Here is a 457,853-nt window from a genome sequence, read left to right on the forward strand (position 1 = left end):
GGTGCCGTCCGGGCGCATCGGCACGACGAGGTAGCGCACCTCGGCGGTGGAGTCCCAGACGCGGATCTTCGTGTCGGCGGGGATCGAGACGCCGAAGTCGTCGAGGACGCCGCGCGGGTCGGCGACGGCCTTCGCGCGGTAGGGGGCGGACTTGTACCAGACCGGCGGCACGCCCAGCACGGACCACGGGTAGCAGGAGCAGAGGGTGCACACGACCATGTTGTGCACCTCGGGCGTGTTCTTGAGCGCCACCATGTGCTCGCCCTGGCGTCCGGTGAAGCCGAGCTCGGCGATGGCGGCGGTGGCGTCGGTGAAGAGGCGCTCGGCATAGGCGGGGTCGGCCCACGCCCTGGCGACGACCCTGGCGCCGTTCTGCGGGCCGACCTCGTTTTCATAGAGGGTGATCAGCTCGTCGATGGCGCCGGGGTCGACGTGGCCCTTCGCCTCCAGCAGCGACTGGAGGGCGCGCACCCGCACCTCCATCTCGGAGAGGTGGCTGTGATCGTGGTCGTGGTCGTCCATGGTCAGGCGGCTTCCTTGGTGCGGGCGGACTGGGCGGCGCGGCAGGCGTCGGCGAAGGCCTCGAAGATGGCCTTCGAGGCGGGGTCCGTGCGGACCCAGTGCTCGGGATGCCACTGGACGCCGAGCGCGAAGGCCCTGGCGCCGGTGACGCTGACGGCCTCGACGGTGCCGTCCTCGGCGAGGGCCTCGACGGTCAGGCCGTCGGCGATCCGGTCGATCCCCTGCCGGTGGACCGAGTTCACGAACACCGGGCCGTCGCCGAGGATCGCGGCGAGGCAGCCGCCCCTGGCGACGGTGACGTCGTGGCGCAGCGCGAAGCGCGCGTCGAGGTCCGGCTGCGGCGGCGAGCGGTGGTCGTTCCGGCCCTCGACCTCGTGCAACTCTGCGTGGAGGGATCCGCCGAGCGCGACGTTGAGCTCCTGCACGCCGCGGCAGATGCACAGGAGCGGCAGTCCGCGGCGCAGCGTCTCGCGGATCAGCGGCAGCGTGGTCCGGTCGCGGGCCTCGTCGTAGGGTCCGGCCTCTTCCGTCGCCTCGGCGCCGTAGAGCGGCGGGTGGACGTTGGAGCGCGATCCGGTGACGAGCACCCCCGAGGCGACGTCCAGAAGCGGTGCCGGATCAAGCGTTTGCGCGATCACCGGAAGTTGGACCGGCATGCACCCGGAGACGGCGACCGCGGTGACGTACGTCGACGGCGTACCGGACCATGACGCATCGTTATGCGTGATCGCATCTGAGGTTACGACGACCAGGGGCGGGGCCATTCAGCTTCTCCTTCGGACCGACGAAAGGCCGTCAAGTCCGGCGACTTAGCAACTTGACAGCGTGGATGGGGACTTGTCTCACGCGTCTCATTCAGACTACACGTCGCGCTCAAAATTCGCACCAGCGTTCAACGGTAGCGCGCGTTTGTGGGGAGGATTGGATGGATCGCCGTTCGTTTTTGATGGGCTCCGGCGCTGTCGCGGCCGGAACGACCCTGGCGTCTCCGGCTATTTCGCAAGGCCGCAAAGAGTGGAAAATGGTCACCACGTGGCCGAAGAACTATCCGGGTCTCGGCACCGGTGCGCAGCGCACCGCCGACCGGATCTCGAGGCTGACGGACGGGCGCATCACGGTCAAGCTCTTCGCCGCCGGCGAGCTCGTCCCGGCGTTCGAGGCGTTCGACGCGGTGTCCAACGGGACCGCCGAGATCTACCACGCCGCCGACTACTACTTCCAGGGCAAGCACCCGAGCTTCTCCTTCTTCACGACCGTGCCGCTGGGCCTCCTCGCGAGCGAGATGAAGGCCTGGGTCATGCACGGCGGCGGCTGGGAGCTCTGGAACGAGCTGTCCAACCAGTTCGGCGTGAAACCCTTCCCGTGCGGCAACACCGGCACCCAGATGGGCGGCTGGTTCCGGGGCGAGGTCAACACCCTCGACGACCTCAAGGGCCTGAAGTTCCGCATGCCGGGCCTCGGCGGCGAGGCGCTGCGGCAGCTCGGCGTCAACGTCGTCGCGCTGCCGGGCGGCGAGATCTTCCAGGCCCTGCAGACCGGCGCGATCGACGGCGCCGAGTGGGTCGGCCCGTGGAACGACCTCGCGTTCGGCTTCTACCGCATCGCCAAGAACTATTACTACCCCGGCTTCAACGACCCGGGCGCTCAGGTGAGCTGCGGCGTCAACATGGCCGCGTACAACGAGCTGTCCGACCAGGACAAGGCGGCGATCGAGGCGGCCTGCCTCGCCGAGGACAACTACGGCTATGCCGAGTTCATGGCGAAGAACGGCCAGGCCCTCACCACGCTCGTCACCCAGCACGGCGTGCAGCTGAAGGAATTCCCGGACGAGATCTTCGCCGCGTTCGCCGAGGCGTCGGACAAGGTCGTCGACGCCACCGGCAACTATGACGCACTGGCCAAGAAGGTCCTGGAGAGCTACCGCAAGGCGCGGACCGAGTATGGCGACTGGACCCGCGTGTCGGACCAGGCCTACGCCAACGCCCGTCAGCGCGCCTACGGAGGCTGAGTCTCACTCCGCGCCGGCTCCGGCCGGCGGCGACATGTCACGGACGGCGCGGCGGCCCTCACCGGTCCCGCGCCGCGTTTTGTTTCAGGTGAAGGGATGGAACTTCTCGCCACGGCCATCGACAACACCAACCGGGCGATCGGCAAGGTCGTCTCCTGGCTGGCCCTTGCGATGGTACTCGTACAGTTCGGCGTCGTCGTGGCGCGGTACGTCTTCGGTGTCGGCAATCTGTGGGCGCAGGAGTCGCTCGTCTACATGCACGGCTTCCTGTTCATGCTCGCGGCGGCCTACACGCTGTCGGAGGACGGGCATGTCCGGGTCGACATCATCTACCGCGACGCGTCGATCCGATACCGGGCATGGGTCAATCTCCTCGGTTCCATCTTCCTCCTCATCCCCGTCTCCATCATCATCGTCACGACGAGCTGGAGCTACGTCGCGAGCTCGTGGCGCATCCTGGAGTCCTCGCGCGAGGCCTCCGGCATCCCGGCGGTCTTCCTCCTGAAGACCGCGATTCCGGCGACGGGCATGCTCCTTGCCGCGCAAGGGGTGACCATCATCATCCGATCCGCGCTGGTTTTGTCAGGGCACAGGCTGCCCCCGGTCGAGCCCACGGTCGAACCGATCAAGGGCGCCTGACATGGATCTCGCCAACTACCTCGACGTCGCCATGTTCGGCGCGGCGATCGTGCTGTTGCTTTCGGGCTTCCCGGTCGCCTTCACCCTCGCCGGAACGGGCCTGATCTTCGCCGGGCTCGGCGTCCTCAACGGCGTCTTCGACTTCTCGTACGTGAACGCGCTGCCGCAGCGCATCTACGGCACGATGACGAACGAGACGCTGATCGCGGTGCCGCTGTTCGTCTTCATGGGCGTCACGCTGGAGCGCAGCCGCGTCGCGGAGGAGCTCCTCTCCACCATGGGCCAGCTCTTCGGGCCGATGCGCGGCGGCGTGGGTATCGCGGTCTGCATCGTCGGCGCGCTGCTGGCCGCCTCGACCGGCATCGTCGGCGCCACCGTCGTCACGATGGGCCTCCTGTCGCTGCCGACGATGCTGCGCTACGGCTACTCGCCGGCGCTGGCCTCTGGCACGATCGCCGCGTCGGGCACGCTGGGGCAGATCATCCCGCCCTCGATCGTCCTCGTGATCCTGGGCGACCAGATCTCCAACGCCTACCAGGAGAGCCAGCGCGTCCTGCAGGAGCAGGCGTGGGCCAACGGCGATTTCTCGTTCGTGCCGGGGCCGCCGGTCTCGGTCGGCGACCTCTTCGCCGGGGCGCTGGTGCCGGGCATCCTGCTGGTGCTCTGCTACATCGTCTACATGATCGTCGTGGCGTTCCTGTTCCCGAAGCTGGCCCCGCCGGTCCCCCGCGACGACGCCAACCCCATCACGCTGAAGCGGATCGGCCACGCCCTGGTGCCGCCGATCGTGCTGATCGTCGCCGTGCTGGGCTCGATCCTCGCCGGCATCGCGACGCCGACCGAGGCGGCGGCGATGGGCGGCGTCGGCGCGCTCCTCCTCGCCGGCTACCGCCTCGACGAGGACCGGCCGCTGATGATCTACGCCGCGGCGGCCGCGCTCGTCGGCCTTCTGGTGCTGGTGGCGACGATGGACCTGCGGATCTCCCGCACGGAGATCTCCGAGGCCGACATGATCGGCATCTACGCCGCGGCGGCGCTGCTGGTGGTCCTCGCCCTCGGCATCCTGGTCTCGCTGGTGCGCGTCGCGCGCTCAGGCGTCCTGACATCCATCGTGCGCTCGACCACCGAGATCTCGGCGATGGTGTTCGTCATCCTGATCGGCGCGGCGCTCTTCAGCCTGGTGTTCCGCGGCCTCGGCGGCGACGACATGGTCGCCGAGGCGCTGCAGGGCATCCCGGGCGGCGCGCTCGGGGCGATGATCACGGTCATGCTGATCATGTTCGTCCTGGGGTTCTTCCTGGACTTCCTGGAGATCGTCTTCGTCGTCGTGCCGCTGGTCGCGCCGGTGCTCCTGATGCTGCAGATGCCCGACGGGTCGACCATGAACCCGATCTGGCTCGGCATCATGATGGCGGTGAACCTGCAGACCTCGTTCCTGACGCCGCCGTTCGGGTTCGCCCTCTTCTACCTCCGGGGCGTCGCGCCACCGCAGGTCTCCACCATGGCGATCTACCGCGGCATCATCCCGTTCGTGTTCATCCAGATCGGCATGCTGGTCGCGCTGTGGTACCTGCCGCAGCTCGCCACCTGGCTGCCGACGGCGATGTACGCCGACTGACCGGGTATCGGTGGCCGGCGGCTCCAGCCCGCCGCTGCGGCCTCCCGGACGCGGCGGCGCTCAGACGATGATGCCGTCCGCCACGAGCTGAAGCACCGCGCGCGGTCCCCTGGCGGGGGCGGGCGCGGCCGCTGTCTCCGCCCCCGGTGCCCGCGCAGGGTGCGCGGCCGTGGGGCGGGCGGGAGCGGGACGGTCGAGCGGAACGGGCTCGAAGTCGGCGTCGACGATCGCCCGCGCCTGCGGCCGCGGAGCGGCCAAGGCGATCCGGGGCTCCCCGGTATGATGCATGCCCAGACGTGGCATCGGCGTCCATCCCATCCGGTCCGCAGGCACGCGCACGCCCCCGTCGAGGCGTGATCTTCAACGCCTCCACCCGTGAGGGACCATCGATGCGAGCGGACCTGCCGTTGGCGGCCGGCTGCCGAGACGGCGCGGCCTGTGTCGGTAAAGTGCGCGAGCGGCTAACCGAATGCAACCGCGGCGCGATCCGAACGATGCGCCCGCCCTATCACTTCGGCGCCGCGAAACTAACCCAAAGGGTATGAAAACGCCGCCGCAGCAGCGGGATCCGGGGCGGGGCTGACGTCAGGGGCGACGACGGGCGTATTGCTGTTATGGCGGCGCCGTTGGGGCGGCGGACGGGAGGGGGCGACCACGCGGCCGTAGCGGCGGCGGCGCGGCCGCATGCGAGGGTGTTCCCCCTCGCGCTCCCCCGCCTCGCCGGCCGGCAGGCTTTGGGGATGATCCGGTGCTCGGCTGCGCCTGCGCTCCGGTCACCCCAAACCCTCCTCCACGCTGGGTCGGCTCGCGGCGGCGTCAAGCGCCCGTCCTCGCCATGCTCGCTGCGCTGCGCGTGGCTCCGGGCGAACGCTTGACCCCGCCGCGAGCCTCGGGCCTCGGGAGGCTCCCTCGGAGCCTTGTCAGGGCGACGCCTCTCCGGGCGGGTCCTCGCCGGGGAGACCGACATGCTGCAGCCGGCGGTCGCGGCGGCCGATCCGCCGCCGGCGGCGGATCGGGTTCGAGGGCGACGTGCCGAGCGCGGTCGCGCCGCCGAAGGGTGGGCGCTTCGACGTCGGTTGCCCGATCGGCGGGGGGAACCGCCGCGCGAAGTCTGCGGGGCCGGCTCGCCATGCCGGGTCGCATCTGGCAGCCTGTCGCCTTGGGGTGTCGGAGCGGAGGAGGCTGTCGCGGCGTGACGATCGGGATTGGCGCGGCGGGACCGCGGGCGGGCCTTGCGGTCTATCGGGCGCTGGCCGCCGCCGAACGCGTCGCCGTGGGCGCCATCGGCGGCTTCGCGGCGTTCGCGGCGATCACTGCGGACGGACGGCTCGTCCGGGCGGAGACGCAGCGCGGCGGCTCGGCGACGCTCTTCACCGCCGGCGAGACGACCGGGGTGGAGCCGCCGCCGGACGTGGCACAGGCGCCCTTCGCGGCGGTGATCTCCTCCGGGCCGGACCGTCCGGTGCCGCTCGCGCAGTTCCTGGCGGCGGACGCGGCCGTCGGGCTCGTCACCGGCCACCGCCTTCCCAATACCATCGGTCCGGACGGGCGCGCCGTGAACGCCGCGGTGCTGGCGGAGATGGCGGGCGGTGCGCCGGCCGCGGCGGCGCTCTCGGCGGTCCTGTCGCCACTCCCGGACGTCGACGCGGGGCTGATCGCGCTGGGGCCGGGGCGGGGGATCGCCGCGCTCGACAGCCGCCTCGTCACGCAGCGGCCGGACCTCGGCGCGGCGGGCGGGGCAGAGGACGGCGCGGCGGTCCGGATCCTGCACAACGCGATCCGCCCGCGCCTCCACCTCGCGCCGCTGCTGGTGGAGATCGCGCTCGGCGTCATGGTGCCGGCGGCGGCGGTGGGCGCTGTGACGGTCAAGGCCGGGACGCCGCTGGTGCTGGCGGAGGCGCGGCGCGTCGTCGTCGGCAGGAACGGCGCGGCGGAGTGGATCGAGACCGACGTTGCCGCCCACCTCCGTGGCCGGCACAATTGCGCGGCCGTCCCGCTGGGCACCCCCGTGGTGCGCGACGGACGGCTGCTCGGACTGACGACGATGGAGCCGGATACCGTGGTCGAGAACGCAAAGCTCATCAGCCTCGGCGGCCGGACGGCGGTCGCCGTCCCCTACGCCGCGGCGGCGGGCGAGGGGTCGTGAGCGTGGCCGGACCCGAAGCCGGGAGCCCGGGTTGCGGCGGAAGGCCGAGCGCGGAGGCGCTCGGGATCCTCGACCGCCTGATCGCCTTTCCTTCCGTGGTGACGGCGGAGCGATACACCGACATCGCAGAGTACGCCGCCGAGCTTCTGGCCGGTCACGGGGCGGAGGTGCACCGCCTGCCGAACCGGACCGGGACACGCACGGGGCTCTTCGCCCGGGTCGGTCCGGCGGGGCCGGGGGGCGTGCTGCTGTCGGCGCACCTCGACGTGGTGCCGGTGGCCGGGCAGGGCTGGACCACCGATCCGTTCCGGATGACCGAGCGCGACGGCAAGGTGTACGGGCGCGGCACCACGGACATGAAGGGTTACGCGGCGCTCGCCCTCGCGGCGGCGGTGAGGGCGTCCCGCATGGAGCTGTCGCGGCCGCTGAAGCTTTCGCTCTCCTACGACGAGGAGATCGGCTGCGTCGGCATCGCCGAGATGATCGGCGCGCTGGAGACGACCATCGGCAGGCCCGACCACGCGGTGATCGGCGAGCCGACCGGGCTCGAGGTCGCCGTGGGGCACAAGGGCAAGGCGTCCTACCGTGTCGTCTGCCGGGGCGAGGCGGGCCACTCCTCCGACGCGCCGCGCTTCATGAACGCGCTGCACCTCGCGGCCGACGTCGTTGCCATCCTGCGCGCCGAGCAGGAGCGGCTGACGCGGGAGGGGGCGCGGGACGAGGCCTACGGCGTCGCGACATCGACGATCCATGTCGGCACGCTGCAGGGCGGCTCGGCACTCAACATCGTCCCGTCCGAAGCCGTGCTGGAGTTCGAGATCCGGCACCTGGCGGGCGAGCCGCCGGCCGCCATCCTGGCCCGGATCGAGGAGGCGGCGTCGCGGGTCGTGGAGCAGGCGAGGAAGACCCACCCGGCGGCCGGCATCGAGATCGTGCCCATCGGGGCCTACCCCGGCCTCGACGCCGACCCCGCCGGGGCGACGGCGAAGCTGCTGCAGGCGGCCGGGGCGGGGGCCCCGCCGATCAAGGTGAGCTTCGGGACGGAAGCCGGGTTCTTCCAGGCGGCCGGGGTCCCGTCGGTGGTCTGCGGGCCGGGCAGCATCGACCAGGGCCACAAGCCGGACGAGTTCATCGCCCTCGGCCAGCTCGCCGCCGGCGAGGCGATGCTGGAGCGGGTCGTCGCCTCCCTGCGCTGAGGGGCCGTTCCCCGTCCGGTGCATCCGGTGGCCGCGCGCGCGATGGGGGCTTCGGGGCGGCGTCACATCGGCGCACGGCGCGGGTCACCCCTCCGCCGGCTGCATGTGCGGCGGCGAATTTTGTTCATATCTGACAAAACGTCGCGAACGATCGGGCCTAATAGAATGTCGCGGGGACATGGATCATCCGCGCGGTGCCCGTCGTCCTGGCGCGGCTATTTGTAGACCTTTGCGTCGGGGCCGGCCGGTTGTGCCGGGGCCACCGGCAGCATGACTTCGGCAAGGAGGCCGGGCATGACTGGGATCATCGGCTTGCACCACGTCACGGCCATCTGCGGGTCGCCGCAGGAGAATGTGGACTTCTACGTCAGGACGCTGGGCCAGCGTCTGGTGAAGAAGACCGTCAACTTCGACGACCCCGGCACCTATCACCTCTACTACGGCGACGAGGCGGGCTCCCCCGGCACGATCCTCACCTTCTTCCCGTTCGTCGACGCGGGCCCCGGCCGCGCCGGTCCCGGCATGGCCGAGACGGTGGCCTACGCGGTCGCTCCCGGCGCGTTCGACCGCGCGATGGAGCAGCTGGCGCTGTCCGCGGTGGACTTCGAGGGGCCGGCCGAGCGCTTCGGCGCCCGCGTGGTGGCGCTGCAGGACCCGGACGGGATGCCGGTCGAGATCGTCGAGACCGACGGCGCGCCGGACGTGGCGCACACCTTCCACTCGGTGACGCTCCGCCTCGCCGACCCGGAGCCCACGGCGCGGCTTCTGACCGACATCTTCGGCTACCGCGAGGTTGGCGAGGAGACGGTCGGCGGCGTCTCGCGGCTGCGGCTCCAGGCGGCGGACGGCGGCCCCGGCGGCATTGTCGACCTGCGGCGCGATCCGGGGCGGTCGATCGGCCGGCAGGGCGCGGGGACGATCCATCACGTCGCCTTCCGGGCGCACGACAACGCGGACCAGCTCGCCTGGCAGGAGCGGCTGCGGACGGCCGGGTTCGATGTGACCCCGGTGATCGACCGGCAGTACTTCAATGCCATCTACTTCCGTGAGCCGGGCGGCGTGCTGTTCGAGATCGCGACCGATCCCCCGGGCTTCGCGGTCGACGAGGCGCCCGAGACGCTGGGCGAGGCGCTGAAGCTGCCGCCGCAGTACGAGGGCTATCGCCGGCGGATCGAGGAGATCCTGCCGCCGATCAAGGTTCCGGCATGAGTGCTAAAGGCACCCCCGGGGACGTCCACGGCGCCGGCCGGCTCGTCCGGTTCGGGCCGTCCGGCGCGGGGGCGCGCAGGGCGGTGATCGGTCTCCACGGGCGCGGGGCGGGGGCGGAGGACATGGGCGGCCTCGTCCAGAGCCTCGGCTTCCCGGACCTTCCCGTGTTCGCCCCGGAGGCGGCCGGCCGCACCTGGTGGCCGACGAGCTTCCTGGCGCCGACCGCGACCATCAAGCCCCACGTCGAGGCGGCGGTCCGTGCCGTCGACCGGGCGCTCGCAGTGGCCGAGGAGGAGGGCTACCGGCCCCGCGACATCGTCCTGCTCGGCTTCAGCCAGGGCGGCTGTCTGGCGCTCGAATATGCCGCGCGGCGGGGATATCCGTTCGCGGCCGTGTTCGGGCTCTCTGCGGGGCTGATCGGGACCGCTGACGCGGCGGGACCGTCGAGCGCCGACCTCTACGGCCACGCCCCCAAGCGGTTCGACTACGACGCGGACCTGACCGGGCTGCCCGTCCGCATCAGCGTCCACGCGCAGGATCCGCACATCCCGCTGCGGCGGGCGCGCGACAGCGCCGACGTCTTCACCGCCGCCGGGGCCGCGGTCGAGCTCGCGGTCGAGCCCGGCGTGGGCCACGGCCTGACCGAAGGCGACGTCGTCGCCCTGCGCGCCGCGCTCAACGCCTGAGCAGGCGGCCCGCTCCAGCGACAACCGCCGGAGCGTCGAGAGACGGAGGACGCGGGCATTGGACGCCGCCCGCGACCTCCGTGCCGATCGCCGCACCCGTCTGCGCGATCACAGGGTCCGGCTCCGACATGCCGGAATTTTGCCGGCCGGCTCCCGGTAGACGGGCCTCCGGTCCGGCCTCGCCGCGAACCCACGGCCGAACGCTCCATCCCCTTCTTCGTCATCTCCCGCCGAACGCCGTCCCGGGTCGATCGTGCGGGCGGGCGCAGCGTCGCCGTGCGCTACTCGGCGGGCCCGGGACGAAATCCGCGGAATCGTGAGAGTAATTCCGCGCGAATTGTCATATCGCAATGCGGCCGCGACCGGATTGATCTCCAATAGAGCAAAATATACCGCTTCGATCCGCTCGAAGAGTGCGACCGCCTCGAGGGTGAGGGACGAAGCGGTTCCTGGCGTACGCGAACATTGGGACCCGGTTCATGCTCCAGAGAAGCAGGCGGCTTGCCGGTTCGCTCCCGGGCCGGACGGCGGGGCCGGGCACTCCCGGCGGCCGATCCGCAGCGGCCGCCGGTTCCGAGGCATGCGAACGGTACCGGGGTCATAACGAGGGTTGCGGCCAGGCCGTCGAAAAGAGATTTGAAGCGGTGCCCGGCCTATGAAATATACAATTGCCGAGCAGGAAGAAGGGTGTAGCACAGGAGTGTCGAACGAGTTGGCGCGTGCCGACGGACGTCGTATCCGTCGTGATGAATTGCCGTTCGACGAGGCCCTGCTGCGCAAGCGAATTGCCTCCGTGCAACGTGAAGTCGTGGCGCGGGGCCTCGAGGCCGTGCTGCTCTTCGACCCCGAGAACATCTTCTGGCTGACCGGCTACCAGACCCTCGGCTACTTCAGCTTCCAGGCCATGCTGGTGCCGCGCGAGGGGCTGCCGACTCTCGTCACGCGGACCGAGAACGCCGAGCTGGCGGACGCCCTCCCGACCATCGGCGAGGTCTTCAGGATCGAGGCCAGCGACGATCCCGTCGTCGTGCTGTGCGGGCACATCCCCTTCAGCGGACGGGTCGGGCTTGAGACGAGCTCGCGGTACCTGAGCGTTCAGAACTACCGCAAGATGATGCGCACCGTGCCGCTCGACTTCGAGGACTTCGACGGTGTGATCGAGGCCCGCCGGCGGGCCAAGGTGCCGGCGGAGATCGACCGGATGCGCCTCGCCGCCGGCACCGTCGAGGCCGGGATGCGCGCCGCCCTTTCGACCGTGCGGGCCGGCGCGACGGACAACGACGTCGCCGCCGCGCTCTATCAGGGGTCGATCGCGGCGGGGAGCGAGTTCGTCTCCATGCCGCCGATGGTGCTGTCCGGCCGGCGCACCGGGTACTGCTACGCGCCCTGGCGGCGCAAGGTGATCGAGCGCGGCGACGTCGTGGTGATCGAGGGGGCCGGCTGCGTCGACCGCTACCACGCGATGATGGCGCGCACGGCGGTCGTCGGTCCGCCGACGGACGAGCAGGCGGAGGCCGCGGAGGCGCTGATCGCGCTTCTGGAGACCGCCGTCGCGGCGATCCGCCCCGGGATCACAACCGGCGAGGTGGATCTGATCTGCCGCGAGACGATGGACATGTACGACGTGGAACCGCTGCTCGACAGCCGCACGGGCTACGGCATCGGCATCGGCTTTCCGCCGAACTGGGCGGAGGGGCACATCTACTCGATCCGCCCGCAGGAGAGCACCACGCTGCGCGAGAACATGACGTTCCACCTCGTGCCGACGGTCTTCCGCGAGGACTTCGGCATGGTGATCGGCGACAGCGTGCGGGTGACGTCCAACGGCTGCGAGGTGCTGACGCACTTCCCGCGCGGCCTCGCCGTCATCGACTGAGGCGCGGGCCGTCCGCGCCGGGGCGTCGTCTCGGGCGCGCCGCGACGGCCGATGGCATCGGCCGCGGCGAAGAGGGGAAAGGACGCCGTGAGGCCGATCGCGCTTGCCCTGACGTGGTTCAACGCCGAAGGTCCCGTTCCGGAATTGCTCGGTGTTTCATCACGGTGAACAGGAACCCCGGAGGGAGCGGCTTGACACGGATGAGCGATATGCCTCTTTCCGAAGACGCCCACCTCGACCGTCTGGTCGGGAGCAAGATCCGTTTGCTACGGACCGCGCAAGGCCTCTCCCTGCAGGAGCTCGGCGATGGGACGGGGCTGTCGGTGGGGTATCTCAGCCAGCTCGAACGGGGCCTCTCCTCGCCGTCCCTGCGCGTCCTCAGCCTCGTCAGCGCGACGCTGGGCGTGTCGATCGGGGCGCTCTTTCCGTACCTGCCGGAGCGCGAGACCGAGCCCGACGGGCCGGTGATGCAGCGCGACCGCCGGCCACGGCCCATCATGTGGCGCAACGGGATCACCAAGGAGATTCTGACGCCGGGAAATCCGGCCTCGGAGGTCAACCGCCGCCTGGTCGAGATCGTCATCGAGCCGGGCGGCACCACCGGCCGCGCGCCGGTGTCCGGCGACGGGGAGGAGGTCGGCGTCATCCTCGGCGGCAGCCTGCGCCTCACCGTCGACGGCTTCGACTACACGTTGCGCGAGGGCGACGGGTTCAGCTTCTCCAGCTCCGCGGACCATACGTTCACGAATCCGACCGACAGGCCGGTCCGGGTCCTGTGGGTCAACTCCCGCGACCGCAGGCGCCCGCCGCCGGGCGCATGACGCCCCGGCGCCGCCAGTCCGGGCGGCGACGGCGTGAGACCTCGGTGAAACGTCCGCCAGCTGCGCGCAGCCATTCTGTAAACGACGCCGGATTGGGTACGTCATTGGGATCGCTGCCGATCAATGCGAGTTTAGTCCGTTTTTCGGTATGCATGCGTATTCGAACGATCGTTGCCGTACGAACGAGAATTGCGCTTGAGCGTTCATTGCAATGAAAATAATATTGAACCATGAAACCGCGTCTCTGAGTCCTGTCCTCGGCGCCGACGCTCCGGCCGGCGCCGGTCGTGCCGCGTCGCGTCCGTTTGTCCGGTCCTTGTTCCTGACGGTGGCGCCCAAGCGCGTGGCGGTGCCGTCGTCCCCTATCCTGCAGCGCAGCTGACACCCTTGCCTTCGACCACAACGCCTCAATCCGACGCGCCGGTTCTCGACGACCCGGAACCTCTCTCACCCAGGGGCGGCCCCTTGCGCGTGGGCATCGAGGTCGGCGGAACGTTCACGGATCTCGTCGCGTCGGGGCCGGACGGGCTGATCTTCGCCCGGGTCCCGACGACGCCGGAGGAGCCGGAGCAGGGCGTCATCGCCGCCCTCCGGTGCGCCGGCATCGAACCCGGCGCCATCACCGAGTTCTCGCACGGCTCCACCGTCGCCACCGACGCGGTGCTCGAGCGTAGGGGAGCCCGGCTCGCGCTGCTGATCACCGAAGGGTTTCGCGACATCCTGCTGCTCGGCCGTCAGGGCCGCGAGGTGATCTTCGAGCCGGCCCACCGGAAGGCCGAGCCGCTCGTCGCCCGTGGCGACACGCTCGAGGTGCCCGAGCGCATCCTCGCCGACGGCAGCGTCTCCACCCGCCTCGCCACCGAACTCTTCGCGCCCCGCCTCACCGCCTTCCTCGAGGCGGGCGGGTTCGACGGGGTCGCGATCTGCCTCCTCAACGCCTTCGTGAACCCGTCGCACGAGCACGACCTCGCCGCCTTCATCAAGGCGCGCTGGCCGTCGCTGCGCGTCACCACCTCGTGCGACGTGGCGCGCGAGTTCCGCGAGCACGAGCGGGCCAGCACGACGACCCTCGCAGCCTACGTCCAGCCGGTCCTCGAGACCTATCTCGGCGAGATCGAGACGCACCTGAGGACGGCCGGCTTCACCGGTCCGTTCTCGATGATGCAGTCGCACGGCGGGCGCGCGCCGGTGGAGACCGTCCGCCGCAACGGGGCGAGCGCGCTGTTCTCGGGACCCGCCGCCGGCGTGACCGGCGCGGTGCGCCTCGCCGGGCTCTCGGGGCACCGGGACATCATCACGCTCGACATCGGCGGAACCAGCGCGGACGTGTGCCTCGTCGAGAACGGGCGGCCGGAGATCGCCTCGCACTCGACCATCGCCTCGCTGCCGGTGCAGCTGCCGATGGTCGACGTCACCACCATCGGGGCCGGGGGCGGGGCGATCATCTTCGTCGACGACGCGGGGATGCTGCGTGTCGGCCCGCACAGCGCCGGGGCGAATCCGGGGCCGGCCTGCTACGGCCGCGGCGGCACGCGGCCGACGGTGACGGACGCGCACGTCGTCTGCGGCCGCATCGCCGCCGACGCCCGTCTGGCGAGCGGCCCGCCGCTCGACGTCGCCGCCGCGCGCGCCGCCTTCGCCGAGATCGCCGACACCCTTGCCCTCTCTGTCGAGGAGGTGGCCGAGGGCGCCGTGAACATCGCCGTCGCCAACATCGTCACCGCGATCGACTTCATCAGCACGCGGCGCGGGCGCGATCCCCACGACTACGTGCTCGTCCCCTACGGCGGTGCCGGGCCGCTGCACGCGGTGGCGGTCGCCGACTCGCTCTCCATCGAGACCGTCCTGGTGCCGCCGCGCGCGGGGGCGATCTCGGCGTACGGACTGCTGACGGCGGACCACAGCCTGTTCGCCTCCCGCACCAGGCGAATCAGCGTCGAGGAGGGGGCGAGCGAGATCGTCCACGAGATCATCGACGAGCTGAAGACGGAGCTGAACGCCGACGCCGACCGGATGGCACTCGGCCCGATCCGCCGCTGCGACGTGACGCTCGACATGCGCTACGTCGGCCAGGCCTTCGAGATCGCGGTGCGCCTGTCGGAGGAGCTGGCGGCCGGGTCCACGCCGGCCCTGCTGCGCGCGGCCTTCGAGAATGCCTACGGCGCCGCCTACCGCCTCGGTGGGATCCCCGCGATCAAGGTGGTGGAGGTGGTGACCACCCGCGTCGCGCTGCACATCACCGAGGGGATGGCACCGACGCTGGCCTGCACGGGCCCCCACGTCGCGGCCGACGGGGAGGTCGTCAGGGTGTTCGGCGGCGGGCGCCACCACGAGGCGAGGCGCCTGCCACGCCGCGCCGTCGGCCCGGACGGTCTCGCCGGGCCGCTGGTCCTCGACGACCAGACGACGACCGTCTTCGTCCCGGGCGGGTGGGCCGCCTCGATGGACCCGGTCGGCAACCTTATCCTCGGCAAGATCGGATAGCGGGCGGCGCTCAGGCGTCCTGCTCGGCCGGGCTGTGGCGCTGGCGGTAGCTTGCGGGCGTCGACCCGGTCCACTGCTTGAACGCGCGGTGGAAGTTGGGCGCGGAGGCGAAGCCGAGGTCCTGGCTGATCGCCTCGAGGCTCTTCGACCCGTGCGTCAGCTCGCGGATCGCGATGTCGCGGCGCAGGCCGTCCTTGATCCCCTGGAATGACGCCCCGTCCGCCGCGAGCTTGCGGATGAGGGTGCGCGACGTGATGTTCAGCGACCGCGCCGCGTCCTCCAGCTTGCAGCTCATCCGCGCCGAGCGGTGCAGAAGCTCGCGCACCCGGAGCTGCAGCGCATGCTCCTTGTAGTCGGTGAAGATCCAGTCCCGCGGGGCGCGCACGAGGAAGGCGTGCATCTCCGCCGCCGTGCGCGTCACCGGGAGGCTGCCGAGGGCGCGGTCGAAGCTGATCGAAGAATACGGCTCGTCGAAGCCGATCGCGGCGGGGAAGATGACCGGGTAGTCCTCCGCGAAGTCCGGCCGCGGGAAGGCGAAGCCGACGTCCCGCAGCGGCAGCTCGCGCCCGGCGAGCCAGGAGACGATGCCATGCGTCAGCTTCAGGAGGAGCATGTGGCCGAAGCGGTTCGGCACGAGGCCCTCGAACCGCGGGATGAGGCTGACGCGGATCTCGTTGGCGTCGCGCTCCAGCTCCACGCGGTAGTCGTCGAGGAGCATGTTCCAGAAGCCGGTGAAACGGTAGATCCCGGTGCGGATCGACGACGCCTCCAGGAGGACGGTGCAGAGGTATTTCAGGGTGCCGGAGCGGATGGGGCGGCTCCAGAGCCCCATCATCTCGTCCCCCGTCTCGGCGGCGACCTGCTGGTATAGGCTGACGATCTGGTCGTGCGTGACGCGGGCGAGCTCGGGGTCGGTTTCGGGGATCGAAAGTCCGGCCTGTTCCAGGAAGTTGGCGAGCATGTCCGGGCCGCACTGCGCCCGCAGCGTGGCGAGCCAGTCCTCCACGAAGGCGTAGGACACCGTGGAGAGGTGGACGATCCTGCGAGCCGACGGCGTGACCATGGTTCGTTCAAGGTGGTGCAGTTTGGCAGTTTTTGCAAATTGCGCGTCTGAAACAGCGATAGTGCCGGCCCGGGGTTCATTACTATGTTCCGGCCAGAATCGTGATAGCGGGGGAGGCGGCCATGGTCTTTTCGGCGCCCGTGAAGGACATGGTGTTCAACATCGAGCACCTCTCAGGCTGGGCCGAATTGTGCCATCTGCCGCAGTTTCAAGACGTCGAGCTGGAGACGGCCGGCGCGATTATCGAAGAGTGCGCCCGCTTCGCCGAAGAAGTGCTTGCCCCGCTGAATGCCTCTGGCGACCGGGCGGCCTCCCACTTCAACGGCGAGTCCGTTGTACTTCCGGAAGGCTTTAAGGAAGCCTACGAACAGTTCGTCGACACCGGTTGGCAGAGCCTGCAGCACCCGGTCGAGTTCGGCGGCCAGGGCCTGCCGCGCGCCGTCGGAGCCGCCTGCGGCGAGATCTTCAACGCCGCGAACATGAGCTTCGCTTTGTGTCCGCTTTTGACAGACGGCGCGATCGACGCGCTGCTGACCGCGGGCTCCGACGAGCAGAAGCAGACCTACCTCCACAACCTCGTCGCCGGCCGCTGGACGGGCACGATGAACCTGACCGAGCCGCAGGCCGGCAGCGACCTCTCGCTCCTGCGCACGCGGGCCGAGCCGCGCGGGGACGGCAGCTACGCCATTTCCGGCACGAAGATCTTCATCACCTACGGCGACCACGAGCAGGCCGAGAACATCGTCCACCTGGTCCTCGCGCGCATTCCGGGTGCGCCGGCGGGGGTGAAGGGGATCAGCCTCTTCCTGGTGCCGAAGTACTTCGTCAACGCCGACGGCTCCCTCGGCGGCCGCAACGCGGTGCGCACGGTGAGCATCGAGCACAAGCTCGGCATCCGCGCGAGCCCGACCGCGGTCCTCGAATACGAGGGCGCGACCGGCTATCTGATCGGCGAGGAGAACCGCGGCCTCGACATCATGTTCATCATGATGAACTCGGCGCGGTTCGCGGTCGGCATCCAGGGCATCGCGGTGGCCGAGCGGGCCTACCAGCAGGCGCTCGGCTACGCCAGGGAGCGGGTGCAGAGCCGCCCGGTTGACGGCTCGTCCAACGAGAGCGTCGCCATCATCCGCCACCCCGACGTGCGCCGCCTGCTGACCCGCATGCGCGCCGTCACCGAAGGCTGCCGGGCGCTCGCCGCCGCGACGGCCGGCTGGCACGACCTCGCCCGCCACGCGGACGACCCCGACCGGCGTGCCGAGGCGAAGGCGGTCGCGGAGTTCCTGGTGCCGCTGGTGAAGGGCTACTCGACCGAGATGAGCGTGGACGTCGCCTCCTGCGGCATCCAGGTGCACGGCGGCATGGGCTTCATCGAGGAGACCGGCGCCGCGCAGCACTACCGCGACGCGCGCATCCTGCCGATCTACGAGGGCACCACCGCGATCCAGGCCAACGACCTCGTCGGCCGCAAGACGCTGCGCGACGGCGGGCGCACCGCCTACCGCATCGCCGAGATGATCGCCGGGACCGAGGCGGAGCTGAACGCCTCCGACTCCGTCCCCGCCCGCGTGGTGGCGCGCAAGCTCGCCCGGGCGCGCGAGGCGTTCCTGGCGGTGGTGGACTTCGTCGTGCTCGAGACGCCGCGCGACCCGCAGACCGTCTTCGCCGGGTCGGTGCCGTACCTGATGCTCGCCGGCAACCTGATGGCGGGCTGGCAGCTCGCCCGCTCGCTCATCGTCGCCGAGGCCGAGCTCGCCAGGGGCGTCGAACCGGAGTTCATGGCCGCGAAGATCGCGACCGCACGCTTCTACGCCGACCACATCCTCAACGAGGCCGAGGTGCTGCGCGAGCGCATCGTCGAGGGCGGCGAGAGCATGCTGGGCGCCGCGGCCGCCGCACTCTGACCCTTTCCGCCGCCGAGGGCGCGAACCCCGCACCGGGGGGCGCCCGAACGGCTCCTGCCGCGCCGGCCCGCCCTGCGGTGCCGGCGCCCCTTTTCGTCCGGACGTCCGCGCAGGGCGCGGTCCGGGAACCCGAGGAACGATCTTCATGCTGAACGTCGCCCAATATACCAATCTCGACCTCGACACCTCGCGCGAGAACGGGGTGTGGGTGGTGACGCTGAACCGGCCGACGAAGCGCAACGCGCTGGACGCCGCCACCATCGAGGAGCTGATCGAGCTCTTCTCGACCGCTCCGCGCCGCGGCGCGAGGGCGATCGTTCTGGCGGCGTCGGGCGACCACTTCTGCGCCGGTCTCGACCTCATCGAGCACCACAAGGAAGACCGCAGCCCGGCCGACTTCATGCACGTGTGCCTGCGCTGGCACGAGGCGTTCAACAAGATAGAGTACGGCGGCGTGCCGGTGATCGCGGCGCTGAAGGGCGCGGTGGTCGGCGGCGGGCTGGAACTCGCGAGCGCAGCCCACGTGCGCATCGCGGACGCCAGCACCTACTTCGCCCTCCCGGAGGGGCAGCGCGGCCTCTTCACCGGCGGTGGCGCCACGATCCGCGTCGCCGACCTCGTCGGCAAGGCGCGCATGATCGACATGATGCTGACCGGCCGCGTCTATCAGGGGCAGGAGGCGATCGACATCGGCCTCGCCCAGTACCTCGTCGAGGGGTCGAGCTTCGACAAGGCCATGGAGCTGGCCGACCGCGCCGCCGCCAACCTACCGCTGACGAACTTCGCCATCTGCTCCGCGATCAGCCACATGCAGAACATGTCGGCCCTCGACGCGGCCTACGCCGAGGCGGTCGTCGCCGGCGTCGTCAACACGCAGCCCGCCGCCCGCGAGCGTCTCGAGGCGTTCGCCAACAAGACCGCCGCGCGCGTCCGCCCGAACGCGACCGCCTGAGCCGGTCCCGAAGGAGGCGCGTCGTGTCCACCGATGCCTCCGGCGGCCTTAAGGCCGGCCTCGACGCGCGCCTCCTGGGATGGGCCTGCCTGATGGTCACGGCCTTCGGCTGGGGCCTCGGCTGGCCGATGATCAAGATCATCATGGAGGACTGGCCGCCGCTGTTCGCGCGCGGCACGGCCGGTCTCGCCGCCGCAGCGGGGCTCCTCGCCGTCGGAGCGATGCGAGGCGACGCGATCGCGCCGCCGCCGGGCTCGTGGCGGCAGCTGGGCCTCGCGTCCTTCACCAGCGTCTTCGCCTGGATGGGGCTGACGGCGCTGTCGCTCCTGTGGCTGCGTGTGGCCGAATGCGCGCTGATCACCTTCACGATGCCGATCTGGGCGACGCTCTTAGCCTGGCCGGTCCTCGGGCAGCGCCCGGACCTGCGGAACTGGCTCGCCATCGCGCTCGGCAGCGGCGGACTGCTGGTGCTGTTCGGGGCGCGCACCGAGGGGGCGGCGGACCAGCTCCCTGGCATCGCGCTGGCGCTGACGGCGGCGATCCTGTTCGCGCTCGGCTCCGTCGCGTTCCGCCGCCCCGTCGCGCTGACGCCGCTGGTGCGCACCGGCTGGCTCATCGGGCTCGGCTCGGCGATGATGTTCCTCGCCGGACTGCTGGTGGCGCTGCCGGACCTCGGCGCGCTGACCTGGCGCGGCGCGGGCGCGCTCACGTACATGGCGCTCTTCCCGATGGCGCTCTGCTATCTCGCCTGGTTCGCGGCGGCGGCGCGCCTGCCGGTGGCGACGGCGTCGACCGGATTGCTGCTCATCCCGATCATCGGCGCGGTGTCGACCGCGGTGCTCCTCGGCGAGCCGCTGGGCCTGCGCGCCGCCGTCGCCTTCGCCCTCACGCTGGCGGGCGTCGCCATCGCGATGCGCGCGACGGCCGACTAGACGGCCATCGCCGGCGCCTGCACCTCCCTGCGCCGTGCGAGGAGGCGGCGCGTCTCCGCGTGCCGGTCCGGAGCGTCGAGGGCGTCGGGAGCGAAGCGGTCGACCACCTCGCCGTGGTGCATGACGATGATCTCGTCCGAGATCCAGCGCACGATGTCGATGTCGTGGCCGATGAAGGCCATCGCGAAACCGCGCTCGCGCTGAAGGCGCGCGAGGAGCGTCAGGATCTCCGCCTGCACGGTGGTGTCGAGGGCGGACACGACCTCGTCGCAGATGAGCACCTTCGGGTCGCACAGCAGCGCCCTCGCGATGCACACGCGCTGACGCTGGCCGCCGGAGAGCTGGTGCGGGTAGCGCCCGGCCATGCCGGCTTCGAGGCCGACGTCCTCCAGCGCGGCGCCGATCACCGCTGCGAGCCCGTCGCGGCGGCCGGCGAGGCGGAGCGGCTCGGCGAGCGCGCGGCCGACGGTGAGGCGAGGGTTGAGCGCACCTTGCGGATTCTGGAAGACGAACTGCACCGCGCGCCGGTCGCCGCGCGGCAGCGGCCCGCTCCCCGGCTCCAGGGTGGTGCCGAGGATGGTGACGCGCCCGCCGCTCGGCTGCTGCATGGCCGCGAGCGTCTGGGCGAAGGTGCTCTTTCCGGAGCCGGAGCGGCCGAGGATCCCCAGCGTGCGCCCGGCCGTCAGCGATGCGCTCACCCCGTGCACCACGCGGACCGGCCGCGTGAAGAGCTTGCCGCGAAAGGCGACGGCGACGCTCTGCGCCTCGGCGCGGACGGTGGCGTCGGACGGCGCGACGGGCCGCGGCCGGTCCAGCATCCGGCGCGCGTCGACGAGGCGGCGGGTGTAGTCCTGCCGCGGTGCGCCGAGGACGGCGCCGGCCGGGCCGCTCTCAACGACGCGGCCGGCGCGCATCACGGCGACCGCGTCGGCGTCCGCCGCGAGACCGAGGTCGTGGCTGATCATGACGAGCGCCATCCCGTGGCTGCCGCGCAGGCGCGTCAGCAGGGCGACGATCTCGACGGTGGTGGTCGGGTCGAGCGCGCTGGTCGGCTCGTCGGCGACCAGAAGCTGCGGCTCGCCGGAGAGGGCCATCGCGATCATCACGCGCTGCTGCTGGCCGCCGGAGAGCTCGTGCGGGTAGCGCCGGGCGATCGCCGCTTCCAGCTCCACCTCGGCCAGCAGCGACAGGATGCGCTGCCGCCGCGCATCGCCTCCACGCATGCCGGCGCGGCCGAGCGCTTCGGCAAGCTGGCTCTCGACGCGCATGAACGGGTTCAGGGACGCCATCGGGTCCTGGAAGATCATGCCGATCCGCCGGCCGCGCAGCGCGCGCATGGCCCCGGCGTCGTCGAGCGGCAGGGGCGCGCCGTCGAACGCGACGGTGCCGTGGGTGACGGCGAGCCCGCGCGGCAGCAGGCCGGTGACGGCGAGCGCCAGCGTGGACTTGCCCGACCCCGACTCGCCGACGATGGCGAGCGTGCCGCCGGCCGGAACGCCGAGCGAGACGTCCTCGACGATGGGGCGCGTGCCCGCGCACACCGTGAGGCCGTGGGTGGCGAGGATCGGCAGGGTCATCGTGAAAGCCTCGGGTCGACGGCGCGATGGATGATGTCGATGACCGCGTTGATCACCACCAGTGCCACCGCGACGACGGTGATGGCCGCCTGCACCACCGGGTAGTCGCGGCCGTGGATGGCGTTCAGCATCAGGCTGCCGATACCCGGCAGGCTGAAGAGGATCTCCATCGTGAGTGTCCCCGCGACAAGCCCGGCAAGCACCAGGCCGGACAGGGCGAGCGCCACCGGCAGTGCGGTCGGCAGGAGGTGGAAGAAGGCGATGCGCGGGCGCCCGAGGCCCTTGGCGTAGGCGGTGCGCACGTGGGCGGACGTCGCCGCCTCGCGCAACTCCTCGAAGAGGGGTTTGCCGATCTGGCCTGCGTTGTCGATGGCGATGATGACGATGGGCATCGCCAGCGCGCCGACGACCGGCAGCCACCCGAGCCACACCGAGAAGACGAGGATCGCCACCACGCCGACGCAGAAGGTCGGCAGCGCGATGGACCAGACGTTGACGAGGTTGACGAGTCTCGCCAGCACGCGGTTGCCCGTCACCGCCGCCGACACCGCGAGCCCCAGCGCGACGAGGAGCCCGAGCAGGAAGGAGCCGGCGGCCAGCGCGAGCGTCGTCGGCAGCGCCGTCGCCAGCATGCCCGCCACCGGGCGGTGGTAGCGCAGCGACTCGCCGAAGTCGCCCGTCAGCGCGTTGCCGGCCCAGGTGGCGAGATCGACGACGAGGGGGCGGTCGAGGCCCATCTCGTGGCGCAGCTCGGCCTCCTCGTGTGCGGTGAGGCCGCCCTCGAGGGCCATGCGGTCGACCGCGTCGCCCGGCGCGACACGGCAGAGCAGGAAGACCACGAGGACGATGCCGGCGGCCTGCAGAAGCATGCGCGCCAGCGAGAGGAGGATCGCCCCGGCCTGCCTCATCGTGCCGCCCCCGACCGGGCGCGCAGCGGGTCGAACCGCTCGCGAAGCGCGTCGCCGAGGACGAGGAGGCTCACCGTCAGCGCGATGAGGGCGAGGATCGGCGCCAGGATCGCGTGCGGCGACACTTCGAGGTAGCGGCTCGCGTCGGAGATCATGCGGCCCCAGGTCGGCGCGTCGGGGGAGGAGCCGAGGCCGAGGAAGGAGAGCACCGACTCGGTCACGATGCAGCGCGGCAGGATGATCGCCGCCTGCGTGATCAGGCTGCCGAAGAGGTTGGGCAGGATGTGGAGCCGCAGCACGTGCAGCCGCCCGCCGCCGAAGAGGCCGGCGACGCGGACATAGTCCTGCGCCGCCTCGCGCTTGTAGGTGGCGCGGGCGACGTAGGCGAAGAACGGCGCGAAGGAGATGCCGAGCGCCAGCGTCACCGGTCCCGTCCCCTCGCCGACGGCGACGATGATGAGGAGGGCGAGGAGGATGCCCGGCACCGCGCGCACGAGGTCGATGAAGGCGAACACCGCCATCTCGCCCCACCGGCCGAGCGCCATGCCGAGGAGGCCCAGCGCTCCGCCGAGCAGGAAGGCGACCAGCGTGCCGCCGGCGCCTACCATCAGGGTCAGCCGCGCGCCCATGACGAGGCGGGAGAAGACGTCGCGGCCGATGTGGTCGGTGCCGAGGAGATGCTCTCCCCCCGGCGCCGCGTTGAGGCTGAAGAGGTCCTGGTCGAAGGGATCGTGCGTTGCGATCCACGGCGCGAACACCGCGGTGAGCACGATCGCGAGGACGACCGCCCCCGCGATACGGGCGGGCGTGAGGACGCCGGCTCTGCGGCGCCTCCCGGCCTTGTCCCCGATGGCTTCCATCGCGAGGGCCATCGGGCTCAGTCCTCGGCGAGGAAGGTCTGGGCGATGCCGCCGGACGCCCAGTTCGGCGACCACGTGAAGCCCGGCTCGTAGCCCTTCACGGCCCGGCGCATGGCGATCGCGTTCGGCGCGTGGCCGAGCACCATCAGGTAGTCGTTGTCGAGGACGCGCTGGAAGGCCTCGGAGTAGAGCGCCTTGCGCTTCGCCTCGTCGGTCTCGGCGACGGCGGCCTTGATGACGGCGTCGAGCTCGGGGTCCTGGATACCGCCCCACAGGACCGGGTTGGGACCGTCGCTCATCAGCCGCACGAAGCGCAGGAAGATGTCGGCGCGCGGGCCGGAGGCCATCACGTCCATGTCCCAGTCGTACTGGCCGAGGCGGTTCTGCGCGCCGAGGTCGTCGAGCGCGGAGTGCTCCACCTTGAAGCCGAGCCGGCGCAGCATCTGGACGACGACCTGCGGGTAGTTTTCCTGCCAGGAGACGAGGTCGATCGTGACCTCGGACGGGTCGACGCCGGCATCGGCGAGCATCGCCTTCGCCTTGTCGAGGTCGGCGGCCTTGTACTTGTCCGCCTCGGCGATCGCCTCGTCGTAATAGACGTGGCCGGGCATCACCATCTGGTTGGAGACGACGCCGGTTTCCGGCGCCAGGAACTGCATGAAGGCGCGCTTGTCGATCGCATGCATGATCGCCTCGCGGACCTTCGGGTTGTCGAAGGGCGGGCGCGGATTGCGGTTGTTGAAGGCGACGAAGTACCAGGTCGAGTCCTTCAGCGTCGTCGTGCGCAGGTTCGGGTCCTGCGACAGGCGGCGGGCGACGTCACGGTCGACGTTGACGATGTCGAGGTCGCCGGCGCGCAGGGCGTTGCCCTTGTCGATGTCCTCGCGGAGGTTGACCTCGACGGCCGCGAGGTACGGCATGCCCTCGCCGCGCCAGTAGTTCTCGAACGCCGGGGCCGTGAGGGAGACCTGCGGGCGCCACTCGCCGAAGGTGAACGGGCCGGTGCCGATCGGGGTCTGGATCGTCGCGTCCCAGCCCGGCGAGGCGGGGGAGAGGATCCAGAGCTCCGACATCAGGTTCACGAGCGGCGCATAGGGCTCGGTCATGGTCAGGACGACCGTGCCCTCGTCCGCGGCCTCGACGCTCTCGACGAGCTTCATCGCGGAGGCGAGCCAGCCGCCCGTCACGTTCTCCTTCACACGGTGGATGTTGGCGACGACGGCGTCGGCGGTGAGCGGGTCGCCGTTGTGGAAGGTGACGCCGTCACGCAGGCGGAAGGTGTAGGTCCTGCCGTCCTCGGAGATGTCCCAGCCCTCGGCGAGGAAGGGCTCGACGCGGCCGTCCGGGCCGATGGAGGTCAGCGCCTCGGCGTAGAGCTGCTGCACGGCGATGGAGCCGGTGTGGCGGTGCGGGTCGGAGGTGTCGAGGCCCAGCGTCGCGTAGCGCAGCGTGCCGCCGTGGACGGGCTCGGGGGACTGGGCGAACGCCGGGGCGGCGGCGAAGAGGGCCGCCGCCGCGGTGCCGAGCATGAGCTGCCGGCGGTCGAGACGGAAGCGCGTCTGCGTCATGTGCGTCATGGCCGTTGATCTCCGTGGGGTTCCAGAGTGGCGAGGAGGTCCCGCCCATCGAGGCCCTCGTGGGGGACGCCGAGATGGGTGAGGATGGTGGGGGCGAGGTCGACGATGGAGGTCGGCTCGCCGGAGCGGATGCCGGGGCGGTGGCCGCGCCCGCGGATCATGAGGACCGGCGACTGCTCGTAGCGGCCGAGACCGCCGTGCTGGCCGCAGCCGAGCCGGTCGGGCTTGCCGCCGGCGGGCCTCGCCGCGGCGCTGGTGCCGGGGACCCCGTAGGTGTTGGGCGCATCGCTCGCCGCCATGGACACGGCGATGGCGAGACCGCCCGTGGGGGCCTGCCCGATCTCCGCGAGCTGGTCGCCGGCGAGGACGGTGCCGGACCAGGGCGCCGCGGCGATGGCGTCGGCGATGGCGCTGACGCGGTCGGCCGCCTCCGGGGCGACGTAGACGAGCGCGCCGGTGCCGTTGGGGGCGACCACGACGTCCGCGCCCCCCTCCCGCTTCAGCCCGGCGGCGACGAGGTAGGCGTCGATGTCGACGACCTCGCCGACGGTCTGGTGCCCGTGGTCGGAGCCGACGACGAGGAGGGTGTCCTCGTCCAGCCTGTCGATGGCGGCGAGGACGCAGCCGGCGATGGCGTCCGCCTCCGCGAGCACGGCGAGGTGCTCCGGGGAACCGAGCGGCGTCGCGTGCTGCGTCGTGTCCGGCTCGGAAAGCCAGAGGACCGAGAGCGCGGCGGCGCCGTGGACCGCCTCGGCGACGAAGCGCTCGGCCATCGCCCTGTCGCCCTCGATGCCGAGGGTGACGTCGAGCGGTTTCGCGACCGGGGCGAGGCCGGGGGCGTGCGAGCCGGCGCGGTGGTAGACGGTGCCGTATCCGTCCGGGTCGTGGGCGTAGGCCGCGCCGGGCGAGACGTTGTTGAAGACGACCACGCCGCCCCGGTCCTTGAGGCGCTCGGCCATCGTGGGGCGGTGGAGGGCGGAGCCGGTGAGGGCCCGCTTGGCCGCGAAGAAGTCCGGCCTGCCGACGTCGTGGAGAGTCAGCGCCCCGTCCTTCACCAGCGCGACGGTGTTGCCCTGGAGGCCGTTGCGCGCCGGGTAGCACCCGGTCGAGAAGGCAGCCGACACCACCCGCGTCGCCGACGGGAAGACCGAGCGGTGGGCGGTGAAGGTCGTCGCGCCGGCGGCGAAGCGGGTGAGGTTGGGCGTCGTCTCCGGCGAGACGAGGTCCCGCCGAAGTCCGTCGAGGATGACGACGAAGGCGCGGGTCACTGGACCGTCCCGTTGAGCGCGAAGTCGAAGATGTCGAAGTTGCGCAGCGTCCGGGTCGCGGCCGCCTCCCGGTAGGCCTCGTTGAGGGGATGGGAGAGGACGAACGGCACCGTCTGCTCGGCGAGCCCGCCGTGCGAGCGGAGCCGCGCGCCTGCGAGCGCGGAGAGGTCGTGGTCCGCCGCGTGCGCGCCGAGCGCCCAGCCGTGCGCGCCGATCGCGACGACGTCGCCCTCGCGTTCAGGCGGCATCTCGAAGCGGGCGGCGGCCTCGGCCCCCGTCAGCGCCTCGCCGACGCCCTCGATGGCGGCGACGGCCCGGTGGACGTCCTCCGCGGCGAGGCCCGGGTCCGTCACGTGGACGCGCACGAAGCCGCCGAGCGCACCGTGATGGCGCACGAACGGGTCGGTGATGGGGCAGATCACCCGCGTGGCGCCGCCGCCGAACGCCGCGTCGAGCGTGTCGGCGATGTAGGCGACGCGGGGCGCGCCGGCGGCGTCGGTCATGTCGTTCATGCCGTGGTCGGCGACGATGCCGACGACCGCGCCCGCTGCCAGCAGCCGGCCGACGCGCTCGTCCACCGCGGCCATGAAGGCGTTCGCCTCGGGCGTGCCGGGGGCGTGGGCGTGCTGGATGAGGTCCGAGAGGGAGAGGTAGGCGATGTCGACCATCCCATCGCCGATCAGCCTCACGCCGGCGTCGAGCACGAAGAGGGAGAGGTCGGGGACGTACGGCTCGGGCGCGGCGCGGCCGACGAGGCGGGTGGCGTCGTCGATGCCGTTCTCGGCGAGGGTGGCGGCGTCGGCGCGCTCGGCGGAGAAGGCGATGCCGGTGAGGTCCCGGGCGAGCGCCTTGAGGAGCTTGTCCTTCGCCGTCACGGCCGCGACCCGCGCGCCCTTCCGGGCCAGCGCGGCGAGGATCGTGCCGGCGCGCATCCCCTCGGCGTCCAGCATCATGACCTCGCGGCCAGTCGCCGCGTCGAAATAGTAGTTGCCCGATATGCCGTGCACCGCCGGCGGCGCGCCGGTGACGATGGAGACGTTGTTGGGGTTGGTGAACGTCGGCATCGCGGCGAGGGCGGTCGCGGCGAAGCCGCCGTCCATCATGGCCGAGAGGTGGGGCACGACACCCGCGGCGCGGGCGGCTTCGACATAGGCCGGGTCGCAGCCGTCGTAGCAGATCACCGCGGTCGGGCGGCGCGGCAGGGCGTAGCTGCGGCCGTTGGCGACGGCGACGTCGGGTGCGCCGTTCAGTGCGGGAGCCATCGGTCCTCCGAGTGAGAAAGCACCGCCCGTTATCAAACCGCCATGTGTTTGATGTATAAGGAGGTTTATCAAAGATATGTAACGCTTTCGCGTCGCTGAATGGGGTAACCGCAAGCACTCTCGCCGTGCAATCGAAATAAATTCGTTTGATGTGAGATGAATTCACATGACAAAACGACGACTTCCGCCGATCAAATCATTAATTGCACTTGAAAGCGTGGTCCGGACGGGGAGCGTGTCCGCGGCGGCGGAGGACTTGTCCGTGACGCATGGTGCCGTGAGCAAGCAACTCGCGCATCTGGAACAGTGGATCGGCATGCCGATGTTCCGCGAGCGGCGCCGCGGCATGATCGCCAATGCCGCCGGCGAGCGCCTGGCCGCCGCCGTCGGCGGCGCGCTGGAGGAGATCGAGGACGCGCTCGACGCCATCCTCGTCGCCGAGCGGCAGAAGGTGCTGACCGTCGTCGCCCCGGCGACCTTCGCGATGCGCTGGCTGATCCCGCATCTCCCGGCGCTGGAGATGGACGGCGGCGAGGCCGGCATCCGCGTCCGCCCCACGCACACGACCGAGGACTGGGACGCGCTGGAGTTCGACCTCGTGGTGCGGCGGGGCGAGCCGCTCGCCGGACGCCTCGCGCCCCGGCCGCTGTTCGTCGAGGCGCTCGGCCTCTTGGTGCCGCCGGCGCTGGCGGACGTCGCCGACACGCGGCAGCTCCCCTTCGTCGACGCGGCCACCCGCACCGGCGAACTCGCCCGCTGGTGCCAGCGCGCGTACGGCGGTCCGCCCGTCAGGCCGGCCAGGGTCTACCCGCACTTCTACGTGGCGATGGAGGCCGCGCTCGCAGGGCTCGGCGCGATCGTCGCCCCGGTGGAGCTGCTCGGGCCGCAGCTCGCGCAGGGGGCGCTCATCGACCCGCTGCCGGCCGTCCGCGTGCCGGGCGCGGCCTATACCATCGGCGTCGCCCCGGACGGGCCGAACCGCTCGGCCGCCGAGGGGCTTGCACGGACCATGGTGCGCGAGTGGCACAAGGTCCCTGCCGCCGTGCCCGTCACGCCGTAGCCGGCAGGAGGGGCGCGTTGCGCCCGACGAACGGCGAGGTCGAGGACACGGGCGCTATCTGCGGGCAGCGGGGGGGCGAGACCCTGCCAGGGCGCGAAGCGGACGACAGGCCGTGCCGGCGTCCTGCGGCGCATCGGTTTGCCGGGGCGGGGCAGTCCCGACCGGCCCCGGCTCCGGCTCCCGGCTCCGGTCCGTGGTCAGGCGCGGCGCTGTTCTTCCTCCTGGTTGAGGATCTGCTCGGCCGCGGCGGCCGCTGCCTGCTGCTGGTCGGCCGGCGCGTCGGGCGGGTCGATCCGCACCGTGACGTAGCGGTGCGCGAACTGGATGCCCTCGCGGTCGAAGAGCTCGCCGATCCGCGTGTAGACGTGGCGCCGCACGACGAACTGGTCGCCCGGCTTGGTCATGAACTTCACGCGGATGATCATCGCCGAGTCTTCCATCTCGATGACGCCCTGCGACTTCAGCGGCGCCAGGAAGAGCGGCCCGCACTCGGGATCCTCCAGCAGCTCCTGGCCGAGTTTCTTGATCAGCTTGCGGACCCGCTCGACGTCGGTGCCGTAGGGGATGCGCAAGGGGAGCTTCATCACCACCCAGTCTCGCGAATAGTTGGTGAGCTGCTTGATCTCGCCGAAGGGGATGGTGTGCAGGGGCCCGTTCTGGTGGCGGAGCTGGAAGGAGCGGATGGAGATCTTCTCGACCGCCCCCATCACGCCGCCGACGTCGATGAACTCGCCCTTGCGGAAGGCGTCGTCGGCGAGGAAGAACGCGCCGGAGAAGACGTCGCGGATGAGCGTCTGCGCGCCGAAGCCGATGGCGAGGCCGAGGACGCCGGCACCCGCGAAGAGCGGCGCGACGTTCACCCCCATCGCCGCGAGCGCGATCGTCAGCATCAGCGTGAACATGGCGGCGATCAGGATGTTGCGCAGCAGCGGCAGCAGCGTCGCGAGGCGTGATGAGCCCGGCCCCATTCCGTCCTCGCTGTCGCCGTGTCCGACGGCCGGCATCTCGTCCCGCATCCGGCCGTCGATCCACGTGCGCATCGCATCGTAGACGCCCCATACGGCGAAGAGGATGACGACGTAGCCGAGGGTCTGCGTGAGATCGTGGTCGAGCTTCAGGACACCGAGCGAGACCACGAGCACGACGATCGCGACCACGATCGCGGCGAGCCCCGCGAGGCGCCGGAAGAGCGCGTGCCAGCGCGCCTGCCATACGAGGAGCGGTTCGACCTCTGCCTCCGTCGGACCGCTCGGCGGGGCGGCGGCGAGCGGCGCTTCGCCCGGCGGGGCGGGCGGCAGCGGCGCGTCGTCGGCGGCCGCGAGCGCATCGGCGGGCCTGATCGTGGCGCGCAGCGTGTTCTCCAGCGCGGCGAACCGGCGGGACAGGACGATGACGCACGCGCCGTAGATCGATAGCCCGACGATGGCCGCCAGGATGGGCGCCAGCAGCGGCCCGGCGTGCGGATTGTTGGTCGTGACGACCTGGCTGATGTGCGCGGCGCCGGCGATCACGAGGTAGCCGAGAACGATGAACGCCCAGATCGAGCCGAGGAACTTGCGGAACGTGTTCGGGCGCGGCGATGTCCCCCGGATCATCGCGGTGATGACCCGGCGGTGGATGATCAGCCAGATGCAGAGAAGCGTGATCGGCACGGCCGAGGCGAGGATCTGGAGCGCGTCGGTGGAGCGCTCGTCGACGCCGATCTCGTTGGTCCACAGCGCGAGGCCGAAGAACGCGAAGCCGGTCGCCGCCATCACCTTGAAGGCCCGCAGCATCCTCGCGGCCGTCGCGTCGTCGACCGGCAGCAGCCTGATCGTGGGCCGGCTCGGCATGAACACCGCCGTCATCAGGGCGATGGTGATCCGGTAGGCGGTGATCGCGACGAGGATGATCGCCGCCGTCGCGCGCGCCGGCCCGGGCGTCGGCACGAAGACGACGATCACCGCGATGCCGGAGAGCAGGAAGGCGGCCGCCGCCGCCATCGCGAGCAGTGTCCGCAGCATCGCGTAGCTGGTGCGGGGCGCGGGGACCGCTTCGGCCCGCGCTTCCAGCGAGGCGAGCACGCGGCTGGCCCAGCGCCAGACGAGCCATCCGACGATGGAGCCGACGGCGAGGGCGATCAGGGTCAGGGGGATTGCGAGCCAGAGCCAGCCGGCCGACCCGTCGCCCCGGGCGGTCAGCACCGCATGGCCGATGGCGCCGGGGATCTCCGGGATCCGGCTGATCGTCTGGGCGAGGCCGTGGCGGACGGCCACCGCGCTCTCGAGCGCCGCGCTGGGGGAGGCCGCGGTGCCCGGCGAGCCGGCCGTGGCTGCCGGTTGCGTGCGTCCGTCGATCAGGATGGTGGCCCCGCTGTCGCGGGCCGCCTTCACCAGTTCGTCGAGAGTCGGGGAGGGGGTGGTCCCGCCGTCCGGCTGCGCGAGAGCGCCGCCGGCGAACGAGAGGACCAAGGCGAAGGCGAGGGCGAGGCCACCCCAGCTCCATGCTCGACGTGACAACATCGCGATCGTGTCCCCTTCCGGCACATCTGTGTCCGTGGTGCGATCATGATTGATCGCCGCCAGTACAACAATGCTGCGCGTGCCACACCGCTGATGAATTGGACGAATCCCTGTATCCGGGGAAAGCAAACGTTCGCGGGCGAAGTCCCCGGAAATCAGTGGACGAACGGAGTCCTACAAAAATTGTAATGCAGGCGCGCTGCGTCGTGTGGCAGGTCTTGGCGACGTCTGAGCGTGATCCAGTCTGAAATCGGCTGGCCACAAGTGCAACATATTGCAATCTGGGGAGTGCCCATGTCGACAGGACTCGATCTGAAGACGGTCACCGTAAAAATCAGCAACAATTTCTTCGGTCCGAACTTCGTCGCAGGCTTGGCGTTGCAGTCGTCGAGCTACACCGTCGTCAATAAGAATTTGGCGACGTTGGAATTTCAGGCCGCCTACGACCCGTCGATGACCATCGTCCAGGAGGTGCACGGGACCGGATTCGGCTTCGACGAGAACGGCCGGTACACCGGTCACGTCACGCACTGGAACGCCTACGACAAGGACAATCCGGAGAACGGGTGGTCCTTCTCGCCGCTGGACAATTCGCTGGACCGGCAGAACGAGCTCGCCGCCAACCCGAACGTGACGTTCCAGAACCTGCTGGTGATCCCGCTCGTCTACAACTTCGTCGGCGCGCAGTACGACGACTTCTACATCTTCGGCTCGTTCGACGACATCGGCCGCGGGTTCGAGGGCAACGACGAGTACAAGACGCTCGACGGTGACGACACCCTCTACGGCCACAGCGGCGACGACACGCTGATCGGCGGCAACGGCGACGACCTCCTCTACGGCGGTCAGGACGACGACGCGATCCGTGGCGGGCAGGGCCGGGACACGCTCTACGGCAGCCAGGGCGACGACCGCATCAACGGCGGCACCGAGTCCGACCTGATCGGCGGCGGGGCCGGCTCCGACACCATCTTCGGTGACGACGGCGACGACGTCATCGAGGGCAACGGCGCCTTCGACCGGATCAACGGCGGCAACGGCAACGACCTGATCTTCGGCGGCGGCGGCGGCGACAGCCTGCTGGGCGATGCCGACGCCGACACGATCGAGGGCGGCGACGGCAACGACTCGATCTACGGCGGCACCGAAGGCGACAGCCTCCTCGGCGACGCCGGCAACGACACCATCCGCGGCAATGCCGACGACGATACGGTGCGCGGCGGCAGCGGCGACGACCTGATCCGAGGCGATGCCGGCGTGGACTTCCTGTTCGGCGACGCCGGCAACGACACCGTCCTCGGCGATGCCGATACCGACCAGGTGTTCGGCAACCGCGGCGACGACCAGGTCCACTCGGGCACCGGCGCGGACTTCATCGTCGGCGGCCTCGGCGACGATACCCTCTGGGGCAACGCGTCGGGCGGCGCCGGCGACTACGACATCGACTCGTTCATCTTCGAGGGGCCGTTCGGCAACGACGTCGTGGCGGACTTCGAGATCGGCTTCGACGGCATCAACTTCATCGGCGTGCCCGAGGACGATGTCGTGACCACCACGGTGGGCGACGATGTCCTCATCACCGCCGACCTCGGCGATCTCGGGATCAGCACCGTCCTCGTCGTCGGCGTGGCGGACCTGTTCAATCCGGACTCCGACATCCTGTTCGCCTGACGGTCGCGCGCGACGCCGGACCGCCGCCGCGCGTGGGGGCGGTCAGCTCGCCGCAGCCTCGGGCGCCCCGCCGCGGAAGAGGCGGTGCAGCCGGGCGCCGATCGGGTAGCGGAAGTGGATCGCCGAGCGCGGGCGCCGCATCACGGCGACCGCCGCGGACACGGGGCGGCGGGCCTTGAGCTGCTCGATCGCCTCGGCGAACGCGAGCGCATCGCTGAGGGCGGACCGGCGGGCGGCGATCGCTTCGACCACTTCCTCGCACAGGGTGTGGTGGGCCTCGAAGCAAACGTCGGCCGCCAGCATCGCCTCGATGTGTCTCACGCCGAGCCGTGCCGAGATGGATCCCGCCCGGCGGCGGTAGACGTAGCCGGCGTCGGGAACGACGGCGCACCGGGCGCCGCAGGCGAGGGCCTCGGCCATCAGCAGATAGTCCTCGCCGATCCGCAGGAGCGGGTCGTAGTGGAGGCCGTTCGCCTCGAGGAAGGTGCGGCGGAAGAGGGGCTTGGTGTAGCCGAGCGTGTCCTTGCGCGCCATCGGGCTGTTGAGGCGCACGTAGTCGGTGAGGTCGAGCGTCGGCCCGCCCGCCGCCTCGGCGACGTCCAGCGTGCGCGCCGGCCGGCCCGTCTCCTCGATGGTGATGCTGTCGATGATGATGTCGGCGTCCTCGCCCCGGGCGAGGCAGCGGGCGAGGCGGCCGGGACGGAAGGCGTCGTCCGCGTCGAGCACCGCGATGAACGTGCCCGTCGCCGCCGCGAAGCCGGAATTGCGCGCGACGCCGGGGCCGCCATTGTCCTCGAGCCGCAGAACCCGGACCCTCGGGTCGTCCACCGCCTCGGCGGCCTCCGCGGTGCCGTCGGGGGAGGCGTCGTCGACGACGATGACTTCGAGGTCCACGTCCTGCGCGAGCGCGCTGGCGATGGACGTCGCGATGGAGTCCTCGGCGCAGTACGCCGCTATGATCACCGATACGTCAGGCAATGGCTTCGTCTCCTCCATAGATTGCGAGCTTGCGCATCCCGAAGAGTCGCGAGACCACGCCCGCATGCATGGCCGCACGGAGGCTCCAGAACGCCAAACGGCGGGTAGACCAGAAGCACGCCACCGCCGCAGCGGCGCAGACCGAGGCCTTGCCGCTGGCGATGACGATCTGCTTGAGCCGCCCGGCCCGGCTGAGGCCGCGCGTCTCAAGCAGCAGCCCGTGGCTCTGCCCGGCCCTGAAGCGGCGGCGCACCAGCCAGTTCACAGTCGCGCGCGGGCCGGTGACGTCCTCGAACACCGCCGCGGCCGGGGCCGAGGCGATGCGGGCGCCGGCGTTGAACGCGTCGTGGAAGAAGGCGGTGTCCTCGCCGCCGGAGCGGCCGAGCGCCACGTCGAAGCGCCGCCCCTCCAGCGCCGGCGAGGTGCGGGCGAAGAGGACGTTGGACGTATAGCCGGTCCGGATCGCGCCGCCTGCGACGACCGGGTGGGCCGAATGGAAGTCGCCCGCGCGGATCCAGCGCGGCACGTCCGGCGCGTAGCGCGCGATGGCCGGGCCGAGGACGACGTCGGCCCGGGTGGTGCGCTGCACCTCGAGGAGGTTCGCCAGCCAGTCGGGGCTCGCCACCTCGTCGTCGTCGAGGATCGCGATCCAAGGCGCGACCGCCGTGTCGAGCGCGGCATTGCGCGCCGTGGAGATGTTGCGCGCGGGCGCGTGGACGTACAGGACGTCGAGGCCGTTCTCGCGGCCGAGCGCCTCGATCCGTCCGCGCGCCTCGTCGGTCTCGTCGTTGTCGGCGACGATGACGCGCACCGTCATGCCGTCCGGCAGGCGCAGGGCGGCCAGCGAGCGCAGCGTGTCGGCGATGGAGCCGCGCCGGAAGGTGCAGACGCAGATGTCGACCGAGGTGTCGAGCTCGGCGGGCACCTGCCAGGCGAGTCGGGTCTGGGTCGGTTTCCTGGCTGTCAGGAACCGGCTGATGAAGCCGAGCGACCAGGACAGATGCATCGTCATCGCGGCGAACCCCGAGCATAGAACGCAGGTGTCCCGCTTTTGGGCTGCAAGGGCGATGCCACCTCCGATCGAGGCGGCGGCCCAGAGCAGGCCGGGGACGGCGGCGAGAACCGCGAGCGGCCAGTAGACCGTTGCAATCGCAGGTGAAACGAGGAGCCCCGCGGCGGACGGCGCGATCATGATCGACGCCACCTGGCGCAGCTTCAGCCGCATGTCGTGCTTGACCACGGTGGAGGCACGGCCGCGACCGTAGCTGAGGTACTGCCGGAACAGCTTCGGCAGCGTCCGGCGCGGCAGGTAGACCGGCGGCTCGACGCCGGCGAGCCAGATGCGCCCGCCCGCATGGGTGAGGCGGTAGTCGAACTCGGCGTCCTCGTTGTGCGAGAAGCTCTCGTCGTAGCCGCCCAGCGCGAGGAAGCTGTCGATCCGCATCGCCGCGTGGTGGCCGTGGTCGACGTAGCCGGGCCCGGCGCCGACGCGGTGGGCCGAGTTGCCCGAGCCGAGGCGCGAATTCTGCGCCGCCGCGACCGCGCGCTGCATGCAGCCGAACCCCTCGGTGCGCATCGAGACCACAACCGAATCCGATCCCACCCGGGCGATCTCGGCGAGAAGCTCGGAGCAGAAGCGGGGCGGGTAGATGCAGTGCGCATCGACGCGGATGAAATGCTCCCGCCCCGCGCCGAACAAGCGCACCGCCGCGTTGACGCCCGCGCTCTGGATGCGCGCCGGGTTCTCCATCAGCTTCACCCGCGGGTCGACCTTGGCGCGGTCCATCACGATGGCGCGCGAGGCGTCGGTGCTGCCGCCGTCCGCCACCACGACGAGGTCCGACGGGCCGATGTCGGCGCGGATCTGGTCGAGGAGGCCGGGAAGGTGCGCCTCCTCGTTGAGGCACGGGATGACGATGAGCGCTCCGGTCATGCTGCCTCCGCACGGGCTGGGGACTGGCCGGCCTTCTCGCGTCCGGAGATGAGGTCGACGAGACGCCGGCACTCGGCCTCGTCCGCCACGAAGGCGGACCGGTCGACCCGCGCCACCGCCGCGGCCAACGCGGCGTAGCGTTCGGGGGTCATGCCGGCGACGAAATCGGCGAGCGCGGCGGACGGATCGCCCCGGAGGACATGGCCGATGCCGAGCTCCGTCAGGCGCGCGGCCGTCGCGGTGCCTTCGCGGGCGATCGGGACCGCACCGTGCGCACCACCCTCGTAGAGACGGTTGGGGAGCAGCCACTCGGAGTTGGCGCCCGCCTCGTAGTAGTCGATGCACCAGATGAAGTGGACGTTGCCGTAGAGGCGGGGGAGGTCCGCCATGGTGTAGGCGCCGCCGAATGCGATGCGCGGGCGCGCGGCGACGGTGGCGCCGAAGTCCGCGAACACCGCCGGCGACGGCTTGCCGTGGACCTCGATCTCGAGGGCGCCCTCTCCGGAGGCCGCGGCATCGGCGAGGATCTCGATGGACTGCTCGTCGCGCAGGGCGCCGAAGAGGCCGATGCGCCAGGGCGGACCCGCCGGCCGCGGCATCACGGTGCGCGGCGCGTCGATGAGCTTGTTCTCGACGAGGCTCACCGGACAGTCGAGGCGCGAGAGCGGGTCGAGGTAGGCATCCACGAAGGCCGGCGAGCTGACGATGACGCGCGACACGTCCGCGCCGAGCCGCCCCTCGACGGTGCGCAGCACCTGTCCCTTCCGCCCCAGGAGGAGGCGGTGGATGTCGAGCAGCTCGTAGGTCAGCGGCACGTCGCCGAGGTGGCGGCGGACGGCCGAGGCGACGGCGAGCGATTCCAGGTTGCGCGCCATCAGCGCGTCGACCGGGCCGAGCGCCTTTGAAATTTCTGCGTGTGCATACCTGCTCCGCAACACGCTGAGGGCGCGTGCGGCCAGCCTGCCGTCGGCGGTTCGGCCGAGTGAGATCGGGGCGATGCCCGCCACCTCAGCGGGTGGGGTCGGCGTGCGGTGGAAGCCCGCGAGGGCCACATCGGCGCCGCCACGCTGGAGCATGATCACGCGGCGGGCGACGGCCGCGTCCCCGAGGTCGTGAACAAAATAGCCTATACGCAAGGCAACGTCCTCGTTCGGTTCTCTTCAGCGCTACGGCGCATGCCCCGAGGCGTCTCCATCATTTGTTATTGAGCCGAACCCCCCGGGCCGCGCCAATGGCGGCTGGATCAATCCTGGGGCTTGCCGCGCGCAGCCGGGCCTTCGTCGCCCCGGCGCACCCGCCCCCCAGGCGACACCGGAGCGGCCGGATCGCCCGTCGGCACCGGGCTCCGCTTCGGCACCGAGGAGGCACTGTGGCAGACCAATCGGGGCCGGTGACGGCCCGTGAGAGCGTGGCGGTGATCGTCCCCGCCTACAATGCGGCCGCCACCATCGGCGCCGCCGTCGCCTCCGCCCTCGCCGAGCCCGAGGTGAGCGAGGTGGTCGTCGTCGACGACGCCTCGCAGGATCCGACGTCAGAGGCCGCTGCCGCAGCGGACGACGGGACCGGTCGCCTCGCGATCCACCGGCTGGCGGAGAACGGCGGCCCGGCCCGCGCCCGCAACGTCGCGCTGGAGCGGTCCGGCGCGCCGATCGTGGCGATCCTCGATTCCGACGATCGCATCATCCGCGGTCGCTTCCGCCGGCTCCTCGCCATGCCGCACTGGGATCTCATCGGCGACAACATGGTCTTCGTGTCCAGCGAGGTGGCGGCGGAGGAGGCGGCGGCGCGCTACGGCGCGAGCCCGCCGCGTCCCGTCCTGACCGGACTCGACCTTGCGACCTTCGCGCGCGGCAACGTCCCGAGGCAGGGCCACCGGCGCCGCGAGATGGGTTTCATCCACCCGCTGATGCGGCGCGATTTCCTCGACCGGCACGCGATCCGCTACAACGAGGCCATGCGGCTCGGCGAGGACTTCGAGCTCTATGCCCGCGCGCTGCTCTGCGACGCGCGGTTCGTCCTGTGCGCCGCGCCGGGCTACATCGCGGTGGAGCGCCCCGACTCGCTGAGCGCGCGGCACCGCGTGACCGACCTCGAGGCGTTTCTCGCCTGCCACGATCGCCTCGAGCGGATGCGGCCGCTGACCCGTGCCGAGGCCGACGCGCTCGCCCTCCACCGCCGCAGCGTGGCGGGGCGTTACGCCCTCCGCCGCGTCCTCGCCGACAAGTCCGACAAGGGCGTCGCCGCCGCGGCCGCGTGGCTCGCGATGCGTCCCCGCTCCTGGTCGCCGGTCGTCGCCGGGATCGCCCGCGACAAGCTGGCGGCGCTGAGGTCCGCCCCGGACGCCGCAGACACGCGCCCGACCACCCTCTTCGACATCCCGGCGCCCGATCCCGTCCCTGCCGCCCCTCGGACCGCGCGGGGCGACGTCCGCCTCGCAGGAGGAACGCAATGAACGAGCTGCCATCGAGCCTGCGCTTCGCCGACCGCCGCGGGGTCGACCCGTCCTACAACCAGCAGGGCACCGGCCAGGCCGAGGACTACATCGACCTGCGCGAACTGCTGCGGGCCTGCTTCCGCCAGGCCTGGGTCGTCGTCCTGTGCGTCATCGTGTTCGCGGGCCTCGCGATCGCCTACGCCTTCTCGCTCCAGCCGAAGTTCACCTCCTTCGCGACGGTGCTGCTCGACCAGGACCGCGCGGCGCTGGTGGAGCTGATCTCCGAGCAGCAGACCGAGGCGCTGCGCGACGGCATCGTCCAGAGCGAGCTCGAGATCCTGAAGAGCCAGGAGCTGGCGCTGCGGGTGGTCGACAACCTGCACCTCGTCGACCGGCCCGACATCCTCGACACCACCGCCTCGCCGGTGGCGGCGACCATCGGCGCGGTGAAGAACGGCCTCGGCGGCCTCGTGAAGAGCTTCGCCGGCGGGGACCCCGACGCTCCGGTGGCCGCGCAGGCGGAGGCCGACCAGCTCGCCGCCATGAAGGAGAAGCTGGCGCTGAGGTTGCGCGGTATGCTGACCGCCGAGCGGATGGGGCGCAGCTATGTGCTGGGCCTGTCGGTCGAGGCGACGTCGCCCGAGCTCGCGCAGGAGATCGCCAAGGGCTTCGTCGATTCCTACCTCGAGTTCGGGCGCGCCGGCGACGCGGCGGCGCTCGACAGCGCGGTCGCCTGGCTGCGGCAGCGGACCGACGATCTCCGCCAGGCCGCGACCGACGCCGGGCGCGAGCTGGAGCAGTACCGGATCGACAACGGTCTGGTGAGCGTCGGCACCCGCCTCCTCTCCGAGCAGGAGGTGTCCGAGCTGATGAGCCAGCTCATCCTCGCCGAGGCGGAGGCGTCTGCCGCCCGCGCCGTGGCGGCGCACGGGCGCGACGCGGTCGCCGCGGGGCCGGAGGCGGCGCTCGCCAACCTCGCCTCGCTGCCGAGCTCGGCGCCCGACGAGGCGATCGAGCAGCTCCGCTCCGAGTTCCTGTCGCTCAGCCGCGAGCGCAGCCGCGTCGCCGAGCGCTTTGGCGCCGAGCATGCCGAGGTGGTCGCCATCGACCAGCGGCTTCAGTCCCTCGAGGGGCTGCTGTTCGACGAGGTGAAGCGCCGCGCGACGCAGGCCGAGAACAACGCCGACGTCCAGACGCGCCGCGTCGCCGCGCTGCGCGAGGGCCTCGACAGCGCCACGAAGAACGCCTCCGCCGACACCGGCGCGCAGTATGAGCTGATGCAGCTGCAGGAGACGGCCGAGAGCTACAAGACGCTCTACCAGTCGGCGCTGACGCGGCTCGAGCGCACGGTGAACCAGCTCTCGCTGCCGATCGTCGACGCGCGCGTCCTCACCGCGCCGGACATGCCGAGCGGGGCGAGCAGCCCGCAGAAGGCGAAGTACGCCGCCATCGGCATCGTCCTGGGCGGCTTCCTGGGGGCGCTGATCGGTCTCGTGCGGGAGCTGACGCGCAGCGCGCTGAAGACCAGCGGCGACGTGCGCCGCGCGCTCGGGCTGCCGGTGCTGGCGTCGGTGCGCCGCAAGCGCCTCGCCGGCTGGCGCCTCCCGCTCACCGGGCCGCGCCGCGACCGCGCGCTGATGAACGGCCTGCGCTCCATGAAGGTCGCGGTGGACGGGCACACGCGCCGGTCGGGACTGCGGACCGTCGCCTTCATCTCGGCGCGGCCGGGGGAGGAGCGCGAGCGGCTCGCCTACGAGTTCGCCGAGATGCTGGCCGAGCACGGCATCTCCTGCCTGCTCCTCGACGTCGCGCAGAACATCCGGCGTCCGCAGCACGGGCACAACCTCGTCGATATCCTCGACGGGGACGCGGTGCCGAGCTTCGGCGAGCTGACCGTCGCGCCCGCACTGGCGCTGGCGCACCTGCCGGGCGGGCCGGCCGATTCACGCGATCCCGGCGAGACGGCGATGTTCGCCGGCAGCGAGCGGATGGCGGAGGTCATCGCCGCCGTGAGCCAGCAGGCGCAGTACATCGTCCTCGACCTGCCGGCCGCCAGCGAGGGGGCCTGTGCGCGGGCCTTCGCCGAGTATGCGCAGACGGCCATCCTCGTGCATCGCACGGGCCGTGCGAGCGACCGCGAGGTCCAGGCGCTGGCGATGACGCCGGACTGGGACGAGAAGCTCTGCGGTGCGGTCCTGGTCGAGAGCTGATCGGCTGTGGCGCCCGGTACCGGGCGCTGCGCCGTTCCAGAGAGGCGACGGAGGTCAGCCGGCCGGCGTGTGCGACGCGCCGGCCGGCGCGCGTTCGGGGGCGGATGAGACTGAAGGGTATGCCGGTTGCAGAAGCGAACTCGCGAGTTCGCTTATTTGATTTTTGATCCCACAGGATAAAAATCTTGCCCCTGCGGGGCCACTTTGAATTTTTGCTGAATACATTCCGTCGCACTGGAGCGCGGAGCGCAACCGTCAAGGTCGTCGCACCGCGGCAAATACAACAAAAAAGAGTTGCGATTCGCGCATAGCACGAATGTCGAAACGCGGTTTACCCGTCAACGCGCTGTCATGAACTCGGCAGGAGACGGCGGAAATCCGCGCCACTTGGCTTATAATATGATCATTCGCCCAAGTCTGACCGCATTTGTGGGCCGGAAAGGGGGAACTGCAATATTCCCGCCTGATTCAGAGGGTTGTCACCCTCTTTGTGCCCGAAACTGAAATTAGCAAATGATAATGAGTGCTCCCGGAGCAACACCGTTTACTCGCTCGCATGAAGCCGCTCGGCGTCATTTCGAGTGGTGAGCAGTGCCAATGCGGGAACAACAATGGGTGGTGTTTTGAACTCGACCGTCCTCTCCGCGGGTGTGAATCGAAAGAGCGCGAAACCGTGGGGAACCCGAACGACCAAGGCTAGGTATGCGGCCCTAGGTCATGCGGACAGCGGGCGGTCCAACCCGTTGAGCCGAGGGGCGAAACGGATGCTCGACGTGGCGATCGCCGCCTCGGGACTGGTGGCATGTGCGCCGCTCGTCGCCGGGGCCGCCATCGCCACCAAGGTGCTCGATCCGGGCCCGGTGTTCTTCGCGCACGAGCGCGTGGGCCGGGACGGGCGCCGCTTCCGCTGCCTGAAGCTGCGGAGCATGTCGGTGAACGGCGAGGGGATCCTCGCCGAGCACCTCGCAAACGACCAGGAGGCCGCCGCCGAATGGGCCGAGACGCAGAAGCTCAGGGACGATCCGCGGGTCAGCCGCTGGGGCCGCTTCCTGCGCAAGACGAGCATCGATGAGCTGCCGCAGCTCTTCAACGTGCTGCGCGGCGACATGAGCATCGTCGGACCCCGCCCGGTTACCGAGGCGGAGCTCGACCGGTACCGCAACCAGCGGCGGGCCTACCTCTCGGTCCGCCCCGGACTGACGGGCCCGTGGCAGGTGTCCGGACGGTCCAGCATCGGCTTCCAGCGCCGGGTGGCGCTCGATACGCACTACGTCAAAACGTGGTCGTTAATGAAGGACATACGCCTTATGGCGCAGACCATCCCCGCCGTCCTGGGAAGCCGAGGAAGCTACTGATGAACGTCCTCCGCGCTACGGCCATCGCAGTTGTCCTGACCCTTAGCGCGGCGGCCCATGCGGCGGCCGAAACCTCCGCCGACGTCGTCAGCCCGCTCGACAAGCTTGCGCTCGACGTCGCCGCGTGGTCGACCCAGACGCGCGCCCTGACCCCTCTCCCGTTCATGACGGGAGAGTTCAGCGTCGAGGCGAACGGGTCGGTGAGCTTCCCCGTCATCGGCCGGCTTCAGGTCGAAGGGCAGTCGCTCAGCGACCTGTCCGCCGAGATGACGGCGGCCCTCCAGGACCGTCTCGGCATCGTCGACGAGATCTTCGTCTCGCTGAAGATCGCCGAGCACGCGCCCTTCTTCGTGGTCGGCGCCGTCGAGGCGCCCGGCGCCTTCGAGTACCGGCCCGGCATGACCGCGATCCAGGCGGTCGCGGTCGCGGGGGGCGTGCGGCGCTCCCAGTCCATCTTCTCGCGCGCGGACCGCGACGCGGCGCGCGCGCTGGGCGACCACCGCCTGCTCGAGCTGGAGCGGATGAAGACCATCGCGGCGATCGCCCGCCTCGAGGCCGAGCGGGCCGGCAAGTCGGAGATCGACGTGCCGGGTGAACTCGCCGGCGACCCGATGGCCGCCGCCTACCTCGACGTCGAACGCGAGGTGATGCGCGCCCGCCAGGACGAGCACGCGGCGGCGCTCAAGTCGATCGAGGAGCTGAAGTCCCTGGTCTCGGCGCGGATCGAGACGATGGGCAAGGAATCGGAGATGCGCCAGAAGGTCGTCGAAGCGACGCGCGAGGAGCTGGAGACCATGCGCGGCCTCGTCGACCGGGGCCTTGCCCAGACGTCACGCGCCAACAGCACCGAGCGGCAGCTCGCCGACTCGGAAGCGCGTCTCCTGGAACTCGAGACCGCCGTTCTGACGGCACAACAACAGCTGAACGAGGCCGAGCGCGACGAGGTGGAGCTGAAAGGCGACCGCCGCGTCACGATCGTCTCGGAGCTGCAGGACGAGCGCACCGAACTGGGGCGCATCGAAGTGAAGTTGCGGACCGCCGAATCGCTGTTCTCCGAGGCAGCGCGTTTCGGCTCGACGGTCGCCGAACTTTCTTCCGAGGAGAAGGATCGATCGGTCTCTCTGGTCGTTTCCCGCAAGGGCCGCGACGGGGATGCCGAGCGCACCTTTGTCGCTTCGTCCGCGACCGTGTTGCGGCCCGGAGACGTGTTGGAAGTTCGAGCACCGGACGTGGATGGCGCGGGTGCGGGGTTCGACACGAGCCCGTCGCTCCCGAGAGCCGAGGCCGACACGACAGCCCTCAACTGAAGGTCTTCGCTGCGAGACGGTCGCACTCCGGCCATCTTCGTCCTGCAATGGAGTGAGGTGATGATGAGAGTACTGGTCACCGGCGGCGCCGGGTACATTGGCAGCCACTGCTGCAAGGCGCTTGCTTCGGCCGGATTTGAACCCGTGGTGTACGACAACCTCTCCACGGGGCACCGTCACTTCTGCAAATGGGGGCCGCTCGTCCCGGGGGACATCCGCGACGCCGACACGCTGTCGCGGACGTTCGAGGCGATGCGCCCGGTGGCCGTGATCCACCTCGCCGCGCAGTCGATCGTGACCCGGTCCAACGAGGACCCGCAGGAGACGTTCGACGTCAACGTGGCGGGCACGCTGAACCTGCTCGACGTGATGAAGCGCTACGGCACCGACCGTATCGTGTTCTCGTCGACCTGCGCGATCTACGGCAACGTCGAGAGCCAGACGATCGACGAGGCCTGCCGCAACAACCCGATCAATCCGTACGGGTCGTCCAAGGCGATGGTCGAGGCGATCCTGGAATCCTACGAGGCGGCGTACGGGTTACGTTCAGTTCGCCTCCGCTACTTCAACGCGGCCGGCGCCGACGAGAAGGCGGCGGTCGGCGAATGGCACGAGCCGGAAACCCATCTCATTCCGATCGTGCTGGACGTCGCCATGGGTCTCCGGCCCGCGTTGCAGATCAACGGCAACGACTACGACACCGCCGACGGCACGGCGATCCGCGACTACATCCACGTCGAGGACCTCGCCAGCGCCCACGTGTCCGCCCTGACCTACCTCCTGGAGGGAGCGCCGGGCGCCACGGTGAACGTCGGCACGGGCGCCGGTCATTCGGTGTCCGAGATCGTCCAGGTCGTGTCGCGGCTGACGCGCCGTCCGGTGCCCACCCTGCATGGTCCCCGGCGTCCGGGGGATCCGCCGCGCCTCGTCGCCAACGCGCGGCGGGCCGGCCAGCTGCTCCACTGGCAGCCAAGAAAAGACATCGACGCGATGATCCGTGATGCCTGGCGTTGGCATCAGGACCTTCGCAAGGCGGACGGCGTGCAGAGCCTGACGGCCTGACGGCCGGACCTGCGCCGCCGACGCAACCGACGCGAACAGACTTCCGTGGCCTCGCCCCGGAAGGGTTCCATCCAATCCCCTCGAAGTCTTGCACCCTCGGTGTAGGGCAAGGAGTCGATGTGTGACTGCGAACAACAAGCTTCGGCCCATCAGTCGACGAATCGAGGCGCTGAGCCACATCAATTCGAGCGCGCTGCATCACCTGGAGCGCCTGATCGGGCGCACCAACGACTTTTCCCGCGGGAGCCTCTTCAGCGAAGTCGGCTCGGTGCAGTCCCGCCCGCAGGTCATCGTGGAGGGGTGGATGCAGCGCACCCATCTCCTCCAGGACGGCCGGCAGCAGGTGCTCGGCCATCTCCTGCCGGGCGATTTCGTGAACTTCTCGCTGCACCCGCAGGTCCCCTCGCTGACCAACGTGGAGTGCGTCACCGACGTCGTCCTCGCCGACGCGTCGGAGCTGCGCGACCACATCGCGGCGGTGGGACCGGACGACCCGCTGGCAAGCGCGGTGCTCCTGGCGCTCGGCGTCGACGAGGCGATCACGATGAACTGCATCGTGCGCCTGACGCGGCAATCCGCCTACGAGCGGCTCGCCCACCTCTTCCTCGACCTTCACTACCGCCTGTCGCTGGCCGGCTTCGTGGAGGACAACAGCTTCGAGCTGCCGCTCACGCAGCAGGCGCTCGGCGAGGCGCTCGGCCTCAGCGTCGTCCACCTCAACCGCGTGCTGATGCAGCTCCGGCGCGACGGCTCGATCGAGCGGACCGGGCGGACGATCACCCTGAACGATCCGGAGCGGCTGCGCCGCCGGGTCGATCACAACATCCCGAGGTGGCGCATTCCGGCCCCGTTTCCCGCGGCCTGCGGAACCGTCCCGGCCCGGTCGTCGGCCATCTTCGCCACCGTCTGACGCCAACGCGGATACAGGATCATGAACGTCACCATCATCGGGACAGGCTACGTCGGGCTCGTGTCCGGCGCGTGTTTCGCGGACTTCGGCCACACGGTCACCTGTGTCGACAAGGACGCGGCGAAGGTGGAGCGGCTCAACGCGGGCGAGGTGCCGATCTACGAGCCCGAGCTCGACCGCCTGCTGGAGGCGAACCGGGCCGTCGGCCGCATCTCCTTCACGACCGATCCGGCGGACGCCGTCGGCAAGGCGGACGTGGTCTTCCTCGCGGTCGGCACCCCGTCGCGCCGCGGCGGCGGGCACGCCGACCTCACGTACGTCTACGAGGCGACCCGCGAGGTCGCGGCGCTGGTGAAGGGCTACACGGTCATCTGCACCAAATCGACGGTCCCGGTAGGCACCGGCGACGAGGTCGAGGCGATCGTCAGACAGGTCGCGCCGGACGCGGACGTCGATGTCGCCTCCAACCCCGAGTTCCTGCGCGAGGGCGCGGCCATCGGCGACTTCAAGCGGCCCGACCGCGTCATCGTCGGCGCCGAGACGGAGCGCGCGATCGGCGTGATGCGCGAGCTCTACCGGCCGCTCTTCCTCAACGAGACGCCGATCATCTTCACCTCGCGCCGCACCGCGGAGCTGACGAAGTACGCCGCGAACGCCTTCCTCGCCACGAAGATCACCTTCATCAACGAGATGGCGGACCTTTGCGAACGGGTCGGCGCGAACGTGCAGGACGTCGCCCGGGGGATGGGGCTCGACAAGCGCATCGGCGCGAAGTTCCTCAACGCCGGCCCGGGCTACGGCGGTTCGTGCTTCCCGAAGGACACGCTGGCGCTGGCGGCGACGGCGAACGACTACAACTCCCCCGTCACCATCGTCGACTCGGTCGTCGAGGCGAATGCGCGCCGCAAGGAGCGCATGGCGCAGATCGTCATCGAGGCCGCCGGCGGCTCGGTGAAGGACAAGACGGTCGCGATCCTCGGCCTGACCTTCAAGCCGCTGACCGACGACATGCGCGAGGCGCCGAGCCTCACCGTGGTGCCGATGCTGCAGAAGGCCGGCGCCATCGTGAAGGGCTACGACCCCGAGGGCATGGACGAGGCCGCCAAGCAGCTCGACATGCACTACGCGTCCGGGACGTACGAGGCCATCAAGGGGGCCGACGTCACGGTCATCCTGACCGAATGGAACGAATTCCGGGCCTTGGACCTTCTTAGGGTGAAGGCCATGATGCGGGGCGACGTACTGGTGGATCTGCGCAACATCTATTCTGCCGACGCCGCTGCCAGGGCCGGCCTCGCCTATCGCTCCATCGGCCGCACCGACGCGCCCGCCGGCGTGCCCGCCCCCCACGTCTCCGACGCGGGCCGCATCGACGGACAGAGCCTCCGCAAGAATTGACGGTTCGGCGACGGGGACGGCGGCTTCACCACGCACGCCGCTCCCGTCGTCCATCCCGCCCCATGCGCCCGGCAGCCTCACCCGCTGGCCGGGCGCATGTCGTTTCGGCCGGGGCGCGCGCTCAGCCGAGAAGGAGCTCCAGCTCCGCCGGGCCCGCCTCGTGGAGGGAGACGTTCGCGAAGGTGCTGTTCGAGCCGCCGCCCGCGTCGTCGTCGGTGATGAAGACGAGGTCCACGAACTCGCCCAGCAGGTCCGCCTCCGCCAGCGCGCCGACGGGAATGTCGAAGTGGGTCACCTCTCCGTCCGCGGCGGCGACTCCGTTGACCGCCTGGTTGCCCCAGAGCTGGGTGCCGAGGAGCTGGAACGCGTTGTCCCGGTCGATGCGCTCGGCGGTGTCGAAGCCGATGGCGTGGATCTCGCCCTCGTCGGTGGAGGAGAAGTCGAACGAGAGCACCGTGTCCGGGGTGATCCGGAACGTCGACGTCTCCTTCCAGGCGTCCGTGCCGAGGGTGATTGCGCTGCCGTCGCGCGACACCGCGAAGGCACCCTCGTCCTGATCCTCGCCGAAGCTGCGGATGCGGTAGCTCTGGCCGCCGATCAGGAGGTCGCCGGTCAGGGTCGGCCGCTCCACCGCGCCGAGGTCGACCGACGCGCCCGCGCCGCCGCCGTAGTCCGCGATGTCGACGTCGCGGGCGAGGCCCCGCGCGTCGGTGGCGAGGGGCGCTCCGTCCGCGCCGGCGGCCACGCTCGAATCACCGGCGTCCACGGCCGGGTTCTCGTAGGAGGAGCGCAGGTTGATCGTGCGCAGCGGCCCGCCGTTGTCGTCGAGCTGAACGCCGTTCCAGAAGACCTCCCTGGCGTTGGTCGTCCCGTTCACCGTGCCGCCGGAATAGACCGCGTTGCCGACGATGTTGCCGCCGAGGAGCGTCAGCGTGCCGGCGCCGTCGTGGTTGTCGACGCCCACGCCGTCGCTGTCGAGGACGATGCTGTTGGCGAGCGTCACGGCACCGACGTTCTCGATCTCCGTGGCCGCATCGCGTGTCGCGGTATGCCCGGCGACGGTCGACTGGATGAGCGTGAGGTCGCCTTCGTTGATGATCCCGCTGCCGTAGCCGACCCGCTGGTAGGCCGACGAGTTGAGCGCGAGCGTGCTGTTCACGAACACGGCCTCGTCGGCGTTGTAGAGCGCGGCGCCCTCGCCGCCGGTGTTCTCGGCGACGAGGCTCGCGTCGGCAGACAGGTCGCCGGTGTTGTAGATGCCGGCCCCGTAGCCGGCGAGGCGGCCCGAGGTGACGTTGCCGGACACCTCGACGCGCTCCATCGTCAGCGAGCCGCTGTTGGCGATGCCACCGCCGGAGCCGCCCGCGAGGCCCCAGCCGACACCGTTTCCGGTGACCGCCACGTCCGTGAGGTCGAGCGTGCCGGCATTGCGCACGCCGCCGCCGAGGCCGCCCGAGCGGGCGTACCAGTTGTCGGCGATCTCGGCCTCGCGGATCGACACCACGGCCTCCTCGCCGACGGTGACGCCGGCGAGGTAGCCGGTGTCCGGGAAGTCGGCGCCGCCGGCCGGCGTGCTCCCGGCGCCCTCGATCCGTACGTTGTCGATGGCGACCATGCCTGCGGTGATCTCGAAGATGCCGGCCGCGGCGAAGACCTGCGTGCCGCCGTAGATGGTGACGTCGCCCTCGCCGCCACCGAGCGCGTCGCCATGGATCGCGACGTCGAAGTCGATGGGGAGGGAGCCGAATTCGAGCTTGAGGGTCTGGCCGGCGAGTTCGGGCGCGAACACGACCTCCACCTCGGCGCCGTCGTTGGAGAACGAGCGGGCGACGGACAGGGCCTCGCGCAGGCTGAGGCCGTCGCCGTCGGCGGTCTCGACGCCCTGCGCGCCGGTCCCGTCCACTTCGTCCGCAAGGGTCGTGACTGTCAGTGTCAGCATGGGGTTCCTCCGGACCCGCCTGCCGCCGCAGCGGCAGCAGGTGTGGGTGTTCTTCGGAGGACCAGTGTGCGGAACACGCCGGCGGCGCGCTCGCTCATAGGCAATTGCACGCGCCGGGGTGCAACGCTAAATTGGACGGATCGCCGCGTGACGGCGTTTCCCGAATTGTCCCGTGTCTACAGGGCGATATCGCCGCGCATCCGCCCGCCCGGCCAGTCGAGGTGCTTCAGCGCCTCGTAGACGTCGCGCCGCGCGTCCGCCGGTGTCGCGCCGCGCGAAACCACCGTCAGCACCCGCCCGCCGTTGGAGAGGACGTCCGCGCCGTCCGGCATGGTGCCGGAGTGGTAGACCGCGGCGCCCGCCGCGGCGACGTCGTCGAGCCCGCCGATCCGCTCGCCCTTCCCGACCGGTCCGGGGTAGCCGTTCGCCGCCACCACGACGCCGACGGCACTGTCCGGCGAGACCTCGAGCGGGGCGTCCGCGAGCGTGCCGGCGGCCGTCGCGTAGAGCAGCTCGTACGGGTCGCTCGTCACCCGCTCCCACATGATCTGGCATTCCGGGTCGCCGAAGCGCACGTTGTACTCGATGAGCTTCGGGCCGTCCTCGGTCAGCATCAGGCCGGCATAGAGGACGCCGATATAGGGCGTCCCGCGGTCGGCCAGCCAGTCGAGCGTCGGGCGGACGATGGTGGCCATCGCCTCCTCGCACAGCGCGTCGGTGAAGCCCGGCGCGGGGGAGACGGCGCCCATGCCGCCGGTGTTGGGCCCCTCGTCGCCGTCGTAGGCGCGCTTGTAGTCCCGCGCCGAGGCGAACTCGCGCACGACGTTGCCGTCCGACAGCGCGAACAGGCTGACCTCGGGCCCGGACAGCATCTCCTCGATGACGACGCGGTGGCCCGCCTCGCCGAAGGCGCCGTCCATGGCGTTGCGCACGGCGGCTTCCGCCTCGTCCTGGGTGTGGGCGAGGACGACGCCCTTCCCGGCGGCGAGGCCGTCCGCCTTCACCACCAGCGGCGCGCCCATCCTCTCCACGGCGGCGAGGGCCTCCTCGAGGGACTCGGCGATCTCGCAGCCGGCCGTCGGCAGCCCGAGGAGGGCGCAGACCTCCTTGGTGTAGGCCTTGGACGACTCGAGCTGCGCCGCCTCGGCGGAGGGGCCGAAGACGATCCGGCCCTGAGCGCGCAGGCGGTCCGCGAGGCCCTCGGCCAGCGGTGCCTCGGGGCCGATGACGACGAGGTCGGCCCGGGCGGCGGCGGCCTCGACGTCCTCGGGAGCGACGCGCTCGGCGATCGCGGCGAGGCCGGCGTTGGGTCCGCCGGCGAACGCGAGGTGCGCCACCTTGGGCGAGCGCTTCACGGCCGCGGCGAGCGCGTGCTCGCGCCCACCCGATCCGACGATCAGGACTCGTGCACCCGAAGGTGCCCCGGAGGGAGACGACATGCCGCGACGATCCTTTGCACTCACGTTTGCGAGCCGTCATAGAGCATGCGAGGGGTTTGTCGAACACCCGGAGGTGACAGTGGCAACGCGTGTGGACCAGGGCCGTGTGGCCGACGCACCCGTCAAGAACTTCGTCGACCGCACTTTGCCCGAGGCGCTGCGGCCCTACGCCCGGCTCGCGCGGCTCGACCGGCCGATCGGCTGGTGGCTGCTCATGTGGCCGGCCTGGTGGAGCGTGGCGCTGGCGGGCGTCGCCGCCGGGCAGCCGCCCAACGTCTGGCACCTGGCGCTCCTGATGATCGGCTCCATCGTGATGCGCGGGGCCGGCTGCACCTACAACGACATCCTCGACCGCGACATCGACGCGCGGGTCGAGCGCACACGCTCGCGGCCGATCCCCTCGGGTCAGGTCAAGGTCGAGGCGGCGATGCTGTTCATGCTGGCGCAGGCCTTCGTCGGCCTCGCGGTGGTGCTGCAGTTCAACCCGTTCACCATCGTCCTGGCGTTCGGCTCGCTCGTCATCGTGGCGCTCTACCCGCTCGCCAAGCGCGTGATCGACATGCCGCAGCTCATCCTCGGCTTCGCCTTCTCGTGGGGCGCGCTCGTGGGCTGGTCGGCGACGTTCGGGAGCCTCGCGGCCGCGCCGGTCCTCATCTACATCGGCTCGATCTTCTGGACGATCGGCTACGACACGATCTACGCCCACCAGGACCGGCGGGACGATGCGATCATCGGCGTGCGCTCCTCCGCGCGGCTCTTCGCCAACAACAGCAAGCTGGCCGTCGGCGTCGTCTACGCGGCGGCGGTGACGCTCTTCGCGTTGGCGACGGGGCTCGCGGGCGGCGGCGTACTGGCGTTCCTGGGGCTCGCGGCGTTCGCGGTGCACCTCGCGCGGCAGGTGACGCGCCTGTCGCCGGACGATCCGGCCGCGTGTCTCGACGCGTTCCGTTCCAACCGCTGGGCCGGCTGGCTCTTCTTCGCCGGCCTCGTGGCCGACTCGGTCGTCGCGCCGCTCCTCTGAGGGGCGCTACAGGATGAAGTCGCCGGCGGAGAGGTCGGCGACCCGCAGCCCTTCCATGAGGAGGCTGGACGCGGCGTCGAACGCGATGAGGACGCCGCTCGACGTATTGTCCATGAGGCCGGAGAGGGCGGCGTAGCCGCCGAGGGTGAGGGCGGCGAGGTGGACCTTGTCGACGCCCGCCTCGAAGTCGCGGATGGTGTCGCTGCCCTGGTCGGGGCCGATCAGGAAGCGGTCCCCGCCCGCGCCTCCGGTCATGACGTCGGCACCGTCGCCGCCGCGGATGTTGTCCCGCCCGCCATTGCCGAACAGCGTGTCGTCGCCGGCCTGGGCGAGGATGATGTCGTTGCCGGCCCCGCCCCGGACAACGTCGTCGCCGCGGCCGCTGCGCACGTTGTCGCGCCCCGCTCCCCCCGCGACGACATTGTCGCCGGCGTTGCCGAGGATGAAGTTGTCGGCGCCGTCCCCGGTCACGGCGAGGTCGCTCTCGCCCATCAGGCCGACATGCTCGATGTTCTCGTAGTCGGCTAGGTCCAGGTCGGCCGCCGCGGAGCGGACCATGTCGGTGCCGCCGCCCTCGAACTCGATCACCCGGTCGCCGGACTGGTCGACGATGTAGGTGTCGTTGCCGGAGCCGCCCTCCATGTCGTCGGCGCCCGCGCCGCCGTCGAGAGTGTCGTCGCCCGCGCCGCCGCTCAGGGTGTCGGCGCCGGCGGCGCCCGCGAGCGCATTGCCGGCCGCGTTGCCGACGAGCCGGTCGCCGCCCGAGCCGCCGGCCGCGTTCTCGATGACGACGCCCGCAGCGATGGTGATGCCGCCGAAAATGCCGTCCGCGTAGGAGACGAAGCCACCGCCGCCCGTGTCCTCCGACCCGCCCAGCGTCGCGGCCCGCAGGTCGATGACGACATCGCGCGCCGTATCCTCGGCGACGATCGCGTCGGTGCCGCCGACGTCCCAGACCGTGCTGTACCCGGTCCCCGGTCCGTTCACCGTGGGGAGCGTGTAGATGTCGTCGCCCGCGTTGTGGTTGGCGTTGGCGCCGTATTTTTCCTGGATCAGCGCGATGTCCAGGGCCGCCGGCGTCAGGTTGTAGCCGAACCGGTCGCTACGGGAGGCACCGTTCGGTCCCTCCGGCCAGCCGTCGTTGTACGACATCACCGTGTAGACGCCCTGGTCGAGCCCGTAGGAGCCGCGGGTGCGGATGACGGTGGAGTCGCCGCCCCGATCGTGCGGGTGCGCCATGCCGAGGCCGTGGCCGAACTCGTGCAGGAAGGTGAGGAAGGTCGAGGAGCCCCGCTCGAGGAGGCCGCCGCTCTCGTCCGACCAGTACTCGCTGCTGTTGTTGAACCAGCCGACACCCGCGCGGCCGGACAGGTCGGGGTCCGGAGGGTTGAACCAGCCGAGCGCGCTGCCGTTCCGGCCCTGCAGCAGCACGAAGTCGGCACCGGCGGATGCGTCGGTCTCGACGAAGCGGAGGCGGGACACGTCCTCATAGGTGCCGAGCGCCTCGAACACCTGCTGCCGCTCGTAGTCGGTCCAGGTCCTCTGGTTGCGGGTGAAGTCGAACACCTCGCCGGCGGCGGCGAAGTAGACCGTCACCTCGGTGCGGTCGAGCCTCACGCCCCAGTCGATCGCCGCGAGGGGATCGCTCGCGTCGCCGCGCGTGATCTCCAGGCGATATCCGCCCCGGTCGCTGCCGTAGAAGGAATCCGGGACGACGTAGCAGGTCGCGGTCTCGGTGAAGCTGACGGTGAGGGCGGCGTTGAGCGTGCGGCCGTTGGCGTCGTCGTTCTCGGCGACGACGTTGCCGTCTGCATCGACCAGCCTGAGGAAGGGGTCCGACAGGGAACGGCCGTCGACGCGGACCGCGTTGAGCGAGATGTCGTAGCTGCGCCCGGCCTGGAACTCGAACGCGTACCAGTCGGCGTCGTAGGCGGGGTGGGCGGGGCTCGACCGGACGACGATCGAGTCGCGCACCGGCGTGTCCAGGAACAGGGGGGCGGCGGTGGCGGGCGTGTCGCCGGGGTCGTCGCCGGGCGTCGTCAGGCGCCGGGTCGTCGACAGGTCGTCCACGGCCGCTTGCGTCGAGTAGGTCTCGGTCATGCGGTACCGGTTGCCCTTGCTGCGCGTCTCGACCCCGCGTCCTGTCCCGGGAGCGGGGCGGAGGAAGCTAGCACCGGCCGGCAGGGTCCGACAGTGTCCCGACTGTCAAAGCCAGCCATCGTGAAATGACGCGATTGCCTCCTCGGGCGCCGGGCGCAGACGGATCTTTCGGAGGCGGCCGGCCGTCAGCGGATCCCGACGGCGGCGGCGCGGCGCTGGCGGGCGTAGCGGGAGCGGCGGCCGACGAGCGGGGAGCCGCGGCGGCGCGGGGAGGGGCGCTCGGCGAGGACGACGCCCAGCGGGGTCAGCTCGGCGTGGACGCTGCCGTCCTCGTTCACGGCGAGCAGCGGCAGGTTCAGCGCCTTGCCCCAGGCTTGCCACTCGCGCGCCACGTCCGCCGCCTCGGTCGACGTCGACAGCGGGATCGAAAGACGCGGGTTCTCGTGCACCAGGGTGAGGTTGAAGACCGGCTCGCCGTCGCCCCGACGCACCGCGACGCCCACACCGCGGAACGAGGAGACCGGGCGGGTCGAGATCCCGTCGGTGGCCGCCGAGACGGCCAGGGTGTGGTTCGTCACTTCCAGCGCCGGGCCGTCGTCCTCGAACGAGACCTCCTCGCGGGGGGAGCGGACGACGCTCATGCGCGCCGGCTCCATATCGTTGTCGGGCACCCAGCGGAAGGCCGAGAGGGGCGCGCGGACGGTCTGGGAATGAACGACATCGTGGGACATGCAGGCGGCGGCGTTCATGGGGCGTCTCTTTGAAAACGTGTGGCTTCGTCGGTGAGGTGAATGTACCGCCGCCCGTTTTTCGTCCCGGCTAAGTCCGAATGGTGAATTCCGAAGCCTCTGTTGACAGAGGCGTAACCTTGTCCGGGCGGGGGCCGCAGAATCGCTGGACGTTGGGGGAATCCCTTGCCGTCGGGATTTAGGCTTCCTAAACCCTATTCGATGCCAAACCCCTCCGCCTTTTCAGACATGGCCGATCTCACCAGCCTCGCCGAGGCAGCGCTCGACGCTGCCAGGGCCGCCGGCGCGGATGCGGCCGACACCGTCGTCGCCGCCGGTTCGTCCACGGCCGTGACCCTCCGCAACGGCGTGACCGAGGAGGTCGAACGGTCCGAGGGATCGGACATCGGCCTTCGCGTGTTCGTCGGTGCCCGCAGCGCCCTCGTCGGCGTCGGCCATGTCCGGGACCTGGCGGACGCCGCCGCCCGGGCCGTCGCCATGGCGAAGGCCGCTCCCGAGGACGACACCGTCGCCCTCGCGCCGGTCGACCTCCTCGCCAGGCCGCCCTTCCCGGACCTCGACCTCGACGACGGGGAGGAGCCGGACGCCGACGCCCTCACCACGCGGGCGCGCGCGATGGAAGAGGCGATGCTGGATGTCGCGGGGGTGACCAACTCCAACGGCGTCTCCGCGGGCGCCCGTCGGGCGGAGCGCGTGTTCGCCACGTCGACCGGCTTCCTCGGCGCCTACTCGGCGACGTTCCACCGCCAGAGCGCGACCGCGATCGCCGGCGACGGCACGCGGATGGAGCGCGACAGCTGGTCCAGCGTGAAGCGCCACCTCGCCGAGCTCGCCGCGCCGGAGGAGATCGGGCGCATTGCCGGCGAGCGCACCGTGCGGCGGCTCGACGCACAGCAGCTCACCACGCGCAAGTGCGCCGTCGTCTTCGAGCCGCGCGCGGCCTCCGGCTTCGTCGGCCATCTGCTCGGCGCGGTGAACGGCTCGGCCGTGGCGCGTGGGGCGAGCATCCTCGCCGGCAAGCTCGGCACCAAAGTGATGCCGGAGGCGATCACCATCCGCGACGACCCGACCGTGCCGCGCGGCCTCGCCTCCCGCCCGTTCGACGGCGAGGGCCTCGCCGCCGAGCCGATCGACATCGTCGCCGGCGGGACACTCGCGTCCTACATCCTCGACCTCTCCACCGCGCGGCGCATCGGCGCCACCTCGAACGGCCGTGCGTCGCGCGGGACCGGCCTGCCGAGCCCCTCCTCGACCAACGTGTCGATCTCCGGCGGTTCGGGGGACCTGCAGTCGCTGATAGAGGAGGCCGGGTCGGGCGTCCTCGTCACCGACCTCATCGGCATGGGCGCGAACATCGTCAACGGCAACTATTCGCGCGGGGCTGCCGGCTTCTGGTTCGAAAACGGAGAGATCGCCTATCCGGTGGCCGAGATCACGGTCGCCGGTTCGCTCGTCGACATGTTCGCCGCTGCGCGGTTCGCCGACGATGCGCCGGGGTTCTCGTCCGTCGACGCCCCGTCCATCGCCATCGCCGGAATGACGATCGGTGGCCGCTGAGTGCGACATCGAGCTTCTCGTGCGTGCGGCGCGCGCGGCGGGGCACGTCGCCCTGACCTTCCGCGGCGCCGCGCAGAGCTGGACCAAGGACGACGGCACGCCGGTGTCCGAGGCCGACCTTGCCGCCAACGAGGCGCTGCGCACCATCCTGATGGGCGCGCGGCCCGGCTACGGCTGGCTCTCGGAGGAGGACGGCCGGGCCAGCGGCGGCCCGCTCTCCTTCATCGTCGACCCCATCGACGGCACCCGGGCCTATATGCGCGGCGACACGTACTGGACGGTCGTCGCCGCGGTGCTGGACGGCGGGCGGCCGGTGGCCGGCGTCATCTACCGGCCCTTCGTCGACACGCTCTACTGTGCCCGTCTCGGCGGCGGGGCGACCCGCAACGGGCGACCGGTCCACGTGTCCGGCCGGCAGGAGCTGCGCGACGCGCGGGTGGCGCTTCCGGGGCCGCTCTACCGCGACGGAGGGTTCGAAACGGCAGGCGTCGTGCGGGCGCATAATGTCTCATCGCTGGCCCTGAGGCTTGCCAAGGCGGGCGAGGGCCGGCTCGACGCGGTCATCACCAAGTCAGGCCCGCACCATTGGGACCTTGCAGCCGCCGACCTCTTCGTGCACGAGGCAGGGGGAACGTTGACGAACCTGTCTGGCGAGACACTTGACTATGCGGCCGAGACCACAAGCCATGGTGCTGTGTTCGCCGGCACTCCCGATCTCGCGGAACCGTTGCGGCGCATGGCGGCACGCCATGACGCAGCGGCATAGATCTCACATGGCCCGTCTGCGTTTCGGACCGACACTATAAACTCATCGGATCGGATATGGCGGACAAGCAGCTTCTTCACCTCGTTCTCGGCGGCGAACTGGCCGACCTTCAGGGCATCACGTTCCGCGATCTGAAGGACGTCGACATCGTCGGGGTCTTCCCGAACTACGCCGAGGCGCACAAGGCCTGGCAGCGGAAGGCACAGCAGACCGTCGACAACGCGCACATGCGCTATTTCATTGTCCATCTGCATCGTCTGCTCGACCCGGAGACCGGCGAACACGCGTGACGTCATTGATCTGGTCGCTCTACGGGGCGGCCGGGACGGCGGCCTCACCGCTGGCGCGGCGCTATCTGGAGCGTCGTGTCGAACGCGGGAAGGAGGATCCGGCGCGGCTGGACGAGAAGCGGGGCGTCGCGTCCGCCGCCGCGTTCGACAGCGCGCCGCTGTGGATCCATGCCGTGAGCATCGGCGAGAGTGTGGCGGCGCTGACCCTGGCGCAGCGGCTGGCGGCTGACGGCTGGCCGATCCTCCTCACCACGTCGACGCCGGCGGCCGCGGCGCGGATGGCGCCGGCGCTGACCGAGCGTATCGTGCAGCAGTACGCCCCGCTCGACACGCCGCCCTTCGTCGACCGCTTCCTCGCGCACTGGCGGCCGGCGGCGGCGATCATCATCGAATCCGAGATCTGGCCGACGACGCTGCTGGCGCTGAAGCGCCGCCGGATCCCGCTGGCCCACGTCAACGCGCGGCTCTCGGATCGCTCGTTCCGCAGCTGGCGGCGGTGGGGCTGGGTGGCGAAGTCGCTGTTCGGCGCCATCGACCTGGCGCTCGCCCAGTCGGAGGAGCAGGCGTTCCGCTTCGCCGCGCTCGGCACCCGCGAGGTGCGGGCGACCGGCAACATCAAGTTCGACGCCGTCCCGCCCGAGGCCGACCCCGCGGCGGTGGCCGCGCTGCGCGGGGCGATCGGCGCGCGCCCCGTGTGGCTCGCGGCCAGCACCCATCCCGGCGAGGAGGAGGTGATCCTCGCCGCGCACCGCGTTCTCGCCGCCCGCTGGCCGGACCTCCTCACGGTGATCGCGCCGCGCCACGTCGAGCGCGGGGAGGCGGTGGCGGCGCTCGCCTCGGACGTCGGGCCGGTGACGCGCCGCAGCGCCGGGGAGGGGCCGACGGGCGCGATCTACGTCGCGGACACGCTGGGCGAGCTCGCGACCCTCTTCGAGGCGGTGCCGACTGTGCTGCTCGGCGGCTCGCTGCGCCCCTATGGCGGTCACAACCCCGCCGAACCGGCGGCCTTCGGCACGGCGTTGCTGACCGGGCCGACGCACGGGGTGATGTTCGAGCCGTTCCTCGCCGCCGGCGCGGCCCGCGCCGTGGACGACGCCGCGCTGCCGGGCGCCGTCGCCGAGCTGATTTCCGATCCCGCCGAGCGCGCCCGCCGGGGCGAGACGGCGCTCACGGTCCTTGCCGCCGAGCGCGGCGCCGTAGACCGCACCCTCGAGGCGCTCGCCGCCTGGCTCCCGGCGCGTCCGGCATGACCCTTCCGCTCCGTGATACCCCCCGGGGCGCTGTCGCCCGGTGGTCGCCGGGCACGGCGGGGCAGAGATGAAGGCGCCCGGCTTCTGGTGGGCGGACCGGCCGGGTCTCGCCGCCGCGCTTTTGGCGCCGGCGGGCTGGGTGGTCGGGACGGTCGCGGCGCGGCGCATGCGCCGCCCGGCGGGGGTCCGGCTCGACATCCCGGTGATCTGCATCGGCAATCCGACCGTCGGCGGGGCGGGGAAGACGCCCGTCGCCATCGCCGTGGCGCGGGCGCTTCAGGCGGCGGGGGCGCGGCCGGTGTTCCTCACCCGCGGTTACGGCGGCAAGGCGACCGCCCCGCGTGCCGTCGCCGGCGACCCGGCCGGCGAAGTGGGGGACGAGCCGCTCCTCCTCGCGGAAGTCTCGCCGACGGTGGTCTCGCCGGACCGCGTGGCGGGCGGCCGGCTCGCCGCGACGCTCGGGGACGTCGTCGTCATGGACGACGGTTACCAGAACCCCGGCCTCGCCAAGACATGGTCGGCGATGGTGGTCGACGCGGCGGTCGGGATCGGCAACGGCGCGGTGACGCCTGCCGGGCCCATGCGCGCGCCCCTCCCGGCGCACGCCGGCGCCGATGCCTGGCTGGTCGTGGTCGGCGACGACACGCGGCGCGCACCGCTGCCGCCGGTCCCCGGGCCCGTCCACGAGGTCCGTCTCCGGGCCGCTTCCGCCGAGCCGCTCGCCGGCCGGCCGGTGGTCGCCTTCGCGGGGATCGGCCGCCCGTCGAAATTCTTCGCCAGCGTCGAGGGGCTCGGCGCGGACATGCGCGAGCGCCACGCCTTCGCCGACCACCACCCCTATGCCGAGGCGGACGCCGCGCGCCTGCTGGCGCGTGCGCAAGCGGCCGGCGCACAGCCGGTGACGACGGCGAAGGACATGGTGCGGCTGAGGTCCGGCGGGCCGACGGCGCGGAGGCTCGCCGAAGCGGCGCTCGTCGTCACGGTCGAAGCGGAGTTGCCGGATGAGGTGGTGGCGGCTGTGACGGGGCTGGTCCGGCCGTCGTCCTGACGACGTGCTCCCCTTCTGGCTCGAGGGAGAACGCTGGACCGCCGACGGGCCGCCCGCCGGAAGCGCGCAAATCGGAATGGGCCGAGCGGGTGTCGGCCCGTCTTATAGGTTTTCCCTGCACCCTGGTGCGGGTGCAGGGCCGTCAGTTTTGGACGCTGCGGAAGCCGAGGTAGCGGATCCCCCAGCGGATCGTCGCCGCGGCGTGGTACGTCTCGTAACCCCTCTGGCGCACGGTCGTTCTGCCCTGAGGCGTGCGGTTCTCGATCGGCCAGCCTTCACGTGCGAGGCGTCTGATCTCTCCACTCTCGAAGTCGACAAACGGCATTGTATCACCCCCGTCCTAAAGTCATGTTCTGAAGCAGTATGGGGGACATATAGGTTACGCTGTGGTCGCTCGTGTGCCCTCTGTCACAGACTTGTGTTCTTTTTTTTCGTTTGACGTAGCAGAAGGTGGCGGAAGTTGCGCGGGGGCGGACGAAGGTGTCCGCTCGGCGATCTTCACGGACCGGGCCAGCCGCGTGACGGCCGGCGCCACGGCGATCTTTCCCTCGTTGACGAAGGCTTCGTGGTTCTTCTCCACCTCGGAGAGGACGTAGCGGTAGTTGACCATCATCCCGTGGGCGCTGGCGATCCCGCGGGGCGAGACGTCGCCGCCGAAGTTGATCTGCTCGAGCCGTGCGCCGTTGCCGAGGTGGAAGCGGGCCACCGGGTCGCGCGGCCGGTTGTTGTCCTTCACCTCCAGCAGGTAGTGGGCCGTCAGCGGCCCGAAGGCGGCTTCGGCGGACTTCGCCTGGGCGGTGTTGTTGATCCAGTTGTCCGCCAGCTCCTCCAGCAGGCCGCGCGTCGTGTCGTCGACGGCGCTGGTCGGGCGCGCCGCCTCCTCCTTCAGCCACTTGGCGAAGCCCGGCACGGGGGAGAGGGTCACGAAGTTCTTGAGGTTCGGCAGCTCGCTCGCGAGGTCCGTCGCCACCTGCTTGATGAGGAAGGAGCCGAAGGAGATGCCCCGCAGCCCGTCCTGGCAGTTGGAGATGGAGTAGAAGACCGCGGTCGTCGCCGTCTGCGGGTCGATCGGCTCGCGGTTGCCGGACAGGATCGGGCCGATCGCGCGCGGGATGTCGGTCGTCAGCGCGACCTCGACGAAGATCAGCGGCTCGTCGCCGAGGCGCGGGTGGAAGAAGCCGAACAGGCGGCGGTCCGGGACGTCGATCCGCCGCCGCAGCTCGTTCCAGTCGGTGATCGCGTGGACCGCCTCGTAGCGGATGATCTTTTCCAGGATCGCCGCCGACGTCTGCCAGTTGATCTCGCGCAGCATCAGGAAGCCGCGGTTGAACCAGGCCGCGAACAGGCGCTTCAGGTCGTCGTCCACCGGGGCGAGGTCCGGGTGGTTGCCGAGACGCTCGACCAGCTCGCAGCGCATGGCGACGAGCGCCTGCGTCCCGCCGGTCACCTGGTTGAGGCGGCGGAAGATCTCCACGCGGCGCGGCTCGGCGGCCCTCTGCAGGTCCTTGGCGGTGGTGCCCGACGGCTTGTCCAGGTAGGCCTGCGCGGCGGCGGCGAGGCGCTCCGGCTCGGGCCCGTAGTCCGCCGCGAGGGTGCGGAACACGAAGGTGCGGCCGGCGCTGTCGAGGTCGCGGTAGGCGCGCAGAAACTCCGCCGCCCGCTCCAGCGAAGACGATTCGCCGCGTCCGGTCAGCAGGCTTTCGATGAGCTGTGCCAGATCCGCCCGGCTCGTCCGGCGCGGCTTGCGCCGCTCGCCGAAGATGCGCGTGTCGGTGATTGTCGATAACAGGTCATTGATGACGCTGGTCTGTCGCATGGGTACGCTCCCGCGCGGCGTGGCACAAAAGTGGCCTTAGGGTATAGCACTCTGCGGTTTGATGAGGATGCCGATGCCCGAACAGAGCTATAGCGTCCGGCACGTGAAGACAGCCTACTCGGGCTTCATGACGCTGGACCTCTACGAAGCGACGATCGAACACGACGGGCGTACCACCGAGATGGTGCGCGAGGTCCACGATCATGGCCACGGAGCCTGTGTTCTGCCGTTCGACCCGGTTCGCCGCACTTGCCTCCTCGTCCGCCAGCTCAGGTTGCCCGTCCATGTGGTCGAAGGCAATGGCCTCATTCTGGAAGCGGCCGCCGGCCTGATCGACCCGGAGGACGAGAGCCCGGCCGCGGCGGCACAGCGTGAGGCGGCCGAGGAGCTGCGCTACATGGTGCGCAATGTCCAGTCGGTGGGCACCGTGTACACGATCCCCGGCCTCGTCACCGAGCTGATGTACTGCTTCACGGCCGAGTATAGCGAGAGCGACAGGATCACCGAGGGCTTCGAGGCCGATCCCGACGAGGTGATCGAGGTCGAGGAGTGGAAGCTCGACGACCTCTGGAAGGCCTGGAAGGACGGCGCGTTGCGCGACGCCAAGGCGGTGATGTGCCTGATGGGCCTCAGGATCGACCGCCCCGACCTCTTCACCGTGTAGGCCGGCGCGTCAGGCGTCGTCGGCGTCCCAGCGGGCGCGGATCCGGCGCATGATCGTATAGACCGCGCCGGCCACGAAGGGCGCCAGGATGCCGAGCGCCACGTACTCCGACACCGGCAGCACGTGGACCGCCTTCAGCGCCCGGACGGGGTAGGCGAGGAGGCCGAGGAGGTAATAGCTGATCGCGATGACCGACAGGCCCTCCACGGCCTCCGACAGGACGAGCTGGCGGTGCTGGCGCTCGTTCATGGAGCGCATGATCTCCTGGTTGGCCTTGTCCATCGAGACGTCGACCCGCGTGCGCAGGATGTCGAGGGCGCGGCCGATGGCCTTCGACAGCTCGTCCTGCCGCCGCTCCGTCGAGGCGATGGTGCGCACCGCCGGCCCGAGGCTCGCGGTGATGAAGCCCGACAGGGTCGCCCGTTCCTCCAGCTTGACCTCGAGGAGGGCCTCGAGGCGCTCCTCCACCAGCTTGGCGTAGGCGGTGCTGGCGGCGAAGCGGTAGCTCGTGGCGGCGCGCATCGCCTCGGTCCGCGCCGACAGCTTCTGCAGCTTCTCGAGGATGTCCTCGTCGCTCTCCCGGCCCTCGGTAAGGGATTCGGTGACGTCGGCGAGGTCGCCCTCCAGCTTGTCGAGCACGGGGGCGAAGCGGCGGGCGACGGCGATGCCGATGAGGGCGAGCGTGCGGTAGGTCTCGGCCTCCAGAAGGCGCTGGATGCGCCGGCCGAGCTGGGCGGGGCCCATCTCCGCCACCGCGACCTCGATGGAGATGAAACCGTCCTCCTCCGGCCTCGCGGTGGTGGCGAGGACGAGATTGCCGCGCATGACGCCGCCGATGGTGTCGTCGCAGATCGGCCCCGGCTCGTCGACCAGGGACAGGCGGAGCGCGACCAGCAGCTCGGCGCTGTCCGGCGTGTGCGCGGCGATCTCGGCGATCCGCGCGGCCCCCGCCTCGGGTCCTGATGCCGAGATGAGGGTGAGGGACATGAACTCGGTGTGCGGCTCGAGCCGGACGGTGAGATCCCCGTCCTCGCGGACGGTGTGGGGCGCGGATGCCGCACTCTCCAGCCCGAAGACCGCCGCGTAAAGCGCGAGGCGCGAGGCGCGGTCCGGGGTGAGGAAGGCGAGGTGATGGAGCGTCGTCGGCACCGTCAACGGCAGAAAGGGCCGGTCGTGCGCTTCCTTGATCGCGGTGTCGCGGTCGGGGTGGTTGCGAAAGGGAAGGCGGCTCGCCGCCATGGTTGACTCCTCACCGTTTCTGCGCATCGGCGCCGCTACGGTGAGCCCGGCAACTCAAGATGGCAACAGGGCCAAGGGTCGGAGATCGGCCGGGCGAACCGGCGATGCGTCAGCTCTGCAGGCGCTTGACGATCGGCAGGAGGAAGCGGCGCGGGCCGTGCTGGGAGAAGACCGAGGAGATGCGGTTCTGCCAGCCGGGGATCACCACGCGCTTGCCGGCCTTGAAGCTTGTCCAGCCGATGTCGGCCACCTGGCTCGACGGCATGCGCTTCATGGCGCGGAAGAGCAGCGACCTGTCCATGCCGGAGACGGCGCCGAACTCGGAGTGCGTCGGGCCCGGGCAGAGGGCGCAGATGGTGACGCCCGTGCCGCGCACCTCCTCCGACAGCGCCTGCGAGAGGGAGAGCACGAACGCCTTGCTCGCGTAGTAGACCGAGACGCCGGGGCCCGGCAGGAAGGCGGCCGTCGAGGCGACGTTGATGATCCCGCCGTGGCGGCGTTCGATCAGCAGGGGCAGCACGCGGTGGCTGAGCTCGACCAGGGCGCGGATGTTGAGGTCCACCATGCCGAGCTGCGGCTCGAGAGGCGACTTGGCGAAGGGCCCGGCGTGGCCGAAGCCGGCGTTGTTGACGAGGACGTCCACCGGCCGGCCGTAGCGCGCCACCTCCGCCATCAGCGCCTCGGGGGCGCCACGTTCGGTCAGGTCGAGCGGAACGACGTGGGTCTCGACCGGGAGCTCGGCGGCGAGGGCGCGCAGGCGATCCTCCCGACGGGCGACCAGGATGAGGTCCACACCATCGGCTGCGATCCGCTGCGCGAGAGCTTCTCCGATGCCTGACGAGGCGCCGGTGACGAGTGCGAGTTGGGCCATAGACGGCTACTTGCGCGCGGCACGCTCAGGGGCAAGGGTTTCATCTAGTTTACACGCCGAATTGTGCTGGCTCGCACGGTCGCCATGGCCGAAACGGCCTGCAGGTCAACGTGTGGTATCCGCTCCGGGACGGGGAATCGACGGGAGCGCGAGCCGGTCGCGCAGCGAGAACCACGTCATCGCCATCACCGCCAGCGGGCCGAGGAAGCGCGTGCCGCCGGGGAAGGGCGGCACGGGGAGGTGGGCGAAGACGTCGAGCTTCCCGGTGTCGCCGACGATCGCCTCGGCGATGACCTTGCCGGCGAAGGTGGCGAGGCCGACCCCCTGGCCGGAGTAGCCGACCGCGGCGTAGACCCCCGGCTCCAGCCGCCGGATGAATGGGCAGCGGGTGCGGGTGATGCCCAGCGTGCCGGACCACGCGGCGGCGATCGGCACGTCCCTGAGGTGCGGGTACACCTCGGCGAGGTAGGGCCGGACGATGGAGGCGACGTCCGCGGCGACCGGGCCGTAGCTCTCCCCGCCGCCGAAGATCATCCGGTTTTCCGCGTCGACCCGGAAGTAGCGGATGACGGCGCGGGTGTCGGCGACCGCCTCCCCGCCGGGGATCGGGGAGACGTCGAGCGGCTCGGTCGCGGCGATGTGGTTCACCAGCGGCAGGACGCGCGTCTCGATCCGCGGCTCGAGGCCGGAGAGGTAGCCGTTGCCGGCGAGCACGACGGCGTCGGCGGCGATCACGTGCGCGCGGGCGCCGCGGCGGCGGACGGTGACGTCGACGCCGTCGCTGCGCGGCTCGAAGCCTTCCGCGGTGGTGTACTGGAAGAGGTGGGCGCCGGCCTTCTCCGCCGCCTCCGCGAGGGCCGTGACGAGCGCCAGCGGGTTGAGGTGGCCGCCGCTGGAATCGTGCACGCCGCCGACATAGCGCGTCGAGCCGATCGCCGCGGCGAGGGTGTCGCGGTCCATGATCTCGGGCGTGACGCCGTAGCGCTCGAAGAGGTGGTCGGCGTAGGCGCGCGACTCGTCGAAGGCGGCCTTGGTGTGGGCGGCGTCGATCAGGCCGGGGCGGAAGTCGCAGTCGGCTCCGAGCTCGGCGCGCAGCGAGTGGACGAGGGCGATCGCCTCCTCGCCGAGTTCCCAGAGCTCGTCCGCGATCGCTTCGCCGACGCGCTTGGTCAGCCAGATCTGGTCGCGCCGCTGGGCGGGATGGAGCTGTCCGCCGTTGCGGCCGGAGGCGCCGTCGCCGATGCCCGCCGCCTCGACCAGCGCCACGGCGCGCCCCGCGCGGGCGAGGTGCAGCGCGGTGGACAGACCCGTGAGGCCGCCGCCGATGATGACGACGTCGGTCCGCGTCGGCAGGTCCTCCGGCGCGGTCTGAGGGGCCGGGACGCTGGCATCCTCAGCGTAGACGGTATCGGACATAGGCGGACGTCAGACGTTGAGGAGCAGGTACTCGCGCTCCCACGGGCTGATGACGCGCATGAACGTTTCGTACTCGGCCTGCTTGATGGCGCGGAAGGTCGAGACGAAGCTCTTGCCGAAGATGTCGCTCAGCGGCTCGCACTCCTCGAACAGGGTGACGGCGCCAAGGATGTCGCGCGGCAGGTCGAACGGGAGGGAGGAGGCCGACCCGTCGATCGGATCGTCGGGGTGCTGCCCTTCCTCGAGGCCGAGGAGGCCGCAGGCGAGCGAGGCGGCGATGGCGAGGTAGGGATTGGAGTCGGACGAGGGAATGCGGTTCTCCAGCCGCCGGGCCGAGGGCGGGCTGTGCGGCACGCGCAGGCCGACGGTGCGGTTGTCGTAGCCCCAGGAGACGTTGGTGGGGCTGGCCGAAAAACGCTCCAGCCGCCGGTACGAGTTCACGTACGGGGCGAGGATGCACATGACCGCCGGCAGGTACTTCTGGTGCCCGGCGATGAAGTAGAAGAACTCCTTCGTCGGGTTGCCCTCGTCGTCGGAGAAGATGGTCTTGCCGGTCTCCGTGTCGACGAGCGAGGCGTGGATGTGCATCGCCGAGCCCGGCTCGCCGGACATCGGCTTGGCCATGAAGGTGGCGTACATCTTGTGGCGCAGCGCGGCCTCGCGGATCGTGCGCTTGAAGAGGAAGACCTGGTCGGCGAGGTCCACCGCGTCGCCGTGCAGCAGGTTGATCTCCATCTGCGCGGCGCCCTCCTCGTGGATGAGGGTGTCGATCTCCAGCCCTTGTGCCTCGGCGTAGTCGTAGATGTCGTCGAACAGGTCGTCGAACTCGTTGACGGCGGCGATGGAGAAGGACTGGCGGCCGATCTCGGGCCGTCCGGAGCGGCCGATCGGCGGCTCGAGCGGGTAGTCCGGGTCGGTGTTCGGCTTGACGAGGTAGAACTCGATCTCCGGTGCGACAACGGGGCGCAGACCTTTGCGCTCGTAGAGTTCGACCACGCGCTTCAGCACCTGGCGGGGCGCATGATCCACCGGGCGGCCGTCCTTGTGCCGGGCGTCGTGGATGAGCTGGGCGGCGGGGTCCGACGCCCACGGGACGATCGACAGGGTCGAGTAGTCCGGATCGAAGATCAGGTCGCCGTCGGTCGGGTCGTAGACGAATTCGCCGTCCTCGGGCGGATAGTCGCCGGAGATCGTCTGCGCGAAGATCGAGGTGGGCATCGTGATCGACGGGGAGCGTGCGAACTTCTCCGTCGGCATCATCTTGCCGCGCGCAACGCCCGCCTGATCGGGGACGATGCACTCGACGTCCTGGATGCCGCGCGACTTCAGCCACTCCACCGCGGACTTGTGGTCCGGGACACCGCGCGCTCTCGCGTCGGAGTTCTCGAGCGCGGAAACGGAGGAAGGGGTCTTCTGGTCCACGGAATTGCCATCTGGAGTTGCGCCCCGACGTCTGGGGCATCTCCTCCATCAGAACGCCTTGGCCGCGCATGTCAACGGGTTGCGCCGTCCGTTCCGAGTCCGCCGCAGGGCCGCGCGCGAGGGCGCCGAGTCGTTCGAAAAAGAAAAAATCGTTTTGTGCGAATTGGAACCATGTTCGGGCTCAGCCATTTACTCACCGCGATGCAGCTGTGCGGCCAGCGCTAGTCATCAGACAGCGTAGTGCCGGCAGTGAGCATAGGGTCGGGGAGTAAAACTCCTCGGTATTACTGGACACACCACAAAAGGCACTGTCATGTCTGCGAAGAAGAACCTTTGGCTTGCGACCGCGTCCGCTCTGGTGCTGTTCTCGGCAGCCCCTGTGATGGCGCAGAACGACTCCAATGTGACCGTCGTCGAGTCCGATGGCCCGGCCGAGCAGGCTGGCGAGGCGGTCGACAACGCCGCGTCCGCGACCGTCGACGCCGCTGACAAGGCTGCTGAGAAGACGGCTGAAGCTGCTGGCGAGGCTGCCGAGGAATCCGCCGAGGCGGCTGACGCGGCGGCCGACCAGGCCGAGCAGGCTGCCGACGCAGCCGGCGACGCCATGGACGAGGCCACCGAGACCGACACCGAAGAGGTTGCCGAGGGCACCCCGGTCGAGGGCCAGATCTTTGAACAGTCGGCCGACACCTATCTCGCGTCGACCCTGCTCGACGCCACCGTGTTCAACGCTGCCGACGAGGAAGTCGGCGACGTGAACGACATGATCATCACCTCCGACGGCAAGATCGAGGGTGTCGTGATCGGCGTCGGTGGCTTCCTGGGCGTCGGCGAGAAGAACGTCGCCATCGAGCTCTCGCGTCTCGAGATGACGCAGGACGAAGACGGCGACACGACGTTCATGGCCGACCTGACGGCCGAGGAGCTGAAGGCCGCGCCTGAGTTCCGCACGGCCGAGGACGCCGCCTCGGAGAGCGAGGCGGCTGCCGCCAGCGCCAGCGCCGGGTCCACGATGACCACGACGACGGGTGCGTCGACGCCGACGAACTGATCGGCGTCCACCAGTCGGGCAATAGGAAGAGGGGTCGCTCATGCGGCCCCTTTTTCTGTGTGCGCGGGGCTTTGCCGGCCCGGCCCTCAGGCGGCGCTCGCGTCGGCCTTGGGCGAGATGATCTGGCGGTGCGGGTAGGGGATCGACATGCCGGCGCCCTCCACCGCCTCCTTCGCGCGCTGCTGCAGCTCGCGCTTCATCGGCCAGTAGTCGTCCGCCGCGACCCAGACGCGAAGGACGAGGTCGACCGACGACTCGCCCAGCCCGTGCACGAAGGCGTTCGGCGCCGGTTCGGACATGATCTTCGGGTGGGTATCGGCGAGCTGGCGCAGGGTCTTCAGGGCCGTGTCGATCGGGTCGCCGTAGTCGATGCTGACGGGGATGTCGATGAGCCGGGTGGGGAAGACGGAATAGTTCGTCACCGTCGCCCCCCAGACCTGCGAGTTGGGCATCAGCTTCTGCACGTTGTCGAAGGTCGCGAGCTCGGTCATGAAGAGCGTGATGGACTTCACCGTCCCCGCATGGCCGGACACCTCGATGTAGTCGCCGATCCTGAACGGCCGCATCGCGATGATCATCACGCCCGCCGCGAGCGAGGTCAGCGAGCCCTGCAGGGCGAGGCCGATGGCGAGGGAGGCCGCGCCCAGCACCGCGATGAGGCTCGCCGTCTGCACCCCGGCGACGTTGAGGGCGACGATCAGCACGATCGCCAGCAGGCCGTAATAGAACAGCGAGGCGAGGAAGCTCTCGACGATCGGGTCGAGCCGGTCTGATCGCGCGAGGTAGAGGCCGAGCCACCCCTTGAGCCGCCGCGCCAGCCACCAGCCGACGATGAGGACGACGACCGCCGTCAGCAGATTGACGCCCTGGACGGCGAGCCAGGTGCCGATGGTGTCTAGAATGCTTTCGTTCTGATCCATGCCGGGTCTCCGTGCTGTCCCCTGGGCTTAAGGGACGGAGCCCGGCAATGGCAAAACCCGGCGGCCCGATCCCCGTGAACCGGTCCCGGCGGACGGGATCCAGGGTCCGCTGCGACGCGTCGGCGCGGGTGGGGCCAAGCGTCGCGCGCCGGGCCTAGGAGTCGGGCGTCTCGGGATCGTCGTCGGTGGGGGAGGCGGCCGCGCGGACCGGCGCCTCACCGGCGCTTTCCGCGGGCCCGCCGGCGCCATTTCCGCCGGTCTCCTCACGTTCGGTCTCACGCACACGTGTCTGCGCCTTGCGTCTGCGCAGGTTGGATCTCAGCGCTGCGGCAAGTCGCGCGTCGCGGTCAGGTGGGGTCATCACAAATTCAATGCCTTGAGTTACCGGCCTTTGTAGCGCTCCGGGCACCACCTTATCTGTCGTGGTGCGATTGCGCACCCCGAGAGGAAGGGACCAAGGATGAAGAGACTGCTAGCCCTCGCCGCCGTTATCGGCATGACGACGGCCGCCGCAGCGCAGACGACCGAGATCGTCATCTACACCGGCGGCGCGCCGACCGGTGAAGGCTCGACCTACCACAACGGGATGGGCCAGGCGGTCGAAGAGCAACTCAAGACGCTCGCCAAGCCGTTCGGCTACGAGGTTCGCCGGGTCCCCTCGGCCGGCGCCGTGGCCAACGCAAACGCCTGCGCGAACGAGACGAACAACATCTGCTTCGGCATCGGCCAGGGCGGTCTCCAGTACGACGCGGTCACGAGCGGCAACACCCAGATCGTGCGCAACGACCTGCCGGGCGAGTGCGCCATGGCCTTCACCGCGGAAGCGCGCCTGCCGAACTGGAAGTCGGTCATGGACAACGCGCGCCGCGTGACCTTCGTGGTGCCGGAGGGGTCGGGCTCGGAGGCGTTCATCCGCAAGCTCTTCGCCGCCGAGCCGTCGCTGCAGGGCATCGAGCCGACGTTCGAGTATGCGTCGGGGCAGGAGGCGATCTTCAAGGCCGTGCGCGGCAAGCGCGGTGCGGTGGGTGTGTTCTACGCCTATCCGAACCCGACCGACGGCATGGTCAACGCCGCCTCCGACGATGGCATGACGGTCATGGGAATTCTCTCGCCGGCCGTTGCGAAAGGCTCGCAGGACTTCTATCTGAACCGGAAGGCACCGTATGACCTGTCCTGGTTTGGCCTCGGCGAGACCAAGACGGTGCCGGCCATGTGCTCCAAGGCACTCCTCTTCTCGGGCGATCCGTCCAAGCTGCAGGATACCTGGGCGCAAGGCGATTATCAGGAGTTCATCGACAAGCTGAAGGCGCTGCCGCCGGAGGCCTTCATCCCGCAGGGCGGCTCGCTCTCCAAGCTCATGCTTGAGGTCGAGAAGCTGTCCGAAGAGTACGGGGTGAACGAGATGGTGACCGACCTGAACAAGCAGGTTTCCGAGCGCTTCTGATCTTCAGACGCTTGTGTAACCGGGCGGTCGGCGCTCGGCAGTATTTGTAGTGTGACGGTCAGCCGGCGTGCGGGTTCCGCGCGCCGGTTTTGTTCGGACGGTTTCCCCGTACCAGAGTTTTGCTCGCGTGCAGCAAGGCCGGATCCGGGCCGCGGCGAACGCCGCGCGTCCCTCAGGCGCCGGTCAGGGTTATGCGTGTAAAGGCGCCTAACCGGCCGAGCTGCGCGCGGGCATCGACGGACGCGTCGGGCCACAGGGCAGCCATGTGGAACAGTCCCGGCGTCAGGTGCAGGCCGACCCTCACCCCGTCCACCGTCGCCTTCTCGACGAAGGCGAGACTGTCGCCGAGCAGGATCTCGGCCCCTCCCACCTCCACATGCGTCGGCGGCAAGGCGCTGAGATCGGCCATCGCCGGCGAGACGTCGGGGTCGAGCCGGTCGGCGTTCCCCAGCGCCATCGTGGCGAGCTCGGCGTCGGTCTCGTCGTCGTTCATCGCGTCGCCGGCGATCGCGGTGCGCGCGGCGTCGGTGCCGGTGCGGTCGGTGTTGGGGGAGAGCACGGCGAGGCCGGCGGCGAGGTAGGGGTGGCGCCGCGCGAGCGCGATGGCGAGGTGGCCGCCGGCGCTGACGCCCCCGACCACGATCGGACCGTCCTCCCGCGCGGCGGTCGCGGCCTCGACGGCGTCGTCCAGCATCGACGGCCAGGCGTGCTCGGGCGCGAGGCGATACCGCGGCAGGATGACGCGGATGCCCGTCGCCGCGAGCGCCATCGCCATCATCGCGTGCGACTCCGGCGAGCCGAAGACGAAGCCGCCGCCATGGAACCACAGCAGGGTCGGACCCTCGCCGATCGCCAGCGCCTCCGTCCGGCCGAGGCGGATTCTCTCGGCCTGCGGCTGTCGCCCGGCCAGATCGGCAAACGCCACGCGCCGTGCGTCGGGCGTGCCGGCGACGGGATGGGCGCCGATCCGCACGCGGACGTCGTCGAGGGTGGTGGGGCGTTGGTCCATGGAGCAGTCTCCTTCGCCAGAGCCAACGGCGGGACACGAATGGGTGTTCCCTCGCTCTATTCAGGAGACGTTGAGAGAGATTGTGCTATGTGCGTCGCAGAGCCGCAGACACTCCGGAAATCGATGCGGCCAGGAATGAAGACACTTCCATGACCGCACGTGTGACCGTGGCCTCGAATCCCGCCGTCGGGGTCATGTGGAAAATCGTCTCCGTCGTCGTGTTCACGATGATGCTCACGATGGTGAAGCTTGTCGGCGACCGAATACCCGTCGGGCAAATGCTGTTTGCGCGAAACTTCTTCGGTCTCATCCCCGTCCTCATCGTGATCGTCTGGACGGGTCATCTGCACGACGCGCTGGAGACCAAGTCGATCACAGGTCACGTCAAGCGTGCGGCGGCAGGTATGTTCGCGATGGGGCTGTGGTTTGCGGCGCTCGACCATCTGCCCCTCCCGGAGGCGACCGCGATCGTCTATGCGGCCCCGCTGATGATGGTCATGATGGCCGCGCTTCTACTGGGCGAGACCGTTCGCATCTACCGCTGGTCGGCGGTGGGCATCGGCTTCGTCGGCGTCGTCGTCATCATGATCCCGCAGATCCGGGCCGGCTTCGACATCACCCACGACGCCAAGGCGCTCGGCGCGCTGCTGGCGCTGATCGCCGCGGTCTTCATGGCGATGGCGTCGGTCTTCGTGCGCCAGCTCGCGCGCACCGAGGCGACGAGCACCATCGTCCTCTACTTCCTGCTGGCGGGCACGGGCATGACCCTGCTGACGCTGCCGACCTGGGTGGTGCCGTCCTGGCTCGACCTTCTGGGGCTGGTGGCGATCGGGGTGTCCGGCGGCGTCGGCCAGCTTCTGCTGACGCAGGCCTACCAGCACGCCGAGGCGTCGCTGATCGCCCCCTTCGAGTACACCTCGATCATCTGGGTCGTCCTGTTCGGCTACGTGATCTTCGGCGAGGTGCCGAGCATCTACGTCGTCGTCGGCGCGGCGATCGTCATCTCGTCCGGCATCTTCGTCATCTTCCGCGAGCGCCAGCTCGGCCTGCAGCGAGAGGAGCGCAAGGTCGGCGCCCCGCTGAGGCCCTGATGGCGCGCAGCGGTCCGACCCCCGCGGCGCCCGGCGCCGGACAGTCGCCGGCCGAGCTGAAGGCGCGGCTGCGCACCACCGCGATGCTGCGCCGGCAGGAGGCCGCCCGGACGGTGCGGGGGGCCGGCGCGGCCATCGCCGCACGCGCCGACGAGCTGCCCGGCGCCGCCATCGTCTCCGGCTACCTGCCGATCCGCGACGAGATCGATCCGCGGCCGCTGATGGCCGCGCTGGGGTCCACCGCGCAGATCGCCCTGCCGAAGATCGAGGACGGCCGCATGCGCTTCGTCGTCATGGGGGAGGGGGACAGGCTCGTCTCCGGCCGCTTCGGCCTCACCGAGCCGAGCGGCGGGGCGGAGGTGGTGCCCGACCTGGTGCTGGTGCCGCTTCTCGCCTTCACGCGCACCGGCGGGCGGCTCGGCTACGGCGCCGGCCACTACGACCGCTGGCTCGGCGAGCACCCGGGCCGGCGGACGGTCGGCCTCGCCTACGCCGCGCAGGAGCTGCCGGAGCTGCCGATCGAGCCGCACGACCACCCCCTCGACGCGATCCTCACCGAGCAGGATCTCATCCGAATCGGCTGACATTGCCCGGAATTTGGAGTTGACGGGGGCCCGGGCGCGCCCCACGACGCGTGCCATGAAACAGAACAAGCCGCTTATGCCTCATCGCCGGAGCCGCGCATGAGGATTGTCGTGTTGGGTGATGTCGTCGGCCGCGTCGGGCGGCAGGCGATCCAGACCCATCTTCCCCGCCTGGTGGAGCGCTGGTCGCTCGATTTCGTGGTCGTCAACGGCGAGAACGCCGCCGGCGGGTTCGGCATCTCGGAAGAGATCGCACAAGAGATCCTCGACGCCGGGGCGGACTGCATCACCACCGGCAATCACGTCTGGGACCAGCGCGAGGCGCTCGTCTTCATCGAGCGGCAGCCGCGCATGCTGCGCCCGATCAACTTCCCGCCCGGCACGCCCGGTCACGGTGCGGCGATGTTCACTGCCCGCAACGGCGCGCGAATACTTGTGGCGAACGTCATGGGCCGCATCTTCATGGACCCGCTGGACGATCCGATACGGCCGCTGGAGGCCGCGCTCGACGTGCACAGGCTCGGTTCCGAGGTGGACGCCGCGATCGTCGACATCCACGCCGAGGCGACCAGCGAGAAGCAGGTCTTCGGCCACATGCTGGACGGCCGCGTTTCGATCGTGGTGGGCACGCACACCCACTGCCCGACCGCCGATCACCGCGTGCTGCCGGGCGGCACGGCGTTCATCACCGATCTCGGCATGTGCGGCGCCTATGACGGCGTGATCGGCATGGACAAGGAGGAGCCGGTTCGCCGGATGATCGAGCGTGTTCCCGGCCAGCGCATCACACCCGCGACCGGACCGGCGACGATTTGTGGCATCGCGGTGGAGACGGACGATTCCACCGGTCTCGCAAAATGGATTGTGCCGATCCGGATGGGCGGCGTTCTCCACGAGGCTGGCCCCTCCGAATGGGGCTAACCGCCTCTAGTTGCTTAAGGCGGGGCGCAATTAACGAACGCTTTGCGCGCACGCGGACCCGCCAGTTTTGCCAACTCTCACGCTATAGTTTGCTTCTCGTCTATCTATACGTGTGCGTCATATACTAATTGACGTTTACCTAAACAATTCCCTTCAATAATCATCTTCTCTGTCAGCAATTCCGCTGATGGAGGACGTTATGTATTTCGCCATCGAATCCCACCAGTTCGCCACGTTCGGTCATCTTCTCGACCAAATGTACAACCTTCGTCACCGTGTGTTCTGCGAGCAGCTGAAATGGGTAAGTGCAGAGGGAGGTAAAGAGCGCGACATCTATGACAACCTGTCGCCGGTGTATCTGCTCCATACTGATGAAAATGCTGAGTTTCTGTATGCGGCAGCCCGGTTGATGCCCACGTCGGGCCGGACACTACTTACGGATGTGTTCGCAGAGACCATGCCGGACGCGGTCGCGTTTCAGTCTCCCTTCGTTTGGGAAATCACCCGGCTGTGCGTGGACGAGGAATTGATCCGCCAGCATCAGCCCAAACGGCGCATGCTGGACGTGCTGCGCATGATGCTGCTGGCCGGGATGGAGTTCGGCTACCGCAACGGCGTCGACACCTTCCTGTCGAACTTCGACGAGGCCCGGCTGCGCATCTGGAGGCGGGCCGGCGCACGCATCGACATCATCGGCCAGTGCGATGACTTCAGCGTGCCGGTGATGCTCGGCCTGACGGAGTCGGGCCGTGATGCGCTGGAGGCGGTCCGGGAGCGGCTGGGCCACCATGACCGTGTGCTGTCGCGCGCCCCGCGGCTGCATTCTTCGATCACGCGGGTGGCGGCTTAGGGACGGCGCCGCATGACCGGACAAGGTCATGCGTACGCCGACCAGCCACCGGGAGTTGGCGACGCGCCGGACATTGTCCGGCGCGTGGCGGCTCCCGGAGCCGGCCGCGTCACGCCACGGCCGACCCACCGCGCGGCGACGGGCCGACGGCAGCGGGCGGGCGCCGATCGATCCGGCCTTCGCATCACGCCGGTCACCGTCCCGCCGCGGCACGCACCGGGGGAAACAGGTGATGCCATACGCCAGGGCTGGTGCCGCAACCCGCACAGCCGCACGCGACCCGCTCGCACGGCGCGCACGCGCCTCGGCCGCCATGGCGACGAGGGACGACCTTGCTGTGATGGAGACTCCGGCCCTGATGGACGACGGGGCCGCCGGGCTGCCGCCTACGACTGCTCCGTGAGGAGGCCGAGCCGCTCGGCCTTGATGACGGCCTGCGCCATCGTCGACGCGTCGAGCTTGAGGCGCGCGGACTTCAGGTAGGTTCGCACCGTGTGCTCGGAGAGGCTCGTGATCAGCGCGATGTCCGGCACTTCCTTGCCCAGGCTGATCCAGTGCAGCATTTCCTTCTCGCGCGGGCTGAGCCGCGGAGGGGCGCCGACCTCACCGAAGATCTCGCGTGCCGCGCGGCCGTGCAGGACCTGGCCGATCTCGATGAAGGTGGGGAGCTCGTCGAACGCGAAGTCCTCCCACACGTCCTCCGGCTCGTCGCTGTTGATCGACAGGATGCCGCGCTGGTTGGCCTTGTTGGTCAGCGGAATGAGGAGTCCGGAGCGCCCGAGCCCGTGCTTGTACGCGTCCTCGAAGAATTCCTCGACCTCCGGCGTTCCGTCGCCCAGCTCGTGCCAGTTGAACGGCGTGGTGCGGCGAAAGCCTTCGCGGCCGACGGGGTCGATCCGCCAGTACTGCTTGAAGAGGTAGCGCACCAGCCACGCGGGCGGGTACGTCGTGCGCACATAGGGGTCACGATGCGGTTCGGTTCCGTAACGCGCCGCGACATAGGTGACATGGCGCACGATCTCATAATGATCGCGAACGGCACGCACCGCGCGATTCATGCTCGTCGCTGCCCCAACGACGTCAACAATGTGGTCACGTGGAGAATCCGGCAACAGGTCAGCGCGGCCGGAAACTCCGCGATCCTCTTTCATCGTATGGCCCCGGCGATCCATGGATCAGACCCAACCGCTCGATTTAATTCTCGTTCATCTCAGACGGGGCAGAGGGGCGCAAGTAGGCATTGCAATCTGCGTGCGCGTCGGCGCCCTCCCCAATTTGGGGATATACCGTTTTATGGCGACAAAATTTAGAAAACCCGTGGGTGAAACGACGTCCCAAAGGTGGACCGGATGTCTACGGCGATGCTGGACGACAAGTGCCTCGCGATGGCACGGAATCTCTTCAACAACAGCCGCGGGTCGGATGAAATTGCGATCTCCGACGCGCGCTATATGATGGAAGCCATTCATGGCGACGGCGCGGCGACGATTGCCGTTGCCATCGCCTGCGACCGTCTGCTTGATGACAAGTTCGATGAAACGCGGTTCTGGATGCGGGTGTATCGCTCGATCATCGGGGCCGATACGGGGGAGCAGGATTCCGTCGCCATTCACTGACGGCGGAGACGGCCTTACGTTCGTGTCCCAATGCGGCTAGATACCGCCCGTGAGTTGAGGGGACGACGATGGCCGGCCATTCCAAGTTCAAGAATATCATGCACCGCAAGGGCGCGCAGGACGCCAAGCGGTCCAAGCTCTTTTCCAAGCTGTCGCGCGAAGTCACTGTCGCCGCGAAGATGGGAACCCCCGATCCTGCGATGAACCCGCGCCTGCGGCTGGCCGTTCAGGCCGCGAAGGCGCAGTCGGTGCCGAAGGACGTCATCGAGCGCGCCATCAAGAAGGCGCAGGGTGACGAGGACGCGAACTACGACGAGGTCCGCTACGAGGGTTACGGCCCCGGCGGCGTCGCCGTCCTGGTCGAAGCGCTGACGGACAACCGCAACCGCACCGCCGGTGTGGTCCGCGCCGCCTTCTCCAAGCATGGCGGGGCGCTCGGCGAGTCCGGCTCGGTTGCATTTATGTTCGATCGGGTGGGCGAGATCGAGTACGGCCCAACCGTAGGTGATGCCGAGAAAGTGATGGAAGCGGCGATTGAGGCCGGCGCGGAAGACGTCGAGTCCGACGACGAGGGCCACGTCATCACCTGCGCGTTCGAGGACCTCGCCGAAGTCTCCACCGCGCTGACCGAGCAGCTGGGCGAGCCGGTGAACGTCTCGATCGTCTGGCGCCCCCAGAACACCACCCCGGTGGACGAGGAGAAGGCCGCGACGTTGATGAAGCTCATCGACGTGCTCGAGGACGACGACGACGTCCAGAAGGTCTTCGCCAACTACGAGATCTCCGACGAGGTGATGGAGAAGCTGGCGGCCGCCTGAGGCCGTCCGGCCGCCCGGTCCGGTCCGTCGCGTGCTGCGCCTCAGCGAATGGGGCCGCGCCATCGAGCGCGCGATGGCGATGGACGAGGCGACATGGGCCCGCCATGCGAGCCCCTGGAGCGTCTGGACCCGCGTTCCGATCCTGCCGGCCATGGCGCTCGCCGTGTACAGCCGGGCGTGGATCGGATGGTGGGCGCTCCTGCCCGTGGCGCTCCTCGCGTTTTGGACGCTCGTCAATCCGCGCATCTTTCCGCCGCCGCGCTCGCTCGGGTCCTGGGCATCGCGCGGGGTGATGGGCGAGCGGATCTGGCTGGCGCGGTCCGAGCGCCCGATCCCGCCCCACCATGCCCGCGCCGCGACCATGCTGTCGGCCGCCTCGCTCGTCGGCGTGGCCGTGCTCGCCTACGGCCTCCTCGTGCTGGATCCCTGGGCGACCGTCGCCGGCACCATCCTCGCCGCGGGCGCCAAGCTCTGGTTCGTCGACCGCATGGTCTGGCTCCACGACGAGACCGACGCGCGCTGATCGAACCGCCCGGCCCTCGGGCGCGTCCCGGCGCTGCGGCGGGTCCGGTGCGGCTCGGCGGTGGACCGCGTCGCGGTATCGGCGTGAAACGGGTGACGGACGGTTCACTTTGGGCTGATATCGTGCCCGCGTCCTGAGGGAGCGGCATGATTACGATTTTGGGTATCGATCCGGGGCTGCAGGCGACCGGCTGGGGGGCGATCCGTGTCAACGGGTCGGCGCTGTCGTTCGTCGGATCCGGCACCATCACCTCGGATACCCGCGCGCCCCTCGCCGTCCGTCTCGCCGCACTTTACGCGGGCCTCCAGCAGGTCGTGGCGGAGATCGCGCCCGAGGAGGCCGCCGTCGAGACGACGTTCGTATCGCGCGACGGCGCCGCGACGCTGAAGCTCGGCCAGGCGCGGGGCATCGCGCTCCTCGCCCCGGCGGCGCAGGGCATTCCGGTATCGGAGTACGCGCCGAACCTCGTGAAGAAGTCCGTCGTCGGCGCCGGCCACGCCGACAAGCGCCAGATCCGGCACATGATCGGCGTCCTGCTGCCGCGCGCGACGGCCAAGAGCGACCACGCTGCCGACGCGCTGGCGGTCGCCATCTGCCACGCCAGCCACCGCACCGCGCGCGCCTGGGCCGCCGCATGATCGGGCGCCTGCGCGGCACGGTCGCGGACGTCGACCGGGAGTCGCTGATCCTCGACGTCAACGGCGTCGGCTACGAGGTGTTCCTGCCGACGCGCGATCTCGCCGCCGCGGCCACGGGCGAGGCGCTGACGCTCGTGATCGAGACGCTGGTGCGCGAGGACCTCATCCGCCTTTACGGGTTTCGCGATCACGTCTCGCGTGATTGGTTCCGCCTGTTGCAGAGCGTGCAGGGAGTGGGAGCCAAGGTGGCACTCGCCGTTTTATCCGTGCTGCCGGCCGACCAGCTGGCGGTCGCCATCGCGACGAACGACCGGGCGGCGATCGCGCGGGCGCCGGGCGTCGGCAAGCGCGTCGCCGAGCGGATCGCGACGGAACTGAAGTCCAAGGCCCCGGCGCCGGGCATCGCCATCGCGGCGGCCGCGGCGGGAGCCTCCGCGGGCGTGGCGGCGGCCGAGGACGATGCACTGGCCGACGCCATCTCGGCGCTCACCAATCTCGGCTACGACGAAGTGTCGGCGCGCAGCGCGGCGATGACGGCGCGCAAGGATCGGCCTGAGGCGGGCGCCGCCGAGCTGATCCGGGCCGGTCTCAAGGTGCTCTCGGCATGAGCGACCGCACCCTTTCCCCGGAGGAGCAGGACGGCGACCACGACCGCGCCCTGCGCCCGCAGCGCCTCGCCGACTTCGTCGGCCAGCCGGCGGCCCGCGCCAACCTCGAGGTCTTCGTAAAGGCCGCGGCCTCGCGATCCGAGGCGCTGGACCATGTGCTGCTCGTCGGCCCGCCGGGCCTCGGCAAGACGACGATGGCGCAGATCGTCGCCAAGGAGCTCGGCGTCGGGTTCCGCTCCACCTCCGGGCCGGTGATCGCCAAGGCTGGCGACCTCGCCGCGCTGCTGACCAATCTCGAGGAGCGGGACGTCCTCTTCATCGATGAGATCCACCGCCTGTCGCCCCACGTGGAGGAGATCCTCTACCCGGCGATGGAGGACTTCCAGCTCGACCTCATCATCGGCGAGGGGCCGGCGGCGCGTTCGGTGAAGATCGACCTCGCCAAGTTCACCCTCGTCGGCGCGACGACGCGCCTGGGACTGCTGACGACCCCGCTGCGGGACCGGTTCGGGATCCCGCTCCGCCTTGAATTCTACTCGGTGGAGGATCTGACGACGATCATCCGCCGTGGCGCCAACCTGATGGGGATCGCCACCACGGACGAGGGCGCGGTCGAGATCGCCCGCCGCTCACGCGGGACGCCGCGCATCGCGGGCCGGCTGCTGCGCCGGGTGCGGGACTTCGCCATCGTCGGCGGGGCGGAGGCGATCGACCGCGAGATCGCCGATTCCGCGCTCCTGCGGCTCGACGTCGATGCCGCGGGGCTCGACGCGCTCGACCGGCGCTACCTGAAGCTCATCGCCGAGAACTACGGCGGCGGTCCGGTCGGGATCGAGACGATGGCCGCCGCGCTTTCCGAGCCGCGCGACGCGCTGGAGGACATCGTCGAGCCGTACCTGTTGCAGCAGGGGTATCTGCAGCGCACGCCGCGCGGCCGCCTGCTGACGGCCCGGGCGTTCGAGCATCTCGGCATCGAGGCGCCCCGCGGCCCGGGCCAGGGTGCGCTCTTCGGCTGACGCGCCGAAACCGTTTCGGAATGGGAGGAGGGGCCGCGTGTGTTCGCCCGCCATGGCGGGGGGCGCCTGGCGTCAGGCGCCGATGGCCTCGAAAAGGGCCTCGTCCCGGATCGAGGCGGCGATGTCGATCGAGAGCCCCTCGAGCGAGGCGATGGGCGTGTGGGTTCGCTCGTCGACGACGAAGATCGCCCTCACCGTGCCGGCGACCAGGCGCCGGCCGCGCGGCTCGAAGCGGAAGCCGCAGCCGACCACGGTGATCGCGGTGCCGTCGGCGGTGTGGAAGATGAAAGTGGTGTCGGTCCCCACCGTCACCTCAGCGGTCTCGAACTGTGCGAGATCGATCGGCAGGCGACAGGGGATGACCGGGAAAGCGTTGCAAGGTCTCATCGGTCTGAAGCTCGGTTGCAGTTGATGGATTTGGGTCATCGGACTGAAGTCGGTTCGGTGAGCTCCGTGTCGCTCTCGAAAAAGGTCCCGGCCGAAGCCGGGATCAGTGTCGAGGAGATCGCGCCGGCGGCGGGGAAGCGGTGCCCTTGCCGGCTCCCAGAAGATGGTCCCGTCAGGCGCGGCCGGGTTTGACGCACGTCACACTTTTTGCGTCTGCGGCCTCCGGGCAAAAAAAAGGCCCCGGCGCGGGGCGCCAGGGGCCAGTTGCGAGGAGGATCGCACCGAACGAACGGGAGCTGCCCGCCCGGTGCACATGAAATGGGACCCCATTGGCCTTGCTTATTTGACCGGCATCACAGTTTTGTCGTGCGAGACCTCAGGAACTAATATTCTACAATGATGTAGCTGTTGCTGGCGGGTTCAGTGTCGGCTACTCTGTTGGGAAGGGGCTAAGGCCCCAAGAAAACGGTGCATAAGCACGGCTTTGGGGGAAACGATGATCCGCACGTTGCTCGCCGGCGTGGCGCTGGCGACCTTTTCCGTGTCCGGCGCTTTCGCGCAGGACGTCACGCTTCGCATTCAGACCCATTTGTCGCCGGAATCGGTCTCCGGCCGGCAGGCTGCGCAGTTCTTCGACGACATCCAGGTGATGTCGGGCGGGCGCATCGCGGTCGAGCCGTTCTTCTCCTCGGCGGTCGTGAAGTCGGTCGAGACGTTCGACGCCGCGGTGAACGGCATCCTCGACGGTGACATGACCGGCGGCGCCTACCAGACCGGCAAGGACCCGGCCTTCCAGTTCGTCGGCGACCCGATGGGCGGCTACGACACGCCCTGGCAGATGTACGCCTTCCTCTACGAAGGCGGCGGCCTCGAAGCGGCGCAGAAGCTCTACAACGAATACGGAATGGAGCTGATCGGCTGGTGGATTCCTGGTCAGGAGTCGCTCGCCTCGTCGGAGCCGATCGACGGGCCGGAGGCGCTCAAGGACTGGAAGTTCCGTTCGCCGCCGGGGATGGAGACGAAGATCTTCGCCAACCTCGGCGCCTCGCCCATCGTGATGGACTTCACCGAAGTCTTCACCGCGCTGGAGTCGGGGATCATCTCGGGCGCCGACGCGTCGAACCTCTCCACCAACCAGTCGCTCGGGCTCTACGATATCGCGAAGTACGCGACCTATCCGGGCTTCCACTCGATGCCGGCGGACCACCTCGCGATCAACAAGACCGTCTGGGACTCGATGCCCGAGGACCTGCAGCGGATCATCCAGGTGGCGATGCAGAAGCTCGCCTTCCGCACGACGCTCGCCTACGCGGTCGACATCCAGCGCGCCGCCAACGAGCTCGAGGCCAAGGGGATCGTGCTGGAGGACTGGTCGCCGGAGGATCGCCGGGTGTTCCGCGAGGCCGCCGTCTCCGCCTGGGATGAGTTCGCGACGACCGACAACGCCAAGGCGCTGGTCGCGCAGCACAAGGAATTCCTGAAGACCATCGGCCTCCTCGGCGACTAGGAGCGCCCGCGCGTGGCGGCGACGCTGGGCCCGAGTGCGGCCCGGCCCTTGCCCGCAGACCGAAGCATTGAAGTTCGTGGCGCCGCAGGACCGGCGGCGCCCGTCGACACGGGGCCGCGGCGTTCGCGGTCCATGGGGCCCGAGCGGCGAAAGAACGCCGGGTCGTTTCCACAGGGAGGAAGAATGAAGAACGCGATCGCCATCGGTACGCTGTCGGCGTGCCTCGCGCTGCCCGTCGGCGCCCAGGCGCAGGAATACACCCTGCGCATCCAGAGCCTCTTCGCCGAGGCATCGCTGCCCGGACAGAACCTCCTGCAGTTCTACGACGATATCGAGGTCATGTCGGGCGGGCGCATCAAGGTCGAGCCGTTCTTCTCCTCGGCGGTGGTCAAGTCGCCGGAGACGTTCGACGCCGTGATCAACGGCATCCTCGACGGCGACACGACGCAGCCGTCCTACCAGGTCGGCAAGGACACCGCGTTCCAGTTCGTCGGCGATCCGATGGGCGGCTACGACACGCCGTGGCAGATGTACGCCTGGCTCTACGAGGCGGGCGGCCTGGAGATGGCCCGCGAGCTCTACGCCGAGTACGGCATGTTCCTCGTCGGCTGGTGGGTGCACGGGCCGGAGTCGCTGTCCTCCTCCAAGCCGCTGGCCTCGGTCGAGGACCTGAAGGGCTGGAAGTTCCGCTCGCCGCCGGGGATGGAGACGGACATCTTCGCCAACCTCGGCGCGTCGCCGGTGGTGATGGACTTCACCGAGATCTTCACCGCGATGGAATCCGGGGTGATCGACGGGGCGGACGCCTCGAACCTCTCGGTCAACAAGTCGCTCGGCATCTACGACGTGGTAGACCACGCGACGTACCCGGGCTTCCACTCGATGCCGGCGGACCACTTCGCGATGCGGCTGGAGCAGTGGGAGTCGTTCCCGGACGACATCAAGCGGATCATCGAGGTCGCCTGGGAGAAGCTCTCCTTCCGTGACTCGCTCTCCGGCGAGGTGGCGATCGCCATGACCGCCAACGAACTGCGCGAGGCGGGCAAGACCCTCCACGCCTGGTCGCTGGAGGACCGCAAGGCGTTCCGCGAGGGTGCCGTGAAGGCGTGGGACACCTACGCCGACTCCGACCGCGCGAAGGCGATCGTCGCCTCGCAGAAGGACTTCATGACCCAGATCGGCCTGATCGGCGACGGTCAGTAATCCGCCGGCGCCGGGGATCGCCCGGCGCCCCGGTGCATCCGCCCGCGTCCGGAAGCGATCCGGCAAGTGGGCACCCCCCTCGGTCCGGGGCGACCGGCGGGGCCTGACGGGCACGTGGCGACGGGAGGTCGCCGCGGCGCCCGGGTGCACCGGCACCGTCGCGGCAGGGCGTGCCCGCCGCGGCAACCGCGACGCGGCAGGTCCGGGCCCGCCGCGTCCGCTTCCGTCCGGCGGGTGCGGTCCGCCGACCCGATCCGATGTGCCGAGATCTCGAGGCTCCAATCGCCATGTATGAAGTCAAACCCAAATCGCCGATCGACTATATCAGCCTCGCGATCAGCCGCGTCGGGCTGTTCCTCGTATCGGTCATCGTTGCGATCATGTTCTACGAAGTCGTGATGCGGTACTTCTTCGAGAAGCCGACGCTCTGGGTCAACGAGATGAGCCTGTGGATCGGCGGCTTCATCTACCTGCTCGCCGGGCTCTACGTGCTGCAGCAGCGCGGCCACATCCGCATCACGCTCCTCTACGACATCGTCCCGCGCAACGTGCAGCGGCTGTTCGACGTGATCTCGACCATCTGCATCTGCATCTTCGCCTTCATGGTGATCATGGGCGGGCTGAACGAGGCGGTGCAGAAATATGGCCGCTGGGAGACCTTCGGCACGGCCTGGGATCCGCCGATCCCGGCGACGATGAAGCCGGCGATCCTGATCGTGTCCGGCCTCATCATCCTCCAGGCCATCGCCAACCTGATCGCGGACTGGAAGGAGACGCCGATGCCCGAAGGCTTCGTCGAGGACGACGTCGTGGGCGAATTGCGCGACTCCTACCGCGACACCATCACCGACCGCCACGACTGACGCTGACGCGCCACGCGCCAACGGACTGGATACGATGCCCTTTTACCCCTGGCTGCTCGTCCTCATCCTCGCGATCGCCGCATTCCTGGTGATGGCCGTACGCGGCCACGACCGCGCCGCGGCCGTCCTGCTCGCGGTCGCGGCCACCGTCCTCATCTTCGTCCTGCCGCCGGACTTCGCCACCGCGCCGGACACGCAGCCGCTGCGCGACCAGATCTGGGCGCTCTACGGCCAGCTGCCGAAGGTCTCGGGGATGCACATCGCCACGATCTCGATCATCCTTTTGATCGGCATCGTCGTGCTGCTCGCCATCGGCATGCCGCTCGGCTTCGCGTCGGGCTTCCTCGCCGTGGTGGTGCTCTACCTGCGCTTCGGGCCGGATGTCCTGTTCCGCCAGTTCGGCACGGGGCCCTACTCGGTCTTCTCGCAGCGCATCTACGGGCTGATGACCGACTACGTCATCATCTCGGTGCCGCTCTTCATCTTCATGGCGTCGCTGCTGGAGCGCTCCGGCCTCGCCCGGGACATGTACGGCTCGCTCAACATCTGGCTGTCGCGCACCCGGGGCGGCATCGCGCTGGTGACGGCCATCATGGCGATCATCATGGCTGCGATGTCCGGCATCATCGGTGGCGAGGTGGTGCTGCTCGGCCTGATCGCGCTGCCGCAGATGCTGCGCCTCGGCTACAACCAGAACCTCGCCATCGGCACGATCTGCGCCTCCGGCTCGCTGGGGACGATGATCCCGCCGTCGATCGTCCTCATCATCTACGGCCTCGTCACCGAGACCTCGATCCAGAAGCTCTTCACGGCGGCGTTCATCCCGGGCTTCATCCTCGCCTCGTTCTACCTGATCTACATCATCGTCCGCACACAGCTGAACCCGTCGCTGGCGCCGCTGCCGGAGCCGCGCGACGACGACCTCGTCGGCTGGCAGAAGCCGGTGCGCTTCGCCGCGTTCCTGATGACGCTCTTCTCCGGCATCGCGGTGGCGGCGGGGCTCCTCCTGCTCGCGCAGGGCACCGTGGGCGGGCGCACGTCCGGCTTCTTCACCACCGATCCGGTCATCGACGCCGTGGGCCTCTTCGTCGCCGCCGTCGTCCTGCTGCTCTTCGTCTCCGTCGCGTTCGGCCGAAGGATCGCAGGCGAGGGGTGGGCGATGGGCAAGGGCCTCGTCGCGCCGATGGTCGTGGTCTTCGTCGTGCTGGGCTCGATCTACGGCGGCGTCACGGGCATCACCGAGGCGGCCGGCATGGGCGTCGTCGCGGTTCTGCTCTTCATCATCCTGCGCGGCGAGTTCACGTGGTCGCTGTTCTACCAGTCCCTCCAGCGCACGTTCAAATCGACCGGCACCATCCTGATGGTCACCTTCGGCGCCACGGTGCTCGCGGGGTCCTACTCCATCGCGGGCGGGCCGGCGTACGTGGCGAACCTCATCACCGGGGCGGACCTCCCGCCGATGACGGTGATCCTCATCATGATGCTGATCTTCCTGTTCCTCGGCGCGCTGATGGACTGGGTGGGGATCGTGCTCCTGGTGATGCCGGTCTTCCTGCCGATCATCCTGAAGCTCGACCTCGGGATGACCGCCGGGGACGCGCGGATCTGGTTCGGCATCCTCTTCTGCGTGAACATGCAGGTGTCCTTCCTGTCCCCGCCGTTCGGGCCGGCCGCCTTCTATCTGAAGTCCGTCGCGCCGCCGCACATCACGCTGCCGGACATCTTCAAGGGCTTCCTGCCCTTCATCGGCATCCAGCTCCTCGTGCTGGTGCTGATCCTGCTCTTCCCCGGCCTCACGCTGCTCCTGGTCTGAGGCCGGACGCGAGGCAGGGCGGCGCCGGGTCCCCCGGCGCCGTGACCAGCCGTTCATCGATTGGTCAAAAATAGGGCCGAACTCCCAATTGAAGATCCGGACGCCGACGACGGCGTCCGGATCTTCGGCGCGACGCAGGCCCCGATCGGCGGCCGTTCGCTGCACCGCACAGCGGCCCCGGGCCCGCAAGGCCCTCGAGATTTCCCAGTATTGTCAATTTCCTGAGACGGCTTTGGACTCGTCCGAAGCCGGTCGTTGCTGTCTGGCGACGGCACAATAGTGCAGTTGCGAGGTCACGATTCGGTGACCGCAGTGTTGGCGGGTCGCCGGGCCGCGCGGTTCTGGCCGGGGATTTGCAAGAAGAAGATCCTGCCGGTGTGGTGCAGCATGAAGGGCAGGCGAGGGGATCTCTATTGTCGCGGGTGCCATGTGACGTTCGCGTTACTGCTCGCGAAAAACGGAGAAGTTGTGACGCCGATGGCATAGAGGGGGCGCGTTGGGTGGTTGCGATTTAGCGCAGCGAACTTTATAGACAATGTCCACAATTGGTGCATATCGACGCAGACAAACGCTGACAAAAAGGACCGTTTGTATGTCAGCGATTACATTTTCGTGTCCCCGCGTCGGGAAATGTTCTGACCGAACCGTCCGGTCAGGACGGGATGGGTGCGGTGCACCCCAACAGGTGTGGCGAACGACGCAGTTGTTATGGCCCAAATTATTGCAGGGGCTCCGTCTCTATACGGAATGGCTGTGTCGTTGTGCTGGTGATGTTGGGTGGCACACGGTCGATCGACCGGGCGTGACCTGTTGAACTTCGAGGTGGGGAGGCATCGCTAAACCCGTGACGGCCGGCAACGGCGGCACGGTTCGGGAGCGGCTGGGCAACCGCTCCAACTATGTCGATTTGGGGGCAGCTCCTCGTCCTAAATCCAGCGATTTGAGGGGCGCCAGCGGTGAGAAGCACAATGGACACAAGGACAAAATTGCGGCTCCGCCGCGAGGTTCAGACCGCCATGCAGTATCTGCGGAGCGGCGAGCTTGAGCACGCCCGCGCGGCCTTCGTCGCGATGGTCGAGGCCAATCCCGACGTGACGCTCGGGTACATCGGTCTCGGCGAAGTCCATATGCAGGAGGGCGACGTCGAGACGGCGCTCAAGTACTTCCAGGACGCCCTCGAGATCGACCCGCAGTCGACCATGGCGCTCAACATGAGCGCCCGCGCCCGCCAGCGTCTCGGCGACATCGACGGCGCCCTCGAGGACTACGAGGAGTCCGGCCAGGTCGATCCGGGCCGGGGCACCTCGCAGATCCGCATGAGCCAAATCTTCGCCCGGGAGGGCGACCTCGAGGAGGCGACGAGCCGCCTGCGCGAAGCGCTGAAGCGCAATCCGCAGCAGACAGCCGCGCGCTTCATGCTGGCGAGCAACCTCGAGAAGATGGGGGACGTCGCCGGCGCGAAGACCGAGCTCCTGCGCGTTCTCGACACCAATCCCGACATGGGCGTCGCCGCCTATCGCCTGTCCCGCCTCTACATTCAGGAGCGTGACTACGCGTCGGCCGAGCCGCTGCTGATGCAGGCCATCGAGCAGGCGCCGGACAAGCCCGCCCCCTACGCCACGCTCGGCGCCGTCCTGAAGGCCCAGGGCCACACCCGCGACGCGCTCGACGCCTTCCGGGCCGCGCTGGAGCTGAAGCCAGGCTCCCAGCCGTTCGCGATGGGCGTCGCCGACTGCCTCTCGGACCTCGGCGAGCATGCCGAGGCGGTGAAGGTGCTGCGCGGCGTGCTGCGTGGCAGCCGCCGTCCCGCCTTCGTTCACAAGCGCCTGGGCGACACCTACGTCGCGATGGGCAGCTACGAGCAGGCCATCGACGAATATCGCGCCGCGATGCTCGGCGCGCCCGAGTTCACCGAGACGCATCCGGACCTGACGTCGATGCTCGACGCGCCGGACACGCCGGAGACGAAGGCGCGGAAGGTGCAGGCCTACCTAGCCGACGCGATGCAGGCGCAACGCGAGGCCGCGCCGGCCGAACGCCGCTTCGCGGGCCTCCGGCGCAACCGAACTCCTCGATCGATCCAAACTACGGGTGCGTAACCGAATGCCGCGCAATCTTGTGTTCATGGTCCTCGACAGCTGCCGCTTCGACAGCTTCGTGCGTGCGAAGACCCCGAACTTCGACCGTCTCGGCGAGGCCGAGAAGCGGTATTCCTACGCCTCGTGGACCGCTCCGTCCCACTACACCTTCACGATGGGCCTCGTGCCTCACAAGAGCCCGCAAGGTGTCTATGCTTCGGAAGTCTACAAGGAAGACTTCGGCGCGTGGGTCGACCGGCTCGGCATCCCGAACCTGGGGTTCAAGAACTTCATCCCTGAACTGTCGTTGCCCAAGCTTCTGAAAGATAACGGGTATCGCACCGTCGCGCGCGTCTCGATGCCGGTCCTGAACCCGTTTACCGCCATCAACAAATTCTTCGATGACTACAAGTTGATGTCGAACCACAACGATTTTGCCGGTATGGTCAAGGAGATGGAGTTTTCGGCAGACGTGCCGAGCTACTATTTCTTGAACCTGGGCGAGACGCACTATCCCTACATGCTTTCGGGCGAAAATCTGCCTCACATTTCTGGTGTCCATGGCGCGGTGAAGTCGCTGGCCAAAGGCGGGGACGGCGGCGGCAAGGTCGAGGACGAGTTCTTCGACGAGGCGATGATGAAGTCGCTTCACGATCAACAGGTTCGGTGTGTCGAGTACGTCGACAATCTGTTTGGTGAACTTCTCGGGAAGGTGCCTGAGGACACGTACTTCGTCATCGTCGGCGATCACGGCGAAGCATTTGGCGAAGGCGGGTACTTCGGGCATGGCCCGGTGATGCATGAAATCGCGTTCACCGTGCCGTTTCTCGAAGGTTTGCGGCCCTAGCCAGCAGTCTTGGCAGCACGAAACGGATTGAGTCTAGACCATGGCTGAGGGGAAGGCATGAGCAATTCTGAGGCGGACAAGCGGCGGGAGCGCCTGCGGAACCTGCGCGCGATGCGCGGGCAGAGCGGCACCGCGAGCGGGGCCGGGCCGGCGGGCCCGGCGGGCGGCGGAGCGTTCCGCGAGATGATGCAGCGTCGCCGCGCCGCCAACGGGGCCGCCGGTGACACCGCTGGCCTCGCCGACGGGGCCGGCCTCGGCGCCGGCGCCGGGCGCGGCGAGTTCCTGCGCCGCGTCATGAACGACAAGGCCGCGGGCGGCCAGGGTGTCGGCGGTCAGGCCGCCGGGGGCGCCGCGGCGCCGGGCCTCGCCGGGCAGGGGCCCGCGGGCCAGGGCGGTCCGCGCGGCGAGATCCTGCGCCGCATCATCGAGGCGCGCCGTCAGAACCAGGGCGGGGAGCCCGCGGCTGGCGGGACCGAGGGGCCGCTCGCCGCCCGCGCCCGTCAGGTCCGCGCCCAGCGCGAGAGCGACCTCGAGGCCCGCGTCACCAAGCTCGAGGCGGAGGTCGCGCGTCTGTCCTCCCTCCTTCCGGCCGACACGGCGGAGCCGCAGCCCGCGGCGGCCGCCGACGAGCCGGCCAAGATCTCCGAAGCATAGAACTCGAGCGGGTAGGGCCGGGTGAACCGCGATCATTCACGTCACAACGGGAGCGCGTCCATGGCGAGCGAGAGCTTTGGGATCATTGCGCTGACACCGGCCGGCCTGCCTGACGCCCGGCTCGTGTTCGCCGCCGACCGGTCCGGCCATCTCGGGATCCTGAACGCGGAATCCGGCCCCTTCCCGCACGAGGCGATCGCCGCGTTGCGGGGCCGCACCCGCGCGCCCTTCGGCGTGAAGCTCGGTCCGCTCGACGAGGCGGCCCTCGCGGCCGTCGCCGGCGCCGTGGAGGACGGCCTAGGCTGGCTCGTCGTCGACGCCGCCGACGTGTTCGCCGACCCCGGGCTCATCGCGGCCGCTATCGCCCTCGGCGTCGAGGTGATCGTCGAGGCGATCGCCTGGGACGACCGCCTGGCCGCCCTCGAGGGGCACGCCGCGCTGATGGTGAAGGGCCATGAGTGCGGCGGTCTCGTCGGCGAGGAGACCGCGTTCATCCTCATGCAGAAGGCGCTGGCGCGCCAGTCGGCCCCGGTCTGGGTGCGCGGTGGGATCGGCATGCACTCGGCCTCCGCGGTGCGGGCGGCGGGCGCGGCCGGCGTCGTGCTCGACGACCAGCTTCTGCTCCTCGCCGAGTCGCCGCTCGCCGAGAAGGCACGCGCCGCGCTGAACGACCTGACCGGGCTCGAGACCGGCCGCGTCATCGCCGGCGCCCGGACGTGGCGCGTCTTCGAGAAGCCGTCCTTCCGGCACCTGCGTGCCCTGCGGGAGACGATCCGCACCTCCGCGGACGCGGACGCGGAGGCCGTGGTGACGGCCCGGATCGGCTGGGCGGACCCCGCGGTCGACATCGTCCCGCTCGGCCAGGCAGCCACTTTCGCGGCCCCGTTCGCGGCCAGGTACGTCACCTTCGGGCGCCTCGCCGCGGCGATGCTCGCCGAGACCGAGGCACGCCTCGACCTCGCGCTCGAGACCGATCCGCTCGGCAGGGACAAGGGCGTCGCCGCGACCCACGGCACCCTGTACCCGATCGTCCAGGGCCCGATGACCCGGGTCAGCGACGATGCCGGGTTCGCCCAGGCGGTGGGCGAGGGGGGCGGCCTCCCGATGCTGGCGCTCGCGCTGATGCGGCCGGACGCCGTCGAGGCGCTTCTGAAGGATGCGTCGGACCGTCTCGCGGGCAAGCCCTGGGGCCTCGGCCTCCTCGGATTCGCGCCGGCCGAGCTCGTCGCCGCGCAGGTCGAGGTCGCGCGGCGCTACAATCCGAAGTTCGCCCTCATCGCCGGCGGCCGTCCGGATCAGGCAAAGGCGTTCGAGGACGACGGCATCGCCACGTACCTCCACGTCCCGTCGCCGCGGCTCCTGACGATGTTCATCGAGCAGGGCGCGAAGAAGTTCGTCCTCGAAGGGCGCGAATGCGGCGGCCACGTCGGCCCGCTGTCCTCGTTCGTCCTCTGGGACTCGATGGTGACGACGCTCCTCGCCAACGCCGGTACCCCGGAGAAGAACGCGGAGATCCACGTCCTCTTCGCCGGCGGCATCCACGACGCGCAGTCGGCCGCCGTGGTCTCGGCCATCGCGGCGCCGCTCGCCAAAGCCGGCTTCAAGGTCGGCGTCCTCGTCGGCACGGCCTACCTCTTCACCAGAGAGATCGTGGAGGCCGGCGCGATCGTGCCGGAATTCCAGAAGACCGCGCTGTCCTGCCGGACCACGCACACGCTGGAGACCGGTCCCGGCCACGCCTCGCGCGCCGCCGAAAGCCCCTTCACGGACGAGTTCGAGCGTCGCCGCCGCGAGCTGCAGTCCGGCAACGTCTCCGCCGACGACGCGCGCGAGGAGCTCGAGGCGCTGTCGCTCGGCCGCCTGCGCCTCGCCTCCAAGGGGACCGAGCGCGGCGGGCCGAACGGGGATATCCAGGAGGTCCCGCTGGAGCGCCAGCAGACCGAAGGCATGTACATGATCGGCCAGGTCGCGACGATCCGCGACGCCGTCACCACGGTGGCCGACCTGCACGAGGAGATCTCCGTCGGCGGCCACGCGCTCCTCGAAGCCGCCCGGGCGCGCCGGACGGAGTCCGCGCTGGAGGCGGCGCGCACCGCGCGCCGCGGCGAGCCGACCGAGATCGCCATCGTCGGCATGTCCGCGTCCCTGCCGGGCGCCGAGACGGTGAAGGCCTACTGGGAGAACATCCTCGACAAGGTCAACGCCATCTCCGAGGTGCCCGAGACGCGCTGGGACTGGCGCATCTATTTCGACGAGGACCGCAACGCGCCGGACAAGATCTACTCGCGCTGGGGCGGCTTCTCGAGCGACCTGCTGTTCGATCCGCTGAAGTTCGGCATGCCGCCGAACTCCATCCGGTCCGTCGACCCGCTCCAGCTCATGACCCTGGAGCTGGTGCGCCGCTGCCTTGCCGACGCGGGGATCGAGTCGGCGCCGGACAGCCGCGAGAAGATGTCCATTATCCTCGGCGCCTCGGGCGGCGCGGGTGACGTCGGCGCCCAGTACGCCGTGCGCTCGGAGATGCCGCGCTTCCTCGGCGAGCTGGAGCCCGCGGCGGCCGAGCGCCTGCCGACCTGGACCGAGGACTCGTTCGCCGGCATCCTGCTCAACGTCGCTGCCGGCCGCTCGGCCAACCGGCTCGACTTCGGCGGCGTCAACTACACGGTGGACGCGGCCTGCGCCTCCTCGCTGACGGCGGTCTACCAGGGCGTTCTGGAGCTCGAGACCGGGCGGTCCGACTGCGTCATCGCCGGCGGCGTCGACACGGTGCAGGGCCCCTTCGGCTACCTCTGCTTCTCCAAGACGCAGGCGCTGTCGCCGCGCGGCCGCTGCCGCACGTTCGACTCCACCGCCGACGGCATCGCCATTTCCGAGGGCATCGCCGTCGTCGCGATGAAGCGCCTCGCCGACGCCGAGCGTGACGGCGACCGCATCTACGGCGTCATCAAGGGCGTCGCCGGCTCGTCGGACGGGCGCGCGAAGTCGATGACCGCGCCGCATCCGGACGGCCAGATCCGCGCCCTCCGCCGCGCCTACGAGATGGCCGGCTACTCGCCGACCACCGTCGGCCTGTTCGAGGCGCACGGCACCGGCACCGTCGCCGGCGACACGGCCGAGCTGGAGACCGTCTCGCGCGCGCTCAGCGAAGCGGGCGCGGCGGTCGAGGGCGAGCACGCCATCGGTTCGGTGAAGACGCTGATCGGCCACACCAAGGCGGCCGCCGGCATCTCCGGCCTCATGAAGGCGACGCTCGCCTGCTATCACAAGACGCTGCCGCCGCACGGCTATCTCGACAAGCCGAACGGCAAGCTCAGCGCCGACGGCGCCCCGCTCTACATCGTCGACGAGGCGCTGCCCTGGCTGGTTCGCGACGGCGAGAAGCGCCGCGCCGGCATCAGCGCCTTCGGCTTCGGCGGCACCAACTTCCACGTGACGGTCGAGGAATACGACAGTCTCGCCCCCGCGCCGGCACCGCGCGAGGTGTGGTCGCACGAGCTCCTCGTCTGGCGCGCGCCGGACCGGGCCGCCCTTGCCGCTGCGGTGAAGCAGACCGCCGACCGCCTCGAGGGCAACAGCCCCGCGGTGCGCGACCTCGCCATGACCCTCGCGCGCAAGCTCCCGGCCAGGGGCGTGACCGCCTCGCTGGTGGTCGACGGCCGCGCCGACCCGCAGGCCGCCGTCGCCCGGCTCGCCGCCGCGCTCGCCGATCCGGAGGCCGCGACCCCGGCCGGCGCCGCATTCAGCGCCGCGCCGCTGCTCGCCTCCGGCAAGACGGCGTTCGTCTTCCCGGGTCAGGGCTCGCAGTACGTCGGAATGTTCCGAGAGCTGGCGCTCCTCTTCGAGGAAGCCCGGGCGGGACTCGAGGCGGCCGACACGGTGCTCGCCGACGTCATGGCCGGCAAGGGCCTGCCGGGCGGGCGCCTCAGCCGCGCCGTCTTCGCCCGCGCGCTCTACGATCAGGCCGCGCGCGACAAGGCGCAGTCCCGCCTCACCCGGACCGACATCGCCCAGCCCGCGCTGGGCGCGGTCGAAACCGGGCTGCTGGCGCTCCTGAAGCGGCTGGGTGTCACCGCCGACATGGCGGCCGGCCACAGCTACGGCGAGTTCGTCGCCCTCTACGCCGCCGGTGTCCTCGACCTCGGCCAGCTCCTCGAGCTGTCCGAGCTGCGCGGCCGCCTCATGATCGAGGCGGCGGGCGAGGGCGACCTCGGCACGATGGCCGCCGTCCGCGGCAAGCGGGCCGACATCGAGGCCGCGCTCGCCGGCATCGAGGGTGTGTGGGTCGCCAACCACAACGCTCCGGACCAGACGGTGCTGTCGGGCACCAGGACCGGGATCGACGCGGCGCTGAAGGCGATGGAGAAGGCCGGCCTCTCCGGCCAGAAGATCACCGTCGGCGCGGCCTTCCACTCACCGATCATCGCCGAGGCCGGCGCCCGTCTCGCCGAGCATATCGGCGCGATGCGGCTCGCCGCCCCGGCCTTCCCGGTCTACTCGAACACCACCGGCAAGCCGCACGACGCGGACCCCGCCGGGGTCGCCGCGGCGATGGGCGCGCATCTCGCCAGCTCGGTCGAGTTCGTCGCCGAGATCGAGGCGATGTACGAGGCCGGCGCCCGCGTCTTCCTGTCGGTCGGGCCGAAGTCGGCGCACGCCAGCATGGTCCGGAAGGTGCTCGGCGACCGCCCCTGCAGGTCGGTGTCGATCGACGACGGGAAGGGCGGTCTCGAGGGCCTCCTGCGCGCTCTCGGCGCGATGCTCGCCGAGGGAGCCGAGCTGGACCTCGAGCGGCTCTGGCAGGGCCGCGACTGCCGCGCCCTCGCGACGGACTTCAAGGCGCACGAGCGCCAGCCCGCGCCGGCGAGGCACATGTGGTGGCTGAACGGCAGCGGCGCCCGCCCCGTCGGCGCGCCGCCTCTCCCGGTCCTCACCCTCGAGGCCGCGGAGGCCGAGCGGGCCGCGCGCGCGTCCGCGCGCACCCTCGCGGCAGACGCGCCGGTCGCTGCGATGAACGGCGCAACGAACGACGGGGCACATGCCCCGACATCCACCGGGGCGGAGATCCCGGGGCTCAACGGGTCGCATGGCCCGGCAGAAACGTGGGGAGCGGCGCGGTCGGCATCCGACTCAACCCAGGAGACTCGCAACAGTGTGACCGCCAGGTCGGCAACGCGCTTGGGCCGCAGAGACACATTGAAAAAGGAGAGAGTTCGAATGGTGGATTCGACGCGAACGGCCGCGCAGGACGCGTCGCTCGCCGATTTTCAGGCGACGATGCAGCGCTTCCTGGATGTTCAAGAAGGCGTCATGCTGGCCTACTTCGGCGGGACGGACGTGTCCGCCGGCACGGCACAGCAGCCGAGCCTCCCGGCCCGCACCCGGCGTGAGCCGATGCGCCTTCCGGCCCGCGGCGACCTGGGCGGTGCCCGCCCCGGTCCGAGCCGTCTGGCCGCTCCGGCGCCCGCGGCCTACGAGCCCGATCCGGCTCCGGCCCCCGCTCCGATGAGCAACGGCGGCTACGCCAACGGTCACGACCACGGGCACGGCCTCAACGGCGCGTCGCACAAGGCGAACGGCACCGCCGTCGCCGAGGCGTCACGGCCGGCTCCCGCTCCGGCACCGGCGCCCGCGCCCGCTCCGGCCCCCGCGCCGGTCGCGGCGGCCCCGGCGAGCGCCGACCTCGGCCGCGCGCAGATCTCCGAGATCCTCCTCGGCGTCGTGGAGGAGCGCACCGGCTACCCGCGCGACATGCTCGACATGGACCAGAACCTCGAGGCGGACCTCGGCATCGACTCGATCAAGCGGGTCGAGATCGTCGGCGCGCTCCTCAAGGGCCTGCCGGCCGGCGTGCAGCCGAACGTCGCCGACCTCGGCGAGACGCTCAACGCGCAGAAGACCCTCAACGGCATTCTGGACACCCTCTCCGAGCGCATCGGGTCGGGTGCGGGGGCCACAGCCCCTTTTGAGTTAACCGAGACGGGCACCTCTTCCCCGGCGGCGACGGCATCCGCCCGTCCGTCTCGGTACATTCTCAAGGCCCATGCCGAACCTCTCGGCGCTCCGGCAGCCTTCGCGCTGCCGAAGGGCACCTACCTCGTCAGCGAGGACGCAGGCGGGGTCGCCCGGACCCTCGTCAGGCTCATCGAGGAGGCCGGCGCCCGGGCCAGACTGATCCCGGCCGACCTCAAGGCGCTGCAGGACGTGACGATCGATCCCGCTTTCCCGGTGGTCGGATTCGTCCACGCCGCGCCGCTCTCCGCGGCCCGCATGTCGGCCGACAGCGACCCCTCGCAGTGGCGCAACGAGCTGCTGCGCAACGAGCTCTTTCCCCATCAGGCCCTGCGCGCCTTCGGCAGGTCGCTGTCGGACGGCGGGCGCATCGTCCTCGTCTCCGGTCTCGGCGGACGCTTCGGTCGTGACGGCCGCGTCAACGCGCTGAAGCTCGAAGGCGGCGGGCCGGGCCTTGCCAAGAGCGTCAAGGAAGAGTGGCCGAACGCCGTCGCCAAGGCGGTCGACCTCGACTCCAAGGCTCCGAAGGACGTCAACGCCGCGCTCGTCCTGGACGAGCTGCGCGTGCCCGGCGGGCGCATCGAGGTGGGCTACCCCGAGGCCACCCGCACCGTCTTCCGCAGCGAGGCCGTCGAGATCGCGGCCGGACCCGACCGCGACGCGCTGCCCGAGGGCGCCGTCGTGATCGCCACCGGCGGCGCGCGCGGCATCACCGCGGAGGCGCTCCACGCGCTGGCCCGGCCGGGCGTGACCTTCGTCATCGTCGGCCGCACGCCGCTCCCCGAGCCGGACGCCGACCGCTTCCCCGCCGCCGGGACGGTGGCCGAGCTGCGTACGGCCATCATCGCCGACGCGAAGGCCCGCAAGGAGCCCGTGAAGCCCGCGCAGGTGGAGCGGATCGTGCGCGCCACACAGCGCGACCGCGAGATTCTTGCCAACCTCTCCGAATTCCAGAAGGCCGGCGCGCGGGTCGAGTACCGCATCGCCGACGCGCAGGATCCGAAGGCCATCACCCGCATGGTGAAGGACCTCTACGCCACCTTCGGCCGCGTCGACGGCGTCATCCACGGCGCCGGCGTGATCGAGGACCGCCTCCTCGTCGAGAAGGACGCGGAGAGCTGGCTGCGCGTCGTCGAGACCAAGATCCTCGGCGCCCTCGCCATCGCCCGCGGCCTGGATCCGGCCGGGCTGCGCTTCTTCGTGATGTTCGGTTCCGTCGCCGGCCGCTACGGCAACGCCGGCCAGTCCGACTACTCGGCCGCCAACGAGCTGCTCAACCGCCTCGCCCTGCAGTTCCGCTCCAAATGGCCGGAGACGGTCAAGGTCGCGGTGCTCAACTGGGGCCCCTGGGCGGGCACGCGCCACGGCCCGGGCATGGTCTCGGACGAGACGCGCCGCAAGTTCGAGGGCAAGGGCGTCATCCTTGTCGAGCCGGTCGGCGGTGCCGAGGCCTGCCGCGACGAGATCTTCCGCGGCCCCATCGACGTCGTCGAGGTGGTGCTCGGCGAAGGTCCGTGGGAGCGCCACGAGACCGACCAGAGCGCGCTTCTCCCCGGTGCGGCGGAGGCCGTCGCCGGCGAGCCGAGCGCCCTGCCGCTCCTGCCCGGCGCCACGAACACCGAGGGCCAGCGCGGCGGGCGGCTCGTCACGCGCACGCTCTCGGTCGCGTCCGACCTCTACCTGCCGCAGCACCGCATCGACGGCGTTCCCGTCCTGCCGATCGCCTGCGCGCTGGAACTCGCGGCCGAGACGGCGGCGATGGTCTGGCCGGGCTGGACCGTGACCGAGGTGTCGGACGTGCGCCTCCTCAAGGGTCTGCGCCTCGAAGGCGACCGGGACGTGCCCGTCGAGCTGGTGGTTCAGGGCAGCGAGCACGGCGACGCGTCGGGCTTTTCCGCCTCGGTCCGCATCAAGTCGGCCGGGCCGAAGGGCGCGCCGCACTACAGCGCCGCCGTCCAGCTCGCCGACCGACTGCCCGACGCCGAGACGGTGAGCGACATCATCGACCCGCGCCCCGCCAGCGTGTCGGCGCGCCAGGCCTACCGCGAGATGTTGTTCCACGGCCCCTGCTTCCAGGCGGTCACGGAGATCGTCGGCCTCGACGAGACCGGCGTCGTCGCCTCCGTCGAGGGGCGCGGCCCGGCCGAGTTCATGCGCCCCGTCGCGGCGGACGCCGGCTGGCTGTTCGACCCCTCGCTGGTTGACTCCGCCGCTCAGCTCGCCTGGGTCTGGTCGTGCGTCCACCGCAACGCCCCGGCGCTGCCGAACCGCATCGGGCCGATCCGCCGCTTCGCCGGCGCCGGTCCCGCCGCACGCATGGTGCTTCGGGTGCGGGAGGACCCGGCCGCCCCTAACGCCCTCTGTTCGGAGGTGCTCGTGCTCGACGACGACGGCCGCACGGTGATGGTGATCGACGAGCTGGAGAGCACGTCGAGCGAGGCGCTCAACCGCTTCCGCGGCTGGAACGGCGACGTGCGCGTCTGACGCGCCGCCGGGCGGCGAGGCGCCGGCCCCGCCGCCGTCGCGATGGGCGCCACTCCGGACGGCCGGGCCATTCTCAGACGCGGCGACGTCGCCGAGTACGACGGCCGGGCGGCGAACCCTTGAGTGATATCGGAGATTTCGATGGCCGACGCTGGCCGGATTGATCGAGCAAGAGACGTTGCCGTCATCGGGATGGGCTGCCTGTTCCCGGGCGCCGACGGTCCCGCCCAGTTCTGGCAGAACATCTGCGCCAAGTCCGTGCAGATCCGCCAGCCCGTCGAGGCGTGGGAGGCGGACCGCTACCTCGGCTCCGACAGCACGACCCGCATCACCACCTCCGCCGGCGGCTTCCTCGGCGACCTGTGCCGGGTCAATCCGGCGTCCCTCGGCATCATGCCGAACTCCGTCGACGGGTCCGAGCCGGACCAGTTCCTCGCCCTCAAGGTCGCCCGCGACGCGCTCGCCGACGCCGGCTACCTCGACGGCTACGACCACGAGACGACCGGCATCATCCTCGGCCACTCGACGTACCTGCACCGGGGCAACGCGAACGTGGTGCAGCACGGCGTCGTGCTCGACCAGACCGTCGGCCTGCTGCGCGACCTCCTGCCCGGGGTGTCGGAGGACGCGCTCGCGCGGATGCGGGAGGTCCTCCTCGACCACCTGCCGCCGTTCAACGCCGGCACCGCGCCGGGCCTCGTGCCGAACGTCATGACCGGGCGCATCGCCAACAGGCTCGACCTGCGCGGCCCCAACTACATCCTGGACGCGGCGTGCTCCTCCTCGCTGCTCGCCGTCTTGTCGGCGGTCGAGGAGCTGCGCGCGGGGCGCAGCGATCTCATGATCGCCGGCGGCGCGAACGGCGCGATCCCGGCGGAGGTGAACATGGTGTTCACCCAGCTCGACGCGCTGTCGAAGTCCTCCACCGTCATGCCGTTCTCGGAGGATGCGGACGGCACGCTCCTCTCGGAGGGCGTCGGCGCCATCGTCCTGAAGCGCTACGCCGACGCGGTGCGGGACGGGGACAACATCTACGCCGTCGTCAAGGGCCTCGGCCAGTCGTCGGACGGCAAGGGATCCGGCCTCCTCGCGCCGCGCCTCGAGGGCGAGATCGCCGCGATCCGCCGCGCGTACAAGGACGCCGGCGTGTCGCCGGACACGATCGGCCTCATTGAGGCGCACGGCACCGGCATCCCGCTCGGCGACCAGACCGAGGTGTCGGCGCTGCGCGAGGTCTTCGGTGCCAGGCGCAAGGCGGTGCCGGAGATCGCGCTCGGCGCGCTGAAGTCGCTCATCGGCCACTGCATCCCCGCCGCCGGCATCGCCGCGCTCATCAAGACGACGCTGGCGCTCCATCACCGCACACTGCCGCCGACGGTGTGCACCGAGGTCAACACCACGATCGGCCTCGGCGAGAGCCGCCTCTACGTCAACACCGAGACCCGGCCCTGGATCCAGCCTCGCAACGCGCCCCGCCGGGCCGGCGTCAACGCCTTCGGCTTCGGCGGCATCAATTCGCACGCCGTGCTGGAGGAGGCGCCCGAGTCCGAGGCGAACCCGCCGCGCCCGGCCTTCTGGCCCGTCGAGCTGATGGTCCTCGCCGGAGAGACGCGCGACGGGCTGGTCGCCGCCATCAGGGAGCTGGAGGCCGCCGTCGCCGGGCCACTCAAGGGCGAGCCGCTCGGCGGCATCGCCAAGGGGCTGGCCGAACGGTACGGCAATGTCGGCCCCGTGCGGGTCGCGATCGTCGCCACCAGCACAGACGAGCTCGCCGACCGCCTCGCCAAGGCGCGGGAGCGCATCGAGGGGGGCCGCGCCCGCTTCCAGGTCCGCTCCGGCATCTACGGCTCGGACGGCGACGGGCACGGCAAGGTGGCCTTCGTCTTCCCGGGCGAAGGGGCGCAATACCAGTCGATGCTGGCCGAGATCCTCGGCCCCTTTCCCGAGGCGCGCCGCTGGTTCGACTTCTGGGACGGCCTCTACGGCGATGCCCGCGGTTTCCGGCCGTCGGAAGCCGTCTATCCGCCGCCGACCCTCCTCGCCTCCGACACCAAGGCGGAGTTGGACCGCGCCCTCTTCGGCCTGGAGATGGGCTCGGAGTCGGCGTTCATCGCGAGCCGGGCCCTCTCCGCCGTCGCCGCGCGGCTGGGGCTGAAGCCGGACTGCGTCGTCGGCCACTCTTCCGGCGAGCACGCCGCGCTCTACGAGGCGAAGGTCCTCGGCGCGTCGGGCTGGGACGAGCTGGAGAGCCGCATCCGCGAGCTGAACACGCTCTACAAGGCCATCGAGGACTCGACGACCATCTCCGGCGGTGCGCTTCTCACCATCGGCGGCCTCGCCCGCGAGAAGGTCCACGCGCTGGCGGGCGCCGCCGAGGACGTCCACGTCGCGCTCGACAACTGCCCGCAGCAGACCGTCCTCTACGGCCAGCGCACCGAACTCGACAAGATCGTCGCCGAGGCGGGCAAGGAGTCCGCGCTGTGTGCCTTCCTGCCGTTCGACCGGCCGTACCACACCTCGCTCTTCGCCCCGGTCGCGGAGATGGTGGAGGGGATCTACGCGCAGCTCGACTTCGCCGCGCCGCGGATGCCGGTCTACTCCTGCGCCAGTGCGGCGCCGATGCCGGAGACGCCGGAGGAGATCCGCAAGCTCGCTGCCCTCCAGTGGCAGAGCAAGGTGCGCTTCACCGAGACGGTGGAGCGCATGTACGCGGACGGCGTGCGCACTTTCATCGAGCTCGGCCCGTCGGCCAACCTCACCGGGTTCATCGAGAACACGCTCCAGGGCAAGGACGTGCTGGCCGTCGCCTTCGGCAGCCGCCGCCGCTCCAGCCTGGTGCAGCTCATGCACAGCCTGGCGCGCCTGTGGGTCGGCGGGGTGCCGGTCGAGGTGGGCGCCCTGTTCGAGGGGCGCCGCTTCGGCCCGTCCGACGTCGTCGGCGACCGTGCCAAGCGGCGGCCGGAGACGGTCATCTCCAACACGCTGCCGATCATCCGCCTTCCCGAGGACAAGATCGCCGAGCTGCGGGCGGCGATGTTCCCGGCCGGCCCGCCGCAGGCCGTGGAGGCTCCGACCGAGGCGCCTGCGGCCGAGGACGTTGTCGCGCCGGCCGAGCACCCGGCCGTCTCGCGCCCGCCGGCCGGCGCCTACCCGTTCCTGCAGCGCATCGGCGTCAACGACGGGCGCCGCCTCGTCGCCGAGTGCGACCTCGCCCTTGCGGCCGACGCGTTCCTGCGCCACCACGTCCTCTACGCGATGGAGGTCTCCGACCTCGACCGGGACCTCTGCGCGCTTCCGGTGGTGCCGCTCGCGGTCACCATGGAGATGATGGCGGAGGCGGGTGTCGCCCTGACCGACGGCCTCGCGCCGGTCCGGCTCGAGAAGGTTCGCGCCTACAACTGGGTCTCGCTCGACGAGGGTGCCCGCACCATCGGCATCGAGGCGACGCGCCTCGCCGACCGCGAGAATGACGCGGTGGTCGTCGTTCGGGTGGTCGACGCGCTCGGCGGACCGCTGGTGGAGGGCACCGTCGTCCTCTCCACGTCACCGGCGGTGCCGGGTGACGTCGCCATCACGCCGCTGGCCGAGCCGCAATGGCCGCTGTGGTCGGACGAGCAGCTCTACCGGACGGGGATGTTCCACGGTCCGCTCTTCCAGGGCGTCGCGAGCCTCCATTCATGGGACGACACCGGCCTCGACGCGATCCTCGCCGACACGCCGCTCGACGGCTTCTTCCGCGACGGGGAGCGGCCGCGGCTGGTCCTGAACCCGGCGCTGCTCGACCAGGTCGGGCACGTCACTGCCTTCTGGATCGCGCAGGGGATGGGGACGGACTTCTCGTCCTTCCCCTCGCGGATCGACCTGATCGAGCTGTTCGACGCCGGCCGGGAGGATACGGCGGGGGCGATCATGTCCGGCCGCCTCGGCTTCGAGGAGGGCGAGGGCGGCACGAACTACCTCCGGGGCGATTTCGTCTGCATCGGCGCGGGCGGCGAGCCGCTGCTCCGCGTGACGGGCTGGCACGACCGCTTCTTCGACGTGCCGCACAACTACTACCGCGCCCGCTGGCAGCCGCGGGACGAGTTCTACGGCTACGAGGTGTCGGACCTGTTCGCGGAGCTTCCCGATGGGGCGGTGGTGTGGCAGGTGCCGGCGTTCCCGGCCGGATTCCTCGACGATGCCGGTGGGATCTGGCGTCGCGTCCTGGCGCATACGGTGCTCTCCGGCGACGAGCGGGCGGAATGGGCGACCTTCGCCGGCAAGCCGAGGCGGGCCGACGAGTGGCTCCTCGGCCGCGTCGCCATGAAGGAGGCGGCGCGCGGCTGGTTCATGCGCCACCTCGACATGGGGGTGCTGCCGGCCGACATCATCATCCGCGTCGACGCCGACGGGAAGCCGTACATCGACCCCGAGGGCCTAGCGATCCTCGGCGCGGTGCCGGAGATCTCCGTGGCGCACGTCGCGGGCGAGACGGTCGCCGTCGCCGCGCCCCCGGGCGTGCCGGTGGGGATCGACCTCGAGGTCCTCGGGCGGGCGCAGCCGGCCGACATCATGACCGGCGGCTTCTCCGACGCGGAGCGGCAGTACATGAACGAGATGGGCGCCTGCGGCGAGGTGGACGTCCTCCTTGCGTGGTGCGCCAAGGAGGCCGCGGCCAAGTGCCTGGGCACCGGGCTCAACGGACAGCCGACGGCCTTCGCGCTCATGATGCTCGACCCGGCCGGCGGCGCGGCTGCGATCGCGGCTCCCGACGGCTCGGAGGTCGAGATCTGCCTCGGCATGGCCGACCGCGCGGTGCTGGCCGTGGCCTACCTCTGAGCCGGCCTCCGGGCGCACATGTTCCATAGAAAGCCTCGCCTTATGACGGGGCCGCCGGGATAAGTGAAAAAAAGTGCAGCGGCACGGAACCAAGTCCGGATTGGGGCATTAGGTAACCTGTGGTTCTCGGTCGTCCCCCGTCCGAGTGCGACATCCACCTTCGACAGACTGGCCGCCCGCGAGGCGGCCATTTTTTTGTCCTCCGCGCGGTTTCAGAGGCGGACGACCACGACGCCGAGGGCGATGAAGACCGCCGCCGCCCAGCGCTTGTGGCTGACGGGCTCGCGCATCACCGTGGCGGCGATGAGGATGGCGAAGAGGATGCTCGTCTCCCGCAGCGAGGCGACGAGGGCGATGGGGGCCTGGGTGAACGCCCACACCGCGATCCAGTACGACCCCAGCGACATCGCGCCGGCCGCGACCCCCGGGAGGCCCGCCGCCGGGAGCCGGGCGAAGGCGGCGCGCCCGCGCATCGTGCCGGCGATCACCGCCATCAGCACCGCGTTGAGCGCCATCATCCAGAGGATATAGCCCGACGCCGTCCCCGCGACGCGCGCGCCGAGACCGTCGAGCAACGTGTAGGACGCGGTGAAGCACGCCGTGCCGAGCGCGTAAAACAGCCCCTTCCGGTTCATCGGCTTGCCGCCCGACCGTTCGAGCGAGAGCGCCAGCACCCCGCCGGAGATCGCGAGGATCGCCGCCAGCTCCCGCATCGTCGGTGCCGCGCCGAGCCATATCGCGGAGACCAGCGTGACGATCAGCGGGGCGGTGCCGCGCGCCATCGGATAGGCCTGGCTGAGGTCCGCGTGGGTGTACGCCTGGACGAGGAAGAGCTGGTAGCCGCAGTGGAGCAGCGCGGCGGCGACGATCCAGGGGATCGCGTCCGCCGACGGCAGCGGCACGAACGGCATGATCGGCACCGCGAGCGCCCCCTGCGCCAGCGCCAGGAGCAGCACCGACGAGTAGCGGTCGAGCCCGACCTTGATGACCGAGTTCCATCCGGCGTGGAGGAGGGCGGCCGCGAGCACGGCGAGGAAGACGGCGGTGTCCATCATTCCGCCCCGACCGTCGCCGCGAGCGCCCGACGGTCGGCCCGAGGCGCGGCCCTCATGTCGGGGTTTGCGCGCGGGCCGGCGGCCGCGACCGGCGGGACGCGGTTTGCCCGAACCTCGGGCACTGTGATTTTGTGTGTCATCGGGATGATATGGCCGATAATAACCACCCGGAATAACGATATCTTCTCGAACTCGATGTGAGGTTTCCGCACATGAAGCGAGGCGTCCTGCCGCTCAATGCCCTGCGCGCCTTCGAGTCGACCGCGCGGCTCGGCCAGATGACACTGGCGGCGGACGAGCTGGGCGTCACCCACGGCGCCGTCAGCCGGCAGGTCCGGTCGCTGGAGGACGTCCTCGGCGTGGCGCTCTTCGAGGGGCCGCGCAACCATCTGACGCTCACCCCCGCGGGCCGCGAGCTCCATCCGGACCTCACGCGCGCCTTCGACCTCATCGATAGCGCCGTCACGCGGATCACCGAGCCCGACCGGCAGACGCTCGACGTCTCATGCCTCGGCACCTTCTCGATGCGCTGGCTGATCCCCCGCCTGTTCGACTTTCACGACACCCACCCGGCCATCGAGGTGCGCCTCACCACCGACGACATGCCGGTGGACTTCCGCCGCCAGCGCCTCGACGCCGCGGTGCGCGTGGGGACGGGACCGTGGCCCGGGGCTGTCGTCACGCCGCTGTTCGACGAGTTCGTGGGACCGGTGCTGAGCCCGAAGATCGCCCCGCCGGATGCCGCGCCCGGTGCGTCGTTCACCGCCATCTCGGGCCTGCCGCGGCTTCATACGCGGACACGGCTTGCGGCTTGGCCGGACTGGTGCGCGTGCGCGGGCGCGCCCCGCCGGAGGCCGGGGAGGGGCGGACCTACGAGCACTTCTACTTCATGCTGGAGGCGGCGACCGCGGGGCTGGGTGTCGCCATCGCCCCCGAGGTGCTGGTGCGCGACGACGTTGCCGCCGGCCGCCTCGTCGCCCCCTTCGGCTTCGTCGCCAGCGGCATGCGCTACGTCGCGCTGAACCCTGAAGGCTCCGGCGGGCGCGAGCGGCCATTCATTACCTGGCTGGCGGACCGGGCGAAGGCGGAGGACGCGCTCGCCCGCGAGCTCGCCGCCGCGACCGGCGCCTGAGCCGGCCGGAGCGCCCGGACCGGTGCGCTCTATTCGGCGGTTTCGCGGGCGCCGGCGGCCTGGGCGAGCTCGCGGCGGCCGGCCTCGCGCTGGTCGCCGATGATCGAGTGCGCGGCGTCGCGCGGGAAACCGAGCGCGACGAGCGTCTCCTCGCCCATCTGCAGCGACGCCTCGAACGCTTCCAGGACCACCTCGTCGGCGCCCATCGCGTAGAGCTCGGAGGCGTTCGAGGTGTCACGGGCGCGAACGATCACCGGCACCGTCAGGCCCGCCTCGCGCACGAGGCGGACGACGTCGGCGTTCGCGGCGGGACTGTCCATGGTGAGGACGATGGCGCGCGCCGTGCCGATATGGGCGTTCTTCAGGACGTCGAGCCGGCGCACGTCGCCGAAGTAGACCGGCAGGTCCTTCTTGCGCGCGTGCGACACGGCCTTCGCGTTCATCTCCAGCGCCACGTAGGGGATGCGCCGGGCATCGAGGAGCGCGCCGATCGACCGGCCGATGCGCCCGAAGCCCGCGACGATGACGTGGTTGTCAGGTGCAGCGGCGGCGAGGTGCGCGGGCGCCGGGGCCTCGCGGGCGCTCGACGTGAAGCGCTCCGTCAGCCGCTGGATCAGCCCGGAGGAGGCGGTCGTCAGCGCCATCGCGACACCCGCCGACACCACGAGGAGCCGCGCCACGTCGGACGGTACCACCCCCAGCGCGTAGGCGAGGGAGAGGCCGACCAGCGAGAACTCGCCGATCTGCGCCAGCATCAGCCCGCTCTCCAGCGCGACCGAGAAGGGCTGGCGGAAGAGGAGCGCGAGGACCGTGATGATGACCGCCTTGATGGCCGACACCGCGGCGATGATGGCGAGCAGGGTGAGCGGCTGGTCGACGACGATGCCCGGGTCGATCGTCATGCCGACCGAGAGGAAGAAGAGACCGAGCAGCAGCCCCTTGAACGGCGCGATCTCCACCTCGAGCTGGTGCGAGAACTCGGTGTCGGCGAAGACGAGGCCGGCGAGGAAGGCGCCGAGCGCCATCGACAGACCCGCCATCTGCGTCGCCTCGGCCGTCACCAGGATCACGAGGAGGGCGGCCGCGGTGAACATGTCGCGGTCCTGCCTGGCGCCGGTGAAGCGCAGCACCGGGGCGAGCACGCGCCGGCCGGCGAGCAGGATGGCCGTGATCATCACCGCCGCAAGGCCGAGGCTCGTCAGGAGGTGCAGCACGATGCTGGACTCGCCCTCCGCCGCCATCGAGCCGATCACGAGGAGGACGGGGACGACGGCGATGTCCTGCATCAGGAGGATGGAGAACATCACCTGGCCGGACGGCGAGGCGAGGCGGCCGGCGCTGATGAGGAGCTGCACGACGATCGCCGTCGAGGAGAGGGCGAGCGCCGAGCCGACCGCGACGGCGGCCTCCAGCCCGAGCCCCGCCGCCTGCCCGGCGAAGGTGAGCGCGATGGCGGTGACGAGCACCTGCAGCCCGCCGAGCCCGAAGACGAGGCGCCGCATGGCCCACAGCCGCGGCGCGGAGAGCTCGAGTCCGATGAGGAACAGCAGGAAGACGACGCCGAGCTCGGCGATCTGCCGCACGCCCTCCGTGTCGGTGATCGTGAAGAAGGTGATCGGCACGCCCGACACGCTGTCGGCGAGCTGCACGATCCCGTAGGGGCCGACCGCGATGCCGGCGAGCAGGTAGCCGAGGATCGAGTTGATCCCGAGGCGCTGCAGGATGGGAACGATGATGCCGCCCGCGACGAGGAAGATCGTTGCTTCCTTGAGATAGGGGACCGTGTGGGCCGCTTCGCCTTCCATTGCGCTTCCTGATTCTCGCTCCGGATCGCCTTTGCAATAGAACACTTACGTCATTGAAGGGGCATTTGTCCCATCAATGCGGCGGCCCGGGAGCGCGATCGTGACCCCGCAGTCGCCCGGAGTCATTGTGACCTCTCGGTCACGGACCGTCGCCGATTTGGTCGAGGACACTGTGCCGGCTTTTAACCGCCAGTCCCTTGGTCTATCGGCACGAACCCGACCCCCCGTGACGCGAGAGAGAGGCAGGGCCGCATGTGGCGCAGCTGAGCGGACGGAACGAGCGGCGATATCATCACGTCCCCCGTGGGGTGCTTCATCTGCGCCCGGCTCTTTATATCGCCAGCTATTTTGGCATCGTCCTGGCGCTCGCCATGGTGATTCCGGCGCTCGTCGACCTCGCTGACGGCGAGCCGACGTGGAGCGTGTTCGCCGTCTCCGCGGGCGGTGTCTTCTGCGTGTCGGTGCTGGGCGTGGTGTCGCTGCGCGAGCCGATGCCGAACTTCACGCCGCGCTTCGGCTTCCTGCTCACCAGCGTCATCTGGGGCACGACCAGCGTCGTCGCGGCGGTGCCGTTCTGGCTGTCCTCGCTGCCGATCACCCCGGCGGGCGGCTTCTTCGAGGCGGTCAGCGGCCTGACCACCACCGGCGCCACGGTCTTGTCCGAGCTCGACGCCCTGCAGCGCTCGTTCCTGCTCTGGCGGGCGATGACGCAGTGGCTCGGCGGCATCGGCATCGTCGCCATCGGCCTCTTCCTGTTCCCGTTCCTCAGGATCGGCGGCATGCAGGTGTTCCGCACGGAGAGCTCGGACCGCTCCGACAAGGCGCTGCCGCGGCTCGTCTCGGTGACGCGGGCGCTGTGCTTCATCTACTTCCTGATCTCGCTCGCCTGCGCGATCGTCTACGCCGCCCTCGGCATGAGCGTGTTCGACGCGATCTGCCACGCGATGACGACGATCTCGACCGGCGGCTTCTCCAACCACGACCGGTCGTTCGGCTTCTTCCAGAACTCGCAGCTCCTGTGGGCGGCGGTGTTCTTCATGGTGCTGGGCGCGCTGCCCTTCGTCCTCTACGTCGAGGTGCTGGTGCGCGGGCGCATCGGCAACATCTGGAAGGACTGGCAGGTGCGCACCTTCATCACCGGCGTGGTGACGGTGACGATCGCGCTGACGATCTGGCTGGACCAGACGCGCAACATCAACGTCGGCGACGCGCTCACCCAGGCGGCGTTCAACGTCGTCTCGGTCGTGACGACGACCGGCTATGCCTCGGACGACTATGCCGTGTGGGGCCCGTTCGCGTATGGCATCTTCTTCATCCTGACGTTCATCGGCGGCGCGTCGGGTTCCACGACGGGCGGCATCAAAGTATATCGTTTCATCATCGTGTTTCAGGCGTTGCGGCGGGCGTTCACGCGCCTCGTTTATCCGCACGCCATGCAGCCGCTACGCTTCGGCGACCGGATCATCGAGCAGGACGTGTACGACTCGGTGATTATCTACTGTATTGCATTCTTTCTGGTATATGGTTTAGCGATCCTTGCACTCTCGCTCGCCGGCCAAGACTTCATCACCGCGTTGACCGGTGCGCTGACCGCGCTCACAAACGTGGGGCCGGGTCTGGGAGAGACGATCGGTCCGGCCGGTAACTTCGCTCCGCTGGGCGAGTTCGAGCTGTGGCTCCTGTCATTCGTCATGATCCTCGGCCGGCTCGAGATCATGACCGTATTGATTTTGTTCACGCCGGTGTTCTGGAGGGACTGATGTCTGACGATTGGGCTTTGGCCACGCGCCTCGTGCACGAGGGCGGGATGCGCTCCCAGTTCGGCGAGACCTCCGAGGCGATGTTTCTGACCCAGGGCTTCGTCTACAAGACGGCGGAGGAGGCGGCCGCCCGCTTCGCCGGCGAGGCGGAGGGGTTCGTCTATTCGCGCTACGGCAACCCGACGGTCGCGATGTTCGAGAGCCGCATGGCCGCGCTCGAGGGCGCCGAGGCCTGCCGCGCGACGTCGTCCGGCATGTCGGCGGTGACCGCCGCGCTGACGGCCGCGCTGAAGGCGGGCGACCATATCGTCGCCGCGGCGGCGCTGTTCGGCGGCTGCCGCTACGTGGTCGAGACCTATCTGCCGCGCTTCGGCGTCGAGGCGACGCTGGTCGACGGGACCGACCTCGCCGCCTGGGAGGCGGCGGTGAAGCCCAACACCAAGGCCTTCTTCATGGAGAGCCCGACCAACCCGACGCTGGCCCTCGTTGACATCGCGGGCGTCGCCGGGATCCGTGACGCCAGGGCGCCCGAGGCGCTGGTCGTCGTCGACAACGTGTTCGCGACGGCGCTGTGGCAGAGCCCGCTGAAGCTCGGCGCGGACCTCGTCGTCTATTCGGCGACCAAGCACATCGACGGGCAGGGGCGCTGTCTCGGCGGGGCGATCCTCGGCCGCGAGGAATGGATCAAGGACAACCTCGACATCATCCTGCGCCAGACCGGCCCGGCGATGAGCCCGTTCAACGCGTGGGTCCTCCTGAAGTCGCTGGAGACCCTGCCTCTGCGCATCCGGGCCCAGACCGAGACCGCCGCCAGGCTCGCCGACGCGCTGGCGACGCACGATGCGGTAAAGCGGGTCATCTACCCGGGGCGCGACGACCACCCGCAGGCCGAGCTCGCGCGGCGGCAGATGACCGGGGGCTCCACCCTGCTGGCGTTCTCGATCGCCGGCGGACGGGAGGAGGCCTTCCGCGTCTCCAACGCGCTGCGTCTGATCAAGCTGTCCAACAACCTCGGCGACGCCAAGAGCCTGCTGACGCATCCGGCGACGACGACGCACAAGAACCTCGCCCCCGAGGCACGCCTCGCGCTCGGCATCGACGACGGCCTCCTGCGCCTCTCCGTCGGCCTCGAGGACGCGGACGACCTGATCGCCGACCTCACCCAGGCGCTCGACCAGGCGAGGTCAGGCGGACGCCTCGCCGGCGAGTAGACGAACCGGCGGTCCTGCCCGGATCCGTCCCGGCGGGACTCCGCGCTGCCCCCCGCCCTGCGGGACCGCGCCGCACGAGCGACTCCTCACCCATCCCCGCGCCGGACAGTCCGGCGATGTGCCCGTCCGTGCGGCCTCCGGAGCTGCGTGTCCGCATGGCCGGGCGCCGTTCGCTCGCGCCGGGCGAGAATACCCCTGCGTCTTTCTATTTCGGGATGTGCGTCGTCCCGGATTGCAGCATCCGGCCGGTCCTGCGGCAGAATTACACGCGGTGATGGTTAATCGTGCCGTAATTTATCGAGTCGACCGTTCGGCCCGGTTCCGCGCCGGATTGCATACGGTTTCGCCAGCATTCTCGGGCTGTTGCGAGGCTTGCCAGGGGGAGGAGACATGCGGGTGCAGCCCTGCTCCGAACGGGTCGTATCCTTCACAAGGCTGCGAGGGAACTCTATCTGGGCAGAGGGCCGGGCCGAAAGGTGCGGTTCTTCCACCGCCGGCTCGCGGCTGGACGGAATTCGCCGCCGGCACGCTTGGGTCGGCTTTCGGGGGCGCGGCCACGCGCTCGTTTAGGATACCTCAATGACCGCGACAGTGCGATATTTCGGCTGGCCCCTCGGGCTGACTATCCTCGGGCTCATTCTCGCTTTCGCGGTCGGGTATGCGTCCACGGGCACGCTGTCGGGTGGTCTGTCCTTCCTCGCCATCGGTATCGTCCTCGCGGCTCTCGAAATCTCGCTCTCGTTCGACAACGCCATCGTCAATGCCAACAAGCTGAAGTCGATGGACCCCAAGTGGCAGCACCGCTTCCTGACCTGGGGCATCGTCATCGCCGTCTTCGGCATGCGCGTGATCTTCCCGCTGGCGGTGGTGGCCATCGCCGCGCACATCGGCCCGATCGAGGCGATCGTCCTCGCGGCCAGCAAGCCGGCTGAATACGCAGCCATCATGAACGACGCGCACCTCGCGATCGCCGCGTTCGGCGGCACCTTCCTGATGATGGTCGCGCTCACCTACTTCATCGACGAGGAGAAGGAGGTCGACTGGGTGCATGCGGTCGAGCACCGGCTGCGCCGCTGCGCGTCGATCCGCGGCCTCGAGATGGCGTTCGTCCTGCTCCTCGCCCTCGTCATCTCCGAGGCGCAGCCGGAAGTGGACGAGATGACGTTCCTCTTCAGCGCCGTGTGCGGCCTCGTCACCTTTTCGGCGGTCGACATCCTCGGCCGCGTGCTCGACGCCACCAGCCAGGTGCAGGGCGCCGTGGTGCGCGGCGGCATCGGCGCCTTCCTCTACCTCGAGGTTCTCGACGCCTCGTTCTCGTTCGACGGCGTCGTCGGTGCCTTCGCACTGACGCAGAACCTCTTCCTGATCGCCATCGGCCTCGGCATCGGCGCCCTCTACGTGCGCTCCATGACGATCATGCTCGTCGAGCGCGGCACCCTCGCCCAGTTCCGCTACCTGGAGCACGGCGCGTTCTACTCGATCCTGGTGCTGTCGGTGATCATGTACGCGCAGTCGATGGTGCACGTGCCGGAGTTCATCACCGGCCTGCTCGGCGCCTCGTTCATCATTCTGGCGCTGTGGTCGTCGATCCAGTACAACAAGCGGGCCGAGGCTCACGAGGGCACTCACGCCTGAGCCGCCTGCCGGGCGGGTGTGTGCGACGCCCGGGCCGGCATCCGCCAGCCCCGCCGCAGCGACCGACCACCGCCCGTGCCCCCACCTGATCCCGCCGCCCAGCATCAGGCCTACCTCGATTATCAGAGCCGCCGGCCGGAGCCGGTACGGACGCCCGTCGTCGAGACGCTCCGCAACGCGACGGTGACCGGCATCGCCAGGACGTCGAGGAGCCCCGAGGGCGTCGACATCCAGGACAGCGGCGTCTACGCGGCCGACGGGGCGCTCTGTCCCCTCGGCCTGCACCGCGCCTGCAACATCTCCAAGGACAACGTCGCGCCGGACCCGCTGCCGCAGGCGCGGCGCGCCACGGAGGCCGCCGTCCCGGGCCGGCACCTCTTCTGCGGCCTCCTCGGCCCGCACTTCGGCCACTTCCTGATCGAGAGCCTCGGGCGGCTGTGGGCGGCGGACGAGCTTGCCGGGGACGTCCGGTCCCTCGTCTTCATCGTCGCGCACGGCCCCGGGCGCACGCCGCTCGACGACTTCGCGAGCGACGTCCTCGCCGCGCTCGGCCTGACGCTGCCGGTCCGCTCCGTGGGCCGGCCGGAGGTGTTCGAGGAGCTCGTCGTGCCGAGCCAGCTCTTCGGCTTCCACCTGCGCGCCGGGCACCCCCGGTTCCACCGCTTCGTCCATGCCCGGCTGCGCGACCCCGCCGCGGCGGGTGCCAGGCGGCTCTACGTGTCGCGCGGGCTGATCGGCGACATCCCCGGTGAGGCGGCGCTCGAGGCGCTGCTCGGGGCGCACGGCTTCCGCATCGTCCACCCCGAGACGATGACATTCGCCGAGCAGATCGCGGCCTACAATGCCGCCGAGACGATCCTTGCGGCCGAAGGCTCCGCCGTCCACGTCATCGGCCTTGTCGCCCGCGAGGATCAGCGGATCGGTGTCATCAAGCGCCGGTCCGGGCCGTTCGCCATGGGCATGGACCAGATCCGGGGCTTCTCGGGCCGCGCCGGGGTGCGGATCGAGCCCGACGACGATGCGTCGGTGATGGCGAGGCGTCTGGCGGCCGCGGGATTTCTGGTTTAGGTATGATGTAATACCTGTTGAATTTCCGATTATTGCCCAAGTGGTCCAAAATTTGTCGGTTTCGACGCCCGGTTTGCCGCTTTGCGGGACATTCCGACTAATATATCTTCCGTCATTTACTGAATCAGGCCGCCTTGGCGACGACGCGGGTCGCCAGTGAGGATCGATGAACTTTACAGCCAACGCCTGGGTCCGGACGGAGGCGGCCTTCGCCGCGATCCGCGAGACGGAGTTCATCACCGAGCTTGCCGACGGCTCGCTCGATCGCCCGACGTTCGAGCACTATCTGGTCCAGGACGCGCACTTCATCGCCGGTCTCGACCGTGCGCTGGCGATTGCCGCGGCCAAGATGCCGCGACGCCCGACCCTGGTGCAGTTCACCGACGCGGCCGCCAAGGTGATGAATGCCGAGCACGCCCTGCAGGGACACGTCTTCCGGCACTGGGCCATCGATTCCAACACCTTCGCGCAGACGCCGATCGCTCCGGCATGCACCCACTACGTCTCGTTCATTATCGCCGCCGCCGACGCCGAGTCGAACGAGGTGCTGATGGCGACCATCCTCCCCTCGCTCTGGCTCTACGCCGAGCTGGGGCGCGATCTCGGCCGCCGGCCCGTCGCGGACAATCCGTATCAGGTCTGGATCGACACCTACTCCAGCCCGCTCTACCAGTCCTCGATCGCCGAGATGCTGGCGGCGGTCGACGCCGCTGCCGCCAGGGCGAGCGACCCGGTGCGGGAGGAGATGATGGCGAGCTACCTCGCGGCGGTCCAGATCGAGTGCGCCTTCTGGGACGCCGCGTTCCGGCAGCAGCCGCTGGCGGTCATCAGGAGGCGCTCGGCCTGACATGACGTCCGGCCGCCTCATCGCCTGCGGCGTCGCGCTGATTCCGGCAGCGCTCGTCGCGGTCCTGGTCCTGACCGGGTGGTGGCCCGGGGGTCTTGAAGGCTACCTCGCGGTCCTCGCCCTCTACTGGCTGTTCTACTGCATCCCGGTCGGGCTGGCGTCCGGCGCGTTCCGCCTCGGCATCTCGTTCAAGGTGAAGCGGGCCGTCTGGGCGCCGGTGCTCGTCCTCGTGCAGGCCCTGTCATTCGTCGCCTACGGCCTCGCCAAGGGTTTCGCCGAGATCCCGCTGGAGACGATGGCCATCGGCGCGCTGCTCGCGTTCATCAACGCGCCGCTGGAGGAGTTCGCCTGGCGCGGGGCCTATCTTTCGGTGGCACGGCGCAATCCGCTGATCCAGGCCGTCGGCGTCTGGCTCTTCGCGCTGTGGCATGTGCCGATGATGATGGCGACCGGGATCACCTTCAGCGAGAGCGCCGCGTCGGTCGTATTCGGCACCTTCATGTTCGGCTCGGTCTGGGCGCTGGCGGCGTTCTGGACCGGGGGGATCGGCTGGGGGATCGTCGGCCACGTCATCGTCAACATGGTCGCCTTCCCCGCGCTCATCGCCGGCAACGGCTAGCGCACCGGGATCGCGATCGCCGGGCCGGGCCCATGCTCGCTGTCGACGGCGTAGACCTTCACCTCATCGACGTCGTCGGGGATCGTGATGCCGGTCAGGCTGCGCGTGAACGGCTGCTCGTTGACGTGGGGGTGGAAGATGGTGCGCGTGCCGAGCGTGCGCCCGTCCTCGGTCGCGACCACGAACGTCTTCACGTAGTGGTCCCAGCCCTCGTCGTCGTGGCGCACGGTGACGTCGAAACGCCAGGTGTCGCCGGTTCGCACGGGAATGGCGGCGACGATGGTGGGCGCATCTGCCGCGGCCGGTCCTGCCGCGGGGGCGGAGAGGGCGGCGAGGACGACAGACGCTACAGCGAGGGCGCGTCGGACCATGGGGTGACCCGTCTCAGCGTGAGATTGATGCGGCCGCCGCCGTCGATCAGCCGGGAGGAGCCCGACAGCACGCGGTCGATGCCATGGTACATCAGCCGCGACTCCCCGCCGAACACGACGACGTCACCGGAGGAGAGGCGCACCGAGCGCGTCGGCCCGCGCCGCGTGGTCCCGCCCATCCGGAACACCGCGGTATCGCCCAGCGAAACGGAGACGACGGGCGCGTCGTAGGTCCTTTCGTCGCTGTCCTGATGCATGCCGAGCTTGGCCCCTTCGTCGTACATGTTGACGAGGCAGGCTTCCGGTTCCGCGGGCGCGCCGAGCGAGCGCCACAGGGCGACGAGGCGGTCCGGCATCGGCGGCCAGGGCTTGCCGGTCTCCGGGTGACGCGGCTGGTAGCGGTAGCCGGTCTTGTCGGACACCCAGCCGAGCGGCCCGCAGTTCGTCATCATGACGGAGAACGGCTTGCCGGTCCGGGGCATCGTCGGCCGGAACAGCGGCGCCTTGCGGATGACCGCGGCGATGTCGGACAGCAGCGCGCGCTGTTCGGCGGGCGACAGCAGTCCGGGATGGATCGCGAGGCCGGCGGCCTCGATCGTGTCGGCCATGGGCGCCCACCCTTGTTGCGGGATCCTCGATCGGTGCGGACGTCTGCCCGATCTGGAGGACGAACGCAAATTTGTTTGCAGGCGATCGGCAGGAACGCCGCGAACGTTACCTCGGCGGGACGCGAGTCACTTTTCGGTGCCCTCTTCATCGAAAATCTCAGGTGCTTAGGTGTGGGCACGATCGGACGCGGCTCGCTCCCGTCTGTGACTCTTGATCGTCAATCACCCGCACTGTGCCGCGCGGCGCTTTGCGACCGGTTCCCTTTTGGAGACACTCATGCGCCTCATGCTTGCCGCCGCCGCCACGTCGCTGGCTCTTGTCCTGCCCGTCCTGCCGGCGTCGGCCCAGTCGCTCGACATTCCGTCGGGCACGTACAAGAACGACCCGACCCACTCCTCCATCGTCTGGAAGGTCACCCACCTCGGCTTCTCGACCTACACCGGCATGTTCGCCCGCGAGGGCATCAGCGCCACGGTCGAGCTCGACGCCGAGGACGTGTCGAAGTCGAAGCTGACCGTGACCCTCGCCGGCGACCAGGTCCGCACCCTTCACCCGGGCGACAAGGACTTTGACGCCGAGATCGCCTCGCCGATGTTCATGAACACGGTCGAGTTCCCCGAGGTCACCTTCACGTCGACCAGCATCGAGGTGACCGGCGACAACACCGCCGAGATCACCGGTGACCTGACGATCGCCGGCCAGACCCACCCGCTGACGCTGCACACCACGCTGAACCAGGCCGGCGAGCACCCGATGGCCGGCATGCCCGCCTTCGGCATCTCCGCCACCGGCACGCTGCTGCGCTCCGAGTACGGCAACGAGGGTCTGCTCGGCCCCGTATCGGACGAGGTCTCGCTCGAGATCCAGGCCGAGTTCCTCCCGGCCCAGTAATCGGCCCAGTAAGCCGCCGAACGCCGCGGGTCCGGCCAGACCGGATTCGCGGCGTCCCTGCCGGGAGGCATGGCGGGCCGGCCCGCGTGCCCTGTGCTCCCAACCGTGCTGTTCCCAACCGAGCCGCGCGTGCCGGGTTGTATCGGCCGCGGCAGTTGTCGGAGAGTGACCCCGTGCCGACCACCCCCACAGACCGCCCGTTCCGCCCCTCGCGCTACACCACCGGCGCGATCCTCCTCCACTGGTCGATCGCGCTCCTGGTGATCCTGCAGATTGCCAGCGGCTATGCGATGGGCGCACTCGTTGCGCCTGGTTCGCCGACCCAGTACACGCTCTTCCAGCTCCACAAGAGCCTCGGGGCCACGGTGCTGCTGCTGACGGTCGCGCGCATCACGTGGCGGTTCTTCAACCCGCCGCCGGCCGAACCGGAGAGCGTGACGCGGGTGGAGCGCCTCGTCGCCGGGCTGGTGCACAAGGTCTTCTACCTCCTGCTGATCGTGATCCCGCTGACGGGCTGGATCGTGATCACGGTCTCTCCGGTCCAGATCGACACGATCCTCTATTTCCAGAACTGGCTGCCGTGGCCGCACCTTCCCGGCCTCGCGGGCCTCTCGGCCGACGCGCGGACGGGGCTCGAGGACATCGCCGGCGAGACCCACGAAATTCTCGCGTACGCGATGGGCGCGCTGGTCCTGCTCCACATCGCCGGCGCGGTGAAACATCAGCTCGACGACGGGCAGTACATCCGGCGCATGTCGCTCCTCGCCCGCGGTGCGGGTCCCCGGAAGGCCTACGGCCACGCGACGACGGTGCTGGCGACGGCCCTGATCGGCGCCGGAATCATCGGGAGCGCAGGCTTCGCGCGGTACGAGCCGGACGCCGACAAGGCCGCCGTCTCGCCGGGCACGGCCGAGACTGCGCCGGCCCGGGACGCTGATGTGGCGGAGACGTTCGCGACCGCCGCCATGGACGCGTCGGAGGCCGAAGCCACCGAACTGGCCGCCGCCGACGCCGCTCCGGCGGCTGCCGAGACCGCCGCTGCCAGCGACGACGCTGAACCCGCGGCGGCCGGGGCCGTCACCGACCGCACGACGGCCGTGGAGCCCGCGCCCGCCGGCGTCGCGGCGGACGCCGCGGAGGAGGCCGAGGCGACCCAGCTCGCCGCCGTCGCCGGCGCCACGTCCCCGGACGCTCCCGCCGCGTCGGTGCCCGAGTGGGCCGTTCGGCCGCAGGAGAGCGCGCTCGCCTTCACCTTCGGCTACCAGTCGGCGGAGATCGCCGCCCGGTTCGGCAGCTTCGACGCCCGGATCGCGTTCGACCCGGACAACCTCGACGCCTCGACGGTCAGCGTGACCGTCGACCTCGACAGCGTCGCGATCACCAGCGGAACGATCGCAATCGGCCAGGTCAAAGGCGGCGACGGCCTCGGCGTGAGCGCCAATCCGCAGGCGACCTTCACCTCCGAGACGATCCGCCGGACCGGGGAGGGGGCCTATGTCGCCGAGGGCGTGCTGCGCCTGAAGACCATCGAGCGCCCGGCCACGCTCGACTTCACGCTCGAGATCGACGGCGACACCGCGGTGGCGCATGGCAAAACCACGCTCGAGCGGCTCGGCTGGGACGTCGGCAGGCAGAGCGATCCCAAGGGGGGAACGATATCCCCCGCGGTCGAGGTGACATTCGACGTGACGGCAGATCGGCGTTAACTGCATGATGATCGGCGCGCACACCGACTTGTGCGCCACATCACTGGTCTTATATCTGCGAAGTGTGAGGGGGCTTAGCGGCCCCTGATGTCTGTCACGCGAACCGGGGACCGGTCTCGTGAGCTTGGGGACGCCATAACGGGTCCCACCGGTCCGCCACGAAGGAGAGAACATGAGCAAAGTCATCGGCATTGACCTCGGGACGACCAATTCGTGCGTTGCCGTCATGGACGGCAAGAGCGCAAAGGTCATCGAGAACGCCGAGGGCATGCGCACGACCCCGTCGATGGTCGCCTTCACCGAAGACGGTGAGCGCCTCGTCGGCCAGCCCGCCAAACGCCAGGCCGTCACGAACCCCGAGAACACCCTCTTCGCCGTCAAGCGTCTGATCGGCCGTCGCTACGCCGACCCGACCGTGGAGAAGGACAAGGGCCTCGTTCCGTACGAGATCGTGAAGGCCGACAACGGCGACGCTTGGGTCAAGGCGCGCGGCAAGGACTACAGCCCGTCCCAGATTTCCGCCTTCATCCTCCAGAAGATGAAGGAGACCGCCGAGTCCTACCTCGGCGAGACGGTCGACAAGGCGGTCATCACCGTCCCGGCCTACTTCAACGATTCCCAGCGTCAGGCCACGAAGGACGCCGGCAAGATCGCCGGCCTCGAGGTCCTGCGCATCATCAACGAGCCCACGGCTGCCGCGCTCGCTTACGGTCTCGACAAGAAGGACGGCAAGACGATCGCCGTCTACGACCTTGGTGGCGGTACCTTCGACGTCTCGATCCTCGAGATCGGTGACGGCGTGTTCGAGGTGAAGTCGACGAACGGTGACACGTTCCTCGGCGGTGAGGACTTCGACATCCGGATCCTCGATTACCTCGCGGACGAGTTCAAGAAGGAGCAGGGCATCGACCTGCGCAAGGACAAGCTCGCCCTCCAGCGCCTGAAAGAGGCTGCGGAGAAGGCCAAGATCGAGCTGTCGTCCTCGACGCAGACCGAGGTGAACCTCCCCTTCATCACGGCCGACCAGTCGGGTCCGAAGCACCTGACCATGAAGCTCTCGCGCTCCAAGCTGGAGCAGCTCGTCGAGGACCTCGTCGAGCGCACGATGGGCCCGTGCCGCGCCGCGCTGAAGGATGCCGAGCTGTCCGCCGGGCAGATCGACGAGGTCGTCCTCGTCGGCGGCATGACGCGCATGCCGAAGGTCCAGGAAGCGGTGAAGAACTTCTTCGGGAAGGAGCCGCACAAGGGCGTGAACCCGGACGAGGTCGTCGCCATCGGCGCCGCGATCCAGGGTGGCGTGCTGCAGGGTGACGTGAAGGACGTCCTGCTCCTCGACGTGACCCCGCTGTCCCTCGGCATCGAGACGCTGGGTGGCGTGTTCACCCGCCTGATCGACCGGAACACCACGATCCCGACGAAGAAGTCCCAGGTCTTCTCGACCGCCGAGGACAGCCAGTCGGCCGTGACGATCCGCGTCTTCCAGGGCGAGCGCGAGATGGCTGCGGACAACAAGATGCTCGGCCAGTTCGACCTCGTCGGCATCCCGCCGGCCCCGCGCGGCGTGCCGCAGATCGAAGTCACGTTCGACATCGACGCCAACGGCATCGTCAACGTTTCGGCGAAGGACAAGGGCACCGGCAAGGAGCAGCAGATCCGCATCCAGGCGTCCGGTGGCCTGTCCGACAACGACATCGAGCAGATGGTCAAGGACGCCGAGAGCCACGCCGAGGAAGACAAGAAGCGGCGCGCCCTCGTCGAGGCGAAGAACCAGGGCGAGGCCCTGATCCACTCGACCGAAAAGATGCTGTCCGAGAACGGCGAGAAGATCGCCGCGTCGGACAAGTCGACGGTCGAGGCGGCAATCGCCGACCTCAAGACCGCGCTGGAAGGCGACGACGTGGCCGCCATCGAGCAGCGGACCCAGGCGCTCGCGCAGGCGTCCATGAAGCTCGGCGAGGCGATGTATGCCGCCAGCCAGAACGAGGGTGACGGCCCCGACGCCGCCGCGCCCGAGAAGGACGATGTCGTCGACGCCGACTTCGAGGAAGTGTCGGACGACGATCGCAAGCGCTCCGCGTAAGCCGGCGTCGTGACGCCGGACCGCTCCGATAGACCATGGAACCGGACACAGCATCCCTGTCCGTCAAACCACTGTCCTCCGAGGGGTCGGCCTCCGCGCCGGCCCTTCTCCATGCGAGGAATGGTGATGTCCGCCCACGCGGTGCGGACGGTGACAAGCCGACCTACGTGGTCATCGGGGCCAGCCGCAGCGGGACGACCATGACCGCCGGCCTGTTGCAGATCCTCGGCGTCGAGTTCGGGGATCGGATGGCGCCGCGCGGGGAAGATCTCGAGATCAACGACTGCGTGCTTCGCCTCCAGAGCGCACTGTTTCCGGTGCGCCTCTGGGGCGTTCGCCGCGCGTTCGGAAAGCTCGTCGCCGCCCGTCGCGAGCGCTGGGGCGTGTTCGGTTTCAAGACACCTCACCTGGGTCAGGTCCTGCCGGTCCTCGCCGACAAGATCCCGAACCCTGTCTACATTTACGTTTTGCGTAATCCGTTGAAGAGCGCCGTCAGCTGGGAGCGCACGCACAACCGTGCCATCTGGAAGACGCTGCCGAGCGTGCTGATCACCCAGTTCGCGACCGCGCTGTTCGTCGCCCGCACGAAGAGCCCCGTCCTCATGTTCGCCTACGAGGACGCGACGCGGTCCCCGGAGCGTTTCGTAGAGGAGTTCGTCTCGGCGACCGGCTTGTCCGCCAGCCCGGCCACGATAACGACCGCGGTCGACTTCATCTCCCCCACTCGAGGCTACCGCGACGCGCGCCGTTTCTTCGGCCACGTCGACCGGATCAACGAACAGGGGGTGAGCGGCTGGGTCTGTGACCTCGCCGATCCGAATGCCTCGCTGAAGATCGAGGTGTTGCTCGGGGACACGGTCGTTGCGACCGGGACGGCGGACGTGAGGCGCGGCGACGTGCAGCGCGCCGGACATCACGCGACGGGGCACTGCGGCTTTCAGCTCAAGTTCCCGACGCCGATCGCCGCCGCCGAGCACGGGCCGCTGAAGCTTCGCGTGCCGGCGTCACGCCACGAGGTGATGATCGACGCGACGGAGGTCGTCCTGTCGGACAGGGGACCGCCTGGCGCGCCGGCGAACGATCCCAATCCCCGACCGACGGATACGACCGCAAAAGCCTAGAGAAAATATCGCACCTATGGCAACGACACAAAAGCGCGACTACTACGAGCTTCTCGAGGTCACCCGGACCGTGGACGAGAAGGGGCTGAAGACAGCCTACCGTAAGCTCGCCATGCGCTTCCACCCGGACCAGAACCCGGGTGATGCCGATGCCGAGCTGAAGTTCAAGGAAGTCTCCGAGGCCTACGAGGTGCTGCGCGATCCGCAGAAGCGCGCCGCCTACGACCGCTTCGGCCACGCCGCCTTCGAGGGCGGCATGGGTCGTGGAAACGGCGCCGGCTTCGGCACCGACTTCGCCTCGGCGATGAGCGACATCTTCGACGAGTTCTTCGGCGGCGCCCGCGGGCCCGGCGGCGGCGGCCGGGGCGGCCGTCATCGCGGTTCGGACCTCAGGTACAATCTCGAGATCAGCCTCGAGGACGCGTTCAAGGGCAAGCGCGTCACGATCAACGTCCCGACCAGCGCGACCTGCGACGTGTGCACCGGGTCCGGCGCGCGGCCGGGCACCGAGCCCGTGACCTGCCCGACCTGTCAGGGCGCCGGGCGCGTGCGCGTCAGCCAGGGCTTCTTCACGCTGGAGCGGACCTGCGTCACCTGCTCGGGCCGCGGCTCGGTGGTACGCGACCCCTGCACCAACTGCGGCGGCTCCGGCCGCGTGTCCAAGGAGCGCGAGCTGTCGGTGGAGATCCCCAAGGGGATCGAGGACGGCACCCGCATCCGCCTCGCTGGCGACGGCGAGGCCGGCGTGATGGGCGGGCCTCCCGGCGACCTCTACATCTTCCTCTCGATCAAGCCGCACGACTTCTTCCAGCGGGAAGGGGCGGACCTTTATTGCCGCGTGCCGATCTCGATGGCACGGGCCGCTCTCGGCGGCTCCATCGAGGTGCCGTCGATCGACGGCGAGAAGGCCAAGGTGAAGATCCCCGAGGCGACGCAGACGGGCCGTCAGTTCCGTCTGCGCGGCAAGGGCATGCCTGTCCTTAGGTCGAATCAGACAGGTGATATGTACATTCAGGTGGTTGTTGAGACGCCTCAGAAGTTGACGCGGCGGCAGCGTGAGCTACTGACGGAGTTCGAGGAGCTGTCCTCGAACGAGAACCATCCCGAGAGTCATGGGTTCTTCTCCCGTGCCCGTGAGTTTTTCGAGAACCTCTCACAGTAGCGTCAGACGCGACAGAGTCCCTGCCGGAGCCCCCGAATGATCGACCAAGCCCGTCAACGTGCGAGAGAGATGCAGACGCGTCTGACGCAGGAAATGCAGACTCTGAAGCGCAAGAAGACACAGGGCGCGACCACACGGAGGGACATCCGTGTGCTGGAGGAGCTGCGCATCCTGGCGCGTCGGACCGAAGCGGAGCTGAAGCCGTCCGCGGCCTCCCGCGCCCGGGTGCGGCGGGTCCGCGAGCGCATCGTCGACGAGGTGAGGTTCCTGCGCCAGTGGGCCGAGAATCCGCTGAAGACCGGCGCGGTGGCCCCTTCCGGACAGGAGCTCTCGCGGCTGATGGCGGCGTACGTCGAGCTGGACCGGCCGGGCGTCATCGTCGAGCTGGGGCCGGGCACCGGGGCGGTGACCCAGGCGCTCGTCGATCGCGGCGTCCCGCAGGACCGCCTCCTCCTCATCGAATATTCGCCCGAGTTCTGCACCCTGCTGCGCGAGCGCTTCCCCGACGCGACGGTGATGCAGGGCAACGCCTACGCTCTCGGCGAGGTGCTGGCGGAGATGGGCCATCCGCCCGTCGCCTCCGTGGTGTCGGGCCTCCCGCTGTTCACCCGGCCGCTGCCGGAGCGCCAGGCGCTCCTGAGCGACGCATTCCGGGCGATGGCGCCGGGCGCGCCGTTCATCCAGTTCTCCTACGCGCTGGTGCCGGCGGTGAAGGGGCTCGTCGGCATCACGTGGTCGACCTCGCGCTGGGTGCTCGCCAATCTGCCGCCCGCCCGCGTCTGGGCCTACCGCTCCGCCGAGGACATCGTCGCCGTGGCCGCCTGACCGGCACGGCGAGGCCGCCCGCGACGGGACGCGATGTCAGGGAGCGCTCGGGCCACCGGGCGCTCCCTTTGCGTTTCGGGCCGGTCTCCGGCGGGTGGCGGGGGATCGGGCGGGCGGCGACGCATTCGCAGCCCGCAGGCCAGATCATCGTGTCGCGGTGCATGGTAATCGCGGTGCAGAATCGAAATATATGAGGCGAGCACTCGGGTGGCGCGCCGATCAGCGCCGTCGCCATTGCAGAGACCGTCTCGCGACGACACCTGCGCGTGCTCGATGGGACCAGCCGTTGCGCCCCGGCGGCGCAGGCACATTGCGGCCCTCCCGCGCGGGTCCCATATCCGAGCAGTCTAAATTTGGTAATCCACGATGAGTCAAAGCAACGAAGCCCCCTGGCACGGCACGACGATCCTGACCGTCCGCAAGGGCGGCAAGGTGGTCATCGCCGGCGATGGACAGGTGTCCATGGGGCCGACCGTCATGAAGGGGACCGCCCGCAAGGTGCGCCCGATCGGAAACGGTACCGTCATCTCCGGGTTCGCCGGCGCGACCGCCGACGCCTTCACGCTGCTGGAGCGGCTGGAGGCGAAGCTGGAGCAGTATCCCGGCCAGCTCATGCGCGCGGCCGTCGAGCTCGCAAAGGACTGGCGCACCGACCGCTATCTGCGCCACCTCGAGGCGATGATGATCGTCGCCGACAAGGAGCACACGTTCGTCATCACCGGCAACGGTGACGTTCTTGAGCCGGAGAACGGCATCGCCGGTATCGGCTCGGGCGGGACCTACGCGCTCGCCGCCGCCCGCGCCCTCGCCGACACCGGCATGTCGGCCGAGGAGATCGCCCGGCGCGCGATGAAGATCGCTGCGGAGATCTGCGTCTACACCAACGAGAACGTCATCGTCGAAGCGCTCGACGCGGCATGACGCTGGCCCGCTCCGTTCCGGTCTGGTCCGGGGCAGGGCAGGCGAGCCGCCGCCGGTCGCGCGAAGACCGACACGCCAAGATATGAGTTGCCCCAGCGCTGCGCGCGCCCGAAATCATAGGGGTCGCAGCGGACAACGCCGCGCCGACTGGGCGGCACCCGGCGGGATCTGCAGGATCAGCCGGTGGAAAGGAACACCATGACCGACTTTTCGCCCCGCGAGATCGTCTCCGAGCTGGACCGCTACATCATCGGCCAGAAGGATGCGAAGCGCGCCGTCGCCATCGCGCTGCGCAATCGCTGGCGCCGCCAGCAGCTCCCCGACGAGCTGCGCGACGAGGTGATGCCCAAGAACATCCTAATGATCGGCCCCACGGGCGTCGGCAAGACGGAGATTTCCCGTCGCCTCGCCAAGCTCGCGAACGCGCCGTTCATCAAGGTCGAAGCCACGAAGTTCACCGAGGTCGGCTATGTCGGCCGCGACGTCGAGCAGATCGTCCGCGACCTCGTCGAGATCGGCCTCTCGCAGGTGCGCGAGCGGCGCCGCAAGGAAGTGCGCGCCACGGCCCACACCGCCGCCGAGGCACGTGTCCTCGAGGCGCTTGTCGGCAAGAACGCGTCGCCCGCCACGAAGGAATCCTTCGCCAAGCGCCTGCGCAGCGGCGAGCTGGACGAGCGCGAGATCGAGATCGAGATCGTCGCCTCGCCGCAGATGCCGAACTTCGAGATCCCCGGCATGCCCGGCGCCAACATCGGCGTCATGAACCTCTCCGACATGTTCGGGAAGGCCTTCGGCGGCCAGAAGAAGACCCACCGCACCAGCGTGCGCGATTCCTACGAGCTCCTCATCGCCGAGGAGTCGGACAAGCTGCTCGATGACGAGAAGCTGACCAAGGAGGCGCTGCGGCAGGTCGAGAACAACGGCATCGTCTTCCTGGACGAGATCGACAAGATCACCGTGCGGTCCGACCGGGTCGGCGGCGACGTCTCCCGCGAGGGCGTGCAGCGCGACCTGCTGCCGCTGGTGGAGGGCACGACCGTCAGCACCAAGTACGGGCAGGTGAAGACGGACCACATCCTCTTCATCGCCTCGGGCGCGTTCCACGTGTCGAAGCCGTCCGACCTCCTGCCGGAACTGCAGGGCCGCCTGCCGATCCGCGTCGAGCTGCAGCCGCTGACGAAGGAGGACTTCCGCTCGATCCTGACGGAGACGGAAGCCTCCCTCATCAAGCAGTCGTCCGCGCTGATGAGCACCGAGGGCGTGACGCTCGACTTCACCGATGACGGCATCGAGGCGATCGCCGAGGTCGCGGTGGAGATCAACGCCACGGTCGAGAACATCGGCGCACGGCGCCTGCAGACGGTGATCGAGCGGGTGCTGGACGACATCTCGTTCACCGCGACCGACCGCGCGGGCGACACGCTCACCATCGACGGCGAGTACGTGCGCTCGGGTGTCGCGCAGATCGCCAAGAACGCGGACCTGTCGCGCTTCATTCTCTGAGGCGCGACGGGAAGCGGGCGCGGGCGGGCCGCATCGCGGCCGTCCCGCCGCCCGGAACCGCAGTGTTCTGGGGACGATCGGGCCCGGATGCCGGCCCGAAACGTGGACCCTCCGCTCCCGAACATGGTATCGCGGCACATAGTGCAGTGTTTGGGTGCGTCCTAACCGAGGCTGCATGTGTCGACGACGGAGTCGATGCCGCGTTGAAACTGTCAGCGCGCGTCGACGGTGCTTCGAAAGGCTGCATGTGAGCAACGAGGACGATAACACTTCCCCGAAGGGCGACCGTCGCGGCAAGGGCGGGCCCGGAGGCGGGGGCGGCAGGCGCCGCCGCCCCGAGGGCGCAGCCGGGGGAACCGACGCCGGGGAAGTCGACCGCGCCGCGAAGCGCGCGGCGCGCCGCGCCCGCCGCAAGGCCGAGAACGCGCGTGCCGCGGCCCAGACGGCCGCGGCGGCACCCGCTGCGCGACCAGCGCCCGAAACGCAGCCGGCGGCCACCGAGCCGGCCGCACGGGCACCGAAGGCGCCGGCGCAGAAGCCCGCGGAGACGGCGGCCAGATCCGCGGCGGAGAGGCCTGAGAGCGCCAAGCCGGCGGCGACCGCCGAGCCTGCGACCCCCGACCCCGCGCCCACCGAGCCCGTCGAGCCTGCGGTGAAGCCTGCCCGGACGGCCAAGACCGTCGCCATGTCGTCGGGCAAGCCGAGCAAGAAGAACCCCTACATCCTCCTGTCGGACGCGACGGCGCCGTCCTTCGCGATCGGCGCGGCGCTGGCGGACCGGCTGCTCGGTGCGGCCATCGACGCGGCCGACGCCTACTTCCGCCAGTACGTCGCCGCCACGGGCAGCGTGACGGACGAATACCGCGCCGCGATCGCCAAGACGCTGGCCTTCAACCGTGAGACGGCGGCGAGCCCCACCTTCCGCGAGGACGAGTTCGTGGCGACCGCCGTGCTGGTGGCGCTGCTGGAGCCCGAGCTCGTCGTCCTTGCCGGCGCCAAGGCCGACGCGGTGGCCGCCGCCTACGCGACGTCGAAGGCGAGGGTCCTCGCGGTCGCCAAGGATGCCGACACGTTCGCCCGCGCCATCGCCCGCGACACCTTCGTGGAGGGCGACTTCGGTGCGCACGATTTCGGCACGCTGCCGTCCGGCTCGCTGGCCCATATCGCCGACGACAAGCCGACCGCGCGCCGCCTGCTGGAGGCCGAGGCCAAGGGCTTCGACGCGGCCGTCGTCACCAATTCGCCGGGGATCACGGGGATCGTCCGCCAGGGCCTCTCCGCCGTCCCCACGCTGCCGATGATCGTCCACGCCGACCGGTTCGCGGTCGGCGACACGATCTCCTGGTCGAACCGGCGCCGTCGCTTCGACGTGACGGTGACCGAGGCGATGCTGGACGAGATGCAGCGGGCGAGGGACGTGATCGACCGCGTGGTGCCGTTCCCGAGCCTCGAGGACGAGATCGCCCTCCCGCTCGAGGACAGGTCGCCGGCCCGCCCCGCGCTGGTCCTCTTCCGCTGAGCCGCGCCGGGCCGACTCGGCGTCAGGCGGGCGCGCTCGGCCTGTCTAGGCGTCATTGAAGCCGCTTGCGGCCGCATTGGCGGCCGGGCGATGGGCCCGGTCTGCGCCGGGCGGCGTCGTTCAGGGAGCGGTTCGCCTTCCGCGCCGAAAATTCCCGCCGCGCAAGATTGTCGCAGGGGGGGCCGATTCCTGCCTCGAACCGCGAGCGCCGGCCGGGCCCGGAGGGCCGGGCCGGCCGCCCGGTCAGCGGGAAACGGTGATCCCGCTGCCTTCGGCGGTGGAGCCGGAGAAGTTCTGCGCGGAGTTGGCCCGCAGCGTCGCGACGGCGGCGGACCCGTCGCCGCCCTTCAGCGTCACGGTGCTGCCGTTGAGGTCCCAGGCGGCGATCCCGGCGAGCGAGGGCTGCGAGCAGCCGCGCGTCGAGGCGCGGTAGCCACCCGTCCAGGTCGTCAGCGACATGAAGAGCTGGCAGTTGTCGCCGCCGCTGGAGATGGTCCAGCCGCCAAGGAGGTCCGTACGGCCGACGCTGACGCTCGACGGCTGGGCCGCGGCGACGTTCGTGCCGCCGGTGCCCTGGTCGCCGGGCAGGGGCTCGCCGGAAACCGGGGCTTCGGGCGTCTCGGGCTGCGGCGGCTGCTCGACGGCCGGCGGGGGCGCCAGCGGGGCCTGCTGCACGGGGCGCGAGGGAGCCGGCTGGATCGCGGCGTAGGTCGTCTGCGTGCGCTGCGACATGCAGCCGCCGACGGCGATCGTCAGGGCTCCGACCATCGCGAGGCCCAGAGTGCGCGATATGGAACGGTACTCGATCATCACTTCGTGCCCCTTCAGGCGTTCCTGGCGTCATTGACCGGCCGGGCGGCCCGGCGGATCCGGCGGGCGGCGACCCGCGACGTGCGCATCCCCTTACCCGTGTTTGCCCGTTTCCGTCGATATACCGTTAACGTCGTCCAACGTCGAAGGGGGGGGCGACGCGGTTGGGGATGACCGCCCGGCGGCCTACGCCGACAGCGGGCGGTGGACCGGGGGCTGCGACAGGACGAGGTCCGGCGGCCGGTGCCCGTCCATGAAGACGCGGATGTTGATGATCACCTTGTCGCCCATGTCGATGCGCCCCTCCTTCGTGGCGGATCCCATGTGCGGCAGCAGCAGCGCCTTGCCCGACCGGGCGAGCTTGACGAGCTTCGGGTTGACCTCCGGCTCGTTGGTGAAGACGTCGAGGCCCGCGCCGGCGAGGTGGCCGTCCTCGATGAGGCGGATCAGCGCGTCCTCGTCGACGATGTCGCCGCGCGCGAGGTTCACGAGGATCGCGCCCTGCTTCATCAGCGCCAGCCGGCGGCCGGAGAGGAGATGGAACGTCGCCGGGGTCTGCGGGCAGTGGATGGTGACGAAGTCCATGCGGGCCAGCATCTGGTCGAGGCTCGCCCAGTAGGTGGCGCCGAGGGGCTCGGCGATCGAGGCGGCGGCCGGCCGGCGGTTGTGGTAGTGCACCGACATTCCGAACGCCTTGGCGCGCTTGGCGACCGCGGCGCCGATGCGCCCCATGCCGACGATGCCGATGCGTTTGCCCCAGACGCGGTTGCCCATCATCCAGGTCGGCGCCCAGCCGGTGAAGCCGCCCTCCTCGATGACGCGCGTCCCCTCGACGATGCGGCGGGGGAGGGCGAGGATCATCGCCATGGTCATGTCGGCGGTATCCTCGGTGAGGACGCCGGGGGTGTTGGTGACGAGGATCTTGCGCGCGGCGGCAGCCTCGACGTCGATATTGTCGGTGCCGTTGCCGTAGTTGGCGATGAGGCCGAGGTCGGGGCCGGCCTGCGCGAGGACGGCGGCGTCGATCCTGTCCGTGATGGTCGGCACCAGGACGCGCGCGTGGCGCACGGCCTCGACGAGCTCCGCCTGGGTCATCGGCCGGTCGGCGGCGTTGAGGGTCACGTCGAAGAGCTGGCGCATGCGCTCCTCGACCGACTCCGGCAGCTTGCGCGTGACGATGACGCTTGTCGACATGGCGCTCCTCTTCAAGCCGGCGCGTTTTGATAACCGAGACGCAACCCGCTCCATGCCACGTTACCGCTCCCTGCCAAAGAGGGAACGATGAAGCCGTTCGTAATCACGCTAGCATCTCTGGCTCTCGCGCTCACCGTGAGCCTTCTACCCCATTCCCAGCAACCGAAAGCCCAGGCGGCCGAATCGGTCGAGACTGGCCCCAGCGGGCTGCCGTTGCCGCGATTCGTCAGCCTGTCGGCGGCCAAGGTCAATGTCCGGGTCGGACCCTCGCGCTCCTACAAGATCAAGTGGACCTTCAACAAACGGGGTCTGCCGGTCGAGATCGTGCGCGAGTACGGCAACTGGCGGCGTGTGCGGGACGTCGACGGCGAGGACGGTTGGATCCACCGCTCGCTGCTCTCGGGCAAGCGCACGGCGCTGGTGGCGCCGTGGGGCGGGGACGACAACGTGCCCCTGATGAGCGCACCGGCGGTCAGCGCGGCGACCGTCGCCTACCTGGAGCCGTTCGTGCTCGCGGACGTGGAGCGCTGCGACGGCGCCTGGTGCGCGATCTCGGGCCGCAACTGGCGCGGCCTGGTGCCGCAGAAGTCGCTGTGGGGCGTCTACCCGACCGAAATGGTCAACTGAGCAGCCCGCCGGCCGATGTCGACGGGCCCGGGAGGGTGCGTCGGTCCCGACCGGCGCGCCCTGTGCACGCCCGCGCGACGCGTTCCCTCCGGGGCGCCCACGCAATACGAGCCGGAGCCTGATCGTCGGTGGGACCGGAGCCCGCCGGAGGCTCCGGCATATCCGTTCCGGCAGGCGGGTGGTTCAGCTGAACGGCCGCCGCTGGTGGATGGCCGCCGCGAGGGTGCCCTCGTCGAGATAGTCGAGTTCCCCGCCGATGGGCACGCCCGAGGCGAGGCGCGAGATCGTCACGTCGAGCGGCTCCAGCCGCTCGGTGATGTAGTGGGCGGTGGTCTGGCCCTCGACCGTGGCGTTGAGGGCGAGCAGGACCTCGCGCACGCCGCCGCCGGCGACACGCTCGACCAGCCGGCCGATGCCGATATCCTCCGGCCCGAACCCGTCGAGCGCCGAGATCGTGCCGCCGAGGACATGGTAGCGGGCGCGCAGGGCGCTGGCGCGTTCCAGCGCCCACAGGTCGGCGACGTCCTCCACCACGATGAGCGTCGCCGGATCCCGCGACGCGTCGGCGCAGACGGTGCAGGGGTCGGAGGTGTCGACGTTCCCGCAGACGCTGCACACGGTGACGCGCTCGCCGACTTCCGCGAGGGCGGCGGCGAGAGGGTGCAGCAGCGCCTCGCGCTTCTTCACCATGTGGAGCGCGGCGCGTCGGGCCGAGCGTGGGCCGAGGCCCGGAAGCTTCGCCAGAAGCGCGATCAGCCGCTCGATTTCGGGACCGGCGATCGCCACGGGCCGGTCAGCCTCCGAACGGGAGCTTCATGCCGGGGGGCAGGCCGAGGTCGCCCATCAGGCTCTGCGTGCGCTCCTGGACGAGGACCTGGACCTTAGCCTGGGCGTCCGAGACGGCGGCCATGACGAGGTCCTCGACGATTTCCTTCTCTTCCGGCTTCATGAGGTCCGGGTCGATGGAGAGCGAGGTGAGCACCATGGCGCCGTTCATGGTCGCCTTGACGGAGCCCGCGCCCGATTCGCCGTGAGCCTCGATGGTCTTCAGCTCGTCCTGAAGATCGCCCATGCGGCTCTGCAGCTCGCGGGCCTTGCCCATCATCTTGAATAGATCCATGCCTTCTCCTCTCACCCCTTGCGGTCGCGCGCCTGTTCGACCGGCGGTTCCGCTCCCTGGGTAGTCTCACGTACTTCAACGATTTCCGCATCGCTGAAGCGCTCTAATATCGCCTTAACCAGCGGGTCGTCCCCCGCCTCGGCCTTCAGCCGGATCTGTTCCGCGGTCCTGACCTCGTGGATGGTCGGGGCGGTCGAGCCGTCGCTGACCGAGACGATCCAGCGTGCGCCGGTGATCTCGGTGAGCTTCTGGCCGAGCTGGCCGGCGGACGCGGCGTTGGCGTTCTCGGTCAGCGAGACCTCGATCCGGCCGGGCGCGAACGATTTCAGCCGCATGTGCTGCTCGACCGCCTGCTTCAGGATCAGCGAGTGCGAGCCCATCAGCGCGGCCACGTCGGCGAAGTTCTGCGGCTGCTGCGGCGGGGCGCTGGCGACGGTGTCACGCGCCGGGGTGCGCGGGACGCCGGGGGCGCGCGCCGGCGGGCCGCCCGGCGCCTGCGGGGCGTCGCTGAGCGGCAGCCTGTCCGGGTCCGGCAGGCTCGCCATGTAGGTGAGGCGGATGAGGACCATCTCGGCCGCCATCAGCGGCTTGGGCGCGGACTGCACCTCCTGGATGCCGGTCAGGAGCGCCTGCCACATGCGCGACAGCGCCGCCATGCCGAGCCCGGCGGCGAACTCGACGGAGCGCTCGCGAACCTCCTGCGGCTCGCCGGGGTCGGGCTCGCCGTTGGTCACCTTGAGGCGCGTCACCTGATGGGTGAAGGCGGCGAGGTCCGAGAGGATGACGGCGGGGTCGGCGCCGACCTCGTACTGCGCGGCGAGCTCGGCCAGCGCGCCTGCGGGGTCGCCCTTCATGATGAGCTCGAAGAGGTCGACGATGCGCGTCCGGTCGGCGAGGCCCAGCATGTCGCGCAGGCTCTCGGCCGAGATGACGCCGCCGCCGTGGCTGATCGCCTGGTCCATCAGCGACAGCGAATCGCGCACCGAGCCTTCCGCCGCGCGCGCGATCAGCCGCAGCGCCTCGTCCTCGGCGGTGATGCCCTCCCTGACGGCGACGGACTTCAGGTGCCCGGTCAGTTCGCCGGCCTCGATGCGCCGCAGGTCGAACCGCTGGCAGCGCGACAGGACCGTGACCGGGACCTTGCGGATCTCGGTCGTGGCGAAGATGAACTTCACGTGCTCGGGCGGCTCTTCCAGCGTCTTCAGCAGGCCGTTGAAGGCCGCCGTCGACAGCATGTGCACCTCGTCGATGATGTACACCTTGTAGAGCGCCGAGACGGGCTTGTAGCGCGCCGCGTCGGTGATCTCGCGGATGTCGTTGATCGAGGTGTGGGAGGCGGCGTCCATCTCGATGACGTCGACGTGCCGGCCTTCCATGATGGCCTTGCAGTGGTCGCCGAACTCGGTGAACTCCACTGTCGGGCGGCGCGTGCCGTCTTTCTCGTAGTTGAGGGCGCGGGCGAGGATGCGGGCGGTGGTCGTCTTGCCGACGCCGCGGACGCCCGTCAGCATCCACGCCTGCGGGATGCGGTCGTGGGCGAAGGCGTTCCTGAGGGTGCGGACCATCGGCGCCTGGCCGATCAGCTCGCCGAAGTGTGTGGGGCGGTACTTGCGCGCCAGAACCGTATAGGGCGTAGCGGACGGTGCGGTGCTGTCGGACAAATTCTCCGGCCCTCATCTCCGACCGCGGGTGATCGCGGACACGCGGGGCACATGCCTGCGGTGCCCCTATAGCGCGCGAGGCCCCTTGGCGCGCGGGTGAGGGGGGAAGTAGGAGGCCGGCGAATGACCCGGACCGGATTCGTTAGGGCTGCTTCGTTCCCGACCTGACCCGGTTGGCGAGTGGCCCGTCCACCGCCGACCTCCCAATTCCCTATATCAGGACCATCCGCCCTGTTGGCAAGGCCGGATCTCGACGATCTCACCGCCGGCCGCCTCGGCATCCGCAGGATCGTGGCTCACCATGACGACGGGCAGCCCGTCCTGCCGCGCCAGATCGAAGACGATCCCCCGCACCTGCGCCCGAAGCGCCGGGTCGAGGGCCGAGAACGGCTCGTCGAGGAGGAGCGCGCGCGGTGCGGAGGCGAGGGTGCGTGCCAATGCCACACGGCTTTTCTGGCCTCCGGACAGCGTGTCCGGATCGCGCGCGGCCGCGTCCGCCATGCCGACGCGGGCAAGGTTCGCCTCGGCCCGGGCGCGGCGCTCGTTTCGCCCCAGGCGGTGCCCGTTGTCGCGGCGCGGCACTGCGAAGAGGACATTCTGCAGGACCGACATGTGCGGGTAGAGGAGCGCGTCCTGGAACATCAGCCCCATCCGGCGCCTCTCCGGCGGGAGCGTCGAAAGGTCCTCCCCGTCGAGCCGGACGGTGCCGGAGACGGTGAACGGCCGCTCCAGCAGGCCGGCGATCGCCAGGAGGAGGGTGGACTTGCCCGCCCCCGACGGCCCGATCACGGAAAGGACTGCCCCCGGCTCCACGGTCGCCGCGAGCCGGGCCATGACCGCACCTCGGAAGGCGACGGCGAGGTCGATCCCGAGGCTCATACGCGCCCCTGCATCGCGCGGCGGTGGCGGAAGAGGAACGCCGGGACGCCGCGCGCCACCGCGAACGCGACGAACGGGAGCGCGAGCTGGATCAGCGCCAGCATCGCCACCAGCCGGCGATCCCCGCCGGTCGCCGCGGCGACGGCCTCGGTGGTGACGGTCGCCACCCGGCCGCCGCCGATGATGCGCGTCGGCACGTAGAGGGCGACGCTCACCGCCATGCCGAGCGCCGCCGCGACGCAGAGCGGGCGCGTCAGCAGTGCGAGGCGGACCGTCACGAAGCGCCGCCACCGCGGGACGCCGAAGCTGCGCGCGGCCATCTCGTAGCGCGCGTCGAGCGCCCGCCAGGGGCCGGACAGGGCGATCAGCGCGTAAGGGAGAGTGAAGAGCGCGTGGGAGAGCGTCACCAGGACGGGGCCGGCCGTCAGTCCCGCCGCGATGGTGAGGATCGCGAGGCCGAACAGGAAGGCCACCTGCGGCACGATCAGCGGCAGATAGATGATCCCGCCCACCGTCACGCCGCTGGCCAGCAGCGTGACGGCGAGCGGCAGGGCGATGGCGGTCGCGCCCAGCGCGACGGCGAGCGTGGTGCCGAGGGTCGCGAGGTGGTCCCCCATCCGGCTCTGCCAGACGGCGAGGCCCATGTTGGTGGGCGCGACGTCCGGAAACGGCCAGTAGCCTGCGACCGACTGAACGGCGAGGCCCGCGACGGCGAGGGTCATCGTCGCGGTCAGCGCACTGGCGAAGGCGAGTGCGGCGAGGCGCACCGCCCCGTCGTGCCGGGCGCGCCGGCCGCTCGCCCGCAGGGCCGCGAGGCCCCGGCCGGCGAGCCGCTCCAGCGCGGTCCAGACGAGGACGAGGGCGAGCATCAGGGCGAGCAGCAGCACCGCGCCCGCGCTGCCGACGAGCCAGGCGGAGACGTCCGGCGCGGTGAGCTCGTTGAGGATGCGCACGGCGAGCGGGGCGGGCCGGGTCGGCCCGAGGATCATCGCGACGTCCACCACGGACACGGAGAAGGCCAGCACCGCCAGCACCGGCAGCTTGATCTGCCGGTAGACCAGCGGCCAGACCCCGTGAAGGAACGCGGCCATCCGCCCGTACCCGAGCGAGCGCGCGAGCTGGACGCGCTGGCGCGGCTCGGTCTGGGCGAGGGCGGCGAGGCCCATCAGCACAAGGAACGGCGTCTCCTTCATGACGAGAGCGGCCGTCATCGCGATCCCCCACGGGTCCTTGACGAGGGCGATGTCCGGCGGGGCGGTCAGCCCGGTCGCCCACGGCGAGAGGAGGCGCAGCACGAGCCCGGACGGGGCGAAGAGCAGCGTGAAGCCGAGCGCCGCTGCCGCGTGCGGGACCGAGAGGAGCGGCGCCAGTAGTCGGTCGGTCACGGCCATCGCCCGCGTCCCGTAGCTCGCCGCCAGGATCAGCGCGGCCGCGCCGAGCGAGACGAGGGTCGCGACCAGCGCCGTGCCGGCCGAGAGCGCCGCGGAGTGGGCCATCCCCGGCCGTCCCGCGAACGCGGCGAAGGCGGCAAGGTCCACGCTGTCGGCCCCGATCGCGGGCAGGTAACCGAAAGCCGGCACCGTCACGCCCGCGAGTCCGGCAACGACCGGAACGGCGATGACGAGCTTGACGGCGAGGCCCGCCGCGGCCGACGGGGTCACGCGCCGTTCAGCCGGGCCGTGGCCAGAGGCCGTCCGGGACGGCACGGCCGGTGGGGGTGCGCTGCCGCGTCTCGCATTCGCTCAATCGCCGTCCGTTCCGCCGCCCCGATGTCGGGGCCGAACCTAGGCCATGTGCCCCGGGCGTGTACACGGGTCTTGGCCCCGGGCGCGCTCCCGCCGGCGCGGCCGCTCCGGTGGGCCCCGTCTGTGACGAAGGGCCATCGTCGGCAACGGATTGCAGCGCTATAGTGACCCGATGTCGATCGCCGATGCTGAATCCTTTCACGCGGTTCTCTTCCCGCATCGTTCGCTGACACGTCGTGGCTATCTCGTCATGATGGCCATCGTCGTCGGCACGATGGGCTTCGCCGCGCTGCGAACGATGGCGATCGGCGCCTGGCCCGTCGCGGTGTTCGCGGTCGCCGACATCGCGCTCGTCTGGGGCGCCTTCCGCCTCTCCTACCGTTCCGGCCGCCAGTTCGAGGAAGTCAGCGTCACGCCGGCCGAGGTGCTGGTGCGCAAGGTGTCGCCGGCCGGGCGCATCGTCGAGCATCGCTTCCAGACCGCATGGGCGCGGCTGAAGGTCGTGCGCCGCGACGAGGACGTGGTGCACCTGCAGATCGGCTCCCATGGCCGCGCGACGGTGATCGGCGCCTTCCTGAACCCGGCCGACCGCGCGTCCTTCGCCGACGCGCTCGACGCGGCCATCGCCCGAAACCGGCTCAGCCGCTGACGCCGTCGCCGCCGCGGCGCCGGTCTATTGCGCCGGCTCGGGCATCAGTCGGAGCTGCGATCCGGTCTTGGCGGGCATCTCACCCGCGCGGTGGGCGTCGCCCTCGACGCGGCTGACGGTCAGGCCGGCGGCGCGCACCAGCTCGACGAGGCCGTCCTCGCCGGGCAGGTGGAGGGCGCCGACCGCGACGACCTTGCCGCCCTCGCGCAGGCCCGGCAGCAACCGCCGCGCCATCACCCGGTTGCGGCCCGCGACGAGGCGCTCCCAGAACATCGCCTCGATCTTGGAGGCCTCCTCGGGGCCGACGAGCTCGTCCATGTCCGCGGCGCCGAGGGCCCACATCGCGCCGATGTGGCGCGTGCGGTAGAGCGCGAGGTTGAGATACCAGAGCGCGCTGTCGTCGAGGTCCTGGGAGAGGGTCATCCGCAGGATCGGGTCCATCTCCTCGGGCGGACCGTCGAGCGCGGAGATCTGCTCCTCCACCGTCTCCAGCGCCTTCACCTCGATGCCGGCGTCCTCGGCGATCTCCTCGAGGTTGTCGTCGAGGCCCGGGCCGTCGAACTGGTCCAGCGCGCAGGGGGGGACGCTCAGCAGCGAGAGCAGCATCAGCGGGCGGAGCTGCTCGGCGACGGCGATCGGCATGCCGTAGCCCATGAGGACGTCGGCCGCGTGGGCGCGCTCGGCCTCGCTCATGCCGTCGGTGAAGCGGCTGCCGTCGGTGCGGAAGAGGTTCTTCGGATCGGCGCCCCACCGCGCCACCTCGCCCTCGACCGACTCGCCCTCGAGCTCGAGGTAGAGGCCCGATGCGCCGGCCACCAGCGCGGCAAGCTCCGGCCCCGGCTCCTCGATCCCGCCCGCCGCCACGTGGAAGGTGCCGACGAGGTAGGACGGCGGATCGGTCTCGACGCGCCAAAGCCGGCCCTCGGCGTTCGGCATCGAGCGTTTCGCCTCGGCGATCGCCTCGACGGCCTCGGGGCTGGCGAGCAGCGTGGCATCGGACGCGGGGGGCGGGCCGCATTCGGCTTCGGCACCGCCGGCCGCCGCCAGCCAGATGGCGGCGACGGCCCAATGCGCGAACTTCATCAAAACCTCGCGAGATCGGCGCGACGTCCGATCAGAACGTGAAGCCTGCGTCTTTGGCAAGGTCGGCGAGCGTCGTCTGCGGGCGGGCGCCGAAGTGCGAGATCACCTCGGCGGCGCAGAGGGCGCCGAGACGGGCGCATTCCGCCGGGGCGAGGCCGCGGGCGTGACCCAACATGTAGCCGCCGGCGAAGAGGTCGCCTGCGCCTGTGAGGTCGACGACCTTGGTCTTCCCGGCCGGGACGTCGATCGCCTCGCCGCCCGTGATGACGCGCGCGCCCTTCTCGCTCATCGTGACGACGGCGGTCGGCACCAGCTCGCCGAGCCTGGCGGCGGCGGCGTCGAAGTCGTCGGTCTGGAAGAGGGACTTCACCTCGGAGGCATTGGCGAAGCAGAGGCCGATGGTGCCGCCCGACAGGATCGTCATGAAGTCGTCGCGGTGCCTTTCGACGCAGAACGAGTCGGACAGCGTGATCGCGGCGATCTTGCCGGCGGCGGTGGCCCGCTTGGCGGCGAGGTAGAAGGCGGCCATCGCGGCCGGCGGGTCGAAGAGGTAGCCTTCGAGGAAGGTGATCGCCGCCGCCTCGACGAGGCCGTCGACGATGTCCGCCTCGGTCAGCTCCTGGCTGGCGCCGAGGAAGGTGTTCATGGTGCGCTCGCCGTCCGGCGTCACCAGGATGGTGGAGGTCGCCGTCGGCGCGCCGCCGATCAGCGGCGGGGTCGTGAAGGCGACGCCCGCGTGGCGCATGTCGTGGACGTAGGCTTCGCCGTTCGCATCGTCGGCCACCTTGCCGATGAAGGCCGCGCGTCCGCCGAGGGAGGCGACGCCCGCCACCGTGTTGCCCGCCGAGCCGCCGGAGACGCGCACCGAGTCGGTGAGCTGGTCGTCCACCGCGCGGGCTTCCTCCTCGTTCACGAGGCGCATGGAGCCCTTGGCGACGCCGAGACGCTCCAGCGCGTCGTCGTGAACGTGGCCCAAGATGTCGAAGATGGCGTTCCCGATGCCGAGAACGTCAAAGCGTACGTCTGTCATTCAAATCTCCAATTGGAGAACACGGCGAACCATGCTCCGCCGGTCCGGTCAACCTCGGACGGTGTCGGCAAAAATGCTGCCGCGCCGGCCAAAATCGCAAAACAGGCCTCCGATCGGGGCCGTTCGTGCCGGAAAACCGGTCGCGCGGGCACCGTCGTCCTGGCACGGTCGACCTAGCGAGGGCGGATGCCGAGGGCGCCCGCCCGCGCGTAGCGCGGCGGCGTCCGGTCGGCGGGGTCGGGGGCGTTGACGGTGCCGGTGAGGATGCGGTTCGCCATCGCCTCGGCGGCGGCGCGGGTGCCGGCGCGCGAATAGATCGTCCCGCGCACCTGGATGCTGGCGGCGAGCGCCTTGCGGTAGGCGGCGAAGAGAGCCGGGTCCGGTACCTGCGGCGCGGTCCAGAAGGCGTCGAGCGGCTGCTGCGCCGTCAGGCCGGGGACGTCGTAGATCGCCGGCGACAGGGTGATCGTCGGGATGCCGGCGGCGAGACCGTCGAGGCCGGCGGACGAGTTGATCGTCACGAGACCGGCCGCGTCGTGCGTCCATTCCGACATCGGCAGGCCGTCCACGAACGCAACGCGCCCGGCGATTCCGGCGGCGGCGGCGAGTTGCGGCACACGCTCCGCCCAGTGGACCGGCCCGAGGTCGCCGGGGTGCTTCTTGACGACGAGGCGCGTCCCCGCCGGGGCGTGGGCCGCAAAGGAGGCGAAGACCTCCGTCAGCGCCTCGGTCGTGTCCGCGTACTGGGAGTTCGTGCGGATCTGGAAGTCCGTGTCCGTCTGCATCGCGAAGAGGAAGAAGGGCGCGGCGAGACGGTCGCGCACCGCCCGGGCGGCGGCGTTGCGGCGAGAGAGCTGGCCCTCGCGCCACAGGAACCGCGCGTAGGCGACGAACGGGTGGTAGAGCCCGTGCTGGCGGTAGTGCGGATAGGTGAACCAGAGGAAGACGTTGGCGAGGTTCGTCTTCAGGTCGTCGACGGTCTCGAGGCCGGCCTCGCGCGGGTAGCGGACGGCCGTGTCGACGTCCGGCACGCCGGCGGCGAGGGCGCGGATGGTGTCCGGATCGGTGGGGAACAGCGAATCGACCGAGTTGCCGTACTTCTCGATCGTCATCCAGTCCGGCCGAAGGTAGCCGAGTTCGGTGACGATGACGTCGATGCCCCGCCGCCGCGCCTCGGCCGCGGCCTCGTGATGGTACGGGCGCTGCTCCGAGTGCATCAGGACGGCGGTGATGGCGTGGCGCTCCATGAAGGCGCCGACGAACGCCGGCCAGTCGGCCAGCCGCCCGCGAAAGGCCACCGCCGGGGCGAGGCCCCAGGCGGCCCTGTCACCGGGGCACAGGTTGATCCGGTGGACCGTGGCGCCCCCATCGGTCAGATGGCGGGCGATCTGGCGGTAGAGCGGAGAGAGCGGCCCCTGAAGAAGAAGGACCCTGGGTCCTGTCAGGCCGCGTCTCCGGTCGCCCCGGCGTCGCCCTCGCCTTCGGCCTTCGGCTGGCCGGGCTTGGGACCGCCCTTCGACACGCCCACCATGGCGGGGCGCAGGACGCGATCGCCGATCACCGAGCCGACCTGCACGGTCTGGATCACCGTGCCGGACGCGACGTCGGGATTCTCGAGCTCGAACATCGCCTGGTGGAGGTTCGGGTCGAACTTCTGCCCGGTCGGGTCGAGGCTCTTGATGCCGTGCCGCTCGAAGACGGACTTCAGCTCGCGCTCGGTCATCTGGATGCCTTCGACCATCCCCTTCACCTCGGGCGGCAGGGATTCGAGGTCGGCATGCTTCACCGTGTCCATCGCGCGGGCGAAGTTGTCGGCGACGTTGAGGAGATCGCGGGCGAAGCTCGTCACGGCATACTGTCGTGCGTCGCTCACGTCGCGCTGGGCGCGGCGGCGCACGTTCTCGGCCTCGGCGAGGGCACGCAGCATCTGGTTGCGCATGTCCTCCACCTCGGCGCGGGCCTCGGCGAGCGCCGTGTCCGCGTCGGAAGCGGGAGCGGCGGACTCCGCCGCCTCGCCCGCGCCCATGATCTCGGCGGCGTCGGGCACGAGGGTGTCCCCCTCGTGCCGATTCTTGTTCGTCTCGTCAGACATTGACGGTCCTTAGATAGAGGACTTGATCCAGTCGACGAGCTTGCCCTTCGGGGCAGCGCCCACTTGCGTGGCCGTCGGCTCGCCGTTCTTGAACATGATGAGCGTGGGGATCGAGCGGATGCCGTACTTCATGACGGTGTCCTGGTTCTCGTCCACGTTCATCTTGGCGATTTTGACTTTGCCATCCATCTCGGCGGCGATTTCTTCGAGCGCCGGGGAGATCATTTTGCAGGGGCCGCACCACTCGGCCCAGAAGTCGACGACGACGGGTTCGTCGGCCTTGATGACATCGCTGTCGAAGGTCGCGTCCGTGACCGTTGTGGAGGACATCACTCACCTTACTATCGCTGAAGTGTGAAGCCTACGTATGGATAGGGTGGGGGAGCGTCAAGCAGCGGTCGTCATGCCAATGGCGGGCAGCACCCCATCCATTTCCATCATTGTGGCGTTTGCGGTCCACACAATCGCCGTTCCGACGGTCGTTCCGGGAAGCATCTGCCGCACCAACGCCCGGTAGATGGCGAGCTGACGGCGGTAGGCCTCCGGCGCCTCCGCCGCGCGGCGCGGCACGATGCGGTCGGTCTTGTAATCCACAATCACGACGCGGCCGGGGGACAACTGGAGGCGGTCGATGCGCCCGCTCGCCCGCCGGGCGACCCCGTCGACGAGGATGTCGCCCATCACGTCGACCTCGCGCCGGGCCGGTCCGGCAAGGCCGGGGAGAGCCAGGACGGCCTCGGCCTCCCGCGCGATCGCAACCGTCTCCTCCGGAGGGAGCGCGGGGTGCGCCCGGGCGACGCGCGCCGCCATGGCGTCGACCGGTTCGTCGCGCTCGAGCAGGAGGTGCATGATCGTGCCGAATGCGACGGCGTCCAGGGGGCGGCGCTCGATCACCGGGATGCCGACGGCCGTGAGGTGCTCGCCGTCCGAGGGGATCAGCGGCTCCGGCGTGTCGCTGTCGATGGTCGCGGGCTCGTCGAGCCAGGCCGGGCGCTGCGGCGGCGGGGCGGCGGGCTCGGCCCGCTCCGGCGCGGGGGCCGGGATCGGGGCAGGGTTGCGCCAGGCGAGGCCCTCGCCGCTCGGCATCTCGGCCCGCTCGCCGTCGGGCGAGAGGGCGGCCTCGACCATCTCGTGCCACATCCCGCTCTGCGGCTTGCGCTTTCCGTAGGCGCCGCAGACGACGAGGTGCTGCTCCGCCCGCGTCATCGCCACGTAGAGCAGGCGGTAGTGCTCGGCGAACTCCGCCTCCGACTTCGCGCTCAGCACGGCGCGGACGGGCTCGCTCTGGTAGTCCTTGTTGGGGGCGTAGACGAGGACGTCGTCATAGCCCGGGGCGGGGGCGGCGACGGGCACGACCGGGCTGCGGCTGGGGTTCGTCGCCTGGGTACCGACGTCGGCGAGGAAGACGACCTTCGCCTCCAGCCCCTTGGAGCCGTGCGCGGTCATGACACGCACCGCGTCCACAGTACCGTCCGAGGAGCGGCGCAACTCCGCCTTCGTCTTGGACAGGCGCATCAGGAAGGTCTCGAGGGTCGGAACGTCCCGGCTCTCGAACGCGAACGCCTCGTCGAGGAAGGCGTCGAGCGCGTCCTCCGCCTCCGAGCCGAGCCGGGCGGCGAAGTCGGCCCGCCGGCCCTCGCCGACGAGGATCGCGGAGAAGAAGTCGAACGGGCGCCGGGTGCGGGCGAGGACGCGCCAGCGCATCAGCGTCGTGTGGGCGACGCGGGCGAACATGTCGCCCTCGGCGAGGGCGTCGAGGAGGGAGCCCTCGCGGCCGTGGGCGACCTCGAACAACGCATCCTCCGAGAAGCCGAACAGCGGGCTCTTCAGGACCGTCGCCAGCGAGAGGTCGTCGCGCGACAGCAGCGCGCGGGCGAGCGCGACCATGTCCTGCACGGCGATGTGGTCGGTGATGGTGAGCCGGTCCGCGCCCGCGGTCGGGATGCCGCGGTTCTTCAGCTCCCGGTTCATCAGGTTGGCGAAGGCGCCGCGCTTGCGCGACAGGATCATGATGTCGCCCGGCCTCACCGGCGGCGCGCCGCCGGGACCTTCGCCGCCGGTCCAGGCCTCGATGGTGTCGGCGATGGCGCGCACGAGCTTCACGACGCCGGCGTTGTCCGGGGCCTGGTCGAACGGCGCGTCCCAGGCCTCGGACCTGTCGTCCTCCTCGTCGAAGAAGAGGGGCCAGAGGTCGACGCCGCCCGGGCCGTCCTTCACCGCCACGTGGCGCACGGCGCCGGGGTCCGCGCCGACCGACGCGGCGAGGCTGCCGTCCGCGAACACGCGGTCGACCGCGGAGAGGACCTGCGGGGCGGAGCGCATTGAGTGGGCGAGGTCGACCGCGCGGAAGGTGAGTCCGGCGTCCGAGGCGGCCGCCTGGTAGTGCGCGCGCTTCTCGCCGAAGAGCTGCGGGGCGGCGCCCTGGAAGGAGTAGATGGACTGCTTCTCGTCGCCCACCACGAAGAGCGTGCGGTGGACGTCCTTTGCGCCGCGTCCGGCGAAGAACTCGCCGGTCAGCGCCTCCACGAGCTGCCACTGCGGCGGGGATGTGTCCTGCGCCTCGTCGACCATCACGTGGTCGATCCCCTCGTCGAGCTTGTAGCGCACCCAGGCCGCCGCCGTGCCGGAGCGCACGAGGTTCATCGCGGTCTCGATCTGCTCGTCGTAGTCGATGACCCCGCGGCGGCGCTTGGCGGCGGTGAGCTCCTCCTCCACCAGCCAGGCGAGCTGCATGAGGGGGACCGTGGCGGCGATGGCGGCCGTCGCGCGGCCGGCGTCGGCGGCGCGCGCGAGGCGGTCCTGCTCGGCGGCGACGAGGTCCGCGAGCCCGGGCCAGGCCTCCAGCACCTTCTTGGGCGCGATGCCGCCGATCTTGCGCGGCTCGCCCGTCCCGGTGAGGAAGATCGCGTTCCAGTGGGGATCGCGCTCCTCCGCCGGGCAGTTCAGGGCGGTTTCGATCCGCTCGATGGTCCCCTTGCCGGCGTTGGCCGCGCGCAGCGCCTCGGCGAGGGCGCGGCAGGTGTCGTCGGAGAGCGGCGGTCCAGGGTCGGCGGGGGCGAGCGCGCGGCTCAGGCTCTCGGCGAGGCGCTCGTCCGAGGCACCCATCCCGAGCCAGCGCGTCAGGCGCCGCCGCTCGCCCAGCACCGCCTTGAGGCTGCCGACGAGGCCGAAGTCGGAGACGTGCGGCAGCAGCGCGTCGATGTAGCCGCCGACGGGGCCGCCGGGGTCGATCGTGCCGCGGGCGAGGACGTTGGCGATGGCGCGGTCGGTCAGTTCCTCGCGCATCGCGTCGTCCAGCACCTGGAACGAGCCGGAGATGTTGGCCTCGAGCGGGAAGCGCCGCAGGAGCGCGGCGGCGAAGGCGTGGATCGTCTGCACCTTGAGGCCGCCCGGCGTCTCGAGCGCCTCGGCGAAGAGGGTGCGCGCGCGCAGCGCCGCAGCGTCGGGGTCCGCGTTGGGGGCGAGGCGGGCGACCTGGGCGGCCAGGCGGTCGTCGGGGAGCGCGGCCAGCGCCGCCAGCGCGGTATAGACCCGCTGCGCCATCTCCGCGGCCGCGGCATTGGTGTAGGTGAGGCACAGGATCGTGCGCGGCGGCACGCCCGACAGGAGGAGCCGCACGACGCGCTGCGACAGCACGTACGTCTTGCCCGCCCCGGCGTTCGCCGAGACCCATACGGAGGCGGCAGGGTCGGACGAGCGGCGCTGCGCGTCGTCGGCCTCGGGCGGGACGCGCAGGCTCATCGGCGGCACTCCGCGATCTCGGGGCGGAGCGGCGTGGCGGTGCTGGTCATTCGTTCTGCCACTCCGCGGAGCGGGCGAGGTGGTCGTAGTCGCCGACGTCGGACTCGCGCATGGGGCGGGCGCGGGAGAGGTAGCCCTGCTCCTCGCTCTGGTAGAGCGTGTGGAGGGCGATCAGCCGGCCGCGCGCCTCGTCGGCGAGGGCGGCGGCGTCGTCGCCGGCGACGCCCGACCAGTGCACCGGGTTTCGCCCGGCGCCGATCGCGACATAGGCGAGGCCGGTGAGCGGGAGGTCGGCCGGGGCGCCCTCGACGGCGCCGGCGCGCAGCAGCACCGCCTCGAGGGGGAGCTGCGGCTCGAGGAAGGTCTGCACCTGCTTGCCGGTCGGCGGACTGCCGGTCTTGTAGTCGATGATCTCGGCTCCGGCGGCGCCGAGGTCGATCCGGTCGATCCGCCCGCGCAGGGTCGGGCCTCCGGCAAGATCCGTCCGCGCCTTCACCTCGACGAGTGAGCGGTCGGCCCGGTCGGCCCGTTCCCGCTCGGCTGCGATCACGAAGGGGGCGAGATACCTGAGCCGCGCCCCCCAGAGCGCCTGCGCCTCTGGCGCGAAGGCGAGCTCGCGCAGGGCGGCGTCGACGATCGCGGAGAAGCGCGCCTCGGCGTCCGGCTGGCGGTGGTCGCCGTTGCCGATGAAGCGGGCAAGGACCTCGTGGAAGAGCTCGCCCCTGTCGCCCGCGCCGGGCTCCTGGTCGAGCGGGTCGAGCGGGTCGAGGCCGAGGACGTGCCGTGCGTAGATCGCGTAGGGGTCGCGCACCAGGCGGGCGATCTCGGTGACGGAGAAGGACGTCGGTCGCACCGCGACCGGCGGCTTCGGGAAGGGGCGCGGGGCGCCCGGCGTCGCGGGGCGCTGCTCCAGCATGGCGGCCCAGGCGGTCAGCTCGGCGCCGCGCGCGCGGGCGAGGTCGGCGGCCTCGCCGGCGAAGGCGGCGAGGCGCTGCCACCAGCGCGAGGCGACGGTGGGCTCACCGGCCGCCTTGCGGGCGCGGGTCAGGGTGACGCGCGGCTGGTGCGCGGCGGTGAAGAAGTCGTGCGCCGAGAGGCCGATGCGCCGCTCGGGCAGGTCGATCCCGAACGCGCCCATCATGCCGCGGCTCATCCACGGGCCGGGATCGGGCGAGGCGGGCCAGGTGCCCTCGTTGAGACCGCCGAGGACCGCGTGGTCGAACGACTGCAGCCGGGCTTCCAGCGGGCCGAGGATGCGCACCGCGTCGTCCAGCGGCCGGGCGCGCACGACGATCCCGTCGAGCAGCGCCTCGAACGTCGCGGGCCAGTCGGCGGCGGGGATGGTCAGCTCGTGCCGGACCGCGACCTCGGCCAGCATCGCCACGACGGCGTCGCGCGAGCCGAGAGTGGGGTCGGCGACGGCCTCGAAGACGGTGCGCGTCGCCTCGGCGAAGGCGCCGACGGTGGCGCGTCCGGCGCCGAGCGTCAGGAGCGGCGCGTAGACGGTGCGGATGGCGCCGGCGAGCGCCGCCGCGGCCTCGCCGAGGCTCGCCATGGCGTCCAGCATCCGGCCCGGCGCGATGCGGGGACCGCGGAGCAGCCGCTCCACCGCGGCGGTGGCGCCGCGCTCGGCCTCGAACCGGGCGCCGTCGTGCTTAAGCAGCGCCAGCCATTCGGCCGCGCTGCCGCCGGAGGCCGTGGCGGCGATCAGCCGGGCGAGGACCCCGGCGGGCGTCACGGCGAGCGGCTCGCCGCCGGAATCGTCGACCCGGATGTCCCAGATCCGGAGGTGGTGCGTGACGCGGCGGGCGAGCGCACGATGCGGCGTGATGAGCGCGACCGTCTCGCCGAGCGCTACCGACTGGCGCATCGCCAGCGCGATGGCGGCGGCTTCCTCGCGCTCGTCGGCCGCCTCGACGAGGGTGAGACCGCCGAAGGCGTCGGCGAGGTCGATGGTGTGCCGGTCGTCGCGCCAGGCGCCGGTGGCGGGCGCCGGGCGGAGCGCGGCCGACAATGCTGCCGTGCGGGTCGGGGGCGTCGCGGACGGGCCGGCGGGGGCGAGGCGGCCGACCGCGTCCGGTGCGAGCCCCAGCGCGTCGACGAGCTGCTTCATGCCGTACTGGACGTGGCCCGGCGCGTCGTGCGCCTCGGCGAGCGCGCCCCAGTCGGCCGGGCTGGCGGCGCGGTCGAAGCCGGGGAGGACGACGACGCCCCATGGGCTGCGGGCGATGGCGGCGATCAGGCGCCGCGTCGCGGGAATCGAGCCGGTGGAGCCGGCGACGATGATGGGGCCGCGCGCCTCGGCGATGCGGCGCTCGGCGGCCTCGGCGTCGGCGCGGCGGGCGGCCGCCTCGGTGATCTTCCGCGCGGCGTCGAGGTGCGCGGGCCAGGCCTCGGTCGCGATGGTCAGGAAGTCGGTGGTGATCTTCCAGTGCTCGGCGAGGTCGGTGCGCTGGACGAGGCCGGGGAGGTCGCGCCAGTCGGCCTCCTGCGTCTCGACCTGGTCGAGGAGCGCCAGCAGGTCGCCGGCGAGGCGCACGGTGTCCGGTCCGGAGGTGGAGACGAGCGGGCGGATCGTGGGATCGCCGGTCTGGATCGCCCCGGCCCAGGCGGTGACGAGGCGGGCGAGGACGACGCGGGCCTCGAGGCTGCTCATGACGCCGGGGCGGCCTTCCGGCTCCTCCTCGGGGTCGCCCAGCGCCTCGATCCGGGGCAGTACCGTCGCCCGGGTGGGCGCCGCCTCCAGGATGGCGGTGGCGAGCGCGCGGGCGGCGCGGCGGGTGGGGAGGTAGACGGTCGCGTCGGCGAGGGCGAGCGGGTCGTCGGGCAGGCCGTCCGGCCAGAGGGTCCCGTCGGCGAGGCGCGCGGCCAGCGTCGGCAGGAACGGGTCGCCCGGATCGACGGTGAGGACCTTCACGCCGCGCTGGCGCGGATCGCTCGCTCCGCGTCTCGGATCGCCCGCGGGGTGCCGACATGGAGCCACAGCCCGTCGAGCCGCACGCCGTAGAGCCGCCCCTTCGCGATCAGCCGGTCGAAGATCACGTTGAGCGAGAAGACGTCGCCCGGAGGGTCGGCGAGCGCGGCGGGCGACATCATCGCGCAGCCGGCATAGACGAACGGGGCGACGGTGTACTCGCGCCGGCGGGTGAGGCGGCCGTCCGTCTCGAGCTGGAAGTCGCCCCGGCCGTCGTAGCCGACCGCGGTCACGGTGGGGGCGAGGACGAGGAGGGCGTCCATCTTCTCCGGATCGAAGCTGTCGATGACGCGCCTCAGCGTCGGGAACGCGCCCTCCAGCCAGAAGGTGTCGGAATTCGCGACGATGAAGGGCTTGTCGCCGAGATGCGGCAGCGCCTTGACGAGGCCGCCGCCGGTGTCGAGCAGTCCCGACCGCTCGTCGGAGATCGTCACGGCGCCCGGCGCATGGCGGCGCACGTGAACCTCGATCATGTCGGCGAGGTAGTGCACGTTGACGACGTAGCGTTTGACGCCGGCATCATCGAGCCGGGTGAACACGTGGTCGATCATCGCCTTGCCGAACACCTCGATGAGGGGCTTGGGGGTGATGGCCGTGAGCGGCCGCATCCGCGTGCCGCGTCCGGCGGCGAAGATCATCGCTGAGAGACCGCTCATGCGCTCATCACGTCCGAATGGGTGGCGAACCAGCCGGCCAGCGGGGCCAGCGACGGTTCGGCTCTGAGGTTCTTGGCCAGCGCCCGCCGCACGCGCGGAATATGGGCGAGGTATTGCGGTTTGCCGTCCCGGTCGTTGAGGCGGCGGAACACTCCTAGCACGCGAGTGGCCCGCTGTGCGCCGAGGACGTGGTATGCGCGCATGAAGGCGGTCCGGTCGAGTCCGGGCCGCGCGGCGAGGTAGCGCGCGAGGAGGTCGGCCTCGACGTCGTCGGGCACGTCGATCCGCGCGTCCTGGGCGAGGGAGACGACGTCGTATGCGCTGGGTGCGATCATCGCATCCTGATAGTCCAGAAAGCCGATCCGGGAAATTCCTTCTTCGCCCGCCCGCCACATCAGGTTGGGCGAGTGGAAGTCCCGCAGCGACAGGCGGTCGTCCTCCCGCGGCAGCGCGGAAATGACGGCGCGCCACATCGCCGCGTAGTCCGGGTCGAGGGGCGCGCGCAGGTACCACTCGGGAAAGAGCGCGACCTCGATGTCGGAGAGGTCCGCGTCGAACATCGGCGGCTGGTAGGGCGGATCTCCCGGCAGCGGCAGCGCCGGCGGTGCATTGTGGAACGCGGCGATGGCCTCCACGGCGACGGCGTAGCGCTCGGGGTAGATCCCGGTGGCGCCCGCGATCTTGTCGTCGCCGTAGTCCTCGAGGAGGAGGAAGCCCTTCTTCATGTCCGCGGCGATGACGGCCGGCGCGGCGAGCCCCGCGGCCCGGAGGGCCTCGCCGACGGCGATGAAGGCGTTGAGGTTGCCGTCCGCCAGCCGCGCCCGAAGCGGGTAGCTGCCGGGCATGGGAGTGAAGACCGGCGCGTCCATCAGGACCGCGTTCGTTCCGCCGACGACTCGGGCGTAGCCGCGGGTCGAGGCGTCGGTCTTCAGCGGCTGCCGGCGCGCCTCGCCCCAGCCGGCGCGGGCGAGGAACGCGCTCGCCTCGCGCTGGCGGCGGAGCCGTTCGGCCCACGCCGGCGGGGCGGTGACGGTGATCGTGCGCGCCTCCTCGTGGGGGCCGAAGGCGATGGCGAGGGTGACCGGCAGCGCCTCGCGCGGCCATTCGATGAGCTCGGCGGCGTCCCCCTCGCCGAGCCCCAGCTCCTCGGTGTCGCCGCCCTCGACGCGGTAGAGGTCGACGTGACGCACGCGGGGGGTCAGCTCGGGATAGTCCTGCACGATGGTGAAGGTCGGGCTCGGCACCTCGAAGGCCGGGTCGCCGGCCAGGCTGCGCAGGGTCGCCCGCGCCAGGGTGGACTTGCCCGCGCCGAGGTCGCCGACGAGGCCGACCCGGTCGCCCTTGCGCAGCGTTCCGGCGAGATCGGCCCCGAAGGCCACCATTTCCGCTTCGCTGTCGACCTCGATGTCGACCGTGGCGACGTCGCTCATGCGGCGTCGAGCAGCGAGGCCGAGGTGCCGGCCTGTTCGCGGGGGAAGCGCACGACGAGTTCGGCGCCCGCCCCGTCCGTCGGCGCCACCGCGACGGTGCCGCCGTGCAGCTCCACGAAGCTCTTCACCAGCGACAGGCCGAGGCCGACGCCGCGGCGCCGCCCGTTCGGCCCGGAGGTGTTGAAGCGCTCGAACACCGCCTCGGCGTTGTCCTCGCTGATCCCGGGGCCGCGGTCCCGAACGGAGAGGGCGACATAGTCCCCGTCGCGGCGCGAGGCGACGGTGATCGCGCTGCCTTGGGGCGAGTGGGTGACGGCATTGGAAATCAGGTTGAACAGCACTTGGCGCACGCGCATCTCGTCGCCCGGGAAGACGCGGGCATTGTCTGCAAGGTCGAGCTCGACGTCGATACCGGTCTCGACGAGGCGGTTCTTCAGCCCGTCCAGCACCTGCCGCAAGGTGGCCGACACGTCCACAGGGCCGATGGTCAGCTCCATCACGCCGGCGTCGATGGACGCGAGGTCCAGGATGCCGTCGATGATGACGAGGAGCGCCTCGGACGAGGTGAGCACGAAGTTGGCATACTCGCGCTGCTTGGTGGAGAGCTGGCCGGTCTCGGGCCGGGTCAGGAGCTGGGTGAAGCCGATGATGGAGTTGAGCGGCGAGCGCAGCTCGTAGGAGACGTGCTCGATGAAGGCGTTCTTCAGCCGGTCCGCCTCGACCAGCGCGTTGTTCCGGTCGACCAGCGCCTTGGCGATGTTCACCGAGTCGGTGACGTCGACGAAGGTCGCCAGCGTCGAGCCGTCCGGCAGCGGCGAGAAGGCGTAGTCGAGGGTGCGGCCGGTCTCGCGCTCGGTCCGCCCGCCGACGGGCGTGCGGTGGTCGGTCATGCCGGTGACGCGCTCGGCGAGCGAGGCCCAGACCGGGGCCCCCGCGTCGGGCGCCTTGCCGGCGATGGCGTTGACGTGCTCGCCGATGTCGGCCTGGGGCGTGCCGGTGAGCGACCAGAAGGCGGGATTGGCGAGGCGCAGAAGCCCGTCCGGCCCGAAGCTCGCGATGCCCTCGCCGAGATTGTCGATCGTCTCGGCCTGGACGCGCGAGAGGGCGTTGTATTGCCGCTCCAGCGCGAGCTGCTGGGTGACGTTCTCGTACACGTAGGTGACGCCGCCGTCCGCGCCCGGGTTGGCGACGACGCGCAGGGTCTGCCCGTCGGGCAGGTGCCACCAGCGCTCGAAGCTCTCGCGCGTCTCGTAGCCCTTGAGCTGGTCGCGCTTCCAGGCCTTGAAGTCGGCGGTCTCGGGCAGGCGGCGCTCGGCGCGCAGGCGGTCGAGCACCTGGTCCTCGAACGGGGATTGCTCGAGCAACTTGCCGTCCAGCTCGAAGAGGCGCTGGAACGCGGCGTTGTGGAAGACGAGCCGCCGGTCGGGGCCGTAGATGGCGATGGCGGTCGCCAGCAGGTCGAAGGTGGCCGAATGGCTCTCCAGCGCGCGCGCCTGGACGGACAGCGCCTGGACGGTCTCGGTGACGTCGACGGCCAGCGCGGCGAGGACCCCCTCGCGCATCTCGGCGCTGACGTTGAGGTGGCGCCGCTCGCCGGCGACCACGGTCTGCACGCGCTCGAAGACGGCCCCGCCCGCGTCGGCGGCGCCGAGCTGCGTCCGGGCGTTGGCGTCGAGCAGCGAGTCGCCGGTGCCGCTGGCGGAGCCGACGGCGCGGGCGTAGGCGGGGTTCGACCAGACCATGCCGCCCTCGCCCTCGACCCAGCTCGGGTACGGCGAGGCGGCGACGAGCTCGGTCAGGCGGCCGGCCGCGTCGCCCGGCGCCCCGGCGCACACCTCGGGCTGCGGCTCGACGAAGAGGGACAGGTGGCCGCCTTCCAGCGACCCGGCGAGGATGCGGCCGCCGCCGCCGTCCGCCGCCGGGGCGGTGGCGAGGCGGAACGGCTCGCCCGTGCGGCGCAGCTCGGCGATCGCGGCGGCGAGCCTTGTGCCCGAGCGGTTGAGGTCGGCTAGGACGTCCGCCGGCATCGTGCCGCAGGCGATCGTTTCGCCCGACGGCAGGATCCGGCAGGCGGCGGTCGCGCCCCGGGCGAGCGCGGCGTCGGCGAGGGTGACCTGCGCGTCGACGGCGGCACGATCCGCCACGGCACGGTCGGCCGCGCGCGTCGCGAGCCGGGCGCGCGCCACGACGATCCCGGCGAGCGCGCTGGCCGCTGCCGTCACAGCCCAGGCCGTCAGCATCGGAGCCTCTCGCGTGGCGCGTCGCTCATTCCACCTCCGTTCCACGAATCGGGTCTGAGGGTAGCGCCATACGATAGCGAGCGAAATGCAAACAGGGTGTCACCTCCGCGCACGCCCACAGGCCGCGCCGGACCGCCGCAGATTTGCGGGCGATGACGCGTGAAACGCGAGGCGATAGGGCTTACATTCCGGGGACAGCCCGCCGTCAGGAGCCTTCCATGTCCTCGCCCAACGTCTTTCAGCGCGCGTCCGCCGCGGATCTTCCGGTTGCGGTCAAGGGGGACGGCATCGCCATCCTGACCGCCGACGGACGGCGCATCATCGACGCGTGCGGCGGCGCGGCCGTCTCCTGTCTCGGCCATTCCGACCGCGCCGTGACCGACGCGATCAAGGCCCAGCTCGACCAGCTTCCCTACGCGCACACCGGCTTCTTCACCTCCGAGCCTGCCGAGCGGCTCGCCGCCATGCTGGTGGAGCGGGCGCCGGAGGGGATCGGCCGGGTCTATTTCGTCTCCGGAGGGTCGGAGGCGGCGGAGGCGTCGATCAAGCTCGTCCGGCAGTATTTCCTGGAGAAGGGCGAGGACCGGTACCGCATCATCGCCCGCCGCCAGAGCTACCACGGCAACACGCTGGGTGCCCTCGCCGCCGGCGGCAACGAGTGGCGCCGGCGCCAGTTCGCCCCGCTCCTGACCGAGGCGACGAGCCACATCGCGCCCTGCCACTACTGGCGCTTCGCCGAGCCGGGCGAGAGCCCGGAGGACTACGGCCGGCGCGTCGCGGACGAGCTCGAGGCCGAGATCCTGCGCGTCGGCCCGGAGACCGTGGCCGCCTTCATGGCCGAGCCGGTCGTCGGCGCCACCATGGGCGCGGTGCCGGCCGTACCGGGCTACTTCGCGTGCATCCGCGAGATCTGCGACAAATACGGCGTTCTCCTCATCCTCGACGAGGTCATGTGCGGCATGGGCCGGACGGGGCATCTCTTCGCCTGCGAGGCGGACGGGGTGCGGCCGGACATCGTCCTGATCGCCAAGGGCCTCGGCGCGGGCTATCAGCCGATCGGCGCCATGCTGGTGAACGAGACGATCCACCAGGCGATCGCCACCGGATCCGGCGCCTTCCAGCATGGCCACACCTACATGGGCCACCCGACGGCCTGCGCCGCCGGCGTCGCCGTCCTGACCGCGATGGAGGAGCGGGACCTTCTCGCCAACGTCAACGCGATGGGCGAGCGGCTGCGCTCCGGCCTCGAGGCGCGGCTCGGCCAGCACCCGAACGTCGGCGACATCCGCGGGCGCGGCCTCTTCCTCGGCATCGAGCTGGTGGCGGACCGCGACACCAGGGCGGTGCTCGACCCGAAGGCGAAGACGCACGCGAGGATCAAGTCCGCGGCGTTTGCGCGGGACGTGATGTGCTACCCTATGGGCGGCACCATCGACGGCGTCCACGGCGACCATGTCCTCCTGGCGCCCCCGTTCATCGTGACGCCCGGGGACGTCGACGAGATCGCCGACCGGATCGCGGCGGCGGTCAACGACGTGCTGCCGGCGGCCGCCTGACGGGCGCGGCGATCCGGGCGGTCGGGCGCCGCCGCGAAAGCTGGGTACACGCATGACTGCCCAAACCGGCGACGCCTTTCCGCATGGCGCCGATCCTGCTTGATTGGGCGCGGACGGAGGACGGCATGACGACGATCGATCTCAATTCGGACTGCGGCGAGAGCTACGGCCCCTGGCGCATGGGGGATGACGCTGCGATCCTCAAGATCGTGACCACCGCGAACATCGCCTGCGGCTTCCACGCCGGCGACCCGGACACGATGGTCGAGACCCTGAGGCTCGCGAAGGAGAGCAGGGTTTCGGTCGGCGCCCACCCCGGCTTCGACGACAAGCCCGGGTTCGGCCGCCGCATCCTGCCGATGGCGCCCGAGGCGATGACCCGCATGGTCGCCTACCAGATCGGCGCCTTCATGGGCATGGCCGCCCTCGTCGGCGTGCCGGTGACGCACGTGAAGGCCCACGGCGCGCTCTCCAACTTCGCCTGCGTGAACCGCCCGGCCGCCGACGCCATCGTCGCGGCCGTCAAGGCGGTCGACCCGTCGACCACCCTCCTCGCGGTCGCCACCACCGAGCTGGAGCGTGCCGCCCTCGACGCGGGCCTCAACGTCGCGTCCGAGATCTTCGCCGACCGCACCTACGAGCCGGATGGCCAGCTGATGTCCCGCGCCAAGCCGGGGTCGATCATCCACGAGGCCGACGTCGCCGCCGCCCACACGGTGGAAATGGTGAAGGCCAGGGCCGTGATCGCCCACGACGGCACCAGGGTCGCGACGCCGATCCACTCGATCTGCGTCCACGGCGACAACCCGCATGCGGTCGGCGTCGCCGCGGCGGTGCGCAAGGCGCTCGAGGCGTCCGGCGTCACCGTCGCCCCCTTCGCGCGATGACGCGGAGCCGCTGATGGCCTGGCTCGACGGTGCCACGCTCCGCCCCAGCGGCGAGGCGGCTTTCGTGATCGAGTACGGCGAGGAGATCGACCAGACCGTGGGCCAGCGAGTCGCCGGCCTCTACGCCGCGATCTCCGCCGCCGCGCCCGAGGGCTTCGTCGAGGCGGTGCCGACCTTCCGCTCGCTCCTCGTCCTGTTCGATCCGGACGTCACCTCGAAGGACGCGATCCTCGCGGCCCTGCCCGAGGAGTCGGCCGACGCGGCGGCGGCGACCACCGAGTGGATCGTCCCCGCCTGCTTCGACGCCGACGTCGCCGAGGACCTCGAGGAGGCGGCCCGCAACCTCGACCTGCCGCCCGACACGGTGCGCGAGAGGCTCGCCGCGAGCCACTATCAGATCGGCATGTACGGCTTCGCGCCGGGCTACGCCTACATGTCCGGCATCGACCAGTCGCTGACCCTGCCGCGCCGGCAGAAGCCGCGCCCGCCGATCCCCGCAGGCAGCATCATCATGGCCGCCGGAATGGCCGTCCTCTGCTCGGTCTCGATGCCGACGGGCTGGTACGTCGTCGGCCGCACGGCGCTGACGCTCTTCGACCCGGACCGGGACCCGATGGTGCCCTTCGCCGTCGGCGACAGGCTGACGTTCGAGCCCGTCTCGCGCGAGGAGCTGGAGCGGCTCGCACGCGAGGGCAACGGCCTCAGGAGGGCATCGTGAGCGGCGCCCGGATCCGGGTCGTCGACCCCAACCCGCTGATCACCGTGCAGGACGCCGGGCGCCGCGGCGCGATGCGCTTCGGGGTCTCCGAATCCGGTCCGATGGACTGGGTGCGCTACCGGCTCGCCGGGCGTCTCGTCGAGGCTCCGGCGGCGATCGAGGTGGGCCTCGGCGGCGCCCGCATCGCGGCCGAGGGGACGGTCCGCGTCGCCGTCACCGGGCCGGGATTCACCGTCAAGGTCGGCGAGACGACGCTGACGCCCCCCGCGCGCCTGACGATCCCGGACGGCGAGGTCATGACGATCACACCGGGCCGCACGGGGATGTGGGCCTACGTCACGGTGGAGGGGATCGACTTCGGCCCGCCAGTCCTGGGGTCCTACGCCACCAACGCCCGCACGGGCTTCGGCAGGCGCGACCTCGCCGCCGGCTTCGCCTGCGCGGCGGTTAACGCGACGGCGCCCGAGCTCTTCGACGATCCCTACGACGACACCGGCCCCGTCGCCGTCCTGCCCGGGCCGCAGCAGCACATGTTCCCGCCCGCGATCCGCGAGCGGTTCGCCTCCGAGCCGTTCCGCCTCTCCCCGGCCCTCGACCGCATGGGCTACACCCTCGAGGGGCCAAGGGTGGAGGCGATCAGCCACGACATCGTCTCGGACGGGATCGTCGAGGGTGCGATGCAGGTGCCGGGGAACGGCCAGCCCATCGTCCAGCTGGCCGACCGCGCGCCGACCGGGGGCTACCCCAAGATCTGCGTCATCGCCGCGGCCGACCGGCCCCGCCTCGCGCAGCGCCGGCCGCACGAAGAGGTCCGCTTCCGCTGGATCGACATCGAGGAAGCCGGCCGCCGGCGCCGCGCCCTCATGGACGCCATCGCACACCCGGCGCCCCGGATCCGCCGGGAGTTCGATCCCGAGATCCTCGCCCGGGTCAACCTCGTCGGCGGCGTCTGGGGCCACCCGGAGCACACCGGCTAGAAGGCAGGCCGGATCGCGTCCCGTTCGGCCCGCGACAGATCGGGAGCCGATCCGCAGGACGCGGCGCGGCAGGGGGCTCGGGCTTCACCAAGGAACAGGGGCGGGTGCCTGTCCCCCGGAGCCAGCCGTCGCTGAAGAAGCCCTGAGCCGTGCGGCGGGCGCGTCAAGGGTCCGCTTCGCCCGGCTGCGCCGGCCCTTGACGCGCCCGCCGCCCGTCTCCTTTCGGGCTTCAGCGACGGCTGGCTCCGAGGAACAGGCACCCGGGATCCGCCGCGCCTGTGGCGGGGGCGGGGGACCGCCGTGCCGCCAGGGGTCCGCGGCTCAGTGGTGGGCGGCGACGCGGCGGGGGCGGGCGGCGACGCCGTGCGTCGTCTTGCGCCAGTGGTGCGGCTTGCGCACGATGTCATGGATCGCGATCGATACGGCGATCCCCATCAGGATCCAGTAGACCGGGAACCAGGCGACGGCCCACGGGCTGATCGCCCCGCTGCGGCGCCGCCGGATGCTCTTCACGCCGAGGATGAAGCTCGTCCCGTAGCCGACGATGACCGCGAGCGTCTGCAGGCCGCCGAGCCAGATCGAATCGCCGAACAGGACCGCCTCGCCGAGCGCCAGCAGCACGAGCTGGACGAGGAAGGCGCAGTGCGCGATCGCCGCCGTCAGCGCGCCCAGGACGAAGACGTGGAAGACCACCGTGTCGGCGGGGCCGGCCTCGCGCAGGAGGGCGAGGGGCTGGCGGTTGTGGACCAGCCACGTCTGGATGAAGCCCTTGAACCAGCGGGAGCGCTGCTTCAGCCAGGCGTCGACCGAGACGGGCGCTTCCTCCCACGTGTGCGAGTCGATCATCGCGATGCGGTAGCCCTTGCGGCATAGGCGGACCGCGAGGTCGGCGTCCTCGGTGACGTTGTAGGGGTCCCAGCCGCCCGCCTCGACGAGGGCGTCGGCGCGGAAGTGGTTGGACGTGCCGCCGAGGAGCAGCAGGCGCCTGCGCGCCGCGACCATCGGCAGGATATGGTCGAAGAGGCACGCGTACTCGATCGCGAACATCGTCGTCAGCCAGTTGTCGCTGAGATGGTCGATGGTGAGGTGGGCCTGGACCGCGGCGAGTTCGCGCGACGCCGCGGCGAAGGTCTCGGCGGCGATGCGCAGCTGCTTCGGGTCGGGCCGGTCCTCCGCGTCGAAGATGGTGACGATGCTGCCGCGCGCCTGCCTGAGGCCGACGTTCAGCGCCCGCGGCTTGGTCCGCGGCAATCCGGCGGGGACGATCGTGAGGCGGCACTTCAGCTCCGTCGCCTCGCGCAGGACGGCGCCCTGGGTGATCGCGTCGTCGGCCTCGACCAGGAACTGGATGTCCAGCTTGTCCGGCGGGTAGTCGAGCCGCGTCAGCGCGGCGACGAGGTGCTTCAGGCCCTCGTCCTCTTTGTAGAGGGGGATGAGGATCGAGTACTCGGGGAGCTCCGACGCCTTGAGGCGACGGCGCGGCGGGGTCCCGTGCTCGTTCGGGGCGAGCGCCATCGCGCGGCTGACGGCGTAGCCGACGAGTATGGCGGTCATCGCGACCACCATCACGAGGAGGCTCGCGACCGGCTCGATCATCAGCGCGAGGAGGAGGACAGCCCCTGTGGCGCCGAGGGTGACGGACTGGCCCGGCGTCAGGACGCGGTCGGCGAGATCGCGTTCGGCGACGCCGTGCAGCGGGTCCAGACGGCCTTGGCAGACGACCGGGCCGTCCTCGCCCATCGCCTCCACAAGCGCCTGGGGCGGGATGATGGTGATCCGGTCGGCGAGTGCGGGCTTCGCGGCGACGAGCGCGCCGAGACGCGGCAGCCAGGCGGGGGAGGGCACGATGGCGACGACCGGCTTGTCGCCCCGGTAGCCGCGCACGACGACGCCGTCGTCCGAGGTGGTGACGGCCAGGCGCTGGTGCCGGGCGAGGGCGCGCAGGCCCGGACCGCGGTCGAACCCGCAGCCGAGCCAGCGCGCGAGGGCCGCGAAGTAGTCCACGTCCCGGAAGGGCGGCGGGTTGGGCGAGAGGCCCCGGGCCGCGCGCCTGATGTCGGACGGGCGGCGGCCCGCGGCGGCGAAGGCGGCGTCGAGGCAGTCCTGCGGCTCGGCGGTGGCGACGATCGCGGCGATGTCGCGCAGCGGTGGGCGCCGGGCCGTCGGCGGGCGACGGTTCGCCGCGGCGAGGGCGAAGCAGGCCTCCCGCGCCGAGACGGGGCGCGTGCCGCTGACGCAGTGCTGGAAGGCGACGTGGAGGGGATCCATCTCCGGTGCGGCCGGGAAGGGGCGGGTGTCCGCCTTCGTCGCCCTTTGCCGGCGCTTGGATGCGTTCCGGGGCGAGAGGTCGCGCGTTGCGGGCACTGGGGCGATCCCTCGTGGTGGATCGGCCCAGTTAATCCCGTTTAGATTGCAAATTCAATACTCGCTCGCGTAAGTTGCTATCGTTCGTCGCGGGAGCGGATGAACGCGAGCTGCAGGACGTTGGTCACGCCCGGGGTGTCGAGCGGGACGCCAGCCACTGCGAGCAGGCGGTCGCCGGTCCGGCCGAGGCCGGCGTCGACGACGCGCACGCCCGCGTCGGCGATGAAGTCCTCGAGATCGTCGCTCGGCGTCGTCGTCATGCTGGTCACGCCCCAGACGATGCCGAGCCGCCGCGCCGTCTCGACGCGCGGGCAGAGGGCGAAGATCTGCGCCGTCGGCCGCTCGCGGGCGACACGCAGCACGGTCGAGCCGGACGACGTGTAGCAGGCGATGACGTTGATGCTCAGCGTCTCGGCGATCTGCCGGGCGGCGGCGGCGAGGGCGTCGGCGCCGGTGGCGTCGGGCTCGTACCGCTGGGCCTTGAGGATCGACCGGTAGGTCTCGTCCGCCTCGACCGAGCGGGCGACGCGGTCCATCGTCGCGACGGCCTCCACCGGGTACTGCCCGGCGGCCGACTCGGCGGAGAGCATCACGGCGTCGACGCCTTCGTAGACGGCGGTGGCGACGTCCGACACCTCGGCCCGGGTAGGCACGGGGGCGGTGATCATGCTCTCCAGCATCTGGGTCGCGACGACGACCGGCTTGCCGGCGCGCCGGGCGGCACGGGTGATGCGCTTCTGCAGGCTTGGAACGTCCTGCAGCGGCATCTCCACGCCGAGGTCGCCGCGGGCCACCATCAGCGCGTCGGACAGCTCGATGATGTCGTCGAGCCGCTCGATCGCCTGGGGCTTCTCGATCTTGGCGAGGATGCCGGCGCGGCCGCGGGCGACCTTGCGCGCCTCGGCGAGGTCCTCCGGCCGCTGGATGAAGGAGAGGGCGATCCAGTCGACGTCGGCGTCGAGCACGGCGTCGAGGTCGGCACGGTCCTTCGGCGTCAGCGCCCCGACCGGGATCAGCGTGTCGGGACAGCTCACGCCCTTGCGGTCGGAGAGCTTGCCGCCGACGGTGACGACGGTGACCGCCTTCGTCGGCGTCGACTCGGTGACCTTGAGGGCCACCTTGCCGTCGTCGAGGAGGAGGCGGTGCCCCGGCTCGAGGGCGCGCAGGATCTCCGGATGCGGGAGCTGCACCCGGTTCTGGTCGCCGGGAGCGGAGTCCGCGTCGAGCGTGAAGGTGTCCCCGTCGGCCAGCATGATCGGCCCGTCGGCGAACTTGCCGACGCGCAGCTTCGGGCCCTGGAGGTCTGCGAGGATCGTGATCGGTGAGCCGGCGTCCTTTTCGACCGCCCGGATGCGCGACACCAGGGTCCGCATCAGGCCGTGGTCGGCGTGGCTCATGTTGATCCGGAAGACGTCCGCTCCGGCGCGGTGCAGTTCGGCGATCTGAGCTTGCTCAGACGATGCCGGCCCCAACGTCGCGACGACGCGGACTCGCCGCGCCCGTATCATTGTCCGCCGATGCCGGCTTTCGGTCGTTCGGTGAGCTGAACCGTCCACGACAGTCGGTCGCCCGTGTCCACCTCGACGAAGCCCCGCCGCTCATAGCCGCGGGCGACGCAGTTGTTGGTGCCTTGAATGGTGAACTCTTTGTCGGATGTGCACATGAAAGCGGTGCCTCCCCACGCGCCGCCCTCCTCATAGTCGAGGGCGTAGAGGTAGTAGTACCTGGAGGGGAGGGGGCCGTCGACCACGACCTGGCAGGACTCAGCGTCGAGGTTCCACCAACCTTCGCTGACCCATTCTTCATTGTTGCGATAGCCAATCGCAATGCCCACTTGGACAGGAGTTTTATTGCAGAGGCGAAGTTCTGCAGAGGCGTCAGTCGTGCCGGAGAAGATGGCCGCGAAAGTCACAAGAAGGAGGACGAGCGGGCCCGTCAGTACGCGGCGGGGGAGTCGGAACATCTGCAGCGAGCCGTCCTATTTTTCGTTCATCATAAACTGGTTCGCGGCGCGTGACCGCGGTGTTCATGCGAGCTTGCTCGCGCCTTGTCAATCGCAGGGGCCGAGCGCCAACGCTGGTACCGCAAGCGTTTAGGCATGCGGGTGACGCACTTCGAATCGACCCGGCCACTGAATGGTACTCGTAGATAGGGCATCAGGCTTTCGTGGAGCTGTTATTTCCACAGGGTTCTCTCATTATCCTTGACACTTGATTATCGGTCACAGTGCAAGTGATTTCTCTAACGGGGCGCGAAAGAAGCGGATCGTTCGCATTGTGTCCTCGATAAGGCCGCAAGATTGGCGGGAAACATTAGAGAACTACACTGATCCGATTCGGTTAAGGGGCCCCGGGCGACGTGGAATGGCGTCAGATATTTTCGTCCGGCGCGCATTTTTATGTCCCGCTGTACCATCTTTGCACCGCTGTGAAACCCTCCCCTGGCACGAATGTCGAGACCTCGCCCCGACAGTTAAGCAGGTCTGCAATGCAATTTGACCGCTTGCAAAGGCGATCTAGCGCTCTCGCCGGGCGTGGCGACCCGTCGGGGCCGACCCATAACGCGGAGCGAAAGGCAACGCCGTTAAGCGTTCGGAAACCGTCGCACGAAGAATTGGGCGGACATCGGGGATGAATGGGCTCGCGCGATTGATCGCCGGGCGCAGACGTCGAAACTCGAACCGTCAAATTCAGTGGAGATGGACCTATGGTCAACGAAGGAGTGGCTGGGGACCAGCTGCGTACGATCGTCGAGCGGATCGAGCGTCTCGAGGAAGAGAAGCAGGGCATCGCGGACGACATCAAGGACGTGTACGCCGAGGCGAAGGCCAACGGGTACGACGTGAAGGTGCTTCGTCAGATCGTGCGCCTGCGCAAGCAGGAGCCCAGCGAGCGGACCGAGTTCGAGGCGATCCTCGACCTCTACATGCAGGCCCTCGGCATGCGCTTCACCGGCGAAGGCATCGAGCGCGCCGAAGCCGCCTGAGGAGACGGACGGGACTGGCGCACGACGCGCGGCGCTCCCGCCCATCTCCGGCTTCGAAAGTCGAAACGAAAAACCCCGCGCAGCTTGCACTGCGCGGGGTTTTTTGTTGGCCGGTCAGCCGGGGCTCCGTGAGGCCCCGGGGTGGGGCGGTCAGGAGCGCGGGCTGGCGAAGACCGTCACGCGGGTTCCGGTGAAGCGGTCGGTGTCGAGCCAGTCGGTGCCGCCCTCGGCGATGGTCTTGGCCGAGCCAAGGAAGCCCGGCGCCATCAGCACGCCGTCGTCGGCGGCCGCGCGGCGGTCAGGCGCGACGAGGGTCGCGAAGTCCTGGCCCGAGACGTTGGTGAGGTTGCCGATCAGCTCGGGCGAGGCGCCCATCACCGGGGAGATCAGCGCGTCCACCGCGTCGCCGGTGAGGGCGGCCGGGACGGGGCCCGCGTCGCGGAAGCCGATCTGTGGCTCCGGTCGCGGTGCCGCCGGCGGGTTCGCCGCGCGGCCCGACGCGGCTGCGGCGGCGACCTGCGAGGGGCGCGGGATGATCGCGGCCGCGGCCGTCAGCGGCGAGCCGTCGTTCCCGTCGGGAGCTTCGTCACGCGCATAGCCGAGGGCCGTGGAGGGCGCGTCGGCCGGGGCGCGGTTCGGGCGCACCGGACGCTGCGGCGGCAGCGCCGCGACGACGATCGGCTTGTCGTCCTCCGTCTCCACCGCGGCCGGCGGAGTCGGGGCGGTCGGCGGGGTCGGTACCGGGGCCGACGGAGTGGCCGGCGCTTCCGTCGCGACAGCCGTGAGCGGCGCGGACGGCTGCTCGACCGGCTGGACGGACGGCGTCTCGTCGTCCTCGTCATCCTCGTCGTTGCGCGAGCGGCCGATCAGACCGCCCAGCGAGACGCTGGGGAGCTGGCGGAAGAAGCCGCCGCCCTGGTTGTCGTTGGACTCGCGGGCGGGACGCGGCTCCGGCGCGACGCGGGCCGAGGCGACCTCGGTCGGCCGGGGCGCCGCCGGCGCGGGCGCGGCCTCGCGCTGCGGCCGGGTCGCCGTGACGCGGCCGGACTGCGGTCCGGACTCGCCGGACGAGCCGCCGCCACCACCGCCGCCGAAGAGCGACGCGATCAGGCCGCCGCCACCGCCGCCGTCACCACCGCCGCGCAGCCGGGTCAGCTTGCCTTCCTTCTCCAGGCGCTCGGCCTCGGCGTAGCCGGAGAGCGGCTTGCCGTCGGAGGGGATGTGCAGCGTCTTGCCGTCGGGGAAGATCCTCACGAGCTCGGAGCGTGACATGCGCGGCCAGGCGCGGACGCGGCCGGTGTCCATATGCACGAACGGGCTGCCGGACGTCGGGTAGTAGCCGACGCCGCCGACCTGGCGGCGCATGCCCGCGGCGCGCAGCTGCGCCAGGTTCGCGCCCTTGATGTAGAAGTCGATGGCATGGCCCAGCATGTGCTGGGAGTTCTTGGCCACGCCGCGGGAGCGGCGCCGCAGCATCGAGTTCGTCGCCGGCGAACGGTAGGCGGAGACGATGCTGATGGTCTTGCCGCCGAACTCCTGCTGCATCTCCCAGAGCAGGTCGAACAGCTCCGGGTCCATCTTGGTGGCTTCGTTGCGCCGCCAGTCGCGCAGGAACCGGTTGAGGTCGCGCAGTCCGGAACCGACGTAGCTGCCGTTCCGTTTATAGACGACCTCGATGCTCTCGCGGGTATGCGTGAAATAGAGCTTGAGGGTACGGGACTGGGCGGAAGCCTCAGTCGCTCCCCCTGCCGACAGCAGGAGGGACCCGAGAAGCGCGGCGAGGCCAAGCGAACGAACGCGGGCCACGCGGCGTCTGATATTGCCGCATCGCAACATAGCGGAACTCTGGACTCGCAATGGTGTCAAGCGGCCGCCCCCTGTCGGACACATCAGGGTACGCCGGATTATCGACGTAGCTATTCGGAATTAAGACCCAACGCTTGCTGGAGGCTTAACGAATTGCAGACGGCTTCGAAAGAGCCGTTATGTGACGACACTCCACTGTGGCCGATAAATCACAGTTTTTCAGGATTGGCCAGCTACTGGCGCATGGCCGCCACAATTTTAAAGACCGAGTGCCCTCTGGGTGCGCGCGTCGAACCCGTAAATGTCGTCGAGCCGGACCACGTGGCCGCTGTCGGTGACCTCGCGCGTGAAGTAGGCGAGGTGGACCGGGATGTGCTTCTGCGTGTTCAGCCAGCGCTCCTTGCCCCCCACCATCTTCTCGAGCCCGCGGCCGGAGAGGTTCGGCTCGCCCGCGAGCAGCGCCTCGGCGAAGTCGAACGGGTTCTGGACGCGCACGCAGCCGTGGCTGAAGGCGCGGGTCGGACGGTCGAACAGGCTCTTCGACGGCGTGTCGTGCAGGTAGACCGCGTGCTGGTTCGGGAACAGGAACTTCACCCGGCCGAGCGCATTGCCGCCGCCCGGCTTCTCGCGGATGCGCACCCGGCGCAGCGTCGCCTCGTTCCAGTTGATGGTGTTGGGGTTCACCACGTTGCCGTTGAAGACGACCTCGTAGTTGTTGCGGGCCATGTAGCCGCCGGGGTTGGACTGGATCCCGCCCAGCATCTCGTTCTTGGCGATCGAGTAGGGGACGTTCCAGTACGGGTTTACGACGATGTGCTCGATCTCGTCGGAGAAGATCGGCGTCGGGTTGCTCGCCTTGCCGACGACGACGCGGCCCGTATAGGTCGCCTTGCCCGCGTCCACGACCTGGATGCGGTAGGCCGGCACGTTGACGTAGACGTGGTGCATGCCGAGCCAGCGGGGCATCCACCGCCAGCGCTCCATGTTGGAGATCAGCGCGTCGACGTCGTTGCCGCCGAGTCCGGCGTCGAGGACGGCGAGGGAGCGCGGGCCGACGATCCCGTCCGCGCCGAGCCCGCTGTCCTTCTGCCAGGCCTTCACCGCCGTCTCGAGGCTGTCGTCGAAGACCTCCGCGTCGGCGCCGGCGGGGGCCGTGGCGTCGAGCCGCGTGCGCAGGACGGCGACGCGCGGCCCGGTCGAGCCGAGCTTAAGCGCCGGGCCGGAGCCGACGGCGGGCGGCTGCACGACGCTGGAGTCGAGCGCCTTGCGCAGCGCCGCACGCAGGCGCTGGTACTGGGCCTGCTGCGGGTGGACGCTCTCCAGCGTCTTGTCGATGTCGTCGGCGCGGCCGAGGCGGACGAGGAAGCGCATCTCGTTCAGCTTCGGCGGATCCATGGTCATGATCCGCGAGATGTCCGTCGGCTTGACGCGGCCGGAGTGGGCGTGCCGGGCGTAACGCAGCGCCGCCTCGGTGAGCGCGACGTCCTCGCGGGCGCGCTCGCGCAGGCTGTCGCCGCGACGGGGCACCGCATAGGCCTCGGGGTCGAGGCCGTCGTAGGCCGCCTCGGCGAGCCGGGCGCGCAGCACCGCGGCCCGTTCCTCGGTCCACACCGGCGCGTAGTGGCGCATCTCGTAGTACTGCGCGACCGACAGCCACACGTCGGTGGAGACTTCCGCTTCGATCGCGGCCTCGATGGTGGAGGGGGCCTCCATCGCCTCGAAAGTGTCGGCGCCCGGGGCGACGCTGGCCGCGGGCGTCGTGTCGGACACAGGCGAGAGGCGGGGGATCGGCACTTCTGCCGCCGCCATCACCGGCAGGGCGAGGGGCGAGACTGCGAGCGTCAGGGCCGCGACCGTTGCCAGCCGCGTCGAACGAACCAAACGTGTCATTGGAAGTGTCGCCCTTTCACACTCGAACCCAGGGGCCATCTGAAGACAAATGAGATAGCATCCCGCTCTGTCCCAAAGAGCGTCATCACGATCCGTTGAAGGCCCCGACGATGAGTTTCACTGCCAATCGCGCAATTTTGCCACACGAGACCGCCGAGCGAGCCAGCACGGGGACGGCCATCGAGGGTCTTCCCGAGTGGAGTCTCGGCGACTTCTACGCCGGTCCGAACGACCCGGCGCTCGCCGCCGACCTCGCCTCACTCGCCGAAGATTCAAGGCGTTTCGAGGCCGAGTACAAGGGCACCCTGGCCGAGCGCCTTGCCGCCCCCGAAGGCGGCGCGACCCTCGCCGCGGCGCTGAAGGCGTACGAGGCGCTCGAGGATCGGGCGGGCCGAATTGGCTCATACGCCGGCCTCCTTTACGCCACGGACACGACAGATCCTGTCCACGCGAAGACCTATGGCGACGTCTCCGACAAGCTGACGAGCCTTGCCACCCACCTCCTCTTCTTCGGCCTGGAGCTGAACCGGATCGACGACGCCGTGATGGCGAAGGCGCTGGGGGATCCCGCCGCGGCCCACTACCGGCCGTTCATCGAGGACCTGCGCAAGGAGCGCCCGTACCAGCTCTCCGACGACCTGGAGCGGCTCTTCCTCGACAAGTCGGCGTCGTCCCGCACCGCGTGGACCCGCCTCTTCGACGATACGATCGCGAGCCTGCGCGTCGAGATGGAGGGGAGCGAGGGCAAGGTCACCCTCGAGGAGGCGCTGAACAAGCTGCTCGACCCGAAGGAGGCGGTGCGCAAGGCCGCGTCCGAGGGGATCGCCGCGTCGCTGAAGAGCGAGGAGCGGACCTTCACGCTGATCACCAACACGCTGGCGAAGGACAAGGAAGTGTCCGACCGCTGGCGCGGCTTCCCGGACGTCGCCTCCTCGCGCCACCTCGCCAACCGCGTCGAGGCCGAGGTCGTGGACGCGCTGGTCTCGGCCGTGACGGACGCCTACCCGCGCCTGTCGCACCGCTATTACGCGATGAAGGCGAAGTGGTTCGGCAAGGACGCGCTCGACACCTGGGACCGCAACGCACCGCTCCCGGAGGCGGACGACCGCACCATCTCCTGGGCCGACGCGAAGAACACGGTGATGACCTCCTTCGGCGGCTTCTCCCCCCAACTCGCCGAGCTGGCAGGCCGTTTCTTCGACAATCCGTGGATCGACGCGCCGGTGCGGCCGGGCAAGGCGCCGGGCGCGTTCGCGCATCCGACGGTACCGTCGGCGCACCCCTACGTCCTGCTCAACTACCAGGGCCGGTCGCGGGACGTGATGACGCTCGCGCACGAGCTCGGCCACGGCGTGCACCAGATCCTCGCCGGTCCCAACGGGGCGCTGATGGCGCCGACGCCGCTGACCCTTGCCGAGACGGCCTCGGTGTTCGGCGAGATGCTGACCTTCCGCCAGCTCCTCGCCGAGGCGCCCGACGCGCGGACCCGCCGCGTGATGCTCGCCTCCAAGGTGGAGGACATGCTCAACACCGTGGTGCGCCAGATCGCGTTCTACACCTTCGAGCGCCACGTCCACACCGAGCGCCGCGAGGGCGAGCTCACCACCGAGCGGCTGGGCCAGATCTGGATGGACGTCTCGCGCGAGTCGCTCGGGCCGTCTGTCCGGCTGCAGGATGGCTACGAGGCGTTCTGGGCCTACATCCCACACTTCATCAACGCGCCGTTCTACGTCTACGCGTACGCCTTCGGCGACTGCCTCGTGAATTCGCTCTACGGCGTCTACGAGCGGGAGCCGGCCGGCTTCCAGGAGAAGTATTTCGCGCTCCTCTCCGCGGGCGGCACGAAGCACCACTCCGAGCTGCTCGCCCCGTTCGGCCTCGACGCGCGGGACCCGGCGTTCTGGACGACCGGCCTCTCGGTGATCGAGGGGCTGATCGACGAACTCGCCGCCGCGGACAGCGCCGCGGGCTGACGGGCGATGACCGAGCCGGTTCAAGGGGGCGACGTGCGCCCGCGCCACACCCCCTGGGCTGGCGGCAAGAAGCCGTTCTCGATCGCGATGAGCCCCATCGCGCTCGAGGACTGGCTGGAGAACGACGACCGCCGCCTCGCCGACCTCGCCGAGAAGGCAGGGGTCCTGTCGCGGGTGGGCGATGCGGTGCGGATCCGGCCCGACACGGCCGCCTCGCAGGCCGAGGCGCGTGACCTGATCGCCGCCGATCTCGTGCGCCAGGGGCTCGACCCGCGCCCCGTCGCCCCGCCGGAGCGCCTCGCGGACGGCACGCCCTTCGCCGAGGCGCCGCCGCTCCTCGACGCGGCGATGATGCTGTCGGACGACCTCGTCATCATGCGGCGCGGCGAGGAGGCGTGGTCGCTCGCCGCCGGTGTCGTCGCCTTCCCGTCCGGCTGGCACCTGCCGGAGAAGTTCGACCGGCCGATGAACGCGATCCACCAGTCCGTGCCCGGCTGGGCCGGGCCGATGGCGATGCGGGTGGCGCGGATCTTCGACAACCTGTCGGTCGACGCGCCGGTGTGGCGTCTGAACTGGTCGATCCAGTTCGGCGGCGGGCTGTCGCTCGCCGGATCCAAGCACGACAAGCCGCAGGCGACGGGCATCGCCGCGCCGCTGGTGCGGGTCGAGCGGCAGACCCTGCGCCGCCTCACGACCGGCGACCTCCTCTTCACGATCAAGGTGATGGTGGACCCGGTGGAGGCCTTCGCCGGCCATCCGGACGGGGCGCACCTCGCGACGAGCCTTGCCGACCAGCTCGACGGGCTCGACGCCGCCCAGCTCGCCTACAAGGGACTGACGAAGGTGCGCGACACGCTGGCCGCGCGCCTCAGGGACCTCGCCGCCGCGACCGTCTGACCCGGTCCGGGCGCCGCCGGCAAGCGCGCGGTCCCCGCGGCCGCGTCGGCCAACCCCGCCGAGCCCGCGCCGGCGTCAGCGCTTGCAGCGCGTCGCGATCGTCGCGCGCACCGGCATCGGGCGTCCCATCACGTTGTGCATCGGCGCCGAGACGGTCAGCTCCTTCCCGGTGCAGTGCCCCTCGGGCGGCGGGACCGCCTTGCCGGTGCCGGGCTGCATGGCGATGGCGACGTCCGTCATCGGCGCGTGGCGGTCCTCGGTGACCCAGGCCTCCCGGCCGGCCCTGCGGAAGGCGATCATCATATTGGCTTCCAGCGACTGCCGGCTCGCCGAGACGGTGATACGCCCCGGCGGGGTCTCGGCCAGGATCTGCGCCGCGAGCGCATCGTACGGGCGGGCGAAGCGGTGGTCGTCGAACGCCGTCATCGCCGCGATGCCGATGGGGACGGCGAGGAAGACCGCCGCCGCGACGCCGATGATCCGCCACGGCCGCCACGCCAGGAGGTGCAGCGACGCGACCACCGGGAGCGGCATGAGGATCGGCGTCAGATAGCGCTCGTGGACGGAGGACATGTCGGCCGCCAGGACCGCGACGGCCGAGAGGCCGAGCGACAGGGCGAGCGTGCGCCACAGCAGCCGCCGCACCGCGTCCCCCTCCTCCGAGAGCACGGGGCGGGCGCGGCCGAAGAGGGCCACCAGCGCCAGCACCACACCGACCGAGGCGAGGAGAGCGACGACGAGCGATACGACGCCGTCGACGCCGACGCCGGGGAGGTCGATCGCCGAGAAGGGGCCGTCCCGGTAGAGCTTCTCGATGCGCTCGGTGGAGCTGCGGAGCGCGTGGGCCATCGCCCACATCGCCGGGCCGGCCATCACGCCGACGATGACGGGGACCAGGAAGGCCCAGGCCGTCGCGAGGCGGCGCCACCAGAACCGGTCGGTCAGCATGGCGAGGATCAGCGTGAAGACGAGGATCCAGATGTTGGGCTTGGCGAGCGCGCCGACGCCGGCGGAGAGGCCGAGCACCAGGAAGGCGCTCCACCGCGGCCCGGTGGCGAGGCGGGCGACGCCGTTCACGAGCCCGGCGGCCGCCGCCATTACCAGGATGGAGTGGGCGAGGGTGTGCGCCGACATCCACGAGACCTGCGGCATGAAGGCCATCAGCGCGACGGCGAGGATGCCCGCAGTCGGTCCGGCGATGCGCCGGGCGGCGTCGAAGGTGAGGAGGTAGGTCGCCATCAGCAGCGAGCCGCGCACCAGCGTGACGGCGAGCGTCCAGTGCTCGCCCGTCAGCTCCAGCGCGCCGCGCACCAGCCAGTTGTAGAGCGGCGGGTGCGAGTTGCCGTAGATCAGCTTCAGGTCCACCGCACCGACGAACTGCGCCTCGTCGATCTCCAGAAACGGAGACAGGCCCAGCCGCACGCCGGTGATGAGGAGAATATAGAGGATGATCGCGGCCGTTGCCGTCCACGCCCCGACGGGCGACGGGTGGCGGGCCACGGCGAGGTTGTCCATGTCGCTCTCCGGTCCGGCCCCGTGTCAAAGAGGGACCGGCCGGCCGCGTCAAGCCGGAGCCTGCACGGCAGGGATGCGGCGCGCGGGTTGACGGGCACGGACGGCCCCGCGGCGGGCCCGGAGGGACGGGACGCGGCCGGGAGGCGCGACGCAAAAAAGCCGCCCCGGGGTCGGAGCGGCTTTCAGGCGCGCAAGGCGGTCGGACCTTAGTGGCAGACCTCGCGCTCTTTCAGGATGTAGGCCTGACGGCGCGGGCTCCAGACCTCGATGGTCTCGATGTAGCAGCGCTGGCGCGGCTGGGACGCGGCGGCGGCGCCGAGGGCGAGGGCGCTGAGGCCGATGACGATGCCGGCGGCGGTCGCGGCGTTGCGGCGGCGGTGGTGATGACCGACGGTCGTGATGTTCTCGTCGACCTGCACGGCCTGGGCGACCGGGGCGCCCAGCGGGGCGGCCTGCGCGGAGGTGGTGGCCGTGGCGGTCAGGGCGGTGAAGCCGATGGCGGCGGCGGTGAAGGCGGCGATCGTGGTCTTCATGTTTGTCTCTCCGTTTTTCTCTGGCGGATCCTCCCGCCGACACAACGAAGATCGCGACGCCCCGGCGTTTCCCGAGTGACGCCCGTCACGGGCCGGTCATTCGGCTCACGGGAATGCGACGGCGCGCCCTTTTGACTGGAAACCCGTTCGGCGCCAAACTCGGATCATGATCATCAAAGCACGCGTGGTTTTGGCGGTTGCGCTTGCGATCTGCGCATCCGCGCCGGTGACGGCACAGGAGCAACCGGCCGGGCGCCCCGCGCTCCCGGACGGCATCGTCTCGCAAAAAGGGGATCGGATGGACCGCCCCGTCCACCGGTCCACCACGGCCGACGAACGACGGCAGACGCGGCTCGACCGCATGTTCGACGAGTTGGCCAAGGCCACGACCAAGGAGCGTGCGGACCGCATCGCCGGGCACATCCTGCGGCGGATGACCCGCTCGGGCAGTGATACGGTCGACTTGCTGATGAACCGGTCAGCCGTCGCGATCCAGAACAAGGACTACGGGCTCGCCCTCGACCTGCTGGACGGGGTGGTGCGGCTGAAGCCGGACTTCGCGGAGGGCTGGAACCGCCGCGCGACGGTGAACTTCCTCGCCGGCAACTACGGCCGCTCGATCGCCGACATCGAGCAGGTGCTGAAGCGCGAGCCGCGTCATTGGGGCGCCCTGGTGGGGCTCTCCGTGATTCTCGTCTCGCTGGACCAGAAGGCGAGGGCGGTCGAGGTGATGACGCGCGCGCTGGAGATCCACCCCTACCTCGACGACACGCGCGACCGCCGCGACCGCTTCAAGATGGAGATCGACGGCAGCGAGGCATGACGCCCGGGTCGGCGACTGGTCCGGGCCGGGGACGCCGTGCGCTCCGGCGCGGCGTCAGTCCTGCGGCGCGAGTTCGATGTTGTCGATGAGGCGGGTGGCGCCGACGCGGGCGGCGATGAGGGCGACGGCGGGAAGCTCCAACTCGTCCTCGTAGCGCGTTTCCAGCCCGGGCGAACGGATCTCGAGGTATTCCGGCGCGATCAGCGGGTCATCGGCGAGCGGCCGGGCGACCTCCATCAGGCGGGCGACATCGCGCTCGCCGGCGGCCACCCTGGCGTCGATCTCGCGCAGGGTCCGCGACAGCTTCACCGAGCTCTCGCGCTCGGCCGGCGAGAGGTACGTGTTGCGGCTCGACAGGGCGAGGCCGGACGGGTCGCGCACGGTGGGGCAGCCGACGATCTCGCAGTCGACGTCGAGGTCCTTCACCATCCGCTTCACCAGGGTGAGCTGCTGAAAGTCCTTCCGGCCGAAGTAGGCCCGCTGGCACTTGGCGATGTTGAGGAGCTTCAGCACCACCGTCAGCACGCCGTTGAAGTGGCCGGCGCGCGAGGCACCGCAGAGGATCCCGCTCAGCGTGTCGTTGCTGACGACGGTCTGGAAGTCGGCCGGGTAGATGTCTTCGACCCTGGGTACCAGCACGGCGTCGACGCCGGCGGCGCCGAGCTTGGCGAAGTCCGACTCCATGGTGCGGGGGTACTTGTCGAGGTCTTCGCCGGCGGCGAACTGCAGCGGATTGACGAAGATGCTGACCGCGACCAGGTCGCATTCCGCCTGCGCCTGGCGCACGAGGCTGAGGTGTCCCTCGTGCAGCGCCCCCATGGTGGGGACGAGGCCGACGCGGCCGGAACGCGCGGCGTCCGAGCGGACGAACGCCTGGAATTCGGATTTGGAGTAGTACGCGTGCACCGTGGTCTCGAGCTCGTTGCGGGATCCGCGGTGTCGTTCCGAACGCCTGCCGGCACCGCGCGGCCCGTCGACCGGGCGAGCCGGAGCCCCGAGTGCGAAACCCGGGTGGGGCCAGCCGCCCCCGATCGCCGGACGGGCGGCTTGTTTGCCGTAACTCGACCACAAACGCAAACGGCCGACCGCGGCGGATGGTCCCGCTGCTGCCGGCTATAGCATTTCGAAATGTCCGCGATGACGGCGCGTCGGCGCAGCGACAGTGCGCACGCAGATCCACAGGCTCAGGGACCGGCGCACACGCCGGCCGCGGCCTCGATCCTCGCCCTCGTCCGCCCTTGCGCGAGTGACGCCCGGCGGTCGTCCGTGGCCCGCGAGATGCCGCGGGCCCTGCCGTCAGCCCTGGCGGGCCTTGTAGCGCGGGGCCTTCTTGTTGATGATGTAGACGCGTCCCTTGCGGCGGACCAGCTTGTTGTTGCGGTCGCGCTGCATCAGCGACTTCAGCGAGTTCTTGATCTTCATGTCACGCTCCGGAATGACCACTGCGCGGACACCCGCGCGGATCCCACTCGCGGTAGCCGAAGAACGACCCACCGCCCAATAAAATACGGCGCGGGATGGCCCGCGCCGACGTGGCTTCTATTAGGGATCCGGAGGCGGTCCTGTCAAGCGGCTCGACGCGCCGAGGCGTCGGGAATCGCCGGTCCGCCTCGCGGAATCGTCCTCAGGCGGACATCGCGAGCTTTACGTTGTCGCCGTTCTCGTCCTTGAGCGGCAGCTCGACGTCGACCTCCAGCAGCGAGACCTCGTCGCCACGGTCCATCGAGACGCGCACCTTCTCGCGGTCGATGGTCATGTGCTTGGCGATGACCTGCAGGATCTCCTCACGCAGCGTGACGAGGATGTCGGAGGTGGACGTCGCCGACCGCTCGTGGGCGAGGATGATCTGAAGACGCTCGCGCGCCACCGGCGCGGACGTCTTCTTGCGTTTGAAGAGCTCCCTTATGCTCATGCGGCCTTCCTCGCGAAGAACTTGCCGAACAGGCTGCGGCGGTCGGTCGGGATGGCGATCTCGACTTCCTCGCCCATCAGACGGCGGGCGGCGTCGCTGTAGGCCTTGGCCGGCTGGGACGCGGGGGAGCCGAGGGTGACGGGCATGCCGAGGTTGGACGCCTTCAGCACTTCCTGGCTCTCCGGCACCACCGCGAGCAGCGGAATGGAAAGGATCTCCAGGACGTCGTCGACCTTGAGCATCTCGCCACGCTCGGCGCGCGCCGGGTCGTAGCGGGTGAGGAGCAGGTACTTCTCCATCCGCTCGTCGTTCTCGGCCTTGAGGGTCTTGGAATCCAGGAGGCCGATGATGCGGTCCGAGTCACGCACGGACGAGACTTCGGGGTTGGTCGTGACGATGGCGACGTCGGCGTGACGCATCGCGAGCGTCGCGCCGCGCTCGATACCGGCGGGCGAGTCGCACAGGATGTAGTCGAAACGCTCGCGCATCTCGGTGATGACGCCCGCCACGCCTTCCTCGGTGAGCGCGTCCTTGTCGCGCGTCTGCGAGGCGGGCAGGAGGTGGAGCGTGTCGACGCGCTTGTCGCGGATCAGCGCCTGGCTGAGCTTGGCGTCGCCGTTGATGACGTTGATGAGGTCGAACACCACGCGGCGTTCGGCGCCCATCACGAGGTCGAGGTTGCGAAGGCCGACGTCGAAGTCGACGATCGCGACGTTTTTGCCGGTTTTGGCGAGTGCGGCACCGAGGGCCGCGGTCGACGTGGTTTTGCCGACGCCCCCCTTGCCCGACGTGACCACCAGGACCTTCGACATGGTGCTATCCCCTTCCATCAGAACGCGGACATCTTGAGCGAGTCGCCGTCCAGCCACGCCTGGACGGCACGGCCGACACACTTCGGATTGAGATCATCCGCGGTTTTATAAAGACCGTTGATCGCGACGAGCTCGGCATTGAGCTGCGTCGTAAAGATGCGGGCGTTGCGGTTGCCTGCCGAGCCGGCGATCGCCCGGCCACGCAGCGCGCCGTAGATGTGGATGGACCCGGATGCGACGACCTCCGAGCCCGAGGCCACCGAGCCGATCACCACGATATCGCCGGTGAGGTGCACGACCGATTGGCCGGAGCGCACGGGGTGATCGATGATGAGCGTGTCGGCATCCGGGGCGTCGATGGCCTTTTCCACCGCTGCGAGGGCGGCCTCGGCGACAGCCGAGACGGCGCTTGCCGCCGCGTCCGGGGCGGGGGCAGGGGGGCTCGCCGCCGTATCGTCCGTCGAGGCGTCCACGGAGGCGGTGCTGCTGGAGGGGTCGGCCGTTTCGTCCTTCGCCTCGGCGGTCTTGTCCGTCGAGGCGGCCGCGCTCACCTGTTCGGCGAGCTTGGCGATGTCGCTCGCCTGGATCGTATCGGCGAGCTGGGTGAGGGCGGTGATTTCCTTGCCGCCCGTCAGGATCGGCGGAAGCCCGCGGGCGTCCGCGCCGAGTTCACCGGGCGCCCGTCCGTCGAGGCCCATGATGGTGACGTGCCGCCGCTTGAGCTCGGTCACCATGTGGACGAGCTCCGGACGGCTCGCCGGCATCTGCGAGATGTCGACCACGACGGGCCGTCCGACGAAGAACCCCGGCGACCGCTTGGCGAAGCTGTCGAAATCCGCCAACCACTCCTGAATCGGTGGGATCGGTGTCAGCACGAACGCCATGAAGGAGCGGCCGGTGAACCGAATCGATCGTTGTGGTGGAGTTGTTTGTTGCACGAACGTAAACCCGGTTCCGCGTGACGAACAATCAATATGAACGCGGTGAATCTTGGGTTAACGACTGATTCGGAGCGACCCGTGTCCCCGCATTCGGCCGGGGCGTCCACAGATGTTTCGCCTCGCACGAGGAGTTGTGGCCGTCCCGCGGCGGCAATTTGGACGTGTCGCGGCGGAGGGGCGCGGTGCCGCCGCCGGGGAGACCGCCCGGGCGATGCCGGTGCGGCGACGAACGCCGCGGGCGCCTTGCCGCGGGGGCCGACGGCGGCGATGGCCGCTCGGGAGTTTCCGCAAGGTGGGATCGGGTGGGCGCGGTGCTTCAGCGGATCGAGGCGTTCGCCGATGCGTCTCGCGGATCCGGTCCAGGACTCGCGTGACGGCTGGGCGGCCCGCATTTGGCCGGCGTGTCAGCCGGTGCCTATATTAGGAGTGGTCGGCGGTGGCCGGTCAGGCTTCCTGGGACCGATCCCGGCCAGCGATTGGCCGGTTCGTCAGCGGGCGGGCCAGTGTCCGGTCAGAAGCACATCCGCACGCCGTCCGGGGTGAGGACGGTGCCGGTGCGGGGATTGAAGCTGGGCCAGCGGGCGGAGCAGTAGGATACCCACTCCGGCGTCCATGGCTGCACGGTGACGCCCCAGCCCTTCATCGGGACGAGGAAGTTGACCGTGGGGGAGTCGGGGCCGGTGAAGTACCAGAGGCCCTTGCGCGGAGGCCGCTCCCGGGTCTCCGACCAGGGCTCGGCGAGGCCGTAGTACTGCGGGACGAGGCCGTATTTGCCGGAATAATGGTCAAGGTCGGCCGCCGAGGCTGCCGAGTGGGCCATCATCAAGCCGGCTCCTACCAGTACGAATTTTGCCAGCGCGCGCATACAACCCCCGAATTCTGATGGCACCGTGGAGGAGTTGCCCCGGAAGATCAACGCCCACATTGACGAGCCGGGGTCTCGGACGGATAACGTGACCCCCGCGCCACAGCGGGCCGGCTTAGCTCAGTTGGTAGAGCACCTGATTTGTAATCAGGGGGTCGGGGGTTCGAGTCCCTCAGCCGGCACCAATGCATCGTGCCCCGGGCGCCCGTCGGGCCGGCGCGGGCTGACGGCGGCGGAGGCATCCCACTGCCTGCGGCACGGGCCGTCGGTCGTGGACCGGGAGGCGTCGCACGGTCCAGGCCGGGCGCCGTGCGATCGTCCCACCGGACGTCAGGGCGTGAGGGCGGGGGCCTTGCCCTCGGTCAGGGCGTCAGTGATGGCGGCGAGGAGCCTCGCGCATTCGGCGAGCTGTCCCTCGCTGACGAACTCGTCGGGCTTGTGCCCCTGCGCCATGTGGCCCGGACCGCAGACCAGCGTCGGAACGCCGAGGGTCCCCTGGAAAAGCCCGCCCTCGGTTCCGAACGCGACCTTGATCAGCGGATCGTCGCGTCCGAGCAGCGATTGCAGCAGCGCCACCGCCGGCGTGTCGGGCGGCGTCTCGAGGCCGGGATAGCCCGACGTCTCCTCGATCTCGATGCGCGCGGCCGGGAAGCGGTTGCGGTGGGGGGCGGCGATGGCCTCGGCGTCCTCGATGATGCCGGCGAGGATCGCGTCGGGGTCGTCGGCGGCGATGTTGCGGATCTCGAAATCGAGGTCGCAGCGGTTCGGGACGATGTTGAGCGCCGTCCCGCCGTGCATGGTCCCGACGTGGACCGTCGAATAGGGGATGTCGTAGGCCGGATCCTGCGCGCCGGTGGCCTTCAGCTCCTCCTGGCGGGCCTGGAGGCGGGCGATGAAGGCCGCGCCGAGGTGCAGCGCGTTCAAGGCGTCCGGCGCCAGCGCCGAGTGGCCCTCCTGCCCGTGGCAGCAGGCGCGCAGGCCGCGCTTGCCCTTGTGGCCGTTGGCGATGCGCATGCCGGTCGGCTCGCCGATGATGCAGAGCGCCGGCCGTTCGGGCCGGGCGCCGAGGGCGTCGAGCATCCCCCGCACGCCGAGACAGCCGACCTCCTCGTCATACGAGATCGCGAGATGCAGCGGCAGGGCGAGCGTCCGCGGAGCGGCGGAGAGCATGGCGTGGATCGCGACCGCCAGAAATCCCTTCATGTCGGCGGCGCCGCGGCCATAGAGCCGTCCGTCCTCGGTGCGCAGCGCGAAAGGATCGCTCGACCAGTCCTGCCCCTCGACCGGGACGACGTCGCAGTGGCCGGACAGGACGACCCCGCCCGAACCCTCAGGGCCGAGGCTGGCCCACAGATTGGCGCGCGTGCCGTCCTCGCTCGTGAACCGCTCCAGCCGGACGCCGGCCGGGCGGAGCAGCTCCTCGACGAAATCGAGAAGCGCGAGGTTCGACTGCCGCGACACGGTCGGAAAAGCGACGAGCCGGGCGAGGATCCCGGCGATGTCGGGGATGGGGCGGGTGTCCGGGAGGGATGGGGGATTTTTGATCGTGTTCATGGCTCGGTTGCGAGGCCGGGCAGCCTGCCCGCGTCCGCCGCTTCGTGACAGTGGTCGATAAAGGCTTGGATCGTGCGCGAGACGTGGGCCGCGCGCGACATGGCGATGCCGAGCTGGAGCGGCGGCACGTCGGTCTTCAGCGGGATGAATTTCAGCGGTTTGCCGTCCATCGACGACTCCGACACCGTGCGCATGTTCGAGATGCCGAAGCCGAACCCGTTGGCGACGAGGCTGCGCTGGATGGAGATCTCGGTGGTGCGCTCGGCGATGCGCGGGCGGCGCCCGAGGGGGCGGAACAGCGACAGGAAGTAGTCCGCACTGTGCGGCAGGTCGAGCAGCACCATGTCGTGGTCGGCGAGGTCCTCGACCGTCAACTCGCGGCGTCCGGCGAGCGGATGGTCGAGGTCGACCATGACGAAGGGCGGAAGCGTCTGGAGCGGCTGGAAGTCGATGTCGCTGGTCAGGGACAGGTCGTAGGTGAGGGCGACGTCGATCCGGGCCGAGCCGAGCGCCTCGAAGATCTGCGCCTGGTCGAGCTCGACCTGGCTGAAGTCGACGTTCTCGTACTTGTCCTCGAAGCTGCGGCGGAGCTGCGGGACCATCAGCTGCACGAACGTCCGCATGCAGCCGACGCGCAGCGAGCCCCGGACGCTGCCGGTGTAGATGTTCGCCATGTCGTTGAGCTTGTCCGCCGCCTCGAGCACGATGCGGGCCTGCTCGAGGAACCGTTCGCCGGTGGGGGTCAGCACCGACCCCTGCGAGTGGCGGCGGGTGAAGAGCTGGACGCCGAAGCCGGCCTCCAGCTGGGCGATCGCCGACGACATGGACGGCGCGGTGACGTTCACCTTGTCGGCGGCGAGCGCAATGCTGCCGGATTCGCCCACCGCGATGAAGTATTCCAGCTGTCGCAGGGTGAACCTGAGGGGCATGTGGGATACTCGACGTCCTTAGTCCGTGCGGGCGGGGCAGGAAAGCGCCCCCACGGATTACTCATTCGTCGCCGGGAACGCCATAGGACGGTGCCTCGCGCGGGTCGAGGGCGCGCGTGACGTAGGCCTCCATCTGCGGCTCGTACACCGCCCACGCCGCCTCGAGCGCCGCGATCGGGCATTCCTCGGTCCAGTCGATGCGCAGCTCGGCGAGGGGCCAGGGCTGCCTGTCCACCACGAGGAGGCCGGCCGAATGCACCGGGCCGGCTTCCCCGCCCGCCTCGAGCCCGGCCCGGAGGGCGCCGACGAGCCGCGCGCCGAGATGGCCGGTGCTCGTCCCGAAATGCCGGACCATCACCTCGGGCACCCCGGCATCGGCCAGCAGGTTGCCGGCGGCGGCGCAGTCGCGGCCCTCGGCCTCGGACCAGTGGCCCAGCACGTTGGAGCCCGAGTAGATCGCGCTCTCCCCCGTGCGCCCGACGGCCAGCACCTGCCGGTAGGCCATGTGGGCGCCGCTGCGCTCGAGGATCGCCATCGCCTCGGAGGGGCTTGCGCCGCGTTCCATCAGGTCGAGCGCGTGGGGGCCGAGGCGCGGGTCGGTCACGTTCTGCGTCGCGACCGCGCCGACGCCCGGCCGGGCGAAGGCGCACCGCGCCGCGACCGCCGGCGACGAGGACGAGATGGCGACACCGAACATGCCGGTCTCGGTGCAATGGCCGATGATGGAAAACGTCATTTGAACTCCCAGGGGCCAGGTCCGCCCCGCGTCTACTGTGGCGTGCTGTCGGGTCGTCGCGGCGGGATCAGTCGGGAATCACCGCCGTGGCGTCGATCTCGACCAGCCACTCCGGCCGCGCCAGCGCGACCACGACGAGGCCGGTGCAGACCGGGTGCACGCCTTTGATGTACTCGCCCATGGTCCGGTAGACCGCCTCCCGGTGGCGGACGTCGGTGAGGTAGACCACGAGCTTGGTGACATGCTCCATCCGGCCGCCGCACTCCTCGACGAGCTGGCGAATGTTGCTCATCACCTTGTGGGTCTGCTCGACCGGGTCGTTGCTCCTGATGTTCTCGGCGGTGTCGAGGTCCTGCGGGCACTGGCCGCGCAGGAAGATGGTGGTGCCGCCCTTCGCGACCACGGCCTGTGCCAGGTCGTTGTCGAGCTTCTGCTCGGGGTAGGTGTCCTTGGTGTTGAACTTGCGGTGACGGTAGTGCGCCATGGGGTGGACTTTCGTTGGAGGCGGCGTTCAGGCGGTCGGGCGGGTTGCGAGCATGGCGGGGCGCATCTCGAAGCGGGCGTGCCAGTCGGCGAGCTCGGAGCGTCCCGCCTGCCAGGCGAGGTCGGGAAAGCGGAAGCAGAGCCAGCCGAGGGCACAGGCGTAGGTGATCGCGCCGATGTCGCGGCAGCCGTCCGCCGGCAGGTCCGCCGCCATGGCGTCGAGCGCGTCGGCGACCTTCTCGTGCTGCTTGCTGATCCAGAGCGGCCATTGATGCGCGGCGGGCCGGATCAGCATCTCGTAGCGGACGAGGAGCGCGGCATCGAGGAGCCCGTCGGCGAGCGCCTGCCGCCGCAGCGCCGTCCAGCGCGCGGGTCCCGGCGGCGGGAAGAGCCCGCCACCCGCCTCCGCGTCGAGGAATTCGCAGATCACCCGGCTGTCGTAGAGCAGGGTGCCGTCCTCGGTGCGCGCGGCGGGCACCTTGGCGAGCGGGTTGAACTCCTGGATCCGCGTATCGCGCTCGATGGGGTTGGCGGCGCTGTCGCGGATCTCGATGGCGTCCTCGAGCCCCAGCTCGTGGGCGACGACCATCACCTTGCGCACGAAGGGTGAGGCCGAGCCCCAGTAGAGGGCGAGCTTCATGCGCCGGTCTCCGTCGCGACGAGGGTGATCTTGCCGATGTTGCCGCCGCTCTCGAGGAGGGCGTGCGCGGCGGCGGCGTCCGCGAGGGGAAAGGCCTCGGAGCGCACCGGGCGCACCTTGCCGGGTCCGACCAGCGGCAGGAGGTGGGTCCGCACGTCGCGCGCGATCGCGGCCTTCTCGGCGTCGCTCTTGGGGCGCAGGGTGGAGGAGCTGAGCCACAGGCCCTTGCGCATCAGGAGGCCGAGGTCCACCGGCGCGACCATGCCCGTCATGAACGAGAGGCCGATGTGGCGCCCGCCCGGGGCCATGCAGGCGAGGTGCCGGTTGACCGCGTCGCCGCCGAGGATGTCGAGCACGACGTCGACCCCGCGGTTCCCGGTCAGCCGCAGCACCTCGGCCGTGACGTCGGCCTTGCGATAGTCGATGGCGCGCGCGCCCATCGCATCGAGCGCCGCGCACTTCACGGGGCCGCCGGCGGTGACGATGACCTCGGCACCCCAGGCCAGCGCGAGCTGGAGGGCGAGCGTCCCGATGCCGCTGGCGCCGCCCTCGATGAGGACGCGCTCGCCGGAGCGCAGGGCGCCCCGGTCGAAGAGGTTGTGCCAGATGGTGAAGAGGCCCTCGGGGAGAAGCGCGGCTTCGTCGAGGCCGAGCCCCTCCGGCACCGGCAGGCACTGACCGGCCTTGGCGACCACCGCCTCGGCGTAGCCGCCGGACTTCACCAGCGCCATCACCGCATCGCCGGGAACGAACGCGTCGACCCCTTCGCCGACGGCCCCCACATGGCCGGCGACCTCGAGGCCGAGGATGTCGGAGGCATCGGGCGGCGCGGGCAGGGCGCCGGAGCGCTGCATGACGTCGGGGCGGTTGACCCCCGCAGCGGCGACGCGGATCAGCACCTCGCCCGGGCCGGGCGCCGGTACCGGCCGCTCGACGACGCCGAGGACCTCGGGTCCACCGGCGGCGGTGGCGATCACGGCCTTCATGGTCCGGCTCATGCTGCGGCCTCTTCGCGGGCGAAGATCGCCGGGCCGCGCTCAGGCAGGCCGATGCCGACCGGGGTGCCAGCCCGCAGCGCCTCGCTGGCGGGGACGCGCAGCATCACCCGCCCGCCCTCGGCGGCGGCGCAGTCGAGATGCAGCTCGGCGTAGCTTCCCTGGTAGACCGACAGGGCGACGGTGGCGGGGATGGTGCCGGGCTCCCCCGCCGCGGCGAGGCGGCACTGTTCCGGGCGCACGAAGAGCGTGACCGGCCCCGGCGCGGGCAACTCGTCCTGATAGGTGGCGAGCGCGGTGCGGGTGCCGCCGACGTCGAGCGTCGCGGGGCCGCCGGCGTCCGGAAGAAGGTTCGCGCAGAAGAGGTTCGCGTCGCCCACGAAGGTCGACACGAAGTGGCTCTGCGGACAGTCGTAGATCTCGCTCGGGGTGCCGATCTGGCGGATGCGGCCGCGCGACATCACCGCGATCCGGTCTGACATGCTGAGCGCCTCGCTCTGGTCGTGGGTGACGAACACGGTGGTGAGGCCGAGGCGCGACTGGATCTCCTTCAGCTCGACCTGCATGGCGGTGCGCAGGTTCCGGTCGAGCGCCGAGAACGGCTCGTCCAGCAGCAGGACGCGCGGGCGGATCACCAGCGCGCGGGCGAGCGCGACACGCTGCTGCTGGCCGCCGGAGAGCTGGCGCGGCCGGCGGTCGGAAAAGTCCCCGAGCTTGACGAGCTCCAGCGCCTCGCGGACGCGCGCGGCCGTCTCGGCGCGCGAGACCCGGCGCGTCCTGAGCCCGTAGGCGACGTTCTGCGCCACGCTCATGTGCGGGAAGAGCGCGTAGTTCTGGAACACGATGCCGATCTCGCGGCGATGCGGCGGCACCTGGGTGACGAGGTCGTCGCCGATGAAGAGCTCGCCCCCGTCGGCCTCGAGAAATCCGGCGATCAGGTTCAGGAGCGTCGTCTTCCCGCAACCGGAGGGGCCGAGCAGCGTCAGGAACTCGCCGCGGCGGATCTTCAGCCAGACCGGCTCGAGCGCGACCGTGCCGGAAAACGACTTGGCGACGCCATCGATCTTGACGGCGGGAGGGTCCCCGGAGTCCTGAGTCATCGGGGGCGCGATCTCACTCGACATTGAGGACCTTTTCGAGGCGGAAGATTTTGTGGACGAGAAGCAGCGCCCCGGCGACCACGAGGACGTAGAGGACGGACACCGCGGCGAGCGTCGGGTCGGCGTATTCGCGCACGTAGTTGTACATCGCGACCGGCAGCGTCTGGGTGCTCTGGTTCACCACGAAGAGCGAGGCGGTGAACTCGTTGAACGACAGGATCGCGGCGAACAGCGCGCCGGAGACGAGGCCGGGCAGCAGCAGCGGCAGCGTGATGGTGAGGAGGACGTGCCCGGGCGTGCCGCCGAGACTTTCGGCGGCCTGCTCGTAGCGGCGCTCGAAGTTGCGCAGCGAGACGTAGACCGAGCGCACCACGAACGGCAGCACGATGATGACGTGGACGGTGACGACAAGCCACAGCGAGCGCGGCAGCGCCGCCGCGGCCGACAGGATCAGAAGTCCGAGCCCGATGGTGAAGTTCGGTATGATCAGCGGCGACATCAGCACGCCGTTGAGGACGCCCTTGAGGGCGAAGTCGTAGCGGTCGAGCACGTAGGCGAAGCCCGCGCCGGCGATCAGCGCGATCGTCGCGCCGAGACCGGCGACCTTCAGCGAGTTGACGAGGCCTTCGCCGAAGTCGCGGTACTCGAAGATGTTGGCGTACCAGCGCAGCGACCAGGCCTTCGGCGGGAAGGACAGGATCGCGCCGTCGTTGAACGAGGCGATGGCGACCACCACGAAGGGCAGGAGCACGAAGCCGAGGATCGCGGTCAGGACGATCCGCCCGCTCCAGTCGAGCACGTGGTCGAGGAGGGTCTTCTTCACGTCAATGCGCTCCGATCTGCTCGAGGCGGCGGATGCCGGTGTTGAAGAGGGTGAGGACGGCGATGGTGAACAGGAGGCCCACCAGCGACAGCGAGGCGGCGAGCGGAAAATTGAACGAGGCGAATCCCACCTGGTAGACCAGCGTCGAGATCGTCTGCACCTTGCCGCCGCCGATCATCTGCGGCGTCGCGAAGGCCGAGAAGGTCCAGGCGAAGGCGGTGGAGGTGGCGGCGACGATGCCGGGGATCGACAGCGGCAGCGTGACCGTCAGGAAGTTGCGGATGCGCCCGGCGCCCAGCGAGGTCGCGGCGCGCTCGAGATTGCGGTCGATGTGCGAGAGCGCGGCCGCCACCATCACCACCACGATCGGCAGCGTGAAGTGCACCAGCGCGATCACCACGCCCGTCATCGTGAACATGAAACTGATGGGCCGGTCGATCAGCCCGAGCTGCATCAGGACGGCGTTCACGAAGCCGCGGTTCCCGAGCACGATCATCCACGAATAGGTGCGCACGATCTCGCCGAGGAAGAGCGGCGTCAGCGAGATCAGCAGGATGGCGCTGCGCAGGGCCGCGGACTTCGCCCGCACCATCGCGTACGCCAGCGGATAGCCGATCAGGAGGGTGAAGAGGGCGGTCCAGAAGCAGAGGAGGACGGTCGTCAGGAAGGCCTGGCCGTAGACCGCCTTCCAGAGGGTCGTGAAGTTGTCCAGCGTGTAGCCGCCGGGGTCGAGCGAGCCCGGCACGTAGGCGCGCAGGCTGTACTGCACGATGGCGAGGAAGGACGCCGCGATCGCCACGGCGATCAGGATCGACGGCGAGGCAAACCAGCCAAGGAAGGGGCGTTTCGACATCGGCGTCGTCTCATCCTGCGGGGGCGGAGGGGTGTCCCGGCGAGATGGCCGCCGGGACGGGTGCGGCTCAGTTGCCGGCGATCATGTTTTCCGTGAACCACTTGCGCCATTCGGCGGTCTTCTCGGCGCGCAGCTCGTGGGGGATGATCAGGGTCTGGCTCTCCCACTGCTCGGGCGTCGTGAAGATGCCGGGGAGCGAGGCGAGCTCTTCGGGGAGCTCGACGTTCGACACCACCGGGCTGCCCTTCTTGATCTCGGCGATCTGCGCCTGGACCTCGGGGTCGAGGGCGGCGTTCAGGAACTTGTAGGCGAGGTCGAGCTTCTTGGTGCCGGTGGTGATGCCCATCGTGTCGACGCCGAGGACGGCGCCTTCCTTCGGAATCGCCAGCTTCACGTCGAGGCCCTGCGACTGCATGTAGTAGGCGTTCATCGACAGGAGGATCTGCACCGGGGTCTCGCCGGTCGACAGGAGCTGCTGCGAGTTGGCGTCGTTGGTGTAGAAGGCCTTGAAGTTCGGCTTCAGCGCCAGGAGCTTGTCGGTCGCATCCATCCAGTTCTCGATGTCGACACCCTCGAGCTTGGCCGACACCGCGATGATGTGGGACGGGTCGAAGTCGGGCGCGGCGATCATGCCTTCGAGCTCGGGCGACCAGAGGTCGTTCCAGCTTTCGAAGGTCACGTCCGCCGGCACCATGTCGGGCAGGTAGCCGATGGTGTAGACGTAGGCCCAGGCACCGATGTGGAACGGGCTGATCTTGGCCTGCTCGACGAGGTTCTCAGCGTTCGGGATCTTCGACAGGTCCAGCTTCTCGAAGAGCCCGTCGTTGGCGTAGAGCCAGCCGATATGCGACGTCGTGAAGGTCACGTCGCTTTCCGGGTTGTCACGGCTCAGCTTGGCCTGGTTCAGCCGGTCGATGGTGCCGCCGATGATGAACTCGACCTCGACGCCCGTCTCTTCGGTGAACTTCTTGCCGATGGTGTCGGCGATCAGGTCGCGGAAGCTGCCACCCCAGCTCGAGACGACGAGGGTCTCGGCGGAGGCGGCGTGAGCGAAGAGGCTCAGGGCCGCGGCGGTCAGTAGGAGACGTTTCATCTGGACTGTCCTGTTGGTTGACGAGAGTGGCGCGGCATTTCAGCGGCCTGCCGCCGGGTGGCCGACGCGGCGGACCGGGCCGCCGTCGGGTTCGTCCGCAAGGCTCATGCCGAGCACGTGCACACGGGTCGTGGGGGGCGCGCGTCCGTCCGGACCGCGCGGTGCCGGGGCACCGCTCAATATCCTCGCGAGCGGGAGACCTCGTTGATCAAGGCGCCTCCCGTCTGGATGGCACGGACGTTGGCGGCGATCTGCGGCGCGGCGCTGTTCGGCAGGGCCACCGACGCCAGGTGCGGCGTGATGAGGACTCCCGGCAGCGTCCAGAGCGGACTGTCGGCGGGGAGCGGCTCGGTCGCGAAGACGTCGAGGGTCGCGCCGGAGAGGTGCCCCGACCGCAGCGCCTCGACGAGGGCCGGCTCGTCCACGACCGCTCCGCGCGAGACGTTCACGAACGCCGCGCCGGGCTTCATCGCCGCGAAGACGGCGGCGTCCAGCCGGTTCCGGGTGCCGGGGGTGAGCGGCAGCATGCAGACGACGATGTCGGCCATGCCGAGGAGCCCCTCGAGCGCATCGTCGCCGCAATGGACGGTGACGCCCTCCAGCTCCCTCGGCCGGGTCGCCCAGCCGTGGGTGTCGTAGCCGAGCCGTGCGATCTCCGTCGCGGCGAGGGCGCCGAGCTCGCCGAGGCCGAGCACGGCGACGGTGGTCTCGCTCGCCGCCCGCGGGTGCCGGTAGGCCCATTCGTGCCGTGGCTGAGCCGCCTCGAAGTGGGGAATGTCGCGGGCATGGCGCAGCACCGCGAAGAGCACGTAGCCAGCCATCATCCGGCCCATCTCGGGGTCCGAGAGGCGCGTGATCGGCACGTCAGGCAGGTCGTCGCGCGCCACCAGCCGGTCGACCCCGGCCCCCAGGTTCACGACCAGTTCGAGGTTCGGGAAGCGGGCGAAGAAGCCCTCGGGCGGCATCCAGACGAGGGCGAAGCGGACGGACCCGGGGTCGGTGACCTTGTCGGCCTCCTCGATCCGGACATGCCCGTCGAGGTGGGGGGCGAGGGCGTCGCGCCAGACGTCGAACGGGTCCGGGCCGCTGTAGAAGACGAGGGTGTCCGTCATGCCGCGGGCTCGGCGATCAGCGTGCCCATAGCCGTCAGGCCCAGGAGGTAGCCCTGCAGGCCGAGGCCGGCGATCACCCCGGTCGCCGCCTTCGAGATGAACGAATGGTGGCGGAAGGGCTCGCGCTTCCAGATGTTGCTCATATGGCATTCGATGATCGGCCCGTCGAAGGCGAGCAGGGCGTCGAGGATCGCGACCGACGTGTAGGTCAGCCCGGCGGCGTTGATCAGCAGCCCGGCGCAGCTCTGCCGAGCCTCCTGGATCCAGTCGATCAGGACGCCCTCGTGGTTCGATTGGCGAAAGTCGAGGGCAAAGCCCAGCTCGCCCGCGCGGGCGAGGCAGGCGGCCTCGATCTGGGGGAAGCTATCGCTCCCGTAGGTGCCACTTCGGTCCAACCCGTAGAGATTGGCGTTGGGGCCGTTGAGGAACATGACACGCTTCATGCGGCGATCCTTGTTGGTTCAGGGTGCGTCGCTGCAGGCGGCCGGGCGTGCCGGCCACCGATCGGGGCGGGCGTACGGGCTAGGCCTTCTCGTAGGCCACATAGTTGCGCTGAACGCCGATGTGGGTCGCGATATACTTCGCGTCGTACCAGCAACCGTAGATGAAGGACGACGCGCGGTTGGTCAGCTCGGGCAGGCCGAGGAAGTAGATCCCGGTCTCGGCCGAGATCCCGCGCTTGTGGAACGGCGTCCCGTCGTCGTGGAACGCGTTCACCTGCAGCCAGCTGAAGTCGAACTTGTAACCGGTGGCCCAGATGATCGTCGTGACGTTGGCCCCGGCGAGGTCCAGCTCGTGGATCGGGTGCGCGATGCACTCCGGATCCGGCTCGATCGTCCAGGCCTCGGGCTCCGGCGGCAGGCCGATGCCGTTACGCTCGACATAGGCGTCCGCCTCGCGCAGCACGTCGAGGTAGGCCTCGTCGCCCTGTCTGATGTTCTCGGCCAGGTCGTCGGCGATCTCGATGACGCCGTCGCGGTACGCCTTCGTCAGGCCGAGCACGGTGATGCCCATGTGGCCGAGACGACGGAAGTCGACCGTCCGGCCCCCGTCGTAGCCGCTGACGGCGAAGGCGACGTGCTTCTTCTTCGGGGTCGTCTTGATCTCGTCCCACTTGCCGAGAACGCCGAGCCACCAGACGTAGTCGCGTTCGCGGTAGGACCGCGGCGGGCGGTAGTGCTCGCCGATCGACAGGTAGACGTCGCGACCGGCGCGCCGCAGCTCCTCGGCGATCTGGCAGCCCGAGGCGCCGCCGCCGACGACGAGTACGGCGCCGTCGGCGAGCTGGTCCGGGTTGCGGTAGTCGGACGAGTGGATCTGCGCGACGCCGGCATCCTCGGGGACGATCTTCGGAAACGAGGGGACCTGGAACGGCCCGGTGGCGGCGACCACGCGCTGGGCCTCGATGTCGCCCTCGGACGTTTCGACGATGAAGCCCGGCCGGCCGGGGCAGCGGGTGACGCGCTTGACCTCGACGTTGGTGCGGATCGGCGCGTTGATCATCCTGGCGTAGTCGTCGAAGTAGCGCGCCATGCGCTCCTTCGGCGGGAACACGTCGGGCCCGACGTCGTCGAATTCGAGATTGGGGAAGCGGTCGTGCCATGCCGGGCCGTTGGCGACGAGGGAATCCCAGCGCTGCGAGCGCCAGCGTTCGGCGACCCGGCCCCGCTCGAGGACGAGGTGGGGGATCCCCATCTCCGTCAGGTGCTCGCTCATCGCAATGCCAGACTGACCTCCTCCGACGATGAGCGTGTCAGTTTTTTCGGCGGCCATATTCACTTCCCGGATTGAGAGCGCCGCGTCAGCCCGGGTCCCGTACCCCTCTGTCACGTCGGCTGCGAGGAGCTCCCGTGAGACTGTTTTGGCGCGTCTTTAAGCGCGCACAAAATGCGTGCAGTCGTCCGGAGTGAAAAGAAGGAAATTCCAAATCAGGGCGCAGGAAAAAGCTGGGATCGGGGGAGGACGATGGTCGGGAAGCCTGTCCGGGAGCGGCGCCGCACGGCCCGTCAGCATCGCTACCGCCGCCGGAAACGACCCCGTCGGACCGGCCGCGCGCCGACCGTGGCGGCGTCAGTCGGCAGCGACGAAGGGGTCGAGCCTGGCGCGGGTGTAGGCGGGGCGGGCGGTGACGGCGGCCCACCAATCGGCGACGCGCGGGCGCGCCGCGGGCTCGAGCGCCTCAGGGGCGATCTCCTCGCCGATGCGCCGCACGAACGGCACCGCAGCGATGTCGGCGAGGGAATAGCGGTCGCCGATGAGCCAGCCCCCTTCGAGCATCGCCTCCATCCGGTCGAGCATGCGCACGAGCGCCTGGCGCGACTGGTCGAGCTCGGCGGCATCGTAGGGGCGGCGCGCGGCGCGCAGCCACGCCTCCCGCCGCTCCGCGCTCGGGATACGCTGCAGCGCCGCTTCGAGCTCGGCGTCGCTCATCGCCGTCGCCCGCTCGGCGATGCTGTAGCGCCAGTTGAAGCGAATGAGGTGACCGATCTCGCCGTCGACGTAGCGCACCCAGTTGCGCATCAGCGCCAGATCGTAGGGCGCGGCGGGACACAGCGGCGGGTCGGGGAACATGGCCTCGAGGTACTCGCACACCGTGCCGCTCTCGTGCAGCGGCCGGCCGTCGTGGACGAGGGTCGGCACCACGCCGAGGGGATTGATCGCGAGGTAGGCGGGACTGTGCTGCTCCTGCCGGGTGAGGTCGATCTCGTGACCCTCGTAGGCGAGGCCCTTCTCCTCCAGGAAGAGGCGCACCCGCCGCGACGCGCTCGACTTCCACGCGTGATAGAGGACGAGGGCCATCAGCGTCCCTCGAACACCGGCGGGCGCTTCTCGAGGAAGGCGCGGCGCCCCTCGCGGAAATCGGCGCTCTCGCGGCACGCCAGCGACAATTCCTCGATCCGGGCGAGGTCGCGCGTGGCGGGATCGGCGAGAACCTCGGCGATCGTCGCCTTGCTGGCCTTGACCGACAGCGGCGCGTTGCCGGCGATGCGCCGTGCCAGCGCCATCGCCGCGCCCCAGAGCGCATCGGGGCCATGCATCTCGTCGACGAGACCCCAGGCGAGCGCGGTCGCGGCGTCGATGCGGTCGCCCACATAGAGGAGGCGGCGCGTGCGCGAGGGGCCGACCGTCTCGACGAGCCGCTTCAGCCCGTCGTAGCCGTAGGCGATGCCGAGCCGCGCGGCGGGGACGCCGAACTGCGCATCGGCACCGGCGACGCGGAGGTCGCAGTTGAGCGCCGTCATCAGCCCGCCGCCGAGGCAGTAGCCCCGGATCGCGGCGATGGTCGGCAGCGGGCTCGCGGCGAGACGCTGCTGGCGCTCCATGAAGCGCGACGGGCCGCGTTTCTCGTCGTCGAAGGCCTCGATGTCGGCGCCGGAGATGAAGGCGCGGCCGCCGATCCCGGTGAGGACGAAGACGCGCGCCTCGGCCTCGGCGACGGTCAGCGCCTCGATGAGCCCGGCGGTCGCGAGGTCGTCGAGCGCGTTCATCTTGCCCGGAACCTGGATGGCGGCGACGGCGACGGGGCCGTCGATCGAAAGGCCGACGCGGCCCTCGCCGAATTCCCTCTGCGGGTACCATTCGGGGGGAAAGGTCGTCGCGGGGGCGGCGATATCGGTGTCGGACATCACGGTCTCAGGGATGGAGGACGACGGGCGCGTCGAGGGCGCGGCCCTCGAGCCGGCGGTGCGCCTCGGCGGCTTCGGCGAGGGGGAGCGGGGCGGAGATCGGCGTTTCGAGCGTGCCGTCGAGGAGGACGGCGAACAGCGCCTCGCTCGCCGCCTTCAGCTCGGCCGGGTCGGCGATGTAGCTGCGCAGGGTCGGCCGCGTCACGATGATCGACTTGGAGTGGAGGCGCTGCAGGTCGAAGGCGCCGACGTTGCCCGAGCTCGTGCCGTAGCTGATCACCATGCCGCGCGGGCGGATGCAGTCGAGCGACTTCAGGAACGCCGCCTTGCCGATCCCGTCGTAGATGACGTCCGCGCCCCGATCGCCGGTCAGTTCCATCACGCGGGGCGCGAAGTCTTCGGCGGATGTGTCGATGACGCTTTCGTAGCCGTGCGCCGCTGCGGTCGCGACTCTGGCGGCGCTGCCGACGGTGCCGATCATGCGGCCGCCGAGCGCTTTGCCCCACTGTCCGAGCACAAGGCCCATCCCGCCGGCGGCGGCGTGGACGAGCGCCGTCACGCCGGGACGCACGACGAAGAGCCGGCGCAGCAGATATTCCGCCGTCAGCCCGCGCAGCAGGTAGGCGCCGGCGACGTCGTCGGCGACGCTGTCCGGCAGGGCGATGAGCCGGCCGGCGGGGACCAGCGTATGGCCCGCGTAGCTCGCCCCGCCGATGTAGCCGACGCGGGTGCCGGGCGCGGGCCCGTCCGTGCCCGGCCCGAGCGCCTCGACGATGCCGGCGGCCATGTGGCCCATCGTGACCGGGAAGGGCTTGGCGCTGTGGGGGCCGCCATGGTCGCCCTCGCGCTCGTAGATGTCGGCATAGTTGACGCCGATGGCGGTGTTGCGCACCAGCGCCTCGCCATCTCCGGGCGGCGGAAGCTCCACCTCGTCGAGCTGGAGCACGTCGGGGCCGCCATGGCGGTGGATGCGGACGGCCCGGGTCAGCATGGGCCGCGCTGGGGGAGCATCATTCCGTCCATCCGTATCGTTTATGATCTTCTGTGTGTTCAATCATATAATTAACGTATACACAAGAGCGACGAATGCGCTAAGCTGCGGCGCGCCAGACAAAGGACGAGTATGACGCGAGCGAGCGAGACCGTGCGGCGGCGGGTGGAGGACGAGATCCGCTACGGGGCCCTGCGCCCCGGCGACACTATCGACGAGCGCTCCCTCGCCGAGCGGTTCGAGGTATCGCGAACGCCCGCGCGCGAGGCGCTGATCCAGCTCGCCGCCTCCGGACTGGTGGAGCTGCGGCCGCGCCACGGCGCCGTGATCACCCGCGTCGGCGTCACCGAGGCGATCGCCATGATGGAGACGCTGGTCGCCCTCGAAGGCGAGGCCGCGAGCCTTGCCGCCCGGCGGATGAGCGCTGCGGAGACCGAGCAGCTCGCCATGATACATACCGAAAGCCGCGATAGCGTGCGCGCGATGGACAACAAGGCATACATTGATGCCAACACGCGATTCCACGAGGCGATCTACCAGGGCGCCCGCAACGCCTACCTCGCCGACCTCATCCGCAACACCCGGCGCCGCATGGCCTTCTACCACGCCTCGAGTCTGAACCAGCGCGCCCGCGTCGAGCGGTCGTGGGAGGAGCACGGCACCGTCGTGAAGGCCATCGCCGCCGGCGATCCCGACGCCGCCGAGGCGGCAATGCGCGACCACATCCTCTTCGGCGGCCGCGTCTATGCCGACCTCGTCGCCGCGCTCCAGCGCCCCGAGGGAGGCCCCGCCGGCGACAAGACCTGACCCGGCGGGGGGCCGTCGGCGTCACTCAACGATAAAACAAGAGGGAGGACCAAATGCCCATCGACCGCAGACAATTCATCGTCACCACCGCCGCGCTCGCCGCCTCGGCGGCACTCCCGCGCCTCGCCTTCGCCGCACCGTCCCTCGACGACCTCTACGAGGCCGCCAAGGCGGAAGGGGAGGTGACGTGGTATGTCGTGCCGATGTCCTCGGAGTCGGCGGAGCGCGCCGGCGCCGCGTTCACCGCCGCCTATCCCGGCGTCAAGGTGAACGTCGTGCGCTCGACGGCGGAAGTGGCCTTCCAGCGCCTCAACCAGGACATCAGCACCGGCGTCGCCAACTGCGACGTGCTGACGACGTCCAACATCGCCCACGCCATGGACCTCAAGTCGCGGGACCTTCTCGCGATCTACACGCCGATCCGCAAGGACGAGGTCTTCGAGGAGTTCCGGGGAATCGACCCGGACGACGCCTACCACGTGTCCGTCGCCGGCCCGATGTCTATCGTCTACAACACCGACAAGGTGACCGAGGTCGACGCGCCGAAGAACTGGCCCGACCTCCTCGATCCGAAGTGGACCGACCACGTCGCCATCGGCCATCCGGGCTTCTCCGGCTACGTCGGCATGTGGGCGGTGAAGATGAAGGAGCTCTACGGCTGGGACTTCTTCGAGACGCTCGCCGAGATCAACCCGCACATCGGCCGCTCCTCGATCGACGTCGTCACCACCACCGCCTCGGGCGAGACGCTGGTCGGCGCCGGGCCGACCGCCTCGGCGCTCATCTCCGCCGCCAAGGGCAACCCGATCGCCGTCATCTATCCGACCGACGGGACCGTGGTCATCACCTCGCCGAGCGCCATCCTCGCCGACGCGCCGCATCCCAACGCCGCCCGCCTCTTCAGCGAGTTCCTCCTCGGGCCGGAGTTCGCCGAGGTGGTCGCCGCCGACTTCGGCAACCCCATCCGCCCCGGCGTCCCGCTCGCGGCGGGCGTGGTGCCCTTCGACGAGATGAAGGTGATCACCGCGACGACGGACCAGATGATCAACGGCATCCCCGAGCTCGCCGAAGAATTCCGCGACACGTTCGGGATCTAGGCTGTGGTCGACATCGCCCCGACCGCGAGGGCGCGCCTTACCGCGCGCGCCCTCAGGATCGACTGGACCCTCGTGCTGTTTGCGGCCCTCTCCATCGTCCTCGTCTTCCTGGTGGTGGCGCCCCTGACGCGCCTCTTCACCGAGAGCCTCTCCGATCCCAAGACTGGCGCCCTCACCCTCGGCAACTTCGTCGACGTCGTGTCGCGCAGCCGTTACCTCACCGCCTACTGGCACACCATCCAGCTCGCCGCCGCCACCGTCGCGCTGTCGCTCCTCTTCGCGCTGCCGATGGCCTGGGCGGTGTCGCGCACGGACATGCCGGGCCGCGGCTTCTTCTACTTCGGCGTCGTCGGCGCGTTCATCATGCCGCCCTTCCTCGGCGCGATCGGGTGGATCCTGCTCGCCGGTCCCAACGCCGGGTGGCTGAACCAGATCTGGACCGCGCTCACCGGGCTCGAAGACCCGCTCGTGGACGTCTTCAGCCTCTGGGGCCTCGCCTTCGTCATCGCCCTCAACGTCTTCCCGCTGATCTTCATCTTCGCCACGTCCGCGCTCGACCTGATCTCGTCGGAGATGGAGGAGGCGGCGGCGATCCACGGGGCGGGGCCGCTGCGCACCACATGGCTCGTGTCGCTGCCGCTCGCGCTGCCGGCGATCCTCGGCGCGGTGATGCTGGTCTTCCTGGAGACCATCGCGCTCTACGGCACCCCGGCCCTGATCGCTATCCCGGCGCGCTTCAACGTGGCGACGACGCAGCTCACGACGTTCTTCGCCTATCCGGCGAAGATCGAGCTCGCGATGGCCTTCTCGGTTCCGCTGGTGTTCGTCACCATCATCCTCCTCGGTGCGCAGCGGCTCCTCCTCAGGGGCGGCCACGTGGCGGTGTCGGGCAAGGGCGGGTCGCGTCAGCCGATGCGGATCGGCCGCTGGCGGTGGCTGCTGCTCGCGCACGGCGCGGTGGTGACGGTCCTCGCGGTCGTCCTGCCGGCGGCCATCCTGGTGTCGACCTCCTTCCAGACGGCCTGGGCCAGGCCGCCGACGCTCTCGAACCTGACGCTCGCCAACTACCGCGACATCCTCTTCGAACAGGCGACGGTGCGCGACGCGATGGTCAACACGGTCGCCTTCGCCCTCTCGGCGGCGACCCTTTGCACGGTGCTCGGCTTCGCGGTCGCCTACGCGGCCACAAGGCGCCTCCTGCCGTTCGCGGGCGTCCTCTCGGCGCTGGCGGTCGCGCCGGTCGCGGTGCCGGGCATCGTGCTCGCGATCTGCTTCTACGCCGCCTATGCCGGTCCGCCGCTGTCGCTCTACGGCTCGGGCGCGATCGTCGTCCTCGCCTTCGTGACGCGCTTCCTGCCGATCGCCTACGTCTCGTGCGCGTCGGGCGTCCGGAGCCTCAATCCGGAGCTGGAGGAGGCGGTCCTCATCCACGGCGGCTCGCGGCTGCGCGCGCTGGTCCAGGTGGTCGCGCCGGTGCTGAAGAAATCGCTCTTCGGCGTCTGGATCCTGGTCTTCGTGATCTGCTCGCGCGAGCTCTCCACCGCGATGTTCCTGACGAGCCACAACAACCGGGTCATCTCGATCCTCACGCTCGATCTCAGCGAGCAGGGCAAGTACGAGACGCTCGCCGCGATGGGCGTCGTCCTGCTGGTGGTGACGTCGACGGTGGTGGCCGTCGGAATGCGCCTCATCGGGCGCGACTTCATGCTGCGGAAGAACTGACATGACGACGCTGAGCCTCGACGGCCTCTCCAAGGCCTACGGCACCTTCACCGCGGTGCATCGCATCTCGCTCACCCTGCGCGACGGCGAGTTCGTCTCGCTGCTCGGCCCGTCCGGCTGCGGCAAGACGACGACGCTGCGGATGATCGCCGGCTTCATCGTGCCGACCGAAGGGCGCATCGTGCTGGACGGAAGGGACATCTCCACCCCCGCCGGCGTGGTCCCGCCCGAGCGGCGCGGCATGTCGATGATCTTTCAAAGCTATGCCATCTGGCCCAACATGACGGTCGCGCAGAACGTCGGATTCGGGCTCAAGATGCAGAAGCTTCCCGCCGCAACGGTCCGGGAGCGGGTCGGTGAGGTCCTCGACGTGGTCAAGCTCGGCCACCTCGCGGGGCGCTACCCGGCCGAGCTTTCCGGCGGGCAGCAGCAGCGCGTGGCGCTGGCCCGCGCCGTCGCCGTGCAGCCGAAGGTGATGCTGCTCGACGAACCCCTCTCCAACCTCGACGCCAACCTGCGCGAGGACATGCGCAGCGAGATCAAGCGAATGCATACCGAATTCGGCATCACCACCGTCTACGTGACCCACGACCAGTCGGAGGCGATGGCGATCTCGGACCGCATCGCCGTCATGAGCGCCGGACGGATCGAGCAGGTGGCCCCGCCCTACGAGCTCTACGCCCGCCCGCGCACGCGCTTCGCCGCCGAGTTCATCGGCCGCACCAACCTCGTCGAGGGGCAGCGGTCGGACGGGCGCGTGCACTTCTCGGCCTTCTCGGTCGACGCGGACGCCGCGGATGGCGAGGGTCAGGTGCTCGCCTCGATCCGGCCGCAGAACGTGCGCCTCACGCCGCGCAACGGTGCGGCGGCGCCCCGGGCCGACGGGCAGGTCCTGCTCGCGGCGCGTGTCGGCGAGCGCACCTTCCTGGGCGAGCGGTGGGACTATGCCCTCAGGCTCGAATGCGAGGGCGGCGGGCCGCCGCTGCGCGCGGCAGCGCCCGCCGAGCAGGTGTTCGACGTCGACGCGCCGGTCTGGATCACGATCGACCGGGACAGCATCGTCGAAGTGGGGGACGAGCAATGATCCCCGGCGTCACCGGTCCGCTCGACCGCTTCCGCGTGCTCGACCTGACGCGCATCCGCTCCGGCCCGACCTGCGTCAAGCAGCTCGCCGACTGGGGGGCCGACGTCATCCGCATCGAGCCGCCGAACGACGACAGCGGCTACGCCGACCGGTCGAGCTCCGACTTCCAGAACCTGCACCGCAACAAGCGCAGCCTGACGCTGGATCTCAAGTCGTCGGAGGGGCACGACATCCTGATGCGCCTCGTCGACGGGGCCGACGTCCTGGTGGAGAATTTCCGGCCCAACGTGAAGTCCCGCCTCGGGATCGACTGGGAGAGCCTCCACGCCCGCAATCCGCGCCTCGTGATGGGCTCCATCTCCGGCTTCGGCCAGACCGGGCCCTACGCCGATCGCCCGGGTTTCGACCAGGTGGCGCAGGGGATGGGCGGGCTCATGTCGGTGACGGGGCTGAAGGGGCAAGGCCCCGTGCGCGTCGGCATCCCGATCGCCGACCTCACGGCCGGGATGTACTGCGCGATGGGGATCCTCATGGCGCTGCTCGACCGCGAGCGGACCGGCGTCGGCCAGTGGGTGCACACGAGCCTCCTCCAGGCCCAGGTGGCGATGCTCGACTTCCAGGCCGCGCGGTGGCTGATCGACGGCGTGGTGCCCGGCCAGGCCGGCAACGACCACCCGACGGCGACGCCGATGGGCGTCTACCCGACCCGCGACGGCGCCATCAACATCGCCGCCAGCGGAACGCGGATGTGGCGCGAGTTCTGCGACATCATCAGCCGCCCGGAGCTGTTCGACGATCCGAGGTACGCCACACCGAAGGCCCGGCTGAAGCACCGCCCCGAGCTCAACGCCCTCATCGGTGAGATCACCGGAAACATGGCGACGGCGGACCTGAGGGCGGCGCTGGAGGAGAAGTCGATCCCCTGCGGACCCATCTACACCATCGACGAGGTGTTCGCCGACCCGCAGGTGCAGCATCTCAACATGGTCGGCGAGGTGGAGCATCCGGCGCGCGGCGCGCAGAAGGTCCTTGCCCAGCCGATCGTAATGTCGCAGTCCGAGCCCGTCCTCCACTCGGCGACGCCCGACGCCGGCCAGCACACCGACGCCATCCTGGCCGAGCTGGGCCTGTCCAGTGGTGAGATCCGCGAACTGAAGGAGCGCCACGTCGTATGACACTCGCCGAGCCGAAGCCCGAAGCCGACGGCTACACCCCCCGGATCGTGACCCGGATCGACGGCGCCGTCGGCTGGATGATCGTCTCCAACCCCCGCCGTCGGAACGCGGTGACGTTCGACATGTGGCGACAGATCCCCGCCGCGATCGCCGGCTTCATGGATGACGAGGCGGTGCACGTGATCGCGATCCGCGGCGACGGGGAGGACGCGTTTATCTCCGGTGCCGACATCTCGGAGTTCGGACGCCTGCGCTCGACGCCCGAGCAGGTGGCCGCCTACGACCGGGTCGGCCGGGAGGCGCACGCGGCGATTTCCGGTGCTGCCAAGCCGACCGTCGCCGTCATCCGCACGTGGTGCGTGGGCGGCGGCCTCGGCACCGCGCTCGGCTGCGACCTGCGGATCGCCGCCGCCGATACGCGCTTCGCGATCCCCGCCGCCAGGCTCGGCCTCGGCTACCGCTACCCGGGCATCAAGACGCTCGTCGACGTGGTCGGACCGGCGAACGCGGCGGAGATCTTCTACACCGCCCGCAAGTACGACGCCGAGGAGGCGCTGCGGATGGGCCTCATCAACCGGATCCTCCCGGTCGACGGGTTCGACGCGGCGGCGGCGGAGTATCTGGCCGCGATCGCCGCCAACGCGCCCCTGACGATCCGCGCCGCCAAGCTCGCGATCCGCGGGACGCTGGACCGTCCCGCGCCGGAGCAGCAGGCGGCGATCGACGCCGCCGTGCAGGCCTGTTTCGAGAGCGAGGACTACGCCGAGGGCCGGGCCGCCTTCGCGCAGAAGCGCAAGCCTGTCTTCAAGGGTCGCTGAACCGCAGCGTTCGCCTCCCCGACGCGCGCCGGTGGGTGAGTGCCGGGCGAAGGCGCGGGGGCTATCGGTCCGGTTCCCCGGTGGGCTGCGGATGTCCGTCCGGGTCCGGACCGGCGGCGCCGCGGATGGTCTTCAGCATGTCGGCGAGCTCGGCCTCGAGCTCGCGGATGATGTCCTCGTATTCGGCGACCTCCGGGCGCTCTGCCGCGTCGGACCGCGCCTTGAAGAGCGCGAGGGCGGTCTGCGCGGCGGCATAGTCCTCGCAGATGCTGCGAAACTCCGGATGGCTCAGGAGGAGGCGGCCGATCAGCCCCGCGTCCTGCGGGAAGCGCTTCATGATGCATGCCGGGCTGGACTGGGGCGATCGCGGCATCGGAGGACCGGGCGGACGTTGGTTGCCTCAGCCTCGCATGGTGTCCCGGCCCCGCCGCAAGTACGTCACCGTATATCCGCGCCGACCGATCGTTCGTTGGAGGCGCCGCCGGCTTATCAAGTCGAACTCTTGGGAGTAATATTATGCCGATGCGTGAGGCGCGGTATGAAGGGTATCGACACGCCTGAACCGACGGCCGTTCGGGATCAGCTCGAACGCATCGTCGCCTCGGCCGATTTCGAGGCCTCGAACCGCAACAGGCGGTTCCTGGAATACATCGTCGAGGAGACACTGGCGGGCCGGCAGGACCTGATCAAGGCCTACGCCATCGCGACCTGCGTCTTCGGGCGCGGCGCGGACTTCGACCCGCAGGTGGATTCGATCGTGCGGATCGAGGCCGGGAGGCTGCGGCGGACGCTGGAGCGCTACTACCTCACCTCCGGCCGGGTCGATCCCGTCGTCATCTCCATCCCGAAGGGCTCGTACGTTCCCGAGTTCGTGCGCAACGTGCCCCGCGCGGCGGGTTCGGCGCCGGCGGCCCCGGCTGCGACGCGCGAGCGCCGGGGAGTGTCGATCCTCGTCCCCGGGTTCGAGGAGGAGGGCGACCAGTCCCTCTATCCCAACCTCACACGTGGCTTCACGCGCCACGTCATCGCCGGCCTGACGCGGTTCACCGAGCTTTCGGTGTTCGGCCCCGGCACGTCGGCGCTGCAGGGCGAGACCGCCGAGCGTGACATCGACTACCTGCTGACCGGCGGCACGACGATTTCGCCGCTGCAGTTCGGGGCCGAGGTGCTGCTGGTCGAGGTGCGGACGGGGCGTTGTCTCTGGGGCGACGTGTTCGAACGGGCGGTGGAGACCGGCGGGCTGGCGGAGGCGCTCACCGAGGTGGCGGGCGCCGTCGTCAGGGCGCTGGCGCAGCCCTACGGCGCCATCTTCGTCGCCCGGTCGCGGGAGGTCGATCCGGCGAACGCGGGCGCGCTCTCGTCGTCCGCCAGCGTGCTCCTGTTCCGCCGCTACGCGCGGACCTTCGACCGCAGCCTGCAGGAGACCGTTCGGCGCGCGCTCGAGGCTGCCATCCAGCGCGACCCGGAGGACGCCGAGGCGTGCAGCTGCCTCTCGCAGGTCCATACGGACATGCTTCGGTTCGGCGGCGCGCCGACGCCGGCCGGCGCCGATCATGGCCGGCAGGCGCTCGACCTCGCCCGCCGCGCCATCGACCTCGCGCCCAATTCGAGCCGCAGCCACCACGCGCTGTCGCGCGCCTACTGGTTCGCCGGCGACGTCGCGGGCAGCTTCGAGGAGCTTCAGATAGCGCGGGCGCTGAACCCCAACGACACCGCCATCCTCGCCGACCTCGGTCAGCAGCATGCGGTAATGGCGCAGTGGGACGAGGCGATCCCCCTTCTGGAGACGGCCTATGCCCGCAATCCCGGCCTGCCGTCGAGCTACCGCATCGGCTTCGCGCTGTTCCATTTCGCCCACGGGCGGTTCGCCGAGGCGCTCGCCGAAGCCCGCAAGATCGACGTGAGCGGGGTCGTCTACGGCGCCGTCATGGTCGCGGCATCCGCCATCCGGCTCGGTCTCGACACGGAGGCGGGGAGGGCGGTCCACGCCGTGACCGAGATCGATCCGGACTACGGCCGGCACGCGGCGCTCGACCTCGCCTGGCGGAACGTCGACCCCGCGCTCGCCGCCGCCGTCCTCGAGGCGCTGGGGGATGCGGGGCTCCCCGCCGGCCCCGGTTCCGCCGCCACCCGGGCCGTGCCGCTGCGACCCGTCCGCCGCTGAGCCGTCGCGAACGTCACCCGTAATTTACCCGGACGTTCTGGCGAGCGGGGTGCGGTTGGCCTCCAAGTCCCGCCGAACAAGTCCGGCGAGACCCCCGCATGGCGCCTCGCGGTGGCGGGCAACATTGTGTCACGAGAGGTCCAGCAGATGGCCAGCCTTCATCCGACGGCGCCGCACGACCTGCCGCCCTTCATCACCCCGCCGGGCGAAACCGACATGATGTTCGTCGCGGTGAGCGTGTTCTTCGTTGTGATGGTGCTGGTGGTCGGCAACCTCTACCTGCGCCTCCATGCCCTGCCGGAGCGGATGGCGCATCGCTCCAACCGGGCCCAGTTCCACGTCGTCGCGGTCCTCGCGCTGATCGCGCTGCTCACCCACCAGACGGGCTTCTGGATCGCCGCGCTGCTCCTTGCGCTGGTGCCGATACCGGACATTTCGACCCCGGTCGCGCGCATCGCCGACGCGCTGGAGCGGCTGGTGCGCATCGCCGGCGCCAAGGAGGGCGCGCTCGCCGCCGCGGCCCGGTCCCCGGAGACGCCGCCGCCCGCCATCGCGATGGGCGACGGCACGGGCGCGCGGGCGACGGCCGGTTGACCCGCTAAGACGCGTGGCGTGCAGGGAACGCTCCGATGTTCGAACTCTTGCTCTGCTCGATGCTGACGATCTTCCCCGACTACCTCTACCGCCGCTACGGGCAGGGGAAACGGATCGGCCAGGAGATCACGCTCTATTCCGTCTGGTTCGAGCTGCGGTGGGGGATCACCGCCTGCGTGGTCCTGACGCTCACCCTCGTCACGATGATTTTCTACTATCACCCCTCCACCCGGAGCGCCGTCTCGCTGTTCCGGACCGTGCCGCTGGTGCCGGAGATGGTCGGCCGCGTCTCGGACGTCTACGTCGACGTGCGCGGCGCGGTGCGGGCGGGCGATCCGATCTTCAAGCTCGACAGCACCGAGGAGGAGGCCGCGGTGGAGACCGCCCGGCGAAAGATCGCCGAGGTGGACGCCGCGATGGCGCTCGCGCGGCAGAACCTCGCCGGGGCGGACGGCCGCATCGCCGAGGCGCGGAGCGCATACGACCAGGTCCGTGACGAGCTTCGGACCAAGCGCGAGCTCCTGGATCGCAACGCCAGCACCGTGTCCGAGCGCGAGATCCAGCGCCTGGAGCAGGCGCTCGGCGGTCGGCAGGGCGCCCTCGACGCGGTGACCGCCGAAAAGAGCGCGATCGAGACGGAGATCGGCACCAGCCTGCCCGCGCGGCGGGCGAGCGCCGTGGCCGAGCTCGCCGAGGCGGAAGTCGATCTCGGCAAGACCGTCGTGCGCGCCGGCGTCGACGGCACCGTCGAGCAGTTCACCTTGCGCGTCGGCGACCTCGTCAACCCGATGATGCGCTCCGCGGGCGTCCTCGTGCCGGCCGACGCCGGGCGCCGGGCCATCATCGCCGGGTTCGGGCAGATCGAGGCGCAGGTGATCCGCGTCGGCATGATCGCCGAGGTGGCCTGCGTGGCGACGCCCTTCACCATCATCCCGCTGGTCGTGACCAAGGTGCAGGACGCCGTGGCCGCGGGGGCCCTGCGCCCCTCCGACCAGCTCGTCGAGACGGCGGCGATCAGCCAGCCGGGAACGCTGACGGCCTACCTCGAGCCGCTCTACGAAGGCGGCCTCGACCGGCTGCCGCCGGGCAGCAGTTGCATCGCCAACGCCTACACCGATAACCACGACGCCCTGAAGTCGCAGGACATCGGCCCGGTGACGCGCGCCTATCTCCACGTCGTCGACACGGTGGGGATCGTCCACGCGCTGATCCTGCGGCTGCAGGCCCTCATGATGCCGGTGCAGACGCTGGTGCTGGGCGGGCATTGATCGGGCCGAAGACCCGCGGCCCGCTCCCTTCGCAGGGCCCGCATAACGCAAGGAGGATGTCGAGACATGGCAAATCAGGACGCACCGGCGAAGGCCGCGGCAGCGATCCCCACTGCGGACGATCTCCGCATGGAGGTCCTCGAGAAGCAGATGAAGGAGATCGACCGCCGCGTGGAGGCCAAGAAGGCCGAGCAGAAGCGGCTGGAGGAAGCCGCCGCGGAGTTCCTCGCCACGCACGTGACCGAGCGCGAACGCGAGATCATCCGCCGCATCGTCGCCAACGCGGTCAACGACGGGAAGTACGAGGCGATGGTCTACAGCTTCCCCGCGAAGCTCTGCACGGACGGCGGTCGCGCGATCAACAACATTGAGCCAGACTGGCCGACGACGCTGCAGGGCAAGGCGCGGGAGCTGTACGACGGCTTCAAGGCCAACCTCCAGCCGCGGGGGTACCGGTTGAAGGCGATGATCATCGATTTCCCGGGCGGCATGCCGGGCAACGTCGGCTTCTTCCTCAACTGGGAACCCAAGACCTTCTGAGGCGGTCCTGGTCGGCCCGCCGTGCTCCGGCATGGCGGGTGGGGTCGGGCGGAAAGCTGGAGTGGGACCATTGAGCAGCTCGACGACGAACAGGAAGCGGCCGGGGATTGCCGGACCGGCCGGCATTCCGGGCCTTTTCTCCTTCGACGAGTACCAGCAGGACGCCCTGCAGCGGTTCTTCCTCACCCTCGACGTGATGCGCCGGCGGAGCGAGGGCTACCGCGAGCACGCGGCCGAGGCCGTCCCCAACGTGCTCGACTACAAGGCCGAGCTCGTCCTTGACGGGCGGACGCTGCCGCGCCCCGTCAACTACCTCCTGGTGCGCATCGTGCCGCCGGACGACGTGACCGTAGACCCGTCCCGGCGGCCCTTCGTGGTGGTGGACCCGCGCGCCGGCCACGGCCCCGGCATCGGCGGCTTCAAGGCCGACAGCGAACTCGGCGTGGCGATGAAGGCGGGCCATCCCAGCTACTTCGTGGGCTTCCTGCCGGACCCGGTACCGGGCCAGACGATCGAGGACGTCGCGAGGGCGGAGGCGGCGTTCCTCGAGGAGGTGAGCCGGCGCCACCCGGACGCCGAGGGCAAGCCGTGTGTCGTCGGCAACTGCCAGGCGGGGTGGGCGGTGATGATGCTCGCCGCGATCCGGCCGGAGCTGTTCGGGCCGATCATCGTCGCCGGGGCGCCGCTCTCCTACTGGGCCGGCGTCAAGGGCCAGTACCCGATGCGCTATCTCGGCGGCCTTCTTGGCGGGAGCTGGCTCACGGCCCTCACCAGCGACATGGGCGCCGGGGTCTTCGACGGTGCCTGGCTCGTCCAGAACTTCGAGAACCAGAACCCGGCCAACACGCTCTGGAGCAAGCAGTACAACCTCTACTCCAAGGTCGATACGGAGGCGGACCGCTATCTCGGCTTCGAGAAGTGGTGGGGCGGCCACGTCTGCCTCAACGCCGAGGAGATCCAGTTCATCGTCGACGAGCTGTTCATCGGCAACAAGCTGACCTCGGGGGAGATCACCACCTCGGACGGCACGGTGGTGGACCTTCGCAACATCCGCTCGCCGATCGTCGTCTTCTGCTCGCGCGGCGACAACATCACTCCGCCGCAACAGGCGCTCGACTGGCTCCTCGACCTCTACGACAGCGTCGACGAGATCCGCGCCTTCGGGCAGACGATCGTCTACACGATCCACGACACGATCGGGCACCTCGGCATCTTCGTCTCCGCCGGCGTCGCGCGGAAACAGCACGACGAGTTCGCCTCCAACATCGACTTCATCGACCTGCTGCCGCCCGGCCTCTACGAGGCGGTGTTCGAGCCGAAGGACGCGGCAGGGGCACACCCGGACCTCGTGACCGGCGACTGGGCGATGCGCTGCGAGGCCCGGACGCTGGACGACATCCGCGCGCTGGGCGGCAACGACCTTGAGGACGAGCGGCGATTTGCGGCGGCCGCGCGCGTGTCGGAGATCAACCTCGCCCTCTACCGGGCGTTCGTCCAGCCGTTCGTCCGGGCGAGCGTGAGCCCGTCCCTCGCCGAGTCGATGCGCCGCCTCCACCCGCTGCGCCTCGGCTACGAGATGTTCGGCGCGGGCAATCCGTGGCTCGGCTGGATCGAACAGTCCGCCGCTGCCGCCCGGAAGGCGCGCTGTCCCGCCGAGCCCGACAATCCCTGGCTCGCCGTCCAGGAGCAGGTGTCCCGCCAGGTCGTCGACGGGCTCGATACCGTGCGGAAGGTCGCCGAGACCGCGTCGGAGGACATCTTTCGCGCCGTCTACGGATCGGCCGCGCTCCAGGCCGCGCTCGGGATCGACGCCAGCTCCGACCGCCGCCCGCGCAAGGCGGCGAAGAACCTTCTCCACCAGCGTCTGATCGAGCACCGGGTCGCCGAGCTCCGGGCACGCATGCGCGAAGGGGGGCTGCGCGAGGCGGTGGTGCGCGCGCTCGTCTACGTCGGCATGGCGCGCGGCAGGGTCGACGAACGGGGCTTCGAGGCGATCCGGCGGATCCGGCAGGAGCATCCGGCGGCGAAGGCGCTCTCCCTCGCCGACTTCAAGGCGATGGTCCGCGATCAGTTCTACATGCTGCGGATCGACGAGGAGGCGGCGCTCGCCGCGCTCCCCGGCCTCCTGCCCGACGACGAGGCCGCCCGCGCGGGTGCCCTCGAGATGCTCGGCACCGTCCTCGGCGCTTCGGGGGCGCTCAAGGGCGAAGCGGCGGGACGGTTGGAGCGGATCTCGGGAATCTTCAGCCCCGCGAGCCCGCCTCCTCCGCCACGCCGCAAGGCGCCGGGCGGGGCGAAGGCATCCGGCGACCGGACCCCCGGCGCCAACGCCGCGCACCGGCACGACGGCCAGGCATGACGCCGGACGCGGCCCGGACCGCGCGCGGCAGGAGCGATCGCAGCCGACACCCCGAACCTGTCCGAAGCGATGCCCGGCGCCGGCGCATCGGCCGCGTTCATGTGGCCCTCGCGCGCAGGGGGCGATGGGGTATCAAGGTGGGGCGTGCCAACGGACGGACGCATCCGATGGGCGGGACGGGACCCGAGCCGCCCCGGTGCGCCGTCGTCACCGAGATCTGAGGAGCGAGTGCCATGGATGACAGCGTGCACGGAGGGGCGAAGCCCTCCAAGTACGACCGCCTCATCGCCCGGGCGCAGGAGGAGACCCCCGCTACGACCGTCGTCGCCCACCCCTGTGACGAGACGGCTCTGCGCGGCGCGCTGGAAGCGGCGGCGGCGCGGCTGATCGTTCCGATCCTCGTCGGACCGGACGCCAGGATCCGCGCCATCGCCGCCGAGCACGGCCTCGATCTCGCCGGCGTCGAGGTGGTCGATGCCCCGCATAGCGACGCCGCGGCGGCCCTCGCGGTGCGCCTCATCCGCGAGGGGCGGGGCGAGCTCCTCATGAAAGGGAGCCTCCACACCGACGAGCTGATGCGCGAGGTCACCGCCTCCGCCACGGGGCTGCGCACGAAGCGGCGCATCAGCCACGTCTTCGTCATGGACGTGCCCGGTCACGCCGACACGCTCTTCATCACGGACGCGGCCATCAACATCTTCCCCGACCTCGAGGCGAAGCGGGACATCGTCCAGAACGCCATCGACCTGTGGACCGCGGTCGGCCTCGGGGAGCCGCGCGTCGCGATCCTGTCCGCCGTCGAGACGGTGACCCCGAAGATCCCCTCCACGCTGGAGGCGGCGGCGCTCTGCAAGATGGCCGACCGGGGGCAGATCACCGGCGGCAAGATCGACGGCCCGCTCGCCTTCGACAACGCCATCGACCCGGAGGCGGCGCGCATCAAGGGGATCGTCTCGCCGGTCGCCGGCCACGCGCAGATCCTCGTCGTCCCCGACCTCGAGGCGGGCAACATGCTGGCGAAGAACCTGACCTTCCTCAGCCATGCGGACGCCGCCGGCATCGTGCTCGGCGCGCGGGTGCCGATCATCCTCACCTCGCGGGCAGACTCGGTGCGGACCCGGCTCGCCTCGTGCGCGGTCGCATCGCTCTACGCCGCCGCGCGCCGCGCGTCGGCCCCGATCGCGGCTTGAGCGCGATGGAGGTCGTTCTCGCGGTCAACGCCGGCTCGTCGAGCCTCAAGTTTCAGATCTTCACCGTCGAGTCCGGCGAGCCGTCGCTCCACGTGCGCGGCGCGATCGACGGGATCGGCACGCGGCCGCGCCTTCACGCCACCGGTGCGGACGGTGCCGTTCTCGTCGACCGGACCTACACGGCAGCGGCGCTGGCGGATCTTCCCGCCGCGATCGGCGAGGCGCGTGTCTGGCTGGAGTCGCTCGAGGGCCTGACGCTGCGGGCGATCGGGCACCGTGTCGTCCACGGCGGGCCGGACTACGCCCGTCCGGTCCTGATCGACCAGGCGGTCCTCGACAAGCTCGCCACCTACCAGGAGCTCGCCCCGCTCCATCAGCCGAACAACCTCGCACCGATCCACCTCGTCATGGAGATCAACCGGGAGGTGCCGCAGGTCGCCTGCTTCGACACCGCGTTCCACAGGGGCCATCCGCCGGTCGCCCAGGCCTACGCGCTTCCCATCCGGTTCTACGACGAGGGTGTGCGGCGCTACGGCTTCCACGGTCTCTCCTACGAGTACGTGGCCGAGCGCCTCGCCGTGGTCGCGCCGAAGGCGGCGGCCGGGCGGACCATCGTCGCCCACCTCGGCAGCGGCGCGTCGATGTGCGCCCTCGAGGCCGGGCGCAGCGTGGAGAGCACGATGGGCTTCACCGCGCTCGACGGCCTGCCGATGGGTACGCGCCCCGGCCAGCTCGACCCCGGCGTGGTCCTCTACCTGATCGCCGAGCGCGGCTTCACCGCCGACGGCGTGACGGACCTCCTCTACCATCAGGCGGGGCTGAAGGGCCTGTCGGGGGTGTCGAGCGACATGCGGGACCTGCTGGCGAGCGATGTGCCGCACGCCGCCTTCGCGGTCGACCACTTCGTCCACCGCGCCGGGCTCGCCGCCGGGACGCTGGCGGCCGCGCTCCAGGGGCTCGACGCGTTCGTGTTCACCGCCGGCATCGGCGAGCACAGCCCGGTCGTGCGCGCCCGCATCGCCGAGCGGCTCGCCTGGCTCGGCGCGGAGCTCGATCCCGCCGCGAACGAGGCCGGCGAGATGGTGATCTCGACACCCCGAAGCCGGGTGCAGCTCCTCGTGGTGCCGACGAACGAGGAGCTGATGATCGCCCGGCACACCCTCGCCCTCGTCGCGGCGACAGCCCCGACCTGACCACGGAGAGCGCGCATGTCCCGACCGGAGACGAAGGCGAACCTGCTGGAGGGCTATCGCGGCCTCGTCGTCGGTATCGCCAACGACCGCTCCATCGCCTGGGGCTGCGCGCGGGCCTTCCACGCGCTCGGCGCCGAGCTTGCCGTCACCTACCTCAACGACAGGGCCCGCCCGTACGTCGAGCCGCTGGCGGCGGAGGTGGGGGCGCCGATCGTCATGCCGCTCGACGTCGCCGTGCCCGGCCAGATGGAGGCCGTCTTCGAGCGCATCACCGAGGTCTGGGGGGCGCTCGACTTCGTGGTCCACTCCATCGCCTTCTCGCCGCGCGAGACGCTGGCCGGCCGGGTCACCGACGTGCCGCTCGACGGCTTCCTGAAGACGATGGAGGTGTCCTGCTGGTCATTCATCCGCATGGGCCACCTCGCCGAACCGCTGATGAAGAGCGGCGGCACGCTGTTCACGATGACCTACTACGGCTCGCAGATGGTGGTGGAGAACTACAACGTCATGGGCGTCGCGAAGGCCGCGCTCGAGAGCGCGGTCCGCTACATGGCGGCCGAGCTGGGGCCGAAGGGCATCCGCGTCCACGCGATCTCGCCCGGCCCGCTCGCGACCCGCGCCGCATCAGGCATCCCCGAGTTCGACGAGCTGCTCGACAAGGCGAGGGCGAAGGCGCCGGCCCGCGCCCTGGTGTCGATCGACGACGTCGGTGCGGCGACCGCCTTCCTCGCCCACCGCGCCGCCAAGCTCATCACCGGCCAGGTCCTCTACATCGACGGTGGCTACCACATCATCGACTAGCCGCCCCCGGAGCGGCCGCGATCCCGCTCGCCGGTGTCAGGCCGTCTCGGCCCGGCGCCAGGCGGCGGTGGCATCGGCGGGGGCGGTGAGCGCGGCCATCAGGATGGCCTCGCTCAGCCTCGCCGCCCTGGTGAGCTCGCCGGGCTGGACGGCGCTGCGGGTGTCGCGGGCGGTGAGGACGTAGCGGGCGGCGGCCCCGGTGTCGCCGAACCCTGCGACGAGGCGGAAGGCGGGGATTCCGGCCCTCGCGAAGTTCGCATGGTCGGAGTTCGACTGGAACGGGCGGTGAAGGCCGAGCGGGATCCCCGCGCTGCCGGCCGCGTCGAGCAGGAACGGTTCGATACCGGCGAAGCCGCTGGTCAGTGCGGTGAGCGAGGCGCCGCCGGCGACCGAGTCGAGGTTCACGTTGAGCGCGATCGCGGCCCGTTCGGCGTCGCTCAGCGCGGCGACATAGTGCTCCGAGCCGGTGAGCGCCCATTCCTCGACGTTGAAGAACGCGACGCGCAGGCCGCGCGCCCATTCGCTGCGCCGCGCGATCGCCCGGCGCGCGACTTCCAGCGCGACGGCGAGTCCGGAACCGTTGTCGATGGCGCTCTCGGCGGGGTCGTGGCCGTCGATGTGGGCCGAGAGGACGACGCAGCCGTCGTCCGCCGGCACGTCGAAGAGGAGATTGGTGGCGGTCGAGGCACGCTCGCTCACCGCAATGGTGAGGCGGACGCGGGGACGGGCCCCGGCGGTCGGGCAGAGGGCGGCGGCGGTCTCGGGCGAGATGCCGGCGGCGGGGAGCGTCGGCGCGCCGGCGACCGACGCGGAGCCGCTGACGGTCATGCCGGGGGCCGGACCGACGATGAGGAAACCGGCGGCTCCGGCCTCGATCGCCCGCTGGATCTTGACGCGGCGGTGGATGGTGTCGGCGGAGAACATCAGTTCGTGGCGCACCATCACGATGCGGCCCGGGATCTCGCCCGCATGCGCCTCGAACGCCTCGGGCGTGCCGCGGCCGAGGTCGAGGACCTCCGCCTCGATTCCACCGGCCGGAGTGGCGCCGCAGCGCAGGAGGGGCTGGAGGTCGCAGGACCGTCCGCCCGGTCCGACGAGGCTGGCGGCGTCGGCGCGCCAGGCGGTGTAGGGCACGGCCTTGCGCGCCGCTTCGACCCCGGTCGCCGCCGCGCCCAGCCTGGCCATCAGAGCGGTCGCGGCTTCCTCGGAAGGGGTGCCGCTCAGGCGTCCGCCGCAATCGCAGATGGCGTTGAACTCGTCGAGTAGCTGGCTGTCGGTGCGGTCGGTCATGGCGTCTCTGTCGGCTGGGGGGCGAGGGTCGGATCCGGTGTCTGCACCTGCCGGATCCTCTGGTCGATGAGGGCGAGGAGGTCGTCGCTCACCGGCTCGGGCTGGTCGAGCGTCCTGCGGAAGACGGCGATCTCGTAGGTGACGTCCGGCGCGAAGGGGACCGGCGTGAGGCCGAGGCCGGCGAAGAAGCGCGCCGAGAGCACGTCGACCAGCGCGACACCCGCGCCGGAGGCGACGAGGCCGCAGATGGTGCTGAAATACTCGCTGACGATGGCCGGCTGCCAGCGCGCGCCGGCAGAGACGAAGACCTCGCGCATGGTGTGGCCGATGAGACGGGTCTCGGCCATGCCGATCAGCGTGTCGCCGTCGAGGTCGCGCGGCGTGAGGTGCGGGCGGCCGGCCAGGGCGTGGCCGCGCGGGACGATGGCGACGCACGGCAGGCGATAGCGCTTGACCGGCGCGTCGCTGACGGAGACGGGCCATTCGCAGATCGCGACGTCCGCGCCGCCGGCCTCGAAGACCGCGGCCACCTCCTCGGACGTGCGGTGGATCATCCGCGCGCGCAGGCCGGGGCGCTTCTCCAGCAGGGCCGGCATCACGGTCGGAAGCAGCGCCGTCGAGCCGCCCGGATGGCTCGCGATGACGAGCGATTCCCGTTCGCCGTTGCGGATCGTCGTGGCGATGTCGGCGAGCTTGTCGAGCCCGCCGAGGACGGTCCGCACCTCCTCGTAGAAGCGCCGGCCCTCCGCGCTGATCCTGAGCCGCCCGTTGGCGCGATCGAACAGCGGGAAGCCGACCTGCGCCTCGAGGCGCGAGATCTGGGCGCTGACGGCGGGCTGCGTCACGCCCAGCACCTGTGCCGCGCCGGTGACGGAGGTGTTCTCGACCACGGCGCGGAAGGCTTCGAGCAGTTTGACGTCGATCTGCATAAAATTTCGATATGCCTTGCCGCGAGATTGATCACCACGAGGCCACAAAGACCAGTTATCCTGCGTAAATAAGGCATAACAAGCCGTGATGGTAAAGACAGTTGAGGGCACCAGTGCAAAGCTCGCAAAACGGGACGATCGCAGCCGAACCGCTGATCGCCGTCGACGCGCTGGTGAAGCGCTTCGGTGACCTGACCGTGCTGCACGGCGTGTCGATGAACATCGGCTCCGGCGAGGTGGTATGCGTCATCGGCCCGTCCGGCTCGGGCAAGACGACGCTGCTGCGCTCCGTCGCCCTGCTGGAAGCCCCCTCCGGCGGACGCATCGCCATGAACGGCCGTGTCATCGCCACGGCGGAGCCGACCCGCGCCGTCAAGCGCGCGGCCCGCGAGGTGCGGTCCGACATCGGCATGGTGTTCCAGCACTTCAATCTGTGGCCGCACATGAACGTGCTCGACAACATCATCGAGGCGCCGCTCAGGGTCCGCCGCACGCCCCGCGACCAGGCGATCGCGGAGGCGGAGGCGCTGCTCGCCAAGGTCGGCCTGTCCGACAAGCGCGACACCTACCCGAGCCAGCTCTCGGGCGGGCAGCAGCAGCGCGTTGCGATCGCGCGGGCGCTCGCGATGCACCCCGCCGTCCTCCTCTTCGACGAGGCGACGTCCGCCCTCGACCCGGAGCTGAAGCGCGAGGTGCTCCTCGTCATGCGCGCGCTCGCCGCCGAAGGCATGACCATGATGGTCGTCACCCACGAGATGAATTTCGCCCGCAACGTCGGCTCCCGCGTCGTCTTCATGGACGCCGGCGAAATCGTCGAGGAGGGCGACCCCGCCGCCTTCTTCGACCATCCCACAACCGACCGCGCTGTCCGCTTCCTGCGGCAGTTCGAAGACTGATGGCTCAGAACGAAAGGTTTGGAACGATGAAACTTGGACACGTCCTGGCGCTCACCGCCAGCCTCGCGGCCGGCTCAGCCTTCATGCAGCTGGCGTCCACGCAGCCGGCGGCCGCCCAGCAGACCGAGTCGGCCCTCTACGACATCACCAAGTCCGGCACGCTGCGGGTGTGCCAGTACCCGAGCTACTACTCGATCTCCTACCGCAACCCGAAGACGGGCGAGATCGAGGGGATCGACGCCGACCTCTCCAAGGAGCTCGCCAAGGAGCTGGGCGTCGAGCTCGAGATCGTCGAGTCGAGCTTCGGCACGTTCATCGCCGACCTGCAGGCCGACAAGTGCGAGATCGGCATGTTCGGCGTCGGCGCGACGCTGAAGCGCGCGCAGGCGGTCGCCTTCTCCGACCCCTACCTGCTGACCAGCATCTACGCCGTCGGCCGGAAGGGCGGAAAGATCGAGAGCTGGGAAGACATCGACCAGGAGGGCAACAAGGTCGCCGTGACGCTCGGCAGCTACATCGAGCCCTTCATGAAGAGCTACCTCAAGAATGCCGAGGTCGTGACCGTGGCCCCGCCCGCCACCCGCGAGGGCGAGCTGATGGCCAACCGCGCCGACGTCATCATGACGGACTACCCGACCGCCATCAAAGTGACCGACGAATTCGACTGGGCCGTCACCATCGAGCCGAACGAGACGCTGCGTCTCACCCCGTACTCCTACGTGGTGCGGCAGGGCGACCAGATCTGGCTGAACTACGTCAACCTGTTCGTGAAGACCATAAAGCTGGACGGGCGGCTGAAGTTCTTCGCCGAGAAGAACAAGCTCGGCCCGATCGTCGCGCCCTGACCGGTCCGCGTCCCTGAAGCCAACTGACCCGCACGGGGCCGCGGCCGGCGCGCCGGCCCGGGTCCCGTGCCGCGACCGCCGCCACCCGCGCCCTCCCGGAGAGCGACCATGACGTACCAATTCCGCTGGGACGTGATCCCCGCCAACATCGACTTCCTGCTGTCGGGGCTGTGGCAGACGCTGCTGATCTCGGCGGTGACGCTGGTGCTGGCGATGCTCGGCGGGCTCGTCATCGCGATGCTCGACATGTCAAAGTTCATCGTCTTCCGCACCATCGGGATCTCGGTGGGCGAGGTGGTGCGCAACACGCCGATCCTGGTGCAGCTCCTGTGGATCTACTACGTGCTGCCGATGGTGCTGGGCATCAATCTCGACGCCTGGACGGCGCTCGTCATCGGCCTGTCGATCTATTCCTCGTGCTTCATCGCCGAGGCCTACCGGGCGGGCATCCAGGCGGTCCCGCGCGGCCACCTCGAGGCGGCCAGGGTGCTGGGCCTCAGCCCGATCCAGACCTTCACGCGCATCACCCTGCCGCAGGCGATCCGCATGACGCTGCCGCCGCTCGCCGCCAACTTCGTACAGCTGATCAAGTACTCCTCGCTCGGCGCGGTCATCTCCGTCGGCGAGATCACGCGCCGCGGGATGGAACTGTCGGCCTCCATCTTCCGCCCGCTCGAAATCTTCACCTTCATTGCGGTGGTGTACTTCCTCATCTGCTGGCCGCTGGCGATGGCGATCCGCATCTGGGAACGCCGCCTGACGGCCCGCTGACGACGCGCGGGCGGAGCTTCCAACGATGCCAACCAGCCACGCGCGCGAGGACCTCCTCGTCGGTCCCACCACCTTCATGGGCCTTCCCTTCAGCCGCAGCGCCGAAGGGGCGGGCGCGGCGATCCTCGGCTGCCCGTTCGACTGCGGCACGCACCCGTTCCGCATCGGCGCGCGGCAGGGACCGGAGGCCATACGCCAGCAGTCCAACCTGGTGCGCCGCTTCACCTCCGACGGTGTCGACGTCGACATCCTCGCCGAGATGGCCGCCATCGACGCCGGTGACGTCGCGCTGGTGCCTGGGCGGATCGAGGAGGCGTTCGCCGCCATCGAGGCGGCGGCCGGCGGGCTATTCGCGGGCGGTGCCGCCGTGGTCGGCTTCGGCGGCGACGGGAGCGTCTCGCTGCCGCTGCTGCGGGCGGCGGCGCCGTACCATCCCGGCCTCGTCGTCCTCCACGTCGACAGTCACTCCGACTCGCACCCGGTGGACGCCGATCACCCCTACGACGCCGCCACGCAGTTCACCCACGCCGCCCGCGAGCAGCGGGTGCTGGCGTCGAGCTCGTGGCATGTCGGCCTGCGCGGCACCACCTTTCGCGGCGGCGTCATCGGCCACACCCACGAGGTGGGCTACAACACGATGACGATGGACGCCTTCCAGGCCGAGGGGCACGAGGCGGCCATGGCCGAGCTGAACGCCGCGCTTGCCGGCCGACCGGTCTACCTGTCGTTCGACATGGACGTGTTCGACCCGTCGTGCGCGCCGGGCGTGTGCACGCCGGCATGGGGCGGCTTCTCGGCTCGCGAGGGGCTGCGTTTCATACGGGACCTGAAAGGGCTCAACATCGTCGGCGCCGACGTGAACACCGTGAGCCCGCCGCACGACGTGGGCGGCATGACGGCCTTCCTCGCCGCCGCCGTCACGTTCGAGATCCTGACCCTCATCTGGCACACCCGGCACCCCGCGTGACCAGCGCCGAGACCGACACCGTGACCCACTCCGACGACGACCTCATCGCATTCGCCCGCTCCCGGCAGGACGCCCTCGTGGCGCTGACCCGGGCGCTGGTACGCGTCCCCAGCGAGACCCCGCCGAGCGACACGGCCGCCGTCGTCGAGGTGGCGCGGCAGGCCCTCGCGGACGTGCCGGGGCTCGACATGCGCGTCGTGGAGAGCGTGCCGCCGGTCCAGAACCTCGTCGCCCGTCTGCCCGGCGGCAAGCCGGGGCCGACGCTCGTGCTGAGCGGGCACCTCGACACCTACCCGATCGGCGAGCGGGCGGCATGGACGCAGGACCCGCTGGGCGGCGAGATCGTCGAGGGCCGCCTCTATGGCCGCGGCTCGGGCGACATGAAGGGGGGCTGTGCGGCGCTGATGGAGACCGTGCGCATCTTCGCCGAGCACATGCGCCCGTTTCCCGGCGAGCTGCTGCTCGTCCTCGCCGGTGACGAGGAGCGGATGGGCGAGCTCGGCACCCAGTGGCTCATCGACAACGTCCCCGAGGTCACCGGCGACGGCGTGATCGTGGCTGACGTCGGCGGCCCCGCGCTGCCGCGGCTCGGCGAGAAGGGGATGCTCTGGGTGGAACTGACCGCTGAGGGGCAGCAGGCCCATGGTGCGCACGTCCATGCCGGCCGCAACGCCGTCGACGCGATGATCGACGCGCTGAGCGACCTGCGCGCCCTCGAGGACCTCCCGGCCACCGCGCCCGAGGAGGCGGACCGCGTCATGCGGGAGGCCGCGACGAAGGAGGGGGCCGACGGCCCGGCGGCGCGACGTACGATGCAGCGCGTGACGGTCAACGTCGGGACCTTCTCGGGCGGCGTGTCGCCCAATCTGGTGCCGGCCCGCGCGCAGGCCGCGCTCGACATCCGCATCCCCCTCGGTGTCTCGCTCGAGCGGCTGCGGGACGCCCTGTCGGCGATCATGGCGCGGCACCCCGCCGTGCGCTGGGAGGAGACGCGCGCCTACGAGCCGACCTGGACGCCGCTCGCCTCGCCGATCGCGCGCGCGATGACGGGGGCGGCCGAGGCGATGTTCGGCCCGCGCGCCGTCGTGGACATGCGCGTCGGAGGCTCGGATTCGCGCCTGTGGCGCCGCGCCGGGTTCGACACGGTGTGCCACGGCCTCACCGCCCTCAACCTCGGAGCGCCCGACGAGTGCTGCGCGGTGGACGAACTCTCCACGATCACGGCCGTCCAGTGCCTGGCGGCCCGCCGCTTCCTCGGCGCCTGAGCGGCTCCTCATCGGCCTGACCGACGGGCCGCCCGGATCGATTCGCGCCCGTCTTTCAGACTGTTGGCGTCACAGGCTCTGTGCGGGCCTCGGCGCCGCCCGCATGGCCCTCCGGCCGCCACCTGACGCCGAGGCGCCGCGTCTTCGTGGACCAGATCTGCGGGACGCTCTTCTGACGCGATCGTCGGGCTTGCGGCCGCGCCGCCTGCGCCGAAGGGCGTCCGAAAAAGAAATTCTCCCGCAGGCGGAATAAATCGGGCCGCGCCCGAGTCTCACTGCTCGAAGGCGCCGAGCGCCAGCAGGAGAACGTCATGCGACATCGACACCTCGCATGTGTCGCCGCCATTCTCGCGGCGTCGATCGCCGGGTCGGCCGCCGAGGCCCACGATCCCCATAGAGGCGTTCAGGCGGGTGGGTCGTCGCCCGCCACCGCCGCCGAGGTTCCGTTCCTCGAAGAGAATGCCGCCGCCATGGACAGGATGATGGCGGGGATGGACGTCGCGCCGACCGGCGATCTCGACGCCGACTTCACCGCCATGATGATCCCGCATCATCAAGGCGCCATCGACATGGCCGTCGCGTACCTGCGCTACGGCACCAACCCGCAGCTGAGGCGCCTGGCGCAGGAGATCGTCGTCGAGCAGCAGCAGGAGATCGCGGCGATGCGCCTCGCGGTCGGCCAGTCGCTGCCGCCGTCCGCTCCGGTCCCGACGCAACCCGCCGCCGCGTCCCCGGCGGAGCCGGCCGCGACGCCTCCGGCCGCGCCGATCGCCGCGTCCGCCCATCAACATGACCACGGATCCGATGCCGCTCCGGCGCCGCCCGCGGTCGCCCGTCACTGAAGGAGCCGCCCCATGACGACCCGTATCCTCGCCGGGCTTCTCGCCGGCACCATCCTCGCGGCTCCGGCGCAGGCGGGCGAAGCGCCCTTCGCTGCCTCGGCGCCGGAGGTTCCGCTCAGCAGCCGCGACCGCGTCTACGCCGCCGAGCAGTTCTCCAACACCGTCTCGGTCACCGACCCGGCGACCAATACGCTCCTCGGCGTCATCCGCCTCGGGGAACCGCAGCCCCGCAACTTCAGTCCGCTCTACCGGGGCCAGGTGCTGGTGCACGGCCTCGGCTTCTCGCCCGACGGCAGGACGCTCGCGGTCGTCTCGATCGGCTCGAACTCGGTGACGTTCGTCGACACCGCGACCAACGCGGTGAAGCACACCACCTACGTGGGCAGGTCCCCGCACGAGGTGTTCTTCACGCCCGACGGCAAGGAGGTCTGGGTCACGATCCGCGGCGAGGACTATATCGCCGTGCTCGACGCCGCCACGTACGAGGAGACCGACCGCATCGAGGTGCCGAACGGTCCGGGCATGCAGATCTTCTCGCCGGATGGCCGCTACGGGTACGTCTGCTCGTCGTTCTCGCCCGAGACCGTCGTCGTGTCCGTCGCGGACCACCGGATCGCCGGCCGGGTGAAGCAGGCGAGCCCCTTCTGCCCGAACATCGCCGCCACCCCGGACGGGACGCAGGTCTGGCTGACGCTGAAGGACATCGGCCAGACGCAGGTGATCAACGCCCGGCCACCCTTCGACGTCATCACGACGTTCGACACCGGCCCGATCACCAACCACGTCAACTTCGCCAAGACCGCCGCCGGCACCCTCGCCTACGTCACCATCGGCGGTCTCAACGCCGTGAAGGTGTTCCGGACGGACGACTTCACCGAGGTCGCGACCATCCCGGTCGGCAAGCTGCCGCACGGGCTCTGGCCCTCGGGCGACGGGACGCGCATGTACGTCGGCCTGGAGAACGACGACGAGCTCGCCGCGATCGACACCGCCACCAACGAGGTGGTGGCCAGCATCCCGATCGGGCAGGCGCCACAGGCCGTGGTCTACGTGCCGGGCGCCGTGCCGGATGGACCGGGGACGGAAAACCTCGAGCCGCTCGGCGTCGCCGGCGAGACGGCGGTCCTGACGCTGTCGCCGGACGGCACGGCGGGCGCGGCCCCGACCAGCGTGTCGCTGTTCGACCAGGGGCTGGTGCAGATCCTCCAGGCCTCCGTCACCGGCCTCACCCCGAAGTCACCCTACGTGCTGGCGCTCGCGAGGCGCGCCGACGGCGGCGGCACGCTGGAGCCGCTCGCGTCGTTCATGACCAACCCGGCGGGCTCGGCCATCGTCAACGCCACCGGGCCGATCCGCCAGCTCGTGAGGGGCGACGCGAAGGACGACCGGCGCTATCTGGTGATCGCGTCGGGCTCGGCGTCGGAGCCGGGGCCCGTCGTGCAGCGCGAGGCCGTCGACTGACGGTGCGGGGCGGCGAGCGGGCGGGATGGCGCGGCCGTCCCCGCCGGCCGAGCCTGAGGGAGAGGCCATGAACGAGGACATGGTGCGCCTCATCGAGCCGCTGATCCCGGCGTTGCGGCGCTATGCGCGCGCGCTGATGCGGGATCGCTCCGCCGCGGACGATCTGGTGCAGGACTGCCTGGAGCGGGCGATCGGTCGCTGGCATCAGCGGCGCGGCGACGACGACGCCAAGGCCTGGATCTTCACGATCCTGCACAACCTCGCCATGACGCGTCTGCGCCGCTCGGCGGAGCGGCCGGCGCATCTCGCCCTCGACGATGCGGGTCCCGACTCGCTGGCGCGCGCGCCGTCGCAGGAGGACGGGCTGATGCACCGCGACCTGCTGGCGGCGCTCGGCGCGCTGGCGGAGGAGCAGCGCACGGTCCTCCTGCTCGTGACCGTCGAGGATCTTTCCTACGCCGAGGCGGCGCGCGTGCTGGGTGTGCCGATCGGCACCGTGATGAGCCGCCTCTCGCGGGCTCGTGACCGGCTGGCGTCGCTGCTGTCGGCCGAACCGCCGGGGCGCCGGTCCCGGCCCTACCTTCGGAGCGTGAAATGAGCGTGCGCCCCATCACCGAGGACGACCTCAACCTCTATGTCGACGGGCGCCTCGACCATGCCCGTCATACCGAGGTCGCGGCCTATCTCGACGCGCATCCGGACGTCGCCCGGCGCGTGCAGGGCTTTCGCGATCAGCGCGACCGGCTCCGCGCCGCGTTTCAGCCGGTGGTCGAGGAGCCGATCCCGTCCGAACTCGACCTTCGGCGTCTGATCGCGGAGCGGCACCCGGCGCCGTCAGGGCCAGACGCGGCGGCACGGGGCCGACGGGCCGGGGCGCGGGTCGCCGGCGGCTGGATGCGGGCCGCCGCGGCGCTGGTCCTCCTGTGCGTCGGTGCGCTCGGCGGCTGGTCGCTCCGCGGCATGGGCGCTCCGGCAGTGGAGGGTGTCGGGGCACTCGCCCGTGAGGCGGCGGCGAGCTACGCTGTCTACGCCCCCGACCGCCTGCACCCGGTGGAGATCCGCGCCGACGATCGCGCCGCGCTCGACGACTGGATGGCGGCGCGCCTCGGCCGCCCGGTCGCGATCCCCGACCTCGCGCCGTCGGGCTACCGGTTCATGGGAGGGCGGATCGTGCCCACCGAGCACGGACCCGCGGTCCTGCTGATGTACGACGACGACAAGGGGACGCGCCTCGCGCTGCTGACCCGCCCGATGCGGGCCGACCGCGACGCCCCGATGTCGGCGCACGGCGACGGGGAGGTCAACGGCGTCACGTGGGCGGACGCCGGCCTCGGCTACAGCCTCGTCGGCCCAAAGTCCGCCGACACGCTCCACCCCCTCGCCGACGAGGCGCGACGCCAGATCCTCGGCGCGGTCTGAGGCTGCCGCTGGGGCGCGGCGGCGGGGGTCCGATCCCGGCCGGTGATCAGCTGAGCGACTTGATGAGGTCCCAGAACTCCTCACGGTTGTTGGTGCGCGGAAACGGCTCCTTCGGCACGGGAAGACCGAGGAAGGCGCAGAGCGGTTCCCAGCCGTCCTTGACCGCGTAGACGAGCAGCCGGTCGGCCGGGATCGCGGCCTTCACTGCATCGTTGTGCGCGACGAACGCGGCGGCGAGCGCGTCCTTGTCCGCGTCGGCGGGGATGCCGGACCGGAGGATCACCCGCCGGACCATCGCCAGCCATTCGCGGAAACGCTCCGGCGGATCGTCGGCGTCGAACGTGATCTTGTGGATCGTCTCGCCGAAGCTTTCCGCCCAGCTTCGCGGGTCGCGCACGCCGAGGATGAACCTGGCGTCCGGGTACGCGGCGTTCAGCTCGCGGTAGAAGCACGCCGTCGGCCAGTCGACGGCGCTCTCGTAGCCGGCATAGATCGTCGGCCAGTCCGGCTTGCCGTCCATCACGTCATTCCAGAGGGGAAGCTGGACCGGAAGGTTCCGGGCGACCTCCTCCATATGGAAGCAGGGGCCGAAGCCCAACGTCTCCAGCGCGATCCGCAGGGAATATGTCCCGGTTCGGCCAAGTCCCACCCCGATTACGTGCAGCGGCACCTCGCCCTCCCAGGCGGTTATTTTATTTGCTGCACTGTAGTTGAATTATGAATGTCCAAAAATGCTATGTATATGAAATCACCGTGAGGCGAGGCGGTGTGTTGATGGAGGGATTGATTGCCGGGGTGCTGAATGATCTGGCGAATACCTGACTTGCTTATGTAATCGTGCGTATCCCTGGGGGAGGCATTACCGGCCGAACATCGGCCGATGAGTGGACGGGCCGCGGCGCGGACGCATTGCTGCGGCGGCCCGGCAGTTTTATATAGCGATCAATGAAGAAATCCGGATCGACATCGGAACCGAAGCAGCCCGCGCGGCGTGGCCGTGGACGGCCTCGTGCGTTCGACCGCGAGGCGGCGCTGGCAGAGGCGACGCGCCTCTTCTGGCAGAACGGCTACGAAGCGACGTCGATCGCCGATCTCACCGAGGCGATGGGGATCGGATCCCCCAGCCTCTACGCGGCGTTCGGCTCCAAGGACGCCCTCTACGCCGAGGCCCTGCGCTTCTACGTGGAGAAATACGAGGCACTCGTCTGGGACGGCTTCAATGCGGCGACGACAGCGCGCGCAGCCGTCGAGGCCTACCTCGCGGCCTCGGCGGCGACGTTCTCCGGTGCGTTCGGCGACTTTCCCCGGGGCTGCATGGTGACGCTGTCGTCGATCGGCAGCGAGGGGCACGAGGATTTGTGCGCACTCGTCCGGTCGGGGCGATGCGTCGGGTTCGACCGGGTGAAGGCGCGCCTGAACCAGGCCGTCGCGGAGGGAGAGCTGCCGGCGTCGCTCGACGTGCACGCCCTCGCGCGCTTCGTCCAGACGGTCCAGAGCGGCATGTCCATCCTGGCCCGCGACGGGGCGTCCCGTTCCGATCTGGAGGCGGTCGCGCAGCTTGCCATGCTCGGATGGGATGCCCGCACCGGTCCCACGCCGGCGGCGCCGGCCGCGAAACGCGCCCCGGCCCGCCGCCGGCAGGCAGGACACGCAAAGGGCGCGCCCCCTTCCGGCGGGTGAGGGGGAGGTCTGAAGTTGCCTTCGGGCAGCCGAGCCTCGTTTCGGCGGGTCGCGGGTGCGCAATCTCAGGCTGTCTTCCGGGCGTGGAGCCACCCGGCGCGCGAGCGGACGCACCCAACCTCTCCGCAACAAGAAATCTGGATTTAGCATAATTATGTCTCATTTCTTCGAATAATATTAATTTGATGTCGTGTTCGAGGGGTTGAGGCACGCATGTGGCGACGCGGCGGCAGACACCGTCGTCGGGTCCTGACATGCGATGAAACTTAAGGTGACTGCTTAGTATTCGGTAGACCAAACTCCGCGGGAACATTGATGTTGAGCGGTACCGTATACGCAACAGCCGGGAGTGGCGGCGGCATTTCGACGGTGAATGACACGGTCATCCTCGTCGTCGACGTCGTCGAGTCCGTTCGTCTTATGCAAAAGCGGGAGGGCCAGACCGTCCGGCGGTGGCTGGAGCTGACGGCGGACATGGGAGCGCTCCTCGAAGAGCGCCAATGCGGGCAGATTCTCAAGAAGTCCGGCGACGGTGTCATCTTCCGGTTCGACAGCGTCCCGCGGGCGGTCGAGGTCGGCCTCGCGATCCTGTCCCGCAGCGCGGCCGCGAACCGCGGCGTCGAGCCGGGCACCGAGATCATGCTGCGGATGGCCCTCGAGGTCTGCCCCATCATCGTCGCCCCGGACGACATCTACGGGCACGGCCTCAACGTGGCGATGCGCATGGTCACGCTCGCCGGGCCCGGGGAGATCGTGGCGACGGCCCGCGCCCGCGAGCAGCTCGTCGCCGGCCTCGACGCCACCGTCGAGGACCTCGGCGACTGCTACCTGAAGCACATCGATGAGCCCGTCCGCGTCTTCAAGATCTCCGGCCCCGCTGCCGGAATCGCGATCCGCCCGCTGATCGACGCGGACGACCTCGCGCCGATGCTGGCGGTGATCCCGTTCGAGGGGCTGGCGGAGGGCGAGGGGGCGCTTCTCGGCGAGGTGCTGGCGGAGGAGCTCATCACCAACCTCGGCCGCTCGTCGGACCTGCGGGTGGTCTCCCGCCTGTCGACGACGGCGCTGCGGGGGCGGGCGCTCGGCGTCGCCGACATCTCCCGGCTCCTCCACGCCGACTACGTCCTCTCCGGCACCTACCGCGTCGTGGCCGACGAGCTGGTGCTCGACGTCGAGCTCGCCGAGCCTGACACGGCCTCGGTGTTCTGGAGCGAGCGGCGGACCGGGTCTCTGCGCAGCGTGCTCGACCCGTCCTCGGAGTTCGTGGCGGGCCTCGTCGACGTGGTCAGTCACGCCATCGTCGGGCGCGAGCTGCGCCTCGCCCGCTCGCGCTCGGTCTCCAACCTCAAGCACTACACCCTGATGATCGCCGCGGTGGCGCTCATGAACCGCCTGTCGCCCCGCGACTTCGCCGAGTCGCGCCGCCTGCTGGAGGCGCTGATCGAGCGCGCGACGCGGCAGGCGGTGCCGCAGGCGTGGCTCGCCAAGTGGCACATCCTGCGGGTGCAGCAGGGCTGGTCGGACGACCCGGAGCGGGACGGAGCGCTCGCCGCGCAGGCCACCCGGATCGCTCTCGAAGTCGACCCGGAGTGCTCGCTCGCGCTGGCGATCGACGGTTTCGTGAAGACCAACCTCATCAAGCGCTTCGACCTTGCCGAGACGCGCTTCGACGAGGCCATCGACGTCTGCCCCAGCAACTCGCTCGCCTGGATCCTGCGGGCCAACATGCACGTGTTCCGCGGGGAGGGGGAGGCGGCGGTGTCCGACGCCCGGCGGGCGCTGTCGCTGTCGCCGCTCGATCCGCACCGCTTCTTCTACGACGCGCTCAGCGCGGGGGCCTACTTCGCCAACGCCCAGTACGAGCGCGCCATCGAGTACGCGCGCGCCTCGATGCGTCTCAACCGGCAGCACACGTCCACGCTGCGCATTCTCGCCGTGTCGCTGCTGCGGCTCGGCGCGGACAAGGAAGCGGGCCGCGTCGCCGACCTGCTGCGAGAGGTCGAGCCCAACCTGACGGTCGAGAACTGGCTCCGCCGCTCACCCAGCGCCGACTACCCGATCGGGCGCGACTTCGCGCGCTCGCTCGCCGAACTCGGATTTCCACAACGATAGAACATACTTCGGGGGATTGAACGACCATGGCAACGCTCGGAAGTCTCGGCTCATTGGGGAGCCTCGGTTCACTCGGCAGTCTCGGTTCACTCGGATCCCTCGGAAGCCTGGGTTCGCTCGGCAGCCTCGGCTCGCTGGGAAGCCTCGGATCGCTCGGCAGCCTCGCCGGCAGCTACGACAGCGGCTCGACCGCCGAAGCGCTGATCTGGACCCACGACGGCATCGCCGGCCCCTGGTCGCCGCCCACCGCGGACCCCATGCCGCTCGACGACGAGAACGGCACGACGAGCGACTGGGTGCAGCAGCTCGACCGGCTGTCGCCGGCGATCATCGCCTCCCTCGTCGACTTCGAGCTCGTCTCGCGGCTCGGCTTCACGGTGGAGGCGGACGGAATGGCGGTGCGCCACCTGGAGACGGCGGCGCCGGCCTACCACACGCTTTTCAAGATCCGGCGGCCGACGATTTCGATCTTCAAGGACCAGCTCAACTACCTCGCGACCTACGCGGACCTTCGCCAGGACCGCGCCGCGGAGATCCTGACGCAGCTCTCGCCGCCCTTGGCCTTCCTCAGCGCGATCGCCTACATCCATCCGGACCGGACGCCGCGGACGATCCAGCTCATCGCCGCGGCGCTCCGGCTGGCGAACGTCGTGGAGATGCGGGTCAAGACCGCGCTCGCCTGCAAGCGGCCGCTGGAGTTCTCGTCGCAGGTCCAGCCGATGATCCTCACGCCGACCCACGGCTCGTTCCCGAGCGGGCACTCGTGCGAGTCCTTCCTGCTGGCCTTCGTCCTCTACAAGCTGATCACGTCGTCGACGAACAACCCGCAGTTCGCCGGGACGAGCGCCGAGAACTGGAGCCGCAAGCTGCTGCAGCTCGCCGCGCGCATCGCCATCAACCGCACCGTCGCAGGGGTGCACTTCCCCGCCGACAGCGCGGCCGGGTGCGTCCTCGGGCTCACGCTCGGCAACTACTTCGTGAAGCGGGTGCAGCCGAACTCCGGGGTGAACGTCAGCGCCGACGCCTACCTGTTCGACGGCACGAGGTTCCCCCTTCGCGCGGAGGAGAATCCGGGTGCCGGGATCTTCGCCGACTTCGTCTGGTGGCAGTACTTCGACGTGGCCGCCGGGGCGCAGCGGGCGCAGACGCCGCTCGGCGTGGCGACGCCGTTCGTGGAGCGGACGGGCTCGTTCGCGCTCCAGAATTCCGAGCGGTCGCCGATCCTGACCTGGCTGTGGAACAAGGCCGTGGCCGAATGGGACACGCCCTGAGCCGGCGGATGCGAGAGGAGGGCAGGCCATGGCCGAAGACCGCTACGACATCCCGCTCGGCGACCCGTATCTGCGCTGGCTGATCGGTCCCGGGCTGATCGCCGCGCGCGGCGGGTTCGTGGATCCCCGGAACGAGGAGATCCGTACGCCCGTGCTGATCGGGTTCAGGGACACCACCATCGAGGCGATCGAGCAGGGCCTCGACTTCGCGGAGGACGGGGAGAACGGGGCGGCCTGGCGCGACGGCCTCGCCATCCCCGCATTCCTCAAGTCGTTCAACGACCTCACCAAGCGGCTCCGCCCGGACAGTGACGATCCGCGCGGCCTGTTGGAGAAGGCCGGCGTTGTCATGGGCTTCGCCAGCGACAGCGCGCTCGCGGCGTACCAGAGGGAGGCCGAGGCACGGTCGGACAACTCGTTCGTGCCGCAGCGCATTTTCAGCGTGGCTCCGGGGCCGGCGATCGATCCGGACCGCACGGGCGACACCGAGGACGTCGGCAACTTCGCCGACCCCTGGAGGAACATCGACGTCGCCCTCACCGAGCGGCTGCTGGTGCCGTTCTACAAGGAGGTCGGCGGCGGCGAGGACCTTTCGTTCCTGCGGCGCGCGCAGAACACGGCGCTTTTCGGCCAGTCCACCGTCGTCGCCGTGATCGACGACGCGGTCGCCTACGCCAACTCGCGGTTCGAGGCGTTCGACCCGGTGACGAGCGCGTTCCGCACGTCCGTCTCCTCCGCCTGGATCCAGAGGGACCCGGCCGGGCTGATGTTCGACCGGGCGGGCATCGACGGCCAGCTGGCGGCGGTCGCCGCGGCCGGGATGTCGGCGGACGACGAGGCCGTCTACCGGCGCGCCGGCGTTCTCGACTTCGGCCGCCTGGACCGCCATTCGCTCGCCTACCGCGCCAGCCACGGCACCGCGGTGCTCGACCTCGCCAACGGTGCGCCGGCGGGGGACATGGCGGAGCTCGCCACGCGGAACCTGAAGGTGGTCCAGCTGCCGCTCGAGGTCATCCGCGACACCTCGCTGTCGCGCCTCGACGCGTACGTCTTCCCCGGCTTCATCTACCTGCTCTTCAACGTCGTGATCGAGACGCTGATGGCGAAGTTCCCGAACTTCCCGCTGGTGGACGAGGAGGTCGAAATCACCGTTCTGCCGATGGTGGTGAACATGTCCATCGGCAACACCGCCGGGCCGCACGACGGCGGCAGCGTGCTGGAGCGGGGGTTCGACTTCATCCTGCGCTGGTGGAACGACTTCGTTGCGCCGCTCGCGCTGACCCTGCCGTCCGGCAACAGCCACCTCGCCCGGATCCACGCGGGGGCGACGCTGAGGGGGGTGCCAGGCACGGCGTCCGCGGCGCGGGTGTTCGACTGGCAGGTCCAGCCGGACGACAAGACCGAGAGCGCCATCGAGATCTGGCTCCCGCCGATCGACGACCCGTTCGCGCCGCCCGCGCCGCGCGTCCGGGTGAAGGCCCTGCCGCCGGGCAAGCCGGACGGCGCTGCGGGGTTCGACTGGGTCACGGAGTTCGATGCGGCGGCGTTCGTGCAGCCGTTCGGGGCGATCGACAACGCATGGCTCTCGGTCACGTACAGCTTCAATCCGCTGGACCGGCGCGGGGTCTTCATGGTGAACATCGCGCCGACGGCGTTCGCCAACCCGGACCTCGCCGGAACGCCGGACGTGTTCCTGGCGCCGCCCGGCCGCTGGCGCATCCTGATCGAGAAGGTGACGCCCGAGCCGGGCGATCTGCCGATCGAAGCCTGGGTCCAGCGGGACGATACGCCGTTCAACTTCCGACGCCTGGGCCGGCAGTCGTACTTCAACAATGCCTGCTATGAACGCTACGACGCGACCGGGCACCCCATCGAGGAGGATCCGCCGGACGGGTGCGTGGTGCGCCGCTCCGGCAGCATGAGCGCGATCGCGACCGGCTGCCGGCCGGTCGTCGTCGGCGGGGCGGTCAGGACCGAGCCGGTGAACGGGAGCCGGGAGTTCGTCCTGGCGCGCTACTCCGCCGGAGGGCCGGCCTCCACCCCGCCGTGCCCCGACGAGCCGGAGCGCAAGGGACCCGACGTCGTCGCGAGGAGCGACGACTCGCGGGTGGCGCACGGGGTGCTGGCCGCAGGGACCGCGAGCGGCAGCACGGTCTCGGTCGGCGGGACGAGCATCGCGTCCCCCCAGGTCGCCAACGCGCTGGCCCGGATGGCGGATGCGGGCGTGCCGCCGAATCGGACCCAGATCCAGGCGGCGGCGGAGGCGGTCGTCGCCGGGCCGGTCGAGCGGGTGGGCGCCGGCATCGTACGCTCCGAGCACACCCCGTCCGCGACCCGTCCCCTGGTCCAGCGGCCGGGCCCGCCGGACTGATCCGCCGGCCCCACCGGCCGGCCGCCGCGGCGACAGCCCGTCTCGCGGCGGCCCGGCCCCTGGGCGTCGAAGCCGCCTCTGCGTGGCCGGCGTGGCGCGCACCGCCGGAGTGCCATCACAGCACCGCTGCAATCTCGGCTCGGCATCGCGAAATTTGATTCCGGTCAACGCAAGGGCGGCACGGCTCGGTTGTGGTGCGCTGCGCCGGGCAGGACGGACTGATGGTCGCCACTGCGGCAGATTGGAGGAATGTGTGGCAGCCGACCTGGCGAACTACATGACGATGGCGGTCCCGCGGTACACGAGCTACCCGACCGCCCCGCACTTCCACACCGGGATCGACGCGGACACCTACGCGAGCTGGCTCGCCCAGCTCGACGCGGACGCGCCGGTGTCGCTCTACCTGCACGTCCCGTTCTGCCGGCAGATCTGCTGGTACTGCGGTTGCAACATGAAGCTGGTCGGCGACCGCGAGGAGCCGCTGCGGGACTATGTCGACGTCCTCGACCGCGAGATCGCGCTCGTCGCCGGTGCGCTGCCCGCCCGGCTGAAGGTCTCCCACATCCACTGGGGCGGCGGCACGCCGACGGTGCTGAGCGGCGACGACCTGGCGAAGGTCATGGCGACCCTGCACCGCCATTTCGACGTGCGGGGGGATGCCGAGGTGGCGATCGAGTGCGACCCCCGCACCTTCGACGCGGCGAAGGCGAACGCCCTCGGCGCCCTCGGCTTCAACCGCGCGAGCTTCGGCGTGCAGGAGTTCGATCCGCGGGTGCAGGCCGCGATCAACCGCATCCAGCCGCCGGCGATGGTGGCGGCGGCGGTCGAGGCGCTGACGGCGGCCGGGATCGAGCGCATCAACTTCGACCTCATCTACGGCCTTCCGCACCAGACGACGGAGATGCTCCTCGACACCGTGGCGCAATGCCTGGGGCTCGGGCCGAGCCGGATCGCGCTGTTCGGCTACGCGCACGTCCCCTGGGCGGCCAAGCGGCAGCGGATGATCGCCGCAGAGGCGTTGCCGGGCGCATCGGAACGGTTCCAGCAGGCGGAGCGTGCCGCCGAGGCGCTCGTCGCCGGCGGAATGGTCGCGGTGGGGATGGACCATTTCGCCTTCCCGGACGATCCGCTCGCCAAGGCGGTGCGGACCCGCCGCCTGCGGCGCAACTTCCAGGGCTACACGACCGACGAGGCGACGACGCTGATCGGCATGGGCTCCACCTCGATCGGCCGCACGCCCTTCGGCTACGTGCAGAACGCCAGCGAGACCGGGGCCTGGGCCCGGGCCATCACGGAGGGGCGCCTCGCCGTCGCCAAGGGCGTCTGCCTCAGCGAGGACGACGTGCTGCGGGGCCGCGCGATCGAGGAGCTGATGTGCTTCGGCACGCTCGACATGGACGACCTCGCCCGCCGCTTCGAGGCGCAGCAGGACTGGGCGGACGACGCGCTCGCCTTCCTGCGACCGCTGGAGGCGGACGGGCTCGTCACCATCGACCATGGCCGCGTCACCGTGACGTCTGCGGGGCGGCCGTTCGTGCGCATCATCGCCAGCTCGTTCGACCGGTACATCACCCGTGGGCCGTGCCGCCACTCGGCGGCGGTATAGGCCTGTTCAGGCCCGGGGGCCGGAGCCGACGTCCGCGCGGCCCGAGCGTCCGTGGCCTATCCGGGACGCCGGGCCGATACCCCTTTGAGACTTGCGCGCGCGGCGGGGTCTGCCACCCTGCCCGGTGCGGCGGCTGCGACCAAACGCGTCGCCGGGGCGGGGGGAGGCGGCTCTCCCCACAGGGTTTCGACATCCTCACTTGGAAGAACCGTGCCCCGGCGCTATTCCGGCGCTCCGCACCGACAGGAGGCACCGTGGACAAGACCGCCGAGAACATCGCACGCATCATCGCCGACGAGATCGGCGCGCGGCCGGCGCAGGTCACCGCGGCGGTCGACCTGCTCGACGGGGGCGCGACGGTCCCCTTCGTGGCGCGCTACCGCAAGGAAGCGACCGGCGGCCTCGACGACGCTCAGCTCCGCACCCTCGGCGAGCGCCTGTCCTATCTGCGCGAGCTGGAGGCGCGACGCGCGACGATCCTGCAGTCGATCCGCGACCAGGGAAAGCTGACCGACGACCTCGCCCGCGCGATCGCCGGGGCCGAGACGAAGGCGACGCTCGAGGACCTCTACCTCCCCTACAAGCCCAAGCGGCGCACCAAGGCGATGATCGCCCGCGAGAACGGGCTGGAGCCGCTGCTGCGCGCGATCCAGAACGACCGCCGCGCGCAGCCGGAGAAACTGGCGGAGGCCTATCTCGGCGAGGCCGTGGCCACCGTGAAGGCCGCGCTCGAGGGCGCGCGCGACATCCAGGCCGAGGAGCTGACCGAGAACGCGGACCTTCTCGGCCGGCTGCGCGCCTTCATGCACGCCGAGGCGATCATCGCGGCGACCGTCGTCCCCGGCAAGGAGGAGGCCGGCGCCAAGTTCTCCGACTACTTCGACCACCGCGAGAAGTGGGCCGGCATCGCCGCCCACCGCGCGCTCGCGATCATGCGCGCCGCCAACGAGGAGGTCGTCACCGTCGACATCGCCCCCGATCCGGAGACCGGGACGGCCCGCGCGGAGGGCATCGTCGCGTCGGCCATCGGGATCGACGGCGACGGACCGGGCGACGCCTGGCTGCGGCAGGCGGCCGGATGGACCTGGCGCGTCAAGCTGAAGCTGTCGATGTACCTCGACCTGCTGGGCGACCTCCGCCGGCGCGCCCACGAGGAGGCGATCGCCGTCTTCGCCCGGAACCTGAAGGACCTGCTGCACGCGGCGCCGGCCGGTCAGCGGGCGACGCTGGGCCTCGACCCCGGCATCCGCACCGGTGTGAAGGCCGCCGTCGTCGACGCGACGGGCAAGCTCGTCGACACCGCCACGATCTACCCGTTCCAGCCGCGCAACGACGTGCGGGGCGCGCAGGACAAGATCCTGGAGCTGGTCCGCCGCCACGACGTCGAGCTCATCGCCATCGGCAATGGCACGGCGAGCCGCGAGACCGAGCGGCTGGTCGCCGAGACGCTCCGCCTCATCCCGGACGGCAAGCCGCGTCCGACCAAGGTCATCGTCTCCGAGGCGGGCGCCTCGGTCTACTCGGCGTCCGAGCTGGCGTCGAAGGAGTTTCCGGACCTCGACGTATCGCTCCGCGGCGCCGTCTCCATCGCGCGGCGGCTGCAGGATCCGCTCGCCGAGCTGGTGAAGATCGAGCCGAAGTCCATCGGCGTCGGCCAGTACCAGCACGACGTCGACCAGAACCGCCTCGCCAAGGCGCTGGACGCGGTGGTCGAGGACGCGGTGAACGCCGTCGGCGTCGACCTCAACACCGCCTCGGCGCCGCTGCTGGCGCAGGTGGCGGGGCTCGGCCCGTCGCTGGCCCAGTCCATCGTCACGCATCGTGACGCGAACGGCGCCTTCGCCACGCGCAAGGCGCTCCTCAAGGTGTCGGGCCTCGGTCCCAAGGCGTTTGAGCAGTGCGCCGGCTTCCTGCGCATCCGCGACGGCAAGGAGCCGCTCGACGGCTCGGCGGTGCACCCGGAGGCGTACGGCCTCGCGCGCCGCATCGTCGAGGCGTGCGGGCGGGATATCCGGTCCCTCATGGGCAACGCGGCGATGCTGAAAGGGCTCAACCCGGCGACCTTCGTCGACGAGCACTTCGGCCTGCCGACCGTGCGGGACATCCTGTCGGAGCTGGAGAAGCCCGGCCGTGATCCCCGTCCGGACTTCCGCACCGCGAGCTTCGCCGAGGGCGTCGACGAGATCGGCGACCTGCGTCCGGGCATGGTGCTCGAGGGCACGGTGACGAACGTCGCCGCCTTCGGGGCCTTCGTGGACATCGGCGTGCACCAGGACGGGCTGGTCCACATCAGCCAGCTCGCCGACCGCTTCGTTAAGGACCCGCACGAGGTGGTGAAGGCCGGCGATGTCGTCAGCGTGCGGGTCGTCGAGGTCGACATCGCGCGCAAGCGCATCGGCCTCTCCATGCGCAAGGACGCGGGGACCGACGACGGTGCGCAGGCGCAGCGCCGGCACGCGCCGGCCGGGCAGAAGGGAGGCGGGAACGGCCCGCAGCCCGGCAAGGGTCCGCAACCCGGCGGCGGCAAGGGCAAGGGGCGCGGTCCCGCCAAGCCGGCCAGGCCGCAGGACAGCAACGGCGCGCTCGGCGCGGCCCTGCTCGAAGCGATGAAGAAGCGCACGTGAGCATCGCCGCGCCGCACCACGGCCGGCGGGTGGCCGGGTGACCTTCCTGTTCGACGGGCCGGACGACGCTGCGACGACGGTCCTCCTCGCGCACGGGGCCGGCGCGGCGATGGACTCCGCCGCCATGACGGCCATGGCCGCCGCGCTCGGCGGGGCGGGCCTGCGCGTCGCGCGGTTCGAGTTCGCCTACATGGCCGCGCGCCGCGACGCGGGGCGGAAGCCACCGCCCCGCGCCGACAAGCTGCTTCCGGAGTACCGCGCGGCGGTGGCCGCGCTGGGCGCTCCGGGGCGGGTGATCATCGGCGGAAAGTCCATGGGCGGGCGCGTCGCCAGCCTGCTCGTGGACGAGCTGCATCAGGCGGGGCGCGCCGCGGGGCTCCTCTGCCTCGGCTACCCGTTCCACCCGCCGGGCAAGCCGGACCAGCTCCGCACCGAGCACCTCGCCACGCTGGGAACGCCGGCGCTGATCTGCCAGGGCACGCGCGACCCGCTGGGCACGCGCGAGGAGGTCTCCACCTACACCCTGTCGAGCGCCATCGAGATCCTGTGGCTCGAGGACGGGGACCACGACCTGAAGCCGCGCAAGCGCGTGACCGGCCTCACCGCGGCCGACCACCTCGCGACCGTCGCGGGCACCGTCGCGGCATGGGCGGCGCGCCTCCCGCAGGGCGCGGACCGCTCGGCCCGAACGGACGCGCCTGGCCTCAGGCGGTGACCGTCGGGGTGCCCGGGGCGACGCGGGCGTCGAGCTCGTCGCCCTGGATCTCCACCTCGCTGTAGCCGGTGATGCGGGCCATCTGGGCGTCGTAGTCCTCGAGGAAGAAGTTGCGGGCGATGCCCTCGGCGAGGCGCCGCGCACCGTCGCCGACGCCCGGGATATCGCCGGAGATTAGCCCGAGGCTCGCCATCGCGGCGATGTTGAAGGAGTGGACGCGGCTCACCCAGGCGTCGCCCTCCAGGCGGGGGCGGAAGGTGAAGTCGTCGCACACGTCCGGGTGCCGGGCGAACTGGCCGACCACCTCCGGCGGGAGGTCGAGGTCGCTCATGAGCACCACGTGGCCATCGAGCGCGACCAGCTCCGGCCGCCCGCCGAGGTCGACCTTGAACCCCGTGCCGAGGATCACCTTGTCGACCGTGAGCCGTTCGCCGCCGAGGTCGAGCACGATCCGCGACCCGCTCGCGTCGACGCCGCGCACCGATGTTCCCGGGTGGAAATGGAAACGGCGGTCGTGCGCGATGCGGGCCACCGAGTCGGCCGGCGGCGCGACCGCCACCTCGAAGGCCGCGTTGAGGAGGGCCAGCCGCTCCGCCGGCGGCAGGGCCGGCATGCCGAAGGTGAAGCCGGCGTGGACCATGGTCTTGAAGCGATTGTACGTTGCGAGCTTCGGCCGGCGCATCAGCATGTGGACCGACCCGGCCCCGGCCTCCAGCGCCGTCGCCGCATTGTCGAAGGCCGAGGCGGACGCGCCGATCACAGCGACGTCCCGGCCCGCGAGCGCCTCGAAGTCGATCGCCTCGACGGTGTGCTGGAACCGCGCGTCGCCGGCCGGCACCCAGCCCGGCATCGCCGGTCCGCCGAGCCCGTCGCGCCCGGTCGCGAGCACGAGCCGCCGAGCCCTGATCCGCTGCGCTGCGCCGCCGCGGGTCACCGCGACCTCGACGCCGGTCTCGGTCGGCGCGATGGCTGTGAGGGCGCAGCCGTTCTCGACCGGAAGCTCCAGCGCCTCGCGGAACCAGACCAGATAGTCCTGCCACATGCCGCGCGGGATCTTGCCGAGGCCGGCCCAGGCGGCGGAGCCGTAGAGCGCCTCGTGGTAGGCGCGGAAGGTGAGGGCGGGGATGTCCTGCGCCGGGCCGACGAGGTGATTGGGCGAGCGCAGCGTCTTCATCCGCGCGTAGGTCACCCACGGGCCCTCGAGCCCCGCCGGGGCGGCGTCGATCACGGCGTGGTTGCGGATCCCGGCCTTGTTGAGCGCGAAGCTGGCCGCGAGCCCCATCTGGCCGCCGCCCACGACGAGGACGTCGAGCTCGCCGGGACGCGCCGGCAGCCAGTTCTCGGGCGGATAGTTGATGAAGGAGAGATCCCGGCGAAGCTCGGCCGTGTGCCGGTCGAGACCGACGGGACCGTCCTCGCGGCGCGAATCCCCGGATCCCGGATCGGCAGTGGCGTGGTTCGTCATGGAGGCCTCTTCGTCGTCTTCTGGCCCCGTGGGGGAGGCGCTGCGGGGGGCGGCGCGGCCGAGGCACGCGCCATTAAACCCCAATTGTTAGCGCAACGCCTCTCCGCGTGCCCTCCCGCTGCGCGAAAGGGACCTATGCAATCGCGATCGGCGGGCTCCGGACGGCATCGCGCCCCGGCCGGCGTTCGCCGCTCGCCTGTCAGTCGGCGGGCTCCGCGAAGAGCTCCTTGTAACGGCGCGGCTGGGACCTGAGGTACTGGTTGGCGACGCGGATCTTCACCCCGAGGTGGGCCGCCGCATGCCAGGGCCAGCGCGGATCGTAGAGGATGCCGCGGGCGAGGGCGATCATGTCCGCGTCGCCGGTCGCGACGATCGCCTCGGCCTGGTCGTAGTCGGTGATGAGGCCCACCGCGACGACGGGCACCTTCACCGCCTGCTTGACCGCCCGCGCCAGCGGGACCTGATAGTTCGGCCCGATCGGGATCTGCTGATTCGGCGAGATGCCGCCGCTCGACACGTGGATCGCGTCGCAGCCGCGCGCCTCGAGCGCGACGGCGAGCGCCACCGCGTCGTCCACGCTCCAGCCGCCGTCCATCCAGTCCGAACCGGAGATGCGGACCGTCACGGGACGATCGGCCGGGAAGTTCGCGCGCACGACGTCGAAGATCTCCAGCGGGAAGCGCATCCGGTTCTCCCGGCTGCCGCCGTAGTCGTCCGTGCGCTGGTTGGAGAGCGGGGAGAGGAACGCGTTGAGGAGGTAGCCGTGCGCGGCGTGGATCTGCACCGCGTCGATGCCGAGCCGTGCGGCCCGGCGCGCCGCATCGGCGAAGCCGTCGCGGATGCGCTGGAGGCCGGCCTCGTCGAGCGCGATCGGCGGGACGTCGTCCGGCATGTTCGGGATCGCCGAGGGGCCGAAGGTCTGCCAGCCGTTCGGCTTGTCCGGGTGGATCTGCCGGCCGCCCTTCCACGGCACCTCGTGCGAGGCCTTGCGCCCGGCGTGGGCCAGCTGGATGGCGATGGGCATGCTGGACCACTTCCGCACGCCGTCGAGGACGCGCTTCATCGCCGCCTCGGTGCGGTCGTCCCACAGGCCGACGTCGCCGTAGCTGATGCGCCCCTCCGGCACGACCGCCGTCGCCTCGATGGTGAGGACGGCGGCGGCGGACATCGCGAGGTTGCCGAGGTGGATGAGGTGCCAGTCGGTCATCTCGCCATCGGTCGCCGAGTAGGTGCACATCGGCGCGATCACGATCCGGTTGGCAAGGGTCTTCGATCCGATGGTGATCGGACTGAAAAGGACGGACGGCATCGAGAACTCCTGTCTTTCCGGATCGTTTCGCCGCGCCAGATGGCCACGGTCAAGTCGATCAGCCTGACATAAATTAACGACCTGCGCGCGGCGGCGTGAGACCCCACGGGCAATTTGCCGTTCGGGATCGACAAGTCGCATGCGGAATGTCCCGTCGCCGCCGGTTGGAGCGCTCTCCGGCCCGATGGCGGCCTTCCCGTCAGGCGGCCGGCGTCGGTGGAATTGACGATTGTCAACGCCTCGCAGGCCCATCCCGCCAAGGACTGAAGGGTGGAGTTCGGGGGCCGTCCGATGGCGCACAAGCAGATCCTGTTCCATTCGGCCGCGCGGGAAAAGGTGCTGCGTGGCGCGACGCAACTCGCCGATGCGGTACGGGTGACGCTCGGCCCCCGCTCCAAGTCGGTCCTAATCGAGAAGCCCTGGGGCGCGCCGATCGTGTGCAACGACGGGGTGACCATCGCCAAGGAGGTGGACCTCAAGGACCCGGAGGAGAACCTCGGCGCCCGCATGCTGCGCCAGGCTGCGGAGAAGACCGGCGAGATGGTGGGCGACGGGACCAGCACGTCCACCATCCTCGCCCACGCCATCTTCGCCGAGGGCGTGCGCAACGTGGTGGCCGGGGCCAGCGCAATCGACATCAAGCGCGGCCTCGACCGCGCCACCCGCCGCGCGGTCGAGGCGCTCCGCGCCCACTCGCGTCCGGTGAAGTCCCGCCTCGAGAAGACGCAGGTCGCGACGATCTCGGCGCACAACGACCCGACGATCGGCGAGCTGGTGGCGGACGCGATCGAGAAGGTGGGCGACGAGGGGGTCGTCTCGGTCGAGGAGTCGAAGACCACGGAGACGGTCCTCGAGGTGGTCGAGGGGATGCAGTTCGATCGTGGCTTCCTCTCGCGCTACTTCGTCACCCAGCCGGAGACGATGGAGGCCGTCCTCGAGGACGCGCTGGTCCTCGTCTCGGACCAGAAGATCGGGGCGCTGCAGGACCTGCTGCCGCTGCTGGAGGCGGTCGCGAAGCTCGGCCAGCCGCTGCTGCTCATCGCCGAGGATGTGGAGGGGGAGGCGCTCGCCACGCTGATCGTCAACCAGCTGCGCAGCGCGCTGCGGTGCTGTGCTGTGAAGGCGCCCGGCTTCGGCGACCGCCGCAAGGCGATGCTGCAGGACATCGCCATACTCACCGGCGGCGAGGTGATCTCCCGGGATCTCGGCACGAAGCTCGACCAGGTCACCGTCGAGCAGCTCGGCAAGGCCAAGCGCGTCGTCGTCGACAAGGACGCGACGACGATCATCGGCGGCGCCGGCAAGCGCGCGCTGATCGACGCGCGGATCGTCGAGATCCGCCGCGAGATCGAGGAGACGACCAGCGACTACGACCGGGAAAAACTTCAGGAGCGGCTCGCAAAGCTCGTCGGCGGCGTCGCCGTCGTTCACGTCGGCGCGCCCTCCGAGTCTGAGATGAAGACACGCAAGGAGGCCCTCGACGACGCGATCAGCGCGACGAAGGCCGCGGTTGCGGAGGGCATCGTTCCCGGCGGTGGTCTCGCGCTGCTGCGCTGCATCGCCGCCGTCGAGGACGAGGAGGGCCAGTGCGAGGGCGACGAACGTACGGGGGTGCAGATCCTGAAGCGCGCCCTCGAGGCTCCCACCCGGCAGATCGCCGAGAACTCGGCGAGCGACGGCGGTGTCGTCGTGGCGCGCATGCTGGAAGGGCAGGGCAGCCAGGGCTTCGACGCCGGGCGCAAGGTTTACGTCGACCTGCTCGAGGCCGGCATCGTCGACCCCACCAAGGTCGTGCGCGTTGCGCTCGAGAACGCGGTGTCGGTCGCCAGCATCCTGCTGCTGACCGAAGCGACAATGACGGAAATTCCGGAGGAACACAAAGAGCGGGCGATGCAGCCCGAACTGGACCTGTGAGGCCTGACCGCAGGCCCCGGTCTTCAGGATGGAGGATAATCCATGCCCTACACGACAAATCATGAGTTGCCACTGCCGATACAGAGGCGCCTTCCGTCCCAGGCACAGGACATCTATCGAATGGCGTTCAACCGCGCGTTCGATTCCTACCTCGACGATGCAGGGCGCGAGGAGCGGTCGCACCGGATCGCCTGGTCCGCCGTGAAGCGGGCCTACACGCGCAACGGCGGCGACTGGGTGCGGCGATGAACGTCTGGCAGCCGCAACCGCTGGTGCTCGAAACCGGGACCCTGACGAACCTGCGGGCGGCGCAGGCCGCGACGATGGACGACTTGCGCCGCGTCCAGGCGCATACGCTCGACCTTTTCGGCTTCGGCGTGCACGAGTGCGACCACGAGATCGTGGCGTCGGGCCCGCACTGGCGGCTGCGGCGTTATTCCGGGCCCGGCAACGGCATTCCGCTGCTGATGATCCCGGCGCCGATCAAGCGCCCCTACATCTGGGACCTTGCCCCGACGGCCAGTATCGTGCGCTTCTGCCTCGATCGCGGGTTCGACGTCCACATGGTCGAGTGGCTGCCGCCCGCGAACGGCGACGGGAGCGCAGGCTTATCGGCCTACGCCAACGCGATCGTGGAGGCGGGCGAGACCATTGGCGCCGGACACGCTGACAACCTGCCCTTCGTCATCGGCCACTCGCTCGGCGGGACGCTTGCGGCGATCGCCTGCTCGCTGCGGCCCGAGGTCGTGCGCGGCCTCATCCTCCTCGGGGCGCCGCTCAGCTTCGGCCCGGGCTCCAGCCCCTTCCGGGATGTCGTGGTCGCGAACCGCAACGGAGTGGCGCAGTTCGGCACGGTCGCAGGCTCCGAGCTCTCCCAGTCGTGCGCGCTCCTGTCGCCCGGCACGTTCGTCTGGTCGCGCTGGGTGGACGGCGTCCTCAGCCTCTCCGACCCTGCCGCGTTCGACACACACGTGCGGATCGAGCGCTGGGCGCTGGACGAGGTGCCGCTGCCGTGCCGGCTGGTCCACCAGATCGTCGAGCGGCTCTACCGGGAGAACGGCTTCGAGGCCGGCACGCTCGACGTTGCCGGCAGGGCGCTGGGCCCGTCGGACATGCACCTGCCGGTCCTCGCCGTGGTCAACGACGCCGACGAGATCGGCCCCCGCGCGGCGATCGAGCCCTTCTTCGCCCGGATGCCGGACGCGGATACCGAGATCGTCTCGCAACCGGCCGAGATCGGCGTCGGGCTCCAGCATCTCGCCGTGCTGGCGGGCCGCCGGGCGCAGGCGGAGACCTGGCCCAAGATCGCGCAATGGATCGCGGGCCACGCCTGAGACGCGGCAACGGTCCCGTCGCGGTCGCCCGGCCATCCGGTGCGCCGCGCCAGCACCGGGGCCGCGGCCGTCCGGCGGCCCGGTTTGCCGGACGGGATCGCGGCCATGAACGCCAGCGCGGGTGTGCTGATGTACCGGCGCGGGGAGGAGGGCATCGAGGTCCTTCTCGTCCATCCGGGCGGCCCGTTCTGGCGGCGCAAGGACGACGGCGCGTGGTCGGTTCCGAAGGGCCTGATCGAGCCGGGTGAAGACCCGGACGTCGCCGCGAGGCGGGAGTTCGAAGAGGAGATCGGCACGCCTGCGGCCGGAGACCTTCTCCGGCTCGGCACCGTCCGTCAGTCCGGCGGCAAGGTGGTCGAGGCCTTCGCCCTCGAGGGCGACGCGGACGCCACCGGGATCAGCGGCGGCGGGACCGTCGAGGTCGAGTGGCCCCGCGGCAGCGGCCGGATCCTCTCGTTCCCGGAGGTCGACCGCGCCGCGTGGCTCACGCTGCCGCAGGCGCGCGTGAAGATGCTGGCGAGCCAGCGCCCCTTCCTCGACCGGCTGGAGGCTCACCTCCGCGCCTGACCGCCTCCCCGCGCCTCTGCGCGGCCGTCCGCCCCGATGCGTTCCGGTTCAATTGACACTTCGCAAACGGACCTTGGAGCGGTCGGCAAGACTCGGGGCCATCAGGGCAGTCCCTGTGAGGAGGGTTGTATGTTCTTCAAGGATCGTCGTGACGCCGGCCGCCTGCTGGCCAAGAAGCTCGCGAGATATCGCGGCACGAACGCGATCGTCCTTGCCTTGCCGCGCGGCGGCGTGCCCGTGGCCTACGAGGTCGCCCGCGCGCTGAAGCTTCCGTTCGACCTCATGCTGGTGCGAAAGCTCGGCGTTCCCGGGCACGAGGAATACGCCATGGGCGCCATCGCCAACGGCGACGTGCAGGTCCTGAACAAGGACGTGATCGAGGATCTGAGGATTCCGGCGCAGCTGATCGCCGCGGTCGCCAAGCGCGAGCGGACGGAGCTGGAGCGGCGCAACGAAGTCTACCGCGGCGGCGAAGGGGCGCCGGCGGTCGAAGGACGCACGGTCATCCTGGTCGATGACGGGATCGCGACCGGTGCGGACATGCGGGCGGCGGTGGCGGCGCTGGGGACCCAGCACGCCGCCAGGGTCGTCGTGGCCGCACCGGTCGCCTCGTACCAGGCCTGCTCGGAGCTGCGCGAGATCGTCGACGAGGTCGTCGTGGTCGCGACCCCCGTGCCGTTCGGCGGTGTCGGGCTCTATTACCTCGATTTCCAGCAGACCCCCGACGCGGAGGTCGTGCGCCTGCGGTCGGAGACCGAAGTGCCCACGTCCTGGTGGCACTGACGCCGGAAGGGACACCGCCGTGCATGCCCACGAGCATCTCCTCGCAGAGATCAGGAGCGAGGCGCTGCCTCTTGAGGCCGCCGCCTCGCTGGATCGTCTCGTCGCGATGGCCGCCGACGCCCGCTTCGTACTGATCGGCGAGGCGACGCACGGCACAGACGAGTTCTACAGCGTCCGCGCCGAGATCACGCAGCGGCTGATCCGCGACCACGGGTTCGCGGCGGTGGCGGCCGAGGCCGACTGGCCGGACGCCTACCGGGTCAACCGTTACGTCCGGGGCGACGCGGCGATCCGCGACGCCGACGACGCCCTCTCGCACTTCCAGCGCTTCCCGGCCTGGATGTGGCGCAACACGGTGGTGCGGGACTTCGCCGAATGGCTGCGCGGGTACAACGACGGCATAGCCCTGCCGGCGCTCAAGGCCGGGTTCTACGGCCTCGACCTCTACAGTCTCGAGGCGTCCATCGCGGCGGTGGTCGCCTACCTCGACAAGGTCGACCCGCGGGCGGCGACGCTCGCGCGGGAGCATTATGCCTGCTTCGACCTCGGCATTACCCGCAACGCGCAGCAGTACGGCTACGCCACCATGCTCGGCGCCTCGCCGGGTTGCGAGGAGGAGGTGCTGGCCCAGCTCCTGTCGCTCCGCCGCAAGCGCTACGAGTACCTCACGCGGGACGGGTTCGCCGCCGGTGAGGCGTACTACTGCGCCGAACAGAACGCCGCCGTCGTGCACAACGCCGAGCGGTACTACCGGACGATGTTCACCGGGCATGTCTCGTCCTGGAACCTGCGCGATCGGCACATGGTGAGCACCCTCTACGGGCTCGCCGACCATCTGCACGTCCAGCGCGGAGAGCCGCCGAAGATCGTCGTGTGGGCGCACAACTCCCACGTCGGCGACGCGCGGGCGACCGAGATGGGGCAGCGCGGGGAGTGGAACATCGGTTCGCTTGTGCGCGAGGCGCACGGCCGCAGCGCGGTCCTCGTCGGCTTCTCGACCCATGCCGGCAGCGTCCGGGCGGCGAGCGAGTGGGACGGTCCGGGCGAGGTGAAGACCGTACGGCCGGCGCTGCAGGGCAGCTACGAGGCGCTGTTCCACGAGGCCCTGGGGGGCGACGCCCTGGTCCTGCTGCGCGACAACGAGGTGCTGTACCGCCACCTCGGCCTGTCGCGGCTGCAGCGGGCCATCGGCGTCCTGTACCTGCCGCAGACCGAGCGGCAGAGCCACTATTTCTTCGCCCAGCTCCCGGAGCAGTTCGACGCGCTGATCCACATCGACCAGACGCGCGCCCTCCTTCCCCTCGCCCCTGCCGCGCAGGCCCCGGAGGAGGAGGTCTTCGAGACCTACCCCACCGGCTTCTAGCGACGACGGCACGGCCCAGATGGCCCGCGCGCCGCGACGGGCGTTCGCGCGGACGGCGTGTACGGGGTGCGCCGACCTCGCGGTCTACTCCGCGATGACGGCGTTCGAGCCGGAGTCGACGGTGCCCTTCGGCACCGGCTTGATCGCCTTCTTTAGGTCCACGAGCGTCACCGCGTCGAGCGTCTCCTTCGCGAGCAGGTCCGCCGCCGCCCGGCGCAACAGGTCGCAATTGGCGCGCAGGATGCCGAGCGCCCGCTCGTAGGCCGCCCCGACGATCGACTGAACCGCGGCGTCGAGCCGCTCGGAGGTCGCGTCGCTGTAGGCGCGCTCCAGGTACGGCGCCGGGCTGTCGCCCAGCAACGTCGTCCGGTCGCGGTCGTAGCTCACGTGGCCGAGCGTCTCGACCATGCCGTAGCGGGCGGCCATCGAGCGGGCGATGTCCGTCGCCTTGACGAGGTCGTCGGCCGCGCCGGTCGACCGCTGGCCGAAGATGAGCGCCTCCGCCGCCCGACCGCCGAGCAGGACCGCGATCTTGTTCTCGAGCTCCTCCCGGGTCATCAGGAACCGGTCCTCGGTCGGGCGCTGGATCGTGTAGCCGAGCGCGCCGACGCCGCGCGGGATGATCGAGACCTTGTGGACCTCGTCCGTCCCCGGCAGCGCCATCGCCACAAGGGCGTGCCCCATCTCGTGGTGGGCGACGACCTCCCGCTCGCGCGGGTTCAGCACGCGGTTGCGCTTTTCCAGACCCGCCACGATCCGCTCCACGGCCCGCGTGAAGTCGTCGAGCGAGACCTCCTCCGCCCGGCGCCGCGTCGCGAGCAGCGCCGCCTCGTTGACGAGGTTCGCGAGGTCCGCCCCGCTGAAGCCGGTGGTCAGCGCGGCGATCTCGTCGATCTTCACGTCGCTCGCCAGCGTGATCTTCTTGAGGTGGACGGCGAGGATCTGGATGCGGCCGGCGCGATCCGGCCGGTCGACGAGGATCTGCCGGTCGAAGCGGCCGGCCCGCAGCAGCGCGGGGTCGAGGATCTCCGGCCGGTTCGTCGCGGCGAGGAGCACGACGCCGACGCTGGGATCGAAGCCGTCGATCTCCGACAACAGCTGGTTGAGCGTCTGCTCGCGCTCGTCGTGGCCGCCGACGAGCTGCGAGGCCCCGCGCGCCCGCCCGAGCGCGTCGAGCTCGTCGATGAAGATGATCGCCGGGGCCTTGCGCCGGGCCTGGTCGAAGAGGTCGCGCACACGCGCCGCGCCGACGCCGACGAACATCTCGACGAACTCCGAGCCCGAGATGGAGAAGAACGGCACGCCCGCCTCGCCGGCGACGGCGCGCGCGAGCAGCGTCTTGCCCGTCCCCGGCGGCCCGACGAGGAGGACGCCCTTCGGGATGTGCGCGCCGAGCCGGCCATAGTCCTGCGGCGCCTTGAGGAACTCGATGATCTCCTTCAGCTCCTCCTTGGCCTCGTCGACACCCGCGACGTCGTCGAAGCCGACCTTGGTGTCGGTCTCCATGTAGACCCGCGCCGTGCTCTTGCCGACGGACATCATCCCGCCGATGCCGCCACCCCCCATGCGGCGCAGCAGGAACATCCACATCCCGAAGAAGAGGAGCGTCGGCAGGACCCACGAGAGGATCGTCGTGAGCAGCGAGGTGGACTGCCCCGTGAAGGTGACGCCCGTCGCGTCGAGCTTGTCCGCGAGGGCCGGATCGACGCGCGTGGTCGTGAAGGACGACTTGCCGTCGTGCGGCGTGACGTAGGTGCCGCGGATGATCTCCGGACCGACGGTGACGTCCTTGATGTCACCCCGCTTCAGCTGCTCCTCGAAGGTGCTGTAGGGGATGGCTTCGACCGTGGTGTGCTCGGTCCAGAGGTTGTGCGCGACCATCGTGCCGAACAGCAGCAGCATGAAGATCCAGGGATCGAACGTCGGGTTGCGCTGAGCCATGGCCTAACCCTCCTCGGCGATGGGCACGGGAGAGGGTACGCCACCGCCGCAGCCGTGGTGCTGACATCCGTCAAGTCGTCCGCCGCGTCCGGCCGGGCGCGGACGGCGCCGGGGGTCAGGGCCGCGAGATCAGGTCCGCGACCTGAGCCGTCGGGACGTGGGTGAGGTCGCGGTCGATCTCGGCGACCACCATCGCGCTGACCCGGGGCGAGAAGTGCGCCCGGAGGCGGCCGAGCATGCGCGGCGGCGATGCGACGACAAGGCGCGGGCTCGCCTCCCGGCCCAGCCGCTCCTCCAGCATGTCGGCGACGGTGCGGGCGAACTGGTCCTCGGCGTCCTCGTGCAGGTCGGGCATGGCGAAGCTGCCGCGCATGGTCCTCGACCCCTTGTCGAAATGACCGGGCCGATCCGTGCCGAGCTCGGCCGTCCTGCCGTGGTCGTGCGTCATCGTGGTCTCCGCCTGGAGCTCGGGCCGCAGCGCATCGCCCCTGTTGACCAGCAGGACGGCCCTGGCCCCGTCGGCAAGCAGGATGAAGTCGCCGCCGTGCAAACGAAATTCCGTCCGTTCCATGGAAGGCTCGCTCCCTCTTCGTCAGAGCGGCGAGGGTGCGCCTGCCCATGGCGGGCGGGTTTGACAATGATCAGTCGCGCCCGCCCCCGCGCCGTCCGCGATTGACGGATCTCAACGCGGGCGCCCGGCGACGGGAGATCATCCGTCCGCTCGACCCGGGCCGGACCGGGCGGGCGGCGCTCCGGCGCGGCGCGGTGCCTCGTTTCGGGAGGGGATCATGCAGCTCATTTCCACAAGCCACAGAGCCCTGATCGGCGACATCGGCGGCACGAACGCGAGGTTCGCAGCCTCGGACCTTACCGGCCGGAATCTGACCGACCGCCTGACCCTGCCGACGCAGGAGTTCGGCTCGATGACCGACCTCCTGGCCGCCTATACGTCGCGCACCGGCGTGCGGGCGGAGGTCGCCTGCCTCGCCGTCGCGGGTCCGATCACGCACGGTGCGGCGAAGCTGACGAACGCGGCGTGGTCGTTCTCCGAGACCGACGTGTGCCGCGCGACCGGGGTCGTCGGCGCCCGCCTCGTCAACGACTTCGAGGCGCTCGCCTACGGCGTGCCGCACCTCGGGGAGCACGACCTCGCGACGGTCAAGCCGGGCACGGCCAATCCGAAGGCGCCGGTGGTCGTGCTTGGTCCGGGGACCGGCTTCGGCGCGGCGAGCCTCGTGCCGACCGGCAAGGGGTGGATCAGCCTCCCCGGGGAAGGCGGCCACATGACGTTCGGGACCACCGCGGACGAGGAGGAGAGCGTCGTCCACGACCACTTCGCGTCGATCTACGAGCACGTCTCGGTCGAGAGGATCCTGTCGGGGAGCGGCATCGAGGCGATCGACGGCTGCTTCGGCGGACCGGGACGGTCGGCGGAGGAAATCGTCGAGGAGGCCGCGCGCGGCGACGGCGGGACCGCGTCCCGCACGATCGACTTCTTCGCCCGCGTCCTCGCGCGCATCGCCGGGGACATCGCCCTCGTCGTCGGTGCGCGGGGCGGCGTCTACCTGGGCGGAGGCATCGCGCCGCGCATCCTCGACGCCCTCGACAGCGACGCGTTCCGGACGGCCTTCGTGCGCAAGGGGCGCATGTCGGGCTACCTGGCCGACATACCCGTGCGCGTCATCACCATCGATGACGGCGGCCTGCGCGGCGCGGCCGTCCTCGCCGCCGAGCTCGTTCCCGACGCGGACCGGGTCGGATGGGCCCACACCTGACGGTGCGCCCGGCGGTCAGCCCGGCAGGGCCGTCCCCCCGCAGCGCTGCAGCGCCTCGTCGATCATCCCGTAGGCGACGCGCGCGACCTGGGTGGTGCGGAAGAAGTTGATCAGCACGTCCCACGGATCGGAGATGCGTTGCAGTCCGGAGATGAACACGACGAGCGTCGCGACGCTCGTCTCGCCCGAGACGACCAGATAGCCGCCGACGCACAGGACCATGATCGGCCCCAGCGCGTCGAGGAAGTTGCCGAGGAAGGTCAGAAAGTACTTCAGCCGGTAGATGATCATCCGCAGCCTGAAGATATGGTCGGTGAGGCACCGGGCGAGCCGGTTGGACCCCGTGCCGCCGGCGACGATCTCGACCTCGGTCTCGCCGAGGCGCCGCAGCCGCTTGGTCTTCAGCCGGACGAGACGGTTGATCTGATGCTGGACCAGGGGGACGAGGATCGCCTGCGGCAGGTAGATGGCGACGGCGAGCACCGCGATCAGCGGCTCCACCCACAGCATGTAGGCGATCACCCAGGAAATGGTGGAGAGCTGGAGGGTCGGTACGGCGAAGCTGTCGCTGGCGAAGCCGCCGACGTCCTCCGCCTCCGCCAGCAGCATGGAGACCATCGTTCCGACGTCGACCGGCGCGTCCGTCGGCCCCTCGTGCGATGTGCCGGGTGACGGGCTGACACTCAGGATTCGCAGGCGCAGGCTCCGGGCGACGGTCTCCAGCACGAGGGCCTTGCGCAGGTTCAGGGCATACTTCAGCGCGCCCTGGACGAGGATCAGCGCGAAGTAGATCGCGCCGTAGACGACGATGAGCCTCACCGATTGCCCGCTGACCGCGTCCTCCACGATACGGCGCTGGAGCTCGAGCGGGATCATCGCGAGGGGGCCGATGACGAACGTCAGCGCGAGGATGATGCCCTGCTGCGCGGCCGTCGTGTGCCAGACGTAGCCGTAGAGCGCGCGATGGCTCGCCATGCCGAGCGCCGGGCGGCGGCTGAACAGCGTGGCGAACAGCCGCAGACGGTGCATCCTGCGCGCGGCGTCGTGCGGGGCGAGCCGGGCGTGGCCGCGGCGCCGCGTCAGGCGGTCGAGGAAGTAGAGGTCCTGCGGCCGTGCCATGGGACGCTACAGGGTGCGCAGCCCGCTGGCGCGTGCCGTGTGCGAGGCGGCGGGGCGCGGACGGGCTTGCACCGTTGTCCTCCGGTCGGACCCGCTCCCCTCCGCGGCGATCGGCGGAGTGACCGCGAGCGATGACTGCGACATCTGTCCCATCCCGACCCCTCCGCGTTCGATGGCCGTGCCGCGATGCCGCAGGCCCCACCTGAAAACACGACAGGATCGGCCGCCGGTGAGTGGCGCGGTTGACGTGCGTCAATTGCCGGCGGTGCGAAGGAGCGATCGTGGGCCCCGGCGAACTCTCGTTGGGGAGGCTTCGATGAGCACGACGATCAAGACCATTCTCGTCTATGCCGACCGCAGCGGGGCGTGCGGCCCGTTCCTGATCAAGGCGGCCGCGTTCGCCGCCGGTCATGACGCGCATCTGGTGGTGCTGGTCGTCGGCCTCGAGCCGACCTCGGCCTACGGCGGGCTCCCCGAGATCCCGTTCAGCAGCTATTTCGCCGAGGTCACGGCGGTCCACGAGGAGGTGCACCGCACGAGTTCCTGGGCCGACGAGAACCTTTCCGCCACCGGCGTCTCGTTCGACGTGCGCGGTATCGTCGTGCCTCACGGGACCGAGGGGCGGGCGGTGGCGCGGCACGCCCGCTACGCCGACCTGACGCTGGTCCCGCGCCTCGGCACCGACGGGTCCTGGCACCGTATCGTCGACGCGGCGCTCTTCGAGAGCGGGCATCCGGTGCTGCTATGCCCGCCGAAAGCCGCACTCGACCCCCTGGGAGAACGGGTGCTGATCGGCTGGGACGCACGACCGGAGGCGGCGCGCGCGGTCAGCGATGCGCTGGGCCTCATCTCGGGCGCCAGCGACATCCGCGCGGTGACCGTCTCCTCGCGGACCGGGGCGCACGCCCACGGGGAGGACCCCGGCACGGATCTCGTCGCATTTCTCGCACGGCACGGCCTCCCCGTGCGGGTGGACGCGATCCCTCGCGACAACCGTTCGGTGGCCGACGCCATCCTGCGGCACGCGCATTCCATGGGCGCCGACCTCATCGTCTCCGGCGCCTACGGCCATTCGCGACTGAGCGAAATCATCATCGGTGGAGCGACCCGGGACCTGATGCGGGTCACCGACCGGCCGCTCTTCATGGCGCACTGACGGGCGTGCGCCGCACGTGACCGTCCCAACGGCTGAGCCGCAACATCACGGAGATCGACTGATGCGCAATTTGCTAGTCGTCTACTTCTCGGAGACCGGGCACACGGCGCGTGCCGCGAGGGACGTCGCACTCCGGCTCGGAGGCGACCTCGATCGGATCGTACCGCTGATGCCGCAGAAGTCGTCGCCGCTGGCGAAGGCGTTCGCCGCGCTGATGGGGCGCGAGGAACTGGTCCACAATCCGGCCCGCAACCCGTCCGAATATGCGGTCGTCGTCATCGCCTCCCCGGTCTGGGCGGGCCGTCTTCCCCCGCCGGTGCGCGGCTACCTCGGCAAGGTCAAGGGTCGGCTCGGTGCGGTCGCCTTCCTCGTCACGTGCGGTGGCGGCGGCACCAGGGCGGCGTTCCGGTGCATGCGCGACGCCGCCGGCCGGCCGCCCATCGCGCAGGTCACGATCACCGACGCCGACCGCCGCTCGGGCATGGACGCGGGGAAGCTCGCCACATTCGCCGACATGCTGCGCGAGGAGCGCGCCGCGGCCTAGGCCGCGGCCGGCCGGGCGGATCGTCGACGGGCGCGTCCGTGCGGTCCGGCCGGGCATGAGGACGACATCCCATGTATTTCCACGCGCTCGCCACCGACTACGACGGAACGCTCGCGCGGGACGGCGTCGTCTACGCGGCGACGTGCATGGCGCTTCGCCGCTTCAAGGCCGGTGGACGCCGGCTCGTCCTCGTGACGGGTCGGGAGCTGCCGGACCTCGCCCGCGTCTTCCCCGCCCTCGACCTCTTCGACCGGGTGGTCGCCGAGAACGGCGCGCTGCTGTTCAATCCGGCGACGGGACGCGAGCGTGTGCTCGGCACCGCGCCGCCGGAGCGCTTCGTGCAGCGGCTCCGCTCGCTCGGCGTCGAGCCGATGTCCGTCGGCCGCGCCATCGTCGCGACGTGGGAGCCCCACCAGGGGAAGGTGCTCGAGGCCATCCGCGAGCTCGGCCTCGAATGGCAGATCGTCTTCAACAAGGGCGCGGTGATGGTCCTGCCGAGCGGGATCAACAAGGAAACCGGCCTCGCCGCCGCGCTCGACGAGCTGGGCCTGTCGATCAACAACGCGGTCGGGGTCGGTGACGCGGAGAACGACCACGCCTTCCTCAGCGCGTCGGGTTGCTCCGCCGCCGTCGCCAACGCGCTCGACGGCCTGAAGGCGGAGGTCGACATCGTCCTCCGGCGGGACCACGGCGCGGGGGTCGTCGAGCTGATCGACCGGATCATCGCGGACGACGCCCGGCTTGCCGCGCCGCCGCGGCATGGCCTCTGCTACGGCGAGCTGGCCGGCGGCGGGCAGGCCGTGCTGGTCCCGCAGGGCGGCAACGTCCTCGTCACCGGGGCCACGGCGTGCGGGAAGACGACGCTCGCGATCGCCCTGTCCGAGGAGATGGCCGCCAAGGGCTTCGAGTTCGCCGTCATCGACCCGGAGAGCGACTACGAGGCGCTCGCGCATGCGGTCGCGATCGGCACCGAACGGGTCGCGCCGGTGCTCGCCGAGGCGATCCAGATCCTCGGCGACGCGAAGGTGAACCTCGTCGTCTGCACGCAGGCGATGAGCCTCGGCGAGCGCCAGGCCTTCCTCGCCGGCTTTCTCGGCGAGGCGGCGGCGCTGCGGGCCCGGACCGGACGGCCGCACTGGATCGTCGTCGACGAGGCGCATCAGGTGCTGCCGAGCGGTGGCGAGGCCGCCTCCCGGTTCGACGCGATCGGCGTCGATGCCGCCATCCTCGTGACGCTCTCGCCGCAGCAGATCTCGCACAGGGTGCTCGCCTCGGTCGGCACCGTCCTCGCCATCGGCACGGACGCGCCGCTGGCGGTCGAGGCAGTCGCGGGCCGTCTCGGCATCGCGCCGCCGGTCGACATGCCGGCTCCGGCGGAGGGGCAGCTCCTGCGCTGGCTGCCGCGTGTGGCGGAGGCGCGGCCCGCGCTCGTCGACATCCACCCCTGCGCGCAGCCGCACCTGCGGCATCGGGGAAAGTATGCGCTCGGCGACCTCGGGCCCTGGCGGAGCTTCTATTTCCGCGGCCCGGCGCGGCGGCTCAACAGGGCCGCCAACAACCTCTACAGCTTCATCGAGGCGGGCGCCGAGGTCGGCGACGAGGTCTGGGCGTATCACCTGCACGCCGGCGACTACGCGTCCTGGTTTCGCGACGTCATCAAGGACGAGGACCTCGCGCGCCTCGCCGAAATCCTGGCGGCCGACGCGGCGATGACGCCCGGGGCCAGCCGCGAGGCCATCGCCGAGGCGGTGCGCGAGCGCTACGCGGGCCCCGCCGACGAGAGCTGGCGGCAGGGCCGCTGACGGCGCCGCCGCCCGGCCGTCAGGCGCGTGCGCGAAGGCGTGCCGCCGCGCCTTCTGCCTCGGCAACGACCTTCTTGACCGCGAGGAAGCTGTCCGGCGTCACAGAGATCGAATCGATCCCCTCGCCGACGAGGAAGTGGGCGAACTCCGGATGGTCGCTGGGCGCCTGCCCGCAGAGGCCGATGACCGCGCCCGCCGCGTGCGCCTCGCGGATCACGGTGGCGATCATCCAGCGCACCGCGTCATCGTTCTCGTCGAAGAGCGGAGCGAGGATGTCCGAATCGCGGTCGACGCCGAGCGTGAGCTGCGTCAGGTCGTTGGAGCCGATGGAGAAGCCGTCGAAGCGCGATGCGAAGGCCTTCGCGAGGACCACGTTGGACGGGATCTCGGCCATGACGAACACCTGGAGCCCGTCCTCGCCCCGCTTCAGGCCGTTCTCGGCCATCACGCCGAGCACCTTGTCGGCTTCCGTCACCGAACGGCAGAACGGCACCATCACGGCGACGTTGGTGAAGCCGAGCCGGTTCCGCAGCATCGCTATGGCCCGGCACTCCAGCGCGAAGGCGGGGCGGTAGGCGTCGTTGGCGTAGCGCGAGGCGCCCCGGAAGCCGATCATCGGGTTCTCCTCGGCCGGCTCGAACGCCTTGCCGCCCAGGAGGCCGGCATACTCATTGGTCTTGAAGTCGCTGAAACGTACGAGGCAGCGGTTCGGATGGACCACGGCGGCGATCCGCGCGAGGCTCTGCGCCAGCGTCGTCACGAAGTACTCGGTGCGGTCGGCGTAGCCCTGCGTCAGGGCCTCGATCTCGCGCCGGTCGGCCTCGCCCTCGACGGCGTCGAAGTGGACGAGCGCCATCGGGTGCACCCGGATCCGGTTAGCGATGACGAACTCCATCCGCGCGAGGCCCACGCCGTCCGTCGGCAGCCGCCACCAGCGGAACGCGGCGCCCGGATTGGCGAGGTTCAGCATGACCTTGGTCTTCGTCGCCGGAAGGTCGGTCAGCGTGAGCGTCTCGGCCGCGACGGTGGCGGCTCCTTCGTAGACGAAGCCGGTGTCGCCTTCCGCGCAGGAGACGGTCACCGTCTGTCCGGAGTGGAGGTGCTCGGTCGCGTCGCCGGTGCCGACGATCGCCGGCACGCCGAGCTCGCGCGAGACGATGGCGGCGTGGGAGGTGCGCCCGCCATGGTCGGTGACGATCGCGGCAGCCCGCTTCATCACCGGCACCCAGTCGGGATCGGTCGTACGCGTCACGAGGATCGCGCCGTCGACGAAGCGCGCCTGGTCGGCGACGTCCTCGATCAGGCAGACCTCGCCGGTGACGACCTGATCGCCGATGGCGAGGCCGGTCGCCAGGGGCCGGCCCTTGTCCTTGATGCGGTAGGTGCGCAGCGCCGTGTCGTGCTCCTGAGAGCGGACCGTCTCGGGGCGCGCCTGGACGATGTAGAGCCGGCCGTTCGCGCCGTCCCGCCCCCACTCGATGTCCATCGGGCAGCGGTAGTGCTCCTCGATCGTCACAGCCCAGCGCGCGAGGGTGAGGATGTCCTCGTCGCAGAGCACCATCCGCCGGCGCTCGGCCTTGGCGGTCGGCACCGTCCGGGTGCGGTCGGTGCCGGTGCCGTAGATCATCTTCACCGTCTTCTCGCCGCAGCGCTTCTCGACGATGGGCACGAGTGTGCCGTCGCTCAGGAACGGCTTGAAGACCACGTACTCGTCCGGGTCGACCATGCCCTGGACCACCGTCTCGCCGAGGCCCCAGGCGGCGTTGATGACGACCACGCGGTCGAACCCGCTCTCGGGGTCGATGGTGAACATCACGCCCGAGCCGCCGATGTCGGTGCGCACCATGATCTGGACGCCGACGGAGAGGGCGACGGAGAGGTGGTCGAAGCCCTTCGCCTCCCGGTAGGCGATCGCCCGGTCGGTGAAGAGGGAGGCGAAGCAGCGCCGGACCGCGTCGAGGAGCGCGCCGGGGCCGGACACGTTGAGGAATGTCTCCTGCTGGCCTGCGAAGCTGGCGTCGGCGAGGTCCTCGGCGGTCGCGCTCGAGCGGACGGCGACCGCAGCGTTCGTCTCGCCGACCCTGCGGCACAGCGCCTCGTAGGCCTCGACGATCGTCTGGGCGAGCGGATCGGGCCACGGCGCGGCGACGATGGCCTGCCGGATCGCCCTCGCGATGTCGGGCAGCGTGCCCCGCCGGGCGGCGAGGTCGGCCAGCAGGCTGCGGATGCGCGGCTCGAGTGCGTTTGCGGCGATGAACGCGCGGTAGGCGGTGGAGGACGTCGCGAAGCCTGGCGGCACCTCGATGCCTTTCGCGCCGAGCGTCGCGATCATCTCGCCCAGCGAGGCGTTCTTGCCGCCGACCGTGGCGACGTCGCCGCGGCGCGCGTTCTCCAGCCAAACGATCGCTTCGTTGCCCATCCCGGCTTCCTCCGCTGTCAGGCGGCCGACCGACGCCGCCCCGACAGGGTGGCGCGGTTCCGGCCGGACCGCCTTGACGATCATCAAACCCGGAGCGGCGCCGAACCTGGGCGGCCGTCCGCGCACCCGGCGGAGGGGACCGGCGGGACGGCGGTCAGGTGAGGTGCGACGCGGGCGTCACCGTGTGCCACTCGACCTTGTCGAGGAGGCGCCGGGCGTCGGCCGGGTCGCTGAGCTCGGTCCCGGGCGTGAGGAGGGCGGCAGCCCCGGCCGCGGCGCCGTGCGCGACGGCGTCGGCCAGCGAGGCGCCGTCGTCGAGCGCGGCGAGGAGCGCGCCGAGCATCGAGTCGCCCGCGCCGACGGCGCTGACGAGCGGGACCTCCGGGGCGTTGTAGGCGATCGCCTCCTCGCCGGTGACGAGGAGCGCGCCGTCCTCCCCGAGCGAGACGAGGATGTTGTCGGCATGACCGTTCGCGATCGCCTCGCGGGAGAACGCGATCCGCTCGTCGGTGGTCGGGAGGCTTCGCCCGGCCATCCCCTCCAGCTCGCGAAGGTTCGGCTTGATGAGATAGGCGCCCCGTGCGCCCGCCAGGATCTCCCCCGGGCCGTCGAGCACGAAGCGCGCACCGAGCTGCCGCGCCTCGGCGCAGAGCGAGGCGAGGAAGCCGGGCGAGGTGTCCGCCGGCAGGCTGCCGCTGTGGACCACGAAGGACGGCCGTCCGAGCGCCGCGACGGCCCGGGCGACCGCCGCCTCCTCGCCGGGGGTGATGGGAGGGCCAGGCATCACGAAGCGGAACTGCTCGCCGTCCGACCGCTGCGTCACGGTGAAGCTCTGGCGGGTCTCGCCGGCGATCGGGACGGTCTTCACGTCGAGCCCCTCGGCCGCGGCGAGGTCGGCCACGCGCTGTCCGGCGAGCCCGCCGGCGGTCAGCACCGCGACGACCGATGCGCCGAAGCGGCGGGCGACGCGCGCGACGTTGATCCCGCCACCGCCGGCGTTCACCAGCGGCGCGGTGCAGCGCAGCTTGTCCGTCGGGCGCACCGAGTCGACGCTGGTGGCGACATCGAGCGCGGGGTTGGTGGTGACGGTGACGATCGGCATGTCGAGGCTCCACGGGGGTCGTCCCTAACCGAAGCGTTCGGCGCGCCCGCGTCAACCGACGTGAGGTCGATGGGCGGCGCCGTTCCGCCGGGGCGGCGGCGGAGGTTTGATATCGGTCAACGCACTGGCGCCGGCGGGATGCGACATGTCGGAGGTCCCGATACCGCGAGCGGCACGATGTCCCAACCGAGGTCCACTCCTGCGTTGGCCTGTCCGGCGCCTGCCGCCCGTGCGGCAAGCCGGTCCGCGCGCCCGCGCGGGACGGCTGCGCGTCCCGCCGTCGCGCCGCCGCCCGCACACCGCCGCGCAGACGATGTGCAGCCGCCGGCGGGTGGCGCGTGAGGCGCAGGCGCTGGGTCATCCTCCTCGTCCTCGCCGGGGTCGCCGCCGCGGCGTACGCCGTCTGGTCGGGGCGCAACGGAAACGGGCTGCCGGAGGGCTTCGCCGCCGCCAACGGGCGGCTCGAGGCGGTGGAGATCGACGTCGCGACCAAAGGCTCCGGACGCGTCGAGGCGCTCCTCGTGGACGAGGGACAGCGTGTCGACGAGGGGCAGGAGCTGGCGCGGATGGACGTCGCGGTGCTGCTGGCGCAGAAGCGCGAGGCCGAGGCCAATCTGCACCGCGCCGAGATCAACGTCGACACCGCCGGCGACCTGATCCGCCAGCAGGAGGCCGAGCGCCGCGCGGCGGATGCCACCGTCGAGCAGCGCAAGGCCGAAGTGGCGGTGGCGGAGAAGATCTTCGACCGCGTCAAGGAGCTCGTGGCGCGGGGGACCGCGCCGATCGAGCGGCTCGACAACGCGACCGCGACCCTCGACGGTGCCCGCGCCGCGCTCGCGGCGGCTGAGGCCGGAGTCGCTGCCGCCGAGGCCGCCGTGGGCTACGCCCGGTCCGAGGAGGTCGCCGCGCGCGCCGGCGTCGACGCCGCCAAGGCGACGCTGGAGCGCATCAAGGCGGACATCGACGACACGAACCTGCGCTCGCCGCGGGAGGGACGCGTCCAGTATATCGTCGCCCGGCCGGGGGAAGTGCTGGCTTCCGGCGGCGTGATCCTCAACCTCGTCGACCTCACCGACGTCTACATGACGTTCTTCCTGCCGACGGCGGACGCCGGCCGCGTCGCGCTGGGAACCGACGTGCGCCTCGTGCTCGACGCCGCGCCGCAGTACGTGATCCCCGCCGCGGTGAGCTACGTCGCCGACGTCGCCCAGTTCACGCCGAAGACGGTCGAGACCGCGGACGAACGCGCGAAGCTGATGTTCCGCATCAAGGCTGCCATCCCGCAGGACCTCCTGAAGAAGTACATCGCCTACGTGAAGACCGGCCTGCCGGGCACGGCCTACGTCCGCCTCGATCCCGCCACGCCCTGGCCCGAGCAGCTCGAGGTGAAGCTGCCCGATGAGTGACACCGCCCTCGGCGACGTTCCCGGGACGGCGGTGGTGCGCCTGTCGCGGGTCGGCCTCGCCTACGGGAGGGTCCGGGCGCTCGCGGACGTGTCGCTTCGGATCGCCCCGGGTGGCCTCGTCGGCTTCGTCGGCCCGGACGGGGTGGGCAAGTCGAGCCTCCTGGCGCTGGTCGCCGGGACGCGCGTCGTGCAGCAGGGCGAGGTTGCCGTGCTCGGCGGGTCGATGGCCGATGCCCGGCATCGGCGGGCGGTCTGCCCGCGCATCGCCTACATGCCGCAGGGCCTCGGCAAGAACCTCTACGCGACGCTCACGGTGGCGGAGAACATCGACGTGTTCGCCCGCCTGTTCGCCCTGCCGCGGTCCGAGCGGCGGCGACGCAGCGCCATGCTGACCGAGCGCACCGGCCTCGCCCCGTTCGTCGACCGGCCGGCCGGCAAGCTGTCGGGCGGGATGAAGCAGAAGCTCGGCCTCTGCTGCGCGCTCATCCACGACCCGGACCTTCTCATCCTCGACGAGCCGACGACAGGCGTCGACCCGCTCTCCCGGCGTCAGTTCTGGCGGCTGATCGACGAGATCCGCGCCGAGCGTCCCGGCATGACGGTCCTCGTCGCGACCTCGTACATGGACGAGGCGGCGCGCTTCGACCGGCTGATCGCGATGGACGCGGGCCGCATCCTGGCGGACGCCCCGCCCGCCGCGCTCCTCACCAGCACCGGGGCGGCGACGCTGGAGGAGGCGTTCGTCGCGCTGCTGCCCGAGGGGCGCCGGGGCGGAGAGGGGCCCGTCGAGACCCAGCGCCTGCCGGACCATCCGGCCGTCGCGATCGAGGCGGAGGGGCTGACCAAGCGGTTCGGCGACTTCACCGCGGTCGACCACGTCACCTTCAGCATCCCGCGCGGCGAGATCTTCGGCTTCGTCGGCTCGAACGGCTGCGGCAAGACGACGACGATGAAGATGCTGACCGGCCTGTTGCCGGCCGACGAGGGGCGCGCCCGGCTGTTCGGCCGCGAGGTGGACACGCGCGACCTCGCGACCCGCCGGCGCGTCGGCTACATGTCGCAGTCCTTCTCGCTCTACGGCGAGCTGACGGTGCGGCAGAACCTGGAGCTGCACGCCCGCCTCTTCAGCATCCCCAAGGGTGAGATCGCCGGCCGCGTGCGCGAGACGGCCGAGCGCTTCGGCCTGACCGGGGTGATGGACGCGCTGCCGGAATCGCTGCCGCTCGGCCAGCGCCAGCGCCTCTCGCTGGGCGTCGCGATCATCCACCGGCCGGAGATCCTCATCCTCGACGAGCCGACGTCGGGGGTGGATCCGATCGCGCGGGACGGCTTCTGGCGTGTCCTCATGGAGCTCTCCCGGCGCGACGGGGTGACGATCTTCATCTCCACCCACTTCATGAACGAGGCGAGCCGCTGCGACCGCATCGCGCTGATGCATGCCGGGCGCGTCCTCGTCACCGGCGCGCCCGACGAGATCGTCGCCTCCCGGGGCGCCGCCTCGCTGGAGGACGCGTTCATCGCCGCGCTGGAGGGAGCGTCCGCCGACGCGCCCGCGCGCGCCGCCCCACCGGCGATTCCCGGGCCGCGGGAGGCGCCGCCGAAGGTGCCGCCGGCGTCCGCCTTCGACCGCCGGCGCTTTGCCAGCTACGCCGTCCGGGAGGCGCTGGAGCTGAGGCGCGACCCGATCCGCCTCACCCTCGCGACGATCGGCAGCGCGCTTCTCCTCGTGGTGATGGGCTACGGGATCAGCCTCGACGTGAACGACCTCACGGTCGCCGTGCTCGACCGCGACCGGACCACCGTCAGCGAGGACTATGCCCTCAACATCGAGGGATCGGCCTACTTCGATCCAAGGCCGCCGCTGACGAGCTACGCCGACCTCGACGCGCGCATGCGGGCGGGCGAGATCAGTCTCGCCATCGAGATCCCGCCGGACTTCGGCCGCGACCTCGCGCGGGGGGCGGCGCCGGAGATCGCCGCCTGGGTCGACGGCGCGATGCCCACCCGCGCCGAGACCATCGAAGGCTACGTCAGCGGCATGCACGCGGGCTGGTTGGCGCAGCGTGCCCGCGAGAGCGGGGCGGACGTCGAGACCGGCCTCGTCGAGATCGAGACGCGTTACCGCTACAACCCCAACGTGGAGAGCATCGTCGCAATCGTGCCCGGCGTGATCCCGATCCTGCTGATGCTGATTCCCGCGATGCTGGGCGCGCTCAGCGTGGTTCGGGAGAAGGAACTCGGCTCGATCGTCAATTTCTACGCGACGCCGACGACGCGGCTCGAGTTCCTCCTCGGCAAGCTCGTCCCCTACGTCGTCCTCTCGACGGCGAGCTTCGTGCTCCTCGTCGGGCTTGCCGTCTTCGGGTTCGGCGTGCCGCTCACCGGCAGCTTCGCCACGCTGCTGCTGGCGGCCGGCCTCTACACGGCCTCGGCGACGGCGCTCGGCCTCGTGTTCTCGACGTTCATGCGCAGCCAGATCGCGGCGATCTTCGGGACGGCGATCCTCAGCATCCTGCCGGCGGTCAGCTTCTCCGGCCTCGTCGACCCCGTGTCGTCGCTGGTGGGCGTCGGCCGTTTGATCGGCGAGGTCTATCCGACCTCCCACTTCATCACGATCTCCCGGGGAATCTTCTCCAAGAACCTGGGCCTTGCCGACCTCGGCGTGGAGTTCGGCGCGCTCGCTCTCGCGATCCCCGTCCTCGTCGGCGTCGCGGCGGTGTTCCTGAGGAAGCAGGAGCGATGAACGGCGCGGCGACGATCTGGCGCCTCGGGATCAAGGAGCTGCGCAGCCTCGGCCGCGACCGGGTGCTCCTCGCGCTGGTGCTCTACTCGTTCAGTCTCGGCATCTACGCCGCCGCCGAGCATATTCCCGAGACGCTGCACCGTGCGCCGATCGCCATCGTCGACGAGGACCGCTCGCAGCTCTCGACGCGGATCGCCGCCGCGTTCTACCCGCCCCACTTCATGCCGCCGTCCGAGATCACGGCGGCGGAGATGGACCGCCGTCTCGACGCCGGCGACGTCACCTTCGCGCTCGTCCTGCCGGTCGGGCTGCAGCGCGACGTGCTGCGGGGCGAGCGCCCGGCGGTGCAGCTCAACGTCGACGCCACCCGCGTCTCGCAGGCCTTCACCGGGGCAGGCTACATCGCCGAGATCGTCAGCGGAGAGGTCGCCGCGTTCGTCGCGCGCTACCGCTCAGTCGCCGAGGCTCCCGCGGAGCTGACGATGCGGGCCCGGTACAACCCGCTCCTCACCTTCTCCTGGTTCGGCGCAGTGATGGAACTCGTCAACAACGTCACGCTGCTGTCCATCATCCTCACCGGCGCGGCGCTCATCCGCGAGCGCGAGCACGGGACCATCGAGCACCTCCTCGTCATGCCCGTGACGCCGCTCCAGATCATGCTCGGGAAGGTGTGGGCGATGGGGGCGGTGGTGCTCGCGGCATCGGCCGTCTCGATCGCGCTGGTCGTCCGTATGGTGATCGGGATGCCGGTGGAGGGGTCGGTCGCCCTCTTCCTCGCGGGGGCGGGGCTGCACCTCTTCGCGACGACGTCGCTCGGCATCTTCCTCGCGACGCTCGCCCGGTCGATGCCGCAGTTCGGGCTCCTGACGATCCTCGTCATCCTGCCGCTGGAGATGCTGTCAGGCGGCCAGACCCCGCGCGAGAACATGCCCGAGGCGATCCAGGCCATCATGTCCCTGGCGCCGACCACCCACTTCGTGACGCTGTCGCAGGCCATCCTGTTCCGTGGCGCGGGAATCGAGGTGGTGTGGCCGCAGTTCCTGGCGCTCCTCGCCATAGGCACTGCGCTCTTCGCCGCGGCCCTCGCCCGCTTCCGCGTCGCCATCGCGCAGTAGCGGGGGTGGGCCGGCGGGGAGGGGGCCGGCGTCAGGCGCAGAACCGCCCGCGCGCCGCGCCGTCGCCGTCGTCCTGCGCCAGCGCCTGGAGCGCCGCGCGGTCGCGGATCGTCACGGTGTCGCTGCGCGGCAGGGCGATGATGCCCAGCGTCCTGAGGCGCGTGATCGCCCGGCTCACGGTCTCGATGGTGAGGCCGAGATAGTCGGCCATCTCGCTGCGGCTGATCGGCACCATGAAGGTCTCGGCGCCGCCCGAGGAGCGCGACGAAATGTCGAGGAAGCACGCCGCGACACGGCCGATCGCCGTGCGGCTGCCGATCACCATGAGCCGGTCGCTGAGACGCGACTGCTCCAGCGTCAGCGCCTCCAGCAGCCGCCGCGCGGTCACCGGGCTCTCGTCGATGGCCCGTTCCACGGCCGCGCGCGCGATTCGCCGCACGACGGTCGGGCGCACCGCGATGGCGCTGAAGCTGTAGTTCTCCTCGTAGCCGACGCCGACATATTCGCCCTTGAACCGCAGGTCCTGGATGATCCGGCACCCGTCGATCCCGGTCCGGTAGATCACGACGACGCCGTTCACGATCATGAACATCGCCTCGGCGGGGGCGCCTTCGTGAAAAATGTGCTCGTGGCTGCCGACCCGGGTCAGAGGCGTCGCATGAGAAGAAAAGGCGCTGTGACTGGCGGGATGTGTGGAAAGTGAAGCGATCATGACTGCCTCCTCGAACCAGCCGGGAAACCGGCTCTTTCGTTGAAGCAGATCGACATCGCAGGGTTTTGCCTCCAATGTGTCAGTCGCGTTGCTGGCTGATGTTAATGAACAAGGGTTCTTTCAGGGTAGGCGGACGTTCGTCATGCACACCGCGTGCATTCTGATTGTTGATGACGACCCGAAGGTCCGCTCCCTGATGCGGCGGTCTCTGGAGCCGGAGGGCTTCGAGGTCGACGAAGCCGCCGACGAGCCGGACCTGCTGGCACGGATGGCCGAGCGCCGCTACGACCTCATCACCCTGGATCTCGGTCTTCGCGGTACGGACGGCCTCGAGATCGCGCGCCGCCTCCGACGGACCAGCGACACGCCGATCATCATGGTCACCGGCAAGGGCGACGTCATCGACCGCGTCGTCGGACTGGAGGTCGGCGCCGACGACTATCTCGTCAAACCGTTCCATGTCCGCGAGTTCGTCGCGCGGGTGAGGACCGTGCTGCGCCGGACGATCAAGCCGGCGGAACCGGCCGAGGAGACGGCGAATGAACCCGGCGATCCGGGCTACGTCATCGGCGAGCTGAAACTGCTCGTCGCCGACCGCGTGCTGGTCGGGTCGGACGGTGAGCCGATTTCGCTGACCGAGGGGGAGTTCGCCATCCTCGCCGCCCTCGCGCAGGCGCAGGGGCGTGTGCTGACGCGCGAGGCGCTGATCCTCGCCCGCGGGGACGACGTCGACGCGTTCGACCGCGCGATCGACAGCACCGTCGCGCGGCTGCGCAAGAAGCTGCCGCCCGACACGATCGCCACCGTCCGGCAGGTCGGCTACAAGATCGGCGTTCCCACCGAACCTGCGACGTTCACGAAATCCCCCAGCGGCGTCCGCCACATCCTGCTCTGACGCCCCGCACCGTTTGACGGTTGTCAATCCTCGGCGCCCGCCGCGCGGCAGGGTCAAGCCAGGGCTGGCCCATGACTTGGGCGCGAGGGAGCAAGCAGCCATGCGAAGCGACAGGGACATCAAGAACGACATCCTGGCCGAGCTCGAGTGGGACCCGGAGGTCGAAATGGCAGACATCGGCGTGACCGTCGTCGACGGCGCGGTCACTCTGTCGGGCAGCGTTCCGTCCTATCCGGAGCGCAAGGCCGCCGAGCGCGCCGCCAAGCGCGTCAAGGGCGTGGTGTCGATCGCGGAGGACATCCGCGTCCGGCCCGCCAACGCGCCCTTCTGCGACGACAGCAGCCTCGCAAAGCGCATCGCCCACGTACTGGAGTGGGACCCCGCGCTGCCGCACGACCTCATCCAGGCGGAGGTGCGCGACGGCGCCGTGACGCTCACCGGCGAGGTCCAGTGGCACTTCCAGCGCGAGCTGGTGGAGGCCCACGTCACCCGCATCGGCGGCATACAGTCGGTGACCAACCTCCTGACCGTGACCCCGCATGCGGCCAGGCGCGAGGTGAAGCGCGAGATCGTCCGCGCCCTCCACCGCAACGCCGACGTCGAAGCGGCCAACATCGACATCGACGTCAAGGACGGCGTGGTGAGCATCGGCGGGCAGGTGAAGGCGTACTACGAGAAGGAACTCGTCAAGAACGCCGTCTGGAAGGCGCCCGGCGTCACCGCGATCGAGGACCACATCAAGATCGGCTGACGGCACGGCCCGGGCACAGCCGACGCGCGGCCGTGACAATCGGGACCGGGGCTCAGGCCGGCGTGTCGAGGGCCGCGCGGACCGCCCGCGCGAGCTGGTCCATCGAATAGGGCTTGCGCAGGATCTGGTCCGCGGAGAGCTGCAGCTTGCCGTGCCACGACACCAGGTCGGGCCCGGCGTAGCCCGTCGTGACCAGAACGCGCAGCCCGGGCCTCTCGGCCCACGCCCGCCGGGCCAGCTCGAAGCCCGACATGCCGTCGCGCATCACGATGTCGGTGAACATGAGGTCGACCTCGGGGATCGTCCTGAGCCGCTGCAGGCCGTCCGTCCCGCTGCCGGCCTCGACCGTCCGGTATCCGAGCTCCCTCAGGCGCGTCGTCGCGATGCGCCGCACCCGCGCATCGTCCTCGACGACGAGGATCATCTCGCCCTTCCCCCTGGCGGCAGCCGGCATCTCGGCCCGGGACGGATCGCCGGCGTGCTCCTCCTGGTCGGCCCGGGGCAGGTAGAGCGTCACGGTCGTGCCCCGCCCCAGGGCACTATCGATCTCAACATGCCCCTTGGACTGCTTGACGAAGCCGTAGACCATGGACAGGCCGAGCCCGTTGCCTGTGCTCTGCGCCCGGGTGGTGAAGAACGGCTCGAAGGCATGATCGCGCACCTCCTCGGTCATCCCGCAGCCGTTGTCGGCGACCTGGACCACGACATAGCGGCCGAGGCGGACGTCCGGGTGGCTCAGCGCGTAGCTTGCGTCGATCTCGCCATCGAACACCGAGAAGACGAGGCGGCCGCCGCTCTCCATGGCGTCGCGTGCGTTGATCGCGAGATTGAGCAGCGCGGTCTGAAGCTGCGCGGTGTCCGCGACGGCCCTGCCGGGCGTGCCGCGCACGTCCACGACGATCTCGATGTCGTTGCCGAGCGTGCGGCTCAGCATCGAGGCGACCCCCTTCACGAGCTCGGCGAGGTCGATCTCCCTGGGATCGAGCGACTGCTTGCGTCCGAACGAGAGGAGCTGCGAGGTGAGCTGCGTTCCGAGATCGATGGCCTCCCGCGCTTCCTTCAGCGCCGTCGGGTCCGGCCGGTCCGGCCTCGCCTCGATCAGCTCGAGGTTGCCGGAGATCACAAAGAGGAGATTGTTGAAGTCGTGCGCGATGCCGCCGGTGAGCTGGCCGATGGCCTCCATCTTGTGCGCCTGCCGCAGTTCCTCCTCGATCCGCATCCGGGCCGACAGGTCGCGGATGAAGCCGATGAAGATGCGGTGGTTGGCCACGCGCGCCTCGCCGACGGACAGCTCGACCGGCATCGTCCGGCCGTCCTTGGTCTGGCCCTTGACGACCCGCCCGACGCCGATGATGCGGCGCTCGCCCGTGCGCAGGTATCGCTCGAGGTAGCCGCCGTGCGCCTCGCGGTCGCCGTGCGGCATGAGCATCGACACGTTCCGCCCCACGGCCTCGGCGGCCGTGTACCCGAACAGGAGCTCGGCCGAGCGGCTGAACGACTGGATGACGCCGGTGGTGTCGATGACGATGAGGGCATCGGGCGCGGTGTCGAGGATGACCTGGAGGAGGGCGGCCTGGTGACGGCCCGCGGCGGTCGACTGCTCGGCGATCGACCGTGAGACCTGGTGACGGATGGCGAGCAGCGCGGTGCCCCACAGGACGACGAGAGCGGCCGCGCGGTAGATCACCGTCTCGACCGGGCCGGCCGGCGGCGTGACCGGGGTCATCGCATAGCCGATCACGGAGCACAGGCTGCCGGCGACCGCCAGAATGAGCGTCGCCCTCGGCGAGGGGAGCCAGAACGCCGCCAGCACGGGGATCGAGTAGAGGACGGCGACGGCATTGAGCTCCGGCTTCGCGAGGTCGATGCCGAGGAACAGGGCGTCGGCGATGAGGCCGACGGCGACCATCACGGCCGATCGCCTTACGGGGTCCGTCGCCGGCGCGAGCGAAGGTCCGGCCTGGGCGAGGCAATGGGACGGGGCGCCCGGATCCTCACTGGGATCGTCACGGGCCATGTTCGTTTCCTTCATCATGAGAGCCGTGGTCCGCCAATTCAGGAGAACATATCGCCAAGTCGTGTCGAGGTCCCGTCCGGGCCGCGTCCCGGCCGAAGGCGAACGCCCCGCCGCCGGCCCGCGGCGCCCGTCCCGATGCGGCGTCACCGGGACGGGCGCCGGGCAGGCGTCCCCGTCCGGTTCGAAAATTCGCGCTGCCGGCCGCGCCGACCCCGCCGCTTGCCCCCCACGCCCCGACCCTGTCATCCGGCTGCGCCGTCGTGCCCCGTCATCCGGCTGCGCCGCCGGACCGCGTCATCCGGCCGCGCCGCCGGGCCCCGTCATCCGGCTACGCCGTCGGGCCGCGTCATCCGGCTACGCCGTCGGGCCCCGTCATCCGGCTGCGCCGCCGGACCGCGTCATCCGGCCGCGCCGCCGGGCCCCGTCATCCGGCTACGCCGTCCGGCCGCGCCATCTGGCCTTGTCGCCGCCTCGAAAGCCGAACGTCGGCGGCCCGCCTCAACGTCGGCGCGACTTTCTGCCGCCGGCTTCGGCGCCCCGACGCGTTCCGGACGGCACCGTACTGTTTCCCTCACCACGCCGGTCGCATCGCTCCCGAGGTGTCCCCCGGATGCGGTGCCCCGATCCGATGCCTCGGGGCACCCCACGTCCGGCCGTACCGCGCGGGTTCCCCGATGCGCTGTCCCACTCCCTCGCGGCGGGGAAAATTTGTCTCGCCCGGCCGAGACCATGAAGTCGTGTACTCCCGGGAGAATTCGAGCGTCGCGGCCCCGACGGGGCCACAACTCCGGCGAGAGACGGTGCCGGCGGCCACCGCCGGTTCGCCCCGTCGATCACCCGGCGAAACTCGCCGGGAAATCTCGTGCGGGCCGCCAGCGCGCCGGCGCAGCGGCGAACTTCCGGTACCGGACTCGGATGATAGACCACCCCGAGAGGCGCGACTTGCGATTCGTCAATCGCCGATCCTAAGCCGGCGTCGTTGCGCCCGGCGCACCTCCTGGTGACACCTTCCCGACGCCCGACGCCCGACGCCCGACGCCCGACGCCCGACGCCCGACGCCCGACGCCCGACGCCCGACGCCCGACGCCCGACGCCCGACGCCCGACGCCCGACGCCCCGCCCCCTGCCGCCTCGCCCCCGGCGGAAAACGTCGACGATCGTGAAGACGCGGTTCCTTTCCTTCCGCCTTGCGCTTGATCAGGAAGATCGGAGTGCTGTAGATGTGTGGGATCGACGGCTCCCGATGACGCGGAAGGGCGGAACACGTCCGGTGCCGAAACGGTGGTGCTGTCGATAGGCGGGTGTAGTTCAGTGGTAGAACGCAAGCTTCCCAAGCTTGATGTCGTGGGTTCGATCCCCATCGCCCGCTCCAACCCTTTCCAAGACGACCGACTGCCCGATCGCGCCAGCTCACGTCGCGACGCACCGCACCTGCGATACCGATCCGTGCTGCCGTCCCGCAGGCAATTCGACGCCCCTATGAATTGCGGCCATCCGCCGAACTCCCGCGCCGTCTCGTGCCGTTCGACCCATTATGCCGATGTGGATCGCGGTCAGATCGAACGCGTGACACATGGGAATGCCCTCTGGCCCTCTGGCCCTCTGGCCCTCTGGCCCTCTGGCCCTCTCGCCTACATGCGCCGACGAGCCGTTAGCCCGGACTTTCCTCAGTCTGTCCTTTGCCATGGCGAATCTGGCGATGAGCAGAGCGTTCCGCTGCCGGCACACCGAGCGGCAACATTACGGGCTCCAGGGCGACTAATGACGCCACGGTGGGCGCGGTCGAACGCATAGAGACCATGGACAATTTACTGTGGATGCAGTTCGACTCTCGGAGCAACGAGCCCGCTGGTACGAAGGCCCACCCTACGACCGCCTGACCGACAGCGGATTTCACGGCAGACATCATGCCCGGCTCGATGGAACCGGGCCACGGCCCAGCCTTCATTGCGCTCGGCGTCTGCGCGCGAGGACAACTCCCACCCTTGCCCGCCGACGATCCCCCGACCGCCGCGGCACATCCTCGCGCGCTACGGCTGAAGCCGCCTACCAGACGAAATCATCCGTCGGGACGAAGTCGAAGGCGTTGTCGATGTACTCGATCCGGCTGCCGCTCCAGACGAGCGCGATGTCGAACCGGATCGTGAACGCGGCGAATGCGTCGTTGCGCGAGAGCCACTCGTCCGCGGCGCGGGACAGGCGCCGCTGCTTGCGTTCGTCGACCGCCAGAAGGCCGTCCCACCCCTTGCGGCGAGCCTTCACCTCGACGAACGCGACGTCGCCGTCCCGCGTGGCGATGATGTCGACTTCCCCGGAACGGAGCCGAACGCGGCGGCCGATGATGTCGTAACCGCCGCTGAGGAGGAAGAGCGCGACGCTGCGTTCCGCGTCGAGGCCGAAGTCGTAGGCGGTGACCCGCTTGCGGGACGGCGCATGGCGCCGGGGCGGCCCGACCGGCTCCGCAGCGACTTTTGTAGCTGGTCGACGTGTGCGTACGTCGATCTTCTGCTGCAGTGCAAGCACAACCCACCTCGTAAAATGCGCCTATAGGTTGCATCTGCGCATGCGCCGCGTCAAGCACCTTCCCGGCACCCGGCACCCGGCACCCGGCACCCGGCACCCGGCACCCGGCACCCGGCACCCGGCACCCGGCACCCGGCACCCGGCACCCGGCACCCGGCACCCGGCACCCGGCTTGCAATCGACCGTTACGTCACGTCGGACGGAGGCTCGGTGTCGTCCTGGTTGGCCGGGAGGGCCGGGCGCGCGGGCGGGAGCGGCGGGGGACCACCGCCGACGATGGCGCCGGACAGCGGGTCCGGACGCTCCGCGTCGGCCCCGCCGAGCGAGATCGGGAAGGGCGCCGCCGGAGGTTGTGTGGTCAGGTAGGTGAGCGGGCGCTCCGGTTCCGGCTGCGGGAAGGCCTCGCGCAGCTCGGCGACCGCCAGGGGATTGGGGATCGGGAACGCCGGCGAGGCCGTCCAGCCGTCCGGGGCGAGGGTCTGGGGGGCGCTTCCGGATGGCCCGGCGGACGTGGTGAACGACGCGGGTGCGAGCTTCGCCCTGTCCGCGGCCTGGGGGGCCGGATCGTCCGCATTCGTCTCGGCGGTGGCGCTGGCGGCGGCGCCGGCCGTGTGCGGGCGGTCCGGGTGGAGCTGGGGGAGGAGGGTGAGCTCAACGGGCTGCCAGCCGGCGGGGACCAGCTCGGCATCGGCGAGGCGGCGCTCCGGAGGCGGTGCCGGCTCAAACGACATCGGCTCGGGGCGGGGGGCGGCGAGGAGCTCGGCCTTCAGCTGCTTCTGCGCGGCCATCTTCAGCCGGTAGGCCGCCACCTTGGCCCGCTGCGCCTCGACCGCCGCGACGGTCGCGACCGTGCCGTCGGAGTAGCGGGTGATCGGACGGCGGGCGCCGCAGACGTCGTCTCGCCGGTCGGCGGCGGTCGCGTCCACAGGATTGGCGAGCGCCTGGACGGTGCCGAGATCGAGGCGCGTCCCGCCGACCGGGCGCAGGTCGAGCCGGCCGTCGGCCTTGTCGAAGCCGTCGAGGGCGACGGACCCGCCGTCGGCCAGCGCGACGAACCCCTTCTCGAAGAGCTCGCCCGCGCGCTCGTTGCGCTCCACCGTCGTGAGCCCGCCCAGCACCACGGCGCCGAGGCGGTGCCCGTCCCGCGTCGCCGTCGCCGCCACGTTGAAGCCGGAGGCGCAGATGAAGCCCGTCTTCATCCCGTCCGCCCCCTCGACCTGCCGCAAGAGGGCGTTGTGGTTGCGGATGTTGCGGGCGCCGAGCTGGACGCCGGTCATCGAGAAGAAGTCGGCCCGGTCCGGGAAATCGTTCGTCAGCGCCATCATCAGCACCGCGATGTCGCGCGCCGTCGTGATCTGCTTCTCGTTCGGCAGGCCGTGCGGGTTGTCGTACATCGTCGCCGTCATGCCGAGATCGGCGGCCGCCGCGTTCATCCGGTCGACGAAGCCCGCCAGCGTCCCGCCCACCGACTCGGCGAGCGCGAAGGCGATGTCGTTGGCCGACTTCGTCATCAGGATCCGCAGCGCCGTCTCGACGGTGAGGACGGTGCCGACGGGAAAGCCCATGCGGCTCGGCGGCTGCTGATTGGCCTGGGGCGAGATCTTCACCGGCGAGGTGAGCTTCAGCTCGCCCTTCTCGATCGCCTGGAAGGTCACGTAGGCCGTCATCAGCTTGGTGATCGAGGCCGGGTACCAGAGCGCCGTCGGCTCGTACTCGGACAGGATCGTCCCGTCCGCCATGTCGAACAGAAGGTACGAACCGACCTCGGCACGGGCCGGAACGGCACGCCAGGACACCAGAGCCAGGGCGGCGACCAGGACCAGACGGATCAGGGTCATCGGACTCTCCCGCACAGATTGCGCGCGGCGCGGTCGTGACACGCCACGAAAAGAATGGCAGCCCTTGACCTGTCGCGGCTTCGACGCGCGGCGTCAATGGCCGTGCCCCTGCGGCACAGAGACAATTCAACCATGGATGCAAAAATGGGCCAGGTCCAAGATCGGATTACAGAAACTCTGACGGAGCGGTTCGCGCCCTCGCATCTGGAAGTGATCGACGAGTCCGCCCTCCACGCCGGCCATATGGGGGCGCGGCCGGAGGGAGAAACGCACTTCCGCATCCGCATCACCGCCGAGGCGTTCCGCGACAAGTCGCGCCTGCAGCGCCACCGGATGGTCAACGAGGCGGTGGCCGCCGAACTCGCCGGCCCGGTCCACGCCCTCGCCATCAGCGCCGACGTCCCCGCCTGAGCCGAGCCGCCGGCAGCACCGTCGTTCGCCCGGGGCCGGTGGCCGCTGTCCACAGGATCGTTCGTCCCGCCGGCTGCCGGACCGCGATGCCGCCGCCGGACCGGCCGGCGCGCGCGCCGGGGAGCGGGTCCGCCCGGCGGAGGGGCGCCCCCCGCGACATTGCGACCGCATGGCGGTCCCGAGCGGTCGACCCGTGGTCGGCGGCGCGTCCCGTCCCTATCTCGTCGACGCCGAGTAGGGAACGACACATGCGCGAGCGGCTCAGAGCCATTCTTTCCACCCGGGCGTGGGAGGGCGTCATCACCGCCCTCATCATCGCCAACGCCATCACCCTGGGGCTCGAGACGAGCACGTCCGTGGTCGACGCCGTCGGACCGCTGCTCCTCGCCTTCGACAGGCTGATCCTCGCCGTCTTCGTCGTCGAGATCACCGCGCGGCTCTACGTGCATCGCTGGCGCTTCTTCGCCGACGCCTGGAGCCTCTTCGACTTCACCGTCGTCGCGATCGCCCTCGTGCCGTCGTCCGGGCCGTTCCAGGTGCTGCGCGCGCTTCGCATCCTGCGTGTGCTGCGCCTCATCTCGGTGGTGCCGTCGCTGCGGCGCGTCGTCACCGGTCTCATCGCCGCGCTCCCGGGGATGGGCTCGATCGTCTTCCTTCTCGGCATCGTCTTCTACGTCGGCTCGGTGATGGCGACTGAGCTCTTCGGGGACCGCTTCCCGGACTGGTTCGGCTCCATCGGCCTCTCGGCCTACACGCTGTTCCAGATCATGACGCTGGAATCGTGGTCGATGGGGATCGTCCGGCCGGTGATGGAGGCGGCACCCTACGCCTGGGTCTTCTTCGTCCCCTTCATCCTGCTGACCTCCTTCGTGGTGCTGAACCTCTTCATCGGCGTCGTGGTCTCGGCGATGCAGGAGTCGGTGGAGGAGAGCGCGGCCGACAGCCGGGCCGAGATCGTCAGGGAGGGCGAGACGGTGGCGCGGTCGATCAAGGCGATGCGCAAGGACATCGCCGAGCTGCGTGCGCTGGTGGAAAGGCGCCTCTGAGGCGGGACGTCAGAGCGGCGTCCAGCCCGAGCGGTCGAGGTGGTAGCGGTCGGCGAACTGGGCGACCGGTTCGGCGAGGGCGTTGCGCAGCGCCACCTGCTCCGCGTCGCTGATGCGCCACTGCGGCTCCGGGCGGCGCAGCACGCGTCCGGCCATCCGCTGGAGCGTCGGGCGGAGCTGCTCGCGCATCTCGCGCGGGACAACCTTCCCGTAGATCCCCTTCAGCGCCCTGAGCCGGTCGAGGTGCTCGGCGCCCGCGGCGGCGTCGAGATCGGCCTTCCTCTGCTCCGCGCTGTTGAGCCGCGAGGCGGTCCCGCCGATCTCGAACGGGCTCGGCGGATCGATCTCGAGGAAGGCGCACAGCCGGGCAAGCGTCGCGGTCTTGTCCGCGGTCAGCGCCTCGAGCTGCATGATGTGGAGCCGGTCCGGCCCGAATGTCTCGCGGTAGAAGGTGGTCTGCTGCTCGAAGTCGGCGACCTGCACGAGGTGGCGGAAGAGCCGCTCGCGGTCGCCGTCGAACCAGCCCGCATTCTGCCCGTGGGCGAGGCCCGACCGGATCAGCTCGATCGGGTCGCGCACGATGTAGATGAAGCGGAAGGACAGGCCGTGCTCGGCCTCGAACGCGGCGATGCGCTCCGCGACGTTCGGAAAGTCGGGGTACTTGGCGTACTCGGTCGAGCCCTCCAGGGCGAGGCGGTGGATCGCCGGATCGTAGTCCGGCCACAGGGCCTGGTAGCGGGACAGGCCGTCGTCCCAGCCGGGCCGGGAGAAGTACATCGGCTCCTTGGGGACGCTGCCGCAGACTTCGGGGAGGGCGGCCAGCTCGTTGAAGAGCGTGGTGGTGCCGCATTTCATGGCGCCGACGATGACGGCAAAGGATGTGGGGCCGGGCATCGAACGGCGCCTCCCTCTCAAAGATTACCGATCCTTTGGGCCCGGACTTCGGCGGAAGAACGAGCCTCGCCTGGATATCATGCCACGTTCCACCCTCAACTTAACATTTGACGATGAGGGGGCCGGCGGACCTGTGCAACGCCTTGATCGTACACTGCGCGTGGTTTGGACCGCGCCGACCCACAGTTTCCGAAGGTGCGTTCATGGTCCTCGAAGCGCCGCCGTTCGACGAAACGTTCGATTCGCTCGACACCGACATCTGGTACGTCTCGAGCTATACCAACGCCGACTCCTACATCGACACCTCGTGGTCGCCGAACAACGCGATCATCCATGACGAGGGGGTGCTCGAACTCCTCCTCGAAAAGGAGAGCCGCGGCGGCAAGCCGTACACCGGGGCGGAGATCCAGACCTACGACTTCTACGGCTACGGCCGCTACGAGGTCACGATGCAGGCCTCGGGGGAGGAGGGCGTCAACTCATCCTTCTTCACCTACACCGGCGATCATCTGGGCGACGACTGGAACGAGATCGACATCGAGATCTACGGCCTCGACCCGACGAAGCTGCACGTCGCCTACCATAACGACGGCGAGACGTTCGAGCAGGAGATCGACCTCGGCTTCGACGCGTCCGAGGGGATGCACACCTACGCGTTCGAATGGCGGCCGGACAGCGTGTCCTGGTACGTCGACGGCGAGCTGGTCCTCGTCGAGGAGGCGACCATCGCCCCTGTGCCGGACGTCGAGGGCCGCATCATGGCGAGCATCTGGACGGGCTGGAACTCCCACCTCGGCGAGCCGACCTTCGAGACCTCGACCAGCGCCTACTACGACGAGATCTCCTTTACGCCCTTCACCGACATCGAGCAGCCGCCCGCGCCGCCGCTGATCGGCGACTTCGCGGTCCAGCTCGTCAATACGGACACCGACGAGATCGTCGCCTACCTGCAGGACGGGATGACGATCGACCGCGACCTGTTCGGCGACGCCAACCTCACCGTCAACGTCATCGCCTACGACCGCGACCTGCGCACCAGCATGCGCACGCTCGGCTTCGACGTCACCGGCGCGCTGGAGAAGCACAAGTACGAGCAGTATGCGCCCTGGGCGCTGTTCGGCGATCCGGACCGCGAGACCCTCAACGGGCAGCAGATGCCGGACGGCGACTACCAGATGACGCTGACCGCCTACTCCGGCTGGGAGGGCAAGGGCATCGTCCTGGAGGAGCAGAGCTTCGACTTCACGATCGAGCCCGCGGACGGCATCCTGCCCGGCGAGGAGGAGCCGGAGCCGGACGCCGGCTTCTCGCTGCTCCTCTACGACAGCGCCACGCGGGAGGTGAAGGCGATCCTCGACGACGAGACCATCGTCGACACGGCCGAGATCGCCGACGACCGTTCCAACATCCTCGTCCAGCTCGACGATCCGGCGCTCGCCGCGGCCACCCGGTCGCTGGTGATGACGCTGGACGGCCCGGTCTCGCGCTCGATCATCGAGGGCGCGGCGCCGTACGCGCTCTTCGGCGACGCCGGATTCACAAAGCTGCGCGGCGTCACACTGCCCGAGGGCGACTATACGCTCACGGTGAGCGCGATGTCGGCCAAGCGCGGCGAGGGGAGCGTGCTGGCGGAGCGGACCATCGACTTCTCGGTCGGCCACGATACGTCCGACAACGACGGCGTCACGGTATTCCTCGTCGATGCCGAGAACGACCATTTCCTGACCGAGCTGTCGGACGGCGATGTGATCGACCTCTCGGCCCTGCCGACCACGGAACTCTCCATCGTCGTCGCCGCCGACGACGCCGCGACGGAGAGCGTCTCGATGGCGCTGAGCGGCGCGCTCGAATTCTCGCGCACCGAGAGCGTCGAGCCCTACGCGCTCTTCGGCGATTCCAATCCCGACTTCCGCGGCCAGCAATTCGTCCCCGGCGACTACGGCCTCGAGATATCGACCCACTCGCGCGACGGCGGCAGCGGCTCGACGCTCGCCTCGGTCGACTGGGACCTCGCCTTCGTCTGACCGGGACGCGCGCCGCCCTGCGAGGCGGAGGTCTCGATCGCGAGCACGGTCCCGTTGCCGAGGCGCACGATCCGGTCGGCGATCGAGATCAGCGGCGGCCGCTGGGTGATCATGAGGATGGTCGTCGTCCCCTTGAGGCCGGCGATGGTCCGCACGAGGCGCGCCTCGCTCTCGTCGTCGAGCGCATTCGAAGGCTCGTCCAGCACCAGGAGCTGCGGCCGCCTGAGGAGCGCCCGCGCCAGCGCGAGGCGTTGACGTTCGCTGCCTGTGAACCGAGTGCCGCCGTCGCCCATCAGGGTCTGTAGGCCGTCCTTGAGCGGGGCGACGAAGCGTGCGGCGCCGGCGTCCGTCAGCGCACGCCAGATGGCCGCGTCGTCGGCTGTCGGGGCCGCTAGGCGCATGTTCTGGGCGATGCTGGCGTTGATGAACGTGCTGTCCTGCGGCACCGCCGCCACCAGTCCGCGCCACTCCCGGCGCGTCGCATGGGTGAGGGCATGGCCGTCCACCCGCACCGAGCCGAACTCCACCTCCAGAAGCCCGGCAAAGATGTCGGCGATGGTGCTCTTGCCCGAGCCCGACGCGCCGACTATCGCGGTCAGCGAGCCGCACGGCAAGGTCAGCGACACGTCGCTCAGCGCGCCGCCGTCGGGGTGACGGTAGGAGACGCCGTCGAGCGCCACCGCCCGGCGCAGCGCCAGCGGCCGCTTCGCGGGGGTCTGCGCCTCGGCCTTCGGCTCGACGGCCCTGTCCAGGGTATCGGCGAGCCGGGTGAGCGCCTCGTGGGCGGGGAGGTCGTCCTGGATCGCCTGCAACGCCAGTCGGGCCTCGCGGATGCGCGGCACGGCGCGGGAGGCGACCACAAGCAGGGCGACGAAGGCCGGCAGGCCGATCGGGGTCGCCGTCATCGCCGCCAGCGCGAACGCGGCAAAGGCGAGGGCGCAGATGGTCTGGAACGCCACCGCCCCCCATCCGGCGACGCTCGTGCGGGTGTGGTCCTCGGCCTCCATCGACCGCAACGCGCTGGTTAAGTCGGCGACGAAGGCCGGTTCGGCCAGCAGCATCTTGGCCAGCTTCAGCCCGCCGACGAAGTCGCCGATCACGCGGTTGCGCCGCCGGTGCATGCGCGTGACGTCGTCGACCAGCCGTCTCGCGCGGCGGCGCGCCGGCGCCACGGCGACGAGCGCAGCAGCGCCGATGACGAGCCCCAGCAGCGTCATCGGCACCGAGATCGTCAGCGCCACGGCGAGGTAGGCGAGGAGGAGGACCGCCACCTGGATGACGGCGAGGACACCATGCGCCGCCGCCGTCACCCGGTCGACCTCGCCGGCGAGGGCGTGCGTCACGTCGGTCTGGTGCAGGGGGACGATCGCCGACCAGCGGGCCTCGGCCACGGAGGACGCGAGCCGCAGCCGCAGCGCGCTGGCGTACCGGGTGACGACGTCCGCCAGCACCACGTGCCGCCACCGCGCCAGCAGCGACTGCCCGGCGACGAGCGCCACGAAGAGGACGAGGATGGCGACCAGCGGCTCCGACGATGACGTTACGACGTCGGGGTTGTCGTAGAGCGGAACGAATTCGACGTCCCGGGACGCCCCGCCGACCGCCGCCAGAATGGGGACGAGGAGGAGGAGGGCGACGCCCTCTCCGACCGCCCCGACGACGTGAAGGCCGAACCCCAGGAGACCCCGGCGGCCCGCGTTCCGCAGGACGTCGCGGACGAACGGGAGGATGGGCTGTCCGCCGGAAAGGTCACCCAGCCGTTGGATAGGACCGATACTCATCATGCTCACCAGCCGGTGTCGTGCAGCATGCCGCTTGCCGAGCCGCGATCACTCCATGGCCCGGCGGCAGGTCCTCCGGGAGAACCGGCTCGTACGGCGATCGATATCGTCGTCACCGTGGTCCCGGCGATTGCCGACGCATTCGCCGAGGAGGGTGCAGTCCGCTTCGGAATGCGCCTGCATTTGTGCAGCCTACTCGTAATATTTATCCTCCGCTCCCAAATTCGATTGCATATATGCTGCACCTTAGCATGCCGCGTTGGCATGACGATGTTGAAGCTATGGCAATTGTAGGGAACGAATTTTCCGAATATTTCAGTCGGATCGTACATCGCGCGCTCGGGCCGATCGGCGAAATATAAAAGCCGCGAAGGGGCTTGTCCTGCGGCTGTAAGGTGTCCGATCGTGCGTGTCCGGGCCGATCCGGTGGACTTCGGGAACCGCGATGGTCCCTGACGGTCGCCGCCTCTGGCGGCGGCGCCCTCTGGTTGTGGATTTCGGTTTCCTGCAAAAGACCAGCGGGGCGCTGCCTTTTTGCCCTGTGGCGCAATCCGGCAGAGGGTTGCCGCGCGGCTCTCCGTCGTACCCGGCGGGCCCCTCCCTCAGGCGTCGGCCAGCGCGCCGCCGCGAACCGACTGGCCGCGGATCGCGTCCCTCAGCCGGGCCGCGACCTGGAGGAGGGTCCGCCGCGAGGAGGGAACGGCGAGGACCGCCACCAGCGCCAGCGCGTAGTTGAGAACCCCGGCGAGGGCGAGCGTCGCGATGGCGCCGTGCGCTCCGGTCTGGTCGGCGAGGAGCGGCAGCGCCAGCGCGCTCGCCCCCGCCGCGCCGCCGAGGAGGAGGACGATGCCGCCGAGGTCCATCGGGCGGACCGGACCGAGCCGGCCCACCACCAGGAGGAGGACCGGCAGGCGCAGCGCGTAGGCGCTCACCGCGTACGCCGCCGCGACACCCACGGCTCCCCAGTTGAGCCCGACGACGAAGGCCGCGACCGTCACCAGCGAGGTGTAGACGCCGAGGCGGAACATGATGTCCGTGCGCCCCTGGCAGATGAAGATCCAACCGTTCGTTCCCGTCACCGGCTGGACGAAGCTCGCGATGGCGAGCCAGGCGAAGATCGGCCCGACACCGGCCCATCCCGGCCCGAACAGGATCGAGATCGCCTCCTGCGAGCACATCGCCAGGGTCGCGATGCCCGGCATGATGACGAGGCCCAGCGTCCAGGTCACCTGCCGGTAGATCGCCCGGAAGCGCGCCTTGTCGTCGGAGATGCGGCTCAGCAGCGGGACCATCAGCCGGGAGAGCGGCTGGTTGATGTTCTGGATCGGGAATAGCATCAGCTTGTACGCCCGGTCGTAGAGGCCGAGCGCATCGAGGCCGATATAGCGGCCGATCAGCACGTTGTCGGCGTTGCGGGCGAAGAAGTTGACGAGGTTGAAGCCCGTCAGGTTGGCGCCGAATTTCAGGAGCGCGCCGTCGATGGCGCGTGGCGGCGCCGCCGGCCGGAAGGGCGCCGAGCTCCACACCACGGCGAGCCCGATCGCCGCCCCGGTGAGCGTCGCGACCACCAGCGCGTAGGAGCCGAGGCCTGCGAGCGCCCCGGCGACGGCGGCGAGGAAACCCGTCAGCGCGATGGCGAATTCGTAGATCGCGAGGACGCCGAACCGCAGCCGGCGCGATAGCAGCGCGATCGGCACCGTCCCGAGGCTGCCGATGAGGAGGGACGCGCTCGCCGTCCGCATCAGCCCGGAGATGCGCGCATCGTCGTAGAACACCGCCGCATATGGGGCGACGGCGAAGATGATCAGCATCGCCGCGAGGCCCACCCCGGCGCTGATCCAGAAGGCCTGGTTGAGGAGGGCCCGGTCGACCTCCTTGCGCTGCACGATGGCCTGCTGGAGCCCCAGGTTCTGGAAAAGGCCCATGAAGGCGAGGATCGGCGTGATGGCGGCGACGAGACCGAAGTCGGTCGGGTTGAGGAGGCGCGCCAGCACCACCACGGACCCCATGGTGATCGAGATCTTGCCGATCTGTGCGAGTCCGGTGAACGCACCGCCCTTCAGCGCGACCCGGCCCAGCGATCCACCGCTCATATCAACTCCATACTGACCCGGTTGGCACCCGCGGTGCCGGGGATGGCGCGACGCCGCCGCGGCACGGTCTCAGGCCGCGCGCTCCGTCACCGACGGCGCCACCGGAGCGGGCACGCCGGCCGCTGCGCCGTCGGGCGAGAAATTCGCGCGGGACATCGCCTTCACCGCCGGAAGCCGCGCCGCGAGCTTGGCGGCGAGACGCTCCCGCTCGGCGAGCTTGCCGATGACGCACCGCGCCAGGCCTTCCGGATCGGCGACGAGCGCCTCCGGGGCATGCAGGAGGTCCTCGTCGGCGAGGCCGACCAGATCGAACAGCCCCTCGAACTTGCCCTGGTAGCCGAAGCACAGCGCCGGCACGCCCGCGCCCATCGCCAGGATCGCCGCATGCATCCGGCTCGTGACGCCGAGGTCGCAGCCCGCCAGCACCGCCTTCACCCGCTGCGGATCGTCCGCCGGGATGAGGTGGGTGTGGGTGCGCTCCCCGTCCGTCAGGCGCGCCGCGATCCGCTCCAGGACCGCCTTGTCGGAATCGGTCTTGCGGGTGTCGTGCGGGACCATGACGACCGAGTGGCCCGCCGCGATCACCGCCTTCAGGAACGGGACGTGCGCGGCCTCGAAACCGCCGGTCTTGCGGGCGACGAGGAAGTTGGCCGTCAGCGCGACGATCTTGCGCCCGGCATCCCGCTCGCCGGCGATGAAGGCGAACGCCTCCGGCTCGCCCGCCTCGTCCCGCGGGCAGAGGAAGGCGAGGTCCGCGACCAGACCGATGGGGCGCTCGAGGTGGGCGGCCATCCGCGCCCGGGAGACCGGGTCGCGCGCGTGGATCGCCACCGACGGCGGCAGCTGCCGCAGCGCCGCGACGCAGACCGGGTTGGGCGCCTCGTTGAAGCTGGAGCCGAGAACCGTCGCCGCGCAGCCGCGCTGTGCCAGCGTCGAGAGGATCTTCAGGCGCCGGATCACGGAGTCCGGGTTGTAGATCCCGTCCAGGATGTCGGCGCCGATGAGGAAGGCGGCGCCGACCCGCCGCGTGCGCCACATGACGTCGAGGAAGGTGCGCCGGTCGCCGTCGAAGAGATAGGGGTCGGCGGGGACGTGGTCGTCGAAGCCGGAGAGCGGCGCCCATGTGTCGTCGGCGAGGAGGCAGACCTTGTAGCCCTGCTCGCGAAGCCGGTCGCGGGCGACGAGGGTCATCGCCGCGTCGCCGAGGCTGCCGTGGCCGGAGGCCGGTACGATCAGCGCCCAGCGCTCGCCCCGGGCGCCGGCAAGCGCGCCGACCCCGCGGGAGATCAGTCCGAGAGCGAGATCCTGCTTCATGCTCGATATCCTGACAGTTCGCTCAATGGCCGGCGCAGCAGCGTCGCGATGTAGCCGCTGATGTCGCGCCCGACCCGGTCCCACCCGAAGGCCGAGAGGTCGGCCGTGCCGAGGTCGCGCCCGGCGATCCGGGCGAGGAAGTCGTCGATGACCTCGGCGCGGATGGGGCCGTCGTAGAGGTGGACGAAGTCCGGCCCGACCATCTCCTGAAGCTCCGGCAGGCTGCCGAGGCGGGGGGCGAGGATCGGCCGGTTGCGGGCCAGCGCGTGGAGCGCGACGCCGCTGTTGAGGATCCCGGTGTAGGGCATCACCACCGCGTCGTGGGCGTCGATCAGCCGCTCCAGCTCCGCCGCGGGCATGAGCTGGTCGCGGATGTCGAGCGTCACGCGCGGCTCGCCGTCGGCCGCCGCGCGGATCTCCTCGACGAGGCCGTCCTCGAACGGCGTGCCCGCGACGGTGACCGCGAACGGCTCGGCCGTCACCCCGCGCGCCGCGCGGACCAGCCCCGCGACGTTCTTGTAGGCCCGGATCAGGCCGAACGTCAGCAGCCGCCCGGCACCCGCGGTGTGCGGGGTGGCGGGCACCTCCGTCTCGTCGTAGCGGCCGTGGACGGTGACCAGCGACCGCTTCCGGGCAAGCTGCGGGTAGAGCCGCTCGGCCTCCCGGCGGGAGTGGTCGGAGAGGTAGATCACGCCGTCGACGAGGCGCAGGAAGAGATGGCGGGTGAGCGTCGATTCCATGCTCCCGCCATCGTGCGGGGCGAGGTTGTGCGCCACCCAGATGAAGCGGGTTCCGCGCGCCCGGTCGGCCGCCATCTCGGCGAGGTAGCGCAGCGTCTGCTTGCGGCTCGTCGGGCGGAAGAATTCGGTCGGCCAGTGGAACACGACGACGTCGTAGGCGCGCCGGCCAAGCCCGTCCCACCCGAAGGGGACGCACTCGAACGCCGGGTCGATGTGGCCCGAGAAGGCGCCGGAGAACGCGTTGCCTTCCGCCGACAGCGGCTTGAGGGCGACGACGGGGCGCTTGCGCTCCGTGCGGGATCCGGTCCCGGCACCGACCTCAGGCTGCTTGGCGATCGAGAGTTGGCCTGCGGGCATCTTCGAGCACGCTGAGGAATGTTGCGAACTGATGGGCGGGGTCCATGGCGGGCCGGGCGGCGTGGCGCCGGGCGGCTTCGGAAAGCGCGGAGGCGGCGGTCCGGTCGGCCCACAACCGCTTCAGGGTGCCGACCCAGGCGTCGAGCGGGGCGTCGTAGTCGAGCGTGACGCCGCCGTCGCCGATCGCCTCGGGAAGGCCGCCGCGGGTCGAGCCGAGCACCGGGATGCCGCTGCACTGCGCCTCGGACGCGACGCGGCCCCACGCCTCCTCCCACCGGGAGGGCGCGAGGAGGATCGCGGTCCGGCCGTAGACCGACTTCATGTCGTCCGTGCGGCGGCGGAAGGTCACGTTCGGCAGCGGGTCGAGGGTCGCCCGGACCTTCGCCAGATGATCGTCGTCGAGCCGCCAGCTCTCGCAGAACTGGAACGGGATGTCGGGGCACGCGCGGGCGATCTCGACCGCCTTCTCGAAGCCCTTCTCCGGGTAGACGTTGATGAAGGTCACCACCTCGCGCGTCGTCTCGGTGGTGTACTTCGACGGGTCGATGGTCGGCGGGATCACCGTGCTGTCGATCCCGAACTCGGCCTTGTAGGCGCGCGCCGTGAACTCGGAATTGGCGATGTAGTGCGCGTCGGTCAACGTCCGCAGGTCGCCGCCGAGCTCGTGGTACTCGACGTTCCGCAGGTAGACCACCAGCGGGATGCCGAGCCGCTGCAGCGCCTCGCCGACGAGGGCGGCCTTGTGGCACTGCACCACGGCGACGTCCGGCCGGACCTGCCGCACGGCCGCGCCCGCGGCCTCCTGCCACGGGAACCACGCCCGCATGACCGGATAGCCGAGCGTCCTGTCGGTGACGATCGGCAGCGGCGAGAGCTTGAGCTTGAGGCGCTGCATGAAGCCGAAGGTCGACTGGCCGAACAGCGCCGCGAGGACACTGACGTCGTGTCCCGCCGCGGCGCATTGGCGCACGAGATGGTCCGTGCTCGACTGCACGCCGCCGCTCATTTCCGGCAGGTATCCGTTACCGCCTGCGAAGAGAATGTTCATGGCGTTCCCGGTGGCAACGCGGCCCGACGGCCGCACAGCGCTCAGCAGACGCTCCGGAGCCCCTCGGCGCATTATCAAATGTTGGCTCCCCCGGCCGGCCGAAGTGGCACCTTGGCGCCCGAACATCGACGAGGAGTATTGCGCGTGCGACGTTCGATCCTGATCACCACCCTGACCGGATTGTCGGCCGCCCTCTGGGCCGCCGCCGCAAGTCCTTCACATGCGGACGGTTTTTTCGACGACTTCGACAGGCTGGACGGCAAGCGCTGGTTCGTGTCCAACGGCTGGACCAACGGCGACCACCAGAACTGCATCTGGAAGAAGGCTGCCCTGCACGTGGCGGACGGCCAGCTCACCCTCACCCTGAAGCGCGAGCCGACGACCTCCGGCGACGGCAAGGCCGAGCGCGACTACAGCTGCGCCGAGCTCCAGACCCGCGAGGTGCACGGCTACGGCCTCTACGAGGCGCGCATCAAGGCGGCGGCGGGGAGCGGGCTCAACTCGGCCTTCTTCACCTTCATCGACAAGCCGGCCCATGACGAGATCGACGTCGAGATCCTCGGACGCGACATGTCCCGCTTCGACTCCAACTACTACACCGACGGGAAGGGCGAGAATCAGGAGAAGATCGCCGTCCCCTCCCCGGCCGACGAGACGATGACCGACTACGCCTTCGAATGGACCGAGGGACGCATCCGCTGGTACGTGAACGGCAAGCTGATGCGCGAAGTCGTCAGCGACGACGTGCCGGATGCGAAGCAGAAGGTCTTCTTCAGCCTCTGGAACGGGGCCAAGGGCATGTCCGGCTGGCTGGGACCGAGGGACGACACGATCGAGGAGCGCACCATGACGGTCGACCACGTCGGCTTCACGCCGATCGGCGAGCGCTGCCTGTTCCCCGGCTCGCTGAGCTGCTCCACCGAGTGGAGCGGCTGGTAACATGCGCCACCTTCCCATCGGACTGATCACGCGCCCGCCGGCGAACGGCCCGTACGCGGTCTTCGCGCTGACGGTCACGTACTTCGTGCTCGCGCACTCGGTCCAGTTCGGGAAGGTGTCGGTCCTGGGGCTCTACATGGTCTGGCTGCTGCCGGTCGTGGTGGAGCCGCGCATCCTGCTGCGGCACGTCTGGCCGATGCTGGGCGTGCTGGCGCTGACGGGGTTCATCTGCGTCTCGACGCTCTGGTCGGACGCGCCGTCGATCACGCTGCGCTCGGGGATCCAGTACGGGACGACGGTGTTCTGCGCCATCGTCGCGGCGCGGATCCTGTCGCCCTACAGCTTCGTCTACGGCACGCTCGTCGGCGTGTTCCTGATCCTCCTCTACTCGCTGGCGATCGGCCGGTACGACTTCGACATCGTCGACGGCACGTACCGTTTCGTCGGTGCGTTCGCGTCCAAGAACCAGCTCGGCTTCTTCTGCTGCCTCGGCATGGTGTTCGGGCTGGCCGGGCTGCTGCTGAAGGGCGTGTCCGTCCTGCACCGGGCATTCGCCGTGCTCGTCTTCGCCGTGGCGTCGGGGGTGCTCCTGAAGACCCACTCGGCGACGTCGCTCGCCACGGTCGTTCCCGTGCTCGGCGGCATCGTCGGGCTCTTCCTGGGCGGGCGGATCGCGCCGCGCGTCCGGCTGGTGCTGGTGCTCTTCGGCGTCCTCGGCCTCGTCATGCTGGTCACGGTGGCGCTCGCCGCGAACGGGGAGGCGATGTTCCTCGCCGCGTTCGGCAAGGACGCGACCCTGACCGGGCGCACGCTCCTCTGGGCCGAGGGGCTGCGCGAGGCGAGCCAGCGGCCATGGTTCGGCAGCGGGTACAACGCCTTCTGGCGGATCGGCAATCCGCTGGCGGAGTACCTGTGGGAGATCTTCTACATCACCGCCAAGTCGGGCTTCCATTTCCACAACACGTACATCCAGACCACCGTCGGCATCGGCCTCGTCGGCCTCGGGATCATGCTGGCGACGATGCTGGCGGGGCTGGCGCTCGCCGTCCGCGCGGCGCTCAGGCCGCGCGTGACGGCGGATGCGACGCTCGCGACGGCGCTCCTGGTGCTGCTGCTCCTGCGGTCGTTCGTCGAGATCGATATCCTGTATCCCTATACCGTCGGCGCCTTCCTCTTCACCTTCGCCATCCTGCGCCTCGCCTCGCCCCGGGCGGCGGTCGTGAACGCGCCCGCGCCCCGTCCGCTGCGGTTCGGCTACGGCGAACGGCGCACCGTCGCCGCCGCCCCACGCGCCCGGCCCCAGCCCGCCACCTGACGGTCCAGCCGGCGGGCGCCTCGGCGGCGAGGGCGTCGGCCCTTCCGGCGTTGCCCCGTCCACGCCTCGCCGAAACCGGCCGCTCGGCGGCGCGCGGGCGGGCTCGGCCGGGCACGCGCGAGGCCGCGGCCCCTTGCGCCGGGGGGCCAAGCGACGGCATGCCATCGTCCTGGCACGACGAGGAGCTTCCGATGAGCATGGACAACACCATCTGGCAGGACGCCGCGGCCCTCGGCGCGCGGCTCTTCGACGAGCTCCGCGAGATGTCGCTGGACCCGCCCGGCGTCACGCGGCCCGCCTTCTCGCGGCTCGAGGACGAGGCGCACGCCATCGCCGCCCGAGCCGCCCGCGCCATCGGCATGGAGATCCGGCACGACCGCTGCGGCAACCAGTACATGGTCTGGCCGGGCGCCGACCGCAGCCTGCCGCGCGTCATGGTCGGCTCGCACATGGACAGCGTCGCCCACGGCGGCAACTTCGACGGTGCGCTCGGCGTGGTCCTCGGCATCGCGGCGGCGACGGCGCTCCACGCCAGGGGCGTCCGCCCCGTCCGCGACCTCGTCGTCATGGCGATCCGCGCCGAGGAGCTGGTCTGGTTCCCGACGCCCTATTGCGGCAGCCGCATGGCCTTCGGCCTGCTGCCGGCGGACGAATACGAGAAGGTCAGGCGGTCCGACACCGGCCGATCCCTCGCCGAGCACATGCGCGACGGCGGCTGGGATCCGGACGCGCTCGCCGCCGGCGCCCGCGAGCTCGACCCCGCCACGCTCGCCGCCTACATCGAGCCGCACATCGAGCAGGGGCCGGTGCTGGACGCGGCGGGGGAGGCGATCGGCGTCGTCACCGGCATCCGCGGCAACCTGCGCTACCGCCACGGCGTCATCACCGGCGAGTGGGCCCATGCCGGCGCCGTCCCGCGCGACCATCGCCACGACGCCGTGCGCGCGGGTGCGGCCTTCGTCTCCGAGCTGGAGGCGATCTGGGACCGCTACGATGCCGCGGGCGAGGACTTCGTCGCCACCATCGGCGAGTTCTGGACCGACCCCGACATGCACGGGATGACGAAGGTCCCGGGCACCGTGCGCTTCACCATCGACATGCGCAGCCTCGACAACGACCTCCTCTGGCGCACCGACGCGATGCTGCGCGAGGCGGCGGCGGCCATCGGCGCGCGCTACGGCGTCACCGTCGACCTCGGCGAGGCGACGCACGCCGCCTCGGCGCTGATGGACCCGGCGCTGATGGACCGCCTCGCCGCCGAGGCGGAGCGTTGCGGCGTCCCCTACCGCCGGATGGCGTCCGGCGCGGGCCACGACTGTGCGACCTTCGCGGGCATGGGGGTGCCCAGCGCCATGCTGTTCCTGCGCAACCAGAACGGCAGTCACAATCCGGACGAGGCGATGCGGATGGAAGATTTCGTCGCCGCCCTGCCGGTCCTCGCCGGAACGCTGGAGGGACTTCTGACGGCCTGACACGCTTTGGCATGCCATTTGCTCGGATAATGGTGGCGTGCCTCGGGGTCCGAGGCGCCCGAAGGAAACCCGAGCGATGACGGCAGCCCGAGGCTGGGCCAATCAGGACGACGGAGCTGCCGGAGGCCGCGCAACGCCAAGTCATACTTTTGGCCGGACGCTGCACCAGAATGAGGCCGCTCGCTCCAATTCAACAGGCGATCCCACCCATGTCCGAGAACGCGGTCCCACCAAGCCAAGTGCCGGCCGAAGGCGTGCCGGCCGCCCAGCGCGTTCTCGAGGCTCTGCGTGAGCGGATCGTGCGCGGCGACCTCGGCCCCGGCGACCGCATCGTGGAGCGCGCCGTCTGCGCCGAGCTCGGCGTCTCGCGGACGCCCCTGCGCGAGGCGCTGAAGCTCCTCGAGATCGACGGCCTCGTCGACCTCAGCCAGAACCGCGGCGGCCGCGTCCGGCCCTTCACCGAGCAGGAGGCCAGGCAGCTCTTCGAGGTGCTGGCGGGGATCGAGAGCACCGCCGCCGAGCTCGCGACCGAGCGCGTCACTCCCGCCGGAATGGCAATGCTGGAGGCGCTGCACACCTCCATGCGCACGCACTACGAGACCGAAGACCTCGACAACTACTTCGCCCTCAACAGCCAGATCCATCAGGCCGTGATCGACTTCACCGGCAACGACGTGCTGAGGCGGCTCCACCTCAGCCTGATGCTGCGGGCCAAGCGGGGGCGCTACCTCGCGATCCTCGACAAGCGGCGCTGGGAGCAGGCGATGGCCGAACACGAGGACCTCATCGACGCCATCCGCCGCCGAAACGCCGCCGACGCCGGGCGCATCTGGCGTGGCCACCTCATCCACACCGGCCAGGCCGTCACGGGGGTCCTCATGCGCGAGGGCGCCGCTCCCGCCCCCTGAACGTACCACCACCGGACGCGACACCGACCGGATCCCGAGCCCTTGCGAACGGACGCCCTTGTGAACGGGCGCGCTCGTGAGGACACTTCACGCCGGCCGGCCCTGCCGTGCCGCCACCCACCTCGCCTGATCGCATCGGGGACATCGAATGAGCGAAGATCGACGCAATCTCATCGGCTACGGCGGCCGCCCGCCCCGGATCGCCTGGCCGAACGGTGCGAAGGTCGCCGTCTCGTTCGTGATCAACTTCGAGGAGGGCGGGGAGTTCTCCGTCGCCGACGGCGACGAGCGCAACGAGCTGGTGCACGAGGCGATCGACGACGTCGGCGCGCTGCCCGACCCCTGCACCGAAAGCCACTTCGGCTATGGCACGCGGGCCGCCTGGTGGCGCATCGCCGGGGTGTTCGACCGGTACGGCGCCAAGGCGACGGTCTCGTCGTGCGGCCGCGCGGCCGAGCGGTCGCCCTGGCTGGTGCAGGACGCGGTCGCGCGCGGGCACGAGGTGAGCTGCCACGGCTGGCGCTGGCAGCGCCATGCCGGCATGGACGAGGACGCCGAGCGCGAGGTAATCGCCCGGACCTACGACACCATCGCCGCCGCCTGCGGCGTGCCGCCGGTCGGGTGGCACACGCGCTCCGCGTCGTCGCTCAACACCCGCCGCCTTCTCGTCGATCACGGCGGCTTCCTCTACGACAGCGACGCCTACGACGACGATCTGCCCTATTTCGTCGAGGTCACGGGCCGCCGCCATCTCGTCCTGCCGTACGCGTTCGACACCAACGACATGCGCTTCCGCCCCGGCGGCGCCTTCGTCCATGGCGACGACTTCTCCCGCTACGTCCTCGCCGCGTACGACTGGCTCGTCGGCGAGGCGGACGAGGCGCCGCGGATGATGTCCGTCGGGCTGCACCTGCGGACCATCGGCCGGCCCGGCCGCATCGCGGGTCTCGAGACCATCCTGCGCACCATCTCGCAGAGCGGCACGGCGTGGATCGCCCGGCGCGACGCGATCGCCCGGCACTTCATCGAAGAGATGGAGGGGTAGGCGGCGGCCGGCGCCACCCCCTGCGGCGCTGCGACTTTCGTCGCATGTTGTGTTCCAGATTCAGGATGGCATGCTTGGCACCATAACCAGGCATGCCGTGGCGCCCGTGTGCGACCCGAACCGGCAGCGTCGGAGGCGATCGCACGAGGGAGGACGCCATGAAGCACGCGGACCGCGTGTGGGCCGCCGTGACGGCCAGCGATCACCATGCGGCTTACGCCTCCTCATGGCGCCGCTGCGTGACGGTTCACGGGCTCGATCCGGAGGTCGTGCGCCAGCCCCCGCGCCTCACCCACGTCGAGTTCCGCCGGGTCGTCGACCGGTCGGCCCCGTTGGTCAACGCGGCACGCGGCGAGCTGGACCGGCTCTTCTCGACGTTCGGTCACTGCGGCTGCTGCCTCGTCCTCACCGACGACAACGGCCTCGCGCTGGAGCGCCGCGGCCGTCCCGGCGACGACGACGACTTCGAGGCGCTGGGCCTTGCCGCCGGCTCGCTGTGGGACGAGGCGAGCGTCGGAACCAACGGCATCGGCACCGCGCTCGCCGAGACGCGTCCGGTCAGCATCTTCCGCGACCGGCACTTCCTCACCATGAACACCAAGCTGAGCTGCGCCACGGCGCCGATCGGCGACCATCGCGGCCGCATCGTCGGCGCGCTCGACATCTCCTCGGCGCGTGACGACATGTCCGCCGCCTTCCTCAGCGTCTATCTCCACGCCGCGCGCGAGGCGGCGGCGCAGATCGAGACGACGCTCTTCCGCAGTGCCTTCGCCGGCGCCCGCATCATCCTCGTCGCCGGCAGCGCGCCGCGCCACGGCCTCCTGGCGGTCGACCGCGACGACGTGGTGATCGGGGCGAGCGGCGCGGCCCGGCGTGCGCTGGGGATCGACGACGGCTGGATCACCGCAGGCCACCTCGCCTCCGACGTCCTCGACGGGGAGGAGGCGCCGGGCGACTTCGCCGCGGCGGAACGCCGCGCGCTGCGGGCCGCGCTGACGCGCTCGTCCGGCAACGTCTCGGCCGCCGCGCGCCACCTCGGCACCAGCCGCGCGACGCTCCACCGCAAGATGAAGCGCCTCGGCCTGAACCGTCACGGCGCCGAGGCCGTGGAGCCGGCCGCCTAGGGTCGAGGCCGGCTCACACGGTCGCTCCGCGGGAGCGCCATCCTGCCACCCGGGGGACGGGCGGCGCGCGTTCTGCGACATCGTCATTCAGGAAGGAACGCCCTGTCGGCGCGGAGCGAGCCGGGCGTGGGCATGTTCGGCGTGGTGTCCGGCAGCCGGAGCGCCGGACGGGTGGAGCGGCCGCCTGCCGATGTCGCTGCCGGCAGCGATCTTCGCCGGCAGCGGGGAGAGACGGAGGAGAGGGGGCGCGGACGCCCCCTTCCCGGAAGGCCTAGCCGGCCTTCGCGACCGCGCGGCCGGCGAGCACCGAGACGAGGTGCGCGCGGTACTCCGCCGAGCCGTGCATGTCCGACAGCATCGTCTCCGGGTCGATCCGGATCGACGTCACCGCGTCCGGCGACCAGTTGGAGGCGAGGGCGGCCTCCATCTCGGGCACACGGAAGACGCCGTTGTTGCCGGAGCCCGTCACCGCGACGCGCGGGCCGTCGGCGAGCTCCGCCACGAACACAGAGCACAGCGAGTAGCGCGAGGCCGGGTTGCGGAATTTCTCGTAGGCCGCCTTCTTCGGGATCTCGTACGAGATCTTGATGATGATCTCGTCGTCCTCGAGCGCGGTCTCGAAGATGCCCTGGAAGAAGTCGACCGCCTTGTGCTCGCCCTTCGTGGTGGTGAACACCGCGTCGAGCGCGATCGCCGCGGCCGGATAGTCGGCCGCCGGGTCGTTGTTGGCGAGCGAGCCGCCCATGGTGCCCATGTTGCGTACCGCCGGGTCGCCGATCGTCGCCGCGAGGCCGGAGAGGGACGGGACCGCGCCCTTCACGATCGCCGACATCGACACCTCGCTGTGCTTCGAGGCGGCGCCGATCACCAGGCGGTTGCCCTCGACCGCGATGCCCTTCAGCTCGGGGATCTTCGTGACGTCGATCAGCATCGTCGGCGCGGCGAGGCGCTGCTTCATCGTGGCGATCAGGGTCTGACCGCCGCCGAGGAACTTGGCCTCCTCGTCGGCCTTCAGCTTGGCGACGGCGTCGTCGAGGCTCGTCGCGGCGTAATAGGTCGTGTTGTACATCGCGTCGTCCTCTTACTCGGCTGCCATCGGCATCTTGGTGGACTGGATCGCCCGCCACACCTTCTCGGGCGTCGCCGGCATCTGCAGGTCGTTGGTGCCGATCGCGTCGGTGATCGCGTTGATCACCGCCGGCGGCGCGCCGATGGCCCCCGCCTCGCCGCAGCCCTTCACGCCGAGCGGGTTGTTGGGGTTCGGCACTTCCAGATGGTCGAGGCCGAAGGACGGCAGGTCGTCCGCCCGCGGCATCGCGTAGTCCATGTAGGAGGCCGTCAGGAGCTGGCCCTCGTCGTCGTAGACGCAGCCTTCCAGGAGCGCCTGGCCGATGCCCTGGGCGAGGCCGCCGTGCACCTGGCCCTCGACCACCATCGGGTTGATGATGATGCCGAAGTCGTCCACCGCCACGAAGTTCACGATGGTGGTGACGCCGGTGTTCGGGTCGACCTCGACCTCGCAGATGAACGTGCCGGCGGGGAAGGTGAAGTTCGCCGGGTCGTAGAACGAGGTCTCCTTGAGGCCCGGCTCCATGCCTTCGGGAAGGTTGTGCGCGGTGTAGGCCGCCAGACACACCTCGTGCCAGGCGAGCTTCTTGTCCGTGCCCGCGACCTTCAGCTCGCCGCCCTCGATCTCGATGTCGCCGGCGTCGGCCTCCATCAGGTGCGCGGCGATGAGCTTGGCCTTCGCCTCCACCTTGTCGAGCGCCTTGGCGATCGCGCCGCCGCCCACCGGGCCGGAGCGCGAGCCGTAGGTGCCCATGCCGAACTGCACCTTGTCCGTGTCGCCGTGGACGATGGACACGTTCGACATCGGCACGCCGAAGCGGTGCGCGACGATCTGCGCGTAGGTCGTCTCGTGGCTCTGGCCGTGGCTGTGGCAGCCGGACAGGACCTCGATGGTGCCGACCGGGTTCACTCGGATCTCGGCCGACTCCCAGAGGCCGACGCCGGCGCCGAGCGAGCCGACCGCCTGGCTCGGAGCGATGCCGCACGCCTCGATGTAGGACGAGAAGCCGATGCCGCGCAGCATGCCGCGCCGCTCCGACTCGGCCTTGCGCGCGGGATAGCCGTCGAAGTCGATGGCCGCGAGCGCCTTGTCCATCAGGCCGTGGAAGTCCGACGGGTCGTAGTTCATCAGCACCGGGGTCTGGTGCGGGAACTGGGTGATGAAGTTCTTCCGCCGCAGCTCGATCGGCGACATGCCGAACTGACGCGCCGCCGTCTCCATCGTCCGCTCGACGAGGAAGGTCGCCTCCGGGCGGCCGGCGCCGCGGTAGGCGTCCACCGGGGTGGTGTGGGAGTAGACCAGCTTCACGTTCGCGTAGATGTTCGGGATGTCGTACTGGCCCGACAGCAGCGTCGCGTAGAGGTAGGTCGGCGTCGCCGAGGAGAACAGCGACATGTAGGCGCCGAGGTTGGCGATCGTGTCGACCTTGAAGCCGGTGATCCTGTGGTCCGCGTCGAACGCCATCTTGGCCTTCGTCACGTGGTCACGGCCGTGGGCGTCGGTCATGAACGCCTCGGTGCGGTCCGCCGTCCACTTCACCGGGCGGCCGACGCGCTTGGCCGCGTAGCAGCAGGCGATCTCCTCCGGGTAGATGTAGATCTTGGAGCCGAAGCCGCCGCCGACGTCCGGCGCGATGACCCGCAGCTTGTGCTCGGGCGCGACGTTATAGAAGGCCGACAGCACCAGGCGCGCGACGTGCGGGTTCTGGCTGGTGGTCCAAAGCGTCGTGTGGTCCTCGGCGCGGTTGAATTGGGCGACGGCCGAGCGCGGCTCCATCGCGTTGGGCACAAGGCGGTTGTTGCGCAGGCTGATCTCGACCACGTGCGCGGCCGACGCGAAGGCGGCGTCCGTCGCCGCCTCGTCGCCGAGCTGCCAGTCGCAGATCATGTTGTCGTCCGCCGTCCCGGGGTGGACCACCGGGCCGGACGCGTAGTTGGCGAAGTCCGTCAGCGCCGGCTGCGGGTCGTACTCGACGTCGACCGCCTCGGCGGCGTCTTCGGCTTCGGCGCGGGTCTCGGCGATGACCATCGCCACCGGCTGGCCGACGTAGCGCACCGTTCCGGGGTCCATGACGTTGTAGGGCGCCATCTTCATCGGCGTCCCGTCCTTGGACTGGATCGCCCAGCCGCAGATGAGGTTGCCGATCCCCGCGTCGATGATGTCCTGGCCGACGATGACGTCGATGACGCCGGGCATCTCCTTCGCCGCACTGGGGTCGATCGAGACGACCTTGGCGTGCGCGTGCGGCGAGCGCACGAACACGGCGGCGCACATCTGCCGCTCGAACACGTCGTCGGTGTACTGGCCGGCGCCGGTGATGAATCGGCCGTCTTCCTTGCGCACGACGCGTGCGCCGATTCCTTCAGCTCCCATGGTGTCCTCCCGATGCTTATTCTGCGGCCAGCGACGTGGCGCCGGCCCGCATGTCTTCCGCGGCCGCGGCGATCGCCTTGACGATGTTGTGGTAGCCGGTGCAGCGGCAGATGTTGCCTTCGAGCTCCTTGCGGATCGTCGTCTCGTCGAGCCCTTCCGGGTGACGATTCACGATGTCGACGCCCATCATGATCATCCCGGGCGTGCAGAACCCGCATTGCAGGCCGTGGTGCGTGCGGAAGGCTTCCTGCATCGGGTGCAGCGTGTCGCCCTTCGCGAGGCCTTCGATGGTCGTGACGGAGCTGCCGCTCACCTGCGCGGCCAGCACCGTGCAGGACTTCACCGCGTTGCCGTCGATGTGCACGGTGCAGGCGCCGCACTGGCTGGTGTCGCAGCCGACATGCGTTCCTGTCAGCCCGAGCTCTTCGCGCAGCAACTCCACGAGGAGGGTTCTGTCGGAGACGGACTTGGAAATATTCCGTCCGTTCACCGTCAGCTTCACTTCACTCATTCGTCTCTCTCCCTGTCACGGACCTTGGCATGCCGGGCATGCGGCCTCGTTGTTGTGCCGGCGCCTTATGGGCGGTCGGCCAGGACACAGTGCTCCGAGACTGCGGTCAGCGCCCGGGGCTCAACAAGAGCCAATCGGTCAATTCCGCGTTCGAATTGGAACAGTGTTGAAACAGGTCGAGGGAAAATAGAAGCCCAGCCTATGGGCCGGGACGCCGAACGACGTCGTTCGGCCACGCGGAGAAGGTGGCCGAACGAAGGCGTTCGACCGTGTCGAGGAGGGACCGGGCGAAGGCGTCCGGCCCTGCCGGGGAGGGCCGGCGGCCCTACTGTCCCTCCGAGACCACGAGCAGCACCCGCGCCGTCTCGCCGAGGTCCGCGGCGCGGCCCGGTGCGAGGAGGGCGGCGAGGGGCGCGGCCCCGCTCGGGGTCGTCGCGAGTCCGGCATCGCGGTAGATGCCGGCGGCGTCGAGCGCCGCCGCGTCGGAGACGGTCACGAACACATCGGCGTCGCATCGCAGCGCCTCGAAGGCGATGAGCGACGCGTCCTTGCAGTCGAGCCGGCCCATGTTGGAGACCGGGCCCTCGGCCCGCACGAGCCGCCCCGCCGCGACGCTCTGCTGCAGGCACGGGGCCGCCTCCGGCTCCACCACGACGATCTGCGGCTGGACCGGCCATGTGGTCCGGATGTGGGCGGCGACGGCCGCCGCGAGGCCGCCGACACCCGCCTGCAGGAAGACATGCGTCGGCCAGACGCCGCCCTCGGCCAACTGCTCGCGGCACTCGCCCGCCAGCACCGTGTAGCCCTCCATCACCATCGCCGGCGGGTCGATGTAGCCGGGCCACGACCCGTCGGCGAGGAGGAGGTAGCCGCGCGCCTCCGCCGTCGCGGTGGCGGCGGCCACGCTGTCCTCGTAGTTGCCGGGAACGCGCATCACCTCGGCGCCGAGCGCACGGATCCGCTCCGCGAAGCTCTCGGCGACGTCGGCCGAAAGGACGATCACCGCGCGGGCGCCGAAGACACGCGCCCCGGCGGCGACCGACAGGCCGTGATTGCCCGCGCTCGCGGTGATGAACGTCATCGTGCCCGCCGCCTCCCGCGCGGGGGGCGACGTCACGTCGCTGGTGCCGGCGCGGTCGATGATCGTCTGCGCGACGGCGAACGCACCGCCGAGCGCCTTGAAGCTGCCGAGGCCCATCCGCCCGGTCTCGTCCTTCACCCACACCGCCGCGACCCCGGCGGCGTCCGCGACGGCCGGAACCTCGCGCAGGGGCGTCGGCATATAGGCCGGGCACGCCGCGAGCAGCCGCAGCGGCCGCTCCGGGGAGGGGGTGAAGAGGTAGTCCGGCCGGGCGGCGGTGTGTGCGGTCGTGATCATTTTTGCATTATGGGCATCATCTGCGAGAAAAGGTCGCCATGACTGGCGGTTGTGGGACGATATTTCTCGGCATCTGTCGCCATGATGCGCGGACATGGTCATCGTGCTGCGGCTCAATGGGGCGACTGTCATGGACCGGGCGAGGAACCCGCGTATGGACCACACCTTCGGCGAGGCCGAGTTCGCGGCCCGCACCGCCCGCATTCAGGCCGCGATGGCGCGGGAGGGGCTCGCCGCCCTGCTGCTGACGGCCGAGCACGACGTGCGCTACGTCACCGGCTACCTCACCCGCTTCTGGGAGAGCCCGACGCGGCCGTGGTTCGTGGTGCTTCCCGCCTCCGGCAAGCCCATCGCCGTGATCCCGACCATCGGCGAGGCGTTGATGCGCACCACCTGGGTCGACGACATCCGCACCTGGCCGTCGCCCCGGCCGGACGACGACGGCGTCTCCCTCCTCGCCGACACGCTGGCCGCGGTCTGCGGCCCGGACGGCGCGCTCGGCGTGCCGATGGGGCCGGAGTGCACGCTGCGCATGCCCCTGCGCGACTTCGAGGCGGTGCGCGCCCGCCTCGCCCCACGCCGCGTCCGCGACGCCACGGCGCTCCTCCAGGGGGTGCAGATGGTGAAGTCGCCCGCCGAGATCGGACGGATCGCCGCGATGTGCGAGGCCGCCGGCCGGGCATTCGACCGCGTGCCGGAGATCGCCGCCGAGGGCGTGCCGCTGTCGACCGTCTTCCGCCGCTTCCAGATCGCGCTCCTGGAGGAGGGGGCGGACTGGGTGCCCTACGTCGCCGGCGGCGCGGGGGCGGACGGCTATGCCGACGTCATCTCCCCCGCCACCGAGGAGCCGCTCGCCCATGGCGACCTCCTGATGCTCGACACCGGCGCCATGCGGGCCGGCTATTTCTGCGACTTCGACCGCAACTTCGCGGTCTGCAGCGCGAGCGCCGCGATGAGATCCGGCTACCACCTCCTGCACGACGCCGTGGAGGCGGGCTTTGCGGCGGCCCGGCCGGGGGCCGCGGCGGCCGACGTCTTCGAGGCGATGCTGCGCGTCGTCGCCCGGGCGGGCGACGCCGGTTCGGTCGGGCGGCTCGGCCACGGGCTGGGGATGCGCCTCACCGAGCCGCCGTCCCTCACCGCCGCCGACACGACGGCGCTGGCGCCCGGCATGGTCATCACCCTCGAGCCGGGGCTGCAGCTGGCGCCCGGTCGCATGATGGTGCACGAGGAGAACATCGTCATCGAGCCCGCCGGTCCCCGCTACCTCACCCGCCGCGCCCCCGCCGAGCTGCCGGTGCTCGAGGGGCGGCCGTGACGGTGTTCCCGTTCAGCGTCGGCCCGCCGCTCGGTGACCGGGCCAACCTCGGCCTCGTCGTGCTGCGCACCGACGAGACCATCGAGAGCGACTTCCGCCGCCTCGTCGCCGAGCCGGGCGTCGCGGTCTACACCGCCCGGATCCCGTGCGAGACCGAGGTGACGCCGGAGGCGCTCGCCCGCATGAAGGCCGCGCTCCCCGCTGCGGCCGCGCTGCTCCCCTGGTCGATGACCTATGACGTCGTCGCCTACGCCTGCACCTCCGCGTCGACCGTGATCGGCTCGGACGCCGTCGCCGCCGCCGTGCGGGAGGGGGTCGGAACGCGCCACGTGACGGACCCGCTCGCGGCCGTGAAGGCCGCCTGCGATGCGCTCGGCGTCCGGCGGCTGGGGTTCCTGTCGCCCTACGTCGCCCCGGTGTCGGCCTCCATGCGCGCCGCGCTGGAGGCGTACGGGCTTCGCGTCGCCGCCTTCGGGACCTTCGCGGAGGAGAGCGACGAGCGGATCGCCCGCATCGAGGGCGCGTCCATCGTCGCCGCCGTGGAACGGATCGCCGCCGAAGCGCCGTGCGACGCGATCTTCGCGTCCTGCACGAACCTGCGTGCCGCGGCCGAGATCGAGGGGCTGGAGGCGCGCCTCGGGGTGCCGGTCCTCGCCTCCAACCAGGCGCTCGCCTGGCACATGATGCAGCTCGCCGGGGTCCCCACCGGCCACATCCGGGGCGGCTGCCTCATGCGCTGCGCCCTCCCACCGGAGGCGCCACGCGATGCAGGTCACTGACACGGACCGGACGATCCTGCGGATGCTCCAGGCGAACGCCCGCGAGCGGCTGGAGGCGATCGCCTACGAGACCGGCCTCTCCGTCGCCACCGTCCAGCGGCGGGTCCGCGCCCTGCGCGAGGCGGGCGTGATCGCCCGGGACACAGCCGTCGTCGCGCCCGAGAAGCTCGGCTACGCCATGACCTTCCTGGTGCTGGTGGAGCTGGAGCGGGAGCGTATCGACCAGCTCGACGCCTTCCGCCGCAAGGTCCGCGACGAGCCACAGGTCCAGCAGTGCTACTACATCACCGGCGACGCGGACTTCGCGCTCATCGCCCTCGCGCGCGACATGGACGACTACCAGCGCCTCACCGAGCGCCTCTTCTTCGACGACAGCAACGTGAAGCGCTTCCGCACCTCGGTCGTCATGGACCGCAGCAAGGTCGGCATCGACGTGCCGATCGCCGGGCCGGACGCCCCGTGCTAGGCAACCGGTCGCAATCGCGAAGCGTTGGCCCCTTGGATCGAACCTCCCACTTGGCCTAAACAGCACCATGAATTTACCGACCATCCTGACGTCGTTCCGTTGCCTCGCCGTGCTCGCGATCGCGGTGGTGCTGGTCTGGCCCTTCGGCGAGCACCGCGTGCTGGCGCTGATCCTGTTCGTGGTCGCCGCCGCGACCGACTGGCTCGACGGCTACCTGGCGCGCGCGCTCAACCAGATCACTTCCTTCGGCCGGATGCTCGATTCCATCGCCGACAAGATGCTGGTCAGCGTCACCCTGCTGATGCTCTGCGCCGAAGGGTCGATCACCGGCCTCCACGCCCTCGCCGCGGCGCTCATCCTGACGCGCGAGACGGCGATCGCCGGGCTGCGCGAGCATCTGGCGAGCCAGGAGGTGGTGGTTCCGGCCTCGATGCTGGCCAAATGGAAGACCACGGTTCAGCTCGTTGCATTAGCGGTCCTTATCGCTGCGCCGATAATGCCCTTCCCGGTTATTGCGAAGTCGGCCGGACTCGCCATCTTGTGGGTCGCGATGGTCATGACGGTGGTCAGCGGCGCCCAGTATGTCTGGGGCACGCGCCACAACTGGGGGAGTCATGAAGGTTAAGTACTTCGCTTGGGTGCGTGAGCGGATCGGCGTGCCGGAAGAAGAGATCGTTCTGCCGGAGAACGTGTCGACCGCGGGCGACCTCATCCTGTGGCTGAAGGGCCGCGGCGACGGCTACGCCTACGCGCTGGAGCAGGACCGCTTCATCCGCGTCGCCGTGGACCAGCGCCACGTCACCCACGATGCGCCCGTCTCCGGCGCCCGAGAGGTCGCGCTGTTCCCGCCGATGACCGGCGGCTGAGCGATGCGCACCCACGTCACCATCCTCGACGAGGTGCTCGACCCGAAGGCGTGGTTCACCGAGATCGAGGTCTCGGAGGACACCGGCGCCGTCGCCGCCTTCGTCGGCAAGTGCCGCGGCGAGAAGGGCCGGCTCAAGGCGCTGGAGCTGGAGCACTATCCCGGCATGGCCGAGGCCGAGATCGGCCGCATCATGGAAGCCGCCCACGCCCGGTGGGAGCTCTTCGACCTCTTCGTCGTGCACCGGACCGGGATCGTTCCGGTGGGCGAGCCGATCGTCCTCGTCGCGGCGGGCTCGGTCCACCGCGACGCTGCCTTCGACGCGGTGCGCTTCGTGATGGATTTCCTCAAGACCGACGCGCCCTTCTGGAAGCGCGAGCACCTCGTCGACGGCACCGTCGGGGAATGGATCGACGCCAAGGAGTCCGACGACAACGCCCGCGAGCGCTGGGCCGAGGCGCCGGCCACCGCCTGATCGGCCGTGGCGGCGCGGGGACGCCGACGCGTGCGGAGACGCCGTGGGGCTCCGGCCTCGCCGGGGAACAGGGACAGGCTCGGAAGAACCGGCACCGGGTCCCCGCCTTGCCTTCAGCGGGGCGGAGGGACCGCCGTGCCCCGACGGCGAGGCGGAAGATCGCGACCGCGCCATTTTTAGGGGTCGCGCTCGAACTTTCGCAACCTGGCGCGCATATGATGGCGCGATGTCGACGCCCGCAAAGTCTCCGAAAACCGCTGCCGCCTCGCGCCGGGCCCGCCGGGCCCCGGCCGTCGCCGTGGACCTCGGGCTCGCGGGCGATCCGCAGCTCCTCGCGATCCGCGCGTCCTGGCTCGAGGGCCTGACCGCCGAGCGCGGCCTCTCGCCCAATACCGCCGAAGCGTACGAGCACGACACCCGCGCCTACCTGATCTTCCTGACCGAACACCTCGGCGGCCCCGTCGACCTCGCCGCCCTCTCGGCCCTCACGCCGGCGGACGTGCGCGCCTTCCTCGCCGAGCGCCGCCGCGCGGGACTGTCGCCACGCTCGATGGCCCGCGCCCTCGCCGCCGTGCGCACGATGATGAACCACCTGGAACGGCACCACGGCGTCAACGCCGCCGCCGTGCGTGCCGTCTCCGCACCGTCAAAACCGCGCGGGCTGCCGAGGCCGGTCCCGGTCACCGAGGCGCTCGCCATGCTCGAGGGCGGGTCGGACTGGGTGAGCCTCCGCGACGCCGCCGTCCTCGCCCTGCTTTACGGTTGCGGCCTGCGCGTCGGCGAGGCGACCGGGCTCGACGTCGCCGACGTCGGCGATCCCCTGCTGCGCCTCAGGATCCGAGGCAAGGGCGGCAAGGAGCGGGACGTCCCCGTCGTCGCCCGCGTCGCCGCCATCGTCGGCGCCTACCGCGAGGCGGTGCCGTTCGCGCTCGACGACGGGCCGTTCTTCCGCGGCGAAAAGGGCGGGCGCCTGTCGCCGCGGATCGTCCAGCGCGCGGTGGAACAGTGGCGCTACGCGCTGGGTTTGCCCGACAGCGCGACGCCGCATGCCCTGCGGCACGCCTTCGCGACGCACATCCTCGCCCAGGGCGGGGACCTGCGCGCGATCCAGGCGCTGCTCGGCCACGCGCGCCTCTCCACCACCCAGGTCTACACCGCCGTCGACGACCGCGCGCTGCTGAAGGCCTGGCGCGACGCCCACCCGCGCGCCGCCGGCTGAGGACACGCCATGAGGATCCCCCGCTGGCTGCGGCGCACGCCGCTGGTCAAGACGCCGCTGCGCCGCTTCGCCAAGCGCCACGCGCCGAGAGGGCCGGTGCACCTGACGGTCGGCGGCCTCGCCTGGCACCTCGCCCCGCGCGACAACAAGGTCGACTTCGACATCTGGTACAAGCGCCGCCTCGACGAGCCGTACGAGCGCGACTTCCTGGCCTCGCAGCTCGGCGCGGGCGACCTCTTCGTGGACATCGGCGCCAACATCGGCCTCTACACCGTCGCCCTCCTCGCCGAGGTGCCGGGCCTGTCGGCGGTGACGTTCGAGCCGCTCGACAGGCTGCGAGAGCGGCAGGTGGCGAACCTTGCCGCAAACGGGCTGAGCGGTCGCGCAAGGGTGTCGGCCGACGCGGTCGGGCCCGAGGGGGAAATGACCCTCTACGAGAGCATGAATGCCGGGCGCTCATCGCTGATCGCGTTCGAGGGGGCGAGGGGGAGCCGCAAGGTGAACGTGCGTCCGCTCGCCGCGCTCCTGACGCGTCCGCCGACGGCGATCAAGATCGATGTCGAGGGATTCGAGGCGGATGCGCTGATGCCCTACTTCGACGCCACGGGGCCGGAGGACTGGCCCCGGGCTGTCGTCATCGAGACGCTCCACCGTGCGCTATGGTCACGAGACTGTCTTTCAGAGTTGTTCCAGAGAGGATATGTGCTAGCTGGAGAGACGGATGAGAATGCCCTGCTCGTCCGCGCCTGACCGACCGCTCGACTGAACGATCGACCAGACGGCCCACGAGCGATACAGAGTGAAGACATGGTCCAGCTGACGCTTCCGCAGAACTCCCGCATCAAGACCGGCAAGACGTGGCCGAAACCCGAAGGCGCCACGAACCTGCGCGAGTTCCGTGTCTACCGCTGGCAGGAGGAGGGGGACGAGAACCCCCACATGGACACCTACTACGTCGACACCGACGATTGCGGTCCCATGATCCTCGACGGACTGCTCTACATCAAGAACAAGATCGATCCGACTTTGGTCTTCCGTCGGTCCTGCCGCGAGGGCATCTGCGGGTCCTGTTCGATGAACATCAACGGCCGCAACCACCTCGCCTGCACCACGGGCATGGACGAGGTCGAAGGCCCGGTGACGCTGCATCCGCTGCCGCACATGCCGGTGGTGCGCGACCTGGTGCCCGACCTCACCAACTTCTACGCCCAGCTCCGCGAGATCGAGCCGTGGCTGCAGACCGACACGCCGCAGCCGCAGAAGGAATGGCGTCAGAGCCACGAGGACCGCGAGAAGCTGAACGGCCTCTACGAGTGCATCCTGTGCGCCTGCTGCACCACCTCGTGCCCGTCCTACTGGTGGAACGGCGACCGCTACCTCGGCCCGGCCGCGCTGCTCCAGGCGCACCGCTGGATCGTCGACAGTCGCGACGAACGCACCGGCGAACGTCTCGACAAGCTGGAGGACCCCTTCCGGCTCTACCGCTGCCACACGATCATGAACTGCGCCAACGCCTGCCCGAAGGGCCTGAACCCGGCGGAAGCCATCGCCGAGATCAAAGCGCTCATGGTGGAGAGACGCGTCTAGGCCGAACGTGGCGCTCGGCCTTCTCGCCTCGACAATCCTGCCGGTCTTCGGGTTCATCGGGATCGGCTACCTCACCATCGTCCTTCGCGTCCTGCGCGACGAGACGGCGGACCACCTCTCGAACTTCGTGTTCACGCTGGGTGTGCCGCTGCTTCTCATCCGCGCCATCGGCACGATGCAGCTTCCGGACGTGTCGCCCTGGCCCTTCTGGGGCGTCTACTTCTCCTCCGTCCTGATCAACATCGGCCTCGGCATGCTGGTGACCGAGCGCATCTTCAAGCGGGATGCGCGCGCCGGCGTCATCGGCGGCATGTCCGCCTCGTTCTCCAACCTCGTGATGGTCGGCGTGCCGCTCGTCAGCCGCGCCTACGGCGACGAGGGGCTGGTGACCGCCTTCCTCCTCATTTCGGTGCACATGCCGTTCATGATGACGGTGTCGGCGCTGCTGATCGAGGTTGCCGAGTACCGGGACGGGTCGGCCGCGGGACGGCTCGACTTCTTCGGCGCGATCAAGCGGGTGGTGCGCCAGCTGCTGCGCAATCCGCTGATCATCGGCATCCTCATCGGCACCGCCGTGCGCCTTACCGGGCTGCCCATCGTCGGCGTGCCGCGGGCGCTGGTGGACGGTCTCGCCAACACGGCGATCCCGCTCGCGCTGGTCTCGCTCGGGATGAGCCTGCCGCGCTACGGCCTGCGCGGGCACGTCATGCCGGCGATCGTCCTGTCGGCGCTGAAGCTCCTGGTCATTCCGTCGGTCGTCTACGTGCTGGCCTTCCACGTCGCCGGCATGCCGCCGCTCCCCGCCGCGGTGCTGGTGCTGGCCGCCGCCTGCCCGACGGGCGTGAACGCCTACCTCATCGCGGTACGCTTCCAGACCGGCCTCGCCCTCTCCGCCAACACGATCACCCTCACCACCGCCGCCTCGATCATCTCCTTCACGCTCTGGCTGACGATCGTCGCAGGGTAGGGGCGTCGGGGGCGAAGGCGGGTCCGCCGGCCGGTCTCACCGCGTCGGGAGCGGCGGGGGCGGGGTCTCGCGGGCGGTCGCCTCGTGGCGGACCATGTCGGCCGTCCAGCCGGCCTGCCGCATCGCGCCGAGGCCGAGCGCCCCGTTCGACTTGGAGAGCTTGCGTCCGTCCTCGCCGAGGACCAGCCCGTGGTGGTGGTAGAGCGGGGTGGGGAAGCCGAGGAGCACTTGCAGGACCCGGTGCACCGCGGTCGCCGTCAGGAGGTCGGCGCCGCGCACGATGTGGGAGATTCCGTCGTCCGCGTCGTCGACGACGACGGAGAGGTGGTAGCTCGTCGGCGTCTCCTTGCGCGCCAGCACCACATCGCCCCAGGACATCGGGTCGAAGTGGGCCGCCGTCCGCCCGGCGCCGGACGGGCCGATCTCCGTCCAGCCGGGACGCCCGACCTCGTTGACCGCGCGGGCCATGTCGAGGCGCCAGGCCGCCGGCGCGCCGAGCTGGCGCCGCCGTTCCGCCTCCTCCGCGCCGATCACCGCCGCGTCGCCGGAGAAGCGCGGCGCGCCGTCGGGATCGCGCGCGACACCGACGACCCGCGCGTGGTCCGCGATCTCGCGGCGCGAGGCGAAGGACGGATAGACGAGGCCGCGCCGGGTAAGCTCGGCGAGGACCGTGGCGTACCGGTCGAAGCGCGTGCTCTGCCGGCGCAGTGGCGGGGTCCAGACGACGCGCAGCCAGGCGAGGTCCTCCAGGATCATCGCCTCGTATTCCGGACGGCAGCGGATCCGGTCGATGTCCTCCATGCGCAATCGCAGCGGACGGTCGAGCGCGGCCGCCATCCGCTCGTTGGCGATGGCGCTGAGGGCGTGGCCGAGGTGCAGGGGGCCGTTCGGACTGGGGGCGAAGCGCAGCATGGGCGCCATTTTGCCTCAAGTCGGGCAAGTCGGGCTAGCGCCGACTGGCGGCGATTCCTTGTACTTTCAGGCTTCTTTTCCGTCGGTTGGACCCTGGGTGCCGCTTTCTGACCTATGCGGCGCCGAGGTGCCGGGGGCGTCCGGTTTGATCCAGATCGGCAGGAAGAGGGGCCCGCATCGGTGCTTGCGCGCGCGGCGCGCGGCTGTAATCGTCCCCGCCATGGAACGCATCCGCACCGAGGCCGACGTCGAGGCCGCGCTGGTCCGCCTCGCCGCGGCCGATCCGCGCCTCGCCGCCGCATGGGAGGCGGTCGACCACGTTCCCCTTCGGCTCCTCCCGGGGGATTTCGCCGGGCTTTGCCGCATCGTCGCCGGGCAGCAACTCTCCACCGCGTCCGCCGCCGCGTGCTTCGCCAAGGTCAGCGCCGCGTTCGACCCGCTGACCGCCGAGACGGTCCTCGCCGCCGACGAACCGGCGCTGCGCGCCGCAGGCCTCTCGCGCCAGAAGGCGGCAACCTTCCGTGCCGTCGCCGAAGCGGTTGCTGCGGGGCTCGACATCGACGGCCTCGCCGAGCGCCCGGCGGAGGAGGCGCGCGCGGCGCTGGAGGCGATCCGCGGCATCGGGCGATGGAGCGCGGACCTCTACCTCATGTTCTGCGCCGGCCATCCGGACATCTTTCCGGTCGGCGACCTCGCCGTGCGTCGCGCCGCGCAGCGCGTGATGGGGCTCGAGGAGGAGCCGTCGCCTGCCGAACTCGACACCCTCGCCCTCGTGTGGTCGCCCGACCGGTCGGTCGCCGCGCGGCTGATGTGGGCCTACTATCGCACCGCGCGGCCGGCGCCGCGCACCAAGACCAGCGTTCCGGAGGGCGCACCGCTTTGACACTATCGGGTCCACGCAGGCCGCCGCGCTCCGGCAAGCCGCCCAACGCCATCGTCATCTTCGTCCACGGCTACGGCGCGGACGGCTCCGACCTCATCTCGCTCGCGGACCACTTCGCGCCCGTCCTGCCGGACGCGCTGTTCCTCTCGCCCGACGCGCCCGGCATGACGCCACACGGCGGTCGGGAGTGGTTCCCGCTGACGATGCGCGACCCGTCGGAGTACAAGCGCGGGGTCGAGGCTGCGGCGCCGCATCTCGACCGCTACATCGACGCCGAGCTCGAGCGCCATTCGCTCGACGAGAGCCGCCTCGCGCTGGTCGGCTTCAGCCAGGGCACGATGATGTCGCTGCACGTCGGCTTCCGCCGGCCCAGGCCGATCGCGGCGGTTGTCGGCTTCTCCGGCCTCTGCGCCGGGGCGCAGGCGGACGCGGTCAGGCCGGCACCGACGCTGCTGGTGCATGGCACCCATGACGAGGTGCTGCCCGCGGCCTTCACGCTGCAGGCCTCGCAGGTCCTCGGCGAGGCCGGGATCCCGGTAGAATGGCATTTCCGTCCGGGACTTGGCCACGGCATCGACGGGGAGGGCCTCGGCATGGCCGCCGTCCATCTGCAGACGCACTTGTCCAAGGTGCCGCAGGTGTGAGTTATCGTTTGGGCCTTCACATAGGCGTCACGTTGGAGCACGATAAATGCGCCATGAGACATCTGATTCGATCACGATGGGTTAGGTAGGATGAGCATAGCGGTTCATCCCGATGCGCACCCCACGCTGGTGCTCAACGCGGACTACCGGCCGCTGAGTTATTATCCTCTGTCTCTCTGGTCATGGCAGGACGCGATCAAGGCCGTATTTCTTGATCGCGTGAACATCGTCTCGGAATATACGCACGAGGTGCGGAGCCCCTCCTTCCGGATGCGGCTTCCCTCGGTCGTCTCCCTCAAGACCTACATCCGGCCCGCCCGCTTCCCCGCCTTCACGCGCTTCAACGTGTTCCTGAGGGACCGGTTCGAGTGCCAGTACTGCGGCTCGCTGGACGACCTCACCTTCGACCACCTCATCCCCCGCTCCCGCGGCGGCATGACCACGTGGGACAACGTCATCACCGCCTGCTCGCCCTGCAACCTGCGCAAGGGCAACAAGAGCTGCCGCGCGGCCGACATGTTCCCCCGGCACGAGCCCTTCAGGCCGACCGTCCAGGACCTTCACAACAACGGTCGCCTGTTCCCGCCCAACTACCTCCACGAGAGCTGGCTCGACTTCCTCTACTGGGATACCGAGCTCGAGCCCTGACCGTCGGCGGTCCAACGGCAAAATCGGGTAAATCTGTCAAAATTTAAGGCGCTGGCCATAGATCGTTGCCCATTTCGGCAACATATAGCGGGCCACGGAACTCTATCGCCCCCGACGCGGTTTGTCGTCGGTCCAAAGGAGGATGCAATGAACAAGACAGCTTTGCGCGCCATGATCGTCAGCGCCGCGCTGATCCCGGCCGCGGCTTACGCGCAGTCCGCTGGTTCCGTCACCACCGACCTCAACCTGCGTTCCGGTCCCGGCAGCAACTATCCGGTGCTGACCACGATTCCGGCCGGTGACGAGGTCGTCGTCAACGGCTGCGTGACCGACACCTCCTGGTGCCAGGTGAGCTTCGCCGGCAAGAACGGCTACGCCTACGCCCAGTACCTGACCGTCGCGGCCGACACCGGCGAGGCCGTCGTCGTCTCCGAGCGCCGTGGCCTGCTGCCGCAGATCGCTGCCGAGACCATCGACGCGGTCGGCAACACTGCCGGCGCGGTCACGGGCGCTCTCATCGGCGGCACCGTGGGCCTCGTCTCCGGCGGCGTCGGCGGCATGGGCAAGGGCATGACGAAGGGTGCCGAGCGCGGGGCGAACAGCTTCCAGCTCGCGGACACCACCGTCGTCTACGTTCAGGAGCACCCGGTCCAGCCGATCTACCTCGACGGCGAGGTCATGGTCGGCGTCGGCGTCCCGACGGACGTGGAGCTCTACGAGGTTCCGCAGTCGCCCTACCGCTACGTGAACATCAACGACACGATGGTGCTGGTCGACCCGAACAGCCGCGAGGTCGTCTACGTCTTCAGCTGATCCGTTCGGCGCATCTGAAGAATACAAGCGGTCGGGTCCGGAGAGGACCCGGCCGCTTTTTCGTTGCGGAGGCCCTGCCGGACGGCTCGGCCGGGTCCTGAGGGCGGGCGCCTAAAGCTGAATTTGAAATTCCGTTGTTGCCAAATGACGCCCGGGAGCCGATGTGCAGATGGCATTCATGTTGTTTCCCCTTCCAGGCGACTCTGGCGAGGGGCGTTCGACGCCCGCGGGCGATCTCGAACAGCGTATTGTGCAGGGTCAAGCCGCTCGGAACGTTGGCGCTTTCCGCAGTCTCGCGACCCTTTGAAGAAGGGTTCTCGTCCGTGAGACGCAAACGTAGCCGACACCTCGAGACGCTCCACCGCGTGGTGGGCGGCCTGTCGGCGCTGATCGCCATCGTCGGTCTCATCGTCATCGCTTCCCTTTCCGGCGCCTTCGCGGCGCCGCATGACGGCGACGCCCGTGTCGACCGGAACGCGGATGGTCCCTCCCCGGCGCCGTTCGAGGTAGCTCAGGCGACGTTCGTGCGGCAGGACGTGATCTATCCGGACAGGGTGTTCGTCGCGGACCCGCGGATCGCCGGGGGACCGTGCGGGGCCGGCTGCGGCGGCGCGGTCGCGGGGGAGATCGGCACGCGCAAGGTGAAGGAGCGCTACTGGTACCGGGCGCGCTCCATCACCGCGCCTTCGGCGGTCTCGCGCCCGGCCTGCGCCAGCCACGAGTGTGCCGTTCGGTGATTGAATCGGGCCATAGGCCAATCCGACGTTGGCGTCGGGCGCGATTGGACTAGGTTGAGGGGGAATCCGAAGGCGGAGAGCCCATGCAATACCTTCACACCATGGTCCGGATCACGGACGTCGACCAGTCCCTCGACTTCTACTGCAACAAGCTCGGTCTGCGCGAAGTGCGGCGCATCGACAGCGAGCAGGGGCGCTACACGCTGATCTTCCTCGCCGCGCCGGACGATTTCGGCCGCGCCCAGAGCGAGGCGAAGGCGCCGATGCTGGAGCTGACCTATAACTGGGACCCGGAGGACTACTCCGGCGGCCGCAACTTCGGCCACCTGGCGTTCCGCGTGGACGACATCTACGCGACCTGCCAGCGTCTCCTCGACCAGGGCGTGACGATCAACCGTCCTCCGCGCGACGGCCGGATGGCGTTCGTGAAGTCACCGGACAACATCTCGATCGAGCTGCTCCAGAAGGGCGACAGCCTGGCGCCCGCCGAGCCCTGGTCCTCGATGGAGAATACCGGCTCCTGGTGAACCGGAACCGGCGGTCGTCGAGGTCCGGACCACCGGACCGGCCGGGGGAGCCCGCGGGATCCTCCGGCGAGTCTCCGGCCGCCGTGGCGTTCCGCCGGTGGGAGCGAGGGCGCCGGTCAGAAGTCGGTGGCGATCCCGTTGACCTCCCAGTCGCCGTAGCGGACGGGCTCCGGGCCGGCGCGCCCACCCTCTTCCGGGGGCAGGGGCTCGGTCTGCTGCGCGGCCTTGCGGCGGGCCTCCGCCTCGGCGAGGGCGCGCTTGGCCGCTTCGGTGAGGGGCGGTCGATCATCGGTCATGCGTTCACTCCTGACCCATTTCGCGCGATATTTCAACGCGGCGACGCGGTCCGGCCACCCGTTGCGGCGCCGGAGCTGGCCGCGGGCGGCGCCACAGGTCGTCACAGGGGCGTGTTCGGCTATGTGCTTGCTATAGCACATAACCTAGCCTAGGACGAATCCACAAGAAGGCCCGCCACAGGTGCGCGGCCCACCTCGAGGAGGTCCTCCATGTCCATGTCGATCAACCGTCGTCATCTCATGTGCGCCGCCGCGGCGGCCGGTACAGTCGCCGCGCTTCCCCTGACCGCGGCGCGGGCGCAGACCCCCCCGGTCAAGCCGACCATGAAACAGGCCCCGGCCTTCCGCCGCTTCAGCCTCGGCGACTGGGTCGTCACCGCCGTCGCGGACGGCGGCATCACCATGAACGCCGGCGTCCTCCCCGAGTTCTCCGAGGCCCAGTTCGCCGAGGCGATGGAAAAGGCGTTCCTTCCGGCGGACGCGTTTCCGGCCTCGATCAACACCTTCCTGCTTCAGAACGGCGACCGGACGATCCTGGTCGACACCGGCGGTTCCAGCCGGATGGGCCCGACCGTCGGCAGGACGCTGGGCAACCTCGCCGCCGCCGGCGTCGAGCCGGGCGACATCGACACGGTCCTCATCACCCACATGCACGGCGACCATATCGGCGGCCTGATCGACGGCGACGGCGCCGCGGTGTTCCCCAACGCCGAGGTGGTTGTGCGCGACAGTGAGCTCGCGTTCTGGACCGACCCCGAGCAAGCCTCGAGCGTCCCCGAGCGCCAGCGCGGCACCATCGAGGCCGCGACCGCCGTCGCGAACGCCTACGAGGGCAACCTCACCACCTTCGCGGACGACGTCGCGGTGGTCGACGGCATCGAGGCGATGGCGCTCTACGGCCACACCCCCGGCCACACCGGCTACCGCCTGGAGGGCGGGGGTCAGACGCTGCTGATCTGGGGCGACATCGTGCATATCGCACCGGTGCAGCTCCCGGACCCCAGCGTCTACATCGGCTTCGACGTGACGCCGGAGGAGGCGGTGGCGACCCGCCAGAAGCTCCTCGACATGGTGGCGACCGAGCGGATGATGATCGCCGGCATGCACATGCCCTTCCCGGCGTTCGGCCACATCGCGCGCGACGGGGACGGCTACGCCTTCGCCCCGGCCTACTGGCAGTACTCGCTCTGAGGCAGCGGGTCCGGGCGCGCCCGCCGCGGCCTGACCCGCTCCCCGCACGGCCCTAGAGGAAGGATTGGGGGTCGATGTCGACGGAGCGGCGGACCGCGCCCTCGACCGGTACCTGATCGAGCCACGCCGCCATGATCGACTGCAGCGGCGTGGTCCGGGGGGCGCGCACCAGAAGGCGGAAACGGTGCCGGCCGCGCAGCACCGCGAGCGGCGCCTCCGCCGGCCCCAGCACCTCCACCCCGTCCATCGGCGCTGTGCGGGCGAGGGCGACGGCGTGGGCGTGGGCCTCCGCCCGGTCCGGCGCCGAGACGATTACCGAGGCGAGGCGCTGGAACGGGGGCAGGCCGCCATCGCGCCGCGCGTCCGTCTCCTCCTGATAGAAGGCCTCGCCGTCGCCGGAGACCATCGCGCGGATCACCGGGTGATCCGGCGCGTGCGTCTGCAGGAGGGCGCGGCCGCCGGAGTGGACGCGCCCGGCGCGCCCGGTCACCTGCGTCAGGAGCTGGAACGTGCGCTCGGCGGCGCGCGGGTCGCCGTTCTCCAGCCCGAGGTCGGCATCCACCACGGCGACGAACTGCAGCCGCGGGAAGGTGAACCCCTTCGCCACGAGCTGGGTGCCGACGATGATGTCCCGCTCACCCTTCTCGACGCGCTCCAGCGCTTCGGCGAGCGCCTTCGGTCCGCCGCCGAGGTCGGACGAGAGCACCTCGCAGCGTGCGGCCGGCCAGAGGGCGCGCGCCTCCTCCTCGACGCGCTCCACGCCGGGACCGCAGGGAACCAGCGTGTCGGTCGCGCCGCACTGCGGGCAGGACGTCGGGCGCGCCTCCTCGTGGCCGCAGTGGTGGCACACGAGGCGGGCGCGGAAGCGATGGTCCACCAGCGACGCGGCGCAGTTGGGGCAGTGGAAGCGGTGCCCGCAGCCGCGGCAGACGGTGAGCGGCGCGTAGCCGCGGCGGTTGAGGAAGAGGAGCGCCTGCTCGCCCCTCTCCAGCGCCTCGGTCACGGCCCGACGGACCGGCGGCGACAGCCATTCGCCGCGCGGCGGTGCGGCCCGGCGAAGGTCCACGGCCTGGATCGTCGGCAGCGAGGTGCCGCTGTGGCGCGAGGGGAGCACCACGCGGCGGTAGCGCCCCAGGTCGGCGTTGATGCGCGTCTCCACAGACGGCGTGGCCGAGGCGAGGACCACCGGGATCCCGGCGGCGCGGGCGCGCGCGACGGCCATGTCGCGGGCGCTGTAGATGACGCCGTCCTCCTGCTTGAAGCTCGGATCGTGCTCCTCGTCGACGACGATCACGCCGAGGTTGGAGAACGGCAGGAAGAGGGCGGAGCGGGCGCCGACGACGACCCGCGCCTCCCCGGTCGCGGCGGCGCGCCAGAGGGCGACGCGGGCGGCGGGCGTGCGTTCGGAGTGCCACTCCTCGGGCGCCTCGCCGAAGCGGCGGGTGAGGCGGGCGGTTACCATCGGGGTGAGCGCGATCTCGGGCATCAGGACGAGCGCCTGGCGACCTGCCTCGAGCGCGGCGGCGACCGCCTCGAAGTAGACCTCCGTCTTGCCCGAGCCGGTGACGCCCTCCAGCAGCGTCACGCCGAAGCCCGTCTCGCGCAGCGCGCCGACGGCCTCGGCCTGGTCGGGCGAGAGCTCGGGGGGGACCTCAGTCGGGCGCGGCCTCTCCGGCTCGCTGACGGCGACCTCGGCGATCACGCCGGCCTTGATAAGGCCGGTGATGACCGCCGGAGACGCGCCGGAGAGGGCGGCGAGCTCGCGCCGGGCGAGGGGGCCGGCCGCCAGCGCGTCGCGCACGGCGGTGCGTGCGGGGGTCCAGCGCTCCGGCTCGGTGCCGGTGAGGGCGAGGGCGGTCTGCGGCGGGGCGTCGGCGAGACCCTCGCCGTTGCGCAGCACCATCTTCAGCACCGCGCCGCGCTCCGTCATCGTGTAACGCGCGAGGAAGTCGACGAAGGCGCGCAGCTCGTCGGTGAGGCGCACGCGGCTGGCACGGCCCTTGATGGGCTTGAGGCGGGCCGCGTCGAGCGTCTCGTCGGGTGCGTCGTCCCACACCACTCCGACCACCGTGCGCGCGCCGAGCGGCACGGCGACGACGTCGCCGGGAGCGTACGGCTCCTGTGCAACATAGGTCAGGAGTCCGAGGCGGTGGGGCAGGAGCACGGAGAGACGCGCGGCTGTCATTGCGGGCGCGATCCTGTAGGAGAGGCGTCACAAGTGCACTGGGAGAAGCGCAGATGCAATTCTTTGTCGACACCGCCGACGTGGGCGAGATCAAGACGCTCGCCGAGACCGGGATGCTGGACGGCGTGACGACCAACCCGTCGCTGATCATGAAGGCCGGGCGGCCGATGCTCGAGGTGATCGCCGAGATCTGCAGCATCGTCGACGGACCGGTGAGCGCCGAGGTGACGGCGATCGAGACCGAGCAGATGATCGCCGAGGGGCGCAAGCTGGCCGAGATCGCGCCGAACATCGCGATCAAGCTGCCGCTGACCTGGGACGGCCTGAAGGCGTGCCGCGCGCTGACGGCGGACGGGCACATGGTCAACGTGACGCTCTGCTTCTCGTCGGCGCAGGCGCTGCTGGCGGCGAAGGCTGGGGCGACGTTCATCTCCCCGTTCATCGGCCGCCTCGACGACATGGGTCTCGACGGGATGAAGCTGATCGAGGAGATCCGCGCGATCTACGACAACTATGAGGATCTCTCCACGGAGATTCTGGCGGCCTCGATCCGCACGACGAACCATGTTCAGCAGGCGGCGATCGCGGGTGCGGACGTTGCGACCATTCCGCCGGCCATTCTGTCGAAGCTCATCCATCACCCGCTGACGGACAAGGGTCTGGACCAGTTCCTCGCGGATTGGAAGGCGACGGGCCAGTCGATCCTCTGAGGATTGCCCTGCGGTCGAGTGCGGCGGGAGCGCGGCGGCGACCGACGATGGGCGGTGCGGCGTGGACGGTGCGGCCGGCGCAGCCGCACGACCCGGGAAGGGCGGCGTACGGTCGTCGTCCTTCGGTCGCCACCGGCCACCCGTCACGCACCGGAGGCCGGGCAGCACGCGGCCTGACGCTGGTTTTCCGTCACCCGTCGGCCGGGTGGCCCGCGACCGGTCCACGCCGGGCTGTGTCCTACCGGGGTATGCGGCCATCGCCGGTTCTATTCACTGGTAGAGGGGCGCCCGTGACCAGCCCACTCCGGGCCGCCCGACTGGGGGTCTGCGGCCAGGGCCCGTCGTCCTGACCGGTAGCCAGTTGCTCGTCGCCGGTCCATGCCGGGCTGCCTGACCGGCGGTCTGCGGCCATTGCCGGGGGTCATCTCCGATGGCCGGCGCGCATCGCCGGATTGCGTCGAATTGCCTGACGGGCGGCAGGCGATCCAATTCGGTCTGCGTCGGCGGTTGGCGGTCGCCGGTCCTTGTCGGGCGGCACGCGACTGGAGCCCAGCGAACTGCTCCCTCGACATGTCATGAGACATCGCGCCCGGACGCGGAGCTGCGCGCTGGCACAACCGGTGGTTCGTTCTGCGATCATGCTGGCAGGTGCGCGCGGTCGGCCGTCGCCGGCCCCTGCCGGGTGGTGCGCGGGGCGGCGTGGGGTCCCGTCGGGGCGGGGCGTCAGGCACGGCTTGAGCCAGGTGGCGGCGGAAGAGCAGGGCCGCGCCACGGGGGCTCACCCTCAACGGGTTGAGGTGGGCATTGCCGGCTGTCCCCCGGGCGTCCGGAGACGCTAACCGAGGGGCAGCGGCTGCACGGGGACGGCGCCTGGAACGTCGTCACGAAGTTCGTTGCGGATCGGCGTCTCCCGGGCGAGGCCGGATCCTTCGGTCGCTTGTCTCATCGTCCGCGGTGTTGCGGTGGTCGTGTGCGGCGACGCACCTTCAGGTGGTGGTCGCCGGCGCGCCCCGCAGGCCGTCAGGCGTGCATCGCCAGCGGGCGGGTCGGCGCGGACGGACGGTCGGGCAGGATCGTGATCCGCTGGCCGAGCCAGTCACCGATGATGTCCAGCGCTTCCGGGCGCACCCGGATCATGCGGCGCTGGCGGTCGATCCGGCGCTCCACGAGGCCGGCGGTTTCGAGGACCCGCAGGTGGCGCGAGATCGCCGGCGGGGTCACGCTGAACGGGGCGGCGATGGCGCCGACCGGCAGCTCGCCGTCGTCCAGCAGACGGTTGACGATGGCGAAGCGGGTTTCGTCCGAAAGGGCAGCGAAGACAGCCAGAAGTTCATTGGTACCAGACATTGCAACAACTTCCTCTCGTCATGGTTGCGATATGCACGTTTTAGTATATACGAGCCTACCGCGCAATGGGACTCATCCACTTTTGATTGTTTTCTAGATAGCTTGATTGAAGCTCGGATTCAATGGGCAGTTGTTACGACATGGGTATGAGAGGTAGAACCCAAATTGCGTTAAGTTGCTGAAGTGAGACAGAAATAAAAAAAGCCGGCCCGTAGGCCGGCTTGCGAACACCAAAAAATGTGTTGTCAGGGCAGGCGGCAGGTATGCCGGTACCCATCGTACCCCAGGTACGTGCCGTCGCTGGCGCGGAAGGAGTTGTACTTAAGGTCGCACTGGCGATACCACTCTGCCGAGTATGGCGCCGCCACGGCATATGTGGGCTGTTGTACGACAACGGTGCGGCTGGAATTGGCCAGCGCGCTGCCGGCGACCAGGCCGGCCGTCCCGGCGATCAGCGCACCCGCGAGGACCGCCCCGGTGTTGTCGTAGTAGTAGCCGCCGCGGCGGTAGTACCAGCGATTGTTCCGGTAGACGCGGTCCGGACGGTTCGCGAGATGGCGGTTGCGGTGGCGCAGGTTCTGGTTGTTGTAGCGCAGGGCGCGGTTACGCCGCTCCAGCTCGCGCCGCGTCTGCGCCACCTGGATGCCCTCGTCCGCCATCGACGCCACCGAGGTCGCGACGGGATCCGCCAGACTCGGCGCGAAGGTCGCCTCGACCGGCACCCCCGGGATCTGCGAAGCGTGCGCGCCCAGCGGCACCATCATGGCCATCGCGGCGCACAGGCTCGCGACCTTGCCGGTCCTTTGCATTTTCTGAAGGATCATCGGACCCCCTCCTGACTGCTAGGCCGGCACGGTCGGGGAGACCGCACCGGTGATCGATGACAACCTATTCGCCCCGAACTGAACGCGGATTGAACGATTTCGGGTACGGTCAACGATTGTGCGAAGGGTTTCGTTCGCACCTAGACGTCGAGGTTCTCCACCTGCAGGGCGTTCTCCTGAATAAACTCGCGCCTCGGGTCGACTGCGTCGCCCATCAGCCGCGTGAAGACACCGTCTGCATCGTCCGCTTCAGAAATCCGCACCTGCAATAGGGTGCGGGCGTTCGGATCAAGCGTGGTTTCCCAGAGCTGATCGGCGTTCATCTCGCCGAGACCTTTGTAGCGCTGGATCGTGATCCCGCGACGACCTGCCGCGAAGACGTTGTCCGCCAGCGCCGTCGGGCCGTGGATGGCGGTGTCCTTGTCTTTGCGGCGTAAGGTCGCGGAACCGCTGTAGGTTTCCGTCAGGTACGGCGCGTAGGCGGCGAGACGCTTGGCGTCGGTGGAGGCGAGGAGCGCCGAATCCACCATCGCGTATTCCTTCACGCCGCGGACGGTGCGCTCGAACGCGATGCCGCCGTCGTCGGTCACGTGGCCGACCCAGCCGGTCTCGAAGTCCTCGGCGATGGCGTCGAGCCGCGCCGCGACGGTGTCGGCGATCTCGCGCGCACGGTCGGGGTCGGCGAGCGCCTCCGGGTTGAACGCGCCGGCGATCGCCGCCTGCTCGATCACGGCGCGGTTGTAGCGCGAATGCAGCCCCGCCAGAAGGTGGGAGACGGTCCGCGCCTTCACCACCACGTCGGCGAGGTCGTTGCCCACCAGGACCTCGCCAGACGCGAGCGTGAGAACGGTGTCGTCGATGCCGGAGGTCGTCAGGTAGTCCTCAAGCGCGGCGTCGTCGTGCAGGTACTGCTCGGACTGGCCGCGGCGCACCTTGTAGAGCGGCGGCTGGGCGATGAAGAGGTGGCCGCGCTCGATCAGCTCCGGCATCTGCCGGTAGAAGAAGGTCAGCAACAGCGTGCGGATATGGGCGCCGTCGACGTCCGCGTCCGTCATGATGATGATCTTGTGGTAGCGCAGCTTGTCCGGCTGGAACTCGTCCTTGCCGATGCCGGTGCCGAGCGCGGTGATCAGCGTGCCGATTTCGTTCGACGACAGCATCCGGTCGAACCGGGCGCGCTCGACGTTGAGGATCTTGCCTCGCAGCGGCAGCACGGCCTGATTGGCGCGGTGGCGGCCCTGCTTGGCGGAGCCGCCGGCCGAGTCACCCTCGACCAGGAAGAGTTCGGCCTTGGACGGGTCGCGCTCCTGGCAGTCGGCGAGCTTGCCGGGCAGGGAGGCGACGTCGAGCGCGCCCTTGCGCCGCGTCAGTTCGCGCGCCTTGCGGGCAGCCTCGCGGGCGGACGCCGCCTCGATCACCTTGCCGACGATGATCCGCGCCTCGGCCTGATGCTCCTCCAGCCACGTGGAGAGGCCCTGGTTGACGAGGCTCTCGACCACCGGGCGCACCTCGGACGAGACGAGCTTGTCCTTGGTCTGGGAGGAGAATTTCGGGTCCGGCACCTTTACCGAGAGGACGCAGGTGAGGCCCTCGCGGCAGTCGTCGCCGGTCGGCGTCACCTTCTCCTTCTTCGACGTCCCGTTCTGGTCCGCGTAGGAGGTGATCTGCCGCGTCAGGGCGGCGCGGAAGCCGGCGAGGTGAGTGCCGCCGTCGCGCTGCGGGATGTTGTTGGTGAAGCAGAGCACGTTCTCGTGGTACGTGTCGTTCCACCACATCGACACCTCGACGGTCACGCCGTCGCGCTGGTCGGAGAAGGTGATCGGATTGTCGAAGAGCGGCGTTTTCTGGCGGTCGAGCCAGCGCACGAACGCGTCCAGCCCGCCGTCGTAGAGCATCGTCTCCTCGCGCCGCTCGACGCCGCGATCGTCGATCAGGCGGATCGTCACGCCGGAGTTGAGGAACGCCAGCTCGCGCAGGCGCTTCTCCAGGATCGCGAAGTCGAACTCGACGTGGCTGAACGTCGCCGTGGAGGGCAGGAAGCGCACCTCGGTCCCGTGCCGGCCCTCGGCGTCGCCGACGGCGGCGAGCGGGCTCTCGGCCACGCCGTCGTGGAACCGCATCCAGTGCTTCTTGCCGGCGCGCCAGACGGTGAGGTCGAGCTCGGACGAGAGCGCGTTCACCACCGAGACGCCCACGCCGTGCAGGCCGCCAGACACCTTGTAGGAGTTCTGGTCGAACTTACCGCCGGCGTGCAGCTGGGTCATGATGACCTCGGCCGCGGAGATGCCTTCCTCGGGGTGGATGTCGGTCGGGATGCCGCGGCCGTTGTCGCGTACGGTGCACGAGCCGTCGGCATTCAGCGTCACGACGACCGAATCGTTGTGTCCCGCGAGCGCCTCGTCGATCGCGTTGTCGACGACCTCGTACACCATGTGATGGAGGCCCGACCCGTCATCGGTGTCACCGATGTACATGCCGGGGCGCTTGCGGACCGCTTCAAGGCCCTTGAGGACCTTGATCGAACCGGCGCCGTACTCGTCAGAAGGCTGGGCAGAGGGGGCGTCTTGCATGCTCATCCGAAGAACTACCGCGCGCCCTGAAGGACGCACATACTCACCGTGGGGAACACTTTATATATAGGGCCGTCTCTCGGTTTGAAAGGCGAGGCCTGCCCGGACCTCGCGATCGTCCCCTGTTGCTGCGCCCGATCCAACTCTAACCTGCGCCTGACGAAAACCGAACATGGGGTCAGGCGTGCTGGATGGGGTGAGGCGGTTCGTGGAACTGCGTGTGCTGGGGGCGGCTCTGATCGTCGGAGCGTGCCTGTGGGCCTTCTTCGGACTGGCCGACGAGGTGATGGAAGGCGAGACCCACGATCTCGACGCCGCGCTGCTCCTGGCGCTGCGAAACCCCAACGACCTCAGCGATCCGATCGGGGGCGTCGCCGTCGAGGAGATGGCGCGTGATATCACCGCACTGGGCGGCGTGACCATCGTCGCCGGCGTCACGATCGCGGTCTGCGGCCTCCTCTGGCTCATGCGCAAGCGCCGCACGTCGCTCTTCGTCGCCCTCGCCGTGACCGGCGGGGCGATCCTCTCCACCGGCTTCAAGCAGTTCTTCGACCGGCCCCGGCCGGACCTCGTGCCGCACGAGGTCCTCGTCCACTCGGCGAGCTTCCCGAGCGGCCACTCGATGCTGGCGGCCGTCACCTACCTCACCCTCGCGACGCTGGTCGCCAGCGTCGAGGCGCGCCAGGCGGTGAAGATCTACGTGATCGCCGTCGCCGTGCTGGTGGTCATCGCCGTCGGGTTCAGTCGCGTCTACCTCGGGGTCCACTGGCCGACCGACGTCGCAGCCGGCTGGACCGCCGGGACCGCCTGGGCGATCGGCTGCTGGGGCGTCGCCCGCTGGCTGCAGCGCCGCGGTGACATCGAGCCCGCGCCGCCGACGCAGCCCTAGAGGCCTGCATCCGGCCCGCCGGGGTCACGACCTGTCGTCAGGGCAACCAATGCATGGGCGCAATTGCCGCTGCACGAAAGTATCGTACAAACGATTGCGGGTTGCGGCTCCGGCCGCTACCCAAAAATAACAAATAGAATCAAGCGGATGAAACGACATGGGTGATTTCGAGCCGGCACCGCCCCGACGGAGAGGCCCGGGCCGGACAGGGCGGTGGCCCGTCGCGACGATCGGCGGAGCGGTCGCGTGGACACTGGCGGCGGCCCTCACGCCGCCGCACGCTGGCGCGCAGCAGACGGCGCCGCAGGGGAGCTCGGAGCGGACGCTCCTGCCCGCGCCGGTGGTTCCGGTCGCGCCGAGCCTCACCCGTGAGGACGTCGACGACGCCGTCGGCCTGCTCGACAACACCGTGACGGGCCTGATGGACCAGACGGGCATTCCCGGCGTCGCCGTCGCCGTCGTCTACAAGGACGAGGTGATCTACGAGAAGACCTTCGGCGTGCGCGAGGTCGGCAAGCCGGATCCGATCGACACGGACACGGTCTTCCTCCTCGCGTCGGTCTCCAAGCCGATCGCCTCGACCGTCGTGGCGGGGCTCGCCGGCAAGGAGCTCTTCGCGCTGTCGGACCCCGTGTCGCAGTACAATCCCGCCTTCGCGCTCGGCGACCCGTACGTGACCGAGCACGCGACGTTCATCGACCTCCTGTCGCACCGCTCCGGCCTCTTCACCGGCGCCGGCGACTTCCTGGAGGACCTCGGCTTCGATCGCGACACCATCCTGGGCCGGATCGAGCAGCAGCCGCTCGACACGTTCCGCTCGTCCTACCACTACAGCAACTTCGGCTACACGGCCGGGGGAGAGGCCGCGGCCGTGGCGGCCGGCAAGCCGTTCGAGGACGTGGCCGAGGAGGTGCTGTTCGACCCGCTCGGGATGACGCGCACCAGCTACCGCCATGCCGACTACCTCGCCCACGAGAACCGCGCCCATATCCACGTGCGCACCGGGCCCGAAGCGACGACGTGGGCGGCGCGCTACGACCGCAACCCCGACGCAGAGGCGCCGGCGGGCGGGGCCAGCAGCACGATCACCGACATGGCGAAGTTCGTTCGCCTGCAACTCGCCGAGGGGGAATTCGGCGGCGAGCCGGTGATCGCCAGGGCGCCCCTCGCGATCACCCACCGGCCGCACTCGGTGACCGGCGGCAATCCCGGCTCCGCGGCACGGGCGCACTTCTACGGCCTCGGCTGGAACGTCTCCTACGACGACGAGGGGCGAGTCGAGCTGAGCCACTCCGGCGCGTTCACCCTCGGAACGTCCACCAACGTGACGATGCTGCCCGGCGAGGACCTCGGCATCGTGGTGCTCACAAACGGCGAGCCGATCGGCGTGCCGGAAACCATCGCCACCATTTTCATGGACATCGTGCGGAACGGCGAGCAGACGGTGGACTGGTACCCGCTCTTCCACCGGGCCTTCGCGGCGATGGCCGAGGCCGACATCGCCGACGCGCGGGCCGCCGACCCGTCCGGCGACCCCGGCGAGGCGCTCCCGCTGGAGGCCTACGCCGGCACCTACGACAACTCGTACTTCGGCCCCGCGCGGGTGACGCTGGATGGCGACGCGCTGACGATGGCGCTCGGCCCGGACGAGGCGCCGGTCAGCTTCGCCCTGACCCGCGACGTCGGCGGCCGGTTCGTGTTCGAGACGATCGGCGAATGGGGGACCGGACCGTCGCGGGCGCTCTTCGAGATCGGTGCGGACGGAACGCCGAGCCGCCTCACCCTCGGCGCCTACAACACCCGCGGCCTCGGCGTCTTCGAGCGCCCCTGACGCAACCGCCGGGCGCCGGGCGGCGCCTGGCCCGTTCCTCTGGCGCCGGTCAGCTCTCCGCGGCAACGCCTCCCGCGGCGCTGCGCACTTCGCTCAGCGCATCCGGCGTGTCGGCGTCCAGCGCGCCGGCACGGCCGATCTCCACCATCGTGACGTTGTCGGCGTAGCGCGACAGCAGCGCGCGGCCGCCGGCGTCGCCCTCCGTCGCCTTCAGCTCCGGGAAGAGCCGGCGCGACCAGGCGACGGGGTTGCCGCGTGCCCCGTTCGCGGTCGCGATCGCGACCAGCGTGTCCGGCTCGGAGAGGCCGGCCAGCACCTTGTTGCAGTCCTCGGCGGTGACCAGCGGCATGTCCCCCAGCAGGATCAGCGCCGCCTCGACGTCCTCCGGAACGGCGGAGAGGCCGGCGCGCAGCGAGGTCGACAGCCCGTCCGCGTAGTGCGGGTTGGGGGCGTACGTGACGTCGAGCCCCTCGAGCGCGGCCTCGACCCGCTCCGGCTCGTGGCCGGTGACGACGACGACGACGTCGGCCCGGGAGGCGAGCGCCGCCTCGGCGACCCGCCGCACCATCGGCTGGCCCGCCACCTCGGCGACGAGCTTGTTGGAGCCCATGCGCGAGGAGCGGCCGGCCGCCAGCACCACCGCGGCGGTCTTGCCGGCGCGCCCCTTGCCGCGCCGCGGGTGCGGACGTGCTGCGGTTTCCATCAGAAGCCCTCCGACGCCCATCCCGGCGATCTCCTCGCCCGTCACCGCGATCCCGGCGAGGAGGCGGTCGAGCACCCAGTCGAACCCGTTCTCCTTCGGCGAGCGCGCGCACCCGGGCGCGCCGATCACCGGCTTGCCGTCGATCTCGCCGAGGACCAGGAGGTTGCCCGGGTCGACCGGCATCCCGAACCGTTCGACGCGCCCGCCCGCGCGGGCGATCGCCTCGGGGATCACGTCGTCCTCGTCCACCACCGCCGAGGCGCCGAAGACGACCGCCATCTCGGCGTCCTTCAGGCTGTCGGCGAGCGCTTTCGCCAGCGGAGCCGCCTCGTGCGCGACGCGCTCGTCGCGGACGATCCCGGCACCGGTGTCCGCGAGGCGGCCGTCGAAGGTGCGGATCGTCTTGTCGATGACGCTGTCCTTCAGGGTCGGCAGCATGGTCGAGAGCGCCGCGACGCGCTTCAGCGACCACGGCGTGACGGACAGGATCGGCCGCGTCACGTGGGAGAGCGCGGCGTCGAGGCTCGCCCGGCGCACCGCGAACGGGATCACCTTCACCGTGCCCACCATCCGCCCCACCGCGACGCGCCGGTAGGCGGCGAGCGTCGCGAGGGTCAGCGCAGGGTCGACGGCGTTGAGCGCGTTGACGGCGGCGGCGTCGACGGTCACGAGGCCGTCGCGCTCGGCGTAGAGGTTGGCGCGGCCGGTGTCGGCCTTGTCGACGCGGATGCCCGGCCCGCCGACCCGCTCGGCGAGGGCGGCGGCGGCGGCGTCCTCGTGGACGTCCTCCTCGGTGAGGCGCGCCACGGTTACCTCGGCGAGGCCGGACGAGGCGAGCGCCGCGGCGTCCGCCTCGGTGATGCGGTGGCCCTTGCGCAGGACGCGGTCGGCAAGGCGCTGCGAGTGGGCGAGGATCGTCCCCGCGCTCTCGCCGACCGGGACCGGGCCGAACTTCACGCGGCCTGGCGCTGCGGCGCCACTCTGGTTTCCGCGCCCCGCAGCGCGGCGATCACCTCGGCCAGCACCGACACGGCGATCTCCGGCGGCGAGGCGGCCCCGATGGGAAGGCCGATCGGCGCGTGGATCCGGTCGATCGCCTCCCGGCCGAAGCCGGCGGCGGTCATCCGGTCGACGCGCTTGGCGTGCGTTTTCCGGCTGCCGAGGGCGCCGATGTAGAAGCAGTCCGCCTTGAGCGCCGCCATCAGCGCCGGGTCGTCGATCTTCGGGTCGTGGGTGAGGGTGGTGACGGCGGTCTCGCGGTCGAGCTTCAGAAGCTCCTCGTCCGGCCATTCGGCGATGAGGTTGAAGGCGCCGAAGCGCTCCTCGGTGGCGAAGGCGCCGCGCGGGTCGACGATGGTCACCTCGAAGCCCACCGCCTCGGCCATCGGCGCCAGGGTCTGGCTGACGTGGACCGCGCCGATGATGACGAGCCGCGGGGAGGGGCGGTGGATGCGCACGAAGACGCCCGCCTCCGCCTCCCGCCCGGACTTCGCCGAGGCGAAGCGCGCGGCGAGGATGTTGGCGAGCGGGTCGGTCGCGGCGTCCTCGGCGAACACGACGCGGCCGGGGGAGCCGTCGAGCGGGGTCACGACCGCGCACATCCTGCGCCGGGAGCGCGCCTCGTTGACGGCCTTCAGGTCGGAGAGCCTCACGCCGCCGCCTCCGCGCTCACGTCGAGCGGCTCGACGTAGATCCGGATGGTGCCGCCGCAGGAGAGGCCGACCTCCCATGCCGTCTCGTCGGCGACGCCGAACTCGAGGAGCCTGGGCGGTGCGCCGGCGGCGATCTCGACCGCCTCGGCGATCACCGCGCCTTCGACGCAGCCGCCGGAGACGGAGCCCTCGAACGCGCCTTCGCCGTCGATCACGAGATGGCTGCCGACGGGGCGGGGGGCGGAGCCCCATGTGTCCACCACGGTCGCGAGGGCGACCTTGCGGCCTTCGCGCGCCCAGCGCTCGGCCACGTCCAGCGGATCATCGGTCATGTGCGATTCTCCTTCGCTCCCTGCGAACCCTATCGGCGTTTGCCGGTTTTCCTTTTGCAGCCTTCGAACGCAACATCCGGACACCCATGGCGCAGCAGGATACCACCGAAGATCTCGTCTCCCTGATCGACCGAATCAAGGACAATACGCATGGAGATGACGTCTCCGTGGACGATTTGGTCGACGCGGTGGGCCGGCGTGCCTTCGGCCCGCTGTTCATCATCACGTCGCTGATCGCCATTCTGCCGACGGGCATGATCCCCGGGATGAGCGTCCTCACCGGTACGATCATGCTCATCCTGTCGATCCAGCTCCTGTTCGGATCGACGCGGATCTACATGCCCGATTTCATCGGCCGGCGGTCGATGCCGCGGGAGAAGCTGCTCTCCTCGCTCGATTCCATCCGCCCCAAGGCCGAGTGGCTCAGCCGCTTCATCGGTCCGCGGCTGAGCTTCTTCCTGCGCCCGCCCTTCCACCAGATGGTGGCGCTGGCGGGGGTGGTGATGGCGCTGTCGATGTACCCGCTGGCGCTGGTGCCGTTCGGCGCATTCCCTGCGGGCCTGTCGCTCCTGGTGATCGGGCTCGGCCTGTCGGTGCGCGACGGGCTTCTGATCGCCGCCGGCATCGCCATCGGCCTCCTCGGCCTCGCCCTGGCCTTCTTCGCCTGGCCATTCTGACCCGGCCCTTGTGGACCGGGCCGTTCCGGGCCGGCGGGCGGGGCGGACGCCCTAGGCGGTCTGGAGCGAGGCCCGGGCGCGTTTGGTGAGCGCCACCAGGGCCTTGCGCAGGGCCATCCCGTCGCCGACCGGCTCGTCGTACTCGACGCGCGCGCTCGTCTGCGGACCGGGGCCGGTGCGGACCATGTCGATGCCGAGCGGGTCGATGCCGACGGACTGCCACTCGCCCTCCGGCGCCTCGGCGAGCACCTCGGCCATCAGCTTCAGCGCGTCGGCGTGGTCCGAGTTCATGTGCGACACCGCGCCCTCGTCGGACGAGGCGAGGGCCGCGGCCATCCCGGCGGGCGCCAGGAGATCGTCGGCGGCGAGGTCGGTGATGCGGCCGAAGCCCGCGACGAGATGGGCCGAGCGCGGCGTAAAGCGCCAGAATCCGAAATCGGCGAAACCGGCGTACATTGCGGCATCAGGATGGCGACGTAGGAATCTCATCCTTGCGGCGTCGACGTCATCCACAGGTGCGACGTCTCCGACCAGCGACACACGGGCGCGGGTGTTCGTATCTCCGTCGACGTCGGGGCTCACAAAGAGCAAAGAGGCTCGCGCGTCGCGCTGCATGTTCTGCGTGTGAACCGCCAGCGCTGAAACCAGGAGGAGAGGTGCGCCGTCGATCATCGTGGCCGTGGCCACATGTGAGGCGTGAGGGTGCCCGGACGTGTCGAGTGTGGCGAGTGCGCCATCACGACAGACGTGGATGAGATTTCGCGCCATGCGTGCAGCGAAGGGCAAATCATTCATATGATCGAACCGTTATGGGTTACCGTTCTGCATTTCGTCCTCAAACTTTCATCAGTCACTCGAATATTGCCACAATTCCCTCGCAAGTTGCGCTAGGCACGAATGAGCCGGTATCGTGGCAAGGAGTAGCACGGTCCAGTATGACCCAGATCGCCCTCATCGATGATGATCGGAACATTTTGACCAGTGTGTCTATCGCACTGGAAAGTGAGGGGTTTGACGTAACCACGTACACCGACGGTGCAAGCGGTCTCGATGGTTTGACAAAAAGCCCGCCGGATCTCGCGGTGCTCGACGTGAAGATGCCCCGCCTCGACGGGCTGGAACTTCTGCGTTGCCTGCGGCGGGAATCCGACCTTCCGGTTATCATTCTCACGTCCAAGGACGACGAGATCGACGAACTGTTCGGTCTTCGCATGGGTGCCGACGACTTCATTACGAAGCCGTTCTCGCAGCGCCTGCTGGTGGAGCGTATCCGCGCGGTCCTGCGCCGTACCAACGCCATCCGCAACGACACCGAGCGCACCACCCACACGGTGCTCGAACGTGGCCCTCTCGTGATGGACACGGAACGTCACACCACGACGTGGCATGGCCAGCCGATCGTGCTGACGGTGACGGAATTCATGATCCTGCTGTCCCTCGCCCAGCGCCCCGGCGTGGTCAAAAGCCGCAATGCCCTGATGGACGCGGCCTACGGCGACCATGTCTACGTCGACGACCGGACGATCGACAGCCACATCAAGCGGCTGCGGAAGAAATTCCGCCAGGTTGACGAGCATTTCGACCGGATCGAGACACTCTATGGGGCTGGCTACCGGCTGAAAGACGAGTAGCGTCGGACACGCCGACGGTTCATGAAAAACGTCGGTCGCGTCGGCAACCGAGGGACCCATGAACGTCAGCGAGAGGTTTAACAGCAGCGGGGCGGACGTTTTCGCGCCCCCGCGCCCTCGCATGTTCTCCTGGCAGACGTTCGGGGTGACGCGGCTCGCCCTGAAGGTCGCCTTCCTCAAGCTCCTCGGCCTCGCCATCCTCTGCTACGCGACGCTCCAGCTCGCGGACATGTCCGGCAAGGTGGCGGGGTCCGTCCTCGACGGCCTGCTCGTGCAGGCCGACAGCGTCATGAACACGCTCGAGAGCGTCTCGAACGCCCTGACGCCGGTGCTGACGGAGACCCCGCCGCGCGCCGCCGACGGTACCCCCGTCACGCCCCCGGCCGCGCCGGACGTCGACCAGATCCTCGCCGCCTCGCTCCAGGGGGCCCGGACGCGGGCCCAGCTCTTCGGCATCAACGGCACCCTCATCGCCGACAGCGGCCGCGTCGACCGGCCGCGCGACGAGGCGCTCGCCGCCGCGCTGTCGCCCATCCAGGACCCGATCTCCGACTTCGCCACCCGCTGGCGCGACCTCTTCGGCAGCCACTCCGCCGCCGGCAGCGCGACGACCAGCAGTCCCGCCCCGCTGCGCGAGGTGCTGGCCGCGCTCGGCGGCGTGAAGACGGTGCGCTACGGCGAGCGCGCCGACGGAGACGACGTCATCGCCGTCGCCGCTCCCGTCCTCGCGACCGACGGGCAGATCATCGGCGCCCTGCGCCTCGTCAGCGCACCCGGGCAGATCGACGCGCCGGTGCGCGAGCAGGAGTCGGCGATCGTCCGCGGCTTCGTCGTCGCCGGCATCCTCGCGATCATCATGTCCCTGATCCTCGCCGCGACGATCTCGCGCCCGCTGACGCGCCTCGCGCGGGCGGCGGAGCGGATCAAGCGCGGCAGCGTCAACACGCCGATCCCCGCGCTGAACCAGCAGGGCGAGATCGGCGACCTGTCGCGCGTCCTGCACGAGATGACCCTCGCGCTCTACAACCGCATCGACGCGATCGACGCCTTCGCCGCAGAGGTCGCGCACGAGCTGAAGAACCCGCTGACCTCGCTGCGGAGCGCCGTCGAGGTGCTGCCCATGGCCAAGAGCGAGGCCTCCCGCGAGCGCCTGCTCGAGGTCATCGCCCACGACGTGCACCGCCTCGACCGCCTGATCAGCGACATCTCGGCCGCGTCCAAGCTCGATGCGGAGCTGAACCGCTACCGCTTCGAGCGCGTCGACGTCTACGCACTGCTGCGCACGATCGTGGACACGCAGAACGAGCTCGCCGCCGCGCAGGACATGACGGTGAAGCTCAACTGGGCGAGCAAGGACTTCGACTTCACCGTCAACGGCAACGACAGCCGCCTCGGCCAGGTGTTCACCAACCTCATCGAGAACGCGCGCTCCTTCTCGCCGGAGGGCGGCATCGTCGTCGTGACCGCCCGCCGCTTCTCCGACTTCATCGAGATCGTCGTGGAGGACGAGGGGCCGGGCATCGAAGAGGCGGCGATCGAGCGGATTTTCGAGCGCTTCTATACCGACCGGCCGGCCGACAAGGGCTTCGGCAACAACTCCGGCCTCGGCCTTGCGATCTGCCGCCAGATCGTCGAGGCGCACGGCGGCGAGATCTTCGCCGAGAACCGCTACCAGACGACGCTGAGCCCGAGCCGCGTCACCGAAGGCGCCCGCTTCACGGTGCGCCTGCCGATCATGTGACGGTCGCGGTCCCCATGACGATGCGCCGGTGACCGGACACTCATGACCGGATCCGTTCATGCCTGCGCGGTCGCGCTCGACGGGCACGGCCTCCTCATCCGCGGGCCGGCGGGCGCCGGAAAGTCCACGCTCGCCCGCGCCCTCGTCGCGCACTGGACCGGCCTTGGCCGGTTCGCGCGCCTTGTCGCCGACGACCACGTCGCCCTCGAGCTGCGTGGCGGGCGACTCGTCGCCCGGGTGCCGCACCGGATCGAGGGTCTCGTGGAGGTCCACGGCGTCGGCATCCTGCCAGTGCGCCACCTCGCCGCGGTCCGCCTGACCCACATCGTGGATCTCGTCGCGCGGCCCGAGCGGATGCCGGAGGAAGGGGCCGAGACCTGCGTCATCGACGGCGTCGGACTGGCCGCACTGTGCCTTTCCCAGCGCAGCACGACTGCTTCCGTGCTCGCGGTGGCCGCTGTTCTCGCCGCCGACGGGTTGACGTGCGCACCGCTCGCGCCACAACGTCCGCCGACATAGCAAGGCCTTGCGGCACGCATCGGGTCGATGGAGGGGGCGTCTTGATCGGATTGGTGCTCGTCACGCATGGACGACTGGCCCAGGAGCTTCGCGCTGCGCTCGAGCATGTGGTCGGTGCACAGGAAGCTGTCGAGCCGATCTCCATCGAGCCTGACGACGATATCGAACAGCGCCGGGCCGACATCGTCGACGCGGTCAGCCGGGTCGATCGCGGCCAGGGTGTCGTGATCCTGACCGACATGTTCGGCGGCACGCCGTCGAACCTCGCCATCTCGGTGATGCCTCAGGGGCAGATCGAGGTGATCGCCGGCGTGAACCTGCCGATGCTGGTCAAGCTGTCCTCCGCCCGGGCGACCATGAGCCTCACCGAGGCCGTGGCCGCGGCGAAGGAAGCGGGAATCAAGTACATCAGCGTTGCGTCCCACGTTCTGTCGGGCAAATGAGCGATACGGGCGAGCCGATCCACAGCAACGACAACGAGGCGCATCACCTGACGCTGACGCTGGTGAACCGCCGTGGCCTGCACGCCCGTGCCGCCGCCCGCTTCGTGCGTGAGCTGGAGTTCTTCCGCGCCGACGTCGCCGTCTCGCGCGACGGCCAGACGGTGGACGGGCGCTCCATCATGGGCCTCCTGATGCTGGGCGTTCCCTGCGGCCAGACGATCTCGCTGACTGTCACCGGTCCGGAGGCGGCCGCCGCGGCCGCCGCGCTCACCGCGCTCGTCAACGACGGCTTCGGCGAGCGGGACTGATGGGCGGCAGCGGGACGACCATCCGCTTCGCATCCCCCGCCGACGCGGCCGCGATCGCCGCCATCTACGCCCCGGTCGTGGCCGGGACGGCGATCTCCTTCGAGGAGGAGATCCCAGGCGAGGAGGAGATGGGCCGGCGCATCGGCGCCATCCTCGGCCCCTGGCCCTACCTCGTCGCCGAGCGCGGCGGCCGTGTCGTCGGCTACGCCTACGGGTCGACCTACCGCCCGCGCGCGGCCTACCGCTGGTCGGCCGAGGTGACGTGCTACGTCGCCGCCGACGCGCGGCGCGGCGGGGTGGGCGGTGCGCTCTACAGCCGCCTCGTGCCGCTCCTCGAGGCGCAGGGCTACCGCATGGCCTTCGCGGGGATCACCCTCCCCAACGACGGCAGCGTCGCGCTGCACGAGCGGTTCGGCTTCACCCACATCGGCACCGACCCCTCGGCGGGCCACAAGCTCGGCCGCTGGTGGGACGTTGGCCGCTGGGCGCGCCCGCTCAAGGACCTCGGCCCCAATCCGCCGATGCCGACGCCCATCGACCGCCTCGACCCCGCGCTCGTCGCCCGGATCCTCGGCTGACCGCCCGACGGTGCGAAGGTCGCGCCGCCGGCGTCGCCCCGGAAAGGCCGGCGCCACCCCCGGCCCGACGAAAGCCGCAGCAATTCCGATCGTTGCAGCGGATCGGGCCGGAGCGGCGGGGGATGCGGTGGCGAGGCGCAAGGGCCGGGACAGGCAGATCGCTTTCCCTGCACGCCCTTGAATTGGGTGCGAGGCGTCCATGCCGGTTTCCGGGTCGTCGCTGCGTCGCGAGCGTGGCTTCCGCAAGATCTTCCTTCTCAACATCGTCGCCGGCCTCATCATCGCGGTGACGTTCGGGGCCGGCGCCTACAAGGCGCTCGTCTACCTCGACCGGGGGCTGTCCGAGCTTTTGACGAAGGGGGCCAGGCGCTGGGTCGGGCCGATGAGCGAGGCCCCGTTCATCGACGCCGTCCTCGCCGGAGGCGGAGCGCCCGCGCGCCTGTCCGGTCGCGTCGTCGGGTCGCTGCGCCGTCACGGGGTCGACGAGGTGCGGATCTTCGGGCCGGACGGACGGCTGCTCTGGGCCGACGCCGACACCCGCAAGCGCGATCCGCTCACCCCGGCCGAGCTCGCCGCGGTGCGCGCCGACGAATGGTCGATGAACGTCGCGCCGGGGGCCGACACGGGGGGCGATGCAGGGGCCGACACCGGGGCCCACACGGGGGCGGACGCGCGGCACTATGCCGAGCTGATGCTCCCGATCCGCCGCGGCGGCCGGTCGGTCGGCGCGCTGAGCCTGCGCCTCGACATCACCGAGGCGCGCTCGAGCTACCTGTCGACGACGATCGCCGCGGTCGCGATCTTTGCCCTCCTCGGGACGGTGGGCCTCCTCGCGACGGGGGCGAACGCGGTCCTGATCGCGCGGCAGCGGCAGGATTCCGACCAGATCTACCACCTCGCGCACCACGACCCGCTGACCGGGGTCCCCAACCGCAACCGCTTCCTGGCGGCGCTCGACCGGGCCATGCTGGCGATCACGTCGCGCGGCGGTGGCATCGCGCTCCACTTCGTCGACCTCGACGGTTTCAAGGCCGTCAACGATTCGCTCGGCCACGCCGCGGGCGACAGGCTCCTTCGCATGGTGGCCGCGCGCATCACCGACTGCATGGGCGAGAACGACATCATCGCCCGCCTCGGCGGCGACGAGTTCGCCATTGTCCAGCGGGACGTGGAGACGCGCGAGGACGCCGTGACGCTGGCCGTTCGGATGCTCGACGCCGCGCGCGCCATCCGCGACCTCGACGGTGTGCCCGTCAGCATGTCGCTCAGCATCGGCATCGCCCTCGCGCCTGAGCACGCGACCCTCTCCTCCGAGCTGCAGAAGTGCGCGGACGCTGCCGTCTACCGGGCCAAGAGCGCCGGTCGGGACCAGATGGTGGTGTTCGAGGTTGGCATGGACGGTGAGCTGAAGACCCGCAACACCCTGCGCGTCATGCTGCGCCACGCCCTCGAGACCGAGGCGTTCGAGCTGCACTACCAGCCGCTGCACGAGGCGGAGACGAACGCGCTGCTCGGCTTCGAGGCGCTCCTGCGCCTGCAGGACGGGGAGGGCGGGTACATCTCGCCCGGCAAGTTCATTCCCATCGCCGAGGAGATGGGCCTGACCCCGCGCATCGGCCAATGGGTGCTGAACGAGGCGTGCCGCACCGCCGCGAACTGGCCGCAGAAGCTCTCGATCGCGGTCAACCTGTCGCCCCAGCAGTTCCGGGAGGACCTCGTCACCGTCGTCGAGAGCGCGCTCGCCCTGTCGGGCCTCGCGGCGGAGCGCCTGGAGCTCGAGATCACCGAGTCGCTGTTCATCGCCGAGCCGCAGTCCGTCGCCGACCAGCTCCACCGGCTGAAGGCGCTCGGCGTCCGGGTGGTGATGGACGACTTCGGCACGGGCTATTCGAGCCTCAGCTACCTGTGGAAGTTCCCGTTCGACAAGCTGAAGGTGGACCGGTCGTGCTTCATGTCGCTCGCCGAGTCCGAGAGCGTCGGCGAGGTGCTGCGAACCATCAGCGCGATGAGCGGGGCGATGAACCTGCGCGTGGTGGCGGAGGGCATCGAGACGGAGATGCAGCGCAGCTTCGCCTGCCAGGCCGGATACGACGAGCTGCAGGGCTTCCTCTGCGGCCGCCCGATGCCGCGCGAGGCCGCGATGCAGTATATCCTGACCGCGAACGTCGCCAGCGAGCGCCCCCACGAGGACCTTCCCGCGATCCGGCCGGCCATGCTGAACTGAGTCCGCCGAATCGCCCGCTCCGCTGCCCGGGTCTGCCCGCTTCTTGTTGCGCAAATGTCGCAAGGGGGGCGGGATCGGCGAAGCATCTCCGAATGTCCTTAACAGGCCAATTGATCGCCCTTGCACCGTCCCGTAGCCGTTGGGATCAATCGAAAGGTCGGACTGTTCGTCTGATCCATTCGGCGTGGTGTAGGGGAGTGAAGTATGGACCGCATCCGCATTACCGGTGGCGCACCGCTCGAAGGATCGATTCCGATCTCCGGCGCGAAAAACGCTGCGCTGCCGCTGATGATCGCGTCCCTCCTCACCGACGAGACCCTCACGCTGCAGAACGTCCCGCGCCTCGCGGACGTGCAGAAGCTCTTCCATATCCTCGCCAACCACGGTGTCGACACCGCCTTCCAGGGCAAGCGCACCGGCGAGGACGAGCTGAGCGGGCAGACCGTCAATCTGACCGCCCGCGCCATCGTCGACACGACGGCTCCCTACGAGCTGGTGTCCACCATGCGCGCCTCCTTCTGGGTCATCGGCCCGCTGCTCGCCCGGATGGGCGAGGCGCGCGTGTCGCTGCCGGGCGGCTGCGCCATCGGCACCCGCCCGGTGGACTTCTTCATCGAGGGTCTCAAGGCGCTCGGCGCCGACATCGAGATCGAGCGCGGCTACGTGGTCGCCCAGGCTCGCGCCGGGCTGATCGGCAACCGCGTGCGGCTGCCCAAGCCGTCCGTCGGCGCCACCCATACGCTGCTGATGGCGGCAACGCTCGCCCGCGGCGAGACGGTGATCGAGAACGCCGCCCGCGAGCCGGAGATCGTCGACCTCGCCGACTGCCTCATCCAGATGGGCGCGAAGATCGAGGGGCATGGCACCGGCACGATCTTCATCGAGGGCGTGCCGCGGCTCTATGGCGCGCGCCACCGCGTGCTGCCCGACCGGATCGAGACCGGCACCTATGCGCTGGCGACCGCGATGGCCGGCGGCGACGTGACCCTCGAGGGCGCGACCGCTGACCACCTGGAGCGCCCGCTCGAGCTGATGCGCCTCGCCGGGGCGGAGATCGACGTCACCAACCGTGGCCTCCGCATCCGCCGCAACGGGCACGGCATCGCCGCGGTGGACGCCGAAACGGAGCCCTATCCCGGCTTCCCGACCGACCTGCAGGCGCAGTTCATGGCGGTGATGTGCGCCGGCAAGGGGACGAGCCACGTCACCGAGACCATCTTCGAGAACCGCTTCATGCACGTTCAGGAGCTGGTCCGTCTCGGCGCGAAGATTTCCCTCAACGGACAGACCGCCACCATCGAGGGCGTCGACAGGCTGAAGGGCGCGCCGGTGATGGCGACGGACCTCCGCGCCTCCGTGAGCCTCGTGATCGCCGGACTCGCCGCCGAGGGCGAGACGGAGGTTTCCCGCATCTACCACCTCGACCGCGGCTTCGAGCGGCTGGAGCAGAAGCTGTCGCGCTGCGGCGCGCAGATCGAGCGCGTTTCCGGCTGACGGCCCCCGGCCCGGCGGCGCCGGGCCCGTCCTTCTCCGCCCCGCATGATGGCGAAGCGGATCGGAATCGCGACAGTCCTCCTGCCGGGCGTGGCCACGCGGGAGTCGCGCCGGCGGTCGAAGGCGGCTATAGGGGGCTTAATACGCCCTGAACTGAAGATTTTCCGATGACGCCGTCTCCTCATCCCGTGAAGATGTTCGCGCTCGACGACGAGGACCTCGCGGTCGTGTCCGCTCATGTGCAGGACGCGGTCGCCAAGGTGGCGGACATTCGCTGGTCGCCGGCGGACGGTCACTTCGCAATTCCCATGAACCGGTTCGCCTGGGAGCTGACCGCGGATCGCAAGTCGCGGCGCCGCGGCGACGAACGGCGCCGTGCGGTGCTGTCGTTCGCGCGGGTGAAGCGGGCGCAGGTGACCGGTGTCGCCCCGGGCGACAAGGAAACCGTGCTGTCGATCCTCGCCGTCGTGTTCGAGGAGGGCGAGACGCCCGCCGGCACCATCTCCATCGTCTGCTCGGGCGACGTCATGATCCGCCTCGAGGTGGAATGCATCGAGGCGCAGCTCACCGACCTCGGCGGCGCCTGGAGCGCCTCCATGCGGCCCAAGCACGCGGTCGGCCGCTGATGCGCCGGCTCGACACTTCCGACGCGTCCTTCGCGGACGACTTCGCCGCGCTCCTCGCCGACCAGCGCGAGTTCTCCGCGGATGTCACGTCCGTCGTGGACCAGGTGCTGACCGACGTGAAGACGCGCGGCGACGCGGCCGTCGCCGAGTACACCAGGCGCTTCGACCGGGTGGACTTCGCCGCGACGCCGATGGCCGTCACCGCCGAGGAGATCGCCGCCGCGCGCGCCGCGGTGCCTGACGACGTGATCGAGGCGCTGAAGTTCGCGCGCGACCGGATCGCCGTCTTCCACGAGAAGCAGCTCCCCTCGAACGAGCGGTTCACCGATCCCGTCGGGGCGACGCTCGGATGGCGCTGGACGCCCCTCGCGTCGGTCGGGCTCTACGTCCCGGGCGGGCGCGCGGCCTATCCGAGCTCGCTTCTGATGAACGCCGTCCCGGCGAGGGTCGCGGGCGTGAAGCGCCTCGTCATGGTCGTTCCGGCGCCGGACGGGCACCTGGAGCCCGTCGTGCTGGCCGCGGCCGAGATCGCCGGCGTCACCGAGATCTACCGGATCGGCGGGGCGCAGGCGATCGGCGCGCTCGCCTACGGGACCGAGAGCATCCGTGCTGTGGACAAGATCGTCGGCCCCGGCAACGCCTACGTGGCGGCGGCCAAGCGACAGGTCTTCGGCACCGTCGGCATCGACATGGTGGCGGGCCCGTCCGAGGTGGTCATCGTCGCCGACGACAGCGCGCCGGCCGACGTCATCGCCGCGGATCTCCTCGCCCAGGCCGAACACGACGAGGTCGCGCAGTCGATCCTCATCACCGCCAGCCCGACCCTCGCCGGCGAGGTCGACGAGGCGGTGGCGGCCCAGCTCGAGGTGCTGCCGCGCCGCGCCGTCGCGGAGGCGAGCTGGCGCGACCATGGCGCCATCATCATCGTCGAGGGCGAGGACGAGGCGGCCGCGCTGGTCGATCGTCTCGCCCCCGAGCACCTGGAACTCGCCGTCGCCGATCCCGACGCGCTGGCCGAGAAGGTGACGCAGGCCGGGGCGATCTTCCTCGGCGCGATGACACCCGAGGCGATCGGCGACTACGTCGCCGGGCCGAACCACGTGCTGCCGACGAGCCGCTCCGCGCGCTTCTCGTCCGGCCTCTCGGTGTTCGACTTCCTGAAGCGCACGACGCTGCTGGGCCTCGACCGCGCCGCCCTCGAGGCGCTCGCCGGGCCGGCGATGACGCTCGCCGCATCCGAGGGGCTCGACGCGCACCGCCTGTCGATCGCCCGCCGGCTCAGGGCCTCATGACCGAGCCGACCAACGCCCGGCTGATCGCGGTGACGCTGGACGAGGCGTCGATCGACCGCGGGACGCCGGATGTCGAGCACGAGCGGGCCGTCGCGGTCTACGATCTCCTGGAGGAGAACGTCTTCCGTCCGTCCGGTCTCGGTGAGGGGCCCTATCGGCTGGTCCTGTCGATCCAGGAGAACCGGCTCGTCTTCACCGTGCAGGACGAGGCGGGCGGACACCTCGTCTCGCACATGCTCTCGCTGACTCCGCTGCGAAAGGTGGTGAAGGACTACTTCCTCATCTGCGAGAGCTACTTCTCGGCCATCCGCACCGCGGCTCCGGCGCAGATCGAGGCGATCGACATGGGTCGCCGCGGTGTGCACGACGAGGGCTCGCGCCTCCTCGCCGAACGCCTGGAGGGCAAGATCGAGGTGGATCACGATACCGCACGCCGGTTGTTCACCCTGATCTGCGCGCTGCATTTCAAGGGTTGAGCGTGGGCAGCGGGCCAAGCTCCATCCTGTTCGTCTGCCGACACAATGCGATTCGCTCGCCCATGGCCGCCGCGCTTGCACGCCAGGCCTCGCCGAATACATATATCCGGTCGGCAGGTCTGGAGACGGGCCAGGCGGACCCCTTCGCCGTCGCCGTGATGGCCGAGAAGGGGCTCGACATTTCAAAGCGTAAGCCGCGGTCGCTGGAGGAGCTCAACGACACCTCCTTCGACCTCGTCGTCACGCTGGCCCCCGAGGCGCACCACCACGTTCTCGATCTGGCGCGCACCCAGAGCTTCGACGTCGTCTACTGGCCGACGCTCGACCCGTCCGGCGCTCAGGGGTCGCGAGAACAGATCCTTGAGAGCTACCGTTCCGTGCGGGATGCCCTCGATCATCAGGTGAATGAGCTGTTTGCTCAAACTTGACCCTCTGTCAGGGGGACATTGTGACGAAATAGCTGTATCACCACCTTTAGACAGGGCCGGTGCCGGGCACCGCCCATCATGTGAAACAACGTTGAAGGGCCTCAATGGCGAAAGAGGAAGTGTTGGAGTTCCCCGGTCAAGTGACCGAACTCCTCCCCAACGCGACGTTCCGCGTCAAGCTTGAGAATGATCACGAAATTATTGCGCATACTGCTGGTCGGATGCGGAAGAATCGCATTCGTGTGCTTGCCGGCGACCGTGTGTTGGTGGAAATGACCCCGTACGACCTGACCAAGGGTCGCATTACATACCGTTATAAGTGATCCGATGGCGCGAGCGCGCAACTCGATCCTGATCCTCGCCTCGGGCTCGCCGCGGCGGTTGGCGCTGTTGGAGCAGATCGGCATCGTGCCCGATCACATCTCGCCGGCGGATATCGACGAGACACCCGAGCGCAAGGAACGCCCGAGCGCCTACGCGATGCGACTGGCCCGCGAAAAGGCGGACGTGGCCGTCAACCGCGCCCGAGCGATGCTGAACCAGCGTGACGCCTACGTGCTTGCGGCCGACACGGTCGTCGCCGTGGGGCGCCGAATCATGCCCAAGGCCGAGTCGTTCGACGTGGCCCAGGCCTGCCTGAAGTCCCTCTCGGGGCGCAACCACACCGTCCTGACCGCCGTGGTCGTCCACGGCCCGCGCGGGCGTGTGCGCGAGCGGCTGGTGGAGACGCGGGTGAAGATGAAGCGGCTGTCCGACCGCGAGATCGCCGACTACCTGGCGAGCGGGGAGTGGGACGGCAAGGCGGGTGGCTACGCGATCCAGGGACGCGCCGCGGCGTTCGTCACCCAGATCGTCGGCTCCTACTCCGCCGTCGTGGGCCTGCCGCTCTACGAGACGGCGCAGCTCCTTTCCGGCATGGGCTACGTCAGCTCCGGCGACCTCATGTCGGAGGAGGTGCCGGCTTGAACGCGCACGACCCGTCCCAACCGCACCCCGCGCGGCCGTGCCCCGTGTGCGGCAAGCCGGCCGCGCATGCGACCCGGCCGTTCTGCTCCAAGCGGTGCGCCGACGTCGACCTGCACCGCTGGCTCGGCGGCCACTACCGCGTCCCCGTCGTCGAGGAGGACGGCGGCCTCGATGATACCGCTCGTGACGACAGCGCGCGCGACGACTGAGGCGCGTGCCGCCGCCGCGCGCGGCCACTTCACGCACCCCGCCGCGCGCCGCGCGGCGCCAGCATCCCGCCGCGCGGCTCGCCCTCTTAGGGGTGGGCTGGCGGGCCGGCTGAACAAATAGGCCTTGCGTTGGAAGGCGTTGTGGGGCGGATTTCAAGCGAGCTGTTCGTCAAGCGAAGGGTTCGGCGATGAGCGCCGCCATCGAATTCAAGCTGACCACGCCGGACGAGCTGACCGATCTGCTCGACGCGATCGAGGCGTTCGGTGAGGCTCAGGACCTTCCCGTCAGGACGGTGATGACGCTCAACCTCGTTCTGGAGGAGCTCGTCACCAACGCCATCAACTACGGGTCCGGGCCGGGCGGGGCGGTCGTCAACGTCTGGGCCGAGCTGCGGGACGCGCGCGTCTACGGCTGCGTACGGGACAACGGGGTCGCCTTCAATCCCTTGGAGCACAGGGCTCCCAACATCGAGGCGTCGATCGAGGACCGGCCCATAGGCGGCCTGGGGCTCCACATTGTGCGCGAGATGGCGCAGAACCTCGACTACCAACGGGTGGGGGCGGAGAACGTCCTCAAGTTCCAACTGTCTGTCCAGGAAGGCTGACCACGTGAGCGATCTTACCGTCGAACTCGAAACCCTGGACGACGTGGTCGTGTTCATCTGCAACGGACGCGTCGATTCAAATACGGCCAAGACGCTGCAGTCGACCGTGATCGGGCGCATCCAGGAGGGCGCGGACCATGTGGTCATGGACCTCGCCAACACCAACTACATCTCGAGCGCGGGGCTGCGCGTCATCCTGATGGCGGGCAAGCAGATCAAGTCCGCCGGCGGGCGCTTCGTGCTGTGCGGCATGCAGCCGTCGGTGCGGGACGTGTTCGAGGTGACGGGATTCCTGCGCCTCTTCGAGATCTGCCACTCGCGCGAGGAGGCGGTCAGCGCCGCGCAGTAGGCCGCGCGCCGGCCGCTACACCGCGGCGAGGCGTTCGGCGCGCGAGAGCGACGCATCCGCCGCGTCGGGCAGGACGAAGTGCAGGTACGCCCGGCCGCAGTCGCCGCGGATGGCGTCGTAGGCCCACGAGCCGCGGTCGAACAGCGCGTTGGCGGCATCCGTGTCATGCGCGAGGCGCCAGTCGCTCTCCGCGCCGTCGTCGGGCCGGGGCAGCGGCCCGAGCGCCGGGCGCCACAGCAGATAGCGCATCCCGTACGACTTCTGCGCCGCGCGCACGATCCGGAACCCCTGCTTGGTGAGGTTGCGCATCGACGGCACGTTGCTCGGCGCGACGGTGCAGACGGCATGGTCCGCCCCCCTGGCGCAGGCGTGCTCGATCCGCGCGTCGATCAGGACGCGCTGCAATCCGCGCGACCAGCAGGTCGGCAGCACCGCCGAACCGTCCAGCACGAAGAGCCGTTCCGCCGGCGGCACGCACGCCTCGATCCCCATGCGGTCCTCGCTGCCCTCCACCTCCGGCCGCACCATCCCGTAAGCGACGAGGGTGCCGTCCTCGACGAGGCCGATGATGGCCCCGCCGCAGTCGAGCATCGCGTGGAACACGCTCGGATCGTCGCGGCGCACCAGGTCGCCCGAGGGGAGGGCGTCGAGCGTGCGGCTGTGCACGTCGTAGACCGCGCCGACGTCGTCGTGCGTCAGCATCCGCACGACGATGGCGGGCGGCTCCTGCGGCGGGATATCGACCCTGAGTTTCATTCGTCCCTCAGGATGTTGGCGTAGTTCAACATGGCGAGCGGCGGGTAGAGCTTCATCTCTTTCGCCATCTTCATGTTGATGATCAGCGCGAAGCGCTTCAGCGTCTCGATCGGGATCGAGGCGGGGGCGATGCCGTCCACCAGGATCTGCTCGGCCTTGTAGCCGGTGAGCTGGCCGACCGAGTAGTAGCGGCTGATGAGGCTGATGAGCGCATCGCTCTGCATCCGCTCCACCGCCGAGAAGCCGGGGACGCCGAGGGCCGTGGCCGTGGGCGTGACCGCGTCCATCTGCTGGCTGAGGAACGTGTCGGGGAGATAGTAGAGCCATTCCGCCCCGTCCTCGGCGAGCTCGGTCACGAGCTTCGCCGCCGCCGACCCGTCCGGCTTGCCGTCGCCGAGGAGCGGGAAGGTCCGCTCCACCACGTCGAAGCCCATGTCCTCGCCGATCGTCTTCACGCTCGCGACGATCGCCACCGAGTTCGGCTCGTTGGAGGTGTAGAGGACGCCCAGCCGCTCGAACGGCTTGTAGGTCTGCATGGCGCGAAGCTGCGGCTCCGGTGGGACCACGTGCGAGGTGCCGGTAATGTTGCGCCCGGAGGACTCGAACGAGGGGACGAGGCCGGACTCCACCGGCGCCGACACCATCGTGAAGACGCCCGGAAGCTCGGTGATGTTCCTGTCCGGGTCGACGTCGTCGTAGCGGCCGAAGGTGGCGAGCGTGTTGGGCGTCCCCCAGGAGTAGACGAGGTCCGGCTTGAGCGCCTTGATCTCCTGCACGATGCCCGGGACCCGCGTCGGGTCGAGGTTGGCGTCGAACGGGATCAGCTTCACCGGTACGCCGCGCTGCTCCAGGTAGTCGCTGAAGCCGCGCTCCACGGCGGTCGCGCCGCGGTAGAGGATCTGCGCGATGGTGTAGGGCGTCTGCCCCCATGCGCGGTTGACGTACGGGGCGGCGAGGGCCCCGGCTCCGAGCGCGATCGCCCTGCGTCTGGTCAGCGTCAAGGTCATCACTCGCTCACTCGTTGGAGAGGGCCGCGACGGGGCCGCTTTCGGCCACCATCATCGCGAGCCCGAACAGCAGCGCCCCGGCGATGAGGACGAAGCCCATGAACAGGATGGCGATCTCGGCGGACGTCGCCGCCCAGACCGCCGCGAAGACCGCCGGTCCCGCCGCGTTGCCGGACCGCTCCACGAGGCGGAAGACGCCGTAGACGCCGCCCTCGGAAAGCTGTGGGAAGTAGCGGCGGCCGAGCTCGCCCACCAACGCGGACTGCGGGGTCGTCGAGAGGCCCTGCGCGATCCCCACCTGGACCACGAAGAGCGCCGCGCCCCACGGCTCCGGCCAGAGGAAGAGGTGCGCCACCGCCAGGCCCGACAGGACGCCGCCGAGGACGACGTACGGCACGCGCTTGGCGTTCTGGTCCGAGAACGAGGAGATGGCCGGCACCACCAGCAGCATGACGAGCCCGTAGAGCATCAGGACGCGGCCGATGGTGGACGGCTCGAACGACACCGCGAGGTCGAGCGGCAGGTAGTAGAAGGCGATGCCGATGAGGATCATCTTCGCCGGGAAGGCGCAGGCGACCATCAGCAGGAAGATCGCCGGCTTGGTCAGGACGATCGCGCAGTCCCGCAGGCGCGCCGTCGGCTTGGCCGTGATCCGCGTCTCCCGGTCGTCCGGCAGCGCGACGACGGCGCAGATGTAGGCGACCAGCGCCATCGCCGCGGAGATGAGGAAGGTCGGGTTCGGGCCGAGCCTGTCGGCGATGATGCCGCCGATGGGCGGGCCGCACAGCATCGCCGCCATGATGGCCGAGACGAAGAGGCTCATGCCGCGGGCCCGGTTCGCGGCGCCGGTCCGGTCGACGATGTAGCCCTGCGCCGCGACGAAGACGATGGCGAAGCCGACGGCGGTGATCGCGCGGGCGGCGATGAGCGTCCCCATCGACGCGGCGACGGACGTCGCGAGGAAGCCGAGCACCGCGGCCACCGCGCCGAGGCGCAGCGAACGGGCGCGGCCGAACTTCTCGGTCCACACGTTGAGGACCGGCTGGCCGAGCGCCATGATGGCCATGAAGATCGTGATCGGCAGGGCGATGACGAACTCCACCGACAATCCGGCGATCGGCTGGGCCATGCTCTCGATGTAGCTCGGCAGGAACGGGCGCGTCAGCTCCTCGGCGAAGTAGAACAGGAACACAGGCGCGCGGACCGCGACGAGGGCGACCGGCGTCTCGTAGCGTGTGCTGGAGAGCTTGTGGGAGGCGTCGATCCGGTCGAGCTCGGCGAGCGCCTCGCGGTCGCCCTTCGCGGTCGCCGCGTCCACCAGTCTGACGTGCTCTGCATGGACGCGGGCGATCTCCTGGTCCACGGCCTCCACCTCCTGGGCGATGGCGCCGGAACCGGAGAGCGGGAGGTGGGGACGGAAGTCCCCCCGCCACAGCGCGGCGAGCCGCTGGGCGAGACCCCGCAGCATCACCGCCGAGGCCTGCGTGAAGGCGAAGGAGACGAGCTCCAGCGCGACGAGGACCGCGACGATCAGGAGAACCGCGACGTCGAGCCAGAGCTCGCGCACCAGGACGCGGGCGACCCGGTCGGGCGTCCCGACCACCACCTCGCCGACGGTCTTGCCGCCGACGACGATGGGCGCGCTCGCGGTCTCCATGCCGTCGGCGTCGGCGAGCTCCTCCGGCTCGAAGTCGTGGCTGTCGGACTGGGCGACGACGCGGCCGTCGGGGTGGACGATGCGCACGAAGGCGAACTCGGGGTTCTCCTGCAGCGCGACGTCGAGCACGTCCTCGGCCCGCACGAGCTGGTCGAGGCCGATGCCGTATTCGCCCGCCTGGCCGACGAGGCCGGAGATCGAGCGGGCGACCGTGCGCGCCTTCTGGTCGAGGGCGGGCAGGAGCAGCCGCTCGGCCGCGCTGATCGTCTGCCAGGAGATCGCCGCGAGACCGGCGATCAGGACCGCGGTGACGCAGGCGAGCAGGATACCGTCGAAACGGCGCATGGCGTCAGGCCCCCGTCTTCTGCGGCACGAGGCCGAGCCGTTCGGCGACGGCGCGATGCTCGTCGTCGACCGCGGCGATGGAGGCGCGGATCTCCTGCGGCACCATCGCGCCGGATGCGGTCGGTGCCCGGTCCGTCAGGCGGTGCCAGAGCGCGCGCACGCTGAGCATCACCGCGACGGACACGATCGCGACACCGCCGAGGATGGCGAGCACCGAGAGCCACAGGATGCTGCGTCCCACGTCCGAGACGTTGGCGTCCAGGGCCTGCTGCGACGCGCGCACCACAACATTACCTTCGTTTGTTCCAAAGGCGGTATCGATAGGAGCAAAATGGCGCCAAGCGATGGCGGAGTCACCCCGGTCCTCGCTGCCGCGGCGGTCCGGATCGCTGGAGAAGAGGACGTTGCCGCCGCTGCCGACGACATCGATCGACAGCACCATCGGGTCCGCGGCGGCCTCCCGCTCCAGGCTGCGGTTCATCACGTCCTGGCTCGTGAGCGGCACGCCCATCGACATGGCGACTTCGGCATCGTTGGCAATGCGCTCAGCGACGGTGGACATGCGGTCCCCCACCAGCTCAAGGTAGTTGTGGCGGACCCCAGCATAGTTCAGGTAGCTTCCGAGTGCGAGCGACGCCGCAACCAGAGGGATCAGGGCGGCCAGCAACGTCAGACTTAGTTTTCGCATGACGTCCTTCGCAATCGAATGGTGAAACTGTTATTCCCGCATCGGTGAAGGACCGGTAACTGTCAATCTATCAACGGCAGAATGGGGAGGCTGAGCTTGATGTCGCGACGATTCTGCGGCTTGGTCGCGGTCTCCCTCCAGCAGGCAGTTCGATAGGGCCGATGGGACGAACAAGCGGTCTTATTGTGTGTGCCATGGTGCCCATCGTGGCGCTGTTCGGCTTCATCGTCATGAGCGCGCGCGTGATCGAGCGCAGCGACGCCTCGCTCGGCGCGGCGGGCCTCGAATTCCTGCTGTCGCGGGTCGCGCAGACGGTCGAGCTCAATCTCCAGCTCGGCCTGCCGCTCGCGGAGCTGCAGCAGGTGGACACGATCCTGGAGAGCGCGGTCGCCTCGACGCCGGACGTCCTCGCGGCCGACGTGATCAGCCAGTCCGGCGTCACCCTCTTTTCCACGGACCGCGGCGCGGTCGGCGAACCGGTGCCGCGGGCCTGGGCCGTCGCCATGGAGGACGCCCGCGGCGGCTGGCGCGCCCGCGAGCAGGAAACCGTGACATTCGGCGAACCGCTGACGAACGATTTCGGTCAATTCGAGGGCTGGATCGCCATCATCGTCGACGCCACCGCGCTGGCGCCGCCGCTGTCGCGCTCGCCGGCGATGATCGTCGCCGCGGCGCCCATCGTCGGCGGCGCGGTCTTCGCCGCGATCGTGCTCGGCATCATCGTGTCGCTGCGTGCGGGGCGGGGGGTGACGCGTGTCGCCGCCAGCGTGCGCGCGCGCCAGCTGATCGAGCGTCCGGCCTCGGCGCTCGGCACCGCGGCCAACACCGCGGTCGCCGGTCTCGGCCATACCGAAGACCGCGTCGAGCGCGTGCAACGGGAACTGCGGCGGCTCGATGCGGAGCTCTAGACGATACGTCAGCGGATCGGTCGCCTCCGACTGGGTCTGCGCCGTCGTCGGCCTGCTGGCCGCGCTCATCGTCGGCGCGGCCGCGTACGGGACGATCATCGTCACCATGCCCACCGCGCTCGCCGACGTGGAGGACAACTCCGGCGACGTGTCGCTGACGGTCGCCCAGTCGGTCGCGGCCGATCTCGGCCGTGCGGTCGCCCTCGGCATCCCGCTCGACGAGATGCGCGGCGTGGAGGACTACCTCAAGGGGGTGCTGAGCTTCGCGCCGCAGGTGGAGGACATCGCGATCCTCGACCGCACCGAGCGGGTGCTCTTCGAGGCCGGGACCGGCGAGCCGGCGATCGAGCGGCTGCACACGCGCGCCCCCATCCTCGATCCGGACAGCCAGCAGTCGCTGGGCGTCGTCATCGCCCACGCCTCGACCGCGACGCGCGACGACGTGGAGCGGGCGGTGATCGCCGGGGCGGTGGCGATCTCGATCCTCGCCGGCCTCATCACCGCGATCGCGCTGCGGATCGTCCGGCTCGAGCGGCTCGACCTGCCGACCGTGCGGACAGCCGCGATGCTGCAGAGCGCGGCGCACGGCCATTTCGTCGAGCGGGGGCTCATCCCCTCGGGGCTGCTGCTGCCGGTCTCGGACGCGCTGGCGCGGGCGATGACGCCGATCCAGCTCGGCTACCGCCGCATCCAGGCGCTCTCGGAGGAGATCAAGGCCGTCGACGGCTCGGCCGGAGTACGCCAGCGCCTGGCCGCCGCGACCGGCGAGCTCGCGGACCTGCGCCTCGAGCGGCGCCGCGGGCGGTTGCGGACGATCGGCTTCGTGTGGTGGCCCGCCGCCGCGCTCTCGGTGCTGATGGCGACGCGCCCGCTCACCGCGAACTTCGCCTACGACCGGATCGGCGACAGCCCCTTCGCGGCGATCCCGGTGGCGCTCGCGGTGTCGGCCGAGTCGGCCGGGGCACTGCTCGGCGTGCTGGTGGCGGTCGCGCTCGGCGGACGGCTGTCGAAACCGGTGACGTTCGTCTCCATGCTGATCGCGGCGGCGGCGTTCGCGGCCGTCTACGTCGTGCGCGACTACAGGATGTTCACCGCCCTCGTCGGGCTGGCGAGCTTTGCGGGCTGGCTCGCGGTCTGGACCGTGCTGCAGGCCCCCGGAGCCGGTCGGCGGCTGCCGTGGCGCGGGGCGCTGGTGCTGCTCGGCGCGGCGGCCATCGGTCCGATCGTCGGCGGCATTCTCGCCGAGGCGGAGGGGCGGCGCGCCGCCTTCGCGACCCTCGGCGCGCTCGCGGCGCTCCTCGCCGTCGCGTCGACCGCCGGCGCGCCCCGCTGGCGTCAGGCCCACCGTCCGGCGGCGGGCCTTGCGAGCGCGGAGGTCCTGGCGCTGATCGGGGTCAGCCTCGCGACGTTCGCGTGGGCGGACGTCCACCTCTCGGCGACGGTCCTGCGCGAACGCTACGCCGTCCTCGCGCTCGACTTCGGAATCGCGGGCGTCGCAGCGTTCGTCCCCTATCTCCTGAGGGTGCGCCTGCCGGCCGTGGTCGGGGCGATGGTGGCGGCCGCGGCGGTCCTCGTCGGCGCCGAGGTGGTCTCCGTGCCGGCGCTCCACGGGATCGGCGCCGACGCCGGCCTCGCGGTCACCAGCGGGCTGACCGGCCTCGGCTTCGGGATGGTAGCCTTCGCGCTCGGCGCGCGGGCGTTCATCCCCAGCGCGGCGGTGGCGATGGGCGTCGGCGGGATCGCCGCCGGCGCGCTGCACGCCCTCTCGATGATCGAGCCGGGCGCCGGCATCGTGCTCGCCGCCGTCGGCGCGGGCGCGCTCTCCCTCCTGTCGCTGGTCGCCTCGATCAGCCGTGCGCTGGGGTGGGCCCGCTGATGCCGCTGCGCACCCGCATCACGCTCCTCCTCTCCATCGCGCTGATCCTGATGATCTGCGGCCTCATCGGCCTCGGGTTCGTGCGCTCGCGCCTCGCCGAGTCGCAGCTTGCCGACATCGCCATCGCCGGGCAGCAGTCGCTGTGGGAGAGCCTCGTCGCGGACCAGGCGGAGGACCTCATGGACCTCGCCAACCGCTTCTCCTTCCGCGTCAGCAACGCCCCCGCGGCGGACGCCCAGTCGCTGGAGACGCTGATCGACAGCTCCGCCGACCTCATCGGCGAGGGCGTGACGGTGCAGCTCCTCGATTTCGATGGCGACATCATCGCCTCCAACATTCCGACCTTCCGCACCCGCCCGATCTTCGGCCCGGAGGCGCTGGCCCGCATCCAGGCCGAAGGCGTGGCCGTCGGCGGACTGCGGCAGGAGACGCCGGAGCGGTATGTGATCGCCGGCAGCGCCGTTGCCCTGCGCCGCGACGGGCCGCCGGTCGTCGTGGTGATGATGATCGACGCGCTGCGCGTCCTCGGCGACCTCAGCAACCGGCTAGGCGAGCCGAGCTACCTCGTCTCCCTGCGCGGGCGCATGGTCGAGGGGACCGACCCGGACCTCTACGCGAGGGCCGCGCCCTCCCTGCCGCACCGCACCGCCGATGCGCAGATCCTCGACGTGGGCGACCGGCTCTACTTCGCGGCCGGCGTTCCCGTGCCGGACCTGATGGGGCCCCCGGCCGGCCAGCTCGTCACCCTGCGCGACGCGACCGACAGCCTGAGCGCGAGCCGCCAGCTGGAGCGCACCGGCGTCATCGCCATCAGCATCGCCAGCCTCATCCTGATCATCGCGCTCTACGTGTTCCTGCGGCGGGCGTTCGTGCCGCTGGAGACGGCCATCGGCACCCTCAGCGCGCTCTCCAAGGGCGACCTCAACGAGCTGCCGACCATCGCCGGGTCCGGCGAGATCCGCCGCATCGGCGAGGCCCTCCTGGTGTTCCGCAGCAACGCGCTGCGCCTCGTCGAGCAGGAGGAGCGGATCGCCCGCCAGCGGCGCCGCCAGGAGCGCGTCATCAAGCGCCAGCTCGAACGCCTCGCCGGGACGCTCGATCCCGAGGGGCAGTCGGCGATCCAGGCGGACCTGCGGGCGATCATCTCCGACCCGGACGGCGCGCCGAGCGCGGACCCGGTGCCGGCCGCCGGTCCCGCCGCGCGCCCGAACGAGGAGCTCGCCATGCTGACGGAGGTGCTGCAGCGCATGTCGCACCGCATCTCCGCCCAGCACCAGCGCCTCACCGAGCTGATCGCCGAGCTGCAGGCCGCGATCATCACCCGCGCCCGTCTCGCCGGTCTCGAGCAGGAGCTCGAGATCGCCCGGGAGCTGCAGCTCTCGTTCCTGCCCAAGCCGTTGCCGCCGCACCCGGAGTTCACCGTCGACGGCTTCATGGAGACGGCCAAGGAGGTCGGCGGCGACTTCTTCGACTACTTCATGATCGACGACCGGCACCTCGGCGTCGTCGTGGCTGACGTGTCCGGCAAGGGTGTCGCGGCCGCGCTCTTCATGGCGATCACCCGGACGCTCATCAAGGCGACGGCGATGATGGCCGTGAGCCCCGCGCAGACCCTCAAGGAGGTCAACGACTTCCTCGCCACCGACAATGACCAGATGATGTTCGTCACGCTCTTCCACGGCGTGATCGACCTCGAGACGCTGGAGATGCGGTACGCCAACGCCGGCCATAACCCGCCGCTCCTCGTCGATCAGGCGTCGGGCGAGGTGGTGGAGCTGCCGAGCGCGCGCGACCCGGCGCTCGCCGTCGTCGAGGGCATCGACTTCACCGAGCTGTCGGCGCGGCTGAAGCCCGGCACGCGGCTCTTCATGTTCACCGACGGCGTCACCGAGGCGTTCAACCCGGGCGAGGAAGCGTTCGGCGACGCGCGCCTTCAGCGGGTGGTGCGGGAGGCCGGGGTTCCGGGGACGGACCTCAACCAGGTCGTGCGCGACGCGGTGCTCGCCTTCGAGAACGGGGCGGAGCGGGCGGACGACCTCACCTGCGTGACCGTCCACATCCACGAAGCGCCGTAGCCGGCACCGCGAGGGGCCGCTCCCGGAGGTGGCCTCAACGGGCCGCCCTGGGGGTCGCGCCGCGCCAGACGCCGTCCCAGTCCTCGCCCGGCGGATCGGTCCGGTAGACCGCGACGCGGTCCAGCATCAGCCGCGACGGGACGTCGTAGTGCTGCTCCTCCAGGCACTGGAGGAGGCCCGCCTCGGCGGTGTCCCAGTCGCGCAGCCGCATCGCGACGATGGCGTCGCGGTAGCGGGCGGCGAACGCGATCGTCTCCTCCGGGACCTCGCCCGCGCGGCCCAGCAGGGCGTGGACGATCACCGGCCGCTCGCTGCCGCGCACGGTGAGGAGGTCGATCTCGCGGGTGATCATCTCCGGTCCGGCGAGGGTGGCGGTCTCGGCCGTCAGCAGGATGGGCTGGCCGTAGACCTTCGCCGCCTCCTGCAGGCGCGCGGCGAGGTTCACCGCGTTGCCGATGACCGTGTAGTTGCGGCTCGCGACGGGGCCGATGTCGCCCGACAGGACGTCGCCGGTGGCCACGCCGACGACGGCGTCGAGCCGGTTCGCGTCGGTGAGCCCCTCCGCCGCGAGCGCCTCGCGCAGGGGGCCGAGCGCGGCGATCTGGCCGAGCGCGGCGCTGCAGGCGTCACGGGCCTGCGTCTCCGGATCGGTGAAGGGGGGGCCCCAGACGGCCATCGCCGAGTCGCCGATATACTTGTCGGTGATCCCGCCCGAGGCGGCGACGGGCTGGGTCACCGCGGCGAGGAAGCGGTTGAGGAGGTCGACGAGCGTCGCCGGCGGCAGCCTCTCCGACCAGCCGGTGTAGTCGCGCATGTCGACGAAGGAGATCGTCATGTCGCCGCGCCGCGATCGCTCGGTCTCCGACTCCGACAGGATCCGCTCGACGATGCGCGGGTCGACGTAGGCGCCGAAGAGCTGCTTGATCTTGCGCCGCTTGCGCTGCTCCGTGATGTCGCTGACGACCACCACCACGCCGAGGCGCTTGCGCTCCCCGTCCGGTTCCGCCCGGGTGAGGAGGCTCGAGGAGACGACGAGGTCCAGCGTCGCGTCGCCCCGCTCGAGGATCACCTCGACGGAGTGTGTCAGCTCCGACTCGTAGACGGCCTTGAAGACGACCTCGTTGAAGGCGTCGTAGGCCTCCTCCAGCAGGAAGACCTCGGCGAAGGACTGCCCCAGCACCTCGGCGGGATCCTTGCCGAGGATGTGCCCGGCGGCGTCGTTGAACGTGATGATCTGGCCTTCGAGGTCAATCGAGATGACCCCGTCGCGCATCGACTGCAGGATGCGCTGGAAGATGAGCGGGTCGTCCTCGCCGCTCGCCATGGATGAGACGTCGTCGGCGGTCATGCGGTGGGGTGCGCCTCGTGTCCGCGGATAGCCGGGCGGTGCGCTGCACTGCTGGTGCCGGTAGCCCGGCGGCGGACGTCTGAAATGGGTGTCATCGTTCGTTCGTATCGCGGCCGGGCGCCGAGGCCCAGCCTCCGCGACCCGCATTCTCGCATGCCGCGCGGGAGGTTCAACGTCCCGTCCGCGGCGTTCGTCGTCCGATCCGGGTCCGCGCCCATGCCGGATCCTGCGGGTGGGTTCAGGCGCGAGTGACGAACGAGTCGATCACCCGCTTGCGTCCCGCCTTGTCGAAGTCGACGGTGAGCTTGTTGCCTTCGACCTGCGCCACGTCGCCGTTGCCGAACTTCTGGTGGAACACGCGGTCACCGACCGCGTATGCGGCCGGACCGTCCGATATGGACTTGGCGACGAGTTCGCCCTCGATGGTCAGCGGCAGGCGGCGTTCGCGGCGGGGCACGTCCTCCCGGCGGCGCTGGGCGCGCTCCCAGCCGGGGGTGTGGTAGGAGGAGGAGAAGGTCTCCACCTGGTCGAACCGGGAGGCGCCATAGCCGCCGATGCCGCCGTAACCGGCCTCTTCGCGCACCATGACGTTCTCGGCCGGCAGCTCGTCGATGAAGCGGGAGGCGGCGCCCGCCTGCCACATCCCGTGGATGCGCCGGTTGAGCGCGAACCATACGAAGCACTGCTTGCGCGCCCGCGTGATGCCGACATAGGCGAGGCGGCGCTCCTCCTCGAGGCCGGCCTGCCCGTTCTCGTCCATGGCGCGCATCGACGGGAAGAGGCCCTCTTCCCAGCCGGGAAGGAAGACGACGTCGAACTCGAGGCCCTTCGCCGCGTGCAGCGTCATGAGCGTGACGGCCTCGCCGCCGGTCTCGCCCTGCGCGTCCGTCACCAGCGAGACGTGCTCCAGGAACGCGGGAAGGCTGTCGAAGTCCTCCATGGAGCGGATCAGCTCCTTGAGGTTCTCGAGGCGGCCCGGCGCGTCTGCCGAGCGGTCGGCCTTCAGCATGTCCGTGTAGCCGGACTCCTCCAGGATGATCTCGGCGAGCTCGGTGTGGGGGAGCGTGTCGAGCTGGGAGCGCCACCGCGCGAACGAGGCGACGAGCTGGGACAGGCCCGTGCGCGCCTTGCCCTTGATCTCGTCGGTAGCGAGGAGGTCGGACGCGGCGAGCAGCATCGGGATCTCGCGGTCGCGCGCCGCCTCGGTGATGAGGCGCACCGACTGCTGGCCGAGCCCGCGCGTCGGCACGTTGACGATCCGCTCGAACGCGAGGTCGAAGGACGGCTGTACCGTCACGCGGAAGTAGGCGAGTGCGTCGCGGATCTCCTTGCGCTCGTAGAAGCGCGGGCCGCCGATGACGCGGTAGGGCGTGCCGGCCGTGACGAAGCGGTCTTCGAAGGCGCGCATCTGGGCGGTGGTCCGCACCAGGATCGCCATCTCGTCGAGCGTCGTGCCCTTCTTGTGGAGGCTCTCGATCTCGCCGTTGATGGCGCGCGCCTCCTCCTCCGAGTCCCAGGACGACGCGACCGTGAGGGGGAGGGCGTCCGGATCGACGAGGTCGGTGAAGAGGGTCTTGCCGAGGCGCCCCTCGTTGTGGGCGATGAGGTGCGAGGCCGCGGCCAGGATGTGGCTGGTGGAGCGGTAGTTGCGCTCCAGCCGCACCACGACGGCGCCGGGGAAGTCGGTCTCGAAGCGCAGGATGTTGTCCACCTCCGCGCCGCGCCAGCCGTAGATCGACTGGTCGTCGTCGCCCACCACGCAGAGGTTCTTGTTGTTCTGCGCCAGCAGCCGGAGCCAGAGGTACTGGGCGACGTTGGTGTCCTGGTACTCGTCGACCAGCATGTAGCGCCAGCGGCTCTGATAGGACGCCAGGATGTCCGGATTGGCGCGGAAGAGGCGGATGGGCTCCAGCAGGAGGTCGCCGAAATCGGCCGCGTTGAGCGACTTCAGGCGGTCGCGGTAGAGCTTGTAGAGCTTCAGGCCCTTGCCGTTGGCGAACCACTGGCCCTCGCCCGAGGGGACCTCCTCGGGGGTCAGGCCGCGGTTCTTCCACCCGTCGATCATGCCGAGCATCTGGCGCGGCGGCCAGCGCTTCTCGTCGATGTTCTCGGCGGCGAGGATCTGCTTGGCGAGGCGGATCTGGTCGTCTGTGTCGAGGATGGTGAAGTCGGGGTTCAGGTCCACAAGCTCGGCGTGGCGACGCAGGATGCGCGTGCCGATGGCGTGGAAGGTGCCGAGCCAGGGCATCCCCTCCGCCTGCGGCCCGACGACGGCCGAGATGCGCTCCTTCATCTCCCGCGCGGCCTTGTTGGTGAAGGTCACGGCGAGGATCTCGGACGGGCGGGCGCGGCCCAGCGCCAGGATGTGGGCGATGCGTGTGGTCAGGACCCGCGTCTTGCCCGTGCCGGCGCCGGCGAGCACCAGAACGGGCCCGTCGATCGCCTCGACGGCGCGGCGCTGCTCGGGGTTGAGGGACTCGAGATAGGACGGGGCCGGGCGGGAGGCCCGCGCCGCGCGCTCGGAGATCGACCCGCGCTCGGAAATCGAGACTGGGGGCACGCTCTGGCGGGCGGTCTGACTCATAACATCAATCCGATTCGCATGCGCGTGACTATAGAACATTCAGAAAACGCAATCACCCCATCGGCAACATTTTGCAGTGCGTGATCCCCGTCGCCCCCAGCCTGTGGAAGGCCGCGAGCCTCGCGGATCGGTCGGGAGCGCTGCATTTTCCTGCCGGAGCCTCGCGGGAGGTCCGGAGGCGGGGAGGGAACGCCCGTCAGGTCCGGGTGGTTGCGGCGAATTGCCGGGAGGCGGCGACGGCGGCGGCGAAGCGGGTCGCTGCGTCCGGGTCCGGTGCCGTGGCGGCAACGACACGGCCGGTCCGGGGCGGCGCGATCGGGCGGCCGATCGCCTCCGCCGCCAGCGCGGCCGTTCCCGCCGCGGTGACGTCGGGCGCGTCGGCGATGCGGACGTCGCAGCCGAGGGCGTTCGCCAGCATCGACACGAAGGCGGGGTTGGCGGACATGCCGCCGTCGACCGGGATGGGGCTGGCGAGCGGGTGCACGGCGGCGATGGCGTGGGCCACCTCGGCGATCCGCAGCGCGATCCCTTCCAGGATGGCCTGGATCATGTCCGCCGCCGTGGTGTCGAGGGAGAGGCCGACGAAGGCGCCGCGCGCGGAGCGGTCCCAGTGCGGGCAGGCGAGCCCCGCCAGTGCCGGGACGAAGGCGAGGCCGCGGCCGATCGCCGGCGGCGCGTCGAACCGGTTGATCTCGGCGAAATCCTGGAAGAGGCCGATGCGGCGGGCCCAGTTCACGGCCGCCGCCGCGGCGTAGACGCCGCCGTCGAGGCCGAATACCGGCGCCTCGCCGGAGCGCTGCCACAGAACGGTCGGGAGCGCACCAGACCAGGCCGCCGGCCGTGACCCCGTCACGGCGAGCAGGAAGGCGCCGGTGCCGCAGGTGATCTTGGCCTCGCCCGGCGCCCGGCAGCCGTGGCCGTAGAGCGCGGCCTGCTGGTCGACGATGCTGGCGGTGAAGGGCACCTCTGCCTCGCCGCAGCGCACGCGGCCAAGGTCGCCCGATGTCGGTCCGATCGGCGGCAGCGCCTCGACGGGGACGCCGAAGATCGTGCAGAGGTCCGTGTCCCAGGCGCACGTGTCGAGCGCCATCAGCGAGGTGCGCGAGGCGGTGGCGACGTCGGTCTCGAACCGGCCGGTGAGGCGGTCGCGGAAGAAGGCGTCGGTGGTGCCGAGGCGCAGCCTGCCGGCTTCGGCGAGGCGGGCCGCCTCCGGTACGTTCCGCACGATCCAGCCGAGCTTGGCGGCCGAGAAGTAGGGGTCGAGCGGCAGCCCGGCCCGCTCGCCGACGAGGGCCTCGTAACCGTCGGCGCGCAGCCGGTCGGTGGCGGCGCGGGTCCGGTCGTCCTGCCACACGATGACCGGGCAGAGGGGCCGGCCGGTGTCGGCATCCCAGGCGAGGCAGCTCTCGCCCTGATTGTCGAGGCCGACGGCGGCGACGCCGTGCCCCCCGGCGGCGTCGAGGCAGGCGGCGATGTCGGCGAGGAGCTCCTCGCCGTCGTGCTCCACCCAGCCGGGCTGCGGGTAGGACTGGCGGTGCTCGCGCGACAGGAGCGGCGTCGTCGTCCCGTCGGGGCCGACGAGGACGGCGCGGGTGCTGGTGGTGCCCTGGTCGATGGCGAGAACGGTCATGACGGGCCTCGGTCGGACTGGATGCCGATCTCGGCGGTGCCGGTGGCGTCGGCGGGGACGGACGAGATCGGCATCAGGATGCGCCGCTCAGGCGCCGTGTCCAGCGGCACGCTCCGCGCCGGGGTCGGCGTGGCGAGGACGAGGCGGCCGCGCGCGGGGCGGTCGGCGCGGAGCTGGATGACGCCGGCCGCGTGGTCGCCGGGGACGATCCGCTGCGGCACGGCGTAGCGGATGCCGCCGGTGGGCCGCAGGCGCAGCGCCGGCTCGGGCGGAGGCAGCCCGCCGGCGAGGCTGTCGGCGACGGCGGCGGCGATCATGCGTCCTTCACGGTGGCACCAGCCGGCGGTCTCGACCGGGTGCAGCATGTTGCCGGCGGCGAAGATGTCGGGGTCGGACGTGCGCCCGAACTGGTCGATCTCCGGCCCGCCGGTCGCCGGGTCGAGGACGAGGTGGCTCTGGCGCACCAGCGTCGCCTCCGGCCGGAACCCGCCCGTGAGGATCACCCCGTCGGTCGCGACGTGCCGCTCGGTGCCGTCGGGTCCGGCGAGGACCGCTCCGGTGACCCAGTCGGTTCCCTCTATCGCGACGAGGCGGGTGCCGGTCATGAGCGGGATGCCGAGGAGGCGGGGCAGCAGGGCCGACGGCCACCGGGCGGTGGCGCGCGCCCCGGGCTCGATCATCGCGAGAGGGCGGATTCCGGCGTGGCGGCAGGTGAGGATCGCCGAGAAGGACACCAGTTCGGTGCCGACGATCAGCGGCCGTGCGAAGGGGCGCCGGCCCTTGAGGTAGACGAGGCCCTGGAGCGTGCCGGTGTTCATCACGCCGCCGGGCTTGGTTCCGCCGATGAAGCGTGCGGCCCGGGTCGTCTCGCGCACGCCCGTCGCGATCAGGACGCGGCGCGGGGCGATCTCGGCAACGCCCGCGTCCGACGTGAGGGTGAGGCGCGGGCCGGGGGCGATCGCGACGACGGTGGTGCCGGTGCGGATCTCGGCGCCTGCGGCCTCCGCCGCGTCGACGAGGCGGCGCGCGTAGGCGGGCCCGGTCATCGGGCGGCCGAATTCGCGCAGGCCGAAGGGCGGGTGGCCGCAGTGGCGCGGGATGCCGCCAGCCTCCGCCTCGCGGTCGAGGACGACGACGGACAGGCCCCTGGCGCGGGCCTCGAGCGCGGCGCCGAGACCTGCCGGGCCGGCGCCGATGATCGCAAGGTCAGTCATCGCCGCCCTCGCGCGTTGCAGCGTCCGGCAGCATCGGTTGGGCGAGGCGGCCGGCGGTGATCTCGGCCAGCTCCGCGCCGCAGGCGAAGCCCTGGCAGCGGCCCATGGTGACGCGGGTGCGCCGCTTGAGGCCGGCGAAGGTGCGTGCTGGCAGCGGTCCCGTCAGCGCCGCCTCCACCTCGCGCCGGGTGACGCGTTCGCAGTGGCACACGATGCCGCCGTTGCCGGGGCGTTCCCAGTCGCGCGGCGCGGTCTCGGCGAGGTTGGGCATCTCCGGCCAGAGCGGGTCCGCGAGGGGACGCAGCGGCTCGTCCCAGAGGCCGCGCACATGGGTGGCGAGGCCCAGCGCCGCGCTGAGGCCGGTGGAGCGGATGCCCCCGACGGCGATGTAGCCGCGCGAGGCGTCGGCGCGGACGCGGTAGCCCTTCTCCTCCGTGGCGGGGCGGAGGCCGGCGTAGACCGCGGTGACCTCGTGGCCGGCGAGCGCGGGCAGGATCGCCTCGGCCCGCTGGCGCAGCATTTCCAGCGTCGCGCCGTCGAGAGCGGCGGTCGCGCGGTCGTCCTGCTCCTCCGCCGTCGGACCGACGAGGAGGTTGCCCCACGCCGTCCGGCACACGACGATGCCCTTGGTGCGCTCGCCCGGCACCGGCAGCAGGATGTGGTCCGCGAGGGCGGCCGCGGTCTTGTCGTAGACCACGAACTGGCCCTTGCGCGGACGGATTTGGAACGTCGACGCCCCGGTCAGGCGCTCCTCGACGATGTCGCCGTAGAGGCCGGCGGCGTTGACGACGAGGCGCGCGGCGACCGTCCCGGCGGCCGTCGCCAGCGACCAGGACCCTTCGAAGCGGCCCCCCAGGACCTCGGCGCCGTACCGAAGCTCGGCGCCGTTGATGAGTGCCTGGGCGAGGTAGGCATGTGCCGCCGACCACGGGTCGATCAGCGACTCGCCCGGCACGCGGAAGGCGCCGGCGACTCCGGCGCCGAGCCGGGGTTCCAGCGTCCGCGTCTCCGCCGCGGTGAGGGGGGCGACGTCGTCGACGCCGTTGGCCCGCGCGGCGTCCATCAGGGCCGGGAGGCGCGCGGCCTCCTCGGCGGTCCATGCCACGACCAGCGCGCCGCATTCGAGCAGCGGCAGGCCCATCCGCTCCCGGATTTCACGATACTCGGCGTGCCCTGCGCGAATGCAGTCCGCCTCGAGTGTTCCGACGGGCGCGTCGAAGCCGGTGTGCAGGATGGCGCTGTTGGCCTTGGAGGCGCCGTCCAGCACCTCCTCGGCCTTCTCCAGCACCACGACGCGTGCGCCGTCGAGCGTGAACCGCCGGGCGAGCGCGCAGCCGACGACGCCCGCGCCGATGACGGCCACGTCGTAGCACTCCGCGCGTTGGGATCCCTCGGACATAAGTCTTGGCGAGCCTGAAAGGTCCGGTTCCCGTTTTTTGTGCCGACTGGTGACCGATCCGTCAATCATTTTGACCAAATGGGCGGGCGTTGCCGCAATGTTGAGCGCCGACGCGTTGACGTGGGCAGACCACGCCGACTAGCCTGTAACTTATAAGAGGAGCGCGGCGTGACCCCGGAAGAGCGTCGAACGAGCATCGCGGAGCTGGTGTCCCAGCAGGGGCGGCAGTCGGTCGAGCACCTGGCCGAGGCGTTCGGGGTGTCGCCCGAGACGATCCGGCGCGATCTCTCCCGGCTGTCGGCCGAAGGACGCGTGCGAAAGGTGCATGGCGGCGCGCTGAAGCCGCCGCTGCACGCCGAGGGCAGCTTCGACGAGCGGATGGCCGAGGACGCCGCCGCCAAGGCCGCCATCGGCCTGCGCGTGCGCGACGTGGTGCGGCCCGGGGAGACCCTCTTCATCGATACCGGATCGACGACGCTCGCCGCCGCCCGAGCCCTCGCGACGGTGCCCGGGCTCACCGTGGTGACCAATTCTCATGCTGTCGCCGCCGCGTTCGAGGGGCGGGCGCACGTCTTTTGTGTCGGTGGCACTTACCGTTCGGGCAACCGGCAGACGGTCGGGCCGATGGCGATCGAGGAGATCAGCCGGTTCCAGGCCGACCGCGCGATCCTCACCGTCGCGGCGATCTCCCACGACGCGGGCGCGATGGATTCGGACTTCGACGAGGCCCAGGTCGGCCGGGCCATGATCGCCAACGCGCGCTCGACGGTCATCCTCGCCGCCGCCTCCAAGTTCGCGCGACGCGCCGGCTACCAGGTGTGCCGGATCGCCGCGATCGACCTCCTGGTGACCGACCAGCCGCCGCCGGCCGAGTTGGCCATGGTCCTGCATGCGTCCGGCGCATCGGTCCATGTGGCGGGCGAGACGGCGGACGCCGTGCGTTCGCCCGCGGCCCCCTTCCCGCAGTCGGCCTGAGACGAAAGGGTCCTAATGCAGCGTTGGCTCAACGGATACGTGACCGTGATCGACCGCCTTTCCGGCGCGGTCGGCATCGCGGCCATGTATCTGATCTTTGCGATGATCGGCATCCTCCTGCTCGATGCGATCACGCGCAACGTCATCGACATCCCGCTGTCCTGGTGCATCGAGGCGGCGCAGTTCACCCTCGCCGCCTACTACTTCACCGGCGGGCCGATGACCCTGCGCGACGACGACCACGCGCGGATGGACCTCTTCTACGAGCGCCTCTCGGTGCGCGGGAAGGCCTGGCTCGACCTCGTCACCTCGTCCTGCCTCATCTTCTACCTGGCGGTGCTCCTGATCGGCGCGATCTCCTCGACCGAGTACGCCATCTCGACCGGTGAGCGGCGGTTCTCGATGTGGAACCCGTCGATGATCCCGATCAAGGTGCTGATGTGCTGCTGCATCGTGCTGATGCTGCTGCAGTCGCTCGCGCTCGTCATCAAGAACATCAACACCATTCGCGAGCCGGCCGCGGAATGACGAACGAACTCATTGCGATCCTGATGTTCGCCTCGATGCTGCTGCTCGTGGCGACCGGGCAGCGGGTCTTCGCGGCGATCGGCTTCGTGGCCTCGGCGGCGGTCATCCTGCTCTACGGGACCGGCGGGGTGGAGCTGCCGTTCGCGGCGGCCTTCAAGCTGTTCAACTGGTACCCGATGCTGACGCTGCCCCTGTTCATCTACATGGGGTACATCCTGTCCGAATCGGGCATCGCCGAGGACCTCTACCGGATGATGCACGTCTGGTTCGGGCGGATGGCCGGCGGGCTCGCCATCGGCACCATCCTCCTCTGCGTCATCATCTCGGCGATCAACGGCCTCTCGGTCGCGGGCATGGCCATCGGCGCCACCATCGCGCTGCCGGAGATGCTGCGCCGCGGCTACGACAAGGTGCTGATCACCGGCGTCGTGCAGGGCGGCTCGTCGCTCGGCATCCTGGTGCCGCCGTCGGTTGTCATGGTGCTCTACGGCATGATCGCGCGCCAGCCGGTCAGCCAGCTCTGGCTCGCCGGCGTCTTCCCGGGCCTGCTGATGGCGGCGATGTTCGGCCTCTACGTGTGGCTCCGCGCCAAGGCGAACCCGTCGCTCGCCCCGAAGCTCTCCGAGGAAGAGCTGGCGATGCCGATCGGCGAGAAGCTCGCGCTGCTGCGCGCCGGCATCATCCCGTTCCTGATCTTCTTCGCGATGACCGGGCTCTTCGTCATGGGCTACATCAGCCTCGTCGAGAGCTCCGCCGTCGGCGCCACGGCGGCGACGCTGGCCGCCGCCATCAAGGGGCGCCTGACGTTCCGGATGATCCACACCACGGCGCGCAAGACGCTCTCCGTCTCGGCGCTGTTCCTCTGGCTCATCCTCGCCGCGCTCGCCTTCGGCGCGGTGTTCGACGGCCTCGGCGCCGTGCGCGCCATCGAGGGCCTGTTCATCACCCGCTGGGAGCTGACGCCCTGGCAGGTGATCATCATGATGCAGATCTCGTTCATCATCATGGGAATGTTTCTGGACGACACGGCGATGCTGGTCATCGTCGCGCCGCTCTACATTCCGCTGGTGCGAATTCTCGAGTTCGACCTGGTCTGGTTCGGCGTTCTCTACACGATGACCTGCCAGATCGCCTACATCACGCCGCCGTTCGGCTACAACCTCTTCCTGATGCGCGCCCTCGCGCCCAAGGAGATCACGCTGCCGGACATCTACCGGTCGATCTGGCCGTTCGTCATCATGATCAGCCTGGTGATCGCCCTCGTGATGGCGTTCCCGCAGATCGCCCTTTGGCTCCCCCAGACCGTCCGCGGCTACTAGCGACACCACCGGACGCGACAACGACGAAAAATGAGGAGAAGGTGAATGACTGAGAAGCCCCAAAGCCCGTCCGAAAAGATCCTCGCCAGCCGCCGCGCCTTCATGCAGAAGGCCGGCCTCGGCGGCGTCGCCCTCGGCGCGTCGACGCTCGCGGCCCCGGCGATCGTCAAGGCGCAGGCCCCCATCAAGTGGCGCCTCCAGACCTACTCCGGCGCTCCCCTCGGCGCCCACGTGATCAAGCCGCAGATCGAGGCGTTCAACGCCGCCGCCAACGGCGAGATGGAGATCGAGCTCTATTACGCCGACCAGCTCGTCCCGACGGCCGAGCTGTTCCGCGCCATGCAGAACGGCACCATCGACGCCGTCCAGTCCGACGACGCCACCATGGCCTCGCCCGTCGACATCTCCGTCTTCGGCGGCTACTTCCCCTTCGCCACGCGCTACTCGCTCGATGTCGCGTCGATGTTCATGTACTACGGCCTCGACAAGATCTGGGCCGAGGCCTACGGCGAGGTCGACAACGTCACCTGGCTGTCGACCGGCGCCTGGGACCCGCTGCACATCTTCACCGTCAACGAGCCGATCCGCTCCCTCGCCGACATGCGCGGCAAGCGCGTCTTCGGCGTGCCGACCGCCGGCCGCTTCCTCGCCCGCTACGGCCTCATCCCCGTGACCGTGCCGTGGGACGACGTCGAGGTCGCGATGCGGACCGGCGAGCTCGACGGCGTCGCCTGGTGCGGCTTCACCGAGGCCTACGAGGTGGGCTGGGCCGACGTCTGCAACTATGCGCTGACCAACTCCATCACCGGCGCCTGGTTCGGCTCGTACTTCGCCAACACCGAGAGCTGGAACAAGGTGCCGCCGCACCTGCAGCAGCTTTTCAAGTCCACCATCGACCAGTCCCACTACTACCGGAACGTCTGGTACTGGGGCGGCGAGGCCAAGCTCCGCGTCGAGGGCGAGAAGATGGAGCTGACGCAGATCCCCACCGAGGAGTGGAACCAGGTCGTCAAGGACGCGGAAGGCTTCTGGGACGAGATCGCCGGCCAGTCCGAGCGCTGCGCCAAGGTCGTCGAGATCTTCAAGCAGTACGCGGCCGTGCAGGAGGCGGCGGGCTACCCCTACCGCTGACCGCGGCGCCCCGACGGGCGGAGCGGCCGCAGCGAGGGGAGTTCCCCCCTCGCGCACCCTCCGCCTCGCCGGCAGGCAGGGGTCGGATCATCCGTCCGCGGTGCGGACGGCCGAGCCGACACCCCGCCGCCAAGGCTGAGGAGGGCTGCGGCCGCGTCAAGGGTGAAGGCTTCGCCCGCCGCGGTGCGGCGCCCTTGACCCGGCCGCAGCCCTCCGGCGCGCCCGAGGCGTCGTGTCCCGGACGAGGGGCCCCGGGACGGCGACGGTGGTCGGCGGGGATTTCCAAACCGGCCCTTGAGCCGAACGCCCCCTCTCGCGCAACATCGCGACTTCGAAACGCCCGCCCACCACCGGACCGCCACATGCCCGCACACCTCACCCTCGAGACCCTCAAAGCCGACGTTGCCGCGGGCACCATCGACACCGTGCTCACCTGCGTCATCGACATGCAGGGGCGCCTCATGGGCAAGCGCTTCCACGCCGCCCACTTCGTCGACCACGTCGCCGAGGGCGAGACCCACGGCTGCGACTACCTCCTCGCCACCGACCTCGAGATGTACACCGTCCCCGGCTACACCTTCTCGAGCTGGCAGAAGGGCTACGGCGACTACGTCCACAAGCCCGACCTGTCGACGCTCCGCCGCGTGCCGTGGCTGCCCGCCACTGCCATGGTGATCTGCGACATCCTCGACCACCACACCCACGAGCCGGTGCCCCACGCCCCGCGCACGGTCCTGAAGCGCCAGATCGAGCGCGCCCGTGCCGCCGGGTTCGACCCGATGATGGCGACCGAGCTCGAGTTCTTCATGTTCGAGGCCGCCTACGACACCCTTCGCGACGGCCGCTACACCGACCTCAGGACCCGCAACCGCTACAACATCGACTACGCGATCTTCGGCACCACCAAGGAGGAGGACGTGATGCGGGCGATCCGCAACGGCCTCCACGACGCGGGCGTACCGGTCGAATGCACCAAGGGCGAGGCGGAGGTCGGGCAGGAGGAGATCAACGTGCGCTACGCCGACGCGCTGGCGACCGCCGACCACCACGCCATCGTCAAGAACGCCTGCAAGGAGATCGCCCACGCGCACGGCCGCTCGATCACCTTCATGGCCAAGTACGCGACCGACAAGGCCGGCTCCTCCGCCCACGTCCACCAGTCGCTGATGGGGGCCGACGGGCCGGCCTTCCACGATCCGGCGGGCGAGCACGGCATGTCGGCGACGATGCGCTCCTACCTCGCCGGGCTGCTCGCCCATTCGACCGAGATCACCGCGTTCCTGGCGCCCTACGTGAACTCCTACAAGCGCTTCACCGAGGGGCTGTTCGCGCCGACCAAGTCGGTGTGGTCGACGGACAACCGCACTGCCGGCTTCCGCGTCTGCGGGGCGGGCACCAAGGGCGTGCGCGTCGAGTGCCGCATCGGCGGGGCCGACCTCAACCCCTACCTCGCCCTCGCCGCGCAGCTCGCCGCCGGGCTCGCCGGCATCGAGAAGGGGATGGAGCTGGAGCCAGAGAGCCGGGGCGACGTCTACCAGGCCGGCAACGTGACGGAGGTGCCGCGAACCCTGCGCCTCGCCGCCGACGCGCTCGACGGATCGGCCATGCTGCGCGCCGCGATGGGCGAGGCCGTCGTCGACCACTACGTGCGCGCCGCGCGCTGGGAGATCGAGGTGCTCGACCGCACCGTCACAGACTGGGACCTCATGCGCGGCTTCGAGCTCGCCTGATCCGTCCGCGCTTTCTCCAGAGGATCTGAGATGAACCTGACCGGCAACTGGTCGTACCCCACCGCCATCCGCTTCGGCGCGGGGCGGATCGCCGAACTCGCCGAAGCCTGCAAGGCCGCCGGCATGACGCGCCCGCTCCTCGTCACCGACCGCGGGCTCATCGATCTCCCCATCACCGCGAAGGCGCTCGACCTCCTCGAGGCGGGCGGCCTCGGCCGCGCGATCTTCTCCGACGTCGACCCCAACCCGACCGGAGAGAACCTCGAGGCCGGGCTGGCGGTCTACCGCGACGGCGGCCATGACGGCGTCGTCGCGTTCGGCGGCGGCTCGGGCCTCGACCTCGCCAAGATGGTCGCCTTCATGTCCGGCCAGAACCGTCCGGTCTGGGACTTCGAGGATATCGGCGACTGGTGGACCCGCGCCGACCCGAACGGGATCGCGCCGTCGATCGCGGTGCCGACCACCGCCGGCACCGGCTCGGAAGTCGGCCGGGCCAGCGTCCTGACGAACGCCGCGACGATGGAAAAGAAGATCATCTTCCATCCGCTCGTGCTGCCGAAGGCGGTGATCGCCGATCCCGAGCTCACCGTCGGCATGCCGCCGGCCATCACTGCCGGCACCGGGATGGACGCGCTCGCGCACTGCCTGGAGGCCTACTCCTCGCCCTTCTACCACCCGATGAGCCAGGGGATCGCGCTCGAGGGGATGCGTCTCGTCTTCGAGAACCTCTACCGCGCCTACACGGCGCCGGACGACATCGAGGCGCGCTCCAACATGATGAGCGCCGCGGCCATGGGGGCCGTCGCCTTCCAGAAGGGGCTCGGCGCGATCCACGCCCTCTCGCACCCGGTCGGCGCCCGGTACCACACCCACCACGGCACGACGAACGCCGTGGTGATGGCCGCGGTCCTGAAGTTCAACCGCCCGGCCATCGAGGAGCGGATCGCCCGCGCCGCGGCGTACCTGGGGATCCCCGGCGGGTTCGACGGGTTCGCCAAGCAGATCGACGACCTGCGCACCTCGCTCGGGATCCCCGAGCGCCTCTCCGGTCTCGGCGTCGACGCCGCCCAGCTCGATGCCATGGTCGAGGCGGCGCTCGCCGACCCGAGCGCGGGCGGCAACCCCGTGCCGTTGACGGCGGAGAACGTACGGGCGCTGTTCCTCGAGACGATCTGAGGCGAGACGATCTGAGGCGAGACGATCTGAGGCGAGACGATCTGAGGCGAGACGATCCGGGGCGCGATCCGGGCCGCATCGGCCGGCCCCTCTGGTCCGCCGCCCGAGATGCGCCATCTGCCCACCCGCTGACAGGATGGCACCGGATGCCAGGGGAGACGTGATGCCGGCGGTCGAAGTGAATGGACATCCGTTCTGGGTCGAGGTCGCCGGGCCGGAGGGGGGAAGGCCTCTCCTCCTCCTCTGCGGTCTCGGCATGCAGCTCACCTTCTGGACCGATCCGTTCGTGGCGCTCCTCGTCGGGCGCGGCTTCCGCGTGGTGCGGATGGACAATCGTGACGCCGGCCTCTCGTGGGGGCCGGACGAGATCGCGCCGCCGCCAATCGACGCTCTGGAGCGCGAACGCGCGGCGGGGCGCATCCCGGACGTGCCCTACCGGCTGGAGGAGATGGCGGCGGACGCGGTCGGCGTCCTCGACGCTCTCGGCATCGGGAGCGCGCACATCGCCGGGGCGTCCATGGGCGGGATGATCGCCCAGCTCGTCGCCGCGGAGCATCGCGACAGGGCGTTGTCGCTCACCTCGATCATGTCGAACACCGGCCACCCGGAGGTGTTCGGCTCGACGGCGGCCGCCATCGCCGCGCTCAACAAGCCGCGCCCCGATCCGCTCACCGACCGCGAAGGATACCTCGACGGGACGACCGACTTCGTCGAGGCGGTCGGCAGCCCCGGCTATCCGACCGACCGGGCGACCCGCCGCGCCTTCATCGCCGCGGACCTCGACCGCGCCTACCGCCTCGAGGGATTTCTGCGCCAGTACGCGGCGATCCTCGGCAGCGCGCCCCGCGACAGGCGGCTCGCCGGCGTGCGCGTTCCGGCGATGGTCATCCATGGCGGCGACGACCAGCTCATCCCGCCGGCGGGAGGCCGGGCGACGGCAGAGGCGATCCCCGGCGCCGAACTCCTCGTCATCCCCGGCATGGGCCACGAGATCCCCGCGGCGCTGGAGGAGACCATCGCCGACGCCATCGCGCGGACGGCCGCGCGCGCCAGATAGAGCTCGGACGGCCGCGCGCGCCAGATAGAGCGCGGACGGCTGCGCGCGCCAGATAGAGCGCGGACAGCCGCGCGCGCCAGATGGAGCGCGGACCGCCGCGAGACGTAGGGGTGGACGGCCGGGCGGCCCTCTCCGGGGCTCAGGCGCGGGTCTGCTGGGACCAGCGGGTCTGGGTGGTGTTGCGCAGGAGGCGCTTCTGCGCGGCGATCCGGTGCGGTGCGTTCGCCGCGCCGTAGCCCTGGTAGCCTCCCCGCCGCTCCAGGATCTCGAAGAACATGCCGTCGCCGTAGGTGCGGCTGTAGAGCTGGAAGAACTGTCCCCGCTCGTCCGCGTCGAAGAGGATGTTGGCCGCCCGCAGCCGTCCGAGGAGGTCGCCGGGGAGGTCGAAGCGGGAGGCGAGGTCGTCGTAATAGTTGGGTGAGATCGGCAGCACCTCGAAGCCGTTCTTCAGGAGGGCCTCGGCGGTGGCGAATATGTCGTCACAGGCGAATGCGAGGTGCTGGACGGAGGAGCCGAAGCTCTCGGCGATGAAGCGGCCGGCGAGGGTGCGGTGCGACTCCGCGCCGTTGAGGGTCAGGCGCAGCGTCCTGTCCGGGCTCTCGATCGCCTGGCTGCGCACGAGGCCGCCCGGGTCGACGACATCCACCATGGGCGCCTTCGCGACGTCGAAGATCGACGTATAGAAGAGCGTCCAGGTCAGCATCTCCTCGTAGTTCATCGTCTGGGCGATGTGGTCGACGCGGGTGAGGCCGGCATCCGCGCGGGCATCCGGCCCGGCGGGAAGCGGCTGGAACTCGATGTCCCAGACGCGGGCCAGCTCGCTGTTCCCGTCGATGAAATGCATCACGCCGCCGCCGACGCCGCGGATCGCCGGGATGTCGAGCTCGCCCTCGAAGCGGGGCTGGCTGAAGGACATGGCGCCCAGCGCCCGGGCGCGCTCCACCGTGGCGTTGGCGTCCTCGACGCGCAGGCCGATGTCGCACACCGAGGTGCCGTGCGTGAGGTATGCCGAGTGGGCGAACCCCTCGAGCTCGGTGTTGATGACGATGTTGATGCCGCCCTGCCGCCAGAGGGTGACGTCGCGGGCTATGTGCCGGGCCGCCTTCTGGAATCCCATGGTGGATAGGATGCGGCCCAGCGCCGCGGCCTCGTTGTCGTCGGCGGCGAACTCGATGAACTCGACCCCCTCAACCGAAACGCGAGGAGGCATCGGCGGGATCGACTGGGATACCGCCGGCTCGGCGAGGCGCACCTGGTCGGCGAGGTAGAGGAGCGAGCGGTGCCCGTCGACGGCGATGGCGCGGGGGCTGCCGCCGCGGAACTGGTCGTTGAAGATCTCCAGCGAGAGCGGGCCGTCGTAGCCGGTGGCCATGATGGCGCGGGTAAAGTCCACCACCGGGAGGTCGCCTTCGCCCGGCATGACGCGGAAGTGGCGCGACCAGTAGAAGAGGTCCATCTCGATCCGCGGCGCGTCGGCGAGCTGCACGAAGGCGATGCGGTCGCCGGGGATGGAGCGGATCGTGTCGGGGTCGATCTGCCGGGCGAGGGTGTGGAAGCTGTCGAGGATGATGCCGACGCTCGGGTGGTCGGCCCGCCGCACGATCTCCCAGGCGTCGCGGTGGTCGTTGACGTGGCGGCCCCAGGCGAGCGCCTCGTAGCCGATGCGCAGGCCGCGCCGGGCGGCGCGTTCGCCGAGCTCGCGCAGGTCCGCGGCGGCGCGGTCGATCCCGCCGATCGCCTGCGGGTGGACCGACGAGCAGACGAGGATGAGGTCGACGCCCAGCTCGCACATCAGGTCGAACTTGCGCTCGGCGCGGTCGAAGGCGCGGGCACGGAGCGGCTCGGGCAGTCCCTCGAAGTCGCGGAACGGCTGGAACAGGGTGATCTCGAGGCCGTGGTCGCGGACCATCTCGCCGACGTCGCGGGGGCGTCCGTCGAAGGCGATGAAGTCCTGCTCGAAAATCTCGATCCCGTAGAAGCCGGCGCTGGCGATCGCCGACAACTTCTCCGGGAGTTCGCCGGCGATCGAGACGGTCGCGATCGAGGTCTTCATGTCATGGGCCCCCGCTTATCATGGCCGATAGTCATACTGGCGCAGCTTCCGGGGTGGGAACCCTTCTTCCGGGCGAAATGTTGTTCCGGCCGTGCAATGGGAGCAGAGCATGGCTGAGACCGGAACGACGGGCCGCCTGCAGACGATTCTGGACGACATATGCGAGATGGGGCAGCGCGGCGGCAAAGTGTCCGTGGCGCAGATCCTCGACTGCGTCGGCCGCACGTCCTTCGCCGCGGTGCTGCTCGTGCCCAGCCTGATCGTGGTGTCGCCCCTGAGCGCCATTCCCGGCATTCCGACGGTCGCGGGGCTGATCATCGTCCTGATCTGCATGCAGTACGTGTTCGGTGCGCGGTCGCTGTGGCTGCCGAGCCGGATCCTGAGGATTTCTGTCAGGGGCGAGCACCTTTGTGCAGCGATGTCTCGCGTTAGACCGATCGCGCGGTTGGGAGATTTCGTTGCACGGCCTAGGATGACTTTCCTTATTACCCGTACGACGTTCACGATCAGCGCCATCGTGTGTGCCTTTCTCGCGGCGCTGATGCCGCCGATGGAGATCCTGCCGCTGACGAGTTCGATCACGGCGTTCCTGATCGCGATGCTTGCGCTCGCACTGCTCGCGCGCGACGGAACCCTTGCAATCGTTGCGATAACCCTGATCGCGATGTTCCTGACTGTCGGCGGAATCATCATATAAATGGACCCGGCGGGCCACGGTTCGTCCGCCGGTGTGACCCCGTTGCCAGTTCCGCTTCAGCTGATGTTCATTTACGATGTGTCAGTAACGGCGATGCGGCAAGATAACTATCAGGTTTGATAGTCATTCTATCTCATCGCCATTGAATCTTGTTGCGTGGTGAGGGCTGGAGGAATAAGGTCCCACCGAGTGAGAGTGGCGTAGCTAGCGCTCGATCACGCGGCGTGGCGGACAGCGAGTTCCGCCGCCTCACCGATTGGATCTGCGCAAAGGATACATGAAACCGGGGGTCTGCGTGGCTTGGCAGTCCGGAAGGACTGCAGGCGGCGGGATGGCCCCCATATGGCGTTTTTGAGGAGGATCGGCGGCAGATGGCGCACAAACGGATCATGATCGTCGAAGACGAAGCCATGATCAGCTTCGATCTGGCCGACCTCCTGCAGACCGCCGGCTATCATGTCAGCGGCCCCTTCGCGACCGCGACCGAGGCGATGGAAGCGCTTCCGAACGCCGAGCTCAACCTCGCCATCCTCGACGTCGACCTCGGTGACGGGGAGACCAGCGAGGCCGTCGCCCAGCACCTGACCGAGGCCGGTACGCCGTTCCTCTTCGTGTCCGGTTACACCTACGCCGGCAGCAAGCTGCTGCAGCGTTTTCCGCACGCCTACCGTGTCTCCAAGCCCTGGGACCCTCAGGATCTCCTGAAGGTCGTGGCCCGCACGGTCGGCCCGCGCCTCGTCGCGGACGGGCCGGCGGCGGCCTAACCGCGCCGGCGCGGCCCCTCCTTGGGGGCCGCCGCAGCCTTGCCGGTCACATCGGCTCGAGCACGCGTCCCGGATTGAGGATCCCCTTCGGGTCCAGCGCCTTCTTCAGAGTGTGCATCAGCGCGAGTTCCGCCGGCGTGCGGCTGTAGCCGAGGTACGGCCGCTTCAGCCGGCCGATGCCGTGCTCGGCCGAGATCGAGCCGTGGAAGCGGCGCACCACCGCGTACACCCCTTCGTCCACCGTGTGCTTGCCCTCGGGCGTCACGAAGCCGCCGCCGCCGTCCAGCGGTCCGACCACGACGTGGAGGTTGCTGTCGGCGACGTGCCCGAAGATCACCTGCACCGCCGCCGGCCATTCGCGTGCCGCGACCTCGCGCAGCGCGTCGACCGCGGCGCCGATGCTGCCGCGCGGCAGGCTGACGTCGAGGTTGATCTGGTTGCCCTGGAACTGGCCGTACTCGTAGACGCTCTCGCGGTAGGCCCACATCCGGGCCGCGTCGTTGCCGGACTGGGCAAGATGCGCGTCGACGATGAGGCCTTCCTCCATCAGCTCGCCGAGCACCGTGGTGACCCGCTCCGGGTCGCCGGTGCCGAGCTCGACGAGGAGGACCACCTCGTGGCTCTCGGCGAACGGGGCCGGCAGCTTGATCCGCTTCACCGCGACGTCGATGAACTCGCGCCACATCGCCTCGAAGGTGAGGAGCTCGCCGCCGAAGCGGGACTGCAGCCGGGCGAGGATCGCGAGCGCCGCATCGGCCGACGGCGCGGCGAGGAGGGCGGTCTCCACCGCGACCGGCTTGGGATGCAGGCCGAGCACGACCCGCGTCACCACGCCCAGCGTTCCCTCGCTGCCGATGAAGAGCTGGGTCCAGTCGTACCCGGTGTTGTTCTTCATCATCTTGTTGAGGGAGGTGAGGACCGTGCCGTCCGCCTGCACCGCCTCGAGCCCGAGGACGTTGCGGCGGGTCATGCCGTAGCGCACGACCTGGTTGCCGCCCGCGTTCGTCGCGACGTTGCCGCCGATGGTCGCCGTGCCCCGCGCGCCAAGGTCGATGCCGCAGAGGAAGCCCGCCTCCTCGGCCGCCGCCTGCACCTCGGCGAGCGGCGTGCCGGCGAGCGCGGTGAGCGTTCCGGCGACCGGGTCGATCTCCTCGATCCCGCGCATCCGCTGCAGCGACAAGGCGACCTCGCCCTCGCCGGGGTGGGCGCCCGCGGCAAGGCCGGTCAGGCCGCCTTGCGTGACCACCGGCTGCCCGGCCTCGTTGCAGATCGCCAGCGCGGCCGACACCTCTTCGGTGTTGCGCGGCAGCAGGAGCGCCCGCGGCGTCACCGGCGTCAGATGGGACGCATCCTCGCAGTTCGCGGCGGGGATGTCCGCGCCGACCCGAACCGAACCTTCACCCAGCCGCGCGATCAGCCGGCCGATCAACTCGTCGCCCACGTGTCCTCCAGGGTTCTGTCCGGCCGACTATATGGCCTGGTGCGGAGCGCGTCTGCCGGTCCGTGCGCGCTCCGCCCGCGTTTTGTCGCCATCCCTCGGGCGGCGTTTCGGGCGGCCGGCGTCCATGGAGCCGGACACTGCCGTCAGGCGCACTCGGCCTTCATCGTCGCGCGCCCGTTGTCCGCCGCGGTCCAGGCGTCGACGCCGCCGTCGGTGCGCCTGGCGTTCACCGTGAACCGGCCGCCGTCGAAGAGGGGGCCGACGCCGCGATAGTCGACTTTCCTCACTGACCCCAGCATCCGCTCGGCGAGGTGGATGAGGAGCGTCGCCTGCAGCGGTCCGTGGACGACGAGCCCCGGGTAGAGCTCCTCGTTTACGACGTAGTCGCGGTCATAGTGGATCCGGTGGCCGTTGAAGGTCAGCGCCGAATAGCGGAACAGGAGGAGGGGCGTCGCCGCGACGGAGACGCTCTCGTCCGGCGCCGGACCGGGCTCGGCGGGGGCCGGCAGCGGCGGCGTAGGCGTGATCTCGCGGTAGACGATGTCGTGCCGTTCCTCGATCGCCGTGCCGCGCGCGGTCGCGATCTCGTGGTTGACGGTGACGAAGCAGAGCGGACCCGAGCGGCCGGTCTTCAGCGTGACGTCGGCGATGGTGGAGCGGCGCGTGACCGTGTCGCCGATCCGCAGGGGCGCGTGGAAGGCCAGGGCCCCGCCGGCCCACATGCGGCGCGGCAGCGGCACCGGCGGCAGGAAGCCGCCGCGGGCGGGGTGGCCGTCCGGCCCGGTCATCCGCTCCGGCACGGTTGGCGGGGCGAGGCACCAGTGGAGGCACAGCGGCGCCTCGTCGCCGACCTTGAAGGTGCGGTCCTGGTCGAGCGTCGCGGCGAAACCGTCGGCCAGCCGGGCCGAGAGGATGTCGCTCACCTCCTCCGTGCGGCCGATCCAGGATTTGAGATGATCGATATCGACGTCCATTTGACCCTCGAGACGCGCAGTGTCCGGCACCCTGCCATGCGGCCGCGATATAGGAGACGGTGAGGTTCGTCGAGACTTGGGGGCGCCGGCGATGATCTCGGAACGGTCTCTCAGAGTGCTCGCGGCGCAAGATTGGCCAAAGTTCCGCGGGTTACAGGTCCCGCCTCGTGCTTCGCCCGAGTCATGGGAAAGTGAACATTGGTTTAAGCGGACGTGAACATATGGTCACTTGCCATTCTGTTCCCTGTGCGAGACTCTTGTAATCGATCCGAGACATCCCAAATCAAGCGGTCCCGCGGTGCTTCGGATCGCGGAGGCCATGCCGCATGCGCGGGTGGCTCTTTGAAAGGGGGACATGATGGCCCAATCGCTACCTGCGATCGCATCCGGCGAAGCCGGACTATCGCGCTATCTGGACGAAATCCGCAAGTTCCCGATGCTGGAACCGCAGCAGGAGTACATGCTCGCCAAGGCGTACCTCGAGCATGACGACTCCGACGCGGCCCACAAGCTCGTGACCAGCCATCTCCGTCTCGTCGCGAAGATCGCGATGGGCTACCGCGGCTACGGCCTGCCGATCTCCGAGGTGATCTCGGAAGGCAACGTCGGCCTGATGCAGGCGGTCAAGCGCTTCGATCCAGAGAAGGGCTTTCGTCTCGCCACATACGCCATGTGGTGGATCAAGGCTGCAATCCAAGAGTACATTCTGCGCTCCTGGAGCCTCGTGAAGCTCGGAACGACCGCGAACCAGAAGCGGCTCTTCTTCAACCTGCGCAAGGTGAAGAGCTCCATCCAGGCGCTGGACGACGGTGACCTGCGACCCGACCAGGTGACGCAGATCGCCACCAAGCTGAATGTGCCCGAGGCGGACGTCATCTCGATGAACCGCCGCCTGTCGGGCGACTCCTCGCTCAACGCGCCGATCCGCCAGGAGGCGGACTCGGGCGAATGGCAGGACTGGCTCGTCGACGAATCGACCACCGCCGAGGAGGTGCTGGCCGAGAACGAGGAACTCGACACCCGCCGCGCCCTCCTGAAGGACGCGCTGGGCGTGCTCAACGAGCGTGAGAAGCGCATCTTCGAGCAGCGGCGCCTCGCCGAGGAGCCGATGACCCTCGAGGCGCTCTCGGAAGAGTTCGGCGTGTCGCGCGAGCGTGTGCGCCAGATCGAGGTGCGCGCCTTCGAGAAGGTGCAGAAGGCGGTCGTCCGTGCCGCCCGCGAGATGGAGCGCCCGACGGCGGAAATCGCCGCCTCGTAAACCGGGCGCTTGAACGGGATGTCGGAAGCCGGGCCTCGTGCCCGGCTTTTTTGTTGGTCCGCTGACTTAGAGCGCGACGGAAGCCCCTGAACTTTGCTTTGCTCCAATGGCATGATGAGTCCGAAATTTGCCTGGGAGCGCCTCCGTTGATCCTGACCCGTGACACCGTCTGGTCCGGCATCGTCGAATTGGACGAGCTGGTTCAGGTCGCCGCCGGCGCGACGCTCACCATCAAGTCCGGGACGCAGGTCATCGGCGCCGGCGGGGCACTCGAGATCCAGGGATCGCTGGTCGTCGACGGCGGGCCGCACCGGCCGGTCCTCTTCGAGGGCGTCGCGGTCTCCGGGGTCGGCGGCGTCTTCAACAACGCCACGATGTCGCTGGATTATGTGGAGTTTTCGGGTGGCGCGCTGCTCCAGAAGCTCGGGCCGGATTTCGTGACGCTCGACGCGTCGCACGCCGTGTTCAACAACCTCGAGGCATTCATCAGGCTCGACGGGCCGTCGACGGTCACCGAGTCGGTGTTCCTGAGCAGTACCGGGATCGTCGCCTCCAACGCCCTCGACTTCACGAACAACATCGTCTTCAACCAGCAGGCCGGCGCCTACGAGGACGCGGCCGCGCTGATCGCCGACAACGCGTCCGTGGCGATCACGACGTCCGGCAATGCCTTCCTCAGCCCGTCCGTCGTCGCCCTCTTTGCCCGGAACGGCGACATCGCCTCGGACCACGACTTCTTCGCCGGCAGCCTCAACGCCGCCATCCGGGACGACCGGGACGACCTTGCCCTCGGCCACGTGGCGGTGGACGACGCCGTCCGGACCCCCGGCAACGCGCTCGACCGGCCGCTCATCGTCTGGTCCTCGCTGGAGCTTCCGTCGTCGGTGACGGACACGGCGACGCTGATCGGCAGCCGCAACGCCTCGCTGACCGGCAACGGGCTCGACAACATGCTGCGCGGCAACCGCGGCTCCAACCTCCTCGAAGGGCTCGACGGCGACGACACCCTGCGCGGCAACCGCGGCGGCGACTCGCTGCACGGCGGCGCGGGCAGGGACGAGATGGACGGTGGCGGCGGCCACGACCTGCTCGAGGGAGGGGACGGGGCGGACACCCTCATCGGCGGCCGCGGCTCGGACACGCTTCACGGCGACAACGGCAACGACTTCCTGTCCGGCGGGGCGCTGGGCGATTCGCTGTTCGGCGGGAGCGGGTCGGACACGCTCGACGGCGGCGACGGGCGCGATACCCTCTCCGGCGGGACGGGCGCCGACTTCTTCCTCTTCGACGCGGGCTCCGGCAAGGACCTGATCGTCGATTTCGACGCCCTCGACACGCTCGACTTCAGCGCCGCCGGCGTGGTGCAGAACGACCTCGTCATGACACGGAGCGGCGACAGCATCGTCGTCACCTTCACCGGCGCCAGCCTGGAGGTGACGGTGCAGGACGCGGTCGGCCTTTTGACGACCGCCGACATGATCTTTGCCTGAGGGCAAGGCCGGACGGCACCGCCGCGCGCGATGAGAGCGCTTGCCTTGGCGGGCGCCATGGGCGAGATCCGAGGCGAGGAGCCCCGCCCATGATGTCCCGCGCGCGCCGCCGCACGATTTCCTTCGGCCTGCAGACCGTCCTCGGCATCCGCCAGAAGGGATATTTCATCCCGATGCGCCATGCCGTTGACGCGGTCCCGTCGGCGCGGCGCCCGTTCGAGGCGCTGCGGTCCGCCTTCACCGCTGCCGAGCCCGCCATCGCCGCCCACCTCGACGCGATCGAGGCGCACCGGACGGGCCTGGAACCGCTCGCCGGCCCGCCGCCGGAGCCGCGCTTCGACCAGATCTGGTGTCCCCGTCTCGACGCGGCGGCGCTCTACGCGCTGGTGCGTACGGCCCGGCCGGAGCGTATCGTCGAGGTCGGCTCCGGGCACTCCACCCGGTTCCTCTGGCGTGCGGTCCGCGACGAGGGGCTCGGAACGCGGCTCACCGCCATCGACCCGCAGCCGCGCGCCGACCTGGCGGGCCTGCCGATCGAGCTGATCCGCAAGGTGGTGCAGGCGGTGGATCCGGCGCCGTTCCACGCGCTCCGGGCGGGCGACGTCCTCTTCGTCGACTCCAGCCACGTGTTGATGCCGGGGACGGACGTCGACCTCGTCCTCAACCATATCCTGCCGACGCTGCCGGCGGGCGTCCTCGTCGCGTTCCACGACATCTTCCTGCCGGCGCCCTATCCGGACGCCTGGCCGTTCACGTCCTACAACGAACAGAACGCCATCGCGCCGCTGCTCCAGGGGCGCGCGGAGATCGTCTGGGCGTCGGCCTACGCGGTGGCGGAGATGGGCGAAAGGCTCGCCCGGACATGGATCGGGCGCCAGCCCCTGAAGGACGGCGCCCGGGAAAGTCTCATCGTTCTGCGGCTGCGCTGAGCCTTCAGCGGGGCTGCGGCACGATCCTGAGGTACGGGCGGACTTCCTTCCAGCCGTCAGGATACTGCACCTTGGCCTCCTCGTTGGTGACGGCCGGGACGATGATGACGTCCTCGCCGTGCTTCCAGTTCACCGGCGTCGCCACCTTGTGGTTGGCGGTGAGCTGCAGCGAGTCGATGACGCGAAGGATCTCGTCGAAGTTGCGGCCGGTGGAGGCCGGGTAGTTCATCGTCAGCTTGATCTTCTTGTCCGGGCCGATGACGAACACCGAGCGGACGGTCATGGAATCCGACGCGTTCGGGTGGATCATCTCGTAGAGCGTCGCCACCTTTCGGTCGCTGTCGGCGATGAGGGGGAAGTTGAGGGCGCTGCCCTGCGTCTCCTCGATGTCCTTCAGCCAGCCGTCGTGGTTGTCGAGCGCGTCGACGGACAGGCCCATGACCTTCACGCCGCGCTTGGCGAACTCGTCGCCGAGCTTGGCGGTGTAGCCGAGCTCGGTCGTGCAGACGGGGGTGTAGTTCTTCGGGTGGGAGAACAGGACGGCCCAGCTCCCGTCGATGTAGTCGTAGAAGCGGATGCGGCCTTCGGTCGTGTCGGCTTCGAAATCGGGTGCGGTGTCGCCAATCTGCAGTGCCATTTCGACCCTCCTCTGAGTGCTTGTCGCCAGTGCTTTACGACTAGATCGCAGCGGCGCCGAGTCCGTTCAAGCCCCACGGGCAGCCTAGGTCCGCGTTGCGGGCCGCAGGGCGGCGATGTGGTTGTCCCACCGGCCCGGCGCGGACGTCCATTTCTCGAGGCCGTCCCAGATGTCTCCGGCCCCGTCCGAGGCGAGAAAGTCGTGCTCCGACGGCGCGAGGCCGCACACGTCCGGCGCGGCGAGGGTGTAGACGAGGTCGCGCGTCGACGCGTCGAACACCATGACGTGACCGCCGCGCGGGCTGGAGGCGGCGATGCGCCTGCCGTCGGTGCTGGTCTCCATCGCGCCGATGTAGTGACCCATCGAGGCGTAGTCGTCCGGCACGTCCACCATCTCGATCGCCTCGCCCGGGCGGTGGCGGCCGACGAGCGGCACCTGATCGGTGAGGGAGCCCTCGTACTGCCCGCCGATCCAGACCGAGCCGTCGCCGGCCTCCGTCACGTGGCGGATCGACAGCTTCTGGAACTCGGGCAGCTCGGTGCTGGCGAGAAGGTCTCCGGTCTCCCGGTCGACGTAGCTCACCGATGGCTTCATGAAGGGGAGGTTGAGCTTCTGGCGCGGATAGTCCGGGTGGGTGGCGACGCCGCCGTTGGCGACGGCGATGGTGCGCCCGTCGGACAGCAGGACCGCCTCGTGCGGGCCGATGGCGCCGGTGTCGATCTCGCCGATCCGCCGCCAGCTGGTCGTTTCGTAGACGCCGAGGACGCCCCGCTCCTCCTCGAAGTCGTTCTCGGTCGCGTAGAGGAGGCGTCCGTCGGGGCCGAAGAAGCCGTGGCCGTAGAAGTGGCGGTCGTCGGGAGAGGCGAAGGCGGCGACGCGCCGGCCGGCGCGCACGTCGATCACCACGGCGAAGCGGCCCGGGCGGCGGGCGAACATCACCGCGATGCGCCCGTCCGGCGAGACCGCCGTGTCGTGGCCGCGCGCGTCGAGCTCGTCGGTGAAGAGGTCGTGGCCGTCGCCGTCGAGGACGACCGCGCTGAACGTCCCGTCCGGGTTCTGCCGGGCGGCGATGTAGGCGGGGTCCGTGCCGGCGCGCGCGAGGGTGGCGACGGGCGTCAGGCCGGCCGCGCCGATCATGGCGAGGAGTTCGCGGCGGTTCATCATTCTCAGTCTCCGTCGAGGGAGTTGAAACCGAGCGTGAGGCCGAGCGCACCGGGCATGCGTTGGTCGAGCACGCGGAAGGCGCCGCCGATCGGGCTGCGGGCGTATTCGAGGCGCCGGTAGGCGTCCGGATCGGCGACGAGGTCTTCGAAGGGGCGGGGGTCGTCGGCGAGCGGGGCGATCACCGCGCGCGCCCGCCCGAGTTCGAAGCCGAGGGCACCGCCCATCTCCGCCTCCGCCTCCGGCAGCGCGCCGGCGAGGACGCCGCCGAGCGCGGTGACGCCGTCGATGTTGGCGACGATCGAGGAGAGGGCGAGACCGGAGCGCCAGAACGGGGCGAGGCGCGGCCGGGCATCCTTCGCCGAATCGCCGAGGACGTTGCCGAGCTTGAAGTCGCCGACGATCTGGAGCTCCTCGGCGGCCGCCTTGATGAGGTCCTGCGCCACCTCGCCGTGCGTCCGGTAGATGTTGCCGTCGGCCGCCCGCATCAGCGTGGCGTAGCCGTCCGGCCCCTGCCAGTCGTCCAGCATCTCCTCGGCGTTGCGCTGGATCACCTGGGCGATGGAGGCGCCGTAGCGGCAGCGGAAGCTGCCCGGCTCGGTGATGCTCTCGCTGCCGTCGCCGGCGAGCACGAAGTCGAGCGCGAGCAGGCCCTGCACGGCGACGCTCTTGTCGTACAGCGTCGCCGGATCCGTCGCGGTCTCGTCCTCGTCGGCGACGATGCCCTGCACCTGGTGCAGGCCCCGGCTGCGGCGGTCGGGCCAGAAGAACAGCCGCTCGAAGCGGTTGTCCTCGCGGGCCGGGCCGATGCGGTAGAGCTCGACGCGGCCGAAGGCGGTGACGAGGTCCGCGAACCCGGCGCGCGCCGCGTCGAGCGTCTCAGCGGACGGCTCGGTGCAGAGCGTCGTCATGGCGCCCGTCTCGGCGGACGCGGCCTCGGCGAGGCTTGCGTACGACGGGAGGATCACATCGTCGAGCGCCTGCTCGACGACAGGGCGGAACGCGATCTGCGCAGCGGCCGGTTGCACGGCTGCGGCGGCGATGAGGGTCAGGATCAGGCGTTTCATAGCGACTCGAGGAACCGGAGGAGGGCGGCGCGCTCGTCGGGGGACATGGCGACCACGGCATCGCGCGACGCCTGGGCCTCGCCACCATGCCACAGGACAGCCTCGAGGAGAGTCCACGCGCGGCCGTCGTGGAGGTAGAAGGTGTTGCCGTTGGCGACCTCGGTGAGGCCGATGCCCCAGAGCGGGGCGGTGCGCCACTCCGTGCCCGAGGCGTCTCCCACCGGGCGGCCGTCGGCGAGCCCCTCGCCCATGTCGTGGAGGAGCATGTCGGTGTACGGCCAGATCAGCTGGAAGCGCTGCTCGGGATGCTCCGCGTCGCGGCTGGTGACGAACTTCGGCACGTGGCAGGCCGGGCAGCCCGCGGCGTGGAACATCGCCTTGCCCTTCAGCACCTCGGGATCGTCGACGTCGCGACGGGCGGGAACGGCGAGGTTCTGGGCGTAGAAGGTGACGAGCGGGAGCACCGGGTCCGGCGCCTCCACCTCGCCGAGGTCCGGCTGCACGCCGCTCGGCATGTCGAGGCAGTGCTGCTGGGCGATCGAGCACTCGCCGAACGCGTCGGTGACGACGGGGGTGGAGATGCCGATGTCGCCGCTGAAGGCCTCCGCGCTCTGGACGCGGATCGAGGGGGTCGAGGCCTTCCAGCCGAACCGGCCGAGGACCATCTCGCCCGTCTCCGGATCGCGCACCATGCTGGGGCGGCCGGAGATGCCGTCGCCGTCCGCGTCGTCCGGGTCGGCGTGGGCGAGGATGTCGGCGGGATGGATCGCCTCCAGGAGGCCGAGCCCGATCATCGGGTTGGCGAGGCGCGGGGAGATGAGCGCGTCCGGCGCCATCTCCCCGTAGCCGAGGTCGGAAACGCCGTAGATCGGCCGGGTCAGGGTGACGGTCTCGCCGCCGGCCAGGGTCACGTCGTGGCTCTCGTGGTCCACCGTGATCTGCCCCTCGCTCCTGAGGCCGGGGACGGCGAAGGTCTGAAGCTGGCCGCCGTAGGTCGGCTCGGGGATGCGCAGCGTCTTCTTGGAGGCGAGGTCGGCGCGCTCCTCGTCGGTCGAGGGCGGCACGGAGAGGCGCAGGAGCAGGCCGCCGGGAAGGTCGCCGGTATGGAGCGGCGGGCGCCCGCGCCCGTCCTTCAGGTGGCACCGCTGGCAGGAGCGCTGGTTGTAGAGCGGACCGAGCCCGTCCGATGCCTGCGTCGACGACGGCGCCGACACCCACACCTTCTTGAAGATGCCGTTGCCGAGCTTGAACTGCTCCTCCCCCTCGAACGAGAGGTTCGCCGAGGAGTGGGAGAAGATGTTGGTGTCGATGGTGCGGGTGGTGGTGGTCGCCCCGCCCGACATGCGCTCGAACGGCTCGGCCTTGTCGAAGGTGGTCGCCGGCGCCGTGACCTTGGCGACGCGCTCCTGGTCCTTCGGGGTGAGGTCCGTGCGGGCGGACCCGGCGAAGACGGCCGCCCCGCCGCAGAGGCCGAGGCCGGCGGCGAATGCCAGGGGGAGGGCGAGGCGGGAAATCACTGATGTCATGGGTGGAACGCTCCGGCGTGCGCCGGAGCGTCGACGCACGTCAGCTTACTGGAACACCGCGTTCGGCGAGTCGAGGCTGTCGGAGCCTTCGATCTCGATCTCGCCGAGGCCCAGCGCCGCGACCACGCGCTCGATGGAGCGGGTCTGGTCGATGAGGCCGTCGATGGCGGCCTGCACGACGGCGTTGCCGACGTCGTTGCCCTCGCCGATCATCTGGTCGTACGCCTCGATCGTCTCGCCGCGCGACTTCATGATCGCCATCGCGGTGACGGTCGCGTCCAGCTTGCCGGTGAGCTCCTCGGCGAGCGCGGGGTCCTTCGCGGCCAGCAGCTCGGCGATGGAGGGACCCTCGACGACGCTGCCGTCGATCCGGCGGTAGTGGCCGGAGAAGACGTTCCGGATGCCGATCTGGTCGTAGTAGTGCGAGTTGACGGTGTTGTCGGAGAAGCAGTCGTGCTCCTCCTCCGGATCGTGCAGCAGCAGGCCGAGCTTCATGCGCTCGCCGGCGAGCTCGCCATAGGAGAGCGAGCCCATCCCGGTGAGGATGATGGAGATGCCTTCCTCGCCGGAGAGACCGGCGCGCGCCTCGCCGCCCTCGGCCCAGTTGCCGACCATCTCCTCGAGATCGGAGACGAGCAGCCCGGACGCCGCCTTCAGGTACTCGGCGCGGCGGTCGCAGTGGCCGCCGGTGCAGTTCGCGGTGTCGAAGTCGCTCGCGGGCCGGGTGCCGGCGCCGGCGTCCGTGCCGTTGAGGTCCTGACCCCAGAGCAGGAACTCGATCGCGTGGTAGCCGGTGGCGACGTTCGCCTCGACGCCTTCGGCCTCCTGCAGCGTGTCCTGCAGCAGCGCGGCGTCGATGACGGTGGCGTCGATCGCCTCGCCGTTGATGGTGATGTCGGGGTTGGCGATCACGTTGGTGGTGTAGAGGCGGTTCTCGTCGGACGCGGTGCCGTAGCTTCCGTCGACGTAGTCGATGAGGCCCTCGTCGAGCGGCCAGGCGTTCACGCGGCCTTCCCAGTCGTCGACGATGGCGTTGCCGAAGCGGTAGACCTCGGTCTGCTGGTAGGGCACGCGCGCGGCGATCCAGGCGGCGCGGGCCGCGAGCAGCGTGGATTCGCTCGGGTTGGCGATCAGCGCGTCGATGGCCGCGTCGAGGGCCTTCGCGGTCTTCAGCGAATCCTCGTAGCCGGCGTGCGCGATGTCGGCGTAGGTCGCGATGACGGCGTCCGCGGAGGGGGTGCTGTCCTGGGCAAACGCGCCCGTCGTGAAGCTGGTCGAGGCGAGCAATGCGCCTGCGACGGCGAGCCATCTCGTCATCGGTTGTCCTTTCGCCGGTGGACCGGGACTTACGTGCTCCCCGCCCCACCATTCGCTTTTATTGAGCAGATCTGCGGCGAAGCAGTACAGCCTTGCGGTGGGGAGTGTCAAACTGCCGCGAATACTAATATAGAACAAATCTAAATTGGAATTCGTCTAGTCCAATTCTGCACGTGCAAAACCTCACGCGCTTGTGTTGGCAATCGGTGCAATGGCACGTTGTTTGCGGCACCGGGGCCATGCAGGGTCGCGACCGAAGGCACGCAAACCCCGAGGGAGCCGTCTCATGTCCGATCTCAAAGCGCTGATGCCGCGCGATATCGTCCCGGCGATCACCGCCGACCTCGTCGGTGGCGGGACCTGGTCCTCCGCGGCGCCCGGCGGCGATCCGTTCACGCTGGTCGTGTTCTACCGCGGCCTGCACTGCCCGATCTGCAAGACCTACCTCGGCACGCTCGAGAAGCTGCTGCCGGAATTCGCGAAGCGCGGGGTGAAGGTCGTGGCATTGTCGTCCGACAGCGCGGAGCGCGCCGCCACGGCCAAGGAGGACTGGCGCCTTCCGGAGATGACGATCGGCACCGTCTCGCTCGAGGCGGCGCGGAGCTGGGGGCTCTATGTCTCAACCAGCCGCGGAGTCACCTCGATCGGGATCGAGGAGCCGGCGCTGTTCTCAGAGCCCGGGATCTTCATCCTGCGGCCGGACAGCTCGCTCTATTTCGTGTCGACCCAGTCGATGCCCTTCGCCCGCCCGCGCTTCGAGGAGATGCTCCAGGCGATCGACTTCGTGGTCGCGAAGGACTACCCGGCGCGCGGCCAGGTCGCCTCGCTGGCGGAGGCGGCGGTCGCCTGAGCCGGCGACCGCGACACCCCGGCGCCTACTCGATCTCGGTGGCGTAGCTCGCGAGCGGGGGCAGGTTTTTCACGAGGCCCGCGTCGGTCATGAACCGGGCGAAGGCCTCGTAGCCCTCACGGTCGAGCACCTTCGGGCTGGTCACGAACTTGTCCAGCGTGGCGTCGAAGGCGGCCTCGTTGAGGCGGTCGTCAATGTCTGGCTGCGCGGCGAAGAACAACTTCTTCGCCTCGGCGGGGTTCGCCTTCGCCCATTCGGCGGCGGCGCCGACCGCGTCGAGGAAGCGGGAGAAGGCGGGGCTGTCGGCCTTGTCCTTGTGGGCGATGAAGATCAGCTCCTCGTAGGAGGGGACGCCGTGCTCCTCCGGCAGGAAGGCCTTGCCCTTCTTGCCCTCGATCTCGATCTGCGTCAGCTCGAAGTTGCGGAACGCGCCGATGACGGCGGCGACGCGGCCGGAGAGCAGCGCCTGCGTCAGCGCGAAGTTGACGTTCACGAGGGTGACGTCGTCGAGCTTGAGGTCCGCCTCCCGCAGCATCCGGCCGAGCAGCGCGTCCTCGAAGCCGCCGACCGAGTAGCCGACCGTCTTGCCCTTGAGGTCCGCGAGCGTCTTCACGGGGCCGTCGTCGAGCACCACCAGCGAGTTGAGCGGGGAGCCGACCAGCGTGCCGATGCGCATCACCGGCAGCCCCTCGTCGGCCTGCTGGTAGAGGCTCGGCTGGTAGGTGATGGCGATGTCGCCCTCGCCGGCGGCGACGAGGCGGGGAGGGGCGGAGGGGTCCGCCGGCGCCACCAGCTCCACCTCGAGGTCGCGCTTGCCGAACTCGCCGCGCGCCTCGGCCAGGATGATCGGCGCATGGTCGGGGTTGATGAACCAGTCGGCGAGGACGCGCAGATGGTCCTGGGCCGAGGCCGGGCCGGCCGCGGCGAAGATCGCGGCGGCGAGGATGAAACGGAACATGGGGTCTCCCTAAACTCTGCGCTCGTTCGGCCGGTGCGCGGGGTGGAGCCGCGGGGTGCGGCGAGGCGTCAGGCGCGTCAGGCGCATCAGGCGTCCGGGCGCCATAAAAGCCGGTCGATCAGGGCATCCGCAAGGGCGCGCGTTGCGAGGGCGAGGAGGGCAAGGAGCCCGAGCGCGGCGAACACCGTGCCGGTCTGCGAGCGCGCGTTGGCGTTCACCATGACGAAGCCGAGCCCGGCCGAGGCGCCGACCCACTCGCCGACGACGGCGCCGATGGGCGCGACCGTCGCCGCGACCTTGGCGCCGGCCGCGAGGCCGGGCAGGCCCCCCGGCGCGCGGATCCGCCACAGGAGCTGCCAGCGGCTGGCCCCGGCGATGCGCGCGAGGTCGATGAGGCGGGGGTCCACGCGGGCCATCGCCTCGGCGTAGGCGGTGGCGACGGGGAAGTAGATGATGAGCCCGGCCATCGCGATCTTCGAGGCCATCCCGTACCCGAGCCAGACCACCAGCAGCGGCGCGATGGCGAAGACGGGAAGCGCCTGCGTCGCGACGACGACCGGCAGCACGAGGCGCCGGGCGAGCGGCGTCGCGGCGACCGTGAGCGCCGTGGCGGCACCCGCGGCGAGCCCGACCGCGAGGCCGATGGCGATCTCCGCCGCGGTGATCGCGGTATTGCGCAGAAGCATCGGCCACTGCCGCACGTAGGAGTCCCAGACGTCGGCGGGGCCGGGGAAGACGTAGCGCGGTGGCTCGAGGAGCGCGACGAGGCCCCACCAGAGCGCCAGCAGAAGCGCGAGGGTCGTCGCCACCCTCAGTGCGACGGTTCCGGCGGTCCGGCGGCGCCGCGTCACGCCGGGCACCGGATCGTCCGGTCGCCGGTGCGCGCCACCGTCCGAGTGTGGGGCGGAGTCAGTGCCGGGAGCACCGGCCCGCTCGGGGGCCGGGGCGATGGCCCGGGCGGGCGTCAGCCGTCGGACCATTCCTTCATCGCCGAGCTGACGGCGGTCTGGCCCTTCTGGCCCTTGCGCAGGGTCAGGATCGCGCGACGGCCCGATTCGTAGAGGATCGGGATGTCGAGCCAGTCGCGGCTGGCGAGGAGTTCAAGATTGTAGGTCCGGTCCGCCTCGTCCTCGTTCAGCGCCACCCAGAAGAGGCCGGACGACACACGCGCCGCCTGACCGCGGAGGGCATCGCCGCGCGCCTGCTCCTCCTGCTTCATGATGATGCCCGGCACGTTCTTCACGCCGCCGCCCTCGAAGGAATCGGGCACCTCGAACTTGATCTCGATGAGATGGCTCGCCGGGAGCTGCGCATCGCGGTTCTCGCGGATCGTCATCGTCATGTTGAGGCCGCGCTCGCCGATGGCGGCGGTGGCCCGGATCACCGGCTCCTCGTCGCCGCCGCCGAAGGACTGGCGCACCATCTCCCAGTTCACGGTCCCGGCGATGGCCGAGCCGGTCTGCCCGCCGCTGGCGGCCTCCTCGTAGAGGACCGCCTGCTGCGTGCCGGGGCCCGACGACGGGGCGGGGGTCGCCGCCGCGTCGCTGCCGTTGCGCGTCGTGAGGGCGCTGACCTGCTGCTCGGGCGCCTGCTCGACGCCGGCGGCCTGGTCGGCGGCCGCGTTCGGCGTCTGGTCCGGGGCGAACTGCGGGGCACCGTCCGGCGTGCGGGTGGGGGCCGCCGCGGCATCGCTCTCGGGGGCGCCCTCGGCGTCCATGTCGGTGTCGGCACCGGCGTCGGTGTCCGAATCGGCGCCGGAGTCGGGCTGGTCGAGGTTGATCGTCTCGGTCGAGACGGTGCGCGGCTCGTCGTCCGTCGGCAGCCGCTCCTGGCTCTTGTTGACGACCGGGTCGGTCGTCGCCTGCACCGGCGCGCGCTCGCTTCTCGCGCTGGCGCCGGAGCCCGCCCCCGATCCGGAGCTCTCCGGATTGAGCTGCTGGATCACGGCGAGGAGACGTTCGTGCTGCGTGACGACCGCGTAGGAGGCGCCGATCAGCAGGCAGAAGACCACCAGCGGCAACACGATGCGCGCGACGATGGAGCGGCGCGGTGCGCTCGCGCCATCGTCGGGCGCCTTGGCGGCCGCGGCGGCCCGGCGGGATGTCTTCTCCGCCTTCTGCCTGTCCTTGCGCTTCTTGCCGCGCCCTGAGCGCTCCGCCCGGCGTTCGGCGCGGAGCTGGCGCTCCTCCTCCCGGCGGCGGCGCTTCTCTTCCTTGGGGTCGACCTCTTCGTCGTCCCCGTATTCCTCGTCGTAGTCGTATTCGTCGGCCGCTTCTGACTCCTCGACGGCCTCGAACTCGGCCTCGGCGATCCGGGGGTCGTGCGACGGATCCGCCCGGTGGCCGCGGCGGCGCGCCGGCACGATCGGCACCGGCTCCTCGTATTCCTCCTCGAGGAAGTCGCTGCCGACGACCTCGGCTTCCGCGGGCTCGATCGCCTCGTGCGTGAGGTCGACCGGGGCGGGAAGCTGGGCCTGCTGCGTGCGCTCGGGCGGGAAGGCCGGCTCGGCGGGCGACGGGCCCGGCTCGGGGTCCGGCGCCAGCATCGCCTCGGAGACGGCGCTGCGCAGCATCTGCTCGCGCTCGGCCCGGCTGCGCTCTGCCTCGGCGCGGCGGCGCGCCTCGCGTTCCGCCTCCGATTCGCGCGATGCGCCCTCGGCGCGCCCGCCGGCCGGCAGGGCGCCCTGAACCGCACGTCGCGTGCGGTTCTGTCGCGCAATCTCGTTCTCGATCTTGCGGATCGCGTCCTCAAGCGCCAAGCGCTGCGCGGTCACGTCCGCCGACGACAGCGGCGGATCGAAGCTCTGCAGCTGCTTGATGAGCGCTTTTCGCGCCTTCTCATACACCTGACGCCGCTGCGGGCCGCTCCCGTCCGGGAGCGACTGAACCGCTCGCTGCAGCACAGAGTAGAAGTCGGTCATCGCGACCACACGCCCTTCCTGCCCATGGGCCTGGAATTAAATATGAAAGGGATCTTCAACAAGTATTGTATCGTCTCGTTCTGGGCTCGTCGACAACATCGCCACGGGCGCTCCGACCAACTCTTCCACATGCCGTACGTACTTGACCGCTTCGGCGGGCAACTCTCCCCAAGAGCGTGCACCCCGCGTCGATGCCGACCAGCCCTTGATGGTTTCGTAGACTGGCTGAACGCGAGATTGACGCGCCGTTTCCACAGGTAGCCGGTCCATGCGTTCCCCGTCCACGTCGTACGCGACGCAGATCTTGAGCTCATCCAGCCCGTCCAGAACGTCGAGCTTGGTGAGGGCCAGACGGTCGATGCCACCGGTCTGCACCGCCTGACGGACCATCACTGCGTCGAACCAGCCGCAGCGGCGCTTTCGGCCGGTGACGGTGCCGAACTCGGCACCCCGCTCGCCAAGGAGCTGGCCGATCTCGTTCTTCTGTTCCGTCGGGAACGGACCGTTGCCCACGCGAGTGGTGTAAGCTTTTGTAATCCCGAGTGTCCTGTCGAGGGAAGAGGGGCCGACGCCGGATCCGGCCGCGGCCGACCCCGCCACCGTGTTCGACGAGGTGACGAACGGGAAGGTGCCGTGATCGATATCCAGCATTGCGCCCTGAGCACCCTCGAAGAGGATGTTGCGGCCGGCGTTGCGCGCCTCGCGCAGGGTCCGCCAGGTCGGGTCGGCGTACTCCAGCACCGGACGCGCGGCCTCGAGCTCCTCGCGGATGGTCTCGGCCGACACCGGCTCGGCGCCGAAGCCGACGCGCAGCGCGTTGTGGTGCGCGAGGAGGCGGTCGATGCGACCGTCGATCGTCTCGCGGTCGTTGAGGTCGGCGAGGCGCACGGCCCGGCGGCCGACCTTGTCCTCGTACGTCGGGCCGATGCCGCGGCCGGTGGTGCCGATCGCGGCGGCCCCGGACGCGGCCTCGCGCAGCTGGTCGAGCTCGCGGTGGACCGAGAGGATGAGGGGGACGTTCTCGGCGATCTTCAGCGTCGCCGGCGAAATCTCCACGCCCTTGGCCCGCATCGCGTCGACTTCGGTCAGGAAGGCCCTGGGGTCGAGCACGACACCGTTGCCGATGATCGAGAGCTTGCCGGGCCGCACCACACCCGAAGGCAGCAGCGAGAGCTTGTAGGTGACCCCGTCGATCACCAGCGTGTGACCGGCGTTATGGCCGCCTTGATACCTGACGATCACCTCGGCTCGCTCGGAGAGCCAGTCGACGATCTTTCCCTTGCCTTCGTCGCCCCATTGGGAGCCGACAACCACGACGCTACCCATCGATCTCTCTCATCCTTTCGCCTGTGGCTTGGAGGTGCCGCACTGGCGGTGCGCGATCTGCCATGCCACAGACACGTTGCGACGCGCGGCCTAGGGCTTGTGGCCCAGAAGGGCGCGTGTGGGCAAGCCGCTCTACGCGACTTCTCATAGCCGCATTGCACAACATGATACGGTACGGGAACACCATCAACGTGAAACAGGACGTCAACAAGGGCTGGTCGCCCCTCATCGCCAATCAGCCTTATGTCCTGCTGCCGCTCACGATGTTCCTATGGTCGGGCAACTGGGTTGCCGGCCGATATGTCGCGGGGGACATCCCGCCGGTCACGCTCACGGCCATCCGCTGGGTCCTCGCATTCCTGATCCTGCTCGCAATCGGCCGGCGCCACATCCGGCAGGACCTGCCGGCCCTGAAGGCGAGCTGGAAGATCATGGTGGTGCTCGGCGTCCTTTCCATCGGCGCCTATAACATCTGTGTCTACATCGGCCTGTCGATGACGACCGTCATCAACGGCACTCTGCTGTCCTCCACATTCCCTATCACGATCGCGATCACCGCGTACGTCGTCTATCGCGACCGGCTCACCATGCCCCAGGCGATCGGCATCCTCGTCGCGACGTGCGGCGCGCTCGTCGTGATGACCCGCGGGGACCTCGCGGTTCTGGCCACGTTCCGCTTCAACGCCGGCGACGTGTGGATCATGATCTCCCAGGTGATCTGGTCGCTCTACACGATCTACCTGCGCGAGCGCCCGGCGGTGCACCCGATGTCGTTCCAGATCTCCGCCATCGCGGTCGGCCTCGTGCCGCTGGTGCCGGCGGCGGCCCTGGAGCTGGCGTTCGGCTCGGGCATCCGCTTCACGCCCGGCGGGATCGCGGCGTCGCTCTATATCGCCGTGTTCGCGGCGGTGATCGCATATCTGTGTTTCAACAGGGCGGTGGCGCTGATCGGCGCGAACCGGGCGGGGCCGTTCTTCCACCTCGTCCCGGTCTTCGCCTCGCTCCTGGCGGTGGTGGTGCTGGGCGAGCGGATCGAGCTCTACCACCTCGTCGGCTGGACGATCATCATCGCGGGGATCGTCGTCGCGCAGGTCGGCCGCCGCCCGGCACGCAAATCCGCCCCTACAGGGACGCCGGGGGCCCCGCCGGGGCAGTGAACGCGTCGCGCCAGGACAGGCCGGCCTCCACCGTGGTCGCCGGCGTGTACTCGCAGCCGATCGGGCCCGTGTAGCCGGCCTCGACGAAGGCGGGCAGCAGGAAGGCGTAGTTCAATTCGCCGCGGTCCGGTTCCTGCCGCGTGAGGCCGCCGGCGATCTGGACGTGGCCGATATCGTCGAAATGCTCGCGGAAGCGGGCGAGGACGTCGCCGCTCTGGCGCTGCACGTGGTAGCAGTCGAACATGATCTTCACGTTCGGCACGCCCGCGAGGCGGATGACCTCGGCCGCCTCCTCCACCGAGGCGACGGCGTAGCCGGGGCGCGCCTGCCGGCAGAGCGGCTCGACCAGGAATGTCAGCTCCGGGGCTTCGGCCGACGCCTCCGCCAGCCGCTCGGCAAGGCGGGAATGGCGGTCCGGATCGTCGGCGAGGCCGGAGACGACGTGGATGGCGCCGGCCCCGACCGTCCGCGCGGCGGCGATCGCCTCGGCGATGTCGGCCCGCGCCTCCGCCTCTCGGCCCGGCATGGCGGCGACGCCGGACGTCTCGCCCATGCGCGCGTTGAGGCCGACCACCTTCAGGTCGCCGAGGGCGTCGCGCACCGCTTCGGGCCCGACCTGCTGCGCCTGGTCGTGGAACTCGACCATCGTGAACCCGGCGGACCGTGCTGCGACGAGCCGCTCCAGAAATGGTCGATCCGTCCAAAGAAACCCAAGGTTGGCAGAAAAGATCATCAGGCGTCCCTCGTTAAGGCTGGCTGGGCAAGTTAATGCGTCAAACCGCGTCGGCAGGCCCATAAGAGGGCTGACACGGCCATGTGATTCGCTAGGTTGCGAGGACATGGCCGACGGCACGGAACGGAGAACTTCATGAACGCCTTGCGCCAACCGCTGTTCATTGTCGTTTCGGTGATAGCGATCATATCGATCGCCGCCGCGGCCACGTTTTATCTGCAAAAGAATAGACGGCAAGCCGAGCTGAGGGCTCAGCTCGACGATGCTGCCGGGGCTCAGGCCGCCTTGCGCGACCAGTTCAATGCCCTGTCGACCGCCTCCGGCGCCCTCGAGGACGTCCAGACCGCGCTCGAGGAGACCAGGGCCGAGCAGCAGGCCGCCGAACAGGCCGCCGCCGAGGCCGCCACCGAAGAGGACGCGATCCGCGACCGCATCTCCGACCTCGGAGAGGAGGAGCAGACGATCACCCAGCGGATCGAGGGGCTCAACACCGAGCTCGCCGCGGCGCAGCAGGCCGCCGGCACCGCCCAGCAGCGCGCCGCCGAGGCGAGGCAGAACCTCGAGAACCTCGAGAAGAGCCGCACCGAGCTGGAAGGTTCGGTCGGCGAGCTGCGCAGCCGCAACGACGAGCTGACGCAGAGCCTCTCCGACGCGGAGCAGAAGCTGTCGAGCCGCCAGGTCGAGGCGGAGGACGTGCGGGCGAGCCTCGAGGCCATCCGCACCGACGTCGAGAACCTGACCAGCGCCCGCAGCGAGCTCGAAAGCTCGGTCGCGACCCTCACCGGCCAGAACGAGGCGCTGACCGCCGACGTCGACGCGACGCAACAGGCGTTGAACGCGGCCCAGGCCGAGGTGCAGGCCGCCGAGGGGCGCCAGACCCGGCTGCAGCAGGAGGTCGGCGCCCTCGCCGAGACCCGCGACAGCCTCTCCGCCGAGGTGGAGGACCTGCGCGCGCAGAACCAGTCGCTGCATGAGGAGATGCAGGCCGCGCAGGACGAGCAGAACAAGCTTCAGGCCGAGGTCGTCACGCTTCGGGGCTCCACCGAAGAACTGACCCAGCGCCGCGACGCGCTCGCCACCGAGGTCGAGCGGCTGACGGAGAAGAACAAGGAGCTGCAGGCCGCCGCCGACAGCGCCGCCAGCCGTCAGGCCGAGCTGCAGGCCCAGGTCACCGAACTCGAGGAGAAGCTCGCCGCCGCCGAGGCCGCGGCCGCCGAATCCGCCGCCGCCGCGGACGCCCCGGACGGCGTGACGCCCGCGCCCGCGGATGCCGCCCCGACCGACCCCGCCCCCGCCCTGGAAGGCGGGAGCGACGACACGGCCGCTGCCGCGCCCGACCTCGCCAACGAGGTCGCCGCCGCCGAAACCGAGGCCGCCGACGAAGGGATGGCCGAGACCGCCGGCGGGACCGAGGCTGCCGCCGAGGCGCCCGAGGTAACCGGGTCCAGGGTCGCCGAGGCCAAGCTCGCCGGCGCTTTCTCCAACGAGCAGCTCTCGGCGAGCTTCGCGGGCGAGAAGTTCGAGCTCGCCATCACGAACGGCCTGACCGTCTCCGGCGACTACAAGTTCGACGGCACGCGCCTGCGCCTGTCGGGCGTCACCGGCGAGGCCGCGTCGATCTTCCCGATGACCTGCAAGGTCGACCTTGGGGACGCGTCGCTGAAGTTTTCCGCCTATCAGGGCTCGTGCGCGGTCCTGAACGGCCAGGAACTCGGCCGCCAGTAGGCGGCCCGAACGGGGAGGGGCCCGCCGAACGGCTCCGGGTGCCCTCCTCGCAGGCGGTGCCGCTCCCCGGCGGCGCTCAGCCGATCGTGCCGCGCGCGGCCCACGCCCTCGCCGGCAGCTCGATCGCGCCGTCCGTCCCCACCTCTTCCGCCAGCTTGTGCTTCAGCGCCTCGCGCTGCGGCTCCTCGAGGTTGCGGCAGTAGCCCGGGGCGGGGCCGGCGCCGAGCGTGAACGGGCGCCAGAACGCGTTGAAGTCGTCGAACCGCGTGGTGACCTCGAGCGGGGTCACCGCGATGTCCGCGAGGCCGGCCTCCTCGCACAGCCCCTTCAGCCCCTCCGCGGTGCAGAACGGGAAGCGCTTGCCCTCGTCGAGGGACGCTGCGGCCGGGTCGCAGGCCGCCGCCGCGCGCCAGAACGCGTCGATGAAGCCCATCCCGCCGCCCGGATAGTCCCAGACGTAGAACGCGACGAGGCCGCCGGGCCTCAGGACACGCCGCATCTCCTGCAACGCGGCCGGCTTGTCGGGAATGAAGTTGAGGACGAGGCCCGAGGTGACGATGTCGACGCTGGCGTCGCCGACCGGCAGCGCCCGGGCCTCCGCCGTCTCGAAGCGCACACGCTCGTCATGCATCGTGTCGGCGGCGTGGCGGACGAAGTCGTCGGACTGGTCGGTGGCGAGGATCGAGGCGGGATCGCACTTGGCGAGGATGGTCGCGGTCAGCGCGCCGGTCCCGCAGCCGATCTCCAGCCAGTCGCGCCGCTCGGGCGGGTCGAGCCATTCCAGGAACCGCCACGCGATGACGCGGCTCCACCGCCCCATGTAGTGCTCGTAGCTGTGACCTGCGGTCCACGCGTCGTGCTGGCTGCTCATCGCCTCCCCCCGGGACGAGCCATCGGTCGGCCGAGCGTGCGCCCACCTCGCCGGATCCGCAAGCGATTACCGCATCGCCGTGCCCTGTCCCGGGCCGGACAAACGAAAAACGGCGCGGGGGACCCGCGCCGTTGCCGCTCGTCAGCCTGACCGCCGGCCGGGGGCCGGCGCCGGGGTCAGCCGGTGAAGTTGAGCGCCTTGGCCTGGTTGACCAGCGGCAGGGTCTCGATGGTCTTCAGCACGTCCGCCGACGGCTCGCCGTCCACCTCGATGATGCAGATCGCCTCGCCGCCGGCTTCCTTCCGGCCCAGCGTGAAGTTGGCGATGTTCACGCCCGCCTTGCCCAGCGCCATGCCGATGGAGCCGATGAAGCCCGGCTTGTCCTGGTTGGTCACGTAGATCATGTGCGGCGCGAAGTCGGCGTCGAGGTTGATGCCCTTCACCTGGATGATGCGCGGCTTGCCGTCCGAGAACACCGTGCCGGCCACCGAACGCTCCTGGCGCTCGGAGATGACGGTGAGGCGGATGTAGTTCTCGTAGGCGCCCTGCTGCTCGCGGCGCACTTCCTCGACCAGGATGCCGCGGTCCCGCGCGATGGTCGGCGCGGAGACCATGTTCACGTCCTGCAGGAGCGGGCGCATCAGGCCGGTGACGGCGGCTGCGGTCAGCGCCTTGAGGTTCAGCTCGGCGACGTCGCCCTCGTACTCGATCCGCACGCCCTTGATGCCGGTCTCGGTGAGCTGGCCGGCGAACGAGCCAAGGCGCTCGGCGAGCGTCACGAACGGGGTGAGGATCGGCGCCTCTTCCGCGGTGATCGAGGGCATGTTCAGCGCGTTGGAGACGGCGCCGCGCAGCAGGTAGTCCGACATCTGCTCGGCCACCTGGAGGGCGACGTTCTCCTGCGCCTCGGAGGTGGCGGCGCCCAGGTGCGGCGTGCAGACGAGGTTCGGCGCGCCGAACAGGACGTTCTCCTTGGCGGGCTCCTCGGAGAAGACGTCGACGCCGGCGCCGGCGAGGTGACCCTGGTCGAGCGCCTCGCGCAGCGCGGCCTCGTCGACGAGGCCGCCGCGGGCGCAGTTGATGACGATGGCGCCCTTCTTCATGGCGAAGATGCGCTCGCGGGAGACGACGTTCCTGGTCTTCTCGGTGAGCGGGGTGTGGAGCGTCAGGACGTCGGCGCGGGCGAAGAGCTCGTCCAGTTCGACCTTCTCGACGCCGATCTCGGCGGCGCGCTCGGCCGTCAGGAAGGGATCGTAGGCGATGACGCGCATCTTGAGGCCGATGCCGCGGGCTGCCACGATCGAGCCGATGTTGCCGCAGCCGATGATGCCGAGCGTCTTGCCCGTCAGCTCGGTGCCCATGAAACGGTTCTTCTCCCACTTGCCGGCCTGGGTGGAGGCGTCGGCGGCGGGAATCTGGCGGGCGACGGCGAACATCATCGCGATGGCGTGCTCGGCGGTCGTGATGGAGTTGCCGAACGGCGTGTTCATCACGATGACGCCGGCGCGCGAGGCGGCGGGGATGTCGACGTTGTCGACGCCGATGCCGGCGCGGCCGATCACCTTCAGGTTCTTCGCCGCCTCGAGGACCTTGTCGGTCACCTTGGTGGCGGAGCGGATGGCGAGGCCGTCGACCGTGGCGATGCGCTCGAGCAGCGCCTCTTTGTCCTTGCCGAGGTCCGGCTCGAAGATCACGTCGACGCCGCGGTCCTTGAAGATCTGCACGGCGGCGTCCGACAGCTTGTCGGAGATGAGGACGACCGGGCGCGTCTTGGCTGCGGTCGCGGTGGCGGTGTTGGCAACGGTCTGCTGCATCGGGGAATCCTTCGCGCAGCGGCGGCGGCCGCGCTGCGTCGGTTCAATCATGAATGGTCGGGAGGGCCGCGATGGCACGCGGCCCGTTGCACATCGTCGCCGCGTCGCGCGCGGCGGGGTCACATCGCGGCCGCGCTCGGCGCGGCCGGTGTCGGTCCCGTTACTCGGCGGCCTGGGCGACCGGCTTGTCGGTCGTGGCGAAGGCCCAGTCGAGCCACTCGGTCAGCGCCTCGAGGTCGGCCGTCTCGACGGTGCCGCCGGCCCAGATGCGAAGGCCCGGAGGCGCATCGCGGTAGGAGCCGATGTCGAGGGCGACGCCCTCCTTCTCCAGCTTGGCGGCGAGCGCCTTGGCGAAGGCGGCCTGCTCGGCCTCCGGCGCGTTGGCGACGGCGGGGTCGACGATCCGGAAGCACACAGAGGTGTTCGAGCGGACCGCCGGGTCCTTCGCGAGGAAGTCGACCCAGGGGGTCCTGTCGGCCCAGGCGGTCAGCGCGGCGAGGTTGCGGTCAGAGCGGTCGGCAAGCGTCTCGGGCAGGCTTTCGGCCCACTTCAGCGCGTCGAGGCAGTCTTCCACCGCGAGCATCGAGGGGGTGTTGATGGTCTCGCCCTTGAAGATGCCCTCGTTCAGCTTGCCGCCCTTCGTCATGCGGAACAGCTTCGGCAGCGGCCAGGCGGGGGTGTAGGTCTCGAGCCGCTCCACCGCGCGGGGCGACAGGATGAGGACGCCGTGCGCCGCCTCGCCGCCGAGCGCCTTCTGCCAGGAGAAGGTGACGACGTCGAGCTTGTCCCACGGCAGGGCCTGGGCGAATGCCGCGGAGGTGGCGTCACAGATGGTGAGACCCTCGCGGTTCGCGGGGATCACGTCGCCGTTCGGCACGCGCACGCCGGAGGTCGTGCCGTTCCAGGTGAAGACGACGTCGGTGTCCCAGTCGACGGTGGTGAGGTCGGGGAGCTCGCCGTACGGAGCCTTCACGATCCTGGCGTCGAGCTTGAGCTGCTTGATGACGTCCGTCACCCAGCCTTCGCCGAAGGATTCCCAGGCGAGCATGCTGGCGGGACGGGCGCCGAGGAGCGACCACATGGCCATCTCGACCGCGCCGGTGTCGGACGCGGGGACGATGCCGATGCGGTAGTCGGCCGGCACGCCGAGGAGCGTGCGGGTCCGGTCGAGGACCTCGCCGAGCTTGGCCTTGCCGAGTTTGGAACGGTGCGAACGGCCGAGCGCGGCGTCGGCCAGGGCGTCGACGGTCCAACCAGGGCGCTTGGCGCAGGGACCGGACGAGAAGCATGGATTACCCGGCTTGCGACCAGGCATTGCAGCGGTGTTCATATTGTAACTATCCTCTCAGATAGGCGCCCCTCGTTGGGGAGGGGTGTCCCGCCGCCGCAAATACGCCTCTGCCCGGCCGTCCGCAAGCCCCCGGGACCTTCGTCGGACGCTCCCGGGACCATCGCGCCTCCGCCGGGCGGCGGCGACCGGCCCCAGCGGCGCAGAACGCCCCACAATCTCTGGCAGTCGCCCGCCGAAAAAAAATTTTACAAGATTTCGCTCATGGCCGACCCTTAAGTCGCGCTAGGAGTGTCGAAAGTTGGGCGGCGCGTTTATCTAAACGTGACGTGAACGCGAGTAACCTGGAGGGCCGGGTGAGCGACAACAAGTTGAATGACGAGGCAGGGCGTCTTGCATGCCTCTCGCGGCTGGCGATCCTCGAAGCGAAGGACGGCGCCGGTTTCGCTCACATCACCCAGGTGGTCCGCACCGCGCTGGATCTGCCGATCGCCGCAGTCACCCTGATCGGCGCTGAGGACCAGTACATCAAGGCCTCGATCGGGCTCGGCCTCGAGAGGACGAGCCGATCGTCCTCGTTCTGCACGATCACGATCCAGGAACGCGGCGCCCTCATCGTCGAGGACGCGCTGCAGCATCCGCCGTTCGACGCCAACGAGTACGTGCTCGGCGATCCCTTCATCCGCAGCTATGTCGGCGTCCCGCTGGTGACGATGGAGGGGTATCAGGTCGGCTCGCTATGCGGCATGGATCACCGGCCGCGCACCTTCTCGCCGGCGCAGATCTCGCTGATGGACCAGCTCGCGCGGTGCGTCGAGAACGAGATGGAGCTGAAGATGAGCGCCGCCCTCGACGGGCTGACGCGCCTCCTCAGCCGCACCGCGTTCTTCGACGTCGTCGAGTCGGCCCGCGCCCGCGCCGGCGGGGCCGGGCCCTGCGGCAGCGTCGCGATCGTCGACCTCGACCACTTCAAGTCGATCAACGACACCTACGGCCACCAGACCGGCGACGACGTGCTGCGGGCGGCCTCGCGCCTCTTCGCCGAGACCTTCGGGACCGCCGTCCACGTCGGGCGTCTGGGCGGCGAGGAGTTCGGCATCCTGCTGCCGGGGCGCACGGCCGACGAGGCGGCGGCGATGCTCGAACGCTATCGCGCCGCCCTCGAAGTCCAGCGGATCGGCGCCGGGAAGGGTATCCGCGTCACCGCCAGCCTCGGGATCGCCGAGCTCATGCCGACCGGCCTCGAAGCCGACGCCACCGCCGCCTTCAAGCGCGCGGACGTGGCGCTCTACCGGTCCAAGTCCGGCGGGCGCAACCGCATCACCATCTGGGAGGACAGGGGCGAGGCGGTGCCGGAACAGGCGCTCGCGCTGCCGAGCCTGCGGCGGGTGAGGGCCCGCGACGGCGAGATCGACGCCAGGAGCGCGCCCGAACAGATCCTCAAGACGCTCTCCCGCCGCCCGACCAAGCCGGTCAAGGTGAGGCGCCAGCGCTCCGGACCGCGCCAGCTCGCCTGACGGAGCGTCCCCCGGCGCCATCGGCGGAAAGGTGACAATTCGCCAAGACGTGCCCTGGTCGTCATGATCCCTTGCGCGCGGTAAGATTCGCTCCCGTCCGCGTCGCGGGCATGCGCCGAGGAGACAATGCGATGAGCTTCAGCCCCTGCCCGGATCCTGTCCTCGGTGACGCGGACTCCGTCGCCGCCGTCGAGACCGTGATCGTCCCGCGCGCGGTCGACCTCGGCGAGATGACCGTGCGGCGCGCGCTGCCGAGCGTCCAGCGACAGATGGTCGGCCCGTTCATCTTCTTCGACCAGATGGGCCCGGCCGAGTTCCTCACCGACACCGGGATCGACGTGCGTCCCCACCCGCACATCAACCTCGCCACGGTGACCTACCTGCTGGAAGGCGAGATCCTCCACCGCGACAGCCTCGGCACCGAGATGACGATCCGCCCCGGTGACGTGAACTGGATGCGTGCCGGCAAGGGCATCGTCCACTCCGAGCGGACGGGCGAGGAGCGCAAGCACAACGGTCAGCGCCTCTTCGGCCTGCAGACCTGGGTCGCCCTGCCAGCCGCGATGGAGGAGAGCGACCCCGCCTTCATCCACCACGGCCGCGAGGAACTCCCCTTCGCCGACGACACGGGGCTCACGATGCGTCTCGTCGCCGGCGCGACCCACGGCCTGAAGTCTCCGCTGCAGACCGCGTCCGAGACGCTCTACGCCGACGTCGCGCTGACGTCCGGCACCCGGTTCGAGGTCGAGGCCTCGCACGAGGAACGCGCGCTCTATGTGCTGTCCGGTGGTCTCCTCATCGACGGCGGCACCTACGAGAGCGGCACCCTCCTCGTCCTGCGCCGCGGAGACTCGGTCACCGTCACGGCCAGCGGCGACACGCGCTTCATGCTCTTCGGCGGCGAGCCGATGGAGGGACCGCGCTACATCTGGTGGAACTTCGTCTCCTCCCGCCCCGAGCGCATCGAGGCGGCGAAGCAGGAATGGGCGAAAGGACGCTTCGACACCGTCCCCGGCGACGAGGTCGAGTTCATCCCTCTGCCGGAGAACATCGGCAAGCCCCGCCGCGCCGTCGGCGGCCGCTCCTTCGGCGACGCCGGCAGTTGAACCCGGCGCAACCGCCGCGCTGGTGAAGGACGAGGCGCCGAGGGCTCGGGTCCCACCATGGAACAGGGCGGGCGCCTGCTCCCCGGAGCCGACCATCGCTGAACGAAGCCCTGCACCGGAGGGGGATGCCGCACAAGGCACGCTCCGCTCTCCGGCCTTGTGCGGCATCCCCCTCCGGCGCTGACCGGGCTTCAGCGACGGTCGGCTCCGGGGAACAGGCACCATTCCGAACCCGTGGCCGCCGCCGCAGGGCGCCGTGCCGGGAGGGTTCGAGGGCGGAGCGACGGGGGCGGGGCCGGTGGCGTCGCGGGGAGGCGGGGCGCTTGTCGCATAGCGGAATCCCGCTGCGTCATATTGCCGATCACCATAGGTGGAGATAGCGAAGGGAACCCTGGACCCGCCGGCGGGCCCGGTGCGCCGTCGGCCGCCGATCTGCCGAATTTCCACCGCGCGCTGCCGTCGGGACGCCTCTCTCGCGTCGGTGCGCCGCGCACCGCAGCGAGAGACGATGCCCTCCATCGACACCTATCGCGCCGAATGGTTCGGCAACATCCGCCGCGATCTGCTCTCCGGCCTCGTGGTGGCCCTCGCCCTCATCCCCGAGGCGATCGCCTTCTCCATCATCGCCGGCGTCGACCCCAAGGTCGGCCTCTACGCCTCGTTCTCGATCGCCGTCATCACCGCGATCACCGGCGGCCGCCCGGGCATGATCTCCGCCGCCACGGCCGCGACGGCGGTGCTGATGGTGACCCTGGTGCGCGACCACGGGCTGCAATACCTCTTCGCCGCGACGATCCTCGCCGGCGTCATCCAGGTCGTCGCCGGGCTCCTGAAGCTCGGCAAGGTGATGCGCTTCGTCTCCCGCTCGGTGCTGACAGGCTTCGTCAACGCGCTCGCCATCCTGATCTTCATGGCGCAGCTCCCCGAGCTGATCGGCGTGCCCTGGCTGACTTACCCGATGGTCGCCGCCGCGCTCGCCATCATCTACCTCTTCCCGCGCCTCACCACCGTGGTGCCGTCCCCGCTGGTCGCGATCGTCGTCCTGACGGCGATCTCCATGACGCTCGGGCTCGACGTGCGCACCGTCGGCGACATGGGCGACCTGCCGGATTCCTTCCCGGTCTTCCTCCTGCCGCAGATCCCGCTCAACCTCGATACGCTGATGATCATCCTGCCCTACTCGGTGGCGATCGCCGCCGTCGGTCTCCTCGAGAGCCTGATGACGGCGACGATCGTCGACGAGCTCACTGACACCGGCTCCAACAAGAGCCAGGAGTGCATCGGCCAGGGCCTCGCCAACTTCTTCACCGGCTTCATCGGCGGCATGGCCGGCTGCGCGATGATCGGCCAGTCGATGATCAACGTGAAGTCCGGCGGGCGGGGACGCCTGTCGACCTTCTGCGCCGGCATCTTCCTGCTGTTCCTCATCGTGATCCTGGGCGACCTCGTCAGCCAGATCCCGATGGCCGCCCTCGTCGCGGTGATGATCATGGTGTCGATCGGCACCTTCTCGTGGTCGTCGATCAAGACGCTGCGCACGCACCCGCGCTCGTCGTCCATCGTCATGCTGTCGACGGTCTTCGTCGTGGTGCTGACCCACAACCTCGCGATCGGCGTCCTCGTCGGCGTGCTCCTGTCGGCGCTGTTCTTCGCGTGGAAGATCGCGCAGATCTTCCGCATCACCTCCACGCTGTCGGAGGACGGGGCGACGCGCACCTACCGGGTGGAGGGGCAGCTCTTCTTCGCCTCGGCCGAGGAGTTCTCGAGGGCGTTCGACTTCCGCGAGGCGCCGGGCCGGGTCGTCATCGACGTCAGCCGCGCGCACATCTGGGACATCTCCAGCGTGCAGGCGCTCGACATGGTGGTGCTGAAGTTCCGCCGCGAGGGGACGACCGTCGACATCGTCGGCCTCAACGAGGCGTCGGAGACGATCGTCGACCGCCTCGGCGTCCACGACAAGCCGGGCGCGCTCGACCAGATGCTCGGCCACTGAGCCGGCGGGGTCGCCGCGTCCGGGAGCCCACCGTCTCCACCTCATCCGAAGCCAGTGCTTGCAGCCGAGCGCCGAAGGGTCGAACGCTTATGACCGACGAACAAGAACACGCCTCGGGAGGAATCATGCGCATCATGGCGCTGATCGACGGCTCGATCTACACGGCGAGCGTCTGCGACCATGCGGCCTGGGCCGCCAGGCGGACCGGCGCGTCGCTGGAGCTGATGCACGTCATCGGCCGGCGCGAGACGTCGAGCGCGCCGTCGAACCTGTCCGGCAGCCTGTCGCTCGGCGCGCGGTCCACGCTGCTCGAGGAGCTGGCGACGCTCGACGAACAGCGCGGCCGTCTCGCGCAGGAGCGCGGCCGCGCGATCCTGGAGGCGGCGACCGAGCACCTCGCGAACGCCGGTGTCACCGCCGGCCACCGCATGCGCATCGGCGACCTGCTGAGCGAGCTCGGCCAGGTGCAGGACGACTTCGATGTCCTCGTCATCGGCAAGCGCGGCGAGGCGGCGGACTTCGCCACGATGCACCTCGGCTCCAACCTGGAGCGCGTCATGCGCTCGACCGGGAAGCCCGTGCTCGTCGCCTCCCGCGCCTTCAAGCCGATCGCCAGGGTGGTGGTGGCCTTCGACGGCGGGGCGAGCAGCACGCGTGCGGTCGAGGCGGTCGCGCGGGACAGCCTCTTCAACGGCCTGTCGGTTCGCATCGTCACCGTCGGCGAGGACAGACCCGCGACCCGCGAGAAGCTCGGCTGGGCGCGCGAGACCCTGGAAGCCGCCGGTCTCGTGGTGAGCGCGGACATCGTCCCGGGCGAGCCGGAGGGGGCGATCTCCGCCGCGGTGGAGAACGGTGCGGCCGATCTCCTCGTGATGGGAAGCCACGGCCATTCGCGGGTGCGCCACCTGCTGATCGGCTCGTCCACGACGGCGCTGCTGCGCTCGTGCCTCGTCCCGATCATGGTCTACCGCTGACGATCGCCATCGTCGGAGCGCCAGGGATGCGGCCGGGTCAAGGGCACGCGCAGCGCGGGCGGAGCCTTCACCCTTGACGCGGCCGCATCCCGCTTCACCCTGGACGAGGGGTTGGAGGTGGAGGCCCGCGTCAGCGGGCGTCCGGCACCAACCCCTGCCGGGTGGCGAAGCGGGGGAGCGCGAGGGGGAACGCCCTCGCCAGGCGCAGCTAAGCTGCGCCTGAGGACGAGAGACGGCGCGGAGCGCCGCCCGACCCCTCTCAGAAGGCGCTGATGGCGGCGATCAGCCCGGTGCGGTCGCTCCCGGGGCCGAGGACGATGACGCGCGTCCCGACCTTCGCGCGGCCGTAGAGGTCGATGATGTCCTCGTTCAGCATTCGGATGCACCCGGACGAGACGGCGTAGCCGATGCTCTCGTCCTCGTTGGTCCCGTGGATGCGGTAGAGCGTCGAGCCGAGGTAGAGGGCCCGGGCGCCGAGCGGATTCTGCGGTCCGCCCGGCATCCACTCCGGGATCCCCGGCTGGCGCTCCAGCATTTCCGCTGGCGGCCGCCAGTCCGGCCATTCCCGCTTCCGGGTGATCCGCTCGACCCCGGACCAGGTGAACCCCTCGCGGCCGACGCCGATGCCGTAGCGGATCGCCGTGCCGTTGCCCTGGACGAGGTAGAGGTAGCGCTGCTCGGTGTCGACCACGATCGTCCCGCCCGGCTCGCCGGAGACGAACCGCACCGTGGCGCGCGCGTACTTCATGCGGTGTCGCTCGCGCATTTCCTCGCGCGAGGCCTGGTAGGTCACCCATTTCTGGGTGCCGGGATCGAAGAACTTGTGCTTCGGGCGTTCCGGCTGCACCTGTCTGGAGAACGATGGGCGGTAGTGGAACGTCTTGCCGGTGTTGGGGTCGACCAGCTCGACCATGTTGGCCCGGGCCGGGGCGCCAGCCGCCGTCATCGCCGCGGCCACGACGAGCGCCAGGCCGGCGCGTCGGGGATCGATCATCATGGTGCGCCTCCTGCTGGTTGACGAACCGTGGCGAAAAATAGTTAGCGGCGCGTTAACCATCCGGAGCTGAGCCATGCCGAACCCCAACCCCTTGCCCCACCGCCGCTACGGCAAGGGCGACACTCCGATCGTTCTGATCCATGGCTTCGGCGCCGACCGGCTGACCTTTTCCAGTCTCGCCAAGGCGCTCTCGGCCTACCGTCCCGTCATCGCCTTCGACCTTCCCGGGCACGGCGAGGCGGTCGGCTGGGAGGGGACGCCCGACGCGATGGTCTGCGCCAAGGCGGTCCTGGCGAGCCTCGAGGCGCTCGGCATCGAGCGGGCGACGCTCGTCGGCCACTCGCTGGGCGGGGCGGTCGTGAGCCTCGTGGGGCTGCGCAAGCCCGAGCTGGTGGAGCGGCTGGTGCTGCTGGCGCCCGGCGGCTTCGGACGGGAGATGAACGTTCCGCTCCTGCGCCGCTACGCCGCCATCGAGACGGCCGCGGACGCGGAGGCTGTGCTCGGCGAGTTCTTCGGCTCCGATTCGAGGGTCCCGAAGGCGCTGCCGCGGCAGACGGCGGAGCAGCGCTCCAACCCCGGCCTCGCGCAGTCGCTCGCGGCGATCGTCGAGGCCATCACGAAGGGGGAGGGGCAGGGGGCGCTGCCGCTCGCCGACCTTATGGCGCGGGGCTTCCCGGTGACGCTGGTCTGGGGCCACGAGGACGCCGTCCTGCCGGTGTCCCAGGCGATCGGCGCGCCGCCGGAGATGGCGCGGCATCTCATCACCGGCGTCGGCCACATGCCGCACCTGGAGGTGCCGGACCTCGTCGTGCGGATCATCCGCGACGCCCTCGGCCTCACCGGCACCCCGTCCTGAACCACCCCGTCCCGGGAGAGCGCGGCTCCCCCGGGCGGGCAGCAGATATGAGCGGCTCCACGCGCTCGAAACGGGAACAGAGCCCCAGTCCCGCCGATTGAGTCCCAGCAGCGATGCGCTGCAGGCCACGGCGGGTGCGCCCGCAGGATGGGGACATGGACACTCTGAAGACCGACGAGTTCGACCGCGAGCCGGCCACCCGGAGTCACGCGGCCCAGCAGCCGGATGGCAGGGAGGCCGTCCCGCGCGCCCCGGATGAACCCGATCCCGCGACCCGCGTTCCCGAGCCCCGCGACCCCGAGGTCCGGGAGCGCAGCGACGACAACCACGACGACCCGGCCATCGGCACCCTCTCCACGGGGGAGGAGCGCGACGCGATCAAGCGCGCCGGGCCACGCCCGCAAGTGGTCTACGCCTCGATCAGCGCGCGCGGGCTGGAGGAGATCAACCGGCCCGCCGTCTCGCTGTTCGGGTCGGGGGTCGCCGCTGGGCTGATCCTGATGATGTCGGTGATCGGCGAGGGGCTGATCATCCACGAGCTGCCGGACTTCCAGGGCAGGGCGCTGATCGGTGACATCGGCTACACCTTCGGCTTCCTCATCGTCATCCTCGGCCGCCTGCAGCTCTTCACCGAGAACACCATCACGCCGGTGCTGCCGCTCCTCGCGAACCCGACGAAGCGGGCATTCGTGCGCACCGGGCGGCTCTGGGCCGTGGTGTTCGCGGCCAACATGGTCGGCGTGATGCTCGCGGCGGTGCTGCTCTCCTGGGGCGACATCGTGACCGACGTGCAGTTCGCGTCGATCATGGAGGTGGCGGGCAAGGTGACCGCGCACACGCCGTTCGAGACGCTGCGCTACGGGGTCATCGCCGGTGTGCTGATCGCGGCGATCGTCTGGTGCATTCCGACCGCGAAGGGGAGCGAGTTCTTCCTGGTCTTCGCCGCGACCTACCTGATCGCCCTCGGCGACTTCACCCACGTCGTCGCCGGTGCCGGCGAAGGCTTCCTCCTGCTGCTGGAGGGGCAGGTGTCGCCGGCGTGGGTGGTGTTCGGCCTCATCCTCCCGGCGTTCGTCGGCAACGTGCTGGGCGGGACGGTCCTCTTCGCGACCCTCGCCTACGTGCAGGTGATGGAGGAGATCGCGCAGGCGCGCCGGCGCCGCGAGGGGACGACGGTCGCCCCGCCCGACCTCACGCAGCCGCGACGCCTGCCGTCCTGACCGGCGCCCGCGGACCGGCCGCCGCGCCCGGCGGCCGGCTCAGCTGCTGGAGAGTTCCGCGGCCTCCTCGGTGTCGTTCGATTCGTCGAGGGGGATGTCGACGTCGATGCGCGTGCCGTCGCCGCTGCGGTCGATGGAGAGGCGCGCGTTGAGGCCGGTCACGAGCGATCGCACGATCTTGCCGCCGAGGTTGCCCCGATCCGGCCAGCCCGAGCTCGTGCCGAGGCCGATGCCGTCGTCGTAGACCGACAGGCGGATCTGGTTGCCGGTGCTATGAAGATGCACCTCGATGAGCCCGCCCGCGCGTCCCTCGAAGGCGTGCTGATAGGCGTTGGTGAGGAGCTCCGAGACGAGGAGTCCGACCCGCGCGGCCGTGTCGACCGGTGCCTTGATCGGCCCGAGGTCGAGGTTGAGCTGCAGCCTCTCGCGGCCGTCGAGGTAGGCGATGGCCGAGGCGATGCGCGAGACGTAGGCGCCGAGAGCGATGCTGCCGTCGTTGCCGTCCTCCGGCGTGCTGGTCATCTCGTGGTAGAGGAGCTGCAGTGTCTCGATCCGCCGGGCGAGCGCGGTGTAGTTCTCCAGCGAAGTGGGATTCTGTGAGCGCGCCTGCATGCGGATCATGCCGACCACCATCGACAGGTGGTTTTTCACCCGGTGGTGGATCTCCCGCAGCGCCTCGTCGACACCGCCGGTGACCTGGTCGCTGCCGTCGCCGAGCGCGCGTTGCAGGCCGATGAAATATTGCAGCTCGCCCTCGGTGTCGTTGAGGGGCGTGATGAACAGGCGGTTGCGGAACGGCGTTCCGTCCGCCTTGTAGTTGAGGAGCTCGACGCCGAACTCTTCCCGGGTCGCGAGGCCCTTGCGGATCCGCTCGATGGACTGGGGATCCGTGTCCTCACCCTGCAGGAATCGGCAGTTTCGGCCGACGGACACCTCGGCGGAATAGCCGGTGAGGCGCGTGAAGGCCGAATTCACAAACACGATCGGGTTGTCTTCGATGTGCGGATTCGTGATCACGATCGCAAACGGAACCCGCTCCAATGCAAGTTTGTGCATGGTGAAGCCGTCCGACATTGAGCGATCCTTTCGTTACAAAGCGGCATCGTCCACGCCGTTATGGCGCGGTATTGAACAACAACGAGGTTCGGGTGGCGGACGCGACATAAGAACCAAAGTTGACCGCGTCAATGCGTCCCTGGGCTCGCACAATGACGACCGGAAGCTGATACAAAATTTCCGGCCCCTTGGCATTCAACCAAGTGAAAGGTTTGCCGAATGATTTCCTTTTCTCGCCTGGACCGGATCACCCGGCGGGTCTCCATCGGCGCGTTCTCCATCATTTTGGCAGTCGCCGTCGCGGTTCCGGCCGGTGCGCAGGAGGCGACGGGCGGTCAGCGCTTCGTCCCGATTCGCGCCGAAGAGTACATGGTCGTCAGCCAGGAGCGGCAGGCGAGCGAGGTCGGGCGGGACATCATGCGCCGGGGCGGCAACGCCATCGACGCGGCCGTGGCGACGGCGTTCGCCCTCGCGGTAACGCTGCCCCGGGCCGGCAACCTCGGCGGCGGCGGCTTCATGGTCGTGCACCGGGGCGACACGGGCGAGACCGTCGCCATCGACGCCCGCGAAACCGCCCCTGCCGCCTCCGACCGGGACATGTTCCTCAATGCCGAGGGGGAGGCGGACCCCGAGCTGTCCCGCCGTTCGGGCCTTGCCGTGGGCGTTCCCGGAACGGTCGCCGGCCTTGCGCTGGCGCACGAGCGCTACGGCTCCGGCACGCTGACGTTCGCCGAGCTGGTCGCACCGGCGATCGCGCTCGCCCGGGACGGGTTCGTGGTGAGCGCGGACACCTCCGCCGCGCTCGCCTCGCCCGACACGGCCGAGCGCCTTCTCGCCGACCCGAACGTCGCCGCCTACTATCCCGGCGGAGCGGCGCCCATCGGCGGCGATACCCTGAAACTCCCGGTTCTCGCCGGGACGCTGCAGGCGATCGCCGACAACGGCCCTTCGGCCTTCTACGAGGGCGAGATCGCGCAAGGGATCGTCGACGCCGTCACCGAGCGCGGCGGGCGCATGACGCTCGAGGACCTCGGGAACTACGAGGCGAAGCTGCGCGAGCCGGTCCACGGCACCTTCAAGGACTACGAGGTCTTCTCCATGCCGCCGCCGAGCTCGGGTGGCGTCCACCTCGTGCAGATCCTCAACACGCTGGAAGACCAGCCGTTCGGAACCTACGGCCTCAACAGCGCCGAGATGATCCACGTGATGGTCGAGGCGATGAAATACGCCTACGCCGACCGGGCGCACTATCTCGGCGACCCGGACTTCGTGGACGTGCCGGTCAAGGCGCTCACCTCGAAGGCGTACGCGCACCAGATCGCGGCCAGGATCGACATGACGCGCGCGACCCCGTCGTCCGAGATCGCCGCCGACCCCGGCGCGCTACCCTACGAGAGCAACGAGACGACGCATTTCTCGGTGGTCGACGACGCGGGCAACGCGGTGTCGATGACGACGACGCTGAACTTCTCCTTCGGCGTCGGCTTCGGCACCGCCGGCGGCTTCCTCCTCAACAACGAGCTGGACGATTTCTCCGCCAAGCCGGGCGTTCCGAACGCCTACGGGCTGATCGGCGGCGACGCGAACGCCGTCGAACCGGACAAGCGGCCGCTGTCGTCGATGACGCCGACGATCCTGCTGAAGGACGGCGAGGTGTCGCTGGTCACCGGCTCGCCGGGTGGCAGCCGCATCATCACGACCGTGCTGCAGGTGATCCTCAACGCGACCGTTCACGAGCGCAACATCGCCACTGCGACCAACGCGCCGCGGATCCACCATCAGTGGCTGCCCGACTATATCCGCATCGAGGAGGGGATCTCGCACGACACGATCCGCCTTCTGGAGGACATGGGGCACGAGGTGCGGGTCATGGACTCGATGGGTTCGGCGCAGTCGATCCAGGTCGGCGCGGAGGGCGAGCTCTACGGGGCCAGCGATCCGCGGCGGCCGGGCGGCGCGGCGGTCGGCGACTGAGGGGAGACGCTCTCCGGCCCCGGCGGCGGAATACCAGTCTGGCGGCCCGGCGGTGCCATCGCCGGGTTGATTTTCGCCGCCGGGCCGAGCATCGGTTGTCGGCCTCGCGGCAAAGCGCTTACGGCGTTCCTATATGACACGGATCGGCCAGACGACTGGCGGTGACGAAGCCAGCACGGAGACCGAAGATGCGACGCAGGATCTTGGCGAAGTGATCGATTTCGCAGCCCTGCGGGACCGCGCGCGCGGGCGCACGCCCGGCCGCAAGGCGCGCCGCCGCGCCCGCGCCGAGCGCTGGCGCCGTCCGCTGGAGACGTTGCGCGACCGGCGCGAGGCCTGGGGCAGTCTCCTCTTCGCCGACCACGGCTTCCTGCGCCTCGCCTACCGCAACCGGCATCAGGTGACCGAGAGGCTGTGGCGTTCGGCCCAGCCGAGCCCGACCGACATCGCCACCGCCGCGCGCCTCGGCATCCGCACCGTCGTCTCGCTCCGCGCGGACGGCTTCGGCGGCGATCCGCTCGAGCGGGAGGCCTGCGCCCGGCACGGCCTCAATTTCGAGCGGGTGGTGCTGCAGTCGCGCATGGCGCCGCCCAAGGCGGTGCTGCGGCAGGCGATGGAGGTGTTTCCGCGCCTCGAGGCCCCGGTGCTGCTGCACTGCAAGTCCGGCGCGGACCGGGCCGGGCTCGGCAGCGCGTTGTGGATGATCCTCGTCGAGGGGGCGAGTGCGGAGGAGGCGCAGCGCCAGCTCTCGCTGAAGTTCGGCCACATCAAGCACGCCCGGACCGGCGTGCTCGACGTCTTCCTCGAGGCGTGGGCGCAGACGGGCGAGGCGGCGGGCCTCAGCTTCGCCGAGTGGGTCGAGACCGTGTACGACCCGGAATCGCTGCCGAGGCGCGTCCAGGCGAACCCGATCGCCGACGCGCTGCTGTCGCTGATGGCGCGCGAATAGGCGCCGCGCCGCGGTCAGGCGATCGCGGCGAGGAGGGCCTCGGTCAGCGGGTTGTCCTCGTAGACGTCCGCCACCTGTACGATCACCACCGACGGGGCGCCGATGAGGCGCAGGAACGCGGCGCATTCCGAGCCGCGGCGGCGCGGCACATGCAGCGTCAGCGGCGCCGGGTCGGTCCCGAACGGGGCGACGGCGCCGAAGCGCTCCGCCGTCTCCAGCGCGGCGCGGGCGGGGTCCGGAACCACGGCGCGCACCTCCAGGATGGAGCGGGCGCGCATCTCCGCGGCGATGCGGTCGACGATCGTCGCGGCGAGGCTGCGGCTGGTGTCGGTCCAGGGCGCGACACGCGAGGCGACGAAGTTCGCCTGGCTCTGCAGGATCACCCCGTCGGACAGGACCTTGAGCTGGTTGGCGGCGAGCGTCGCCCCGGTCGTCGTGATGTCGACGATGAGGTCCGCGGCGCCGGCTGCCGGGGCGCCTTCGGTCGCGCCGAGGCTCTCCACGATGCGGTAGTCGGCAAGGCCGTGCGCCGCGAAGAAGCGGCGCGTCATGTGGACGAACTTCGTCGCGACGCGCAGCGTGCGGCCGTGCCGGGCGCGATGCATCTCGGCGGCGTCGGCGAGGTCGGCCATCGTGTCGACGTCGATCCACCGCTCGGGCACGGCGACCACGACGTCCGCCGGGCCGAAGCCGAGCGGGGTCACGAGGTGGAGCTGCGCCTCGCGCTGGCCGGGATCGTCGACCGTCTCGTGAACGAGGTCGAGCCCGGTGAGGCCGAGGTGGGCGTGGCCGGCGGCGAGCTCGCGGGCGATCTCGGAGGCGGAGAGGAAGGCGACCTCGACTTCCGGCATGCCGCCGATGTGGCCGCGATAGTCCCGTCCGCCGCGCGCGCGGTCGATCTTGAGGCCGGAGCGCGTCAGGAACTCCAGCGCCTGCTCCTGGAGGCGGCCCTTGGACGGGACGGCGAGGATGAGCTCGCTCACGACGTGGCCTCCGGCAGTCGGTCGAGCCACACCGAAAAGCCGATGCCCGGCAGGGACGTGGTCGGGTCGAGGAGGGCGATCAGCTTGTCGTAGCGGCCGCCGGCGATGGCCTCGTTGACCCCGTCGATCCCCAGCATCTCGAACACGAAGCCCGTGTAGTAGCCGATGCGGCGCCCGAACGAGGCGTCGAAGGTCAGGGCGGAGGTGTCGACGCCGATGGCACCGAGCGCGTCGGTGCGGCGCTGGAAGTCCTCGATGACCGGGCCGAGGTCGAGGCCCTCGGCGCGGGCGAAGGCGGTCAGGCGTTCGCTCGCCCGGTCGAGGGGCGCGGTGAGCGGCAGGAAGCGTTCGATGGTCTCGGCGGCGCGCACGGACCCGCCGTTGCTGGCCTGCTCGAGGAGGCGCATCGCGATGTCCTCGTCGGTGCGGCCGCCGGGGGGCGGGGCGCCGGGAAGGCCGATCACCGCCTCGACGATGGCCCGCGCCTGGGCGGCGTCGACCTTGGCGAGCGCCGGGCCGAGGCGGGCGGCGAGGCCGTCGGACGTGTCGCGCCGGGCGAGCCGGGAGAGGGCGCCGGCCATGCGGGCGGTGTCGCCGAACGCGGCGTTGAGGCGCGAGCGCCAGCTGGCCGAGAGGCCGAGGGCCGCCGTCAGCGCGTCGAAGACGTGGGCGTCGCCGACGCGGACCTGCGGCGCGCGCATCCCGGCCGCGGCGGCGCACTCCATGGCGAGGGCGAAGACCCTGGCGTCGGTCGCCATCTCGTCGCCGTGGCCGATCCACTCGGTCCCCATCTGGGTGAACTCGGGATCGCCGGACATGCGGCGCTTGCGGAAGATCTTGCCGGCGTAGGCGTAGGTCTTCGGCGCGTCGCGGTGGGCGGCGAGGTGCTCGTAGCAGACCGGGATGGTGAAGTCGGGGCGCAGGCAAAGGGTCTGCGCGCCGTCGTCGGTGGTGAAGAGGCGCTTGCGGAACTCTTCCCCGGCGAGGTCGACGAAGATGTCGGCAGGTTGCAGCAGCGGGACGGAGACGACCATCTCGCTGGCCGCTTCCAGCACGGACCAGACGGCTTGGCTCATCGCGGCCTCACCCGATGATCGCGCGCACCGCGGCGGCGATCGTCTCGATGTCGGCGTCGACTTCGACCTGGGCCGGGCGGGCGGCGACCCACTCGGCGCGGTCCTCGATGTTGGCGGCGGCTTCCTTGCCGGCGGCGAGGTCCTTGATCTGCACCTTGCCGGCCGCCCGCTCGTCGGCGCCCTGGATGATCACGCAAGGGGAGCCGCGCCGGTCGGCGTACTTCATCTGCGCTTTGAAGCCGGAGTCGCCGATGTACATCTCCACCGGGACGACGGCCCCGTCCTGGTTGAGCGCGGCGCGGAGTTTGGCCGTCATCTCCTGGTAGGCGGCGACGTTGTCGCGGTCCATGACGGTGACGATCACCGGTCCGCGGTCGGCCGCGGAGGCACCCTCGCGGGCGGCCAGCGCCGCGGCGAGGCGCGACACCCCGACGGAGAAGCCCGTCGCCGGGACGTCTTGGCTGATGAAGCGGCCGACGAGCCCGTCGTAGCGGCCGCCGCCGCCGACCGAGCCGAAGCGCACGGGGCGCCCCGCGTCATCGGTCACCTCGAACTTCAGCTCGGCCTCGAACACGGCGCCGGTATAGTACTCGAGGCCGCGCACCACCGAGGGGTCGATGATCACGCTGTCGTAGCCGGCACGCTTCACGACCTCGCCGATGGTGACGAGATCCTCCGAGAGCTGCGGGTCCGCGGTCGGGTCGAGCAGGGCGAGGACCTTCTCGGACTGCCTGTCGTCGAGGCCGGCGCCCTTGGTGAAGTCGCCCGACTCGTCCTCGCGGCCGGGGCCGAGCAGCTTGGCGATCTCGGGCAGCGGGAACTTGTCCGCCTTGTCGATGGCGCGCAGCACCGTCAGGCGGCGCGGGTCGCCCTCCGGCAGGCCGATCTCGGACAGGATGCCGTCGAGCACCCGGCGCGAGTTGACGCGGATGGCGTACTCGTCCTTGCCGAAGCCCAGCGCCTCCATCGTGTCGGCGGCCATCATGCAGACCTCGGCGTCCGCCAGCGGCGACGCGGCGCCGACGATGTCGGCATCGAACTGCATGAACTGGCGGAACCGGCCCGGACCCGGCTTCTCGTTCCGGAAGACCCAGCCGGCGCGGTACGACTTGTACGGCCGCGGCACCTCCTGGAAGCGCTCGGCCACCATGCGGGCGAGCGGCGCGGTCAGGTCGTAGCGCAGCGACAGCCACTGCTCGTCGTCGTCCTGGAACGCGAAGACGCCTTCGTTCGGGCGGTCCTGGTCCGGCAGGAACTTGCCGAGCGCGTCGGCGAACTCGATCAGCGGGGTTTCCACCGGCTCGAAGCCCCAGCGCTCGTAGACCTCCTGGATCTGCGCCATCATGCGCTGGGTTCGCCGGATCTCGCCGGGATGGCGGTCAGCGAACCCGCGCGGGAGTCGCGCCTTGGGTCGGTTCGCCTTATCCTTCGCCATCTTCAGCCTCCATTTGAGGCCGTTCGTCTAGCGCGAGTTCACCGCCGCGACAACTGCACGCGTACCGGCCGCATGGCCGGCATACGTCACAGGGCCGTGCGCGCCCGGCGCTCCGGCATGCGCGAAGCCGCGTGCGTCAGTCGCGCCGCCATGCGCCGAGGAGGCGCGGCAGGTCGCCGAAGCGGGCGACGAGGCCGAAGACGAGCACCGCCACCGCCACGAACAGCACCGAGATCGAGGCCATCGTCGGCGTGTAGCCGTAGCGCAGGGCGTTGAAGATCTTGATCGGCACCGTCTCCACCGTGAAGCCGACCGTCATGTAGGCGACGATGTACTCGTTGAGCGACAGCACGAACGCGAAGGCGAGCCCCGAGATCACGTACGGGAGCACCAGCGGCGCCACGATCGTGCGGGCGATGACGGCCTCCGAGGCGCCCATCGTGCGCGCCGCGTCCGGAAAGGCCCGGTCGATGGAGGAAAAGCCCAGCGAGATCGTCACCAGCGGCAGGCTGGTGAAGAACACGGCGTGCGAGATCACCACCGTCCACGACGCGCCGTAGAAGCCGACCGTCGCCCAGAGGCTGAGCGCGCCGAGCGCCGTGATGACCGGCGGCAGCACGAACGGCGAGACGCCGAGAAGCTGCACGACCCGCCCCACCCATGTGGTGCGCCGCCAGAGCGTGTAGGCGATCGGCAAGGCGATCAAGACGGCGATGACCGCCGAGAGGGCGGCGATGGTGACAGAGCGCAGGATCGCCGAGCGCCACGCCTCGTCGGTGAACATCTGCGCGTACCAGTCCAGCGACAGGCCCTGGGGTGGAAAGGCGAGGGTGCGCTTGGCGTTGATCGAGACGCCGGCGATCACCACGATCGGCGCCGCCAGGAACACCGCGACGACGCCGAAGAAGAGCCGCGTGAGGACCTTGCCGCTCATGTCGGGTTCCGCCCGAACATCGCCGTCAGCATCACGAGGAGGAGGCTCGCCACGACGAGGAAGACCGCCATCGCCGCCGCGAACGGCATGTTCGACTGGTAGATCGCCTGGTCGGTGATGAGGACGGAGAGCGTCCAGTGCTGCGGCCGGCCGAGGAGCTGCGGCAGCAGGTAGGCGCCGAGCGCGAAGACGAAGACGACGATGAAGGTCGCGGCGAGGGTGCCGCGCATCGCCGGCAGCGTCACGGTGAGGAAGGCGCGAAACGGGTTCGCCCCCATGGTGCGCGCCGCCTCCGACCACGACGGGTCGATGCGCGAGAACGCGGGGTAGAGCACCAGCGTGGCGTATGGGAAGGCCTGGTACACCATCCCGGTCAGCACCGCGCCGAAGCTCGGGCTCCAGGCGTCCGGCTCGCTCATCAGCCCCAGCGCCACGAAGAGGTTGGTGATGCCCGCGGTGCGCGACAGCAGCGTCGACCAGGCGAAGCCGATGATGACCTCCGACAGCGACAGGACGGCGAGCAGCGCCACCAGCCACATCACCTGCGTACGCCGCGGGGCGCGCGTCAGGAGGTAGACGAACGGGGCGCCCACCGTGACGCAGATCGCCGAGACCAGCGCCGAGAGGCCGAGCGAGAAGAGGAGCACCTTGCCGAAGAAGGCCGACAGGAAGCGCTCGTAGTTCGCGAGCGTCAGGATCGGCTGGTAGAAGGCGGCCTGGTCGCGGGTGAAGAGCGAGACCGCGATCATCAGCCCGAACGGGACGACGAAGAAGGCCGTCAGCATGACCGCCGGGAAGGCGAGGGGGGCCTGATCCTTCACGCCGCTCGCAGCGCCGGTCATGGCGCATCGTCCAGGATCACGACCCCTGCGGGGTCGATGGCGAAGGCGACCGTCTCGCCGGCGGGCGGGATCGCCGTGCCCGCCGGGCCGACGACGATCACCTCGCCGGCGGCGCACACCAGCCGCGCCTCGACCTGCGCACCGAGGTCGCGCACGAAGACGACGTCGGCGGGGATGCCGCCCTGTCCGGTCGACGTCACCGTGATCGCCTCCGGCCGCACGGAGATGCGCAGCGCGTCGGCGGAGAGGGGCAGCGCGACGGGGACGCCGCCGATGGTGGGCCCGCGCTCGGTGTGGACGACGTCGAAGAGGTTCGTCTGGCCGATGAAGTCCGCGACGAAGGCGTTGGCGGGCTGGCGGTAGACCTCGAGCGGCGGGCCGACCTGCTGCACGACGCCGGACTTCATGACGACGATGCGGTCGGCGAGGGTCATCGCCTCGCGCTGGTCGTGGGTGACGACGATGGTGGTGATGCCGAGCCGCCGCTGCAGCTGGCGCAGCTCCACCTGCATCGCCTCGCGCAGCTTGGCGTCCAGCGCCGACAGCGGCTCGTCGAGCAGGAAGAGCTTCGGCGAGACCGCCAGCGCGCGGGCGATGGCGATGCGCTGGCGCTGCCCGCCGGAAAGCTGCGAGACCGCGCGCCGCTCGAATCCGGGGAGCTGCACGAGGTCGAGGAGTTCGGCGACCCGCGCCTTGCGCCGGGCGCGCGGGACGCCGCGGATCGTCAGCGGGTAGGCGATGTTCTCGCCGACCGTGAGGTGCGGGAAGAGGGCGAGCGACTGGAACACCATGCCGAAGTCGCGCTGGTGCGCCGGCACGGCGTTCAGGGGTTCGCCGCCGTAGATGATGCTGCCGGAGGTCGGCGCCTCCAGCCCGGCGATCATCCGCAGCAGGGTGGTCTTGCCGCAGCCGGACGGGCCGAGGAGGCAGACGAACTCCCCCTCCGGCACCGTGAGGGTGGCGGTGTTGACAGCGGTGACGCCGCCGAACGACTTCGTCACCGCATCGAGGGTAAGGTCCGCCACGTCAGCCGACGATCAGCTCGGTCCACTTCTGGTTCAGCCAGTCCGACTTCTCGATGTAGATGTCGTAGCGCGGCACGATCGGCGGGATCTCCGAGGAGACGGCGTTGAACTCCTCGTCGGTGAGGTCCAGCTTGGACCGGGCGATCACCGGCGCGGTGCCGACCTTGCGGGCGAGAAGGCCCTGGATTTTCGGCTGTGTCATGTAGTTGATGAACTCGTGCGCCTCGTCGAGCTTGGTGGAGGCCTTGGTGACGGCCCAGCAGCCGGAGTCGGAGATGCCGCCCTCCTTCGGGAAGGTTGAGCGGACCGGGAAGCCGTCCGCCGCGGCGAGGCCGGTGACGTCGTGGTAATACTGGCCCATCGGGATCTCGCCGGACTTCAATGCCTGCTCGAATTGCGCCTCGTCGCGGTACCAGAGCTGGACGTTCGGCTTCAGCTCGGCGAGCTTCGCCATGACCTTGAGGATCCCCTCGTCGGTGGAGAGGATGTCGGTCCCGCCGAAGAAGGTCGTCGCCGTCACCTCGAGCAGGAAGGAGTTGGAGACGAGCGCCAGCAGGCCGAGCTTCTGCTTGTTGGCCGGGTCCCACATCACGGCCCAGCTCTCCGGCGGCTCGGGGTAGGCGTCGGTGTTCGTCACCAGCGTGATGTACCAGGCAACCGCACCGACGCCCGCGAGCCCGCCGTCCGCGTACTTCAGCATGAACGGCGGCAGGATGTCGCCGATGTTCTCGATCCTGGCGGAGTCCAGCTTGGCCCAGAGGTCGCCGGCGATCCCCTTGCGCATGGACACCTGGGACATCATCGAGACGTCCGCCGGCGCCTGGCGCGCGCGTGCCGCCTGCTGCAGCTGGATGAGCCAGGCCTCGCCCGTCGGCTCGGCGACGCTCTCGACCGCGATGCCGGTCGCTTCGGTGAAGGCGGGGAAGATGTTCGCGTCGAAGGCGTCTTTGAAGTAGCCGCCATAGACGCCGACCTTCAGCGAGCGGTCCTGCGCTCTGAGGATGGACGGAGTGGCGAGCGTGGCAGCCCCCGCGGCGGCGCCGGCAAGGAGCGTGCGCCGCGTGATGGGGAAGCGGTTCATCATAAGATCCTCCGGTTATTATCGTCCTTCGAGGCACGAATGATGCCATTTTCCGCAGATCCTGCACCCGCTTTCGACAAGGCGTGGGGTCACGGCTTGCGGAGGGGCCCGCCCTGCGGGCGGAACGGCGGCTACGTGTCGCGTTTGGCCGGGATACCGGCACCGAATCCGGTGGGCGGTACGCTGTAGCCGGGCACGAAGCGCCGGCTCCACAGCAGGAACGGCCGCTCCACGGTGTGGGTCAGCACGGCCGAGAGGGCGACCGCGCCGACGATCAGCGCCGCGACGCCGAGGTCGGATGCGCCGAGCTCCACCCCGAGCGCGAGGTTCACCGCCGCGCGCGCGACGCCGAAGAACAGGCTGTGCAGGAGGTAGAGGATGTAGGAGCTCTGCCCGAGGAGGAGCAGCCAGCCCGGGACCTTGAGCGGCGTCGCGACGGCACCGTAGACGAGGATCGCCGCCGGGATCCCGAACTGGAACTCACGTCGCAGCTCCGGCTCGTGGAGCAGCGCGGCAAGGCTCGCCACCTCCGGCGCGAAGAGCGCCCCGGCCATCGCCGCCGTCCCCAGGACGAGGGCGGCCGGGCCCAGCGGCATGCGCGTGTTGAGGTGGAGCCAGCAGATCGCGATCCCGAAGGCGAACTCTAGGATGACAGGATAGCCGAGGTAGAAGAGGGCCGGCACGTCGCCGAGCGGCGTCGACACGTAGAGGACGGCGAACGCGTACCAGAGGAGCAGCGCCGCCACGACGCCGCGCAGCCCGTAGCAGCGGAAGCCGAGGGCGAAGAGGAGGTAGAACGTGATCTCCAGCCCGAGCGTCCATGCGACCTCCATGATCTGGAACGGGAGCGGCAGCAGGAACACGGACGTGACGATGTAAACCGGGTTCCCCGCTTCCGCGAACGGCGCCCCGATCCCGACCCGCAGGCTCAGCAGCTCCACGGCGATGGTCGCCGCGAGGAAGGCCCAGTAGACCGGGAAGATCCGCCAGAACCGCCTTGCCGCGAAGTCGGCCAGGTCGAAGTGCCGCGCCTTCGCCACGGTTAGGGTGATCACCAGTCCCGAGATGACGAAGAAGACGTCGACGCCCGCCCCGCCGAGGTGGAACGCGTCGAAGCGGCTCGGCCGCTCGGTGTAGTCCGGGTTCATCGTCGGCGCGTGGTACAGCACCACGAGGAGCGCAGCGAAGAACCGGAGCGCCTGCACCAGCGCGATGGTACCTTCCGTCCGGCGGGCCGGCGGGGGCGGGCTCGCCCCGGTTCCGGTGGTGGTGTTCTCGCCGCGTGACGGGTCACGCGCCATGGTCGAGAACACCCATGAAGCAACGCCTTATTTTACATCTGCATTCAGCGAGATCTCAGCACGAGCGCCGCCAGGCTGACAAGTTCGAAGAGCATCTGGGCGCCGGCGTGCGCGGTGTTGGTCGTGGCGTCGTACTGCGGGGCGACCTCGACGACGTCGCCCGCCACCATGTCGATGCCGGTGAGGCCGCGCAGGATCGCCAGCGCCTCGCGGGTGGAGAGGCCGCCGATCTCGGGCGTCCCGGTGCCCGGCGCGAAGGCGGGGTCGAGCGAGTCGATGTCGAAGGAGATGTACGTGGGGCCGTCGCCGACGACTGCGCGGGCCTTGTCGATCACGGCGTCGATGCCGATCGGGTCGATTTCCTCGGCATGGATCACGGTCATGCCGCTCTCGTAGGAGAATTCCCACAGGAACTCGGAGGAGCCGCGGATGCCGATCTGGATCGTCCGTTCCGGGTCGAGGACGCCGTCCAGCACAGCCTGGCGGAAGGGGCCCCCGTGATGGAACTTGTTGCCGTCGAAGGGGCCGGCGGTGTCGCAGTGGGCGTCGATGTGGATCATGCCGACGGGCCGGCCGGCGCCGACCGCGCGCAGGGTCGCGAGGCTGATGGAGTGATCGCCGCCGACGAAGATCGGCATGACGCCCGCCGCCAGGATCACCTTGGCCGCGGCGGTGATGTCCTCGTGGCACTGGATGAGGTCGTAGCGGGTGCGGAAGGGCACGTCGCCGACGTCGGCGACGGAGACGTCCTTGGCCGGCATCACGTCGAGGACATGGTTGTAGGGGCCGACACGCTCGATCGTGCGCACGGCGCGCGGGCCGAAGCGGCTGCCGTTGCGGTTGGTGACGCCGAGGTCCATCGGCACGCCGAGGAGCGCGACATCGAGGCCCGAGAAGTCGGGCGCGGACCAGTCGATCGCGCGGTAGGGCGTGTCGAGGAAGGTCGAGACGCCGGCGAACGGGGCGGTCCGGGTCCCGTTCGGGTCGATCAGCCTGTCGGCGACGGCGGCCCATTCGCGCTTGTAGATCCGCCGCTCGTTGTCGCCGCCGAACTTTTCGCGCAGCGCGGAAAGCTTCGCCTCGTCCATTGCAGGTCCCTCCATCGACGGGCCGACAATATTGTGCCGGGCCGGGTGACGACAACATCGCCTCGATCCCGGCTCCACCGGCCCTGGCCCGCTGACCGTCCCGGCGGTGGCCGGCGCGGCGGTGCCCTTGGGGGAGAGGATGCGTTAGGTTCCCGTCACGCTTAACCAACGGGAGACGGAATGACCGAGCGGCTCGAACTTCTTCGCGGTGTGGTCCACCCCTGGCACCACGACCACTTCGGCCACATGAACGTGCGCCACTACGCCCCGTTCTTCGACGATGCGGTCTATCACATGTGGTCCCGGCTCGGCCTCGCCTACTCGAAGTTGATCCCCGAGCACGGCGTCCACACCGTGACCGCCCAGGCGACGACCCAGTTCGTGAAGGAGCTGACGGCGGGCGACCTCATCGTCATCGACGGCGCCGTGTCGCGCATCGGCTCCAAGAGCACCACGTTCCACCTCAGGATGCTCCACGCCGACACCGGCGAGCTGCACGCGACCTACGACCTGGTGGAGGTGTTCTTCGACCCGAAGACGCGCGGCTCGGCAAAGATGCCGGATAGCGTGCGCGAGCGACTTTCGGCCCACCTCGTCGAGGAGGGCTGAGCCGGAGGCCGGGCCGGGCGTCCCGCGGGGCGCCGCCCGGCGGCGGTGGGCGCAAGGAACGGGGAGGAGCCGGCCTACCTGACCGGCTCGCCCGGGATGCGGCGTTCGAAGAGGTCCGGACGGCGCGCGGCGGTCAGGCGCAGCCGCGCGTCGCGCCGCCAGGCGGCGATCTTGCCGTGGTCGCCGGACATCAGGACGGGCGGGATCGGCGCCCCCTCCCACTCCGCGGGCCGCGTGTACTGCGGGTGTTCCAGCAGGTCGTCGGAGAAGCTCTCCTCGTCGGCCGAGGTAGCGTTGCCCATGACCCCGGGCAGGAGGCGCACCACGGCGTCCAGCACCGCCAGCGCGCCGATCTCCCCGCCCGAGAGGATGTAGTCGCCGATCGACACCTCGATGAGGCCGCGCCGCTCGATGACGCGCTCGTCCACGCCCTCGAAGCGGCCGCAGACGATGGTGACGCCCGGCCCCGCGGCGAGATCCCGGGCGAGCGTCTGGTCGAACGGGCGCCCGCGCGGGCTCATCAGCAGGCGCGGGCCGGCGCCGCCGGCGCTGTCGATGGCGCGGGCGAGGACGTCGGCGCGCATCACCATGCCGGGACCGCCGCCGGCCGGGGTATCGTCGACGGAGCGGTGCCTGTCGGTGGCGCTGTCGCGAATGTCACGGACGTCGAGCGTCCACTTGTCGCCCAGCGCGCGGCCGGCGAGCGCCATGCCGAGCGGACCCGGGAACATCGCGGGATAGAGGGTGAGGACGGTGGCGGCGAAGGACATCAGTCGCCCTCGCCCTCGCGATCGCCCTCGCCATCGCCCACGCCGGCATCCGCCGGCGGCTCTGTGCCGTCGTCGAGCAGGCCGGGAATGGCGACGACGGTGACGAAGCCGCCGGCGATGTCCACCTCCGGCACGACCTCGCGCGTGAAGGGGACGATGAGCGGCTTGCCGCCGACGATGTCGAGGAGGTCGCCCGCGCCGAAGTCGAACACGCCGCGGATGGTGCCGAGCACCGTCCCGTCCCGGAGGCGCGCCTCGAGGCCGATGAGGTCGACGTGGTAGAACTCGTCCTCGTCGGGACGCGGCAGCCGCGTCCGGGGGACGAACAGCTCCGTGCCGCGCAGCGGCTCGGCGGCGTTGCGGTCGTCGATTCCCTCGATGGTCGCGACGATCGCCTTGCCGATGGCCTTGACGGACGTGAGTTTCACCGCCCGTCCGTCGGCGGTCTGGAACGGGTTGTAGCGGCGCAGGCTCAGCGGGTCTTCGGAGAAGACCGTGAGCTTGACCGCTCCGCGCACCCCGTGCGGGGCGCCGATGGTCGCCATGACGATGTCCGGCCGGTCGGCGTCGGGCCTGTCGCCATCGGGTCGTTCGACCTTGGGTGTGTCGGCCTTCGGCATGGCGACCTCGTCCAAGGCTTACGCCTCGGCGGACTCGGCGGCGGCTTCCGCCTTGTCGGCCTCGGCCTTACGGCGAGCCTCGGCGCGCTCCTGGGCCTTCTTGCCCGGCTCGGCCTTGTTCGGGTTGTTGCGGGCCGGGCGCGACGCGATGCCGGCCTGGTCGAGGAAGCGCAGCACGCGGTCGGTCGGCTGGGCGCCCTGCTTCAGCCAGTGCTCGATGCGCTCGGCGATCAGCGTGATGCGCTCCGGGTTGTCCTTGGCGAGCATCGGGTTGTAGGTGCCGACCTTCTCGATGAAGCGGCCGTCGCGCGGGGAGCGCACGTCGGCGACGACGATACGGTAGTAGGGACGCTTCTTCGAGCCGCCGCGGGCGAGCCGGATCTTGGTGGACATGATGACTCCTGGTTCTGTCTGAAGGTCTGTGCGCTCAGAGCGCGGGTTCGAGTTCGTGGATCCTGGGGCGGCCGGCGGCCGCCTCGGGTTGGTGTCGCCACACCTGGACGGTGTTGCCGGCGATGCTGGTGGTGCCGTCGAGGACGGCGCCGACCCGGCGCGCGACACCCTGCGAGGCGGCGTTGTCCGGATCGATGAAGCTGACGAGGCGGGAGAGGCCCTGCTCGGCCGCCACCTCGCGGACCGCGGCGACGGCCTCGGCGGCGAATCCCTCGCCCCGCGCGTCGGCGGTGAGGCTGTAGCCGATCTCCGGGCAGGGCCAGTTCAGCGGGTGCCACAGGCCCACGCTGCCGATGAACCGGCCCTCGTGCTCGACCGCGTACATGCCGTAGCCGCGCAGGTGCCACATCCCGGCCCGCTGGATGAACGAGCGCGACGCCGTGTGCAGCGACTGCGGCCCGCCGAGGAAGCGCATGGACTGCGCGTCCGCCAGGTGCGCGGCGAGGCGCGGGAAGTGGTCCGGCCGCCACTGCGTCAGCAGGAGGCGCCGGGTGCGGATGCGCAGCGGCATGACGCTCGAGTCGAGCATCACCTCCTCGTCGCGGTCGGCGGCGGCCGGCGACATCTGGTGGTGCCAGATGTCGGCCGCGGCGCCGTTGATCTCGACCCGCCGGCCGCGGGTGGCGCCGACGGCCTGGGCGACCCGCTGCGAGCCGGCGTTCTCCGGCGCGATGGTGCTGATCAGCGAGGGGATGCCGACGGCCTCCGCGATCGACTTCACCGCGCGAACCGCCTCGGCCGCCCGGCCGTCGCCGCGCGCGTCCGGCAGGAGGCCGTAGGCGATCTCCGGCTCCGGCCAGTCGTGCGGGAACCAGATGCCGGCGTAGCCGTAGAGGCGGCCGCGCTCGTCCGTCAGGGCGTAGCAGCCCATGCCGTAGATGCGCCACAGGCCGCTGAAGCGGGCCATCCGATCGAGCGTGCCCGCGCGGTCCGCGACGCCGCCGATGTGGCGCGTCGAGTCCGCGTCGCCGAAGAACTCGGTGAAGCCGTGCAGGTGATGCATGGCGAAGGGCTCGAGGATCATCCGCCGGGTGCGGATGGACTGGGGCATGACGATGCCCCGGAGCCCGCGCTCGGCATCGGCCCGCCCGGCCGGTATGCCGGCGAGGGGGTCTCTCACTTGCGCTTGCCCTTCTGGCGCTTGCCCTTGCCGTGGCCGCCGCCGAGGCCCGGAAGGCCCGCCATGCCGGGACCGCCGAGACCGGGCAGCCCGCCGGGCATGCCGGGGCCGCCGAGTCCGGGAAGCCCGCCGCCCATGCCGCCCATGCCGCCGCCCTGGGGCATCTGCTTGGCGAGCTTCTCGAGGTCGGCCGGATTCATGCCCTTGAGGCCCTCCGGCACGTCCGGAACGCCGCCGCCGCCCATGCCGAGCATGGAGCCGAGGCCGGCCATCATGCCGCCCTTCTTGCGGCCCATCATCTTCATCATGTCCGCCATCTGGCGGTGCATCTTGAGGAGCTTGTTGACCTCGGCGACCTCGGTCCCCGAGCCCGCGGCGATGCGCTTCTTGCGGCTCGCCTTCAGGATGTCGGGCTTCTTGCGCTCCGTCTTGGTCATCGAATTGATGATCGCGACCTGCTTCTTGATGATCCCGTCGTCGAGACCGGCCGCGGCCATCTCCTTCTTCATCTTGCCGATGCCGGGCATCATGCCCATGAGACCGCCGAGCCCGCCCATCTTCTCCATCTGGGCGAGCTGGTCCTTCAGGTCGTTGAGGTCGAAGCCGCCCTTGGCCATCTTCTGGGCCATGGCCGCCGCCTTCTCGGCGTCGACGTGCTCTGCGGCCTTCTCCACCAGGGAGACGATGTCGCCCATGCCGAGGATGCGGTCGGCGATCCGGCGGGGGTGGAACTCCTCCAGCGCGTCCGCCTTCTCGCCGACGCCGATGAGCTTGATCGGCTTGCCGGTGGTGGCGCGCATCGACAGCGCCGCGCCGCCGCGGCCGTCACCGTCGACGCGGGTCAGCACGATGCCGGTGACGTTCATGCGCTCGTCGAACGCCTTGGCGGTGGCGACGGCGTCCTGACCGGTCAGCGAGTCGGCGACGAGCAGGATCTCGTGCGGGTTGGTGGTCTTCTTGATGTCCGCGATCTCGGTCATCAAGGCTTCGTCGATGGAGAGGCGGCCGGCGGTGTCGAGGATGACGACGTCGAAGCCGCCGAGGCGGGCCGCCGTCATCGCGCGCTCGGCGATCTGGCGCGGGTTCTGGCCCGGCACGATCTTCAGCGTCTCGATGCCGTTCTCCTCGCCGAGCACGCGGAGCTGCTCCTGTGCGGCGGGGCGCTGCGTGTCCAGCGAGGCCATCAGGACGCGCTTCTTCTCGCGGTTCTGAAGGCGGCGGGCGATCTTGGCGGACGTGGTGGTCTTGCCCGAGCCCTGGAGGCCGACCATCATGATCGGCACCGGCGCGGCGGCCGCCAGCGAAATGGGCTCGGCCGTCTCGCCGAGCATCTTCACCAGCTCGTCGTGGACGATCTTGACGACCATCTGGCCGGGCGTGACCGACTTGACGACGGTGGCGCCGACCGCCTCCCTGCGCACCTCTTCGATGAACTGGCGCACGACCGGGAGGGCGACGTCCGCCTCGAGGAGGGCACGCCGGATCTCGCGCATCGCCGCGTCGACATCGGCCTCCGAGAGCGCACCACGGCCGGTGAGCTTGTCGAAGATGCCGGAAAGGCGATCGGAAAGGCTCTCGAACATGGGCGACCCCCGCACGGGTTGTCCGGCTCGCCAAGGCTTTGCCGGACGTTTAAACAACGCAAAACGCGCCCGAGGGCGCAACGCGCTGTCGGGCGGTGGGGCGGCGGACGCCGCATCGCAAGGGGAGTTACGTGCGCGGGGGCGCGTCGTCAAGCCGTGCGTGACGGAAGGATGACAATTTCCGGCTGTGGCCGCCGCGCCACAGCGCCACGCATTCGTGCGGGGCAGGCGTGACGGTGACGCGAACTCGGGGAAAAGCCATGGCGCAAGGGGGGCGGAACTGCGTCTCGAGTGCCGTCCGCCATCCTGCCGGGCAAGGCTGTTGCCTTTCGGCAGGATCGTCAGCGGTCCTCGCGAAGACCGCCGTCGAAGGTCCAGCTCGCGTCCGAGCGGTTCAGGTCGGGCCCGGGCCCGTCGTGCGTTACGCGGTCGCGGGGCCGGTCAGAGCCGGCCGAGCGTGTCGAGCTGCCCGAGCGTCGTGGTTCCGGATCCCGCCGGAAGCGCGCCGTCATGCGGGCGAGGGCCGCCGAACGCCCACGGCGACGGGGGAACGGTGGGCCTGGTTTGGGTCGAAGACGGCGCGGCTGCGCCGTTGGATGAATCGGAAGTCGGAAGACTCACGCTGGCCATCGTCATACTCTCCTTACTGAAACTGCGGCCCGCTACTCGGATAGATCCATTAGGGCCTCGCGGGATGAACACGGACCGAACGTGATCTTTCCAATTGCGACGGTGCGATGGCGTGCAATTCAGCTACGCGCAACTTTTGGCCCGCCGGCGACATTGTCCGCTCCGAAGGGATTTGGGAGAGACCAATGGCAAAGCCGAACCACTCTGCGGCGCGTAGCCGACAGAACGCGCCCGAGGCGGACGACCGTCTGGGCGCGACGGATCTAGCCTCGGACATCATGGGGAACAACCAACTCCAGGGCGACAATCAAGCGAATGTGCACAACCAGCGGAACGCATGGCCGGACGTGAAGACCGAGCCCGACGCGGATCCGGTCGACAGCGCGAAGATGGTCGACAAGGACGCCCGTGCCCGGGCCGAGCTGAACAAGGGCAGGGGCGTGCATCCTGGAAAGGCTTCGGAGGGGGATGAGCGATGAGCCTTCGTGAACGCAGCGGCGCGCGCGAACTCAACGTCGACGAGGACCTCGTGCGCCTCATCGCCGCACGGGCAAGCGCCGCGCTCTTCGAGGAGCCGGACGCCGAGGCCGACGAGATCGAGCGGGAGATCGAGATCGACTCCGCCACCTCGTTCACGCAGGCCGACGAGTCCGGCCTCTCGGACGAGCGGGAACCCAGCCACACGCTGGAGGAGGTCGCCGCGATGATCGACACGCTGAACGTCGACGAGCAGGCGGAGATCCTGGCGCTGACGTACATCGGCCGCGGCGACTACGAGCCCGCCGACCTCGAGACCGCGGTGCGGGACGTCAAGGCCGCCGCGTCCGGCCCGGCGAGCGCGACGCTCTTCGAGATCGAGGTGTTTCCGAGCCAGCTCGAGGCCGGCCTCGACACCTACCTCGAGTGGGTGGACAAGCAGGCCGGCTGACGGCCCCGGAAGGGGGGCAGCCCCTCCCTCCCGACGGCGGGCGGCGCGGTCCTACTGCGCCGCGTGCCGGAGCGAGCCCAACGCGAGCCACGCGTCGTACTGGGACAGGAACACGCGACCGTTCAGCTCCTGCAGGAAGTGGGCGCCCTTCAGGCGGTCCATCACCGGGCCCTTCACCTCGCTGAGGTGGAAGCCGACGCCGATCTCCTTGAGGCGATGGTTGATGACCTCGAGGATCTCCAGCGCCGAATAGTCGATCTCGTTCACCGCCGAGCACATCAGGATGACGTTGCGGATCTCTGGACGCTCCGCCAGACGGTCCTGCAACAGGTCCTCCAGGAACCGGGCGTTGACGAAGTAGAGGCTCTCGTCGACGCGCAGGGTGAGGAGCGAGGTGTCCGTCTCCACCCGGTGGCGGTTGATGTTGCGGAAGTGCTGCGTGCCCGGGACGCACCCGACCTCGGCCACGTGCGGCCGGCTCGTCTTGTAGAGGTGGAGCGCGATCGACATCACCACGCCCGCCGACACGCCGACCTCGACCCCCAGCACCAGCGTCAGCAGGATCGTCGTCGCGACCGCGTAGAAGTCCGACTTCGAGTAGAACCAGGTCTTCCGCAGGATCGAGAGGTCGACGAGGCTCAGCACGGCCACGATGATCGTCGCGGCCAGCGTCGCCTTGGGCAGGAAGTAGACCAGCGGCGTCAGCGCCACGGCGGCGATCGCGAGGCCGAGCGCGGTGAACGCGCCTGCCGCCGGCGTCTCCGCCCCCGCGTCGTAGTTGACGACGGAGCGGGAGAAGCCGCCCGTCACCGGATAGCCGCCGGTGAAGGCCGCGCCGATGTTCGCCGCACCGAGGCCGATCAGCTCCTGATCCGGGTCGATCCGCTGCCGCTTCTTGGCCGCCAGCGTCTGCGCAACCGAGATCGATTCCACGAAGCCGATCACCGAGATCAGCACCGCCGGCATGAAGAGCGTGCCGAGGAGCTCGGGCGACAGCGAGGGCATGGTGAGCGGCGGCAGGCTCTGTGGCACCTCGCCGACGACGGCGACGCCCAGTCCGGTCAGCCCGAGCCCCCACACCGCGAGCGTCGTCGCGATGACGGCGACGACCGGCCCCGCCTTGGTGGCGACGCCCGCCGCGCCGGGCGACACGCCGAGCTTCACGAGCGTCGGCTTCAGCCCCTTGCGGACCCAGAACAGGAAGGCCGTCGCCGACACGCCGATCACGAGCGTCACCGGGTTCACGGTGTCGATGTGGGCGACGAGGGACGCCACCATGTCGATCAGCGTGTCGCCCGAGGCCGAGATCCCGAGGACGTGCTTGAGCTGGCTCGCCGTGATCAGGATGCCCGACGCGGCGATGAACCCGGCGATGACCGGATGGCTGAGGAAGTTTGCGAGGAAGCCGAGCCTGAAGATGCCCATCGCGAGGAGAAGCGCGCCCGACAGCCCGGCGAGCGTCAGCGCGGCGGCCGTGTAGCCCATGGTCCCCTGCTGGGCGACCTCGCCGACGGCCGCGGCGGTCATCAGCGAGACGACGGCGACGGGGCCGACCGCGAGCGCGCGGCTCGTGCCGAAGACGGTGTAGAGGAGGATCGGCACGATCGAGGCGTAGATGCCCGCCTCCGGCGGGAGGCCGGCGAGCAGCGCGTAGGCGAGCGACTGCGGGATCAGCATGATCGTGACGATCACCGCCGCCATCAGGTCGTTCGACAGCGCGTGCCGCGAATAGGTGCGTCCCCAGTCGAGGAGGGGGACGAACTCCCGTATCTTGTCGATCACGGCCGCACTCCGGCGATTTCGGCGCCCTGGAGCACGCCGGGGTGGGCCGGTGCGCGCATCAAAGGCCGTTCAGTGGGACTTTGAGGTAGCGTTTGCCGTTGCTGTCCGCCTCCGGCAGCTCGCCCCCCTTCATGTTGACCTGCAGTGACGGGATGATGAGCCGCGGCATGGCGAGCGTCGCGTCCCGCTCGGTGCGGAACTTGACGAACTCCTCCCGGCTCCTGCCCCCGCCGACGTGGATGTTGTGGGCCTTCTCCTCGCCCACGGTCGTCTCCCAGCGGATGTCGCGCCCGTTGGGGCCGTAGTCGTGGCACATGAAGAGGCGCATCCCGTCCGGAAGCGCCAGCACCTTCTGGATGGAATCGTAGAGGGTGCCCGCGTCACCGCCCGGGAAGTCCGCCCGCGCCGACCCGCCGTCCGGCATGAACAGCGTGTCTCCCACGAAGGCCGCGTCGCCCATGACGTGGGTCATGCAGGCGGGCGTATGGCCGGGGGTGTGCATCGCGAAGCAAGCCATCGTGCCGACGGTGTAGGTGTCGCCGTCGTCGAACAGGCGGTCGAACTGCGAGCCGTCGCGCTGGAACTCGGTGCCTTCGTTGAAGATCTTGCCGAACGTCTCCTGCACGACCGTGATGTAGCGCCCGATGCCGACCTTGCCGCCGAGCTTCTGCTGGATGTACGGCGCGGCGGACAGGTGGTCGGCGTGGACGTGGGTCTCGATCAGCCACTCGAGCTCGAGGCCCTCGTCCCGGACGTAGGCGATCATCGCGTCGGCGTGCTCGTAGGTGATGCGGCCGGCGGCGTAGTCGATGTCCATGACGGAATCGACGATCGCGCAGGCCTTCGAGCCGGGATCCTTGACGATGTAGGAGATTGTGTTGGTGGCGGGGTCGAAGAACCCCTTCACCTCAGGTTTTACGGACAGATCCACCGGATAGAGCATCCCGTCCTCCAGATTGTTTCGCGACACCGTCGAGGAGGCGCGCGGCCGCCAGACCCGCGCACAGGGCCGCGACGAAGATGAACACATCGGTCAGCCCGGTGCCCAGCATCGGCAGCGAACCGCCGGGGCAGAACCCGGCTATTCCCCAGCCGACACCGAAGACGGCGGACCCGGCGACCAGCCGGCGGTCCACCTGCGTCTTCGTCGGCAGTTGGAAGCTGTCGGCGCAGACCGGCCGCGGGCGGCCGAGCACGAGGCGATAGCCGATGAATGTGACAGTCAGCGCGCCGCCCATGACGAAGGCGAGCGAGGGATCCCAGGTTCCGGCGATATCGAAGAAGTTCAACACCTTGGCGGGGTTCCCCATGCCCGAAACGCTGATTCCGAGCCCGAACACGGCGCCGATGGCAAGAGCGATGATGAGCCGCATCGGTCAGACCCCCAACACATGACGGATGACGAAGACGGTGACGAACGTCGCGGCCATGAAGGTGAGGGTGGCGACCAGTGAGCGGCGCGACAGGCGCGCGAGCCCGCACACCCCGTGGCCCGACGTGCAGCCCCCGCCGAACGTGACGCCGACGCCGACCAGGAGCCCGCCGATCACCAGCATTGCCCGGCTCGCGGGGACCTCGACCACCGGGAAGGCGCCGGTGAGCGCCAGATAGATGACGGGGCCGAGCACCATGCCCGCGACGAGCGCGATACGCATCGGCCAGTCTGCACGGTCTCCGAAGCCGAGCGCCCCGGCGAGGATGCCGGTGGCCCCGAGGATGCGGCCGAGGAACGCCATCAGCAGCACGGCGGAGAGGCCGATCAGCGCGCCCCCGCCCAGCGAGGCGAGGGGGGTGAAGGTCGTCGCCATGGGTCAGCCTCCGATCCGGCGGCCGCGTGCCGTTCCGGACCCGGTGCCGGACGGGCCGAGGGCCCCGGCGCGAACGGCGGCCGGAGCGGCGAACGTGGGTCTCATGGTCGGCGAGGTCCTTTTCCGTCTGCACCCTGCCGCGACGCCGGCTGCGCCGCCCCGGGCGCCCTCCCGCTCCGTGGCGGAGGTGCGCCGGGGTGAGGCCTCGGTCCGGCAGGCGGCGAACTCACTGGACAGTAGATGAGCGCGGCGAGGTGATCAGGGAAATTGAATTATTGCGCCGTTGTGATTGAAATAAGCGATGACCACTCTCCGCCAGCTCCGCTTTCTCGTCGCACTTTCCGAGACGCTCAATTTCTCGCGTGCTGCAGAAGTCTGTCATGTCACGCAGTCCACGCTCTCGACCGGCCTCAAGGATCTTGAGCACGCGTTGGGGGCGCAGCTCGCCGAACGGAGCCGCCACTCGGTCGTGCTGACCCCGGTCGGACTCGAGGTGGCACGGCGCGCGCGCTCCGTGCTCGCCGATGTCGCCGATATCGAGGATTTCGCGCGGTCGGCGGGGGCCTTCGGGGCCGGATCCGTGCGCTTCGGCGCGATCCCCACGGTGGGGCCGTTCATCATGCCGCGCGCGCTGCCGCTGATCCGCTCGGCCTTTCCGGCGCTGCGGCTCTACCTGCGCGAGGAGCTGACGGCGTCGCTGGTGGACGGTCTCGTCGCCGGCCGGCTCGACGTCGCGATCATCGCCCTGCCGCACGACCTTCCGGCCGAGATCGCGGTCGAGCCGTTGTTCCGGGACGGCTATCAGCTCACCGTGCCGCGTGGTCACCCGCTCGCCAACCGCGACTCCGTCGACGGACACGACCTCGAGGGCCGCGACCTGCTGCTCCTGGAGCGGGGCCACTGCCTGCAGCGGCACGCCCTGTCGAGCTTTCCCGACCTTGCGCTGACCAGGGACGAGACCTTCGCCGCGACGAGCCTGCCGACTCTCGTGGCGATGGTCGAGCAGGGGCTCGGCCTGACGCTCCTGCCCAACGTCGCCGTCGCGGCGGGGGTGGCGAAGGGGCACGACGTGGCGCTGACGGATCTCGCCGGCGCCCAGCCGCGCGAGGTGGTGCTCGCCTACCGTACCACGTCGGCGCAGATCCCCCTGTTCCACGAGCTCGGCCGGCTGATCACCAGGGCGCACACGCTGCTGACGATGGAGGGCGAGAGCCTCGTCCCGCCCCGCCGGACGCGCCGCGCAGAAGAAGCGGCGCCGCCCGGGCGTGACGGGCAAGACGAAGCGACCGCCCCGCCGGCCCGCGCCCGCACGGCGCCATAGGGCGTCCGCCCGGCCATTGCCGCCGGGCGTGCCGGCGCGTCGCTCGCGGCCGATCGCCGGCAGCGACCCGGACCGGACGTCCCGGGCTCGCGATTTCTGCAAATCGCGTTGAGGTGGTAGGGTGGACCTTCAGCGTTGGCGATCGCATGTCGAAGGTATTCCGGCGTATCGGCTGGCGCTATTTGATCATGGAGAAAGTAAGATGAAGGTTCTTGGCCAGACGGCCGGGAGAGCCGTCCTTTCTGCAATGACAGCAATTTCATTAACCGCGGTCTCAACGACTGCGATGGCCGGCGACGACGCCTGGACATCTGCCGCCATCGCCGATGCCTTGACCGCCGCGCCGCCGTCCGTCACGCATGACGCGACCATCTTCGGCTGGTCCGATGGCGGCAAGCTCACCCTCGCTCGGTACGGGTCGGGGCCCTATACGTGCATCGCGAGCGGCGCGTTCTCGTTGCGGCTCGGCAAGCCGGCGCTTCCCTATCCCGATCCGATGTGCCTCGACCAGAACGCGTGGGCGTTCCTGAGCGCGATCTGGTCCGGAAAGGCGAAGGACGGCGGGACCCTGCCCACGGCACCGGGCCTTGTGTGGATGCTGGCCGGCATGAACGTCAGCAAGACGGCGGTGGACGTCGGCGCGGCGACCTTCGTCGCGACCTCCGGCACCCAGTCGAACCAGGCGGGTGGCGACGTCGTGCAGATGAGCCCGCACGTGATGGTCATGCCGCTGCCGCTCAACGAGGGCGCCGCGGAGCTGACGACGAGCTACAGCCTGGAGGACCCGATCCGTCCGTGGATCATGGCGGCGGGATTGCCGCATGAGCACCTGATGGTGCACTTCACCGACAAGAACACCCAGGCGCTCATGAATCCCGGCGAATAGGCGTCGGCCCTGCGGGCCCGAGAGGGCCGGCGCGGACCCCTGCGGAGTCCGGCGGCCGGCCCGGACTGGAGGACTAGCGGAGCATGTCCTCCAGCACGTCGATGTGGTCCTCGACGTAGGCGCCGTAGTAGTTGACCTTCGGGTTGCCGCGCGACTTGCGGGCGCGCACCCACGGGTTGCCGACATTGTAGAGCGTTGCCGTGATGCCCGGGCGGTTCGAGATGTCGACACCCACGGCGCGGTAGGCCTTGATCGCGTCGACGATGACCGCCGCGATGACGTGCAGCGACTCGTCGGGGTCGATGATGCGCTCGTAGATCGCGTCGGCGTCCTTGTAGGTCAGCTTCGGCAGCTTGGTGGTGTCCATCATCTTCAGCGCGGTGACGGGCGAAAGCTGGCCGAGGCCGTAGGTCTGGCCCGTGGCGAACGGGTTGAAGCAGGACTCGGTCAGGTTGCGGCGGGGGAGGCGGACGCCGTCGACCGTGCTGCCGCGGACCTTGCTCTGCCAGGTGGACTCGACGCACGTCCAGTAGGTGTTGGACGAGCCGCGGCACTGGTTGAACTGCGGCATGGCGAGCACGCGCTCCAGCGGCACCGAACCGCAGGCGAATTCCACGTTGCGCATGCGCCGGCCGAGCTGCAGCGCCACCTGCTGCAGGTTGTCCCGGATGTCGTAGTTGAAGACGTGCTCGCCGACGATGGCGCCCAGGATGTGGATCGGGTCGATCCCGTACGCGGCGGCGGTGCGCTTGATCTTCGGGATGAGGCGCTGCGCCTTCAGCACGTCCATCGTACGGCGCATCTTGGCCGGAACGCTGCCGCGGGTCTCTTTCAGGCGCCGCTGGGTGGCGGCGGGCAGGGGGTGGCTGCCGTACGTGCTGGGCACCTCGTTCGTCTGCGCGATGGTCGGCGCAGGCGCGAGGAAGCCAGAGAGGATAGCGATCAGGACAAAGGCCAATGCGCGTCTCATCCTGGCGACCTTTCGGAACAAGTGATGTCGGAAATATGCACCTTTATTCGGTAAAGGACTTGTGCGGGCGCTGCAACGTTGCCGCCTGTTCAAACCTTGCCGAGACATTAAGATTCGCGCGGATAATACCGAAATGTCGCACTCGGACCCGCGCCGGTGTGTATCCGGCTGCCGAAACGCCCTGTAACTCAATGGAATGCCACCGTGCGGTGCGATGCAGCCGGGAGCGGAACAATCGACAAGCCGGATCGGCGGTCCTGCGGCCGACCGTGCCGGGGCGACGCCGCCCGGAAGGGGGGCACGCGCGGCGCCGCGGTGCCTTGCGGCTGGCGTGTGGGCGCATCGGAATCGGGGCGGATTGGCTGGGGCGGCTGGATTCGAACCAGCGCATGGCGGTACCAAAAACCGCTGCCTTACCGCTTGGCTACGCCCCAAGAGACCCCACCGTTTAGCGGGTTCCTCTTGTATCGGCAACCGGACCGAGCGCCGGGCGAAAGGACGCGCGACAGGGCTTTCAACAGTCCGTGACCCGCGCGCTCCGGAGCCGCGATCGGCAGGCCGGCCGGGCGACGCGGCCGACCGCGGTCATGTGCGACGGGGACGTTCGGGCCGGGCGTCAGAGCGCCGGCAGGTCGGTGCGGCGGGGGAGGTCGGCGCCGCGGCGCGTGCAGGTGACGCCCGCCGCCTGCACCGCGAAAGCCAGGACCGCGCGGCACTGCGCCTCGTCGAGCGCGGCGACGCCGGCGGCGGTGGTCATGCCCCGGTCGGCGAGCGCGGTCAGGAGGGCGGCGAGGAAGCTGTCCCCCGCGCCCACCGTGTCCACGACCTCGACGCGGGGCGCCGCCACCGCGACGCTCCGCCCGGCGGTGTGCATCACCGCGCCGCGGGGGCCGTCGGTGACGATGACGGCGGCGATGCCCTGCTCCAGCCAGCCGGAGACGACCGTCTCGGGAGGCGTCTCGTAGGTCTCGCTCAGGTCCTCGCGGGAGGTCTTGACGATATCGGCGAAGGCCGCGAAGTCGGCGATGCGCTGGCGCCAGACGGCGGCGGACGGCTCGAACGAGCGGCGCACGTTCGGGTCGAGCACCACGAGCGGCGCCGGGTCGCGCCCCTTCGCCCGCCGCGCGAGGGCGAGGAAGGACTCGCTCGTCGGGCGCGTCACCAGCGAGAAGCAGCCGAAGACCAGCGTGTCGATGCCGTCGAGCGGGGGGAGGTCGGTCGTTTCCACCTGCCGGTCCGCGGCTTCCTCGCCGCCGTAGAAGGTGTAGGTCGGGGAGCCGTCGGGGCCGGGGGCCACGACGGCGAACGTCGTGGGGGCGGCGGTGCGCTTCAGGAAGGCGGTGCCGACGTTCTCGCTCTCGAGGTGGCTGGCGAGGCGCTGGCCGAAAAGATCGGTGGAGACGCCGGTCAGCTGGCTCACCGGGCGGCCGAGTCTCGCGAGCCCCGTCGCGACGTTCAGCGCCGACCCGCCGATCCTGGCGTCGAGCGCGAAACCGTTCTCCCTCGGCCCCTCCACGAACACGTCGTAGAGCATTTCCCCGCACACGAGTACGCTCATCGTCCCTCCCATGGGCAACGGGCCCGTCCGATCGGCCGGCTTGCCTGTTGCGCACTTTTCTTCAACGTTACCTCATTCGAGTTCGCTTCGAACCTCAAGGACGAGCATGATCAGCCGCCCCCTTCTGTATTCCCTCGTGGCGGTGCTGGCGCTGGCGATCGGCGGGGCCCTCGCGTGGTGGGAACTCGACACGGGCGGGCCGGCGACGCTGCGTCTCAGCGCGGGCACGTCGGGCGGGACCTATGCGGTGTTCGGCGAGGTCCTGGCGCGCTCGCTCGACCCCAGCGACGTGGCCGACATCGTCTCGATGCCGTCCGCCGGAGCGTCGCAGAACGCCAAGCGCATCCATGACGGGGAGGCCGATCTCGGGCTCATCCAGGGCGACACGCCGGTGGCCGGCAACGTCACCGTCATGGCCCGCCTCTTCCCCGAGGCGTTCCACCTCGTCGCCCGCGAAGGGGCCGGCATCGAGAGCGTGCACGACCTCAGGGGCAAGACGGTGGGCCTGATGCCGCCCGGTGCCGGGTCGAACGGGCTGTTCGACCGGCTCCTGGCGCACTACGAGGTGCCGCACGACTCCCTGACGATCATTCACGGCAGCCTGTCCGACCACGCCGAGTCGATCCGCAAGGGGGAGATCGACGCGTTCTTCATGGTCGTCGCGCTCGGCAACCAGACGATCCAGGACATCATCAAGTCGACGCCGACGCAGCTCGTGGCGATCGACCAGGCCGAGGCGATGGCGCTGTTCGATCCGGCGCTGGAGGCCAAGATGGTGCCGGTCGGCACCTACTCCGGCGACCGGCCGGTGCCGAACCGGCCGATCCCGGTGGTGTCGGTGCGCAGCCTGCTCGCGGTGGGGCGGCAGGTTCCGGAGGCCACCGTCGAGGCGGTGACCCGCGCGCTGTTCGAGCGGCGGCAGGCGATGGTGCGGCAGCTCCCGCAGGCGGCCTTCATCACCGCGCCGACGGAGGAGGAGCGCCTCGCCTTCGGTGTTCACCCCGGCGCGGACCGCTACTATCGCCAGGACGATCCGATCTTTATTGTCGAGTACGCCGAGCCGCTGGCGCTGGGCGTGACGGCGCTGGCGCTGCTGGCCTCGGGGCTGTGGCAGGCGCGGATCTGGCTCGCCAATGCACGCAAGAACCGCGCAGATCATTACAACCTTGAGATCGTCGAGCTCGTATCACGTATCGAGGAGGCAAAGAGCGACAGCGAATACGACCAGATCCGGCTCGACCTGTTTGCCCTGTTCGAGCGGGTAATCGTGGATCTCGATCTGGATCGGATCGAGGAGAAATCTCTTTTGTCTTTTTCGTTTGCTTGGCAGGCGGCGGCGTCGACTCTCAATCACCGCCAGCTTCTGCTACGTTCGGACCGTACGACCAGAGCGCCCGAGCCCTTGCCCGTCGTTTGACCAGAGTGTGCCTGAGTTGTATTATTTGAGGTGAAAAATTGACCGAAATTCGAAAGGGGTATGTTTTTTCCGTCTGTGTGTAGAACAATAGTGCATTCATCGCATTTTAGGTACATTGCTGGCATGCAATTGAGATTTCAGATGTCAATGGAATTGGTCCAAACATGACGCGGTTGGGGATGGCTGGCCGGTTCGGTTCGCCAGCGCCTCCCGGGGCAACTCTGCTGGTGGTCACGGTCGAGGCGATTGCGCGCCGGATCGTGACAGGGGAGGTGCCGGTTGGCGGTATCATCCCGAACGAGTCCGAGATCGTCGACGAGCTTGGCGTGTCGCGCACCGTGGTGCGGGAGGCGGTGCGCACGCTCGTCGCCAAGGGGATGCTTCGCACCCGCCGCCGCCTCGGAACCGAGGTGACGCCGGTCGACAGCTGGAGCCTCTTCGACCGCAGCGTGATCGATTGGCGCATCCGTTACGATCCTGACGACAAGGTCCTCGACGACCTGGTCGACTTCGTGATGGCGGTCGAGATCATCGCGTGCAACCGCTGCGCCGAGGACGCCTCGTTCGACCGCGCCGGCCTGCAGGCTGCCTTCAGGGCCATGGAGCAGGCGAACACCGCCGACCGGCTGCAGCTGGCCGAGGTGGAGTACGCGTACCACTCGCTGCTGATCGACGGCGCGAAGAACATGTTCTGCAGTCACGTCTACTCGGTGATCGAGACGGCGCTGACGACGTTCATCTCCCCGCTCTTCCTCGACGGCGCGAGCCATACCGAGGCGCTCAGCGACCACAGGGCGCTGACGAAGGCCATCGTCGACGGCGACACCAACGCCGCCCGCGCCGCCGTCGAGCAGCTGGGGCACCTGCGTCGCCGCAACCTGCGCCGCGCGCTCCGCTCCATGCGCACCGAGGACGGCGAGCGCATCGGCTGACGTTCCGGCGCCCGCCCCGCGGCGGGAGCGCGCCCGCGTCCGACGACGCGAGCGACGAGGGACCCGTGCGGGATCGCCTCACCCCGGCCGGCATGCCCCGGCACCGGGCCGCCTGATCCGGCAGCGGCTCCTTCGGGCCGGCACGTGACGGGGCCGGCGCCGGTCTGCACCGGGTCGCGATTGCGCGCGCGATGTACGGCGACCCGGATGCGGGTCCGGCCGGAACGGGTGGATGCGTGCGAAGCGTCGTGCCGATGGCGCAAGCCGATGGAGCGAGGGGAGCCCGCGACGGGCGGCGCAGGCGGACGTTGTGCATGCCCGGGAGCGAATGCCCCGCGTCCGGCATTTCCCGGCCATTTTGTGATCGAAATGTCATCTTACGGGTCTATGCGGCAGGCACATCGCTCGACCCCAAGAGGACGCAATGAAGACACTCGCGTTGGCCACCACGGCGATCGCGCTTGCGATCGGTGCCGCCGAGGCCCAGGACCTGCCGCAGGCCTTCAGCCAGTGGTTCACCGACGGCCAGACGACGCTGCAGCAGAAGCTCGCCCGTCAGCCGATCACCACCCCGGCGAAGAACGTCATCCTGTTCGTCGCCGACGGCATGGGCGTCGGCACCAACTACGCCATCCGCCTCTTTGCGGGTCAGCAGGAGGGCAAGCTCGGCTCCGAGCACGTCCTGCCGTACGAGGAATTCCCCTACCTCGCGCTGATCAAGACCTACAACGTCAACGCCCAGACGCCGGACTCCGCTCCGACGGCCGGTTCGATGAACACCGGCGTGAAGCAGGTCTTCAACACCATCAACCTCGCCCCCGAAGGCGCGGTGCATGACGACTGCGCCTCCGAGGAGGGCAACCGCCTCACCACCTTCGCCGAGATGATGACGGAGAAGGGCAAGTCGGTCGGCGTCGTCTCGACCGCCCGCATCACGCACGCCACTCCCGCGGCCGTCTACGCCAAGACCGCCAACCGCGACTGGGAAGGCGAGCTGCCCGAGGGCTGCAACAGCGCCAAGGACATCGCCACCCAGCTCTTCGACCAGATGCAGGCCGGTGTCGTCGACATCGCGCTCGGCGGTGGCCGCCGCTACTTCGTGCCGGAGGGCACCGAGACCGACGAGGGCGGCAAGGGCCGCCGCAAGGACGGCCGCAACCTCGTCACCGAGGCGAAGGACGCGGGCGCCCAGTACGCCTGGAACACCGAGACCTTCAAGGGGCTGAACCTCGACGGCACGACCCCGATCCTCGGCCTCTTCGAGGATTCGCACATGGCCTACGAGGCCGACCGCGCCCCCGAGGAGGAACCCTCCCTCGAGGACATGACCCGCGCCGCGATCGAGTACCTCGCCAACAACGATAACGGCTACTACCTCGAGATCGAGGCCGGCCGCGTCGACCACGGCAACCACGACGGCAACGCCTACCGCACGCTCACCGACGGCGTCGAGTTCGCCAAGGCCATCGCCGCCGCCGACGAGCTGACGAACGACGAGGACACCCTCATCATCGTCACCGCCGACCACGAGCACGCCATCGCGTTCAACGGCTATTGCGGCCGCGGCTCGCCGGTCCTCGGCCTCTGCTACAAGGTGAAGGCCGGCCAGATCGAGCACAGCGACGAGCCCAACCTCGGCGCCGACGGCAAGCCCTACACCGTCATCGGCTTCCTGAACGGCGCGGGCTCGGTCCTCGTGAAGCAGGAGGACGGCACCTACTCCGGCTCGCGTCCGGACCTCACCGAGGACGAGGCGCAGGACATCGACTACCTGCAGCAGGCGCTGATCCCGATGTCGTCCGAGACGCACTCGGGCGAGGACGTCGCGCTGTGGGCCAAGGGTCCGTTCGCGCACCTTTTCGACGGCACCGTGGAGCAGAACTACATCTTCCACGTGATGGACTACGCGGTCGAGGGAGCGGCGCAGTAAGCGCCGCCGGCTGACCCGGAGGGGCCGCCACGTCGGCCCTTCCTTCCATGCGGTCCCCCGTCGCGGCGACACGGCGGGAGCCGGCCGCAGCGACAAAAGGCGGCGCGGGACCGCCTTGCCACCGACGCCTCGCCGGCCGCACCATCGCGTACGGCAGGCTCGCCCACGCACGAGTTCGAAGGATGCGTATGATGGACCGCCGCACTTTCATCGCCGGTGCCTCCGCCGCCGCGCTGCTTCCGGCCCTTCCGCTCGCCACGCAGTCGCTGGCGCAGACGGAGGAGGTGACCGTCAGGCTCCGCGAGCTCTACAAGCGCAACGGCGACTTCACGAAGTATGCCACCGACCGGGCCGAGCAGCGGGTCAGCATCCGCGGCTTCATGGCCCCGCCGCTGAAGGCCGACGCGCGCTTCTTCGTCCTCACCAACCGCCCGATGGCGGTCTGCCCCTTCTGCGAGAGCTCGGTAGACTGGCCGGAGGACATCCTCGCCATCTACCTGAAGCGGGTCGTCGACGTGGTGCCGTTCAACGTGCCGATCATCGTGCGGGGCCGGCTGGAACTCGGCGAGTACACCGACCCCGACACCGGTTTCGTCTCCCGCGTGCGCCTCACCGATTCCAACTACGAGCGGGCCTGACACCCCGTCTCGGCCCCGCCCGGCCGCACGCGGGCGCCTTTGCCGCCGTCCGGCGGTCTGCCGGCGCGCGAGCGCGGCGCGGCGGTCCCGCCTGCGCCGGACGCCTCGCGCGGGCACCCTGACCTGAAACGACACGGGACGATCATGGGCCTACCGCTCGCCGTCTCCCAGTTGGTGGTGACCGCCGCCGACCGACGGCTTCTCGACATTCCGGACTTCACCGCGCGCTCGGGCGAGTGCGTCGGCATCAAGGGGCCATCGGGCGCGGGGAAATCGACCTTCCTCTACGCTCTGGCGGGCCTCCTGCCCAACGCGACCGGGAAGGTCGTGTGGGGCGAGGCTGACGTGCTGGCGCTCCGGGCCGGCGCACGGGCGCGCTTCCGGCGCGACTTCGTCGGCCTCGTCTTCCAGGACTTCCTGCTGTTCGAGGAGCTCGGAGCCGAGGCCAACGCCTCCATCGGCACAGCCTTCGCCCCCCGGCGCAGGCGCGACACGATGCGCAGGCGCTCGCGGCAGCACCTCGATGAGCTCGGCGTTCCCGCCGGCCGCCGTGCCGTCCGCACCTACTCGGGCGGGGAGCGCCAGCGCATCGCGCTCGCCCGCGCGCTGGCGGCCGATCCGGGCGTGATCCTCGCCGACGAGCCGACCGCGAGCCTCGACGCCGCCGCCAAGGGCCAGCTCATCGGCGACCTCGTCGGCGCCGCACGCTCCGGCGGCAAGACGCTGATCGCGGTCAGCCACGACACGGCGTTGCTGGACGCGATGGACCGGACGGTCACCGTCATGAACGGCGTCCTCCTCCCCAACGCGGCGCCAGCGGGGGCGGACCATGCTTGATCAGCTTCGCCCCTACTGGGATCAGGCGGTCCGGTTCGCCGGGCAGGCCGCCGACTGGGCCGCGTTCCAGGCCTCCCGGATGCCGGCCTACTGGGTCCAGCTGCGGGACTACTGGGACGGCCTCGCCCCGAACACGCAGGACGCGCTCCTCACTGCCGGACTGCTGGCGCCGGCGCTCCTCCTCGGCCTGATCCTGATCGCCGGGTTCCGGCCGTTCCCGCTGGTCGGGGCCATGCTGTGGCGCTTCCGGCTGACCAACGTCATGTTCGTGGCGCTGATCGCCGTCTCGGTCGGCATCGGCGTCGGCCTGATCGCGCAGGAGAGGGGGCTCAGGGCCGGGACGGCGCGGGCGGCGGACAAGTTCGACCTCGTCCTCGCCGCGCCGGGCAGCGAGATGACGATGCTGCTGGCCGCCGTCTACCTCCAGCCCGCCGACGTGCCGCTCCTCGACGGGAAGATCTATGAGGAGGTCGCCTCCGACGCGCGGGTCCGGATCGCCGCGCCGATCGCCTTCGGCGACAGCGTCGACGGGGCGCCGGTGGTCGGCACCACGCCGCGTTTCGTCGAGTACCTCGCCGGGACGCTCGCCGAGGGCCGCGTCTTCGCGGACGAGGCCGAGGCGGTGGTGGGCGCCAGCGTGCCGCTCGCCGTCGGCGACGAGTTCGAGCCCGCGCACGGCATGGGACCGGAGGCCGACGAGCATGCCCACGAGGAGGAGCACTTCCACGTCGTCGGCCGCATGGCGCCGACCGGCAGCCCGTGGGACCGCGCCGTCATGGTGCCCATCGAGGCGGTCTGGCACGTCCACGGCCTCTCGGACGGGCACGCCGAGGGTTGGGACGGCACCGTCGGCGAGCCGTTCGACGCGGCGGCCTTCCCCGGGACGCCGGCGATCATCGTGCGGGCGAACCAGCTCTGGGCGAACTACGCCCTGCGCGACGCATTCACCCGCGACGACGTGATGGCGTTCTTCCCCGGCGCGGTCCTGGCACAGCTTTACAGCCTCCTCGGCGACGTGCGGCAGGTGATGTCGCTGCTCGCGGTGGTGACCCAGGTGCTGGTGGCGGCGGGGGTGCTGACGGGGCTCGTCATCCTGACCCGGCTCTACGCGCAGCGGCTGGCGCTGCTGCGGGCGCTCGGCGCGCCGGTGCGCTTCGTGCTGGCGGTGGTCTGGTCCTACGCGGCGAGCCTGATCGCCCTCGGGGCGCTGGCCGGGCTCGCGGTCGGGTACGGCGCGACGGCGCTCCTGTCGCGCATGGTGACGGAGAAGACCGACATCCTCGTCACCGCCACGCTCGGCTGGCCGGAGGTGCATCTCGTCGCGGCGTTCGTCTCGCTGGCGATGCTCCTGGCGCTGCTGCCGGGGCTCGCCGCGCTGCCGCGCAACGTCGTCGGCGCCCTGCGCGGCTAGCGCCCGGTCGAATATCCCGGGCGGAACGGCTCAATCGGCAAGGCTGGCGGCGAGGTCCGCCACCCGGTCGGGGTCGGACCAGTCGATCGACCCTTCCACCTTCGCGGCGAGGGTGCCGTCGCCGGCGAGGAACACCGTCGCCGGGTAGGCGCGCACGCCGTAGGTGTCGCCCGGCGTCCCCTCGACCACGCGAAGCGTCTCGAGGTCGAGCCCCAGCCGGTCGGCGAGGAAGGCGCGCACGCTGTCGATGGAGCGGGTGTCGACCGACACGATGACGATGTGCGCGGCAAGGTCCGGCCGGTCCGCCATGAGGTCCGCCAGGCGGGGCAGCTCCGTCAGGCACGGCCCGCACCACGTGGCCCAGAAATGGACCGCCGCGGGCGCTGTCCCGGTGTGCGTGGCCAGCGGGGCGGCGGTGCCGGACGCGTCCTCCACGACGAGACCGTCCGCCAGCGCCGGAGCGGCGATGCAGGCTGACAGGAGAGCGGCTGCGAGCTTCATCATGGGAGGGGCCGATCGTGACGGTTTCGGAGGCGGCGCGGACGGCAGCCCGGGTCATGGCACGGCGGCCGCCCGGTGCCGCCGGTGGAGCGCCGTCCCAGCGGTTAGACGCGCGCGGCGGCCGGCGCAAGGTCCGTGCCTGCGGGGACGGCAGGCGCAAGATCCGGCGGCCACGGCCAGCCGCTTGCGGGGCGGGGGCGGCAGGTGTAGGTCGCTGAGGTGCCCCACTCCTTCTGGTCCTCCGTCCGGCGGGGGGCGGCCTACGGGCTGCCCGTCCTTACCGCGCTTGCGCCGCTTGCCGTCCTGTTCGGCGCGCTGGCGGTGGGCCGCGGCATGTCGCCGTTCGAGGCGACGGTCATGAGCGCGACGGTGTTCGCCGGCGCGGCCCAGTTCGTCGCCATCGACCTGTGGGGCCACTCCGCGCCGCTCTGGTCGATCCTCGTGTCGGTGCTGGCGATCAACTTCCGCCACCTCCTCTACTCGGCCGCCGTCACGCCGGTGATCCGCCATCTGCCCTGGCGCATCAAGATCCCGGCCTTCTTCGTGCTGATCGATCCGGCCTTCGCCTTCATCCAGGAGAACAAGCCGCGGCTCGACCTCGTGGCCTACTTCTCGCTCGGCATCTCGCTCTACATCGCCTGGGTCACGGCGACCGTGTTCGGCGTCCTCTTCGGCCAGCTCCTGTCCGACCCCGAGGCGTACGCGCTCGACATGCTGATGCCGATCTACTTCCTGGCGCTGGTCGTCTCGTTCCGTCATCGCCCGAACTGGGGCCTGACGGTGGTCGCGACGTTCGTCGTCTCCTCGCTGGTCTACAAGGCGCCGGAGTGGGGCGTGACCTTCCTCGGCCCGCCCTGGCACATCACGCTCGGCGGTCTCGGCGGGATGATCGCGGCGGCGATCGCCGCCCGGCCCGACCCGCCCGAGGTGTCCGAAGCCGCGGCGACCCCCGCTCCGATGAGCCCGAGAATCATGGATCCGGCGGAATGAGCGACACGATGGTCATGATCCTCGCCAGCGCCGCCGTGGCGTACGGCGCGCGGGTGACCGGATACCTCATCCTGTCGCGCTTCGAGCGGATCCACTTCCGCGTTGCCGCCGCGCTTGACGCGGTGCCGGCGGCGGTGATGACGACGCTGGTCGTCCCCGCCGCGATCAACGGCGGCTGGCGCGAGATCCTCGTGATCGCCGCCGCCGTGCTGGCGGCGATCCGGTTCGGGACCATGGCGACGGTGATCTTCTCCATGGTCGCGATCCTGGCCCTGCGCGCGGTCTGACGCGCCGAGCCCGCCCCGCGCCGGGCGGTCAGTGCGTCGACGGAACGGTGCGCAGGTAGGCGACCATCGCGGCGAGGTCGTCAGGCGAGATGCCGGCATAGAACGGGTAGCCCATCGGCGGCAGCAGGGCGCGACCGTCGCGCGAGACGCCGGCGGTGACGGCGCGCACGATCTCCTCGTCGGTCCATTCGCCGAGCCCGGCGTGCGGGTCGTTGGTGATGTTGGCCGAGATCGAGACGCCCCAGGGGCCCGGCAGGGGACGCCCGCCTGCGCCGATCGCCGGCGGCCCGTCGGCCTCCCAGTCGGTATGGCACTCCATGCAGTGCGCGATGGTGACGAGGTAGAAGCCCTTGCGCACCGGGTCGGCGCCCTGGTCCTCCTCCGCGATCGGCGCTTCGGCGCCGGGGAAGGCGGGCGGCGGATCGCCCGCGTATTCGGGCGCGGGGACCTTGCGGTCCACCGGCGGGAGCGTCCGCAGGTAGGCGACGATGGCGTCGAGGTCGCGCGGCGTCAGCACCTTGTAGAAGCTCGTCGGCATGATCGGCGCGAGGGCGCTGCCGTCCGGCCGCCGTCCCTCGACCAGGGCGCGCTTGATCTCCTCGTCGGACCATGAGCCGAGGCCGGTGTCGTGCGGCGTGAGGTTGGACGCGGTGACGTGGAAGCCCGGCGTGTCGAACTCGAGGCCGCCGGAGAGGGCTCGGCTCATGTCCGGCCCCTGCGGGCCCATCGGCGTATGGCAATTGCCGCAGGCCATGACGGTGTTGACGAGGTAGGCGCCGCGCTCGGTGAGGTCATCGGCAGCGGCGGGAGCGGTGGTGGAAGCAACGAAAAGTAGAGAAATGCAGGCGGTCAAAAACGTTACAATGTTGCCCATATGCGGGTCCTGATGAACGGATCGCCGCCCTTATCATGACCCGCGTTCGTTGGAACGATGACGATGCAATTCATGCGGGCAAGACACCGAGATGTGATAGACGCGCGATCCGCCCGTGATCGTGCCCGCAAGCGGGCCGGCGGCGGGCGCGGTGGCGCGCCGGGGGGCCGCCGTCAGCGTTCGCCGCGGCGGTAGGGCTGCATCAGCGCCTGCGGCACGCGGGCCCGCCGCGCCATCACCACCAGCGCCGCGATGGACAGGACGTACGGCATCATCAGGAAGAGCTGGTACGGCACCTCCTTGCCGAGCTGGGCCTGCAGGCGGAGCTGGTAGGCGTCGAACAGGGCGAAGAGGAGCGCGCCGAGGAGCGCCCGCCACGGCCGCCACATCGCGAACACCACCAGCGCGATGGAGACCCAGCCGCGCCCCTGCACCATCGTCGGGAAGAAGCTGTTGAACGCCGACAGGGTGAGGAAGGCGCCGCCGAGCGCCATCAGCGCGCTCCCGGCGACCACGGCGCCGATCCGCGTCGCGATCGGGTCGATGCCCTGCGCCTCGGCGGCGTGCGGGTTCTCGCCCGTCATGCGGATCGCGAGGCCGAGCGGCGTCGCGGCGAGCACGTAGGCGAGGATCGGCACCATCGCGAGCGCCAGGAAGGTCGGCGCCGTCTGCGCCGCGAGGAGCGGGCCGACAACGGGGACGTGGTCGAGCCACGCCCAGTCGACCGGCTGGAACGGCTCCACCGTCGGCGGCGTCCCCTGCACCGGGATCGCGAGGCGGAAGAGGTAGTAGGCGAGCGAGGACGCGAGCAGCGTGATGCCGAGGCCCGTCACGTGCTGCGAGAGCCCCAGCGGCACGGTCATCGCCGCATGGAGGAGACCGAAGAGCGCGCCGCAGGCCGCCGCGGCGAGCAGCCCCACCCAGAGGTTGGCGCCGCCGAACACCGTCAGCCACGCGATCATCGCGCCGAAGGTCATGATGCCCTCGATGCCGAGGTTGAGGACGCCCGACCGCTCGCACAGGAGCGCGCCGAGCGTGCCGAAGATGAGCGGCGTCGCGATGCGCAGCACCGCCTCCCAGAGGCCCGCCGAGGCGAGGACGTCGACGAAGACGTTCATCGGCGGATCCTGTAGGTGGTGAGGAGGAGGGCGACGAGCATCGTCAGCAGCGCGAGCGCCACCGTGACGTCGGCGATGAAGCTCGGCACGCCCATGGCGCGGCCCATCGAGTCGGCGCCCACGAAGATCGCCGCCGAGAAGATCGCCGCGCCGACGACGCCGACCGGCGACAGGTTGGCGAGCATCGCGACGATGATGCCGGCATAGCCGAAGCCGGGCGAGAGGTCGGTGGTCACGTAGCCCTTCACGCCCATCACCTCGATGGCGCCGGCGAGCCCGGCGAGGCCGCCCGAGAGCGCCGCCACCTTCAGGAGCGTCCTGCCCACCGGGACGCCGGCGAAGCGCGCCGCGGCGGGGTTGTGCCCTGTGGCCCGCGCCTCCAGCCCGAACACCGTGCGGGTCATGACGTACTGCACCACCACCGCCATCACGAGCGCCAGGATGAGGCCGGCATGGAGCCGCGAGCGCTCGACGAGGTGGGGGAGGGTGGCCGCGTCGTCGACCGGCACGGAGGCCGGCCAGCCGAAGGCCAGCGGGTCCTTCATCGGCCCCTCGATCATCATCGACACGAAGAGGAGGACGATGAAGTTGAGAAGCAGCGTCGTCACCACCTCGTCGACCGCGAAGCGGAGCCTGAGCGCCACCGGGAGCACGAGGAGCAGCGCCCCCGCGACGGCGCCCGCCGCGGCGACGACGAGCACCAGGAGCGGGGCCGGGAGGCCGAGCGGGTTCGTCGCCCCGACGGCGACGGCCGCGACGGCGCCGAGGTAGAGCTGCCCCTCCGCGCCGATGTTCCAGACCCGCGCGCGGAAGGCGACGGCCACGGCGAGACCGGTGAGGATCAGCGGCGTGGCGCGCGTCAGCGTCTCGGTGATGGCGAGGCGCGAGCCGAAGGCGCCGATGGCGATGCGCCGGAAGGCCTCCGGCACCGACGCGCCGGACAGCGCGATCAGGCCGCCCGACAGCACCAGCGCCACGGCGACCGCCGCGAGCGGCGCCGCCAGCATCAGCCACGCCGATTGTGTCTCACGCCGTTCAAGCCGCATGACGGCCTTTCCCTGGTTCGTCCGTCATGCCGCCTCGTGCCACTCGCCGGCCATCATCAGGCCGAGGCGCCTCGCGTCGAGCGTATCCGCCGGTGCCGGCGGCGACAGGCGGCCGCCGACGATGGCCTGTACCCGGTCGGCCAGCCCGAGCACCTCGTCGAGATCCTCCGAGATGAGGAGGACCCCCGCGCCCGCGCCGCGCGCGGCGAGGATCTCGCGGTGCACCTCGGCGATGGCGCCCTCGTCGAGCCCGCGCGTCGGCTGCGCCGCCACCAGGAGCTTCGGCCCCTCGATGAGGTTGCGGCCGAGGATGAGCTTCTGCAGGTTTCCGCCCGACAGCAGCGCCGCGCGGCCCCCGGCGCCGCCGCCCCGCACGTCGAACCGCTGCACGACCGCCGCGGTGTGCGCCTTCGAAGCGCCGCGCCGGACGATCCCGCGCGCGGCGAAGCGCGGATCGCGCACCCGCTCCAGGATCACGTTCTCCCACACCGTGAGCTCGCCCACCGCGCCCTCCGCGTGGCGGTCCTCCGGGATGCGTCCGACTCCGCGCCCGACCAGCGTCCGCGGGTCGGCGGCGGGCGCGCCCAGGATGGTGAGCTGGCCGGCGGACGGCCGCGCGAGCCCCGAGACCAGCGCCCCCAGCGCCGACTGGCCGTTGCCCGAGACGCCGACGATGGCGAGCGTCTCGCCCGCGCGGACCTCGAACGACACGTCGGCAAGCCGCCTGCGCCCGCCGGTCGTCACGCTGACGTCCCGCGCCTCGAGCACGACGCCGCCGACGTGCGCCTCGGTGTGGCGCGGCCGGGCGACGCGGCGGCCCACCATCAGCTCGGCGAGCTCCGCGCGTGACGTCGACGCGGGTGTTCGCTCGGCGACGAGCTTGCCCTGGCGCAGGACGACGATGCGGTCGGCCGCGCCCATCACCTCGCCCAGCTTGTGCGAGATGAAGATCAGCGACAGCCCCTCGCGCGCCATCGTCTTGAGCGTCGCGAACAGCGTCTCGGCCTCCGGCGCGGTCAGCACCGCGGTCGGCTCGTCGAGGATGAGGATGCGCGCATCGTTGTAGAGCGCCTTCAGGATCTCGACGCGCTGGCGCTCGCCGACGGAGAGGTCCGCGACCCGCGCGCCCGGGTCGACGGCGAGGCCGAACTTCTGCGCCAGCGCCGCGAGCTTCGCCCGCGCGTTCCGCCGCCGCCGCCGCAGCGCGAGGAGCGGCTCGGTCCCGGCGGTGACGTTCTCCAGCACCGTGAGGTTGGTCGCCAGCGCGAAGTGCTGGTGCACCATCCCCACGCCGGCGGCGATCGCGGCGCCCGGCCGCCCCGGCGGCAACGGTTCGCCGTCGACCAGGACACGGCCGGCGTCGGCCACGTAGTGACCGAACAGGATGTTCATCAGCGTCGTCTTGCCGGCGCCGTTCTCACCCAGAAGCGCGACGATCTCGCCGCGTTTCAGTTCGATGGTGATGTCGTCGTTGGCCAGGAACGACCCGAAGCGCTTGGTGATCGCTTCGAGCCTCAGGACGGGCGTCACGGATGTCAGGTCGGCTCGGAGAAGTCGATCGGCACCTCGAACTCGCCGGCCTTGATGGCCGCGCGCCGCTCTTCCATCGCCGCGACCGCGTCGGCCGGGACCATGTCCTCGACGAACGTGATGTCGTTGCCGCCGTGGACCATGAGAGAGAACGGCGTGTAGTTCTTGCCGACCGGGTTGCCGGCCTTCACGTCGTCCATCGCGGCGTTGAGGATCGGGCGGAAATACCACATCGCGTTGGCGAAGACGGTATCGGGGTAACGCTCGGAATAGTCGATCAGCGAGCCGATCGCCTTGATGCCCCGCTCCTTGGCCGCGTCCGCCGTGCCGATGCGCTCGCCGAAGAGGATGTCGGCGCCGGCGTCGATCTGCGCGAGGCCCGCCTCGCGCGCCTTCGGCGGGTCGAAGAAGGTGCCGATGAAGCCGATCAGGTGCTGCGCGTCCGGCCGCACGGCGTTGACGCCCTCGCGGAAGCCGTTGATCAGCATGTTGACCTCGGGGATCGGGATGGCGCCGACCGAGCCGAAGACGCCGCTCTCGCTCATCGGACCGGCGAGCATTCCGGCAAGATAGGCGGCCTCGTGGTTCCAGGTGCCGAAGGTGCCGAAGTTGGCGTCCGACGGATCGCCGGAGGAGCCCATCAGGAACGCCGTGTCGGGATAGTCCTGCGCCACCTTGCGGGCCTCGCGCTCCACCGCGTAGGCCTCGCCGACGATGAGGTCGGCGCCCTGGTCGGCGTACTCGCGCATCGCCCGCGGGTAGTCCGTCGCGGAGACGCCCTCGGAGAAGACGTACTCGATGACGCCTTCCTCGGCGGCGTCCAGCATCGCCTTGTGGAGGCGGGAGTTCCAGGCATTCTCGACTGGCGAGGCGTGGATGCCGGCGACCTTCAGCACCTCCTGGGCCCGGAGCCGCGCGGGCAGCACCAGCTCCGCGCCGACGGCGGCGCTCCCCATCAGAAACTGGCGACGCCCGACGACGAAGTTGGCCATAACGATCCCTTTGCCATTCTTTCGTGCAGGTTTGCGGGTTGCCTAGAACCGTGTCAACGGGGCCGCGAACCGATCCAGAGGCCGGTTCGCGGCGGGACGGCGCTACGCGGCGGGGGCGAAGACGCGGATCCGGTGCCCGTCCGGATCGGCGGCGACGAACGTTCGGCCGAAGCCCATGTCCGCCGGAGCGGCGAGGATGGCGATGCCGCGCGCGGCCCAGTCGTCGTGCATCGCGTCGACCTCGGCCGGGGTGTCCCGCCTGATCGACACCTCGGAGCCGCCCGCCGCCGCGGGTTCCGGCACGATCTCCTCGCGCGCCCAGAGGCCCAGCATGAAGCCGTGGCCCAGCGGGTAGAGCTTGAACGTCGGCATGTCCTGGACCGGATCGGCGCCGACGACGGAGTGCCAGAACGCGGCGGAGCGCTCCATCCGGGCGGTCGGCAGAAGGATGTAGGTGAGAGCCATGATGTCCTCCATGAGTGGCTGGGGACGAGATGGCAGGGCCCTGCTGACAGGATGCGGCAGCAGTCAGGCGTCGCGCACGCGCAGCCACTCGGCGTGGAGGGCGCGGCGCGGTCGGGGGAGGCGCTCCTCGGTCGGCTCGACCCGGGCGATCCGGTCGGCGCGGAAGTGGCGATAGGCGTTCCGCAGCTCGCACCAGGCGACGAGGATATGCGCTGAGTCGAAGTAGCCGACCGCCACGGGCCAGACGGTGCGCGCGGTGACGGCGCCGCCGGCGTCGCGGTAGTCGAGCCGCAACTTGGTCTGGCGGCGGATGGCGTCCCGCACGATGGCGAAGCCGTCGGAATGGCGCTCGCCGGGCGGGACGATGAGCGTCGTCGCCTCGAGCTCCTCGCGGGCATGCTCCGGGACGACGCCGGCGATCTTCTCTAGCGCGTTCTCGGCGGCGGCGGCGAGGTCCGTGTCGGCGCGGGCTGCGACCCAGCGGCTGCCGAGCACCAGCGCCTCGATCTCCGCGGAAGTGAACATCAGCGGCGGCACGGTGAAGCCGGGACGCAGGACGAAGCCGATGCCGGCCTCGCCGTCGATCCTCGCCCCCTGGGCGCGCAGGCCGTCGATGTCGCGGTAGAGCGTCCTGAGGCTGACGCCGAGCTCCTCCGCCAGCACCTGCCCCGTCACCGGGCGGCGCCGGCGCCGAAGCGCCTCGAGGAGAAGGAAGAGCCGGTGTGCGCGCGACATCGCCCCTTCATGCGCCAGCCGGGCCGTGTTGGCGAGTGCGGCGGTTCAGGCGGCCGGCGGGGCGTACCGCGCGGCGTCGACCGTCCCGGGGCGCCCGTCGATGGCGAGCCGGGAGACCCGGCGCGGCGTCTCCGCGATCACCTTGCCACGGCGCACCACGGCGAGCCGCGTCGCCTTGAGACGGATCGCCTCGACCGGGTCGCGTGCCTGCAGCACAACGAAGTCTGCCTTGCAGCCCGGGGCGAGGCCGTAGCCCTCGAGTCCCAGCGTGCGGGCCGAGTTGACCGTCACCGCCTCGAAGGCCTGCCGCATCGCCGCGGGGGAGGTCATCTGCGCGACGTGGACGGCCATGTGCGCGACCTCCAGCATGTCCGCGTTGCCGAGCGAGTACCACGGGTCCATCACGCAGTCGTGTCCGAACGAGACGGTGATGCCGGCGGCCATCAGCTCCGGCACGCGCGTCATACCGCGCCGCTTGGGGTAGGTGTCGTGCCGGCCCTGCAGGGTGATGTTGATGAGGGGGTTCGGGATCGCGTGCATCCCCGCCTCCGCCATCAGCGGGATCAGCTTGGAGACGTAGTAGTTGTCCATCGAGTGCATCGACGTCAGGTGCGAGCCCGCGACCCGGCCCTGAAGGCCGAACCGCACCGTCTCCGCCGCCAGGGTCTCGACGTGGCGCGACAGCGGGTCGTCGGTCTCGTCGCAGTGCATGTCGACGGGCAGGCCCTTCTCGGCCGCGATCCGGCACAGCGCCTCGACCGAGCGCGCCCCGTCCGCCATCGTGCGCTCGAAATGGGGGATGCCGCCGACGACGTCGACGCCCATGTCGATCGCCCGCGCCATCGCATCCTCGCCGCCCGGGGCGCGGTAGTAGCCGTCCTGCGGGAAGGCGACGACCTGCAGGTCGATGTAGTCGGCGATCAGCTCCTTCACCCTGAGAAGCGCCTCCACCGTGACGAGGCGCGGCTCGGAGATGTCGGCATGGGTGCGGATCGCCCCGATCCCCTGGGTCACCGCGAGGTCGCAGTAGCGCAGCGCCCGCTCGACGATGGCGTCGGCCGTCAGCATCGGCTTCAGCTCGCCCCACAGCGCGATGCCCTCCAGCAGCGTGCCGGACCGGTTGAGGCGCGGCAGGCCGAGCGAGAGCGTCGCGTCCATGTGGAAGTGCGGGTCGATGAACGGCGGTGTCACCAGGGAGCCGGCGGCGTCGATCGTCCTGCCCGCCTCCGCCGTGATTCCGGGCTCGACCGCGGCGATGAGGCCGTCTTTCACGGCGATGTCGGCGGTGCGGCCGTCGGGCAGGTTGGCGTCTTTGGCGATCAGGTCGAACATATCGGTCGGTCGGGCTCGGCAGTGAGGATCGACGCAACAATCGCGGCCCGGATCGCCCGGAGCAAGACGGGGCGGCCAAATCCCCCGCGGACCCGATCGACCCAGGCGCGGAGGCGGCGGCTGGCTCCGGCGCCGGCCTCAGGCGGACGGCTCGTGCCGCGGGGTCTTCTGGTTGCGGAAGAGGTGCCGGTGGGCGGGGTCGTAGAGCGCCGAGTCGGTGAAGGCGCCGGGGTCGAGGACGCGGCCCACCAGGATCAGCGCCGTGCGCGTCACCTTCGCGGCCCGCACCATCGCCGCGATGGTCCCGAGCGTGCCGCGGATGACCTCCTCGTCGGGCCAGGAGGCGCGCACCACCACCGCGACCGGACAGTCCGCGCCGTAGTGCGGCGTCAGCGTCTCGACGACGTGGCGCATGTTGCGCACCGACAGGTGGATCGCGAGCGTCGCGCCCGAGGCGCCGAGCGTCGCGAGGTCCTCCGCGTTCGGCATCGCCGAGGACTTCATCGCCGTGCGCGTCAGGATCACCGTCTGGGCGACGTCCGGCAGTGTCAGCTCGGTCTTGAGCGTCGCCGCTGCGGCGGCGAAGGCGGGGACGCCGGGGACAATGTCGTACGGGATGCCGGCGGCCTCCAGCCGGCGGATCTGCTCGCCGATGGCGCCGTAGAGGGAAGGGTCGCCGGAGTGGACACGCGCCACGTCCTGCCCCTTTGCGTGCGCCGCCTCCATCTCGCCCATGATCTCGTCGAGGTTCATCGACGCGGTGTCGATCACGCGCGCGCCCTCCGGCGCCTCGGCGACGACCGCCTCCGGCACCAGCGAGCCGGCGAAGAGGCAGACCGGCGAGGAGCGGATCAGGTTGAGCCCGCGCACGGTGATGAGGTCGGGGGCGCCGGGTCCGGCGCCGATGAAGTGGATCATGTCACCTCGTAGCCGCGCGGGGTGTAGACGAGCGTCCTGCCGTCGCCGCGCGTGAACTTCTTCGTGGTGGAGGCGCCGATGATGACGGTCGACAGCATGTCGACATCGTCGGGGTCGATCTCGGCGAGGGTGGTGATGCGGATCGCCTCCTCCGGCCGGCCGACGCTGGTCGCCAGGATGACGGGCGTGTCGGCGGGGCGCGAGCCGCGGAAGATCTCGAGCGCCCGTTCGAGCTGCGTCGTGCGGCGGCGCGAGCGCGGATTGTAGAGCGCCACCGCGAAGTCGGACGCGGCGGTCGCCATCAGGCGCCGGGCGATGGACGGCCAGGGCGTCAGGAGGTCCGACAGGGAGATGAACGCGAAGTCGTGGCCGAGCGGCGCGCCGGTCCGGGCCGCGGCGGCCTGCGCGGCGGAGACGCCCGGCACGACGGCGACGTCGACGCGCTTCGCCGCGTCGGAGATCTCGCCCGTGTCGAGGAGCTCCATGGCGAGCGTCGCCATCGCGTAGATACCGGGGTCGCCGGAGGAGATGAGGGCGACGTTGCGTCCCTCGCCGGCGAGCTCCAGGGCGAAGCGCACCCGCTCGGTCTCGTCGCCGAGGGGAAAGTCGTGCCGGGACTGTCGGCCGCGCAGATCCTCGACCAGGTCGAGGTAGAGCGTGTAGCCGACGAACGCCTCGGACGCGGCGAGGGCGGCGACGCAGTCGCCCGTGCGCCAGAGCTTGGTGCCCGGACCGATGCCGACGACGGTGAGCCGGCCGCGCGCGCGGCCGATGCGCTCCACCGGGCCGATCGGCTCCGGCGCCTCGGCGAGGGCGAGGGTGAGGCCGCTGCGCACGCGCTTGGGCAGGATCAGCCGCGCCGCGGGGCCGGCGGCGGCGAGCGCGGCCGCTTCGGCGACGCCGGAGATGCCGACGGCGGTGCGGACCGCGTCGGACGGCGTCGCGAGGCGGTGGTCCTCGGCGGCGAGCGCCTCCCGGGTGAAGACGCGGAAGGGCACGTTGAAGGCGTCGGCGACCGCGTGGAGCGCCGCCTCGTCGGCCTTGAGGTCGAGGCTGACGACGCAGGCGAGGGCGCGCGGGTCGAGCACCGCCTCCGCCAGAACCTCGATCGCCGAGCTGACCGCCACCTCGGGATCGACGCCGCGCTCGGACCCCATGCCGAGCGCGACGGAGCGCGGCACGTAGGTGGGGACCGTCGTGGTGTGCTCGTCGAGCCGGGTGGCCGCGCGCACGGCGTTCTCCCCGCGCGGCAGGGCGGCGAGGAAGGGAACGTCCGTCGCGACGCCCTCGCCCGCGGCGAGCGCGGCGGCGAGCGCCTTGAACGGCCCCGGATCGGCGACGGACCAGCCCGTCGGCGGGTCGTCGAGGGCGATGCCGTGGCGCGTGTCCGAGAGGGCCGTCACGGTCGTGCGCACGCCGAACTCGGCGGCGAGCGCGTCGGCCATGCGCATCCCGCCGCGGTGGGCGCCGAGGAGCGGAACCACGGCGCTGCCGTCATCGGCGACGGCGACGACCGGCGGCTCGACGGTCTTGTCGGTCACGAGCGGGGCGACGCTGCGGATGAGGATCCCCGCCGCGCACACGCCGACGACCGACGTCCCCGAGGCGAAGAGGTCGGCGATGTGATGCGTCGCGGCGTCGAAGGTCACGTCGACGTCGACGGGCGCGATCCGCTTCACGTAGCCGTGGAGGCGGACCGGGCGGCCCGTGGCCTGGATCGCGGCCTTGGCGCGGCGCCCCGTCTCGAGGCCGGAGGGGCCGAGGACCACGACGGCGACCTCGTCCGTCACGGTGCGTTCGGTCTCCAGCGTCACGGCCGGGACGAGGATGGTCGAGAAGTAGGGCTTCACGCCCGCTTCCGCCTTCTCCAGCGGTTCGATGCGCTGGTCCGCGGCTGTGGCGCGGACGACGAGGGTCCCGGTGCGGCCGGCGTTGCGCACCAGCGCGGCAACGGCGTCGAAGTGCCGGCCCACCTTGTAGAGCACGACGGCGCCGGGAGCGGCGAGGGTGCGCCGCAGGAGGGCGATGTCGGCGGTCGACGGCAGGATCGTGAGCGGCGTCTCGCCTCGCACCAGCGACATCCCGGCGACGGCGGCGGCCGCGGTCGCGGCGGTGACGCCCGGCACGACCTCGATATTGACCCGCCCGGCGAGGCGGGCGGTGATCGACGCGGCGCTGCCGTAGAGCATCGGGTCGCCCTCGCACAGGAGGACGACCGAGCGGCCGCGGTCGAGGTGGCCCTCGATATCGTCCGCCGCGAGGTCGTAGGCGGCCTCGGCCGCGCCGTCGTTGCTCATCGGCACCGCGAAGGGCAGGTGCGTGGCGTTCTGCGTGTGGGCGGCTGCGATCCTTGCGGCGAAGCTTCCGGTGCTCGTCTCCGGATAGGCGACGACGTCCGCCGCTTCGATCACCCGGGCCGCCTTGAGGGTCATGAGCTCCGGATCACCCGGACCGACCCCGACGACTGTTAACGTCCCACGCATCACTTGACCGCTCGCCACTGGAGGACCGGCATCGCCGGCTTGAGCGCCATCAGACCGCCTATCGGCGCCGAATGCGACAACGCGATACGTGTAATCGTCCCGCCAAAGGTCGCATGTCGCGCGATGGTTGCGGCTTCTCCCGCAAGGGTTACGGCGTTGGTGACAAAGACGCCTCCGGCGGGGAGCGCGTCCCACAGCGCCGCGAACAGCGCATCATCCGCGACGGCCCCGCCCATGAAGACGTGCGTCGGCGGCGTGGCGCCGGCGATGGCGGCGTGCGCATCGCCCTCGCGCACCGCAGCGACGGTCCGGGTGGCGGCGAGGTTGGCGCGGATCGCGGCGATGCGGCCGGGGTGGCGCTCGAACAGCGTCGCGGTGCCGCCGGCGCGGCACCAGTCGATGGCGACCGCGCCCGACCCGGCGCCGATGTCCCACAGGTGCCCCGAGTGGGTGCCTCCATGGGGGATCCCGAGCGCGGCGATGGTCAGGAGGCGGATCTCGTCACGCGTGACGCAGCCGTCGTGCTCGAGGTCGTCGACGCGGACGGGCGACGGACCGCCGCGGCATTCGACGGCGAAGACGTTGAGCGGGTGGGCGTCCGGCCCCGCGGCGTCGGCGGCGAGGTCGGCCGCCGTGGTGCGGACCACGGCCTCTTCCGGCCCGCCGAGGGCCTCGAGGATCGCGACCGGGCTCTCGCCGTATCCCGCGCCGGCGAGAGCCGTGGCGATGGCCTTCGGCGCGGTGCCGTCGCGGGTGAGGGCGAGGATCCGCCGGCCCGGGACGGCGGACGACAGGATGTCCCGGGGCGGCGCGGTGTGCAGCGAGATCTGGGTCACGCCGTCGAGCGGCCAGCGCAGGGCCGCCGCCGCGAGGGAGAAGGCGGAGGGGGCGGGGTGGATGGTCATTTCGTCCGGAGCGAGGTCCCGCAGGAGGGTGGCGGCGATGCCGTGGAGGAGGGGGTCGCCGCTCGCCAGCACCGTCGTCGCCCGGCCGCGGCGATCGAGGAGCGCCGCGACGCCGTCGGCGAACGGGCGGGGCCAGGGGCGGCGGCGGGCGTCATCGATGCCGGCCGCCACGAGGAGGCGTTCCGGCCCGAAGACGGCCTCGGCCTGCAGCGCGTCACGCGGCGCGCCGGGGGCGAGCGCCCCCGACGGCAGGCAGCCGATCACGGTGAGCCACGGCTGGGTCACGTCGGACCCACCGGGCGGCGGGTCGCGGCGGATCCCGTCATGCGCCCTCGAGCTGGACTGTCGCGTTGGCGGCGGCGTTGACCGCTGCCCCGGCCATGGCCGATCCGCCCCGCCGCCCCTTCACCGTGGCGAAGGGGAAGGTCGCCATTGCGGCGAGCGCGGCCTTCGACTCCGCCGCGCCGACGAAGCCGACGGGGAAGCCGTAGACGGCGGCGGGCCGGGCACCCTGCCGGATGAGCTCCAGTAGCTCGAAGAGCGCCGTCGGAGCGTTGCCGATCACCACGACCGCGCCGTCTAGGTCGGCGGCGGCGCGGCGGATGGCGATCGCCGAGCGGGTGGTGCCGGCGGCCTTCGCCTCGGCCGGCGTCTCGGGGTCGTTGATGTGACAGCGCACCTGTTCCGGCGGCACGAAGCGCGCCGAGATCGCGAACCGGGTCATCTCGGTGTCGACGATGACGGGCCGTCCGGCGGCGAGCGCCCGCTGCGTCGCCTCGATGACCGGGCCGGAGACGATGATGTCGCCGAGGATCCCGGTGTCGCCGGCGGCGTGGACGATGCGCTCCGCGACGGGCGCCGCGGCGCCGAAGCGCGACAGGTCCGCCTCGGTGCGGATGATCGCGAAGGACTGCGCCGTGATCGCCTCGGGATCGCGCTCGTAGGCGTAGGCGCCGGCGGTCACGACGCTCACGGGGCCCAGCGGGTGCGCCTCGTGCGGGTAGCGCGGATGGTGGTGGCCGTGGTCGTGCCCGTGGTGGTCGTGGCCGTGGCCCTTGTGGCCGTGCTCGTGGTCATGGTCGTGGTGACCATGCCCGTGACCGTCGTGGGCGTGCCCGTGGGAATGGGCGTGCCGATGGTCGTCGGCGTGGGGCGTGTCGCCGTGATGGTGATGGTCGTGCTGGACGGGCGTCAGGACGCGGCAGGCGCCGGTACAGAAGGTGTCGCAGAGCCGGCACGTCTCGACCGATGCGCCCGGGGCGGACGCACCCATGCCCTCGACGTGGTGGTGGTGGCTTTCCTGCGGGGCGCCCACCTCGGCCTCGAAGCCGAGCACCTGCACGCGGTACTTGCACATGCCGCAGTTCATCGCCGCCGGCCCGTCGAGGAGCTCCGTCACGCGCTCGGCGAACGTGTCGATCACGGCCGGATGGTCGCCGAGGTAGGCGGCCTTGGCGAAGGCGATCTCCGGATGCCGCGCGGCCACCGTGTCGGTGAAGCCGTAGATGCGGTCGATCAGCACGCCGGAGAACAGGAAATAGGGGAAGACGACGACGCGCTTGAAGCCGAGCCGCGTGACCTTCTCGAGGCATGGCTCGACCAGCGGGAAGGTCACGCCGGAATAGGCCGTCTCGCACCAGCCGAAGCCGAAGCCCTCCCACAGGAGGCGCGCGACCTTCGCGACGTTGGCGTTGGCGTCCGGGTCCGACGCGCCGCGGCCGACGACGACGAGGCAGGTGTCCGAGGCCGGCGCCGGGCCGTGGGCCGCGTCGAGCGCCTCGACGGCGGCGCGAACGCGGTCGCCCGCGGCGCGCAGCATCCGCGCGTCGACGCCGAGCTCGCGCCCGTAGTCGATCCTGAGGCCGTTCGCGGCGGCGTAGGTGTTGAGGACGCTCGGAATGTCGTTCTTCGCGTGCATCGCCGCGAAGAGCATGCCCGGGACGGCGAGGATGCGCGAGACGCCAGCGTCCCTCAGCGCATCGAGCCCGTCCCGGATCACCGGATTGGCGAACTCCAGATACCCATACTCGACCGGCCAGTCCGGAAAGCGGCCCTTGAGCGCTGCGGCGACCGTCGCGAACTCGGTCACCGCGCTCCTGGACCGGGAGCCATGGCCGCAGACCATGACCCCGATACGCTCACTCACCGAAACTTCACCACCGCGACGACGGCAACGGCAAGGACGGCGACGACGGCGATGACCGCGCCGAGCGGGTCGACGGCGTGCGTGTGGCCGTCGGCGAGGGCGGTGTGGCCCGGGTGGGCGTAGGCGGCGGAGGTGGCGAGGAGGGTGGCGAGTCCGGTCGTCAGGGTGCGCATGTCGTCTCCGATTTGTGAGGCGCGCACCGGGATTGTGGGGGGATCCCGCCTTACGGCAGCCGTGGATCTGGCCCCCGGGTTGGGTCGGCCGCACCGCGATCGCTTTCAGTTCCTCCACGGAACGCTGCGCTCAAGGAGCTATCAGTCTGCCCAAACCGTGACAAGATCTTACGGTTCTGTGACTCGCCATGCCGGTGTGAACGAATTATTCACCTTACGTGTTTCGCTGGTGTCGGCCTGTCCCACGCTGGCACTGATCGATTGGGAAAGGACTTACTGATGCTGAAGGCACCGCTGTTTGTTGCTGCCATGCTCGTCATCGGCTCCGGCGCCATCGTGAGCGGCGTCCACGCCGAGGAGAACCCGAGTCTCGATATTTCGGGCAAGTGGAAGGGAAAAGGTTTCGTCCAGAAGGACGACAAGTCGCGCAAGATGAACGTGACGTGCCAGATCGAAGGCGAGCAGAACGGCAACGACATCGGCTTCGACGGCGAGTGCCGGGCGATGATGGTGCTGAAGCGGGCGATCGGCGCGGACATCCAGCGTGAGGGCGTGCGCTACCGCGGCACCTATGTCGGCTCCAACGCCGGCCCGGCGGAACTCGACGGCGGCCCGCAGGACGACGGGCGCATCGTCCTGACGATGACCTTCCCCAAGACGATCCACGGCGACGACATCGCGACCATGACGATCGAGCCGGCCAACGACTCGATGTTCAAGATCACCACGGTCGACACCATGGACGACGGCCAGACGAAGGTGACCACCGCCGAGATCACGTTCGAACGGAACTGATGGCCGGTCTCGCTTCCGGCATCCGGACGGCGCGGTGCGACCCCGCCACGGCGGCGACGGAAGGTGTCTGCCGGTGCGGCCATTCGGAAGGATGCGGCCGGCATAACGCATGCTTATGTGAGTGGCGCCGCGTGCGTCCGATTGGCGCGACGGATCGGTCATTTTCGGGTGCCGACCGGCGCCCGGGCCTCCATCGGGAGAGGTGAGGGCGGTGGAAATGCGCCGAAAGTCGTAGCGTTCCGGGGCGCTGGACCGGCCGCGACCCCGTCGGCAGGCGGATCGGCGAAGTGCCTCAGCGGAGAGCTGTTTTCGCGCCCTGCGACAGGGCGCCCCCTACCGGTTCTTCTTGCAGTTCCGCTGCACTCTTGCCATATCTTACGCAACTCGGAGGGTCTGTGCCCGCACAGCCCGCCGGCTCCGCTGGATAAACCATAGGAACCTCAATGGCGACCTGGAATCGGAACACGACTGTACGGCCGACCACTGGAGCCGTGCAGTATGACGCCTCCATTGACCAGGGCCTGCGCAGCTACATGCTCCAGGTCTACAACTACATGGCGATCGGCCTGGCGCTGACCGGTGTCGCCGCCCTGGGGGTGTTTGCCCTCGCCACCACGCAGGATGCCGCTGGCGCCGCCGCGCAGATCGGCAACGGCATCTACCTGACGCAGTTCGGCGTCACGCTCTTCACCACCCCGCTCAAGTGGGTCCTCGCCCTTGCCCCGCTCGGCATCGTCTTCTGGCTGTCGTTCGGCGTCCACAAGATGGATCCGGCCAAGGCGCGCGGTCTGTTCTTCCTCTACGCCGCGCTCGTCGGCGCGTCGCTGTCGACGATCTTCCTCGTCTACACCTCCGAAAGCATCGTCCGCGTGTTCTTCATCACCGCGGTCTCCTTCGGCGGCCTGAGCCTCTACGGCTACACGACGAAGAAGGACCTGTCCGGGATGGGCTCGTTCCTCATCATGGGAGTGATCGGCATCTTCATCGCGATGCTGGTGAACATCTTCCTGCAGTCGTCCGCGCTCCAGTTCGCCATCTCGATCATCGGCGTCCTGGTCTTCGCTGGCCTCACCGCCTACGACACGCAGCGGATCAAGGAGAGCTACTACGTCGGCGACGACGGTGCCGTGGCCGGCCGCAAGGCGGTGATCGGCGCGCTCCAGCTCTACCTGGACTTCATCATGATGTTCCAGTTCCTGCTGTCGCTGCTCGGCAACCGCAACTAAGACACACGGCCGGATACGGCTTCTGGAAGGGCGCGGACCACCGCGCCCTTTTTTGTTGTCCGCCGCCCGGGTGCCGGCAGGAACACGAGGCGATCCGCGCGGACTGGACGCGCATTTCGAGTCGCGGTCATAACGCTGTCACGAACGCTCCCTAGCGAGGCGACATGACGGCACCTCCCACCCGACAGTCGATTCTGAGATCCCTCGCGCTGGCCGAACCGGCGGAGCTCGCCGCCGTTCTGCAGCGCGTCGCGCCCGAGGCGCCGCACACCGTGGTGCGCGGGCCGGAGACCGGCCTCGTCATGGTGCGCGGCCGCATCGGCGGCGGCGGCGCTCCGTTCAACGCCGGCGAGGCGACCGTCTCGCGCTGCGTCGTGCGGCTCGCGAGCGGGGAGGTCGGGTTCGGCCACGTCATGGGGCGGGACGGCACGCGCGCGCGGCAGGTGGCGCTGCTCGACGCGCTGGCCCAGACACCCGCCCACGCCACCGCCGTCGCCAAGGCCGCCGTGACGCTGGAGCGGGACCGGCTCGCCCGCGAGGCCGGCCGCGCCCGGGAGGTGGCCGCGACGCGGGTGGACTTCTTCACCATGGTGCGGGGCGAGGACTGATGGAGAGCGCCATCCTCGAAGGCGCCTTCGCGGCGCCGGTGTTCGACTCGCAGGCGGCCTTCCGCGCGATCCTCGCCGCCCTCGCCGAGCCCGGGACGGCGCATCGCCTGCCCGCGTCCGCACCGCCCGCGCCGCTGTCCCCGACGGCCGGCAGCATCGCGCTGTCGCTGTGCGATCACGAAACGCCCGTGGCGATCGACCCGGCGTTCCGGGCCGCCGCGCCGTGGATCACCTTCCACACCGGTGCGCCGGTCACCGACGACCGCACGGCCGCGCGCTTCGCCTTCCTCTCCGGCCTCGACACGATCCCGCCGGGCTTCGGCGTCGGCGACGACCTCTACCCCGACCGGTCGGCGACGCTGGTCGCGCCGATCCGCCTCGAGGGACGCCGGATGACGCTGAGCGGCCCGGGGATCGACGGTACTCGCACCATAGCGGCGTCCTTCACCGACGCCTTCCTCGACGGCTGGGCGGCCAACCGCGCGCTCTTCCCGCGCGGCCTCGACCTCATCCTGGTCGACGAGATCAGCGGCGCGGTGCTGGCGCTGCCCCGGACCACGGAGGTGACATGTACGTCGCGGTAAAAGGCGGCGAGGCCGCCATCGCCAACGCGCACCGGCTGCTCGCCAAGGACCGGCGCGGCGACCCCGCCGTCCCCGAACTCACCGCCGTGCAGATCGCCGAGCAGCTGACCCTCGCCGTCGACCGCGTCATGGCCGAGGGCTCGCTCTACGACCCGGAACTTGCGGCCATCGCCATCCGCCAGGCGCGCGGCGACATGATCGAGGCGATCTTCCTCGTGCGCGCCTTCCGGACGACGCTGCCCCGCTTCGGCACGTCGCGGCCGGTCGACACCGGGTCGATGGCGCTCGCCCGGCGGATCTCGGCGACCTTCAAGGATCTTCCCGGCGGCCAGGTTCTGGGCCCGACCTTCGACTACACCCACCGCCTCATCGAGGAGGACCTGTCCGCCGAGCCGCCGGCGACCGCCGACCCGCTCGGTCCCGCCCCGCGCGTTACGGACGTCCTGGGCGGCGAGGGCCTCGTCGAGCCGGACGGACAACACGGCACGGCCGGGGGCGGCGGCGAGGAGGAGCCGGGCGACCTCACGCGCGAGGCGACCGTGCCGCCGCTGTCGCGCGCCGTCCGCCTGCAGGCGCTCGCCCGGGGCGACGAGGGCTGGCTCCTCGGCCTCGCCTACTCGACGCAGCGCGGCTACGGCCGCAACCACCCGTTCGTCGGCGAGATCCGCACCGGCGTGGTGGAGCTCGAGCTCGACATTCCCGAGCTCGGATTCGCCGTCACGCTGGGGGCGATGACGCTGACCGAGTGCCAGATGGTCAACCAGTTCCACGGCTCGGCCACGGAGCCGGCGCAGTTCACGCGAGGCTACGGCCTCGTGTTCGGCCGGGTCGAGCGCAAGGCGATGTCGATGGCGCTGGTCGACCGCGCCCTCCGGGCCGACGAGTTCGGCGAGGACCGCGTCGCGCCGGCGCAGGACGAGGAGTTCGTCATCGCCCACTCCGACAACGTCCAGGCCACGGGCTTCGTGGAGCACCTGAAGCTGCCGCACTATGTGGATTTCCAGGCCGAGCTGGAGCTCGTGCGCAAGCTGCGCGCCGCCGCCGAACGCGACGCGGCGAGGCGCGGGGACGCGGATCGGGACCGCCAGGAGGCCGCCGAATGAGCCCGCGCCCGGCGGCCGCCCGCCCGTCGCAACCGCCGGAGGCCGCCCAATGACCAACGCCCGCGCCATCGTCCTCGCCGGAGCCCTCGTCGCGCTCGGGATCGCCGTGCAGCCGCTCGTGCGCGGCGCCGCCGTGACGCCGGCGGTCGCCCAGAACGACGCCGATCTCCAGGCCTTCGCCGACTTCCTCGGACAGCAGCACCAGCAGACGCTGACGGGTCTGGAGCAGATCTACGACCGCCTCGGCGAGACCAACGACCTGCTCGCGCGGATCGCCGACCACATGGCGCCGCCGCCCGTCGAGACCGAGAAGCCCAGAGCGCAGCGGCGATGACGACGACGCTCACCTACAACTTCGCCTACCTCGACGAGGCGACGAAGCGGATGATCCGCCGCGCCATCCTCAAGGCCGTCGCGATCCCCGGCTACCAGGTCCCGTTCGCGAGCCGCGAGATGCCGATGCCCTATGGCTGGGGCACCGGCGGCGTGCAGGTCACCGCCGCGCTGATCGGCCCGGACGACACGCTGAAGGTGATCGACCAGGGTTCGGACGACACCACCAATGCCGTCTCCATCCGCGCCTTCTTCGCCCGTGTGGCGAACGTCGCCGTGACGACCCGCACGGAGGAGGCGACGATCATCCAGACGCGCCACCGCATCCCCGAACGGCCGCTGACCGCCGGGCAGATCCTCGTCTATCAGGTGCCGATCCCCGAGCCGCTGCGTTTCCTGGAACCGCGCGAGACCGAGACGCGGGTGATGCACGCTCTCGAGGAGTACGGCCTCATGCACGTGAAGCTCTACGAGGACATCGCGCGGCACGGCCATATCGCCACCACCTACGCCTACCCGGTGAGGGTGGAGGGCCGGTACGTGATGGACCCCTCGCCGACGCCGAAGTTCGACAATCCGAAGATGAACAACTCGCCCGCCCTCCAGCTGTTCGGTGCGGGGCGGGAGAAGCGCATCTACGCCCTGCCGCCCTACACCGAGGTGGTCAGCCTCGATTTCGAGGACCATCCGTTCGAGGTGCAGGCCTTCGAGGAGCCGTGTGCGCTGTGCGGCGCGACGGGCGTCTACCTCGACGAGATCGTGACCGACGACCGGGGAGGGCGCATGTACGCCTGCTCGGATACGGACTACTGCGAGCAACGCCGTGCCGGATGACCTCGCCGGGCTGGTCCTCAGGGCCGCCGACATCGGCGACGCCGACGCGCTGAACCGCCTCACCAACCTTCCGGGCGTGCGTTACGGAACGCTGCGCATGCCGTTCACGCCGCTGTCGGCGACGCGCACGATGCTGGCGAACGAGGACCCGAACGTCCACCGGATCGTCGCGATCATGGGCTGCAAGCTGGTCGGCATCGTCACGCTGTTTCGCGGCGTCGACCGCACCGCGCACAAGGCCGGGATCGGCATCTGCGTGCATGACGCGTTCACCGGCCGCGGCGTCGGCAACGCACTCATGGCGGCGGCGACCGACCTCGCCGACAACTGGCTGGGGCTGCGCCGTCTGGAGCTCGACGTCTCCGTCGACAACGCGGCCGCGATCCACCTCTACGAGAAGCACGGCTTCGAGCACGAGGGGGTCAAGCGCGCGGACAGCCTGCGCGGCGGGATGCTCGAGGATGTGCTGATGATGGGGCGCCTTCGCGACGCGCCGCCGCGCCAGAGCCCGGAGGGCGCCCGATGACCGAGACGCCCCTCCTTCGCGTCGAGGCGCTCACCACCCGCTACGGCAGCAGGACCGGGTGCGAGGACGTCTCGTTCGCCCTGTGGCCGGGTGAGGTCCTCGCCATCGTCGGCGAGTCGGGGTCCGGCAAGACGACCCTCCTCAACTCCGTCTCGCGGCGCATCGAGCCGACGTCGGGCACCGTCACCTACACGATGCGCGACGGCACCCCGCGCGACCTCGCGACGCTGACGGAGGCCGAGCGGCGGCATCTCGGCCGCACCGACTGGGGCTTCGTCCACCAGAACCCCGCCGACGGGCTGAGGATGAGCGTCTCCGCCGGCGGCAACGTGGGCGAGCGGCTGATGGCGGTCGGCAGGCGTCACTACGGCGATATCCGGCAGGTCGCGGCGGACTGGCTGGAGCGGGTGGAGATCCCGGCCGACCGGATCGACGACGCGCCGCGGACCTTCTCGGGCGGCATGCGCCAGCGCCTGCAGATCGCGCGCAACCTCGTCACGCATCCGCGCCTCGTCTTCCTCGACGAACCGACGGGCGGGCTCGACGTCTCGGTGCAGGCGCGGGTCCTCGACGTGATGCGCCGCCTCGTCGCCGACATGGGGCTCTCGGCCATCCTTGTGACGCACGACCTCGCCGTCGCCCGCCTGCTGGCGGACCGGATGATGGTGATGAAGGACGGCCACGTCGTGGAGGAGGGGCTGACCGAGCGCGTGCTGGAGGACCCTCAGCACCCCTACACCCAGCTCCTCGTCTCCTCGATCCTGGCAGTCTGACGGCATGACGACGCAACCGACCGGCGGCGCGACGATCCTCGAGGTGGAGGGCCTCGCCAAGACGTTCACCATGCATCTGCGCGGCGGGGTCCGCCTCCCGGTGGTCGCGGACGCCGCCTTCAGCGTGGCGGCGGGCGAGTGCGTCGTGCTGGGCGGCCCGTCCGGGGCCGGCAAGAGCTCGGTCCTCAAGATCGTCGCCGGCACCTACGCGGCCAACCATGGCGCAGTGCGGGTGCGTCACCGGGGCGGGATGGTGGACACGACGCGCCTCTCCGCGCGCGAGATGGGCGCAGTGCGGCGCGAGACCATCGCCGACGTCACCCAGTTCCTGCGCGCCATCCCCCGCGTTCCGGCGATCGACCTCGTGGCCGCGGCCGGCACCGGCGAGACGGCACGCGATGAGGCGGCGCACCTCCTGACGCGGCTCAACCTGCCGGAGCGGCTGTGGTCGCTGCCGCCGGCGACCTTCTCGGGCGGCGAGAAGCAGCGGGTGAACATCGCCGCCGGCTTCATCCGCCGCACGCCGCTCCTGCTGGTGGACGAGCCGACCGCGAGCCTCGACCACGCCAACCGCGAGGTCGTCGTCGAACTGATCCGCGAGAAGAAGGCCGCCGGAACCGCCGTTCTCGGCATCTTCCACGACCGCGACGTGCGCGATGCGGTATGCGACCGCGTCGTCGACGTCACGAAATTCGCACCGGGGGACGCCGCGTGAAGCTGTCCGAGGCACCGACCATCCACCCCACCGCGACGGTGACCGACACGACCATGGGGCGCTGGACCGATGTCGGCGCCTACACCGAGATCAGCGCGTCGAGCTTCGGCGACTACAGCTACATCGTCGACGACGGGCAGGTGCTGTTCTCGACGGTGAAGAAGTTCGCGTCGATCGCCTCGCACGTGCGGCTCAACCCCTCGAATCACCCGATCGAGCGGGCCGCCGCGCATCATTTCACCTACCGCTGCGCCGACTATTTCGAGGACGCCGAGCACGATACCGGCATCTTCGAGTGGCGCCGTGCCGATACCGTCACCATCGGCAACGACGTGTGGATCGGGCATGCGGCGACGGTGATGCCGGGCGTCACGGTGGGTGACGGGGCGGTCATCGGCTCGGGCGCGGTGGTGACGCGGGACGTCGCCCCGTACACGATCGTCACCGGCATCCCGGCGCGACCGTTGCGGCCGCGCTTCCCGGCCCGCATCGGCGAGCGGCTGATGGCGCTCGGCTGGTGGGACTGGAGCCATGAGCGCCTGCGCACCGCGCTCCCCGATTTCCAGGCGCTGCCGGTGGAGACCTTCCTCGAGAAGTACGAGTAGAACGCCGCTCAGGGGTCCTTCTTCTTCAGCCGCGCGGCGTTGGCGATCACGAGGAGCGCGCCGGCCACGAAGGCGATGGGGACGGCGTCGTCCTTGGTGAGCCGGCCAAACGGCGTGGCGGCGAGCTGGTCGGCGATGCTGCGCCGTGGCGGGCGCTTGCGGCGCGGCGGCGGCGGGACGGGCTCCGGGGCTGGACGCCGCCGGTCGAGCCGGTCGAACGCGCGGCGCAGCACCGGCCGCGCGCCGGCGACGGCCCGCCGTGTCCGCGCCTCGCCTTGCCGCACGGCACCGCGCGTCGCCTCCGTACCCCGGTCGACGAGGTCGAGGAGGCGCTCGCGGGCCAGCGCTCGCGCCGACAGCGGGACCTTGCGCAGCGCCGGGGCGCCCTGCGCCGTCTCGGCGCTCGCCTCCAGCGCGACCAACCGCTCGTCCTCGAGGACCATCACAAGGCTGAACGCGGCCAGGGCGGTAAGGTCGACGAGACCGTAGAGCCCTTGCTGCGCGGCCGGTCCGATGAGGTCGAGGAGGCTCGGGCCGAGGAGGGCGATCGCCGGCCACATCGTCCACAGCACCATCAGGGTCCGCGCGTGCCGCTCGTAGACGTCGAGGCGCGCGGGGCCGCTCGCGACCGCGGCCTCGCGCACCGGGCCGCGCAGCAGCGCGAACATCAGCCCCATCGTGAGCAGCGAGACGACGAACCAGATCCACGCCGCCGCACCTGTCTGCCCGACCGCGACGGCGCGCGTCGCCACCATCGCGACGTCGAGGAAGACGACCGTGAGCGCCGTCGGCAGCAGCGCCTGACCCGCCGGGACCGCGGTCGCGAGCAGGGACGCGGCGAGCACCGGCGTCGTGAGGAGCCAGATGACGTGGTGCGTGTCGACGGGGTGCGGGCCGACGTAGACCGCCGCGCCGCGCGCCATCACCACGTAGTAGAGCGCGGCCATCAGCGCAGCGCCGCCGTGAAGCGCCGTGCGGGCCGCCTGACGCGGCGTCGCGAAGCCGCCGAGGGCGAGGATCGCGACCGCGCCGATGGCGAGGCCGGCGGCGACGACCCATTCGATGGCGGCGCTCATCGCGCGGGTCCGCGGTGGACGGTGCGCCGCAATGTCGACGGACTGTCACAATCATGTGTGAGATGACGGCTGCGGTGGTCTATCCCAGGCATCGCTCGCTCCCACACGCTCCGTATTGTTTGTTGCGTAGCAAACGAAGGTGCCCGGGATTGGTTCGCCTCACAGCCGACGAAGGTTCGATGCGTTACGCCGTCTATCTGACCCCGCCCGACGGGGCGCCCCTTGCCGAAGCCGCCGCCACGTGGCTCGGCCGGTCGCCGTTCCCGGGCCCGGCCGGGCCCGCCGCCGCGCCCGCCTTGGCGCTTCCCGAGGTGCCGGCGCGCTACGGCTTCCACGCCACCATGCGCGCCCCGTTCGTTCTGGCGGAAGGGCGCACCGAGGCCGACCTTCTCGCCGCCTTCGAGGCGTTCGCGGCGCAGCGCTCCGTCCTGCACCCTGTGCTCGCCATCGCGCCCCTGTCGCGCTTCGTCGCGTTCCGGTCCGACGATCCGGCGCTGAGCCGCGCGGCGCAGGAGACGGTGGAGGCGTTCGAGCCGCTGCGGGCGCCGCTGACCGAAGCGGACCGCGCCCGGCGCAGCCCCGACAAGCTCACCAGCCGCGAACTGGATCTTCTCGAGCGCTGGGGATACCCCTACGTCATGGAACGTTTCGTGTTTCACATGACCCTGTCCGGACCGGTGGGGGAGAGTTTAGACACCGTCACCGCCGCCGCCAAATCCCATTTCGGTGCGCTCGACGGTGCGCCTCACCCCCTCATTCTCGCCATCTATCGGGAGGATGAGCCGGGCGGCCCCTTCCATGTGATCGCGACGCAGAACGCCGCCGCCTCCTCCAACTCGGACCGATCCCGTTGACCACGCTGACCAATGCCACTCTCGTCCTCCCCGATGAGGTGATCCGCGGCCACATCGTGCTCGAGGACGGGCGCATCGCCGCCATCGGCGAGGGCGACGCGCGCGGCGAGGACATTGAGGGCGACATCATCGTCCCCGGCCTGATCGAGCTGCACACCGACCACCTGGAGACCCACGTCGCGCCGCGCCCGAAGGTGCGCTGGAACGTGACGGCGGCGATCCAGGCGCACGACGCGCAGATCGCGGCATCCGGCATCACCACGGTGCTCGACGCGCTGCGGGTGGGCCTCGACGCGGACGCCGACATCTCCTCGCAGGATTCGCGGAACTTCGCGGACGCGATCACCAGCGCCCAGAACGAGGGGCGGCTGAGGGCCGAGCATCACTTCCACCTCCGTTGCGAGGTGTCGGACGAGATGGCCGTCTCGGGCTTCGAGCTCTTCGACGACGTGCCCGAGGTGCGTCTCATCTCGCTGATGGACCACACGCCCGGCCAGCGGCAGTTCCGCTCGCTGGAGGCCTACCGGATCTACTTCCAGGGCAAGAGCGGCATGTCGGATCCCGAGTTCGAGCTGTTCCAGGCCGAGCGTCGGGCGCGGGCGGCGATCTGGTCGGACAAGAACCGCAAGGCGCTGGCGGAGCGGGCCAGGGGACGCGGTGTCATCATCGCGAGCCACGACGACGCGACCACGGAGCATGTCGACGAGGCGATCCGCGACGGCGTGACGCTCGCCGAGTTCCCGACCACGGTGGAGGCAGCGGCGGCGTCGCGCGAGGCGGGGATGCAGATCCTGATGGGCGGTCCGAACCTCGTTCGCGGCGGCTCCCACTCCGGCAACGTTTCGGCCGGGGAACTGGCGGACAAGGGGATGCTGGACATCCTGTCGTCGGACTACGTGCCGTTCTCGATGCTGCAGTCGGCGTTCGTCCTGTCGGACCGCGAGGGGTGGAGCCTGCCGGCGGCCGTCGCGACGGTGACGGCCAATCCGGCGCGCGCGCTGGACATGCCCGACCGCGGCACCCTCGTTGAGGGGCTCCGCGGCGATATCGTGCGGGTGCGCCGCACCGGCGCGGGCGAGATCCCGGTCGTGCGGAGCGTCTGGCGCGCGGGCGACCGCGTCCTCTAGCCGTCGGCCGAGGGTCGGCCGCCGCCCGCCCGGGCCGGTCAGGCGGCGCGGACCTCGGTGAGGAAGCTGGCGAACACGTCGCGGAGCTGGGTGGTGACGTCGCTCATCCGCGTTGCGGTATGCTGCACGTCGTGAGCGTCCGTCTGCGTCTTCGCCGCCGCGTCCACCACGCCGCTGACCGAGGCCGAGGCGGTCTCCGACCCCTTCGACGCGGCGTTGACGCCAGCGCCGATATCGCGTGTCGCCGCGCTCTGCTGCGCCATCACCGAGGAGATGCCGAGCGCGGATGAGCGCAGCGAGTCGAACCGCCCCAGGATGTCGTCGATGCCCTGAACGGCAGAGCGGGTGCCCTTCTGGATGTCGTCGATCTGCTTGGCGATCTCGTTCGTCGCCGCAGCTGTCTGGTTGGCGAGGGCCTTCACCTCGTGCGCCACCACCGCGAAGCCGCGGCCCGCGGGACCGGCCCGCTCGGCCTCGATCGTCGCGTTGAGGGCGAGGAGGTTCGTCTGCTCTGCGATGTCGGCGATCATGGTCGCGACGTTGTTGATCGCCTCGGCCGCGCTTGCGAGGCCGGTGACCCGCGCCGACGTCTGCGTCACGGCCGTCGCCGCCTCGTCGGTCGCCTTCTGCGATGCGTTCACCTTGCTGGAGATCTCGTCGAACGAGCTGTGGAGCTGCTCGATCGCCGCGGCGACGCCCTGGACGGCCCGGGCGGCGGAGTCGGAGGAGGACTTCGCCTCGGTCGAGCCGCGGGCGGTGTGGTCGGCCGTCAGGGCGAGGTGTTCGGCGACCGACGCGAGGGCGTGGCTCATGTCGTCGAGGTCGGCGAGCGTGCGCTCCGCCCGCGACTGGAACTCGTTGATCGCCTCGTTGACGCGCCTTGCCCGCGCCTCGTCCTGGAGGTGGCGGTCGTGCTCCTTTCGGACGAGCGCCTTCCGCTCGTCCTCGCTGCGGCGCATGACGTCGAGCGCGCGGCCGATGTCGCCGATCTCGTCGGTGCGGTTGGCCTCCTCGATGACGATGTCGGTCACGCCCTCGCTGACCATGCCGATGTGCGTGACGATTCGCCGGATCGGCCGCTTCAGCCGGTTAACGTTCAGGGCCGACACCAGCACGCAGACGACCGCCATGATGCCGTTGCCGGCGAGGACGAGGAGGAACTCCAGCCGTGCCGCGGCCGTGTGGTGCTGCGCCGAGGTGAGGAGGCTGCGGGCGGCGGCGTCCTCTACGTCCTTGAGGTCGTTGATGCGCGCGGTGGCCGCTGCGAACCATTGGGGTCCCGTGACACCGTCGAGGCTGCCCGAGGTGACGCTGGCGTGGGCGAGGTCGCGCAGGGCGTCGACGCGGTCCGAGGCCGGGCTGTCGAGCGCGTCGCGGAGGAGATCGAGCTCGGAGGGGCTCGCCTGCGTGTCGGCGAGGTCGATCAGGGCGTGCTGGGCGGCGCCGAGCTGGACGAACCGGCGGTAGAGGTCGGTCGAGAAGTAGCCCATGCCGAAGCCAGCGGCGCCGACTGCCCGCTCCAGCCCCGCCTTCTCCTTCGCGTCGAGGATGGCGACGTAGAAGTTGGCGGACCGGGCGGTGGCGAGGTCGTCCACGCCGTATGCGATGAGGCTGGTGGTGGCGAGGAGCTGGTCGATGATCCCGGTGTAGGCCTTCGCCATCTCGGGCGCCGTCAGGGTGAGGTCGCCGACCGCCTCGCGGGTGCGGGGGAGCGCCTGCAGCGCGGCCATGACGTTGCCCGTCTGCTCGGCCATCGTGCCGGAGTGCGTCTCCCTGGCCATGGCGCCAGCGAGGTTCTGCTGCGCGGTGTCCGTCATCCGCTGCTGGTCGCCGATGAGCTTGCGGAACTCCTGGCCGCCGCCGGAACCGATGAAGCCCGCCGAAAGGCCGCGTTCCTTCTGGAGCTCGTGCGCGAGCGTGCCGAGAAGCGGTGCGAACTCGAGGCGCGCCTCGGCCTCCGCCGCCTCGTGCCACTTGCTGCTTTGTTCGCTCAGGATCCAGCCGCACACGGCCGTGAGGCCGACGAGAGGCACCATCGCGACGAGAAGAATCCGTGTGCCGAGCCGCATATTATGCACCCACAGGTCAATCGAGACGCTGACCCTGGATTAGCAGCGGACACTGGAGCGGGGCCGACTGCCGCGAGACGACCAGATCGGCGGGCGGGATAACACCTATTCGTCGCCTGACGGTCCGGGACGCCGGCGAGCGCCCGTCGGCTCCCGCCGGTACGCCGGCCCACCGCTGGTGCGGCGACGGTGGCCCGGTACCGGGAAGGCCCGCGACAGTGGCGGTTTCGCCGATGAAACCAATCCCTGAACAGACCGTTACATGGCTGGAAGGCTCCGCGATGCGGGCGCCGGCCGTGGCTCTCGCGGCCATGCTTCGCGACCGGGGCTCGCACGAGCGCCCGTCGCAGGAGCCGCCCGGACGCCATGAGCCCCGAAAATTTCGAGCGACAGGGCGAGCAGGGCGCGTTCCGGCGCAGGACCGCCCGCCCGAAGAGGACACATCATGGCAAGCAAGAAGATGAAGATCCCCACCACCATCGATCTCGGCGACCAGACGCGCACGGCGATGGTCGGACTGCTGCAGGCGAACCTCGCCGACGGTATCGACCTTGTCTACCAGCTCAAGCAGGCGCACTGGACCGTGCGGGGCCCCAACTTCATCGGCTTCCACGAGCTCCTCGACCAGCTCCACGAGCAGGTCGAGGACAAGGTGGACCTGACGGCCGAGCGGATCGCCGTGCTCGGCGGCCAGGCCGAGGGCACGGTGGACGTCTCAGCCCAGACCTCGAGGCTGCCGAAGTACCCGCTCGACGCAGTGAAGATCGAGGACCACGTGGCGGCCGTCACGAAGTCGCTCGCGGCCTATGCGGAGAACGTGCGCAAGGCGATCGACGAGGCGAGCGAGGCGGGCGACGAAGGCACCGCGGACCTCTTCACCGAGATCAGCCGCGCGGCGGACCGCGCCCGCTGGTTCGTCGAGGCCCACAAGGTCGCGGCCTGACTGCGACACGATAGGACGAAATGCCGGGCTCGTCGCAATGCGACGGGCCCGCTTTACGTTACAGCAACCTCAACGGGGGCAAAAATAAATCGGGTGCATTGTGAGCATCCGATGGTTGGAGTGTCCCCGGTTGCGTCTCACCGA

398 protein-coding genes, 3 tRNA genes, 1 other RNA gene and 1 pseudogene (1 of these 403 cut by a window edge) are annotated in these 457,853 nt (G+C 70.3%); 225 read left to right on the forward strand and 178 right to left on the reverse strand.

Going from position 1 to position 457,853, the window contains the following annotated elements; genetic code table 11:
- Together nthA and DLJ53_RS03925 are read right to left on the reverse strand one after the other, a co-directional pair.
- A protein-coding gene (nthA, locus tag DLJ53_RS03920) for a nitrile hydratase subunit alpha (RefSeq protein WP_111342519.1) crosses the window boundary here: on the reverse strand, positions 1-522 show its 5' portion. Its footprint begins 96 nt before the window's first position; the window shows 522 of its 618 coding nt (coding positions 1-522); its start codon is at positions 520-522; the stop codon falls past the left edge of the window.
- Positions 523-524: 2 nt separating this feature from the next.
- Positions 525-1,286: a gamma-glutamyl-gamma-aminobutyrate hydrolase family protein gene (locus tag DLJ53_RS03925; protein ID WP_111342521.1), complete on the reverse strand. Its 762-nt coding sequence runs from the start codon at positions 1,284-1,286 to the stop codon at positions 525-527.
- A 257-nt stretch (positions 1,287-1,543) separates the two neighbouring features.
- Between DLJ53_RS03925 and DLJ53_RS03930 the strand changes: the two genes are divergently transcribed.
- The 3 genes from DLJ53_RS03930 to DLJ53_RS03940 all read left to right on the forward strand — a co-directional run bounded on the left by DLJ53_RS03930 (position 1,544) and on the right by DLJ53_RS03940 (position 4,787).
- A complete protein-coding gene (locus DLJ53_RS03930; protein ID WP_319005032.1) occupies positions 1,544-2,530 on the forward strand; it encodes a TRAP transporter substrate-binding protein in 987 nt (328 codons plus the stop codon).
- A 96-nt stretch (positions 2,531-2,626) separates the two neighbouring features.
- Complete coding sequence (locus DLJ53_RS03935; protein ID WP_111342525.1) at positions 2,627-3,169, forward strand: TRAP transporter small permease subunit; 543 nt, start codon at positions 2,627-2,629, stop codon at positions 3,167-3,169.
- A gap of 1 nt (position 3,170) precedes the next feature.
- On the forward strand, positions 3,171-4,787 hold the full coding sequence (locus DLJ53_RS03940) for a TRAP transporter large permease (protein WP_111342527.1): 1,617 nt from the start codon (positions 3,171-3,173) through the stop codon (positions 4,785-4,787).
- Positions 4,788-4,847: 60 nt separating this feature from the next.
- Here DLJ53_RS03940 and DLJ53_RS03945 read toward each other — a convergent pair whose 3' ends face one another.
- Positions 4,848-5,090 carry a hypothetical protein gene (locus DLJ53_RS03945; RefSeq protein ID WP_146619883.1) on the reverse strand — a complete coding sequence of 81 codons (243 nt, stop codon included), beginning with the start codon at positions 5,088-5,090 and terminating at the stop codon, positions 4,848-4,850.
- Between the two features lie 889 nt (positions 5,091-5,979).
- Between DLJ53_RS03945 and DLJ53_RS03950 the strand changes: the two genes are divergently transcribed.
- The 7 genes from DLJ53_RS03950 to DLJ53_RS03980 all read left to right on the forward strand — a co-directional run bounded on the left by DLJ53_RS03950 (position 5,980) and on the right by DLJ53_RS03980 (position 15,205).
- Positions 5,980-6,933 (forward strand): DUF6963 family protein, encoded by a 954-nt coding sequence (locus tag DLJ53_RS03950; RefSeq protein WP_111342531.1) that lies wholly within the window; start codon positions 5,980-5,982, stop codon positions 6,931-6,933.
- Complete coding sequence (gene argE, locus DLJ53_RS03955; protein WP_211100537.1) at positions 6,930-8,129, forward strand: acetylornithine deacetylase; 1,200 nt, start codon at positions 6,930-6,932, stop codon at positions 8,127-8,129. The genes DLJ53_RS03950 and argE (DLJ53_RS03955) overlap by 4 nt, the downstream gene beginning before the upstream one ends.
- Before the next feature lie 294 nt (positions 8,130-8,423).
- Positions 8,424-9,338 (forward strand): ring-cleaving dioxygenase, encoded by a 915-nt coding sequence (locus DLJ53_RS03960; protein WP_111342535.1) that lies wholly within the window; start codon positions 8,424-8,426, stop codon positions 9,336-9,338.
- Entirely contained in the window at positions 9,335-10,024 is a 690-nt protein-coding gene (locus DLJ53_RS03965; RefSeq protein WP_111342537.1) for an alpha/beta hydrolase, read from the forward strand. The genes DLJ53_RS03960 and DLJ53_RS03965 overlap by 4 nt, the downstream gene beginning before the upstream one ends.
- A 793-nt stretch (positions 10,025-10,817) precedes the next feature.
- Positions 10,818-11,900 carry a M24 family metallopeptidase gene (locus tag DLJ53_RS03970; protein WP_162408863.1) on the forward strand — a complete coding sequence of 361 codons (1,083 nt, stop codon included), beginning with the start codon at positions 10,818-10,820 and terminating at the stop codon, positions 11,898-11,900.
- Positions 11,901-12,109: 209 nt separating this feature from the next.
- Positions 12,110-12,721: a helix-turn-helix domain-containing protein gene (locus DLJ53_RS03975; RefSeq protein WP_202912988.1), complete on the forward strand. Its 612-nt coding sequence runs from the start codon at positions 12,110-12,112 to the stop codon at positions 12,719-12,721.
- A 471-nt stretch (positions 12,722-13,192) separates the two neighbouring features.
- Positions 13,193-15,205 (forward strand): hydantoinase/oxoprolinase family protein, encoded by a 2,013-nt coding sequence (locus DLJ53_RS03980; protein ID WP_244935027.1) that lies wholly within the window; start codon positions 13,193-13,195, stop codon positions 15,203-15,205.
- A gap of 10 nt (positions 15,206-15,215) precedes the next feature.
- On the opposite strand, the gene DLJ53_RS03985 is transcribed toward DLJ53_RS03980, so the two are convergent.
- Positions 15,216-16,268 carry an AraC family transcriptional regulator gene (locus DLJ53_RS03985; RefSeq protein WP_111342545.1) on the reverse strand — a complete coding sequence of 351 codons (1,053 nt, stop codon included), beginning with the start codon at positions 16,266-16,268 and terminating at the stop codon, positions 15,216-15,218.
- 122 nt (positions 16,269-16,390) lie between these two features.
- Between DLJ53_RS03985 and DLJ53_RS03990 the strand changes: the two genes are divergently transcribed.
- From DLJ53_RS03990 to DLJ53_RS04000, 3 genes are all read left to right on the forward strand, one after another.
- The gene (locus DLJ53_RS03990) at positions 16,391-18,172 is read left to right on the forward strand and encodes an acyl-CoA dehydrogenase family protein (RefSeq protein ID WP_111342547.1); all 1,782 of its coding nucleotides are present in this window, start codon (positions 16,391-16,393) and stop codon (positions 18,170-18,172) included.
- A gap of 145 nt (positions 18,173-18,317) precedes the next feature.
- Entirely contained in the window at positions 18,318-19,124 is an 807-nt protein-coding gene (dmdD, locus tag DLJ53_RS03995) for a methylthioacryloyl-CoA hydratase (protein WP_111342549.1), read from the forward strand.
- A gap of 23 nt (positions 19,125-19,147) precedes the next feature.
- Positions 19,148-20,056 carry a DMT family transporter gene (locus tag DLJ53_RS04000; RefSeq protein ID WP_202912989.1) on the forward strand — a complete coding sequence of 303 codons (909 nt, stop codon included), beginning with the start codon at positions 19,148-19,150 and terminating at the stop codon, positions 20,054-20,056.
- Here DLJ53_RS04000 and nikE read toward each other — a convergent pair.
- Genes nikE through phnA form a run of 6 tightly spaced genes read right to left on the reverse strand, consistent with a single transcriptional unit; the run spans position 20,053 to position 27,508 of the window.
- A complete protein-coding gene (nikE, locus tag DLJ53_RS04005) occupies positions 20,053-21,633 on the reverse strand; it encodes a nickel ABC transporter ATP-binding protein NikE (RefSeq protein ID WP_111342551.1) in 1,581 nt (526 codons plus the stop codon). The genes DLJ53_RS04000 and nikE overlap by 4 nt on opposite strands.
- The gene (locus DLJ53_RS04010; protein ID WP_111342553.1) at positions 21,630-22,541 is read right to left on the reverse strand and encodes an ABC transporter permease; all 912 of its coding nucleotides are present in this window, start codon (positions 22,539-22,541) and stop codon (positions 21,630-21,632) included. The genes nikE and DLJ53_RS04010 overlap by 4 nt, the downstream gene beginning before the upstream one ends.
- Positions 22,538-23,413 carry an ABC transporter permease gene (locus DLJ53_RS04015; RefSeq protein ID WP_211100538.1) on the reverse strand — a complete coding sequence of 292 codons (876 nt, stop codon included), beginning with the start codon at positions 23,411-23,413 and terminating at the stop codon, positions 22,538-22,540. The genes DLJ53_RS04010 and DLJ53_RS04015 overlap by 4 nt, the downstream gene beginning before the upstream one ends.
- 5 nt (positions 23,414-23,418) lie before the next feature.
- Complete coding sequence (locus DLJ53_RS04020; RefSeq protein WP_202912990.1) at positions 23,419-24,978, reverse strand: ABC transporter substrate-binding protein; 1,560 nt, start codon at positions 24,976-24,978, stop codon at positions 23,419-23,421.
- Positions 24,975-26,246, reverse strand: a complete 1,272-nt coding sequence (locus DLJ53_RS36340) for an alkaline phosphatase family protein (protein WP_111342555.1) — start codon at positions 26,244-26,246, stop codon at positions 24,975-24,977. The genes DLJ53_RS04020 and DLJ53_RS36340 overlap by 4 nt, the downstream gene beginning before the upstream one ends.
- Positions 26,243-27,508 carry a phosphonoacetate hydrolase gene (gene phnA / locus DLJ53_RS04030; RefSeq protein ID WP_111342557.1) on the reverse strand — a complete coding sequence of 422 codons (1,266 nt, stop codon included), beginning with the start codon at positions 27,506-27,508 and terminating at the stop codon, positions 26,243-26,245. Before phnA ends, DLJ53_RS36340 begins: the two co-directional genes overlap by 4 nt.
- 166 nt (positions 27,509-27,674) lie before the next feature.
- Between phnA and DLJ53_RS04035 the strand changes: the two genes are divergently transcribed.
- On the forward strand, positions 27,675-28,568 hold the full coding sequence (locus DLJ53_RS04035; protein ID WP_111342559.1) for a LysR substrate-binding domain-containing protein: 894 nt from the start codon (positions 27,675-27,677) through the stop codon (positions 28,566-28,568).
- 197 nt (positions 28,569-28,765) lie between these two features.
- Here the strand turns inward: DLJ53_RS04035 and DLJ53_RS04040 are convergent, their stop codons facing one another.
- Positions 28,766-31,069, reverse strand: coding sequence for a mechanosensitive ion channel family protein (locus DLJ53_RS04040; protein WP_111344063.1), 2,304 nt, complete (start codon positions 31,067-31,069; stop codon positions 28,766-28,768).
- A gap of 294 nt (positions 31,070-31,363) precedes the next feature.
- Here DLJ53_RS04040 and DLJ53_RS04045 point away from each other — a divergent pair, with 294 nt between their 5' ends.
- Positions 31,364-32,740 (forward strand): calcium-binding protein, encoded by a 1,377-nt coding sequence (locus DLJ53_RS04045; RefSeq protein ID WP_111342561.1) that lies wholly within the window; start codon positions 31,364-31,366, stop codon positions 32,738-32,740.
- 42 nt (positions 32,741-32,782) lie between these two features.
- Here the strand turns inward: DLJ53_RS04045 and DLJ53_RS04050 are convergent, their stop codons facing one another.
- Genes DLJ53_RS04050 through DLJ53_RS04060 form a run of 3 tightly spaced genes read right to left on the reverse strand, consistent with a single transcriptional unit; the run spans position 32,783 to position 36,787 of the window.
- Complete coding sequence (locus tag DLJ53_RS04050; RefSeq protein ID WP_162408867.1) at positions 32,783-33,718, reverse strand: glycosyltransferase family 2 protein; 936 nt, start codon at positions 33,716-33,718, stop codon at positions 32,783-32,785.
- Positions 33,711-35,651, reverse strand: a complete 1,941-nt coding sequence (locus DLJ53_RS36520) for a glycosyltransferase (RefSeq protein ID WP_342353577.1) — start codon at positions 35,649-35,651, stop codon at positions 33,711-33,713. Before DLJ53_RS36520 ends, DLJ53_RS04050 begins: the two co-directional genes overlap by 8 nt.
- Complete coding sequence (locus DLJ53_RS04060) at positions 35,648-36,787, reverse strand: glycosyltransferase family protein (protein WP_111342565.1); 1,140 nt, start codon at positions 36,785-36,787, stop codon at positions 35,648-35,650. Before DLJ53_RS04060 ends, DLJ53_RS36520 begins: the two co-directional genes overlap by 4 nt.
- Positions 36,788-37,020: 233 nt before the next feature.
- Here DLJ53_RS04060 and DLJ53_RS04065 point away from each other — a divergent pair, with 233 nt between their 5' ends.
- The 7 genes from DLJ53_RS04065 (at position 37,021) to DLJ53_RS04095 (ending at position 46,327) form a co-directional block, all read left to right on the forward strand.
- Positions 37,021-38,103, forward strand: coding sequence for a glycosyltransferase family 2 protein (locus DLJ53_RS04065; RefSeq protein WP_211100539.1), 1,083 nt, complete (start codon positions 37,021-37,023; stop codon positions 38,101-38,103).
- The gene (locus DLJ53_RS04070; RefSeq protein ID WP_111342569.1) at positions 38,100-40,295 is read left to right on the forward strand and encodes a GumC family protein; all 2,196 of its coding nucleotides are present in this window, start codon (positions 38,100-38,102) and stop codon (positions 40,293-40,295) included. The genes DLJ53_RS04065 and DLJ53_RS04070 overlap by 4 nt, the downstream gene beginning before the upstream one ends.
- A gap of 764 nt (positions 40,296-41,059) precedes the next feature.
- On the forward strand, positions 41,060-41,650 hold the full coding sequence (locus DLJ53_RS04075) for a sugar transferase (protein WP_162408869.1): 591 nt from the start codon (positions 41,060-41,062) through the stop codon (positions 41,648-41,650).
- Positions 41,650-42,957 carry a polysaccharide biosynthesis/export family protein gene (locus DLJ53_RS04080; RefSeq protein ID WP_111342573.1) on the forward strand — a complete coding sequence of 436 codons (1,308 nt, stop codon included), beginning with the start codon at positions 41,650-41,652 and terminating at the stop codon, positions 42,955-42,957. The genes DLJ53_RS04075 and DLJ53_RS04080 overlap by 1 nt, the downstream gene beginning before the upstream one ends.
- A gap of 60 nt (positions 42,958-43,017) precedes the next feature.
- Positions 43,018-44,019: a UDP-glucose 4-epimerase GalE gene (galE, locus tag DLJ53_RS04085; RefSeq protein ID WP_202912991.1), complete on the forward strand. Its 1,002-nt coding sequence runs from the start codon at positions 43,018-43,020 to the stop codon at positions 44,017-44,019.
- A gap of 121 nt (positions 44,020-44,140) precedes the next feature.
- Positions 44,141-44,929, forward strand: coding sequence for a Crp/Fnr family transcriptional regulator (locus DLJ53_RS04090; RefSeq protein ID WP_111342577.1), 789 nt, complete (start codon positions 44,141-44,143; stop codon positions 44,927-44,929).
- Between the two features lie 21 nt (positions 44,930-44,950).
- A complete protein-coding gene (locus tag DLJ53_RS04095; RefSeq protein ID WP_111342579.1) occupies positions 44,951-46,327 on the forward strand; it encodes a UDP-glucose dehydrogenase family protein in 1,377 nt (458 codons plus the stop codon).
- A 121-nt stretch (positions 46,328-46,448) separates the two neighbouring features.
- On the opposite strand, the gene DLJ53_RS04100 is transcribed toward DLJ53_RS04095, so the two are convergent.
- Together DLJ53_RS04100 and purD are read right to left on the reverse strand one after the other, a co-directional pair.
- Positions 46,449-48,266: a choice-of-anchor Q domain-containing protein gene (locus tag DLJ53_RS04100; protein WP_111342581.1), complete on the reverse strand. Its 1,818-nt coding sequence runs from the start codon at positions 48,264-48,266 to the stop codon at positions 46,449-46,451.
- Between the two features lie 176 nt (positions 48,267-48,442).
- Entirely contained in the window at positions 48,443-49,705 is a 1,263-nt protein-coding gene (gene purD / locus DLJ53_RS04105; protein WP_111342583.1) for a phosphoribosylamine--glycine ligase, read from the reverse strand.
- Between the two features lie 79 nt (positions 49,706-49,784).
- On the opposite strand from purD, the gene ubiA reads away from it, so the two are divergent.
- Positions 49,785-50,726, forward strand: coding sequence for a 4-hydroxybenzoate octaprenyltransferase (ubiA, locus tag DLJ53_RS04110; RefSeq protein WP_244934999.1), 942 nt, complete (start codon positions 49,785-49,787; stop codon positions 50,724-50,726).
- A gap of 6 nt (positions 50,727-50,732) precedes the next feature.
- Here the strand turns inward: ubiA and DLJ53_RS36345 are convergent, their stop codons facing one another.
- Entirely contained in the window at positions 50,733-52,826 is a 2,094-nt protein-coding gene (locus tag DLJ53_RS36345) for a M10 family metallopeptidase (protein ID WP_111342587.1), read from the reverse strand.
- A 185-nt stretch (positions 52,827-53,011) separates the two neighbouring features.
- The gene (locus DLJ53_RS04120) at positions 53,012-53,575 is read right to left on the reverse strand and encodes a DUF6101 family protein (protein ID WP_111342589.1); all 564 of its coding nucleotides are present in this window, start codon (positions 53,573-53,575) and stop codon (positions 53,012-53,014) included.
- Positions 53,576-53,803: 228 nt separating this feature from the next.
- Here DLJ53_RS04120 and DLJ53_RS04125 point away from each other — a divergent pair, with 228 nt between their 5' ends.
- The 5 genes from DLJ53_RS04125 (at position 53,804) to lpxK (ending at position 58,486) form a co-directional block, all read left to right on the forward strand.
- Complete coding sequence (locus tag DLJ53_RS04125) at positions 53,804-55,132, forward strand: TldD/PmbA family protein (protein WP_202912992.1); 1,329 nt, start codon at positions 53,804-53,806, stop codon at positions 55,130-55,132.
- A complete protein-coding gene (locus DLJ53_RS04130; protein ID WP_111342593.1) occupies positions 55,122-55,898 on the forward strand; it encodes an inositol monophosphatase family protein in 777 nt (258 codons plus the stop codon). Before DLJ53_RS04125 ends, DLJ53_RS04130 begins: the two co-directional genes overlap by 11 nt.
- A 56-nt stretch (positions 55,899-55,954) precedes the next feature.
- On the forward strand, positions 55,955-56,188 hold the full coding sequence (locus DLJ53_RS04135; RefSeq protein ID WP_111342595.1) for a DUF4170 domain-containing protein: 234 nt from the start codon (positions 55,955-55,957) through the stop codon (positions 56,186-56,188).
- On the forward strand, positions 56,185-57,438 hold the full coding sequence (locus DLJ53_RS04140; RefSeq protein ID WP_111342597.1) for a 3-deoxy-D-manno-octulosonic acid transferase: 1,254 nt from the start codon (positions 56,185-56,187) through the stop codon (positions 57,436-57,438). Before DLJ53_RS04135 ends, DLJ53_RS04140 begins: the two co-directional genes overlap by 4 nt.
- Before the next feature lie 67 nt (positions 57,439-57,505).
- The gene (lpxK, locus tag DLJ53_RS04145) at positions 57,506-58,486 is read left to right on the forward strand and encodes a tetraacyldisaccharide 4'-kinase (protein WP_146619886.1); all 981 of its coding nucleotides are present in this window, start codon (positions 57,506-57,508) and stop codon (positions 58,484-58,486) included.
- Between the two features lie 142 nt (positions 58,487-58,628).
- Here the strand turns inward: lpxK and DLJ53_RS04150 are convergent, their stop codons facing one another.
- Both DLJ53_RS04150 and DLJ53_RS04155 read right to left on the reverse strand, forming a co-directional pair.
- Entirely contained in the window at positions 58,629-58,811 is a 183-nt protein-coding gene (locus DLJ53_RS04150) for a hypothetical protein (protein ID WP_111342601.1), read from the reverse strand.
- Positions 58,812-58,865: 54 nt separating this feature from the next.
- On the reverse strand, positions 58,866-60,302 hold the full coding sequence (locus tag DLJ53_RS04155) for a malonyl-CoA decarboxylase (RefSeq protein ID WP_111342603.1): 1,437 nt from the start codon (positions 60,300-60,302) through the stop codon (positions 58,866-58,868).
- Positions 60,303-60,375: 73 nt separating this feature from the next.
- Here DLJ53_RS04155 and DLJ53_RS04160 point away from each other — a divergent pair, with 73 nt between their 5' ends.
- On the forward strand, positions 60,376-60,966 hold the full coding sequence (locus tag DLJ53_RS04160; RefSeq protein ID WP_162408871.1) for an NUDIX domain-containing protein: 591 nt from the start codon (positions 60,376-60,378) through the stop codon (positions 60,964-60,966).
- 9 nt (positions 60,967-60,975) lie between these two features.
- Here DLJ53_RS04160 and DLJ53_RS04165 read toward each other — a convergent pair whose 3' ends face one another.
- The 4 genes from DLJ53_RS04165 to DLJ53_RS04180 form a co-directional block, all read right to left on the reverse strand.
- Entirely contained in the window at positions 60,976-62,205 is a 1,230-nt protein-coding gene (locus tag DLJ53_RS04165) for a DUF3422 domain-containing protein (protein WP_162408873.1), read from the reverse strand.
- Between the two features lie 109 nt (positions 62,206-62,314).
- Positions 62,315-63,076 carry an SDR family NAD(P)-dependent oxidoreductase gene (locus DLJ53_RS04170; RefSeq protein ID WP_111342609.1) on the reverse strand — a complete coding sequence of 254 codons (762 nt, stop codon included), beginning with the start codon at positions 63,074-63,076 and terminating at the stop codon, positions 62,315-62,317.
- Positions 63,077-63,181: 105 nt separating this feature from the next.
- Positions 63,182-64,492: an NAD(P)/FAD-dependent oxidoreductase gene (locus DLJ53_RS04175; protein WP_111342611.1), complete on the reverse strand. Its 1,311-nt coding sequence runs from the start codon at positions 64,490-64,492 to the stop codon at positions 63,182-63,184.
- Positions 64,493-64,501: 9 nt separating this feature from the next.
- Positions 64,502-65,914, reverse strand: coding sequence for a glutamine synthetase family protein (locus DLJ53_RS04180; RefSeq protein WP_111342613.1), 1,413 nt, complete (start codon positions 65,912-65,914; stop codon positions 64,502-64,504).
- A 382-nt stretch (positions 65,915-66,296) separates the two neighbouring features.
- On the opposite strand from DLJ53_RS04180, the gene DLJ53_RS04185 reads away from it, so the two are divergent.
- Positions 66,297-66,965, forward strand: a complete 669-nt coding sequence (locus DLJ53_RS04185; protein ID WP_162408875.1) for a PRC-barrel domain-containing protein — start codon at positions 66,297-66,299, stop codon at positions 66,963-66,965.
- Positions 66,966-67,051: 86 nt separating this feature from the next.
- On the opposite strand, the gene DLJ53_RS04190 is transcribed toward DLJ53_RS04185, so the two are convergent.
- Positions 67,052-67,885, reverse strand: a complete 834-nt coding sequence (locus tag DLJ53_RS04190; RefSeq protein WP_111342617.1) for a mechanosensitive ion channel family protein — start codon at positions 67,883-67,885, stop codon at positions 67,052-67,054.
- A 460-nt stretch (positions 67,886-68,345) separates the two neighbouring features.
- Between DLJ53_RS04190 and DLJ53_RS04200 the strand changes: the two genes are divergently transcribed.
- Positions 68,346-69,329 (forward strand): hypothetical protein, encoded by a 984-nt coding sequence (locus DLJ53_RS04200; protein ID WP_146619888.1) that lies wholly within the window; start codon positions 68,346-68,348, stop codon positions 69,327-69,329.
- Between the two features lie 172 nt (positions 69,330-69,501).
- Here the strand turns inward: DLJ53_RS04200 and DLJ53_RS04205 are convergent, their stop codons facing one another.
- Positions 69,502-70,338, reverse strand: a complete 837-nt coding sequence (locus DLJ53_RS04205) for an alpha/beta hydrolase fold domain-containing protein (RefSeq protein ID WP_111342622.1) — start codon at positions 70,336-70,338, stop codon at positions 69,502-69,504.
- A 149-nt stretch (positions 70,339-70,487) separates the two neighbouring features.
- Here DLJ53_RS04205 and DLJ53_RS04210 point away from each other — a divergent pair, with 149 nt between their 5' ends.
- The 4 genes from DLJ53_RS04210 to DLJ53_RS04225 all read left to right on the forward strand — a co-directional run bounded on the left by DLJ53_RS04210 (position 70,488) and on the right by DLJ53_RS04225 (position 73,784).
- A complete protein-coding gene (locus DLJ53_RS04210) occupies positions 70,488-71,429 on the forward strand; it encodes a DMT family transporter (protein ID WP_111342624.1) in 942 nt (313 codons plus the stop codon).
- The gene (locus DLJ53_RS04215) at positions 71,429-72,013 is read left to right on the forward strand and encodes a 5-formyltetrahydrofolate cyclo-ligase (protein WP_111342625.1); all 585 of its coding nucleotides are present in this window, start codon (positions 71,429-71,431) and stop codon (positions 72,011-72,013) included. Before DLJ53_RS04210 ends, DLJ53_RS04215 begins: the two co-directional genes overlap by 1 nt.
- Positions 72,014-72,112: 99 nt before the next feature.
- A complete protein-coding gene (locus tag DLJ53_RS04220; protein ID WP_111342627.1) occupies positions 72,113-72,934 on the forward strand; it encodes a TIGR00282 family metallophosphoesterase in 822 nt (273 codons plus the stop codon).
- A gap of 199 nt (positions 72,935-73,133) precedes the next feature.
- Positions 73,134-73,784 (forward strand): acyl-homoserine-lactone synthase, encoded by a 651-nt coding sequence (locus tag DLJ53_RS04225; RefSeq protein ID WP_162408877.1) that lies wholly within the window; start codon positions 73,134-73,136, stop codon positions 73,782-73,784.
- Positions 73,785-74,170: 386 nt separating this feature from the next.
- On the opposite strand, the gene DLJ53_RS04230 is transcribed toward DLJ53_RS04225, so the two are convergent.
- On the reverse strand, positions 74,171-74,830 hold the full coding sequence (locus tag DLJ53_RS04230) for a helix-turn-helix transcriptional regulator (RefSeq protein ID WP_162408879.1): 660 nt from the start codon (positions 74,828-74,830) through the stop codon (positions 74,171-74,173).
- Positions 74,831-75,145: 315 nt separating this feature from the next.
- Here DLJ53_RS04230 and DLJ53_RS04235 point away from each other — a divergent pair, with 315 nt between their 5' ends.
- From DLJ53_RS04235 to ruvB, 6 genes are all read left to right on the forward strand, one after another.
- A complete protein-coding gene (locus DLJ53_RS04235; protein WP_111342631.1) occupies positions 75,146-75,400 on the forward strand; it encodes a hypothetical protein in 255 nt (84 codons plus the stop codon).
- A gap of 68 nt (positions 75,401-75,468) precedes the next feature.
- The gene (locus DLJ53_RS04240; protein ID WP_111342633.1) at positions 75,469-76,218 is read left to right on the forward strand and encodes a YebC/PmpR family DNA-binding transcriptional regulator; all 750 of its coding nucleotides are present in this window, start codon (positions 75,469-75,471) and stop codon (positions 76,216-76,218) included.
- Positions 76,219-76,249: 31 nt separating this feature from the next.
- Entirely contained in the window at positions 76,250-76,741 is a 492-nt protein-coding gene (locus tag DLJ53_RS04245) for a DUF6653 family protein (protein WP_244935000.1), read from the forward strand.
- Positions 76,742-76,887: 146 nt separating this feature from the next.
- Positions 76,888-77,379 carry a crossover junction endodeoxyribonuclease RuvC gene (gene ruvC, locus DLJ53_RS04250; RefSeq protein ID WP_111342634.1) on the forward strand — a complete coding sequence of 164 codons (492 nt, stop codon included), beginning with the start codon at positions 76,888-76,890 and terminating at the stop codon, positions 77,377-77,379.
- The gene (gene ruvA, locus DLJ53_RS04255) at positions 77,376-77,987 is read left to right on the forward strand and encodes a Holliday junction branch migration protein RuvA (RefSeq protein ID WP_111342636.1); all 612 of its coding nucleotides are present in this window, start codon (positions 77,376-77,378) and stop codon (positions 77,985-77,987) included. The genes ruvC and ruvA overlap by 4 nt, the downstream gene beginning before the upstream one ends.
- Positions 77,984-79,003, forward strand: coding sequence for a Holliday junction branch migration DNA helicase RuvB (ruvB, locus tag DLJ53_RS04260; protein ID WP_111342638.1), 1,020 nt, complete (start codon positions 77,984-77,986; stop codon positions 79,001-79,003). The genes ruvA and ruvB overlap by 4 nt, the downstream gene beginning before the upstream one ends.
- Before the next feature lie 72 nt (positions 79,004-79,075).
- On the opposite strand, the gene DLJ53_RS04265 is transcribed toward ruvB, so the two are convergent.
- The gene (locus DLJ53_RS04265) at positions 79,076-79,390 is read right to left on the reverse strand and encodes a hypothetical protein (RefSeq protein ID WP_146619889.1); all 315 of its coding nucleotides are present in this window, start codon (positions 79,388-79,390) and stop codon (positions 79,076-79,078) included.
- 496 nt (positions 79,391-79,886) lie between these two features.
- Here DLJ53_RS04265 and DLJ53_RS04270 point away from each other — a divergent pair, with 496 nt between their 5' ends.
- The 9 genes from DLJ53_RS04270 (at position 79,887) to DLJ53_RS04310 (ending at position 101,666) form a co-directional block, all read left to right on the forward strand.
- Positions 79,887-80,897, forward strand: a complete 1,011-nt coding sequence (locus tag DLJ53_RS04270; protein WP_111342641.1) for a TRAP transporter substrate-binding protein — start codon at positions 79,887-79,889, stop codon at positions 80,895-80,897.
- Positions 80,898-81,080: 183 nt separating this feature from the next.
- Positions 81,081-82,100, forward strand: coding sequence for a TRAP transporter substrate-binding protein (locus DLJ53_RS04275; RefSeq protein WP_111342642.1), 1,020 nt, complete (start codon positions 81,081-81,083; stop codon positions 82,098-82,100).
- A 287-nt stretch (positions 82,101-82,387) separates the two neighbouring features.
- Positions 82,388-82,963 carry a TRAP transporter small permease subunit gene (locus DLJ53_RS04280; protein WP_162408881.1) on the forward strand — a complete coding sequence of 192 codons (576 nt, stop codon included), beginning with the start codon at positions 82,388-82,390 and terminating at the stop codon, positions 82,961-82,963.
- Positions 82,964-82,997: 34 nt separating this feature from the next.
- Entirely contained in the window at positions 82,998-84,776 is a 1,779-nt protein-coding gene (locus DLJ53_RS04285; protein WP_244935001.1) for a TRAP transporter large permease, read from the forward strand.
- 968 nt (positions 84,777-85,744) lie between these two features.
- Positions 85,745-86,875, forward strand: a complete 1,131-nt coding sequence (locus DLJ53_RS04290) for a tetratricopeptide repeat protein (RefSeq protein WP_111342645.1) — start codon at positions 85,745-85,747, stop codon at positions 86,873-86,875.
- A gap of 4 nt (positions 86,876-86,879) precedes the next feature.
- Positions 86,880-87,701: a sulfatase-like hydrolase/transferase gene (locus tag DLJ53_RS04295; RefSeq protein WP_111342647.1), complete on the forward strand. Its 822-nt coding sequence runs from the start codon at positions 86,880-86,882 to the stop codon at positions 87,699-87,701.
- A gap of 57 nt (positions 87,702-87,758) precedes the next feature.
- On the forward strand, positions 87,759-88,355 hold the full coding sequence (locus tag DLJ53_RS04300; protein ID WP_111342648.1) for a hypothetical protein: 597 nt from the start codon (positions 87,759-87,761) through the stop codon (positions 88,353-88,355).
- A 60-nt stretch (positions 88,356-88,415) separates the two neighbouring features.
- A complete protein-coding gene (locus DLJ53_RS35490) occupies positions 88,416-96,848 on the forward strand; it encodes a type I polyketide synthase (protein WP_111342650.1) in 8,433 nt (2,810 codons plus the stop codon).
- A gap of 141 nt (positions 96,849-96,989) precedes the next feature.
- Positions 96,990-101,666: a type I polyketide synthase gene (locus DLJ53_RS04310; protein WP_111342651.1), complete on the forward strand. Its 4,677-nt coding sequence runs from the start codon at positions 96,990-96,992 to the stop codon at positions 101,664-101,666.
- Between the two features lie 212 nt (positions 101,667-101,878).
- On the opposite strand, the gene DLJ53_RS04315 is transcribed toward DLJ53_RS04310, so the two are convergent.
- Complete coding sequence (locus DLJ53_RS04315) at positions 101,879-102,721, reverse strand: EamA family transporter (protein WP_111342653.1); 843 nt, start codon at positions 102,719-102,721, stop codon at positions 101,879-101,881.
- Positions 102,722-102,999: 278 nt separating this feature from the next.
- Here DLJ53_RS04315 and DLJ53_RS36350 point away from each other — a divergent pair.
- Positions 103,000-103,491 (forward strand): annotated as a pseudogene (locus tag DLJ53_RS36350) (LysR substrate-binding domain-containing protein); the annotation flags it as partial.
- A gap of 41 nt (positions 103,492-103,532) precedes the next feature.
- Complete coding sequence (locus DLJ53_RS35950; RefSeq protein WP_244935042.1) at positions 103,533-103,853, forward strand: LysR substrate-binding domain-containing protein; 321 nt, start codon at positions 103,533-103,535, stop codon at positions 103,851-103,853.
- A 29-nt stretch (positions 103,854-103,882) separates the two neighbouring features.
- Here the strand turns inward: DLJ53_RS35950 and DLJ53_RS04325 are convergent, their stop codons facing one another.
- Positions 103,883-105,658, reverse strand: coding sequence for a cation:proton antiporter domain-containing protein (locus DLJ53_RS04325; RefSeq protein ID WP_111342655.1), 1,776 nt, complete (start codon positions 105,656-105,658; stop codon positions 103,883-103,885).
- A 308-nt stretch (positions 105,659-105,966) separates the two neighbouring features.
- On the opposite strand from DLJ53_RS04325, the gene DLJ53_RS04330 reads away from it, so the two are divergent.
- The 6 genes from DLJ53_RS04330 (at position 105,967) to DLJ53_RS04355 (ending at position 112,798) form a co-directional block, all read left to right on the forward strand.
- A complete protein-coding gene (locus DLJ53_RS04330; protein ID WP_202912994.1) occupies positions 105,967-107,418 on the forward strand; it encodes a TrkH family potassium uptake protein in 1,452 nt (483 codons plus the stop codon).
- Positions 107,418-108,629 (forward strand): O-succinylhomoserine sulfhydrylase, encoded by a 1,212-nt coding sequence (metZ, locus tag DLJ53_RS04335; protein ID WP_111342656.1) that lies wholly within the window; start codon positions 107,418-107,420, stop codon positions 108,627-108,629. The genes DLJ53_RS04330 and metZ overlap by 1 nt, the downstream gene beginning before the upstream one ends.
- Before the next feature lie 579 nt (positions 108,630-109,208).
- The gene (locus DLJ53_RS04340; RefSeq protein ID WP_111342658.1) at positions 109,209-110,264 is read left to right on the forward strand and encodes a DUF475 domain-containing protein; all 1,056 of its coding nucleotides are present in this window, start codon (positions 109,209-109,211) and stop codon (positions 110,262-110,264) included.
- Positions 110,265-110,339: 75 nt separating this feature from the next.
- Entirely contained in the window at positions 110,340-111,332 is a 993-nt protein-coding gene (locus tag DLJ53_RS04345) for a glycosyltransferase family 61 protein (protein ID WP_111342659.1), read from the forward strand.
- Positions 111,333-111,498: 166 nt separating this feature from the next.
- Complete coding sequence (locus DLJ53_RS04350) at positions 111,499-112,179, forward strand: TenA family protein (protein ID WP_111342661.1); 681 nt, start codon at positions 111,499-111,501, stop codon at positions 112,177-112,179.
- Between the two features lies 1 nt (position 112,180).
- A complete protein-coding gene (locus tag DLJ53_RS04355) occupies positions 112,181-112,798 on the forward strand; it encodes a CPBP family glutamic-type intramembrane protease (protein ID WP_111342663.1) in 618 nt (205 codons plus the stop codon).
- On the opposite strand, the gene DLJ53_RS04360 is transcribed toward DLJ53_RS04355, so the two are convergent.
- The gene (locus DLJ53_RS04360) at positions 112,795-113,169 is read right to left on the reverse strand and encodes a hypothetical protein (RefSeq protein ID WP_111342664.1); all 375 of its coding nucleotides are present in this window, start codon (positions 113,167-113,169) and stop codon (positions 112,795-112,797) included. The genes DLJ53_RS04355 and DLJ53_RS04360 overlap by 4 nt on opposite strands.
- Complete coding sequence (locus DLJ53_RS04365) at positions 113,145-113,777, reverse strand: alpha-ketoglutarate-dependent dioxygenase AlkB family protein (RefSeq protein WP_111342666.1); 633 nt, start codon at positions 113,775-113,777, stop codon at positions 113,145-113,147. Before DLJ53_RS04365 ends, DLJ53_RS04360 begins: the two co-directional genes overlap by 25 nt.
- A 277-nt stretch (positions 113,778-114,054) precedes the next feature.
- On the opposite strand from DLJ53_RS04365, the gene DLJ53_RS04370 reads away from it, so the two are divergent.
- From DLJ53_RS04370 to DLJ53_RS04410, 9 genes are all read left to right on the forward strand, one after another.
- Positions 114,055-114,669, forward strand: coding sequence for a YceI family protein (locus DLJ53_RS04370; protein ID WP_202912995.1), 615 nt, complete (start codon positions 114,055-114,057; stop codon positions 114,667-114,669).
- Positions 114,670-114,842: 173 nt separating this feature from the next.
- Positions 114,843-116,375, forward strand: a complete 1,533-nt coding sequence (locus DLJ53_RS04375; RefSeq protein WP_146619890.1) for a cytochrome b/b6 domain-containing protein — start codon at positions 114,843-114,845, stop codon at positions 116,373-116,375.
- Positions 116,376-116,547: 172 nt separating this feature from the next.
- Entirely contained in the window at positions 116,548-118,455 is a 1,908-nt protein-coding gene (dnaK, locus tag DLJ53_RS04380) for a molecular chaperone DnaK (protein ID WP_111342669.1), read from the forward strand.
- A gap of 200 nt (positions 118,456-118,655) precedes the next feature.
- Positions 118,656-119,576: a hypothetical protein gene (locus DLJ53_RS04385; RefSeq protein ID WP_146619891.1), complete on the forward strand. Its 921-nt coding sequence runs from the start codon at positions 118,656-118,658 to the stop codon at positions 119,574-119,576.
- Between the two features lie 16 nt (positions 119,577-119,592).
- Complete coding sequence (dnaJ, locus tag DLJ53_RS04390) at positions 119,593-120,738, forward strand: molecular chaperone DnaJ (RefSeq protein WP_111342672.1); 1,146 nt, start codon at positions 119,593-119,595, stop codon at positions 120,736-120,738.
- A 93-nt stretch (positions 120,739-120,831) separates the two neighbouring features.
- A complete protein-coding gene (locus tag DLJ53_RS04395; protein WP_111344075.1) occupies positions 120,832-121,563 on the forward strand; it encodes a class I SAM-dependent methyltransferase in 732 nt (243 codons plus the stop codon).
- 366 nt (positions 121,564-121,929) lie between these two features.
- Positions 121,930-122,484, forward strand: coding sequence for an ATP-dependent protease subunit HslV (gene hslV, locus DLJ53_RS04400; RefSeq protein ID WP_111342674.1), 555 nt, complete (start codon positions 121,930-121,932; stop codon positions 122,482-122,484).
- Between the two features lie 198 nt (positions 122,485-122,682).
- Positions 122,683-123,987, forward strand: a complete 1,305-nt coding sequence (gene hslU, locus DLJ53_RS04405; protein WP_111342676.1) for an ATP-dependent protease ATPase subunit HslU — start codon at positions 122,683-122,685, stop codon at positions 123,985-123,987.
- Positions 123,988-124,639: 652 nt separating this feature from the next.
- A complete protein-coding gene (locus DLJ53_RS04410) occupies positions 124,640-125,506 on the forward strand; it encodes a hypothetical protein (protein ID WP_146619892.1) in 867 nt (288 codons plus the stop codon).
- Between the two features lie 243 nt (positions 125,507-125,749).
- Here the strand turns inward: DLJ53_RS04410 and DLJ53_RS04415 are convergent, their stop codons facing one another.
- The gene (locus DLJ53_RS04415; RefSeq protein ID WP_162408885.1) at positions 125,750-126,316 is read right to left on the reverse strand and encodes an AprI/Inh family metalloprotease inhibitor; all 567 of its coding nucleotides are present in this window, start codon (positions 126,314-126,316) and stop codon (positions 125,750-125,752) included.
- Positions 126,317-126,502: 186 nt separating this feature from the next.
- A complete protein-coding gene (locus DLJ53_RS04420) occupies positions 126,503-127,510 on the reverse strand; it encodes a 2-hydroxyacid dehydrogenase (protein WP_111342679.1) in 1,008 nt (335 codons plus the stop codon).
- 87 nt (positions 127,511-127,597) lie between these two features.
- On the opposite strand from DLJ53_RS04420, the gene DLJ53_RS04425 reads away from it, so the two are divergent.
- Positions 127,598-128,137, forward strand: a complete 540-nt coding sequence (locus DLJ53_RS04425) for an SH3 domain-containing protein (protein WP_111342681.1) — start codon at positions 127,598-127,600, stop codon at positions 128,135-128,137.
- Positions 128,138-128,320: 183 nt separating this feature from the next.
- Here DLJ53_RS04425 and recR read toward each other — a convergent pair whose 3' ends face one another.
- The 6 genes from recR to DLJ53_RS04455 all read right to left on the reverse strand — a co-directional run bounded on the left by recR (position 128,321) and on the right by DLJ53_RS04455 (position 133,458).
- Positions 128,321-128,923 carry a recombination mediator RecR gene (gene recR, locus DLJ53_RS04430; protein ID WP_111342682.1) on the reverse strand — a complete coding sequence of 201 codons (603 nt, stop codon included), beginning with the start codon at positions 128,921-128,923 and terminating at the stop codon, positions 128,321-128,323.
- 7 nt (positions 128,924-128,930) lie between these two features.
- Entirely contained in the window at positions 128,931-129,257 is a 327-nt protein-coding gene (locus tag DLJ53_RS04435) for a YbaB/EbfC family nucleoid-associated protein (protein WP_111342684.1), read from the reverse strand.
- A gap of 11 nt (positions 129,258-129,268) precedes the next feature.
- A complete protein-coding gene (locus DLJ53_RS04440) occupies positions 129,269-130,918 on the reverse strand; it encodes a DNA polymerase III subunit gamma/tau (protein ID WP_244935002.1) in 1,650 nt (549 codons plus the stop codon).
- A gap of 111 nt (positions 130,919-131,029) precedes the next feature.
- Positions 131,030-131,119: signal recognition particle sRNA small type (gene ffs / locus DLJ53_RS04445), an RNA gene on the reverse strand.
- A gap of 15 nt (positions 131,120-131,134) precedes the next feature.
- Complete coding sequence (locus tag DLJ53_RS04450) at positions 131,135-131,797, reverse strand: ATP-binding cassette domain-containing protein (RefSeq protein WP_111342685.1); 663 nt, start codon at positions 131,795-131,797, stop codon at positions 131,135-131,137.
- On the reverse strand, positions 131,794-133,458 hold the full coding sequence (locus DLJ53_RS04455) for an ABC transporter permease (protein WP_111342687.1): 1,665 nt from the start codon (positions 133,456-133,458) through the stop codon (positions 131,794-131,796). Before DLJ53_RS04455 ends, DLJ53_RS04450 begins: the two co-directional genes overlap by 4 nt.
- Positions 133,459-133,714: 256 nt before the next feature.
- Here DLJ53_RS04455 and DLJ53_RS04460 point away from each other — a divergent pair, with 256 nt between their 5' ends.
- Entirely contained in the window at positions 133,715-134,191 is a 477-nt protein-coding gene (locus DLJ53_RS04460) for a DUF2244 domain-containing protein (RefSeq protein ID WP_111342689.1), read from the forward strand.
- 24 nt (positions 134,192-134,215) lie between these two features.
- On the opposite strand, the gene DLJ53_RS04465 is transcribed toward DLJ53_RS04460, so the two are convergent.
- The 10 genes from DLJ53_RS04465 to DLJ53_RS04510 all read right to left on the reverse strand — a co-directional run bounded on the left by DLJ53_RS04465 (position 134,216) and on the right by DLJ53_RS04510 (position 149,437).
- On the reverse strand, positions 134,216-135,274 hold the full coding sequence (locus DLJ53_RS04465; RefSeq protein WP_111342691.1) for a TraB/GumN family protein: 1,059 nt from the start codon (positions 135,272-135,274) through the stop codon (positions 134,216-134,218).
- Positions 135,275-135,305: 31 nt separating this feature from the next.
- Positions 135,306-136,304 carry an adenosine kinase gene (locus DLJ53_RS04470; protein WP_111342693.1) on the reverse strand — a complete coding sequence of 333 codons (999 nt, stop codon included), beginning with the start codon at positions 136,302-136,304 and terminating at the stop codon, positions 135,306-135,308.
- A gap of 173 nt (positions 136,305-136,477) precedes the next feature.
- The gene (locus tag DLJ53_RS04475; protein WP_111342694.1) at positions 136,478-137,602 is read right to left on the reverse strand and encodes a capsular biosynthesis protein; all 1,125 of its coding nucleotides are present in this window, start codon (positions 137,600-137,602) and stop codon (positions 136,478-136,480) included.
- A gap of 143 nt (positions 137,603-137,745) precedes the next feature.
- Positions 137,746-138,396, reverse strand: a complete 651-nt coding sequence (gene grpE, locus DLJ53_RS04480; protein ID WP_111342696.1) for a nucleotide exchange factor GrpE — start codon at positions 138,394-138,396, stop codon at positions 137,746-137,748.
- A 9-nt stretch (positions 138,397-138,405) separates the two neighbouring features.
- A complete protein-coding gene (trxA, locus tag DLJ53_RS04485) occupies positions 138,406-138,726 on the reverse strand; it encodes a thioredoxin TrxA (RefSeq protein WP_111342698.1) in 321 nt (106 codons plus the stop codon).
- Positions 138,727-138,783: 57 nt separating this feature from the next.
- The gene (gene addA / locus DLJ53_RS04490; RefSeq protein WP_111342700.1) at positions 138,784-142,137 is read right to left on the reverse strand and encodes a double-strand break repair helicase AddA; all 3,354 of its coding nucleotides are present in this window, start codon (positions 142,135-142,137) and stop codon (positions 138,784-138,786) included.
- 46 nt (positions 142,138-142,183) lie between these two features.
- Positions 142,184-145,054, reverse strand: a complete 2,871-nt coding sequence (locus DLJ53_RS04495) for a PD-(D/E)XK nuclease family protein (RefSeq protein WP_111342701.1) — start codon at positions 145,052-145,054, stop codon at positions 142,184-142,186.
- Complete coding sequence (locus DLJ53_RS04500; protein ID WP_111342703.1) at positions 145,051-145,767, reverse strand: nucleotidyltransferase family protein; 717 nt, start codon at positions 145,765-145,767, stop codon at positions 145,051-145,053. Before DLJ53_RS04500 ends, DLJ53_RS04495 begins: the two co-directional genes overlap by 4 nt.
- Positions 145,764-147,197: a tRNA (adenosine(37)-N6)-threonylcarbamoyltransferase complex ATPase subunit type 1 TsaE gene (gene tsaE / locus DLJ53_RS04505; RefSeq protein ID WP_111342705.1), complete on the reverse strand. Its 1,434-nt coding sequence runs from the start codon at positions 147,195-147,197 to the stop codon at positions 145,764-145,766. Before tsaE ends, DLJ53_RS04500 begins: the two co-directional genes overlap by 4 nt.
- Positions 147,194-149,437 carry a sensor histidine kinase gene (locus tag DLJ53_RS04510; RefSeq protein WP_111342707.1) on the reverse strand — a complete coding sequence of 748 codons (2,244 nt, stop codon included), beginning with the start codon at positions 149,435-149,437 and terminating at the stop codon, positions 147,194-147,196. Before DLJ53_RS04510 ends, tsaE begins: the two co-directional genes overlap by 4 nt.
- A 218-nt stretch (positions 149,438-149,655) precedes the next feature.
- Here DLJ53_RS04510 and DLJ53_RS04515 point away from each other — a divergent pair, with 218 nt between their 5' ends.
- From DLJ53_RS04515 to DLJ53_RS04530, 4 genes are all read left to right on the forward strand, one after another.
- On the forward strand, positions 149,656-150,993 hold the full coding sequence (locus DLJ53_RS04515) for an aspartate aminotransferase family protein (protein WP_111342709.1): 1,338 nt from the start codon (positions 149,656-149,658) through the stop codon (positions 150,991-150,993).
- Positions 150,994-151,118: 125 nt separating this feature from the next.
- Positions 151,119-151,880, forward strand: a complete 762-nt coding sequence (locus DLJ53_RS04520; RefSeq protein WP_111344079.1) for a LamB/YcsF family protein — start codon at positions 151,119-151,121, stop codon at positions 151,878-151,880.
- A 13-nt stretch (positions 151,881-151,893) separates the two neighbouring features.
- Complete coding sequence (locus DLJ53_RS04525) at positions 151,894-152,598, forward strand: 5-oxoprolinase subunit B family protein (RefSeq protein ID WP_162408887.1); 705 nt, start codon at positions 151,894-151,896, stop codon at positions 152,596-152,598.
- Entirely contained in the window at positions 152,595-153,575 is a 981-nt protein-coding gene (locus DLJ53_RS04530) for a 5-oxoprolinase subunit C family protein (protein ID WP_111342712.1), read from the forward strand. The genes DLJ53_RS04525 and DLJ53_RS04530 overlap by 4 nt, the downstream gene beginning before the upstream one ends.
- A gap of 321 nt (positions 153,576-153,896) precedes the next feature.
- Here the strand turns inward: DLJ53_RS04530 and DLJ53_RS04535 are convergent, their stop codons facing one another.
- The 3 genes from DLJ53_RS04535 to DLJ53_RS04545 all read right to left on the reverse strand — a co-directional run bounded on the left by DLJ53_RS04535 (position 153,897) and on the right by DLJ53_RS04545 (position 157,902).
- Positions 153,897-155,939 (reverse strand): glycosyltransferase family 2 protein, encoded by a 2,043-nt coding sequence (locus tag DLJ53_RS04535; RefSeq protein ID WP_146619893.1) that lies wholly within the window; start codon positions 155,937-155,939, stop codon positions 153,897-153,899.
- 77 nt (positions 155,940-156,016) lie between these two features.
- Positions 156,017-157,447, reverse strand: a complete 1,431-nt coding sequence (pyk, locus tag DLJ53_RS04540; protein ID WP_111342715.1) for a pyruvate kinase — start codon at positions 157,445-157,447, stop codon at positions 156,017-156,019.
- Positions 157,444-157,902: a DUF1036 domain-containing protein gene (locus DLJ53_RS04545; protein ID WP_111342717.1), complete on the reverse strand. Its 459-nt coding sequence runs from the start codon at positions 157,900-157,902 to the stop codon at positions 157,444-157,446. Before DLJ53_RS04545 ends, pyk begins: the two co-directional genes overlap by 4 nt.
- A 743-nt stretch (positions 157,903-158,645) precedes the next feature.
- Between DLJ53_RS04545 and DLJ53_RS04550 the strand changes: the two genes are divergently transcribed.
- The gene (locus DLJ53_RS04550; protein ID WP_111342718.1) at positions 158,646-158,924 is read left to right on the forward strand and encodes a DUF2312 domain-containing protein; all 279 of its coding nucleotides are present in this window, start codon (positions 158,646-158,648) and stop codon (positions 158,922-158,924) included.
- A gap of 150 nt (positions 158,925-159,074) precedes the next feature.
- On the opposite strand, the gene DLJ53_RS35495 is transcribed toward DLJ53_RS04550, so the two are convergent.
- Both DLJ53_RS35495 and DLJ53_RS04560 read right to left on the reverse strand, forming a co-directional pair.
- Positions 159,075-160,730: a peptidoglycan L,D-endopeptidase MepK gene (locus DLJ53_RS35495; protein WP_244935004.1), complete on the reverse strand. Its 1,656-nt coding sequence runs from the start codon at positions 160,728-160,730 to the stop codon at positions 159,075-159,077.
- Positions 160,731-160,988: 258 nt separating this feature from the next.
- The gene (locus DLJ53_RS04560; protein ID WP_162408889.1) at positions 160,989-162,620 is read right to left on the reverse strand and encodes a L,D-transpeptidase family protein; all 1,632 of its coding nucleotides are present in this window, start codon (positions 162,618-162,620) and stop codon (positions 160,989-160,991) included.
- Positions 162,621-162,730: 110 nt separating this feature from the next.
- Here DLJ53_RS04560 and DLJ53_RS04565 point away from each other — a divergent pair, with 110 nt between their 5' ends.
- Positions 162,731-164,593 carry a M3 family oligoendopeptidase gene (locus DLJ53_RS04565; protein WP_111344081.1) on the forward strand — a complete coding sequence of 621 codons (1,863 nt, stop codon included), beginning with the start codon at positions 162,731-162,733 and terminating at the stop codon, positions 164,591-164,593.
- Positions 164,594-164,599: 6 nt separating this feature from the next.
- Complete coding sequence (locus tag DLJ53_RS04570; protein ID WP_111342722.1) at positions 164,600-165,490, forward strand: heme-dependent oxidative N-demethylase family protein; 891 nt, start codon at positions 164,600-164,602, stop codon at positions 165,488-165,490.
- 75 nt (positions 165,491-165,565) lie between these two features.
- Here the strand turns inward: DLJ53_RS04570 and DLJ53_RS04575 are convergent, their stop codons facing one another.
- Positions 165,566-167,005, reverse strand: a complete 1,440-nt coding sequence (locus tag DLJ53_RS04575) for a glycosyltransferase family 39 protein (RefSeq protein WP_111342724.1) — start codon at positions 167,003-167,005, stop codon at positions 165,566-165,568.
- 206 nt (positions 167,006-167,211) lie between these two features.
- Positions 167,212-167,538 (reverse strand): hypothetical protein, encoded by a 327-nt coding sequence (locus DLJ53_RS04580; protein WP_111342726.1) that lies wholly within the window; start codon positions 167,536-167,538, stop codon positions 167,212-167,214.
- 298 nt (positions 167,539-167,836) lie between these two features.
- Between DLJ53_RS04580 and DLJ53_RS04585 the strand changes: the two genes are divergently transcribed.
- Complete coding sequence (locus DLJ53_RS04585) at positions 167,837-168,361, forward strand: tetratricopeptide repeat protein (protein ID WP_162408891.1); 525 nt, start codon at positions 167,837-167,839, stop codon at positions 168,359-168,361.
- A gap of 54 nt (positions 168,362-168,415) precedes the next feature.
- Here DLJ53_RS04585 and panC read toward each other — a convergent pair whose 3' ends face one another.
- The 6 genes from panC to DLJ53_RS04615 form a co-directional block, all read right to left on the reverse strand.
- Positions 168,416-169,267 carry a pantoate--beta-alanine ligase gene (gene panC / locus DLJ53_RS04590; RefSeq protein ID WP_111342729.1) on the reverse strand — a complete coding sequence of 284 codons (852 nt, stop codon included), beginning with the start codon at positions 169,265-169,267 and terminating at the stop codon, positions 168,416-168,418.
- Between the two features lie 390 nt (positions 169,268-169,657).
- The gene (gene ykgO / locus DLJ53_RS04595) at positions 169,658-169,783 is read right to left on the reverse strand and encodes a type B 50S ribosomal protein L36 (protein ID WP_111342731.1); all 126 of its coding nucleotides are present in this window, start codon (positions 169,781-169,783) and stop codon (positions 169,658-169,660) included.
- Between the two features lie 202 nt (positions 169,784-169,985).
- Entirely contained in the window at positions 169,986-170,273 is a 288-nt protein-coding gene (gene minE, locus DLJ53_RS04600; RefSeq protein ID WP_111342732.1) for a cell division topological specificity factor MinE, read from the reverse strand.
- Positions 170,270-171,085, reverse strand: a complete 816-nt coding sequence (minD, locus tag DLJ53_RS04605) for a septum site-determining protein MinD (RefSeq protein ID WP_111342734.1) — start codon at positions 171,083-171,085, stop codon at positions 170,270-170,272. Before minD ends, minE begins: the two co-directional genes overlap by 4 nt.
- A 17-nt stretch (positions 171,086-171,102) precedes the next feature.
- On the reverse strand, positions 171,103-171,927 hold the full coding sequence (minC, locus tag DLJ53_RS04610) for a septum site-determining protein MinC (protein ID WP_226574481.1): 825 nt from the start codon (positions 171,925-171,927) through the stop codon (positions 171,103-171,105).
- Positions 171,928-172,537: 610 nt separating this feature from the next.
- On the reverse strand, positions 172,538-172,849 hold the full coding sequence (locus tag DLJ53_RS04615) for a BA14K family protein (protein ID WP_162408893.1): 312 nt from the start codon (positions 172,847-172,849) through the stop codon (positions 172,538-172,540).
- Between the two features lie 151 nt (positions 172,850-173,000).
- On the opposite strand from DLJ53_RS04615, the gene DLJ53_RS04620 reads away from it, so the two are divergent.
- A tRNA-Thr gene (locus tag DLJ53_RS04620) sits at positions 173,001-173,076 on the forward strand.
- A 145-nt stretch (positions 173,077-173,221) separates the two neighbouring features.
- On the opposite strand, the gene argE (DLJ53_RS04625) is transcribed toward DLJ53_RS04620, so the two are convergent.
- From argE (DLJ53_RS04625) to DLJ53_RS04700, 16 genes are all read right to left on the reverse strand, one after another.
- On the reverse strand, positions 173,222-174,445 hold the full coding sequence (gene argE, locus DLJ53_RS04625) for an acetylornithine deacetylase (RefSeq protein WP_111342739.1): 1,224 nt from the start codon (positions 174,443-174,445) through the stop codon (positions 173,222-173,224).
- Positions 174,442-175,374, reverse strand: coding sequence for a LysR family transcriptional regulator (locus tag DLJ53_RS04630; protein WP_111342740.1), 933 nt, complete (start codon positions 175,372-175,374; stop codon positions 174,442-174,444). The genes argE (DLJ53_RS04625) and DLJ53_RS04630 overlap by 4 nt, the downstream gene beginning before the upstream one ends.
- Before the next feature lie 61 nt (positions 175,375-175,435).
- On the reverse strand, positions 175,436-176,110 hold the full coding sequence (locus tag DLJ53_RS04635; protein ID WP_111342742.1) for a DUF1028 domain-containing protein: 675 nt from the start codon (positions 176,108-176,110) through the stop codon (positions 175,436-175,438).
- Between the two features lie 67 nt (positions 176,111-176,177).
- The gene (locus tag DLJ53_RS04640; protein ID WP_111342744.1) at positions 176,178-176,594 is read right to left on the reverse strand and encodes a RidA family protein; all 417 of its coding nucleotides are present in this window, start codon (positions 176,592-176,594) and stop codon (positions 176,178-176,180) included.
- Between the two features lie 27 nt (positions 176,595-176,621).
- Positions 176,622-177,233, reverse strand: a complete 612-nt coding sequence (locus DLJ53_RS04645) for a glutathione S-transferase family protein (RefSeq protein ID WP_111342745.1) — start codon at positions 177,231-177,233, stop codon at positions 176,622-176,624.
- Positions 177,230-178,231: an NAD(P)H-quinone oxidoreductase gene (locus tag DLJ53_RS04650; protein WP_111342747.1), complete on the reverse strand. Its 1,002-nt coding sequence runs from the start codon at positions 178,229-178,231 to the stop codon at positions 177,230-177,232. The genes DLJ53_RS04645 and DLJ53_RS04650 overlap by 4 nt, the downstream gene beginning before the upstream one ends.
- Positions 178,228-179,328: an ABC transporter ATP-binding protein gene (locus tag DLJ53_RS04655; RefSeq protein ID WP_111344083.1), complete on the reverse strand. Its 1,101-nt coding sequence runs from the start codon at positions 179,326-179,328 to the stop codon at positions 178,228-178,230. The genes DLJ53_RS04650 and DLJ53_RS04655 overlap by 4 nt, the downstream gene beginning before the upstream one ends.
- A gap of 13 nt (positions 179,329-179,341) precedes the next feature.
- Entirely contained in the window at positions 179,342-180,151 is an 810-nt protein-coding gene (locus DLJ53_RS04660) for an ABC transporter permease (protein ID WP_111342748.1), read from the reverse strand.
- A gap of 1 nt (position 180,152) precedes the next feature.
- The gene (locus tag DLJ53_RS04665; RefSeq protein ID WP_111342750.1) at positions 180,153-181,004 is read right to left on the reverse strand and encodes an ABC transporter permease; all 852 of its coding nucleotides are present in this window, start codon (positions 181,002-181,004) and stop codon (positions 180,153-180,155) included.
- A 67-nt stretch (positions 181,005-181,071) separates the two neighbouring features.
- Positions 181,072-182,097: an ABC transporter substrate-binding protein gene (locus tag DLJ53_RS04670; RefSeq protein ID WP_111342752.1), complete on the reverse strand. Its 1,026-nt coding sequence runs from the start codon at positions 182,095-182,097 to the stop codon at positions 181,072-181,074.
- Between the two features lie 176 nt (positions 182,098-182,273).
- Positions 182,274-183,209, reverse strand: a complete 936-nt coding sequence (locus tag DLJ53_RS04675) for a 2-hydroxyacid dehydrogenase (protein WP_111342753.1) — start codon at positions 183,207-183,209, stop codon at positions 182,274-182,276.
- Positions 183,206-183,652, reverse strand: a complete 447-nt coding sequence (locus tag DLJ53_RS04680; RefSeq protein ID WP_111342755.1) for a type II 3-dehydroquinate dehydratase — start codon at positions 183,650-183,652, stop codon at positions 183,206-183,208. Before DLJ53_RS04680 ends, DLJ53_RS04675 begins: the two co-directional genes overlap by 4 nt.
- A gap of 79 nt (positions 183,653-183,731) precedes the next feature.
- Positions 183,732-184,982 carry a flavin-containing monooxygenase gene (locus DLJ53_RS04685; RefSeq protein ID WP_111342757.1) on the reverse strand — a complete coding sequence of 417 codons (1,251 nt, stop codon included), beginning with the start codon at positions 184,980-184,982 and terminating at the stop codon, positions 183,732-183,734.
- A 297-nt stretch (positions 184,983-185,279) separates the two neighbouring features.
- Positions 185,280-186,008 (reverse strand): glutathione S-transferase family protein, encoded by a 729-nt coding sequence (locus DLJ53_RS04690; protein WP_111342759.1) that lies wholly within the window; start codon positions 186,006-186,008, stop codon positions 185,280-185,282.
- Complete coding sequence (locus tag DLJ53_RS04695) at positions 186,008-186,835, reverse strand: enoyl-CoA hydratase-related protein (protein WP_111342760.1); 828 nt, start codon at positions 186,833-186,835, stop codon at positions 186,008-186,010. Before DLJ53_RS04695 ends, DLJ53_RS04690 begins: the two co-directional genes overlap by 1 nt.
- A gap of 7 nt (positions 186,836-186,842) precedes the next feature.
- Complete coding sequence (locus tag DLJ53_RS04700; protein ID WP_111342762.1) at positions 186,843-187,826, reverse strand: quinone oxidoreductase family protein; 984 nt, start codon at positions 187,824-187,826, stop codon at positions 186,843-186,845.
- A gap of 132 nt (positions 187,827-187,958) precedes the next feature.
- Here DLJ53_RS04700 and DLJ53_RS04705 point away from each other — a divergent pair, with 132 nt between their 5' ends.
- The 6 genes from DLJ53_RS04705 to DLJ53_RS04730 are packed head-to-tail and all read left to right on the forward strand — an operon-like array spanning position 187,959 to position 194,529.
- Positions 187,959-188,633, forward strand: coding sequence for a GntR family transcriptional regulator (locus DLJ53_RS04705; protein ID WP_111342763.1), 675 nt, complete (start codon positions 187,959-187,961; stop codon positions 188,631-188,633).
- Positions 188,634-188,686: 53 nt separating this feature from the next.
- Positions 188,687-189,730 (forward strand): ABC transporter substrate-binding protein, encoded by a 1,044-nt coding sequence (locus tag DLJ53_RS04710; RefSeq protein ID WP_111342765.1) that lies wholly within the window; start codon positions 188,687-188,689, stop codon positions 189,728-189,730.
- A gap of 3 nt (positions 189,731-189,733) precedes the next feature.
- Positions 189,734-191,452, forward strand: coding sequence for an ABC transporter permease (locus DLJ53_RS04715; RefSeq protein ID WP_202912997.1), 1,719 nt, complete (start codon positions 189,734-189,736; stop codon positions 191,450-191,452).
- Position 191,453: 1 nt separating this feature from the next.
- Positions 191,454-192,536 (forward strand): ABC transporter ATP-binding protein, encoded by a 1,083-nt coding sequence (locus DLJ53_RS04720; protein WP_111342766.1) that lies wholly within the window; start codon positions 191,454-191,456, stop codon positions 192,534-192,536.
- Positions 192,533-193,711 (forward strand): CaiB/BaiF CoA transferase family protein, encoded by a 1,179-nt coding sequence (locus DLJ53_RS04725; protein ID WP_111342768.1) that lies wholly within the window; start codon positions 192,533-192,535, stop codon positions 193,709-193,711. Before DLJ53_RS04720 ends, DLJ53_RS04725 begins: the two co-directional genes overlap by 4 nt.
- Positions 193,708-194,529, forward strand: coding sequence for an enoyl-CoA hydratase (locus tag DLJ53_RS04730; RefSeq protein ID WP_111342770.1), 822 nt, complete (start codon positions 193,708-193,710; stop codon positions 194,527-194,529). The genes DLJ53_RS04725 and DLJ53_RS04730 overlap by 4 nt, the downstream gene beginning before the upstream one ends.
- 61 nt (positions 194,530-194,590) lie before the next feature.
- On the opposite strand, the gene DLJ53_RS04735 is transcribed toward DLJ53_RS04730, so the two are convergent.
- Positions 194,591-194,866 (reverse strand): hypothetical protein, encoded by a 276-nt coding sequence (locus tag DLJ53_RS04735; RefSeq protein WP_111342771.1) that lies wholly within the window; start codon positions 194,864-194,866, stop codon positions 194,591-194,593.
- Between the two features lie 201 nt (positions 194,867-195,067).
- Between DLJ53_RS04735 and DLJ53_RS04740 the strand changes: the two genes are divergently transcribed.
- The 8 genes from DLJ53_RS04740 to fabI all read left to right on the forward strand — a co-directional run bounded on the left by DLJ53_RS04740 (position 195,068) and on the right by fabI (position 204,638).
- Positions 195,068-196,693 carry a hypothetical protein gene (locus DLJ53_RS04740; RefSeq protein WP_111342773.1) on the forward strand — a complete coding sequence of 542 codons (1,626 nt, stop codon included), beginning with the start codon at positions 195,068-195,070 and terminating at the stop codon, positions 196,691-196,693.
- A 147-nt stretch (positions 196,694-196,840) separates the two neighbouring features.
- The gene (locus tag DLJ53_RS04745) at positions 196,841-197,287 is read left to right on the forward strand and encodes a hypothetical protein (RefSeq protein WP_111342774.1); all 447 of its coding nucleotides are present in this window, start codon (positions 196,841-196,843) and stop codon (positions 197,285-197,287) included.
- Positions 197,288-197,322: 35 nt separating this feature from the next.
- The gene (locus DLJ53_RS04750) at positions 197,323-198,555 is read left to right on the forward strand and encodes an HlyD family secretion protein (RefSeq protein ID WP_111342776.1); all 1,233 of its coding nucleotides are present in this window, start codon (positions 197,323-197,325) and stop codon (positions 198,553-198,555) included.
- Between the two features lie 66 nt (positions 198,556-198,621).
- The gene (locus tag DLJ53_RS04755) at positions 198,622-199,095 is read left to right on the forward strand and encodes a histidine kinase (RefSeq protein WP_111342777.1); all 474 of its coding nucleotides are present in this window, start codon (positions 198,622-198,624) and stop codon (positions 199,093-199,095) included.
- Between the two features lie 61 nt (positions 199,096-199,156).
- Entirely contained in the window at positions 199,157-201,454 is a 2,298-nt protein-coding gene (locus DLJ53_RS04760; RefSeq protein WP_425320952.1) for a DUF3141 domain-containing protein, read from the forward strand.
- Positions 201,455-201,687: 233 nt separating this feature from the next.
- A complete protein-coding gene (locus DLJ53_RS04765; protein WP_111342780.1) occupies positions 201,688-202,644 on the forward strand; it encodes a phosphate acetyltransferase in 957 nt (318 codons plus the stop codon).
- Between the two features lie 5 nt (positions 202,645-202,649).
- The gene (locus DLJ53_RS04770; RefSeq protein ID WP_111342782.1) at positions 202,650-203,837 is read left to right on the forward strand and encodes an acetate/propionate family kinase; all 1,188 of its coding nucleotides are present in this window, start codon (positions 202,650-202,652) and stop codon (positions 203,835-203,837) included.
- Between the two features lie 15 nt (positions 203,838-203,852).
- Complete coding sequence (fabI, locus tag DLJ53_RS04775; RefSeq protein WP_111342783.1) at positions 203,853-204,638, forward strand: enoyl-ACP reductase FabI; 786 nt, start codon at positions 203,853-203,855, stop codon at positions 204,636-204,638.
- Positions 204,639-204,674: 36 nt separating this feature from the next.
- Here fabI and DLJ53_RS04780 read toward each other — a convergent pair whose 3' ends face one another.
- Both DLJ53_RS04780 and DLJ53_RS04785 read right to left on the reverse strand, forming a co-directional pair.
- A complete protein-coding gene (locus DLJ53_RS04780; protein WP_111342785.1) occupies positions 204,675-205,928 on the reverse strand; it encodes a M28 family peptidase in 1,254 nt (417 codons plus the stop codon).
- Positions 205,925-206,857, reverse strand: coding sequence for a LysR family transcriptional regulator (locus DLJ53_RS04785; protein ID WP_111342787.1), 933 nt, complete (start codon positions 206,855-206,857; stop codon positions 205,925-205,927). Before DLJ53_RS04785 ends, DLJ53_RS04780 begins: the two co-directional genes overlap by 4 nt.
- Positions 206,858-206,970: 113 nt before the next feature.
- Between DLJ53_RS04785 and DLJ53_RS04790 the strand changes: the two genes are divergently transcribed.
- The 9 genes from DLJ53_RS04790 (at position 206,971) to DLJ53_RS04830 (ending at position 215,323) form a co-directional block, all read left to right on the forward strand.
- Entirely contained in the window at positions 206,971-207,753 is a 783-nt protein-coding gene (locus DLJ53_RS04790; protein ID WP_280525495.1) for an amino acid ABC transporter ATP-binding protein, read from the forward strand.
- Between the two features lie 26 nt (positions 207,754-207,779).
- Complete coding sequence (locus DLJ53_RS04795) at positions 207,780-208,598, forward strand: ABC transporter substrate-binding protein (RefSeq protein ID WP_202912999.1); 819 nt, start codon at positions 207,780-207,782, stop codon at positions 208,596-208,598.
- 108 nt (positions 208,599-208,706) lie between these two features.
- Entirely contained in the window at positions 208,707-209,369 is a 663-nt protein-coding gene (locus DLJ53_RS04800; protein ID WP_111342789.1) for an amino acid ABC transporter permease, read from the forward strand.
- A gap of 25 nt (positions 209,370-209,394) precedes the next feature.
- Positions 209,395-210,336 (forward strand): arginase family protein, encoded by a 942-nt coding sequence (locus DLJ53_RS04805; RefSeq protein ID WP_111342790.1) that lies wholly within the window; start codon positions 209,395-209,397, stop codon positions 210,334-210,336.
- Complete coding sequence (locus tag DLJ53_RS04810) at positions 210,333-211,601, forward strand: M20/M25/M40 family metallo-hydrolase (RefSeq protein ID WP_111342792.1); 1,269 nt, start codon at positions 210,333-210,335, stop codon at positions 211,599-211,601. The genes DLJ53_RS04805 and DLJ53_RS04810 overlap by 4 nt, the downstream gene beginning before the upstream one ends.
- 311 nt (positions 211,602-211,912) lie before the next feature.
- Positions 211,913-212,443 (forward strand): DUF305 domain-containing protein, encoded by a 531-nt coding sequence (locus DLJ53_RS04815; RefSeq protein WP_111342794.1) that lies wholly within the window; start codon positions 211,913-211,915, stop codon positions 212,441-212,443.
- Between the two features lie 12 nt (positions 212,444-212,455).
- On the forward strand, positions 212,456-213,904 hold the full coding sequence (locus DLJ53_RS04820) for a YncE family protein (protein WP_111342796.1): 1,449 nt from the start codon (positions 212,456-212,458) through the stop codon (positions 213,902-213,904).
- 67 nt (positions 213,905-213,971) lie between these two features.
- Positions 213,972-214,502, forward strand: a complete 531-nt coding sequence (locus DLJ53_RS04825; RefSeq protein ID WP_202913000.1) for an RNA polymerase sigma factor — start codon at positions 213,972-213,974, stop codon at positions 214,500-214,502.
- Entirely contained in the window at positions 214,499-215,323 is an 825-nt protein-coding gene (locus DLJ53_RS04830) for an anti-sigma factor family protein (protein ID WP_111342798.1), read from the forward strand. Before DLJ53_RS04825 ends, DLJ53_RS04830 begins: the two co-directional genes overlap by 4 nt.
- Before the next feature lie 46 nt (positions 215,324-215,369).
- Here the strand turns inward: DLJ53_RS04830 and DLJ53_RS04835 are convergent, their stop codons facing one another.
- On the reverse strand, positions 215,370-215,993 hold the full coding sequence (locus DLJ53_RS04835) for a sulfotransferase family protein (protein WP_111342800.1): 624 nt from the start codon (positions 215,991-215,993) through the stop codon (positions 215,370-215,372).
- A 275-nt stretch (positions 215,994-216,268) separates the two neighbouring features.
- Here DLJ53_RS04835 and DLJ53_RS04840 point away from each other — a divergent pair, with 275 nt between their 5' ends.
- From DLJ53_RS04840 to DLJ53_RS04865, 7 genes are all read left to right on the forward strand, one after another.
- Positions 216,269-217,003, forward strand: a complete 735-nt coding sequence (locus DLJ53_RS04840) for a TetR/AcrR family transcriptional regulator (protein ID WP_111342802.1) — start codon at positions 216,269-216,271, stop codon at positions 217,001-217,003.
- A 369-nt stretch (positions 217,004-217,372) separates the two neighbouring features.
- Positions 217,373-219,115 carry an adenylate/guanylate cyclase domain-containing protein gene (locus tag DLJ53_RS04845; protein ID WP_111342803.1) on the forward strand — a complete coding sequence of 581 codons (1,743 nt, stop codon included), beginning with the start codon at positions 217,373-217,375 and terminating at the stop codon, positions 219,113-219,115.
- A gap of 26 nt (positions 219,116-219,141) precedes the next feature.
- Positions 219,142-220,386 carry a phosphatase PAP2 family protein gene (locus DLJ53_RS04850; RefSeq protein WP_146619894.1) on the forward strand — a complete coding sequence of 415 codons (1,245 nt, stop codon included), beginning with the start codon at positions 219,142-219,144 and terminating at the stop codon, positions 220,384-220,386.
- Positions 220,387-220,414: 28 nt separating this feature from the next.
- Positions 220,415-222,757: a S8/S53 family peptidase gene (locus DLJ53_RS35955; protein ID WP_244935005.1), complete on the forward strand. Its 2,343-nt coding sequence runs from the start codon at positions 220,415-220,417 to the stop codon at positions 222,755-222,757.
- 253 nt (positions 222,758-223,010) lie between these two features.
- Positions 223,011-224,363: an oxygen-independent coproporphyrinogen III oxidase gene (gene hemN / locus DLJ53_RS04855; RefSeq protein WP_342353578.1), complete on the forward strand. Its 1,353-nt coding sequence runs from the start codon at positions 223,011-223,013 to the stop codon at positions 224,361-224,363.
- A gap of 254 nt (positions 224,364-224,617) precedes the next feature.
- Positions 224,618-226,987, forward strand: coding sequence for a Tex family protein (locus DLJ53_RS04860; protein ID WP_111342809.1), 2,370 nt, complete (start codon positions 224,618-224,620; stop codon positions 226,985-226,987).
- Positions 226,988-227,024: 37 nt separating this feature from the next.
- Positions 227,025-227,702 carry an alpha/beta hydrolase family protein gene (locus DLJ53_RS04865; protein ID WP_111342810.1) on the forward strand — a complete coding sequence of 226 codons (678 nt, stop codon included), beginning with the start codon at positions 227,025-227,027 and terminating at the stop codon, positions 227,700-227,702.
- Here the strand turns inward: DLJ53_RS04865 and DLJ53_RS04870 are convergent.
- Both DLJ53_RS04870 and DLJ53_RS04875 read right to left on the reverse strand, forming a co-directional pair.
- Positions 227,692-229,167 carry an NAD(P)-binding domain-containing protein gene (locus DLJ53_RS04870; RefSeq protein WP_111342812.1) on the reverse strand — a complete coding sequence of 492 codons (1,476 nt, stop codon included), beginning with the start codon at positions 229,165-229,167 and terminating at the stop codon, positions 227,692-227,694. The genes DLJ53_RS04865 and DLJ53_RS04870 overlap by 11 nt on opposite strands.
- 199 nt (positions 229,168-229,366) lie before the next feature.
- Positions 229,367-230,476 carry an NADH:flavin oxidoreductase/NADH oxidase gene (locus DLJ53_RS04875; RefSeq protein WP_111342813.1) on the reverse strand — a complete coding sequence of 370 codons (1,110 nt, stop codon included), beginning with the start codon at positions 230,474-230,476 and terminating at the stop codon, positions 229,367-229,369.
- Between the two features lie 291 nt (positions 230,477-230,767).
- On the opposite strand from DLJ53_RS04875, the gene groL reads away from it, so the two are divergent.
- The 6 genes from groL (at position 230,768) to DLJ53_RS04905 (ending at position 236,437) form a co-directional block, all read left to right on the forward strand.
- Positions 230,768-232,390: a chaperonin GroEL gene (groL, locus tag DLJ53_RS04880; protein ID WP_111342815.1), complete on the forward strand. Its 1,623-nt coding sequence runs from the start codon at positions 230,768-230,770 to the stop codon at positions 232,388-232,390.
- 120 nt (positions 232,391-232,510) lie between these two features.
- A complete protein-coding gene (locus DLJ53_RS36525) occupies positions 232,511-232,639 on the forward strand; it encodes a ChaB family protein (RefSeq protein ID WP_319005041.1) in 129 nt (42 codons plus the stop codon).
- The gene (locus DLJ53_RS04890; RefSeq protein WP_111342818.1) at positions 232,636-233,724 is read left to right on the forward strand and encodes an alpha/beta fold hydrolase; all 1,089 of its coding nucleotides are present in this window, start codon (positions 232,636-232,638) and stop codon (positions 233,722-233,724) included. The genes DLJ53_RS36525 and DLJ53_RS04890 overlap by 4 nt, the downstream gene beginning before the upstream one ends.
- Positions 233,725-233,829: 105 nt before the next feature.
- Positions 233,830-234,291: an NUDIX hydrolase gene (locus DLJ53_RS04895; RefSeq protein ID WP_111342820.1), complete on the forward strand. Its 462-nt coding sequence runs from the start codon at positions 233,830-233,832 to the stop codon at positions 234,289-234,291.
- A 129-nt stretch (positions 234,292-234,420) separates the two neighbouring features.
- Positions 234,421-235,074, forward strand: a complete 654-nt coding sequence (locus DLJ53_RS35960; protein ID WP_111342822.1) for a phosphoribosyltransferase — start codon at positions 234,421-234,423, stop codon at positions 235,072-235,074.
- A 19-nt stretch (positions 235,075-235,093) separates the two neighbouring features.
- Entirely contained in the window at positions 235,094-236,437 is a 1,344-nt protein-coding gene (locus tag DLJ53_RS04905) for an erythromycin esterase family protein (protein ID WP_202913001.1), read from the forward strand.
- Between the two features lie 84 nt (positions 236,438-236,521).
- On the opposite strand, the gene ftsH is transcribed toward DLJ53_RS04905, so the two are convergent.
- Positions 236,522-238,378 carry an ATP-dependent zinc metalloprotease FtsH gene (gene ftsH, locus DLJ53_RS04910; RefSeq protein WP_425320953.1) on the reverse strand — a complete coding sequence of 619 codons (1,857 nt, stop codon included), beginning with the start codon at positions 238,376-238,378 and terminating at the stop codon, positions 236,522-236,524.
- 115 nt (positions 238,379-238,493) lie between these two features.
- Positions 238,494-238,949, reverse strand: a complete 456-nt coding sequence (locus DLJ53_RS04915) for a baeRF12 domain-containing protein (protein ID WP_111342823.1) — start codon at positions 238,947-238,949, stop codon at positions 238,494-238,496.
- Between the two features lie 217 nt (positions 238,950-239,166).
- On the opposite strand from DLJ53_RS04915, the gene glk reads away from it, so the two are divergent.
- Complete coding sequence (gene glk / locus DLJ53_RS04920) at positions 239,167-240,153, forward strand: glucokinase (protein WP_111342825.1); 987 nt, start codon at positions 239,167-239,169, stop codon at positions 240,151-240,153.
- A gap of 15 nt (positions 240,154-240,168) precedes the next feature.
- Here the strand turns inward: glk and DLJ53_RS04925 are convergent, their stop codons facing one another.
- Positions 240,169-241,272 (reverse strand): ABC transporter ATP-binding protein, encoded by a 1,104-nt coding sequence (locus DLJ53_RS04925; protein ID WP_111342827.1) that lies wholly within the window; start codon positions 241,270-241,272, stop codon positions 240,169-240,171.
- 316 nt (positions 241,273-241,588) lie between these two features.
- Here DLJ53_RS04925 and DLJ53_RS04930 point away from each other — a divergent pair, with 316 nt between their 5' ends.
- The 3 genes from DLJ53_RS04930 (at position 241,589) to DLJ53_RS04940 (ending at position 244,774) form a co-directional block, all read left to right on the forward strand.
- Positions 241,589-242,428 (forward strand): universal stress protein, encoded by an 840-nt coding sequence (locus DLJ53_RS04930; RefSeq protein ID WP_111342828.1) that lies wholly within the window; start codon positions 241,589-241,591, stop codon positions 242,426-242,428.
- A gap of 61 nt (positions 242,429-242,489) precedes the next feature.
- Positions 242,490-242,972: a flavodoxin family protein gene (locus DLJ53_RS04935; protein ID WP_111342830.1), complete on the forward strand. Its 483-nt coding sequence runs from the start codon at positions 242,490-242,492 to the stop codon at positions 242,970-242,972.
- Between the two features lie 71 nt (positions 242,973-243,043).
- Positions 243,044-244,774, forward strand: a complete 1,731-nt coding sequence (locus tag DLJ53_RS04940; RefSeq protein WP_111342831.1) for an HAD-IIB family hydrolase — start codon at positions 243,044-243,046, stop codon at positions 244,772-244,774.
- A gap of 19 nt (positions 244,775-244,793) precedes the next feature.
- Here the strand turns inward: DLJ53_RS04940 and ppsA are convergent, their stop codons facing one another.
- Positions 244,794-247,193 (reverse strand): phosphoenolpyruvate synthase, encoded by a 2,400-nt coding sequence (gene ppsA / locus DLJ53_RS04945; protein ID WP_111344097.1) that lies wholly within the window; start codon positions 247,191-247,193, stop codon positions 244,794-244,796.
- 154 nt (positions 247,194-247,347) lie between these two features.
- Positions 247,348-248,295 carry a 1-phosphofructokinase family hexose kinase gene (locus DLJ53_RS04950; protein WP_111342833.1) on the reverse strand — a complete coding sequence of 316 codons (948 nt, stop codon included), beginning with the start codon at positions 248,293-248,295 and terminating at the stop codon, positions 247,348-247,350.
- A gap of 338 nt (positions 248,296-248,633) precedes the next feature.
- Here DLJ53_RS04950 and DLJ53_RS04955 point away from each other — a divergent pair, with 338 nt between their 5' ends.
- From DLJ53_RS04955 to DLJ53_RS04965, 3 genes are read left to right on the forward strand one after another with little or no spacing between them, the layout of a single operon-like run.
- The gene (locus DLJ53_RS04955) at positions 248,634-249,701 is read left to right on the forward strand and encodes an HlyD family secretion protein (protein WP_111342834.1); all 1,068 of its coding nucleotides are present in this window, start codon (positions 248,634-248,636) and stop codon (positions 249,699-249,701) included.
- Positions 249,694-252,444 (forward strand): ribosome-associated ATPase/putative transporter RbbA, encoded by a 2,751-nt coding sequence (gene rbbA, locus DLJ53_RS04960; protein WP_111342836.1) that lies wholly within the window; start codon positions 249,694-249,696, stop codon positions 252,442-252,444. Before DLJ53_RS04955 ends, rbbA begins: the two co-directional genes overlap by 8 nt.
- Positions 252,441-253,559, forward strand: a complete 1,119-nt coding sequence (locus tag DLJ53_RS04965) for an ABC transporter permease (protein ID WP_111342837.1) — start codon at positions 252,441-252,443, stop codon at positions 253,557-253,559. The genes rbbA and DLJ53_RS04965 overlap by 4 nt, the downstream gene beginning before the upstream one ends.
- A 31-nt stretch (positions 253,560-253,590) precedes the next feature.
- Here DLJ53_RS04965 and DLJ53_RS04970 read toward each other — a convergent pair whose 3' ends face one another.
- The gene (locus DLJ53_RS04970; protein WP_111342839.1) at positions 253,591-254,271 is read right to left on the reverse strand and encodes a helix-turn-helix domain-containing protein; all 681 of its coding nucleotides are present in this window, start codon (positions 254,269-254,271) and stop codon (positions 253,591-253,593) included.
- Positions 254,272-254,413: 142 nt separating this feature from the next.
- On the opposite strand from DLJ53_RS04970, the gene DLJ53_RS04975 reads away from it, so the two are divergent.
- Complete coding sequence (locus tag DLJ53_RS04975; RefSeq protein ID WP_111342840.1) at positions 254,414-255,166, forward strand: response regulator; 753 nt, start codon at positions 254,414-254,416, stop codon at positions 255,164-255,166.
- A gap of 100 nt (positions 255,167-255,266) precedes the next feature.
- Positions 255,267-255,917 (forward strand): BON domain-containing protein, encoded by a 651-nt coding sequence (locus tag DLJ53_RS04980; RefSeq protein WP_111342842.1) that lies wholly within the window; start codon positions 255,267-255,269, stop codon positions 255,915-255,917.
- Positions 255,918-255,969: 52 nt separating this feature from the next.
- Here DLJ53_RS04980 and DLJ53_RS04985 read toward each other — a convergent pair whose 3' ends face one another.
- Positions 255,970-257,826, reverse strand: coding sequence for a PAS domain-containing sensor histidine kinase (locus DLJ53_RS04985; protein ID WP_244935033.1), 1,857 nt, complete (start codon positions 257,824-257,826; stop codon positions 255,970-255,972).
- 1,406 nt (positions 257,827-259,232) lie between these two features.
- Here DLJ53_RS04985 and DLJ53_RS04990 point away from each other — a divergent pair.
- Positions 259,233-259,307: transfer RNA gene (locus DLJ53_RS04990), tRNA-Gly, on the forward strand.
- A gap of 674 nt (positions 259,308-259,981) precedes the next feature.
- Here the strand turns inward: DLJ53_RS04990 and DLJ53_RS05000 are convergent.
- Both DLJ53_RS05000 and DLJ53_RS05005 read right to left on the reverse strand, forming a co-directional pair.
- Positions 259,982-260,458 carry a YraN family protein gene (locus DLJ53_RS05000; RefSeq protein ID WP_202913002.1) on the reverse strand — a complete coding sequence of 159 codons (477 nt, stop codon included), beginning with the start codon at positions 260,456-260,458 and terminating at the stop codon, positions 259,982-259,984.
- 185 nt (positions 260,459-260,643) lie between these two features.
- The gene (locus DLJ53_RS05005; protein ID WP_111342848.1) at positions 260,644-262,296 is read right to left on the reverse strand and encodes a D-alanyl-D-alanine carboxypeptidase family protein; all 1,653 of its coding nucleotides are present in this window, start codon (positions 262,294-262,296) and stop codon (positions 260,644-260,646) included.
- A 144-nt stretch (positions 262,297-262,440) separates the two neighbouring features.
- On the opposite strand from DLJ53_RS05005, the gene DLJ53_RS05010 reads away from it, so the two are divergent.
- Together DLJ53_RS05010 and DLJ53_RS05015 are read left to right on the forward strand one after the other, a co-directional pair.
- Positions 262,441-262,707: a BolA family protein gene (locus DLJ53_RS05010; RefSeq protein WP_111342850.1), complete on the forward strand. Its 267-nt coding sequence runs from the start codon at positions 262,441-262,443 to the stop codon at positions 262,705-262,707.
- 248 nt (positions 262,708-262,955) lie between these two features.
- Positions 262,956-263,753: an ion transporter gene (locus tag DLJ53_RS05015; protein ID WP_111342851.1), complete on the forward strand. Its 798-nt coding sequence runs from the start codon at positions 262,956-262,958 to the stop codon at positions 263,751-263,753.
- A gap of 9 nt (positions 263,754-263,762) precedes the next feature.
- Here DLJ53_RS05015 and DLJ53_RS05020 read toward each other — a convergent pair whose 3' ends face one another.
- Entirely contained in the window at positions 263,763-264,647 is an 885-nt protein-coding gene (locus DLJ53_RS05020) for a sulfotransferase family protein (RefSeq protein WP_111342853.1), read from the reverse strand.
- A 203-nt stretch (positions 264,648-264,850) separates the two neighbouring features.
- On the opposite strand from DLJ53_RS05020, the gene DLJ53_RS05025 reads away from it, so the two are divergent.
- Entirely contained in the window at positions 264,851-266,671 is a 1,821-nt protein-coding gene (locus DLJ53_RS05025) for a family 16 glycosylhydrolase (protein WP_162408899.1), read from the forward strand.
- Here the strand turns inward: DLJ53_RS05025 and DLJ53_RS05030 are convergent.
- The 5 genes from DLJ53_RS05030 to DLJ53_RS05050 form a co-directional block, all read right to left on the reverse strand.
- A complete protein-coding gene (locus tag DLJ53_RS05030; protein WP_146619896.1) occupies positions 266,584-268,452 on the reverse strand; it encodes an ABC transporter ATP-binding protein in 1,869 nt (622 codons plus the stop codon). The genes DLJ53_RS05025 and DLJ53_RS05030 overlap by 88 nt on opposite strands.
- Before the next feature lie 602 nt (positions 268,453-269,054).
- The gene (locus DLJ53_RS05035) at positions 269,055-270,545 is read right to left on the reverse strand and encodes a lipopolysaccharide biosynthesis protein (protein ID WP_111342857.1); all 1,491 of its coding nucleotides are present in this window, start codon (positions 270,543-270,545) and stop codon (positions 269,055-269,057) included.
- 69 nt (positions 270,546-270,614) lie between these two features.
- Positions 270,615-271,859 carry a polysaccharide pyruvyl transferase family protein gene (locus tag DLJ53_RS05040; protein ID WP_111342859.1) on the reverse strand — a complete coding sequence of 415 codons (1,245 nt, stop codon included), beginning with the start codon at positions 271,857-271,859 and terminating at the stop codon, positions 270,615-270,617.
- Positions 271,856-272,956, reverse strand: coding sequence for a glycosyltransferase family protein (locus DLJ53_RS05045; protein WP_111342860.1), 1,101 nt, complete (start codon positions 272,954-272,956; stop codon positions 271,856-271,858). Before DLJ53_RS05045 ends, DLJ53_RS05040 begins: the two co-directional genes overlap by 4 nt.
- A complete protein-coding gene (locus DLJ53_RS05050) occupies positions 272,919-274,004 on the reverse strand; it encodes a glycosyltransferase (RefSeq protein WP_111342862.1) in 1,086 nt (361 codons plus the stop codon). The genes DLJ53_RS05045 and DLJ53_RS05050 overlap by 38 nt, the downstream gene beginning before the upstream one ends.
- Before the next feature lie 144 nt (positions 274,005-274,148).
- Here DLJ53_RS05050 and DLJ53_RS05055 point away from each other — a divergent pair, with 144 nt between their 5' ends.
- The 6 genes from DLJ53_RS05055 to DLJ53_RS05080 all read left to right on the forward strand — a co-directional run bounded on the left by DLJ53_RS05055 (position 274,149) and on the right by DLJ53_RS05080 (position 280,807).
- A complete protein-coding gene (locus DLJ53_RS05055) occupies positions 274,149-274,943 on the forward strand; it encodes a family 16 glycosylhydrolase (RefSeq protein ID WP_162408901.1) in 795 nt (264 codons plus the stop codon).
- A gap of 1 nt (position 274,944) precedes the next feature.
- Positions 274,945-276,258: an O-antigen ligase family protein gene (locus tag DLJ53_RS05060; RefSeq protein ID WP_111342865.1), complete on the forward strand. Its 1,314-nt coding sequence runs from the start codon at positions 274,945-274,947 to the stop codon at positions 276,256-276,258.
- 191 nt (positions 276,259-276,449) lie between these two features.
- The gene (locus DLJ53_RS05065) at positions 276,450-277,730 is read left to right on the forward strand and encodes a Zn-dependent hydrolase (protein ID WP_162408903.1); all 1,281 of its coding nucleotides are present in this window, start codon (positions 276,450-276,452) and stop codon (positions 277,728-277,730) included.
- 209 nt (positions 277,731-277,939) lie between these two features.
- Positions 277,940-278,638, forward strand: a complete 699-nt coding sequence (locus DLJ53_RS05070; protein ID WP_111342869.1) for a GntR family transcriptional regulator — start codon at positions 277,940-277,942, stop codon at positions 278,636-278,638.
- A gap of 148 nt (positions 278,639-278,786) precedes the next feature.
- Positions 278,787-279,683, forward strand: a complete 897-nt coding sequence (locus DLJ53_RS05075) for a polysaccharide deacetylase family protein (protein ID WP_111342870.1) — start codon at positions 278,787-278,789, stop codon at positions 279,681-279,683.
- A gap of 158 nt (positions 279,684-279,841) precedes the next feature.
- Entirely contained in the window at positions 279,842-280,807 is a 966-nt protein-coding gene (locus DLJ53_RS05080; RefSeq protein ID WP_111342872.1) for a GAF domain-containing protein, read from the forward strand.
- 271 nt (positions 280,808-281,078) lie between these two features.
- Here the strand turns inward: DLJ53_RS05080 and DLJ53_RS05085 are convergent, their stop codons facing one another.
- The 4 genes from DLJ53_RS05085 to DLJ53_RS05100 form a co-directional block, all read right to left on the reverse strand.
- Positions 281,079-281,876 carry an FAD binding domain-containing protein gene (locus DLJ53_RS05085; RefSeq protein WP_111342874.1) on the reverse strand — a complete coding sequence of 266 codons (798 nt, stop codon included), beginning with the start codon at positions 281,874-281,876 and terminating at the stop codon, positions 281,079-281,081.
- A 12-nt stretch (positions 281,877-281,888) separates the two neighbouring features.
- Positions 281,889-284,249, reverse strand: a complete 2,361-nt coding sequence (locus tag DLJ53_RS05090) for a xanthine dehydrogenase family protein molybdopterin-binding subunit (protein WP_111342875.1) — start codon at positions 284,247-284,249, stop codon at positions 281,889-281,891.
- Between the two features lie 16 nt (positions 284,250-284,265).
- Positions 284,266-284,760, reverse strand: a complete 495-nt coding sequence (locus tag DLJ53_RS05095; protein ID WP_111342877.1) for a (2Fe-2S)-binding protein — start codon at positions 284,758-284,760, stop codon at positions 284,266-284,268.
- Positions 284,761-285,085: 325 nt separating this feature from the next.
- Positions 285,086-286,138, reverse strand: coding sequence for a diaminopropionate ammonia-lyase (locus DLJ53_RS05100; RefSeq protein WP_111342878.1), 1,053 nt, complete (start codon positions 286,136-286,138; stop codon positions 285,086-285,088).
- A 154-nt stretch (positions 286,139-286,292) separates the two neighbouring features.
- On the opposite strand from DLJ53_RS05100, the gene DLJ53_RS05105 reads away from it, so the two are divergent.
- The 10 genes from DLJ53_RS05105 (at position 286,293) to DLJ53_RS05150 (ending at position 293,814) form a co-directional block, all read left to right on the forward strand.
- Positions 286,293-287,456, forward strand: coding sequence for a M24 family metallopeptidase (locus DLJ53_RS05105; protein WP_111344101.1), 1,164 nt, complete (start codon positions 286,293-286,295; stop codon positions 287,454-287,456).
- Positions 287,453-288,235, forward strand: a complete 783-nt coding sequence (locus DLJ53_RS05110) for a maleate cis-trans isomerase family protein (RefSeq protein ID WP_211100540.1) — start codon at positions 287,453-287,455, stop codon at positions 288,233-288,235. Before DLJ53_RS05105 ends, DLJ53_RS05110 begins: the two co-directional genes overlap by 4 nt.
- Entirely contained in the window at positions 288,222-288,701 is a 480-nt protein-coding gene (locus DLJ53_RS05115) for an Lrp/AsnC family transcriptional regulator (protein WP_111342880.1), read from the forward strand. Before DLJ53_RS05110 ends, DLJ53_RS05115 begins: the two co-directional genes overlap by 14 nt.
- A 67-nt stretch (positions 288,702-288,768) precedes the next feature.
- Positions 288,769-289,326, forward strand: a complete 558-nt coding sequence (gene pgsA / locus DLJ53_RS05120; RefSeq protein ID WP_111342882.1) for a CDP-diacylglycerol--glycerol-3-phosphate 3-phosphatidyltransferase — start codon at positions 288,769-288,771, stop codon at positions 289,324-289,326.
- Positions 289,316-289,567 (forward strand): molybdopterin converting factor subunit 1, encoded by a 252-nt coding sequence (gene moaD, locus DLJ53_RS05125; RefSeq protein WP_111342883.1) that lies wholly within the window; start codon positions 289,316-289,318, stop codon positions 289,565-289,567. Before pgsA ends, moaD begins: the two co-directional genes overlap by 11 nt.
- 3 nt (positions 289,568-289,570) lie before the next feature.
- Positions 289,571-290,041, forward strand: a complete 471-nt coding sequence (locus DLJ53_RS05130; RefSeq protein ID WP_111342885.1) for a molybdenum cofactor biosynthesis protein MoaE — start codon at positions 289,571-289,573, stop codon at positions 290,039-290,041.
- A 226-nt stretch (positions 290,042-290,267) separates the two neighbouring features.
- Positions 290,268-291,260, forward strand: a complete 993-nt coding sequence (locus tag DLJ53_RS05135) for a tyrosine recombinase XerC (RefSeq protein WP_111342886.1) — start codon at positions 290,268-290,270, stop codon at positions 291,258-291,260.
- A 9-nt stretch (positions 291,261-291,269) separates the two neighbouring features.
- Positions 291,270-292,010 (forward strand): FkbM family methyltransferase, encoded by a 741-nt coding sequence (locus DLJ53_RS05140; protein ID WP_111342888.1) that lies wholly within the window; start codon positions 291,270-291,272, stop codon positions 292,008-292,010.
- A gap of 57 nt (positions 292,011-292,067) precedes the next feature.
- Positions 292,068-292,847 (forward strand): succinate dehydrogenase iron-sulfur subunit, encoded by a 780-nt coding sequence (locus DLJ53_RS05145; RefSeq protein WP_111342890.1) that lies wholly within the window; start codon positions 292,068-292,070, stop codon positions 292,845-292,847.
- A 7-nt stretch (positions 292,848-292,854) separates the two neighbouring features.
- The gene (locus tag DLJ53_RS05150; protein WP_111342891.1) at positions 292,855-293,814 is read left to right on the forward strand and encodes an AEC family transporter; all 960 of its coding nucleotides are present in this window, start codon (positions 292,855-292,857) and stop codon (positions 293,812-293,814) included.
- 36 nt (positions 293,815-293,850) lie between these two features.
- On the opposite strand, the gene gluQRS is transcribed toward DLJ53_RS05150, so the two are convergent.
- The gene (gene gluQRS / locus DLJ53_RS05155; RefSeq protein WP_111342893.1) at positions 293,851-294,735 is read right to left on the reverse strand and encodes a tRNA glutamyl-Q(34) synthetase GluQRS; all 885 of its coding nucleotides are present in this window, start codon (positions 294,733-294,735) and stop codon (positions 293,851-293,853) included.
- Between the two features lie 211 nt (positions 294,736-294,946).
- On the opposite strand from gluQRS, the gene DLJ53_RS05160 reads away from it, so the two are divergent.
- The 6 genes from DLJ53_RS05160 (at position 294,947) to gloA (ending at position 298,978) form a co-directional block, all read left to right on the forward strand.
- Complete coding sequence (locus DLJ53_RS05160) at positions 294,947-295,609, forward strand: DNA-3-methyladenine glycosylase family protein (RefSeq protein ID WP_111342894.1); 663 nt, start codon at positions 294,947-294,949, stop codon at positions 295,607-295,609.
- The gene (locus tag DLJ53_RS05165) at positions 295,606-296,253 is read left to right on the forward strand and encodes an alpha/beta hydrolase (RefSeq protein WP_111342895.1); all 648 of its coding nucleotides are present in this window, start codon (positions 295,606-295,608) and stop codon (positions 296,251-296,253) included. Before DLJ53_RS05160 ends, DLJ53_RS05165 begins: the two co-directional genes overlap by 4 nt.
- A 90-nt stretch (positions 296,254-296,343) precedes the next feature.
- A complete protein-coding gene (locus DLJ53_RS05170) occupies positions 296,344-296,901 on the forward strand; it encodes an HNH endonuclease (RefSeq protein WP_111342897.1) in 558 nt (185 codons plus the stop codon).
- Positions 296,902-297,048: 147 nt separating this feature from the next.
- Positions 297,049-297,714 (forward strand): DUF1236 domain-containing protein, encoded by a 666-nt coding sequence (locus DLJ53_RS05175; RefSeq protein ID WP_111342898.1) that lies wholly within the window; start codon positions 297,049-297,051, stop codon positions 297,712-297,714.
- Between the two features lie 323 nt (positions 297,715-298,037).
- A complete protein-coding gene (locus DLJ53_RS05180; RefSeq protein ID WP_146619898.1) occupies positions 298,038-298,451 on the forward strand; it encodes a hypothetical protein in 414 nt (137 codons plus the stop codon).
- Positions 298,452-298,534: 83 nt separating this feature from the next.
- Positions 298,535-298,978, forward strand: a complete 444-nt coding sequence (gene gloA, locus DLJ53_RS05185) for a lactoylglutathione lyase (RefSeq protein WP_111342901.1) — start codon at positions 298,535-298,537, stop codon at positions 298,976-298,978.
- A gap of 116 nt (positions 298,979-299,094) precedes the next feature.
- Here the strand turns inward: gloA and DLJ53_RS05190 are convergent, their stop codons facing one another.
- Positions 299,095-299,274, reverse strand: a complete 180-nt coding sequence (locus DLJ53_RS05190; protein ID WP_111342903.1) for a DUF1674 domain-containing protein — start codon at positions 299,272-299,274, stop codon at positions 299,095-299,097.
- Positions 299,275-299,484: 210 nt separating this feature from the next.
- Here DLJ53_RS05190 and DLJ53_RS05195 point away from each other — a divergent pair, with 210 nt between their 5' ends.
- Complete coding sequence (locus DLJ53_RS05195; RefSeq protein WP_111342905.1) at positions 299,485-300,465, forward strand: MBL fold metallo-hydrolase; 981 nt, start codon at positions 299,485-299,487, stop codon at positions 300,463-300,465.
- A 52-nt stretch (positions 300,466-300,517) separates the two neighbouring features.
- Here DLJ53_RS05195 and DLJ53_RS05200 read toward each other — a convergent pair whose 3' ends face one another.
- Complete coding sequence (locus tag DLJ53_RS05200) at positions 300,518-302,650, reverse strand: primosomal protein N' (protein WP_111342906.1); 2,133 nt, start codon at positions 302,648-302,650, stop codon at positions 300,518-300,520.
- Between the two features lie 53 nt (positions 302,651-302,703).
- On the opposite strand from DLJ53_RS05200, the gene fsa reads away from it, so the two are divergent.
- Positions 302,704-303,360, forward strand: coding sequence for a fructose-6-phosphate aldolase (fsa, locus tag DLJ53_RS05205; RefSeq protein ID WP_111342908.1), 657 nt, complete (start codon positions 302,704-302,706; stop codon positions 303,358-303,360).
- A gap of 1,020 nt (positions 303,361-304,380) precedes the next feature.
- Here the strand turns inward: fsa and DLJ53_RS05210 are convergent.
- The 3 genes from DLJ53_RS05210 to gyrB form a co-directional block, all read right to left on the reverse strand.
- Positions 304,381-304,707, reverse strand: coding sequence for an ArsR/SmtB family transcription factor (locus tag DLJ53_RS05210; protein WP_111342909.1), 327 nt, complete (start codon positions 304,705-304,707; stop codon positions 304,381-304,383).
- A gap of 245 nt (positions 304,708-304,952) precedes the next feature.
- Positions 304,953-305,531, reverse strand: coding sequence for a BA14K family protein (locus tag DLJ53_RS05215; protein WP_111342911.1), 579 nt, complete (start codon positions 305,529-305,531; stop codon positions 304,953-304,955).
- A gap of 140 nt (positions 305,532-305,671) precedes the next feature.
- Entirely contained in the window at positions 305,672-308,101 is a 2,430-nt protein-coding gene (gene gyrB, locus DLJ53_RS05220; RefSeq protein ID WP_111342912.1) for a DNA topoisomerase (ATP-hydrolyzing) subunit B, read from the reverse strand.
- 208 nt (positions 308,102-308,309) lie between these two features.
- Between gyrB and DLJ53_RS05225 the strand changes: the two genes are divergently transcribed.
- Positions 308,310-308,990: a phosphatase PAP2 family protein gene (locus tag DLJ53_RS05225; protein WP_226574637.1), complete on the forward strand. Its 681-nt coding sequence runs from the start codon at positions 308,310-308,312 to the stop codon at positions 308,988-308,990.
- Positions 308,991-309,147: 157 nt separating this feature from the next.
- The gene (locus tag DLJ53_RS05230) at positions 309,148-310,821 is read left to right on the forward strand and encodes a serine hydrolase (RefSeq protein WP_111342916.1); all 1,674 of its coding nucleotides are present in this window, start codon (positions 309,148-309,150) and stop codon (positions 310,819-310,821) included.
- A gap of 49 nt (positions 310,822-310,870) precedes the next feature.
- Here the strand turns inward: DLJ53_RS05230 and DLJ53_RS05235 are convergent, their stop codons facing one another.
- The 3 genes from DLJ53_RS05235 to DLJ53_RS05245 are packed head-to-tail and all read right to left on the reverse strand — an operon-like array spanning position 310,871 to position 313,508.
- Complete coding sequence (locus tag DLJ53_RS05235) at positions 310,871-312,481, reverse strand: NTP transferase domain-containing protein (RefSeq protein ID WP_111342917.1); 1,611 nt, start codon at positions 312,479-312,481, stop codon at positions 310,871-310,873.
- Positions 312,478-313,176, reverse strand: a complete 699-nt coding sequence (locus DLJ53_RS05240) for an XdhC family protein (RefSeq protein ID WP_111342919.1) — start codon at positions 313,174-313,176, stop codon at positions 312,478-312,480. Before DLJ53_RS05240 ends, DLJ53_RS05235 begins: the two co-directional genes overlap by 4 nt.
- Positions 313,173-313,508 carry an XdhC family protein gene (locus DLJ53_RS05245; protein WP_111342921.1) on the reverse strand — a complete coding sequence of 112 codons (336 nt, stop codon included), beginning with the start codon at positions 313,506-313,508 and terminating at the stop codon, positions 313,173-313,175. The genes DLJ53_RS05240 and DLJ53_RS05245 overlap by 4 nt, the downstream gene beginning before the upstream one ends.
- A gap of 86 nt (positions 313,509-313,594) precedes the next feature.
- Here DLJ53_RS05245 and DLJ53_RS05250 point away from each other — a divergent pair, with 86 nt between their 5' ends.
- Complete coding sequence (locus DLJ53_RS05250; protein WP_162408907.1) at positions 313,595-314,185, forward strand: exopolysaccharide biosynthesis protein; 591 nt, start codon at positions 313,595-313,597, stop codon at positions 314,183-314,185.
- A 51-nt stretch (positions 314,186-314,236) separates the two neighbouring features.
- On the opposite strand, the gene DLJ53_RS05255 is transcribed toward DLJ53_RS05250, so the two are convergent.
- On the reverse strand, positions 314,237-314,980 hold the full coding sequence (locus DLJ53_RS05255) for a HugZ family pyridoxamine 5'-phosphate oxidase (RefSeq protein WP_111342923.1): 744 nt from the start codon (positions 314,978-314,980) through the stop codon (positions 314,237-314,239).
- A gap of 140 nt (positions 314,981-315,120) precedes the next feature.
- Here DLJ53_RS05255 and DLJ53_RS05260 point away from each other — a divergent pair, with 140 nt between their 5' ends.
- The 17 genes from DLJ53_RS05260 to DLJ53_RS05340 all read left to right on the forward strand — a co-directional run bounded on the left by DLJ53_RS05260 (position 315,121) and on the right by DLJ53_RS05340 (position 328,074).
- The gene (locus DLJ53_RS05260; RefSeq protein WP_111342924.1) at positions 315,121-315,816 is read left to right on the forward strand and encodes a response regulator transcription factor; all 696 of its coding nucleotides are present in this window, start codon (positions 315,121-315,123) and stop codon (positions 315,814-315,816) included.
- Positions 315,817-315,874: 58 nt separating this feature from the next.
- Positions 315,875-317,557 carry an ATP-binding protein gene (locus DLJ53_RS05265; protein ID WP_111342926.1) on the forward strand — a complete coding sequence of 561 codons (1,683 nt, stop codon included), beginning with the start codon at positions 315,875-315,877 and terminating at the stop codon, positions 317,555-317,557.
- 42 nt (positions 317,558-317,599) lie between these two features.
- Positions 317,600-318,076 (forward strand): HPr kinase/phosphorylase, encoded by a 477-nt coding sequence (locus DLJ53_RS05270; protein ID WP_111342928.1) that lies wholly within the window; start codon positions 317,600-317,602, stop codon positions 318,074-318,076.
- 41 nt (positions 318,077-318,117) lie between these two features.
- Positions 318,118-318,519 carry a PTS sugar transporter subunit IIA gene (locus tag DLJ53_RS05275; RefSeq protein ID WP_111342929.1) on the forward strand — a complete coding sequence of 134 codons (402 nt, stop codon included), beginning with the start codon at positions 318,118-318,120 and terminating at the stop codon, positions 318,517-318,519.
- Positions 318,516-318,827 (forward strand): HPr family phosphocarrier protein, encoded by a 312-nt coding sequence (locus DLJ53_RS05280; protein ID WP_111342931.1) that lies wholly within the window; start codon positions 318,516-318,518, stop codon positions 318,825-318,827. Before DLJ53_RS05275 ends, DLJ53_RS05280 begins: the two co-directional genes overlap by 4 nt.
- Positions 318,827-319,405 (forward strand): arsinothricin resistance N-acetyltransferase ArsN1 family B, encoded by a 579-nt coding sequence (locus tag DLJ53_RS05285; RefSeq protein ID WP_111342932.1) that lies wholly within the window; start codon positions 318,827-318,829, stop codon positions 319,403-319,405. Before DLJ53_RS05280 ends, DLJ53_RS05285 begins: the two co-directional genes overlap by 1 nt.
- A gap of 199 nt (positions 319,406-319,604) precedes the next feature.
- On the forward strand, positions 319,605-321,629 hold the full coding sequence (locus tag DLJ53_RS05290) for a putative bifunctional diguanylate cyclase/phosphodiesterase (RefSeq protein WP_111342934.1): 2,025 nt from the start codon (positions 319,605-319,607) through the stop codon (positions 321,627-321,629).
- 204 nt (positions 321,630-321,833) lie between these two features.
- Positions 321,834-323,123 carry a UDP-N-acetylglucosamine 1-carboxyvinyltransferase gene (murA, locus tag DLJ53_RS05295; RefSeq protein ID WP_111342936.1) on the forward strand — a complete coding sequence of 430 codons (1,290 nt, stop codon included), beginning with the start codon at positions 321,834-321,836 and terminating at the stop codon, positions 323,121-323,123.
- A gap of 167 nt (positions 323,124-323,290) precedes the next feature.
- A complete protein-coding gene (locus tag DLJ53_RS05300; protein ID WP_111342937.1) occupies positions 323,291-323,749 on the forward strand; it encodes a DUF2948 family protein in 459 nt (152 codons plus the stop codon).
- Complete coding sequence (gene hisD / locus DLJ53_RS05305; RefSeq protein WP_202913003.1) at positions 323,749-325,041, forward strand: histidinol dehydrogenase; 1,293 nt, start codon at positions 323,749-323,751, stop codon at positions 325,039-325,041. The genes DLJ53_RS05300 and hisD overlap by 1 nt, the downstream gene beginning before the upstream one ends.
- Entirely contained in the window at positions 325,038-325,517 is a 480-nt protein-coding gene (locus DLJ53_RS05310; RefSeq protein ID WP_111342939.1) for a UPF0262 family protein, read from the forward strand. Before hisD ends, DLJ53_RS05310 begins: the two co-directional genes overlap by 4 nt.
- On the forward strand, positions 325,493-325,945 hold the full coding sequence (locus tag DLJ53_RS05315) for an arsenate reductase ArsC (protein ID WP_226575248.1): 453 nt from the start codon (positions 325,493-325,495) through the stop codon (positions 325,943-325,945). Before DLJ53_RS05310 ends, DLJ53_RS05315 begins: the two co-directional genes overlap by 25 nt.
- A 104-nt stretch (positions 325,946-326,049) precedes the next feature.
- Positions 326,050-326,268: a translation initiation factor IF-1 gene (infA, locus tag DLJ53_RS05320; RefSeq protein ID WP_075222414.1), complete on the forward strand. Its 219-nt coding sequence runs from the start codon at positions 326,050-326,052 to the stop codon at positions 326,266-326,268.
- Positions 326,269-326,272: 4 nt separating this feature from the next.
- Positions 326,273-326,911, forward strand: coding sequence for a Maf family nucleotide pyrophosphatase (locus DLJ53_RS05325; RefSeq protein WP_111342942.1), 639 nt, complete (start codon positions 326,273-326,275; stop codon positions 326,909-326,911).
- Positions 326,908-327,120 (forward strand): DNA gyrase inhibitor YacG, encoded by a 213-nt coding sequence (locus tag DLJ53_RS05330; protein ID WP_111342944.1) that lies wholly within the window; start codon positions 326,908-326,910, stop codon positions 327,118-327,120. Before DLJ53_RS05325 ends, DLJ53_RS05330 begins: the two co-directional genes overlap by 4 nt.
- A gap of 188 nt (positions 327,121-327,308) precedes the next feature.
- Positions 327,309-327,725 carry an ATP-binding protein gene (locus DLJ53_RS05335; protein WP_111342946.1) on the forward strand — a complete coding sequence of 139 codons (417 nt, stop codon included), beginning with the start codon at positions 327,309-327,311 and terminating at the stop codon, positions 327,723-327,725.
- 4 nt (positions 327,726-327,729) lie between these two features.
- A complete protein-coding gene (locus tag DLJ53_RS05340; RefSeq protein WP_162408911.1) occupies positions 327,730-328,074 on the forward strand; it encodes an STAS domain-containing protein in 345 nt (114 codons plus the stop codon).
- Between the two features lie 15 nt (positions 328,075-328,089).
- On the opposite strand, the gene DLJ53_RS05345 is transcribed toward DLJ53_RS05340, so the two are convergent.
- Genes DLJ53_RS05345 through DLJ53_RS05360 form a run of 4 tightly spaced genes read right to left on the reverse strand, consistent with a single transcriptional unit; the run spans position 328,090 to position 332,506 of the window.
- A complete protein-coding gene (locus tag DLJ53_RS05345) occupies positions 328,090-328,830 on the reverse strand; it encodes a GNAT family N-acetyltransferase (protein ID WP_111342949.1) in 741 nt (246 codons plus the stop codon).
- The gene (locus tag DLJ53_RS05350; RefSeq protein ID WP_111342951.1) at positions 328,827-329,837 is read right to left on the reverse strand and encodes an ABC transporter substrate-binding protein; all 1,011 of its coding nucleotides are present in this window, start codon (positions 329,835-329,837) and stop codon (positions 328,827-328,829) included. The genes DLJ53_RS05345 and DLJ53_RS05350 overlap by 4 nt, the downstream gene beginning before the upstream one ends.
- A gap of 7 nt (positions 329,838-329,844) precedes the next feature.
- The gene (locus DLJ53_RS05355) at positions 329,845-331,839 is read right to left on the reverse strand and encodes an MFS transporter (protein WP_111342953.1); all 1,995 of its coding nucleotides are present in this window, start codon (positions 331,837-331,839) and stop codon (positions 329,845-329,847) included.
- A 4-nt stretch (positions 331,840-331,843) separates the two neighbouring features.
- Entirely contained in the window at positions 331,844-332,506 is a 663-nt protein-coding gene (locus tag DLJ53_RS05360; protein WP_111342954.1) for a hypothetical protein, read from the reverse strand.
- A gap of 215 nt (positions 332,507-332,721) precedes the next feature.
- On the opposite strand from DLJ53_RS05360, the gene DLJ53_RS05365 reads away from it, so the two are divergent.
- The 3 genes from DLJ53_RS05365 to DLJ53_RS05375 are packed head-to-tail and all read left to right on the forward strand — an operon-like array spanning position 332,722 to position 337,386.
- Positions 332,722-333,435, forward strand: coding sequence for a hypothetical protein (locus DLJ53_RS05365; protein WP_111342956.1), 714 nt, complete (start codon positions 332,722-332,724; stop codon positions 333,433-333,435).
- The gene (locus DLJ53_RS05370; RefSeq protein WP_111342958.1) at positions 333,422-335,311 is read left to right on the forward strand and encodes a hypothetical protein; all 1,890 of its coding nucleotides are present in this window, start codon (positions 333,422-333,424) and stop codon (positions 335,309-335,311) included. Before DLJ53_RS05365 ends, DLJ53_RS05370 begins: the two co-directional genes overlap by 14 nt.
- On the forward strand, positions 335,311-337,386 hold the full coding sequence (locus tag DLJ53_RS05375) for a PP2C family protein-serine/threonine phosphatase (RefSeq protein WP_146619899.1): 2,076 nt from the start codon (positions 335,311-335,313) through the stop codon (positions 337,384-337,386). The genes DLJ53_RS05370 and DLJ53_RS05375 overlap by 1 nt, the downstream gene beginning before the upstream one ends.
- A gap of 34 nt (positions 337,387-337,420) precedes the next feature.
- Here the strand turns inward: DLJ53_RS05375 and DLJ53_RS05380 are convergent, their stop codons facing one another.
- The 5 genes from DLJ53_RS05380 to DLJ53_RS05400 form a co-directional block, all read right to left on the reverse strand.
- Entirely contained in the window at positions 337,421-338,734 is a 1,314-nt protein-coding gene (locus DLJ53_RS05380; RefSeq protein ID WP_162408913.1) for an adenylate/guanylate cyclase domain-containing protein, read from the reverse strand.
- Positions 338,735-338,972: 238 nt separating this feature from the next.
- Positions 338,973-341,318: an ATP-dependent helicase gene (locus DLJ53_RS05385; protein WP_111342963.1), complete on the reverse strand. Its 2,346-nt coding sequence runs from the start codon at positions 341,316-341,318 to the stop codon at positions 338,973-338,975.
- A 196-nt stretch (positions 341,319-341,514) separates the two neighbouring features.
- Positions 341,515-342,948, reverse strand: coding sequence for an FGGY family carbohydrate kinase (locus DLJ53_RS05390; protein ID WP_111342965.1), 1,434 nt, complete (start codon positions 342,946-342,948; stop codon positions 341,515-341,517).
- Positions 342,945-344,162 (reverse strand): NAD(P)/FAD-dependent oxidoreductase, encoded by a 1,218-nt coding sequence (locus tag DLJ53_RS05395; RefSeq protein WP_111342967.1) that lies wholly within the window; start codon positions 344,160-344,162, stop codon positions 342,945-342,947. Before DLJ53_RS05395 ends, DLJ53_RS05390 begins: the two co-directional genes overlap by 4 nt.
- Positions 344,155-345,525 carry an NAD(P)/FAD-dependent oxidoreductase gene (locus DLJ53_RS05400; protein WP_342353579.1) on the reverse strand — a complete coding sequence of 457 codons (1,371 nt, stop codon included), beginning with the start codon at positions 345,523-345,525 and terminating at the stop codon, positions 344,155-344,157. The genes DLJ53_RS05395 and DLJ53_RS05400 overlap by 8 nt, the downstream gene beginning before the upstream one ends.
- A gap of 204 nt (positions 345,526-345,729) precedes the next feature.
- Here DLJ53_RS05400 and DLJ53_RS05405 point away from each other — a divergent pair, with 204 nt between their 5' ends.
- From DLJ53_RS05405 to DLJ53_RS05435, 7 genes are all read left to right on the forward strand, one after another.
- Positions 345,730-346,536 carry a DeoR/GlpR family DNA-binding transcription regulator gene (locus DLJ53_RS05405; RefSeq protein WP_111342970.1) on the forward strand — a complete coding sequence of 269 codons (807 nt, stop codon included), beginning with the start codon at positions 345,730-345,732 and terminating at the stop codon, positions 346,534-346,536.
- Between the two features lie 15 nt (positions 346,537-346,551).
- Positions 346,552-347,064, forward strand: coding sequence for a TRAP transporter small permease subunit (locus DLJ53_RS05410; protein ID WP_111342972.1), 513 nt, complete (start codon positions 346,552-346,554; stop codon positions 347,062-347,064).
- The gene (locus tag DLJ53_RS05415; protein WP_111342973.1) at positions 347,061-348,383 is read left to right on the forward strand and encodes a TRAP transporter large permease; all 1,323 of its coding nucleotides are present in this window, start codon (positions 347,061-347,063) and stop codon (positions 348,381-348,383) included. Before DLJ53_RS05410 ends, DLJ53_RS05415 begins: the two co-directional genes overlap by 4 nt.
- Before the next feature lie 45 nt (positions 348,384-348,428).
- Complete coding sequence (locus DLJ53_RS05420; RefSeq protein ID WP_111342975.1) at positions 348,429-349,514, forward strand: twin-arginine translocation signal domain-containing protein; 1,086 nt, start codon at positions 348,429-348,431, stop codon at positions 349,512-349,514.
- 362 nt (positions 349,515-349,876) lie between these two features.
- Positions 349,877-351,244 carry a glutamine synthetase family protein gene (locus DLJ53_RS05425; RefSeq protein WP_111342977.1) on the forward strand — a complete coding sequence of 456 codons (1,368 nt, stop codon included), beginning with the start codon at positions 349,877-349,879 and terminating at the stop codon, positions 351,242-351,244.
- Between the two features lie 30 nt (positions 351,245-351,274).
- Entirely contained in the window at positions 351,275-352,420 is a 1,146-nt protein-coding gene (locus DLJ53_RS05430) for an iron-containing alcohol dehydrogenase (RefSeq protein ID WP_111342979.1), read from the forward strand.
- Positions 352,421-352,583: 163 nt separating this feature from the next.
- Positions 352,584-353,477: an alpha/beta fold hydrolase gene (locus tag DLJ53_RS05435; protein WP_162408915.1), complete on the forward strand. Its 894-nt coding sequence runs from the start codon at positions 352,584-352,586 to the stop codon at positions 353,475-353,477.
- Between the two features lie 139 nt (positions 353,478-353,616).
- Here DLJ53_RS05435 and DLJ53_RS05440 read toward each other — a convergent pair whose 3' ends face one another.
- Positions 353,617-355,530 (reverse strand): bifunctional sugar phosphate isomerase/epimerase/4-hydroxyphenylpyruvate dioxygenase family protein, encoded by a 1,914-nt coding sequence (locus tag DLJ53_RS05440; protein ID WP_111342982.1) that lies wholly within the window; start codon positions 355,528-355,530, stop codon positions 353,617-353,619.
- A 109-nt stretch (positions 355,531-355,639) separates the two neighbouring features.
- Here DLJ53_RS05440 and DLJ53_RS05445 point away from each other — a divergent pair, with 109 nt between their 5' ends.
- Positions 355,640-356,227, forward strand: a complete 588-nt coding sequence (locus DLJ53_RS05445; protein ID WP_146619900.1) for an exopolysaccharide biosynthesis protein — start codon at positions 355,640-355,642, stop codon at positions 356,225-356,227.
- A gap of 371 nt (positions 356,228-356,598) precedes the next feature.
- The gene (locus tag DLJ53_RS05450) at positions 356,599-356,991 is read left to right on the forward strand and encodes a response regulator (RefSeq protein WP_111342986.1); all 393 of its coding nucleotides are present in this window, start codon (positions 356,599-356,601) and stop codon (positions 356,989-356,991) included.
- Between the two features lie 46 nt (positions 356,992-357,037).
- Here DLJ53_RS05450 and DLJ53_RS05455 read toward each other — a convergent pair whose 3' ends face one another.
- Together DLJ53_RS05455 and DLJ53_RS05460 are read right to left on the reverse strand one after the other, a co-directional pair.
- Positions 357,038-358,432: an FAD-binding oxidoreductase gene (locus DLJ53_RS05455; protein WP_111342988.1), complete on the reverse strand. Its 1,395-nt coding sequence runs from the start codon at positions 358,430-358,432 to the stop codon at positions 357,038-357,040.
- A 143-nt stretch (positions 358,433-358,575) separates the two neighbouring features.
- The gene (locus DLJ53_RS05460) at positions 358,576-359,406 is read right to left on the reverse strand and encodes an HTD2 family dehydratase (RefSeq protein ID WP_111342990.1); all 831 of its coding nucleotides are present in this window, start codon (positions 359,404-359,406) and stop codon (positions 358,576-358,578) included.
- Positions 359,407-359,764: 358 nt separating this feature from the next.
- Between DLJ53_RS05460 and rpoH the strand changes: the two genes are divergently transcribed.
- The 3 genes from rpoH (at position 359,765) to DLJ53_RS05475 (ending at position 363,083) form a co-directional block, all read left to right on the forward strand.
- Complete coding sequence (rpoH, locus tag DLJ53_RS05465) at positions 359,765-360,664, forward strand: RNA polymerase sigma factor RpoH (protein WP_111344109.1); 900 nt, start codon at positions 359,765-359,767, stop codon at positions 360,662-360,664.
- A gap of 146 nt (positions 360,665-360,810) precedes the next feature.
- Positions 360,811-362,154: a calcium-binding protein gene (locus DLJ53_RS05470; RefSeq protein ID WP_111342992.1), complete on the forward strand. Its 1,344-nt coding sequence runs from the start codon at positions 360,811-360,813 to the stop codon at positions 362,152-362,154.
- Positions 362,155-362,243: 89 nt separating this feature from the next.
- On the forward strand, positions 362,244-363,083 hold the full coding sequence (locus DLJ53_RS05475; protein ID WP_202913004.1) for a class I SAM-dependent methyltransferase: 840 nt from the start codon (positions 362,244-362,246) through the stop codon (positions 363,081-363,083).
- Between the two features lie 4 nt (positions 363,084-363,087).
- On the opposite strand, the gene DLJ53_RS05480 is transcribed toward DLJ53_RS05475, so the two are convergent.
- The 5 genes from DLJ53_RS05480 to DLJ53_RS05500 all read right to left on the reverse strand — a co-directional run bounded on the left by DLJ53_RS05480 (position 363,088) and on the right by DLJ53_RS05500 (position 368,791).
- Entirely contained in the window at positions 363,088-363,720 is a 633-nt protein-coding gene (locus DLJ53_RS05480) for a peroxiredoxin (RefSeq protein ID WP_111342994.1), read from the reverse strand.
- An 84-nt stretch (positions 363,721-363,804) separates the two neighbouring features.
- Positions 363,805-364,884, reverse strand: a complete 1,080-nt coding sequence (locus DLJ53_RS05485) for a DUF1513 domain-containing protein (RefSeq protein WP_111342995.1) — start codon at positions 364,882-364,884, stop codon at positions 363,805-363,807.
- Positions 364,885-364,886: 2 nt separating this feature from the next.
- Positions 364,887-365,948, reverse strand: a complete 1,062-nt coding sequence (locus DLJ53_RS05490; RefSeq protein ID WP_111342997.1) for an imelysin family protein — start codon at positions 365,946-365,948, stop codon at positions 364,887-364,889.
- A complete protein-coding gene (locus tag DLJ53_RS05495; protein ID WP_111342999.1) occupies positions 365,945-367,474 on the reverse strand; it encodes a di-heme oxidoreductase family protein in 1,530 nt (509 codons plus the stop codon). Before DLJ53_RS05495 ends, DLJ53_RS05490 begins: the two co-directional genes overlap by 4 nt.
- A 45-nt stretch (positions 367,475-367,519) precedes the next feature.
- Positions 367,520-368,791 carry an imelysin family protein gene (locus DLJ53_RS05500; RefSeq protein WP_111343001.1) on the reverse strand — a complete coding sequence of 424 codons (1,272 nt, stop codon included), beginning with the start codon at positions 368,789-368,791 and terminating at the stop codon, positions 367,520-367,522.
- A gap of 286 nt (positions 368,792-369,077) precedes the next feature.
- Between DLJ53_RS05500 and DLJ53_RS05505 the strand changes: the two genes are divergently transcribed.
- Complete coding sequence (locus tag DLJ53_RS05505) at positions 369,078-369,641, forward strand: peroxiredoxin-like family protein (protein WP_111343002.1); 564 nt, start codon at positions 369,078-369,080, stop codon at positions 369,639-369,641.
- A gap of 25 nt (positions 369,642-369,666) precedes the next feature.
- Here the strand turns inward: DLJ53_RS05505 and DLJ53_RS05510 are convergent, their stop codons facing one another.
- The 4 genes from DLJ53_RS05510 to DLJ53_RS05525 form a co-directional block, all read right to left on the reverse strand.
- Positions 369,667-370,599: an ABC transporter substrate-binding protein gene (locus DLJ53_RS05510; protein ID WP_111343004.1), complete on the reverse strand. Its 933-nt coding sequence runs from the start codon at positions 370,597-370,599 to the stop codon at positions 369,667-369,669.
- Positions 370,600-370,685: 86 nt separating this feature from the next.
- Entirely contained in the window at positions 370,686-371,459 is a 774-nt protein-coding gene (locus DLJ53_RS05515) for an ABC transporter permease (protein ID WP_202913005.1), read from the reverse strand.
- A 104-nt stretch (positions 371,460-371,563) separates the two neighbouring features.
- Positions 371,564-373,528 carry an RAD23 family protein gene (locus DLJ53_RS05520; protein ID WP_111343007.1) on the reverse strand — a complete coding sequence of 655 codons (1,965 nt, stop codon included), beginning with the start codon at positions 373,526-373,528 and terminating at the stop codon, positions 371,564-371,566.
- 27 nt (positions 373,529-373,555) lie between these two features.
- Entirely contained in the window at positions 373,556-374,845 is a 1,290-nt protein-coding gene (locus DLJ53_RS05525; RefSeq protein ID WP_111343009.1) for an adenylosuccinate synthase, read from the reverse strand.
- A 164-nt stretch (positions 374,846-375,009) separates the two neighbouring features.
- On the opposite strand from DLJ53_RS05525, the gene DLJ53_RS05530 reads away from it, so the two are divergent.
- Positions 375,010-376,002: a DMT family transporter gene (locus DLJ53_RS05530; RefSeq protein ID WP_211100541.1), complete on the forward strand. Its 993-nt coding sequence runs from the start codon at positions 375,010-375,012 to the stop codon at positions 376,000-376,002.
- Here the strand turns inward: DLJ53_RS05530 and DLJ53_RS05535 are convergent.
- Positions 375,968-376,735 carry a hydroxypyruvate isomerase family protein gene (locus DLJ53_RS05535; RefSeq protein WP_162408919.1) on the reverse strand — a complete coding sequence of 256 codons (768 nt, stop codon included), beginning with the start codon at positions 376,733-376,735 and terminating at the stop codon, positions 375,968-375,970. The two genes, DLJ53_RS05530 and DLJ53_RS05535, sit on opposite strands and share 35 nt — an antisense overlap.
- Before the next feature lie 285 nt (positions 376,736-377,020).
- Between DLJ53_RS05535 and DLJ53_RS05540 the strand changes: the two genes are divergently transcribed.
- On the forward strand, positions 377,021-378,460 hold the full coding sequence (locus tag DLJ53_RS05540) for a coiled-coil domain-containing protein (protein WP_111343013.1): 1,440 nt from the start codon (positions 377,021-377,023) through the stop codon (positions 378,458-378,460).
- Between the two features lie 76 nt (positions 378,461-378,536).
- Here the strand turns inward: DLJ53_RS05540 and DLJ53_RS05545 are convergent, their stop codons facing one another.
- The 3 genes from DLJ53_RS05545 to DLJ53_RS05555 form a co-directional block, all read right to left on the reverse strand.
- Positions 378,537-379,331, reverse strand: coding sequence for a class I SAM-dependent methyltransferase (locus tag DLJ53_RS05545; protein WP_111343015.1), 795 nt, complete (start codon positions 379,329-379,331; stop codon positions 378,537-378,539).
- Positions 379,332-379,507: 176 nt separating this feature from the next.
- Positions 379,508-381,145 carry a phosphoglycerate dehydrogenase gene (gene serA / locus DLJ53_RS05550; RefSeq protein WP_111343017.1) on the reverse strand — a complete coding sequence of 546 codons (1,638 nt, stop codon included), beginning with the start codon at positions 381,143-381,145 and terminating at the stop codon, positions 379,508-379,510.
- A gap of 160 nt (positions 381,146-381,305) precedes the next feature.
- Positions 381,306-382,475, reverse strand: a complete 1,170-nt coding sequence (locus DLJ53_RS05555) for a phosphoserine transaminase (RefSeq protein ID WP_111343018.1) — start codon at positions 382,473-382,475, stop codon at positions 381,306-381,308.
- Between the two features lie 314 nt (positions 382,476-382,789).
- Between DLJ53_RS05555 and DLJ53_RS05560 the strand changes: the two genes are divergently transcribed.
- The 4 genes from DLJ53_RS05560 (at position 382,790) to DLJ53_RS05575 (ending at position 388,023) form a co-directional block, all read left to right on the forward strand.
- On the forward strand, positions 382,790-383,950 hold the full coding sequence (locus DLJ53_RS05560; protein WP_146619902.1) for a sensor domain-containing diguanylate cyclase: 1,161 nt from the start codon (positions 382,790-382,792) through the stop codon (positions 383,948-383,950).
- Positions 383,951-384,081: 131 nt separating this feature from the next.
- Positions 384,082-385,056 (forward strand): pirin family protein, encoded by a 975-nt coding sequence (locus DLJ53_RS05565; RefSeq protein ID WP_111343022.1) that lies wholly within the window; start codon positions 384,082-384,084, stop codon positions 385,054-385,056.
- Between the two features lie 508 nt (positions 385,057-385,564).
- Positions 385,565-387,049: a SulP family inorganic anion transporter gene (locus DLJ53_RS05570; RefSeq protein WP_111343024.1), complete on the forward strand. Its 1,485-nt coding sequence runs from the start codon at positions 385,565-385,567 to the stop codon at positions 387,047-387,049.
- A gap of 89 nt (positions 387,050-387,138) precedes the next feature.
- Positions 387,139-388,023 carry a universal stress protein gene (locus DLJ53_RS05575; RefSeq protein WP_244935006.1) on the forward strand — a complete coding sequence of 295 codons (885 nt, stop codon included), beginning with the start codon at positions 387,139-387,141 and terminating at the stop codon, positions 388,021-388,023.
- A gap of 259 nt (positions 388,024-388,282) precedes the next feature.
- On the opposite strand, the gene DLJ53_RS05580 is transcribed toward DLJ53_RS05575, so the two are convergent.
- Entirely contained in the window at positions 388,283-389,020 is a 738-nt protein-coding gene (locus tag DLJ53_RS05580; protein WP_244935007.1) for a L,D-transpeptidase, read from the reverse strand.
- Between the two features lie 73 nt (positions 389,021-389,093).
- On the opposite strand from DLJ53_RS05580, the gene DLJ53_RS05585 reads away from it, so the two are divergent.
- Together DLJ53_RS05585 and DLJ53_RS05590 are read left to right on the forward strand one after the other, a co-directional pair.
- Positions 389,094-389,876, forward strand: coding sequence for an alpha/beta fold hydrolase (locus tag DLJ53_RS05585; RefSeq protein WP_111343026.1), 783 nt, complete (start codon positions 389,094-389,096; stop codon positions 389,874-389,876).
- 155 nt (positions 389,877-390,031) lie between these two features.
- Positions 390,032-391,096 carry a formate/nitrite transporter family protein gene (locus DLJ53_RS05590; protein ID WP_162408921.1) on the forward strand — a complete coding sequence of 355 codons (1,065 nt, stop codon included), beginning with the start codon at positions 390,032-390,034 and terminating at the stop codon, positions 391,094-391,096.
- 39 nt (positions 391,097-391,135) lie between these two features.
- Here DLJ53_RS05590 and DLJ53_RS05595 read toward each other — a convergent pair whose 3' ends face one another.
- A complete protein-coding gene (locus DLJ53_RS05595; RefSeq protein WP_111343029.1) occupies positions 391,136-392,170 on the reverse strand; it encodes a PAS domain-containing protein in 1,035 nt (344 codons plus the stop codon).
- Between DLJ53_RS05595 and DLJ53_RS35105 the strand changes: the two genes are divergently transcribed.
- The 3 genes from DLJ53_RS35105 to DLJ53_RS05605 all read left to right on the forward strand — a co-directional run bounded on the left by DLJ53_RS35105 (position 392,055) and on the right by DLJ53_RS05605 (position 395,075).
- On the forward strand, positions 392,055-392,375 hold the full coding sequence (locus DLJ53_RS35105; protein ID WP_162408731.1) for a hypothetical protein: 321 nt from the start codon (positions 392,055-392,057) through the stop codon (positions 392,373-392,375). The two genes, DLJ53_RS05595 and DLJ53_RS35105, sit on opposite strands and share 116 nt — an antisense overlap.
- The gene (ggt, locus tag DLJ53_RS05600) at positions 392,372-394,126 is read left to right on the forward strand and encodes a gamma-glutamyltransferase (protein WP_111343031.1); all 1,755 of its coding nucleotides are present in this window, start codon (positions 392,372-392,374) and stop codon (positions 394,124-394,126) included. Before DLJ53_RS35105 ends, ggt begins: the two co-directional genes overlap by 4 nt.
- A gap of 211 nt (positions 394,127-394,337) precedes the next feature.
- The gene (locus DLJ53_RS05605) at positions 394,338-395,075 is read left to right on the forward strand and encodes a protein tyrosine phosphatase family protein (RefSeq protein ID WP_202913006.1); all 738 of its coding nucleotides are present in this window, start codon (positions 394,338-394,340) and stop codon (positions 395,073-395,075) included.
- Between the two features lie 14 nt (positions 395,076-395,089).
- Here DLJ53_RS05605 and hisG read toward each other — a convergent pair whose 3' ends face one another.
- From hisG to speB, 9 genes are all read right to left on the reverse strand, one after another.
- The gene (gene hisG / locus DLJ53_RS05610; protein ID WP_111343034.1) at positions 395,090-396,058 is read right to left on the reverse strand and encodes an ATP phosphoribosyltransferase; all 969 of its coding nucleotides are present in this window, start codon (positions 396,056-396,058) and stop codon (positions 395,090-395,092) included.
- Positions 396,055-397,134: an ATP phosphoribosyltransferase regulatory subunit gene (locus DLJ53_RS05615; RefSeq protein ID WP_111343035.1), complete on the reverse strand. Its 1,080-nt coding sequence runs from the start codon at positions 397,132-397,134 to the stop codon at positions 396,055-396,057. The genes hisG and DLJ53_RS05615 overlap by 4 nt, the downstream gene beginning before the upstream one ends.
- 7 nt (positions 397,135-397,141) lie before the next feature.
- A complete protein-coding gene (gene hisS, locus DLJ53_RS05620; RefSeq protein ID WP_111343037.1) occupies positions 397,142-398,569 on the reverse strand; it encodes a histidine--tRNA ligase in 1,428 nt (475 codons plus the stop codon).
- Positions 398,570-398,705: 136 nt separating this feature from the next.
- Entirely contained in the window at positions 398,706-399,503 is a 798-nt protein-coding gene (locus tag DLJ53_RS05625; protein WP_111343039.1) for an ABC transporter permease, read from the reverse strand.
- Complete coding sequence (locus tag DLJ53_RS05630) at positions 399,500-400,345, reverse strand: ABC transporter permease (protein ID WP_111343040.1); 846 nt, start codon at positions 400,343-400,345, stop codon at positions 399,500-399,502. Before DLJ53_RS05630 ends, DLJ53_RS05625 begins: the two co-directional genes overlap by 4 nt.
- Positions 400,342-401,370 (reverse strand): ABC transporter ATP-binding protein, encoded by a 1,029-nt coding sequence (locus tag DLJ53_RS05635; RefSeq protein ID WP_111343042.1) that lies wholly within the window; start codon positions 401,368-401,370, stop codon positions 400,342-400,344. The genes DLJ53_RS05630 and DLJ53_RS05635 overlap by 4 nt, the downstream gene beginning before the upstream one ends.
- A gap of 1 nt (position 401,371) precedes the next feature.
- Complete coding sequence (locus DLJ53_RS05640; protein WP_162408923.1) at positions 401,372-402,451, reverse strand: ABC transporter substrate-binding protein; 1,080 nt, start codon at positions 402,449-402,451, stop codon at positions 401,372-401,374.
- A 131-nt stretch (positions 402,452-402,582) separates the two neighbouring features.
- Complete coding sequence (locus DLJ53_RS05645; RefSeq protein WP_146619903.1) at positions 402,583-403,752, reverse strand: acyltransferase family protein; 1,170 nt, start codon at positions 403,750-403,752, stop codon at positions 402,583-402,585.
- Positions 403,753-403,796: 44 nt separating this feature from the next.
- Positions 403,797-404,840, reverse strand: coding sequence for an agmatinase (gene speB / locus DLJ53_RS05650; RefSeq protein ID WP_111343046.1), 1,044 nt, complete (start codon positions 404,838-404,840; stop codon positions 403,797-403,799).
- Positions 404,841-405,020: 180 nt separating this feature from the next.
- On the opposite strand from speB, the gene DLJ53_RS05655 reads away from it, so the two are divergent.
- A complete protein-coding gene (locus tag DLJ53_RS05655; protein ID WP_111343048.1) occupies positions 405,021-405,449 on the forward strand; it encodes an acyl-CoA thioesterase in 429 nt (142 codons plus the stop codon).
- 74 nt (positions 405,450-405,523) lie between these two features.
- Here the strand turns inward: DLJ53_RS05655 and trmD are convergent, their stop codons facing one another.
- From trmD to ffh, 5 genes are read right to left on the reverse strand one after another with little or no spacing between them, the layout of a single operon-like run.
- A complete protein-coding gene (trmD, locus tag DLJ53_RS05660) occupies positions 405,524-406,219 on the reverse strand; it encodes a tRNA (guanosine(37)-N1)-methyltransferase TrmD (RefSeq protein WP_111343050.1) in 696 nt (231 codons plus the stop codon).
- The gene (rimM, locus tag DLJ53_RS05665) at positions 406,219-406,839 is read right to left on the reverse strand and encodes a ribosome maturation factor RimM (RefSeq protein WP_111344117.1); all 621 of its coding nucleotides are present in this window, start codon (positions 406,837-406,839) and stop codon (positions 406,219-406,221) included. The genes trmD and rimM overlap by 1 nt, the downstream gene beginning before the upstream one ends.
- Before the next feature lie 18 nt (positions 406,840-406,857).
- Complete coding sequence (gene rpsP / locus DLJ53_RS05670) at positions 406,858-407,232, reverse strand: 30S ribosomal protein S16 (RefSeq protein ID WP_111343051.1); 375 nt, start codon at positions 407,230-407,232, stop codon at positions 406,858-406,860.
- A 34-nt stretch (positions 407,233-407,266) separates the two neighbouring features.
- Entirely contained in the window at positions 407,267-408,412 is a 1,146-nt protein-coding gene (locus tag DLJ53_RS05675; RefSeq protein WP_146619904.1) for a GNAT family N-acetyltransferase, read from the reverse strand.
- Positions 408,409-409,995: a signal recognition particle protein gene (gene ffh / locus DLJ53_RS05680; RefSeq protein WP_111343054.1), complete on the reverse strand. Its 1,587-nt coding sequence runs from the start codon at positions 409,993-409,995 to the stop codon at positions 408,409-408,411. The genes DLJ53_RS05675 and ffh overlap by 4 nt, the downstream gene beginning before the upstream one ends.
- An 815-nt stretch (positions 409,996-410,810) precedes the next feature.
- Between ffh and DLJ53_RS05685 the strand changes: the two genes are divergently transcribed.
- Both DLJ53_RS05685 and DLJ53_RS05690 read left to right on the forward strand, forming a co-directional pair.
- On the forward strand, positions 410,811-411,104 hold the full coding sequence (locus DLJ53_RS05685; RefSeq protein ID WP_111343056.1) for a hypothetical protein: 294 nt from the start codon (positions 410,811-410,813) through the stop codon (positions 411,102-411,104).
- Complete coding sequence (locus DLJ53_RS05690) at positions 411,101-411,553, forward strand: DUF3775 domain-containing protein (RefSeq protein ID WP_111343058.1); 453 nt, start codon at positions 411,101-411,103, stop codon at positions 411,551-411,553. Before DLJ53_RS05685 ends, DLJ53_RS05690 begins: the two co-directional genes overlap by 4 nt.
- Before the next feature lie 51 nt (positions 411,554-411,604).
- On the opposite strand, the gene DLJ53_RS05695 is transcribed toward DLJ53_RS05690, so the two are convergent.
- The 4 genes from DLJ53_RS05695 to DLJ53_RS05710 form a co-directional block, all read right to left on the reverse strand.
- Positions 411,605-413,332 carry a SulP family inorganic anion transporter gene (locus DLJ53_RS05695; protein WP_111344119.1) on the reverse strand — a complete coding sequence of 576 codons (1,728 nt, stop codon included), beginning with the start codon at positions 413,330-413,332 and terminating at the stop codon, positions 411,605-411,607.
- Positions 413,333-413,393: 61 nt separating this feature from the next.
- Positions 413,394-414,278: an MBL fold metallo-hydrolase gene (locus tag DLJ53_RS05700; protein WP_111343059.1), complete on the reverse strand. Its 885-nt coding sequence runs from the start codon at positions 414,276-414,278 to the stop codon at positions 413,394-413,396.
- Entirely contained in the window at positions 414,244-414,708 is a 465-nt protein-coding gene (locus DLJ53_RS05705) for a YeeE/YedE family protein (RefSeq protein WP_111343061.1), read from the reverse strand. The genes DLJ53_RS05700 and DLJ53_RS05705 overlap by 35 nt, the downstream gene beginning before the upstream one ends.
- Before the next feature lie 3 nt (positions 414,709-414,711).
- Positions 414,712-415,143 (reverse strand): YeeE/YedE family protein, encoded by a 432-nt coding sequence (locus DLJ53_RS05710; protein WP_111343062.1) that lies wholly within the window; start codon positions 415,141-415,143, stop codon positions 414,712-414,714.
- 301 nt (positions 415,144-415,444) lie between these two features.
- Here DLJ53_RS05710 and DLJ53_RS05715 point away from each other — a divergent pair, with 301 nt between their 5' ends.
- Positions 415,445-416,464, forward strand: a complete 1,020-nt coding sequence (locus DLJ53_RS05715; protein WP_111343064.1) for a hydrogen peroxide-inducible genes activator — start codon at positions 415,445-415,447, stop codon at positions 416,462-416,464.
- 121 nt (positions 416,465-416,585) lie between these two features.
- Positions 416,586-417,350, forward strand: coding sequence for a hypothetical protein (locus tag DLJ53_RS05720; RefSeq protein ID WP_202913007.1), 765 nt, complete (start codon positions 416,586-416,588; stop codon positions 417,348-417,350).
- Between the two features lie 73 nt (positions 417,351-417,423).
- Here the strand turns inward: DLJ53_RS05720 and DLJ53_RS05725 are convergent, their stop codons facing one another.
- The 3 genes from DLJ53_RS05725 to DLJ53_RS05735 all read right to left on the reverse strand — a co-directional run bounded on the left by DLJ53_RS05725 (position 417,424) and on the right by DLJ53_RS05735 (position 419,878).
- Positions 417,424-418,308: a DUF1402 family protein gene (locus tag DLJ53_RS05725; RefSeq protein WP_244935008.1), complete on the reverse strand. Its 885-nt coding sequence runs from the start codon at positions 418,306-418,308 to the stop codon at positions 417,424-417,426.
- 371 nt (positions 418,309-418,679) lie between these two features.
- Positions 418,680-418,754, reverse strand: a tRNA-Gln gene (locus tag DLJ53_RS05730).
- A 182-nt stretch (positions 418,755-418,936) separates the two neighbouring features.
- Entirely contained in the window at positions 418,937-419,878 is a 942-nt protein-coding gene (locus DLJ53_RS05735; RefSeq protein ID WP_111343069.1) for a carbohydrate kinase family protein, read from the reverse strand.
- A 106-nt stretch (positions 419,879-419,984) separates the two neighbouring features.
- Here DLJ53_RS05735 and DLJ53_RS05740 point away from each other — a divergent pair, with 106 nt between their 5' ends.
- The 6 genes from DLJ53_RS05740 to DLJ53_RS05765 all read left to right on the forward strand — a co-directional run bounded on the left by DLJ53_RS05740 (position 419,985) and on the right by DLJ53_RS05765 (position 427,043).
- Positions 419,985-421,295 (forward strand): TAXI family TRAP transporter solute-binding subunit, encoded by a 1,311-nt coding sequence (locus DLJ53_RS05740; protein WP_162408925.1) that lies wholly within the window; start codon positions 419,985-419,987, stop codon positions 421,293-421,295.
- A 179-nt stretch (positions 421,296-421,474) separates the two neighbouring features.
- Positions 421,475-422,227, forward strand: coding sequence for a FadR/GntR family transcriptional regulator (locus tag DLJ53_RS05745; RefSeq protein ID WP_280525498.1), 753 nt, complete (start codon positions 421,475-421,477; stop codon positions 422,225-422,227).
- A 424-nt stretch (positions 422,228-422,651) separates the two neighbouring features.
- On the forward strand, positions 422,652-424,157 hold the full coding sequence (locus DLJ53_RS05750; protein WP_111343074.1) for an alkaline phosphatase: 1,506 nt from the start codon (positions 422,652-422,654) through the stop codon (positions 424,155-424,157).
- Positions 424,158-424,348: 191 nt separating this feature from the next.
- Entirely contained in the window at positions 424,349-424,795 is a 447-nt protein-coding gene (locus tag DLJ53_RS05755) for a bromodomain-containing protein (RefSeq protein ID WP_111344121.1), read from the forward strand.
- Between the two features lie 144 nt (positions 424,796-424,939).
- Positions 424,940-425,632, forward strand: coding sequence for an ATP-binding cassette domain-containing protein (locus tag DLJ53_RS05760; RefSeq protein WP_111343076.1), 693 nt, complete (start codon positions 424,940-424,942; stop codon positions 425,630-425,632).
- Positions 425,625-427,043, forward strand: coding sequence for an FtsX-like permease family protein (locus DLJ53_RS05765; protein ID WP_244935009.1), 1,419 nt, complete (start codon positions 425,625-425,627; stop codon positions 427,041-427,043). Before DLJ53_RS05760 ends, DLJ53_RS05765 begins: the two co-directional genes overlap by 8 nt.
- A 30-nt stretch (positions 427,044-427,073) precedes the next feature.
- Here the strand turns inward: DLJ53_RS05765 and DLJ53_RS05770 are convergent, their stop codons facing one another.
- Positions 427,074-427,547: a TlpA family protein disulfide reductase gene (locus DLJ53_RS05770; protein ID WP_111343077.1), complete on the reverse strand. Its 474-nt coding sequence runs from the start codon at positions 427,545-427,547 to the stop codon at positions 427,074-427,076.
- 216 nt (positions 427,548-427,763) lie between these two features.
- Here DLJ53_RS05770 and DLJ53_RS05775 point away from each other — a divergent pair, with 216 nt between their 5' ends.
- The gene (locus DLJ53_RS05775) at positions 427,764-428,534 is read left to right on the forward strand and encodes an AzlC family ABC transporter permease (protein ID WP_111343079.1); all 771 of its coding nucleotides are present in this window, start codon (positions 427,764-427,766) and stop codon (positions 428,532-428,534) included.
- Complete coding sequence (locus DLJ53_RS05780; RefSeq protein ID WP_111343080.1) at positions 428,531-428,821, forward strand: AzlD domain-containing protein; 291 nt, start codon at positions 428,531-428,533, stop codon at positions 428,819-428,821. Before DLJ53_RS05775 ends, DLJ53_RS05780 begins: the two co-directional genes overlap by 4 nt.
- 28 nt (positions 428,822-428,849) lie before the next feature.
- Here the strand turns inward: DLJ53_RS05780 and DLJ53_RS05785 are convergent, their stop codons facing one another.
- The 13 genes from DLJ53_RS05785 to DLJ53_RS35110 all read right to left on the reverse strand — a co-directional run bounded on the left by DLJ53_RS05785 (position 428,850) and on the right by DLJ53_RS35110 (position 443,538).
- A complete protein-coding gene (locus DLJ53_RS05785; protein ID WP_111343082.1) occupies positions 428,850-429,695 on the reverse strand; it encodes a cytochrome c in 846 nt (281 codons plus the stop codon).
- Positions 429,696-429,868: 173 nt separating this feature from the next.
- Positions 429,869-430,813, reverse strand: coding sequence for an ABC transporter permease (locus DLJ53_RS05790; RefSeq protein WP_111343083.1), 945 nt, complete (start codon positions 430,811-430,813; stop codon positions 429,869-429,871).
- Positions 430,810-431,859: an ABC transporter permease gene (locus tag DLJ53_RS05795; protein WP_111343085.1), complete on the reverse strand. Its 1,050-nt coding sequence runs from the start codon at positions 431,857-431,859 to the stop codon at positions 430,810-430,812. The genes DLJ53_RS05790 and DLJ53_RS05795 overlap by 4 nt, the downstream gene beginning before the upstream one ends.
- 24 nt (positions 431,860-431,883) lie before the next feature.
- Complete coding sequence (locus DLJ53_RS05800) at positions 431,884-433,389, reverse strand: ABC transporter ATP-binding protein (RefSeq protein WP_202913008.1); 1,506 nt, start codon at positions 433,387-433,389, stop codon at positions 431,884-431,886.
- Positions 433,390-433,394: 5 nt separating this feature from the next.
- Positions 433,395-434,345, reverse strand: coding sequence for a BMP family protein (locus DLJ53_RS05805; protein ID WP_244935035.1), 951 nt, complete (start codon positions 434,343-434,345; stop codon positions 433,395-433,397).
- Between the two features lie 138 nt (positions 434,346-434,483).
- A complete protein-coding gene (locus tag DLJ53_RS05810) occupies positions 434,484-434,846 on the reverse strand; it encodes a VOC family protein (RefSeq protein WP_111343088.1) in 363 nt (120 codons plus the stop codon).
- 63 nt (positions 434,847-434,909) lie between these two features.
- Positions 434,910-435,581: a helix-turn-helix transcriptional regulator gene (locus tag DLJ53_RS05815; RefSeq protein ID WP_111343090.1), complete on the reverse strand. Its 672-nt coding sequence runs from the start codon at positions 435,579-435,581 to the stop codon at positions 434,910-434,912.
- A 45-nt stretch (positions 435,582-435,626) separates the two neighbouring features.
- Positions 435,627-436,913 carry an amidohydrolase family protein gene (locus DLJ53_RS05820; protein WP_111343091.1) on the reverse strand — a complete coding sequence of 429 codons (1,287 nt, stop codon included), beginning with the start codon at positions 436,911-436,913 and terminating at the stop codon, positions 435,627-435,629.
- 138 nt (positions 436,914-437,051) lie between these two features.
- On the reverse strand, positions 437,052-437,831 hold the full coding sequence (cobM, locus tag DLJ53_RS05825; RefSeq protein ID WP_111343093.1) for a precorrin-4 C(11)-methyltransferase: 780 nt from the start codon (positions 437,829-437,831) through the stop codon (positions 437,052-437,054).
- Entirely contained in the window at positions 437,828-440,314 is a 2,487-nt protein-coding gene (gene cobJ, locus DLJ53_RS05830; RefSeq protein WP_111343094.1) for a precorrin-3B C(17)-methyltransferase, read from the reverse strand. Before cobJ ends, cobM begins: the two co-directional genes overlap by 4 nt.
- The gene (gene cbiE, locus DLJ53_RS05835) at positions 440,314-441,504 is read right to left on the reverse strand and encodes a precorrin-6y C5,15-methyltransferase (decarboxylating) subunit CbiE (protein ID WP_162408929.1); all 1,191 of its coding nucleotides are present in this window, start codon (positions 441,502-441,504) and stop codon (positions 440,314-440,316) included. Before cbiE ends, cobJ begins: the two co-directional genes overlap by 1 nt.
- A 37-nt stretch (positions 441,505-441,541) precedes the next feature.
- Entirely contained in the window at positions 441,542-443,365 is a 1,824-nt protein-coding gene (locus tag DLJ53_RS36755; protein ID WP_483396334.1) for a precorrin-8X methylmutase, read from the reverse strand.
- Positions 443,362-443,538 (reverse strand): DUF6732 family protein, encoded by a 177-nt coding sequence (locus tag DLJ53_RS35110; protein WP_162408931.1) that lies wholly within the window; start codon positions 443,536-443,538, stop codon positions 443,362-443,364. Before DLJ53_RS35110 ends, DLJ53_RS36755 begins: the two co-directional genes overlap by 4 nt.
- Before the next feature lie 279 nt (positions 443,539-443,817).
- Here DLJ53_RS35110 and DLJ53_RS05845 point away from each other — a divergent pair, with 279 nt between their 5' ends.
- The 11 genes from DLJ53_RS05845 to DLJ53_RS05895 all read left to right on the forward strand — a co-directional run bounded on the left by DLJ53_RS05845 (position 443,818) and on the right by DLJ53_RS05895 (position 451,640).
- A complete protein-coding gene (locus tag DLJ53_RS05845) occupies positions 443,818-444,333 on the forward strand; it encodes a hypothetical protein (protein ID WP_111343099.1) in 516 nt (171 codons plus the stop codon).
- Between the two features lie 443 nt (positions 444,334-444,776).
- Positions 444,777-445,559 (forward strand): Bax inhibitor-1/YccA family protein, encoded by a 783-nt coding sequence (locus DLJ53_RS05850; protein WP_111343101.1) that lies wholly within the window; start codon positions 444,777-444,779, stop codon positions 445,557-445,559.
- A gap of 164 nt (positions 445,560-445,723) precedes the next feature.
- Positions 445,724-446,167, forward strand: a complete 444-nt coding sequence (gene phnG / locus DLJ53_RS05855; RefSeq protein ID WP_111343103.1) for a phosphonate C-P lyase system protein PhnG — start codon at positions 445,724-445,726, stop codon at positions 446,165-446,167.
- Complete coding sequence (gene phnH / locus DLJ53_RS05860; protein ID WP_111343105.1) at positions 446,167-446,751, forward strand: phosphonate C-P lyase system protein PhnH; 585 nt, start codon at positions 446,167-446,169, stop codon at positions 446,749-446,751. The genes phnG and phnH overlap by 1 nt, the downstream gene beginning before the upstream one ends.
- Positions 446,736-447,854, forward strand: a complete 1,119-nt coding sequence (locus DLJ53_RS05865) for a carbon-phosphorus lyase complex subunit (protein WP_111343106.1) — start codon at positions 446,736-446,738, stop codon at positions 447,852-447,854. The genes phnH and DLJ53_RS05865 overlap by 16 nt, the downstream gene beginning before the upstream one ends.
- A gap of 49 nt (positions 447,855-447,903) precedes the next feature.
- On the forward strand, positions 447,904-448,188 hold the full coding sequence (locus DLJ53_RS05870; RefSeq protein WP_111343108.1) for a hypothetical protein: 285 nt from the start codon (positions 447,904-447,906) through the stop codon (positions 448,186-448,188).
- The gene (locus DLJ53_RS05875) at positions 448,185-449,021 is read left to right on the forward strand and encodes an alpha-D-ribose 1-methylphosphonate 5-phosphate C-P-lyase PhnJ (RefSeq protein WP_111343109.1); all 837 of its coding nucleotides are present in this window, start codon (positions 448,185-448,187) and stop codon (positions 449,019-449,021) included. The genes DLJ53_RS05870 and DLJ53_RS05875 overlap by 4 nt, the downstream gene beginning before the upstream one ends.
- Entirely contained in the window at positions 449,011-449,547 is a 537-nt protein-coding gene (locus DLJ53_RS05880) for a GNAT family N-acetyltransferase (RefSeq protein ID WP_111343111.1), read from the forward strand. Before DLJ53_RS05875 ends, DLJ53_RS05880 begins: the two co-directional genes overlap by 11 nt.
- A complete protein-coding gene (phnK, locus tag DLJ53_RS05885) occupies positions 449,544-450,320 on the forward strand; it encodes a phosphonate C-P lyase system protein PhnK (protein WP_111343113.1) in 777 nt (258 codons plus the stop codon). The genes DLJ53_RS05880 and phnK overlap by 4 nt, the downstream gene beginning before the upstream one ends.
- 4 nt (positions 450,321-450,324) lie before the next feature.
- Positions 450,325-451,035, forward strand: coding sequence for a phosphonate C-P lyase system protein PhnL (phnL, locus tag DLJ53_RS05890; RefSeq protein ID WP_111343115.1), 711 nt, complete (start codon positions 450,325-450,327; stop codon positions 451,033-451,035).
- Positions 451,032-451,640 carry a DapH/DapD/GlmU-related protein gene (locus tag DLJ53_RS05895; protein WP_425320954.1) on the forward strand — a complete coding sequence of 203 codons (609 nt, stop codon included), beginning with the start codon at positions 451,032-451,034 and terminating at the stop codon, positions 451,638-451,640. Before phnL ends, DLJ53_RS05895 begins: the two co-directional genes overlap by 4 nt.
- Before the next feature lie 8 nt (positions 451,641-451,648).
- Here DLJ53_RS05895 and DLJ53_RS05900 read toward each other — a convergent pair whose 3' ends face one another.
- Entirely contained in the window at positions 451,649-452,716 is a 1,068-nt protein-coding gene (locus DLJ53_RS05900; protein ID WP_111343118.1) for a bacteriorhodopsin, read from the reverse strand.
- A gap of 179 nt (positions 452,717-452,895) precedes the next feature.
- Here DLJ53_RS05900 and DLJ53_RS05905 point away from each other — a divergent pair, with 179 nt between their 5' ends.
- Both DLJ53_RS05905 and DLJ53_RS05910 read left to right on the forward strand, forming a co-directional pair.
- Positions 452,896-453,570, forward strand: coding sequence for a DUF1045 domain-containing protein (locus DLJ53_RS05905; protein ID WP_111343120.1), 675 nt, complete (start codon positions 452,896-452,898; stop codon positions 453,568-453,570).
- A complete protein-coding gene (locus tag DLJ53_RS05910) occupies positions 453,567-454,697 on the forward strand; it encodes an alpha-D-ribose 1-methylphosphonate 5-triphosphate diphosphatase (protein WP_111343121.1) in 1,131 nt (376 codons plus the stop codon). Before DLJ53_RS05905 ends, DLJ53_RS05910 begins: the two co-directional genes overlap by 4 nt.
- A gap of 38 nt (positions 454,698-454,735) precedes the next feature.
- Here the strand turns inward: DLJ53_RS05910 and DLJ53_RS05915 are convergent, their stop codons facing one another.
- Entirely contained in the window at positions 454,736-456,766 is a 2,031-nt protein-coding gene (locus tag DLJ53_RS05915) for a methyl-accepting chemotaxis protein (RefSeq protein WP_111343123.1), read from the reverse strand.
- A 445-nt stretch (positions 456,767-457,211) separates the two neighbouring features.
- Here DLJ53_RS05915 and dps point away from each other — a divergent pair, with 445 nt between their 5' ends.
- Positions 457,212-457,709 carry a DNA starvation/stationary phase protection protein Dps gene (dps, locus tag DLJ53_RS05920; RefSeq protein ID WP_111343125.1) on the forward strand — a complete coding sequence of 166 codons (498 nt, stop codon included), beginning with the start codon at positions 457,212-457,214 and terminating at the stop codon, positions 457,707-457,709.
- The last annotated feature ends 144 nt before the right edge of the window (positions 457,710-457,853 follow it).

This window comes from Acuticoccus sediminis (assembly GCF_003258595.1).
Lineage (GTDB): Bacteria > Pseudomonadota > Alphaproteobacteria > Rhizobiales > Amorphaceae > Acuticoccus > Acuticoccus sediminis.

Coding starts and splice junctions, on each gene's coding strand:
- DLJ53_RS03925 (WP_111342521.1), bottom strand. CDS start 1,286: ATGGCCCCGCCCCTGGTCGTCGTAACCTCAGATGCGATCACGCATAAC.
- DLJ53_RS03930 (WP_319005032.1), top strand. CDS start 1,544: ATGGTCACCACGTGGCCGAAGAACTATCCGGGTCTCGGCACCGGTGCG.
- DLJ53_RS03935 (WP_111342525.1), top strand. CDS start 2,627: ATGGAACTTCTCGCCACGGCCATCGACAACACCAACCGGGCGATCGGC.
- DLJ53_RS03940 (WP_111342527.1), top strand. CDS start 3,171: ATGGATCTCGCCAACTACCTCGACGTCGCCATGTTCGGCGCGGCGATC.
- DLJ53_RS03945 (WP_146619883.1), bottom strand. CDS start 5,090: ATGCCACGTCTGGGCATGCATCATACCGGGGAGCCCCGGATCGCCTTG.
- DLJ53_RS03960 (WP_111342535.1), top strand. CDS start 8,424: ATGACTGGGATCATCGGCTTGCACCACGTCACGGCCATCTGCGGGTCG.
- DLJ53_RS03965 (WP_111342537.1), top strand. CDS start 9,335: ATGAGTGCTAAAGGCACCCCCGGGGACGTCCACGGCGCCGGCCGGCTC.
- DLJ53_RS03975 (WP_202912988.1), top strand. CDS start 12,110: ATGCCTCTTTCCGAAGACGCCCACCTCGACCGTCTGGTCGGGAGCAAG.
- DLJ53_RS03985 (WP_111342545.1), bottom strand. CDS start 16,268: ATGGTCACGCCGTCGGCTCGCAGGATCGTCCACCTCTCCACGGTGTCC.
- DLJ53_RS03990 (WP_111342547.1), top strand. CDS start 16,391: ATGGTCTTTTCGGCGCCCGTGAAGGACATGGTGTTCAACATCGAGCAC.
- dmdD (WP_111342549.1), top strand. CDS start 18,318: ATGCTGAACGTCGCCCAATATACCAATCTCGACCTCGACACCTCGCGC.
- nikE (WP_111342551.1), bottom strand. CDS start 21,633: ATGACCCTGCCGATCCTCGCCACCCACGGCCTCACGGTGTGCGCGGGC.
- DLJ53_RS04010 (WP_111342553.1), bottom strand. CDS start 22,541: ATGAGGCAGGCCGGGGCGATCCTCCTCTCGCTGGCGCGCATGCTTCTG.
- DLJ53_RS04015 (WP_211100538.1), bottom strand. CDS start 23,413: ATGGCCCTCGCGATGGAAGCCATCGGGGACAAGGCCGGGAGGCGCCGC.
- DLJ53_RS04020 (WP_202912990.1), bottom strand. CDS start 24,978: ATGACGCACATGACGCAGACGCGCTTCCGTCTCGACCGCCGGCAGCTC.
- phnA (WP_111342557.1), bottom strand. CDS start 27,508: ATGGCTCCCGCACTGAACGGCGCACCCGACGTCGCCGTCGCCAACGGC.
- DLJ53_RS04035 (WP_111342559.1), top strand. CDS start 27,675: ATGACAAAACGACGACTTCCGCCGATCAAATCATTAATTGCACTTGAA.
- DLJ53_RS04040 (WP_111344063.1), bottom strand. CDS start 31,069: ATGTTGTCACGTCGAGCATGGAGCTGGGGTGGCCTCGCCCTCGCCTTC.
- DLJ53_RS04045 (WP_111342561.1), top strand. CDS start 31,364: ATGTCGACAGGACTCGATCTGAAGACGGTCACCGTAAAAATCAGCAAC.
- DLJ53_RS36520 (WP_342353577.1), bottom strand. CDS start 35,651: ATGACCGGAGCGCTCATCGTCATCCCGTGCCTCAACGAGGAGGCGCAC.
- DLJ53_RS04070 (WP_111342569.1), top strand. CDS start 38,100: ATGAACGAGCTGCCATCGAGCCTGCGCTTCGCCGACCGCCGCGGGGTC.
- DLJ53_RS04075 (WP_162408869.1), top strand. CDS start 41,060: ATGCTCGACGTGGCGATCGCCGCCTCGGGACTGGTGGCATGTGCGCCG.
- DLJ53_RS04080 (WP_111342573.1), top strand. CDS start 41,650: ATGAACGTCCTCCGCGCTACGGCCATCGCAGTTGTCCTGACCCTTAGC.
- galE (WP_202912991.1), top strand. CDS start 43,018: ATGATGAGAGTACTGGTCACCGGCGGCGCCGGGTACATTGGCAGCCAC.
- DLJ53_RS04095 (WP_111342579.1), top strand. CDS start 44,951: ATGAACGTCACCATCATCGGGACAGGCTACGTCGGGCTCGTGTCCGGC.
- DLJ53_RS04100 (WP_111342581.1), bottom strand. CDS start 48,266: ATGCTGACACTGACAGTCACGACCCTTGCGGACGAAGTGGACGGGACC.
- purD (WP_111342583.1), bottom strand. CDS start 49,705: ATGTCGTCTCCCTCCGGGGCACCTTCGGGTGCACGAGTCCTGATCGTC.
- DLJ53_RS36345 (WP_111342587.1), bottom strand. CDS start 52,826: ATGACCGAGACCTACTCGACGCAAGCGGCCGTGGACGACCTGTCGACG.
- DLJ53_RS04120 (WP_111342589.1), bottom strand. CDS start 53,575: ATGAACGCCGCCGCCTGCATGTCCCACGATGTCGTTCATTCCCAGACC.
- DLJ53_RS04125 (WP_202912992.1), top strand. CDS start 53,804: ATGGCCGATCTCACCAGCCTCGCCGAGGCAGCGCTCGACGCTGCCAGG.
- DLJ53_RS04135 (WP_111342595.1), top strand. CDS start 55,955: ATGGCGGACAAGCAGCTTCTTCACCTCGTTCTCGGCGGCGAACTGGCC.
- lpxK (WP_146619886.1), top strand. CDS start 57,506: ATGAAGGCGCCCGGCTTCTGGTGGGCGGACCGGCCGGGTCTCGCCGCC.
- DLJ53_RS04150 (WP_111342601.1), bottom strand. CDS start 58,811: ATGCCGTTTGTCGACTTCGAGAGTGGAGAGATCAGACGCCTCGCACGT.
- DLJ53_RS04155 (WP_111342603.1), bottom strand. CDS start 60,302: ATGCGACAGACCAGCGTCATCAATGACCTGTTATCGACAATCACCGAC.
- DLJ53_RS04160 (WP_162408871.1), top strand. CDS start 60,376: ATGCCCGAACAGAGCTATAGCGTCCGGCACGTGAAGACAGCCTACTCG.
- DLJ53_RS04165 (WP_162408873.1), bottom strand. CDS start 62,205: ATGGCGGCGAGCCGCCTTCCCTTTCGCAACCACCCCGACCGCGACACC.
- DLJ53_RS04170 (WP_111342609.1), bottom strand. CDS start 63,076: ATGGCCCAACTCGCACTCGTCACCGGCGCCTCGTCAGGCATCGGAGAA.
- DLJ53_RS04175 (WP_111342611.1), bottom strand. CDS start 64,492: ATGTCCGATACCGTCTACGCTGAGGATGCCAGCGTCCCGGCCCCTCAG.
- DLJ53_RS04185 (WP_162408875.1), top strand. CDS start 66,297: ATGGCGCAGAACGACTCCAATGTGACCGTCGTCGAGTCCGATGGCCCG.
- DLJ53_RS04190 (WP_111342617.1), bottom strand. CDS start 67,885: ATGGATCAGAACGAAAGCATTCTAGACACCATCGGCACCTGGCTCGCC.
- DLJ53_RS04200 (WP_146619888.1), top strand. CDS start 68,346: ATGAAGAGACTGCTAGCCCTCGCCGCCGTTATCGGCATGACGACGGCC.
- DLJ53_RS04205 (WP_111342622.1), bottom strand. CDS start 70,338: ATGGACCAACGCCCCACCACCCTCGACGACGTCCGCGTGCGGATCGGC.
- DLJ53_RS04210 (WP_111342624.1), top strand. CDS start 70,488: ATGACCGCACGTGTGACCGTGGCCTCGAATCCCGCCGTCGGGGTCATG.
- DLJ53_RS04215 (WP_111342625.1), top strand. CDS start 71,429: ATGGCGCGCAGCGGTCCGACCCCCGCGGCGCCCGGCGCCGGACAGTCG.
- DLJ53_RS04220 (WP_111342627.1), top strand. CDS start 72,113: ATGAGGATTGTCGTGTTGGGTGATGTCGTCGGCCGCGTCGGGCGGCAG.
- DLJ53_RS04225 (WP_162408877.1), top strand. CDS start 73,134: ATGTATTTCGCCATCGAATCCCACCAGTTCGCCACGTTCGGTCATCTT.
- DLJ53_RS04235 (WP_111342631.1), top strand. CDS start 75,146: ATGCTGGACGACAAGTGCCTCGCGATGGCACGGAATCTCTTCAACAAC.
- DLJ53_RS04240 (WP_111342633.1), top strand. CDS start 75,469: ATGGCCGGCCATTCCAAGTTCAAGAATATCATGCACCGCAAGGGCGCG.
- ruvC (WP_111342634.1), top strand. CDS start 76,888: ATGATTACGATTTTGGGTATCGATCCGGGGCTGCAGGCGACCGGCTGG.
- ruvA (WP_111342636.1), top strand. CDS start 77,376: ATGATCGGGCGCCTGCGCGGCACGGTCGCGGACGTCGACCGGGAGTCG.
- ruvB (WP_111342638.1), top strand. CDS start 77,984: ATGAGCGACCGCACCCTTTCCCCGGAGGAGCAGGACGGCGACCACGAC.
- DLJ53_RS04265 (WP_146619889.1), bottom strand. CDS start 79,390: ATGAGACCTTGCAACGCTTTCCCGGTCATCCCCTGTCGCCTGCCGATC.
- DLJ53_RS04270 (WP_111342641.1), top strand. CDS start 79,887: ATGATCCGCACGTTGCTCGCCGGCGTGGCGCTGGCGACCTTTTCCGTG.
- DLJ53_RS04275 (WP_111342642.1), top strand. CDS start 81,081: ATGAAGAACGCGATCGCCATCGGTACGCTGTCGGCGTGCCTCGCGCTG.
- DLJ53_RS04280 (WP_162408881.1), top strand. CDS start 82,388: ATGTATGAAGTCAAACCCAAATCGCCGATCGACTATATCAGCCTCGCG.
- DLJ53_RS04285 (WP_244935001.1), top strand. CDS start 82,998: ATGCCCTTTTACCCCTGGCTGCTCGTCCTCATCCTCGCGATCGCCGCA.
- DLJ53_RS04290 (WP_111342645.1), top strand. CDS start 85,745: ATGGACACAAGGACAAAATTGCGGCTCCGCCGCGAGGTTCAGACCGCC.
- DLJ53_RS04295 (WP_111342647.1), top strand. CDS start 86,880: ATGCCGCGCAATCTTGTGTTCATGGTCCTCGACAGCTGCCGCTTCGAC.
- DLJ53_RS04300 (WP_111342648.1), top strand. CDS start 87,759: ATGAGCAATTCTGAGGCGGACAAGCGGCGGGAGCGCCTGCGGAACCTG.
- DLJ53_RS35490 (WP_111342650.1), top strand. CDS start 88,416: ATGGCGAGCGAGAGCTTTGGGATCATTGCGCTGACACCGGCCGGCCTG.
- DLJ53_RS04310 (WP_111342651.1), top strand. CDS start 96,990: ATGGCCGACGCTGGCCGGATTGATCGAGCAAGAGACGTTGCCGTCATC.
- DLJ53_RS04315 (WP_111342653.1), bottom strand. CDS start 102,721: ATGATGGACACCGCCGTCTTCCTCGCCGTGCTCGCGGCCGCCCTCCTC.
- DLJ53_RS04325 (WP_111342655.1), bottom strand. CDS start 105,658: ATGGAAGGCGAAGCGGCCCACACGGTCCCCTATCTCAAGGAAGCAACG.
- metZ (WP_111342656.1), top strand. CDS start 107,418: ATGTCTGACGATTGGGCTTTGGCCACGCGCCTCGTGCACGAGGGCGGG.
- DLJ53_RS04340 (WP_111342658.1), top strand. CDS start 109,209: ATGACCGCGACAGTGCGATATTTCGGCTGGCCCCTCGGGCTGACTATC.
- DLJ53_RS04350 (WP_111342661.1), top strand. CDS start 111,499: ATGAACTTTACAGCCAACGCCTGGGTCCGGACGGAGGCGGCCTTCGCC.
- DLJ53_RS04355 (WP_111342663.1), top strand. CDS start 112,181: ATGACGTCCGGCCGCCTCATCGCCTGCGGCGTCGCGCTGATTCCGGCA.
- DLJ53_RS04360 (WP_111342664.1), bottom strand. CDS start 113,169: ATGGTCCGACGCGCCCTCGCTGTAGCGTCTGTCGTCCTCGCCGCCCTC.
- DLJ53_RS04365 (WP_111342666.1), bottom strand. CDS start 113,777: ATGGCCGACACGATCGAGGCCGCCGGCCTCGCGATCCATCCCGGACTG.
- DLJ53_RS04370 (WP_202912995.1), top strand. CDS start 114,055: ATGCGCCTCATGCTTGCCGCCGCCGCCACGTCGCTGGCTCTTGTCCTG.
- dnaK (WP_111342669.1), top strand. CDS start 116,548: ATGAGCAAAGTCATCGGCATTGACCTCGGGACGACCAATTCGTGCGTT.
- DLJ53_RS04385 (WP_146619891.1), top strand. CDS start 118,656: ATGACCGCCGGCCTGTTGCAGATCCTCGGCGTCGAGTTCGGGGATCGG.
- dnaJ (WP_111342672.1), top strand. CDS start 119,593: ATGGCAACGACACAAAAGCGCGACTACTACGAGCTTCTCGAGGTCACC.
- DLJ53_RS04395 (WP_111344075.1), top strand. CDS start 120,832: ATGCAGACTCTGAAGCGCAAGAAGACACAGGGCGCGACCACACGGAGG.
- hslV (WP_111342674.1), top strand. CDS start 121,930: ATGAGTCAAAGCAACGAAGCCCCCTGGCACGGCACGACGATCCTGACC.
- hslU (WP_111342676.1), top strand. CDS start 122,683: ATGACCGACTTTTCGCCCCGCGAGATCGTCTCCGAGCTGGACCGCTAC.
- DLJ53_RS04415 (WP_162408885.1), bottom strand. CDS start 126,316: ATGATCGAGTACCGTTCCATATCGCGCACTCTGGGCCTCGCGATGGTC.
- DLJ53_RS04420 (WP_111342679.1), bottom strand. CDS start 127,510: ATGTCGACAAGCGTCATCGTCACGCGCAAGCTGCCGGAGTCGGTCGAG.
- DLJ53_RS04425 (WP_111342681.1), top strand. CDS start 127,598: ATGAAGCCGTTCGTAATCACGCTAGCATCTCTGGCTCTCGCGCTCACC.
- DLJ53_RS04435 (WP_111342684.1), bottom strand. CDS start 129,257: ATGGATCTATTCAAGATGATGGGCAAGGCCCGCGAGCTGCAGAGCCGC.
- DLJ53_RS04450 (WP_111342685.1), bottom strand. CDS start 131,797: ATGAGCCTCGGGATCGACCTCGCCGTCGCCTTCCGAGGTGCGGTCATG.
- DLJ53_RS04460 (WP_111342689.1), top strand. CDS start 133,715: ATGTCGATCGCCGATGCTGAATCCTTTCACGCGGTTCTCTTCCCGCAT.
- DLJ53_RS04465 (WP_111342691.1), bottom strand. CDS start 135,274: ATGAAGTTCGCGCATTGGGCCGTCGCCGCCATCTGGCTGGCGGCGGCC.
- DLJ53_RS04470 (WP_111342693.1), bottom strand. CDS start 136,304: ATGACAGACGTACGCTTTGACGTTCTCGGCATCGGGAACGCCATCTTC.
- grpE (WP_111342696.1), bottom strand. CDS start 138,396: ATGTCTGACGAGACGAACAAGAATCGGCACGAGGGGGACACCCTCGTG.
- trxA (WP_111342698.1), bottom strand. CDS start 138,726: ATGTCCTCCACAACGGTCACGGACGCGACCTTCGACAGCGATGTCATC.
- addA (WP_111342700.1), bottom strand. CDS start 142,137: ATGAGCCTGCGCGTCCCGCCCGAGGCCGACGACGCGCAGCGCCGCTCG.
- DLJ53_RS04500 (WP_111342703.1), bottom strand. CDS start 145,767: ATGAGCGGTCTCTCAGCGATGATCTTCGCCGCCGGACGCGGCACGCGG.
- tsaE (WP_111342705.1), bottom strand. CDS start 147,197: ATGAGCGACGTCGCCACGGTCGACATCGAGGTCGACAGCGAAGCGGAA.
- DLJ53_RS04510 (WP_111342707.1), bottom strand. CDS start 149,437: ATGCTGACGGCCTGGGCTGTGACGGCAGCGGCCAGCGCGCTCGCCGGG.
- DLJ53_RS04515 (WP_111342709.1), top strand. CDS start 149,656: ATGTCCTCGCCCAACGTCTTTCAGCGCGCGTCCGCCGCGGATCTTCCG.
- DLJ53_RS04520 (WP_111344079.1), top strand. CDS start 151,119: ATGACGACGATCGATCTCAATTCGGACTGCGGCGAGAGCTACGGCCCC.
- DLJ53_RS04525 (WP_162408887.1), top strand. CDS start 151,894: ATGGCCTGGCTCGACGGTGCCACGCTCCGCCCCAGCGGCGAGGCGGCT.
- pyk (WP_111342715.1), bottom strand. CDS start 157,447: ATGATACGGGCGCGGCGAGTCCGCGTCGTCGCGACGTTGGGGCCGGCA.
- DLJ53_RS04545 (WP_111342717.1), bottom strand. CDS start 157,902: ATGTTCCGACTCCCCCGCCGCGTACTGACGGGCCCGCTCGTCCTCCTT.
- DLJ53_RS04550 (WP_111342718.1), top strand. CDS start 158,646: ATGGTCAACGAAGGAGTGGCTGGGGACCAGCTGCGTACGATCGTCGAG.
- DLJ53_RS04560 (WP_162408889.1), bottom strand. CDS start 162,620: ATGACACGTTTGGTTCGTTCGACGCGGCTGGCAACGGTCGCGGCCCTG.
- DLJ53_RS04565 (WP_111344081.1), top strand. CDS start 162,731: ATGAGTTTCACTGCCAATCGCGCAATTTTGCCACACGAGACCGCCGAG.
- DLJ53_RS04570 (WP_111342722.1), top strand. CDS start 164,600: ATGACCGAGCCGGTTCAAGGGGGCGACGTGCGCCCGCGCCACACCCCC.
- DLJ53_RS04575 (WP_111342724.1), bottom strand. CDS start 167,005: ATGGACAACCTCGCCGTGGCCCGCCACCCGTCGCCCGTCGGGGCGTGG.
- DLJ53_RS04580 (WP_111342726.1), bottom strand. CDS start 167,538: ATGAAGACCACGATCGCCGCCTTCACCGCCGCCGCCATCGGCTTCACC.
- DLJ53_RS04585 (WP_162408891.1), top strand. CDS start 167,837: ATGGACCGCCCCGTCCACCGGTCCACCACGGCCGACGAACGACGGCAG.
- ykgO (WP_111342731.1), bottom strand. CDS start 169,783: ATGAAGATCAAGAACTCGCTGAAGTCGCTGATGCAGCGCGACCGCAAC.
- minE (WP_111342732.1), bottom strand. CDS start 170,273: ATGAGCATAAGGGAGCTCTTCAAACGCAAGAAGACGTCCGCGCCGGTG.
- minD (WP_111342734.1), bottom strand. CDS start 171,085: ATGTCGAAGGTCCTGGTGGTCACGTCGGGCAAGGGGGGCGTCGGCAAA.
- DLJ53_RS04615 (WP_162408893.1), bottom strand. CDS start 172,849: ATGATGGCCCACTCGGCAGCCTCGGCGGCCGACCTTGACCATTATTCC.
- argE (WP_111342739.1), bottom strand. CDS start 174,445: ATGAACACGATCAAAAATCCCCCATCCCTCCCGGACACCCGCCCCATC.
- DLJ53_RS04630 (WP_111342740.1), bottom strand. CDS start 175,374: ATGCCCCTCAGGTTCACCCTGCGACAGCTGGAATACTTCATCGCGGTG.
- DLJ53_RS04635 (WP_111342742.1), bottom strand. CDS start 176,110: ATGACGTTTTCCATCATCGGCCATTGCACCGAGACCGGCATGTTCGGT.
- DLJ53_RS04640 (WP_111342744.1), bottom strand. CDS start 176,594: ATGGCGCACTACCGTCACCGCAAGTTCAACACCAAGGACACCTACCCC.
- DLJ53_RS04645 (WP_111342745.1), bottom strand. CDS start 177,233: ATGAAGCTCGCCCTCTACTGGGGCTCGGCCTCACCCTTCGTGCGCAAG.
- DLJ53_RS04650 (WP_111342747.1), bottom strand. CDS start 178,231: ATGAGCCGGACCATGAAGGCCGTGATCGCCACCGCCGCCGGTGGACCC.
- DLJ53_RS04655 (WP_111344083.1), bottom strand. CDS start 179,328: ATGACTCAGGACTCCGGGGACCCTCCCGCCGTCAAGATCGATGGCGTC.
- DLJ53_RS04665 (WP_111342750.1), bottom strand. CDS start 181,004: ATGTCGAAACGCCCCTTCCTTGGCTGGTTTGCCTCGCCGTCGATCCTG.
- DLJ53_RS04670 (WP_111342752.1), bottom strand. CDS start 182,097: ATGAAACGTCTCCTACTGACCGCCGCGGCCCTGAGCCTCTTCGCTCAC.
- DLJ53_RS04675 (WP_111342753.1), bottom strand. CDS start 183,209: ATGACGGACACCCTCGTCTTCTACAGCGGCCCGGACCCGTTCGACGTC.
- DLJ53_RS04680 (WP_111342755.1), bottom strand. CDS start 183,652: ATGAAGCGTGTCATGTTCCTCAACGGCCCCAACGCCAATCTCTACGGG.
- DLJ53_RS04685 (WP_111342757.1), bottom strand. CDS start 184,982: ATGGCCGCCGAAAAAACTGACACGCTCATCGTCGGAGGAGGTCAGTCT.
- DLJ53_RS04690 (WP_111342759.1), bottom strand. CDS start 186,008: ATGGCCCTCGTCCTCTATCACGCGTGGAAGTCGAGCGCGTCGCGGCGG.
- DLJ53_RS04695 (WP_111342760.1), bottom strand. CDS start 186,835: ATGTCCGACACCGATATCGCCGCCCCCGCGACGACCTTTCCCCCCGAA.
- DLJ53_RS04700 (WP_111342762.1), bottom strand. CDS start 187,826: ATGCTGACCCGGGCCGTCCGCATCCACCGCCATGGCGGCCCCGACGTG.
- DLJ53_RS04705 (WP_111342763.1), top strand. CDS start 187,959: ATGACGCGAGCGAGCGAGACCGTGCGGCGGCGGGTGGAGGACGAGATC.
- DLJ53_RS04710 (WP_111342765.1), top strand. CDS start 188,687: ATGCCCATCGACCGCAGACAATTCATCGTCACCACCGCCGCGCTCGCC.
- DLJ53_RS04720 (WP_111342766.1), top strand. CDS start 191,454: ATGACGACGCTGAGCCTCGACGGCCTCTCCAAGGCCTACGGCACCTTC.
- DLJ53_RS04725 (WP_111342768.1), top strand. CDS start 192,533: ATGATCCCCGGCGTCACCGGTCCGCTCGACCGCTTCCGCGTGCTCGAC.
- DLJ53_RS04730 (WP_111342770.1), top strand. CDS start 193,708: ATGACACTCGCCGAGCCGAAGCCCGAAGCCGACGGCTACACCCCCCGG.
- DLJ53_RS04735 (WP_111342771.1), bottom strand. CDS start 194,866: ATGAAGCGCTTCCCGCAGGACGCGGGGCTGATCGGCCGCCTCCTCCTG.
- DLJ53_RS04740 (WP_111342773.1), top strand. CDS start 195,068: ATGAAGGGTATCGACACGCCTGAACCGACGGCCGTTCGGGATCAGCTC.
- DLJ53_RS04745 (WP_111342774.1), top strand. CDS start 196,841: ATGGCCAGCCTTCATCCGACGGCGCCGCACGACCTGCCGCCCTTCATC.
- DLJ53_RS04750 (WP_111342776.1), top strand. CDS start 197,323: ATGTTCGAACTCTTGCTCTGCTCGATGCTGACGATCTTCCCCGACTAC.
- DLJ53_RS04755 (WP_111342777.1), top strand. CDS start 198,622: ATGGCAAATCAGGACGCACCGGCGAAGGCCGCGGCAGCGATCCCCACT.
- DLJ53_RS04765 (WP_111342780.1), top strand. CDS start 201,688: ATGGATGACAGCGTGCACGGAGGGGCGAAGCCCTCCAAGTACGACCGC.
- DLJ53_RS04770 (WP_111342782.1), top strand. CDS start 202,650: ATGGAGGTCGTTCTCGCGGTCAACGCCGGCTCGTCGAGCCTCAAGTTT.
- fabI (WP_111342783.1), top strand. CDS start 203,853: ATGTCCCGACCGGAGACGAAGGCGAACCTGCTGGAGGGCTATCGCGGC.
- DLJ53_RS04780 (WP_111342785.1), bottom strand. CDS start 205,928: ATGACCGACCGCACCGACAGCCAGCTACTCGACGAGTTCAACGCCATC.
- DLJ53_RS04785 (WP_111342787.1), bottom strand. CDS start 206,857: ATGCAGATCGACGTCAAACTGCTCGAAGCCTTCCGCGCCGTGGTCGAG.
- DLJ53_RS04795 (WP_202912999.1), top strand. CDS start 207,780: ATGAAACTTGGACACGTCCTGGCGCTCACCGCCAGCCTCGCGGCCGGC.
- DLJ53_RS04800 (WP_111342789.1), top strand. CDS start 208,707: ATGACGTACCAATTCCGCTGGGACGTGATCCCCGCCAACATCGACTTC.
- DLJ53_RS04805 (WP_111342790.1), top strand. CDS start 209,395: ATGCCAACCAGCCACGCGCGCGAGGACCTCCTCGTCGGTCCCACCACC.
- DLJ53_RS04815 (WP_111342794.1), top strand. CDS start 211,913: ATGCGACATCGACACCTCGCATGTGTCGCCGCCATTCTCGCGGCGTCG.
- DLJ53_RS04820 (WP_111342796.1), top strand. CDS start 212,456: ATGACGACCCGTATCCTCGCCGGGCTTCTCGCCGGCACCATCCTCGCG.
- DLJ53_RS04825 (WP_202913000.1), top strand. CDS start 213,972: ATGAACGAGGACATGGTGCGCCTCATCGAGCCGCTGATCCCGGCGTTG.
- DLJ53_RS04830 (WP_111342798.1), top strand. CDS start 214,499: ATGAGCGTGCGCCCCATCACCGAGGACGACCTCAACCTCTATGTCGAC.
- DLJ53_RS04840 (WP_111342802.1), top strand. CDS start 216,269: ATGAAGAAATCCGGATCGACATCGGAACCGAAGCAGCCCGCGCGGCGT.
- DLJ53_RS04850 (WP_146619894.1), top strand. CDS start 219,142: ATGGCAACGCTCGGAAGTCTCGGCTCATTGGGGAGCCTCGGTTCACTC.
- DLJ53_RS35955 (WP_244935005.1), top strand. CDS start 220,415: ATGGCCGAAGACCGCTACGACATCCCGCTCGGCGACCCGTATCTGCGC.
- DLJ53_RS04870 (WP_111342812.1), bottom strand. CDS start 229,167: ATGACGAACCACGCCACTGCCGATCCGGGATCCGGGGATTCGCGCCGC.
- DLJ53_RS04875 (WP_111342813.1), bottom strand. CDS start 230,476: ATGCCGTCCGTCCTTTTCAGTCCGATCACCATCGGATCGAAGACCCTT.
- groL (WP_111342815.1), top strand. CDS start 230,768: ATGGCGCACAAGCAGATCCTGTTCCATTCGGCCGCGCGGGAAAAGGTG.
- DLJ53_RS36525 (WP_319005041.1), top strand. CDS start 232,511: ATGGCGTTCAACCGCGCGTTCGATTCCTACCTCGACGATGCAGGGCGC.
- DLJ53_RS04890 (WP_111342818.1), top strand. CDS start 232,636: ATGAACGTCTGGCAGCCGCAACCGCTGGTGCTCGAAACCGGGACCCTG.
- DLJ53_RS04895 (WP_111342820.1), top strand. CDS start 233,830: ATGAACGCCAGCGCGGGTGTGCTGATGTACCGGCGCGGGGAGGAGGGC.
- DLJ53_RS35960 (WP_111342822.1), top strand. CDS start 234,421: ATGTTCTTCAAGGATCGTCGTGACGCCGGCCGCCTGCTGGCCAAGAAG.
- ftsH (WP_425320953.1), bottom strand. CDS start 238,378: ATGGCTCAGCGCAACCCGACGTTCGATCCCTGGATCTTCATGCTGCTG.
- DLJ53_RS04915 (WP_111342823.1), bottom strand. CDS start 238,949: ATGGAACGGACGGAATTTCGTTTGCACGGCGGCGACTTCATCCTGCTT.
- glk (WP_111342825.1), top strand. CDS start 239,167: ATGCAGCTCATTTCCACAAGCCACAGAGCCCTGATCGGCGACATCGGC.
- DLJ53_RS04925 (WP_111342827.1), bottom strand. CDS start 241,272: ATGGCACGGCCGCAGGACCTCTACTTCCTCGACCGCCTGACGCGGCGC.
- DLJ53_RS04930 (WP_111342828.1), top strand. CDS start 241,589: ATGAGCACGACGATCAAGACCATTCTCGTCTATGCCGACCGCAGCGGG.
- DLJ53_RS04935 (WP_111342830.1), top strand. CDS start 242,490: ATGCGCAATTTGCTAGTCGTCTACTTCTCGGAGACCGGGCACACGGCG.
- DLJ53_RS04940 (WP_111342831.1), top strand. CDS start 243,044: ATGTATTTCCACGCGCTCGCCACCGACTACGACGGAACGCTCGCGCGG.
- ppsA (WP_111344097.1), bottom strand. CDS start 247,193: ATGGGCAACGAAGCGATCGTTTGGCTGGAGAACGCGCGCCGCGGCGAC.
- DLJ53_RS04950 (WP_111342833.1), bottom strand. CDS start 248,295: ATGCCGATCGTCACCGTCACCACCAACCCCGCGCTCGATGTCGCCACC.
- rbbA (WP_111342836.1), top strand. CDS start 249,694: ATGAGTGACACCGCCCTCGGCGACGTTCCCGGGACGGCGGTGGTGCGC.
- DLJ53_RS04965 (WP_111342837.1), top strand. CDS start 252,441: ATGAACGGCGCGGCGACGATCTGGCGCCTCGGGATCAAGGAGCTGCGC.
- DLJ53_RS04970 (WP_111342839.1), bottom strand. CDS start 254,271: ATGATCGCTTCACTTTCCACACATCCCGCCAGTCACAGCGCCTTTTCT.
- DLJ53_RS04975 (WP_111342840.1), top strand. CDS start 254,414: ATGCACACCGCGTGCATTCTGATTGTTGATGACGACCCGAAGGTCCGC.
- DLJ53_RS04980 (WP_111342842.1), top strand. CDS start 255,267: ATGCGAAGCGACAGGGACATCAAGAACGACATCCTGGCCGAGCTCGAG.
- DLJ53_RS04985 (WP_244935033.1), bottom strand. CDS start 257,826: ATGGTCGCCGTCGGCCTCATCGCCGACGCCCTGTTCCTCGGCATCGAC.
- DLJ53_RS05005 (WP_111342848.1), bottom strand. CDS start 262,296: ATGACCCTGATCCGTCTGGTCCTGGTCGCCGCCCTGGCTCTGGTGTCC.
- DLJ53_RS05010 (WP_111342850.1), top strand. CDS start 262,441: ATGGGCCAGGTCCAAGATCGGATTACAGAAACTCTGACGGAGCGGTTC.
- DLJ53_RS05015 (WP_111342851.1), top strand. CDS start 262,956: ATGCGCGAGCGGCTCAGAGCCATTCTTTCCACCCGGGCGTGGGAGGGC.
- DLJ53_RS05020 (WP_111342853.1), bottom strand. CDS start 264,647: ATGCCCGGCCCCACATCCTTTGCCGTCATCGTCGGCGCCATGAAATGC.
- DLJ53_RS05025 (WP_162408899.1), top strand. CDS start 264,851: ATGGTCCTCGAAGCGCCGCCGTTCGACGAAACGTTCGATTCGCTCGAC.
- DLJ53_RS05030 (WP_146619896.1), bottom strand. CDS start 268,452: ATGAGTATCGGTCCTATCCAACGGCTGGGTGACCTTTCCGGCGGACAG.
- DLJ53_RS05035 (WP_111342857.1), bottom strand. CDS start 270,545: ATGAGCGGTGGATCGCTGGGCCGGGTCGCGCTGAAGGGCGGTGCGTTC.
- DLJ53_RS05040 (WP_111342859.1), bottom strand. CDS start 271,859: ATGAAGCAGGATCTCGCTCTCGGACTGATCTCCCGCGGGGTCGGCGCG.
- DLJ53_RS05045 (WP_111342860.1), bottom strand. CDS start 272,956: ATGCCCGCAGGCCAACTCTCGATCGCCAAGCAGCCTGAGGTCGGTGCC.
- DLJ53_RS05050 (WP_111342862.1), bottom strand. CDS start 274,004: ATGAACATTCTCTTCGCAGGCGGTAACGGATACCTGCCGGAAATGAGC.
- DLJ53_RS05060 (WP_111342865.1), top strand. CDS start 274,945: ATGCGCCACCTTCCCATCGGACTGATCACGCGCCCGCCGGCGAACGGC.
- DLJ53_RS05065 (WP_162408903.1), top strand. CDS start 276,450: ATGAGCATGGACAACACCATCTGGCAGGACGCCGCGGCCCTCGGCGCG.
- DLJ53_RS05070 (WP_111342869.1), top strand. CDS start 277,940: ATGTCCGAGAACGCGGTCCCACCAAGCCAAGTGCCGGCCGAAGGCGTG.
- DLJ53_RS05075 (WP_111342870.1), top strand. CDS start 278,787: ATGAGCGAAGATCGACGCAATCTCATCGGCTACGGCGGCCGCCCGCCC.
- DLJ53_RS05080 (WP_111342872.1), top strand. CDS start 279,842: ATGAAGCACGCGGACCGCGTGTGGGCCGCCGTGACGGCCAGCGATCAC.
- DLJ53_RS05085 (WP_111342874.1), bottom strand. CDS start 281,876: ATGTACAACACGACCTATTACGCCGCGACGAGCCTCGACGACGCCGTC.
- DLJ53_RS05090 (WP_111342875.1), bottom strand. CDS start 284,249: ATGGGAGCTGAAGGAATCGGCGCACGCGTCGTGCGCAAGGAAGACGGC.
- DLJ53_RS05095 (WP_111342877.1), bottom strand. CDS start 284,760: ATGAGTGAAGTGAAGCTGACGGTGAACGGACGGAATATTTCCAAGTCC.
- DLJ53_RS05100 (WP_111342878.1), bottom strand. CDS start 286,138: ATGATCACGACCGCACACACCGCCGCCCGGCCGGACTACCTCTTCACC.
- DLJ53_RS05105 (WP_111344101.1), top strand. CDS start 286,293: ATGGACCACACCTTCGGCGAGGCCGAGTTCGCGGCCCGCACCGCCCGC.
- DLJ53_RS05115 (WP_111342880.1), top strand. CDS start 288,222: ATGCAGGTCACTGACACGGACCGGACGATCCTGCGGATGCTCCAGGCG.
- pgsA (WP_111342882.1), top strand. CDS start 288,769: ATGAATTTACCGACCATCCTGACGTCGTTCCGTTGCCTCGCCGTGCTC.
- moaD (WP_111342883.1), top strand. CDS start 289,316: ATGAAGGTTAAGTACTTCGCTTGGGTGCGTGAGCGGATCGGCGTGCCG.
- DLJ53_RS05130 (WP_111342885.1), top strand. CDS start 289,571: ATGCGCACCCACGTCACCATCCTCGACGAGGTGCTCGACCCGAAGGCG.
- DLJ53_RS05135 (WP_111342886.1), top strand. CDS start 290,268: ATGTCGACGCCCGCAAAGTCTCCGAAAACCGCTGCCGCCTCGCGCCGG.
- DLJ53_RS05140 (WP_111342888.1), top strand. CDS start 291,270: ATGAGGATCCCCCGCTGGCTGCGGCGCACGCCGCTGGTCAAGACGCCG.
- DLJ53_RS05145 (WP_111342890.1), top strand. CDS start 292,068: ATGGTCCAGCTGACGCTTCCGCAGAACTCCCGCATCAAGACCGGCAAG.
- gluQRS (WP_111342893.1), bottom strand. CDS start 294,735: ATGGCGCCCATGCTGCGCTTCGCCCCCAGTCCGAACGGCCCCCTGCAC.
- DLJ53_RS05160 (WP_111342894.1), top strand. CDS start 294,947: ATGGAACGCATCCGCACCGAGGCCGACGTCGAGGCCGCGCTGGTCCGC.
- DLJ53_RS05170 (WP_111342897.1), top strand. CDS start 296,344: ATGAGCATAGCGGTTCATCCCGATGCGCACCCCACGCTGGTGCTCAAC.
- DLJ53_RS05175 (WP_111342898.1), top strand. CDS start 297,049: ATGAACAAGACAGCTTTGCGCGCCATGATCGTCAGCGCCGCGCTGATC.
- gloA (WP_111342901.1), top strand. CDS start 298,535: ATGCAATACCTTCACACCATGGTCCGGATCACGGACGTCGACCAGTCC.
- DLJ53_RS05190 (WP_111342903.1), bottom strand. CDS start 299,274: ATGACCGATGATCGACCGCCCCTCACCGAAGCGGCCAAGCGCGCCCTC.
- DLJ53_RS05195 (WP_111342905.1), top strand. CDS start 299,485: ATGTCCATGTCGATCAACCGTCGTCATCTCATGTGCGCCGCCGCGGCG.
- DLJ53_RS05200 (WP_111342906.1), bottom strand. CDS start 302,650: ATGACAGCCGCGCGTCTCTCCGTGCTCCTGCCCCACCGCCTCGGACTC.
- fsa (WP_111342908.1), top strand. CDS start 302,704: ATGCAATTCTTTGTCGACACCGCCGACGTGGGCGAGATCAAGACGCTC.
- DLJ53_RS05210 (WP_111342909.1), bottom strand. CDS start 304,707: ATGTCTGGTACCAATGAACTTCTGGCTGTCTTCGCTGCCCTTTCGGAC.
- DLJ53_RS05215 (WP_111342911.1), bottom strand. CDS start 305,531: ATGATCCTTCAGAAAATGCAAAGGACCGGCAAGGTCGCGAGCCTGTGC.
- gyrB (WP_111342912.1), bottom strand. CDS start 308,101: ATGCAAGACGCCCCCTCTGCCCAGCCTTCTGACGAGTACGGCGCCGGT.
- DLJ53_RS05230 (WP_111342916.1), top strand. CDS start 309,148: ATGGGTGATTTCGAGCCGGCACCGCCCCGACGGAGAGGCCCGGGCCGG.
- DLJ53_RS05245 (WP_111342921.1), bottom strand. CDS start 313,508: ATGACCGATGATCCGCTGGACGTGGCCGAGCGCTGGGCGCGCGAAGGC.
- DLJ53_RS05250 (WP_162408907.1), top strand. CDS start 313,595: ATGGCGCAGCAGGATACCACCGAAGATCTCGTCTCCCTGATCGACCGA.
- DLJ53_RS05255 (WP_111342923.1), bottom strand. CDS start 314,980: ATGAATGATTTGCCCTTCGCTGCACGCATGGCGCGAAATCTCATCCAC.
- DLJ53_RS05260 (WP_111342924.1), top strand. CDS start 315,121: ATGACCCAGATCGCCCTCATCGATGATGATCGGAACATTTTGACCAGT.
- DLJ53_RS05265 (WP_111342926.1), top strand. CDS start 315,875: ATGAACGTCAGCGAGAGGTTTAACAGCAGCGGGGCGGACGTTTTCGCG.
- DLJ53_RS05270 (WP_111342928.1), top strand. CDS start 317,600: ATGACCGGATCCGTTCATGCCTGCGCGGTCGCGCTCGACGGGCACGGC.
- DLJ53_RS05280 (WP_111342931.1), top strand. CDS start 318,516: ATGAGCGATACGGGCGAGCCGATCCACAGCAACGACAACGAGGCGCAT.
- DLJ53_RS05285 (WP_111342932.1), top strand. CDS start 318,827: ATGGGCGGCAGCGGGACGACCATCCGCTTCGCATCCCCCGCCGACGCG.
- DLJ53_RS05290 (WP_111342934.1), top strand. CDS start 319,605: ATGCCGGTTTCCGGGTCGTCGCTGCGTCGCGAGCGTGGCTTCCGCAAG.
- murA (WP_111342936.1), top strand. CDS start 321,834: ATGGACCGCATCCGCATTACCGGTGGCGCACCGCTCGAAGGATCGATT.
- DLJ53_RS05300 (WP_111342937.1), top strand. CDS start 323,291: ATGACGCCGTCTCCTCATCCCGTGAAGATGTTCGCGCTCGACGACGAG.
- hisD (WP_202913003.1), top strand. CDS start 323,749: ATGCGCCGGCTCGACACTTCCGACGCGTCCTTCGCGGACGACTTCGCC.
- DLJ53_RS05310 (WP_111342939.1), top strand. CDS start 325,038: ATGACCGAGCCGACCAACGCCCGGCTGATCGCGGTGACGCTGGACGAG.
- infA (WP_075222414.1), top strand. CDS start 326,050: ATGGCGAAAGAGGAAGTGTTGGAGTTCCCCGGTCAAGTGACCGAACTC.
- DLJ53_RS05325 (WP_111342942.1), top strand. CDS start 326,273: ATGGCGCGAGCGCGCAACTCGATCCTGATCCTCGCCTCGGGCTCGCCG.
- DLJ53_RS05335 (WP_111342946.1), top strand. CDS start 327,309: ATGAGCGCCGCCATCGAATTCAAGCTGACCACGCCGGACGAGCTGACC.
- DLJ53_RS05345 (WP_111342949.1), bottom strand. CDS start 328,830: ATGAAACTCAGGGTCGATATCCCGCCGCAGGAGCCGCCCGCCATCGTC.
- DLJ53_RS05350 (WP_111342951.1), bottom strand. CDS start 329,837: ATGACCTTGACGCTGACCAGACGCAGGGCGATCGCGCTCGGAGCCGGG.
- DLJ53_RS05355 (WP_111342953.1), bottom strand. CDS start 331,839: ATGCGCCGTTTCGACGGTATCCTGCTCGCCTGCGTCACCGCGGTCCTG.
- DLJ53_RS05365 (WP_111342956.1), top strand. CDS start 332,722: ATGGTGCCCATCGTGGCGCTGTTCGGCTTCATCGTCATGAGCGCGCGC.
- DLJ53_RS05370 (WP_111342958.1), top strand. CDS start 333,422: ATGCGGAGCTCTAGACGATACGTCAGCGGATCGGTCGCCTCCGACTGG.
- DLJ53_RS05375 (WP_146619899.1), top strand. CDS start 335,311: ATGCCGCTGCGCACCCGCATCACGCTCCTCCTCTCCATCGCGCTGATC.
- DLJ53_RS05380 (WP_162408913.1), bottom strand. CDS start 338,734: ATGACCGCCGACGACGTCTCATCCATGGCGAGCGGCGAGGACGACCCG.
- DLJ53_RS05385 (WP_111342963.1), bottom strand. CDS start 341,318: ATGAGTCAGACCGCCCGCCAGAGCGTGCCCCCAGTCTCGATTTCCGAG.
- DLJ53_RS05390 (WP_111342965.1), bottom strand. CDS start 342,948: ATGACCGTTCTCGCCATCGACCAGGGCACCACCAGCACCCGCGCCGTC.
- DLJ53_RS05395 (WP_111342967.1), bottom strand. CDS start 344,162: ATGACTGACCTTGCGATCATCGGCGCCGGCCCGGCAGGTCTCGGCGCC.
- DLJ53_RS05410 (WP_111342972.1), top strand. CDS start 346,552: ATGCAGCGTTGGCTCAACGGATACGTGACCGTGATCGACCGCCTTTCC.
- DLJ53_RS05415 (WP_111342973.1), top strand. CDS start 347,061: ATGACGAACGAACTCATTGCGATCCTGATGTTCGCCTCGATGCTGCTG.
- DLJ53_RS05420 (WP_111342975.1), top strand. CDS start 348,429: ATGACTGAGAAGCCCCAAAGCCCGTCCGAAAAGATCCTCGCCAGCCGC.
- DLJ53_RS05425 (WP_111342977.1), top strand. CDS start 349,877: ATGCCCGCACACCTCACCCTCGAGACCCTCAAAGCCGACGTTGCCGCG.
- DLJ53_RS05430 (WP_111342979.1), top strand. CDS start 351,275: ATGAACCTGACCGGCAACTGGTCGTACCCCACCGCCATCCGCTTCGGC.
- DLJ53_RS05435 (WP_162408915.1), top strand. CDS start 352,584: ATGCCGGCGGTCGAAGTGAATGGACATCCGTTCTGGGTCGAGGTCGCC.
- DLJ53_RS05440 (WP_111342982.1), bottom strand. CDS start 355,530: ATGAAGACCTCGATCGCGACCGTCTCGATCGCCGGCGAACTCCCGGAG.
- DLJ53_RS05445 (WP_146619900.1), top strand. CDS start 355,640: ATGGCTGAGACCGGAACGACGGGCCGCCTGCAGACGATTCTGGACGAC.
- DLJ53_RS05450 (WP_111342986.1), top strand. CDS start 356,599: ATGGCGCACAAACGGATCATGATCGTCGAAGACGAAGCCATGATCAGC.
- DLJ53_RS05460 (WP_111342990.1), bottom strand. CDS start 359,406: ATGGACGTCGATATCGATCATCTCAAATCCTGGATCGGCCGCACGGAG.
- rpoH (WP_111344109.1), top strand. CDS start 359,765: ATGGCCCAATCGCTACCTGCGATCGCATCCGGCGAAGCCGGACTATCG.
- DLJ53_RS05475 (WP_202913004.1), top strand. CDS start 362,244: ATGATGTCCCGCGCGCGCCGCCGCACGATTTCCTTCGGCCTGCAGACC.
- DLJ53_RS05480 (WP_111342994.1), bottom strand. CDS start 363,720: ATGGCACTGCAGATTGGCGACACCGCACCCGATTTCGAAGCCGACACG.
- DLJ53_RS05485 (WP_111342995.1), bottom strand. CDS start 364,884: ATGATGAACCGCCGCGAACTCCTCGCCATGATCGGCGCGGCCGGCCTG.
- DLJ53_RS05490 (WP_111342997.1), bottom strand. CDS start 365,948: ATGAAACGCCTGATCCTGACCCTCATCGCCGCCGCAGCCGTGCAACCG.
- DLJ53_RS05495 (WP_111342999.1), bottom strand. CDS start 367,474: ATGACATCAGTGATTTCCCGCCTCGCCCTCCCCCTGGCATTCGCCGCC.
- DLJ53_RS05500 (WP_111343001.1), bottom strand. CDS start 368,791: ATGACGAGATGGCTCGCCGTCGCAGGCGCATTGCTCGCCTCGACCAGC.
- DLJ53_RS05505 (WP_111343002.1), top strand. CDS start 369,078: ATGTCCGATCTCAAAGCGCTGATGCCGCGCGATATCGTCCCGGCGATC.
- DLJ53_RS05510 (WP_111343004.1), bottom strand. CDS start 370,599: ATGTTCCGTTTCATCCTCGCCGCCGCGATCTTCGCCGCGGCCGGCCCG.
- DLJ53_RS05525 (WP_111343009.1), bottom strand. CDS start 374,845: ATGGGTAGCGTCGTGGTTGTCGGCTCCCAATGGGGCGACGAAGGCAAG.
- DLJ53_RS05530 (WP_211100541.1), top strand. CDS start 375,010: ATGATACGGTACGGGAACACCATCAACGTGAAACAGGACGTCAACAAG.
- DLJ53_RS05535 (WP_162408919.1), bottom strand. CDS start 376,735: ATGATCTTTTCTGCCAACCTTGGGTTTCTTTGGACGGATCGACCATTT.
- DLJ53_RS05545 (WP_111343015.1), bottom strand. CDS start 379,331: ATGAGCAGCCAGCACGACGCGTGGACCGCAGGTCACAGCTACGAGCAC.
- serA (WP_111343017.1), bottom strand. CDS start 381,145: ATGCAGCAGACCGTTGCCAACACCGCCACCGCGACCGCAGCCAAGACG.
- DLJ53_RS05555 (WP_111343018.1), bottom strand. CDS start 382,475: ATGAACACCGCTGCAATGCCTGGTCGCAAGCCGGGTAATCCATGCTTC.
- DLJ53_RS05565 (WP_111343022.1), top strand. CDS start 384,082: ATGAGCTTCAGCCCCTGCCCGGATCCTGTCCTCGGTGACGCGGACTCC.
- DLJ53_RS05570 (WP_111343024.1), top strand. CDS start 385,565: ATGCCCTCCATCGACACCTATCGCGCCGAATGGTTCGGCAACATCCGC.
- DLJ53_RS05575 (WP_244935006.1), top strand. CDS start 387,139: ATGACCGACGAACAAGAACACGCCTCGGGAGGAATCATGCGCATCATG.
- DLJ53_RS05580 (WP_244935007.1), bottom strand. CDS start 389,020: ATGATGATCGATCCCCGACGCGCCGGCCTGGCGCTCGTCGTGGCCGCG.
- DLJ53_RS05585 (WP_111343026.1), top strand. CDS start 389,094: ATGCCGAACCCCAACCCCTTGCCCCACCGCCGCTACGGCAAGGGCGAC.
- DLJ53_RS05590 (WP_162408921.1), top strand. CDS start 390,032: ATGGACACTCTGAAGACCGACGAGTTCGACCGCGAGCCGGCCACCCGG.
- DLJ53_RS05595 (WP_111343029.1), bottom strand. CDS start 392,170: ATGTCGGACGGCTTCACCATGCACAAACTTGCATTGGAGCGGGTTCCG.
- ggt (WP_111343031.1), top strand. CDS start 392,372: ATGATTTCCTTTTCTCGCCTGGACCGGATCACCCGGCGGGTCTCCATC.
- DLJ53_RS05615 (WP_111343035.1), bottom strand. CDS start 397,134: ATGAGCCAAGCCGTCTGGTCCGTGCTGGAAGCGGCCAGCGAGATGGTC.
- hisS (WP_111343037.1), bottom strand. CDS start 398,569: ATGGCGAAGGATAAGGCGAACCGACCCAAGGCGCGACTCCCGCGCGGG.
- DLJ53_RS05625 (WP_111343039.1), bottom strand. CDS start 399,503: ATGAGCGGCAAGGTCCTCACGCGGCTCTTCTTCGGCGTCGTCGCGGTG.
- DLJ53_RS05630 (WP_111343040.1), bottom strand. CDS start 400,345: ATGACCGGCGCTGCGAGCGGCGTGAAGGATCAGGCCCCCCTCGCCTTC.
- DLJ53_RS05640 (WP_162408923.1), bottom strand. CDS start 402,451: ATGAACCGCTTCCCCATCACGCGGCGCACGCTCCTTGCCGGCGCCGCC.
- DLJ53_RS05645 (WP_146619903.1), bottom strand. CDS start 403,752: ATGGCGCGTGACCCGTCACGCGGCGAGAACACCACCACCGGAACCGGG.
- speB (WP_111343046.1), bottom strand. CDS start 404,840: ATGGACGAGGCGAAGCTTTCCGCGCTGCGCGAAAAGTTCGGCGGCGAC.
- DLJ53_RS05655 (WP_111343048.1), top strand. CDS start 405,021: ATGACCGAGCGGCTCGAACTTCTTCGCGGTGTGGTCCACCCCTGGCAC.
- trmD (WP_111343050.1), bottom strand. CDS start 406,219: ATGTCCTTCGCCGCCACCGTCCTCACCCTCTATCCCGCGATGTTCCCG.
- rimM (WP_111344117.1), bottom strand. CDS start 406,839: ATGCCGAAGGCCGACACACCCAAGGTCGAACGACCCGATGGCGACAGG.
- rpsP (WP_111343051.1), bottom strand. CDS start 407,232: ATGTCCACCAAGATCCGGCTCGCCCGCGGCGGCTCGAAGAAGCGTCCC.
- ffh (WP_111343054.1), bottom strand. CDS start 409,995: ATGTTCGAGAGCCTTTCCGATCGCCTTTCCGGCATCTTCGACAAGCTC.
- DLJ53_RS05685 (WP_111343056.1), top strand. CDS start 410,811: ATGGCAAAGCCGAACCACTCTGCGGCGCGTAGCCGACAGAACGCGCCC.
- DLJ53_RS05690 (WP_111343058.1), top strand. CDS start 411,101: ATGAGCCTTCGTGAACGCAGCGGCGCGCGCGAACTCAACGTCGACGAG.
- DLJ53_RS05700 (WP_111343059.1), bottom strand. CDS start 414,278: ATGCTCTATCCGGTGGATCTGTCCGTAAAACCTGAGGTGAAGGGGTTC.
- DLJ53_RS05705 (WP_111343061.1), bottom strand. CDS start 414,708: ATGCGGCTCATCATCGCTCTTGCCATCGGCGCCGTGTTCGGGCTCGGA.
- DLJ53_RS05710 (WP_111343062.1), bottom strand. CDS start 415,143: ATGGCGACGACCTTCACCCCCCTCGCCTCGCTGGGCGGGGGCGCGCTG.
- DLJ53_RS05715 (WP_111343064.1), top strand. CDS start 415,445: ATGACCACTCTCCGCCAGCTCCGCTTTCTCGTCGCACTTTCCGAGACG.
- DLJ53_RS05735 (WP_111343069.1), bottom strand. CDS start 419,878: ATGAGCGTACTCGTGTGCGGGGAAATGCTCTACGACGTGTTCGTGGAG.
- DLJ53_RS05740 (WP_162408925.1), top strand. CDS start 419,985: ATGATCAGCCGCCCCCTTCTGTATTCCCTCGTGGCGGTGCTGGCGCTG.
- DLJ53_RS05745 (WP_280525498.1), top strand. CDS start 421,475: ATGGCTGGCCGGTTCGGTTCGCCAGCGCCTCCCGGGGCAACTCTGCTG.
- DLJ53_RS05750 (WP_111343074.1), top strand. CDS start 422,652: ATGAAGACACTCGCGTTGGCCACCACGGCGATCGCGCTTGCGATCGGT.
- DLJ53_RS05755 (WP_111344121.1), top strand. CDS start 424,349: ATGGACCGCCGCACTTTCATCGCCGGTGCCTCCGCCGCCGCGCTGCTT.
- DLJ53_RS05760 (WP_111343076.1), top strand. CDS start 424,940: ATGGGCCTACCGCTCGCCGTCTCCCAGTTGGTGGTGACCGCCGCCGAC.
- DLJ53_RS05765 (WP_244935009.1), top strand. CDS start 425,625: ATGCTTGATCAGCTTCGCCCCTACTGGGATCAGGCGGTCCGGTTCGCC.
- DLJ53_RS05770 (WP_111343077.1), bottom strand. CDS start 427,547: ATGATGAAGCTCGCAGCCGCTCTCCTGTCAGCCTGCATCGCCGCTCCG.
- DLJ53_RS05780 (WP_111343080.1), top strand. CDS start 428,531: ATGAGCGACACGATGGTCATGATCCTCGCCAGCGCCGCCGTGGCGTAC.
- DLJ53_RS05785 (WP_111343082.1), bottom strand. CDS start 429,695: ATGGGCAACATTGTAACGTTTTTGACCGCCTGCATTTCTCTACTTTTC.
- DLJ53_RS05790 (WP_111343083.1), bottom strand. CDS start 430,813: ATGAACGTCTTCGTCGACGTCCTCGCCTCGGCGGGCCTCTGGGAGGCG.
- DLJ53_RS05795 (WP_111343085.1), bottom strand. CDS start 431,859: ATGCGGCTTGAACGGCGTGAGACACAATCGGCGTGGCTGATGCTGGCG.
- DLJ53_RS05805 (WP_244935035.1), bottom strand. CDS start 434,345: ATGGGGAGCGCCGCCGTCGGCGCGGAGCTGGTGCTGCCCGCGCGGCTC.
- DLJ53_RS05810 (WP_111343088.1), bottom strand. CDS start 434,846: ATGGCTCTCACCTACATCCTTCTGCCGACCGCCCGGATGGAGCGCTCC.
- DLJ53_RS05815 (WP_111343090.1), bottom strand. CDS start 435,581: ATGTCGCGCGCACACCGGCTCTTCCTTCTCCTCGAGGCGCTTCGGCGC.
- DLJ53_RS05820 (WP_111343091.1), bottom strand. CDS start 436,913: ATGTTCGACCTGATCGCCAAAGACGCCAACCTGCCCGACGGCCGCACC.
- cobM (WP_111343093.1), bottom strand. CDS start 437,831: ATGATCCACTTCATCGGCGCCGGACCCGGCGCCCCCGACCTCATCACC.
- cobJ (WP_111343094.1), bottom strand. CDS start 440,314: ATGCGTGGGACGTTAACAGTCGTCGGGGTCGGTCCGGGTGATCCGGAG.
- DLJ53_RS35110 (WP_162408931.1), bottom strand. CDS start 443,538: ATGCGCACCCTGACGACCGGACTCGCCACCCTCCTCGCCACCTCCGCC.
- DLJ53_RS05845 (WP_111343099.1), top strand. CDS start 443,818: ATGCTGAAGGCACCGCTGTTTGTTGCTGCCATGCTCGTCATCGGCTCC.
- DLJ53_RS05850 (WP_111343101.1), top strand. CDS start 444,777: ATGGCGACCTGGAATCGGAACACGACTGTACGGCCGACCACTGGAGCC.
- phnG (WP_111343103.1), top strand. CDS start 445,724: ATGACGGCACCTCCCACCCGACAGTCGATTCTGAGATCCCTCGCGCTG.
- phnH (WP_111343105.1), top strand. CDS start 446,167: ATGGAGAGCGCCATCCTCGAAGGCGCCTTCGCGGCGCCGGTGTTCGAC.
- DLJ53_RS05865 (WP_111343106.1), top strand. CDS start 446,736: ATGTACGTCGCGGTAAAAGGCGGCGAGGCCGCCATCGCCAACGCGCAC.
- DLJ53_RS05870 (WP_111343108.1), top strand. CDS start 447,904: ATGACCAACGCCCGCGCCATCGTCCTCGCCGGAGCCCTCGTCGCGCTC.
- DLJ53_RS05875 (WP_111343109.1), top strand. CDS start 448,185: ATGACGACGACGCTCACCTACAACTTCGCCTACCTCGACGAGGCGACG.
- phnK (WP_111343113.1), top strand. CDS start 449,544: ATGACCGAGACGCCCCTCCTTCGCGTCGAGGCGCTCACCACCCGCTAC.
- phnL (WP_111343115.1), top strand. CDS start 450,325: ATGACGACGCAACCGACCGGCGGCGCGACGATCCTCGAGGTGGAGGGC.
- DLJ53_RS05900 (WP_111343118.1), bottom strand. CDS start 452,716: ATGAGCGCCGCCATCGAATGGGTCGTCGCCGCCGGCCTCGCCATCGGC.
- DLJ53_RS05905 (WP_111343120.1), top strand. CDS start 452,896: ATGCGTTACGCCGTCTATCTGACCCCGCCCGACGGGGCGCCCCTTGCC.
- DLJ53_RS05915 (WP_111343123.1), bottom strand. CDS start 456,766: ATGCGGCTCGGCACACGGATTCTTCTCGTCGCGATGGTGCCTCTCGTC.
- dps (WP_111343125.1), top strand. CDS start 457,212: ATGGCAAGCAAGAAGATGAAGATCCCCACCACCATCGATCTCGGCGAC.